The organism is Capnocytophaga periodontitidis (assembly GCF_016126015.1).
In the GTDB taxonomy this organism is placed as follows: domain Bacteria; phylum Bacteroidota; class Bacteroidia; order Flavobacteriales; family Flavobacteriaceae; genus Capnocytophaga; species Capnocytophaga periodontitidis.
Genome location: NZ_JAEFDB010000002.1, coordinates 57,672 through 389,022 on the forward strand (window position 1 = coordinate 57,672; position 331,351 = coordinate 389,022).

Sequence of the window (331,351 nt, forward strand, 5' to 3'; positions counted from 1 at the left end):
AGATGAAACTTTAGAGAAAGCAGCTCATAGGGTAGTGCGCTACCGTACAAACTTAAAAAAACTTCATTTACATCAATTTTTTGCCTTTAGCAACCCCGAAAGAAATAAAAATACTCACTTTACTCCAGAACTCTTAACAACTATTACCGGACAAAAGGTAACTACTGACCATTGGTTGTTAGATAATTTTATATCCGTAGCTTTCTTTACTTTAGTAGATTACTACGAAGTAAAACCTACAGGTAGTTTCTATGCCGAAGAATGCCAATGGTGGGACATTACCAACCTCCCTGAAATGGCTTTTGACCACCGAGAAATTATAGACCAAGCGCTGTTGAGCTTGCGTTTCTTTTCACACGTTAGCCCCATAGGAAAGGAGATGCTTCCTGAAAAGTTTACCATTCCAGAGCTACAATCACTGTACGAAACAATTTTAGGGAAGAAGTTAGACAACCGGAATTTTGTAAAGAAAATGACTAATATAGGACTGATAGAAAAATTGGACGAGAAGAGAAATATAGGCAAACACCGTTCGCCTTTTTTGTATCGCTTTAACCAAACGCAATACGACGCTTTAGCAAAAGGTGATGAGTTTATAGTATTCTAATTTTTTTTCCTCATTCATACCTCGTAATTCATAATTATTTTGTAATTTTGCATTTTCAAACTCAACAATACTAAAAATCAACGATAAAAATGATTAAAATTACACTACCCGACGGTTCAGTAAAAGAATACCAAAGTGGTATCACCCCTGCTCAAGTAGCACAAAGCATCAGCGAGGGGTTGGCGCGTAACGTACTCTCTGCCTCTTTCAACGGCAAGACTGTAGAAAGCGTTACCCCACTGACGACGGACGGTAGTCTCACCCTATACACTTGGGATAGTCCCGAAGGTAAGAAAGCTTTCTGGCACTCATCTGCCCACATCTTGGCACAAGCGCTCGAAGAACTTTACCCCGGTATCAAACTCACCATAGGTCCCGCAATCGCCAATGGTTTCTACTACGATGTTGATTTCAACGGCAAACCGATTTCCGAAAAAGATTTCCCTGCTATCGAAGCTAAATTCTTGGAAATCGCTCGTGGCAAACACGAATTTAAGATGCGCCCTGTGAGCAAAGCCGAAGCCTTGTCGTACTATGCAGGCAAAAATGAGTACAAAACCGAACTCATCGAAGCGCTCGAAGATGGTACGATCACCTTCTGCGACCATAGTACCTTCACCGACCTTTGTCGTGGGGGGCATATCCCTAACACAGGCTTTGTGAAAGCCGTAAAAGTACTCAGCGCTGCTGGGGCTTATTGGCGTGGTGATGAGCACAACCCTCAGCTCACTCGTGTATATGGTATCTCATTCCCTAAACAAAAAGAACTCACCGAATACCTCGAACTGCTTGAAGAAGCTAAGAAACGCGACCACCGCAAGCTCGGTAAAGAACTTGAACTCTTTACCTTCTCTAACAAGGTAGGTCAAGGCTTACCGCTCTGGTTACCCAAAGGAGCTGCCTTGCGCGAACGCCTCGAAGCCTTCTTGCGCAAAGCTCAAAAACAAGCAGGTTACGAGCAAGTAGTAACCCCACATATCGGTCATAAGAATTTGTATGTAACCTCAGGTCACTGGGATAAATACGGAAAAGACAGTTTCCAACCCATTGCCACCCCTAACGAAGGTGAGGAGTATTTACTAAAACCGATGAACTGTCCGCATCACTGCGAGATATACAATTCACACCCTTGGAGTTATAAGGATTTGCCAAAGCGTTTCGCCGAGTTTGGTACAGTATACCGCTACGAGCAAAGTGGCGAGTTACACGGCTTAACCCGTGTGCGTTGCTTTACCCAAGACGATGCACACATCTTCTGTACTCCTGAACAGTTAGACGACGAGTTCAAACACGTAATTGATTTGGTGCTCTATGTATTTGGTTCTCTTGGATTCGACAATTTTACCGCACAAGTATCGTTGCGCGACCCCGAAAACCCTACCAAGTACATCGGTAGTGATGAGAATTGGGCAAAAGCCGAAAATGCCATCATCAACGCTGCGAAAGAAAAAGGCTTGAGCTATGTAATCGAAACAGGCGAAGCTGCTTTCTATGGCCCTAAACTCGACTTTATGGTGAAAGATGCCTTAGGCAGAAGCTGGCAACTCGGTACCATTCAGGTAGATTACAACCTCCCTGAGCGTTTCGACCTTTGGTATAAAGGCGCTGATAACGAGATGCACCGCCCTGTAATGATTCACCGTGCGCCTTTCGGAAGTATGGAGCGTTTCGTAGCCATTTTATTGGAACACACCGCCGGAAACTTCCCATTATGGCTCAACCCAAATCAAGCTATTGTGCTATCATTGAGTGAAAAATATGAAAATTATGCTCAAAAAGTTTTGAGTTTGTTAGAAAATTCCGATATTCGCACCCTGATAGACAATCGTGCTGAAACTATGGGCAAAAAAATACGCGAAGCTGAGACCCAAAAAATCCCGTATATGCTCATTGTCGGCGAGAATGAAGAGAAAGAAGGCACCGTATCAGTGCGCAAACGCGGTGGTGAAGATTTAGGCAGTATGAGCGTAGAAGCCTTTGCCAAACTCATCAACGACGAAGTAGCTAAGTCAATTAAACAATTTGCTAATTAGCAAATTAGAATAGTGAAAGTAATTTTAAATTTTAATAGCCATCATAAAAAAAAGTAACACACCGGGCAGAGATGACAAACAACCTCATCGTATCAATCGCGACATCCGCGTTCCTGAGGTGCGTTTGGTAGGGGAAAACGTCGAAGGAGGCGTATACCCCACTCGCAAAGCATTAGAAATTGCTAATGAATTAGAACTCGATTTGGTGGAAATTTCACCAAACGCCACGCCTCCTGTTTGTAAGGTAATCGATTATAAGAAATTCCTTTACGAACAAAAGAAGCGTGATAAAGAGCTAAAAGCGAAAGCTACTAAGGTAGTGATCAAAGAAATTCGCTTCGGCCCTCAAACCGACGACCACGACTATGAGTTTAAAAAGAAACACGGCGAAAAGTTCCTCAAAGAAGGTTCTAAAGTAAAAGCCTACGTATTCTTCAAAGGTCGTTCTATTATCTATAAAGACCAAGGGGAAATCCTCCTTTTGCGCCTCGCTACCGACCTCGAAGACTATGGCAAAGTAGAACAAATGCCTAAACTCGAAGGAAAACGTATGACGATGTTCCTCGCACCTTTACCCAAGAAAAAATAATCCCCTCCCTAACCCTCCCCCCAAGGGGAGGATAAAAGTGAGGACAAAAATAAACTCCCATAACTCCCCTCCTTGGGAGGGGCAGGGGGAGGACGGAATTATATCAATAAAAATCTAAGCAAATGCCAAAAATTAAAACTAAATCTGGAGCTAAAAAGCGCTTCAAGCTCACCGGCTCTGGTAAAATCAAGAGAAAACACGCGTTCAAAAGCCACATCTTAACTAAGAAAGCTAAAAAACGCAAGTTAGCACTCACCCACGCTACACTCGTTCACTCTAACGACGAAGCAAGCGTGAAGAAACAATTAGGCTTAAAATAATTGTTTAAATAGTAGGAAATTAATAACCGTGGAGTAGGTACCCCTAAGAGTTTGTTTTAAGCACAAACCACCTGCTACAAAAATTAAAAAAAAGGAATTTATGCCAAGATCAGTAAATGCTGTAGCTCGTAGAGCTCGTAGAAAAAAAATAATGAAGCAAGCCAAAGGTTTCTTTGGCCGCAGAAAAAACGTTTGGACGGTAGCCAAAAACGCTGTTGAGAAAGCAATGCAGTACGCTTACCGCGACCGCCGTAACAAGAAGAGAACCTTCCGCGCTTTGTGGATTGTGCGTATCAATGCAGGGGCTCGCTTGCACGGATTGTCTTACTCTCAATTTATGGGTAAACTTAAAGCAGCTGATATCCAGCTCAACCGTAAAGTTCTTGCCGATTTGGCAATGAACCACCCCGAAGCGTTCAAAGCTATTGTAGAAAAAGTAAAATAAACGTTTAACTAACGATATAATTCCGTATAAAAATAGGCTGCCTCATAAAAAGACAGCCTATTTTTTTCGTCATTCGTAACTCGTTATTCGTAATTTTTTATTACCTTTGCCCCATCAATTAAAAACATTACCACTTTATAAAATTATGGAAGATATTTGTATGATAGGTCACCACGGTACAAATTTTGAAAATTGTAATGAAATACTAAATTCTAACTATCAAATTTCAAAAGGAGATGAACATTGGTTAGGTGATGGCGTTTACTTTTTTGTCAAAGGAGTTTCTTCAAAAACAATAGATTTAGCAGAAAAATGGGCTATAGCAGCTTCTTGGGATAAAGATAATAAAACAAATAAATACACCAAATATGTAGTGCTAGAATCTGAAATAAAGGTTCAGAGAGAACGCTTTTTAGATCTCACAACAGAAGAAGGAACAAGTATATTACTCTATTTTTTAGATAAATATTTTGGAAAACTAAAAGAATTAGGTAAAGGATTGAATTTTTACGATGGATTGCTGATTAATCTAATGAGAGGCGAAAGAGTTTTTGACATTGATGTTGTCAAAGGAAATTTCTATATTAAATTTGAAAAAGAAAGAAAATATAGGGTTAATTTAAGAACTTGCAACTGTACTATATGTGCTGTTTACAACCCTCATAAAAATATCAAATCAACAAAAGTAATAAATAAAGGAGTTATCAAATGAAACTATCAGATGTAAAAGAAAAAATAGATGATTTTTTCGATCGTACTACCCCACAAGAGTTGTACGATTTGTCTCTCCGTTATGGATTTCAAGAAATTGAAGACAAAGATGAAGAAACAATGCATAATTCTGAAACTTTCTCTTTTTATAGTGAAGATAAAGAGAAAGAAAAGGATGTTTTAGTCATCGCTTAAATTTAAAAAATTAAAAACACTCATAAAATGAAAAAACTTTTCTTATCTCTCTTCCTTATCGGAAGTCTAATGCTTACCTCTTGTTCTGGCAACTCCCCTAAAACCGTTGCCGAGAAATTTATGACAGCTGTAAACGCTAACAATTTTGATGAAGCTGGCAAATATTGCGATGCTCAAACCTCTCAATTGCTCAAATCATTCAGCGAGTTTATGAAATCTGTGCCTTCATCCGATGCTAAAAACGAACAATTGTTCAAAGGTTTTAAAATTACCAAAGTTGAAGAAAACGGCGATACAGCTAAAGTATTCTACACTACCGAAGATAGCAACGGCAAAGAAAACGCCCTCGACCTCAAAAAAGTAGACGGCAAATGGATTGTTTCTATGAACAAAGAAAATAAAGAAAACGGCGGTGGCACTCACGACCACGGCGATGGTCACGACCACAATATGCCAGAAATGCAGCCTAATATCGACCCCGATGCCCCCGATATGCCTGCTGATGTAGAAACACAAACCACTACCCCTACTAACAAGTAAGATTACAACACTTTTAAACTACAACTTTGCCAAAGTTCCCTGCCCCTACGGCTCGCATTGCCCGTGCGGCTCACACCTTTGGCAAAGTTCTTTTTATCCCTAACCTTCTGACAATGAAAAAACTTCTCTTTTTTCTCGCAGCCTTCCTGCTCCTCACCTATGCTGCTTTTCGCATTTTTTTCTATATCGACCATCGAAGTGAAGAAAAACAAGTTGCCGAGAACGAGCATTCCCTTCGTCTTACCCCTTCCCAACTCGATTCTCTACAAGAGGGCGATATCATTCTTAGGCGTGGTTATGGTATATTTAGCGATCTGATTGCTAAACGTCTTAACGACGGTCGTTTTGATGTTACTCACTGTGGTATTCTCTGCCGCAAAAATGGCAATTGGTGGGTAATTCACTCCCTCTCTTCCGATGTAAGCAACATCGATGGTATGCAACAACAGCCCTTAAACGCTTTTCTTAAATACTCTATGCCCCAGAAAATCTTGATCGTGCGCCCCTTACACAGCACCCCCGAGCAAGGTCGCGCTGTAGTACAACGCGCCGAGCACTACCTGAAAGCTCAAATCCCTTTCGACCATTTAGGCACTATCGACGAGCCTTCTCAACTTTATTGCACCGAACTCATCTACCAAATTTTAGACAACGACCTTCATTTCGTCGCTTTCCCTACCGATAAAACCCAACGCCAACAACTTTTCACCACTATGACGACTCTTTACAACCCTAAATACTTCGAGATTATCATCAATACATATCCAAATAAAAAGCAATAAATCTTATAGAAAAATACTAAATTCTCGCTTTTAGTAGAAAAATCTGCCTTTTCTATATTTTGTATAATTTTCTAATTCTCAAATTTGCTAATTTGCTAATTATTTTCTACCTTTGTCGCGTAATCCTAAAAACTAACCTTATATGAAAAAAACTTGTTTATTTTAAACAATTGCAGGACTCTTCTTTTCCTGCCAACGCGAAGAGGCAGACGCCCCGTTCGCAACCGACACCGATATTTCAGTATTACCCAGTACTGAAACGAAGGCTTCCAACGATGGACTTTTAGGTTGGGTAGCTCTCACAGGGCAAACCCATATTTCAGCAGAAGAAGCCCAAGAAACCGCTCTCGCTACCGCTATGCAAATGCGTGAAGTAGAGGGTATTGTTACCAAAGCTCCCTTAAAAATTGGCTCAATTGAAGTAGTAAAAGGCAACACTCGCAAGCCTTACGTACCTACCAAAGGCAATATATAAATAGAACTCAAGAATATCTTATTTTATTTCATAATAATTTCGGTTGGGGTTCTAATTGGGAAAATAAATTGGATTTGAATTTAGATGGCTCAGGTAGAAATAATGATATAGCTATTCTTTATGATTACCAGTTTAGAAATCATATTATCAAACATTTACTAATCTAAATAATATGAAAAGAACAACTTTAATAGTCCTTGTTATAATCACATTCTTTACTTTAGGATGTAACAGAGAAAACAACTATCTATGCTGTTCTCCTCCACCCGATTTTCATCTATTCGTAAACAAATCTTCTTCTCTATATCAAGATTTTTTGGATGATAAAGGGGAGTTTGACAAACAAAATGTGTATTTCTATCAGCTATTAAACAACAATGAGGAAAGAAAGTACGACACTTTTTCAGTTATTCATACTCCTAAAAAGGAAGGATATGCTGTAGTGTACATAAATTCGGCACCTTTCCTATACACAGGAAAAACAGAAACTCTTTACCTTAAAAATAAAGCTAAAACCTACAAAATAGAGTTTTTAGGTACTATTGGAGAATGCTGTTCTGCTCATTTCCAAGAAATGTATATAGATGGAATTAAAAACAACAATTTTATCTTAGTGAAATAACCTTAACCCTTTAGCAGTGAATCCCCTGCCAAAGAGTATAAAAAGTATGTTATGAAAAATCTCTTACTCTTTACAATGCTATTTATAGTAATAGCTTGTAACCAAAACACAAAAGAGGATGAAACACCGCCTCCTTGCAGTCTTCCTCCTCCTACTTTCCTTTTGCTTGTAAACAAAAATTCTGAACTCCATAAGGAGTTTGTAAATGAAAAAGGAGAAATTGACAAAGAGCATATTTCTCTGTACAAAAAAGAAAATAGCCAAAAGAAAATGTATAACATTTCTCCCTATTATACCAGTGTTCCAACAAATAAAAATGATTATTTAGTAGTAGCAACACAACTTTGGTTTAAGAATGATGTATATACAGGTAAAACTGAAACCCTCTACCTTCAAAATGCTACCAAAACTTATAAGATAGAAGTAAATGGTTATATGGAAAACAATAAGTGTGGAGAGTATGCAGTTACTAATGAAATCCGTGTAGATGGCACTAAAATAGAAGTACCTTACTTAGCAAAATAACTTTAGCCCTTTGGTAGATTACTCTCTGCCAAAGGGTATAAAAAAGTATGTTATGAAAAATCTCTTATTTTTTATAATACTATTAACTGTAATAGCCTGTAACAAAAAAAGTGATAATTGCGTAGTACCTCCTCCTTTTTTTACTTTGTTTATAACTAAATCAGCTCCTGAATACCAAGATTTCTTGAACGATAAAGGAGAAGCTGATAAGGAGAATGTATACTTCTACCAAATTATAGAAAATAGAGCAGAAAAGAAATACAAAACCTTACTATCTATTGATAATCCTAATAACAAAGAATATGCTTTAGTAGTTATGGTGAATGGAGAGATTCTATATACAGGAAAGTTAGAAACGCTTTACCTCAAAAATAAAGCTAAAACTTACAAGATAGAATTTTTAGGTGAGTTGGGTAATTGTGAAGAAGCTTACTTTAAAGAAATGTATATAGATGGCGTAAAAAACAACGATTTCATCTTAGTGAAATAACCTTAGAGGCTGTCCAAAAAGTCCTAAAATCGCTTTTGCATCATAAACTTTGTCAAAGTTTTGGGACTTTGACAAAGTCTATAAACCTGATAATCAATCACTTTTAGAGTGTGTTATGTAGGAAAGCCAGCGATAGCTGGGTATGTGTTGCAAACGCCCTCTCAAGAAAAACTTTTAGGACAGCCCCATAAAAATAACTACTATGAAAAAAGTAATTTACTACATAACTTTTCTACTTTTATTTACTAATTGTAAAGATAATACCGAAAGATGTATGAATGAGCCTACTTCTTTAGCTATTATAGTTATGAATAATAAAATGGATAGAAAGGAGTTGGTATACAGTTTTCGGAATGCAACAGAAGAAGCTACTCTATACAAAAGAGTAGATAATAAAAGAGTAGACATAAGTAAATGCCACGTTGCTAACGGAAATATAGCCATTGCAAGTGCAGGAAGGGCTCTAAAAAACTTCTACACAACAAATGTAGAAACTTTTTATTTAGAGTACAATAGCAAGGTAGACACTTTGCAAATAAAAGGAATCTATTATGACGATTCGGGTTGTGGAGATAATGCTTATTTATCAGAGCTGTATTTCAATCATAAGAAAATAGAGCTCAACCTCATTAGTGATCATACCTATCTAATAGATAATACAAAATAATTAAACCTATTTCCTATGAAAAAAATCTTATTATTTTCTCTCTTTGCTATTCTATTGAGTTGTAAGGATAGTGAAATATGTTCGCCACCACCTCCTACTTTTAGTATGTGGGTAAACAAAAACTCTGAGGTTCATAAGGAATTTATCAACGAAAGAGGAAACATCGACTCTACTCATATTGCCTTATATAAACAAGTAGGTAATACAAAGAAAAACTATCCAATAGGATTTCTTTATGAAACAGACCCTCGAGGAAACACCTATTTGCATATAGGAACTCAGCTTTGGTTTGAGAACGATGTGTATACAGGTAAAACTGAAACGCTCTACCTTCAAAATGCTACCAAAACTTATAAGATAGAAGTAAATGGTTATATGGAAAACGATAAGTGTGGAGAGTATGCTGTAACGAATGAAATCCGTGTAGACGGTGTAAAAGTAGAAAATCATTACTTAGCAAAATAACCTTTATCCTTTATGAAAAATCTCTTATTCTTTACGCTATTGTTTTTTGCATTGCAAATAAGCGCTCAAGAAGCCTACAACAAAGGTGATGTATTTATTGATGTACAAACAGGTGCTTCGTTTATAGGAGGTATTATTGGCGGAGGTGTACACTATGGAGTGACGCCTCGTATCTCGGTAGGCGCTAATCTTTCTAATCAGAGTTTTAACCTCAATAGTAAGTACGAAACCGCTTATGTGCCTGAGCTCAGCGCCGATTTGCATTTTGATCATCGCACCACTACCGATTGGTATAGTGGCCTCTCAGTAGGCTACTGCTTTTGGCAAAGCAACACCCCCGATGACGATAGCTCTGGAGGTTGTGAGACCTCTTCCTCCCCTATCCCCGAAAAATTCAGAAGAGAACACCCCGATAATCTCGCATTGTGGAACGTTCACTTGGGCTTCCGTTACTTCATCTTCAAAAATGTAGGTCTCAACGGACAAGTAGCTTTTGGCAATGTACTATCATTCAAAGTTGGTGTAAGTGTAAAAATCTAACCCCCTATCTGTAGAATAGTATAAAGGAAAGTTTTGCTTAAGTAGTTTAGAAAGTGACTCTATTTGCTACCTTTTCTTGTAAATAGTAACAATATCATCTTTTTCGTTTTAGGATTCTGCATATAACTTAGGCGATTTATTTTCAGGATAGATAGTTTGCAAAGCCTCACTTACAGTACTATCCTCAACATCTCGTTTGTTTAACCCTTCAGCAGGAAAAGACTTTATTGAAAATAATTCTTTCATAATTGTAAAATATATTAGTTGTTCTTTTAAGTTTGTCTAATAGATTCATAGCATATTCCTCTTTGGGCAAACTTCTTTTATGATATAATATGCTTCTTTTCTCTTCCTATTTTCTAATAAACTCTCAAGGATACCTACTGCCTGATTTGCGATAATGCAAATAGCGGACATACCCTCACCGTGCGCTCTGCTCCTTCTTCAGTATCGGTATAGGTAAACGTTCCAAAGTTCTCTAATGAGGCTCTTATGGCATTCTTTAGCTTCTTTTCGCGCATAAACTGCCACAAACTCTTCATTCCTCCTTGTGTGCCTGCTTTTACTTCTAAAGGCAATACTGCCGACTCGTAGGGTATGAGATAATCTACCTCTGCCTGTGCATTTTTGGCTCTGCGCACCCAGTAAAACAACTCGTGTCGCATATTGGGGGTGCGGTATCGCAATAGTTCAAGCCCCGCAATCATCTCAGTAAGCGCCCCTTTGTTTACTAAGTCGGTAGGGTTTTGGGTGAGTATTTGGGTTGTAAGCTCTGTGATGTCGCCTGTCATATCAAGCCAACGGAGTAGCAACCCACTGTCGAGCAGTAGCATTTTCCTATAAGTAGGGTCGGCTTCACTTCCTAACGGAAGCCCGTTGGCATCGGTGTGCGTTACAGGGGTGATTATACCCGCTAAAATAAGCAATTCCAACGCTTTTTTTACGTCATTAGTATGGTATCCCCCTCCTCCTACTTGCGAGTATACAAACTTACTGCCTATTTGTAAGGCGACGCTTTGCAGGGTAAGTCTAAGCAAGGTAGGGTCTACTCTCTTTCGGTATTTAGGAAAATCGTCCTGATAGGTGAGTACAATATCGTCTTGCACCTCTTGGCAAGCCAAATAATCGCGTGTGGCTACCCATTTGGCTACTACCTCTGGCATCCCTCCTACCAACATATAAGAGCGAAATAACCCTACTAACTTCTCGTATAAAGGTAATGGTAAAGGCGCTTCGGCAGTAGCACTATTGCGCGCTTCCAATAGCAAAGTTTCGCCACAAGCCCTTAAAAACTCATCAAAAGTCATTGGGTAGACAAACATAGAGTGGATACGCCCCACTCCAAAGGTTGGCAATGTTTCGAGAGCAAACTCTAAGAGAGAACCTGCGGCTATCACGTGCAAATCGGGCATATCTTCTTTAAAAAAACGCAATGCCATAATCGCCTCGCCTGCCGCTTGTATCTCGTCTATAAAAAGCAGTGTTTGCCCAGCGACAATAGGCTTGCCCACCATAGCCGAAAGCTGAGGCACTATACGCTTTACATCGAGGTCTCCCTGAAAGAGTTGTATAAATGAAGGTTGCTTTTCTAAGTTTATTTCTACGAAATTTTCAAATTGTTTGCCCAACTCTCTTACTGCTGTCGATTTACCCACCTGACGGGCACCCCTTAACAACAAAGGTTTGCGAGCAGGGCGTAAAGCCCATTCTTTTAGATAGCTATCTATTAATCTTGGGTAATACATCTTATAAAATATAAAGAGTTATATATCAGGCGACAAAGATACAAAATTAAAATTATCCAAAGAAATAATTTGCCGTTTTTTGCAAAAATCCAAAGAAATAATTTGCCGTTTTTTGTAAAAATCCAAAGAAATAAATTGCTTTTTCTGCTAAAAGTTACAGAAAACTTGTGTGTAAGTAAAAAATATTTTACCTTTGTAATGTCGAAAAAATAAATATGAAATACATTTTTATCGTAGAAAAAACCAATACAGGTTATTCAGCTTATGCTGAAAATGCTAATGTAGCGACTGTAGGCGATACTTATGCCGAGCTAAAAGAAAATATGCTCGAAGCTCTAAATATGCTTTTAGAGGAGGAACAAAAACCTTTAGCTAAAGAAAGCGATATAGAAATAAAGTTTGATTTAGCACAATTCTTAGAGTATTATAATGGTATTAATATCCTTTCGTTAAGCCAAAAGATAGGTGTAAGTAATAGCCTTATCTCTCAGTACAAAACTCGTAAAAAATATCCCTCAGAGAAACAAGCTCAAAAAATATTTCAAGGCATAAAATCATACGGTATGGAGTTAGCCTCTATTGATTTAGTATAGACTTTATTATTTTTAACACGCTGCAAGAGCACACTCGCTAAAAAGTGAGCTCTTGCTTGTTTTTTGCAAAAATCCAAAGAAATAATAAAAAGAAAAATTCCCTTGCAAAAAGTGATTGCAAGGGAATTAAAAGATTATTTGCTTAGTCCTTTAAAAATTATTCCAGCAATTAATCCTAAGATACTGGCTCCAGTAGCTGTTACAATCGTCTTGTCTTTAAGAGTTTCTTTGGCTATTTTTTTACCCATTTCAATTCCTTTCTTAAGACCTTGTTGTTCTCCAGCTCCAAATGCTTTATTACCCATAATGTAAAAAGTTTTAAGTTAATACCTACTGTCTGTTGCAGGCTTTTCGGTTTCCGCCTTTGCATTGAGTAAAGACAATAAAAAAACGTGAAACATTCCTTTTTACTTAATTTTCAGGAGCCCGACCAAAGGCTAAAAGCACAAGTAAAAGGAATGCCCACGTTAAACCGTAGGCATTTCCATCTTTACATTCCTGTGCTTTTTTAAAAAAATTGGTCGTTTTCTGAAAATCAGGAAATAGCAAAGCGAAACGCTATATGTCTTTTTATATTATATCTTTTTTAAATGCTGTTTAAATATTGTTTAAATTTGGGACAAAAGTAACACTTTTTTTCTAATAAACAAAAACTGAAATATACTTTTTTGAAAAACTTTTACTCAACACGGGGAGGTCTTCAAATATTCATATTCTTTTTCCCTCTTCCTATTTCTAGCAATCGCTCAAGAGTAGTTTGCAGTACCTTATTTAGTTTCAGCTGCCACTGATATTGATAATCTACAACAGGGTCATTCTCATCATCTAAATTTCTCCCTACTGTTTGTACATAGATAATACCATTTTCAACGTGATAATCTCCCATTGTATAACACTTCGTTGGTTCTGGGAAAAGTTCTGTAAATTCATTCCCGTATTCATTATAGTCTATCAATATCCTTCTATTGAAATCACCAATACTGAAAGCTAATTCTTTTTTTTCTAAAGCAATTTCAAAATCCTCATCAATAAAACTCTCTATTATCTTAGTTTCATTCTTTAGTTTCTGAACTAACAGAGCTAAATCTATAGCTCCTCCCATAGTGGAGCAGTCCATTTTATATAAGATTTTTCCTACTTGATAGGAGAAAATATCACCTTCTATGGTTGGATTTTCAATAGGCACTAAAGTTTCATCGCTATAAGGGGTTTTGTCGAGCATTACCTCCCCTTTTAGTAAACGAAAAACCTCTTCGCCAAAATTGATGTCTAACCAACCCGCTGATGGGGTATATTTTAATTGTATATTAGTTGCTTTTTTCTTTACAGTTCTCATTGTAGTTTTATTTAAAATGGGAATGATAGTGTTTAAAAATAGTATCAATATGGTAAAAATCTTCTAAATTACTTTCATTATAACCTTGTTGCTTTAAATCAACCTGTATTTTTCTCAGTAATTCCAACCAATAAGCAATAAAAACCTCTCTTTTGATATGAATAGTATCATTAGGAGTATTCAGCTCAGGCAAAAGATGCTTTTTGTGTTTTAAAGCAGTCCAATAAGCATTAATGTAAAATATATCATTGTAGGGTTTTATTATCCACTCTGCCATAAACACATTACTCCCCCAATGCACTTTTGTTTCGGATAAAGGTTGTTCATACATATCGTATAGCATTTTGATAATATCCCAATAAATATCAGCAACCTCATCGTGCATTTCTAAATCCAAAGCCACCCCCATTCCATATCATACATAAGTTAGACGATTTATTTTTAGGATAGATAGTTTGCAAAGCCTCACTTACAGTACTATCATCAACATCTCGTTTGTTTAACCCTTCAGCAGGAAAAGACTTTATTGAAAATAATTCTTTCAAAATTGTAAAAATATATTAGTTGTTCTTTTGTATGATTGCTTTAAGTTTGTCTAATAGATTCATAGCATATCCTCCTTGGGGCAAAACTTCTCTTATTTTAGAATGGCATAAAGCCCTTTTAAACTCCCAATCGAAAATAATAAGTGGGTGTGAAAACAAGAGTATAGAGAATTTTATATATTGCTGAAAATTATGCGCTTTTAAAAAGCCCAAAAAAGCTATGAACTCATCAGGAGTTTTAGCATACTTAAAAAGATAACTATCTATCAAGCATTCACTTTTATATTTAGTTTTAGCACTCCTGCAAACTTTGTTTTCTATAGTAGGAATTTCTTCTCCCATATAATCTCTCATATAATAATGAGAGGCGCTATTATCTTCATTATCAAAGCTAACTAACTTGTATAAATCAATAGCTTTTGAAAGAGATAAGTATAGCTTCTCTCTATCCTCATCTATCTCAAAAAACGTTTTTACAGCCTGCGAAAGCGTAAGCGTTTGCGCTCCAAAAATAGTGTATACCATTTCTTTTAAGAGAGAATACAAGCATTCTATATCCTTTTTAGCTATTTGGTAATAACATTCTTTCTTGTTTTTTAACTCAAAAACAGCAGAAAACAGCTTTTCAAAAACCTCTTTTATATCAATAGCTATGTTATCCATAAAATATCCCTGCTTTGTGAGTTGGTTTCTTTCTATAAAAGTTTCCCCACAAGGGTTAAAGAACAATAAATACTTAAAGGCGTGTTCAGTATTCTCTTTTTTTAGTAACTGAATCAATGAAAAGAACTGTAACCTATCATTGATATAATGGTTGTCGTAGTAATAAAAAGCTCTTAAACAGACTTCTAAAAGAGAAAAGATATCCTCAAAACAAGAATGAGAAATCTCTGTTTGGAGTTTATCATACAAGGCATCGTTTTTCAGTGCATATAGCAGTTCATCGAGTTCTCTCTTTTTAGGCAGTGTAGCCAACAGAAAATCACCTTCCTTATTTTGGTAGTTTGTAATTTTCAAAAGTTCCTCTTTTTCTTCCTGCTGCTCCCCGCAAAACCTCAACAGAGAGAAATACAATATCTTATTTAAGTCCATTTTTCTGAAAATTAGTGATGCTTTTTTCTTCTATTTATTTGAAACAATTATAAAATCAGGACACTTACTTATATAGAATTTTAATCTATCTGAAAGGTCTATTTCTACTCTATTTGTTTGAAAATCTACATCTATTATTTCTAAACAAAAAGAATTTAAATCTTCGGGATTTTGTGTTAGCCCTAAATAGAATCCAAGAAAATTATCTGTGAAAATGAAAGGAATTTCATCACGGAGGTATTTTTCTAACCCGTAAAATTTATTTTTATCTTTAAAAATAATTTCAGATAGAATTTCTCCTATTTCTTCTATATTTTTTTCATAACATTTAAAAAACACTTTTCCAAAAATTTCAATATTCATATTTCAATATTTTTATAGTATTACAGCTCCTTCTTCTTTTAGTACTTGAGTCCCCCTGCTGGCGCGAGCGTGTAACTCTCGCCTTATCAATGAGGATTTAACAACACATCTGATATATTACCCTTTTTGCCAAAAACCTACTATGATATTGCTTATTTTATGGTTATTTATCTTTCCATAGAAATAAATGATACCATTAAGAAATGGTTTGTTTCCTTTTACTTGTCCTTTTTGATATGAACTTTCATCAAATTGAAATATAAAATCAAAATTATTAGTCTTTAAGTTAGAAAAATAATAATCTTCTTCTTGTAATAACGACGGATTACCCCCTATTTTATTTCCATAAACATTTTCAAAAAAAGATTCTTCCTCTTCTTCATCTTCAATTTCTTCAATATCTTCTTGTAAATTTCCTATGACAAGTTTTCTACCTACAATATTTGAATTAGAAAAAGATGAAATTCCTTCTTTTCTGTCAGAAAAAGGGTGTGCAATACATAAAATATTATGTTTGGGATACAAAGTGTCTTCTATTTTTTAGGAATAAAAACAGAAAATTCTGTATCTATTTCTTTTATCAAATCATTACTTATAGTCATAAAGTAGAGATGATTTGTCAAGTTCAATTCACGAATACGCTGCTCAGAAAAGAAAATAGGTTCATTCCCTCCTATTCTACTACCTGAAACAGTATCTTTTTCAGTGATTTGAAAACTCATTGATTTATTTCTTACAATGAATAAATCGTTAAAAATATCTTGTGACATAATATAAACAATTAATGTAATCTATGTTTTTGAACATAGATAATGGCTTGTTTTCTTAATTCTCTTGTTTCTTTACTGCACTATTTACTTTCTTGCAAAGGAATAAAGCGCAAACAATTATCTGTATAGGTTTCTATAAGGTTTTTGAATTTCTCCGAAGCTATAATACTGCCACATTTAAATAAGTCGTATTTTACTTCAGCTGCTTTGATATGATGATGAGTATGATTTTCGTAATCAGATTTATCTGATACTACTTCAAATATTTTTCCTTGTTGAGCCAAACCTAAACTATAATATGAATGAGAAATAAGGTCTAAGAATTTAGGATTGTGTTTTCTACCTTCTATATAGTTGATAGGCTCTCCTCCTCGAGGGTATATTTTAGGATTCGGAGCGTTCAAATCCCACTGCTGCCAATCTATATCTACCAATTTAGTAAATTCAGTAGGGTGTACTTTTTCAATACCCTTGATATCGTTGTTAAGCAATAAGTCTTTTATATCCTCACGAACTACTATATAGTTTGAGATAGTAGTGTATATTTCAGGAATATACGGAGCAGCACGTTCTATTTTGTGTACTTCAGTAATTTCGTAATTTTCATCCATTACAGAAAGTAATCCTTCAAAAAGGGTATTCCCATAGTCGCCCCAAGGCATTTTTCGATTTTTTATGATATAATATTTCATATTAGTGATGTTTATTCGTTCTCTTGCTGGCGCGAGCTTGTAGCTCGTGCCTAGTATAATAAGGTGAGTTCATCTGGAATATTACCAACTTGTAATCGGTCGGTGTATATTTTTCCAAAAAGAAGCTACATATTCATTGTAAAAACACAACTTTGTTAAGTTATCTCCTTCAATACTAATTCCTAAAGCAGGTATAACTATCCAATGACCGTGATATAATACTTTTTCAGTGCTTATAAGTCTTTTTATATCTTTATCATTATTCAAATCATAATCTTTTACGAGTATTTTATCAAATAAATGAGGCGTTTTTACATATATACTACAAAGCTGCTGATTGTAAAATTCAAACAATAAAGAAGTACTTTCAAATATTTTCTTCCCTCCTATTCCTTCAATAGGTGTTGAGGTAAGGTGGTATTCCTTTTGAAAATCCTCTAAGGTCGTATTAAATACAAATTGATTAACTACTTTAAAAGGATTTAATTCCAATATATTAGAACACCTCAGCAAGCTATCTTCTATTAGTTTATTTTCTTTTGGAATGTATAAATCTACTAATGAACTATCAAAAACTAATACTTGTGCAAAGATTTTGTTTTTAAAATCAATGTACAACGACAGCTGTAAGTTGGGATAAATATAGAAGTCTCCATCTATAATTGGCTTTTCTTGTGTGATGGTATCAAGAGTAGCTACTGTAACCACTTTGCCATATACTTCCATCTCTTTTACATCACGAACAGAAATAGTTTGAATACGTTTGTTTTCTATTTCAAAGAAAAATGTAAGAGTGTTAGTTTCTACCCTTGTTTTATTGGAGAAATCTCCCACTTGAAATGTATCAATCTTCCCTTTTTCGATATGAATCATAGTCTATGTTTTAATTGTATATTCTACGGCTAAATGTTTTTGGATTTTAGACTTAAGTCATTGTTTGTTAGCTTAATGATGCCTATATCTCCGTTCTTGTTTTGTTAATTTACTCATTATATTAATTGTTTATGTGAATCGCACTTTTGAATATTCTTTTATTGCAGAAGTAAGTTTCTCTATAGTACTACAAATTTGGTTTTCACTAAATAGTTCCTCTACTTTTAGCAAATTTGTTGCTACTTCCTCTTGGTAAGAAAGTTCTTTTATTTCTTCAAATCTTCTCTCTGGATATAGAACTTTTAAAATATAGAAAAAGTCAAAGGAAACCTTTTTCTCTAATAGTTCTTTTGTTGTAACTGCTATTGATAAAACACCTTTCTCTATTGAAAAATTAAAGATAAGCCCTACTTCTGGATGGATACAGGTCAAAGATGAAAACAATAAACCTTCATCCTCAACAAGTTCATCTCTATACCCTTTATCATATAATAGGCTATATTCTTTACGTATTTTATTTCTTATATGTAACATCTTTTAGAAATATAATCTTTTTCCCATTACAACTAATACCTTTTGTAAAAGCCAAATGAATGGCAAGTTTACTACTCCCATTCATCAATTGAAAGCCTTTCCCAAAAATTCTCAAAACTCAAGCCTATAAGCCATAAATTTTGAAATTTAGCCTCTTCAGGCATCATCATACCTGTTTCTTCTAAATAATCTTCTTCATCCCATTCTACATTACCATCCCAAAAATATACTTTTTCAAAGTTTGTTGAATCTAAACACAAAACAATTAGATTCCCCATTCCATCATCTGCTATTGGCAAGAATTTGGCAGGCATTCTCTTTTTAAATTCTTTCAATGTTTTAACAAGGTCGTAGTCAGTTCCTTTTCCAAAAAAAACACTCAAACTTGTTTCTTCAAAAGTGTAATTAGGAATATCTATATCCTCTGGATGTTGATATTCAGCTTCTTCTGTAAAGGGTACTACTTTTAATAAGTTATTAGGTGTTGATACCCCATATTTAGTAGCAAATAGTTTATAAGAAGAAGGAATTTGCTCTCCAACTAATTTTTCTACTTTTGCCCAATACTCCTCATTAGGGTAAGTTTGCTTTCTTGGATAAAGAGGAACTATTCCTCCTAATTTTTCAATTATTTTATCTATATTCATTTTAATGATGTTTTGTTTTTCTAATTTTTAATAAGCACCTTTGCTGACTATCATTCATTTATAGCTTTGTTGCCTATCTAATTTCACCCAATAGAATATATCACCACACATTTTGAGAAAGGAAATGTGATAGGCTTCTCTGCAATACCAATCAGAGTTTCAATAGCTTTTCACCGCAAAAGAAAGAAAATTAAATGAATTTTACAAACTTCCGCTAAGTTTTCTGCCAATTTTGCTAATTTGCTATTTTTCTCACAAGACAACTACTAACAGAAGGACGCCTCGAAGTCTTCTTAATATTATTCATACAGAAGGTTAAAAATGTTAATTCTCTTGACAAGTAAATAAGAAAGTATTAGCTTTGTAGCGCAAAAATGATAAATGGTTTGCCTATGAAACACACTATAAACGTAGGTATATAGGTCAATAGAGTGATAACCTATAGCTTACTATAACAACATTACTAAAAGTATCGCTCTCAAACTTAATTACAATTTTAACTTCGTCAGAGTTCTAAAAGCCTTTTGAGCTACAAACTTTGACGAAGTTTTTTATCATAAAAAAGCCCCTGCTTGCGCGAGGGGCTTTTTACTATGGGGTGAAGATAAGATTCTCCACCAAGTCGCTATCGACGTTTTTAGTGATAGAATTCGCTTTCTCATTAAATGGGGTCGAGTAAAGAAAATCTTCACTGCCTAAATGTCCAGTGGACATTTCGTCGGGGTTTGTCTCGGCAACTCTTGTAGTTCCAGACAGTTCATTCAATTCTTCGGAAACAATCCCTTCAAAGGAATTGCTTTTCCTCTTCTTTTCTTCATTTTTCATTTTGTCTGTTTTTAAATTATTATTAAATCTTTCAGCTATCCTGATGCCTAATATCTAATTTTTTACTCTTTCAATAAAATCGCTGAGCACATTCATATAATTGATGAAAGCTTCGTAGGGCGAATCGTAGGGTAGGAGGTACTTGTGATAATCGGCGCCTGAAAAGAGTTTGGTACGCATAAAATAGAAATGCTCGCTACCTTGCAATCGACTGTAATCTTCAATGAGGTCGGCATTCTTTTTCTTTCTTACCAAAGGTTGTACTTTAAAGAGCTCGTTAAAAGCTTCTTTTTGCAATTCGTTACCGAGCCAAGAGGTGGTGTCGCGCTCTTCGTCTGTCCACGAAATAGGGTAGGGCACAGGCAATACATCTTTAGCGGGGTGCTTTTTGGCTACTTCTTTAGGTAACAAAAACTGATAGTTAGGGTTTGCTAACATATTTTCTATGAAGTAACGCAAGAAGTCGAAAATGCCGCTTTGAGCATTGTTGTAATACCCTATAACTTCGTAGTTCATAAAGAGATTGAGCACTTCAGTATCTTGCAAACTGCTTTCTACCCAAGAGACGTATTTTTCGGAAGTGAGGGGGTATTCACTCCAGTTTCTATCAGAAAAACGATTGGCGATATCATCACTTAGCTTGCTGTTTTTGAGCAAGAGGTTGAGATTTTCGTCGAGAGCATTTTTATAAACGAAATTGGGGCTCTTCCAACCTAATATGTGCTTAGCGCCATCGGTGAGCATTGTTTTGAAACCAAGTTTTGCTACGCGTTCACCTATTTTATCGGAATAGATAAGAGAGGTATTGCGGAAAGTTACGGGTTTTTTGCCAAAAAGCTGTTTGATAGTAGTGCTGTGGCGTTTTACCTGTTGCTCAAACTCATCGGTATCTTCAGAAAGTGAAGCCAACGAATGCGAATAAGTCTCTGCCAGAAACTCTACACTACCGGTTTGGGCGAGTTCTTGGAAAGAGCGTATCACCTCAGGTGTGTGCATTTCGAGCTGGTCGATAGCACTCCCTGTGATAGAAAACGCAACTTTGAACTTGCCTTCGTGTTTTTTGATGAGTTCTAACAAGAGGGCATTGGCAGGCAAATAGCAATGTTCGGCTAAATCTTCAAGCTCTGAACGATTGGCGTAATTATCGAAATAGTTGTGTTTCTTACCTATGTCAAAGAATTGATATTTTCTAAGACGTTCAGGGTGATGGATTTGGAAATAGATACAAATAGACTTTTTCATCGTTGGTTTTATATTAAAGATTCGTAAATGTTTTTAAGTTTTAAAGAGGCATTTTCCCATTTGAGTCGGTTTACCTCGTCGTAGCCCTCGCGTTGCATATAATGAGCAAGTGTAGGGTAAGCTAAAATGCCATAGATAGCATCAGCAAGGGCGTTGATATCCCAATAATCTACTTTGATAGCGTGGTGTAAAACCTCAGCTACCCCCGATTGTTTGGAGATAATTGTAGGCACGCCTGAGCGCATTGCTTCCAAAGGAGAAATTCCAAAAGGCTCGGATACTGAGGGCATTACATACACATCGCTGTATTGAAACATACGCTGTACATCGTTACCTCTGAGGAACCCTGTAAAGTGGAAGCGGGTGCCCAATCCTAATTGTGCTACACGGCGCACTAAGGGGTTCATCTTTTCACCACTACCAGCCATTACAAAGCGCACGTTAGGCATACGTTTCATCACTTTGGCAGCTGCCTCTACAAAGTACTCAGGGCCTTTTTGCAGGGTGATACGCCCTAAGAAAGTAACGATTTTATCTTTCACGCCGCGTTCTTCTTTGGCATCGGTTTCGGTTTTGAAATCAACAGCATTGTGTACGGTAATCACTTTTTCGGCAGGGATACCGTATTTTTCAATAACGATATTGCGTGTCCAGTTACTCACGGTTACCACCCTATCGGCAGCTTCCATACCGCGTTTTTCGATGTCGTAAACCAAAGTATTACGGTTGTACTCGCCCCCGCGGTCGTACTCGGTAGCGTGTACGTGTACGATAAGGGGTTTGCCCGAAATCTTCTTGGCGATGATACCCGCACTATAAGTAAGCCAGTCGTGGGCGTGAATTACGTCGAACTCATAGCGTTGGGCAACAGTGCCTGCTACTAAGGCATAACGGTACACTTCTTCCATTAGGTTGGCGCCGTATTTACCCGAAAACTGAAATTTGTTGTGATACGAAATGCGCTCGCGGTGTTCGCCCTCTTTGAGGTAGGCATCGCGTTCGCGAGCGAAGGTTTCGGGGTCGAGGTAAGGCACGAGGTTTGAGCCTATCTCCATAAAGTTGATGTGTTTCCAGAAATCTTCAATCTTTTCGGTGTTTTGCAACATCTCTACATCGCTGGCATTGATAATTTTCGCCACGCTGCCATCCTCATCACCAGAGGCTTTCGGCATTACAAACAGCACTTTCACGCCGTTTTTAGCCAATCCTTGGGCGATACCCAAGCAGGCTGTTCCTAATCCCCCGCTGATATGAGGGGGGAATTCCCATCCAAACATTAATACTCTTGCATTCTTCATACGCTTTTAATTTATCTTTTCCCAACTCTCCTCTATGGAGGGGACAAGAAGGGTGTTGTTTTAATTCAACTGTTTAATTGCTTTGTTCTTTACTAAAGATTTCATTTGAGTAATAGCAACTTTATTGAGTTCTTTAAGTCTTTCCGAAGGAACAATTCCTTGTTCTATAAGTAAGGCATTAATACTTTCCATATTACTTAAAACTACTAATTGTTCTAAAGAAGCATAATCTCGTACATTTCCTTTTTTGTCAGGATTACTTTCTCTCCATTCTTTAGCGGTAAGTCCAAAAAGGGCTACATTCAGTAAATCGGCTTCGTCAGCATAAACAAAATTAGCTTGTTGTTTAGTAATTTCTTTTGGAATCAAATTATCTCTAATAGCATCAGTGTGAATGTGATAATTGATTTTAGATAAGGTTCGTTGTAAGTTCCATTCTAATTTTAACTGACTTGTTTCGTCTTCTTTTAAACGTTGAAACTCTTTGATAATATAGAGTTTAAATTCAATTGAAATCCACGAAGCAAACTCTAAAGCAATATCTTTATGGGCAAATGTTCCTCTCTATCCATTTTTTAGGTGTCATTACAAAGCTATTTAGTCCCGCTTGTTTTCTAAACCCGTCGAATTCGACGGGTTTAAAATTAGGATTGTAAATGCTTTCCCAAAAACCCAATAGTTCAATCGTGTTGCGATTTCTAAGCCAATTCTTTATGATGTCGTCTGTATGTTCAGCATCTTTATAGCGAGCTATATCAGTAAGAGAAATATAGTCGTTGTAATTAACTTCATACCATACAATATCAAATCCTTGTACACTAATAGTTTTATTTTTTGCCATACCTCTTACTTCTTATCTGTAAGTAGCCATTGAGCGCGCAATATTTCGGCAACGTTTTTGGCGTTGGAAATACAACCACGGGGGTGGAATGGTGGATTACCGTCGTAAATGGCAGAAATGAGTCCGACACCGTGAGTGTTGATTTCTTCTTCAAAATTTTCTAAGAAAGCTTTGCCATCAGGGATGTAGCTATCGCCAAAGAGTTTGAGGTTCGCTTCTACATAGAACCCTACAAACCAAGGATGTACTGAACCGTTGAAAGTGGCTTTATCTCTCACAAATACATTACCTACACTCTCACCTTCGTAACGTGGACTCTCGGGTGACAAACTGCGCAAGCCTTTGGGAGTGAGCAACTCTTGAGTGATAATTGCTAACACTTTGCGTTGGCGTTTTTCGGTGAGTGGTGAATAATCGAGGGCACAAGCGAGTAGCTGATTAGGGCGAACTTCGGTGTTTTGCTGAGTGCGGTTAGCGTAATCGGCTAAGTATTTTTCGCTTTCAATCCAAAATATTTGATTGAAGCTCTCGGCAATAGTTTCGGGCATAGTGCCCCATTCGGATAAGAAAGTTTTGTCCTTTACATCTTCGGCTAAAGCCAAAGCATAACATACGGCATTGTACCACAAGGCATTCACCTCCACTACATACCCATTGCGCGGTACGATAGCTCCGTAGTTGTTTTCGGCGTTGAACCAAGTAAGCGGATGGCTGAGGTCGTCACTCCATATAAGTCCGTTGTCGTCCATACGCATTGTTTTGTGTTCACGACTTTTGAAGGTATTGAGGATAGCTTTGAGGGTCTCGCCGTACTCTTTCCAGATTTGTTTTTTTGTTCTTGTGGTTTCTTTTTCGTATTGTTGGAGTGTCCAGAAGAACCACAACGAGGTGTCGGCATCAAACACAGGGTTCACCACGTGGGTGCTGATGTCGCGGGCGAAACGTCCGTTATAGCAATATTTGAGAGCTGATTGTAGCACTTCTTCAAATATTTTGGCGGTACTGCCAGAAAGAGCGATACCAGGGAGTGCGATAAAGGTATCGCGGGTGGTGCTGTCGTACCAGTGATAACCCGCCTTGATGCGTGTTTCGCCTGCCTTGTGAATGATAAACTGAGAGGCGGTGTATTGCAAGCATTCTTCAAACGAATTGCGGTCGGCGCGTTCTTTGAGGAATTTGGTAAAGTCCTTTGCGAGGTTTTTAGGATTGGCTTCCTCTAAGCTGGCAGAGAAGACAATGCTTTCGCCTTTTTTGAGACTTACCTCAAAAGCTCCGACACTCAACAAATCTTCTTGGAAGTCGTAGCCGCGTTCTTTTTCTTTGGTGTAATAGATGTTGTTGTTCCAGTAGGCAGCGCCATCAAAATTAGCGGGTTTGCTGAGCTGCATATACAAGTAAGGAAACTCAGGGTACAACTTGGTACGCACGCCACCATCAACCGCTTCTACTTGGGTGTTAGCCACAGGGTTTTGCTTGCTAAGCGAATGGATATCGCGGAAAGCCAATAGGGGGTTCAAGCGCAAGAGTGTAGCTGAATGAGCGTCTTCCAAAGTATAGCGGATGAGTACTTGTGGAGCATTGTGTACCATCAAGATTTCTTTTTTGAGCACGACACCACCTACTTGATAAGTGATGGCAAAGGCTTTTTCGTAAGAAATATCCACGATATACTTATGTCCGCGAGGTTCATAAGTGCCTTCGTACTTATGAACGCCAAAGTTGAAGTCGCGTCCGTGTTGTAGGATTGTTTCGTCGAGAGATGAGAGCATCACATAATTTTTACCTCTGAATTTTTCGATAGGTACGACGAGTAGCCCGTGGTATTTACGGGTGTTGCAAAATACGAGGGTAGAGGAGCAGTAACCTCCACCGCGGTTAGTACCGAGAAACTCTCTATCGAGAGAATACTCAAGGTTAATTAACTGGTCTTTTTTGAATGATAGATAACACATATTTCAATTAACAATTTACGATTAATAATTAACACGTTTCAATTAACAATTGACAAATTTGAGTTACAATTGTTATTTATAGTTCATTGTTCACTATTTATTATTCATTGAAGTTTTAATATTTTCTTTTTTAGTTTTTACTATTGAGATAAGTAATTTTAGAATTTCTTTGCAGTCATTTATTATTGATTTATATTCTTTTTCAGTAAGGTGTTGAGTTGCATATAATAGGTCTAACCAATATTCAGTTTCATTAGTCTCTTTAAGAGCTATATGTAACTTATGGATAAAGTCATTGTCACTTTCAGCGTATTCTGATTCTCTAATACAAGCACCTATGGAAGTAGCAGACCTTACTAACTGCTTAGTAATTAAAAATTCTTTTTTATCTTCTCTTAATAATTTTACAAGTTTGACTATACGAATAGCGAAATCAAAAGACTTTTCTTTAACAATATTGTTCTTCATAATTAATGGTTATTTCAATTGATGGTTGGTACTGTTTACACTACAAACCTTGTTAATTGTTCATTATTAATTGTTCATTGATAATTTAACTTTCGTCTCTCCCAAAATTTGCAATCTTTCCATCGATGATTGTAAAGTAATAGATTACCGATGATTCTACTACTACATCGTGTTCTTTTAAGTAGTAGGAGTACAGCAGATGCAGGGTGAAAACACAACCTTTTGGGTAAAAGCTTATATAGATTTTGTTTTTTGCATTGCTGGCTTGCTTGGCAAACTCTGGAGGTACTAACTTGTAATGGTATGTTCTTTCAAAAGTTGTTGTATCAGCGACTTGTGTGCTGAGGTCTTTTTCAATATCACTTAAATACTTGTTGAGTATCGCTGGAGTGATATTCACCGTTTCATCTCGGTTTCTTTCAGCGTATTGTTCTGCGGTTGTAGTTTCTATCTTTCTAAAGAGCTCGGCTTGCAAGTTTTTGTTTTTTAATGATAAAAAGACCTTAAAATTACAATCCTCAGCCTTCTGTGCTGTTATTGGTTGACAAGTGAAACACAAAAAAACTAATGAGGGTAATATGTAATTGACAATTGACAATGAATAATTTTTAATAATAGGTTGTACCCCCTGCTAGCACGAGCTTGTAGCTCGTGCTCTAACACACAAAGAGCTTGTAGTCCTTATCTATATTTTAGTTGTTTGTATCAATTTCTAACACAGTATTCATATCATCACGATAATTTTTAGCACTACTGTATTTCCATTCCCAAGCATTATCTACAAAACCGCTCTTTACAGGTTTTTTAGATGGTAAATCAATGATTTTAAATCTTTCATCTGTTATCATTTTGATAATGCCTTTTTGTTCAAGAGTTGGTAGAAATTTTTTCATTACTTCTTTTCGAACTTCATTTTGAGAAAAATCACAAATAGACCATTCACTTCCAAAATTACTATAGTAAACCTCTATTTTGTGTATGAAATCATCAATAATTTCTTCTTTTTTTACAAGAACACTCTCTGATCGTAAATCTTCTTTTAAAGGTAGTTTTTCAGGGTGAAAAATAAAAATAGTATCACCATCATTTACTAAAGAGATATACCCTTTTTCCTGCCATTTCAATAAGGTGGGTAATACTTTGTTGTAATTATCTCTAAAGTGCCTATTTACCCCATCGATTAATCTCCAATTAATTATAGGGCTTATCAAGTAAATATGATCACGATAAATAGTATCTAACAATATACCAATGAGTCTTTTAAGTTTCATAATGTTTTTCTCAAAACGTGAGGTACTATTTGAGCCATAACCTTTGTCAATTGTCAAATTTTAGCACTATTCCAATTCTCGCGGGTATATATAGTGACAGCAAATTCTCATTACCGGTATACTGTGTGAAATGTTCTACGCTCTCATCAATGCGGTTATCGCCTCCAAAGGCGGGGTTATCAGTATTCAGTACCGTTGTGTATTTACCGGCTGGCACATCAAACTGATAATCGGTGTAGGAGGTGGTGGGGTTGAAGCTGAAAACAAATAAGTACCCACTGCGCTCGAATATGAGTAGCTGTCGCTCAATGTCGCGCACTAAAACACGAGGCTCACGGTCGAGGAATTTGCTCTCGGCGGCAAAGTGTATCATCGCGCTATCAAAAGCGTTGAGGTATTTAAACTTCAGGTTAGAGTCGTCTACCAAACTCCATAGCCTGCGTGCGTGTGCATAGCTCCAGTTGTTGCCAGCACGCGGAAAGTCGATCCACTCAGGGTGTCCCCATTCATTGCCCATAAAGTTGAGGTATCCCCCACCTGCGGTACCAAGAGTTACCAAACGTATCATCTTGTGGAGTGCCATCGCACGGTCGATGATGAGACTGTGGTCGAACACGCTCATACCCGTATACACTTCCTTATCAGTAAGCCAGAAAAATATCGTTTTATCACCTACGAGGGCTTGGTCGTGGCTTTCGGCATAACTGATGGTGCGCTCTTCGGCGCGCTTGTTCGTCAGTTCGTAATAGATATTGCCTACGTGCCACTGTTCATCGGGGACTTCTTTGAGGAGCTTAATCCAATAATCGGGAATGCCCATACTCAGCTTGTAATCGAAGCCTACGCCTTTTTCAGCAATAGGCGAAGCAAGACCGGGCAATCCGCTCATCTCTTCGGCAATGGTCAGCGCTTCGGGGTAGAGCTCGTGAATAAGTTGGTTAGCCATAGTGAGATACACCAAAGCGTCGTCGTCCTCATTGCCATCATAATAGAAACTATAATCGGTAAAGGCTTTGCCTAAACCGTGATCGTAATAAATCATACTGGTAACGCCGTCGAAGCGGAAACCGTCGAAGCGATATTCTTCTAACCAATACTTACAGTTAGAAAGTAAAAAATTCAGTACTTGGGGCTTACCATAGTCAAAACAGCGGGAGTCCCAAGCAGGGTGTTTACCGCGCTCACCGCGGTGGAAGTAAAGATAGTCGGTACCGTCGAAGAGGCTGAGCCCTTCTGCTTCATTGCTTACCGAATGCGAGTGTACAATGTCTAATAGTACACGTATGCCCAAGCCGTGGGCAGCATCGATGAGTTCTTTGAGTTCTTCGGGCGTACCAAAACGTGAACTCACCGCAAAGAAGTTAGCTACCTGATAGCCAAAAGAACCGTAGTAAGGGTGTTCTTGTATTGCCATCAGCTGGAGGGTGTTATAGCCCAAAGCTGCGATACGAGGTAGTACATAGAGGCGGAACTCTATAAAGGTACTCACGCGCTGGTGCTCAGTACTCATCCCTATATGTGCTTCGTAGATAAGCGGGTGTGAAGTAGCTTTGGGGCGCTGGTGTTGCCAGTGGTAGGGGTGCTCGGGACACCACACTTGGGCGGAAAACACCTTGGTATAATCGTCCTGCACAGCGCGGGTAGTATGTGAGGGGAGGCGTTCGCCACTGCCTCCTTCCCATTCCACAAGTAGTTTGTAGAGCATTTCGTGGCGGAGGATATTAGCAGGAACACGCAATTCCCAGTCTTGGTCGTTGATTTTAGTAAATGAAAAGTGATTGTTTTTTTGCCAGTCGTTGCTATCGCAAAGAAGAAAGATAGCTGTTGCATTTGGAGCCCACTCACGTAGCACCCATTCTGTATGAGTACGGTGCAGACCGTAATAGAGGTGCGAATTACAAGCATCGGCGAGGCGCGAAGCGTCCCCTTGCACTCTATGAAGGACATCGATAAAGTGCTGATGTCTTCCCTGAATAACAGGGAGGTAGGGTAGTAAAAGTGGGTCGTTCATAATGTTTGGTATTCTGGCTACGGAAAAGTCAAGTTGTTGGCTTTTAGGTAAGTCAATTAAATTCGGCGTAAAATTAATATATTTTTTTGAATACTACCAAATTTTTCTGAGAAAAATTTTTATAATTTTAAGTTTATAGGTTGTAAAATGCGGTTTTTCAGAGAGAGAGACTAAAGGAAATGTTAATTGTTATAGGATTTTATAGAGAGTGTAATAGGTGTTTTAAGCTAAAAAGGGCAGAAATTTTATAATTTTTGAAGCATAATAGGGATATTTCCCATTTGCTAATTTCCCAATTTGCTAATTTGCTAATTATCCATTATTTTTGCGCTTAATAAACATATAAAACCTAATAAATATGAATCCATTCTTCCTCTACATTATTTATGTGATTGCCATTTTTGCTTTGAAAACCTTCGTGGCATACCTTTCATTCAAGATAGATAAAAAGAAAAAATATGCTTTTACAGATCTTTTTATATGGAAAGATGAGCTGTTTGACAGTGCTGTAGTCTCGTTAATTTTTATTCTTATAATGTTGTTTTTTAGTCATATACAGTTTGTAAATGCAATGGCTGTAATAATGTTAGCACTTATTAATTCTTACTATTTTTTGATTGTACCTTTAAGGGCATTATTTCAAAAAAAGAAGTATTTAAAAAATGAAGAAATTGAGTCCTTTTTGCGAAATGAAGGGTATTCGTATCGCATACGCATCATTAAAGGAAAAATTGAAAATGCTTTTGCTACAGGAATTTTCCCGTTTACCAAAACAATCCTTATAGGAGAACCTCTAAGCGAAAAAATGACTGATAATGAACTAAAAGGGGTCGTTTTTCACGAAATAGGACATCTGAAATTAGGACATTTGTACAAAATGTTTTTCCTGAATATGGTAAGCTCTATTATCCTTGTTTTTCTATATGGTTTCTCTATGAAAATTATTGAAAGTCAACATTATAGAGATACGATTATGGAGCCTGTTATGGTAGCGCTAGTGGGGCTCATTTATGGCGTTATTGCTTTTATACTTATCCCGTATTTTTTTCAACGCCGATTAGAATATCAAGCAGATGCATTTGCTGTGAGAAAAGTAGGAGCAGAGCAATACGTTCAAACACTTAAAAAACTCAATGAAATCACTGAAAACAAGATGATGAAAGGAAGTGTAACCCATCCTTCTCTAAAAAATAGAATTAAAAATGCCTATAATACTCGCTAATAATTAGCATCGCGCAATTGACTCATCTGCAAATTGCCAAATTTACTAATTTACTAATTTGCTAATTTGCTAATTATTACTATCTTTGCCCGATTTTATATGGCAACAATAGATTTTAAACATCGACAATCGGCGCACTGTGAAAATGGTGTAGCCTCTAATTTGTTATATTTCAATGGCGTTCAGCTAAGTGAGCCTATGGTTTTTGGTATTGGCTCCGGACTCTTGTTCTTCTATTTCCCTTGGATAAGAGTCAATGAAGCACCCGCTATTAGCTACCGCACGATGCCGGGGCATATCTTTAGTAAAGTAGCTAAAAGATTAGGTTTTAAGGTAAAACGCCAAAAATTTTCTTCCCCCGAAAAGGCACAACAAGCCCTCGACGACAATCTTGCAAAAGGCATCCCCTCTGGTTTGCAAGTAGGGGTGTTCAACTTGCCTTATTTCCCCGATGAATACCGTTTTCACTTCAATGCACACAACTTAGTGGTTTATGGCAAAGAAGACGGCAAGTACCTCATCAGCGATCCGGTGATTCCACACGTTACCACGCTTACCCCCGAAGAACTCACCAAAGTGCGCTTCCCCAGTGGGGTGTTAGCTCCTAAAGGACATTTGTATTATCCCACTCATCTGCCTAAAGAACTTTCATTAGAAAAGGCAATATGGAAGGGTATCAAGCAAACGTGCAGTACGATGCTCGCTCCCGTGCCTATAGTGGGGGTGGCAGGCATCAAGACAGTTAGCAAGGATATACTGAAATGGTACCGCAAGAAAGGTGCAAAAACCACCAATCACTACCTCGCCCAGCTGATACGTATGCAGGAAGAAGTAGGTACAGGAGGGGCAGGTTTTAGGTTTATCTACGGCGCTTTCTTGCAAGAAGCTGGCAAACTCCTGAAAAACGATGCTTTAATAGAACTCTCTAAAGAAATTACCGATATCGGTGATGCGTGGCGCGACTTTGCAGTAGCCATAGCCCGCGTATACAAGAACCGCAGTACCCAAGCCGATGTGTATAACGCCCTCTCACAGCAGTTGTACGCTATAGCCGAGAGAGAGGAAACGTTTTTTAAGAAACTGAAAGCGGTAGGTCGTAGCACGACAAGCAAACATAAATAATACAAATAAACGATATGAAAAAATGCATCATTTTCTTAGCACTATTTTGTTGTTCTTTTAGTTGGGGACAACGGAAAGTAATCTTGGATACCATTCAGAAGTTCATCAAAGCACGTATTGACGACCAAAAAATTAAAGCCCCTGTTGATGATTTTTTTGCTAATTACCTCAGTGCCAAACCTATTAGTGAGGGTGAATTATGGGAAGACAAAGCGGGTATTTGTATGGATGTACTTAATGAGAAAAACCGTGTGGTATATTATCCCGCAAAGTTTGATGTAAGTTCTATCAATATAAGTTTCAATGCTTTTAGCATAGAAGACCAAGAAGACCCTGCAGGAAGAGAACAATATATACAACAATTTCTGAAAAACGAAAGAAGCAAGATACAGAAATCGGCCTACTTTAACCACGTAAAATACCAATATTTAAACTATAAGACTAAGAAATTTGAAATTAATACAGGTGATATTTTGATTGAAAATAAACGCCATAGTACTTTTTTTAGAAGCAAAGGCGACTATGTTTATGGATTAGCCGTAGCTAATACACACCTCCGCAATATGGGTAAGGCTATTTTCAAATTGTATATCTTTGATAAAAAACTACTTTCTCCTGAAGCCCAAAGTGAAATTCAGCAAAAACGAAACACCTCTTCTACAATTGACAAAACCGATTTCCCTCTGTATCACAACAAACGTATAAACGAATTAATTACGCTGCTCAAAGACCTTCTCAAAAGCGACCCTACCTATAAAAAAGACCAAAAACTGGTAGATATTTATAACAAACTGAAGGAAGAAGAACCTTTAGATAGAGAGAATATTAGGTTAGTACAAAATGACCTTGTTTACCTCGCTGATTTGAAAATAAAAGAAACCTCAGAAAATAAGTGGTATGTATATGACCTGCGCAATATCGCCCATTTGGCAGCCCACTCATTAGCTGATATCTACTATGGTAATAAGGACTACCCAATGGCTGAAAAGTATTTCTTGAAAGCCTTGTACGATACCCCTTATGAAGACAGAAGTGCTACCACTGTAAAAAAAGATAACGAACGCATTTTCCTTGATTTAGTGGATATTTATGAAGCACAAAACAAAACAGATGCTGCGATTGCTCACTTGTTGCCTCTCTTAGCATCATATTATTATGAAAAGAAAAGCAATGAAAAATTAATAGCTTATATCCCTAATGAAAAATCATCTCACGCTACATTTGAGAAAGATATACGTAAAGCCCTACTTTCAGCACGCACCACTGATGATGGCAATATCGAAATAACGTTTAGAGGACATAAAGTAGCTTTTTGGTATCATAACATACCACAATTTTTAGAGGTAGTGAGGAATGGCGACTTTTATAAAAGTTTGTGATTTTATGTGAGAAAGCAAAAATCAAAAACTTGTAAGTAAAAAATAAATCCTTATATTTGCAGAATTAATAATTTTAAAAAAAACATAATAAAAATGAAAAAGCTGATAAGCGTAACGTTTGTATTATTGCTACTCTGATCAGCAGTTACTTTAGTCTCTTGCGGAAAAGACGATGATAAAAAAGGCGGGAGTGAAGCCCCAGAAGGTACTCGAGAACTCTCCCAAAACGGTATTACTGCCAAAATAGTTCAAGAACGATGGGGAGGAGCTGGTGGTAACACGGTACTATATGTAAATTTGTTATTGACAAAGTCTAATGCCAATGCTAAACCAACAGGAAAAGTTTATATGCAAGCGAGAACTACCGATGGACAAGTTTTGCAATCTTGGAGCAATGGTGTTGAAGGGCAAGGCGCAGAATTTGGAAGTCGTTGGATTGGAAATGAACACCACCTTGAATTTTCATTTGCCCTCCTAAACGGAAAACAAATGAAAGCAAACTCTGTAACCATTTCAAAAATTGAAGTGAACTAAAGTTAAGTGAGGAGTGAAAAGATAAATGAAAACCCAAAGATGCTCCCAAAACTCCGATTTTAAAAACTACTGATTTATAAAAATGAACAAAATCAACCTTTTACTATTGATGTCACTGACGGCTATAAATGGCTGGACTCAAGAACAAACCCTCCAAAAAGGGTGGAAATTTACCCGTGAGGACAAACCGGTGTTCTCACAAACCAATTACAACGATGCTAAATGGCAACGCGTTACCATACCTCACGATTGGGCTATTTACGGTCCTTTTGATATGGAAAACGATATCCAGCGCACTGCCATCAAGCAGGACGGACAAAAAGCGGCTATTGAGCATACGGGGCGCACAGGTGGCTTGCCTTTTGTAGGCGTAGGCTGGTACCGCACGCAGTTCAACGTGCCTGAACTTACGTCCGATAAGCAAGTGTTTGTACAGTTTGATGGGGCGATGAGTAACCCCGAAGTGTTCGTAAACGGACAAAAAGCGGGTGAATGGCACAACGGCTACAACACTTTCTTTTTGGATATCACTCCTTACGTAAAAGCCAATAACAACACTTTGGCAGTGCGCCTCAACAACCTTACCCAGATGTCGCGTTGGTATCCAGGGGCAGGCTTGTACCGCAATGTGCATATTATTACTAAAAACAAGACGCATATCCCTATCTGGGGTGTGCAGATTACCACCCCCGAAATAACAAATAACTTCGCCAAAGTAATAGTAAATACGGAGTTCGTAGCTGATAAGAAGACTTCAGTTGCGGCAGAAACTGTTATTTTCAATAATCAAGGAGAAAGAGTAGCGTATGCTAATACCAAAGCAACTCCTTACACTACCGATAAGATTTCAGCAGAACTGTATATTGATAATCCTCGCTTGTGGGACATCGGCAAGCCGTACCTCTATAAAGCGGTTACCAAGCTTTATGAAGGCGATACTGTAAAAGATGAAGTAACCACTACTTTTGGAGTTCGCTCTATCGAACTCAAGCCTAACGATGGTCTGTACCTCAACGGGCGCAAAATCAAAATACAAGGGGTGTGTATGCACCACGATTTAGGGGCGCTGGGCGCTGCGGTAAACGAGAGTGCTATACGCCGACAAATACAAATGATGCAGGATATGGGGGTGAATGCTATCCGCACTTCACACAATATGCCCGCCCCTGAATATGTCCGCTTAGCCGACGAATTAGGGATGCTACTCGCCGTAGAGAGTTTCGATGAATGGGCTATCCCCAAAGTGGAAAATGGCTATCACTTGTACTTCAAAGAATGGGCTGAAAAAGACCTTGCAAACCTTGTAAAACACTACCGCAACAACCCTAGCGTACTGATGTGGTTCATCGGTAATGAGGTGGAAGAACAGAGTGTAGAAAGTGGCTCGCAAGTAGCGCGCTATTTGCAAGATATCATCAAAAAATACGATACTACCCGCCCCGTGAGCAATGGTATGGATAGACCCCACGATGTGCTTAAAAACAATATGGCAGCAACGATGCAGCTAATGGGGTTCAATTACCGCCCGTTTAAGTACAAAGAGGCTTACCGGAAGTTGCCACAACAGCTTATTTTGGGTAGTGAAACCGCTTCAACGGTGAGCTCGCGCGGCGTGTATAAGTTCCCCGTAGAGCGCAATTCAATGGCTAAATACCCCGATATGCAATCGTCGTCTTATGACGTAGAACACTGCGGTTGGTCAAACTTGCCCGAAGACGACTGGATACATCAAGAGGATTTGCCTTATACTGTAGGAGAATTTATCTGGACAGGTTTCGACTATCTCGGCGAACCTACTCCTTACTATGTAGAATGGCCATCCCATAGTTCCTATTTTGGAGCAGTAGATTTGGCTGGGCTACCCAAAGACCGCTTCTATCTCTACCGCTCGCATTGGAATAAGGAAGCCGAAACCTTGCATATCCTCCCTCATTGGAATTGGGAAGGGCGTGAAGGTGAAACAACTCCTATCTTCGTTTATACTAATTATCCTTCTGCCGAATTGTTTATCAATGGCAAAAGCCAAGGAAAGCGCTCTAAAGACCTCTCTATAAAATTAGAAGAGGAAGAAAAAGACGGCAATCCGTCAGACCTCAATCGCCAAAAGCGTTACCGCCTGATGTGGATGGATACTAAGTACGAACCTGGTACTGTGAAAGTAGTAGCCTATGATGCTAATGGTAAGGCAGTAGCCGAAAAAGAAATACGTACCGCTGGCAAGCCTTATGCTTTGCGCCTTAGCACTGAATACAAAACAGAACTCACTCCTAATAGTAAAGACCTCGCTTTCATCACCGTAGAAGCGGTAGATAAGGACGGCAATTTATGCCCAACAGTGAATGACCTTGTGCAGTTCAGCGTTAAAGGTGCTGGTTTTTATAAAGCAGCTGCTAATGGCGATGCTACTTGCACCGACCAATTCCACTTACCTAAAATGCACCTTTTCAACGGAAAATTAGTGATGATGGTACAAGCAGGAGATAAATCAGGTGTAATAAACATAGAGGCTAAGACTAAGAAATTGAAAGGAAAAATTGATATAATGGTAAGATAACCTCAGTACAACATATTTACTAATTGTTAATTATTAATTGTTAATTGTTAATTGAAATATGAAATCTCTATTTTTATCCATTAGTTTGCTGTTTGTCAGCACCTCATTCGCCCAAAAACTACTCCCTGAAAGAGATGTCCGTCAGCAAGTATTTGCAGGTGAGAAGTTTTTTAAACTCTACACTACCGATGAACCTCTTGACGGAGCTTACAAAGTAGTGATGAGTGGCGGCGCTTATTACGAAGCAACCTTTGTAGAGGGGCGCATCAATGGTGCTTACAAACGCTATAACGGTGAGGGTAAACTCACCGCCGAGGAACACTACAAGAATGGTAAAAACGACGGTACTTGGAAATATTACAACGATAAAGGAAAACTCATATCCCTCAAAAATTACAAGGATGGAAAGCCTTGGGGCAAATGGCAACTCTGGGATGACGATGCCGAGGGGTTGCAATCAGAATCTGATTACAAAGGCGAAAAAAATTACACCCTGCGCATATATTATGACAACGGCAAACTCTCCGAAGAACATACTTACAAAGAAGGTAAAGAAGATGGCTCTCAAAAGTATTACCAAAGGGAAGGCTATTTGTCAAAAGAACTTTTGAAAGAAAACGGTGAGCTCGTTTTGTATAAAACCTATCATTCCAATGGTAAGTTATATTCTGAAATGCCTTATAAGGACGGTAAGAAAAACGGAAAAAGCGTTATCTATTATCCTAATGGTAAGATTACCGAAGAAGGCACTTATAAAAACAACAGAAAAGAGGGCGTTTGGAAATACTATAACCAAGCCGGCCGACTCACCTCTGAAGAAACTTACGACCACGACAATATCGTAAAAACCGTTAATTACAACTAAAAATCCTAACCCCCCTAACCTCTAATAAATTAATTTATTATATGAAACTCAAAAACGCAATCACTCTCAGCGCCGTAGCTTTGACTACAGCCTTCACTTCTGGTAACCTTTACGCTCAGAAGAAAAAATCAAAAACTAAAAAAGCACAAGAAGAGACCGTTATAGGCGTCCAAAGAGGCTCTAACTACGGTGACCCTAAAGATGTAAAAGCCGAAGCAGGTGCTTTTGCTATTGTACCTTTAAAGTACAAATATTTCGGTTTAGAAGAATATATTGATGAGGAAACAATGTTCATCCATTTCTCTAAACACTATGTAGCTTATCTGAACAACCTCAACAAGGCGGTAGCAGGTACTCCTCAAGCACAAATGAGCATCGAGGAACTCCTTCGCACGCTTGATATGAACAATGCAACCTTGCGTAACAATGCTGGTGGTTACTACAATCACAATATGTATTTTGCAGGGATGTCACGCAGTGGCGGAAGCCCTAAAGGAGCCTTAGCAGCCGCTATCGATCGCGATTTTGGCAGCTTTGATAACTTCAAAAAAGCCTTTGCCGAAGCAGGTGCCAAACGTTTTGGTTCTGGTTGGGCTTGGTTAGTAGTCAATAACGGTAAATTACAAGTCGTGAGCACTGCCAATCAAGATAACCCATTGATGCCAGGTTTAGGTGTATCAGGTATTCCTATATTAGCAATGGATGTATGGGAACACGCTTATTACTTGAAATATCAAAACCGCCGTGGCGATTACATCAATAACTTTTTCAACGTAATCGATTGGGATGTAGCCGAACAACTCTATCAAAAAGCAATTACCCCTAAACCCTAATTGCACAAAACATCGTATATTTCCTCATCAAAAGAATCGCTTTTGCGGCTTGCCCCTTCCCTTCGGGAGGGGAACGGGGTAGGCATTCGATAATCAATCGCTTTATGTAGGGGCGTTTTGCAAACGCCCTTATTTCGAACAGCCTCAACGGAAGTAGGCATTTTAAAAGAAGTTGTTGGATTAATTTTTTTTATTTGAAAAATAAGTTGTACCTTTGTAGCATAATTTTAAAAACTTAATAACAATGAACGCAAAACAATTTGAACAAATGAAAAATAGCAAGGGCTTTATTGCAGCTCTTGACCAAAGTGGTGGTAGTACCCCTAAAGCTCTTAAACTCTATGGCGTAACTGAAGACCAATACAGCAACGAGGAACAAATGTTTGACCTCATTCACCAAATGAGAACACGAATTATCAAAAGCCCCGCCTTTTCTCACAAAAAAATTATAGGCGCTATCTTGTTTGAACAAACTATGGATAGACAAATCGATGGTAAATACACCGCCGACTATCTTTGGGACGAAAAACAAGTCGTTCCTTTCCTAAAAGTAGACAAAGGATTGGAACCCCTCGATAACGACGGCGTTCAACTGATGAAACCTATCACAGGACTCACCGAACTATTAACCCGCGCTAACGAACGCCATATCTTTGGAACTAAAATGCGATCAGTGATTAAAAAAGCTTCTCCCGAAGGTATCGCACGAGTGGTTGACCAACAATTCGAGGTCGCTAAGCAAATAATAGCCGCTGGTTTGGTGCCTATCATAGAACCCGAAGTAGATATCAACATCCCCGATAAATCTCCCGCCGAGGCTATCTTGCGCGACGAAATTAGAAAACATTTAGATACCCTCCCCGCCACTGCCAATGTGATGCTCAAACTCTCTTTGCCTACCATCAACAATTTGTACAAAGAGTTTACTCACCACCCCCGTGTAGTGCGCGTAGTAGCTCTTTCAGGAGGTTATCCACGTGAAAAAGCCAATGCCATCCTCGCCGAAAACAAAGGGGTAATTGCAAGTTTCTCTCGCGCCCTTACCGAGGGGCTCTCAGCAACTCAAACCGATGAGCAGTTCAACAACACCTTAGCTCACACCGTCGAAGGAATTTACGAAGCCTCTGTGAAATAATATCAAAACTAAAATAGTAACGCGAATGAAAGAAGCATTAGAACACGACCTCATCACTTTAGCTACCGAAATCCTCGCTAACGAAGGTGAGTGGAACCTCGCTCAACTAAACAAACAAGCTCACAAAATTACCGAGAAAATCGCTATTCTCACTTTTGTGGAAAAATACTATCAAACACTTGGAGCTTCAGAAGACCGTATGCACCGCACTATGCGAAAAGTATCCGATTTTATCGATGAAAATCAAGAAGAAGATATCTTTGATATACAAGTAGAAGCTTCCGAAGTGCACCCTCTCACTGCCCCTGAAACAGCCGCTAAAGAAACTCCTAAAAAAGAACCCGCTTCTCAACCTGCCTTTGTAGCAATGGAGCCTGCCCCTATCACAAAAGAGGAAAAACCAGCTCCTGCCGAGAAACCTATTGTTAAACGCATTTTGCAAGAGGAATCCTATTCAGAACCTAATTGGGCAAAACCAACAAGTCGATTACAAACTGCAACAGCCGATCAACCAATTGAAAAACCTCAACCAATTGAAAAACCTCAACCAATTGAAAAACCAAAACCTGTCGAAACTGCTGCAGTAGCATTTGAAATCGAGCAACCCGCCATCGAACAATCTGAACAGTTTATCCAGCAACCTCAGTATACTGATGAGCAACGCCTCCTCAAGCAAACTCCTTCCTTAGAAGAGTTCATCTCTCAAAGCAAAAACACTGTTTTCGATAAAAAAGATACTACCGATGATGTGAAACCCACACAATCACTCAATGATAAGTTTGGAAAAACTCTCCAAATAGGTTTGAATGATAAGTTAGCCTTTGTGCAAAGACTCTTCTTCGGTAGTGAAAGTGAGTATAATAAGGTAGTAAAACACTTGGGCGAATTAAACTCTATGCAAGACGCCGTTCTCTATATCGAGCAACAAGTAAAACCTACTTACAACTATTGGAAAGGCAAAGAAGAGTACGAACAACGCTTCCTCGACCTCGTTCTTAAACGTTTTGAAGTCTAATGAGCAAACTCTATTTGATTCCTACCCCTATTGGAAATTTAGAGGATATAACACTGCGTGCCCTCAATTTACTCAAAGAAGTAGATATTATCTTAGCCGAAGATACTCGCACCAGTAGCAAGCTCCTCAAACACTACAATATTCGCACCCCTATGCAAAGCTACCACCTGTTCAACGAACATAAGGTGGTAGATAGTTGGGTGCAGCGTATCAAAGGAGGAACAACTGTCGCCCTCATTACCGATGCCGGTACCCCTGCCATTTCCGACCCTGGATTTCTGCTCTCTCGCGCTTGTATTGCTGAGGGAGTGGATGTGGAATGCTTGCCAGGTGCTACAGCTTTTGTCCCCGCCTTAGTAAATAGTGGATTGCCCAACGACCGCTTTGTGTTTGAAGGTTTCCTACCCGATAAAAAAGGTCGCCAAACTCGACTCTCACAGCTCGCCACCGAAACCAAAACAATGATTTTCTACGTTTCCCCTCACAAACTCCTCAAAACCCTCACCGATTTTATCGCTACTTTCGGTGCCAACCGCCCCGCAAGTCTATCGCGTGAACTCACCAAAGTCCACGAGGAAACCAAACGCGGAACCCTCCAAGAATTATTGGATTTTTATAAAGATAAAAACGTAAAAGGTGAAATAGTGATGATTGTTTCAGGTAATAAGTAACAAGTAACAGCTAACAGAATCACTTTTGCGTCGCTACATTCCCCCTCTTTGAGGGGGGTAGGGGGGAGGTTTTATCGTAGAGGCTTGCGTCACTACATTCCCCCTCTTTGAGGAAGTCCGTGAGAACGGAGTATGTGGTAGTGGGGAGGTTTTCTGACAGAGGTACTCTAATAAATATCAACCTATAAAAACTATGAATAACCTTATTCCTTACAATCCTAAATTAAGAGAATTCGCCCGATTTTTGCGCAATAATAGTACTTTCCCAGAGATACTTCTATGGAAAGAAATTAAAAATAAATCCTTAAGAGTAGAATTTAAACGACAAGTCCCTATATTAGAATATATTGTCGATTTCTATTGTCAAGAATTAAAGTTAGTTATTGAAATAGATGGTCATATCCACGATTTTAGATATGTAGAAGATAAAAATCGACAAAATCAAATGGAAAAATATGGATTAACTTTCATTCGTTTTTCAAATGAGGAAATTAAAACAAATATGTTTAGTGTAGTGTTGTCATTGGAAAGTAAAATAGAGGAATTAAAACGAGAAAATTTTATTAGATATTATTCAAAAAATGCTTTTATTATCTATAGAAACCTCAGGACTTAACTGTTCTGTAGCCTTGTCAAAGGATAATCATATTCTCGCTGAAAAGTCCGAGAATACGGGTAAATTCACTCACTCTGAGAATCTACACCTCTTTATAGAAGCCGTGATGCAACAAGCCTCATTGCCCCTCACCGCCTTAGATGCAATAGCGGTAAGTGCTGGAGCAGGTTCATATACCGGTTTACGCATAGGAATTGCTACTGCTAAAGGTCTCTGTTTTGCCTTAGAGAAACCCCTTATAGCAATTCCTACCCTCCAGATTCTCGCTCATCAAGCCCAAGCCGATTGCATTATCGCAATGCTCGATGCCCGCCGTATGGAAGTGTATAGTGCAGTCTTTAATAGCCAATATGAGTTCGTAACCCCCACCGAAGCCAAAATCCTCGATGAACACAGTTATCAAGAAGAATTAAATAAAGGAAAAGTAACTTTCTTAGGTGATGGAAGTAATAAATTCGCTGCTATTTGTAAACATCCCAATGCCGTTTTTATTCCCAATGCTTTTCCTCAAGCCAAAGATATGCTCCCTTTTGCTATCGCAAAATACAACGCTCAAGACTTTGAAGATATTGCTTACTTCGAACCTACCTACTTAAAATAGACGTTTTTTGTTAAAATTGTTAATTATCATAGCTACAAATTTGCTAATTGGCAAATTATTTATACTTTTGTGCCTTAAATGAAAGTAATTACACTCATCAAAGCAGCGCGACTCCGCACTTTGCCCCTTTCAGTAGCAGGAATTATCACAGGGAGTGCGTTAGCTTATCGCTATGACCCTTCGGCGTTTAGCTGGCAAATATTCGCTTGGGCATTGCTTACAACTATACTGTTTCAAGTGCTTTCTAATTTTGCTAATGACTATGGCGATGGTGTGAAAGGCACTGATAATGAACATCGTTTAGGGCCTCAGCGCGCTTTACAAAGCGGAGCTATAAGTCGCTTGCAACTCAAGCGCGTTATACTCATTACCGCAGGACTCTCTATACTCTCAGCATTAATACTTATCTACTTAGCTTTTGGTTGGGAAAACCTGCTCTATATAGTGATATTCTTTGTGTTAGGATTATTGTGTGTAGTAGCAGCTATCAAATACACAGTAGGAAGTTCAGCTTATGGCTATCGCGGTTTAGGCGACCTCTTTGTGTTCGTATTCTTTGGATTGGTGAGCGTGGTAGGCAGTGAGTTTCTCTACTCACAAACCCTCCAATGGATTACTTTTCTACCTGCTATCTCTATAGGATTGTTAAGTGTAGCAGTGTTGAACCTCAACAATATGCGTGACTACGAGAACGACCAGCGTTCAGGCAAACACACTTTAGTAGTGAAAATGGGAATTTCGCTTGCTAAGTACTATCATTACTATTTAGTAGTGTTGGCAATGCTTGCCCTACTCAGTTTTTCAGTACTGCGCCTGCAAATGCGTTGGGAATTGCTCTATCTGTTAGCTTTCTTTCCTTTGGTGGTACATTTGCTTTCAGTAAAGCGCAACAACGATCTTAAGCTTTTGGATAAAGAACTAAAAGTAGTCGCTCTGAGCACCTTTTTGCTCTCAGTACTCTTTTTTATAGGAATATATATCAGTAAATAAAATACTCATACTTAAAGAATTATCTAATTACTATGGAAATTACTTTTTACGGACACGCCAGCATAGGGATAAAAATAGGTGAAACTCACTTACTCGTCGATCCTTTTATCTCCGAAAACCCTTTAGCGAGTGATATCGATATCAATCAAATAAAAGCCGATTATATCCTCATCACTACGGCTGGGCAAGATCATACTTGGGATGTAGAGAAGATTGCCAAACGCACTAAAGCTCAAATCATCTCTAATTTCGAGATTGCTCGCTACTTTTTCAACCTTGGTATTGAGAACAGCCACCCTATGGATTTAGGTGGAACTTTCAATTTCCCTTTTGGTTCTGTGAAAATGGTATCGGCGTTGCACTCTTCTACCTTTGAAAATGGTAGTGATGGAGGTGCTGCTTGCGGATTTGTGATCAAAACTCCCGATAAAACAATTTACATTGCGGGCAGTACCGCCTTGCATTTCGATATGCAGCTTATTCCAGTGCGTTACAAGCTTGATTTAGCTGTATTACCTGTAGGTGGTAACTTCACTATGGACGTAGAAGATGCTATTATGGCTTCCGATTTCGTAAAGTGTAATAAAATATTAGGATATCACTACAATACAATGTCGCATATCAAAATAGATAAAGATGCCGCCGTACGTAGCTTCAAAGCCAAAGGCAAAGAACTCATACTTTTAGGCGTAGGACAAATTGTAGTAGTATAATTTACTTAGTGTACTAACCCTCTAAAAACGCCAAAGGTCATAGCATAACACTATGACCTTTGGCAAAGTTTTTTATAGTTCATTGTTAATTGAAAATTATTTATTACTTTTGCCATAACTTTATAACCACTCAAATGAGAATTATAGCTAAAAAAACCATTGTTGAATTTTACACACAACATTCCGAAGCTAAATTTCCTTTGGAAGATTGGTATAGAAAAACTATTGTTGCCGAATGGTCTTGTTTTGCAGATATTAAAAAAGACTTCAATAGTGTAGATGCTGTAGGAAATGGTAGATTTGTTTTCAATATCAAAGCCAACCACTTTAGAATAGTAGTACATATACTATTTGTACCTAAAATAATATATATCCGTTTTATCGGTACTCATAAAGAATATGATAGAATTGAAAATATAGATAAAATATAACATTATGATAAAAAATGAAATGCAATACAACGCTATAATGAAACGCATAGGTGAGCTTTTGCAAATAGTAGATGATAATACTCACGAAAGTAACCCTGATTATATAGAATTAATGATTCTTACAGATCTTGTAGAAGCCTATGAAGATATGTATTACCCTATAGAAAATACACTATCAAGTCAGTCATTACCTGTCTCCTAACTCCGAATCTCTAAAAACGCGAAAGGTCATAGCATAACACTATGACCTTTCGCGTTTTTCTTACTTCTTAACTCTTACCTAATAAGTAAATTCCTTGCTTCCTACTATCACTCCATCTCTCTTTACAACAGCTTTCTGTGGGTATTCATTTTTGAAATACTCGTAAGTGGTCTCTTCCACGTAATCTTGTCCCGAAATATTAGGGTATTTCACTGTTTTCTTAGTGATATTGTTACGACTATAACCTTCTTGTAAGAAAAACTCTGGGTGGGTCATTCTATACGAAAAAAGTAAGTAACGAGGGTTAGTCTTGTTGTCGTAAGTGTAAGTAGTAATAGAAGTCTTACCATTTTCAGTACGTGTGTGCTCTTTCACGGTTTCGTTGTAGTTGAGCACATACTTATCGGTAGCAACTACAGTAGTTTTAGGTCTATACCCTACCGTTTCTGTACGAACAGAAGTTTCTGTATTCACTTCATTAAGACCAAACTTGTAGGTAATGATTGTATAAACTGTAGTTTCAGATGATGTCTTTTTAGTTTTAACATACTCCGAAAGCAGACGACCATCGTATTTATACTCCTCTATGATAGGATATGCCTTACCTACTTCAGTAGTTGTTTTTTTCTTGATACTTCCCCTTTGAGTATACTCGTTGTACACAGTTTCGCTCTTTTGTATACCGCTTTCTTTGTATACAGTTTTAGTGGGGAAAGACCCATCGTATGAGTTTTCAAACTCCGAAGTAGGGATTTTACTCGTTGCAACTGTATCAACAGTCATTTTCTCTAATAAGCCTATACCAGTGTTGCGATATTTATACTCGCTGGTAATGCTCATTGTGTGGGTGCCTTGCACAGGTAAGATGGTTTCTACAATCTTATCTGCCAAATAAATAGGGTCTTTTTCTGGTTGATAGTCATCTTTGTCATTACAAGCGACTAATAGCCCTACTGCCAAAAGTAATAAACTCACTCGTCTCATTGTATAATATTATTTAATTGATTTTCTTTTAGAAAGAATATAGTTCTATATTAAAATAAATTATCTTATAAGTACTTGTTTTTTGAAGATTGTCCCTCTTCGAGGGGACGGAGGCTATACTATAAAAGCCGCAAAAATCTTGCCATATTCACATTATTTATTACTTTTGCAAATTAGAAATTCGTATTTTAGCTATGAAACATCGTTTACCCATACTCCTCTCTCTCCTTATCGCCCTCACCCTTTGGCAATGTGCCCGCCGCGGCTCTCCCACTGGTGGTCCTAAAGATGTTACCCCGCCGGTACTCTTGCAATCTGTGCCCAAATCGGGGGCTATGAAGTTCCACGGCAAGAAAATACGTTTGCAGTTCGATGAGTTTGTGGTAACTAAAGATATCCGCAAGCAGCTCATCATCTCTCCTCCTATGAAAACTTTTCCTATCATTTCGCCTACTTCGGCTTCTAAATGGTTAGAAATTAATATCGTTGATACTCTTAAACCTAATACTACCTACGTGCTGAACTTCGGTAATAGCATTCAGGATTACAACGAAGGCAACCCGATTTCCGATTTCAAATATGTGTTTTCTACCGGTAGCACTCTCGATTCACTGTGGTATGAGGGAGACATCGCCGATGCAATCGCTCCTAAACCCGATAATTTCGTGACTGTGATGCTCTATCCTTACAACGAGCAGTATAACGACTCATTGGTGTATAAAACGCAACCTACTTATGTAACCAATACCCTCGACAGCCTCGATAGTTTTGTGCTCGAATACCTCAAAGAGGGCAAATACAAACTCATCGCTCTCAAAGAAAAAAGCCCTAATTATATCTTCAATCCTAAGGACGACAAAATTGCTTTTATGGACGAACCTATCACCGTTGCCGATTTGAAAGGCAGTCCACAAGGTTTTTACCCTAAATTGCGCTTATTCAAAGAAGTGCCTCCTTACAAGGCGCATCGCCCTACACAAGCTGCTGGCAACCGCGTGCAATTTGGCTTTGAAGGCAAAACCGATAGCGTACAAATCAAGCCTATCTCTCCCGTAACTCCCGATTTTAAATATACTATCTCCAAAGACCCTAAGAAAGATACACTCAACTTTTGGTATACCCCTAAACAAAAAGATTCTTTGGTATTTACTATTACCAAAAAACAGAAAACCGATACGTTTAAAGTCCGTTTAAAGGAGATGAAAAACGATAGCTTGCAAATAGAAAACCTCTTTTCGGGCGACTTGCCTATGTACAAGGACTTTGGCTTCAAGAGCAATATCCCTATCGTAAAAACTGACCCCTCTAAACTGAAAGTTTTCGCTGGCAAAGACTCTACAGCGGTGGCTATTCCGTTCAAAACGCGCTTAGCCCCCAATAATTTAGAGTACTATCTCTTATTCGATAAGAAAAACGACGAGACCTACCGCATTGAAGCCCTCCCTAATGCCCTCACCGATTTTTTCGGACATACGAACGATACCCTAAAAGTAACCGTGCGCACTAAAAAACTCGAAGAGGTAGCTATCCTAAAAATGCACCTCAACACTGCCGAAAACACACTGCAATATCCACTTATACTGCAACTTACCAATGAGAAGGCAACGGAAGTGCTCCGCGAAATTTATATCGAAAAACCTCTGCCCGAATATCTGTTCGAGAATGTAACACCTGGTAAATTCCGCTTGCGACTCATTGAAGATAAGAACAAAAACCAGCAATGGGATACCGGTAGTTTCTTAGAACATCGGCAACCCGAGCGGGTGTGGTATATGCCTAAAGAAATAGAACTCCGCGCCAATTGGGAAGTTGAAGAAAATTGGCAAATCACTAACCCCTAACAAACTATGTACGGGCGAATTGCAATTCGCCCCTACCAATGATATATAAAATGAAAAAACGCCTTTTCCTCCTCGATGCTTATGCCCTTATTTTCAGGGGTTATTACGCTTTTATCAAGAACCCGCGCATCAATTCCAAAGGATTGAATACTTCGGCGATTCTCGGCTTTATGAACTCCCTTTTCGAGGTGATTAAAAAAGAAAAACCCGACCATCTCGCTGTCGCTTTCGACAAAGGAGGGAGCGTAGCACGCACCGAACTCTTTACCGACTATAAAGCCAATCGCGAGGAAACCCCCGAAGCGATTCGTTTGGCTATCCCCTATATCCACGAAATACTCAAGGCTTTGCACATCCCTATCATCGAAAAAGAGGGCTATGAAGCCGATGATATCATCGGAACACTCTCTAAACAAGCCGAAGCTCAAGATTACCAAGTGTTTATGGTAACCCCCGATAAAGATTATGCGCAGCTGGTGAGCGACAATATCTTTATGTACCGACCTGCGCGCTCGGGCAATGATATCGAAATTTGGGGCGTGAAAGAGGTGCAAGAGAAATTTGAAGTGCAAAACCCTTTGCAGGTGATTGATTTCCTCGGTATGATGGGCGATGCTGTCGATAATATTCCTGGGCTGCCTGGGGTAGGCGAGAAGACCGCCAAAAAGCTACTCGCCGATTTTGGCTCTATGGAAAATCTCCTCGCTAATACTGATAAACTAAAAGGCAAACTCCGTGAAAATATAGAAAATAACAAGGAAAAAGGCTTGCTCTCCAAACAATTGGCAACTATTATGCTCGATGCGCCGGTAACTTTTGATGAAGCCGATTTTGCAATGTCCCAACCCGATTTTGAAGCGGTGGGCAAGATTTTCGATGAGTTAGAATTCCGCCAGTTGCTACAAAATTTCCTAAAAACCTACCAACCAGAAGCTGTGGTACAAACTCCCCCTAAGGCTGCTTCAGGGCAGCTGGATTTGTTCTCGCAAGGCGACCTCTTTGCGCAACCGCAATTGGTGAGCGATAAGAAAAACAGCAGCAATACTCCTCATTTCTACCAATTAGCCGATACCCCAATGGCACAACAACTCTTGTTGCAAAGCCTATTGCAACAAACTGAAGTGTGTTTTGATACCGAAACTACTAATATAAACGCTCTCGAAGCCGAATTAGTAGGGATATCCTTCTGCTGGGCAGCTCATAAAGGGCATTATTTGCCATTTCCTAAAGAAAAAGAAGCGGCTACTAAGCTCATAGAGCAATTCCGTCCGTTTTTTGAGAATGAACAGATAGCCAAAGTAGGTCAGAATTTGAAATACGACCTCAAAGTGTTGCAAAACTACGGTGTTGAGGTACAGGGCGCACTCTTCGATACGATGATAGCTCATTACTTGCTAAATCCTGATATGCGCCACAATATGGATGTCCTCAGCGAAACCTACCTGAACTATACACCTATTGCTATCGAGAGCCTTATTGGCAAAGGGAAAACCCAACGCTCTATGCGCACCGTGCCTATCGATGAGGTAAAGGAATACGCGGTGGAAGATGCCGATGTTACTTGGCAACTCAAAAACGTGTTCCAAAGCCAAATGCCCCAAGTAAATGCCCAAAAAATCTATACCGATTTAGAAGCGCCTCTCATCAAAGTGTTGGCAGCTATGGAACGCGAAGGGGTAAACCTCGATGTGGATTTTTTAAAAGAATACGCTAAAACCTTAGATGCCGATATTGCCCAACTCGAAACAACTATAGCCGAGCAGGCTGGCGAGACTTTCAATTTGGCATCGCCTAAACAACTCGGCGACATTCTCTTTGAAAAACTGAAGATTGACAGCAAACCGAAAAAGACGAAAACTGGTCAGTATGCTACTTCCGAAGAGGTTTTAGCGCCTTTTGCAGCCAAACATAAAATCGTAGCCGATATATTGGAGTGGCGACAAGTGCAGAAACTCAAATCTACTTATGTAGATGCCTTGCCTTTAGAGGTAAATAAAAGTACGGGTCGTGTGCATACTACCTATATGCAAACAGTAGCGGCTACAGGTCGACTCAGTAGCAACAACCCTAACTTGCAGAATATCCCTATCCGCACCCCTCGTGGGCAGCAGGTGCGCAAGGCGTTTATCGCTCGCAATCCCGATTATGTGCTCCTCTCTGCCGACTATTCGCAAATAGAACTCCGCATCATCGCTGCCCTCAGCGAAGAACACAATATGATTGAGTCCTTCCTCCGCAATGAGGATATTCACCGTTCTACAGCGGCAAAGGTGTTCCACGTGCCTTTAGAAGAGGTAACCCGCGAGCAACGTAGCCACGCCAAAACAGTGAATTTTGGGATTATTTATGGCGTATCGGCATTTGGGCTATCTGCACAAACCGACCTCTCCCGATCCGAAAGCAAAGAACTGATAGACACTTATTACGCTACCTATCCTAACCTGCGCAACTATATCAATAAACAAATAGAGTTTGCCCGACAACACGGCTATGTAGAAACCATTTTAGGCAGACGCCGTTATTTGCCCGATATTCATTCACATAACCAAGTAGTACGTGGAGGCGCTGAGCGCAACGCCGTGAATGCCCCTATACAAGGCTCAGCAGCCGATATTATCAAAATCGCAATGATACGCATATACAACCAGTTGCAAGCCCAAAAACTCCAAACCCGTATGCTCCTCCAAGTACACGACGAGTTGGTGTTCGATGTCCCTAAAACCGAATTAGAACTCGTAAAACCCCTTGTCAAAGAAGCTATGGAAAACGCCTTTACCCTTGCCGTTCCCCTCGTCGCCGATTTAGGCGTAGGTAACAATTGGCTCGACGCACATTAGCTTTTATAGTATGTTATGTATGTAGGGGCGTTTTGCAAACGCCCTTAAAGAAAAAAATTCGGATAACTTCTTTAAAATTAAACGTTATCCCCTTGTCAATTGTTAATTCTCAATTTATGTACAAAACCCTTCCTAAAAAACGCTATCAAAAAACCTTGAGTATTCTCAAGCGATATGCTCCTCAGGGGAGTACAATCCTCGATATAGGGGTAGAAAATCCTTTTTCAACGATTATGAAAGAGGAAGGTTATACGGTGCTTAATACTACCGGTCAGGATTTAGATTTCGAGGCAAATACCCTTCAGAATTTTCAATCCGATTTCACTACCGCTTTAGAGATTTTAGAACATTTGGTAAACCCTTTGGCTGTACTGCAAAATGTCCCTACAAATAAAATATTGATTACAGTACCTTTGCGACTTTGGTTTGCCAAAGCCTACCGCAATACTGCCGACCCCCGCGACTGTCATTACCACGAGTTTGAAGATTGGCAATTAGATATGCTGTTAGAAAAAGCAGGATTTCGGATTGTATATAGAGAAAAATGGACGCACCCCGTGAAGAAGTTAGGCTTGCGTCCGCTGTTGCGATATTTCACTAATAGATATTATGCCGTAGTAGCCGAGAGAATTAACAAATTAGAAAATTAGCAGATTAGCAAATTATAAAATGACGAAAAAAACAACAATAGTAAGTATTATCCCGCTACTCATATTCGTAGCTATATTTTTAGGTAGTGGTATTTATTTTGATAATTTCTATTCATTGCCAGCACCTATTATTGCGCTTTTTGCAGTGGTAGTAGCTTTGCTTATCTACCGCGCACCTCTCAATCAAAAGATAGCCCTTTTCTTCAGAGGGGCAGGCAATAGCAATGTGTTGCAGATGTGTGTAATAGCTCTTTTGGCAGGTGCTTTTGCTTCGGTAGCCAAAGCCTCTGGCAGCATCGATAGCATAGTGAATATGGGGATGTACTACATTTCACCCGAATACTTCCCCGTAGGTATTTTTGTAATTGCTTCTTTCCTCTCGTTTGCAACAGGAACCTCGGTAGGTACCATTATGACCCTTTCGCCTATTGTCTTCAATTTAGCTTTTGAAAGTCATTCTAATACTGCCCTTATAGGGGCTGCGTTGCTTTGTGGCGCGATGTTTGGCGACAATCTGTCCCTTATTTCCGATACTACTATTGCCGCCACCCAATCGTTAGGCTGCAAGATGAGTGATAAGATGAAAACCAATGCTCAAATAGCACTTCCCGTTGCGCTGCTATCGGCGGTAATTCTCTTTTTTATTGGCAACCCAGGAGCAACGACCTTCACTCATAGCGAAGCCTATCACACCTTCAATCCCTTGCTTATTTTGCCTTATGTAGCAGTAGTGGTCATTTCGCTTTTTGGAGTAAATGTATTCGTGTCACTGTTCTTGGGAGTTGTTTTCTCAGGTGTTATGGGATTCTCCTACAACAAGTTCTCTTTCTTAGAATTTACCCAACACACTTACAAAGGCTTTATGGATATGGCTGATATCTTCTTCCTCTACTTCATCATTGGCGGATTAGCCTTTTTAGTAGAGCGTTTTGGCGGCATTCAATTTCTGATGAACCTTGTTGCCAAACGCATCAAGAGTGGCGCTTCAGCCTTGCTGGGAATGGGCTTTTTAGTAACTGTTGCCGATGTGTGTGTAGCGAATAACACGGTGGCAATTCTCATCGTTTCTAAAATAAGTAAGCGCATAGCCGAGCAATTCCAAATACCCCTCCGCAATGCGGCTTCAGTATTAGATATCTTCTCGTGTTATGCGCAAGGTCTCATTCCTTATGGAGCACAAGTGATCGCCCTATACCAATTTGCCCATACGATGGACTATTTATCTTTGGTAGGGTACTCAGTCTATCTTCACCTTTTACTTATAGCTACTTTAGTGTATATAAAAGTAAGAGGAAAAGTTTAATAACTACAATGTTGCTAAAGAAAGAGAGGTGGTTTCAGGGGCTTCCCATTGAGGTTTTTGTATTGCTTCAATGTGTGAGGTATCGTAACCCGCAAACGCTTTAAGGTAGTGTTGCAAGGTAACGCCATTGCCATCGGCAAAGTTATATCCCCCTTGATGTTTGAAGAATTTCTTCACTGAACTCTCACCAGCCAAGTGAGCGGCTGCCAATATCCCCGATTCAGTAATGTGAATCCCGTTGATAGTTTTGCCTACATATTTTTTAATTTCTTTGCGCAAAAACCATTTGGTGCGCTGTAAGCTCAACACAAACACTTGTTCTTGTTGTTCAGGAGAGTTCAAAAATTGTTGGGTATCAGTTACGCCATAGAAGTGAAGGGCGCGTTTCCCAAATTGATATTTCCCCATATAGCCAAAACGGTTTACAATAGTGTAGTTACCGCGTGATTCGCGATAGGCTAAAGCTTCTTTAAATCCAATAAATGTTTTTCCTGTGTGGAGAGTAAAAGAAGTGGGAAGTAGTGTGCTATTCGCAGTTGCTTCTGCTGGCATAGCGGTGGCCATTTGAGGTACATCAACTACAAAAGTAGATGGAATTGTGATTACTTTTGTCTCTTCATCTTTGATCGTAAAACCTAAAAAGGCAAAGACCATTACTGCAAAAAAATACCTCTTTTTAACTAATTTCATAAATTTTGTTTTCTTTAAGACTGACGGTTTTCTACAAGAGAAAAAGCCTGCTTAAAATTATTTCGGCGGCAAAATTACAAAAATTATGCCAAGTACCAAAATTTAGAGTTCGTTTTTTTTATTTTCCCCGTCCCAAAACCAATTTGCTCATTTCCTCATTTGCTCATTTGCTAATTTTCTCTATCTTTGCACCGTGTAACATCAGCTTGAAGTTTCGGCTTCTGCTTAAAAACTTAATTTATAATGAAAAAGATATACGCTTTATGTGTTCTTTTTCTTGCTTTAGCGTGCAAGAAAGACAACGATGAAACCCCTTTGTTAAGTAGTGAAAAAAATATTCTTTCATTTACCTTTATTGTAGAAGGTACTACTTATACCAGTACAATCAGTAATACCGCCATTACTGCCCAATTACCCGAAGATACCAATCTTACCACTCTTACCCCTACCATCACCTTCTCTAAAGGGGCTACTGTAACTCCTAATAGCGGTGTAGCTCAAGATTTCTCTAAAGAAGTAAGCTATACCGTAACTGCCGAAGATAAAAGCACTAAAATCTACAAAGTGCTCATAACTACCGAAAAAACACCACAGCCTAATGAGCCTATACAAATTGGCCACGTCCCTAATGAATATACTACAAATAAAGCTGGAGGCGAGGTAGTTTATTTTGATGTCAATACCTTGCCCGTCAAAAAAGAACAGATAAAAGTCGAACTCGTTAAACGCCGTCCTCCATTTGATACTTACTCCCTTAAAGTACAAAAAATCGATAAAAAAGAAAGACGTGTATATGTAGTATTACCTCCCACTTATAAAAATGGCGAATACTACTTCAAGGCAACTTTTGATAAAGAAGAAGTAGAAAGCGGCGTTTTTACCTTAGATAGCGGTGAGATAGTACTGAATGTGTTAGATGTTATTATGTTCGAACCTGTTACTTCCTTAGCAACTACCGAATTGCAAACCTTTAAAACAGTGGTATATGCTAATACTGAAGCCTTGAAAAAATATACTTATTATCTGAGAAAAGACACCCACGACTACCAACTTACAGTGAGTGACATCTCCAATTATAACATCCAATTTAAGATGTTCAATACACCTGCAGGAGCATTTAGCGGAGGTAACGACTTTAAGTTTGTAGTAAAAGGTGGCACTAAAGAACAAGTACTTCCTTTTGTGAATAGTGAAAAGCAACCTATAACAATAGAACCCGTTCACACCCCCGTAATCAAAGCACTTTCTAAAACAACACTCAAAGCAGGTGATGAACTAACAGTTACAGGAGAGTATTTTGCTTATACCGGTATGAATCATATTGGTAATTATAAATTTTGTACTTTGCTTTTGATGCAAGGTAATGAAGTGAAAGCAACACTTTATCCTTCGTATAAAACACCTACTGAGGCTACTTTTAAAATAGGAAACGAGGTTACTGCTGGCAAATACAAGGTCGTCCTCTCCTCTCAAGTGTTATTAAAATCAGAACCTTTTAGCCAAGAAATTACCATTCAAAAAACGACCGCTACCCCCTCTGCACGCCTAAAGGTTACTAAAGCTGAGGTTATAGATGAGAATGCTACTTTCTTCCGCAAGCAAGTGATGATTACTTTTAATGAAACTATAGATAGTGCTCGTATAGAAGCCATTGTATTCCCTAATTTGAGAATAGAAAATGTTATAAGATACCCTAAAACTATAAGTTCACATACTCTATCAGATAATGAATACAACTATTTAGTAAACGAACTCCCCAAAGGTTATGTAATCATTAAGGAAAATGGCAAAGAATACCAAGCAGAGTTTTCTTTGGTAAAAGGAAATTAAATCTCATTTTCTCAGAGCCTCTCAGAGTCTCTCCCTACTATCAACAAATCGATAAATTAACTATATGAAACCCATTGAACGAGCGGCACGTCTATTTGCCGACATCAACGAACTGCTGATTTCCAGCGGTGCCAATACCCGTAGAGTAGAACGCAATGTAGAACGCATCTCTAATGCCCTTAACTACCATTGCGAAAACTTCTATTCACACGCTGCTATTGTGCTTACTGTGCAGGATAAAGCTACAGGCGAAAAGGAAACTATCGTCCGTACAATCCCTCATCACGGTGTGAACTTTAGTGCTATTTCCGATATTAGTATCCTCTCGTGGGAAGCAATTGAAAAAAAACTCCCTATCGAAGAAATTGAAGAACAAGTTGCAACGATTAAAGCCAAACCTCATTACAATATGTATGTGATGTGGTTCTTCGTATCGGTAGCAGGAGGTTCGTTAGCCTATGTATTTGGTAAAGAACAAGCTAGTTATACCGAGTTTGCAATGTCGTTTATAGCAACCTTATTAGGTTTAGCGGGACGTCGTATCCTGCAGTTGCGCAAGTTCAATGTGTATATCTGTTGGGGATGGGCTGCTTTTGTGTCGGTAGCCGTGATGAGTATCTTCCGTTTGGCGGGAGTAGAGCAGTACCACAACGCCTTAGCCGCTTGTGTGTTGTGGTTAGTGCCTGGAGTACCTCTTATCAACGGATTTATCGATATGCTCTCTGGCTGTATTGTAGCAGGGATAGCTAAACTCACACACGCGGCTATCTTGGTTTTTATGATTTCATTAGGTTTTTATTTAGCTTTACTATTATTTGGTTATGAACTTCCTTGATGTATTTTTAGGATTAGCCGAACGCATCTTTTGGTCGATGTGGATTTCTATTGGCTTTGCTTTATTGTTCAACACTCCCCGTCGTGCCTTGTGGATTACAGGCGTATTAGGCGGTATAGGTTGGGGCATTAAGTTTATACTTTTAGGTACAGTGATGCCCGAGCAAATCGTGATTACCTCCTTTTTAGGAGCTTGTGCCGTGGGGCTCTTGGCGGTCTATTTCGCTCATCGCGTACATACACCTCCTATTGTGTTTACGATACCTGCCGTTATCAATATGATTCCTGGTAAATACGGCTATGAGTTTATGATGAAAATCATCCAAATAGTAACCGTTGAAACCCGTCAGGATGAAACCCTCGACCTGCTTTATCAAACTTTTAAACTCGGTTTGCAAACAGGTTTTATTACTATGTGTTTAGCCTTTGGAGTGATTACCCCTATGTTACTCTTCAATACCTATTCGGTAAAAGGTAAAGACCTCAACGATTTTATCAAACGCCGCTTAACACGCAAAAAAACAAAAGCCGAATTAGAAGGAAAAGTAGAAGAAAATGAACCCGTATAATGTTAATTGTGTAACGTGTTAATTGTTAATTGAATAAATATGCCCGAATTCTCAGCTATTGATTTTGAAAGTCTGATTAAAGATTGGATTAAAGGACTCATCAATTTCGCCCCTACTATGATCGGGGCTATTGCCCTCTATTTTATAGGGCGTTACATCATCCGTTTTATTGTAAAACTCCTCAAAGGATTGATGGAACGCCGTGGAGTAGACCTCGCTTTGCAAGGTTTTTTGTTACAAGTAGTCCGCTGGATACTCTATATTGCGCTCTTCCTCACCATTGTACAGGTGATAGGCTTGCCCGCAACCCAGTTTATCGCAATCATCACCAGTGGTTTTGTAGCAGTAGGCTTGGCGTTACAAGGATCGTTGTCTAACTTCGCTAGCGGGATAATGATACTCATTTTCAAACCTTTCCGCGTAGGCGATGTAATCGAAGGTAATGGCGAAAAAGGAACCGTGAAAAACATCGGTCTCTTTGCTACAACCCTCAACAAAGCCGATAACGAACAAGCGATAATCCCTAACACCCAGCTGTTTAGCAATAGTATTATCAACTACAGCAGGGAAGAAAAACGCCGTGTGTACGTGCTTGTAGGTATAGGGTATAGTTCCGATATCCAAAAAGCCCGTGAAGTGCTCTTGCAAATTGCCAAAGAGGAAGTCAAAGCCCTTCCTGAGCCCGCTCCTGTGGTTTATGTAGATGCCTTAGCCGATAGTTCCGTAAATATGTCGTTGCGCTATTGGTGTCTCACTCCCGACTATTGGGAGTGCTATTTCCGCACTATAGAAGCTATCAAAAACCGCTTCGATGCCGCCGGTATAGAAATTCCATTCCCTCAAGTGCAAGTACATCAATAAAGTAAGAAAGCGGCTCGCACCTTTGGCAAAGTTGATTACCTGATAATCATTCGCTTTTTCAGTATATTGTAGGGGCTAATGGCAATTAGCCTCACTATTTAATTACAATCTTATATAAAGGAATTATCAAAAAGAAATTAGTAATTAAAGTGTTAAAATAATGTTAAAAAAATTTTTTTTATTGCTAATTTATATATACTTTTGTTTCATCTTAACATCTAAAAAAATAAGTCATAATGAAGAACATTTTATTATTAGCTACGGTAGCCTTAACATTTGCCAGCTGTAGCAAAAGTGACGACAATATCTCTTCGGATAACTACGAGCTAAGTAATGATGGTCGTACTCTTGTGAAGTGGACAAATAGCAATACTACCACTCTTGATATGCAAGCCGATGGTAACTTGCAGAAAGTAAATTTTATAGGGAATAACGCTTTCAGAATGAAAGAAGCTCTTACTTCTATTACCTTTCCTAAGGACTTATACCGAATAGGAACAGAGGCTTTTTATGCAACTAACCTCAGTGGAGGGGTGAAGTTCAATGTCAATTCAGAAACTGAAGTTAATTTTGGATCACAAGTTTTTGCTCGTACTAATATTACAACAATAGAACTTCCTAATGCCAATGGAATAAGTGATAGGATGTTTGAATCTTGTCAGTCTTTAAAAGAAGTTAAACATCAAAGAATGATAAGAGTAATAGGTAGTTATGCTTTTAGTAACTGTAGATCTCTTGAATACTTGTTTTTTCACGATTCATATCTTACAAAGGTAGAGCAAGGAGCTTTTGCAAATTGTGAAAAGTTAAGAGCTGTAACTTTGCCTCTATTGGTTACTGAGATAGGAGATGTAGCCTTTGCTAATTGCAATGCTTTAGAGTCAATTACTATTAATGCTAAAACTCCTCCAACTTTGGGTGAAGATGTATTCTATGGAGTGAAGAATATTCCTAGAATTTATGTATTTAGCAGAGATGCTTACATAAATGCTCCAGGTTGGAGTAAATATGCCAATAGAATATATTCTAAATAATATTTTGTTGTTAATTGCTCTTTATTTACTACCTTTGTGGTGTTTTTAATATCATAAAATGATTATGCAATGAAAAAAATCTTCTTTTTGGTTTTCATAACTATCGCTTTAGCAGCTTGTTCCAAAAGCAATGACGACAGCGCAAATGTGCCCGAAACCGACTACCAGCTCAGTGCCGATGGCTTAACCTTAGTCAAATGGCTCAATCCTCTTACCTCTGGTATCAATATGCAAGCTGATAGCCGTTTGCGTGAAGTGAATACTATTGGCGAAAAAGCCTTTAAAGATTGCAGCCGACTCCAATCCGTCATCTTCCCCGATAACCTCAAAGAAATCAATACCGAAGCCTTTGCTGGAACCGATCTCCGCACTTCAGTAGTCTTCAATTCTTATTCCGATGTAGTGTTTGGCGAAAGAGTTTTTAGCAATACCCGTATCACCTCAATAACACTTCCTAAAACCAAAGAGTTGTCGGCTGAAATTTTTGCAAATTGTACTGCCTTGAAAAACATTACTTTTGCAAAGACAGGTAAAATCGGCAGAGGGGCTTTTAAAGGCTGTACAGCCATTGAACAAATCGACCTCTCTCAAGCTGAAGCTATTGCCATAGGTGCAGAGACTTTTGCCGGTTGTAAACGCCTCAAAAAAGTGATTCTCTCGGTAACAATGAACCTCAAACCTATAGGTGACAAAGCTTTTGCCAACTGTGAGTCCTTAGAAAATCTCACCGTACTCGCGCTTTATCCCCCCTATTTTGAAGGTAACCCTTTTCAAGGCATCTCTTATCCCACAGTTTACGTGCCCGCTACTCCCGATGATTTGATTGATATATACAAAAGAGATTCCCAATGGAAAGCATTAGCTGATAAAATTCATAAACTATAGCTAAAGCATTGATTTTTCTTACACTAACATTGCTGATTGATTTTTATTCCATACATTTGCAACAAAATTATAGAAACTATGGAAGCAGAACTTATAAATGATGTCCTAACTGAAGATACACTTCTTTTTGAACAACAAAAAGAGGCCAAAAGATATAGCATACAAAAAGGATTAGAGGAAGATAAAGCAGGTCTACATATTCCTCAAGAAGAAGTAGAACGTGAAATGGAAGCGATATTATGGTCGTAGTTTGGACTCCTAAAGCAAAGGAGGAACTGAAAGAAATTCTTATCTATTGGAAAAAAAGAAATAGAAGCAATGCTTATTCAGTTAAACTAAACGCTGAAGCACAAAAAGTAGCTAAGTCTCTTATTAGAGATCCATATATTTGGCCTATAGAAGAAGATTATGAAGATGTTCGCTCTGTTTTAGTATTTTACAATTACTCTATTTTCTATAGAGTAGAGGATAATATCATTCGTATTCTTTCTTTTTGGGACAATCGTAGAAATCCGGATAGTTTAGATTTATTTGATTTTTAAAAATGAAAAACCTTACCCTTTTTACTCTTATCTTTGTCGCTTTGGTAAGTTGTTCTAAGAGCGATAACAGCAATACCCCTGCCCCTCATCGCTCTACCCCCGATTACGACATCTCAGCCGATGGTCGTACCCTCATCAAATGGAAAAACCCTAATACTACCGAGTTGGATATGCAAGCCGATAGTGAGTTGAGGCGCGTCAATACTATTGCTAAAGAGGCTTTTAAAGAACATCAAAATCTCCAATCGATTACTTTCCCTAACAACCTCAAAGAAATAGAAGAAAGTGCTTTTGAAGAAGCTAGCCTCAGTGGTACTGTTACTTTCAATACCAACGCTACAGTAGTTTTTGGCGATAAAGCTTTCTTCAAAACAAAAATTAGAAAACTCTCCCTTCCTAATGTAAAAAGACTGCCCTATAGCGTATTATCAATGTCTTATAATCTCGAAGAATTACACTTCAATAAAGTAGAAATATTAGGATTTGGCGCTATTGGGTGGAATTATCTAAAAGAAATTAACTTAGAAAATACAGGTATTACCGAAATAGAAACTGTCGGTATTTCGGGCTGTACTGAGGTAGAGAATATCGTCCTTCCCGCTACAATCAAAGTCATAGGATACGATTCTTTTTGGCATTGCAAACGTCTCAAAACAATTACTATTAATGCTGTAAATCCCCCTACTTTAACCAATTACCCTTTCAAAGATACTAATTTGCAAAAGGTATATGTACCCCAAGCCTCAGTAGAGAAATATAAAGCAGCACCCTTTTGGAAAGATTTCGCCGCTAAAATTCAAGCAAAACCATAATAATTAACATCAGTTCGATATAACAGAATATTGATTTACAGCTTTATATCATAATATATTCACAAAATAATTCACCGTCAGGTGAAAATTCGTGTTTCACATACCCAGCTGTGAGCCCTCGCTGGCTTTGTGGGAGATTAAAAATATTTTACTAATTGTTAATTGTTAACTATCAATTGTTAATTAAAAATTATGAACTTTACCACAGCTCGTGAGCACCTTAAAAATGTGCTCCTTCCCACTCCCCTCATCTACAGTCCTATCTTCAGTGAAGAATCAGGAAACAATATCTACATCAAACCCGAAAATCTCCAAAAAACAGGAGCTTTCAAAATTCGTGGCGCTTATAACAAAATGCTCAAACTCACCGAAGCTGAAAAACAACGCGGGGTTATTGCTTCTTCGGCGGGCAATCATGCCCAAGGGGTTGCTTATGCAGCCCGCGAGTTGGGTATCAAAGCGGTGATTGTAATGCCTAAAACTACCCCGCTCATCAAAGTGCAGTCTACTAAAAAATACGGTGCTGAAGTGGTGCTCTACGGCGATGTGTACGATGATGCTTACCAAAAAGCCAAAGAGTTAGAAGAAAAAGAAGGCTATGTATTTGTGCATCCTTTCAACGACCCCGATGTGCTTGAAGGTCAAGGTACTATTGCCCTCGAAATCCTCGAACAGTTACCTCAAACCGATGTGATAGTCGTACCTATAGGTGGTGGCGGACTCATCTCGGGGATTGCCTGCGCTGCTAAACAAATAAAACCCGAAATAAAAATCGTAGGAGTAGAACCCTCAGGCGCTGCTTCGGCTACCGAAGCGCTTAAGAAAAATAAACTCGTTACCCTGCCCGAAGCCAATACCATCGCCGATGGTACTGCCGTAAAACGCATAGGTGAACTCAATTTCGAGTATATCAAAAAATACGTAGATGAGGTAGTAACTGTCGATGATTATGAACTTACTGAAGCCTTCTTGTTGCTCACTGAGAAACACAAAATTATCGCCGAAAACTCAGGGGTTTTGCCTTTGGCTGCCCTTAAAAAACTCACCGACCGCAATAAGAATGTCGTGCCTGTAGTGAGTGGTGGCAATATCGATGTGCTGATGATTTCCTCAATGATAAACAAAGGATTGGTGAGCCGCGATCGTATTTTTAACTTCTCAGTAAGCATCCCCGACCGCCCTGGTGAACTCGCTAAAATTACCCACATCATTGCCGATGTAGGCGCTAATATCGTCAAACTCGCTCACAATCAGTTTAAAAACCTTTCTCGTTTCCGCGATAAAGAAGTACTTATCACCGTTGAAACTAATGGTACCGACCACATCCAGCAGTTAGTACAAGCCTTTGAAGAAAGAGGTTACGCAATCAAGTAAGAGATAAGAGGTATGAGGTAGGTGAGTAAAGCCAGTGAAGAGCATAGTAACCTTCTATCCCCTATCTCCTAAAATCCCAAATAGAACTCTTTTGTAAGTGCTTTATACTCTTCGGTATATACCCCTCGTTCTTTTTCAATAGTAAGAATATGAGTGGGGTAGGAGGGTTGAGGAGTGCGGGCAAAGAGCATCATACTGCGTTTGAGTTCGCTTTGTGCATTGCCGCGTGTATGAGTGATTTGTTGAGGAAAAAGTCCGAAAGTAGCTGCCAAAGTGATAAATCTTTCACTTTCGGTATATGGAAGAATAACGCTAAACTTCCCTTCAACGGCTAACAAACGATTGACTCCCTCTAAGAGTTGTTTAGGAGGTAGAGCATCGCTAAAACGAGCGGTGTTGCGTGCTTTTTCAGGAGTTTTATAATCGGTAGGGTAGAAGGGAGGGTTAGAGATAATTAAGTCGTAAGGCTCATCTATTTCAGTGAAAAACTCTTCAAACGATGCGTGATAACAAAAAAGTCGGTCGCCCCACGGACTTGCTTCAAAATTTTCAGTACATTCTATATAAGCACTTTCATCAATTTCCACAGCATCAATCGTCATTGCATCACAGCGTTGGGCGAGCATTAGGGCGAGTAAGCCTGTGCCAGCCCCAATATCTAAAATACTTTCAGGTTGCTCTATAGGCGTCCACGCGCCGAGGAGTACGCTATCAGTGCCTATTTTCATTGCACTTTGAGTCTGCTTTACACTAAATTGTTTAAATTGAAAGGTCATAGTTGTCAGGTATTAGGTATCAGGTATCAGGTATCAGGTTTCAGGTATCAGGTTTCAGGTGTTAGGTTTCAGGTGTTAGGTTTCAGGGTTCAGAGTTTTCGCCGCAAAAATAGCAATAATCCCCTAATACCCAAATCGTCAAATTGTTAAATTGTCAAATCATCAAATTCCCCCAACTCCAATCTCTAAAACTACTTATTCTCCAGATAGTCCCCCTTCGGGGGTTCGGGGGCTACTCGTCTCTCGTCATTCGTAATTTGTAATTTGTAATTCGTCATTTATATGGTTTTTCTGTTAAAACCACTCTTTTTATTGTCATTTCTGTGTTAAAAAGAAAAACATTCCAACTTCCTTTTATTTGCTAATGATTTATATTATGTAAACGCTTTTTTCATCTTCTTTTTTCTATATAAATTAACAAATATAACTTTTTTTCGTTATCTTTAAAAATCATTTGTTTTTTCCTTGTTTCGTTTTAGGTAAATTTATACTTTTGCACCGTCAATTTTTAACATTTATTTTATGAATTACCCTAAGCTATTCTTTGTGTTTAGTGTCTTTTTCTTACTTTTTGGAGGACTCTATGCACAAGATAAAACGGTAACGGGTGTCGTTACCGATGAAAGCAAAACCCCGCTCATCGGGGTGAGTGTGGTGGTAAAAGGCACTACACATGGTGTTTCTACCGACTTTGATGGGAAATTTACCCTCCAAGCCAAAGAAGGTGAAACAATTGAATTTAGTTCAGTGGGATATGTCGCTCAAGACAAAAAAGTAACAGGAGCTGGCAAAACACTGAATATGAATGTTGTCCTTAAAGAGGAAACCCAGCAACTCTCCGAGGTGGTGGTAACCGCATTAGGTATCAAACGTGAAGAAAAAGCGTTGAGCTACAATGTGCAACAGGTGAAGTCCGAAGAACTCACCAAAGTGAAAGCTCCTAACTTTGTAAACAGCCTCAATGGTAAAGTTGCAGGGGTTACTATCAACAAAAGTGCTTCAGGGCCAGGAGGTGCTACTCGTGTGATAATGCGCGGTGAGAAATCTATTGAAGGTAGTAACAACGTGCTTTATGTGGTAGACGGGATTCCGCTTTTCAATACCCAAGCAGGTGGCGACAATAGCGGTATCAAAGGTGAAGGTCGTGTAGGTAGTGAAGGTATCGCCGACTTCAACCCTGAGGATATTGAGAGCATCTCGGTGCTTAGTGGTCCTTCGGCGGCTGCCCTCTATGGTAGTAATGCCGCCAATGGGGTGATTCTTATCAATACCAAAAAAGGTAAAGAAGGCAAAATGCAAATTTCACTCTCTTCTACTACCGAGTTTAGCAAACCTTTTATATTGCCTGAATTCCAAAATACCTATGGCAACCGCAGTGGGCAATATAGCAGTTGGGGTAGTAAATTGGCAACTCCTAGCAGCTATGATCCTGCAAAAGACTTCTTTGAAACAGGTACTAACTTTATCAACTCGCTCACCCTCACAGCGGGTAATAAAACCAATCAAACCTTCTTCTCAGCAGCGAGTACTAACAATAATGGCGTAGTGCCTAACAATAGTTACCACCGTTATAATTTCACAGTGCGTAACACTACATCACTATTTGAGGATAAATTGCAGTTAGATTTAGGAGCTTCGTATGTCAAACAGAAAGATATGAATATGGTCTCTCAAGGTGAGTATTGGAACCCTATTGTAGCCGCTTATCTCTACCCTCGTGGTGAGGATTTTGAAAAAATAAAAACCTTTGAACGTTACGATACTTCTCGTTATTTCGCTACCCAATATTGGCCTCTCAGCGAAAGTAGATTTGCTCCTCAAAACCCTTATTGGACAGCTTATCGCAACTTAGCGTCTAACAACAAAGACCGATTTATGTTCAATGCAGGACTTACCTACAAAATCACCTCTTGGGCAAATGTTGCAGCACGCGCTCGCTTAGACAAAAGCTATATCAATTTTGAACGCAAACTCTACGCCTCATCAAATGAGATTTTTGCCAAACCTAATGGCGCTTATGAATATGCCAATTACAACGACCACCAATTCTATTCCGATATCATTGGTACGATCAACAAACAGTTTTTTGACGATTGGAGCCTAATGCTCAACCTTGGGGGTAGCTATTCTGATTTTGATGCAGTAGAACGCGGCTACGGTGGTAACTTGCAATTAGTGCCTAACCTATTTGCTATCCAAAATATTACACCTTCCGAAGGTAAAATAACCGAAAAATACGGTGACGCTCGCCGACGTAATGTGGCTGTGTTCGGAAATGCCGAAATTGGTTTCAAACGTTGTGCTTACCTTACTCTCTCAGGACGTAATGAGTGGGATTCTCGCTTAGTAAATTCAGCTGAAGAATCTTATTTCTATCCTTCAATTGGTTTTTCTGCCGTGATTTCCGAAATGGGTGAGATGCCTGCTTTCTTGAATTATTTCAAAGTCAGAAGTTCATATACTGAAGTGGCTTCCCCTATCGCGTGGTCAGGTCGTACTCCTGGTACTATTACCCAAAAAATCGTCGGTGGGGTAATCAAACCTGAAGAAATATATCCTTATGCCGATTTCAAAGCCGAACGTACGAAATCCTATGAATTAGGGCTTAGCTTGCGCCTCTTCAAACACTTCAATATCGAGTCTACTTGGTATCGCTCTAATACTTACAACCAAACTTTTATCGCTAACCTACCAGAATCTACAGGTTATAAATATATCTATTTGCAAGCAGGTGATGTACAAAATAGTGGTATAGAATTGAGTGTAGGCTATCGCAACCAAATAGGCGGTGTAGATATTGCTAGTTCAGTATCTTATACTCGTAATAAAAACGTGATTAAGAAGATGGTGAAAAACTATAAACATCCTTTTATTCAACAACCTTTCAATATCGATGAAGTGAGCAAAGAAAATGGTAGAACTATCTTGAAAGTTGGCGGAAGCATCAGCGATGTATACGCTTCTAAATTCTTGAAAAAAGACAATCAGGGGTATATCAATATTCCTGAAAGTGGCGATATCACTCTTGAAGATACTAAACCTGTCTATTTAGGCAAAACTACTCCCGATTTCCTTTTGGGTTGGAACAACTCTTTTGGCTATAAAGGTTTTGGTTTGAGTTTCCTTGTCAGCGGTCGTTTTGGAGGTATCGTAACCTCTTCTACCCAAGCGATTTTAGACCGTTTTGGAGTCTCTAAAGCCTCTGCTCTTGCCCGCGACAATGGTGGGGTCGAACTCTCTGGTCAAGGTAAGTACGACACTAAAAAATACTATGAATTAGTAGGTACAGGCGAAAGTAATTTGGCAGGATACTACACTTACGATGCTACCAATGTACGCTTGCAAGAGTTATCAGTGAGCTATACCTTCCCTACCAAATGGTTTAAAAAGAAAATCGATGAGCTCACTGTATCAGTTATCGGCAACAACGTTTGGATGATCTACAACAAAGCTCCTTTCGATCCCGAGCTTACCCCTTCTACCGCTACTTACGGTCAAGGGAACGACTATTTTATGCAACCTAGTTTGCGTAGCATAGGATTTAATGTAAAAGTAAAATTGTAATGTTATGAAAAAGAGATTATTTATATATACCTCTATAGCTCTTGCAGCGATTTCTTGTAATAAATTTGAAGAAATCAATACCGATGCCTTTGGGGTAACCCAAGAAATGGGTAAGAGAGATGGTATTACTATTGGGGCAAAAATTACCTCTATGCAAGCTCAAGTAGTACCTGTAGGTACGCAAGCTGATGGTACAAGTGTTATAAACCAATACCAAGTTGCTTACCACTTAGCAGCCGATACTTGGAGTGGCTATTTCGCCCAAAACCAAGATTGGGACAACGGGAAAAACAATACTACCTATTTCCTATTAGAAAGATGGTATGAAGCCTCTTATAGTAGCTCTTATACTAAAATGTTGCCCCTTTGGAGTAGTGTGAAAGAAGATGCCGAAAAGAGTAACTTTCCCGAAGCTTTTGCTTTAGCTCAAATACTCAAAATTTCCGCTTGGCACAAAGCTACCGATATGTTCGGCCCTATTCCTTACAAACAAGCTGGTAAAGGCTTGCTAAGAGTGCCTTATGATAGCCAAGAAGAGGTATATCAAGCATTTTTTGACGACCTTACTGCGGCTATTGCAGTATTGCAAACCAAATACAACCAAGGAGGTGCCTTGTTGCCTAACTACGATGCTGTATATGCAGGCGATGTAGGCAAATGGATTAAGTATGCTAATTCACTAATGTTGCGTTTGGCAATGCGCATCCGCTATGCCGCTCCTGCCAAAGCACAACAATATGCCGAACAAGCTATCAATCAAACTTTAGGAGTGATGACCGATAAAGCTGATGAGGCTAAAATGAGAGAAGGTGCGGGACTTAGTTTTGTAAATAATATCGAAACCTTTGCAAACCAATATGGAGAGTGCCGTATGGGTTCTTCTATGTTCTCTTATTTAGTAGGTTATGAAGATCCTCGTTTGATGAAATATTTCAAACCTAGTGATAGTCGATACGCTCAAAATGTACCTTTTGCTGGAGCTAAATATCAAGCTTTACCTACGGGAGCAGGTTGGAAATCAACATCTTTTAAAAGTTTCTCTATGCCTAATATAGAAAAAACTACTCCTACCTATTGGATGCGCGCTTCCGAAGTGTATTTCCTAAGAGCGGAAGGCGCTTTAATCGGATGGAATATGGGAGGAACTGCCGAAGATTTGTACAAAAAAGGTGTAGAGACTTCTTTTGCTGAGAACGATATCAATGTAGCTCAAGCAGATACTTATCTCACTTCAGGTAAAGAACCTGCTGACTATTATGCTAGCTGGTTAGGAAATGCCGATGCCCCTACTCAAGCTACTACTCAGTGGCAAGGTACTAACGAAGAAAAATTAGAAAAAATTATCACTCAAAAGTGGATTGCTCTTTACCCTAATGGTCAAGAAGCGTGGACTGAATGGCGTCGTACAGGCTACCCTAAACTGCATAAAGTAACCCAAAATGCTAGCGGTGGAGTCATCTCTTCCGAAAAAGGAGTACGCCGTATCCCTTACCCCGAAAGCAAACTCACTGGCGAAGATAGAGTGTATTTAGCACGTGCGCTACAACTCTTAGGCGGTGCCAATACTGGTGCTACCAAAGTTTGGTGGGATAAAAAGAACTAACGTTTAAAATACTATGAAAGTTATGAAGTATATATCTAAAGCTATTACTATAGCAATACTTGCAATAGGGCTATCCCTCACTTCTTGCAGCAAGTGGACGGAAATTGAGCCTAAAGAAATAGACCACAACGGGGGTGCCAATACCCTCAGCCCCGAAGAGCGCGATGCGCATTATGCTTCCTTGCGCGCTTGGAAAAAAACTGCCGAAAACTATGGTCGCCCCGTGTCCTTTGGTTGGTTTAGTAACTGGTCGCCCGAAGGTAGTGTGCGCAAGGGCTATTTATCTGCTTTGCCCGATAGTATCGATATGGTATCAATGTGGAGTGGCCCCTTTGGTATCAGCGAAGCTAAAAAAGCCGATAAAGCTTATGTGCAAAAGGTAAAAGGTACTAAAGTGTTTGTGTGCTTTATCTTGCACAATATCGGTACAGGTATCACCCCTTCTTCAATCGCCGATAAAATAAAAGCTGAAAACCCAGGTGACTCTCAAGCGATGCTCAACGATAAAATCAAAAAAGCACAAGAAGCCTATTGGGGCTATACCAGTGGCGTACAAAGCTCTACCGACCATATTGCCGCTATTAGAAAATATGCCAAAGCGCTCTGCGATACTATCGTAAAATACGATTACGATGGGCTTGATATCGACTGGGAACCCGATGGTGCTGGCGATGGTTTCGGTAACCTAAAAGGTGGTTATGAAAGAGGTGAGTATTTGCACGTTTTGGTAGAAGAACTCGGTAAATACTTAGGCCCTAAAGCTACTGTCGATACAGGCAAACGTCGCTATTTGTTAGTAGATGGTGAATTGTGGAATGTGAAAAAAGAATCAGCTCCTTATTTTGATTATTTTATCTCTCAAGCCTATGGTGATAGATATCTTGATTATAGGGTACAAGGAGTTAAAAATGCTTTTGGAAAGTATTACAATACCCGCAAACACATTTTTACTGAAAATTTTGAGTCTCATTCACAAACAGGAGGAGCTTTGCTCGACCAAGCTGAATATAATTCATCTGAAGGACCTAAAGGAGGTGTAGGCGCTTATCGTATGGATAACGACTACGACAATCAGCCCGATTATAAATGGATGCGCAAAGCTATCTATTTGATGCATAAATCTTATGCCGAGTATATGAAAAAACATCCACAACCCTAAAACTACAGCCTTATGAAATTTATAAAATATTGTATAGGAATCTTCGCTTTCTTGGCTCTGAACGCTTGTAAAGACAAAGAAAACGAATTGTTGGAAACCAAAGTCTATTTTGAGCAAGCCCAACAACGACTCAAATTAGAAGATAATGTTAGTAGTCACGCTTTCAACATCACAGCTCGTATCTCTAATATCAGCGATAGCGATGTGAATGTAACCTACCAAATAGGTGATGCCCAAATGGTAGCCGACTATAATGCTAAAAACGGCACTAAATACCAAATGATGCCCGCAAATAACTTCAGTTTACAGAAAAATAGTACTGTAATTAAAAAAGGAAGTGTTTATGCCGAACCTTGCCAGTTAGCTCTTAAAAACCTTTCAACTATCCAAGAGGGGAATACCTATGTAATTCCTGTAACTATAGCCGATGCAAGTGTTCCTACTATCGAAGCTAAAACCTTATTTGTAGAGGTGGCTAAACCTATTGTTATCAACAAAGTATTCGATTTTAATGGTAGAAAATACCTCTCTATCCCAATGGACGAAAAGGCAAAATTCAATGCGCTTACTTATGAGGCAATGATTTATGTAGATACTTTTGTAAAACTCAGTACAATAATGGGAGCTGAAGGAAATCTTATCTTCCGTTTTGGTGATACTACCGTAGATCCCGACCAAATACAAGTAGCTGGAAATGTACAATTCAACCCTTCTAAAAAATTCGCTGCCAAACAATGGTATCACGTTGCCCTTGTGTTTGATGGCGCTACCAAACGCGCTGAAATCTATGTAGATGGAGAACGTGTAGCCGAAAAAACTGCCTCAGTTAGTAGCTTTAATCTCAATGGTGACTTCTTTATAGGTTATGCTTACGATTACGATGGCACTCGTACTTGGAAAGGTAAAATGTGCGAATGCCGCGTATGGAGTGTAGCACGTACCGCCAACGAGCTTAAAAACAACAAACTTGGGGTAGATCCTAACAGCGAAGGTCTCTTTGGCTATTGGAAACTCAATGGTACTGATGTATATCAAAAAGACGGTAACTACTATGTGAAAGACCAGTCTAAAAACCACCGTGATGCCACCTCACGACGTGGTGCTTATCAAAGCGGAAGAGGTCTCTCCGTAGAACCTGATGTTGTCGAAATGAGAATTTCAGAATAATTGTAATATTGTAAATCACACACTTTACCAAAATCGATTATTCTGATAACCAATTGTCTTAATAATCAATTATCTTTGAACTATGTTATGTAGGGGCGTTTTGCAAACGCCCCTATATATTTATATATTTTGCAATCTCCCCTCGTCATTCGTCATTCGTCTCTCGTCATTCGTCCCTCGTCCCTCGTCATTCGTAATTCTTTTTTCTCATTAATCATTCGTAATTCGTAATTATTTTGTACCTTTGCCCCTTGGTATTAGATATAAGCATATAACGAATGAATTTTAACATTTCTGAAACACAACAGATGGTAGCCGAAGCCGCTAAGGACTTCGCTGAAAAATATATCCGTCCCCACGTGATGGAATGGGATGAAAGTCAGGAATTTCCATTAGAAGTATTCCGCAAAGCAGGAGAACTCGGTTTTATGGGCATATTAGTCCCCGAAATCTATGGAGGTTCAGCCCTCGACTACCACGATTATATCGCTATTGTTGAAGAAATTTCAAAAGTCGACCCCTCCATAGGGCTCTCTATAGCTGCTCACAACTCCCTTTGTACCAATCACATCCTCAGTTTTGGCAACGAGGAACAAAAACAACGCTGGTTGCCCAAATTAGCTTCTGGCGAATGGATAGGAGCGTGGGGCATCACCGAACACAACACCGGCTCCGACTCCGGCGGAATGGCTACTACCGCTGTCAAAGATGGTGATGAGTGGGTGCTCAACGGCACCAAGAACTTTATCACCCACGGCAAAAGTGGCAACATCGCTGTAGTGATTGCTCGTACGGGCGAAAAAGGCGACAAGCACGGTATTACTGCCTTTGCGGTAGAACGCGGTACTAAGGGCTTCAGTGCAGGTAAAAAAGAAAACAAACTCGGTATGCGCGCTAGCGAAACCGCCGAAATGATTTTCCAAGACTGTCGCATCCCCGATGCCAACCGACTCGGCGAAATAGGCGACGGTTTTATCCAAGCGATGAAAATATTGGACGGCGGACGTATCTCTATAGGGGCACTTTCTTTGGGTATCGCCAAAGGCGCTTACGAAGCCTCTCTTAAATACGCCAAAGAACGTATGCAATTCGGCAAACGCCTAATTGATTTACAAGCCGTTGGCTTCAAACTCGCCGATATGGCTACCGAAATCGAAGCCTCCGAACTGCTCTTGCACAAATCCGCTTTTCAGAAAAATAACGGACAGCGTGTAACCCTATCAGGAGCAATGGCTAAAATGTACAGTTCCGAAGTGTGTGTGCGTGTAGCTACCGAAGCCATTCAAATTCACGGAGGCTATGGCTATACCAAAGATTTTCCGGTAGAAAAATTCTTCCGTGACTCTAAATTATGTACTATAGGTGAAGGTACTACCGAAATACAAAAGTTAGTCATCACTCGTCAAATAGATAAAAACTCATAATAAACGAAAGCAATTAATTATGTTATCCAATTCCAGTAAGTACGCCATCAATGCAGTAATCTACTTAGCACTATACGCTTCACCTACCAAGAGGTTAGCCCCCAAGGACATCGCCGAAGCGTTACATATTCCTACCTCCTTTTTGGCAAAAATATTACAAATATTAGCCCGAAAAAAGGTTATTAGCTCCAATAAAGGACCCGGAGGAGGCTTTTGGCTTACCGATGAAGAAAAAGCAGCCCCTTTGATGAACGTCGTAAAGCATATTGGCGAAGCCGAGAAATTCACCTCTTGTGCTATGGGCTTCAAAGAATGCTCGTCCGAAAAACCCTGTCCGCTGCACAATTCCGTACAGCCTTTCAGAGACAATTTTATGCGCGAACTCGCCGATAATTCCATCGCCTCTTTCGCTAAAAAAATTGCTGATAAAACTGCATTCCTATCCCCCACAGAGTAATTTGCTAATCAACATTACACTTTACCAAAGGCTAAAATAAAGAAACTTAAAAACAATTATATATTATGGAGAACGGAAAACTCTTTAACATTTTAGGTTGGGTAGCAATGGCTGCCTCTATTAGTATGTATGTGTCATACATACCACAAATCAGTGATAACCTTGCAGGACACAAAGGAAACCCTATACAGCCTTTGGTGGCAGCAATTAACTGCTCGTTATGGGTGATATATGGATTTTTCAAAAAACCCAAAAGAGACTATCCTATATTATTAGCTAACTTACCAGGTATTGTCTTTGGTCTATTTGCCTTTGCAACTGCTTTGTAATTAGGGTATCACACACTTTACCAAAGTTTCTTGCCAGTGTGGCTCGAAACTTTGGCAAAGTTGAAATACATATCCCCTGCTAAATAAAATGAAAAGAATCACTACCGATGAGTATCACGCTCCCGTCGTTTTAACCCTCCCTGAGATTAAAACCCTTATCGATGAATTGCCTTATAGCGGACATCGTTTTGTCGTTTTCTCAGAAGATGGCGATACCGGCGACTACGTGCAGACGATTTTAGAAAATGAAGAACTCGACGAAAAAAGCCGTTATCAAGTAGAAGCGCGCGTGTACCACTCACCCGATGCCTTCACACATTACCGTACCTTTGTAGAAACCGCCGACGAAGCCTTTGCACCTTTTGAAGCCTTCTACAACAACACCCCCTACAGCTATGATAGCTGGGAGAATGTTACAGAAGAATTTCCCAATTAACCAATTTGCCAATTAACCAATTTGCTAATTTTCTAATTTGCTAATTTTCCAAAGATATGTTACAACTAAACACTATTAGAGAAGAAAAAGACCGCGTACTCAGCGGACTTAAAAAACGCAATTTCAAAGAATTGCATCTCATAGACAACATCATCGCCTTAGACGAAAAACGTCGCGCTACTCAGCTTTCATTAGATGAAACATTGGCGAAATCTAACAACCTTTCTAAGGAAATCGGCTCCCTTTTTAAAGCAGGAGAAACCGATAAAGCCAATGCGCTGAAAGAGCAAACAGCCACCCTTAAAGAGGATATCAAAACCCTTACCGACACCCTCAACACTACTGTAGAGCAGCTCAATGATTTGCTCTATCGTGTGCCTAACATCCCTAACGAGTTAGTGCCCGAAGGTACTTCCGAAGCCGATAACGTAGTAGTATTCGAGGCAGGTGAAATCCCTAACTTGGGTAAAGATGCTTTGCCACACTGGGAACTCGCCAAAAAATACGACCTCATCGATTTTGAGTTAGGCGTAAAACTCACCGGCGCAGGTTTCCCCGTATACAAAGGCAAAGGCGCTAAACTACAACGCGCTCTCATTACCTACTTCCTCGACAAGAATACCGAGGCAGGTTACAACGAATTCCAAGTGCCTCACGTGGTGAATGAAGCCTCAGGCTATGGCACCGGTCAGTTGCCTGATAAAGAAGGACAGATGTACCACATAGGGGTTGATAATCTCTATCTCATCCCTACTGCCGAGGTGCCTGTTACGAATATCTTCCGCGATACATTGTTAAACGAAAGCGATTTGCCTATTTGCTGCACTGCCTATACCCCTTGCTTCCGCCGTGAAGCCGGTAGCTATGGCGCTCACGTACGCGGACTCAACCGCTTGCACCAGTTCGACAAAGTAGAGATTGTGCGCATCGAGCACCCCGATAATTCTTACAAGGCATTAGAAGGAATGATAGAACACGTGAAAGGTATCCTCAACGAACTGAAACTCCCTTACCATATTTTGCGCTTGTGTGGAGGTGATTTAGGCTTTACTTCAGCCATAACCTACGATTTCGAGGTATATTCCACCGCTCAAGAAAAATGGTTAGAGATAAGTTCAGTATCAAATTTTGAAACCTTCCAAGCCAACAGACTCAAATTGCGTTTCAAGGACTCCGACGGTAAGAACCGCTTAGCGCATACCCTCAATGGCAGTTCATTAGCCCTTCCGCGCGTATTAGCAGGCATTTTAGAAAACTACCAAACCCCCGAAGGTATTGTAGTCCCCAAAATCCTCAGAAAATACACCGGCTTTGATATTATCAATTAATAAGCAAATATAAAAATCAACAAATCACACACTTTGCCAAAAGTCCTAGCCATACAACTCGTACCTTTGGCAAAGTTTTTTTGTATTCACCAATTTGCTAATTTTTTCTCCTGCTCCCTAATCTCTATCAAATCATCAAAACAATGAGCCAATTAGAAAATTAACAAATAAGTTAATTAGCTAATTGCCTAATTTGCAAATTATCCCTACCTTTGTCCCCTCAAAGAAAATATTCATCATATGGCAAAAAGTATACAAAGCATAGAACCCAATATAGCCGACCTTGTAAATGGCTGGCTCAAAAACTATGAGTTAGACTACAAGTTAGAGCAAGAACCCCTTAACGATGAAATAGACAAAGCACTCAAAGACTATTTCACCAAAAACGGAGGAGCTGGAGCCAACCGCCCCGATGCTAAGCTGCTTTTGCAGGACAAAAACCTCGACTATTACCCTATCCTTATAGAATACAAAGGGTATCCTGATAAACTTGTAAAAAAAGATAGCGAAGGCAATGTAGAAAATCGTACCGCAAAAAACGAACCCCACTTCAAAAATATCAACACATTCGCCGTAAACGGAGCCGTACACTACGCCAATGCCCTATTACACCACACTTCCTTTACCGATATTATCGCCATAGGAGTAACCGGCGAAAAAGACAATAAGGGAAATATCACCCCTAAAATAGGTGTCTATTATGTAGCCAAAGCAAACTTAGGTGTAGGGCAAGAAGTAGCCCAGTTTACCGACCTTTCTTTTCTGAAGAAAGAAAACTTCGACACTTTTGTACAGCAAGTAAAAAGCCTAAGTCTAAGTCCCGAAGAATTTGAGCATATCAAACAACAGCGCGAACAAGAGATTGACGCCAGCCTTACCAAGCTTAATAACGATATTTACGAAAATGAAAAAGGATTAGATGAAAAAGACCGTATTTATTTAGTAGCCGCTGCTATTATCGCTACTTTGGGTGTGGCGGGCAAAGTAGCACCCTTAGAGAAAAACGAACTCAAGTCATCACCCGAAACAGGCAACCGTGATGGCGATATTGTTATTAGAAAAATACAAGCCTTTTTAAAAGAAAGAGACTTAGCCGAAGACAAACGAGAGCTAATAGTTCGCACCCTTTCCAATACCCTTTTAACCGACAATATCAACAAAGCCACCAATGGCGAAAGCCAGCTTAAACGCGTCTTTACCAAAATTGTAGACGATCTGGGTATTTACTACAAAATAGGTCTTACGACTGACTTCACAGGAAAGCTCTTCAACGAAATGTATGCTTGGCTCGGTTTCTCACAAGATAAGCAGAACGATGTAGTACTTACCCCTTCTTACGTAGCTACCCTATTAGTCAAGCTCGCCCGCGTAGGCAAAGATTCCTACGTATGGGACTTTGCCACAGGCTCTGCCGGACTCTTAGTCGCCGCAATGAACGAAATGCTCGCCGATGCCAAAGAAAACATTATCTCACCCGATGCCCTACGAGCCAAAGAAGCCCATATTAAAGCTAAACAACTCTTAGGTGTAGAACACCTACCCAGTGTCTATATATTAGCCGTCCTCAATATGATTATGATGGGCGATGGCAGCTCTAACATCCTCAATGAAGACTCTCTAACTAATTTTGACGGAAACTACGCCTTTGGTAAAAAGGAAAAATTCCCCGCCGATGCCTTCGTGCTCAATCCTCCCTATTCCGCAGAAGGCAACGGAATGATATTTGTAGAAACCGCACTAAATATGATGCAAAAAGGCTATGCAGCTATCATTATTCAGAATTCAGCAGGTTCAGGAAAAGCCAAAGAATTCAACCAACGTATCTTAGAGCAGCATACCCTTGTAGCAAGTATCAAAATGCCTGTTGACCTCTTCATAGGCAAATCCAGCGTACAAACAAACATCTACGTCTTCAAAGTAGGAGAAAAACACCAAAAGGAAGAAATTGTAAAATTCATAGACTTTAGTAACGATGGCTACACCCGTACCAACCGGAAAAAGTCAAGGAATAACCTCAAAGACACCTACCAAGCTAAAGAACGATATGCCGAATTGGTAAAATTAGTGCGCTTTGGCAAAAGTCAGCTACATATTTTTACCGAAAAAGAATACTATGAAGGCACTATCGATCCTAAAAACGGTGCTGATTGGAACCAATCTGCCCCTGTAGATACCATCCCCACCCTCGCCGACTTCAAAAAAACAGTCGCCGACTACCTCGCTTGGGAAGTAACCAACCTACTGAAAACCCAAAACACCCCCGATGAACACTTGGGAAAATAAACGCCCACTTAATAAAAAAAATGCAACAAACTAAGTGGGCTAATTTTCAGTTGCAAGAACTATTTTATATTGTTGGAACAAAATCTTTAGATAGTAATGCTATAGATTTTTTAGATAACGGAATTAATTTTGTAGGAAGAACTTTTGAAGATAACGGAATACAAGGAAAAATAAAAAAACAAGATTTTGAGCCTAATGCTCCTTATACTATTACGGCTACTGTCATAGGAAATTATAAATATGTCAAATTTCAGGAACAGCCCTACTATTGTTCTCAAAATATTAATAAATTAACTCCCAAACCTATTATATCAAAATGGAATAAAAAAATAGCTTATTTTTTTGTAGCAAATGTACAAAAATTTGTTTCTTTATATAATGGGCAACAAGGAGGGTATAAATTGGATGACATAAAAAAGCATGTAATCCTCCTCCCCACCCATAACGGAGCCATAGATTTTGCCTTTATGGAAACCTTTATAGCTGAGCTGGAAGCTCAGAGTATAGCTGAGCTGGAAGCTTACTTAACCATTACAGGGCTTAAAGACTACACCCTTACTGAGGAAGAAGAAAAAGTGCTAAACAGCTTAGATAAAGTACAGTGGAAAGAATATAATTTAAATGATTTATATGGTAATGCTACACGCGGAAAACGACTAAAAAGTGCCGACCGTATAACAGGGAAATTACCTTTTGTAACCGCAGGTGAAGCCGATACAGGTATTTCAGATTTTATAGGAAACAAAGTAACTATCTTTTCTGAGAATACCACAACTATTGATATGTTCGGTTCAGCCAAATACAGAAACTATTCTTATGGAGGAGATGACCATATAGCTGTTGTGCATACCGAAAAAGTACCCAAATATGCCGCTATTTTTGTAACTTCAGCTATACACAAAGTATCTTATGCAGGGCAATTCAGTTATTCACGTAACTTTTATGCTAAAGATGCAGATGAGCTAAATATTTTCCTCCCCACTAAAAACGGCACCCCCGATTATGACTTTATGAACACCTACATCTCTGCCATTCATAAAGTAGTCATCAAAGAAGTCGTCCTCTATGCCGAAAAGAAAATACAAGCTACTCAAGAAGCCATAAAATAACAATCTCCCCATAAAACAACAAAGCCAGCCCCCCAGCTGGCTTTTCCTATCCCCTAAAACAAACTCAACTGTTCCACGGGCAGTAACTGAAATGTTTTGCGGTGGTGCTCAGTAGCGCCGTGTTCGGCGATAGCTTTGCGGTGTTCGGGGGTGGGATATCCTTTGTTTTGCTGCCAATGGTACTCAGGGTATTGCTGGGCAAGGTCTTCCATATAGGCATCGCGGTAGGTTTTCGCAAGTATCGAAGCTGCCGCGATGGTTTGTATTTTGCCGTCGCCTTTCACCACACATGCATAAGGAATTTTCTGGTAAGGCACAAACTTATTGCCGTCTACTGCAATAAATTCAGGGGTAGGGGAGAGCTGCGCAATAGCGCGGTGCATAGCCGTGATAGAAGCGCGAAGGATGTTCAGCTCGTCTATTTCGGCAGGGAGTACGTGACAAATGGCATAAGCCACCGCCTCACGCTCGATGATAGGTCGCAAGAGGTTGCGCTGTTTTTCGGTGAGTTGTTTAGAGTCGGTGAGGAGGTCGTTTTTGAAGTCGGGGGGCAATATCACAGCTGCCGCTGTTACAGGACCCGCCAAACAACCGCGCCCGGCCTCATCCGTACCCGCTTCTAATGAAGAATGATAGAATAATTGTAACATATCTCTTACCTCTTATCTCTTACCTAAAATAAGTGTCGAGCAGTTGCCTCCAAAGCCAAAGGAGTTAGAAAGCACGTGCTGTATAGGTTTGTATTTCAGTTCGGTTTGTGGGCGGATAGGCACTTCTTCCATTGGAGTGCTGAAGTTTAGGTTAGGGAATACTACCCCGTGTTGTAAGGCTAATACACTAAATACCGCTTCTACTGCCGAAGCTACTGCCAAAGTATGCCCCGTAAAGGCTTTGGTAGAACTAAAATCGGGGACGTGCTCGCCAAAAATGCGTATCAAGGCGCGACTTTCGGAGAGATCGTTGTTTACGGTAGCTGTGCCGTGTGCATTGATATAATCAATGTCAGCAGGGGTTAATCCTGCTGTTTGTAGGGCTTTTTGCATTGCTAAAAACGCGCCTTCACCATCGGCGGAGGAGGCTGTTTGATGATAAGCGTCATTGGCATTGCCCCACCCTTTGATTTCTGCTAGTATAGTAGCCCCACGTTGTAGGGCATTTTCTTCGGTTTCCAATACCAAAAAAGCACCTGCTTCCCCTAAGTTTAAACCCTTGCGATGTTGGTCGAAAGGAGTGCAGTCGGTATCAGAGAGAATCATCAAGGTATTAAAACCATTGATAGTGAATTTAGAGAGGGCATCGGCACCACCAGCAATGAGACAGTTGGCTCTGCCAGTACGAAGCAGGTTGATAGCTGTTATGATGGCATTTGCCGAAGAAGAGCAGGCAGTACTCACGCTAGTTACAACGCCTTTTATGCCTACGTAATCGGCGATTTGGTGAGTTACCTCGCCTATGTTGTGAGTAGTGATATAGCGTCGTAGGGGTTCATCATCGCCATAGCGGAAAAAATAGTTTTCGGTCATATCCATACCCCCCACCGTGGAAGCCATAATGAGTCCGCAGTGAGTGAGGGCTGAAGGGGTAAGACCAGCATTGGCAATGGCTTCCTGCAAGGCGATAATCCCCAAGAGAGAGGTACGTGAATAGGCGTTCACTTCGGGTAATCGCAAAGCGGTAATAAGCTCAGTGTTCGTGCGTTTGATTTCGCCTACCTTGATGTGGTCGGCGTGAATGGTTGCTACATTTTCAATCCTGCTGATACCAGCTTGGCGATGGGTAAGGGCATAAAAATGCTCTCCGACAGTGTTACCTATCGAAGAGTTAATTCCCATTCCCGTGATGACTACTTTTTTCGGCATCGCTATTTAGTGCGGTGAGCGGTGATATAATCAGCCATTGTTTTCACCGATTGGAAGATTTCTTTTCCTTTTTTAGGGTCGTCTAAGCGGATACCGTAATTCTTGTCGAGTAGTACGATAAGTTCGAGAGCATCGATAGAGTCGAGAGCTAAACCAGTGCCGAAGAGGGGCTCGTTTTCATCGATATCCTCGGGGGTTACTTCTTCTAAGTTGAGTACTTCAATAATTTTGTTCTTGAGTTCTAAAATAAGTGCGTCCATTATAAAAAGTTATTATTAGGGGGCAAAGATAGTGAAGAATTAGCAAATGAGCAAATTTTAGAAATTAGCAAATTATGTAACAAAAAAAGTAGAGATGAATCACTCATCTCTACTTTATTAAGTTTGTTGTAAAAAACTATTTTAGGGTTCTTCGGAAATCTCATTGTCGTAGTGATTCTGGAAATTTAAATGAGTATCACTTTTATAAACGCTGAGTCTCCCTTTAGGCACATAGATATGTGCTATTTTGTTGGTTGCATTGTTGAAAACAGGAAAACTTGTTTGTGGTGGATTAGCTCCTTTAAAAGTAGCCGAAGTGAGTTTACTACAAGAATAGAAAGCAAAAACTCCTATGTTTTGTATATTTTTAGGAAAAGTAACCGAAACGATTGCATCGTTATAATGAAAAGCATCTCTACCAATAGCTTGTAGACTTTCAGGGAATTTGAGAGTTGGAATCTGACACGAATTGAAAGCGTCCTCATCAATAGTAATAAGTCCTTCTGAAAACTGAACAGTAGTAAGAAGGGATCCCATAAAGGCTTCTTTGCCTATCACTTGTACTCCCGCAGGAATGGTGATACTATTGATTTTAGTCGCATAAAAAGCCTCTTTGCCAATATTTGTTAGACCATTAGGTAAAGTGATAGTGCCTAACTTTTTATGAGCATAAAAAGCTTCTTCACCTATAATTTTTACCTTGCTAAGGGTGCCATCCGCTTGCATATCAAGAACGGAGGTATTCTCATTTTTCCACTTTACTAAGGTAAATCCATCAGCACTCAGTTCATAATCAGAAGCTGGAATTGAGTCGTCGCTATCTTTTTTACAAGCAAAAAGAGCAAAAACTGAAAAAAGTAATAAAAATTTTTTCATTGAATGTAATTTTTTAAGTTTTTACGGTGCAAATGTATAAAATTAATTTCAACTAACAAGGGTTTAAAGGCTAGTTTTTCAGTTTAGAGATTACAAGGGTTTTTGAAAGCTGCTGCGGAAGTGCAAAATATAGATTGTATCGTTTTCCTCATCTACTTGGTAATACAAAATAAATCTACTTTTAAAGAAAACTCTTTTATAAGCATCTATAGTTTCTACATAATTAGCTAAGAAATAAGGAGATATAGTAATTTCCTTTACTAATTTAAGCGTTTCTGCATCAATCTTTTTAGAATAAGAATCCGACATATTATGGATTGTCCAATACATCAGAGTCTGTTTAAATTCAATTTTAGCTTCTTCTGTCCAAAAAACTTTCATAGTATGCTCTTGCTTCATTAAAAACCTCTTCATTGCTATACACTCTTCCGTGTTTGATATCTTCGCGTGCGCGCTCTATACTGCGGATATCTTCTTCCGTAATTCCAAAGGAATCTTCAGGTTCAGCAACCTCTATTCCCATATCAGCCAAAGCTTTTACTGCTAATTGGTACTGCTGAAAATCTAATTGATTTTTTAATATTATGGTATTCATTATTTTTTACTTTTAAAGTTATACAACGGCAAAGGTAGTGAAGAATTAGCAAATGAGCAAATTTGAAAATTAGCAAATTGTGCAATGAAGGTTATAAAGCATTTGTAATTCTGTTCTCTATGCTTTTAGCTAAAGAAACTATGGTTTCATCATAGTTTTGAGGTGTTTTTAAAACCTCGTTTAAATGATACTTTATCTTCATTAATATTTCTGTTCCTATAGCACTATATTTTATACTATCGGATAATTGTGTTGCTATTTCAGTAGCTCCTTTCTGCTTTAAAATGTTGATAAGAAGGTCAGTTTCTTCGTATAAATCCATAAATTCTTTATAAACGCAATGAAAAATAACTGATTGTTTTTACTCAAATTTGCTAATTTCCTAATCTGCTAATTGGCAAATTGCTCTATAATCATCGTCTAAAAACTCAACCCACGCCATTAGTACACTTTGGGCTTTGCCTTGCGCTAAAAGCGAGTTGCTGTATTGCTCTAAAAAGGGTTGTGCCTCCTCGTAACTATCGAATACAAAAAAACTGTTTTCGGTTTTCAGTTGGTGACGTATGCTTATTTCACCTAAACAGATGTTGGGAAGGGTGTAAACAAACACAGCGGGACTGGGGTAATATTCCTGTGGATTGGCAATAGATGCCTGATGTTTGCGGTCGGTGTCGAGGCTGGCAGAGCGATTCGCAAATACTAAGGCTACACCGTTTTTCTCGGATTGTGAAAACGGACGTAAGAGAACTTCGCTGGCTAAAAAAGCGAGCTTGCTGAGGTTATCCATTTTGAAGAATTTAGGATACTCCATTTGCAGGGCTTTGAGGGCTTTTTTGGAGAAATCGGCAAATGAGTCGCTTTTATCAGTGAAAAGCACTGAGCCGTTTAGAGTGATGGTGTTGTTTTCTATAGTGCAGGTCTTCATAAGTGAATAGTGAAAAGTTGTTATTTGTGGGCAAAGGTAGGAATAATTTATCAATTTGCTAATTAGCTAATTCACTAATTTACAAATTTACCGATTTGTTAATTCGCTAATTATGTAGTATCTTTGTCGGCAGTAACAAAAATGCTTCTCTATGAAAAAGTTTTTATTAGGCTTGCTTTGCTTCTTGTGTTTAGTGATAGGTACACTCTACCTCACCGGCTATGGCTATATCCTCAAAGCGGTGGCAATGGTCTATGGTACAGGGCATACCACTACTTTCCTCGATGATTATACGTATTTTGATAATCGTACGATTGCCAAAAGTTCCGCCGCTCAACCTTGGGCGATTTCTTTGGATTACAACAAAACTCCCGAAACCCCCGAACTGCAAAATGCACATCAAAAATACGGCACTGTGGCTTTTCTCATCATCAAAGGGGATAGCATTTGGCACGAACAGTATTTTGATAATTACAACTCTAAAAGTATGAGCAATTCGTTTTCTATGGCGAAGAGCTATGTGTCAGCACTTTTGGGTAGGGCTATAGCCGATGGCTATATCAAGAGCCTCGACCAAAAGGTGAGTGATTTTTTTCCTGAATACAAAGAAGGTTTTGCGGCACAGCTAACAGTAGGTGACCTCTCTTCTATGGCGTCGGGTCTCGATTGGGACGAGTCGTACTACAACCCTTTCTCTATCACTACTCGCGCTTATTTTGACAAGGAGTTTCGCGAGAAGATGTTGCACTTAAAAATTACTTCACCCCCAGGGAAATCGTTTAAATACCTCAGTGGAAATACTTTCTTCTTGGGGATGGTTTTAGAAAAAGCTACGGGTAAAACGCTTACCCAATACCTTACCGAAAGTCTTTGGCAACCAATGGGTTGTGAGAGTGATGCCCTTTGGCAATTGGATAGCGAGGAGAGCGGATTGGAAAAAGCATATTGCTGTATTGCCTCTAATGCACGTGATTTTGCGCGTTTGGGGAAACTCTATCGCGACCACGGCAAATGGAATGGCAAACAGTTGTTAGACTCCACTTTTGTAGCCACCTCAGTACAACCGCGCTTTGCCGAGAGTCCGCAGTATGGTTATGGCTGGTGGTTGTTAGACTACAAAGGAATTCATTTCTTTATGATGCGCGGACACTTAGGGCAATATGTGATTGCCAACCTCACTGATGATGTTATCATTGTGCGCTTAGGACACCACACTGCCTCCAAACCCTCCGAAGAAATTATCTACCCTCAAGACATCTACGACTATATCGATGAGGCGTATAAGATGTTAGGGGTCAGGATTTAGGTTTCAGGTGTCAGTGCTGTAGGGGCGTTTTGCAAACGCCCACGCCAATAAGTTTTGCAAACGCCCACACTAATAGGTTTTGCAACTGCCCACACTAATAAAACCTTTCGCGCAGGGACTGCAATTTATTCACAATTTATTTTTGTTTGACTATAATTATGAAAGATTTTCCTTTTGAAGAAGAAAAAGAATATATCGCGATGGTGGAGGCGAGTAAGTGCAGAACCTATATAGGTTTTATAGAGGCACTCAACGATGCTTTTTTCATTCATACCGGTCAGGAGCCTCATATCAATGATACGATGTGGCATATATTTTCATCGGATGTAGGGCATCGCAAGATAAAAATACTTTTTATGCGCAGTGGAGCCTTGAAAAAACTGCCTGTTTATCACGAAATCACCGCTGATTTAGAACAGTGGAAACGTTATTGGGAAGCCGAAAATCCCAAAAACCAATTAGAATGGGAGTTTTGTTGAGGTAAGAAGTAAGAGGTATGTAGTCCCAAATTCGTGAAAATTCGTAGGCTTTTAATAAAAATAGAATGAAAAAAGTATTATTATTCATAGTTTTAGTTACTATTGTCAAAACTTATTCGCAAACTTCAACTGCGTGGCAATTGGTATGGGAAGACGATTTTAATCGCAAAGACATCTTCTCAACGGCTGTATGGTCTAAAATCCCCCGTTGTGAAAAAATTGATTGGTGCAATACAATGAGTGATCACAAAAGTCTGTTTAAAATTAAAAAAGGTAACCTCATTTTGTCGGGCAAACCCAACCCACGCCACAAAACCGACCCTAATCAGTACATTACCGGAGGTGTTTTTACCAAAGGCAAGATGTATTTTACTTTTGGGAGGATAGAAGTGCGCTGTAAGTTAGAGGGCGTACAAGGTTCTTGGCCTGCCATTTGGATGCTTCCTCAGAGCATTAAATGGCCTAAAGGAGGTGAAATTGACATTCTTGAGCGCCTCAACCACGATGCTTTTGTATACCAAACCGTACATTCGCCCTACACCCAAAATGGCAATACGAAGTACCCCAAACACTCAGCAACAGCCCCCATTCGCCCAACTGACTACAATGTATATGCTGTACAATGGGATAAGGAAGCGGTACGTCTTTATGTAAACGATAGTCTTTCACTCACTTACCCACGTATACCCGAAAAAGAAACCGAAGGACAATATCCTTTCACACAAGAACCTTACTACCTGCTAATTGATATGCAACTTGGTGGCAGTTGGGTAGGAGATGTAAAACCCTTCAAAAAGCCCGTAAAAATGTACATAGATTGGGTGCGGTATTACCAAAAAACTGATTGATTGTTATTGAGGTGTGAGAAAGTATCTGAATTTACAAAATAATTCACCGTCGGGTGAAAATTCGTGAAATTCGTGGGCTTTTAAGAAAAATAAAAAATGGAAAGAAAATACAAAGCCAGTGCCGCTTTAAGAGTCTTCTCTTTAGGACTTTGCGAGTACGCTGTTCATATTGAAAACGGCGTGCTGAGGACTACTTGCGCTCCTCTCCCTAATATGAAACCTATCAAAATAAAGGATATACTCTCGGTGCGATGTTATGAAAAAGGGACTTACTATAGAGGCACAACTACTTATTGTATTTACTATGAATTTGCTGTGAAAGGCAAAACACCACAATACTTGCGTTACAATGTGTTGGACGGTGATACAATGCAACGTTTGCTCAAAGACCTCAAGATGATTAATCCTAATATTTTCTTCACGCCTGAAGTAAAAGCCTTTGTGAATACCCCCATTCCTAAATACAAAATACACTTCGATTTTACACCTATCGACGAGCAACCCAAAGCTGAGCAGTATGCCAAAACCCAACGCCCTTTTATTCTGCAACACCCTTCAGTGAATGTAGCTCATAGCTGTATAAGTTTTTTGATTGAAATGAGCTCTGTAGCTTTATTTATGTTGATTTTATGTGCAAGTATTTTTCTACTACCTAAAGGGATATCTGTTATCACTATACCTTTTATTATTATAGCTTTTATGACTTCTATAATGCCATTTTTCGAGCTAAGTATGAGTGTTTATGGGATTTATGGAGGTTGGAAAAAGATAGAGACCAATGTTACAATAACTGGTTTAGTACTCCTTGTATTATTCGTTTTTTGTTTATTCTTTGGAGTGGAGTGGTGGAGGTTTTTGAAATGAACTTATTCACAATCTACTTTTGTTTGACTATATTTGTAGAAAGAAGAAGTTTTTAGTATTTTTGCCGAAAATTAAAAATAACATATAAATATGATAACTATACAAAGTAAATTAATTGAAAGAATGAAAAATACAGAAGATATTTCCTTAGTAGAAATTTTTGGTGACGATTTTATGGATGATTCAAATATAAAAGATAAATTATCTGAAATTGAGTTAGATATAAAGGACGTAAAAAATTTAGGGTTTAGTTATACAAGCACTAAAGAAGTTCCATCAAGAGGAGATACTGTTCTTACCTTTGAAAAAGGTGAAGACAAAAAAGGTAAAGAGATAGAAACTTGTGTTTTGTTTGTAGACATAAGAAATTCTGTACAATTGAATGAAGAACATTCTCCTAATACGATGGGGAAGATATATACTGCTTTTACTAAGTCAATGTTAAAAATAGCAAAATATCATTCGGGAGAAGTCAGAAATATAATAGGAGATAGAGTAATGATTGTATTTCCTACAGAAAATTGTACTGAAAATGCAGTCGAATGCGCTATATCTATTAACCATATTTCAAAAATTATGAATAAGGTTTTTAGTGATGTCGATTTTAGATGTGGGATAGGTATTGACTATGGTAAGATGAGAGTTATAAAAGTAGGTATAATACGGCAGGGAGATAATAATGTAGAGAATAAGAATTTAGTTTGGATTGGAAAACCTGCTAATATAGCTTCAAGGTTAACCGATATAGCAAATAAAGAAATAGATTTTGTTCGCGTAAAATATGAAATGATTACCCATAATTATCTAGATCCAATAATAAAAGCTGTGCCTTTTTTTAGTTATAATGGTAAGTCTTACGTTCATTCTGAGAATGAAAAAAAAGAATACGAGGACTTCTTGTCTTGTGATAGTTTTTTTAAACCTCCTTTTTCGGATAAATACAATTTTTTCGGAGCGAAAATATTATCATTAAAAATAGAAAAACAAGCAATACCTCCAATACTCATAACAGAGAATGTTTATGATCGTTTATCTCCAAGTATTAGAGATTATTTTAATGAACAAAAAAATATAGATGTCAAAAATAACTTAAAAAAAGTATATGGAGCAAATTTAAAATGGAAACAAAAATAAACATAGCAATTAAGAGGTTAGAAATGGTAACTCAATGGATTTCTAACTGTGATACCAAAATCTCTTTTGTATTAACTTTTTATGGTGTTGCAATAACAATTTTATTTACCTCAGGATTTGATTTTTATAAAATACTTCATTTTGAGTGTACAGGAGGTTCTTTTTTAGATATCATCCATTTTTTTAGGATGATTATTTGTTTGGTATTTTTTGTTTTATTGTGTTTTAATTTTTCTTATATATTCAAAACTTTAAAAGCAAGAGTAGAACCAAACACAAAAGATTCCAATATATTTTTTGGATTAATAGCAAAAAAGAAGTTTGAGGAGTTTCAAAAAGAAGTTGATAATGAAACACAAGAAGACTTTTTAAAAGATATTAATAATCAAATATATATAAATTCAAAAATAGCAGATGAGAAATTTTTATTTTACAATAAAAGTTTGAATAGCTTATTTTGGTCACTGATAGTGTTTTTTATACTTTTAGTGCTAAATACATTTAGCTAAGTATAATATTGACTTTTTTGATAAAAATATATTATCTTTGCGTTGTGTTTTTAATATTACTAAAATGGATCAATAGTTGAAAAATAGTTCTTACTGATTTATATTATATTGTTACCTTTGAGTAGTGTCTTTTCCCTTTTTTGAATAGAACTGATGAATGTTTATAATCAGTAGGTTAATTCAATTATTGATTGATATTAATAACTTTGAGTATGGAGAAAATAGCAGAACTTATACTTAGTCTTTGGGATAAATCCACCAATAGAAGATTAAAAGATATTGAAAAAGAAACGGAATTATTTAATCTTTTAAAAGAGAAAGGATTAAATGATTTTAAAGAGATAGAATTTGAGATTATTTTTTATAGACTTACAGGTATTAAAACTAATTATGTTTTTGCTCAAAAACTAATGAAGTTTAAGAAAGAGATTGGTGGTAAATATACTTTTGATTATTATAGGAAAATATTTCCATATTTGGTAGAAGATGAAAATGGAAATATAAAAGTTAATATCAATAATAGGCAAGAAGTAATACTTAAAATTTTTTTATGGGGAGCTATTATTGCTTTATTGGTTGTTTTTCTCATCATCTTGAGCTCAATTATTTTTGTTAATAACTTTTCAGAAAGAGATTTCACTCTTAGAGTTTTAGCTTTTATGATTTCTATATCTTTAGTGTTTTATATTAATCTTATACTTTACGATAGTGCATATAAAGCTTCGTATTTAAAAAAGAAAATAGACAAAACTATGACTGGTTCTAATAATGTGTAGTTAACTTCTTATAATATGCAAGAACAAGAAACCCAAATATACGGCATTCGTGCCCTGATAGAAGCTCTCAAAGCAGGCAAAACCATCGATAAAGTCTTTTTGCAAAAAGGCTTACAAGGCGGTTTGTTTAAAGAGTTAATGCCTCTACTGCAAGCAGCCCAAGTGCCTGTGCAGTATGTGCCCGTTGAGAAGCTGAACCGCCTTACCAAGAAAAACCACCAAGGGGTAGTGGCAAACCTTTCCCCCGTAGATTATCACAATTTTGAGGATTTGGTGATTTCGGTTACCGAAAGCGGAGACACACCGCTTTTCCTCGTGTTAGACCACCTCTCGGATGTACGCAACTTTGGTGCGATTATCCGCACGGCAGAGTGTACAGGCGTTTCGGGGATTATCATTCCTAAGCGCGGCAGTGTGAGCATTACCGCCGATACTGTCAAAACCTCGGCTGGAGCTGTGTTTCGCGTGCCTATCTGCAAGGTGGAAAACCTCGTAGATGCCGTGTACTACTTACAAGGCAGTGGCATCAGGGTAGTGGCTGCGACCGAAAAGACAAACCAATTGCTATACGCCGAAGATTTTACCGTGCCTACTGCTATTGTGATGGGCGCTGAGGATGTAGGCGTATCGCCTGCTGTACTGAAGGTAGTAGATAGCAAAGCCAAATTGCCAATGGTAGGCGATATCAGTTCGCTAAACGTTTCGGTAGCTTGTGCCGTGTTCTTATACGAAGTAGTAAAACAACGCCTCTAACCTCTAACTCCTAACACCAATGAACCGCCAACAAACTCGAGGAGTTATACTGCTCCTCGTTCTTATCGTCGCGCTGCAATTCGCCTTTCGCAACTGTGAATTTCGCCATACTTTCACTCCCGTCGAAACTGCGTTGGGCTACCGCGAAATGGATTCGTTAAGGGCGCTCGCGACTGCCCTTAAAAAGGATACTATCTATCCTTTCAATCCTAATTTTATCACCGATTATAAAGGCTTCAAACTGGGGCTCACTCCAGAGCAAATCGACCGTTTGCAAGCCTTTCGCGCACAGAATAGGTACGTAAATTCTGCTCGAGAATTCCAACAAGTAACGGGTGTTTCGGATAGTTTGCTCGCCAAAATAGCTCCTTCTTTCAAATTCCCCGATTGGGTGAACAATCGCAAAACAACTGCTTATAACTATGAGTATGCTTCCTCTAAGCATTTTCCCAAACAAGATATCAACACGGCTACTGCCGAAGCGCTGATGAAAATCTACGGCATAGGCGAGGGGTTTTCTAACCGTATTTTGAAATACCGCGACAAACTGCACGGCTTTACCTATATCGACCAAGTGGCTGAGGTATACGGACTTGACAAAGAGGTCTACCAGCGTGTAGCCGAACGTTTTGAGGTACAAACCGCTCCCGTGATAGAGAAAAAGAATATCAATGCGCTCAATATGTATGAACTGAGCAAAATACCCTATGTGAAATACGGCGAAGGTAAAAAGATTGTAGGATTGCGTTCAGAACTCGGTGCTATCAAATCTTTTGATGACCTTTTGCAAATCGAAGGTTTTGATAAAGAACGCATCGCCCGCTTGCAGTTGTATTTGTATATTGAATAGGCGCTACAGTTTGCTAAAGTTCCCTGCCTGTGCGGCTCACACCTTTGGCAAATTTGATTAATCTGATAATCAATCACTTTTAGAGTGTGCTATGTAGGGGCGTTTTGTAAACGCCCATACAACAAAAAGAACTTTTTGGACAGCCTCATATAAATAAAACTTTTTCGGACAGCCCCAATAAAACTAAAGAGGTAGCCCAACAATAAGCCACCTCTTTTAATCTCCAAATTTGCTAATTTTCAAATTTTTCAATTTGCTAATTACCTAATTGTGTAGCATATTTTTAGGGTCTAACACTTCATCTAATTTCTCTTTAGAGAGCAATCCGTGTTCTAATACCAAATCATAAACTGATTTACCTGTTTGTAAGGCTTCTTTGGCAATTTTGGTACTGTTCTTATAACCGATATGAGGGTTGAGAGCTGTTACAATACCAATGCTGTTTTTCACCATATTGAGGCACACCTCGCGGTTGGCAGTGATGCCTTCCACGCATTTAGTGCGCAAAGTATCGATAGCGCGTTCTAAGAATACGATTGATTCTATAATGCTTTGGCACAATACAGGCTCCATTACATTCAATTGTAACTGACCAGCCTCAGCAGCAAAAGTAACAGTAAGGTCGTTGCCTATCACCTTGTAGCACACTTGGTTCACTACTTCGGGGATTACAGGGTTTACTTTTCCTGGCATAATAGACGAACCTGGTTGCATAGCAGGAAGATTGATTTCGTTGAGTCCTGCACGAGGTCCTGAAGAGAGCAAACGCAAGTCGTTGCAAATTTTAGAGAGTTTCACCGCCATACGTTTCAATGCCGATGAGTAAATCACGTAAGAACCAGTATCAGGAGTAGCTTCTACGAGGTTAGCAGCGGTTACAAAAGCATCGCCAGTAAGTTTGGCTAAGTTCTCAGCACATAGTTTGGCATAGCCTTTAGGAGCGTTGAGCCCTGTACCGATAGCCGTTCCTCCCATATTGATTTCCAAGAAAAGGTTGGCATTGCTTTGCAAACGAGCGATTTCCTCTTCTAAGTTGGCTGCAAAAGCCTCAAACTCTTGACCAAGGGTCATAGGTACTGCATCTTGTAATTGGGTGCGACCCATTTTAATTACATCGGCAAACTCTTGTCCTTTTTTGCGGAAAGCCTCGATGAGCAATTGCAATTTTTTAATGAGCGATTTATTCATCATAATCACCGCTAATTTCACGGTGGTAGGATAAGCATCGTTAGTAGATTGCGATTGGTTCACGTGGTCGTTAGGTGAGCAGTGCGAATAATCACCTTTTTCATAGCCCATAAGCTCCAAGGCACGGTTAGCAATCACTTCATTGGCATTCATATTCACCGAAGTACCTGCTCCCCCTTGAATCATATCCACCAAAAACTGACTGTCAAATTTCCCAGCAATCACTTCTTTACAAGCCTCACTAATAGGTTTGAGGAGTGTATCGGGCAATAATCCCAAAGCGTGATTAGTTTGAGCAGCAGCGAGTTTCACATAGCCGATAGCTTTTACAAAAGCAGGATAGTCACCCATTTTAGTGCCAGTAATGCGGAAGTTCTCGATAGCGCGCTGAGTTTGCACACCATAATAAGCATCGGCGGGCACTTGCAAATCACCGATAAGGTCTGATTCTGTTCTAAATTTTGTCATAATTATTTATTATTAGTCGTTAGAAATTAGGAAATAGGAATTAGAAAAAATCGCGGTAAAATTACGAAAGATTTCTGATATAAAAAAGAAAAAGAAGTATAAACTTTTGGTAATAAAAATCTATTGCCACACACTTAAATTAGGATATTAAACTATTTTTTATTACATTTGCCCCGATGATAGGTTTCAGGGGTCAGGTTTCAGGTGTCAGCCTCGTCTGACGCGTCAGGAATCTGACTTGTCTGACACGTCCGCCTCGTCCGATAAATCACAAACAATATTAAACATTATTTTTTAACCCCTCTTAACCAGATTGCCCCTCTCTCCTTGCGAGAGAGGGAACGCGAGAGAGGATAATACAAATATTATATGAAAAAACTAATTTTTTCGGCACTCGTTGCCACAGCATTATGTGTTTCCTCTTGCGGGAAAGACGACGACAACGGCGGAGGTAACACTTCGCTCAATGGGGATTGGTATCTTTACAGCATTTATAATGACCCCGATGGTAATGGAAAAAGCTGGGCAATTTCTGACAATTGCGCTAAAAAAACTTATTTTTCAATTTCGGATAAAAAAATAAAGCACGAATGGTATTACCAAGAAGGTTCTGAGTGCAAATACACTCCAGTGTATTACGATTATACGGCTACTAATGGCGTTTTTGATGTCACGGTTGCCAATGATTCTCCTAATGGAAACAAAGGGGGAACAGCCTCTGTAAAATACGAAATAAAGGACAAGGAACTTATCCTTCGCTTTAAAAATAATCGACAACAGGAAGAAATAAATGTTCTCCACAAAAAAGGGGTAGACTATAGTTATCTCGATCCTTTTGTAGGACATTGGAAAATGACTAAAGCTACCGTAGGGCAAACGGAGCGCCTTGTAAAAGAAGGTGAATGCTTGAATGGAGAGGTAGTAGCTAGTTCTTTAGGGTTTTCATTCTATTATAAAGTTCCTAACCAAAGCGGGCAATGCCAAGGGACTGTAGAAACTTTCAAATGGGTAAAAGAAGGCAATAAATATTACGATATTACCAATCCTCAAAAGAAAGAGGAGTTGGCGCTTGTCTTTTCAGAGAATAACACCAAGCTTTCCTACAGCGCGCAAAGCCAAAATGGTTTAGTAACTTTCTACTTTACCAAAGTAAAATAGGTTTCAGGTGTCAGGGGACAGGTTTCAGCCTCGTCAGACGCGTCTGATAATAAACAACATTAAATAATAATTATATGAAAAAAATCATTTTTTCGGCACTCGTTGCCACAACATTATTCGTTTCCTCTTGTGGGAAAGACGACGACAACGGCGGAGGTAGCACTTCGCTCAATGGGGATTGGTATGGATATGTTCTTTACGCCGATGAAAATAATAAAGGAATGCGATGGAGTATTCCTAATACTTGCTCTGAGCAAAGCTATTGGTCAATAGCTGATAAAAAAATAAAGCTGGAATCGTATTTGTTAGATAATAACAATAACTGCCAATATAACCCTATTTATTATGATTATACCTCCTCCAACGGTACTTTTCATATGACCATTTCCAACGATTCTCCAACTGGAAAAAAAGGGAATACCTCTTCTGTTAAATACGAGATGAAAGATAAAGAACTCATCTTGCGTTATTATGATGGGATAAATGATATAATAACTGTCCGCCACAAAAAAGGTGTAGATTACAGCCACCTCGACCCACTTACAGGTCGTTGGCTAATGACCAAATACGTAGTGAGGCAACAAGAATTTATTGTAAAGAACGGCGAATGCTTATACGGCGAAATAGTAGCCCACTCTTTGGGAGCTACCCTATACCTTAATTATCCAGAAAATGGGCAATGTAATAAAACAATAAACAGCTACAAATGGGTAAAAGAAGGGGGTAAGTACTACAACGTAAGCGACCCTGCGGAAAAGGAGTTGTGGGATATCAATTTCTCCAACAACAACCACTATATGACTTTTGCCGTAGATACCAATAACGGACGTGTAGTAATGCACTTTACCAAAGTAAAATAGGTGTTAGGTTTCAGAGGTCAGGTTTCAGGAATCTGCCTCGTCTGACACGTCCGACTTGTCTAATAAATTGTAAAAACAACATTCACTATTTTTATTTTAAAGTGATAAAAAACTATTTTTTAGTTATTTTTGTAGTGAAATCCGTGGGAGAATGATTTAAAAAGATAATTCAAAAAATCCCCTTGCAGTAGTAACCGCAAGGGGATTTTTTAATTGTTATCTATTAACTGTTAATTGTTAATTATTAATTGTTAACTGTTAATTGTTATTTTACTCCGTGCATCATCGCTTGAAGTTTCTTGTTGAGGAGTATCATTCCTAAACCGCAGAGGATTACAAATCCTGAAACCGCTGCAAATACTACACTCGCACCGAGTTTTTCTACATAAGAAGCGATCACCCCTCCTATGGAGTTGGCAAAGAAGGCTGCCATCATCCAAACTCCCATCATAAGTCCTGCTAAGCGTGGAGGTGAAAGTTTAGTAACAGTAGAAAGTCCTACAGGCGATAAGCACAACTCACCGATGGTGTGAGTGAGGTAAGTGAGTATCAACCACGCCAAGCTCGCTTTTACAGCAACATCTTTAGGGTCTACCCCTATAGCGCCACCGCGTTCGTACACAGCGCCAAGCATAAAGAAGAACCCTACCCCAAGAAGGATCATCCCTAATCCCATTTTGAAAGGTGTAGTGAGACGTTGTCCCATTTTAGTACCCCAGAAGGTAGCAAATACTGGTGCTAACAACACAATAAACAATGGGTTTACTGATTGGAACCAAGCGGTAGGAATTTCAAAACTACCTACCACACGGTTGATATAACTATCGGTGTAGAGGGTGAGTGATGAACCCGCTTGTTCAAAGCCAGCAAAGAAGAATATCGCAAAGAAGAAGTAGATAAAGATTACTGCAATGCGTTCTTTTTCTTCTTTGGTAAGTGGTTTATGTGCTTCAGCTTCTGAAAGTTCTACTGCTTTTTTGGTTGAGCCTTTAGCTTTCAAACCGAGGTCTCCTAAATATTTCTGTGCAAAGAAAATAAATATCAATTCACCGATGAGCATCCCTATAGCCGCTGCTCCAAAGCCGAATTTGTAACCGAACGACATTGCCACTTCACCTGTATTGGCATCAATAGCGGTTTTGGCAAAGATATTATCGGTGAGGAATCCGGTGATAAGAGGTGCCAAGAAAGCCCCTAAGTTGATACCCATATAGAAAATAGAGAAAGCTGAGTCAAGGCGTTTATCACCTGATTCATAGAGTCCTCCTACTAAGGCTGAAATGTTTGGTTTAAAGAACCCATTACCAATGATGAGCAGGAAGAGCCCTAAATAAAGTCCTGCGTGGCTCGTCCAAGCGAAGAGAGCTGCCTCACCCAAGAACATTATAAATCCTCCTAACAACACCGATTTGCGTTGTCCTAAGAAGTTATCGGCTATCCATCCGCCAATCAGTGGGGTGAAATAGGTAAGACCGGTCGCAAAACCATAAATCAAACTTGCGGTGGAAGGATCGAAAGCCAAACCGCCTTCAAGCCACGTTTTGGTGAGGTATAACATCAAAATACCGCGCATTCCATAGTAACTGAAACGCTCCCACATCCCTGTTAGGAACACCAAATAAAGCCCCTTAGGGTGCTTTTTCTTCTCATTTTCTACGTTTGTATCCATTTATTAATAAATTAAGGTTTGTTTATAAATTTTGTTCAATAAAATTCGTCATTTTTGTGTATAACTGAAAGCGTGTGCTGCCGGTGTTGTCGTAAATTCCGTGGTTCTTATCAGGATAGATGAGCCAATCGAAATCTTTTTGTAAACTCACTAAAGTTTCTATCAGCACCATTGCGTTTTGCACGTGTACATTGTCGTCGGCACTACCGTGAATGAGTAGGTATTTGCCTTTGAGTTTAGCAGCGTGAAACAAGGGTGAATTTTCGTCGTAACCTTTGGCATTCTCTTGAGGGGTACGCATAAAGCGCTCGGTGTAAATAGTGTCGTAAAAACGCCAATTGGTAACAGGGGCTACTGCTATTGCCATTTTAAATATATCGCCTTTTTGAAACAGACAGTTAGACGACATAAAACCGCCAAAACTCCAACCCCATATACCTATTCTGCTCTTGTCGATATAAGGATAATCGCCTACGAGCTGAGCGACATCGGCTTGGTCTTCAACTTCGTATTTGCCGAGTTGTTGATAGGTACATTTCTTAAAATCTGCTCCTTTATAGCCCGTGCCACGACCGTCTACACATAGCACTATATAGCCTTTTTGGGTGAGCATTGCATGCCAAAAGTCGTTCATATCCCACCACTGGTCGGCTACTTCTTGTGAACCTGGTCCTGAGTATTGGTACATCAATAGGGGGTATTGCTTTTTAGGGTCAAAATCCTTAGGTTTGAGCATATAAGCGTTGAAAGTACCTTTGGTAGTTTTCAGTTCCATAAACTCTTTTTCGGGCAAATTGTAGGCTTTGAGTCGCTGAGCGTATTCCGCATTGGTAATGATTTCTTTGAGTTGTTTGCCGCTTTTGGTGTCGTTCAGCGTATAGCGTGGAGGCGTAGAGGCATTGGCAAAAGCGTGGATATACATAGAGAAATCCCCGCTAAAGGTTCCTTTGTTCGTGCCTGCCTCAGTAGAAAGTGCGCGAGGGGCTTTGCCTTTGAGGCTCACCGCATAGAGTCCTCGGCGGGTAGAGCCTATTTGGGTAGATTGGTAGAACAACTGCTGGGTTTTAGGGTCGTAACCATAGCAATCGGTTACTTCCCAGTTGCCACGCGTGAGCTGGCGTACTAATTTCCCTTTGGCATTGCAGTAGTAAAAATGGTTATGCCCGTCTTTTTCCGATTGGTAAATAAAGCTATTATCGGGTAAAAATAGTATATCCTTGTTAATGCTTACATAAGTCGCGCTGGTTTCCTTCACTAAGGAAGTCGTTGCCTTCGTCTGGCTATTCACTTGTAAAAGTTGCCAATCGTTTTGGTGGCGGTTGAGGGTCTGCACTGTGAGTTTATGAGGGTCGTTTGTCCATTGCAAACGTGGGATATAATAAGCGTTGAGCGGTATTTCGGTTACCGATTGGTTAGCCAAAGTATAAATGTGCAAACTCACCGCCGAATTAGCTTCCCCTGCTTTGGGATATTTGAAAGTATAAGGGGTAGGGTAGAGGTCGTAACCGTAGATATCCATTGAAAATTCGGGTACTCTGCGCTCATCCGAACGTATAAACGCTAACTGACTGCCATCGGCATTCCAAGCAAAGAGTTTCACAATCCCAAACTCTTCTTCATACACCCAATCGGCAGTGCCGTTGATAATAGCATTCTTTTGTCCGTCGGTAGTGATTTGGGTTTCTTCGCCAGTAGCAAGGTCGTATAAATACAAGTTGTTTTCGTATACAAAAGCCAATTGTTTGCCGTTGGGTGAAAAAGTGGGGACTTGTATGCGCTTGTCGCTCACTTTTTTAAGGTCGCCAGTGGCGAGGTCGTACAGAAAATAATCGGCTATAAACGAATGGCGGTAGATGTCCTCTTTGCGAGTGGCGATAAGGAGTTTTTTCTCATCGGCTGAAAATTCATAACCTTCAATGCGATTTACTCTATCATTAGCTTGAAACAGGGTTTGTACTTTGGTGAGAGTCGCAAAGTCGTAGAGGTTGATTTCTTGAGCGCGTTTTTCGCGATTGTACTCTAACACAGTGTATTGAGGAGTGTGTTGCAACGCTTTGAGGTTGAACATACGCTCAGGGTAGAAAGTGCCCTTAGTCCAAATCTCTTGAAGCGTTTGGGCAGGCAATAGGTAATAAGTAGCAGGTAATAAGTAACAGATGAGCAGAAGTGCGCAAAAGTACAAAGCCTTGCGCCCATATAAGTTTTTATGTAGTGTATATTTCGTCATTCGTCATTCGTAATTCGTAACTTGTTAAGGTATATTTCGTCATTCGTAACTCGTAACTCGTAACTGATTTGAGCCGTCAATATTAGGAATAATTTTTGAGATAGCAGCAATTTTTTAACATCTTTTTTTAGGGAGAGGTTTTTTTAAGCTGATTTTTAATGGATTACAAGTTTTGGATATATTGATAAAAAGTACTATTTTTGTACCTCAAAACGAGCCGTCTTATCGTGACTGGTTAGACAAATTAATGAACAATGGGAACACTTACAATATATTTGAGTAAAAAGCAAAGTATTTTTCATACAATTGTATTTTTGTTACTTTCAGTAATGCCTTTGATTTTCTATATTATAACATCTTATAGGTCAGAATATTTTTTTGAACGAAAAAATATAGCGATAGGCTTGCTAATGTTTTTCATAGCATTTATATTTTTTAAGGCGTTAAAAGGAGAGTTCTTTTTTCTTCGATTAAAAGACCCTAAAATAACTTTCACTGATGAAGGTATTCTTTTTGATGAATATATTCAGGGAAAGGAAAAGTGGGAAGAGATTGCTCATATTAACTTTGGAAAGAGAGTTATGATGCGAAAGCCTTCTAAAAAATACAGTAGTATGGTGATAGTTTTGAAAAATAAAGCTACGGTTAAGTTTAATAAGTTTTCATCAACGCCTCTTGATAAACATTTTATAGAGATTGATACTGCGTTTTTCAAAGAGAATGTCAATGATGAAATAGAACGCATTATAGAATTTATTAGCACCCATTGCAGTAGGTACGAATGCTATAAAGTACCGCATCAAACAAAGTTTGTTTTCAAGTAAGGTCTCAAGCTATCGTGAGCTTATAACTCGTGCGCCTATTCTCATTTTGGCAATCTCAGTAAAAAATAGTACTTTTGTACCCCTTTTTAAACCTACTTTATAAAATCTAAAATAATGAAATTCAATATAGTTTCCGATTTTGCCCCTACGGGCGACCAACCTCAGGCTATCGACCAGTTAGTAAAAGGCATTGAACGCGACGATAAGTACCAAGTGTTATTAGGCGTTACGGGCTCAGGAAAGACTTTTACTATCGCCAATGTGGTGGAACGCATTCAGCGCCCTACTCTTGTGTTGGCTCATAACAAAACGCTGGCTGCTCAGTTGTATTCGGAGTTTAAAGCTTTCTTCCCCAATAACGCGGTAGAATACTTCGTTTCTTATTATGACTACTATCAGCCAGAAGCCTATATCCCCTCTACGGGTACTTATATAGAAAAAGACCTCTCTATCAACGATGAAATCGAAAAACTGCGCCTTAGTACAACTTCTGCCCTCTTGTCGGGAAGGCGTGATGTGCTGGTTGTCGCATCGGTGTCGTGCTTGTATGGTATCGGTAACCCTGTGGAATTCCAAAAGAATGTGATTACTCTCAAACAAGGCGACGTACTCCCTCGTACCAAGCTGATGCATAGATTGGTGCAAAGTCTCTATGCCCGCACAACTGCCGAATTTAGGCACGGCAACTTCCGCATCAAAGGCGATGTGCTCGATGTCTTCCCTGGCTATGACGACAACGCTTTCCGCATCCACTTCTTTGGCGATGAAATTGAAGAAATAGAACAGTTTGACCCTACTACCAATCACGTGTTAGACCACTACGAGAGCCTCAATATCTACCCCGCTAATATGTTCGTTACCTCCCCCGATATTCTCCAAAAAGCAATATGGAACATCCAGCAGGATTTGATGAAGCAAGTAGAGTTCTTCGAGGCATCAGGCAAACCCTTAGAAGCCAAACGGCTGAAAGAACGCACTGAGTTCGACCTTGAGATGATACGCGAATTGGGCTATTGTTCGGGTATTGAAAACTACTCTCGCTATTTAGACGGTAGAGAACCAGGTACTCGTCCGTTTTGCTTGATTGATTACTTCCCCGATGATTTCTTGATGGTGATTGACGAAAGCCACGTAACCGTCTCACAAGTGCACGCGATGTATGGTGGCGACCGCAGTCGTAAGGAGAATCTCGTGGAATACGGTTTCCGATTGCCTGCTGCGATGGACAATCGTCCGTTGAAGTTCGAGGAGTTTGAAGCCCTACAAAACCAAGTGATTTACGTGAGTGCCACCCCTGCCGACTATGAGCTCCAACAAACACAAGGCGTGTACGTAGAGCAGGTGATACGCCCCACAGGATTGCTTGACCCCGAAATAGAAGTGCGTCCCAGTCAAAATCAGATAGATGATTTGGTAGAAGAAATACAAGTGCGCACCGAGAAAGACGAGCGTATATTGGTAACCACCCTCACTAAGCGAATGGCGGAAGAGCTTACCAAATACCTCACCCGCATTGGCATTAGGTGTCGTTACATTCACAGTGATGTAGATACATTAGAGCGTGTGGAGATTATGCAAGACCTCCGCAAAGGACTCTTTGATGTGCTCATAGGGGTAAACCTCCTCCGTGAGGGCTTAGACCTGCCCGAAGTGTCGCTCGTCGCTATCCTCGATGCCGATAAGGAAGGCTTTTTGCGTTCTACGCGTTCGCTCACTCAAACCGTAGGACGGGCTGCCCGCAACGTAAATGGCAAGGCGATAATGTACGCCGACAAGATTACCGAGAGTATGCAGCGCACCATTGACGACACCAATTACCGCCGTGAAAAGCAAATGAACTACAACAAAGCGCACAACATCACGCCTCAGCCTTTGCACAAGAAAATAGAGAACAGTCTCAGCAAGAGCCCTATAACCGAATTTCACTATGACCCATCGTTCAAAGAACACATAGCTGCGGAAACCCAATCAGTCTATTTATCGGCTAAGGAGTTGGAAAAGAAAATCAAAGAAACCCGCAAGTTGATGGAAACCGCTGCCAAAGACCTCGATTTCGTAAAAGCTGCCCAATACCGCGATGAACTAAAAAGATTGCAGGATTTAGCAAATTAGGGAATTAGCAACTCGCACCTTTGCCAAAGTTGATGACAACCTCTATAAATAAAGATTTTTCTCTCTGATGCTCTCTGAGCCTCTCCAAGATTTTCGGAGATTTTCCTGAATTAAAATGTTAAAAAATTTGCTGATTACGGATTGTTTTGTATATTTGCCCTACTACTGTTGTGTTGATTTTTTTCTAATCAACACAACAGTAGTAATACAATAATAAAAAGATGTTTTTATAAGCTAACAAACATATTGTCGGATCTAAAGTTGTATTTATAACAAAAAAATGAAAAAATATTTTGTAGGGAATTGAAATTTGTGTATTTTTGCCTCGTGAATGTAAAAATTATTTGACAATAAAATTATTAACTTAATAATGAATCATATGAAAAAGCATTTATTTATGATGAGCTTAGTAATAGCTTTTATTAGCTGTAGCAAGAGTGATGAAGATAAGGTTATAAAAGAAGAAAATCCTAAAATAACAAGTGATACTTTTAGTGCTACTATCAAAGATGGGTTTACAGGAGAAAATGGAGAAGAGCTTATCTTGCACAGAAATCTTAAGAATATATTGGTAGGAGATCTTATTCCTTATACACTTACTATTAAAGAAAAAGAAACTTCTCCTAATGAGAAGTATGTATATATATTAGTACCTATCAAAAAGAGTGATAAAAATCATCAAATTTTACAGGTAGATTATGAAATTTATACTGATAATGAAAAAATAAGAAAAGAAGAAACTCCTTATATAAGGATAGATGGAGCTGGGAAGTTTAAATTTTACATTAAACCATTAGTGCCCGGCAGTTTTAAAATACCCTTTAAATTAGTAAAAAGAAAGGTAGTGCAAAAAGAAGAAAAAAAAGAAATGCAAGAAGCAGGAGAAATAACTTTTCCTACAGTTAACTTCAATGCTGTAAAAATAACATTTTTGAGAGATAATATGCGAACATGTTATAAAACGCTTAGGTTTAGTAATTCTCTTTTATGTAATGACTATTATACCTATCGTTTTAAAATGGAAGATGGAGAAAATGAAACTGACATCTATTTATCTCTTCCTCCTTCTGATCTTCTTTATCAAACGTTTACTATAAAGTATAAAGAATATGATAATCAAACATCATCAGATAGTCTAACAGCAGGAAAAGAATACTCGATAAGAGATAAAGTAAATAAACTTTTCTCCATTGCAGATATCACTGTAGTACAAAAGATAAAAGAAAAAGAAGAACTTCGCATAGAATACTATGACATTCCTATTCTTAAAGGAAAAGAAGAAACAAGCTGTCCACTCTGTAAATAAAAACTTATGAAACATTTTCTTACTCTATTTAGTTTACTATGTATAGCACTTATCGCTTGTGATAAGGTCGAAGATAGCCAAAAAGAAACTCCTCAACAGTCTTTTCTAACTTTTAATGCTACTATTAAAGATGGTTTTACAGGGGAGTTTGGAGAGGTAATTGACCCATTTAGAAATCTTAAAAATATTATGGTAGGAGATTATATCCCCTACACTATTACTATTACAGATTCTATTGCAAAAGCAGATAAACAACTCTCTACAAAATATGTAATTACCCCTACAAAAACAAGGGATCGAAATCACCAATCATTACAAGTAGATTATGAAATTTATCTTGAAAATGAAAATGGAGAAAAAATAAAAGTTGTACAACCACGTATAGAATTTGGAAAAACGGGGGTTTATAAGTTTTATATCAAACCATTGGTAGCGGGGTCTTTTCAAATTCCTTTTATTTTGGAGAAGGAACAAGAAGGAAAGAAAATAGGAAAGCAAAGCCTCCCTACTATCAATTTTAATGCTGTAAAAATAACGATAAAACGCTTTGTAAAATCTTGCTTTGCAGGATTTCCTCATAATTGTAGTGATATTTATATAAAGGGATTCCGTTTCTCGGGAATTTATATTTACTATGACTTAGTAGTAGATGATGGTGATAATGAAACAGATATATATTTATCAGCAGGTGGAAAACAAACTCTTAAAATAATGTGTGATAAATACACTTCACCTGAAAAAGATGTAAAAGTAGGAGAAAAGTATACTTTTGAAGACTATGATAAAAATGTATGTCGTTCAATTAGGGTCATTATTGTTCAAAAAATAGATGAACAACAACAAGAATACCGTATAGAATATTATAATGTACCCATTATTGACCCCTTTTGATTTTTTAAATTAATAACTAAAAATTGAATAAACATTATGAAATTATCAAATTTAAAAACTTTAAGTTTCATAGCAGTAGCTATGTGTATGATGTCGTGTGATAACGACGAGAGTTTTTCAGATCAGCTTGCTGGTTTGAAATCTGTAACGTTTCCTGAACAACAAGAGCAAGTAATTACCTCTAAGGAAACGGGTAGGTTAATAGGCAATAAGGTAGAGGTCGTTGAAACCGTTAGGAAGCAACAAACCTTAGACCCTGTTCAGATAGTAGACGCCACAAACCTCGAAACTATCTACCCAGGTAGTGTATTGAATGGAGAAGCCTTTTTGGAAGGAGAGTATACCAATTTAAAAATTAACAATCCAAAAGAAATTACACTCTCTACTACTTTAAAAGGCTCAGGAGCTGTAGTGAAAGCAATAGCTATTCCTACTCCCAGTGATGTAAAAGAAAAAGTAAATACGTTGGTAAGCCAAAAAGCTGAAAAGGTAGACTATAATAATGTAGCATCATATATGTCTTATGTTTCTAATGAAGTAACTACTCAAGAGAGTTTTACAAAAACCTTAGGAATTCACGTAAAAGTAGAAGTACTCAAAGGTTTAGCTAAAGGTAGTTTTGGTTATGAACAGAAAGAACTCAATATTAATACTAAAAAACATATATTGATAAAAGTGCGTCAATTATTTTACAATGTATCTATTGACCCTAAATCGGCTAACGAATGGGGAGATATCCAAATCATAGGTAATTATGAGCCTGTATATATTAGTAGTGTAGATTATGGGCGTGTAGCTACTCTATTAGTTGAAACTGACGAAAGTATTTCAGAAGTTACAAAGAAAATAGAAGCAAGTATCAGTGTGGGGCTTGCTAAAGTAGGATTAACGGCAAGTGCGAGTAGTCTTGAAGAACAGAGGAACTATTTTAAGAAAAGCAATATAGTAATATTACTTGCAGGAGGGCCTCTATCAAGTGCTAAATCAGTAAGAGACTACGATAGCTTTGTAGACTTTTTACTAAAGCCTAATTCGGAAAGTTTAGTAAAAGGAGCTGTACCCATTGGTTATAAAGTACGTTCTTTAAAAGACAATCGCGAAGTAACTGTACGTACTATGTTTACAGAACAACGCTTTAACTATAAATAAGAGTAACTATGAGAAATATCTTATTCATATTATCTGCCTTTTTACTCTTTGCGTGTAAGGAAAAAGATAACGACAATAGTATCCCCTCTTCTGATTATGAATTGAGTGCTGATGGACTTACCTTAATAAAGTGGAAGAATGAGAATACAACGATTCTTGATATGCAAGCTGATCCTGTTCTTAGTAAGGTACAAGTCATAGGAGAAAAAGCTTTCTACATACATAAAAATATAGTAAGTATTACATTCCCTACCAATTTGAGGAGTATAGAAAAAGAAGCTTTTTGGTATGCTAAAATTAGGCATATTTCTATTCCTGCAGGAGTACAAGTAATAAAAGAATTTGCTTTTGGGTCATCATCGCTCACCTCTGTTCAATTCTCAGAAGGGCTTATCTCTATTGACAAAGGTGCTTTCTATGATTGTGAAATTTCCTCTCTCAATTTCCCTGAAAGCTTACAAGCTATTGGCGAAAGTGCTTTTTGGGGTAATAAAGCAATTATTTCGGTTACAATCCCTAAGGGAGTACAGAATATAGCGGAAGAATCCTTTTTTGCTTGTAGTAAATTAACTTCAGCTACTTTCAAAGGAACAAATCCTCCAAAAATTAACTTACCTTTTAATTATATTGACTCAATAACTCGTATTTATGTGCCTAAAGGAAGATTAGAGGTGTATAAAAACGATGAAGGTTTCAAGAAATATGTAAATATCATTTCAGAAGAGGAATAAAAATTCTTCTATAACAATCTTATAAAAATACACTTTGCCAAAGGTAATAGCCCGTGTGGCTCGCACCTTTGGCAAAGTTTTTTGTTAGCTATTAATTGCTAATCACAAATTGTTTTGTATCTTTGCCACGAATAATTAAAAACTAATAATACAATGAAAAATTTTTTATTACTCCTTTCTGTTTTTATCCTCTTTGCTTGTAAAAAGGATAAAGGTAATGATGAAGAAGTTATTACTATTCCTGCTTCTGATTATGAATTGAGTGCTGATGGGCTCACCTTAGTGAAGTGGAAAAACGAGAACACAGCAGTGCTCAATATGCAAGCTGATGCAGTACTTAGAAAAGTAAAAGTCATTGGTAATGCTGCTTTTTATCAACACAAAACCTTAGGAAGTATTACTCTACCTGAGGGACTGACAGATATTGATAACATAGCTTTCTATAAAACTAAACTCAGAAGTATTGTTATTCCTAAAGGGGTACAAGTGATTGGTGTAAACGCTTTTGCTGAAACTTCACTTACTTCTGTTCAGTTTTCAGAGGAGCTTATCACCATTGGTGATGAAGCGTTTTCTGAGTGCCAAATTCCTGTTCTCAACTTTCCTGAAAGTCTGCAAGCTATTGGAAGAAACGCATTTAAGTCTAACAAAGTAATTGCTTCAGTTACAATTCCTAAAAGCGTACAGAATATTGCAAATGCAGCTTTTGTTTCTTGTGAAAAGTTAAGTAGTGTAACTTTTAAAGGACAAAATCCTCCAAGAATATTAATTATTTTTGGCTCAGAGTTCAATTATGTAAAGCAAGTTTATGAACCTATTGTGAAAGGACGTTTTTATGTACCTAAAGGAAGAGCAGAGGTGTATAAAAAAGCAGAAGGGTTCAAACCATATATCAATATTATTTCAGAAGAGGAATAAAAAATTCTTCTATAACAATCTTATAAAAATACACTTTGCCAAAGGTGATAGCCCGTGCGGCTCGCACCTTTGGCAAAGTTTTTTGTTAGCTATTAATTGTTAATTATCAATTGTTTTGTATCTTTGCCCTTGCAAATGATGTTTTTAAAACAAATATCCGTCGTCAATTACAAGAACATACCCTCACAAACGTATGCCTTTAGCCCTACTATCAACTGTTTTGTAGGCGATAATGGCGTAGGAAAAACCAATCTCCTCGATGCTATTTATCACTTAGGAATGGCAAAGAGCTACTTCACCACAAGTGCCGTACAGAATGTACGCCACGGTGAGGAATTCTACCTCATTGAGGGACAGTTTCAGCGCGAAACACGCGAAGAACAGATTGTCTGTAGCCTCAAAAAAGGACAAAAAAAAGTGATGAAACACAACGGTAAAGCCTACGAACGCCTTGCCGACCATATAGGTAAATATCCTATGGTGATCATCTCCCCCTCCGATCGCGACTTGATAGTAGAAGGCAGTGAAACCCGCCGTAAGTTTTTAGATAGTGTCATTTCGCAAACCGATAGAGCTTACTTAGAACTGCTCTTGCGTTACAACCGCATCCTCTTGCAACGCAATACCCTGCTAAAGCAAATGGCTGAAAACGGAGTATTTTCTGTAGAAACTCTCAGTATTTATGATGAGCAATTAGCCCCCTTAGGGCAGCACCTCTACGAAAAACGACGCGCCTTTATGGAAGAGTTTTTACCTGTTTTTAGTGAGCAATACGCCTATATATCAGGAGGAAAAGAACGTGTGAATTTGCAGTATGAAAGTCAGTTACACCAAAGCGATTTAGCAACGCTACTTCGCGAAAATACCGAGCGTGATCGCAGTGCACAATACACCACAACCGGTATTCATAAAGACGATTTGCTCTTTGAAATTGAAGGTTTCCCAATGAAAAAATACGGTAGCCAAGGGCAACAGAAGTCGTTTTTGATAGCCCTAAAGCTATCGCAATTTGAAGTTTTACAACAAGAATTAGGGATTACCCCCATAGTACTTTTAGACGATATATTCGATAAACTCGATGATACTCGCGTAACCCAATTAGTGCAGTTAGTAACTCAAAAACATTTCGGACAGCTGTTCATCACCGATACTCACTCACAACGCACTGAAGCAGTCGTAAAAAGCACTGGTTTAGCCTACGAGATGATTCAAGTAACCTAAAAGTAGGGGCGTTTTGCAAACGCCCTCTAAAAACAAACTTAATATAAGAAATATCACAATTATTAATTATAAAAATATGTGCTTATTAGTTTATCCTAAAAACGAAATGCAAACAGCCGAATTGACCTCTTTATTTGAAAAAATGGGGGTAGAATTTGAGTATGAACAACCTTTTTTATCTGATTCCTTTAAAAAAGAATTGGATAAAAGAGTTATCGAAATAAAAGAAAATCCCGCTATTGGAATCCCTTTTGAAGAAGTAAAAAAGAAAATAATGCAGAAGTATGTCATTTAGTTTGATTTTTCATCCTCGAGCAGAGAAAGAATTGAATGATGTTATAGATTTCTATAATGTTTTTAGAGAAGACTTAGGGCTCGAAGCTTATAATGAAATAGTTGATTATATAGAAACATTAAAGGATTTTCCCTTCGTAGCTTCTAAAAGATATGGAGAAGTTCGTATTTTCTTTACTAAAAAATTTCATTTTGGCATTCATTATATTGCTTTAGAAGAATTTTCGGAAGTGATTATTATAGCAATCGTTAATGCTAAACAAGAAATAAAAGCACAGCAAATATTTAATAGAATTTCTGATATGGAAAAGTAAAAAAATAATCTTATCACAATTGTTAATTATAAATCGTTAATTGTTAATTGAATATGAAACCCAATAACAAGAAAACCTCTACTGCTGCCGTTGCAGCACAACCCCAAAACACCCCTATCAAATGGTTAGCAACCTTCTTGCTCATCGCCTATGGCTATGTAACGGTAATCACCCCTAACTGGATGGCGTTCGATTCTAACGCTACCAAATTCTACACCTTTGCAATCCTTAACTTAGTAGTGGTTGCTCTCGTGTTTTTTATCAAAGAATTTAGAGAACGCACTCAGGTGCTCTTTGGCTTCTTTACCAATAAAATAGGGATTGCCTATAGCCTCATAATGGTAATGGCATTGCTCTCTTTTTCCAAGGCTATCAATACTGAAGAAGCTATCCTCCACTTCTTCAAAATATTCACCGCTTTCTCTGCCGCGTGGATGGTCTCTGCTTTGGTAATTTACTACAAAGAAGGAATTGTTGTCTTAGCTTTAGCAATGACGATTCTGCTTTGCTACGACTTCTTAGTGGCGATGGACGGTATTAAAGGGGTCATCAAAGGCACTGCTACCGATTTGGCTATCAAAGGTTCATATTCTAATAAAAACATCTTAGCTTCAGCTATATTCATCAAGATACCTTTTGCAGTATGGCTGTTCTACTTCCGCCGAGAAAACTATTTGCGTCTCATTGGAGCTGTCGGACTTACTTTAGGTACTTTGGCGGTCTTCTTTATGAGTACCCGTACCTTCTATTTGGCTACAATCCTCACTGTGGTGATTTTTGTGATCTATGGTGCAATCGATTTTTTCATCCTCAAACGTCGTGAAACAGGAGTAAAAGTGCTGATACACGTAGGATTGGTAGTTATTGCTTTCGGTATTTTCTCATTTGTACAGAATTATTTATACCCTCAAGAAGTACGACAAAGCACTAGTTTCGGTGCCCGTTTGGCTGAGGTGGCGAACCAAGAAAACCAAAGTAACAACTTGCGTAAAACCGCTTGGGTAATCACTGCTACTGATATGATTCCTAACGACCCTCTACTCGGTGTGGGTATTGGTAACTGGAAAGTGCGCTTCTTGCAGTATGAAAACTCTTATAGTCCGCATTATATCTATATGTATAAAAACCACAACGACTTCTTAGAGCTCACTGCCGAAGTGGGTATTTTAGGAGGTTTGGCGTTTGTGGCTATTTTCCTCTTAGCGGCTTTCTACTTCTTCAAAGGCACTTATAAAAATAAAAATTCTGAACAGGAACAGTGGTTTTTCTTGCCGCTCTTTGGGCTTTTTGCCTATTCGTTCGATGCCTTTTTCAACTTCCCTCAGGATCGCCCTGAAATCCAAGCACTCTTTGGTATCTACGTAGGGATAGCAGTAGGTTTAGCTGTATTGTACTTTGGGAAAAACAGCAAAGAACGCAAACTTCCTACACTTGCTATTGGCTTTATAGGTGCTATAGCTGTAGTGGCAATGGTATTAGGAGTGATTGTTGAAAGAATGTACTTCGATTCCTCTAAAATACAACGAATGGTAAAAGAAGAACAACAAGGGGTACGCTCTCCTAAATCTCCTGCCGATTACCTCATACGTAACTATCCTCGTATCCCTAATCTCACCGCTGTTGCCGAACCTGTAGATGTGGAAAAAGCGCGCTACCTCATCGATGAACAAAAGTTTGATGAAGCTCGCAAAATCCTTTCTTCTATTCACTATCATCCTTACGATGCTCGCCCTGAGTATTTTATGGCAGTATCCTACTTTATGGAACCCGAAAAGAAATTAGATAGTATCTACAAATACGCTCACAAAGCCCGAATGATCAAACCTAATTTCTACGGTAGTTTGAACTTAGAAACTTTTGCACTCAACAATCTGGGTAAAGAACAAGAATCTATCAAATTGCTCAAACAGTTTTTGAGTTTAGAAAAAGATAGCATACAAAAAGAAGAACCTAAGTGGAAAAAACGTTTGAAAAGCATCTTCCACGTCGATGTTGATAGAGATGCTCGCTTGGCCAATCGCGGTGAAGTACAAGCTTGGAACTCTTTGGCATACCTATTGGAGAAAAATAACCAAATTCCCGAAGCACGCGCCGTGTTAGATACTGCTTTTGTGTATTTGCCTACCAATCAGGAAATCATCAACAATCGCAACAAAATTATTTCGCGTATGCAAGTAGAGCAATTTGCTCCCCTCTACAGCGAGGCAATGCAGCTTTATTTGCAACAACGATATGCCGAGGCTATCCCTGTCTTTACTAAATTCTTAGAAAAAGTACCCGCTCATATCGACGGACTTAAATACCGCGCTATTAGCTACTACAACACCCAGCAGTATCAACGCGCTATCAACGATATTGCCCAAATGGAACAACTCGGCATCGCTATAGACCCTGTGTTGAATAACTATCGCGCCTCTTGTTATTATATGTTGGGTGATAGAAACAATGCCAAAGTCTTTTTCCAAAAAGCTGCCGCCGAAGGCAATGCCGATGCTCAAAAGAATTTAAACACCCTTACCTTTTAAACACGTATAATGACTATCGATAACACTTATACTAAGCAAATTATCGGTGAAAAGGAACTCCAAGTGATGCTCCACCGCCTCGCTTGTGAACTGATTGAAAACCACAACAATTTTTCCGATACAGTTTTCATCGGTATACAACCCCGCGGCACTCACTTAGCCCAGCGCTTGGTGAGTCTGCTCGCCGAGGAATATAACCTACCCAATATTCCATTGGGGCTCTTGGATATCACTTTCTTCCGCGACGATTTTCGCCGTACGGGCAAACCCTTAGAGGCTAACTCTACCGCTATCGATTTCATCGTGGAAAACAAACGTGTGGTATTCATCGACGATGTGCTCTATACCGGCAGAAGTATCCGCGCGGCACTCAGTGCCGTACAAAGCTTTGGTCGCCCCTCACAAATAGAGCTCTTAGTGCTTATCGACAGACGCTTTAGCCGTCAACTGCCTATCCAGCCCGATTACAGCGGCAAGCAGGTTGATGCTATCAACAACGAACGTGTAATCGTGAATTGGAACGACAATTCCGTTCAGGTAATTAATAAGTAAAACTTTTTTAACAAAGATGAAAAATATATTTATCACCGCTGCTTTATTGCTCACAGCCGCTACTTATGCACAAGTAACTATCAACCAAGAGAGCAATATCGCCGATGCTATGGAGTACAAAAAAGAAGTAGCCCGCAGCGAAAGTGCTTTCCAAGTGCAAATCTACAACGGTAACATCACCGAGGCAAACAAAGCCTTACTCGATGCTAAAAATAAATACAAACAATATCCTGCCTTGCTCACTTTCGAGTCTCCTAATTACAAAGTGCGCATCGGTAGCTTCCGAACACGCTTAGAAGCCGAAAAAAACTTGATAGAGATTAAAAAATCCTATCCTGCTGCTTTCGTGGTTGGCTTAAAATAATCTCTAATAGGGGAACGCTATGTTCAAGAAAAACAGCCTTCGCTTCCAGATATTCCTCAGTATGACCCTCCTCGTGCTGGTGTCTTTTGCTATCTTAGCCTTAGTGATGGTCAGCCAATACAAAAAACAAGCGTTGGAATATCACGACGAACGTCTTGTCGACAAGGAAAACCAAATAAAAATGCAAATACAATATGTGTTTTCGCAAACAACTTTCCCTGTCGAAACTCCTTATATTCCCCTTATTTTCCGTGAAGATATTTATAGCATTGCCAACATCCAAAACCTGAATTTTGCCCTCTATGACCTCGATGGAGTGTTGCTCAAAAGCTCTAAAGCCTCTCTCTCTCCCGATCAAGATGCGTTTTTCATTCCACCTGCAGTACTACATCAGCTCTCAGCAACCCTCAACAAACGCTTGGTAGAACACCACGAGTTTGCAGGGCGCGGCTATCAAACTTCCTATAGTTATATCACCGATTTGCAGTTCAAGCCTATCGCTATTCTCAATATTCCTTATTTTGAGAACGATACTTTCAACGAGCGTGCTTTAGAAGGATCACTCTACAATTTGGCAATTGTCTATTTCTCACTCTTGGTGGTAGCCCTCACGGTAGCTTACTTTATCTCTAAGTACATCACCAAATCGCTTAAAACCATTGAAAACCGATTAGAGAAAACGCGCTTGCTATCGCAGAATGAAAAAATCCTCCTCAAATCAGCACCTGCTGAAATTACTGAATTGGTAAATGCGTATAACGGAATGATTGACGAGATTGAGAATAGTAAAGCGCTCTTGGCACAATCGGAACGTGAACAAGCGTGGCGCGATATGGCAAAACAGGTAGCGCACGAAATCAAAAACCCGCTTACTCCTATGCGTCTTTCGGTACAGAGTTATCAGCGCAAAGCGAGCCGCGAATCTCAAACTACTGAACAAACCAACGAGTTTTGCGAATCACTCATCCAGCAAATTGATATCCTCAGCAATATCTCTACGGCTTTCTCAGCTCTTACGAATATGCCGGCTAAAAACGACGAAGAGTTTGATTTTGTGTCTGTTGTCAAGCGTACTTTGGATATTTTCAACACCGATGAAATTCACTTCACACACTCTCACGATGAGATTATCGCTGTGTTCGATAAAGATCAATTAGGGCGCGTGGTAACCAATCTCGTGAAAAATGCTCTCCAAGCTACCGAAAATGAACCTTTCCCCGCAATAGAAGTAACGCTTACTAAAAGTGAGAAAGGTATTACTCTCACCGTAAAAGATAACGGTATAGGTATCGCCGATGCCGATAAAGAAAAAATATTTGAACCCAAATTCACTACCAAAACCAGCGGTAGTGGCTTAGGATTGGCAATGGTAAAGAATATCGTGCTCTCGTACAATGGTAGCATTTCCTTTACCTCCCAAGTAGGCAAAGGCAGCGAATTTGTTGTAACATTGGTACATTTTTTGAATAAGTAACGTATTAAACATTATATTTTTATGAAAAAACACATCTTTACACTAGGAGCTGCTGTGCTTTTGCTCGCCTCCTGTCAAAACAATCCTTCACAAACTGCTAACACTGTAGCAAGTGAAACTGCTACTATGATGGAGAATACTGCTGAAAAAGTAGAAGAAATGGTAACTCCTCAATTGTTAGCTACTTATGTAGGTACGCTTCCAGCTGCCGATTGCGGCGGAATGGCTACTGTTATCCATCTCTATGCCGATGACACCTATGTAAAACAAGAAAACTGTGCAAGCAAAAACTTTGAATCTAAAGAAGAAGGTAAAGTAGAACGCACTGATAAAGGTTTTACACTCGTTTCTAAAGCTGATAATCACAAATCTTTCTATATTACCAAAGGCGATAATATCGTACAAGTAGGTGAAGATGGTAAAGAACCTAAAATGGTAAAAGAATATACTCTTACCAAACAAATGTAAAACAAAATTACACTAAAACAAAGGCTATGCGATACTTTGCATAGCCTTTTTCGTGTCGTTTCAAAAAATATTTTAACAAAACTTTTGTAGTTCTCTTTTTTTATCTTACCTTTACCCCCCAATTAAAAAGTTCTTACGCTAACCTACCAATGGATTTAGTACGCCTCTTTGTCAAAAGAATATCATATAACCATTCTCAAAACGACGCTTTTGTGCTGATAATGCACGAATTAGAGTCCGATTTGAAGCTGCCTATCGTCATAGGCACCTTCGAGGCGCAAGCTATTGCTTTAGAGTTAGAGAGAAACATCATCCCACCACGCCCCCTCACACACGACCTCTTCAAAAATTTAGCCGATACTTTCAGTATCCAAGTGCGACGCGTAGTGATTTACAAATTAGAGGAAGGCATTTTTTATTCTAATATGCTCTGTGCGCAAAATAACAAAGAACGCACTATCGATGCCCGTACCAGCGATGCTATTGCTATCGCATTGCGCTTCAACGCACCTATCTATACCTATAAAGAAATTGTAGAACGCGCAGGTATCTACATCCCTTTGCCTAACGAAGACAACAAAAAACAACCCGTGAGCCCGTCGTTAGACGATGTCGCCGACGATGAATCCCGCAATCGATATTCCAAATATTCACTTAGCGAACTTAAAAAAATGCTCAGTGAATGTGTGGAAAACGAAGATTACGAAATGGCTGCTCAAGTGAGAGACGAAATTTCAAAACGTGATAATACCTTTTAAAAACAATAATAGATGGAAGAAACAATTATGAAAGTAATCCCCAGTGAAGGATTTACAATGGAAAGCTTTGGACGTGGGGTGTTAGGAATGGTAGTGATTCTCTTTATAGCATTTCTATTTAGCAGTAACCGCCGCGCTATCAATTGGCGCACTGTAGGTATTGGCTTAACTATACAACTACTGCTCGCTATAGGTGTCCTCAAAGTAGGCTTCATTCAAAAAGCTTTTGATTTTGCTGGTAGTGTGTTCGTGTTGATATTAGATTTCACCAAAGCTGGTAGCCAGTTTCTATTGGGTAACCTGCTTGATACCAATGCTTTTGGGTATATATTCGTATTCCAAGTACTACCTACTATTATCTTCTTTTCAGCGCTCACCTCTCTCTTGTTCTACTTAGGAGTTATTCAAATAGTAGTACGCGGAATGGCGTGGGCACTCTCTAAACTTCTCAATATTTCAGGAGCCGAAAGTCTTTCGGTTACAGGTAATATCTTCCTCGGTCAAACCGAAGCCCCTTTGATGATTAAGGCTTACCTCTCTAAAATGACCCGCTCCGAAATCCTCCTCGTGATGATAGGCGGTATGGCTACTGTAGCCGGTGGGGTAATGGCGGCTTATATACAATACCTCGGCGGTGATGACCCCGAAATGCGCTTGCTTTTCGCTCGTCACTTGTTAGCCGCCTCAGTAATGGCTGCTCCTGGAGCTATTGTAGTTTCCAAAATCCTCTGTCCACAAACCGAACAATTCTCTAACGATTCTCACGTATCAATGGAAAATGTAGGTTCTAACGTACTCGATGCTATCGCCAATGGTACTACCGAAGGACTCAAACTTGCTGCCAACGTAGCTGCTATGCTCCTCGTATTCGTTGCGATGATTGCGATGATTAACTATATTCTCCACTGGATGGGCTATGCTGGGGATCTCAATGGACTTATTGCTGCTAATACGCCTTATAAAGAAGGTCTTTCGCTTGAGATGATTCTCGGTACAATTTTCTCCCCCGTGATGTGGCTCATCGGGATTGCCAAAGAAGATGTGATGCTAATGGGGCAATTGCTTGGGGTAAAACTCGCTTCTTCAGAGTTTGTAGCCTACACTCAATTAGGTATCCTCAAAGATATGGCGAGTCAGCCTCACTTGATGTACAACAAATCAATAATGATAGCTACCTATATGCTTTGTGGTTTTGCCAATTTTGCCTCTATAGGTATCCAGATAGGCGGTATAGGTGCTTTAGCTCCTAACCAACGCAAAACCCTTTCAGAATTCGGACTCAAAGCAGTGCTTGGCGGTTCGTTAGCTTCTCTAATGTCAGCCACCATCGCCGGAATGATAATAGGATAATTAAAAAATAATCAATGTGGCTATCTAAAAAGCCTCAAAATCGCATTTGCATCGCTACACTTTGTCAAAGTCCTTGGACTTTGACAAAGTCTTAAAAAACCTGATAATCAATTACTTTTGGGTATGTTGTGTACGGGCGTTTTGCAAACGCCTCACTATTTATTCGTAACCTATTTTTGTTTAACTATAAATATTAAAGATGTATGGTAAAGTTTATATTATTTTTCTTGTTATTGACTTCTTGTGAGAATAGAAAACAAATAAAAGAAGATTCAGTAATAAATATTGCAAAAGAGGAAAAAGAAAATAAAGAATTACAAACGTTCTTAAACTTAAAAGACAAAGATACTGTAAGAGAAAAGTTTGATTTTGAACTGTTTGAAAAAGTGAAAAAAGTTTCGGAAGGTGTGTATGTAAAGCCTAACGGAGATATGGTTGTATCAATGAATTGGTATGAAGGAGGAGATGCTTCTGATAAGTTCCTTGGAGGGTATATTCGTGAGATTATAGGAAAACCTCCCTATATTACTGTATTAAAAGAGTTTTATATTGATGGTTATATCAAAGAGAAAAAAACTCTTTTAGGTCAGTATTTACTAATTGGTACGTCAGAGTATTATGATAAATACGGCAAATTAACTCAGGTTAATGAAGAAAATAGATATGGGAAGATAAAACCTGCTGATGTTTTAAAGTTCATAGAAAAGCAAGGAGTTATCAATTTAAAAACGGGAAAAGGATTTTTTGTAGGCGACCCTCTAAATGCTGAGTTAAGTTTTAATATTAGCTACGGAAAACCACGAGATACTACTACTGAAAACGATTATTATATAATAGGATTAAAATATAAAGGCGGAGAAGCAGAAACTGATCCTTCAGGAGGAGAACCCCCTAGTGCAAGTGATCTTATCTATTATATGAATAGCAAAACAGGAAGAGTTTACACACAAAAGGAATTTCTTAGTAAAGAAGAAAAAAACTAAAACCACCACCTTTTATATCTTGAGAATAAACTTTGGTAAAGTTTCTTGCCCGTCATAAGATTTGTCAAAGTCAAAAACTTTATAAAGTCTATAAATCTGATAATCAAATGCTTTTATAGTATGTTGTGTACGGGCGTTTTGCAAACGCCCACGCAAATAAAACTTTTTAGACAGCACCTCTATTTATTCGTAACCTATTTTTGTTTAACTATAAAAAATAGATTTCAATTCTCCAAAAACGAGAAAAATTCTCCAAAAACTTTTTGCTAAAATATAAAAAACACTGATTATCAATATATAATAATTTTTGGAAAGTAATTTCAATTCTCCAAAAACGAGAAAAACCTAAATTCAACTAATAAATGCAACTTTTTTCGGAGGTAGGAAGTAAATAAAACTTTACTCAAACAAAAGAGAGGAAAAAAATAGATCCTCCCTTTGTCTGAGCAGGGGAAAATGACTATCTTTGCCTCCGTCCAAAAGTTCAAAAGAATGGGTCATTTAACCAAAGAGCAAAGGTACACAATTTTTGTGATGAAGCAACAAGGTTGCAAAATTAATTTTATAGCCTCTGCCATAGGTAAAGACAAATCCGTTGTTAGCCGTGAGCTTAAACGTAATTGTGACAAGCGAAGCGGGCAATACAATGTTGATTTGGCACAGCGAAAATACGAGAAGCGAATGCAAAAAAAAACGAAAAAAATCCGCTTTACTCAAGCTGTACGTGAACGTGTTGAAGAATTACTCAGAGAGGACTTCAGTCCAGAACAGATCGCTGGAAGATGCGAATTGGAAGGATTGGAATGTATTAGCCATGAGCGTATCTATCAGCATATATGGGAGGATAAGAAGCGTGGCGGAGACCTACATACTCACCTACGACACAAAGGTAGGCGGTATCGAAAACGTGGTGCTTCCAGGGACAATAGAGGCATCATCAGTAATAGAGTAGGCATAGAAAATCGCCCAGCTATAGTGGAGCAAAGAAGCCGTTTTGGGGATTTAGAAATTGATACCATGATTGGAAAGAACCATAAAGGAGCCTTGCTTACGATAAACGATAGGGCAACTGGAATATGCTGGTTGGCATTACTTGAAGGGAAAGAAGCCAAACCGCTTACCAAAGCTATGGTGGATATACTTGGCCCTATTAAAGACTTGTTACATACAGCAACGGCTGACAATGGGAAAGAGTTCTCAGATCACCAGCAAATTGCTTCTTCCCTTAAAATAGATGTATATTTTGCCCGTCCATATCATAGTTGGGAACGAGGATCAAATGAGAACCTGAACGGTCTTATAAGGCAGTTTATACCCAAAGGCAGTTCATTTGAGGATCTAACAGAGGAAGATGTCAAAATGATACAGAACAAACTAAATAACAGACCGAGAAAAAGACTCGGTTACCTAACACCATTAGAATTCTTTTCTAATAACTTTGCAAAATCAAATCAATGTCTAACTGAAAAGTTGCATTTGTAACTTGAATTCGGCATTTGAATATTGATATTGTTTATTTCTTTTCGGAGCTCGTCTATTTTTTTATTGCCAAGTTCTAATGCTTCTATCTCCTGCCATTCATAGAGGCTATTATATGCCATACATCCGATAAGAATGGAGATAAGTATATATCCCAACCGTATTGCCTTATAGAAATTTCCTGACCGCTCCATTATTTTGATGACATTGATTTTTGAAACATGAATAAAAGTTTATCTTTTTCGTTCATACGGATATTATCAGAATAATCGCCTTTTGTTATTTGATACCCGCATGGCTTAACCATAAAAACGCCTAAGCCCTTAGTGTATGAACTTACTTCTGAGGCGTAGTCTTTACTTGTATTTAATGGAACTTTCCCTTTAATATGACACCACTCATTATTGCAACTGATGTCTTCAATCTCAGACATCATTTTTTGCAAATCTGTAATAGCTTTGGAACTTGCCGATTGGGGTATCTGCAACTCAAAATAGAGCATCGGTTCGAGGATGTCCACACCTGACTGTTGCAAGGCCAGCCTGAAGACATAAGGGGTCAGCTGTCTGAAATCAGCAGGTGTACTTACCGGGCTATAATACTCGGCTTGAGTAAAAGTTACTTTCAGATCAGTCACTTCCCATCCATGTAAACCAGATTGGCAAGACATACGAATCCCTTCAAAAACGGCATTTTGAAAAGAATGGTTCAGATAACCATAGGAGATGTCACTTTCGATTTGCAACCCTGTCCCTAACGGTAAGGGTTCAATAGTCAGCCCTATTGTGGCCCAATAAGGGTTGGGCGGCACTTCGATCTGAATAATCTTATTCACCTTTTTTATAGGTCGTTCTTTGTAGATAGTCTTGATCTCATCAAAATGGACCTTGACGGAAAATCGTTCTTCCAGCAATGTCTGTATGATTTCCTTTTGTGTCAAACCATATAACGAGATTTCCAATTCATCACTATATGAGTTTATGGAAAAGGACAAAGACGGGTCTTCAATCCACAATGTATTCAGAGCGGATATCACCTTGCTTCTCTCTTCGGGCCTGTCTGGCCGGACGGAGGATTTGAGAGCGGGATGCTGACGAGATAACCCTTGAATCAAACAAGGTTTAGCACCTAAATAATCTCCGATTCGAAAATCTTCCATATCTTCTACAATCGCGATATCATTGGCCCCCACTTCATCAACATTTATCTCTCTGCCCTGATAAATAGTCTTTAGATTTTTAATCTTGATGAATTTTTCCGAATCGTTGATTCTTACAATGTCTCGAAGTCTCAGACTTCCGTCAATTATTTTTAGAAAACTTCTTTTATGTCCTTTGGGGTCATGCTCTATCTTATAGAGATAAGCTGAAAGTCTGTTTGAGACTGATTCTGGAGGAAGTATAAAAGAAGAGATGGCGTCCAACAACTCATTGATACCGATATTGAACATTGCTGATCCATGTAGTACCGGATAGACTTTGGCTTTTGCCACAAGATCGATTATCGTATTCCAATAATCAGCCGGTGAAATTTCGCTATCCGCCAAATATCGTTCTAATATATTGTCGTCATGGTTGCATACAAATTCTTTGTATTCTTCCTTTATATATGTTTGGGAGCAAATCGGATAAACCAATCCATCGACAATAGTTTGCATAAACAGGACATCTTGAGACAGATTTGTTTTTATATCCAGATACAAACGCTCTAAATTCACACCGTCACGGTCAATTTTATTGATAAATATAATTGTCGGGATTTGCAGTTTTTGTAAAGTATTGAACAGCAACTTTGTTTGCGCTTGTATGCCTTCCTTTGCGGATAAGATGAGGACTGCTCCATCAAGCATTTTGAATGTCCGCTCCACTTCCGCAATAAAATCCATGTGTCCCGGAGTGTCAATGATATTGCATTTCACACCATTCCTGATAATAGATGTCGTAGAAGCCCGAACAGTAATTCCTCTACGTTTCTCTATATCCATAGAGTCTGTTATGGTGTCACCATTATCCACACGGCCGCACTTTTCCGTTGCTCCACTGGCAAACAGCAGATTCTCGGTTACGGAAGTTTTTCCTGCATCAATGTGAGCAAGAATTCCTAAATTTATAATATTCATTTGGATTAAGCAATAATACCTAAATTCAACTAATAAATGCAACTTTTTTCGGAGGTAGGAAGTAAATAAAACTTTACTCAAACAAAAGAGAGGAAAAAAATAGATCCTCCCTTTGTCTGAGCAGGGGAAAATGACTATCTTTGCCTCCGTCCAAAAGTTCAAAAGAATGGGTCATTTAACCAAAGAGCAAAGGTACACAATTTTTGTGATGAAGCAACAAGGTTGCAAAATTAATTTTATAGCCTCTGCCATAGGTAAAGACAAATCCGTTGTTAGCCGTGAGCTTAAACGTAATTGTGACAAGCGAAGCGGGCAATACAATGTTGATTTGGCACAGCGAAAATACGAGAAGCGAATGCAAAAAAAAACGAAAAAAATCCGCTTTACTCAAGCTGTACGTGAACGTGTTGAAGAATTACTCAGAGAGGACTTCAGTCCAGAACAGATCGCTGGAAGATGCGAATTGGAAGGATTGGAATGTATTAGCCATGAGCGTATCTATCAGCATATATGGGAGGATAAGAAGCGTGGCGGAGACCTACATACTCACCTACGACACAAAGGTAGGCGGTATCGAAAACGTGGTGCTTCCAGGGACAATAGAGGCATCATCAGTAATAGAGTAGGCATAGAAAATCGCCCAGCTATAGTGGAGCAAAGAAGCCGTTTTGGGGATTTAGAAATTGATACCATGATTGGAAAGAACCATAAAGGAGCCTTGCTTACGATAAACGATAGGGCAACTGGAATATGCTGGTTGGCATTACTTGAAGGGAAAGAAGCCAAACCGCTTACCAAAGCTATGGTGGATATACTTGGCCCTATTAAAGACTTGTTACATACAGCAACGGCTGACAATGGGAAAGAGTTCTCAGATCACCAGCAAATTGCTTCTTCCCTTAAAATAGATGTATATTTTGCCCGTCCATATCATAGTTGGGAACGAGGATCAAATGAGAACCTGAACGGTCTTATAAGGCAGTTTATACCCAAAGGCAGTTCATTTGAGGATCTAACAGAGGAAGATGTCAAAATGATACAGAACAAACTAAATAACAGACCGAGAAAAAGACTCGGTTACCTAACACCATTAGAATTCTTTTCTAATAACTTTGCAAAATCAAATCAATGTCTAACTGAAAAGTTGCATTTGTAACTTGAATTCGGCAAATTCTCCAAAAACTTTTTGCTAAAATATAAAAAACACTGATTATCAATATATAATAATTTTTGGAAAGTAATTTCAATTCTCCAAAAACGAGAAAAATTCTCCAAAAACCCTATTCCCTAACCCCTGAAACCTAAATAAAAAATGAATACTTGGAACATCATCATCGAGGGCTTTAATAAAGCCGATATTACCAAACACGAAAGTATTTTCAGCCTCGGCAATGGGGCTATGGGAATGCGAGCCAACTTTGAAGAAGATTACACGGGCGACACCCTGCAAGGCAGTTATATCGGTGGTGTCTATTACCCCGATAAAACCCGAGTAGGCTGGTGGAAAAACGGCTATCCCGAGTACTTTGCCAAAGTGCTCAACGCCCCGAGTTGGATAGGGTTACACATCAAAATCAACGGGGAATTATTAGATTTGAACACTTGCCTCGAAGTGAAAAACTTCCGCCGCCAACTCAATATGAAAGAAGGTTGGTATGAGCGTTCATTCACTGCTATGCTCCCCAATCAGCAAGAAATACAAGTAAAAGTCTTGCGTTTCCTCTCCTTGCGCTACGATGAACTCGGTGCTCTGCGCTACGAAATCACCCCCCTCACTACCGATGCTACTATAGAAATAGAAAGCTACTTAGATAGCGGTATCAAAAACAGTGATGCCAATTGGGATGAGCGTTTTTGGAATACTTTGGAAATTTCTTCAGAAGATAACTTTGCAACGATACTTGCCGAAACTAAAAAAACAGGGTTTAAAGTGCATACTTTTATGCAAAATCAACTTTTTATAGATAATAAAACACTAAATATTTCTCCTAAAGAAAATAAAAAAGAGAATTATATAGGGTTGCAATATGAGCTAACAGCTAAGAAAAATCAGACTTTCCGCATTGAAAAATACGGAGGATATAGTAGAAGTAATGATTACTCAACTTTGACAAAGTCTAAAACTTTGTCAAAGTCTATTGCTCTTTTTGACAGCCTTTTAGAAAATCAACGAGAAGATTGGGCTCACATCTGGAAAACCTCTGATATTGTGATTGAAGGCGATGAAAAAGCCCAACAAGGCATCCGCTTTAATATCTTCCAACTCAACCAAACCTATTCTGGCAAATACGCGCACCTCAATATAGGACCTAAGGGCTTTACGGGTGAAAAGTATGGCGGTAGCACCTATTGGGATACCGAAGCCTATTGTTTGCCTTTTTATATGGCAACCAAAGGCGCTGAAGTAGCCCGCAACCTACTGATGTACCGCTACAATCAGCTGGATAAAGCGATTGAAAATGCCGAAAAACTCGGTTTTACGGGCGGAGCAGCGCTCTATCCTATGGTAACGATGAACGGTGAAGAGTGCCATAACGAGTGGGAAATCACCTTTGAAGAAATCCACCGCAACGGGGCGATTGCTTTTGCTATCTATAACTATACCCGCTATACCGGTGATGAGTCCTACCTCAAAGACTATGGAATAGAAGTGCTTATTGCTATTGCGCGTTTTTGGGCACAGAGAGTCTCTTTTTCTGAAGAAAAACAAAAATATGTAATCTTAGGCGTTACAGGCCCTAATGAGTACGAAAACAATATAAACAACAATTTTTATACAAATTACCTCGCCTCTTGGTGTCTGCGCTATGCTGCTGAGCAGGTAATAACATTGCAAAAAGAAGGTATTACAAAAGAAGAAACACAACAATGGCTACATATAGCCCAAAATATCTATTTCCCTTATAGCGAAAAGTATGGAGTATATTTGCAACAAGACGGATTTTTGGATAAAGACCTCAAACCTGTGAGTGCTATTCCTGCTGGGGAGCGCCCGCTCAACCAACATTGGTCGTGGGATAGAATCCTCCGTTCACCTTACATCAAGCAAGCCGATACGCTACAAGGTTTCTATTTCTTTGAAGACCATTTTACAAAAGAAGAACTCCAAAGGCACTACGAGTTTTACGAACCTTTCACGGTACACGAGTCCTCTTTATCACCTTGTGTACACAGTGTATTAGCTTCTGCCTTAGGTAAAACCGATGAGGCTTATACACTCTATCTCCGCACCGCCCGCCTCGATTTAGACGACTACAATAAAGAAGTTCACGAGGGATTACACATCACCTCAATGGCAGGTACTTGGCTCAGCATCGTCGAAGGATTTGCCGGTATGCGTGTAAAGAACGGAAAACTACACTTTACCCCCCGCCTGCCCAAACACTGGAAAAGCCTTTCTTTTAAAGTTATTTTCCAAGGAGAGATTAAAGAGATAAAATTGTAATCATTTTATGTAGGGGCGTTTTGCAAACGCCCACACAAATTGTTACTCACATACCCAGCTACACTAACTCGCAGGCTTTGTCTGTTACCTGTCACCTTGAATATCAATAATCCGCAGTTGTTGTACTTCTTCTTTGAGATGTGCTACATCAGCTTCTAACGAGGCTATTTTCTGGTAGTTAGTAACAGGGTCCAGAAACTCAAACGAAAGATGCATCTTGCATTCCCAAATCTCTTTGATATCCTCTGCCGCTACCGATAGATGTGGAAAATCCCGATTGTCGGATTTACAATAGAGTGTTCCGTATTTTTCAAGAGTATTAGTAATGCGTTTTACGATAATCCCATCGTTTTGTGTTACTACCACGCACACCCTATTGCTGCTCAGTGCGAGCCAATCATCTACAAAGCGTCCTACTACATAACTGCTGTCCTGCAGGGTAGGGTACATTGAGAGTCCTTTCACCTGAAACATACGATAAGTGCCATTGGTCATATTTGGCAAGCTGTAAGTAGGTAGTGATTCGATAAAGGTAACATCGTCGTAACCAGTGAGATAACCCGCTTGTGCGCGTATAGGCACTAACGGAATACGCTCGTTATCGGCATCGTCAACCACTACTACTTTAGGCATCAACAATTTATTAGTTTTAGCCAAAGGTAAAGCAGGTTTGAGCATCTCACCTTTGCCCGTAATCAGCCATTCCAAACTCAGCTGAGGATATTTTTCTACAATCACATTCAGCTTGTCAATCCCTATATTTTTAGAAATACTATTCACATAGCCATTAGAAACCTCTATTGTCTTTTCAAAAGCCGAAATAGAGAGCCCCTCGTGGTCTATAAATTTTTTGATACGGTCTTTTACATTCATAATCAGTGAGAAAGATAAACAACTTTAAAGAAATTCTCTAAAATCACGGCAAAGATAAGAGGAAATTAGCAAATTAGCAAATTTGGAAATTAGCAAATTATTTGTACCTTTGCGGTTGTCTAGCCTAAAATAAAAAATTAAATGAACACATTACAACATCAGTTTTTAACAGATTATCAAGGAGTACCATTGTCAGTGGTGCTACCTATTAGTGAATATAATGATTTAATGCATCTTGCTACTTTGTATTCAGAAACTGAAGAAGAGGTACATTTTTCAGAAGAAGAATTGAAAAGTATAGAAATCTCTCATCAACAAGCTAAAGAAGGAAAAACTATTAGCAGTGTCGAACTACACCAAAGATTAAGAACTAAATATGGAAATACGATGGACTGAAGAGGCTATTAAACACTTAGAAAATACTCTTGATTTTTGGGATAAACACAAATATAGCAATGCTTATTCCAATAAAATTATAACTGAGTTAAAACAAGTAGAGTTGGCTATAGCAGAAAATCCTTATTTTTTGACTAAATTTATAGAAAGTGTGAAATTGTATCAGCGACATTTTCTAAAGGGAAAGTTTTCACTTTATTATGATATTATAGAGGAAGAAAATATAGTGCTAGTTAAGTTTTTCCGTAGCTGTTCTCAAAAACCTTTGTAAAAACCTAATATTACAAAAAACTTTTCTCCCTCAAAAACAACCAGCATATCCTAAAAATATATATCTTTGCACTCTCTTTAAATACTATAACAACTTTTCACTATTCACTTTTCACTGAAAAATGAAACCTTTTTATTCTAAAATACTCCTCTTTGGTGAGTATGGTATTATTAAAAATTCTAAAGGACTCGCTATCCCTTATAACTTCTATAAAGGGACTCTAAAAATGCTATCCGATGTACAGGATGGTAAAGAAGCTACTGCCAAAAAATCAAATGAAGCACTTCGCGAATTTGCTTCTTATCTGCAAACGATTACCGAAGAAGAGAATCCTATCGTCCGCTTTAATATAGAAAAACTCAATGCCGATATCGCTGCCGGTATGTACTTTGATAGCAGTATTCCGCAAGGCTATGGGGTAGGGAGTAGCGGGGCTTTGGTAGCTGCCATTTACAGCGAATACGCTATCGACCCCATCAGTGCGATGGACAATCTCACCCGCGAAAAACTACTGCAACTCAAAACGATTTTCGGACGTATGGAATCCTTCTTCCACGGCACTTCCTCTGGCTTAGACCCCCTCAATAGTTATCTCAGTTTGCCCATACTCATCAATTCACACGACCATATCGAGCCTACCGGCATTCCCTCCCAAACTCCTAATGGCAAAGGTGCTGTTTTTTTGCTCGATAGTGGTGTGATAGGCGAAACTGCCCCAATGGTGCGCATCTTTATGGAGAATATGAAGAATGAAGCCTTCCAAAAAATGCTCAAAGAGGAATTTATCAAATATACCGATGCTTGTATCGACGATTTCCTCAAAGGGCGCTTTAAATCGCTTTTTGCCAATATCAAAAGCTTATCGGGTATTGTGCTCAATCACTTCAAACCGATGATTCCTAAAGAGTTTCACACCCTTTGGAAACAAGGTATCGATACGGGTGATTATTTCCTAAAACTCTGCGGCTCAGGGGGAGGAGGTTATATCTTAGGATTTACTGAAGACTTAGAGAAAGCCAAACGCGCTCTCGGCAACCATAAATTAGAAGTAGTATATCAATTTTAATAATGAGCGACACAATCAAACACGAGTGCGGGATTGCCCTAATCCGCCTGCTCAAACCTCTTGATTTTTATAAAGAAAAATATGGTACAGCCTTCTATGGCATCAACAAAATGTACCTGATGCTCGAAAAACAACACAACCGCGGACAAGATGGAGCAGGGCTTGCAAGTATCAAATTAGATATGCAACCTGGCGAACGCTACATCAGTAGAATACGCTCCAACGAGGCGCAACCCGTGCAAGACATCTTCACACGCATCAACCAGCGTATCAACGAGGGGTTTAAAAACAACCCCGAACTGAAAGACGATGTAACCCTGCAAAAACGAGAACTTCCTTACATAGGCGAAGTGATTATGGGACACGTGCGCTATGGCACTTTTGGTAAAAATAGCATTGAGAATGTACACCCCTTCCTGCGCGAAAACAATTGGATGTACCGCAATCTCATTATGGCGGGCAACTTCAATATGACCAACGTAAACGAGCTCTTCCAAAACCTCGTACGCCTCGGGCAACACCCTAAAGACAAAACCGATACTGTGATTGTAATGGAGGGTATAGGCCATTTTTTAGATGACGAAGTTGAAGAACTCTATCGCAAACTCAAAGAAGAAGGTTATACCAAACAAGAAGCCTCTCCTTTCATCGCCGAACGACTGAATATAGAGCGCATCCTCAAACGCGCTGCCAAATATTGGGATGGTGGTTATGCAATGGAAGGAATGATAGGCAACGGCGATGCTTTTGTGCTTCGCGACCCTGCAGGTATACGCCCTGCTTTCTACTATCAGGATGAAGAAGTAGTGGTGGTAGCCTCCGAACGCCCTGCTATACAAACCGTTTTCAATGTAAAATACGAAAATATACGCGAACTCCCCCCTGGTAATGCAATTATCATTAAAAAAAGCGGAGAGACAGCTATCAAGGAAATTCTCACCCCTACAGTACGCAAGGCCTGTTCGTTTGAACGTATCTACTTTTCTCGTGGTAGCGACCGCGATATCTACCGCGAACGCAAAATGTTGGGCAAATTGCTCTTCTCTCGTGTCGCTCAAGCGATAAACCACAATCTAAAAGATACAGTTTTTGCCTATATCCCTAACACTGCCGAAACCTCTTACTTAGGACTTATAGAAGAAGCAGAACAGTACCTCAATCAGCAGAAAGCTACACAGTTGGCAGTAGCCGAAAAATCCGAAATTCCTGCAATTCTCTCTCAAAAAGTACGCACCGAAAAGGTGGCTATCAAAGATGTGAAACTGCGCACTTTCATCACCGAAGATAGCAGCCGCGATGACCTTGTGGCACACGTATACGATATTACCTATGGCTCAGTACAAAAAGGTGATAATTTGGTGATTATAGACGATAGTATCGTGCGCGGAACAACCCTCAAGAAGAGTATTCTTAGTATATTAGGGCGTTTAGAGCCTAAGAAGATAATAATAGTGTCTTCAGCTCCTCAAATCCGCTATCCCGATTGTTATGGTATTGATATGGCGCGTTTAGAAGATTTGGTAGCCTTTCAAGCGGCTTTAGCTTTGCATAAAGAACGCGGTACGTATCACATTATAAAAGAAGTATATGAAAAGTGTCTTACCCAAGTAGCGCTAAGTGATGACAAAGTAGTGAATTACGTAAAAGAAGTGTATGCCCCTTTCACCGATGAAGAAATTTCGGATAAAATAAGAGATTTGCTCTTGCCAAAGGACTTTACCTCAGAAGTGGAAGTGATATTCCAAACGGTAGACAGTTTGCATAAAGCCTGCCCCGAGAACCTCGGTGATTGGTATTTCACCGGTGATTATCCTACCGATGGCGGTAATCGCGTTGTAAATCGCGCCTTTATCAATTTCTACGAAGGCAATAAAGAACGCGCTTACTGACCCTGAAATCAGTCCTCTTTTCAATTATTTTTTGTAATTTCAGAAAAAAATACCTACTTTTGCGGAGTAAAACAATAAAACAACTTTAATTATGACTACAGAACTCATACAATTATACGATACCGTAAGTGAAAAAATAGGAAAAGAAGGAGCTACAGCTTTAGCTAATTATATTACTAAATTCACTAATGAACGCTTGAATGAGAATTTTGATAATTTAGTAAGTAAAACAGAATTTCATCAAGAAGTAGCTGAAATAAGAATGGATATAGCCAATGTAAGAACAGAGGTTAAGAATGTCCATTCAGAACTCAAACAAGATATAGCTGAATTACGTGCCGAAATAGCTAATGTGCGTTCAGAACTCAAACAAGATATAGCTGAATTACGTGCCGAAATAGCTAATGTCCATTCAGAACTCAAACAAGATATAGCAGAAGTACGTACTGAAATAGCTAATGTCCGTTCAGAACTTAAACAAGATATTGCTGAAATACGCAATGATATGACAATATTAAGAACTGACTTGCAAAATGAACTTAAAGAAGGCTTTTCAAAAATGAATCGTATCTTTATTCAATGGCTTATAGGTTTCTTTACTTCATTGGTAATTCTTATTTTAACGTTATACTTCAATAGATAAAAAGCTTATTTCATATAAAAAACCTCCCCTTGCAATTTTTGTCGCAAGGGGAGGTTTTTATTTTACTTTGTTCAGACCATTCTATGACCATAACAGAGCTTCCTTTTCTCGTTCTGCTAATACAAGTGTTTCCAAAAAAACTTTTTTATTTAATGGTAAAGGTACAAAATAATTATTGTATCATTTCCCAGAGCTTGTCTTTGAGTTGCTGGATGCCTTTACCTGATACTGATGAGATGAACAAGAAAGGCGTATCGCCCAATCCTGCGGCTACTTCTTGACGAATGGCTTCAGTGAGCTCGTCGTCGAGCATATCTGCTTTTGAAATGGTTATAAGGCGGTCTTTATCTAATAGTTCAGGGTTGTATTCTTTGAGTTCGTTGAGTAGGATATGGTATTCGGCTACTATATCGGGGCTATCGGCAGGAATGAGGAATAACAATACCGAGTTGCGCTCTATATGTCGCAAGAAGTAATGCCCTAAACCTTTGCCCTCGGCAGCACCCTCTATAATCCCAGGGATATCGGCTACTACAAACGATTGGTAATCGCGGTTTTGCACAATACCCAAGTTGGGTTTGAGGGTTGTGAATGGATAATCGCCTATTTTTGGCTTAGCAGAAGTAATTACCGATAACAGTGTAGATTTACCCGCATTGGGGAATCCTACAAAACCTACATCGGCTAATACTTTTAACTCTAAAAGCAACTCGCGTTCTTCGCCAGGGAGACCTGGTTGAGCATAGCGTGGAGTTTGGTTAGTAGCTGTGCGGAAATGCCAGTTGCCTAACCCACCTTTGCCTCCGTGGAGTGCGATAATTTCTTGTCCGTCTTCAGTAATCTCAAAGAGTACTTCTTCGGTTTCAGCATCTTTAACAATGGTTCCTAAGGGAACTTCTAAAGTGATATCTTTACCGTCGGCACCAAAACTACGGTTGGCTCCTCCGGCTTCACCGTGTTCGGCGCGGAAGTGCTGTTGGAACTTGAAGTGTATGAGTGTCCAAAGGTGTTTATTGCCACGCAAGATGATATGCCCTCCGCGACCGCCATCGCCTCCATCAGGACCTCCTTTGGGTACGAATTTTTCGCGGTGTAGGTGCATAGAGCCGGCGCCTCCTTTGCCAGAGGCGGCGTATATCTTTACGTAGTCGGTGAAATTGCCTTCGGTCATTGTAGATTATTCAGCTTTGAGTTTATCGATAGTGTCGGAGAGGCGGGTGGTAATTTCTTCGATAGTACCAATACCATTGATAGGGTGGTATTTGCCTTGTGCTTGATAGAAAGCGATAAGAGGGGCAGTTTTTTCGTTGTATTCGGTGAAGCGGTTGCGAATTTTTTCTTCGTCTTGGTCATCGGTGCGACCGCTCACTTTACCGCGTTCCAACAATCGTTTGATGAGCACCTCGTCATCAGCTTCTAAGGCGAGGGTGCCGTGAATGCGCATTCCTTTAGAAGTTAAGAAAGCGTCGAGCGCTTCGGCTTGTGCGATGGTACGAGGGAATCCGTCGAAAATAAAACCTTCGGCATTAGGGTTCTTTTCAACTTCCTCTTGTAGCATTTGTATGGTTACTTCATCGGGTACGAGGTCGCCTTTATCCATATACGATTGGGCGAGTTTGCCGAGTTTTGTTTGGTTTTTAATATTATAGCGGAAAATATCTCCGGTAGAGATGTGTACTAAGTTGTATTTGTCTTTCAAGAATGCGGCTTGGGTGCCTTTGCCAGCCCCTGGTTTGCCGAAAAGTACTAAATTTGTCATCGTTAATGAAGTGTTTAATTGATATACTTGGGGTAGGTTGCGCCCTATCTCGTCGAAATCTAAGCCGTATCCTACGATAAAGCGGTTAGGGATAGGTTTGCCAACATAGTCTATTTTGAGGTCTTTTTTATAGGCATCGGGTTTGAAGAAAAGGGTAGCGATGCGGAAAGATTTTACCTTTTGGTTTTCAAACAGTCGGTAAATTTCTTCTAAGGTATTACCAGTGTCGATAATATCCTCCAAAATTACTACATCGCGACCTTCCACAGGGGTAGAAAGCCCGATGAGTTGGTGTATTTTGCCAGTGGACTGGGTGCCCTCATAAGACGCCATTTTCACGAAAGATATTTCACATTCGCCTTTGTAGTGTCTTACAAAATCGGCGGCAAACATAAAAGAGCCGTTGAGCACGGCAATGAATACGGGACACGACTCTTGTAGGTCTTGATAGACCTCGCTTGCCATACGTTCGGCAATTTGGTTGAGCTGCTCGGCTGAGACGTAGGGCTCAAAGGTTTTATCGTGTATTTTAATCAGTTCCATCGTTTAGGTGTTATGTTTAGTTGTTAGGAGATTAGATGATCCTATTAAGTATTTTTGTAGAATCTTCTTTTTGGTGTAAAAAAGCATAGACTAATACAGTTTTTGTTTCTTCAAAAATAACATAATGTATTGCTATTTTATATCTTTTAGTGTATAGTACTCTACTATTTTTGTATTTTTCAGGACGTATAAAAGGCATAGACTTAAGGTAGTCTAAGTTTTTTTGCACTTCATCAAAAACTTTATTGCCTAATCCTTCAGAATGTACATTGTATCTTATAATAATCCATTTAAGTTCTAATTCAGCCTCTGAAAGGAAAATTAGATTGTATTCCAAGTTCATCTCTTATACTTCTTTTTAGTTCTTCATACGTTATAAAGTCTTCAGGGTGGTTTTTGTATTTTTCAATACGTTCATCTAAAATGTGTTTGTGTGCTTCAGGAATTTCTTCTTCCTCATCCTCAATAGCTCTTTCGCGCAGGAATCGATACTCTTCAATAGGAAGGACAGCTAATATATCATTCCCTTGAAAATCTTTTATGTATTGTACGGTTGAGTCCATAACAAACTATTTAAATTATTGAAAGAAAGTGCAAAGGTAATCATTTTTAATAAATGCACAATAATTGTGCCTAATAATTGTAGGGACAGCAATTTCACCGATAAATCTTATCAGCAATAAAATAGGTGTCTGTTAGCTTTTGTCAATTTTCTTTAATAAAGAATTATCATACATCTCTCATACTGTTAAATATATTTTTACTAATTTTGTCGCTATAATCTCAGTTATCACCTATATCTTTTTTTATAAAGAAAATGAAATAACATCATAATGAAGAATCATATCAAATATTTAGTATTAGCATTGCTTTTGTTGGGTTGCAAAAACTACAAGAGCCTTACAACGCAAATAGATAAAAATAAAGCGATACCTTACAATCAGTATTCGCAAGAATTTCAAGCGTGGGAAGCTACGAAAAATATAAAGTTAGAAGATGCTTACCAAATACACTTAGGTTATGCTGCCAAAAATCAAGATAAGATAAAACTTAAATCGACAAAAGGATACCCATTATACTATGTTTATGATGATTATTATATATTTTCAACCGTAACATATATTCATAAAATCGGTATTTTTAATTGTACAGGCATTTGGGTCAATGCAAATACGGGAGAAGTTAATTATGTTGAAGTTGATAAAAACCAAAATTTTCATACTGATATCTGGCTAACGTCCTATAATGGCAATAAGTTGTAGCACAACGAGGAATAAAAAACTTTGATCACTTGGTAGGGGAAATAAAACATTATAATGAAAATTTGTATGAATTATTTAATATTATAAGATCTCAATTTCCGTTTGATAAATTCACAAACTATTTCTTTTTTGACTATTAAAAATGATTGTTATAATTACTGGAGCTTCACACACAGGTAAGACTTTTTTAGCTCAAAAGCTATTGGAAAAATATAAATACCCATATCTATCAATAGATCACTTGAAAATGGGATTAATTCGCAGTGGTTATACTAAACTTACCTTAGAAAATGATAAAGCACTTACAGATTATATGTGGCCTATTATTCGTGAAATGATTAAAACAGCCATAGAAAACAAACAAAATCTTATCATTGAAGGAGCATATATTCCTTTTGACTGGGAGAAAGATTTTACAAAAAAATATCTCGAGGATATTAAATGTTATTGTCTTGTAATGAGTGAAAACTATATTAAAACCCACTTTGATGATATAAAGAAATATGCAAAAGTCATAGAAAACCGTTTAGAAGATGATTGGTGTACAATGGAAAGTGTTTTAGATGATAATGCACAGTTTTTAGCCCTTGCAAAGAAACACAATACTAATTTTATACTGATTGATGATAAATATAAGGTAAATATTGAGCTATGATGAACTATGAAATTTTTGTTTTGGAGAGTCTTAAAGAGGCAGAGAAACAATATAGTTATTTGCTAATGGTGCGACGGGCGACTAACAGCAAGTAACTGAGGGCGCCTACTCCTATGCATATTGCCATTGCAAATACCATTGGGCGCTCAGAGGTGATGGCGAAAAGCGAGAGCACTGCCCCTACTACTGAACCGATACCAAAACGCAACATTCCTGTGAGTGAATTGGCGGTACCCGCTACTTCGGGGTACATATCCAAAATGGCGGCATTGGCACTGCTGGACACTACCGATACCAAACCTACAAACATTGAAACGCCTGCCACGGTAGCCCACAATCCCAAATGGAAAATACCGCATATCACCAGCCACGCTCCTGCAATGAGTTGGATAGTAAGCCCTAACCGCAACGATTTTTCTACACCTATTTTGGTGACGAATTTGCCATTGAGCGAGGTTGCCGTCATCATTACAATGATGTTTAAAAGGAAGAAATACCCAAAGTGTTGAGGGGCTACCCCAAAGAGTTTGGTATACACAATAGAACCTGTGGTGATAAAGCAAAACATTCCCGAATAGGAAAGTGAATTGCAGAAAATATACCCCAATACCTTTTTATTGCTGAGGAGCTTGCCGTAAATACGCAAGGTGTTACCTATTTTTAAAGGAACACGCTTGAACTTAGGAAGGGTTTCTGGGATTTTATAACTCACTAAAAGTGCCGCCAAGAGTCCTAAAATCATCAGCACGTAGAAGATGATATGCCAATGAAACCAGTCGGTGAGGTGACCACCCAGTACGGGGGCGATGAGCGGGGCTATCATCGTGACAATCATAATCATCGACATTTGGCGGGCGAACTCATTTTTGGCGAAAAGGTCGCGCAAGAGGGCACCCGTAACTACCGCCGGCGATGCTCCAAAAAAGCCTTGTACAAAGCGCAGTATATAAAAGTGATGGATGTGGTGAATTTGCGTAATCACTAACGACACCAATGCTGAGGTGATAATCCCGATGAGAATGATAGGTTTCCGTCCATAACTATCGGAAAGAGGTCCCCAAAAGAGTTGTCCGAAAGCAAACCCAAGGGTAAAGAGTGCTAAGGTTTGAGGAATCATCTCTTCGGATACGTTCAAATCGTTAGCAATCTTTACAAAAGCAGGGAGATACATATCGATAGCCAGCGGGGTGAGCATTGATAAGAGTCCCATAATGAGGATAAACAGTAGGTCGGGTTTTGAGTCTTTGAGTTCTTCGGGTTCTAACACTATTTTTTAGGGTCTTTAATACGTTCTATTTCCTTTATAATTTCTTGGTAGTGTAGATGGTTAATAGATGACGCTGGTTCTTTGGCAAGAGCTTGTTTGGCGAAAGTCTCAATCATATCCAAATGCTGTAAGGCAAAGAGGCGCACATCGGATACTTGCTGTATGCTCGCAGCTTTACTGTTTTTAGCGTCGGCAGGTGCATTGATGAGTCTATCGATTTGAGAGAGGTACAAGCGTTCGATACCACGGCGATAAGTGTTCTGGCGTGCATCGGGGTTGTTGAGGGGTTTCCATACCGCTTTGAATACATCTTGCAGATATTCGTTTAGCGGATAAGGATTTTTGGAGGTGAGCGATTGGTTATAAAGGTTATAGAGAGTTGACTCTCCTAAAAGCACACTCAGGGTAAGGTTTTGCATACTGATGATGTTCTTATCGGGGGTAGCGCCTGTTTTCTCTACTATTTCCTGAGGATATAACCACAAAGGCGCTTCAAAAAGTTCTTTATCTAAATAGTTTATAGCTTCTTTTACCTTCTCTTTGGGCACTTCTTTATAGACTTCTTTCTCACCGATGATGCCTACATATCTATTGCCAATGTGTTTGAGCACGTGCTTCAAATAGCGGAAATACTGCATATAGGCAGCGGTTTGCATTTCGTCGAGATGTTCGTATTTGTCGTTAGGCTGTTTAGTCCATTCGGGGAGGTGTTGCACAATATAGCGGAGGTTTTTTAATCCGTAGGTATTAGCTTTCATCACGTTGTCCGAAAGATCTTCAGTTTGCGCACGAGGGTCTTCATCTTTGCCTTCTCCTCCGAACCACAATCGCGGATTGGCTTTGAGTTTTTGGGTAACCATTTCGGCAAGAGATTCTTGTTCGGCATACTCGTCTTTATATTTGTTGCCATAATAGCGATATCCCCATTCGATTGCCCATTTGTCGTAGATACCTATGCGCGGATAAAGTCCTTTGCTGTTAATATTGTCTTCGGGCTGTGCCACATAGTTAAAACGCGCGTAGTCCATAATAGAAGCAGTATGCCCATTGGCTTCAACCCATTTTTTGTCGCGGAGTTTTTCGACAGGCGTCTGACTGCTGGCGCCCATATTGTGGCGCAAACCTAAGCAGTGCCCTATTTCGTGAGAGGAGACAAAGCGCACGAGGTCGCCCATTAGTTCCTCGTTGAACTCCATAGTACGAGCGCGTTTATCGACAGCACCTGCCTGAATCATATACCACTGATTGAGGAGTTTCATCACGTTGTGATACCAACCCACGTGACATTCTATAATTTCACCACTGCGAGGGTCGGCGATGTTAGGACCGTAGGCGTTACTTTTTTCGGAAGGGAGGTAGCGAATTACGTTGAAGCGTGCATCTTCTAAGCTCATAGAAGGGTCGTTAGGCCAAGGTTTTGCGACAATAGCCTCTTTGAATCCCGCTTGCTCAAAAGCTACATTCCAATCGTTTACGCCCAAAATGAGGTATTTTTGCCATTGTTTAGGCGTAGCAGGGTCGATATAGAACACGATTTGCTTTTTGGGGCGTACCAACTGACCGCTGAGATATTTTTTGACGTCTTCTTTGCGAGGTTCTAAACGGAAACGGTGGATGTAATATTCAGTTTCGGTGCGTTGTTGCTGGTCGCTGAACTTGATGTATCGGGTAGCGAAAAAGCCCACACGAGGGTCGAAAAGGCGTTTTTGCATAGGTGTTTTGGGTAAAAGCACCATAGAGATATTCAGCTCTAAGGTAACCGCCCCTACTTTGTTTGCCGAAGGAATGGTACTGGGTGAAGCACTGAACGTTTTGAGAGTATTGACCTCTACGTTGATAGGATAAGGACGTATATCGTCTACAAAAGAACGATCGGTAGCGATAGTGCCTATTTTCATTTGGGTTTTTGTATTCGATGAAAAAGAGGTAACGCTGTTGTCTTGCTTGAAGAAATCGGTGATGTCGATGAGCTGTGCTTTGGTTTTGGGGTTGCGCCCGATAACGGTGAATGATGCTACCACAGGATTTGCACTCGAATTGGCTACTGCTACCGAGATATTATCGTCGGTACCGGCTTCTTGCAGATTGAGAAAAGAGCGCAAGAGGAGTGTTTTATCGCTTTTCTGCTCGAAATAGACGGTTTGTTCATTCACTTTCTCGCCTGCATAGAGTCCGAAGTTATGAGGGGCAGCTTTGAGGCGGGTTACGCATAGCAAAAAGCGATTGAGGAGTGAATCGGGGACTTCAAAGTACCATTTCTCTTCAATTTTGCGGATCGTAAAGAGTCCGTTGCGCTCTATACCCTTTTTTTTGATGAGTTTAGCGTACTCTTCGGCGCGCTTTTGCTCAGGAGTTTTTTCGGGTTTTTCTGTTGTTTTGGTTTTAGTAGTATCTTTAGTAATGGTATCTTTCACTGTGGGCGTTTGCTGAGCGAAAACATAGGAGCTCATTCCCAATAGTAGTGTATATAATATATATTTCTTCATATCTTTATAAAATCAATCTAATTTTATTTCTTCACCTTCGTATTCCTTTCCGTTGTACTTTAGGTATTTTATTTCTACTCGTTTTTCAGAAATTTCATCCTTACAGTCGCTATCACTAACTTTTGTTGTAAAGGTAACTCTATTTTTGATATTGAAATAGCCATTAGTTTTTTCGGTTTCCATTATGAACATAGAATCAAATATGTATTCATAGCCTTCGCAGTAATTAAAGTCACCTCTTGAAGCACTAAGTATGTAATTGTTCAATACCTTTTTGAGTGTTTTTCCTTTCGGCAGAAATAAACTAAAATATTCCTCACCAGCAGGGTTAGGTCGGCTTTGGTTATGAGTAAACACACGAATACCAAAAGCGCGTTCACCTTCTGAAAGGATAAACTTTGCGGTATCAATAGCAATGCCATTTATTACAAAAGCATCGGAGACCCATTCACTTAAACCTTTATAAAAACAGCTTATTTTTTGTTCTTTTATATTGAAAAGAACGATGTAAGCATCAATCCAACCATCGTCTTCAGTTCCATTTTTGACGGGGAAGACCATTACCATTGTATTATTGTCATAAGGCAATATTCTCTCGTTGTATAAGTCGGTATCTATTTTTGATTTAGGTATAGAAAGGGCTTTTATGACCTTTTCAAAAACTTTAGGGTCTTTTTGAGCTTTGAGGCTAAAAGCACAACAAGTACATAGAAAAAAGGTTAGAAAATATTTCATTTTTTTGATATTATAGTCAGACAAAAATAGATTGCGTTTTAGAGGGCGTTTAACATACTTCATTATTCATCATTAGCAATTCTGCTACATCATAGACTTTTATTTGGGTTTCTTTTTCTTTGGTTTTTACGCCATCGGTCATCATCGTATTGCAAAACGGACAAGCGGTGGCGATGATATCAGGACGCACGTCGAGGGCTTGCTCGGTGCGCAATACATTGATTTCTTTATCTCCTTTTTCCGATTCTTTGAAGAGTTGTGCGCCTCCTGCTCCACAGCACATTGCGCGGGCTTTGCACTTTTTCATCTCTACCAAATCGGCTTCTAAGGAGGTGAGCAGTTCGCGGGGGGCGTTATACACTTTGTTGGCTCTGCCAAGGTAGCAAGGGTCGTGAAAAGTGATGCGCTTGCCTTTGAAGGTGCCACTTTCTATAGTGAGTCTGCCCTCATCGATAAGGGTTTTGAGTAACTCAGTGTGGTGCATTACTTCGTAATTCCCGCCCAGCGCAGGGTATTCGTTTTTGATAGTGTTGAAACAATGCGGACAGGTGGTTACTATTTTGGTTACCTGATAGTTGTTGAGCACCTCGATGTTCATCATTGCCTGCATCTGGAAAAGAAACTCGTTGCCTGCGCGCTTGGCAGGGTCGCCGGTGCAACTCTCTTCGGTGCCGAGTACGGCAAAGCGCACCCCTGCTTTTTGCAAGAGGTGGGCAAAGGCTTTGATAATGCGTTTAGCTCTGTCGTCAAAACTACCAGCACAGCCTACCCAGAAGAGTACTTCGGGGGTTTCGCCGCGAGCTGAGAGTTCTGCCATTGTTGGAATCATAATAATCTAATTTGAAAATTAGCAAATTCGGAAATTAGCAAATTTGGTAATTTGGCACGAGCTTGTAGCTCGTGCCAGCAAAATGCTGTAGGTTATTTTACGATTTCTAAATCGCCATCTACAAAACCTACGGCTATATGTTCTACGTTAAAAAGTTTGATACTGTTTTCGGCTACTATTTCTTTAAGTATTTCGGTAATCATCGAGAGGACTTGTTCCCAATGTACTTCTTCAGGGATTTCATCTAAAGGTAAAAAGCAGTCATCGGGTACAAAATCGTCATCGCAAGCCCAATCGGGGTCTTCATCATCATACCAAGAAGAGCCTATGAGTTCCAATTCGTAAGGTTCGGAGATATTGAAGTTCAGTGCGACAATATCATTGGGTAAGGTTTCTTGACGATCTATGCCAAGTAACCATTTTTTAATCTTGTTTTTAACGGTTTCTTTCATTTTATGGTGTTATTAGAGATTTATAGGACGAGTCAGACGAGTCAGACAAGTCGGACAGAATAGGCACGAGCTACAAGCTCGCGCCAGCTAAAGACCAGCGAAAAAAACAATTAGCTAATTAGCTCATTAGCAAATTGACTCATCATCAAATACTTCTACGGTTTGTTCTTTGAGGACAAAGTCGGTGAATTTGCCTTTGTAGCGGGTAGCTTTTACGATGTGATTGTCTATCCAATGATAGTTGCCTCCGCGGGGTTTGCCAAAGATGATGCCGTGATACTTAAAGCCGTGCTTTTTGAGCCATTGCTCGGTAACTTCGCGGTGTGCTTCGGTACGCGAGGTGAAAAAGTAAATCACGTGACCTTCGTCATACCATTTGTTTACTTGTGCTAAGGCATCGGGGAATACCTCGGCAGTAGCCATACGCTCAGGTTCTTCGTTAGGAATATCCTCGCCTACCGTGCCGTCAATATCAATGAGGTAGTTTTTTACTCCCTCTGGCAATATAGGATTTTTATTGCCTTGAGCATCTTCTTTTAAGGTGAATTTTTCAGTCATAATATTTGAATTAGCAAATTAGCAAATTTGGAAATTAGCAAATTGTTAAGGAATCCATTTTTTTTCGAAGTTAGGTTTGCGTTTTTCGAGGAAGGCATCGCGTCCTTCTTTGGCTTCATCGGTCATATACGCCAAACGGGTGGCTTCACCGGCGAATACTTGTTGTCCTACCATACCGTCATCGGTGAGGTTCATTGCGAATTTCAGCATTTTGATAGAAGTAGGTGATTTTGCCATTATTTCTTGCGCCCACTCAAAAGCGGTGGCTTCGAGCTCGTCGTGAGGGACTACGGCGTTTACCATTCCCATCTCGAAAGCCTCTTGGGCTGAATAGTTGCGTCCTAAGAAGAAAATTTCGCGGGCTTTCTTCTGTCCCACCATTTTGGCGAGATAAGCCGACCCATAACCGGCATCAAAACTAGTGACATCGGCATCGGTTTGTTTGAAGATTGCGTGTTCTTTGCTCGCGAGGGTAAGGTCGCACACTACGTGCAATGAGTGTCCGCCGCCCACTGCCCAACCGGGGACTACTGCGATCACCACCTTGGGCATAAAGCGAATAAGGCGTTGCACTTCGAGGATATTCAAGCGGTGATAACCATCGTCGCCTACATAGCCTTGGTGACCACGTGCTTTTTGGTCGCCACCACTACAAAAACTCCATACGCCGTCTTTAGGTGAAGGTCCTTCGGCAGAGAGCAATACGGCGCCTATGTTGATGTCTTCATAAGCATCTTTGAAGGCATCGAGGAGTTCAGAAGTGGTTTTAGGGCGAAAAGCGTTGCGCACTTCAGGACGATTGAAGGCAATACGCGCTACGCCGTCACATTTTTTATACGTAATATCTTCGTATTCTTTTACGGTTATCCAATTCATATAAGTGAAAAGTGAAAAATGAAAAGTTATTTAGGGGGCAAAGGTAGTAATAATTTGTCAATTAGCCAATTTGTAGATTGTCAATTATTTTGTACCTTTGCCCAAAAATAAGAAGTATTATGAACTCAATTGTATTACAAGCAACGATTAATGAAGCCGATTATCCTATTTTTTTAGGTTTGTTTGAGAAGTTCAACGTAAAAACCGTTCTTTTAAAGAAGAAAGTGGGGAAAAAGACTTATCCTATTGAAACAGCGATTCCTAATGAGGAAACGCACGCTGCTTTTATGGAGGTAAAGGAAAAGGGGCACCTTATGAAGGGATATACTGATGTCGATCTAATGATAAAAGATATATTAGAAGAAGATGAATAATGATGAAAACAAAGAGTTTTTAGTAAGGTATTCAACTTCCTTCAAAAAAGACTTGAAAAAAATATCTAAGCAATTAGAAAAAGTTGAAAAAGTAACTGCTGCCATTAAAATATTGAGAGAAAAAGGAGTTGATGGCATTCCTGCTGAGATGAAACCTCATTATCTAAAAGGAAAATATAAAGGTTGTTTACAATGCCATATAGAGGGTGATTTACTCATTATATGGATACAAGAGGATGATGAAAAAGTAATTTATTTGATGAGACTTGGAAGTCATTCAGAGTTATTTAAAATGTAAGATTTTATATTGATTCATCTATTCTTCTGCTAGTTCTCTCAATATCTTCAAAGACTTCCTTTGTTTACCCTGCGAGTCGAAATTCTCAGGGGAGAGCCATTGCTCAAGAGCGCGTTTGTTAGCTTCCCATTCCTTATCTATCATAGCAAACCAAGCGGTGTCGCGCGAACGCCCTTTGTAAACCACTGCCTGCCTGAATGTACCCTCATATACAAAGCCCAAGCGCTCTGCAGCACGGCGCGAAGGTGCATTAAGGCTGTCACACTTCCATTCGTAACGCCTGTATTGAAGGACTTCAAACACATATTTCGCCAACAAAAACTGTGCTTCTGTAGCCATACGCGTACGCTGTAAAGCCGGCGAATAGTTCACCCACCCCACTTCTATCACTCTGTTTTTAGGGTCTATACGCATTAGGGCAAGCGTACCCACTGCTTTTCGCGTTTGCTTATCTACAATCGTCAGAAAATAAGGGTCGGTAGAGGCTTCCTGCTTGGTGAGTAAAGCGTGCAACTCCTCTTTGTTCTTTGCAGGAGCTATAGATAAATAAGTCCAATCGGGCATCACGGCATTGGCTTCCAAATAGAAATCACTCAAATCGTCTAAATGTTTGGCTACCGAAAGAGGTTCCAACTGACAATAATTTCCTTGTAAGAGGGTTATATGAGGGGTTACTCCTACTGAAAAAATTAGGTAATGCATCCCCTATGGGTTGATTGTATTGGTTTGTGTTCATTGTATATTTTTAGATAATCGGTTGATACGCCAAGCATTTGTCTACTACTTCCTCAACAGTGGGGTCGTAGGAGGAAATATCCATAGTGCGGGCGTTGTAGTTTTCCGGATAGAAGAATAACGAACTGCCCTCGGGGTGAGGTACATTGCGATCGAAGCGCTCCATTAGCTCCTCTTGGCGATCGTCATCGGTTTCTTCTATGATTTGGTTCCCTAATTGTATGAGTTCTTCTCGGGTCATTCGGTAAAAAAATAAGTTTTTATACTATTTAGTGGCAATCGTTCTCAGTGCCTTTTTTACAATATACTTGGTTTCCTTGGTAGGACTTTCGCGCTCCCAACGCTCACAAAGAGCTGTTACGAAATCGGGGCGGGTTTTGCTGGCATCGTTCAGCCAGTTCCCTACGCTATCTTGCACATACTTTGCCTTATCGGACTTCAATTTGTCTAATATAGGCAAATACTGTTCTGGTTTTTCTTTCAAGGCTTCTATATGAGCACACCAAACACCCCGCGGACGCAAGGCTTCTGTGCTAAACCTACGGATATTCTCATCTTCGCTTTCTGCCCAATGGGAAAGAAAAACGATTGAAAAGTCTAAATGCTCACTCATTTCGGGGCGTAATGCCATCCAAATAATCTCACGAACGCCAAAATGACTATCGGCTACCAAAGGTTTTAGTTTGTGTAGCTTATCTTCTAAAGGGATTTCGGTATGTAAAGCCACCAAATAACAAGCATAACAGCGCACAGAATCGGATAAGTGCGTACTGATTTGCTTAAACAAAGGCTCATAAAGGTCAGTATTTGCATATTTTTCGTATAACAATGCACCTATGAGCTTAATCGTATTCATTGTAGAAGGTTTCTTTTGCTGATTGATTTGGCAAACCAACTCTTCAATGATATTTTTATCAATCCCCAAAGCAGGAAAAACAGATTTTACCAGCTGAGAATGATCTACAGCCAGCCACTCGGTAAGGTTTACCGTTTCTATACGCCCCGCATTTAATAACGAAAGCACTTCGGCAGGTATATCTACTGCCTTTTGAGCCCCTTTTCTGTTTTTGATTTCTTCGGTCATAAACTTAATTAATGTGTTAATTGATAGTTTTGCTAATTCTTATGGTGTAATAGTAACGATTTTTCCCTCACGGCGCACCACAATCTTTTGGTTATTCTTGCGTTTTTGGGCAATCATTCGCTCATAAGCAAGGTCTAAACCCTTTAAAAGTTTATCTTTTAGACCCTCTTTCTTAGTTATTTTATCTTTCATAATTATTTTTCATTTATTTATTTTGAAAATAATAATCCCACACTGTTTTTGATATATCAGCAATTATTTTTTCGTTAGTTGATGTATTTTCTTTGGAATTTATCACAAAAACAGATATGGTGTAGTATTCGTCATCAGGTAAAATGATGATTCCCACATCATTGGTAGCAGCCTGAATTCCAGATACAATGCCAGAAGTCCCTGTTTTATGGGCAACGATAACATCTGGAGGAAGCAGGGATATGAGCCTGTCTGCTCCAGTAGAAGTCTCATACATGATTCTGAATAGAAAATCTCTGGAAGACTCGGAAATTATCTCACCATTATAAAATTTTTGCAGAAGCCTGCTGGAGGCGTTTGCGGTTGTATAGTTTGAGTAGATGGGTTTCCCATTCTTATTCATTTCTTCTTCATTGTATTTTATCGCAAAATCTTTGATACCCTTGCTCTCGATGAATTTCTGGACAGTATCAACTCCTCCAATCAACCTCAGCAGAATGTCACAACCATTGTTATCACTCTGAGAAACAGTGTGTTCTATGATTTCTCTCAAAGGGATATTCACATTGCCATTCGGATATTTATCACGAATGGGGCTCCAAGTATTCTCCAAAAGTTCTGATTTCTTGACAAAAATATTTTGTTCCAAATCCAAAATACCTCTGTCCACCAAATCCAAAACTGCCAATGCAATGTGAAATTTGAACACACTAAGCATCGGAACTTTTTTGTTTCCGTTAATATTTACTTCTGTTTTCCCTTTTGAGTTCATCACAGATACCGCCACAAGGGCATTCTTGCCTTGTATAATCTTTGTGATATCTCTTTTTAAATTTTGTTGAGAAAAACAAAAAATAAAAATCCCCAAAAGACAAAAAGAAAAATATTTTTTCATTTGTGTTAATTTTTTCATTTGTGTTAATTTTTTCATTTGTGTTAATTATCCTAATTTTTTGGCGTCGGCTAAAAATTGTGCTAAGCCGCTATCGGTAAGGGGATGTTTGAGGAGTCCGGTGATAGCCGAAAGAGGTGCGGTAATCACATCGGCACCTATTTTGGCACATTCGAGGATGTGCATAGTGTGGCGCACAGAAGCTGCAAGGATTTGTGTCTCAAAATTATAGTTGTCGTAGATGAGGCGTATTTCTTCGATGAGAGAAAGTCCGTCAGCAGAGATATCGTCGAGTCTGCCGATGAAAGGCGATACATAAGTAGCACCTGCTTTGGCTGCCAAAAGCGCCTGACCTGCCGAGAATACGAGGGTACAATTGGTACGGATACCCTTATCGGTGAAGTATTTAATAGCTTTGATACCATCTTTAATCATCGGTACTTTTACTACGATTTGAGGGTGAAGGGCAGCAAGTTCTTCGCCTTCGCGCACAATGCCCTCAAAATCGGTGGCAATTACTTCGGCAGAGACATCGCCTTCTACAATCTCACAGATGTTTTTGTAATGTTGCAAGATAGCGGCTTTGCCGGTGATGCCTTCTTTAGCCATTAATGACGGATTAGTGGTTACCCCGTCTAATACGCCCAAGTCTTGGGCTTCTTGAATTTGCGATAGATTCGCAGTGTCGATAAAAAATTTCATAAGACAATTAATAATTAACGATTAATAATTAACAAGTTGTGATGTTATCAGGTCAAAAAAATGAATTATATTAAACTTTGGCAAAGTGGGTGTTACAAATTGGCAAATTTGCTAATTACCTAATTTGCTAATTTAATGAGTAGTGTTTCATCAGCATTTTCTCGTAGGATTTGCTCGGTAAGAGTCGTTTGAGGACAATAGAGAACTTCTGCAAGAAACTACCTTGTTTGTAATGCACTTTGGGGTGTTTAGTATTGATGACTTTCAGTATTTTATCTGCCATTTCTTTGGGGTCGCCACCGCTATCAACGTGCTCATTCATCAGCTGGAGTTGCTTGGCATAGACTTCGGCATACGGAGAGTTTTCGTTTACGGGGGTATGGTAACGGCGAGAGGCAATGTCGGTGGCGTAATCACCTGGGGAAATGGTGGTTACCTCGATGCCAAACTGCTTTACTTCCATACGTAAGGCTTCACTCATTAAAAGAAGCGCACCTTTGCTGGCGGAATAAGCTCCGCGGAAGGGCAAGCCCATATAACCTGCAATAGAGGCAATGTTGATGATGCGTCCGCTACCTTGTGCGCGCATAGTGGGGAGCACTTGCTGTATCACTGCTATAGCGCCGTAGAGATTGGTAGCAAAAACGTTGTGTAGCTGCTCGGCGGGGAGTTCTTCTACCGCTCCTGTGATGCCCACGCCTGCATTGTTGATGAGTATATCGATACGACCTACTTCGGTGAGGATTTGCTGTACCGCTTCTTTGATAGAGGTTTCGTTGCGCACATCCATTGGCAAAAGGCGGAAAGGCAGGTTTTTGCCTTCTACATTGCGCGCTGTACCATAGACCAAAAAGCCTTTGGAAGCAAGTAGCAAGGCAGTTTCTTTGCCTATACCCGAAGTGGCGCCTGTGATGAGAACGGTTTTGTTCATTGTTTAGGGAACAGGTTTTAGGGTTTTAATATGGCGACAAAGGTAATAATAATTTGTCAATTAGGCAATTATTAATTTGCTAATTAGTTAGATATTTCATACCTTTGCCGTGATTTTTGAAAATGTTTTATGAAGATACCTTTTTCGCCTCCTTATATAACTGAGGCTGTTATAAATGAAGTTACTGATGCACTGCGCTCTGGGTGGATTACCACAGGTCCTAAAGTAAAGGCTTTAGAAGAAGAAATCAAAAAATTCTCAGGAGCTACAGAAGCGCTCTGTGTAAATTCGTGGACGTCAGGCGCGATACTTATGCTCCACTGGCTCGGCGTAAAAGCTGGCGATGAGGTCATCGTGCCTGCCTATACCTATAGTGCTACCGCTTTAGCTGTTTTGCACGTAGGTGCTACCCCTATAATGGTAGATGTAGAAGACGATTTCAATATTGGTGTAGAAGCTGTAAGGCGCGCTATTACTTATAAAACGAAAGCTATTATTCCTGTAGATATTGCAGGGTTCCCTTGCGATTATGATGCGTTAATGCACTTAGTAAAATCTCCAGAGGTGCAATCACTATTCAACCCTACCAGCAAGGTGCAAGCGCAATTGGGGCGTGTTTTGGTGCTCAATGATGCCGCTCATTCGCTTGGGGCTTGGTATAAAGAAGGTACCCGCACTGGTAGTGAAACTGATGTGGCCATCTTCTCGCTTCACGCTGTAAAGAATGTAACTACTGCCGAAGGAGGTGCTATCTGTCTAAATCTCCCTGCTCCGTTCAACAATGCTTCTCTCTATAAAGAACTGCGCCAAATGAGTCTAAACTGCCAAACAAAAGACGCTTTCAGCAAAAGCCAAGCTGGCGGTTGGCGTTATGATATTGTAGGACTTGGAATGAAGATTAATATGCCCGACGTAAATGCCGCCATAGGGCTAGCACAAATACGCGAATACGAGCATATCCTAAAAGAACGCAAGCGTATATTCCACCTGTATGACGAGGCTTTTAAAAAGTACGATTGGGCAATATTGCCCCCCCTCTCTAAACAAGGAAGGGAGACCTCATATCATCTTTACGCTTTGCGCATCAAAGATATCACCGAAGCACAACGCGATGCTATCATTAATAAGATTGCCGAAAAAGAGGTAGCGGTGAATGTACACTTTATCCCGATGCCTATGCTCACTCTTTTCAAAGAAATGGGCTATAAAATAGAAGACTATCCGCAGGCGTATGCCAATTTTAAAGGAGAAATCTCTCTGCCTATCTATCCTCAACTCACCAATGAGCAAGTACATTTTGTAATTGATTGTGTAGTAGAAGCTGTAGAAGAAATTTGCTAATTTGCTAATTTCTTAGGTAGGAGACAGTAGAGGAAGAAGGGAATGCAGATAGGTAAACCCATTACGCCTTCCGTTGCATTGAAGATAATAAAAGCCAAAAGTACATAAATCCCTAAGAAATACCTATTCTTAAGGTCGTAATAGATTACCAATACGTGAAAGAGCAACAGCACAGCAAGCCCTAAGAAACCTTGGTCTGAAAGAGCTGTGAGAAACTCGTTGTGTAGGCTGTTAAGGTCGATGTTTAAACTGTGAATAAGTTGGGTTTCGTAGCCGGCTCCTCCTCCTATAAGAGGGTGTTCTTGGCAATGTGATAAAGTAGCTTCGTTTACCTTTGCCCTTCCTTCATCACTGAAGAAAGTAGTGTTAGAAATGACTACCTTAGTCATCAAACTTCCTACGGCAAAAGCTATCATCGTAAAAAGGGCTATCAGTTTAGTACTTTTCACCTGCTTCATCAAGGTCACCCAAATAAATAAGGATAGCAATATAAAAATTCCTAAAATAGCGATGCGTGCTTGTAGGATAAGCGAGACTATCAATAGTAACACCGTGTATAAAGCCAATTGCCAAACACTGATAATCTTCCCTTTCTCCTCTCTCCACAACCACGTTCCCATTGCCCATACCGTCATAAATATCCAAGCTACTTTGCTCGGATGGGGCACATAACTCCAATAAATAGTACGTACATAATGATAAAAGCTTTGACTATCAAAAGTACCTAAATAATTTTTATTAAAAGAGAGAAAAGCATCGTATGGTTTATGTAGAGAGTCCGCCAAAAATAAGTATAGCAACAATGTGAGCACTAATAAGTGTAAGAACACAAAGAAACTGATATAGACAAAGCTCTTCAAATCGGCTTTATCTACCCGATAAAAACAAGTCACAAGAGGGAAGAATATAAAAAAGGCGTAGTAATCAATATGTCCAAAGGCTTGCACTGGGTCTGTAGCCCAAAGAGTACTAAGGAGTTTAAGGGCGCAAAAAACGAAAAGCACCACCATTATAGGGTGAGGTTTGTAGAAGGTGCGCCGGTAGAATCCATAGCCTAAACACAAGAGCAATAATGCTATACTCAGCCCAAAGGTAACCTTAAATTTATACGGATAAAACAACACAATAGCCGTCGCTACCAAAGTGATAAAGATATGAAACGGTTGGACTCCTTCAAAAAGATGTTGGCGGTGTATCCATACTTCTATAGCTGTAAGCACGACTCCTATCAACAGAAGGATATTAAAACTCCCTTTATTCTCAATCTTTCCCATATTGGTGAAACCAAGAAAGTACACAGTTACAAGTGTAAATAGCACGAGGCTCACCGTCCAAAAATGTATCTTATTTAACTTTAAAAGGTTTGTCATAAGGTATGGCTTTGTTGATATTTTTTAAGTGATGTAAAGTTTTCATAGACCGATAGTGCATCCACTTTGCTGAGCAAAAAACCTTCTTTTCCGTCCAAAAATCCTAATTTGAGCACATAGGTTTTAAAGAAATGAAAAGCCATCTTGGCATACATCTTCAAGGCGCTGTATCGCTTCCCTTTGTGGAGCATCTCTTCACCTTTAAACTTCCCATAAAGAATTGCTTTTTGCCGATAAGATGCATAATCAGCCACCGAGTAGTGCAAGAGTTTGTGTTTGAGTACCCCAATAGAGCCCTCTACCGCAAGTGTTTCGTGTACTTTGCGTTCAGGTATGTAATGGCATTTAGACTTGCGGAACAAACGAAAATTCTTATCACCTTGTGTGCCTGAAAAGTGTATAGGTTTCCCAGCAAAGAAAAATAATCTCCGAAAATAATAAGCGTCTTTCTTGTCTGTACGGTTCAAGGTCTGTATAATCTCAGTTCTAAGCTCGGGTGTGATACGCTCATCGCCGTCGAGAAAAAGCACCCAATCATTTTGGGCGTATTGCAATGCCACATTGCGCTGACTCGCAAAATCTTCAAATTTGTGTTGTATCACTTTTACTTTGGGAAATGACTGAGCGATAGCTACTGTGCTGTCGGTGCTAAAAGAATCGACAATGATAATTTCATCACAGAAGTCGAAACAGGGCAATACTTCCTTTATATTTTTTTCTTCGTTATAGGTGATAATGAGACCGCTTACTTTTTCGGATATAGGTGACATTTTATTATTTTTTTTGCAAAGATAGTGTTTTTTCTATAATTTTGCACTTCTAATAAAAACAATTATGTCCAACATTGGTTTTGTACACGGTAGATACCCTTATGGAGGAGGCGAAAAAGTAACCTCCAATCTTGCTCCATATCTCACTTCTTTAGGCTATAAAGTGTTTGTTTTTTCCTCGCGCATCGCTCATAGCCAACTCAGCGAAGAGGATAAGAAAAATATTACTTTTGTAGATGTAGGCAAGACGCGCTTGCTGTCGCGCCCCAAGGTATCTCTGGCTGATAAAGTAAACGAATTAGGCATTGATGTTTTGGTGTTTGTGGGAAAGAGTTTTAGCGCTTCACGCGAAGGTATTTTCAGCAGAACCCAATGTAAATGCATCTTTGCCCATTACGGAATTACCTTTTGGCAAGCCGAGAACAAACTCAGTGAACTAAAAGCAAAAGCTTCTCAAAACCCTTTTTACGCCCTTTGGTATAGTGGTGTTAAAATTCCCCTCTTTCACCTCAGCAAACAGATAAAAATAGCTAAATATAGGCTTATCTACAAACGTTATCACGCCTTTATGGTGCTCTGCGACGCCTATAAAAACGAACTGATAGAGGCCTTGCAACTAAAGGAAAACGACAAGATAGTTGCTATCCCTATCGGTATCCAGCCAGCCCCTATCTCCTATACATTAGACAAGAAAAAACAACTCCTCTATGTAGGGCGTATGAGCCACCGCGACAAACGTGTAGAACGGTTGGTAGCTGTGTGGCAAAAGCTCTATAAACGTTTCCCCGATTGGGAGTTTCTGTTCTTAGGCGAAGGGGAAGAATTGCCAAAACTTAAGCAACTCGCTTCCGATTACGGCTTAGAGCGCATCACCTTCTGTGGTAAGCAGTATACTGCTCCTTACTACAACGAGGCGGCTATCAACTGCCTTTCTTCACAAATTGAAGGCTTCCCCTTAGTGCTCATCGAGGCGCAACAAGCGGGGGTTATCCCTGTGGCTTTCGCTTGCTCAGCAGGCGTCAGAGAAATCCTCTCCCCCGACGGTGAAAATGGGAGGCTCATTCCGCCTTTCGACTTAGATGCTTATGCCGAAGCTCTTGCCTCCTTAATGAGCGATGAGTCCCTGCGCAAACAGATGCAACAAAACGTACTGAAAAAAGCGCGTCTCTATAATATAGAAGAGATTGTAAAACAGTGGGACTCTTTGTTTAAAAAGATATTATGAGCCACTCTCAAAAGAAAATACTCATAGATTTAGAACGCCTGCGTTACCCCAACACAGGATTGGCCAACGTGTTTAAAAACCTCGCTAAAGGACTTTTAAACACACCGTCATCTATTGACTTTTCTTATTTTGGTACCGCTAAAACTATTCGCCAGATAAGCCCGACACTAAAAGTAGTCCCTTACAAATATTGGCATCGTTTCTACGAGCCTTTTAACGAGCAGTTCGACGTTATTCACAGCAGTAACCAAGGTTCTCTTTACTTCAGAAAAGACTATCGCCATACCCAGAAGATTCTCACTCTGCACGACCTGAATTTCTTGTACGAAGATATCAGTAAACATAAGTTTAAAAAAACACTCGCATTGGTCAATGCCAATCTAAAGAACACCGATTACCTTGTGTGTATTTCAAACTTTGTAAAAGACGATGTGCTGAAAAACGCTTTCCTCTTGCAGTTGGATAAAGTGAAAGAAATAGTAGTGATTCACAACGGCATCACTTTTCCCGAGGAGAAAGTCTACCCACTAAACGGGGCACTAGCTTTTTTGAAATCCAGAAAATACCTGCTGAATATTGGTGTACTCTTTGCTAAAAAGAACCAAAAATCTCTGATAGAAGCCCTTCCCTATATAGAAGAAGATTTGGTATTGGTCAGTTCCGAAAACAAAGGATCTTACACCACTGAACTAAAAGAAAGGATTACCCAGTTGGGGTTAGAACAGCGTGTGCATCTTTTTAGCCATATCAGCGAGGAGGAGAAAAATGCGCTTTTGCAACATTGCCAAGCGCTGTGTCAACCTTCATTAGCTGAAGGCTTTGGCATCCCGCCCATAGAGGCAATGGCTTTCGGCAAAGCCGTGTTCCTAAGCAGATACACCAGCCTGCCCGAGATAGGAGGCGACGAGGCTTTCTATTTCGATAGTTTCGACCCTCAGGTAATGGCTACTACCATAAAGGAAGGCTTGGCTGCCTACTACCAACAAGAACCTCTACGATCCACTCGACTAAAAGCGTGGGCTACCCAGTACAACTATTGCACAATGGCACAGAATTATTTAGATTTATATAACCGCATTTAAACAATGAAACGCATCAACGAATACAAAACACTCGCTTATCGCTTGGCTTTAGCCTATGTATTTTACTTTTTGGCACGCCTTACTTTCTACAGTTTTAATCACTCACATCTCAACGTAGAGGGTATAACCGACTTCCTCCGTTTGGCTTTCTACGGTTTATTGTTCGATACAACCGCTATTATCTATGTGAATCTTCTGTTTATCTTCTTAAGTGTGCTCCCACTACTAATGAACACCAAGCCTACTTTTCAAAAAGTGCTCTTTTGGGTGTACTTTGGGTGCAACCTACCTGCTTATTTGCTCAACTTTATAGATATTGCCTACTTCTCGTACAACAAAACCCGCCTTACAACCAACGATTGGGCACTGGTAGAAAATGAACACAACCCTATTGTGTTGCTCGCTGGTTTTTTAGTACAGTATTGGGCTATTTTTGTTGTCTTTTTAGCGTTGATAGTGTTGTGGATATTCCTCTACAAGAAAGTGCGCGTAAAAGAAGAAAAAGTAGTACAAAAGAAACCTTACTTTGTTACTTCAATAATAGTGTTAGTACTATTAGCACCTACGCTCATCTTTGGGATACGGGGTTTTTCGTTCAAAGTAGGGGTTATCCCGCTTACGGTAATGGACGCCAGCAAGTACGCTCGCGATATTTCACAGGTGAATGTACTGCTCAATACCCCTTTTACTATTCTGCGTACGATGGGTAAAAACAAAGGTTTTAAGGAATTTAAATTCACTACCGATGCTTATATTGCCCAAAACATCAAGCCTATCAAACAATACTACCGAGGGGTACCCCAAAAACCCAATCTGGTAGTGATTATTCTCGAAGGGATGGGTGCTGAATACTTCGGGGTGATGAACCAACATACGCACATACCCAACTACCGTAGTCATACCCCTTTCTTAGATTCTTTAGCACAACAAGGGTATTACTTCACCAATATATTCTCAAATAGTATCCATTCCATTGAGGGGATTTCGGCAGTAACTGCTGGTATGCCTACTTTTCAAACCGCTTGGGTGCGTTCGGGCTATGCACAGCGCAAAGTTTCTTCTTTGCCCGAAATTGCACGCTCTTTGGGCTACCAAACGCTTTTCGCTCACGGGGCTACTAATGGCTCTATGAACTTCGATGGCTATACTCACCAAATAGGTTATCAAGCTTATTTAGGGCGCACTGAATTCAACGACGAGCGCTTCTATAACGGCAGTTGGGGCATAGACGACGAACCTTTCTTGCAGTATTTTGCCAAGAACATCAACCAGATGAAACGCCCCTTCTTGGCTACCGTCTTCACACTCTCTTCTCACGGACCTTATACCGTGCCCGAAAAGTACAAAAAACGCTTTAATACAGGCGATATTCCAATGCACAATGTTACAGAATACACCGATTTATCACTGCAGAAATTCTTTGATACTGTAAAAAAAGAAGATTGGTATCCTAACACTATATTCGCCATCATCTCCGACCACACTACCGATGACTACTACGATTACTACAAGCAGAAGATAGCCCACCACCGTTTGCCTATCATCTTGTTTAGCCCCAATAAAGCCCTCATTCCACAAGGGAGCTCCGATGTGTTAGGTCAGCAGATAGACATCTTCCCTACCTTAGTAGATCTTATGGGCTACCAAAAACCCTTCCGCTCTTGGGGGCGTAGCCTTTTGGCAGATAAAGCCGATGAAACTCCTCGCGCTTTTGTTACAAACACACAATTTTACCAGCTCATACAAGGTAATTATATCTATGTACTCAGTTTAGGAGGTGACGTTTTAGGTGTTTATGCTAATACCGACTTAAATCTTACTCATAACTTAAAATCTGATATTCCTAAAAATGAAGAAATGAAAAAAGGCATCGCCGATATGCGTGCCTTTATACAGGATTATATGGATAGAATCATCAACGATAAACTACGTTAAGCCAAATAATAAGTTTTTAAACAATATTATAAGTGAAAGTTGTGGGAGGGCGCCTATGAGCCAGCTGATGATGAGTTTCCAGAGAGGTTGCCCTGAGAGATAGGCTTGTGCTGAAAGGATGGCTCCACTGAGAAAGATGAATAGTGCGACAATATAGGTCATATCTATTTCAAAGATAACTCCCAGCAATATGCTGAAAACGGTGAGCGCTCCTACCCCCATTACAAACATATTGCCTACAAATTTTAAATAGTGCATCAGCAGGATGACAAAGGTGCTGATGAGCAAATTCATTATATAGAAATACAAAATGGGATAATGATCCATAGGGGTTACCTTGAAGGCAGTGAGTAACAGCATTGCTATATAGCCATAACGCAACCACTTCTGTTTTTCAAGGGGCACCTCAAAAGGATCGTCGAGCCAATTTAGCACAAAAAGCATCAGGTATACAAGGGTGGGTAGGGCTACAGTGATGAGCAGTAGCAACAACCAAGTGTATTTTACGATTTCTATAGTGGGTGAAAAGGGTATTTGAAACAACACCAACATCGCCCCATAGATAGGAAACCATATAGGGTGAGCGAAAAATGTGATGATGTAACTGAAATAGCGCATTGTTATCAGTTTTTTCTATTCTTCTTCTTCAACTACCGTACTATCAGCTGCGGCTTTTTCTTCTGTTGGCTCTTTAAAATATTCTTCTAATTCTTTAGAGCTCATAAACGGACTTGCTTTGGCTTTGAATACTGCCCATTCTTTTTGGAAGAACTCGGTGTCCAAAGGAGCAATGAGTTGTAAGAGGTCGCCATAGCGGTCGATTGCGTATTGTATGCGGGCAACGCTGAGGTTGAGTTCCTCGGCATCTAAGTGGGTATAGTAGTTCAGTTCTTCTTGGTATTTAGCGAAAATCTGTTGTGCGAGTTTGCGGGCAGTTTCGCGTTGTCCTACTTTGAAATAGCCTTGTACAAAGGGGTCGAGGGTGAAATAGTAGCCATACGCCTCTACTGGCATATTTTTCATAGCGATATCCAGCATTTCTTTGGCTTGGGCGTTTTTGCCTTCGGCGATGAGCTTCTCGGTAAGGCGAGCGATATTGCCGCGGAAAATGATGCTGTTCTTGCGTGTTTCGGGGTCTAAATAGATATTAGGTTTACCCATATTGCCCCATGTCCATTTTTTCACGATGTTGCACATCAAATCAGTATCGATGCGCCCCATATCGTAAGGGTGGTTTTTATCGATTTCGGTTTTGATAGGCACGAGTTTGTACACTAATCCATCGAGTTGCAAATAGTCTTTCATCCAGATGTACTCGGTGGCATCCATACTACCTCCAGTGAAATAGATAGGGCGTTTCCAATCGTTGTTTGCTAAGATGTCTAACATCACAATGCGCGCCTTGTCGATAGCGTTAGGCAGGGTAATATCGATATAATCTACTATTTTATCGGCATCTTCAGGTTTTACGATGCCGCTTTTCAGTACGTTTTCTTTGTTTACAGGTATGCGTATTTTGTTAGTAGGATAGTAGTAGAAAGTTTGCTTGTACTCACCTTCACCGCGTGTTTCTTGCGTATTAGGGTCGTCGCTGGTAATCCAATTCACAAAATCTTTGATATTCCAACGGTTTTCGGTGCGTTTGCGGAAGTAAATGCCCTCGCGTACGCCATAAGCGTAGTTTTTATGCTCTATTTGTGCAGGGATAGGGCTACTGTTGTACGCCTGACGCTTCATTTGGTCAATATACCAATCGGTTTGCAACAAACTTGTGTTGATAACGCGTACATCGGTGCGATAATGTTCGATTTCTTGAGCATACCACAAAAGGAAGGTATCGTTATCACCAATGGTGAAAATCATTGCATCTTTATCTTTGGCTACCGATTCTAAGTAAGCATTCCCGATGAACTCAGCCGAATATTTTTGAGAGCGGTCGTGGTCGTCCCAGTTTTCGTAAGCCATTAGCACAGGCACAGATATTAGGGAAAGGACAACGGTTGCAGGGGCTAATATATTGGGCGTGATGTATTTTTTCAGCCAATCGAAAAGGGCATACACACCCATTCCTATCCATATTGCAAAGGCATAGAACGAACCTACCAAGGCATAATCACGCTCGCGAGGCTCAAACGGACGCTCGTTCAGATAGATTTTCAGTGCTAAACCAGTGAAGAGGAAAAGCACCATAATCACCCACGTTTGTCGTTCACTTTTGATAGCCATAAACAGCAAACCTAAAATTCCTAAAAGGAAAGGCAGGAAGTAATAAGTATTGCGGGCTTTGTTGTTTAACACATCGGAAGGGAGGTTCTTTTGAGAGCCGAGATGTGCATTATCGATAGCTGAAATTCCTGAAAGCCAATTGCCGTGGTCGTTTTCTAATTTTCCTTGCACATCGTCTTGTCTACCAATGAAGTTCCACGCCAAATAGCGGAAATACATATAGCCAAACTGATAGCTAAAGAGGTAGTTCATATTCTGCCAAAAAGTAGGTTTTTGCACTTCTACTTCATCGCGGAATTGCATTAGGAACTGGTCGTAGCGTTCAGGGGGCATTGCGCGTACCGCCATTTGCTGTTGTATACTTTGCAAGAGCTGGTAGGCTTGAGGGTCGGCATAAGCCTCTTCAGTAATTTTGAAAGGCGGATTGCCGGTGAGCTTCATATAGTTAGCTGCGTGTTGGGCGCTCCACATACGAGGCAAGAAGCCCATTTGCGCTCTATTAGAGGCAGTTTGAGCGTTCTTGTAGTTGTTTACAATCACGTACTTGCCTAATTTATAGTCGCGTTCGTATTTAGGTTTAGCATCTTCATAAGGATGTTCGGGGTCGATACCTGCGTACTTATCGGTGTACATAGGTCCGTAGAAAAGATGCGTTTCGGGATATTGTTCGAGGTTGTAGTACGCCAAGAGCAAGCGCGCATCGGTAGGGCTATTCTCGTTGATTACTGTATTGGCATTTGCGCGAATAGGAATCATCAACCAAGATGAAAAGCCTATAAATATAAATAGCAAACACAAGATGCTTGTTTGTAAGCGCACTTTGTTTTTCTTGTAAGCGTAGTTTAAAGAGAAGTAGAAGAAAGCAATGACTGAGAGCCCCGCGATAATAGTCCCTGAGTTGAACGGCATTCCAAAGCTATTGACGAAAAAGACTTCTAAATAACCGAAATACGCCAATGTGTAGGGCAATATCAGTTTGAAGATAAGCAATAGTATAGCGATGGAAATTACATTGGCGAGGATGAAATTGACTGCGGTTTTCTTGTAGTTGCTGTTGAAGAAATACAACATTCCGATAGCAGGAATGGTGAGCAGTGCCATAAAGTGCACCCCAAAGGAAAGTCCTACCAGTAACGAGATAAGCAATAACCAGCGGTCACCACGAGGTTCGTGCAGACTATCCGTCCACTTGATGCCCAACCAAAACATTACCGATATAAAAAGCATTGCCATTCCGTATACTTCGGTTTCTACAGCGTTGAACCAGAAGCTATCGGAAAAAGTATAAGCCAAAGCACCTACCACACCACTGCCCATTACTACAATGGTTTGAGATTGGCTAAGGGTTGTGGCTTCGCGCAGAGCAATTTTTTTAGTGAGATTAACGATGATAAAGTACAAGAACAACACTGTGAAAGCACTCGATAGCACCGACATATAGTTCACCATTAGAGCTATTTTGTCGCTATTAGGAGCGAAAGCAGCGATGAAAGCACCCATCATTTGGAAGAAAGGAGCTCCAGGAGGGTGACCTACTTCTAATCTTGCCGATGTAGCGATGTACTCACCACAATCCCAAAAACTTACTGTAGGTTCTACGGTAAGGCTATAGGTAACTAAAGCAATAGCAAACACCAGCCAACCAGCGATAAGGTTGTATCTTGAAAAGTCTTTATCCGTCATTGTAATAAAATTAGATTTTTTATTATTGAGGGCAAAAGTACGAATAATTTGTCAATTAGCAAGTGTTAGGAGGTAGGAATTAGGAGATTACTAATTCCATATTTTTACAATACCGATCAAGGTTTGAATTAACTTATTGATTAATAAATCATCCTTCCTCTCACATCCTTCGCTTTCGCGGATTTCCTTCAAAGGGTGAAATGCGACACAAAAGTAACAACATTCTGTTAATCAGAGATTATTATTTTCAACTCTTGATTCATATTAATAATTTTGTGTGAGTGAAAGGTTCTTCTCCATTACATCCTTAGGAAAGGGAACGATGTACATAGGGGAGTTAGGGCGCAAGGTATAAGTGCGTTGGGGTACAGTGGTATTCACCAAAGGAAAGGTGCGTTGCAAGGTTTTAGCATAAGCAGGTTCGGTGTTCAATCGCTTTAAATCGAAAAAGCGATTAAAGCCCATAGCGAGTTCTCGGCGGCGCTCGTTGATGATGAGTTTTACGGTCTCCTCGGTAGTAGCAGGGGTTGCAAGGGTAGCACCACTGCCTTTCACGCGCTTGCTACGGAGGGTGTTTACGGTTTGCATCGCCCCGTTGAGGTCGCCCAAACGCGCTTGACATTCAGCCATAGTAAGGTACATTTCACCTGTTTTCATTCCTACGGTAGGGTAGAAGAATTTGGTAGAGAGCATATCCCAGTTGGCAGTGCCTGACCCCCTATCGTTATAACGGTGGTTCTTATTGAAGAAGAGCTTGAAGCGCATATCGTTTGTCGCATCAAAAAGGTTGCAAAACTCAGGACTCACAGGGTAGACGTACCAGATATTCATCTCGGTATGTCCGTTCATATAGGCTAAGTTGAGCACTTCGGGGTTTTTATCTACTGTGATAGGAGTAGGGTGCGCCTCATAAGCTACCATATCTATCAGTTGGTTGTTGTACGAGAGACTTTTTTGGGCGGCTGCTAATGCTTGCTGGTATTCTCTTCGGAAGAGGTGTACTCGAGCTTTCAAGGCATAGCCAAAAGCTAAGGAAGGGTGATATATATTCACAGGATGTTCTTGCAAAAGAGGCAAGGCTGCCTCGATATCTTCCTGAATAAAGTCGTACACTTCTTTTATGGTAGCTTTGGTGGGATAAGCTTCTAAGTCAAATTCGCGCATTAGGCACACCCCGCCATCGGTAGCGGCGGTAGCAGGGTTGTAGCCTTTGGCATAGACATTTACTAACATAAAGTAGTCAAAGGCTCTTAGCAAGCGGGCTTCTGCTTTGGCACGTGCTTTTAGTGAACCATCGCCTTTAGCATAATCAACGGTGGAGATAATCATATTCCATCTGCCGATATAGCTGTATACGTTGTTATAAAAGGGAGAGGATTCGATGTAATCGGCGCGGGGAGCAGTCTCGTCGTAATAGAAGTTGATACTATTCTTATCAGGAGCTTTCCCGACGATAGAACTCTCTTTCACCCAATTGTCGTCTACTAAAGTGCGGAAGTCGAAAGGAGGGTAATTTTTAGTGGGGAGTACTACCAAATCGTAGTATTCCTCAGCAGTGTTGATAATCTTTTCACCTTTAGGGGTGAGGTCGGTATATTTTTCGCAAGCGGTGAAAAACAGTGCGCTGAATATTATTGTGGTTATGATTCTTTTCATTGTAAAATTATTAAGGTATAAAAACTGCCTGCCGTGCTACGGCTAAAAGCTAAATGATAAGCCAAAGAGGGCAGTGGTTGCAGTAGGCAAGGTGCGTGTTCCAGTGTTGAGATTATAGGCTTCGGGGTCGATGTCGTTACCAGCAGCACACCAAGTGAGTAGGTTGTTGAGCTGAGCGGTAACTTTGGCATTTTGCAAGCGCAATTTCTCACAAATATCTTTAGGGATATAGCAAGCAAATACCACATTACGCCATTTGAGGTAATCGGCATTTACCACGTGGTTATCACCGAGTTGCCAAAGTGTGTTCACCGTGTTGGCAGTGCGTCTCAAAGTCGCTGGATAGTCAAACGACATACGGGGCATATCAGTAGGATGGGTCGCTGTCCAACGCTGGTTGATATCGCGGTGCGTTTCGTTTTCTTGATTGATAGAATAGGTGTCTTTGCGAAGTTTATGTCCGCCAGCGCATACAAACATTGTAGAGAGTTCAAAAACTTTGTAGCGCAATTGTAAGTTGAGTGCCCCGTTGAAGGTAGGATTCATTGTGCCTAATTTCACAAGAGCATCTTCATTTTTGATATCTTTGATAGTAGGTACGCCATTGGCATCAAAAGTTGTGTTAGGATTGCCATTTTCGTCTAAATAAATAGGGTAACCATTGACGGTTTCCTTGTATCGGTAAGCGTATAGCGAGTTGAAATCATCACCTTCGCGATAGTAATACAATGGGTTACGAGCGTATTCCACAGCATTAGTAGGCTTACTGCTCACTTTTTCAATGGTATTTTTGTTGTAGGCAAAGGTAGTACCTACGCTAAGTTGCAAATCGTCAGCTAATTTGCGAGTAGCGTTCAAACTCACTTCTATTCCTTTGTTTAGCAAAGCGCCGTTGTTGATGAGTCGGCGTTGAGCCCCTACGGTAGGGTCGAGTTCGGTGAGTACCAAAAGGTCAGAACTATAACGGCGGTAGAGGTCGACACTTGCTGAAAGCCAATGCCACATCCCTAAATCAATACCTATATTAGCAGTTTCAGTCTTTTCCCAACGCAATTTAGGGTTTGGCAAATCGGTATCGTTGAACTGTAAATATTGTTGAGAAGGGTAAGCGCCTCGCACATCGGTAAGCAAACGTCCGCGCAAGAAAGGAGTGGTAGTTTGGTCTACATTTCCGCTGATACCATACGTGAGGCGTAATTTTAGCAAGTTAATATCATTGATATTGAAGAAGTTTTCGCGATGTATATTCCAGCTACCGCCTACCGACCATAGCGGACGGTATTTGTATTTAGGATCAGCGCCGAACATATCGGCTTGGTCTATGCGTACACTCGCTGTGAGGTTGTATTTCTGGCGATATGAGTAGCCAAAATTGCTGTAGAAAGAAATGAAGCGGTGTTTGGTTTCGCTCTGCTGATTGCGGTTTAGCGATAGCGATTGTCTGCCATAGAGATAAGAAGTTACCCCAGGGTTGAAGAGCTCTTTCCAGTTGAGGGTAGGAAAAGAAAGCGTTTGCTCGTCGTAGCCGTAATGCGCTTCTAAAATATTGCGCGGAGTATAGTGTTGACGCATTTCAAAACCTACCAAAGCCGTTACATTGTGCACCTCAGTAAAAGTGCGGTTGAAATCTAACTGCTGACGAAAAGTATAGTGCTGGTTTTGTCTTTTTTGTTGTTCGTAATAACCGCCTTCGGGCAGTTCGGAAGAGAATTTTTGAGTGTTAGCATCTTGTTTTACTAATTGGTTATGGCGTAAACGCATATAATAAGTGTCTTTACCTAAGAAAGTTTCGCTGTCGGAAGTGTTCAGTTCGTACTGAAAATAACTTTGATATTGCAGCCCTTTGAGGATAGACACTTGCAGATTTACAAACGGGCGCAAGTTGAGAGCGTGTTGCTTTTGGTGTTCTTGAGCGATTGATTCCAATAAATTGAAGCTATACGAGCGGAAAGCATCGTTGCCTGCAATCTGTTCTAAGATATAGCCGTTGATAGGGGCTACTAAATTGAACCCTGCATACGGATTGGTGCCTAATACTGAGGTGTAGCGTGGTTGCCCCAGCGGATTGGTATAGGCATTACGCATTGGTTCGGCTACAGCATCAATAGCGGTATACCTGCCGTTTACCCCTATAGTACTTTTTAGCCAAGAGGTGAGCTGATAAGTATTTTTTAAATAGAGGTTGAGCGCGCGAGTTTTTTCGGTAACGATGCGCTCATCGGTGTCTTCATATTGCAAGGAAGCGTAGTTCTGACTGCGGTTATTGCCACTTTCTACACTTATGTTGTAACGCTTGCTAACGATAGGTTGCCATACATAACGCTTGAAGTCACGAAGGTAATCGCGATTGCGCCACTCGTTGAGGGTGCTATTCACTTGTTGTGCATTGAGTTTTCCTTGGGCTTGGTCGCGATAGAGCAGAAAGAGAGGTGAGTAGTATCGCACGGTTTGCCTTCCGCCAATAGTTCCGTAAGATTCAAAAAGGGTATTTACATTGCCATTGCTATCGGCTAATTTGCTTTGGTAGAAATCTGTTTCGAGATCGATGAGTTCGGAAGTAGAAGCGTAGTGTATACGGTCTACATTGGGTTTAAAGGTATAAGAAAGGTCGGTGTGTACATTGATGCGCAAACCGTTATGCAATCCTTTTTTGGTAACGATTACAATCACGCCATTGGCAGCGCGTACCCCGTAGATAGCCGTAGCAGCAGCGTCTTTTAGTACTGTTACTGATTCAATATCTTGTGGGTTGATTTCTTCTAACGGGATATCAGTAGGGATATTGTCTATCACAACGAGAGGTGTATACCCCACATTACCTGAGAAAGTGCCTACACCGCGCAAAATAGGAACTTCCTTACCTGTAGAAGGGTCTTTTGTGAAGCGCAAACCTGCAACTTGCCCTTCTATGACATCTTTGAGAGTAGCATTGATTTGCCGATTGATTTGCGAAGGTTTGATTTCGGTATACGCCGAAGTGGTTTGCGACTTTCGAAGATTTTGATAGCCTGTAGCCACTACATCAACCGATGACAGTTGAATGATACTGTCCTTAGGAGTAACGGGCGTCTGCCCCATTGCTACACAGCAAGGCAAGAGTGCGCACGCGATTAGATATTTTTTCATAAATATTAGTTATTAGTGGGTTAGTAGTAAAAAGTTAAGAGTTAAAGGTTTTTACAAGCGGCAAAAGTAGTAAATAGAAGTGAAGTGTACAAATTATTTTGAAGAAAACTAAATAAAAAAACTTTGTCGAAATCTCAACACTGGTTGTGTTATAGATTTCGACAAAGTTTATGAGGTGAAAATGTTTTTCTTAAATTTAACGAGAGTTGTGAATAACTAAAGCTCCTTGCTCTTCATAATAAGGGAATTTATCATCACTTGAAATGAGTATCAAATTCTCTGTAATGGAATGAGCAATAATAGCAAGGTCGTTAGGGTCATTATGATTAGGTACAAAAACAAGACGAGCCGTTGCAAAGGCATGTCGTTCTTCAAAAGGAAGAATTTCTACCATATCAATAGTTTTTAAGATGTGTTTTATGAATTTATCTCCTGTGTTTAATAACTCATAATTAATGTCTTTAAACTTTTTCTTTCTATATAATTGAGCTATTTCTAATAATGAAATAGTACTTACATAGAAATTGTTTTCATCATCTAATAAAATTTGTTTAACATTATCTCGAATTTCATTATTTCGACCTTCAAATAAGATAATGATAATGTTGGTGTCTAAAAGGTAGTTCATAGTTTTTCTTCTTGTAATAGTCTTGTCATCATATTAGAGCCATAAATAAGGTCTCTATCTTCTTCAGCAATTGTAAAAAGAGGTTTTTTTTGGAGCTCTAATGCTACTTCCCAAAGGGTTTTCTTCTTTTTTTTAGGAGGAATTGAACTTTTGGTTACATTGTTTGTAGCTCTTCTTTTTCTGGTGGTTGTTTTTGGTTTTTCTAAAATAGTTGTACTCATAAGTAAATATTATAAATGGTTAAATACTTCAGCAAAGTGTTTTTATTTTTTTCAGTTATAACTTCTTAATTGTTAATTAACGTGAGTTCGACGTAAGTAATTATTAAATAATCAGCAAAATGTTTTAAATCTCCCACGAATTTCACGAATTTTCACGAAATAAGGACTCTAAAAAACCCTTTACTTTATATTATCTCACGAATTTTCACCTGACGGTGAATTATTTTGTGAATATATTATGTTACAAATCTGTAAATCAATGTTCTGTTATATCGAACTGACGTTAATTAAGGTAAAGTAGCTCCTACGGCGATGTCGCAACGGTGTCCTGGTTGTCCGTGAGGAGGATTGGGTTTGCCTGAAAAGCCAGGTTCAGTAGTACCTGTGTGTTGTTGTGCTTGTTGAGGGTCGATTACAATTTGCTGTTGGGTTACTTGTTGTTGAGGGGCAGCAGGTTGTGCAACAGGTTTGCTATTGAGGGGTGCGCCTACAGGTATATCGCAACGGTGTCCTGGTTGTCCGTGAGGAGGGTTGAGTTTTTCGCCCTTAGGTCCTACATAACTCTGCTGGGTTTGAGGTTGTTGTACTTGTACTACTTGTTGAGGCATACCACCTGAAACTACGGGCATCGCTTCTCCTTGTGATACAGGGTGTGCTTGAGATTGTGCTTGGGCAACTACATTACCATCGTTGGGCAGTGGGGCACCTACAGCTATATCACAACGGTGTCCTGGCTGTCCGTGAGGAGGATTAAGGGTTACTCCAGTAGGGGTAGAAGGTAGAGTAGCCTGCGTAGTGTTGTTGTTCATTTGTTCAAAAGGATTGCCTTCTTTTGATTTATCGCGTTGTGCTTCAGCCAATTCAGTGTTAGCAAGGGCATCATCGGCAACGGGTATTTCTTGAGGAGTGTTTTGGCAAGCAGTGAGTGCAAGCCCTAAAAGAGACATTGTTATAAAGCGTGTATTCATTTTATGGGAAGTTTTTAGATTGCAAAAGTAAGAATAATTTGTTAATTATCAATTGTTAATTGTCAATTATTTTGTATCTTTGCCGTCTGTAACAATACTTTGCAAAGTATGAACTTCAAAGAATTTTTTAAAAAATCAGGAAAACAACTTGCTTGGCAACTGCTTTTTGCCACAATAGCAGTGGTGTTATTGGTGTGGATATCACTCAAATTTTTACAACTCTACACCGCTCACGGTAAGTTTGTGGTAGTACCCGATCTTACTAACAAAAGTCTTACCGAAGTGCAAATCCTCCTCGAAGAACAAGATTTGCGTTGCGAGGTAATCGATTCTACCGAGTATAATCCTGAATATCCACCCTTAGCAGTGATTAGTCAGAGTCCCGAGCCTAATGAGCGAGTGAAATACAATCGCAAAATATATCTCACGCTCAATCCTAAAGGCTATCACAAAGTAACTGTTCCTAAGGTGATACAAGTAACACGCCGGAATGCGGAGGCTACCCTGCAATCGGTAGGGCTTACCATTGGGCAGGTAACTTATGTAGATAATATCGGTAAGGATATGGTGCTTGAGATGCAATACAATGGCAAGCCAGTGCAACCAGGTGATAAGTTAGTAAAGACTTCACGCATCGATCTAATTTGCGGTAATGGCTTTGAAACACGTGATACAATTCCCGACGAAATACCGATAGAGGAGCTGATGGGGGATTAGCATTTTGCCTAAGTTTTAATCCTTAACTACAACAAATTAATCCAAACTATCGCTAAAAATTCTATGACTTTGTACGAAGAAGATTTAGTAGACGATTTAGAACCAGACGACGAGGAAGCTCCCGAACTCTACGAACATTATTCATTTACAGCAGGCAAGGGGCAAGAACCTTTGCGTGTGGATAAGTTTTTGATGAATTTTGTAGAAAATGCAACTCGCAACAAGGTACAACAAGCGGCTAAACAAGGGAATATCTTCGTAAATGGCGAACCAGTGAAGGCCAATCACCGTGTGAAAGCTAACGATGTGGTGAAGGTTCTCCTCTCTCACCCTCCACACGAGGATTTGTTAGTGCCCGAGAATATCCCTTTAAATATTGTATATGAAGATGATGCTTTGCTCGTGGTGAATAAACCTGCGGGTATGGTAGTACACCCAGGGCACGGCAACTATAGCGGAACGCTCATCAATGCATTAGTATATCACTTTGAGCATTTGCCTAACAACAGCAGCAATCGCCCTGGACTGGTGCATCGCATTGATAAAGATACCAGCGGCTTGTTAGTAGTCGCTAAAACCGAAGAAGCTATGCTACATCTCACCCAGCAGTTTTTTTACAAAACTACCCAGCGTGAGTATATCGCCTTGGTATGGGGCAATATAGAAGAAGATGAGGGAACTGTGCGAGGGCATATAGGACGACACTTGAAAGATCGTTTGCAAATGGATGTTTTTCCCGATGGTTCTCACGGCAAAGAGGCAGTAACACATTACAAAGTATTAGAGCGTTTTGGTTATGTAACCCTTGTGTCCTGCCGATTAGAAACAGGGCGCACTCACCAAATCAGGGTACATTTAAAACACATAGGACATACCCTTTTCAACGACGAGCGTTATGGCGGCGACAAAATACTGAAAGGTACTACCTTTGCTAAATATAAGCAATTTGTAGAGAATTGTTTTTCCGTATTACCTCGGCAAGCCCTACACGCCAAAACATTAGGTTTTGAGCATCCTGTAACCCACGAATTTATGAGTTTTGATAGCGAACTCCCCGATGATATGCAGGCGTGTATCGAGAAATGGCGTTCCTACAAACTAACTTCTAACCCCTAACCCCCTAATATGGCTTGGATATATCTTGTGTTAGCAGGACTTTTTGAAGTTCTTTTTGTGTTTAGTATGGGTAAAGCACGTGAGACTGTTGGCAGACAGAGTTTCTTGTGGTATTCACTTTTTGTGATTGCATTTTTACTGAGTATGTGGCTGATGATGAAAGCTACCAAAACCCTCCCGTTAGGTACGGCTTATGCTGTATGGACAGGTATAGGAGCAGTAGGCTCTGTAGTGGTAGGAATGCTCTTTTTCAAAGAACCTATAACTCTCTGGCGTGTAGTGTTTCTGGTTACCCTTATCAGCTCCATTATCGGACTGAAACTGACAAATTAGCCATTGTTAATTGTTAATTGATTTTATGATATTACACTCTCAAATTATAGGAGAAGGAACTCCCTTCGTGATTTTACACGGATTTTTAGGAATGTCCGATAATTGGCGTTCCTTAGCTCTTAGATATGCCGAAGCAGGTTTTCAACTGCATTTAGTAGACCAACGCAATCACGGGCGCAGCTTCCACAGCGATGATTTTAGCTATCCGCTAATGGTACAAGATTTACTACAATATGCTGAAGCTCATCAGTTGGAGGCTTTTCATTTAATGGGACACTCTATGGGGGGCAAAACAGCAATGCTCTTTGCTACTGAATATCCCGAAAAGGTACTCTCACTCATCGTCGCCGATATGGCACCTAAATATTTTCCACCTCATCACGAACAAATATTACGAGGATTAGCATCTCTTGATTTTAACAAAATTACCTCGCGTGTAGAGGCTGATAAAGCACTTGCTGCCTATGTGAGTGATATAGGCACCCGTCAGTTCTTACTTAAAAATCTCTATTGGGAAACCCCAGGGCATTTAGGTTTACGCCTGAATCTTCCGGCGCTTATTGCCAACGAGAGTGAGATAGGTGCTGAACTCCCTGATAGCAATGTGTACAATGGTAAAACGCTTTTTCTCAAAGGCGAGTATTCTGAATATGTAATGCCTGAAGACGAAACACTTATATATACTCATTTTCCTCACGCTATTATAGAGACCGTGAGCAAAGCAGGACATTGGTTACACGCCCAAAATCCTAATGAATTTTACGATAAAACGATACATTTTCTATGCAATTCCTAAAGTTTTTTATAAGCCTGATGATTTCGGCAACGCTTATATTTTTGTTGTGTGTGTTGAACGTAGGAGCTACTATTGAGGGTTATCTCACAGCGGTACTTGCTGCCTTTGTACTCTCTTGCCTGAACGGCTATGTGCGTCCGTTGTTAGAGTACATACTGATGCCTGTTGCCGAACTCACTTTTGGACTTACAATGTTTCTGAACAATACCCTAATGGTACTCCTTGCTTCCCTAATTGTAGGAGGTTTTAAAGTATATGGTTTTTTGGGAGCTTTGCTGTTTAGCACTTGTTTATCACTTGCACAAACCATTACAATCACTCCTTTTGAACAAGCAATGGCAAATAAGAAGGGAGAAAATTAAAACTTTTAGTAAAACACTGAGAAAGGGGAATATCATTGCAGTAAGCAAAAGGTAGAAGATGTGTTTTGCAATTAAAAGAAACAACAATCTAAAAAGGAAAGGCTGTCCTTAAAAGTTTAATTTAAACTTTTTGGGCAGCCTTTTTTTAAGAGAAAAACTTATTAACTTTTTGCTTATTCACTTTTCTTTTTCAAGTTTTCTACAACTTGAGCTGAAGCGGTGAAAGACGTAATCATATTGTTGAGCATTTCGTTACCTGCCTCGGGAGAGTTAGGCAACAAAATGAGGTTGCTTTTGGTTTGCTGACCGACAGCTTGTAGTGTGTCATAATGTTGTGTAACAACGATAAGTGCAGAGGCTTCTTGTGAGCTAACCCCTACTTTTTGGAGTACATCAACGCTTTCTACCAATCCGCGTGCTATTTCACGACGCTGGTCGGCGATACCTTGACCTTGGAGGCGTTTGCTTTCGGCTTCAGCTTTAGCTTTTTCGACGATGAGGATACGTTGAGCATCACCTTCGTATTGAGCGGCTACTTTTTCACGTTCGGCGGCGTTGATGCGGTTCATCGCTGCTTTTACTTGGGCATCGGGGTCGATATCGGTAACCAAGGTTTTGATGATGTCGTAACCGTAAGTTTCCATAGACTCTTGAACTTCGCGTTTTACAGCGATAGCGATGTCGTCTTTCTTAACGAATACATCGTCTAATTTCATTTTAGGTACTTCGGCACGAACCACGTCGAACACATAGCTGGTAATCTGGTCGTGAGGGTATTCGAGTTTGTAGATGGCATCGTACACCTTTTCTTTGATAACGACAAATTGTACCGACACTTTGATTTTTACGAATACATCGTCTAAAGTTTTGGTTTCTACAATCACATCAAGCTGCTGGATTTTAAGGCTGATGCGTGCCGCTACTTTATCGATGATAGGTATTTTCATTTGTAAACCCGAATGGCGAATGCTTTCGAATTTACCAAAACGCTCTATTGATACCGCTGTTTGTTGGCGTACGGTGAAGAAGGTAGAGAGCAAAAAAATCAATCCAAAAAAGATGATAATGTAAAAAAAGTAAGGCATAATAAATAAAATATTTTAGGTTGTTATACGGCACAAAGATACGAATTAATTAGCAAATTAGCAAATTAGCAAATTAGTAGATTAGCAAATTAGCAAATTTGTTATTTTTTAATTGAAGTGTACCATTCTTCACCTGTAAGGTCGTATATCTTTTGGATTTTGTAGAGAAACTCTTCAAAATCGAGATTGAGGTCTATGAGATTACCCGATTTTATATCAAACACCCAACCGTGCACAGCAGGGAATTTGTTTTTTAGGTAACTTTCCTGTACGACAGCCATTTTGGTTACGTTGAAGCATTGTTCTTCGACGTTGAGTTCTACCAATCGGCGGTAACGCTGGTCGATATCGGTAATGGCATCGAGTTCAGCGTGATGTAAGCGATATACATCGCGGATGGTTCGCAACCAAGGGTTTAGCAAGCCGTAGTCCTTGGCTTGCATAGCCGCTTTTACGCCTCCGCAATCGTAGTGTCCACACACGACGATATGTTTTACTTGCAGGTGTTCTACGGCGTATTGAATGACAGCAGTAGAGCTCATATCGAGGGTGTTTACCACATTGGCGATATTGCGGTGTACGAACACTTTGCCAGGGCCGACACCCATTAGTTCTTCGGTGGCTACACGGCTATCGGAACAACCGATGTAGAGATAATCGGGTGTTTGGTCTTCAGCGAGTTTTTCAAAGAAATGGGGGTCGCCTTCTTTGCGGCGTTTTACCCATTCGCGGTTATTTTCGAATATTTTTTTATAGGTAGGCATAAGTTAGGTGACAGGAGACAGGTTGTGGAGGCAAAGGTAAGAATAATTTGTTAATTAGTTAGCTTAAGAATCAGAAATTTAGCATAAATCTCTTGCGATGAGGCGTGACATTCCTTCTTTTTTAGCGGCTTCATCTCCTCGTAGTCCGTGGAGGTATACTCCTAAACAGGCGGCTTTTATAGCACTATAGCCCTGAGCGAGCAAGCTGGTGAGCATACCGGTGAGCACATCGCCACTGCCTGCTGTTGCCATTCCGGCATTGCCGGTGCTATTCACCCAATAATGCTCGCCATTGGTAATCATTGTGTAAGCTCCTTTGATAAGGAGGAGTACTTTGTGCTCTTTGGCAAAATTTTTAGCTTTGGCAAGTTTGTGCAAGTCGTCGTCCCATTTGCCTATCAGGCGTTCTAACTCTTTAGGATGGGGGGTGAGGATTGTATTTTTGGGCAACAAAGCTACTTTTTCGGGGTGTTGAGAGAGAATGTTCAGCGCATCGGCATCGAGGACAAAAGGCGTATCGGGGTATTGTTGCAACAGACTAAACAGCGCGTTAGCCGTATCGGGGTGAGTGCCCCAACCCACACCTACACCTATAGCTGAGGGAGCAAAAGGAATTTCCATAGCCCTGTAATGCTTAGCCTCGTCGCAGGTGATCACCATTGCCTCGGGTAAGGCAGTTTGTAACACTGTATAGCCACATTCGGGGGTAGCTACAGTGAGTAGCCCTACGCCTGTGCGCAATGCAGCTGTACCACTGAGTACTACTGCGCCCATCTTGCCATAACTACCACCTATAAGCAACGCGTGGCCATAAGTGCCTTTGTGTGAGAATTTTGGTCGTTGGTGTTGCAATTGCAGTATATCGGGTTCGAGGTAGTAGTAATCGGGTTGCAGGGTGTTTAGGAAGTGGGTATCTAAGCCTATATCAAGCACTTCCCAATGAGGGATATACTTTCCTGTGGAAGGTAGCAAGAAGGGGAGTTTAGGGGTTTGGAAGGTGAGCAGCTGGTGAGGGTGTACCCAAATTTCCTCGGGTGAAGGAATGCGGTCGGTAGGGAGCCCTGAGGGCATATCTACACTTATAATATAGCTATTGGAATCGTTGAGTTTTTGGAATAGCTGTTGCAGCCAAATAGGGACTGGGCGGGAGAGCCCAATGCCAAAAACAGCATCGATTACCACCTTTTCAAAGCAGATTTGAGAGGCTTGTTCGGCTTGTATTTCGGTTATGGTAATACCTTGTTCTTCTAAGAGTTTTTTGTTCTGCTGGCAATCGGGGGAGAGGTGATCGCTAAAGCGCAATAAATAAGTAGTTACGTGCCAACCATCGGCAGAGAGCATACGCGCTAAGGCAAGCCCGTCGCCACCGTTGTTACCTGTGCCGGCTAATACAGTAAAAGTTTCCTTTTTAGAGCAGTGTTGTTTTATCCAATCGAAAAGTTTTGTAGCAGCGCGTTCCATCAGTTGCCAAGAGGAGATATTTTGGGCAGTGAGGGTTTGGGCATCGGCATCACGTAGTTGTTGAGAGCTAAGGATTTTCATTTTTAGGTAAGAGGTGTTTTTATTGTCGGTTTTTGTTGGGAGGAAAGACTCTGAAGTATCAGAATTTCTCCGATAATTAATAATTAATGTGAGTTGGTCGTAAGTAAAAATTTAATAATCAATTAGTTGACTTTGTCAAAGTTTTGGGACTTTGACAAAGTTTGAGCTGCAAAGGTGATTTTGAGATTTTTTTGTAATCTCTTGTGGAGAATACTCTCAGATTTTATCTAATTAAAAGTCCAAAACCTACTCCTATGAAATATTGTGGTTCGTCTTGCCATAATGTACGTCCACTACTAATATCTAACTGTAGAGTAGGGGTGAGGAGATAGGCAAAACCTGCATTGATATTATGCTCAGGAGCACGTGTGCCATTATAAGAGGCGTAATATTCAACAAAGCCCCATAGCTTATTGTTGGGAGCATAATTGATCTGGGCAGTAACATCCAAATTTTCAAATTGACCAGAACTACGAGCACCATAAGCTAATGAGAGTGCATCGGTGAGTGAACTCTCGAACGCTAAACAAGCATCGAAAGTATAGGCTTTAGCATCTGTTTTGCTGTATTGCCCATAACCAATGAGCCCTATTGAGGGGATAAAACGCTGTTCCGATTCGTATAAACGCTGTTTTACGCTGAAGGTAGTGCTGCTAAAATCGGGGGTACGGAGGTCGAAATCGGCTTCTAAGCGGATTTCGGTGTTTGAGATAAGTCCGTAACGCAACATTAGATTCGCACTGCTATCTTCTTTGCTGAAAACATATCCATTTTCTATTTGAAACTGACCTTTAGGTAGTGTGTACACTCCTTCACTTTGGTCGGGGCGATCGGTGTTGATGTTTTCATCACTTTGAGCAATAGCCAAAGAACTGCAACACAAGCACAAAAGGAGTAAAAAAAGGTTATTCTTCAATTTTCTCATATAGGAAATTATTAAAAGGGAAGCGGGTGATGTGTATCTCCTTCACTTTTTCGTACACTACCTCACGGAATTCTTCGAGATTGTTTTTATTGAGTGCCGAAATAAACAGAACATCACGCCCCATTCGCTGCATCCAAGTTTGTTTCCATTCTTCAAGGGTGAAGTGCTTTTTAGTGCGCTCGGTAGCCAAATCGTCTTCAGCAATTTCTTCATTAGTATAGGCATCAATCTTGTTGAATACCATAATGGTAGGTTTATCGGCACTGTGAATTTCGGCTAATATTTGATTTACTGATTGGATATGTTCCTCAAAATTAGGGTGTGAAATATCTACTACGTGCAAGAGCAAATCGGCTTCACGTACCTCGTCGAGGGTACTTTTGAACGATTCGATAAGCTGGGTAGGGAGTTTGCGAATGAACCCTACGGTATCGCTGAGCAAGAAAGGTAGGTTTTCAATCACGACCTTGCGCACAGTAGTGTCCAACGTAGCAAAGAGTTTGTTTTCGGCAAAGACTTCGCTTTTGCTAATCACATTCATTAGGGTAGATTTGCCCACATTGGTATAACCGATGAGCGCTACACGCACTAATGCCCCGCGGTTGCTGCGCTGGGTAGCCATTTGTTTATCGATGGCGGAGAGTTTCTTTTTGAGCAAAGCTATACGGTCGCGCACAATACGGCGGTCGGTTTCGATTTCAGTTTCACCAGGGCCACGCATCCCAATACCGCCACGCTGACGTTCGAGGTGTGTCCATAGTCCCGTAAGGCGCGGTAAGAGGTATTCGTATTGTGCCAATTCGACTTGTGTGCGCGAATAGCTGGTTTGTGCACGCTGGGCGAAGATATCGAGAATAAGCCCTGTACGGTCTAATATTTTAGCTTTGAGAATGCGCTCGATGTTTTTCTGTTGGGCAGGCGTAAGCTCATCGTCGAAGATGACAGTTCCTACCTCATTTTCTTCAACAAATTGCTGTACTTCTTCCATTTTACCGGTGCCGATGAAGGTTTTAGGGTTGGGCACGTCTAATTTTTGGGTGAAGCGTTTGAGCACTTCACCTCCAGCGGTATAGGTAAGAAATTCGAGTTCGTCGAGGTATTCTTTAGATTTTTCTTCTGTTTGTAATTGATTGATAATCCCTACGAGTACAACTTTCTCGTAAGTAAGATTGATTTGTTCTAACATTTGTTAATCCCATTTATTGCGAGTAGAAAGAGCGTATTTGCCCCCTCCAGTAAAGAGTAAAGCTAAGGCACCTAAGAAGAATAAGGCGGGCAATTCGGGAACCCAACCACCGTGAGGGGTAAGGGCGGTAAGTGAATCAGAATAGGCTAAATAGAGTGTAGCCAGTCCGTTGAGGAACATCACAAGAGCTCCTAAACGCGAACGGAATCCCAAAACAATGAGTAGGGGCGCCACAATTTCGCCTACGAATACGCCATAGGCTATAAAAGTGGGAAGACCTTTAGCTTCTAAAGTGCTTTGAACAAAAGCAAAGGCATCGGGGTGCAATAGTTTGTTGATACCGTGGGGAATCATTAATAAGCCTACAGTGAGGCGGAGGACGAGTAGTCCTAAATCTCTGTTTTTCATAAAATGGAGGTATTTTTAAGTTTATGGGGGCAAAGGTAATAAAAAATTACGAGTTACGAATTACGAATGACGAAGTTGTAGCACGATGGGCGATAAAGTATAGCGACGAATTACGAGTGACGAAGTTGTAGCACGACAAGCAATTAAAAGAGGGTGTCCTAAAAGTTCTATTTTGAGGGGGCGTTTGCAAAACGCCCCTACAATGTGACTAAAAGTGATTATCAGAATAATTAACTTTCATCAACTTTGGCAAAGTTTCTTGCTTGTGCGGCTCGCACCCCATAACCGCCTGTGCGGCTCGCACCTCGCACCTTTGGAAAAGTGTAGGGATAAAAAAACTGCCCGCATTGCTGGGGCAGTTTTGTATGAGGTTATAAGGGGATTAATATTCGTATTCTTCAGTGCCTAGAAACTCTCTTGTGCCGTTTTCTTCTTTATATAGCTTTACTATGATTGGAAAGTTTGCAGCATTATAAGAGTACTCAAAGGTGCGAAACATTTCCTCTTTTGTACCATTATATTCGTAAGTATCTTTATAGGTTAAGATATTGTTCTTCCCATTATCGGCATCAAGAAAATTTGTAGGGTCAGGCTCTACAAAATTAGTCATATAGTGAAATGGATTGCGCTTAGTATCATAAGTATATTCTCTTACAGTGGTAGAGTATCTACTTTCTTCTACTTTTTTCACTACATTCCCGTCAGAAATGGTATAAGTTGTAGTCTCAGTGTCATGAGAAAAAACAGTATTAGTTACTACTGCACCATTGAGGTCTTTTTCATATTGGGTTGTTACTTCAATTACCGTATTACCTCTATAGGTAAATTGTCTTTCTTCATAATAAGTACCACTTTGGGTGCCACCACTTTGAAGATAAATAGTGGTAGGACGGCTTTTCAATACATTGGTAAGCTGATTCCCTGCATAAGAATACTGATACGTAGTAGTATAGTCATTCCTTTCATACTTCTCTGTTTTAGTAACAAGCTTTTCTCCTTGATACGTGAAGTCCTGCACAAAGTTATCTCTTCCTGCATTCACTCTTTTAGCCTGCTTGATAAATCTTCCATCGTAGAGAAGGGTAGTAACTCGGGTAGTACCTGTCTGCACGCCATTCACGTAATCAGTAGTAGAATGTGATATAGGGCGTCCTCCCTCATAAGTAAGGGTTATTACCTTTTCAAGCTTTCCATCCTCGTTTTTTGCTGTAATTTTCTTAACCAGATGGTTTGCAGAATCATCACCGTTATCATCGTTTTTGCCACATCCTATAAGTGTAGCCACTGCCAAAAGGCTGAATAAAATTTTCTTCATAATGCTATAAGTATTTAAATTTTGGGGCAAAGATAGTAAAAAATTACGAAGTCGTAGCACGACGGGCAATTAAAAAAACTGTTCCAAAAATTCTATATTGAGGGGGCGTTTGCAAAATGCCCTTACAATGTAGCTAAAAGTAATTGATTATCAGGTTTATAGACTTTGTCAAAGTTTTTGGACTTTGACAAAGTTTATGATGCAAAAGCGATTTTTAGACTTTTCGGACAGCCTCTTTTGTATGGAGTGGAAAAGGGGATTAATATTCGTATTCTTTAATTTCTTCTAGCTTACCTTCACTATTATATTCCTTTATAGTTTTAGGATAACCCTCTGGAGTATATTCATACTCATAACGATAAGTAGTTTTGTGAGTGTTGGTTTGTCCATTATATGAATATGTATAGGTTCTTTCCTTAGAGATAATATTATTTTTGCAAAAGTCGCTTTCATCATAAGTTTCTGGTTCGAGCGTTAAAGTATTCAAAGAATGAAGAGTCTTAGCATTGTCGTGTTTAAAATTGGTTATAGTAGTACTTCCTTGAGGATGAGTTTCTTCTTTTGTTATAACATTACCATTAGAAAGAATATAGATGATTTTAGAATTTTTTATAGTGCTGGTTATTACGGCTTCTTGTGCATTCACATAATACTCTTTGATATTCACAGTAATGTTTGCATTAGTGTAATTGAAAGTATGAGTTTCATAACGTTTTTCCCCATTATTTAAACTTCCTTTATAGGTAAATTGTTTTAGTTTACCATTTTCGTATTTGTACTCTATAGTCCCATTCCCATTAGATTTCATAGGATAGGTAATTTCTTTTCGCTCTAAATTACCACTGGCGTCATAGAAGAAAGTTTCTGTTTTGTTCTCTCTGTCGATAGAGCCATCTTCTTGGGCTTCTTTTCTTTCTTGGATACGCCCTTGAGCATCATATTTAATAGTAGAGATTTGGGTAGTGCCAGTTTGTACTCCGTCAATGAGTTCTCTCTCAGAAAAAGAGGTTATTTTTCCATTTTCATAGTGAGCTATAACTTCATAGGTGTGTTTTCCGTCTGGCTCAAAGAAAATCATTCGCTCAACTTTCATTGTAGGGGTTTGTGTGGTGCTTGTAACAGTAGTTGAGGTAGTACCACCATTGCCTCCACCATCACCACTAGTATTATCATCGTTTTTGCTACAAGCGGCTAATGTAGCGATAGCCAAAAGGCTGAATAAAATTTTCTTCATAATGCTATAAGTATTTAAAATATTATCGTTTTTTGTATAAGGACGCTTTGATTTTAACAGTTTCGGTCAAATCACTCCAATCTTCAATCTTGAAAGCTCTAATATCCCTTACTGACTTTGCAAACCATTCTGTATAAGCAAGGGCATCAACAGCTAACATTAGATTGCCTATATTTCTATCTTCTGTAACATAAGTACTTCCTTGTATTCTATAAAAACCATATTTGTAAAGAATAGTAGCTATTTCAAAATAGGCATTATTATAAGGTTTTCCATAGTGTTTTTCTAAATCGGAAATACTCATATCAAAAGCTAAAGCATACATAATCTATTGAATTTTATGAGGTTTGAAATAATCCTTAACACCAAAGAAAATACGACCTTTATCATCTTCAATAGCTATTTCGTCTCCGATGAAAGGATTTTTAAATATCTTAATAACTTTCCCTATAATCCAGTCATCTAACATTGTTAAATAAGGCGATACTTCTAATATATCACCTACTTTATAAGGGGATTGAGAGGTTTCTTTCTTCATAATGCTATAAGATTTATAATTATGGGGGCAAAGATAGTAAAAAATTACGAAGTCGTAGCACGACAAGCAATTAAAAGAGGGTGTCCTAAAAGTTCTATTTTGTGGGGGCGTTTGCAAAACGCCCCTACAAAATGATTAAAAGTGATTGATTATCAGATTTATAGAATATGCCAAAGTTTTTTGCCTGTGCGGCTCGCTCCTTATTTTCTCATTACCTCTACCCATTTGCCATTGGTGCGGGTGTTGTAGCGGTTGCTGTACATTGCCTCAGCATAAGTGCCAGGCAGATAGTACTTGCCCGCATACGAGGCGTTGAGTTTGAGCTTGATAAACTTGGTCTGCTTAGCTTTGAGTGACAAATAGAAATTCGCGCGGTCGTCGCGGAAATCAGCGTAGTCTATATTGCTATTGCTGCTGCCTTCATCGTAATCGGTAAAACGGGTATTTACAATTTCCCAGCCCGAAGGGATGATTTGAGTGAGCGCTACATTCTCTACCGCCTCACCAGTGAGGTTGGTAATCTCGATTGTGGCTACAAACTGAGTGCTTTGGCGTAAATTGGTCACATCAAGTGTGTGTCCGTTACTATCGCGGTAAGTAGTGCTAAGCGAAAGACCGTTTTGCATAGCCAACTCTTTGCCTACAGGTAGTATACCACTTGTGATGAGGCGTACATAGAGGGTTTGGTTGCCATTGTTCTTCACTTGTAAGCTCTCATTGCCTTTAGCAGCAAGGGTTTTCTGTAGCATAGGCTCGGTAGCTTTTAGATTTTCGGTTTTACCACTGAGGGTATAGCTGGCATTGATGCTTCTACCGCTCTTATTTTTCTGTATGTATTTGGCCATTGCGTAGAGGGCATAAGCAGTGGTTTGGGTGCTAAGCCAATCGTTAGTAGAAAGTTTTTCGGCTATCTCTAATGCCCATCGTCCTGCATCTTCTTTTCTGCCGATGAGCAAAGCGGTTTCCATTGCCATTGCCTTGTTGCGGAGTACAGAACCGTAATAACTATTGGCATCATCGTCGATAGCGGTGGTTTGGAACAATTTTTCGGCAGTTTGTTTTTGTCCGGCAAGGGCGTAGGCAGCTGCCAAAGTGCGTTTAGCATTAGGGGTGAGCTCGTTGAGTTCACGCAAGCGGTTCATAGCGCCTATGTTAGGATTTCCGGCGAGTGCCAAAGTATAGAGGCGATAGGCTTGGGCAAAATCGTTTTGGTATTTACCCTCATAACGCCATTGGCGCGCTTCACTATTCTGATAGTTGAGCCAGCTCTGTTTGCTACCCGATGGCAACACATAGCCTTTTTTCTCGGCTTCTACAAAAAACTGACCTATATACGAAGTTACCCAATCATCGGCGTAACGACCTCCTTTCCAATAGGTAAAGCCACCGTTGGAGAGTTGATTCTCGTGCAATTTGCTGATGGCTGCACTCACATTGCGGTTCACCTCGTCGGCTTTTTCTTTAGAAAGGGTTACAAAGTCACTGAGGAATAATTGAGGGAATGCCCCTGAAGTAACTTGTTCGCCACAACCGTGTGGATAGGCAATAAGATAACCCAAACGCTGAGTGAGATTTACCCCTGGGAAGCTGGAAACTTCCAACACTGTTTTGGCTTTTTCACCAAAGAGATTGATGTTGAGAGAATGTGACTGTCCGCCTTGCAATACTGCATTTTGTACTACATAAGTAACAGGGTTAGGGTTGTACACATCCATTTCTACCTCATAAGTAGATTTTTCTTTACCTGAAGTAGCGGTGATTTTCACTTTGGCAATACCTGTTTGAGCGGTGGTTTCGAGTTCAAAATAAGCCATTTTCTCACCAGTGCTATCAAAGTGTAGCTGCTGGTGGCGGTTGCTGGTAACTTTAAACAAACCGTTGGTTTCTACCTGCAAGGCAACATCTTTCACTTGTTTTTCCATAGCAAAAACGGTTACCGGCAATACGATTTTCTCGTTAGGCACAGCTTTGCGCGGCAAGGAACCTAAAATTGATAGCGGACTTACCACAGGTATATCTTTTTTCTCGGCACTACCAAAAGCATTGGCGGCTACATTGCTGGCGACTACCATCACACGAGCAGAGCCCATATAATTAGGAATTTTCACAGTATGAGCGTTGGTAGCTCCCTTCTTGAGTTCAAACGGGCCGCGGAAGATAACAAAAGGTTTGAATCGGTTTGCTTTTTGAGCATCGGCGCCGCCTAAATCCTCGTCACCCCCTATGCTAAACGCCTGATTGATAGTTCCACCATAGGCGCCAATCACATCGTCGTACACGTCCCAAGTTTTTACTCCTAAAGCCGTTTTGCTAAAGAAAGTATTCCAAGGGTTTGGTGTTTTGAAGCGGGTGAGATTCAATAGTCCATCCTCCACAATTGCCACGGTATAGGTCATCGGTTTACCTGATTTCTCACTTACCTTGATGCTTACTTTTTGGTTAGGAGTCAATCGGTCGGGCATTTGGATTACAGGGGTGAGCACTGTGTTTTTATCTACTACTTTCACGGGAACAACTCCGTACAAGCGAATAGGCGCATCGTTGAGCGTTTTGTTGTGCGGTTGCAATAGGGTAACGTAGAAATACACATTAGGCGACATCTTATTGGTGATAGGCACCTCAAAAGTAGTCTCTTTGTTAGCAGTTTCCACCCAATAAGTTTCGAGTACATCATTGCCATTTTCTACCGAAATAAGTGCACGTCCGCCTTTATCGGAAGGGAAAGTGATTTTGGCTTTTTCGCCTACATTGTATTCTTTTTTGTTAGTACCCAAGGCGAGCATTACCGCTTCACTACCCTCACTGCCACGTGATTTGCCAGTCCAGTCACCCCAATCAAAATAAACAGTAGTACCGCACTTATGACCGCTTTGGTTATCGCTGAGCATAATGAAATAGCGACCCCAGTCGGCATCAGGGATATTGAGGGTAAATCGCCCTTTACCGTTGCTATCGGTGGTGAGATAGTCGGTTTTGTAAATAGCATTGCTGTTGCTGCTGTTGTAGGTAGAGATGTTTTGGTTAGAAGCGTCCCACCACCAGTTCCAACCTACTTTATACACTGTAACTGCTACGGTTCTGTTGCCGAGTGGCTGTCCGTTTTCACTGAGCACTACAGCATCGAAAGTATGGTTTTGCTGGGTGTTGTAGTAGTCGTATTTGTTAGTTTCGGGCAAACGCAAGCCCACATACTCACTATAAGGAGAGAAAGAGGCTGTACTCACATCGGTACTAAAGTCGCCACCGCTTTCGTTAGCTTGGGTGAGGAAGTTCACCTTTAACATACCGGGAGCTTCTAAGTCGTTCGTTCTGAAGTAGAAATTCGCATTGCCATTGCTGTCGGTTTGTCCTTCATACACGTTCATTTCTTCGCTCTCAAACTGGTAAGCACGGTTGTTGAACACGTATTTTTCATAGCCTTTAAAAGCGGTTTCTAAGGGGTAGAATTTTGCTTTTACATTTACCCCCGTATTGCCCGCAGGACTACCGTGTAACCACAACACCTGCAAGCGTACATTCTCTCCATTACCGCTGATGAGTTTTCCGCTGAGGCTATTCTCTATCTTGAGGCGGTTAGGTTTGATAGTTTCTATTTTGATGCGTTTGCTAAACTTGGCAGCTCCTGCCGAAATAGCAACACTCCAATTGCCTGTAGGAGCATCGGCATTGGTTTTCAAACCAAAAACATATTGATTGGTAGGGTTGCTGGTTTGCATACGTTCGGCAATGACCTTGCCATAAGGGTCGGTAAAGCGGAGTTTGATAGGTAATTTTTCAGGATTTTTTTGAGCAAAATCGTTTAAAATGAAACCGACATAAATGCTATCACCAGGGCGCCACACGCCGCGCTCAGTATAAATAAAGCCATTGAGTCCTTTCTGCAAGCGCATACCATCTACATCGTATTTGCTCACCGATTGGGGAGCGCCGTCGTCTAACTTCACATAAGTAGTAAACTTATCTTTTTTTACTTTGGCAAAATAAGCGCGGCTGCTGAGGTTTAAGCGCAACATTCCCTTGCTATCGGTTTTGCCTTCTTGTATTTTCTGTTGTTGGTAGCTAAACACCTCTACTACAGCTCCATCTACGGGTTTGGTAGTGAGCAAATCGTTTACTATGATGGTAAAACTATTGGTTTGACCTTTCTTCACTATTACCCCGAGATCGCTGGCGAGCACATTGGTGCCCACTGTTCTGCCGTAGTAATAATCGTCTTTGCAAGGGCTATCCTCATCTTCTTCCCAGTAGAATTCTTCGTCGTAATCGTAGTAATATTGTGCGTAGTTCACATCGTCGTCATTCAGAGGTTTTTCTTCAAATGAAAGGTCGAGGGGTTCTTCGTTTTTAGAACCACAAGCGTAGAGTGAATAGTTTTTGGTCATCCCTAATTCCACGCGGTAAATAGCTCCTGGTTCGGGGGTGATTACCGATGCTAAATCTAAGGAATAGGTGTTCCACTCATTGAGCGGATAGAGCGCTCCATCATTCAATTTTAATACTTTACGTGCAATAGGCTTACCCACGCGCTGTATATAGGAGCCTCCGCCTAAATCGTTATCTTGCAAAAATTGAAAGATATTGTTCTCAAAAATGCGGTATACAGTAACATTCACCGCTCGCAAGTTGATAGTTTGGAAGTTAATTTTCAAATTTTGCGAGCTTGGCAGTATAGTGCCGCTTTTAAGGAAGCGAATATCGGGTTTTTGTTGTAAAAATTTGATATTAAAAGTCGCTTCTTTTTCCAAGCGATCGCCATAGATATTCTTGATGCCTTTGGAAACGTGCACCTTGTAATCACCTTCTTTTTGTTCCTCGCGGAATACTTTCACCACGTTGCCATTTACACTGTATTTCAGTGCGGTATCGGTATTGCTAAGGCTGATGAGCCCTGTAAAATCTTGTTCTTTTTCTAATGGGTCGGAAAAGTTTACACTAAACGATTGGTTGGCGCCATCGGTGCGGGCGTTTAGCGCTTTGAAGATCCCTTTTTGTGGAATAGTAAAGGAGAAAGGAATGAGGTTTTCCTGAGGAACATCCTTAGTATCCCATTTAATTTCAAGTGTTTGCTCTTTATCGATACGCGGGATACTATCAAAAATAATCACAAACTTGTTGTTAGTGCCTTGTGATTGAAATTTTACAGCTACTTTTTTGCCGTTGAGGTTGGCTTTGAGCACATCTTTTACGGTTTCGTAGGAAATTTGGTCGTTAGCTAAGAGCTCGGCGTTGAGGAAGTACAAATTTTTGTTGTAGGACTGCAAGTCGCCCGATTTAACTCTAAAAGCCTGTTCTAAAGTTTTTACAGTGAAGTTGAAGAGTTCGAGTTCTTTTTTAGGTACACTGTAGAGCTTTTTCACGTTGAAAGAAATTTGATATTCAGTGTTTTGAGCTAAGGGTTTATTGGGCACAAAGGCGATTTGTGACGGACTTTGGCACACTACTTTTCCTTCTACTTTAGGAGAAATTTCAAACAGATGGAGGTCGTTTATCTTGTCCATCTTTTCTTGAGATAGCGGTTCATTCAGTAGTATTTTAATCCCTGAATGGGCAGAAATCACCCCTGAGGTATACCCCGAAATATAATCTTTAAAAGCCAGCGGATTGCTGTTGAAATTGGCGTTTTTCTTACAAGCAACTGCTAATAATAATGCTAAGAGTACAAAGCCTATTTTTTTCATAGTTCAATAACAATTGATTTTCAAGCGACAAAAATAGTAATAATTTTGTTAATTAACAAATTTGCCAATCTGCTAATTTGCTAATTTGCTAATTATTTGTACTTTTGCACTTCAAACTTTACCAAAGTTTAAAATGCAAATCTGATGATGATTAACAATACTAAGAAAATGACAAAAAAACTCCTCCTTTTCGCCTCTTTGCTGCTAATAGTAGCTTGTGGTGACAAAAAAGAAAAAGAAATTGCCGCCATACCAATGTCCTTTGAGATGGTGCGCTTGGATTCACTATTTGTAAAAACTCCTGATGCACAGTTCCCTGCCTTGCGCCATCAATATCCTTATTTTTTCACTCCCAGCATTAGCGATAGTGAATGGGTGGAAATCAAAAACAAACCTATTTTCCCCGATTTGCCAGAATTTGCAAATATTTATTATCACACCTTATATAGCGAAGTAGAAAAACAATTAGGTGATTTATCAACCGAAAAGAAAGAACTAAAAAGTTTGTTTCAACATATCAAGTACTATTTTCCTAAATTTCAAGCGCCTAAGGTCATCACCCTCCTCAGTAGAGTAGACTACGAGTCGCGTGTGATTTATGCCGATAGCCTCCTGCTTATAGGTAGTGATAACTACTTGGGCGCTAAACACCCATTCTACCAAGATATGCAACATTACATCTCTACCGAGCTCGACAAAAAATATTTAGCAGTGGATGTAGCCGATGCTTTTGCTGAAAAATTAGTACCTCGTAGCGTACATCTTTCTTTTTTGGACAATATGATTTACGAAGGAAAAAAACTGTACTTGGAACAACAATTACTTCCTAAAAAATCTACTGCCGACTTGTTGCGATATACCGACCAGCAGTACGCGTGGGCTGAAGCTAATGAACCCGAGATATGGCGTTATTTTATAGAAAAAGAGCTCCTTTATCAAACTGATAAGAAGCTCCTTGCGCGTTTTCTCTACCCAGCGCCTTTCTCTAAATTCTATTTGGAATTAGATAATGAGTCACCAGGGCAAATAGCAAAATTTATGGGGTTACGCATCGTTCAGGCGTATGCCGAAAATCATAAAGAAGAACCATTAGTAAAGATTTTGGCAATGAACTCCGATGCCCTCTTTAAACAATCACAGTACAAGCCTAATAAGTAATGATGAGATTTTTATAGGGGCGTTTGCAAAACCTTTTTTTTGAGGGCGTTTGCAGCACATACCCAGCTATCGCTGGCTTTCCTATAAATTACCTCTTATCTCCTAAGACCTCTAAGACATTATCTAAAGCCTTAACCACCTCTTCCGAAGCGTCTAAGGTTACTAATTTGTGGCGATGTTCCTTAAAATTAGGGATTCCTTTAAAATAATTAGCATAGTGGCGGCGCATTTCTACTACTCCTTGGCGTTCGCCTTTCCATTCTACCGACCATAACAAGTGGTTTTTAGCTGCTTCCACACGGTCGGCAATCGTAGGGGAGGGGAGAAGTTCGCCAGTAGCGAAATAGTGTTTGATTTCATTGAAAATCCACGGATAGCCAATAGCCGCGCGCCCTATCATAATGCCATCGATACCATACTTATTGCGGTATTCTAAAGCCTTTTCGGGGCTATCGATATCGCCATTGCCAAAAATAGGAATGTGCATACGCGGGTTGTTCTTCACTTTGGCAATATAACTCCAGTCCGAATGCCCTTTGTACATCTGGCTGCGGGTGCGCGCGTGAATAGTGAGCGCACTAATCCCCACATCTTGCAGTCGTTCAGCTACTTCCTCTATGTTGATACTTTGTTCGTCCCAGCCTAAGCGCGTTTTCACTGTTACCGGTAGGGAGGTACTGTTTACCACAGCTTTGGTAAGGCGTACCATCAGGTCGATATCCTTGAGTACTCCAGCGCCCGCTCCTTTACTCACCACTTTTTTCACTGGGCAACCAAAGTTGATATCCACCAAATCGGGGTTTACAGTAGCTACAATTTTAGCCGAGAGCGCCATAGCCTCCTCATCACCCCCAAAAATCTGTATTCCTACGGGGCGTTCATAGTCAAAAATATCTAATTTTTGTCGGCTTTTAATAGCATCACGTATCAAACCTTCCGATGAGATAAACTCACTGTAGAGCATATCAGCACCGTGCATTTTGCACAGTCGGCGAAAAGGAGGGTCGCTCACATCTTCCATAGGAGCGAGCAGTAGCGGGAATTCTCCCAAGTCTATATTTCCTATTGTAGGCACGTTGTAATAAATTTATTTTCAAAGGCGCAAAGGTAGTGTGTAATTAGCAAATTAGCAAATTTGGAGATTAGCAAATAAAAAAATCCTTTAAAATTTTGCTACTTTAAAAAATAATTGTATTTTTACGCCCCAAATTTAGGAATTGGAAGGTAATATACTAACTCCTAACTCCTAAACCTCTAAACCCTATTACGTTATGGAAGAAAATATCAGAGTACGTTATTCCGATAAGGAATTGGAAGAATTTAAGGCACTTATAGAAGAAAAAATCAAAAAAGCTCAAGCTGATTTGGAACTTATCAAAAGCTCCTATATGAATAGTGCCACTAATGGTACCGACGACACTGCCCCTACTTTCAAAGCTTTTGAAGAGGGTTCTAAGGTAACCAGCAAAGAAGAAAATACTGCCTTGGCTATCCGTCAAGAGAAGTTTATTCGCGACCTTAAAAATGCGCTGATTCGCATTGAGAACAAAACTTATGGCATCTGCCGCGTAACAGGTAAACTCATCGATAAACGCAGGTTGATGGCAGTGCCTCACGCTACCCTTAGCATCGAGGCTAAAAATATGCAATAGCCTGATGACACTCACCGAGTATCTACACCAAGAAACTCAAATTCCCATCGCAACCCTTACCTCCCTAACGGCTCACCTATTCGAGCGCAGGGAGGTAAAGAAGTATAACATTTTGCTCAAAGCGGGCACTACTTCAAAAGAGTTGTTCTATGTGGAAGAAGGCTTGTTGCGCTGTTTTTACTACAAGAAAAAGAAAGATATTACCCATAATTTTTTTCTCGAAAAGATGTTTTATTTTCCAGTGGAAAGCATCTATTTCAATCAATCTTTTCCTTTGTGTTTAGAAGCCTTAGAAGACAGTGTGGTGTGGGTAGCCAACTTTTCGGAAGTAGAACTCGTTGTAAATGAACATCAGGAATTGGAACGCCTGATGCGCCTGCTCTTGGTTTCAGCCATCAAATCACTCACCGAGCGGCTGTACCTCGTAAAGTTCCAAACCGCCCAAGAGCGTTACCAATGGCTGCTAAACAACTACCCCCAAATACTCCTCCGCGCTCCCTTAGGGCATATCGCCTCATTGTTAGGCATTACCCAGCAAACCCTCAGCGTTATCAGAGCAAACCTCCTAACCCCTGTTCCCTAACCCCTAAATCCTATGACCTACCGTCTTGCCTCTCCTGCCGATGCCCGTAAAGTAGCTACTGTGCTCACCGATGCTTTTGCTAATTACAATATGTATCGCGCGGTGCTCAGCTCTTTTTTTACTACCAATAGCAAGTATATCGACTATCTGAACAAATTGCATTATGTGCAAGTGATGAGCAATATCCGCAAGGGCTATTGCCTGATAGCCGAAGAAAATAGCGAAATTATAGCTGTTGCCGTGATGCAATCACTGCGCCACACCCGTATTACCCTTTGGGACTACTTGCGCTCAGGAGCTTTTGCGCTTTGGCGTTATGCCAAACCTACTCAATGCTTCTTGCCATTTTTAGACAAGAGCAGCGAGTACGCCAAAAAACAAACTTCTGAAAACAGATGGTATTTAGAGAGTTTTGTAGTCAGTCCCGCGTGGCAAGGCAAACACATAGGAGGTAAGTTTTTAGACGAAGCCGTTTTGCCTTTAGTAGCACGTGAAGGAGGTAGCCAACTCAGTTTGGTCACCAATACCGCAATGAATGTATTTTTCTACCAAAAACACGGCTTTGAGCAAATTCACCAAACCAAAATAGGAGGCGTAGATGTTTGGACGATGCTGGCGGAAGTGAAGAGTGAAAAGTGAAAAAATGAAAAGTGAAAAATCGCATACTTTGCCAAAGTTTTTGCCCGCACGGCTTGTAGCTTTGGCAAAGTTTTTTTATGCTCTAAACCTTCAAATTTGCTAAATTCCTGATTATTTTCTACTTTTGCGCCAAACAAACGTCTAACGACTAATAATTACAACTATGTCAGTAACAGTAACCATAGAGCAAACCAGTCCGCAAGCCAATGCTATTATAGAGATGTTGAGAGCTTTTGATTTTGTAACGTTCAAAGAACCCAAAAAAGCAAAAGCCTTGGCAACGCCTATCCAGTATGTAGCTTCAGATGAAATACTGGAGGAGGACGAGAATGGTATTCCTTTAGAGCACAAGGATTTTATTTTAGACCTCTCGAGGAAAATCAATAAGAAAATAGCCAAACGCTGGGACGAGCATTTTAACTTCTAATACTTTTTAAGATTATGATAATTATTGCTGATAGTAATATTTTTATGAGTGCTTTGCTATCTCCTAAAGGTACTATTGCATCTATTTTAGCAGAGAGAAAAAGAATATAATTTGTAGTACCTGATTATCTTATAACAGAAGTAAACGAGCATATTCCCGATCTGGTGAAACGCCTTAAAGGGAATAAGACAAAAAAACAACTAATAGCTGATTTCAAACAACTTTTAGAAGGAGTTACTATTGTAGAAGAAAAAGATGTTAAAAAGGCAAATGCCTCCAAAGCAAGAGAAATAGTAGCTGATGTAGATATAAAAGACTATCCCTTCATCGCACTACATTTAGAGATAAAACATAAAATCTGGACTTCTGATGACCGTTTGAAAGAGGGACTTACTCAAAAGGGGTACGCTCATTTCTTTATTTCAACAAAAGAAGTAATAGCACAAACATATAAAAAGAATATCTAAAAGAATAAACAAACAACCACTGCCCGTGTGGCTCACACCTAACGACTAAAAATAACCGATATATGAAATTCAACGAGTACAAACACTTAGACCTTACTAAGATAGCAGAAGAAATATTGGCTTTCTGGAAAGCCGCCAACATCTTTGAGCAGAGTATCGCCTCACGTGATGGCGCTATTCCGTTCGTGTTTTTTGAAGGACCGCCATCTGCCAATGGAGTGCCTGGTATTCACCACGTGATGGCGCGCTCTATTAAGGATATTTTCTGCCGTTATAAAACTCAGAAAGGATTTCAAGTAAAACGAAAAGCAGGGTGGGATACTCACGGCTTGCCTGTAGAATTGGGGGTAGAGAAAGAACTCGGCATTACCAAAGAAGATATAGGCAAGAAAATAAGCGTAGAGGACTATAACAAGGCTTGTAAAGAAGCCGTGATGCGCTATACCGATATCTGGAATGACCTTACCGAGAAAATAGGCTACTGGGTGGATATGGACGACCCTTATATCACCTACAAACCTAAGTATATGGAAAGTGTGTGGTGGCTTTTGAAACAACTCTACAATAAACAATTGCTATACAAAGGATACACCATTCAGCCGTACTCACCTAAGGCAGGAACTGGCTTGTCATCGCACGAGCTGAACCAACCTGGTTGCTATCGCGATGTGAGCGATACTACGGTTGTGGCGCAGTTCAAAGTAAAAGCGTTAGCAGCAGCGGCAGCCAAAGCATTGGGTGCCCCTACAGCACCTATCCATATCCTTGCTTGGACAACCACCCCTTGGACATTGCCTTCTAACACCGCGCTCGCCGTGGGCAAAGAGATTGACTATGTACTCGTAAAAACATTCAATCAATATACTTTTGAGCCGATTACAATCATTATTGGTAAACCGCTTTTGGCAAAACAATTCGGCAAAAAGTTTGTAGAGGGCGATGCAGCTGCTTTGGCGGCTTATACGCCTGAAAGTAAGACAATTCCTTACCAAATTATAGGAGAATGCAAAGGTGCAGACCTTGTGGGTACTGCTTACGAGCAACTCATTCCTTGGTGCACTCCTGCCGAAAACCCTACTGAGGCTTTCCGCGTGATTGCAGGAGACTTTGTTACGACCGATGATGGTACAGGTATCGTGCATATCGCTCCTACTTTTGGTGCGGACGACGCCCGTGTAGCCAAAGAATATGGTATCCCCCCAATGCTTGTGAAAGACGCGCACGGCAATTTGATTCCGCTCGTAGATTTACAAGGAAAATTCATTGAAGGACACAATATTCCAGAGGCTTTTGCTGGCAAATACATCAAAAATGAATATTACGATGCAGGAGAAGCGCCTGAAAAATCGTGGGATGTGAGCTTGGCAATTCTCCTCAAAGAAGAAAACAAAGCCTTTAAAGTAGAAAAATACGTACACAGCTATCCGCACTGCTGGCGTACTGATAAACCAGTGTTGTACTACCCGCTTGACTCGTGGTTCGTACGCGTAACCGATTTCAAAGAACGTATGTTCGACCTCAATGAAACCATCAACTGGAAACCTAAAGCTACCGGTGAAGGGCGTTTTGGCAACTGGCTCAAAAATGCTAACGACTGGAACCTTTCGCGTTCGCGCTATTGGGGTATCCCGTTACCTATTTGGCGTACATCCGATAAGCAAGAGGAAATCTGCATCGGTTCGGTAGAAGAACTAAAAGCCGAAATACAAAAAGCTATTGCAGCGGGCGTAATGACTGCCGACCCTTATAAAGATTTTGTAGTGGGCGACAACTCCGAAAGCAATTACGACAAGGTAGATTTACACAAAAATATCGTAGATAACATAGTGCTCGTATCGCCTTCAGGAAAGCCAATGCACCGCGAAACCGACCTTATTGACGTGTGGTTCGACTCTGGGTCTATGCCGTATGCGCAATGGCACTATCCTTTTGAAAACAAGGACTATATAGAAAATCATACCGCTTACCCTGCTGACTTTATAGCAGAAGGGGTAGACCAAACACGCGGTTGGTTCTATACACTTCACGCCATTGCTACTTCGGTATTCAACAGTGTGGCATACAAAAATGTAGTGTCTAACGGACTAGTGCTTGACAAGAACGGACAAAAGATGTCCAAACGCTTGGGCAATGCGGTGGACCCCTTCACTACTATAGCCGAGTATGGTGCCGATGCTACTCGCTGGTATATGATTTCCAACGCGAACCCTTGGGATAACCTCAAATTCGATTTGGAAGGGGTAGCCGAAGTGCGCCGTAAATTCTTCGGTACGCTCTACAACACCTATTCATTCTTTGCGCTCTATGCCAATACCGACAACTTTACATACTCCGAAGCCGATATACCACTGGCTGAACGCCCTGAAATAGACCGCTGGATACTTTCGGAACTCAATACCCTTATCAAAGAAGTAGATGCGCTCTATGCCGATTATGAGCCTACCCGCGCTACCCGTGCTATCTCGGATTTTGTACAAGAAAACCTTAGTAACTGGTATGTACGCTTGTCACGCCGCCGTTTCTGGAAAGGGGAATACGAAACCGATAAAATAGCCGCTTACCAAACGCTTTACACTTGCCTCATAACCATCGCCAAACTGATGGCGCCTGTAGCGCCTTTCTATGCCGATAGATTGTACAAAGACTTGGTGAGCGTTACCGGTAAAGAAAACAAAGAGAGTGTACACCTCACCGATTTCCCTGTAGCTAATGAAAGCTATATCGATAAATCGTTGGAAAGCAAGATGCAGAAAGCGCAGACCATTTCGTCCTTAGTACTCTCTTTGCGCAAGAAAGAAAGCATCAAGGTGCGTCAGCCGCTGCAAAAGATAATGATACCGATAGCCAACGCTACTGAGCGTGCAGAAATAGAAGCGGTAGCAAACCTTATCAAGCACGAGGTGAATGTGAAGGAAATAGAACTCTTGGAAGATGCCTCAGGTATATTGGTAAAACAAATCAAACCGAACTTCAAGACCTTAGGACCTAAATTCGGTAAGGATATGAAAGCCATTGCCACAGCGGTGCAAGAATTTGGACAAGCGGAAATAGCACAGTTTGAAAAAGCACAAACTTACAGCTTGCAACTGCCCGACAAAACGGTTACTTTGAGCTTGGACGATGTAGAAATCACTACCCAAGATATAGAAGGATGGTTGGTAGCCACTGCTGGCAATCTGTTGGTAGCTTTAGATATTCACATCACCCCCGAATTGCGCCAAGAAGGTATCGCTCGTGAGTTGGTGAACCGCATTCAGAATATCCGCAAGGACAACGATTACGACATCACCGACCGCATACAAATACACCTCCAAGCGCACCCTGCCCTACAAGCAGCCGTTACAGCCAACGAAGCCTACATCAAGAACGAAACCCTTACTGATAGCATCACTTTTGTAGAGAGTCTGCCAGAGGGTGAAGAAATAGCCTTCGATGAAGTAACAACAAGAATAGTAGTTGCAAAATCATAAGTTAATGATACACTTTGCCAAAGGTGTGAGCCTGTGCGGCTCGCACTTTTGGCAAAGTTTTTTTTAGTAGAGAGAAAGGAAATGATATAAAATAGTACTTATGTTTTTAAAATGCAATGATAAAAAAATTGAGTTACATCCTACTGTGTGGGAATATCTATATCCCTATCTTTTAAGATTTTCTATAAAACACAATATTGACTGGACTATCTGGAAAGCAAAAGATGTAGTGTATATACCAGAAGATAAGAGAGAAGAGTTAATATTTATGTTAGAATATATTTTTGAAGAACTTATGGTAGAGTGTTATAAAGAACCTACACAAAGACAAAGAACAAAACATTCTACAAGGTTTGAAAATGTGGTTTTTAAAGATAAAAAATATATCTTAAACTATGTAACAGATATTATTGGAATCATTGGTTATTGGCTTATATATATGATAAATGCTTTGTCTTAGAATTTAAATACTACAAAACATAAACTTTAAAAGCTAATGTAATGAAAATAAAATATTCTGATTATCAATTACTTTTGTAGTATTTTATGTACAGGCGTTTGGCAAACGCCCACATAAAACAAAACTTTTTCAATACCTTCTTTATATTTTTTCTTCAGTAGTACCTAAACCCCCTTTGTAAAATAACCAAATAAGAAATATTTCTATGAGTTTTGCTAATGATATTAAGAACCTAAGCAATTTTTTAAAAGAGCAAGGTTTTTTGGCTGTACCGATGAATTACAATAACCTTCGTTCGTGGGTAAAGGAATTGGATAGCGAACACTTGGTTTATATGTATGTTTACGTCGGTCAGTACAAACAACATAGCCAAGATGGTTTTCTTATCGTATCGCCTCCACGTGATAACGATGATGTTTGGGAACGTACCTCCTTAGCTTTTGGTATTCCTTTAGATGAAAACTTTGAGTTAGGTTCAGGGTTTTATGACAAATACATCAATAGACTTACCAATCTATTGCCCAGTGCCGTTTGCTTAAAAGAAGCCGTAATCAATGAGATGCACAACCCCAGTGAGATTGCAACAAAAGGTATTAATACCGCTAAAATATTAGCTACTCGTTATATGAGAGTTGTACAAGGGTTTCGCGATTTGCAGAAAGCACCTAATTTTACTGAGCTCTGCCAAATTAGCAAAGAAACGTGGTTAAAAAAGAAGAAAATCTATTGGTTAGAAGAAGATTTAGGCAAGAAATATCTTGACCCCTATGCTGATGATATTATAAAACAATATCCTGATACTTATACCGAAAGACTTAGTATTATTTTGGCTACTTATAGTGTTTTTAGGTAGTACCTTCTAAATTTTAAAACCTAATGTGATGAAAATAAAATCTTTTTTCTGTGTTATACTCTTAATTGTGAGTGTGTATGCTTATGCGCAAGGAGAAGCAGCTGGCAATGATTGGAGTAAAATGGGGCTGAAAGGCAAGGTAAAATCAGTGAAAACTTCTATTTATTTTGCTGAGGAAAAAGGCAATGATTTTGCCAAAGGATCTACTCTCTCTCAAGGCATTTACCCTGTTAAAAAAATTAAACAGTACAGCGAAATGGAACGAATGGGGGTAAAAGCATTCTTCATACAGTTTTTAGTAAACATTATCCCTTCGGCTATTACTTTTGATAAAAATGGTTTTATAACTGAAAAATGGCGCTATGATGATATATTTCCTAAAAAAATAGTATATACTTACGACAAAAAGCATCGCCTTATTGATAAATCGACGTTTGTAGACGAGGTTTTAGAGACAAAGGATACGCTTGTCTATAATGCTAAAGGGCAATTAGAGAAGGAAGTACTTGACCTAAAAACAAAAGATGAAACTATCTACACTTATACTTATAATGTTGATGGAGAGCTTATTCAAAGGAATTTTAAAAGAACTGAAGATCTCCCTTTGTTTAAAGAAATATACATTTATAACAATAAAAGACTTGTAAATAAGGAAGTTTACCAATTCGACCGACTTATATGGCGAGGACTTTATGAATATGGAGCAGAAGGAGAGCTCATTAAAGCCATTTCGCAGAAAATAGACGACTTTATATGGCATTCTAAATATACTTATGACCAGAACAACCAGCTGAAAGAGGAATATCTTTTGATAAATGAGAGTGAAAATAATGGATTTTTAAACAAATTCGGTTCAGATAGGCGTCTCACCTATCATTTAACTTTTTCTACCGATTATCTTTGTGAGTACAAATATACGGATGACAAGCAAGGTAATTGGGTGAGAATGATTACCTACGAACAAGGCGTCCCTATGCTTTACGTAGAGCGAAAAATAGAGTACTTTAAGTAAAACTTATTAACTGATGAGAAATTCTTCTATAGCATTGAGTTCTGAGGGCAAAAAGGTTTGTATACTCTTGTCGTGAATTAAGTATATCTTTTCACAAGTTTGCAAGGTTTCTAAAATATGAGAAGCAATCAATACGATGTGATTAGCAGCCAACTTGTTTAACAACTGTTTGATATGCAATGCCGAAGTAATGTCCAAACCGTTGAAAGGCTCATCAAAAATATAGAGGGTGTAGGGCTTTTGTAATACAGCATTACAATATACTTTCTTCCGCATTCCTGTAGAAAGCTCTCGAATGAGAAGTGTTTTATCTACTTCAAAAGGCATAGCCTCTTCTGGTTTTATTCCTAATAACAAACGAAAAAACGTATAAAACTCGGCTACTGTAAGATGTTCGTACAAATAAGGTTCAGTAGGTAAAAAACCAATTTCTTCTGGCATTATTCCCCTTTCGCAATAACGCACTTCTCCTTTAAAAGAGGTTAAACCCGACAAACATTTAAAGAAAGTTGTTTTTCCAGCACCATTTTTCCCTACTACTCCATAGAGTCCGTTCTTTGGGATAGAAAGTTGTATGTTTTCGAGTATTTTTCTATCGGAATAGTGTTTTTCTTGAATGAGAATCTCTAGCATATTGTAGTTTTTTAATCTTTTGTATAGCTAAATAATAAAAATAAGGAATCGCAACAAGCGGAATGATATAAATTGCTCCTGCACTAATAGCCGCTAATGCAAAGAATTGCCATAAAGGGTTTTCCCAAAAAGCGTATTTAGTAATTACCCCCAAAATAGGAAAAGCGACAAACAAAGGTAGAATTGCTATATTCTGCGTTCCAAAGCCTATAAAATAAGTGATGATCAAGGGGGCAAAGAGTATTATAGTATTCAGTAATCCAGCTTTGAGCTGCTCGCGTAAGTACATTTCTCCTTTGTGATTTGCTACTGCTATATGCGGGCTAAATTCCCTTTCAAAATAGGGGACACAAGCGGTAAAAGCCATTGCTCCTAAAGCAAAGAGTGCTACGTTAGGATTCTCGTATATACGTCCTATTATCACAAAAGCGATAGTGAGAGGTAAGGCAATGATGAGTTTATACTTGCGGAAGGCGATATGCCAAGTGGGATCAGTAAGTGAGAAAGGGTATTTGAGAGTGAAGTTTTTTTGAGGTAAGCAACTTATAAGTACAAATAATAATAGTACCCCAACAGCAGTTGAGAAATCATTCTTTAACAACATAAGAATGAAAAAAGGCAAACTTTCGATTACATATTCCGCAATGAGAATTGCTCTATAATGCGAATGTGCTTTTAGCAGCGATATATCTTTGCGAGTATTGTGATAAGCAAAAGTACTCAAGGGCAAGCTCCAAAGGGCGTAGTGCCAAGTTTCATAATGTTGATATAAGGCTAATAAGGCATAACATAACACACCCAATAGCAATCCCATAGTGAGCAAATCGCCTTTGGGGAAGAGTTTGCGATAGTAGATATAAGCGAGGTAGAGAGCGAGGCGCAACATTCCTTACATTTTATGTATCCAAAATTCGGGGTTGAGTCGTGTGGTGTTTTTGTATAAAAAGAACTTCATTTCGGTTTTGCCATTGCTATCGGTGAAGATTTTGCCTAACGCTTCTTTGGCTTTTACCTTATCTCCTTTCTTCACATATACATCGGTAAGATTGTAATAAATAGTAATATAATTCCCGTGACGCACTTGCACCACTTTGTTGCTACCGGGGATAGACTGTATCGCCGATACCTCACCTTCAAACACACAGCGGGCTTCAGCACCTTTTTCGGTGGCGATGGTTACCCCATTGTTATAGTGTTGCAATTCAGGGTATACGGGGTCGTAGTACACGCCGAAACCTTGTGATTTATACCCTTTGACTACAGGCCATATCAAGTTGCCTTTGTTGGCTTCAAAACTATCGGCGACACGGCGCGACTCGGGGGTGAGGACAAAAGATACCTCGGCATCAGAAGCTGATGGAGGGGTAGAGGTGGTCATTCCGCCTTGTGAGGTTTGTGTTTTAGGAGCATTACCCTTGGCGCGGTTCAGGGCTGCCAAACGCTCTTTTTCACGTTTGTTAGCCTCAATAATCGCCAAACGGATGAGGCGTTGTATTTCGCGGTCAATCGCGTTGGCTTGTTTTTGTTTTTCGCGTATTTGAGCTTCGTAACTGCGTTCTACCGTACGGATATTAGCCGCGAGTGTTTCTAATTCCTTTTTCTCAGTCTGCAAGGTAGCTTGTTCTTGGCGTTGTTCTTCAAGCACTTGGTTTTTGGTATTCCGTTGAGCTATGAGGGTATCGTTGAGGCTCTTAATCTTATTGGTTTTTGTTTGGATGAGGGTAACTTGTTCTTTGCGGTAGTTCACGTACTGTTTCATATAAGCCAAACGTTTGTAGGCTTGAGAGAAACTTTCGGATGAGAGCAAGAAGAGCAATCGATTTTGAGCAGATTTACTTTTGTACGACTGTTTGATAATTTTGGCGTATTCGCTTTTGTGGTATTCTAATTCTTTTTTGAGGGTGCGCATTTGCTCCTCGTTATCGGCGATTTCTTTAGAAAGCAGATTTGCCTGCTGCTGATTGATTTGTATCAGGCGGGTGCGCGCTAATATCTTCTCGTTAGCGACTTCTATTTGTTGTACGGTGGTTTTGTGTTGCTGACTTTGTTGCTGGCGCAATGCCGACATCTCCTTGATTTGTTCAAGCAGTGCCTTTTTGCGTTGTTCTAATTCTTTTTGCTTAGTTTGTGCTGTGAGCAGTAGCGGCAAGCAAAGCAAAAAGAGTGTTGTTTTTAGTATATTCATAATGTGATGTAATTCACAAGACTGTTACAGACTTTGACAAAGTATCAATTTTTAATAGTTATTTCTTTCATTCCTGATGGAATTTTAAAGGGGAATGAGAGTTTTTTATCTAAATCCAATCCTTTGAATTCTAAAGAAATTTGGGTATTACTATCGCCTTCGCTGGCAACTATTTTGATAGTGTGAGGCAAGAGGAGTTTGTCTACTTGTTGATAAGTGTAAGTAGCAGTGGCTTTTTGTTTGCCACCTAAATGATTCACTTCGGTAACACCTACGCGGTAGTTATCGGGCAAAAAACGGTAAATCGCTTCTATGGGTGACTCGCCAGTGACTTCGATGTTATACATATTGTTGTCCTCATTGAGGAGCTTGATAGTGCCTTCGCCTTTAAAGCTGAGACTGTAAAGCGCATTGCCTAACAGAAGATTTTGCAATTCGGTAAAGCCTACCTCTACCCCTAATAACTTACTGATATAGCTAAAGTCACCGCTGAAGTACGAGCTGTCTAAACGGTTGTAATATTCGGCTTTTTCGGGGGTGATGAGTGCTTTGGCAACGCCTAAAGGAGCAGAAATCCATATTGTTTTATCTTTTTCCATACGGAAAGAAAGAGGCAGGCTTTGCTCGTTTTTACCGTCGTTATAGGTTACCTGCAAACTCCCGCTCAAGGTATTGAAAGCGGGGAATGATTTTAGGTGGTGGTTGATAATTTCTTTGGATTGTTTATCAACGCTAACTTTTCCTGCAGGAGTTACCAAATTTTGTTTGGTTTTACAACTCACCAATAAGATAGTTGTAAGGATTAAGATGATTTTTTTCATAATATTTTGTCGATTTTTTCGATTTGCCAAAATGAGGGTTCTATATAGAAAACGGTATCTATAAAGAAAAGTGAGCCGTTACGAGTGAGGACGTTTTCGTCGTGAAGGTCTTCTAATATGATACCTAATTCGGGATTGCGATAGTCGTTATTTCGGATATTTATAAAACCATTCAGTTTCATAAAAGTTTTCACTTCTTCTAATGAAGTAGGGGTGTCAGCTTTTATATATTCTTGCCTTACTACTGCATAAAGGGTGTCGTTATCTTTGTAAAAACCTTTTAATTCATAAGCAGTATCGGGGAAAAAATAGTTATTCAGCAACAAATTGTTGAAATAATCTATCCACGAGGTGTAGTAAATGGCATCGTTGAGTTTTAGTACTTCTTTTTCACTATTTAAAAATACTTTTTGTTCTGCACCTTGTGAAAGAAACAAATTCATATCAATATTATTAAACCAAAGTTGCTGCTTCTCTATCCATTGACAGAGATTCTCTGTTTCTTTATTTTTGACCGACTTTTTTTCTTCAGCCATTCCACTTGAGCTTTTGCTTCTTCTAAGGTAACGGGTGGCTGCTTGGATAGTATCTCCATAGCTAACTTTGCCCGTTCCGCAAATGATAGTTTGTAACTCATATTTCAATTTGCTAATTTCCAATGCTGCTAATTTGCTAATTTCCTCCAGTGCTTCCAAAGCCTCCGGTTCCTCTTTTGGTATCGGAAAGTTCGGTAACTGTTTGGAAAGAGGCTTTTGCGTATGCAGCAAATACCATTTGGGCGATGCGGTCGCCGTGGGTAATGGTAAAGGGTTCGTTAGAGAGGTTTACGATGGGCACTTTCACTTCGCCGCGGTAGTCGCAATCAATGGTGCCAGGGCTGTTGATCACAGTGATGCCGTGCTTGATAGCCATCCCGCTACGAGGGCGCACTTGAGCTTCATAGCCTTCGGGGATTTCCAAAAATAAGCCAGTAGGCACAAGGGTACGCTCTAAGGGTTGCAGGGTGATATTGCTATCGGGGAGATTAGCGCGGAGGTCTACCCCTGCAGCTCCTTCGGTTTGATAGGAAGGAAGCTCGTTATCAGATAAGTTTTTAATTTTTACAATCATTGTTTTTTAGTTGTTATATCGTTTACGAACTCGGCAAATTGCGAAAGAGGTGATTTTTTACCGTTTTCGAAGAGTATAAAAGGTTCTTCACCTATAAAGCCGAGGGTCATTCCTTTTTCTTGAAAACTTTCGACATCGTCGAACTGAGGAGGAAATACTTCTTCTCCTTTTGCATTTACAAAACCCCAAAGGTCGTCTTTACATACGGCAGCCATTTCGTTGCAAAATTCGCTGACTTCATCGTATTGCAGAGGTACGATTTCTTCGCCTTTGGCATTGATAAAGCCCCATTTCTCAGCAATCATCACGGCAGCAAACTCACCATTATCGTCAAATTCGGCAGCTTCGTCGTATTTTAGTTCGCAAATAAGTTCACCTCGTTTATTTACAAAGCCCCATTTGTCGTTTTTCAGTACAGGGGTAAAACCGTTGTTAAACCCGATAATTTCGTCGTATTCAAAAGGGATAATCACCTCGTCGTTTGGGTTGATAATACCCCAATAATTGTTGTGAATTACTTTGGCGACACCATCGAAAAAGCCCTCAGTTCCTTCGTATTTATAAGGGATTACGAGTTCGTTTTTCTTATTGATGAACCCCCAAAGGTTGTTTTTCTTCACAGGGGCGAGGCCTTCGCTAAAGGAATCGGCTTCGTCGTAAGTAAAAGGGATGACTTCTTTGCCTTTGGTGTTGATAAAGCCAGCTTTACCATTGATTTTTACGGCAGCCATACGGGCTGAAAATCGGTCGGCATCGTCGTAAATCACGGGGATTGTGAGTTCACCTTTGGTATTTACGAAGCCAAATTTTCCGTTTTTCTTCACTTTGATAAGCCCTTCAGAAAAAGTAAAAACTTGGTCGTAGTACACAGGAACAATTTCTTTGCCAGCAGTGTTGAGCACGCCCCAAAGATTGCCTATTTTCACGGCAGCTGTTCCGTTGATAAAAGGGAAGGTACCATCGTATTTAAACGGGCATATTTCTTTGCCATTTTGGTTTACGAACCCCCATTTGCCATTGCGTTTAGCAGCAGCGAGGTTGTCACTGGTTAGGATTTGAGATTCTTCATAGTTTTTTCGCCACAATTCTTGCGGTATTTCCATTCGTTTTCGTTTTTCTTTATTATTGGGGGCAAAGGTACGAATAATTTGTCAATTAGCAAATTAGCAAATTAGTAAATTGGTGGTGGAAAATGTTACATATTGCGACCTTGTTCATCGGGGTAGAGGGTGTGTACGGGGTCGCTTTGCCAATAGTCGCGGGTATCGATATCCATAATAGTGATGCGCCCTTTGAAGGCAGCACCCGTATCAACATTGGTTACTCCGTTGAAAGAAAGTGGTTTATCGGAGCCTAATCGGGTGGTGGGGGTATGCCCGATGTATATTTCGGTATAGAGTTTTAGTCGGTTAGGGAAATGTGGGTCGGTAGGGGAGAGGTTACAACTTTGGGCGACTTCCCAAAGGGTTCTATCCCAATAGAACATTTGTTCAAAATGTTCGTGGGCGATGCCGCGCAGGTTGGTAAATCCGGCGTGGAGGAAGAGGCGATTTTTGCTGTCTAAGTAGTGATTTTCAAGCTCGGTTAAGAAGTTGAGGTGAGTGTTGCGGCGTTCGTGAGAGACATTGCGGTAGGCTTTTTCGGTAGCTTTGCCGCCGTGTAAGCGCCAAAGGGTATCCATAGGTTTCCCTAAGAGGAAATCGTAGCATAAGGCATCGTGGTTGCCGCGCAAAAAGAGGCAGCGGTGTTTTTGGCGATAGCCGATGAGAAAATCCAATAGTTCAGGGGTTTCGCTCCAGCCATCGGCGTAATCGCCTAGGAAGATAAGGAAGTCGTCGTACTGAATATCAGCGCGTTGTAAAACTTGGATAAGAGCGCGGGGTGCGCCGTGAATATCGCCAATAACAAGAGTTCTCATTGTAATAAAAGGGTATTGATGAGGCAAAAGTAGCAAAAATATTTGGATTTTAGGGATAAAATGTTTTTATTTGCGGATTGAAAGCCCCCGACTCACTTACTCGGCAATTGCCGACAATCCCGAAGGGGGGCAATCTGCAAAAATGAGTATTTATTAAACTTATAAGCGATGGAATTAGGTAACAAACACAAATGGAGTACCGTTACGACGGTAGGTTTTGCGCTTTTTGCGATGTTCTTTGGAGCGGGCAACTTGATATTACCCCCTTTTATAGGATTAGAGGTAGGCAATGAGTGGCTGTGGGCACTTTTAGGCTTTTTTATCACGGCTATTATCGCACCATTTTTAGGCGTGCTGATGGTAGCTAAAGCGGGTACGAACTTCACTCATTTGGGCAATCGCATTCACCCAGAACTCATCAAATGGCTTACGCTTTTTGTGATATTGTGTATAGGTCCGCTGATTGCCATTCCGCGTACGGGTTCTACTACTTTTGAGGTAGGGATAGCCCCTTTGTTACCCGATTTGCCTAAAATTGCATTTTTAGCTGTATTTTTTGGGGTGGTTTTAGTGCTTTCTATCTCTAAATCGAAGATTGTGGATATTATCGGGAAGTTTCTGACGCCTTTTTTGCTGATAGTGTTGGTGTTGCTCATCGCTTTGGGCATTCTCTTCCCTTTGCACCACACGCTTCCATCGGATTTTGTTGCTAAAGATAGTTTTGTTTTTGGCTTTACTGAAGGTTACCAAACGATGGATGTACTTGCCTCGGTGATTTTTGCGGGGATTATCATTTCGGCAGTGGGTGAAAAAGGCTATCATTTACCCGAAAAGCGTTCGCATATCACATTGCTCTCGGGCAGTATCTCCACAATATGTTTGCTGTTTATCTATGGCGGACTCATCTATTTGGGGGCGACTTCGGGCTATCTTACTGATAATGAAGTTTCACGCACCGATTTGCTTTTGCATATTTCACACGCAGTGTTAGGAAAATGGGGAACAACAGCGGTTGCACTGGCGATAGGCTTTGCTTGCCTTACAACGGCTATTGCGCTCACTTCATCGGTAGGGAGTTTTTTTGAAGAGTTCACTAAAGGACGATTGCCTTATAAAGTAGGGGTAATACTCTGCACACTTGTTTCTATAGTGCTTTCTATCAACAAAGTAGATAGCATTATACAATATGCAGCTTATATATTACTGTTTTTATATCCTATTGTATTCACAATCATTTTGGATGTCTTGCTCTTTGGCAATACTGTAAAATCGCGTACGCCCTACCTCGTGAGCATTGCTGTTACTGCTGTGTTATCGTTTATCGACAGTTGTAAAACTTGGGGCGTATCATCATTAGAGCAGGTGTATGCACTCAAGGCGTATCTTCCGTTAGATAGCTATTCGTTAGGGTGGTTGTTGCCCTCACTATTGGCATTTTTAGGAGCAGCGGTGCTACAAGGAAGAGGTAAGAGGTAAGATGAAAGTGTTTTATTTATACATAGTATTGCTATTTAGTTTGGGCTGTAAGGCTCAAGAGTTTGATTTACGCAATATGAAACGCTTTGATGAAAAGGTTTTTAAGGATTGGGAAGTGGATACTTCTAAATTAGTTTTCCCTGGCACTACTTATTTGAAGAAAGGCAATGATAGAGTTGAGATAAGTATAGGCGAGAAGTCCAAACAAATAAAACTAACAAACATCATAGATCCCTATATGTATGTTTATAGGTATTATCCTAAGACTAATATACTAATGCAAGAAACCAAATTTTTCTATAGTGTACTTATAGGGAAAACTTATACTTATAATGAAAAAGGGAAACTTATCAAAGAAGAAAATTGGGATGCCCCTTATAAAGTATCTGTTGAGGAGCTTATAGCAATTTGCAAACAGAAATTGAATTTAGATTTGATGGATATCTCTTTAGATTTAACAATTCATAGATATGATAAAGAAAATCCCATTTATATTATTAGAATTCCTGATCCTGATACAATGACAGGTATAGAAGCCAAATATATTACCATAAGTGCTGACAATGGTGAAATTCTTTTAGAAAAAGAAATACATTCAAAAGAGGAATTTAAAAAATCTATAGAAGAGATATACAATCCTTCTTTAAATAAAAAATGAAAACATTCTATCTATACATAATATTGCTATTTAGTTTGGGCTGTAAGGCTCAAGAGTTTGATTTGCGCGATATGAAACGCTTTGATGAAAAGGTTTTTAAGGATTGGGAAGTGGATACACAATATGTTCAAATGTATGATTGGGATAGATTTCTAAAAAAAGGAGATGAAAGGGTTAGGATTATCAAAACGGATAGTTTTATTCAAGTAGAAGTTAGTAACATTGCAAATCCTTATAAAAATAAATATAAGTATGATATCCGCACCAAACGTCTGATTCTACAATCTTATTTCTTCTATAATTGCCAAATAGGTATTTGGAAAAATTGGAGCAAAACGGGCAAGTTAATTAAAGAGGTAGATTATGATGAATCCTATAAATTAAGTGTAAAAGATATTATAACATTAGTAAATCAAAAATTTAATATTGATTTGTTGGATATGAAATTGCTTTTAAATGTAGATAGGTACAATAGAAGCGTTCCTATTTATATTATTAGTATTACAAAGCCTAATACAAGAGGACAAGAAATTAGGTATATAACCATAAGTGCTGATAATGGTGAAATTCTTTTTGATAAAATGTTATCTTCAGAAAAGGATTTTAATGATATATATCGATTAGAAGATAAGGAAAAATAAGCTTCTAAACCTCCCCTTCCACGATAAATTTTATCTAATAGTTTTGGTAATCTAAAAAATATATGCAAGATGAAAACATTCTATCTATATACATTATTGCTACTTAGTTTGGGTTGTAAGGCTCAAGAGTTTGATTTGCGCGGTATGAAACGCTTTGATGAAAAGGTTTTTAAGGATTGGGAAGTGGATACTTCTTTTTCTTCTATTTCCAACACTAAATTTTTAAAAAAGGGGAATGACAAGGTAAAAATCACTAAGGGAGATAAAATTATTGAAGTGGAGTTAAGCAATGCGACAAATCCATATACTTATCTGTGTACTTATGATGTAAAACAAAAAAGACAAGTATCAAGAGGTGAGAAATTTCATAGAATGGAAGTAGGTATTTGGGAGTATTTTGATAGCAATGGGAAATTGCAAAAGAAAATAGATGCTGATGAGGGATTTTCTTTTTCATTGAATGATTTGATAAAAAAGATGAAAAAAGAATATGGAATTGACTTGTTAGCTGCTATTCATATCAATATGAGTAGGGGATTTTTTAACAATCACAGATGTTATCAAATAGCTATACCCACGACTTCTGAATATGAATACGATGTTTATAAAATAGACGGAGAGACAGGAGAGGTGCTATTATCTCCTAAAATATAGGGAACAATTCCTCTACAAAGTAAAATCTACACTAAGGAAGAGAGAATAAGAAATCACAAAGTTATATTGAACTGATATTAAAGTAAAGAAAGGATACAAAAAAAGCAATACTAAAAAGTATTGCTTTTTTCTTGCTCCCCCTACTGGACTTGAACCAGTGACCCTCTGATTAACAGTCAGATGCTCTAACCAACTGAGCTAAGGAGGAATATTCTACTTGTTTTTTTTCTTAATTGCGGTGCAAAGGTACGACTATTTTTGAAACCTGCAAATTTTTAGGAAGATTTTTTTAAAATATTTTTTGCGTTTGCAGTTAATATGTTTATTATCAATGGTTATTGATAAGTGTGGTTCGTGCCATTAGATAATGAGAAAGGGGGCTGTATATACTTTGACAAAGTCTATACAGCCCCCTTTTATTTTGGTATTACTTGTTATTTACAAAATAGTAATAGAACCACGGAATGGTTTCAATACCTTTGAGGAAGTTGAAAATACCATAGTGTTCGTTAGGCGAGTGGATGGCATCGCTATCTAAACCAAAACCTAAGAGAATAGATTTGCTACCTAATTCTTCTTCAAAAAGGGCTACAATAGGGATACTACCGCCTGAACGCACTGGGATAGGCTCTTTGCCAAAACTTTCTTTGCAGGCTTTTACCGCTGCTTGGTAAGCAGGCGTATCGGTAGGGGTTACATAACCTTGTCCGCCGTGGTGAGGGGTTACTTTCACACGTACTCCTGCAGGAGCGATGCTCTCAAAGTGTTTGGTGAAGAGTTCGGTAATTTCGCGATTGTCTTGGTTAGGCACCAAGCGCATTGATATTTTGGCATAAGCCTTACTTGGAATCACGGTTTTAGCTCCTTGTCCTGTATAACCTCCCCAGATACCATTTACATCAAGGGTAGGACGTATAGAGGCGCGCTCGGTGGTGGTATAGCCTTTTTCGCCATATACCTCATCGATATCTAAGGCTTTTTTGTAGGCTTCGAGTGAGAAAGGTGCTTTTGCCATTTCATCGCGTTCGGCTTGAGAGAGCTCTTCTACTTTATCGTAGAAATGCGGAATGGTAATGCGGTTGTTCTCGTCGTGCAAAGAAGCAATCATTTTAGTAAGCACGTTGATAGGGTTCGCTACGGCACCACCATATAAGCCAGAGTGCAAATCGCGGTTAGCACTAGTAACTTCCACTTCCACATAGCTAAGTCCGCGTAAGCCCGTAGTGATAGAAGGGGTGTCGTTAGCCAGCATACTGGTATCGGAAATGAGAATAATATCGTTTTTGAGTTTTTCGTGGTTGTTTTTTACAAACCAACTAAGGCTTCCTGAGCCTATTTCTTCCTCGCCTTCAATCATAAACTTCACATTGCAAGGGAGCACGTTGTTTTTCACCATATATTCAAGGGCTTTCACGTGCATAAACATTTGTCCCTTGTCGTCACAAGCCCCACGAGCGAAGATAGCGCCATCGGGGTGGATATCGGTTTTTTTAATCATAGGCTCAAAGGGGTCGGATTCCCAAAGCTCGATAGGGTCGGCGGGTTGTACATCGTAGTGCCCATATACCAATACGGTAGGTAGGGCAGGGTCGATAGTTTTTTTGCCATAGACGATAGGGTAGCCAGGGGTTTCACATATTTCTACCTTGTCGCAACCAGCCTTTTCTAAGGCGTTTTTTACGGCATCGGCGGTGTTGAGCACATCCTGAGAATAGGCAGCATCGGCACTAATAGAAGGCATTTTGAGCAGTTCTATCAGTTCCGCAATAAAGCGGTCTTTGTTTTCGTTGATATAATTTTTTACTGAATCCATTGTGTATCGATTAACAATTTACAATTAATAATTTATAAAATAAGAGTTTTTAAAAGAGCAACAAAGGTACATTATTTTTCTAAAATACCAAAACTTCATCTATAAAAAGCCACGCATCACCGCCTTTAGGAGGGGTTTTGACATTTTTGAGGGTAATCTTGATATAGCGTGCTTCTTGAGAATTGAACTTCAGTGCGAAATCTTTTAAAGAGGGTTTTCCTCTCACAACACAAGGCTCGTTGTGGGTCGCTACTTCACGGTAGTTTTTGCCATCGGTTGAAAGGGAGATTGCAAATTTTATAGGAAAATAAATGCCTGAGGATTGGGAATCCATTGCGCCTATACGCACTTCACTTACCTCGGTGGCTTGCTCTAAATCGAGAGTGAGGGTTACATCGTCGCCTAACCAACCGAGCCATTGCCCATCTAGGAAGTTTTTGGTGCCACGAACCACATTGGTGAGGGTTGCCTCGCCTTGTCCTTGATATTTTTTGTGATAGACTGGGCTATAACTCATTTTCTTAGCTATCGCTTTGTGGAATGTTACCTCACCAGTGGTAATGGTATTGGTCGCTTTTCCACTGAAAACAGTAGCTTTGAAGGTAGTACTTTCATTGAAAGGAATAGGCTGGGTGTATTTTTCGGCTTTTTCTATGGGGGTATCGCCTAAAGCATAGCGAATATCGGCGTTAGGGACTTCACACTCTAATTTTAAGAAAACCTTACCGTTTTGGTTTTCCACGGCAGGCAACACCTGATACATAGAACGTGCGTATTTTATTTTCATCACATCTAAACGATCCATAAAAGTTTCGGTACGCTTCACGAAGTTGTCCCAATTTTTCAAGTTATCGGGTGTCCAACAGATTTCGGAAAAAGCTAATAAGCGAGGGAAGAGCATATATTCCGAATGTTCGGGAGTAGCTATGTATTCAGCCCATAGATTAGCTTGGGAGCCTAAAACGTTTTTCTCCTCCCCCTTGCTCCCTCCCAAGGAGAGGGAGGTGAGGTTTTCTTTTTCAAGATTGTAGTGGTAGAGTTTTTTTAATGTTAGATAGCCTCCATTAGCTAAAGGCTCATATTCAGGGAGACCTTGATATTTGTTGATATAACAATCACTGGTGAGCACTACAGGGTTGCCTTGTTCGAGGGCTTTTTTACCTATGTCGATACCGCGCCAGTTCATCACCACTGCATCGTTAGCTAAACCACCGTCCATTATCTCGTCCCAACCGACTAAAGTACGTCCTTTAGAAACTAAAAAGTCGTCTATACGTTTGATGAAATAGCTTTGCAATTGGTGCACATCTTTTAACTGATGTTCTTTCATACGAGCCTGACATTTAGGGCATTTTTCCCACTCGGTGTGAGTAGCCTCATCACCACCTACGTGAATGTATTTGCTAGGGAAGAGAGCCATTACTTCGGTAAGCACATCTTCCAAGAAAGTGAAAGTCTCTTCTTGTCCTGCGCAATAGATGTCGGTGATAGGCCATACGGCGCCAGAGGGTACACCTATAGGGCGTTTATGACAAGAGAGTTCGGGATAAGCGGCTATAGCACTCATCACGTGGGCGGGCATTTCTATTTCGGGGATTACCGTAATACCACGAGCAGCGGCGTAGGCTACAATCTCTTTGATATCCTCTTGGGTATAGAAACCGCCATATTTTTTAGGAGCAGAAGCAGAATTAGCAAAAGCATCGGCAGGGTTAGAGGTGCGCTCATCCCATAGTTTATCCTCTTGATCTACGCGCCAAGCACCTACTTCGGTAAGTTTAGGGTATTTTTTAATTTCGATACGCCAACCCTCATTGTCTACCAAATGGAAATGAAAAGTGTTGAGTTTGAGCATCGCCATACGGTCGAGGGTTTTCAGTATATATTCTTTAGAGAAGAAATGACGAGAGACGTCGAGCATCAATCCGCGCCAAGGGTATTGGGGAGCATCAGTGATAACAATGGCAGGTACCACCCAATCGGTTTGTACGGGGGTAGGGCTTTCAAACTCTTTGGGTAGTAGCTGACGCAGGGTTTCGAGGGCATAGAGTGCCCCGTTATAGTCAGCTGCAGTGATAGAAATTCTCTCAGGTTCTACTACAAGGGTATAACCTTCTTTTGGCAGAGATTTATCGACAACGAGTGCGATGTAGTTAGTTGTTACACCACTTGCTTGCATAGAGAGTTCAAAGCCAGAAGCTTTTTTGAATTGTTCGGCAAAGAGTTCAGCAGCCTCAACAAAAGCGATGTCGCTCACGATTGCCGTCTGTTTGTTAAACCAAAAGTTATCTTTGTTGAGTAGCGCAAGTTTTTTTGGTTGTGGAATGATATAGATATCATTTTCAGTGAATTTTACCTCTTTGTGAGGAGGTTGGCAAGCAATGGTTAAGAGGGCGGTAAGAAATAAAAGTTTCTTCATCGGTATTAGTTGTTAGGGGGTTAAACTTCTTTTTTAAAAGTTGCTCGGCGAGCAAATATAGTGGGGTCAAAATTTTTCCAAAGTTGTTGGATAGCGATGTTTTCTTCGAGTTCGGGGGTGATAATACAGTGAGTCACCTTGTTTTTAGAGAATACATCGTAGTAATAATCAAACAAGAGTGCGGGAATACCTTTACTTTGGTATTCAGGAGCTACTCCAATGAGGTAGAACTCTACAGTATCGTGGTGTTTTTTGGCTTGCAATAAGTGCCACCAACCCCAAGGGAACAATTTACCTTTGGCTTTCTGTAAGGCTTTGGAAAAAGAAGGCATTACGATAGCAAAACATATCAGTTTGCCGTCTTTATCTTCAATAAAGCGGATATACTCAGGATTGATAAACGGGATGTATTTCTGTTTGAAATAATCGCGCTGACGGTTGCTCACGGGTACGTAAGAAGCTAACTTAGAGTAGGTTTCATTGTAGAGGTCAAACATCGCGTCGACGTGTTTGAGCACTTCTTTGGTAGTGGGGGTATCAATAAGTTTTACGCCATAACGTTTTTTAATGGCTTCGGCTGTTTTTTTGAAGAATTCGGGCTTCGCATTTTTTAATTGGAAAGACATATCAATAAAGCCTTTTTCTTTAGTAAAACCTAATTGCTCTAAGTGCTGTTTGTAGTACGGATAGTGGTACCACGTCATCATATTGGAGATATGATCGTAGCCCTCGGTGAGCAAGCCCACCTTGTCCATACTAGAAAATCCCATAGGACCTTCGATATATTCCAATTGGTATTCGCGAGCTTTTTCGCTTACTTTGTTTAGGAGTGCTTTGGTAACCTCGATATCGTCAATCATATCGAGCCAGCCAAAACGCACTTTTTTTGTACCTTGTTTGAGGTCGTGTTGGTTTACGATAGCAGCCACACGTCCTACCATTTTTCCTTTTTCGTTGTAAGCGCCGTAGAAGAAGGCTTCGGCATTTTCAAACACAGGGTTTTTGGTTTTATCAAAAGACGCCACTTCGTCGTTGATAAGAGGTGGTACCCAATAAGGGTGGTTAGGGTATAGTGATAGAGGGAACTTTACAAATTCGGTAAGTTCTTTTTTAGAGGAAAGTTCTTTAATCGATAGCATTACGTCTGTTTCTTTTAGCTTTTTTCTTATGGTCTATTTTAGTAGGTTCTACTTTTTCTTTGAGTACTTTTTTGATATAGCTGTTGTGATTGTCGATGCGGTATGAAGCACCTATCAAGCCCATATAACGCTGAGGAGTATCTTTCCAGCCAAAACCTACATCGGCATTGAGTTGCAATTTATCAGAGGCTAAAAAGGCTACTCCAAGGCGGGTGATCTGGTCGCGGTATTGTTCGTTATACACTCCTTGTTGTTCGGCAAAGATACTGAACCAACCGTTGTCTAAATTGTGAGTAACGGTGAGGATATAACTGTATTCAGTACTTTCTTTTTTTAAGAATCTATCGGCGATGAGATTGGCTACGATTACCACACGAGGAATAGGTTCAGCTTGGAAAATAGCAGCTACTTTGGGTGATAGTTGGGGTACTTCCTCATAATAATAACGCTTGTTAGGCAGGAAATTCATACCCGCATAGAGGGCGATAGAGGGGGTGAGGTTGCGCCAACGGAAAGAATTGTTAGCTTTCCAGCTGTATATATTAGGTTTTTCGTCTAAAAAAGCGGGTTTGAACAACTGGTATTTTGCTCCAATAGTGTTGTTTACAAAGCCAAAATGAGAGGAAGAACTGTTATGCTCGAGAGTATAGTCGTAGGCAAGGGTACCATTGAGCATTACCTCTAATTGTTCTTTAAAGAAGCCATAGCGCACGGCGTAATTCACTCCTGTAAAGTTCATAGAAGTGCCAGTTTTTTTATGGTTGCTGCGTTCGTACCACAAGCCCCCTTCGAACTGCAATACGCGAGCCCCTACAGCATAGGCACTTTGAGAATTACCAGGGAGATTAGAGTTGATAATCTCGGTATATTGAGCGGAAGCTGCCATTGGCAGTAGCGCAATTAAGAGTAAGGAGAGTTTTTTCATTGTAAATAGAATATTTTAGGCGACAAAGATAATAAATAATTACGAATTACGAGTTACGAATTACGAAATAATTACGAGTTACGAAGTGAGGTATTAGCCCAAAGACGTTTGTTCTACTTAGAGAGGAGAATTTGTAAAAACATTTTTTTTATAAAACAAAATGTTTTTCTATGGAATTTAAGGATAAATATATAAAAAAGTTGCTTAACAATATTGTTAAACAACTTTTTTACTCATTATTTGTAACTTGTTATTATTTTTTCTTTTTATTCTCGAAATTTACGGCGCAAGAGTCGATTTCGGATACACGGAGGGTGTTTACCATTCCTTTGCCTTGCATTGGCATTGATACGAGACTTATCATTATATCACCCATATCCACATAGCCTTTTTCGTTGGCAATATGGTTGATGTCCTCAATCAATTCATCGGTAGAAACAAAGCGATCGTAGTAGAAAGTAGTTACGCCCCACAAGAGGTTCAACTGGGTGAGGATGCGCTTGTTAGATGTGAAAATGAGAATGTGTGAATTAGGGCGGTATGACGAAATACGGAAGGCTGCATACCCACTGTTTGTAAGGGAGGTAATTACCTTGGCATTGGTGTCGTTAGCCATTTTCGCTGCGTGGAAACAGATCGTGTTGGTTACATAACGCAACGAACGTATAAACGGTGTAATGAGAGGAACTTGGATAAGGTTAGAATCCTCTACACTTTTGATGATGCGAGTCATCTGCTGGATTACTTGTACAGGATATTTACCTACTGAAGTTTCACCAGAGAGCATCACCGCATCGGCACCATCCATTACTGAGTTTCCTACGTCGTTCACCTCGGCGCGGGTAGGGGTAAGGCTTGAAATCATACTTTCCATCATTTGGGTAGCGATGATTACAGGGATGTGGTGAGATTTAGCTTTGCGCACCAATTCTTTTTGGATAAGAGGCACTTCTTCAGCTGGGATTTCTACCCCAAGGTCACCACGGGCAACCATAATACCATTACAAGCAGCCATAATCTTATCGATATTTACCAAAGCTTCAGGTTTTTCAATCTTGGCAATGATAGGAATTTCGTAACCTGCATTTTCTTTGATAAGTTCTTTTAGGTCTTGGATATCTTCGGGGTGGCGCACGAAAGAAAGAGCGATCCAATCAACTTCTTGAGAGATAGCGAAAAGTGCATCGCGCACGTCTTTTTCGGTAAGAGCAGGGAGAGATACTTTAGTATTAGGTAAGTTCACCCCTTTTTTAGATTTGAAAGGACCACCTTGTATAACTATGGCTACTACCTCGTCTTCACGATTGGTAGATACCACTTCAAAGATGAGTTTCCCGTCGTCTAACAAAATGCGCTCGCCAGGGTTTACATCTTGAGGGAACGCTTTGTAGTTCATATAGGCGCGTTCTTTAGTACCTACAAAAGGTTCACCTGTAACGAAAGTAACGCGGTCGCCAGGGTATACCACAGCATCGTCTTCCATTACCCCTACGCGCAATTTAGGACCTTGGAGGTCGGCGAGGATAGCGGTATGAAAACCGTGTTCTTCGTTGATTTGGCGAATCATCTTGATGCGGTTGCGCACATCGTCGTAATCGGCGTGTGAGAAGTTGATACGGAAGACGTTCACGCCCGCAGCCATCATATCTTTTATTACCTCAGGACTTTCGGTAGCAGGGCCTAAGGTAGCTACAATCTTTGTTTTTTTTGTATTTAACATTCTTGAAAAATCTGTTTATATTTATTATTCAGTGTATCGGTATCGATAGTATAAGCGGTAGTAGCAGGTATTTCAGATATTTTAGAGAGCAATGTTGCTAAATCCATACGCCTTTCGGTGTCAATTTTTAGAAAGTAGTCTACTTTTTTGTATTTGTCTATTAAGTAGATAAGAGAGGTTGTACTCTCAAAAAGCGAAAGGGATTGCATTTCTTTCTCTATTAGCAGTTTGTTGCCTATGCAGTGCCAAGCTGTTCCTAACAAGGGGTTTTCCCAATAGTAATACGAAAAATATTTACCCGAAACAGTGTCTAACAAACTTGCTTTTTGGTTTTCTTTAGCCAATTGCAATTGCAGCGTTTTGTTCAGAAAATAAGCCAAGCGATAGTCGTCTAAAGCTGAATGTACTGCGATGAGCTTGTAATCACAAGGTAAAACATCTAGTAATTTAAGTACTGCTGCCATAGTTCTTCACTTTCAGGCGGCAAAGATACAAACTAATTAGCGAATTAGCAAATTAGCGAATTAGAAAATTGTTTTGGCACGGTTTTTGGAAAGAGGTAGTAAAATAATTTAGAAATCGCTATTATATTATATATTCTAAGGCGCGTTGCTGTGATAGTGACGCGCTTTTTTATTTTAGAATCGGATGCCAAAACCTATGCCTAAAGTGCGGTATTCTACTGTATCGGGGATTTCATCGGCAAGAATGGGTTTGCCCACCTCAAAACTTGTATATGAGGCATCTATCAATACGCTTACAGTGAATGCATCTTCTACAGCAATAGGGATACTCAACCCTATTTTAGCTTCGCCAAAAGAGGCCTTTACTTGTTTGCTTAGTGGGATAAAACCAGATAGTTGTCCGTAAATATCGGCATAAGAAGCCTTAGGGAGCATTCCTCTAACAACAATTCCTGCTTTTAAAGCTGTGGTTACGGGGGCTCTGAAATGGTGAATCCCCACAATAGCTCCTACAGCCAAAGAACGGGTGAATAGGTAATTAGTTGAAAAATCGGTGGAATAGATTACTTTTTCTCTAAACTTGTATTCTTTTCCATAAGAAGCATCTCTACCTAAATGATCTATAAAATGAACCCCATACGAATAAGTAGCTTTTTCTTTTCTGGGGATGTTTAGATGAGCACTTGCTTGGAAAAACCATCTTTCGTCAAAGAAATCTTGAGCGAGAAGCATTGAGGGCAATAAGAAAACTGCAATGTAAAGGATATTTTTCATTTGTTACAATCTAAAAATATTCTCAGCAATAGGCAATTTGCCTTTTACATCGTAAATGATTCCTTTTTCGTTTAGGTAATCGGCTATATTCATCTGTAAAAACTCGTTGTGTGCTACGCAAAGCACTACCACATCATTGTTTTTAGGAAGGTTTTCTCTATTGGTTTCTACTTTGATGCCGTACTCTTCTTCAGCGCGGTGAGCGTCAGCCCAAGGATCGTATATCACTATGTGATCAGTGAAATTTTCGAGTGTGCGATAGATATCTATAACCTTGGTATTGCGAGTGTCGGGGCAGTTTTCTTTAAAGGTAAAGCCCAAAAGCAAGATTTTGCTATCTTTCACTGGAGCACCTTGCAAACACAAGCGGTTGATAATCTGGTAAGCGATATATCCCCCCATAGAATCGTTAGTTTTACGGGCTTCCATCATTAGGCGGGGTGAAACGCCGTGGAGTTTGGCTTTTTGTATGAGGTAGTAAGGGTCTACCCCTATACAATGTCCGCCTACCAATCCAGGGCGGAAAGGCAAAAAGTTCCACTTGCTGCTAGCGGCATCTATCACGGCATTGGTATCGATGTCGAGAATATTGAAAATTTTAGCAATTTCGTTCATAAAAGCGATATTCACGTCGCGCTGAGCGTTTTCTATCACTTTGGCGGCTTCGGCTACTTTGATAGAGGAAGCGAGATAAGTCCCCCCAGTGAGTACTGAATTGTAAAGCGCATCGACCTTAGCTGCTACCTCAGGGGTAGAACCTGAAGTTATTTTGCAAATATTCTCCACCGTGTGCTGTTTGTCGCCAGGGTTGATGCGTTCGGGGGAGTAACCTACGAAGAAATCGCGGTTGAACACGAGGTTTGATACCTTTTCTAAGACGGGCACACACACCTCTTCGGTTACTCCTGGGTAAACCGTTGATTCGTAAATCACAATATCACCTTTTTTGAGCAATGCCCCTACTGTTGCACTTGCTTTGCGGAGTGCGGTAAGGTCGGGTTGCTGATAGAGGTCGATAGGGGTAGGGACAGCCACGATATACACATTGCAATCGGCGGCATCCTGAGGGTTTGTAGTACAAATGAGGTGAGTAGCCAAACGCTCTTTAAGCGTTTCACTACTGATTTCGCCGGTAGTATCTACCCCAGCATTGAGGCTTTCTACACGCACTTTATAAGGGTCATAACCCACGGTGGGATATTTTTTAGCAAAGAGGCAAGCTAAAGGTAACCCCACATAACCGAGACCTATGATACCTATTTTCATCAATTAACAATTAACAATTAAGAATTAATTTTAAAACCTATTTATATATTATTTCGTCTATTTTTTCAGGATCATAATCTTCAAAAAGGATTTCTCCAAAGTCTTTTTGCGTTAGTTGAGCATTGAAAGGCTTTCTCTCATCCCACCAATAGGTGATATCTCCAAATTGGTGTAGAACAATCTTATTTTTACTATATTTAAAAGTGATATACTTTTCAGCGGTATATTCATCAGGTACTTCAGTATTTAATTCAATGGTGAAAAAATTGTCTTTAAAAGCAATTCTCTTGAAGAAAAAAACTTCCATACTTGGATAGATTTTTTCATTGTGAAAGAATTTGTACTTATCACCTCCTTGATGAATTAACAAAATAACAGGGGCAACCAAAGTTTTATGGTCATCAGACTTTAAATCGTTGTTATTTTTAAAAACAAGAAAGATATCTTTATTACCATCTTGATTGAGGTCGTGTAGATACATTTTTTTCAGCGTAAAGAGTTTAGATTTTTGTATGCGATTGATGACCTCAGTAATATTTTTAAATTGAATCATCTCCCCATTGTCATTTTGAATGATCCCCTCTTCTGTTATGACGATGTCCTCAGGAGTGGTAATATTGGGAGTCTTATTAAAAATCCATTCTTTTATTTTTTTATCATCTAAAAATAAAGACGCTCCCAACTCATTATGGATAAAATTAATATGAGCAATGTTTTTAAGATGCAGTGTATCTAATATACGAAATTTTTCTACATCTTCATTTGAAAGAAACTTTTCTAAACTAAAAACAAAATAATGATAGTGCAATGGTTTGTAAACACTATAACAAAGGCTATCAGATTTAAAATAACTGCTATTTTTTATAAATTCATAATCAGAAAGCTCATCACCGGCATAAAATTCTTTTCCTATAAAAATCTCATCTTTTGATGAATTTACGTTCCCCACACTTTCAGTAACTGTAGTGGTGGCTACACTATTGTCATACTGAACTTGCTGTTGTTGGCAAGTGCTTAACAACAGAAATGAGTATAATATGAGAAAAGTTGTTTTCATTTTTTAAATCTTTCTTGATTCATATATTATCTCGTTTATTTTTTCAGGATCATAATCTTCAAAAAGGATTTCTCCAAAGTCTTTTTGTGTTGCTTGAACATTAGAAGGCTTTCTCTCATCCCACCAATAGGTGATATGTCCAAATCGGTGTAGAACAATCTTATTTTTACTATATTTAAAAGTGATATACTTTTCAGCGGTATATTCATCAGGTACTTCAGTATCTAATTCAATGGTGAAAAAATTGTCTTTAAAAGCAATTCTTTTGAAAAAAATAAACTCCATACTTGGATAGATTTTTTCATTGTGAAAGAATTTGTACTTATCACCTCCTTGATGAATTAACAAAATAACAGGAGTTACTAAAGTTTTAGGGTCATCAGTTTCTGGAGCGTTGTTGTTTTCAAAAGCGAGGATGATATCTTTATCACCATCTTGATTGAGGTCGTGTAGATACATTTTTTTCAGCGTAAAGAGCTTATATTTTTGTATGCGATTGATGACCTCAGTAATATTTTTAAATTGAATCATCTCCCCATTGTCATTTTGAATGATCCCCTCTTCTGTTATGACGATGTCCTCAGGAGTGGTAAAATCGTTTTTTAAAAACTCTTCGTAATCTCCTTTTTTATCACCATTCCTATATTTCTTGTAATAAGGAAGTTTTGTATAAGGAAACTCAAAATAATACATATTTTTATCTTTAACGAGAGTTCCTTCTAAATAATTAGGATAATTATTGTATTCACTATCTTCTGCTGAAATATATTTTTTAGGCATAGCGACAATATATTTTCCTTCGGATCTATATATTTTTACAAAATCACCATAAGTAGTTTTAGACTCTTCATACTCTGCTTTCCAATAGGTTATTCTCTGTCCTAAAGGAAAGATTTTGTTATCCTTATAACAATATAGTTCCCAACCAAAATTATACTCACCCACCAAAGGAAAAAGCAAGATGTACGTTTTGTTCTCCTCATCCAAATAAACAAAAGGACTTGAAGTAAGTAAATCACCAGAAGTTTTTCTGATGATTTTTCTAGAATCCTTACCAATAGTTACTGTAATTATTTCAGGTACACTATTTTTTCCTTCTTCTATTTTATTTGCAACTCTTATATTTTGGCAATTCAATTTATAAAATTCTTCTTTATTAGAGGCATTACAATCTAATTTTAAAAGTTGAACCAGTTCTTTATAGTCTATAGTTGTTTCTTGAATATCACTAGGCATTACATCTCTTTTCCCCGCTAAAATATCATCATTTAATATTTTAGAAATTACAAAATGCCCCTCCTTATCTTTTTCTAATAAATAGTCTACACAAGTTTCTTTTTCATAAGTGTCTCCAAATAGTAAAAAACAACATCTGTATTCATTTTTGTTTTCTAAAGGTGTTATTTTTAATGTACTATTGAGAACATCAGCAAAAAAATCTTGCCCATCTATAAAAGGGTCGTAATCTAATGTCATATCAGCAGATAGTTCATCAATCTTTTCCAACAATTGCTTGGAAACATATTGCTTGAAAAGTACTTCTCGGTTATCTAACGAACCATTATAAACAGATGAATAAAAAGCTTTTAGAGTTGCTATAGCAACTTCTGTATCTGTAGATTCAGCAGCTGCGTTATTAGCGTTCTTCTTATCTCTACAACTAATAAAAGCTATTAAAATAAATATGATAATAATTCTTTTCATAAGTAAAAAAATGTCAGACAAGTCGGACGAGGCAGATGAGTGGGATGGGGGAGGGGAGATAGTCCTGACCCCTGAGTCCTGACCCCTGAAACCTGACCCCTGAAACCTGACCCCTGAAACCTGACCCCTGAAACCTGACCCCTGAAACCTGACCCCTGAAACCTGACCCCTGAAACCTAAATCATATTATATTGCTTTAGTTTTCTGTATAGTGTGCGTTCGGAAATTCCTAAAGCCTTAGCTGTTTCTTTGCGTTTGCCATCGTTGTGTTCTAATGATTTGCGTATCATCTCACGCTCTTGTTCTTGGAGTGAAAAACGCTCTTCTTCAGCAGCTTCCTCGTAGTCGTACACTACTTCGTGAGGAAGGATTTCTTTTTCGGCAGGAGTTACAGGTAAAAAAGCAAAAGAAGGAGGTGTGGGCTCGTTTTTGCGAGTGTCGTTGCCATAAATGCGATGGATGAGACCTTCGTTCTCTTGTTGTACTTGAGGGGAATTGCCGTGTTGTAGTAGCTCAAGGGTGAGTTTTTTCAGGTCGTTGAGGTCGTTTTTCATATCGAAAAGCACCTTGTAAAGCAGTTCGCGTTCGTTGCTAAAATCACTATCTGAGCGGTTTTGGGCAGGGACTATTGAAGGCAGATTTGTCCCTTCGTCGGGCAGATAAGAGCGCAAAAGACTTGCGGTGATGTCGCGGCGTTGTTCCAGTACCGAAATTTGTTCGGCTACATTGCGTAACTGGCGTATATTACCGCTCCAGCGGTAGTTGGTAAGCAATTGTACAGCATCTTCACTGAGCCTTACGGGAGGCATTTTGTATTTTTCGGCGAAATCCGAAGCGAACTTGCGGAAGAGCAGATGGATATCCTCTTTGCGTTCACGCAAGGGAGGCAAGTGTATTTCTACGGTGCTGAGTCGGTAATAGAGGTCTTCGCGGAAACGTCCTTTTTTGATAGCTTCTTGCATTTGCACATTGGTAGCTGCCACGATGCGCACATTGGTTTTCTGTACTACTGAAGACCCTACTTTGATGAACTCACCATTTTCGAGCACCCGCAAGAGGCGCACTTGAGTAGTGAGAGGCAGTTCGCCCACCTCGTCTAAGAAAATAGTACCGCCATCGGCTTCTTCAAAATAACCGCTACGGGTAGCAGTAGCCCCTGTGAAAGCGCCTTTTTCGTGACCAAAGAGTTCAGAATCAATAGTGCCTTCGGGGATAGCCCCGCAGTTCACAGCGATATATTTGCCGTGTTTGCGCATTGAGAGCGAGTGAATGATACGAGGAATAGCCTCTTTTCCCACCCCACTTTCACCAGTGATGAGCACCGAAATATCGGTAGGGGCAACTTGTATAGCTTTTTCGAGCGCACGGTTGAGCTTTGGATCGTTGCCAATGATGCCAAAACGCTGTTTTATTGCTTGTATATTTTCCACGTTTGTTACTTGAGAGTTTAGAGTTGCAAAGATACAAATAATTAGTAAATTAGCAAATTTGCTAATTCGCTAATTTGTCAATTAATAAATTATTCTTACTTTTGCCGTCTAAAACAATTCTAAATAGCAATTACTATGGAAAAAGTACCTTCTCACCCTCATACCATTGCCGACCTTAAGAAAGGTGAAAAAGGGATTATTCAGCAGTTTGATTGTTGTAAGATACCTCTTAAACTCATTGAATTAGGCTGTTTTGTAGGCAGTGAAGTGGAGGTACTCCAAAAGGCGACTTTTGGCGACCCTATTTATATTCGTATGAATGATGCTTATCTTTCTATTAGAAAAGATATGGCAAAAACAATTCAATTAGCAGATTCATAAACATTGGCACATCTTAAAATCGCCCTTGTGGGCAATCCTAATACAGGAAAAACATCCCTTTTCAATGCGCTGACAGGCTTAAACCAAAAGGTGGGCAACTACCCTGGTATTACTGTAGAAAAGAAAATAGGGCATTGCAAACTCCCTAACAACCAGCAAGCTGAAATTATCGACTTGCCAGGTACCTATAGCCTCAACCCGAGTTCAGAAGACGAACAAGTGGCTGTGGAAACCCTCATCAACCGCCAAGGTGCATACTTCCCCGATGTGGTGGTGGTGGTGAGCGAGGTGAGTAACCTCAAGCAAAACTTGCTGCTCTTCACCCAAGTGAAAGACCTCCAGCTGCCTACCATTCTGGTTATCAATATGGCTGACCAGATGCAGCGCAAAGGCATCAGTATCAACCTCTCCAAATTAGAACAGTTGTTACACACTAAAGTCATCCTCACCAGCACCCGCAAAGGTGAGGGGCTTTTAGCATTGAAAGAAGCGATTACAAACTTCAAAGAATTGTCGGTTGCTCCTTGTGTGGATATGTCGCGTTTGGAGGCTATACCCTTTGGTACTTCGGAAAGTGAACAACGCCGTAAACAGCAGAAAGAGACTATTATCCGCTATCAGTTTATCAATGAAACTCTCAAAGAAACTTATGTTGTAGATCAGCACAAGGCACAGACCCTGCGCGCTCATCTCGACCGTTTTCTCATTCACCCATTCTTTGGTTATGTGGTGTTTGCAGGCATACTATTGCTTATCTTCCAAGCCGTTTTCACTTGGTCGAGTTACCCAATGGACTGGATAGAGAACGAGTTTGGTATTTTAGGCGAATGGCTGGCTGCCAAATTACCGGCCGGCGCACTTACTAATTTGCTCATAGATGGGGTGCTACCCGGAATAGCAGGCATCACTGTGTTTATCCCACAGATAGCCGTACTTTTCACCTTAATAGCTATTTTAGAAGAAAGCGGCTATATGAGTAGGGTAGTTTTTTTAATGGACAATGTGATGCGACGTTTTGGGCTTAGTGGCAAGAGTGTAGTGCCACTCATTTCGGGAGCTGCTTGTGCCGTGCCTGCCGTGATGATTGCCCGCAATATCGAGAGTTGGAAAGAACGCCTTATCACCATACTCGTCACTCCGTTTATGACCTGCTCGGCGCGTTTACCCGTGTATCTCATCATCATCAATTTGGTAATTCCCGAAGGTGATTTTCTGTGGATTAGCTACAAAGCGTGGACGTTCTTTGCGATGTATTTCTTAGGCTTTGCAGTCGCGTTACTTTCGGCTTTTATCTTAGATAAAGTGCTAAAAATGAAAAAGAACAGTAGTTTCTTTATCGCCGAAATCCCCGACTATAAAATTCCGCTACTGCGCAATGTATGTCTTACAGTATACGAGAAAACCAAAGGTTTTGTGATGGGAGCGGGTAAGTTTATTTTGGCAATTTCGGTATTGTTGTGGTTCCTAGGCTCTCACGGAATGGGCGAAAAATACAACAGCATTGAGACTACCGCCGAACAATTGGCACAAACACACCAATGGACAGAAGAACAAAAAGCGAATTACATCCAAGCTGAAAGTTTAGAGTACTCATTTTTAGGCTACATAGGCAAGGGGATAGAACCCGTATTTCGTCCGCTGGGTTACGATTGGAAGATAAGCATAGGGGTAGTCGCTTCATTTGCGGCTCGTGAGGTGTTTATCAGCACACTATCAACAGTTTATAGTTTAGGAAAAGACCTCGACACCGAGGGAGAAGAAGGAGAACGCACGATTTTAGCAAAAATGCGCTCGGAAGTACACCCCGATGGCACCCCCGTATATACCCTTGGTACAGGGATTTCACTATTGCTCTACTACGCTTTTGCGATGCAATGCCTTAGCACGGTTGCCGTGGTACGCAAAGAAACCAATAGCTGGAAATGGACAGCCCTACAGTTTTTGTTTATGACGGGCATTGCTTATATAAGTGCGATGCTGGCGTTCATATTAATTAGATAATTAGCAAATTAGCAGATTGCCCCCGTTCCCCCGAAGGGGGACAATCCGTAAAGGCGATAATTGACAACTTATGAAGTTAGGTTTAGTATTTTCAGGTGGTGGAGTGCGCGCTTTGGCACACGCCGGATTGCTCAAAGCCTTAGAAGAAAAAGGCTTGCGACCATCAATCATTTCAGGCACCAGTGGAGGCGCTCTCATTGGGGCGCTCTACGCTTGTGGGGTAAAACCCGATGATATGATGCGCTTTTTCAAGGAAACTCCCTTGTTCAAATGGTCGATGATTACCTTTAAGAAAGTAGGTTTGGTGGATAGCGCTAAATACACTAAATTCTTCAAAAAAGAACTTCAGTACCACACTTTTGAAGAACTTCAGCTGCCCTTAATTGTTACAGCTACTAATTTGCTGAACGGTAAGCTGCAGTATTTTAGTAAAGGCGAACTTATACAACCGCTAATAGCCTCAGCTGCTTTGCCGCCCTATTTTTCACCCGTGAGAATAGGTGAAAGCCTCTATTGCGACGGCGGACTTTTAGATAACTTCCCGATAGAACCTATTAAAAAACAATGTGATAAAATCATTGGCAGCTTTGTAAACCCGTTGGAAACGATTACCGAAAAAGAGCTCAGCAACTCCTTTCAATTTATGCAACGCATCTACAACATCACAATGGACGGCAACTACAGTCGCAAATTCAAGAAATGTGATTTGCTATTGTTGCACAACCTCAGCAATATAGGGGTGCTGGATACCAAAATGATCGATCACGCTTTTGAATACGGTTATGAAATGGGAATAAAAAGATTAGCGGAGTTGAAAGATTAACAATTATTTAACAATTTTATTTCTCTAAAACTTGTACTTTTGCGGTCTAATTAAAAAAATGTATCAATGAAAAAAATCTTTATCGCCTTAATGGCAATGGTAGCTTTAGCCAGCTGTGGCAAAAGTGATGACAATGACGGAACAATCCAAGAAGGAGCATTCCCTAAAAAAATAACTGTAACTTATCCTAAAAACAATGAAAGTACAGTTATAGTGTATAATATTCAGAATGATAAAATATTATCATTTACTAAAACTGAATATAGTAATGGAGTACAAACAGGTACTACAGAGAATACAAAAATAGAATACAATGGTAATCTCATTAAACAAATAAAATCAGGAGAACCTTCTTCAGAGGATTATTCCATTATTGATTATCACTACGATGGACAAGGTCGTTTGGTGAGACGAACAATAGTAGAACCCAACGATGATGATGCAAAAACTGAAACCTATGAATATTCATACATAGGAGATCAACTCTCTAAAGAGGTTCATATTTATCCTTCAACAACTTATATTAATGGGCAGGAGAAAAAGATAAATCGCCACATAGAAAAAGTATTAGAGTACAATAGTAATATAATAACTGTAAATGAAATTAGTACTAGTCGTGATGGCAATGGAAATGTGGTAAGTGGTACAAGTACTCACACCAATACTATTGTCTATACCCTTTCCAATGGAAACTTAGTAAAAAAGGTGGAAAACCAAATAACAACTGAATATTTGTATGATACAAATACCAATCCAATGCCTTTAAACAAATTAAGTAAAACTACTGACCCTATCTACTTTTTGTCACCTGATATGAGTAAAAATAACTTGATAAAAACAGAAAAAACTTATATAGGTTATCAGGGAGTAGAAGTAAAAACAATTATTACTCAAGATCTTACTTATAATGAAAAAGGCTATCCTACGATGAATAAAAGGTATCGTCAAGAGGGTAATAATCCAAAAGAACTTAGTTCTATTACTGAATACGAGTATTAAGAATTTATATACTTATAAAAAGCGGCTTTGAAAAGCCGCTTTTTTTATTCTTTTCAAGAGCCAATTTTCCTCCTTTTTTTGCGAAATCCTCAATTTTCACCTATCCAAATTATCAAATTAATAATACGACTCTTTCTTTTCTGTTATATCTTCAAAATTTTAACACTTTAACTGCTTTAAACATCTCATCTTTATATAACCCGCTGATTTTCAATAAAAATACGTTAAAGTTTTGTTAAACTATAAATTTCATTAGGTTGTTTTCAGTTGTTTTTTCTTATCTTTACCACGAAAAAAGTGATAAAATCGAAAATAGAGCTATAAAGTTTTATCTCTTTTTAACATTTAAGAAGCATTAAAAAACACTAAAAACAAATTGTACTATGGAAAACACAGCAAAATTGATTTTTGAAGGAAAAGAGTATGAATTTCCTATTGTAGTAGGGACTGAAAATGAAAAAGCAATCAACATTGAAAAATTGCGTGCCCTTACTGGATTGGTAACCTTAGATTCAGGTTACAAGAACACTGGTTCTTGCAAAAGCGCTATTACTTTCCTCGACGGTGAAAAAGGTATTTTGCGTTATCGTGGCTATAATATTGAAGAATTGGCTGCCAAAGCCGAGTTTCTCGAAGTAGCCTATCTTCTTATCTTTGGCGAACTTCCCACTGCCGAAGAGTATGACGATTTCAAAAAAACAATTCACAAGTACACCCTTGTTCACGAGGATATGCGCCATATTATGGACGGTTTCCCGCGCTCGGCTCACCCTATGGGGGTATTGGCATCAGCTACCAGTGCGCTCACTGCTTTTAACCCTGTACCGGTAAACGTGCATTGTCCTAAAAACGTGTATCAAGCGGTCTGTAAAGCCATTGCTAAAGTAACCATCATCGCTTCTTGGGTATACCGCAAGCGCGAGGGTTTACCGCTAAATTATTACGACAATAGCAAGGGCTATATCGAGAACATTTTGCGCCTCTTCTTCGAAATCCCTACTGAGGAATATAAAATTAACCCTACGGTAGTGAGTGCCCTCAACAAACTGCTCATCCTCCACGGCGACCACGAACAGAACTGCTCTACTTCTACCGTGCGTTTGGTGGGGTCTTCCGAGGCAGGTCTGTTTGCGAGTATTTCCTCCGGAGTTTCAGCCCTTTGGGGTCGCCTCCACGGCGGGGCAAACCAAGCGGTGATTGAAATGCTCGAAGAAATTCATAAAGACGGAGGTGATGTCGATAAGTTCATCAACAAAGCTAAAGACAAAAATGACCCTTTCCGTTTGATGGGCTTTGGGCACCGTGTATACAAAAACTTCGATCCACGGGCTAAAATCATCAAAGTAGCTGCCGATGAGGTGCTCAACGCTTTGGGAATCGACGATCCTATTTTTGGTATCGCTAAACATCTCGAAAAGGTAGCTTTGGAAGACGAGTACTTCAAAGCGCGCAACCTCTACCCCAATGTAGATTTCTATTCAGGCATCATCTATAAAGCCTTAGGTATGCACTTAGAGATGTTCACTGTGCTTTTTGCTATCGGTCGTCTCCCTGGCTGGATTGCCCAATGGAAGGAAATGCGCCAAGGAGGAGAGCCTATCGGTCGTCCACGACAAATATACGTAGGGGCTACCGAAAGACCTTTTGTTGAATTGAATAAAAGATAAAATGAAAAACATTATCTATACCATTACCGATGAGTCGCCCTATTTAGCTACCCATTCGCTATTGCCCATCATCAAACGCTTTTGTGCCTCTTCGGGTATCAACTTTGAAGCCAAAGATATCTCATTGGCAGGGCGTATTTTAGCCTCTTTCCCCGATTTTCTCACAGCAGGACAACGCGTGCCCGATGCTCTTAGCGAATTGGGGGCGTTGGCAACGCGTCCAGAAGCCAATATCATCAAGTTGCCTAACATCAGTGCTTCGGTACCCCAACTGAAAGCGGCTATTGCCGAACTGCAATCACAAGGCTATGCGCTCCCCGATTACCCTGAGAATCCTGCTGATGAAGCCGAAACAGCTATCAAACAGCGGTATGACAAGGTGAAAGGCAGTGCGGTGAACCCTGTCTTACGCGAGGGTAATTCCGATAGGCGTGCACCTAAATCGGTAAAACAGTACGCACAAACGCACCCGCATTCAATGGGAACGTGGAGTGCTGAGAGTCTCACGGAAGTCGCAACGATGCAAGCGGGCGATTTCTACCACAACGAGCAATCGGTAACCCTCAAAAAAGCCGATGTGGTGCGCATAGAGTTGATGAGCCCTAAACACGAAGTGCAGGTACTCAAAGCGGAACTTCCTTTGCAAGCAGGCGAAGTGATAGACGCTACTTTTATGAGCAAAGAAGCGCTTTGCAAATTCTATAAAAAAGCCTTTGCCGAAGCGAAAGACAAGGATGTACTCCTCTCTTTGCACCTGAAAGCTACAATGATGAAGGTTTCTGATCCTATTCTCTTTGGCTATGCGGTTGAAACGTACTTTGCTAATTTGTTCCAAAAACACCCGCGCGAACTGAAAGCCTTAGGGGTGAATGCACGTAACGGTCTTTCGGATATTCTGGCGAAAATAGAACAATTGCCTGCTGAAGAACAAGAACCTTTAAAACACGACATCGAGGGAGCGCTTGCGCGAGCAGCTGCTTTGGCAATGGTAAATTCCGATAAGGGGATTACCAACCTGCATTTCCCTAACGATGTGATTGTAGATGCTTCTATGCCAGCAATGATTCGCAATGGGGGCAAGATGTGGAATGCTAAAGGCGAGGCTCAAGATACTTTGGCGGTACTGCCCGATAGCACTTATGCGCGTATCTACCAAGTGGTGATCGACTTTTGCAAGAAACACGGGGCGTTTAATCCTGCTACGATGGGAAGCGTTGCCAATGTGGGCTTAATGGCTCAAAAAGCTGAGGAATACGGCTCGCACGATAAGACTTTTGAAATCCCTCATAGCGGACGTGTACAGGTGGTAGGCGCCGATGGTAAAGTGTACTTATCACATAAAGTAGAAAAAGGCGATATTTGGCGTATGTGTACTGCGAAAGATGCTGCCATACAAGATTGGGTGAAATTGGCGGTAACACGCGCACGCCTCAGCAAAACACCAGCGGTCTTTTGGTTAGACGAGCACCGCGCTCACGATGCGCAACTCATCAAAAAAGTAAAACACTATTTGGCAACACACGATACCGAGGGGGTAGATATCCGCATTATGTCGCCCGAAACGGCGATGCTCTTCACCTTAGAGCGCACTCGCAAGGGCAAAGATACCATTTCGGTAACCGGCAATGTGTTGCGCGATTACCTCACCGACTTGTTTCCTATCTTAGAATTGGGCACTAGTGCCAAAGTGCTCTCTATCGTCCCTTTGATGAATGGCGGCGGACTCTTTGAAACGGGTGCAGGGGGCTCAGCACCTAAATTAGCCGAACAACTCTTTGCCGAAAACCACTTGCGCTGGGATTCCTTAGGAGAATTTCTCGCCTTAGGAGCTTCGTTAGAGCATTTTGCACAAAAACACGAGAATCCCAAAGCCTTAGTGTTAGCCCAAACGCTCGATGAGGCAACGAGTAAACTGTTGAACAACGACAAATCGCCTCAAGCCAAAGTAGGTACGCTCGACAATCGCGGAAGTCACTTCTATTTGGCGCTCTATTGGGCAGAAGCCTTAGCGACACAAACTCAAGACAGCGCACTTGCCAAAGAGTTTGCTCCTATCGCCAAAGCCCTAAAAGACAACGAAACGACTATCGTGGAAGAGCTGACCCGCATACAAGGCACACCGGTAGATTTAGGAGGGTATTACCACCCTAATCCCACCAAAGTAGCCGAAGTTATGCAAGGAAGTAAAACCCTATTATTAATTCTTAATTGTTAATTGAATTATGGTTTTTGATATTGAAATGATAAAGAAGGTCTACGCCCAATTTCCTGAACGCGTAGATAAAGCTCGCCAAGTGGTAGGACGACCCCTTACCCTTGCTGAAAAAATATTGTATACTCACCTATGGGACGGCACTCCTTCACGTGCTTTTGAGCGCGGAAAAGACTATGTAGATTTCGCCCCCGACCGCATCGCTTGTCAAGATGCGACCGCTCAAATGGCGCTCTTGCAGTTTATGCAAGCGGGCAAAACCAAAGTGGCTGTCCCCACCACCGTCCACTGCGACCACCTGATACAAGCCAAAATAGGCGCCGCAACCGACCTAAAAGTGGCTACTGAACAATCTAAAGAAGTATTCGATTTTCTCTCTTCTGTATCCAATAAATATGGTATTGGCTTCTGGAAACCTGGCGCAGGGATTATTCACCAAATAGTCTTAGAAAACTACGCTTTCCCTGGCGGAATGATGATAGGCACCGATTCGCATACGGTAAACGCTGGCGGATTAGGAATGCTCGCCATTGGCGTAGGCGGGGCTGATGCTGTAGATGTGATGGCAGGAATGCCGTGGGAACTGAAATTTCCTAAGCTCATAGGCGTAAAACTCACGGGTAAACTCAGTGGTTGGACAGCCCCAAAAGATGTGATTCTAAAAGTCGCCGATATTCTCACCGTAAAAGGGGGTACGGGCGCTATTGTGGAATACTTCGGCGAGGGTGCTAAATCGCTTTCGTGTACGGGGAAAGGTACTATTTGTAATATGGGTGCCGAAATAGGGGCTACTACCTCTACTTTTGGCTATGATGAGGCAATGCGTCGCTATCTGCTTGCCACTGGGCGCGAAGAAGTAGCCCTCGCTGCCGATGCCATTGCGCCTTACCTCACCGCCGACCCCGAAGTATATGCCAACCCCGAAAAGTATTTCGATCAACTTATCGAGATAGACCTTTCTGCCTTAGAGCCTTATATCAACGGACCTTTTACCCCCGATAGAGGCACTCCTGTATCCAAAATGAAGGAAGTAGCCCGTGCCAACGATTGGCCTCTCGAGGTGCAATGGGGGCTCATCGGTTCGTGTACTAACTCGTCCTACGAAGACCTCACTCGCGCGGTTTCAGTGGTAAAACAAGCCTTGGAAAAGAGAATTACCCCTAAAGCTTCCTTTGGTATCAACCCAGGCTCTGAACAAATACGCTATACTACCGAGCGCGACGGCATTATAGACATCTTCGAGCAGTTGGGCACTCGTGTATTCACCAACGCTTGTGGTCCCTGCATTGGTCAGTGGGACAGAGAAGGTGCCGAAAAACAAGAGAAAAATACGATTGTGCATTCCTTCAACCGTAACTTTTCCAAACGTGCCGACGGCAACCCTAATACCCACGCTTTTGTTGCTTCACCCGAAATGGTAGCGGCTTTGGCGATTGCCGGTAGGTTAGACTTCAACCCTATCACCGATACGTTGCTCAACGACCAAGGTGAAGCGGTAAAACTCACTCCTCCTTATGGCGAAGAGTTGCCCTCTAAAGGTTTTGCAGTTGATGACCCTGGCTATCAGGCTCCCGCCGAAGATGGTAGCAATATTGAGGTCGTGGTATCGCCTACCTCCAACCGTTTGCAACTGCTTACGCCTTTCGCTCCTTGGGATGGTGAGAACATCACAGGGGCTAAACTCCTCATCAAAGCGCAAGGCAAATGCACCACCGACCATATTTCGATGGCAGGGGCTTGGTTGCGTTTCCGCGGACATTTGGACAATATTTCTAACAATATGCTCATAGGGGCGGTAAATGCTTTCAACGGTAAAACCAACTCTGTGAAAAACCAACTTACAGGCGAATACGACGAAGTGCCTAAAGTACAGCGCGCTTATAAAGCTGCGGGTATCCCTTCTATTATAGTAGGCGACCACAACTATGGCGAGGGCTCTTCACGTGAGCACGCTGCTATGGAACCTCGTCATTTGGGCGTACGAGCGGTATTGGTAAAATCGTTTGCGCGCATTCACGAAACCAACCTTAAAAAACAAGGAATGCTCGCCCTCACCTTTGCTAATGAAGCCGATTACGATAAAATTCAAGAAGACGACGTAATCAACTTCCTCGACCTCACCGCCTTTGCGCCTGGCACTCCTTTACACTTAGAATTTGTACATAAAGATGGCAGTAAAGATGTGATTACCTGCAACCATACCTACAACGCTCAGCAAATAGGTTGGTTTAAAGCAGGAAGCGCCCTGAATAAATTAGCGAATTAGCAAATTTGGAATTAGTAAATATTATCAACTTTGCCAAAGGTCTCCGTCCGTACGGCTTACACCTTTGGCAAAGTTTTTTATATTCTAAATGCTACTTGCTAAATCTACACAAGAAATTTTCCGAAACTCAAAATTGTTACTTGTCACTTGCTAATTGTTAATTATTTTGTACTTTTGCCTCTCGAAAAAGACTAAATGAACCACTCCGCTTTTATGATGATTGATAAAATAAAAGAACACATCGCTAAAATTGAGGATTTTACAGCGAAAACTAAAGACGAACTCGAACAGTTCCGCATTCAGTACCTCGGTAAAAAAGGTGTCCTAAACGACTTTTTTGCTGCTTTCAAAGAAGTACCTAATGAAGAAAAAAAGACTTTTGGGCAGGTAGTGAATGAACTCAAACAAAAAGCTGAAGCTAAAGTACAAGAATGGCGCGACCGTCTTGAAGAACGCAACGAGAGTAAAGGAGTATATGGCGATTTGAGCCGCCCTGCTACCCCAGCCCCCATTGGCGCTCGCCATCCTATTTCTCTGGTGAAAAACGAAATCGTAAAAATCTTCGCGAATATTGGCTTTGATGTTTCCGATGGCCCCGAAATGGAAGATGATTGGCATAACTTCACTGCTCTCAATCTCCCCGAATACCACCCTGCACGCGATATGCAGGACACTTTCTTTATACAAACTAATCCCGATATCCTCTTGCGCACTCACACTAGTTCAGTGCAGATACGTTATATGGAAAATCACCAGCCACCTATCCGCACAATCTCCCCAGGGCGTGTGTTCCGCAACGAGGCTATCTCTGCTCGCTCTCACTGCTTGTTTCACCAAGTAGAAGGCTTGTATATCGATAAAAACGTATCTTTTGCCGACCTCAAACAAACACTATTGTACTTCACTAAAGAAATGTTTGGCAAATCACGTATCCGCTTGCGTCCGTCCTACTTCCCTTTCACTGAACCCAGTGCCGAAGTAGATATCTATTGGGGGCTCAACAACGAGGTAGATTACCGCATCACCAAAGGAACCGGTTGGCTCGAAATTATGGGTTGCGGTATGACCGACCCTAATGTGCTTAAAAACTGCGGTATCGATAGCGAACAGTACAGCGGTTTTGCTTTTGGTATGGGCGTTGAGCGCATCGCAATGTTGCTCTACCAAATCGGTGACATCCGTATGTTCTACGAGAACGATGCCCGCTTCTTAGAACAATTCAAAAGCGCCCTTTAATACATAAAAATAGAAATATGACAACAGTGAATAAAAACATACATAAACCTATGTTTAAAGTAGGGGAGGAGGTACTCATAGCTCCACAAGTCACTAATGAAAAAGAATGGCTTAAAGGAATAGTAATAGATATTGAAGACAACCCTTTTGTAGGTTTTGTGATTACAGCCAAAACAAAAGAACTCGGCGAATTTTTTGATAAAGAATACTTGTTTAAAAAATTGAATTGAGATGTTTGCTATTACTTTTGATATGGTTATTTCCGATTTGGAAAAGTATTACGGTTCGCCTTATCACTCTGCTTATACTGAAATTCGTAAAGTATTGGCTGATTGTGGTTTTTATTGGATACAAGGAAGTGTGTATGTAACCAATGAAGAGAATTTATATGTAGTGACCAAAGCAATGAATGCCCTTGATGCTATTTCTTGGTTTAGAAAGTCTGTTAGAGATATCAGAGCTTTTGAAATTAAAAATTGGTCAGATTTTACCCAAATGTTTAAAATTGAAAAATAATTCACAAACATCGTCAATTGTCAATCGTCAATTGTCAATTGAAAACGTTTCTTTTGCCTACGATGGGCAACCCGAATTACTGAAAAACATCTCCTTTGAACTCTCACAAGGCGAACACCTTTCCTTGATGGGCGAAAGCGGCTGCGGTAAGAGTACCCTCCTCAAAGTTATCTACGGACTTGTAGACGTACAACAAGGCTCTGTTCTCTTTCACAATGAGCGCGTCTGGGGGCCTTCACGTCAGTTAGTCCCTGGTTTCAAAACGATGAAATACCTCGCTCAAGATTTTGGCTTAGGCCCCTATCACACTGTCGCTGAAAACGTAGGAAAGTTCATCTCCAATCTCGATTTAGTTTACAAAAAAGAACGTGTAATGGAGCTCCTTACCTTAGTAGGTATGGAGCGCTTTGCTCCCTTAAAAGCCCTAAACCTCAGTGGTGGCGAAAAACAACGTGTCGCATTAGCAATGGCATTAGCGCAAGAACCCCAATTGCTGTTGCTTGATGAGCCTTTTAGTCAGATAGATAATTTTAGAAAAAACGATTTGCAACGCACCCTTTTTGCTTATCTAAAAGAGCAGAATATCAGCTGTATTGTAGCAACTCACGACGGTAAAGATGCCCTTTCTTATTCCGATAAAACTGCGATAATGCGCAAAGGTGAATTGTTGTATTTCGGCAACACTCTCAACATCTACGCCCAAGATACCGATGCCTATACAGCTTCTCTCTTTGGCGAAGTAACTGCCTATCAAGGCAAACTCTTCAAGCCTCATCAAATAGCACTTGCTTCTCAACCCACCGATTGGCAGGTTTCTGTGCAACATAGCTATTTTCAAGGAGCTCACTATCTTATAGAAGCTACTACTCCCGAAACAAAAGTCTATTTCTATCACCCCGTCCCGCTTGCTAAAAACGCTACAGTTCATTTACAAATCAAATAGCCCGCGCGGATCGCACCAAATTGCCAAATGTATTTCCATCACTATAATATCGTTACTCCTTTAGGACTCGACCTCCCTACCACCGCTCATTTGGTGCTGAGAGAACAATCGGGCATCGCTCGTTATCCAATCTATGGGCAGCTCACTAATGTTTGTCTTTCTAAAATAGGCGATGGGGCTTTAGAGAGCAAGTACCAGCAACTCGTGGGGCGTGAAGGTTTTTCGCGATTGGAAAAAATGCTCCTTTTGGCAGTTGTTCCTATACTTCATCATATCAAAATCACCCCTCGCACCGCTCTAATTCTTTCCACGACCAAAGGCAATATTTCAGCACTTGCCAAAGGAAATCCTACTCCTTTACTTTCAACAACTGCCCAAAAAATCGCTACTGCAATAGGTATTACCACTACGCCTATTGTGTTATCTAATGCCTGTGTATCAGGAGCAATGGCGCTCTCAGTAGCCGATAGTCTGCTAAAAACAGATAGTTATGATAGTGCTGTGGTATTAGCAGGCGATGAGATAAGCGAATTTGTACTTTCGGGCTTTCAGTCCTTTCAAGCGATGAGTGCTAAACCTTGCAAGCCTTACGACGCTACCCGCGATGGCATTACCTTGGGTGAAGCAACCGCCGCTGTATATGTGAGTAAAGAAGCGCAAGGTGCTAAAGCTCAACTCTTAGGAAGTAGTTCTATCAACGATGCCAATCATATTTCAGGACCTTCACGCACCGGCGAAGGATTGTATTTGAGTGTGCAAAATGCCTTAGACGAAGCTAAATTACAGCCTCAACAAATCGATTTGATCAACGCTCACGGTACGGGTACTCTCTATAACGACGAGATGGAAAGTATTGCCTTTATGCGCGCCAATCTCCTCTCTGCTCCTCTCAATAGTTACAAAGGCTATTTTGGGCATACACTCGGTACTTCAGGGCTACTTGAAACCCTACTTACTATAGAGTTAGCTCGTTATAAAACCCTTCTAAAAAGCCTCAATTTCGATACACTTGGCGTTTCTCATCCTATAAAAGTACTGAGAACAACCGAGTATAAAGAGGTGCATTACTTCCTCAAAACAGCCTCAGGCTTCGGAGGCAGCAACACCGCACTTGTAATTGAACAATTATAACCCCTTAATATATAATCATTAACATCTAAGTATTATTTTTTTTGTTAAAAAAAAGTGAATAAAAATTTGCGTATAAAGAAAATATTCGTAACTTTGAGCCCGATTTTAACACTATAAAGTAATAAAAAGATGAGAAAAATAATTTTGTTGATGAGCATTTTTGCTATCCATCTCTCTATGGCACAGCAACAAAGCTCTCCCGATGGCAGTGTGATACTCTCTTTTTCACTGAAAAGTGATGGAACTCCTTCGTATAAGGTGTCCTACAAAAATAAACCAGTGATAAACGAAAGTACTTTAGGCTTTACTCTTAAAAAAGCTGAACCTTTAACTAATAACTTTAAAGTAGTAGATACTAAAAAATCTACCTTTAAAGAAACGTGGAAACCCGTATGGGGGGAAGAAAGCGAAATTCTAAACCACTACAACGAACTTCTCGTGCAATTGCAACAAGAGAAAACCAACCGAAAAATGAATATTCGCTTTCGTGTGTATAATGAAGGTGTCGGATTCCGTTACGAATTCCCTTCTCAAAAAGAACTTACCTATTTTGTAGTAGAAGAAGAGCTCTCTCAGTTTGCGATGACGGGTGACCACACCGCTTGGTGGATTCCTGGGGACTACGATACCCAAGAATACGACTATACAGAAAGTAAGCTCTCCGAAATTCGCGGACTGATGAAACAAGCCGTAACCGAGAACGTGTCTCAGTTCGCTTTTTCACCTACCGGCGTACAAACTTCTTTAATGATGAAAACCAAAGATGGCTTGTATATCAATCTTCACGAAGCTGCCTTGGTCGATTATTCCTTGATGAACCTCAATCTCGACGACAAAACTTTCGTCTTCCAATCGTGGCTAACGCCCGATGCTCAAGGTGATAAAGGTTACCTAATGGCGCCTTGCCACAGCCCTTGGCGTACGATTATGGTAAGCGACGATGCTCGTAAAATCTTGGCATCTCGCTTGATTCTCAACCTCAACGAACCTTGTGCTATTGCCGATACATCTTGGATTAAACCTGTAAAATACGTCGGTGTTTGGTGGGAAATGATTACCGGTAAAAACTCTTGGAGCTATACTAACGACCTTCCTACTATCGACCTCAATACCGTTGATTACAGCAAAACTAAACCTAATGGTACCCACGGCGCTAACAACGAAGAAGTGCGCAAATATATCGATTTTGCAGCTAAACACGGCTTCGACCAAGTGCTTGTAGAAGGTTGGAATATAGGTTGGGAAGACTGGTTCGGTCACAAAAAAGACTATGTGTTCGACTTTGTAACTCCTTATCCCGATTTCGACCTCAAAGCGCTCAACGACTACGCGCACTCTAAAGGTGTAAAACTGATGATGCACCACGAAACTTCTGGCTCTACTCGCAACTACGAGCGCCACATCAAAGCTGCTTACGAGTTGATGAATAAATACGGTTACAACTCAGTGAAAAGCGGCTATGTAGGCGATATTCTTCCAGTGGGTGAACACCATTATAGTCAATCAACTATCAACCACTACCTCTATGCAATCAAAGAAGCTGCTAAATACAAAATAATGGTAAATGCGCACGAAGCAGTACGCCCTACAGGCCTTTGCCGTACTTACCCAAATATGATAGGTAACGAATCAGCTCGCGGTACTGAGTACGAGGCTTTTGGGGGTAATAAAGTATTCCACACTACCATCTTGCCTTTCACTCGTTTGCAAGGAGGCCCAATGGATTATACCCCTGGTATCTTCGAGACCGAAATGAAGTATGTAAATCCTAATAACAACAGTCAGATACGCAGTACCTTGGCTCGTCAATTAGCCTTGTATGTAACAATGTACAGTCCGCTACAAATGGCAGCCGACTTGCCAGAGAACTACGAAAAGTATATGGATGCCTTCCAATTCATCAAAGATGTACCCGTAGATTGGCAAAAAAGCGTATATCTCGAAGCTGAACCTGGTCGTTATATCACCATTGCGCGTAAAGATAAACACAGCAACAATTGGTATGTAGGTTGCACCGCTCACGAAGGCGGACATACTTCAGAACTCTTGCTCAACTTCCTCGACAAAGGTAAGAAGTATGAGGCTACCATCTATGCCGATGCCAAAGATGCCAACTGGAAAACCAATCCTAAGGCATACACCATCACCAAACAAAAAGTAAATGCTAAAACCAAATTAAAACTCACTGCTGCTCAAGGTGGTGGCTATGCTATTAGCATTAAAGAATTAGCAAATTAGCAAAATTAGAAAATTAACCAATGATTGTTTATGCAAAAGCCTAATGTGATTTTAGAAAAGACTTTTCAGTTTTCTCTTAGAATTGTTGAGCTTTGTAATGTTTTGGAGGAGAATAGAAAATATGCTATTGCGAACCAATTATTAAGGTCTGGCACTTCTATAGGAGCTAATGTGAGAGAGGCTCAGAATGCAGAGAGTCAGCAGGACTTTATCCATAAGTTTAAAATTGCAGCTAAGGAAGCCGAAGAAACAATGTATTGGTTAGATATATGTTTATATTCAAGTGATTATCCTGATACTCAAGTAGAAAAACAGGAATTGTTGAATATTATGTATATAATAAATAGTATTATAGGAACAATGAAAAGAAAATTAGTGAATTAGTGAATTACAAATAAATGGTATAGAAATTTGCTAATTTTCAAATTTTCAAATTTTCAAATTAGAAAAGCGTATGAAAGTAAAAATGAACAAACTACTTTATGCAGTAATGTTTTTCTTGTGTGTAGCTTTCGGTTATGCACAGCAAATCACTGTAAAAGGAACAGTGAAAGATGGCGCTGGCGAACCCCTAATGGGCGCTAGTGTGCTCGTGAAAGGTACCTCTCACGGTACTGCCGCCGATTTCGACGGTAAATTCGAACTAAAAGTCGACAAAGGTGCTACCCTTGTCTTCTCGTCTGTAGGCTTCAAATCCCAAGAAGTCGCCGCTAAAGCAGTGATGAACATCACCCTCCAAGAAGATGTACAACAACTCGGCGACGTAGTAGTTATCGGGTATGGAGCTGTAAGAAAAAAGGACTTAACAGGTTCTGTAAACTTGGTAACCGATAAGGACTTTAACAAAGCTCCTGCCGTAAATGCCGACCAGCTTATCCAAGGTAAAATAGCAGGGGTACAGATGACCTCTGCAAGTGGTGCTCCCGGTGAAGGACAAACCATTCGCGTACGTGGTAATGGCTCTTTGTCCTTAACTTCTAACCCGCTAATTGTAATCGACGGTGTGCCAATGAACGATGGCGGCGTGGGCGGTTCTCGTAGTATCTTCAACTCTATCAACCCTGAAGATATCGAAAGTATGACTGTATTGAAAGACGCATCCTCTACCGCTATCTTCGGTTCTCGTGCTGCCAATGGGGTGATTATGATTACCACCAAAAAAGGAAAAGCAAACCAAGAAATGAAGATTAGCTTCAACACCAGCATCGCACTACAAGATGTAAACAAATATGTTGATGTGATGAGTGCCGATCAATACCGCCAAACTGTAAAAGGATTGAATATCCCTGCTGCCGAAGCGCTCTTAGGCAATGCTAATACCAATTGGCAAAAAGAAATCTACCAAGTAGCCCCTATGAGTAATAGTACTTTAGTGCTCTCTGGCGCCTACAAAACTTTGCCTTATCGTGTATCAATAGGGCATTCGTATGCCGATGGGGTGTTGCGTACCGATAACTTCAAACGTACCAATGCTAAAATTAGCTTGAACCCTACTTTCTTTGATAAATCATTGAAATTAGAATTGAATGCCAATGGTACTTATATGCAAAACCGTTTTGCCGAAAAAGGAGCTATAAGTTCAGCGGTTCTCTATGACCCTACCCAATCAGTGTTTGGAGGTCCCGCTAAATACGGTGGATACCACGCTTGGATTGACCCAGCTACACAAAATCGCTCTAACTTAGCTGCAACCAATCCTATGGCGTTATTGAACTTTACCGACGATAGTTCTAAAGTGTTTCGCTTTATTGGTAATGTAAAAGTTGATTATACTTTACCTTTCTTTAAAGATATTACCGCTACCGTGAATGCTGGTTTAGACTACAGTAATGGTAAAGGCGATAAAATTATCGATCCTAAAATGCCTACTGCCACTACTGGTTTTGCAGGAAGTACTAATACCTATGATAATAAAGCAACTAATAAGTTGTTTGATGCTTATGTAAACTATATGAAGGACATCAAAGATACACATAGTATTGGGCTAATGGTAGGACACTCTTATCAATCTTTTGAATTTGACGATAATAGTACTCAAAAAGATTACTTTGTAAACCCTGGCGATAACAAAATTGTACCTAATATCAACAAAAGTAAAAACGTGTTAATGTCATTCTTTGGTCGTGCAAACTATAGCTATAAAGACCGTTACCTCCTTACCGCTACCCTCCGTGCCGATGCTTCTTCTAAACTAAACCCAGACGACCGTTGGGGCTACTTCCCTTCAGTTGCCTTGGCTTGGAATGTGAGCAACGAAAAATTCCTCAAAGACAACAAAACCCTTAACGAACTCAAATTGCGTTTTGGTTATGGTGAAGTAGGGAACGTAAATGGTTTGGGCGACTACCTATTCCTTACCAATTACACCCGTAGCCAAGATGGCGCTTCTTACCAATTTGGTGATAGATTCTATCAAACTTATCGCCCTGGGGTAACCAATAAAAACCTACGTTGGGAAATTGGTAATACCCTCAATGCAGGTATCGACTTTGGCTTGTGGAATAACCTCATCACAGGTACCCTCGATGTCTATCGCAAACAAACTAAAGACCTAATTGCCGAAACCACTATTGACCCTTTCACCAACTTCAAAAACCGTGTAAATGCCAATATAGGCGATATGGAAAATAAAGGGGTTGAGTTTGGATTAACAGTAAATCCTATTCGCAATACCGAAAAAAATATCCGTTGGAGCTTTAACTACAATATCTCTTATAACGATAATAAGATTACCCGTATGCCCGACGATCAACCTACCGGAGGTATAGAAGGTGGTACAGGTAACCGTGTACAATTACACCGACAAGGAGAAACCCCTTATTCTTTTTATGTTTATCAACAAGTGTACGACGCTCAAGGTAAACCTATCGAAAATACTTTTGTTGATAGAAACGGCAATGGCAAAATTGACGAAGGTGACCGCTACTTGTACAAATCACCTTTTGCTCCTATAACTATGGGATTTGGTACCGATTTGAACTACAAGAATTGGGATTTGAACATCACTACTCGTGCAAACATCGGCAATTATGCCTATAATAACACTCAATCTCGTTTAGATCAGCTTGGTGAAATTACAGCTAATAGTGGCTTTATTGTTAATATTAAAGCAAATCAGGCAGATGCTAATTTCCAACGCCATAACGACCAAGCGTGGTTAAGTGATTACTATATTGAAAACGCTTCATTCTTCAAGTTAGACAATATCACCTTAGGTTACACCTTCCCTCATACCGATAAAATGTACGTCCGCCTCTATGGTACTGTACAAAATGTATTGACTATTACTAAGTACAGCGGTTTAGACCCTGAAGTGTTTGGCGGTATTGACAACAACTTTTATCCTCGCCCTCAAACTTACTTGTTGGGCTTGAATCTTAACTTTTAATATATGCAAAGTATGAAAAAATATATCAAACATAGTATTTTAGGGCTTGCGATGGCTTTTTCGCTTAGTGCCTGCCTAAAGGACTTAGACCAAGAACCTATTGACCCCGATAGCTTCACTGAAAAAGATGTGTTCAAAAACGCTACCGAAGCTAAAAGTGCCTTAGCTAAAATTTATGCCTCAATGGCAGTTACAGGACAAAAGGGGCCTTCTGGAGATGGTGACCTTGCTAATGCAGACGAAAGTTCAACTCAGTTCACCCGTGTACAGTTTTATTTACAAGAGTCAAGTACCGATGAAGCTATCATTCGTTGGGCTGATGCGGGGGTACCCGATTTTCACAATATGAGTTGGACTCCTTCTAACGCTTTCACTAATGGTTATTACAACCGTTTAGGGCAACAAATCGCTTTTGCTAATTCGTTTATCGATAACGCTAAAGACTTAGCTTCCGACCCCGAAGTGGCTTATTTTATTGCCGAAGCGCGCTTCATCCGTGCTTATGCTTACTATAATGTTATTGATGCTTTTGGAAAAGCACCTTTGATTACCTCATCAAAAGCTGATTTAAAACCTGCTCCAAACTCTCGTGCCGAACTCTTTAACTTCGTCGAAAGTGAGCTAAAGGATTTAGAGGGAAAACTTAAACCTGCTCGTACCAATGAATACGGACGTGTAGATCAAGTCGCTGCTCAAGCTCTTTTGTCTCGCTTATACCTCAATGCCAAAGTGTATATAGGCCAAGATAAATACACCGATTGTATTACCTATGCTAAAAAGGTAATCGCCTCTTCCTATAGATTAAATACTACCGATGCCAATAACAATGGTACCGCTTATGATGAGTTGTTCTTAGCCGACAACAATAGTAATGGCGCTCAAAACGAATTTATTCTCGTCGTAAATTTTGATGGTTTGAACACCAAAACTCACGGAGGAACCTCTTTTATTACTCACGCAGCTACAGGAGGAGATATGAATCCTAACTTAATTGGTATTAATGGTGGATGGCAAGGTATTACAGTTACTAAAGAGTTTGTCGATAAATTTGATGCTTCTGCACGCAATGGTAATAACGAACCTACCGCTTGGAATGACAAACGCGCTATGTTCCATACCGGCGGACAAACCTATGAGAATACAAATATAAAAGAGTTTAAAACGGCTGGTTATGCGGTTACTAAGTTCAGAAATATTACTTCTACAGGTGCTGTAGGTAAAGACCCTGCTAAGGACTTCCCTGATACCGATTTACCGCTCATCCGTTTAGCCGAAGTATATCTTACTTATGCTGAAGCCGTACTACGCGGTGGCGCAGGTGGCGATAGAGCTACTGCCTTAAATTATATCAACCAATTGCGCACTCGTGCTTATGGTAACGCCTCTGGCAACATAACCAATAGCGACCTTACCTTAGATTTTATCTTAGACGAACGCGCTCGCGAACTCTATTGGGAAGGATTGCGCCGTACCGACCTCATCCGCTACAATAAATTTACTACCGCCGATTATCTTTGGTCTCTCAAAGGTGGTGCCGCTTCTGGGGTAGCCGTTCCTGATTATAGAAACTTATATCCTATCCCTCAAGATGCGCTCACTGCTAATGAAAACCTTAGACAAAACACTGGATACTAAAAAAGAAATACTATGAAAAATATATTTAAATCTATATTATTATGTTCAGGACTTACCTTGTTCGTAGCTTGTGAAAAAGATGAGGACAAGGTGACAATGAGTGCTAATGCTCAAGTAGAGTCTACGCTATCAACTAATACAATAGTGTTAGATAAAACACAATCAAACACTACTGTCCTTACCGTAAGTTGGGAAGAAAAAGATTTTAATGTAGCTGTAGCTCCTACCTATACAGTCAATTTAGAATATGGAGGTAAAGTGAAACCTATCTCTGTGAAACAGTCTCCTTTAACCTTCACTACTAAAGAATTGAACGACTATCTTCTTGGTTTAAAAGTCCCTGCAGGTACAGCTACTAACGTAACAGTGTATGTAAAAGCTGCCCTTAGTGACCAACGTAGTATTGTTTCAAAAAAGAATACTCTAAATGTAACTCCTTTCCTTGATGAAATCAAACCAAGTGATTGGGGTGTAGTAGGTAGTGCAACTCCTAATGGTTGGAATGGACCTGATATTTCTTTTTGGAATGGTGAAAATGGAACCCTCGTAGCTTATGCGACTTTAACCACTGGTGAAATCAAATTCCGCAAAGGTAACAAATGGGATGGTAATGACTGGGGTGATAAAAACAAAGATGGAGTGCTTGATAAAGAAGGAGGAAATAATATTCCTGTAACAGCAGGTACTTACAAAATCACTTGGAATTTATCCAATAATACCTATACTATCGAAACTTATTCTTGGGGTATCGTAGGCGACTTAAATAATTGGGGTAACACCGGTCTTCCTGATATTAAAATGACTTATAAAGGTAGTACCAACTCTTGGGTTGCTGAAAATGTAGTTATAGCAAATGAAGGAAGTCTTAAATTCCGCTTAAATAGTGATTGGGGTACTAACTTTGGTGCTGATAGCACTACTGATCCCGCTACCGACCTCGAAGGAAATGTTACCTCTGGAGGTAAGAATATCAAAGTAGCCGCTGGTACTTATAACGTATCTTTCTCATTCGATGCAACTAACAAAGGTACTTACAAAATAGAAAAAAAATAATCCATTTAAAAGAGTACCTAAAAGTTTCAAAATTGCCTTTACGGCGCTAAACTTTGCCAAAGCCTAAAACTTTGGCAAAGTTTATTATATTGATAATCAACATTTCTCTGAGTTCCTCCAAGTCTCTCTGAGTTTCTCTAAGTCTCAAAAAATAATTAAACACTAAAAATATGAAAACATACATCTATTTATTAGCAATTTGCTCTTTGTTATCCTGCAAAAAGGATAATAAAGGCGAGCCTACCCCACAAAATGTATCACCCATCGACCTTACTAAAATTGACAACGGTAATCGCGTGATGATGCAAACCTTCTATTGGGATGTAGAACCTCGCGGTGAATGGTGGAATACCATTACCCCAAAACTCGACGATTGGAAAGCTAATGGCGTAGACCGTATTTGGCTGCCTCCTGCCACCAAAGGCGCTTCTGGGGGCTATTCTATGGGCTACGACCCCTCCGATTATTTTGATTTTGGCGAGTACGACCAACACGGCACTACCAAAACACGCTTCGGATCACGCAGTGAACTCGAAAACCTCATCAGCAAAGCCCACGAAAAAGGCTTGCAAGTAATCGCCGATATTGTAATCAATCATTGCAATGGGGGAGGAGAGGAGATAAACCCTTATAAAAACAACGAAAAAACAGAAACACTGTTTGATAAAACTCACGGTAACGCTTCCGAAAAATTTAATCGCAATTACGAGCATTTTCACCCTAATGCTATTGAAACATCCGATGAAGGAGGTGGTTTCTTTTTAGACCTTGCACACAGAGTGCCTTATGTACAAGATTGGTTGTGGAAAAAAGACGAATCAGTAGCTAAGTATTACAAAAATACAATGAAATTCGATGGCTGGCGTTTCGATTATGTAAAAGGATTTGGAGCGTGGGTCATCAAGGAATGGATGAAATCTGTTGGCGGTTTTGCGGTAGGTGAACTCTGGGACGGCAACCCCGAAACCCTTAAAAATTGGGTAGATGCTTCCGGTATTTCAGCCTTCGATTTTGCTTGTTATTATGCCGTAGAAAAAGCCTTGGATAGCCAAAATGATATGCACCATTTAATGAGCGACCAGCACCCTATGTTGCGCACTTTGCGCCCCGATAAAGCAGTAACTTTCGTCGGTAACCACGATGTAGACGATAGAAACGATGTCCACCCCGATAATACCATCCCTAAGAATAAAAAACTAATGGCTTATGCCTATATCCTTACCCACAGCGGTTACCCTTGTATTTTCTATACCGATTATGAAAATTCTACTAACAAAACCAAATTGCAAAAGTTGATGCTTATCAACCGCAGTTTAGCAGCAGGTGAAGAAAAATTCCACTTAGCCTCTAATACCGAGTATGTAGCCTCGCGTTTGGGTAAAGACAAAAGTCCTGGTTTAGTGTTGTTCCTCAACAATGGCAACACCCCTGCCGAGCGTACCATTACCACCCATTTCAAAGGCAAAATCTTAATAGACTATACAGGTAACTCTACCGAGCGCTTCGCTACCAATAACGAGGGGCGTGTAACCCTAAAAGTCCCCGCTAACAGCTATACTATTTGGTCTGTCGGCCAATAAATTTTTTAGTTTTACACTCAGCGAGCTACTCATCACAAGTAGTTCGCTGTTTTATTCACAACTACTTAAAAATATTTATTTAGTGTCAGTTCAATATAACAGAATATTGATTTACAGCTTTGTATCGTAATATATTCACAAAATAATTCACTGTCAGGTGAAAATTAGTGAGATAATATAAAGTAAAGAGTTTTATACATTCCAAAATTCGTGAAAATTCGTGAAATTCGTGGGAGTTAAAAAAGAGGCTGTCCGAAAAGTCTAAAAATCGCTTTTGCATCATAAACTTTGTCAAAGTCCCAAAACTTTGACAAAGTCTATAAACCTGATAATCAATCACTTTTAGAGTGTGTTATGTAGGAAAGCCAGCGATAGCTGGGTATGTGCTGCAAACGCCCACATAAAAAACATTTTGCCCCCTACAATTGGTATGTACTCGCTTTTGCGGATAGTCCCCCTTCGGGGGTTCGGGGGCTTTCAACAAATTTACAACAAATGAAAAACTACTTTTTAGCCTTTACATTAGTCGCTACCATTTCAGCTACTGCCCAACACAAAACCTTAGCAGGCTTCGCTTATGGCAACCCTGTTGTCCCTACAGGTGATGAGTGGCAATCACCCGAAAAACTATCTCTTAACAAAGAGTATCCGCGAGCCTACTTCTTTTCGTTCAACAACGAAAAACAAGCCACACAAGTATTGTCCGAGTATGCTCCCTATTGGCAATCTCTCAATGGGCAATGGCGATTCCATTGGTGCAAAACCCCAGAGCAGCGCCCTAAAGACTTCTATAAAACCGATTACGATACCTCAAAATGGGATGCTATTCCCGTACCGTCTAATTGGAATGTCTATGGTATCCAAAAAAACGGATCGCTCAAATATGGTCTGCCTATCTATGTGAACCAACCCGTGATTTTCTACCACGAACGCAAGGTCGACGATTGGCGCAAAGGAGTAATGCGCACGCCTCCAACAGATTGGACAACCTACGATTATCGCAATGAAGTAGGTTCCTACGTGCGCGAGTTTGAAGTCCCTGCTAACTGGAACGGACGCGAAATCTTCATCGATTTCGATGGGGTAGACTCTTTCTTCTATCTGTGGATCAATGGCAAATATGTAGGTTTCTCTAAAAACTCTCGTAATGTAGCCTCGTTTGATATTACCCCCTATCTTCAAAAAGACAAAAATAAAGTAGCCGTAGAAGTGTACCGCAATTCCGATGGCTCTTTCCTCGAATCTCAAGATATGTTCCGCTTACCAGGGATTTTTAGAACTGTCGCCCTGCGCGCTACCCCAAAAGTACAAATCTTCAATTTGAACATCCTTACCGATACAAAAGATGAAAACCTTTGGCAACTAAATATAAATACTGAAGTACGCAACCTCAGTGCCAAAACAGCAAAACACTATCAATTGCGCTATGTGATGTATGAAGTTACACTGTATGAAGATGATGTAATCCCTACAGCTGTTCAAACACAAACCTCATTAAGTGTGCTAACGCCAAAAACACTCGGTAAAACCACCACTACTATAGCTGTGGAAAAACCTAAATTATGGTCAGCCGAAGCTCCTCATCGCTATGTGCTCGTCGCTCAATTATTAGATAAAAAAGGCAAAGTGGTTGAAACGGTCTCATCATACTTTGGCTTTCGCAAAGTAGAGATTAAAGATAAAGTCTATTATCTCAATGGTCAGCCAATCAAACTCAAAGGCGTAAATCGTCACGAAACACACCCCGCACAGGGGCACACGCTCACTCACGAACAAATGCAAGAAGACCTCTTCTTGATGAAACGCAACAACATCAACCACGTGCGCAATTCTCACTATCCTCCCGATCCTTATTGGTTCTACCTATGCGATAAGTACGGTATCTATTTAGAAAATGAAGCCAATATCGAGTCACACGAATATCATTATGGCAAGGAATCGCTCTCACATCCCAAAGAATGGGAAAATGCACACGTTGCCCGCGTAACCGAAATGGTAGAAGCTACTTACAACGCACCTTCTGTCGTGATTTGGTCTTTAGGAAATGAAGCAGGCCCTGGCGACAACTTCAAAGCAGCTTACAACCACCTGAAAACCATCGATAAAAGCCGCCCTGTGCAGTACGAACGCAACAACAGTATCGTCGATATGGGCTCTAACCAATACCCATCGGTAGCGTGGGTTGAGAAAGCTGCTACCGGTGAATTGGATATCAAATACCCCTTCCACATCTCGGAATATGCCCACTCTATGGGCAACGCTATGGGCAATCTCGCCGATTATTGGAAAGCGATTGATAGCAGCAACTACATCTGTGGTGGCGCAATTTGGGATTGGGTAGACCAATCAATCTATAATTATACAAAAAACGGCATTCGTTATGAGGGCTATGGTGGTGATTTCGGCGATTACCCTAACGACGGTCAGTTCGTGATGAACGGACTCATTTTCGCCGATCGCAAACCGAAACCACAACTCGCCGAAGTGAAAAAAGTCTATCAAGAAGTAGCGGTTTCTAAATATGCCTCATTTCTTAAAGAGGATATAATGTCTCCTCTTATCTTTGAAATTTTTAATAAAAACTACTTCCGCACTTTATCACATTTAAAAGGCGTGTGGAAACTCTACAAAAACGGTTTTGAAATAAAAAAAGGAAACTTTTCAATAGACGCTATTCCTCCACAAAAAAGTGACAGAGTAAATATAGGTTACCTTCCTAAAGAAGATGCCGATTACTATATCAATTTCGAGTTTGAACTCGCTGAAGATATGCCTTGGGCTAAAAAAGGTTTTGTACAAGCAGCTGAACAACTCCATTGGACTGAAAAGAAAGTAGAAAAATCACCTATTGCTTCAGTAGCCAAAGGAGAAAAACTCACTCTTAGCAAAGACCAGAAAACCCTTGCAGGTAAAGACTTCTCTGTGCAATTCGATTTTGAAAAAGGCACCATTGCCAAATTGCAATATGGCGAACAATCTATTGTAGAAAATAGTGATTTTCAACTCAATGCCTTTCGCGCTTTTCTAAACAACGATGTGTGGGCGTACCAGCAGTGGTTTGCCAAAGGATTACACAATCTGCAACATAAAGCCTTATCACACAAAGTAACCAAAAACGCCAATGGCAGTTATAGCTTTGCCTTCACCGTACAATCACAAGCGCCTAATGGGGCACAACTCGTAGGTAAACCCAGTGCAGCCGACCATCATATTGAGGAATTTACCAATAAACCTTTTAATAATGACGATTTCCGCTTTGTTACCAACCAAGTGTTCACTGTCTACCCCGATGGCTCTATTGAGCTACAAGCGGCTATCGCCTCCAATGTGCCAACAGCTATATTACCACAAATAGGTTATCAGCTCAAATTACCTAAAAAATTTAGATATGCCACTTACTACGGTCGAGGCCCTCAAGATAACTATTCCGATCGCAAAACAGGAGCTTTTGTAGGAATATACAATGATGAGGTAACCTTTCCTCTTCCAGAAGGCGGTTCTTCTTTCCCCAAGCCGCAGGATATGGGGCATCATCAAGATACGCGTTGGGTAGCGTTTAAAAACGATGATAACAAAATAGGAGTGCTGTTGGTAGCCAATCCTACAATGGATTTTTCAGCTTTAGCTCACTCACCTCAGCAACTCACTTTGGCAGGGCATCCTTACCAATTGCCTGAGTCCGATGCTACTTATCTGCAACTCAGCGCTGCCACTACGGGGGTAGGCGGTAACAGTTGTGGCCCCACTCCGCTCATCCGCGATAGAGTAACAGCAAGCCCTACGCATTTTGGCTTTATCATACGCCCTATAAAAGTCCGCATTTCAGGAACTGATGAAAACGAAAAAATAGCCGCTCAAGCACAGGTGAGCCCCAGTACTCCTGCACCTGCTTTTGTAACAAACTTAGAAAAAGATAAAAGTGTGCCGATGAAAGTAATTTTTGCCAGCAGTGAGGAAGTAGGCTTAGGTGAAGCAACCCATCTGCTTGACAACGACCCTAGTACTATATGGCACAGCGCCTATAGTGTCACCGTCGCAAAATACCCCCATTGGGTAGATTTCGAGCTGCTGAAAGAAACCCTCATAACAGGTATTAGCTACTTACCCCGCAGTGATGAGTACAAAACCGGTGATGTAAAAGATTTTAGTGTGTCGGTAAGTAACGACGGGCAACATTGGGAAGAAATCTATAAAGGTACTTTCCCTCTAAAAGACGGCAGACCCCAAAAAGCCATTTTCGACAAACCCGTAAAAACCCGCTATTTGCGATTCACCGCCCTAAGCGAACAATACGGACAAGACTACGTAAGTGGCGCAGAACTACAAATTCTAAGTAAAACCCCCTAACCCCTAACCCCTAATTTGCCTAATTCCCAAATTATTACTATCTTTGCCGCATCTATTCCTTTTTCCTAAATATTTAAACAGTAAAACATTATGAAAAAAACACTTTTTTCAGTGCTCTCACTGATGACTTTCGGTCAGTGGTTATGGGCACAAGAAACCGAAATCATTACCCACCCTCAATCGCAATACCAAAAAGCGGTAGAACTCTACAATCGCAAGTTGTATGAGCCTGCGCAAAACCTCTTCCGCAAAGAGCAAACCGCCAACCCCGATAAGGCAATCCGCGCTCAAAGTGAATACTATGTAGCCACCATTGCTGCATTGCTCAATCAGGATGGCGCCGATGCCTTAGTGAATAACTTCATCGTCAATCACCCCGAGTCGCCTATGAGCAGCGAAGCTTACTTGCAAATGGCAAATCTCTACTTCCAGCAAGGTAACTATGCCGAGGCCTTGGAGTGGTATGAAGCTATCGATGAACTGAATATATCAAGCGACGAAAAAGCGCGCTTCAACTTCCAAAAAGGCTACTGCCTCTTCCATACAGGCAAACAAGCTGAGTCAAAACCTTATTTCGAGTCGGTACAGAACAACCCTCTATACGCCGATAACGCCAAGTATTATCTGGGGTATATAGCCTATGACTCCGATGATTACGCAAAAGCCGAAAGTTACTTCCGCGAAGTGCAAGACGATGCAACTCTCAGCAAAAATGTATCCTACTTCCAAGCCAATATGTACTTCAAACAAGCCCTTTACGACGAGGCTATTGAAGAAGGAAAAAAACAACTCGCCAAAACCAAGAGCGCTCAAGAAATATCAGAACTCAACAAAATTATAGGCGAAAGTTACTTCAATCAGAAAAAATATAAAGAAGCTATCCCTTATTTGCAAAACTACAAAGGCAAAAAAGGTAAATTCTCCAATACCGATTATTACTATTTAGGCTATGCTTTCTATAAAAATAACGACTACAAGGCTGCTATCGAGCAATTTAACAAAATTGTAGGAGGTAATGATAATGTAGCCCAAAACGCTTATTATCACTTAGCCGAATGTTACCTCAAAACCGACCAAAAACAGCAGGCACTCAACGCTTTCCGCAACGCCTCTCAAATGGATTTCGATAAGCAAATTAAAAAAGATGCACATTTGAACTACGCCCGCCTCAGCTACGAAATTGGGAACCCTTATGAAAGTGTGCCTAATGTGTTGCAAGCATACGCTTCGGCCTATCCTAACGACAATAAAGAAGAAATACAATCCCTTTTAGTCGATTCCTATATCTCTTCTGGTAACTACCAAGCAGCGATCAGTCTGTTAGAAAAATCTAACGACCCTAAAGATAAAGAAACCTACAAAAAAGTAGCCTTCTACCGCGGTTTGGAACTCTTCAACGAACTCCAATACACCGATGCTTTGCAGTATCTCACCAAAGCCATTGCCGGTAGCGGAAGTCTTTCAGCGCGTGCGTCTTATTGGGCTGGTGAATCCGCTTATCAGCTAAAAGATTACAAAGCTGCAGAAACTTACTACACTCAGTTTGTAAACAATCCAGCGGCTGCCAAAACCGAAGAATATCCCAAAGGATTCTACGGATTAGCATACTCACAGTTCAATCAACACAACTACGCTTCAGCAATCGTCAATTTCGAGAAATACCTCAAACAAAGTCCTAAAGATAATGTTTGGAAACACGATGCTATGCTCCGCTTAGCCGATTCGTATTTCGTAACCGGAAAATACTGGCCTGCAATGGAAGGCTACAACAAGCTAATTGAAGCAAAATCAGCCGACCAAGATTATGCAGCTTACCAAAAAGCAATTAGTTACGGTTTTGTCGATCGATTGCCTAGCAAAATTGAAGATTTAGAGCGCTTTATCAAAAACTACAAAAGCTCTAACTTGCGCCCTAATGCCCTCTTTGAGTTGGCAAACGCCTATGTGTCAAAAGGAGCTACCGAAAAAGGAGTGCAGTACTATCAGCAGCTCATCAAGGAATACAAAGGCAATGTGCTCGTGCCTCGTGCAATGTTGCGTGAAGGTTTAGTGTATTATAATAAAGGTGAAGACCAAAAAGCACTTACCCTTTTCAAAACCATTGCTAAGGATTACCCTAACACCAATGAAGCATCACAAGCGGTCGCTTCAGCCAAACTCATTTATGTTGATATGGGTAAAGTGAACGAATATGCCGCTTGGGCAAAAACTTTAGGATATGTTGAAGTAACCGACCTTGAATTGGAAGGTGCATCTTATGAAGCTGCCGAACGCCAGTATTTGCAAAACAACAGCAAAGAAGCTATCACCGCTTTCGAGAAATACCTCAAAGATTTCCCTAATGGACTACGCCGCACCAACGCCGAATTCTACTTGGGGCAACTCTATTTCAATAGCGGACAGAAAGCCAAAGCGCTTACCCATTATGAAAATGTATCTAAAAGCGGTTCTAACGAGTATGGCGAGCAAGCCCTCACTCGCGTGTGCCAAATATTGCTTGATGCAGGTAGTTACCTCAAAGCCAAACCTTATCTTGAGGAACTCGAAAAAACCGCTACCATCGCACAGAATAGAACTTATGCGCAAAGCAACCTAATGCGCGTGTGCTACAACGAGAAATTGTACGACAAAGCAATAGAATATGCCAATAAAGTATTAGAAGAAAAATCTATCGATACCCGCATCAAAAACGATGCTTATATAGTGCTCGCCCGCGCCTATGCCCAAGCAGGAAACAACGAGCAGGCACGTAAGTATTACCAAGAAGTACAAAAAACAGCTACCGGTAGCCTTGCCGCCGAAGCCTTGTACTACGATGCTTATTTCAAAAATAAAGATGGTAACTACAAAGCCTCTAATGAGGTCGTACAGAAAATCGCCAAAGATTATGGTGGACATAAAGAATTCGCTGCCAAAAGCCTTATCGTGATGGCTAAAAACTTCCGCGGACTCAATGATGCTTATCAAGCCTCTTACATCTTAGAAAGCGTATTAAAAAACTTCAAAGAGTTCCCCGAAGTGGTTGCCGAAGCTAAAAAAGAGCTCGCCGCTGTAAAAGCCGAAGCCGCTAAAAGCAACTCATCAGTAAAGTAGGGGCGAATGGCAATCTGCCCGTCCGACTCGTCCGACAACAACAATTAAAAAAAACAAACAAAAAATGAACAAAATTACCTATATAACACTCATACTTTTAGCTTTAGCTTCTGCTACAACAGTAGCCCAAAGCCGTAAAGATAGCCTCACTACTAAGGTGGTAGATGTAGTAAAATCCTATGCCCCTACCATCGCCGACGCCGATAAAAAACGCGAAGATGCTAAAATTAAAGATTCGCTTACTGTAAAGAAGAAAAAAATCAACTATACGATTTATTCCGTACCCGTTGCCTCCACTTTCGTACCCGATAAAGGGCGCGCTGCTGCTGTAAAACAAAAAGTAGTGCGCGAAGATTATCAAGATTCCTATATAGCAGGCGGCTTAGGAATGCTCAATACCTTCTATGCCGATGCCAATCTCAACTATCACGTGAACGACAATGGGCGTGCTTCTTTCTTGCTGAACCACCTCTCTTCTTCCGATGATGCCGATGAGGTAGTCCCCGATATGAACTATTCCAACTCCTCAGCCGAATTGCGTTACGACTACCAAAGTCAAGATGTGCTGTGGGGGCTCAATGCCGATGTAGCTCGACGTTTGCACAATTGGTATGGAATCCGTAAAAACACTTTCACTGATGCCGATTTGCGAGGTAAGGTAGATGAAGTAAACCAAATCTATTTCGATTATGGATTAGGAGGCTATTTGCAATGGACGAACCCTTATTTCAAAGGGATTGATTTCGCTATTCGTGGGCTCTCCGACCATTTCCAAAGCAAGGAAACCAATGTAAAAGCTCAACCTTCCTTTGAAGCTCCTCTCACCGATGAACAGAAAATCAACGCCAATGTACTCGTCGATTATTACGAAGGTAGTTTTACCCGCAAGGATAATCTCATCAACGATATCTCCAACCGCTGGATGCTCTTTGGAGTCAATCCTTCTTACCAATTAGTCATCGATAACCTCAATGTAAAATTAGGCGTATCGTTAATGTATGCCGATGCCAATAAATCAGTAGACAACAAGTTCAAAGCCTATCCCGATGTCGAAGCCTCTTACAACCTCACCGATAGCGCTATATTGCACGCAGGAGTGCGCGGAGGTATGCAGCAAAACACTGTTGAGAAACTCACCAAAGCCAATCCGTATCTTGCACCTATGCAAGAAATCAAACCTACCAATGTACAAGTAGATGGCTTTGTGGGGGTAAATGGCAAGGTAGGCAGTGATTTGCAATATCGCGTAAAAGGAAGTTATCGTCAATATAAAGAAATGCCCCTTTTTACCACCAATAGCGAGCGCCCTCAATTAGGGGTAGAAGCCTTGCCATATCAGTACTATAACTCTTTCAACTTGTTGTACGATGAGGTAAGCGATTTCGAGTTCTTGGCAGGAATAGGTGGTAATTTGAAGGATATAGTTACTTTCAATTTTACAGGTCAGTACAACAACTACAAAGCTCGTACCCAGCGTGATAAAACCGCTTGGAATCTCCCTAATGTACGCGTATCCCTCTACACCGATTTCAAAATCCTACCTAATCTCTTCACAGGGATAGATTTGTTCTACACCGGTACACGTGAAGACCTCGATTATCAAATAGGAAGTGCTGTGCCCGAAAAAATCAGTCTCGGTGGCTACTTAGATTTGAATTTCCATATCGATTATACCTTTAATAAGAATTGGCAAGTATTTCTAAAAGCCAATAACCTCACTGGTCAACGTCACGAAAATTGGGTGTATTACCCATCGCAAAGCATCCAAGCCTTTGCAGGAATCAAATACATCTTTAAATTAGGAGAATAACAAGTAATAAAATCACATACTTTGCCAAAGTTTCGAGCCCACACAGCCCGTAACTTTGGCAAAGTTTTTTATCGCTCAATGAAAAAAAACGATAGATTTAACTTTTATTTAACACGTGGTATAAAAAATAAACGTTACCTTTGCCCCGTTTAATTATAATACTTACACACGTATGAAGAAATTATTACTATTAGCAGCCGCTGCACTCACTATTGTAGCCTGCAAAAAAGACAATGGCGGTGATCCTACTCCTCCTCCAGCACCAGGCCCTACACCACAAACTCAAACTCCTACTGTAACAGCTGACCAAAGTTCAGTTCCTACTACAGTGAACTTTAAGTATCCTAAATCATTCACTAAAATAACTACTGTAGGTGGACGAATAACAGCTACTAACACAGTAACTTACACTGTTGAGAATTCATTGCTAAAAAAAGTAGCTGTGAATATTGATGATAGTGAATCTAATCACAGAGAAAATTTTGCTTACACATTAGCGTATGACAGCAAGAACTATCTCACTTCAATAGAAGGACGTGGAGAGCAGCCTCAAAAATTCTCTTACAATAGCAAGGGACAACTAACAACCATTGTTAAAGGTACCTTAACGAGAACTTTTGATTATAATGCTCAAAATAAAATTATTTCAAGTACCTATAAAGATCCTCACGAAGATAAATCTTATACCTATGACTACTCAGTGGCAAATCAAATCAAGATAGTTCAAAAAGATGCTGATCCTAACTATAAAGATAGGCATTACATCTATGTTTTAGATGCTAAAGGTAACCCTGTTTCTACAAAAGTATTAGAAGTGCCTTCATCAATAGAGAGTGAATATACCCTTGAATATGATGATAAACCTAACTATCAAAGCAAAGGGGTGTTCAAATTCTTTAAAGATGAGTACTTGAATGGTTATGCTGATGAGTATAAATTCGTTTCCTCACCTAATAATCTTAAAAAAGAAACAGTTGTAAAAGGCTATGATCCAAATAGAACTTACACCTATACTTATGATGCCGATGGTAATGTTACCCAAAGAGTATGTACCTATGAGAAACAGGTAGGTGCTAATATGAAAACTGTAGTTGAAACAACTATTTACAACTACTAATCTTTTCGTAGAGTTTATCTAAAAAATAGATAATATTTTGTATCACATTTGTAAGGGCGTTTTGCAAACGCCCTTACAAAAAAAAATCGAATACTTACTTTTTTAACTTAAACACATCTCACAAATGAAAAAATTATTACTATTAGCAGCCGCTGCACTCACTGTTGTAGCCTGCAAAAAAGACAACGACGAAACACCTCCAGGCCCCTGTATTGAGCCCGCAAGCCCTTATACCGTAGGCTTTGACTATCCTAAAACTATTGTTTCAGAAGAAAACGGAAGCACCTCTACCATTACTTATACTGTAACAGACCTCTTGCTTAGAACAGTTACTTTACAAAATACCCAAAAAGGTCTTAAAACTTTCACTTTTACTTACGATAATAACAAATATCTTACTGAAGTAAAAGAAGAAAAAGCAGGAACTGTTCCTACTATCTTAAAACTTTCTTATAACAAAAAGAAACAAGTAGAACGCACTCTAATGAGTCAGTATGGAGGTGTTTTTACCTCTACTTTTTCTTACGATACTGACGATAGAGTAGCTAAATTAGTATTTGAAGGAGCTGGTACTGTTGCAACTACTCAATATGAATATGTTAACAATACAGTGATAGCTACAAAAGTAGAAGTTCGAGATAATGGAGGAGGTACTTTTACTAATACAAACACTTATACTTTCGACGATAATGGTAATCTGTTAGAAGATAAGTCATTAGGTTGGACTGCTACTTATACTTATACTACAGGTCTTAACTATAATGCGCATCCTGCCTTTAAAATTATAGCTCCTGAAGTAGGATCAATAAGTCCCGTAGAAATGAGTATAAACTATGACAGAAGGTTTAGATATGTAGCTCAGAAGAATTTCCCTAATAAAGCAGGAGTTGCTGAATATGGCTATAATAATGTAAACAAACCTACACAAATAGTTATAAAATCTGTAGCTGGTACCGCTACCCAAACCCTTACTTACTAAAAACTAAGTGACAATTAAATCCCTTACAAACTTTGCCAAAGTTCCCCGCTGTACAGCTCGCACCTTTGGCAAAGTTTTTTATATCCCCTATCCCCCTGACCCCTATCCCCCTAATATCTGACACCTAACCACGGCATTCGCATTTAAGATAATAGGTTTATACTTTATTAATAAACTACAAAAATAGTAGAGAATATTAGATGTTTTCTCTTTATAAAATCACTTTTGCGGATTGCCCCCTTCCTTTCGGGAAGGGGGAACGGGGGTTAGGCTTTTAAATGCGAACACCTATCCCCTAAAATTGCTAAATTGAAAAATTATTACTACCTTTGTCGCTCACTAATATGCAATAGATATGAAACGCTTCATTATCTTATTCTTTACATTCTTTAGCACTATTACCCAAAGTCAAAACCTTTCGCTCCTGCCTCCTATCTACAACTACTCTCAAACTCAATATAAGGCAGGTATGCAAAATTGGCAAGTGAGTCAGTGTCAGGATGGTATACTATATGTCGCCAATAACCAAGGCCTGCTTACTTTCGACGGACAAGTATGGCAATTGTACTACCTCCCCCAAAAAAAAATTGCTCGTTCGGTATTCGCCGATAGCAGCACCTCTAACCTGCGCGTATATGTAGGCTCTTTTGAAGAATTCGGCTATTTCCAACGCAACGCCCAAAACCAATTGGTATATACCTCTCTGAAAGACCAACTCAAAAACTATACATTCCACAACGACGAAGTATGGCAGATCTTTAAATACCAAGATAAAATATATTTCCAAACCTTCTCTTCTTATTTCGTGTACGACGGCTCTCACGTACAAGCCTTCACCCCTCAACCCGCCCCTTTTGCAATGTTCCCCTACGGCAATAAACTCTATATGCAGGGTATGAACGCTGGTTTTTACCGCATCGATGCTACTCAAAAACTCAATTTAGAACTCTCTCCCGAACAACTCGGTGGGATAATAGTCGAAATTATCCCCTATCAAGGCGAATTATTACTGATTACCAATAAAAACGGATTCTTCCGCTACAACCCTGCTACAAGCGAATTGCGCAAATTCCCTACCGAAATGGATGCGCTCTTTCCCTCGCTCCGCATCAACCGCGCACTGCTCACTGCTAACAACCTACTCATTTTAGGAACACTCACCGAAGGTTTATACGCTATCAATCCTCATAACGGAAAAATTTTCGGCCATATCCACAAGAAAAACGGACTCAATAACAACACTGTTTTAGGGCTCTACGAAGATGCCCAGCACAACCTATGGGCAGCTTTAGACAATGGTGTCGCTATGATTGAAGTCCCAAGTAGGTTGCGATATTTAAACCTCAATGGCGAGGTAGAACTCATTAGCGATATGGTGCTGAAAGACAATGTCTATTATTTAGCTTCTAATAAAGGAGTCTATACCTTTAAGGAGGGGGTACTTTCCAAAATCCCTGACTTCTCTAACCAAGTGTGGTTTATCAAGCAGTTTGACCATCAAGTATTTGTAGGGCATAATAAAGGGGTGTCGGAATTGATGGGTAATCACTTACAACCTCTTGATAATGTAGGAGTAGGAGGAATGGACTTAAAAAAAGGCGTTATTCACGGTCAGGAAGTACTCGTAGGCTCATCCTACTCTGTGCTTACCATTTATAAAAAAGATGCTGCCAATCGATGGGTGCCCTCTCATATCGTAAATGGCTATTTCGACCTTACCTATCGCGTTGAAATAGATGCTTTTGGCAATATATGGACGAACCATACCTATAAAGGAGTGAGCAAACTCTCTCTTACCGAAGATCTCAAAAGCGTGCAACGCAAAGTAACTTACAACCAACTCAAAACAAAAGAAGCCTTGAAATTGCTGAAATTGCGCGGCAAAATCATCTTTACCGATGGGCAACAGTGGTTTGAGTATAACGACGACAAACAAAATGTATTGCCTTATGCCCTCCTCAATGAGCAATTGCCCCAACTCGCAACTACCCACCATATAGTGCCCGTGAACGACAATCGCTTTTGGTTTATCACCCCCACCGATTATTATTTAGTAGCATTCGCTAACGGCGTATATAAAATAGAAGAAAAAATAGCCTTCAATCAGTTGCAGCACCCCGCAAGTGAGGAACGCGCTACTGCCTTTGTAACTCCTGAAGGTAATACATATTTCTGTTTAGATGGCAGCATCGCCCTGTATACCCCAAAAGCACCTCGCGTAAAACTGCCAACCAACCTCACTTTAAAAAGTTTACGTACCTATAACCGCTCAACCGATTTATATACCCTCGAAAATATCACCCCTAATATCGCTATTCCTTATAGCAAAAACAACCTTCAGTTCGATTTTCAGTATCCTAATTTCAGTAAAGAACACTGTCAGTTGTGGTATCAGTTAGAGGGCTACGACAAACATTGGCGTGAAATTGCTAATGATTTTAGAGTGAATTACCAAAACCTCCCTTCAGGCCACTATCAGCTAAAAGCAAAGGTACTCAACGAATTAGGTGAAACCCTATCGCATTATACTTTTCCCTTCGCGGTAATCACTCCTTGGTATAGAACCGTGTGGGCTTATATATTCTATTTCGCAGTATTTATAGGCGCTGGTGCACTTATTACCGCCTTATACTTGCGTTATAAAATGAAGAAAAAAGAGCGTTCTTACTTGCGCGAACGCTTGCGCCGCCAGCGTTTGTTAGAAGCTCGTGAGCAGGAAGTAACCAAATTACAAAACCAAATGCTTATAGATCAGTTGGATTACAAGAGCAAATCATTAGCCGAAGCCACGATGATGAACATCACTCGCAACGAGTTTCTTACCAATCTCGTCACCGAGCTCGAAACACTGCTAAATAGCCAAAGAGTGAGCAAAGCCAAAAGTAACCTCATTTTACAACACATACGCGATAATATCTCTCAAGAAGACCAATGGCAGGTATTCCAAGAAAATTTCGACCTCATTCACAAAGATTTCTTCAAAAAACTGAAAAAACTCTATCCGCAACTCACCCCCACCGATTTGCGTATGGCAGTACTCATCAGGCTCAACTATACCTCTAAGGAAATCGCCGAAATGCAAAATATATCCTTGCGCGGTGTCGAAACCGCTCGCTATCGCTTGCGCAAAAAACTCCAATTAGCCGAAGAAGATAATCTTTACGATTTCTTCGCTCAATTCAATTAATATTTTCTTACCTCTTACCTCTTATCTCTTACCTAAAAAACCCTTCTTAACCAAAAGACTATAAATTAGTTACAAATCGTTGTAGTAGTAATGACGTAGTCCTTTAACAAATTATTTTAACATTGTAGTAGTAAAAGCGAACCCATTTTTTTGCATATAAAAGAAAGAATAAGGAACTTTGCGACAAATTTTATTTAATAAACGTACGGAAATGAAAAAGCTATTGTTTTTCTTCCTGATGACCTTTCTTTCTCTTGCTGCTTATGCACAACCTAATATGGTGAGAGGAAAAGTATTTGAAGCAGGGACTAAAAACCCTATTCCAGGAGCCAATGTAATTGTGAAGGGTACAACCCGTGGCGTTTCAACCGACCTCGATGGAAACTTTGCGCTTGATAAAGTTTCTCCAGGTGATGTATTAGAAATTAGCTACATAGGTATGGTAACCCAAAATGTAAAAGTAGTAGCCGGACGACACTACTTAGAGATTGCGCTCAAAGAAGATACGCAACAACTCAAAGAAGTAGTTGTTATAGGCTATGGGGCAGCTCAAAAACGAGACCTCACGGGCTCTATCGCTAGCCTCAAAACCGATGAATTTGCTGACCGTCCATCTACCAACCCCTTAGCCTCTATACAAGGGAAGGTAGCTGGGGTGCAAATCGTCAATACAGGGCGGGCAGGGCAAGACCCCGAAATCCGTATCCGCGGTACAAACTCTATCAACGGCTATACACCTCTGTACGTAGTCGATGGGCTCTTTACCGATAATATCAACTACCTCAACCCGCAGGATATCGAGTCTATGGAAATCCTCAAAGACCCTTCGTCTCTCGCAATCTTCGGGGTTCGTGGTGCCAATGGGGTGATTATCATTACCACCAAAAAAGCCAAAAAAGGACAAACAGTCGTAAACATCAATTCTTCCGTAGGATTAAAAGTCATCAACGACCGTGTTGCAATGACTGATGCCGAAGGCTTTAAAACTCTCTACAACGAGGATATAGCCAATAAAGGTGCTACACCGTTTGATTATACGCACTATCAAGCCAATACCGATTGGCAAGACCAAATCTTCCAGCGTGCCTGGGTGTACAACCACAATGTGAGTGTCGCCACTTCTGGTGAAAAAGGACGCTTCTATATGGGCGCTGGCTATACCGATGAAGAGGGCTCTATCAAGCACGAAAAGCTCTCTAAACTCACCCTCAACCTCAGCAGCGATTACAACGTAACCGATTATCTGCGCTTTGGCTTCCAAGCCAATGGTTCTCGCACCCTCCCTATCGATGCCAAAGGGGTAGCAAGTGCCCTAAAAGCAGCTCCTATTGTAGCCCCTTACGACACTCAATCGGGTTTGCTAAATATAATGCCTAACTTCCAGCGTGCCCAAGTGTGGAATCCGCTTATCGATGTCGAAACACGTGCCAATCACAACAAAGGTTTGAATCACCGTTTGGCGGGCAATGTATATGGTGAACTCGATTTCCTTAAAAACTTCACCTTTAAGGCTACCCTTTCTATGGATTACCGCATAGGCGAAAACCGCGAATATTCCCCTATCATTTGGGTCTATAACCCCGATACCCAAAAGAAAGAAAACCTCAACGAACGCGAAACGATTAATCAGAGTAAATCCACCACCATTGCTACCCAGCAGGATTATATCCTTACCTACAAAAAACAAGTGGCAAAACACAACCTTACCTTTATGGGAGGGCTTACCACCAATTACACCGAACACAGTTCGATATCAGGCTCTCGCTATCAAAATATCAACGATATAGTGTTTGGCATTCCCGAAAATACCGATAAGTGGTGGTTGTCATCAATTGGGGGTAGCAATATGAGCAATGGTTCTGGCCAGTATCGGCGTTTTACAATGTCGTATTTAGTACGTGGTTTGTACAATTACGACAACCGTTACCTCCTCAATGCTTCTTTCCGCCGCGATGGTGCCTCCGTATTTCACCGCTTAGGCAATACGTGGGATAACTTCTATTCCTTCGGGGCCGGCTGGGTGCTCAGCGAAGAAGCCTTTATGAAAAACCAAAAAGTGGTAGATTACCTCAAACTCAAAGGCTCTTGGGGCGTTTTAGGTAACCAAAACACTGGCGGACGTAACTATCCTACTTACCCTCTGCTCACCAATTCGGGCAGTGCTGTATTCGGCGACCGTATCATTACGGGCTATGCACCTGCTTATTTAGTGCAAAACTTAGGTTGGGAAAAGACCTATGCGTGGGAAGCTGGTGCTGAATTCCGATTCTTGGGCAATCGCCTCAGTGTAGAACCTGTCTACTATCACAAGAAAACCAAAGACCTTATCGTGCTACTCAGTGGCTTAGCAGGAGCAAAAAACTCTTTGGAAAACCTTGGCGAAATTGAAAATAAAGGGTGGGAGATTTCAGCCTCTTGGCAAGACCAACGCAAAGAAAGTGGTTTTAGCTATGGTGTAAATGCCAATATCACCACAATTGATAACAAAGTGCTTTCACTTGGTAGAGGAGAAAAAGATGCGCTTTACGAAGGCTATCAAAACGTAGCGCGCACCTTGGAAGGCTACCCTATTGGGCACTTCTACGGCTATAAAGTGAAGGGCGTGTATCAAACTTTTGAAGATATCGACACCTCACCTACCAACAATATCGCTACCGTAAAACCTGGTGATCTCAAATTTGAAGATGTGAACGGCGATGGTGTAATCGATAGCAAAGACCGCACGATGATAGGTAACCCTACCCCCGATTTCACTTATGGATTTAGTCTCAATCTCGGCTACAAAGGCTTCGACCTCACTGCCGAATTTATGGGAGCTTATGGCAACGAAATCTACCGCGGTTGGGGCGAAGTAGGCTATGCAATTCTCAACTACCAAGCCCACCGTTTAAACCGTTGGCACGGCAAAGGCACTTCCAATTGGGAGCCTATTATAGATAACGGTCGCGCTATCAACCGTGAAAACTCCTCTTATTACATTGAAGACGGTAGCTTTTTCCGCCTCCGCAACGTGCAATTGGGCTATAGCTTGCCACAGGAAGTAGTACAACGCTTCAAAGTACAGAAATTGCGCTTCTATGCCAACGTACAAAATCTCAAAACTTGGCATAAAAATACAGGGTATACCCCCGAAATAGGTGGAGGAGCTTTGGCTTTCGGTATCGATACCGGCACCTACCCTATGCCAATGATTGTTACCTACGGGGTGAACCTTACATTTTAATTAACAATTGATAATTAACAATTATGAAAAAGAATATATATCATATCATAGCAATAGGATGGATGGCAGCGAGCCTCGCCCTCTTTACCCATTGCAATAAATTCGACCAAGAGCCACAAGGCGAATGGGTCGATGGCGACCAAGGGAATGTATCAGGCTCTTTTGAAGCCGATATATTCACCCTCTACGGAAAACTGAGAGGCTCTGATCTGGTAGCGGGTATTCCTGCTTTGGCAATCCACAGTTTCCGCAGTGAAGATGCCGAAAAAGGCTCTACTGCCAGCGATGGAGTTGATCACGCCAATATGTTCGATAATTTCAATTATGTAGCGACTAATGGTTTAATTAACGGATACTATTCCGCTAACTACGAAGTTATTCACCTCTCCAATACCGTGCTCGACAAAATCAATAAGGCTGACCAAAGTACTCTCACCGATTCCGATAAGATAAACCGCGGTGAAGCACACTTCTTCCGCGCCTTTGCCTATTTTAACTTAGTGCGCGCCTTTGGCGAAGTACCTCTTATCAATTTCCGTATCTATAAAGATGAAGATGCCAATAAACCTAAGGTAAGCGTTGATAAAATCTATGAACTCATCGATGCCGACCTTACTGCTGCCGAAAGCGTACTCCCTCGCTCGTGGAGTGCTATCTACATCGGTAGACTTACTTGGGGGGCTGCCCGTTCGTTGCACGCCAAAACCTATATGATGCGCTCTAATTGGCAAGCAATGTACAACGCCTCTACCGATGTGATAAATTCAGGAATTTACAATCTTACTACACCCTACAATAAGTTGTTCCGCGAAAGTGGCGAAAACGCTCCCGAATCTATCTTAGAAGTACAGTGCACTGCCAATGCCACCTATCCTCAATCCAGCCAAGTAGGTAGTCAGTTTGCTCAAGTACAAGGGGTGCGTGGCTCTGGACAATGGGATTTAGGTTGGGGATGGAATTGCCCTACCCAGCTTTTAGCCGATGCTTTTGAAGCAGGCGACCCTCGCAAAGATGAAACCTTGCTCTATTTTGCCAAAAGTGAAGCCGAAGCTGCTACTATGCAACCCAATACTCCTTACGACGAAAAACCAATTGCACAAGCAGGCGTAGTAAATAAATATTACAACAAAAAAGCCTATACCGACCCTGCTTTGCGTAGGTCATACAGTCGTTTTGGTTATTGGTTCAATATTCGCCTCATTCGATATTCCGATGTACTTTTAATGGCTGCCGAAGCCGCTAACGAACTCGGCAACAGTGCCCAAGCGCTCGTCTACTTAGAGCAAGTGCGAGCAAGAGCACGAGCAGGCAATAACAGTGTTTTACCTGCCGTTACAACCACCGTTCAAAGCGATTTGCGCGACGCTATTCGTCACGAACGCCGTATAGAGCTCGCTATGGAATTCGACCGTTTCTACGATTTAGTGCGTTGGAATATTGATGTGGGAACCCTGCACAACGCGGGCAAAACCGCTTATCAAACCAAACACCGCCTTTTGCCTTTACCTCAAGCGCAAATCGACCGTTCCAACGGAGTACTTATCCAAAATCCTAATTATTAATTAGCTAACAGGTGTCAGGTATTAGGTGTCAGCTGTCAGGTAACATCACGTCATCTTTTACTTTTTACCTCTTATCTCTTATCTAAAAATGAAAAAATATATATTTTATATCAGCTTTATGGCAGGTCTTACAGCTTTTACCAGCTGCTATCAAGATTTAGACCAAGACCCGCCTTTCGATTATCCTGAGGAGGTAATACCTCAGTACAACCCTCAAAAGCTCTTGTTTACTTTTGAGGGTAATGTGAAAAATGTGAGTGGTTACAAAGTTCCTACACTCTCTAAGGGCAATATCAGCTATACAGAAGGCAAAAAAGGCAAAGCCTACCAAGGGGGTGAAGGTACTTATGTTTTTATCTCCCCTCGCACAGCGCGTTTTGCAGGCGATATATCTCTGAAAGATACGATAGCTAACCTCGGTAGTTTTACAGTAGCTTTCTGGATGAACTCCCCTCAAGTAAATAAAGGTACAGGTATCTTTTCAATTCCTAATACTAAAAAGTTCTGGGGTAACCTCGATATTTTCTTAGATGGCAACAATACTGCTGGCGAAGGACGTTTTAAAATGCACCTCTTCAATGGTACTAAAGAAAATTGGGTAGAGACCAAAATCCCTGGTACTATTGGTGATTGGGTGTTTATGACCTTCCGTTACAACCACAAAACGGAAATGTTACACATTTTCAAAAATGGAGAAATTGTCTTTACGCGTGCCCTTACAGGTTGGGGGAGAATTGTTTACAGCGATACGGGCGATTTGGTGTTAGGTACTTATGCTTTCCAAACCGACCCTCCTCAATCGTCTACTAAAGCACAAGCTTGGGCACAGTCCTTCCCTGGTAAGTTAGACAACTTTGCTTTCTATAATCAAGCCCTTACCGATGAACAGATAAAAGCCTTGTATAATGAATAAAAAGAATGATATTTACATAAAAAATAACCCTTTTTCTCCAATCTCCTTTATGGCTTGTCCCTCTTTGGAGGTTCGAGGACTGAATACAAAACTTTTAGAGCTATGCTTATTACTTTTCTTTTTTTCGTTCCCTCTTTCTGCTCAAAATGAAGCCTTTGCTAAAAAGCGCTACATCACGGCGCAACAAGATACAATGCCTTACCGTTTCTTGCAGCCCGAGCAACTAAAAGAAGGCAAGAAATACCCTTTAGTGCTCTTCTTGCACGGAGCAGGCGAAAGAGGGAACGATAATGAAAGTCAGTTGCGCAATGGGGGTACAGTGTTTACCAATCCTGCGAACCGAGATAAATACCCTTGCTTTGTACTCTTTCCGCAGTGCCCTGAGGGTGCGTATTGGTCGCTTGAAAAACGCCCCGACCAAGGGTATAAGAATACGGCTAATCCGCTGCCTAAAGAAGTGCCTATCACTAAACACTTACGCTTGGTGAAGGAACTTTTAGACGAGACTTTGGCTACTTACCCTATCGACCCTAAACGAGTGTACATTATGGGCATCTCGATGGGGGCGATTGCTACTTTGGATATGGTGTATCGCTTCCCCGATACCTTTGCCAAAGCTGTCTCGATATGTGGGGCGACCAATATAGAGCGTATGCGTGAGTTCAAAGGGAAAACTCAATTCCGTTTCTATCACGGTGATATAGATGATGTAATTCCTGTAACCTACTCGCGTGAAGCCTATAAAGCTTTGAAAACTACCGGCAAAAAAGCTGAATATATAGAGTTTTATGGGGCAAATCACAACGCTTGGCATCCCGCTTTCAACACCCCAGACTTCTTGCAATGGACTTTTAAAAAGAAATAATATACTTATGAACAAAAACAAATTTTTCACGATTCACTTTTCACTTTTAGCTTTCCTTCTGCTCTTCGTTTCTTGCGGTTGTAGTAAGGACAATAAAAAGGTGGTAGAAAAACCTACTCCTCAGCCGCCTACCGAAAAGAACCGTCCAATGGAATTTGCTTCCGACGATGCTTTCTTAGATTATATCCAGCGTGCGCACCTCAACTATATGTGGGAGGGAGCAGAGCCTAATTCGGGTTTAGCCCCTGAGCGCATTCATATAGATGTCCCTTCCGATGATGCTCATATCATCACTACGGGAGGTTCGGGCTTTGGCATTGCAGGGCTATTAGTAGGGGTAGAACGCGGTTTTATACCTCGTGCACAAGCAGTAGAGAGATTTACTAAAATCGTAACTTTCTTGGAGAAAGCCGACCGTTATCACGGGGTATGGTCGCATTGGATTGACGGGCGTACAGGTAAAACCAAACCTTTTGGGCAGAAAGACAATGGGGGCGACCTCGTGGAAAGTGCCTTCTTGATGCAGGGATTGCTCTGTGTGCGTCAGTATTTCAAAGATGGCAACGATACCGAAAAAGCCTTAGCTCAGCGCATTGATAAACTGTGGCGCGAAATGGAATGGGACTGGTATCTCAACGGACAAGATGTACTCTATTGGCATTGGAGTCCCGATTATGCTTGGCAGATGAATTTTCCACTCAAAGGTTATAACGAGTGCCTGATTACCTATATTTTAGCCGCTGCTTCGCCAACCCACACCATTCCTGCTTCGGCTTATCACAACGGTTGGGCACGCGGAGGAGCTATTAAAAGCACTCAAGTAACTTATAATCTGCCATTGATTCTCAAGCACAACGGAGCAGAACAATACGGAGGTCCGCTATTTTGGGCACACTATTCGTATATTGGCTTGAACCCCAAAGGACTCAGCGATGATTATGCCAATTACTGGGATTTGAACCGCAATCACACACTTATCAACTACAAATATTGTGTAGAAAACCCCAAAGGTTATAAAGGTTATGGAGCGAACTGCTGGGGACTTACCGCCAGCTATTCAGTAAAAGGGTATGATGCCCATAGTCCTAACAAAGATTTAGGGGTGATAGCACCTACTGCCGCACTTTCCAGCTTCCCTTATACGCCCCAAGAATCTATGGCAGCCCTCAAGCATTTCTATTACGATTTGGGCGATACTATTTGGGGTAAATACGGCTTTTACGATGCTTTTAGCGAGCAAGCGGTATGGTATCCTAAGCGTTATTTAGCTATAGACCAGCTCACTATTGCCCCGATGATAGAAAACTACCGCACAGGCTTCGTATGGAAACTCTTTATGAGTTGTCCCGAAGTACAACAAGGACTCAAAAAACTAAACTTTAAGGTGCAATAACCACAACTTCTTACTTAGCCATCCCATTATAGCCTTTGCCAAAGCCCTTAATTGCCTGTGCGGCTCGCACCCTTAATTGCCCGTGCGGCTCGCACTCTTAATTGCCCGTGCGGCTCACACCCTTAATCGCCCGTGTGGCTCGCACTTTTGTCGTGTAAGCTAATAAATTATATTATTTTTGTGTAAATCAGCAACTTATTTCGCTCTCGAAACTCAAGTTATATAAAATGAAATAACTATGAAGTATGTGTATTTATTAACTGTAATCACCTTATTATCCTCTTGTAAAACAATAAAAACAAGTAACTGTAGCCCTTATAACATCATCGAGATAACTCATTGGGGGACAAATGAAACAGACAAAAAGAATTTCATTTTGTATGAATATGACACTCTTAATGTCTTTCTAAAAACAATAGATATAAATGAAATAAGGGTGTACAATAAGACAACTGACCCCAACTATTATGGTTCGATGAGAATCTTTCTGAAAACACCTTTATGCCCAGATAGGAATTATAAATTAATTATATCAGACTCTTTGCAATACAATATTCAAGAAATGGATATGATTAGTTTTTATAAAAGAGCAATGTTATCAAAAGTTCATTATAAGGGCGTTAAATCATATAAGGTAAACCATATAAAACTTTCTCCAAAGGAAGCTCACGTTATTTATTTTAACAAAAACTTAGCTACTCCTTACAAAAAAGAATAACTTGATAAAAATAATGTTAGTTCGATATAGCAAAACACTTGCCCGTGCGGCTCGCACCCTTGCTAAAGGCTATTTATCCTTTTTTCTAGTCTCTAATTTGTTAATTAATAAATTACTTTCTACCTTTGCCAACAACTAAAACTCTATACCTTATGCGTAAGCGTGTTTTTCTATGTATTTTGATAAGTTGGTGGGGGATGATGATACACGCACAATTGTTACCTCCTATCTATAACTATACCCCTTCTGAATACAAAGGGGAAAGTCAGAATTGGAAGATATGTCAAGCTGAAAACAAAAATATATATTTTGCTAACAACATAGGTCTCTTGGAGTTCAACGGAGTAGTGTGGCAGCATTACCCTTTGCTCAACGGAGCCATTGCACGTGCAGTAAGTGCCAAAGGCAACACCCTTTATACGGGAGGTTTTGCCGAATTTGGCTATTGGCAACCTAACAAATTCAACGAACTACAATACACCTCTTTAAGCCGCCAATTAAACTCCGCCGATATAGAAGACGAAGAAATATGGAAAATTATCTTTTCCGATCGCTGGGTATTGTTCCAATCGCTGCATAAAATCTTTATTTATGATACTCAGCAACAGCGTTTTAAGATAATTAGCGCTACTCATCATCTACCTAAAATCTTCAAAATAGGTGAACATATCTATTTCCAAAAGATGAAAGAAGGCTTGTTCAAGCTCGTCAATGGTGAAGAAGTATTAGTTACCGATCATCCTCTCTTTCGCGAACATATCCTCATCAACCTGTTTCCTAAAAAAGAACACTTTCTATTCGTTACCCAAGACAAAGGAATTTACGAAGGTACGCCTACTCAAATTGAAGCGTGGAAAGTAAGCGCTTCTCAATTGATTAACACCCTCAATATATATAGTTGCGAACGACTAAGCGACGGTTCATTGGTGTTGGGAACTATTGCCAAGGGCGTGTATAGAATTTCTGCTAAGGGCGAGCTCTTGGAACATTTGCAACAGAAAGAAGGCTTGCAAAACAACACAGTACTCTCCATTTTTGAGGATAAAGAACACAATGTATGGCTGGGATTAGACAATGGTATCAGTATGGTGAATTTCTTTTCACCTTTCCGCTTGTATAAAGATTATGAGGGACAACTTGGGGCGGTCTACACCTCCATCGTACATCAAGGAACCTTGTATTTGGGTACCAATCAAGGATTATTTTACACCTCTTTCCCCTTGCATTCTAATAGTAAATTCAGTCTTGTTGAGGGAACTAACGGACAGGTATGGCAACTAAAAGTAGTGGAAAATACACTGTTCTGCGGTCATAATTCGGGTACGTTTATCATAGAGAATCACCAAGCTACCTCTATATGTAACCTATTGGGTACGTGGGATGTAAAACCTATAGCAGGACACCCTAATTGGCTCTTGCAAGGTAATTACGAAGGTTTGCATTTGCTTGAAAAGAAAGACGGACGTTGGCAGTATCGCAATAAAATAGAGGGATTCAACGTGTCGAGTAGGTTTTTTGAGTTTATTTCACCTACCGAACTCTTAGTGAGCCACGAGTATAAAGGGGTTTTTCGTTTGCAACTGAATGATGATTTTACCAAAGTAACCCAAGTACACAAAGAAACTTCTGCTCCAATAGGACGCAAGTCGGCAATTGCTAAATTCCGTAATGAGATTTGGTATTTTACCGAAAAAGGTTTGTTTAAATATAACACTACAACCCATAAATTTATACAAGATGAAGCCCTTACACAGCAGCTGTTCCACCAAGATAGTTACCTATCGGGCACCCTTGTGCAAAGTAAGGACGAGGGCTTGTGGGCGTTTACCCAGCACAATATCGTAAAGATAGCACAAGGCAAACTCGATAGTGCTCCTCAGCTGAAAAAAATGCCTCTCTCAGCATCGTTTCGCAAAGACCTCGTTGGCTATGAAAATCTTTATGAATACCGCGAAGGCGACTGCTTGTTGGGTACCAGCACGGGCTTTATGAGCTTTGTGTTCAACCAAGTAACCCATACCCCCTATGAGGTGCATATAAACCACATCAGCAGTAGTAGGGTAGAGGGGGCTTTGCGTGCCATCGCTATAGATACCAAAGAAATAACCTTTAATAATGCCGAAAATAACTTCACTTTTAGTTATAGCGTACCGTCCTATTGCGGTATGTTCCCCTCAGTATACCAATACAAACTCGAAGGACTCTATGAGCACTGGAGCGATTGGAGTGAAGAGGCTACTGTGCGTTTTGAAAACCTGCCTGCTGGCGACTATACTTTTTTGGTAAGAGCCAAAGTAGGTGATGCTGTCTCACCAAATACCGCCTCTTTTCATTTCGTGATTCGCAAACCTTGGTATGCCACTAATGCGATGATAGTCTTTTACATTGCACTTCTATGCGGATTGCTCTTGGTGGTGCATCGTGTGTATAGAGTGCATTACAAGCGTCATAAGAAAAAAGTAGAGCAAGAAAAAGAAAAAGAACTCGCCCTGATGCAATTAGAGAACGACCGTACCGTGATGCAACTCCGCAATGATAAACTCCAAAGTGAAGTAGAGAGCAAAAACCGTGAACTTGCGGCAACTACTATGAGCATAGTGCGCAAAAACGAACTGCTGATGAGTATCAAAGAGGCTCTTTTGAGCAGTGGTAATGGCAAAGAAGTGCTACATATTGTAGACGATAATATCAACTGTGAAGGCGATTGGGAACATTTCCAAGAAATTTTTAACCAAACCGACCGTGAATTTCTCAATCGTCTTAAAGCCCTCCACCCCGATTTGACCCCCAACGACATCAAACTGTGCATTTACCTGCGATTGAATCTTTCCAGCAAAGAAATAGCTCCATTGCTAAATATCTCTACCCAAAGTATAGAAATCAAGCGTTATCGCCTCCGCAAAAAGATGCTTTTAGAGCGCAATCAAAACCTTACCGATTATATTTTGAAACTCTAAAAGTCATCGCAAACTTTACCAAAGATAGTTTTAACATTCTATCACCTATACATTACCTATACAACTCCGTTTTTTAACACTTTCTTTTACCTGTTTTTTACCTTTACACTCACTTTGTAAAATATTTATAAATATACTATAATACAATCGATTAAAAAATGAAACTTATCAATAATCAACTATACAAACCCCAAAAAATAGCCCTTGTATATTTTTTGTATAGGTAAAATCTTTTGCGTGTTGAAAAATTGCGTTTATCTTTGCGCTGTAATTAAAACATAAACCAAAAGAAAGGAAAAGCAATATATATGAAAACATTTTTCTTACCTATTCTACTGTTTTTATGTACAAGTTTGGCAATGGCTCAAACTTATCGCATAAAAGGAAATGTGAAAGACGCTACGGGTACCCCTATGATAGGTGTTTCGGTAGTGGTCAAAGGCACTACACACGGTGTCTCTACCGATTTTGACGGGAATTTTACCTTAGAAAATGTCAAAAAAGGTCAGTTGTTAGTTTTCTCTTATGTAGGCTACACTACCCAAGAGAAAATGATAGCCAATGGCAATGCGCTGAACGTTACCTTGAAAGAAGATACCCAAACCCTCGGTGAAGTGGTAGTTATCGGGTATGGAACACAAAAGGTAAAGGACGTAACAGGTTCGGTATCAGTAGTAGATGCTAAAACCATTACCGAACTAAAGCCTGTGGATGCGGCTACTGCCCTACAAGGTACTACCTCAGGGGTGAGCGTAAACAAGGCTTCCGGCTCACCTGGAGGGAAGATAAACATTCTCATTCGTGGAGTGAGTTCTAACGGTAGCAACGAGCCTTTGGTAATTATCGATGGCTACGAAGGGGCACTGAACAGTATTAATCCCGAGGATATTGAGAGTCTTACTGTATTGAAAGACGCTCAAGCGGCTATCTACGGTATTAAAGGGGCGAATGGAGTAGTACTCGTAACTACTAAGGGTGGACGCAAAAACACACCTTTGGAAGTGAAAATTAGCTCGTACAGTGGTATCCAGCAAACTACCAAAAAGTTGGATTATATGAACGCTACCGAGTATGCTGCCTTGCTCAACGAGAGTTATGCTGCCAACGGACAGGCGTTGCCCTTTGGCAATTTGGCTTCTTTAGGCAAAGGCATTGATTGGCAAGACGAGGTGTTTAAGAATTCTGTTATTTCAGATATGACAGCTAGTATCTCGGGTGGAGGTGAGAAATTTAGTTATTACTTAGGGGCATCACATCTTACCCAAGACGGTATTGTAGCCCCTGAAAAATCCAACTTTAAACGCAATAACGTGAAAGTGAGTTTGGGAGCTGATATTTCACCAAAACTTAAGATGAACTTCACTGCCAATTATTACAACAACAAGCGCAAAACTATTGAGGAAAACGGCTTGGGAGCAGTGCTTTTCAACGCTTTGAACTTCTCGCCTACTTACGGTTTGCACGATGAGGATTTAACGGGCTTTTTGGGCAATGAGGTGATTAACCCTTTAGCACAAATAGACAATACCTATAATCAGTATGACGGCAATGGATTAGAGGGGAATTTCCAGTTGAGCTATAATCTCATAGAAGGCTTAGACCTTACTTCACGTATTGGGTTTAAGACTTATAGTGATGAGAAAAAAGATTTTCAACCTCTTAGCTTCTTTGGTACGGGTAAGATTTTCAACCGCAGTCGCAGTACCGTAACGCAAGATAAGAATGAAACGCACGCTTATACGTGGGAGACTTTTGCTACTTATAGTAAAACCTTCTGGAAAAATAACAACACTTCACTCACTGTGGGTACTAGTGCGCAACGCAACTGGGGCAGTGGACTCAGTGCTACGGGTTACGATGTGCCTAATAACTCTTGGGACTTTGCCGATATAGGTCTCACCACAGGTACGAACAATAGCAAAACTGATAACTCGTATACGAACGATTCGCGTCTTACCTCTTTCTTTGGTCGTTTGCAATACGATTATAAGAGCAAATACTTGCTATCGGCGATGCTTAGGCGTGATGCTTCTTCAGACTTCCCGAAAGATAACCGTGCCGACTTGTTTTCATCAGTAACAGCAGGTTGGAAAGTATCCGACGAAAGTTTCCTAAAAGATAGCAAATGGATAGACTTCCTCAAATTGCGCGGTAGTTACGGTACACTCGGTAACAATGCCGGTAAAAACCTTTATAAGGCAATTTTGAACGGGGAGGCTGTGTACGTGTTTAACGGAAAAATAGTGCGCGGAAAAGCTGTAGGCAAATTGCCAAACCCAAGTGCCAAATGGGAAGTAGCCGAAAAGTTAGATGTCGGTTTTGACTTCAATACACTTGGCAACCGCTTGTCGTTAGTATTCGATTATTTTATAGAAAACCGCAACGATTTGCTCATCTCTAATTTCCCTGTCTCAGGTATTATAGGAACGGCTGCACCAGGGGCTTCAAACCCTACTGTGAACGCTGGTAATACTCAAAATAAGGGCTTTGAGGTAGCCTTAGGTTATAGAAGTGATGTAACAAAACCTTTTTCTTGGGGCTTCAACTACAATATTACTCGTTTAGACGGCAAAGTAGTATCGATTAATGGAGATGTGATTCCAGAAGGAGGAGCTTTCAGCGTGGGTCAGTTAGCACCTGCACGTATGGAAGTGGGGCAACCTATTGGTTACTTCTATGGTTTACAAGCCGATGGAATCTTCCAAAACCAAGCTGAGGTAGATGCACACCCTTCACAACTTGCCTTAGGAGCTCCTGCCAGAATAGGAGATATCCGTTATAAAGATATGAATGGCGATGGAGTCATCGATTTTAAAGACCGCACATATTTGGGTAAACCTACCGCCACTTACTATATGGGATTGAACCTCAATGCTAAGTATAAAAACTTTGATTTCTCAACCTATATGTATGCTGAGCTCGACAAAGAGATGGTGCGCAACTACGAGCGTTCACAACCTAACGTAAACCGTCAGCGTTTATATCTTGACCGTTGGCGTGGTGAGGGCACTAGCAACAGTGTACCTCGCGTAACCACAGGAGCAACAACTAATAACTTGTTCTCAAGTTTCTTTGTAGAAGACGCCTCTTTCTTGCGCGTTCAAAACATACAGTTGGGCTATTCGATTCCTGCATCGGTATTGGAGAGTGTGAAGATGAAGAGCTTCCGCGTATATTTTTCAGTAAACAACGCCTTTACGTTCACTAAGTACAAAGGTTATGACCCCTCAGCTACCTCTGGTGATGCCATTGGTGGAGGTATTGATTACGGCTTTTACCCACAAGCTCGTCAGTTTATCTTAGGATTTAATACCTCATTCTAAAAAGTCGTTCTATCTAACAGCGAAGCCACCAATCTCATCAGCGTAAGCTGAAATTCGTGCGATTCGTGGGCGAAAAAACTATCAGCGTAAGCTGAAATGCTCATACGCTCTTTAAAACGGATTGTCCCCCTTCGGGGGAACGGGGGCTGTTCTATAACATATAAAAACATAAACAAATGAAAACGATACACCACATACAAAAATGGACAGTAGGGCTAATGCTCCTCGCCTTTGCCCTTGCTTGTTCCGACGATTTTCTCGACAAAACCAAACAGTACGAGATAAATTCCGAAAGTTACTTCAATTCTAAAGAAGATTACCAAAATGCGCTGATTGCATCCTACAACTTGTTGCATTCTACGTATATAAATGTATTGATGGGCGAAATTGCCTCCGATAATACCCTTTGCGGAGGGGAAGGAGCATCGGATGTAATAGGCTTTCAGCAAATAGACCAGATGATTCATACTCCTGTCAATGCACAACTCAAAGACTTGTGGGACTGGATGTTTGCTGGTGTAAACCGCACGGCTTATATCTTGGAATTCCAAAACAAAACAGCCTTTGAGGGCAAAGAGGTGATCATTGCCGAAACACATTTCCTTCACGCTTATTACAATTTTGAACTCGTGAAATGGTTCGGAGCAATTCCTCTTAAAGAAAACAAACGCTTTGAGCGTGGTGACGAACAAAAAATACCCCGTTCCCCTGTGAGTGAGGTCTATGCTTCTATTGAGAAAGACCTTTTGGCTGCCATTCCTCACTTGCCTACAACACCCCCTGACGGTCAAGTAGGGCGTGCTACCAAAGGTGCGGCTCAAGCCCTCCTCGGCAAGGTATATTTATACCAAAACAAGTTTGCCGAAGCTGCTCAAGTATTAGAAACCGTGATACACAGCAATACCTATTCTCTTGTAACCGACTATGCGTCTATCTTTGAAAAAGAAGGTGAAAACGGTGCTGAATCGGTATTCGAGATACAATACACCGATGCTGAAGGTGCGAGCTTCGACTGTTTGCAATGTAGCAAAGGGAATGTAGCGGTAGGGTTTAACAGTATCCGCAACTACAACGGTCCTGTGTTCGATTCTGGCTATAGTTTTAACGTACCCGTACAAGAGGCTGTCGATGCTTTTGAAGCAGGCGACCTTCGCAAAGATGTAGCGATTTTAGACATCGTCGCGTGGGCAGCAGCGAACAACGCTACTTATGCCGAAGGTTACAAACATACAGGCTATTTCAATAAAAAATATATAGCTCGCAAAGGCGACCTCAATAGCCCCGACCAAAACCTTACCAACCCTAATAACTATCGTGCCATTCGCTATGCCGATGTACTCTTAATGGCTGCCGAAGCGCTCAACCGTGGTAATATCAGCGATGAACGCGCTCGCGATTACCTCAACCAAGTGCGCAAACGTGCCTTTGGCGATGAAAATCACAATATTACGGTTTCGGGTACTGCCCTTACCGAAGCAATTTGGAAAGAACGCCGTGTAGAGTTCTTAGGCGAAGGCTTGCGATTTTTCGACTTAGTCCGCACGGGTAAAGGTACCGAAATACAAGGCTTTACTGCCAATAAAAACGAAGTCTTCCCCATACCCCACGAAGAAATTCGTTACGCCAACGGCAATTGGCAACAAAACCAAGGATATTAATGACGAATTACGAATTACGAAGTAAGTCTCCTTTGCAGCTTGTCCCCCTTCGGGGGTTCGGGGGCTAAAAACTCTTATCTAAATTAAAATGAAAGCACTCAAAACCCTAATAGCACTACTGCTCCTCATTGGAATGGTAGCTTGCGAAAAAGATAAGGACGATCTCAGTTTCGTCCAAAATGCCACGGCTCCTACCGATGTCTCAGCTAAATTTCAGGTGAGCGCCGATAACTCAGGATCTGTAACCATCACACCAATAGCTACGGGAGTAACCTCCTACAAGGTCTACTTTGGCGATAGCACTGCAACTCCTACTACAGTGAAAGCAGGTGGTTCGGTAACACATACTTATGCTGAAGGTAGTTACCAAGTGAAAATAGTAGCTGTGAACATCGCTGGCAAGGAGGCCGAAGCAACTTTGCCTTTAGAGGTGTCGTTCCGCGCCCCTGAGAATGTAGAAGTAACCGTAGCCAACGACCAAGCGGTTTCTAAGAAAGTGAATGTAACAGCTAAAGCCAACTTTGCAATTACCTATGATGTGTATTTCGGTGAAAGCGCCGATGAAAAACCGGTATCTGGTAATATAGGTGAAGTTGTTTCACACATTTATAAACAAACAGGTACTTACACCCTTACGATAGAGGTGAAAGGTGCTGGTAAACAAACTACCAAAGTACAAAAATCGGTACGAGTAATTGCTTTGCAACAGCCTACTACTGTAGCTCCTCAACCTCCAATCCGCAAAGCACAAGAGGTCGTTTCGCTTTTCAGCGGACGATATACCAATGTAGCAGGCACCGATTTCAACCCTAATTGGGGACAAGCCACTGCCTACAACCTCTTTAAGTTGGGTACTGATGAAATCTTGCAATACGCTCACCTCAATTATCAAGGTATCCAATTTGCCCGAGAAATCGACCTATCGGCGATGGAGTTCTTACATTTAGACGTTTGGACTGCCGATGCTACCGCTTTAGATATCTATTTGATTAGCAAAAGCACAGGCGCTGACGGTGAGAAGTTTGTCAAAAAGACCCTCACTGCCGATAAGTGGACAAGCATCGATATTCCACTAAATGACTACACCAAACAAGGATTTGTAATCACCGATGTACACCAAATAAAATTGGTAGGACAAGGTACCGTATTTATTGATAACTTGTATTTCTACAAAAAATCGAATATCGTAATAATCGAAAACTTTGAAGGTACAGCTCCCGAATTTACTACCTTTGGCAATATGGCAAATGTAGAAGTAGTAGCCAACCCTAAAAAAGTGGGTAATACTACAGCCAAAGTAGTAAAAATGGTGCGCACCAAAGGTTGTGAAACGTGGGCAGGCGCGTTCTTCACTTCCGAAAGTTTGGATATGAAAAGTCACAAGGTATTGAAGCTAAAAGCCTTGTCACCTAAAACAGGTATTGTTGTAAAAGTGAAATTAGAGGGAGCTACTAGCAATGAAGCAAAAGAAGTAGATGCTCGCATCACCAAAAAGAACACTTGGGAAGAACTTTCTTTTGACTTTACAGGCATTGATACCAGCGCAAAATATACTAAAGTAGTTGTTTTCTTCGACTTTGGTGAAAAAGGCGATGATACCACTTATTATTACGACGAAATAACACTTAATTAATTGCCCGTGCAACTCACACTAAATTGACAAATTAAAATGAAAACCTTAAATCTTTTAACCCTATTAGTAGCTTTTGTCTTTATAAGTTGTAAAGATAAGCACGAGTTTGGAGACCTTACACCTCCTTCTAATGTAAATGCCTCATTCAGCATCGTGGGGGCTGATAACACTCATCCTCACGGCGACGGCACGGGTTTGGTGAACTTTGTAGTAACCGCCCAAAACGCCATTTCTTACCGTGTCGATTTTGGCGATGGCAAGACCGAAATGGCTCCTTCTGGTAAAATCCAACACCGCTATACCAAAGTAGGTACCAACAAATTCACAGCGGTAGTAAGTGCTGTAGGTGCAGGAGGCTCTATGAGTTCTGTACCTTTAGAATTGGAAGTATATAGTTCCTTCTCCGATGCCGAAGCTGAAAATATGCTTGCTGGTAAGAATGTAGGCGATACTAAAACTTGGTATTGGGCTGCAAATGTAGCGGGATATGCAGGCTTAGGCCCTCAAGAAAGTGGCGACAATGGCGAATATGGTTACCCCGCTTGGTGGCAAGCAACACCATTTGACCCTACTCGTACTTGTATGTTCGAAAATTCCTTCATCTTCACCCGTACAGCCAATGGTATTACCTATAAACAAACTGCCGATCACGTGTTTATACCAGGAGCTTACGCTGAGGTGTTAGGTGTAGCTAAAGACCAATGTCACGGCACCGATGTAGTACCTACGATTACAGGCGAGAAACAAGTGTCCTTTGTGCCTTCTACTTCTAAAGCCGCTACCCAAGGTAAGTACGACAACAAAGCCTATCGCGGTACAGCTATCGAGCTCTCCAATGGTGGTATGCTCGGTTGGTGGGTAGGAGCAAGCACTTATGATATCATCAGCCTTACCGATACACAACTTGTCGTGCGCGTGATGCAACCTAATAGTCAGTTTGCTTGGTATCACATTTTCACTACTACCAAACCTTCCGAAAATAGCTTTACGAACCTTGTGTGGTACGACGAGTTCAATAAAGCGGGCACCCCCGATGCGACCAAATGGACGTATGATTTGGGCAAAGGTAGTAATGGTTGGGGTAATAACGAGTTGCAAACATACACCAAAGACCCTGAAAATGTGAAAGTGGAAAATGGTGTGCTAAAAATTACTGCCAAAGCCGATGGGAATGGTGGTTATACTTCTGCTCGCCTCAAAACCGAAGGCTTGTATGGCTTCAAATATGGTAAAGTGGAAATCAAAGCCAAATTACCTGCTGCCAAAGGTACCTGGCCTGCAATGTGGTTCTTGGGCAATAACTTCGCTACCGAGGGCTGGCCTAAATGTGGCGAAATAGATATGCTCGAACAAAAAGGTAATAAAAAGACCCATATTCTCGGCGCTTGCCATTGGTACGACACTGATAACAACCGTCAGGGTGATTACGACAAAGAAACTGAATTTGCAAACACTTCTGCAGATTTTCATATTTATACGATGACGTGGACAGAAAAAAAGATTATCTTTGCAGTCGATAACAAGAACTATTTCGAAATGGACAACAACGCTAAATTGCCATTCAACCAAAAATTCTTCCTTATTCTAAATGTCGCAATGGGAGGAACATTGGGAGGTCAAGTAGCTAATAATTTCACCGAAGATAGCCTTGAAATTGATTATGTGAGAATTTATCAGTAAATACTATCGCAAACTTTGCCAAAGTTAATAGTTGTGATAATCAATCACTCTTGCAGTATGTTGTGTAGGGGCGTATTGTATACGCCCACGTGATGTATCATTTTTGTGTAAATTCGTGAGACTCGTTTTATAGCGAACTCACCTTAAAATAAGTTTTATGAAGAAATTAATCTGTGCTGTTACTGTCTTATTCGCTGTAGTAGCTTGTAACAATTCGTCAAAAACCGACGATAAAACCCCTGTGAAATGGGAATCCTTCAGTGGCGATAAAAACATCGAACGCAAGGTAGATTCTTTGCTATCGCTAATGACCTTAGAAGAAAAAATAGGACAACTTACTCAGTTTGCCGCTAATTGGGATGTTACAGGCCCCGTAATGTCCGATGACTTTCAGCCTTATCTCGAAAAAGGTCTCGTAGGTAGTGTGTTCAATGCTGTTACCGTGCCTGGAGTGCGCAAATTGCAGGATATAGCTGTCAAGAAAACTCGCTTGGGTATCCCTATTCTATTTGGTTACGACGTGATTCACGGTTATAAAACCATATTCCCTATGTCGCTTGCCGAAGCCTGCTCTTGGGATTTAGACCTAATGCGCCAAACTGCTGCTATTGCTGCCGAAGAAGCTGCCGCCGATGGCATCAAATGGACGTTCGCTCCTATGGTCGACCTCGCTCGCGACCCACGCTGGGGGCGTGTGATGGAAGGCGCTGGCGAAGACCCCTTCTTGGGAAGTGAAATCGCCAAAGCTCGCGTACAAGGTTTTCAAGGGGGAACCGACTGGCATTCGCTTAGCAAAACCAATACTGTCTTAGCGTGTGTAAAACACTTTGCTGCCTATGGCGCTGCCGAAGCAGGACGCGACTACAATACTGCCGAGCTCTCTCAGCACACCCTTTGGAATGCCTATCTACCACCTTATAAAGCAGCGATCGATGCAGGAGTGGGCACCGTAATGGCTTCCTTCAACGAGGTGAACGGTATCCCTGCAACTGCCAATCGCTATCTAATGACCGATATCCTTCGCAAACAATGGGGCTTTAAAGGCTTTGTAGTAACCGATTATACCGGTATTAACGAACTGGTTCCTCACGGTGTTGCGGTTGATAATAAGCACGCTGCCGAGTTAGCAATCAATGCTGGTATTGATATGGATATGACAGGCGCTAACTTTATCAAGCACCTCAAAAAATCAGTCGAAGAGGGTAAGGTAAAAGAAGAGACTATCAACACCGCTGTACGCCGTATCTTGGAAATGAAATTCGTATTGGGCTTGTTTGATGACCCTTATAAGTTCCTCGATGAGAATCGCGCCAAAACAACCCTTATGAAACCGGAGTTCTTGCAAGTAGCCCGCACTGCCGTTGCTAAATCGGTGGTATTGCTCAAAAACAACGCCGAGGTATTGCCTATCACTCCCGATATGCCGAAAAGGGTAGCCCTTATAGGCCCTATGATAAAAGATTCTATTAACCAAAATGGCGAATGGCAAGGTCGCGGCGACCGTGAACTCAGCGCTTCTCTTTTCAAAGGATTACAAGAAGTGTATAAAGATAGTAAGGTGCAGTTTAGCTATGCCAAAGGTTGTACACTTACCGCCACAACTTCTGCCGATATAGCCAAAGCAGTAGCCACCGCACGTACCGCCGATGTAGCAGTGGTAGCCTTAGGTGAAGACTATAACTGGTCTGGTGAATCTGCTTGCCTTACCGATATACGTTTGCGCGCTCCTCAACGTGAATTGCTCCGCGCTCTCAAACAAACAGGCAAACCTATAGTGTTATTAGTGTATAGCGGTCGTCCGCTCGACCTCAGTGAAGAAAGTGAATTAGCCGATGCTATTTTACAAGTATGGTTTCCTGGTACCCAGTCAGGTTATGGTATCGCCGATGTATTATCAGGTAAGTACAACCCTTCAGGGCGTTTGGTGATGAGTTTCCCTCGTAATGTTGGGCAAGTGCCTATCTATTACAATCACAAGAATACTGGTCGCCCCGTTGATCCTAATAACCCAACAGTTGATTACCGTTCTAAATATGAGGATGCGCCTGTCACACCACTCTATCCTTTTGGTTACGGATTGAGCTACACCACCTTTAATATTAGTAATGTACAGCTCAGCAGTGCCACCCTCAGTAAAGGAGGTAAACTCACCGTTACAGCCCAAGTAGCCAATACCGGCAAGCGCGATGGTGAAATAGTAGTACAGTTATATATTCGCGATTTGGTAGGTAGTGTAACCCGTCCGGTGAAAGAGCTCAAAGGCTTCCAAAAAGTGGCTCTCAAGGCAGGCGAAAGCAAACAAGTGCAGTTTGAAATCACCGAAGACCTCTTAGCCTTTTACAACGCCGATTTGAAAAAAGTAACCGAACCCGGCGCTTTCAAACTTTGGGTAGCCCAACACTCTGCCGATAACAGCAACGAAAAAGATTTTGAACTAAAGTAGATTTTTTTTCTTTCATTATTGCTAAACTTTGCCAAAGGTTTTAATAGCTTATCCTGCTACACCTTTGGCAAAGTCTTTTTATAAACTGACTATTCAGCTCACAACCTATCCCTAAAATAAAGAGAAATATGAGAAGTAAAGAGATATTTTTCAGCTCCCTTATAATAATTCTTATAGCACTATATATCTATAGTTTTATAGAAGATATAAAATCTTATGATAGTTTTAGCTTTTTGCTAGCTAAAGGTTTTTTAAAAACAATCCCACTGGCGCTAATTATCGCAAAATGGCTAAAAGAATTCAAAGAAAATAATTGAGTTTTTCCGATCCTTTCCAAGAGTACCCACTGCTCCCACAACTCCCACCACTCTCACCCCCTCCCATCGCTCCCACAACTCCCACTGCTTACACCATCTTTTTCCGGCTTGTCCCCCTTCGGGATTGTCGGCAATTGCCGAGTAAGTGAGTCAGCGCCTTTCCGAGATTCTCATTCCACACCTCCTATATATCCCATCTGATTATCAACATCTTAAAAAATATTTTACCAAAAATCATAAAAAAATCTCTCAAAAATTTTGGAGGTTTCAAAATTTGTTATACTTTTGCGCTCTGTAAGACAAAAACGCCGGCATAGCTCAGTTGGCCAGAGCACGTGATTTGTAATCTCGGGGTCGTGGGTTCGAATCCCTCTGCCGGCTCAAAATAAGTACATATTTTAATAGTTTAAAATTTTTTACTCGGGGAGATACTCAAGCGGCCAACGAGGGCAGACTGTAAATCTGCTGGTTTTACCTTCACAGGTTCGAATCCTGTTCTCCCCACTGTCATATTTTTATTTTTTGCGGGAGTAGCTCAGTTGGTAGAGCGTCAGCCTTCCAAGCTGAATGTCGCGAGTTCGAACCTCGTCTCCCGCTCTTTTTGTGTATGCTGATGTAGCTCAGGGGTAGAGCACTTCCTTGGTAAGGAAGAGGTCACGAGTTCAAATCTCGTCATCAGCTCATATTATCTTTTGTACACACATCAAACACTCATTTATATAACTAAGATTTAAAATTTATTTAAAATGGCAAAAGAAACATTTGATCGTTCCAAACCCCACTTGAATATTGGTACAATTGGACACGTAGACCACGGTAAAACTACTTTGACAGCCGCTATTACTAAAGTATTAGCTGACGCTGGTCTTTCAGAAGTTCGTAGCTTCGATTCAATCGATAACGCTCCAGAAGAAAAAGAACGCGGTATTACTATTAATACCTCTCACGTAGAATATCAAACAGCTACTCGTCACTACGCACACGTTGACTGTCCTGGCCACGCCGACTACGTGAAAAATATGATTACCGGTGCTGCCCAAATGGACGGCGCTATCCTCGTAGTTGCCGCTACCGACGGACCTATGCCTCAAACTCGTGAGCACATCCTCCTCGGTCGCCAAGTAGGTATTCCTCGTATCGTTGTGTTTATGAACAAAGTAGATATGGTAGACGACCCAGAATTATTGGAACTCGTAGAACTCGAAATGCGTGAACTTTTGAGCTCTTACCAATACGATGGCGATAACACTCCTATCATTCAAGGCTCTGCTCTTGGAGCTCTTAACGGTGAGAAAAAATGGGTTGATACTGTACTCGCCCTTATGGACGCTGTTGATAAATGGATCGAACTTCCAACTCGTGACATCGATAAACCATTCTTGATGCCTATTGAAGACGTGTTCACTATCACCGGTCGTGGTACCGTTGCTACTGGTCGTATCGAAACTGGTGAAGCTAAAACAGGTGATGCAGTTGAAATCATCGGTATGGGTGCTGAAAAATTGACCTCTACTATTACTGGGGTTGAAATGTTCCGCAAAATCCTCGACCGTGGTGAAGCTGGTGACAACGTTGGTTTGTTGCTCCGTGGTATCGACAAAAAAGACATCAAACGTGGTATGGTAATCTGCAAACCAGGTTCTGTAACTCCACACGCTAAATTCAAAGCTGAGGTGTATATCCTTTCTAAAGAAGAAGGAGGTCGTCACACTCCATTCCACAACAACTACCGTCCTCAATTCTACGTACGTACTACCGACGTAACCGGTACTATCCACTTGCAACCAGGCGTTGATATGGTTATGCCTGGTGATAACGTAACTATTGAAGTAGAATTGTTGCAACCTATCGCTCTTAACGTAGGTCTCCGTTTCGCTATCCGCGAAGGGGGTCGTACAGTAGGTGCTGGTCAAGTAACTGAAATCCTTGACTAATTTCTAACTTAGAATTTAAGTTATAACAATCATACAAAAAAGTTTTGGGTTCTAAAAACTCAAAACTTTTTTAAAATACGGGTGTAGTTCAAGGGTAGAATAGCGGTCTCCAAAACCGTTGATGGGGGTTCGAATCCCTCCACCCGTGCTATAAAAATCTAAATAAACTTTGTCAAAGTCCCAAAACTCTGACAAAGTTTTTCCTTTTTCACCACTCCCACCCCTCTCACCATCTTTTTCCAGCTTGTCCCCCTTCGGGGGTTCGGGGGCTATCTCCCACCGCTCCCCCTATCTGCCCGTGCAGCTCGCACTAAAAACCACTAAATGTTTTGATAATAAATAAAAAAGTTATATCTTTGCCTTTCAAATAAAAGTTAATAAAGATGTTGAATTATACCCCCTATAATCGTGTAGATACTTATACCAATCTTTTAAATACTTTAAGTAGATTAGAAAAGGTAGAGCTTATTAAAAAAATAGCCGACTCCTTAAAAGAAGATACTATAGATACTGAAAAATTGGAGAGGGAAAAAAGTTTTTTCAGTTCTTTTGGGGCTTTCTCCAGCGAACAAGCAGCCGAAGATATTATTGCTGATATAAAAGGAAGTAGAGCATTTAGAAAACGAGATTTATCTTTAGAAATATGAAGTATTTATTAGATACAAATATTTGTGTGTTTTTTCTAAGAGGAAAGTTGAACTTAGATGAAATTATTAGAGAAAAAGGTTATGAGAATTGTTTTATTTCTGAACTAACAGCTTTTGAGTTGAAATATGGAGCTGAAAATAGTCTCAATCCTGAAAAGTCTCATAAGGCAGTTAATAATTTTTTAAACGGGATTAAGATTCTTCCTATTTCAGAAATAGGAGATAAATATGCAAAAATAAAAGTAAAACTTAGAAAACAAGGAACTCCAATACACGATGAATTTGATTTAATGATAGGAGTTACAGCTCTTTTTTATAACTTGACTTTAGTAACTGATAATATTAAAGATTTTAGATTTATAGAGAACCTAGAAGTAGAAAATTGGTTTGATAGAACATATTGATAAGTATAAAAATGATTAATAAATAAACTTTGTCAAAGTCCCAAAACTCTGACAAAGTTTTTCCTTTTTCACCACTCCCATAATCCCCACCGCTCCCCCTATCTGCCTGTGCGGTTCGCACCCCACCGCTCCCACCCCTCTCACCATCTTTTTCCAGCTTGTCCCCTTTCGGGGGTTCGGGGGCTATCTCCCACCGCACCCTCTATCTGCCCGTGCAGTTCGCACTAAAAACCGCTAAATGTTTTGATAATAAATAAAAAAGTTATATCTTTGCCTTTCAAATAAAGAATCATTAGCTCAGATTTCACATTAGAACATAGGTTAGCTGTTTTGTATCATAATCCGTGAAATCCAATAGAGATAGCTGTCAATGTCCACACAAAACTTTTGTAATGAAGATAGGTCGCTTCACTTTGCTAAAGTTGATTACTTTAATAATCAGTAGCTTTTTAGGTATGCCGTAGAGGCGATTAGCAAATCGTCCTCTAAAAAATAAGCTATTTAAATTATTTGACTATAAAACAGAAATAAAAAATAGAAATAAGAGTGTAATAAATTCTTACCTCTTACCTCTTAACTAAAAACAAATGAATATTCAAAAAAAAGATGTATTAGAAGCGCTTCGCAAAATTACCGCTCCTGGTGAAGGAAAAAATATGGTCGATAGTGGCGCTGTACAAAATATAGTAGTATTTGGAGATGAAGTAGTAGTAGATGTAGTAATCAATAACCCAAGTCTACAAGCTAAAAAACGTACTGAAGTAGAAGTGATGAAAGCCATTCACGGCGAAGTACACGAGAAAGCTAAAGTAGTAGTGAACGTGAAAGTCATCGCTCCCGAAGTGCCCGAAATCAAAGGGAAACCTATACCAGGCATCCAAAATATTATCGCTGTTGCCTCAGGCAAAGGTGGGGTAGGGAAGAGCACCGTAACTGCCAACTTAGCTGCCGCTCTCGCCAAAATGGGCTTCAAAGTAGGCCTCCTCGATGCCGATGTCTATGGACCCTCTATCCCTATGATGTTCGATGTAGCAGATAACCGACCTCAATCGGTGGCTATCAATGGCAAATCGTTCATTCAACCTATAGAAAACTACGGTGTAAAAATCCTCTCTATTGGTTTCTTTACCAATGCCAATCAGGCAGTAATATGGCGAGGTCCTATGGCGTCCAAAGCGCTTAACCAACTCATTTTTGAATCCTATTGGGGAGAACTCGATTTCCTCCTCATCGACCTTCCTCCAGGAACAGGCGATATTCACTTGAGTATTATGCAAGCATTGCCTATTACGGGTGTCGTAGTAGTGAGCACCCCCCAAAAAATAGCCCTCGCCGATGCCCGCCGTGGAGTAGCGATGTTCAAACAAGAAAATATCAATGTACCTGTATTGGGGATTGTAGAAAATATGGCATATTTCACCCCAGAAGAATTGCCTAACAACAAGTATTACATCTTTGGCAAAGAAGGCGCTAAAAACCTCGCTGCCGATTTGAACGTACCTTTCTTAGGCGAAATTCCCTTAGTACAAGGCATACGCGAAGCAAGCGACGAAGGCCGACCCACAGTGCTACAAGATGGTACTCCTCAAGCAAATGCCTTCCGTACTTTAGCTCAAGAGGTCGTGAAAAGTGTCGTAGAACGCAACGAAACACTACCCCCTTCCGAAGCTATCAGAATCACCAATACCGCAGGATGCAGTAGTAATTAACAATAAAAACAATAATTAATAATTAAATAGACAATAATCAGCAACAACATACTTGTTACCTGTTACTTGTTACCAATTACCTGATAAAAATGGAAGAACTTAAACAAGAAGTGATAAAAGCTTTAAATAAAATACGCCCCTATTTGCAAAACGACGGCGGCGATATTACTCTCGTTGATATCGAAGACGGAAAAATCGTAAAAGTACGCTTAGAAGGTACTTGCACCAACTGCTCCGTCAATCAAATTACCCTTAAAAGCGGTGTCGAAATGACTATCAAAGAGTATGTACCTCAAATCGAAAAAGTAATCAGTGTAGAATAAAACCTTAGTACTATGGCAACGAATAAAGAATCGCGTAAAGAATATTGGAAACGCAAGTGGCTTAGCAAATACCGCTTGATAGTAATGGACGATAGTACCTACGAGGAAAAAACTTCCTTCCGATTGAGCCGTCTCAATATCTTCGTCTTTGGTTCTCTCTTTGCCTTTGTACTCATTGTGCTCACTACAATACTGATTATCTATTCCCCTCTGCGCCAGTATATCTTAGGCTATACTGCCGTCGAAAACAAACGCGAAACTCTCGGACTGCTCTTCAAAGTAGATTCCTTAGAGCAAAAAATTCAAGATAACGACAAGTATTTAGCCTCTATCAAAAAAGTACTCGTCGGTGACCTGAAACCTCAACACGATAAGGATACCGCTAGCTTCAACATCTCCGACCCTAAATACGACCCCAAAGCTTATAGGGTAACCCCTAATAAACAGGATTCTATCCTCCGTCAAGAAGTAGAACAACAAGAACAAGAACAGGAAATAGAACCTACAAACCCTTAAAAACAGAATTAATGACAAAATTAAGTGTAAATATCAACAAAATAGCTACCTTGCGCAATGCACGCGGTGGCAATATGCCCGATTTATTACAAGTAGCCAAAGATGTGCAACGCTTTGGCGCTGAAGGTGTAACTATCCACCCCCGCCCCGATGAACGCCACATCCGCTATCAAGATGCCTTCGATTTGCTAAAAGTAGTAACTACCGAATACAATATCGAAGGAAACCCCATCCCTAAATTCATCGACTTGGTCTTGCAAGTCAAACCTACCCAAGTTACCCTCGTCCCCGATGCCGAAGACGCAATCACCTCTAATGCCGGATGGGATACCATTAAACACAAAGATTTTTTAACCGAAGTAGTAACCGAGTTCAAACGCAACGGTATTCGTACCTCACTATTCGTAGACCCTGTCGAGGCAATGGTAACTGCCGCTGCCGCTACCGGTACCGATCGTGTAGAACTCTATACCGAAGGCTATGCAAGTGCCTATGCACACGGTAACAAAGCTGCTGTTGAACCCTATGTAAAAGCTGCCTTAGAAGCTCAAAAAGTAAGCTTAGGACTCAATGCCGGTCACGACTTGAGTTTGGACAACGTAAAATATTTTAGAGAGCAAATACCTAACCTCTTAGAAGTCTCTATAGGTCACGCGCTTATTTGCGAAGCTCTTTATTTAGGTTTAGAAAATGTAATCCAGCTATACCTTGGAAAATTAGCTAATTAGCTAATTTTCATAGAGCTCGCACTAAATTAAGAAACTAATACATTAACATATCAACAAAATGAAAACACATCTTACTTTAGGGGAGTTCATCATCCAAAATCAGAAGGACTTCCAACATTCAACTGGCGAACTATCACGTTTGCTGAGTGCTATTAAATTAGCCTCTAAGTTAGTAAACCGCGAAGTAAACAAAGCGGGACTCGTTGAGGATATTTTGGGCGATATGGGCAAAGAAAATATCCAAGGCGAAGTGCAGAAAAAGTTAGACGTTTTCGCTAACGACCTCTTTATCCGTGCCCTTACTCAGCGCGATGTAGTATGTGGCATTGCTTCCGAAGAAAACGAGTTTTTCATTCCCATTGCCTCTTCCGAGAACAGCCCTAACAGCAAGTACGTTGTGCTCATCGACCCTCTCGATGGCTCTAGCAACGCCGATGTAAATGTAACTGTCGGTACAATCTTCTCTATCTATAGACGCGTAACTCCAGTAGGGACTCCCGTACAATTAGAAGACTTTTTGCAAGAGGGTAACAAGCAAGTAGCAGCAGGTTATGTGGTCTACGGACTTTCTACAATGCTTGTTTATACTACCGGTCACGGGGTAAATGGCTTCACTCTCGACCCCTCTATCGGTACTTACTACCTCTCTCACCCTAATATGCAGTATCCTAAAGATGGTACCATCTACTCCATCAACGAAGGGAATTACGTGCATTTTCCACAAGGAGTAAAGGACTATATCAAGTATTGCCAAGCCTTAGAAGGCGATCGCCCTTATACTTCGCGTTATATAGGCTCCTTAGTCTCCGATTTTCACCGCAATATGCTCAAAGGAGGTATTTATATCTACCCTTCGGGAACGCGTACGCCACGCGGTAAATTGCGCTTGCTCTACGAATGTAACCCTATGGCATTCCTCACCGAACAAGCAGGAGGTAAAGCCTCCGATGGCTATACGCGCATTATGGATATCCGCCCTACAGAACTTCACCAAAGAGTACCTTTCTTCTGCGGATCAGAAAATATGGTGAAAAAGGTAGAAGAATTTATGGCAAAATATCCTAATGACAAACTTGATTATTAGTTAGTTATAAAAAAGATGGTAAAAAACTTGCAAAATATTCACAAAATATTTTGCAAGTTTCAAAAATAGTACTACTTTTGCAGCCGTAATGATAAAACAACGGGTACCTTAGCTCAGTTGGTAGAGCAAAGGACTGAAAATCCTTGTGTCCCTGGTTCGATTCCTGGAGGTACCACGAGATCTTCTTCATAGAGGAAATTTTTCATATTTTTAAGGATTAGGAATTGCAAAAGCCTCAGCATTCGCTGAGGCTTTTGTTATTTAGTACTTTGTCAAAGTCCTTAATTGCCCGTGCGGCTCGCACCTTTGATAAAGTATAAGTATGTTTGTTATTAAAAAATTCTGTACCCTACCGAAATACTGAATACTTGATTAGAGGTGCTTTCTGAGCGGCTGGGTAGTATATCGGCGAAACCTATTCCATATTGAATGCCTGCTGTAAAACGATTGATTTCTACGCCTGTAGCTAAGTTGAACCCTACATCAAATCTGCGTAAATCATCTGAGGTACTGTTACCAATAATTAATGAATGACTGTTTCTTACGGTGTGGTCTATTACTTTTTTCTTCTTGTAGTGCGTCCACTCTTCACGTGAATTACCCCACAAAGCAGCAGCTACATAAGGTCCTGCTTTCCACAATAAGTTTACTTTTCGCAACTTTAAGCGATAGCCCACATAAAAAGGCATCTCTAAATAGCCATAACTGTAATGTCTTTCACTTAGGAATCTCTCTTTGTCTTCTTTGTATTTATACTTGTAAGAATGTCCTTTGGTGGTGAGCAATAACCCCGATTCAAGATAGAATCCTGTAGGAAAATTTACACTTGCCAAAGCTCCCGTGTGAAATCCTGGAGTGATTGACCTTTTACTGTCGTAAGTATCTGAATAATAAACTCCTGCAATGTTCAAGCCTGCCTTTACTTCCAATCCCATTTTCACTTGTGCGCACAGAGGACTCATCATCCCCAAAAGCAGGGCTACTGCCAAAAATAATTTTGCTCTTTTCATTGTATAATGTTTTAAAGTTTACTGATTTAAAACTACAAAGCTACAAAAATAATTGTAAACCACAAATTAAAGTTCTCAAAATCACTTTTGTGTCACTACACTTTACCAAAGTTTTAATAGCTCGTCGTGCTACGACCTTTGCCAAAGTTTCTTGCCCGTACGGCTCGTACCTTTGGCAAAGTTGATTACTCTGATTATCAACAGCTTTTGTAGTATGTTATGTAGGAAAGCCAGCGATAGCTGGGTATGTGCTGCAAACGCCCTCACGGATAAAAAAATCCAGATAGCCTCTTTAAAGAATTCTTCCACCTATCGAAAAAGCAAAACACTGCTGCTTCATATAGTTCTCATTAGGGTTAGGCAATATATCGATGAAACCTACTGAGTATTGGAAACCAATGGTAAAACGCTTGATTTCTAAACCTGTAGCAAAGTTGAAACCCGCATCAAAAGGCTTGAGTCCATCGTTACTGCCATTGCCAATGCTCAATGAGTATTTACTTTTGTTGATGTGCAAAAACCTACTATCCTTATACACCGATTGTTCTTCGCGTACATTGGCAGCCAAAGCCGTCGCGATATAAGGTCCTGCTTTCCACACAAAAGTAATATGTCGTGCTCTAAGGCGAAAACCTACATAGACCGGAATTTCCAAATAGTGATGATTAAAAACTTGCCTACGCATATAGTTACCATCAGATTTGTAATAGCCTCCGCCGTAACTATACTCGTGTTTAAAGTTTTTAGAGGCATATACCAATCCCGATTCTATCGCAATGCCATTGTCAAACTGAGCGCTCAACAATCCGCCTATTTGCAATCCCGAAGCGCTTTCCATTACCCACTCAGGCGATGAAACGCTGTAAAGACCGCCTGCGGTAATCCCTGCTTTGGCTTCTACACCCCATTTTATTTGTGCTTGTGCAACGATTCCCCAGAGGAATATCATTGCTAATAATTTCATTCGGTTCATAAATTTAGGTATTAAAATGAATTTCAGAGGCAAAGGTAATAAATAATTAGCTAATTTACTAATTTGCTAATTTGCTAATTATTCTTATCTTTGCCCCAATATATTAATTTTCCTTTTATGAAAAGATGCTTTTTCACCTTATTAACAACCTTAACCACTATATTTGCTACCGCTCAAGAGGCTGATACTTTGGCAATAGAAAAGCCAACTCCTCCTTCCGCACTTCCGGCTTTTGCCAAAAAACTAAACATCGATTTGTTTTTCAGAGGGGGAGGCGTGAGTGATAACTATAACGATGCTTCTAAAAACAGCACTCATTTTGTGATTGATAATGCGCGCATCAATCTGCAAGGTGATTTCAACGACGATCTCTTTTACCGCGTGCGATTCCGCCCTAATCGTCCCTTTACCGAAACTTCTCAGGACGGTGGTACTACTGCCTTAGACTATGCTTTTATCACCTATCGTTTTGGCGCGACACGTCAGTGGGATGTAACGGTGGGCAAACAGCTCGCTGCGTTTGGAGCTTTTGAAAAAGAAATCAACCCTATCTACGAATATATTTTCACCGATTACCTAAATGGGGTCTATAACAATGTCTTCCTTTCAGGGCTCGCTTTGGGCTATAAACTCAACGACCGCCAGAAAGTAGGCGTACAGTTGCACAACACGGTGAATGCTAAATTCGCTACTCATTTAAAAAACAACGGCTTTGTAGCGGGCGATTTTAAGGCTTCCAAAGCACCTATCGGGATGTACCTCTATTGGAATGCCGATTTGCTCGACGGCAAACTCAAATTGCGCTACTCCTATAACCTATCGCAATACGCTGCCAACTACCTCACTCACTCCGTAGCTTTGGGGAATTGGTATAAAAGTGGCAAACATACGGTTTATCTCGACCTCAGTTATACCTATATGGCTGCCGATTACGGACTTACAGCTTCAAAACTCCTCAGCGCCTACGATGGTTTGGCAAGCAATAATTTCTTGATGCAGAAAGATGCAGTCTACAAACGAGCTGTATCGCGCTACGACTATCAACTTACCGACCGCTGGAGTCTATCGGCTAAGGCGGGTATTGAGTTAGCGGGGAGTACCCAACGCCTCAGTGAGCAGTTGCGTACCAATTGGATATATTTCGCCGCGGCACAATACGCTCCCATACAAGGACAAGACCTCCGCTTTTATGTAGCCTACGTGGGGAATACCCTCAGCTACGACAAAGCCTTACATCTAAAAGATGAACAACTACACCGCATCGCAATTGGTGCTTACTATACATTACCAATTTTAAAAAGTAGTCGTTAGTAATTTTGGATAGTGATTTGTGTGTTTAAGAATTTGTAAGCTATATAGTTATAAATCTCTTTAACTCATAAAAAAAACACAAGTGCTATGAAAAAAGTATTTTATTCCGTGTTCTCTTTCTTATCTACATTGCAATTTTTTAGTTGTTCTAATAATAAGGCGGTGAGAAATGATAGGCTTAGATGGCAAGCTGCTGTCTCTGTACCATCAGGTTATCTTGTTGATGTATATACAGGAGCGCTCATTTCAGATAATGATGTTGCTGTACTTAATTCGCCAACACCTACAGGTGAATGGGGAAAACCCACTGAGGCTATGGGGTCTGCAGGATATCTCCCTAAACAATTGAGTGTTACTTGGGTTTCGTATTTTGAACATAAATTTTATCATATAGATACTCCTATTGATTATGATAAAATGGTTCGCCTTTTTAATGAAGGTTTTTACGACCTCTATGATGAATTTACAAAATATCCTCCTATTAAATCAGAATATAATAAAGTGGTAGTAGGTTTTGCTCCTGGAGGTGTTGTAGTTATTTGGGTAGCAGGAATAAAAAAACAAGTAGAGATAGGTCGTTACCAAGCAGAGGAAATTACCTTCTCAAAAGAATATATTGCAGGATTATCACCAGGTCCAGCTAAAAATATGCACAATATAGAATACCATAATAATATTCTCTATAATTGGGGAGTACAATCACAAGAGAGTATAGAAAAAGTAAAGGATAAACCTATTCCTTATGGAATATGGGATACTTATAGAAAGGAATATAATTGGCATATCAATTTTGATTTTCCAAATGATGAAAAAATCATTTTCGTTAGATACAGTTTCTATAATGGAGAAAAAGATTTCCTTTTAGGTGAAGTTGTTACAGACAAACATCCACAGATCCCTGATATTTTCAGATGGAGTGATAAAGTCCAAAAGAATCATATTCCTATGAAAATCAATTTTCATTATATGAAAGAGGGGAATAGATATAATTGCTTTATAGGATTTAATGAAGAAGAGATTTTCAATGCTTTTGAAAAAATAACAGAAGGAGATACGACTGCTGAAATAAAAATGTATATTTCCTTAAATCACACTAATACAGAGGCAAAAGTTGTTTTAAAGAATAAAAATAAAGAAGTTACATTACTCAGTAACGACATTAAAATTAATAAATGGAGTTGATTTTGACCCTAACCCCTAACACATAGAAATGAAACAAATTAACGGTTTTTCTAAACTTACCAAAGCCGAGAAAATTCAATGGCTTTGCGATACTTATTTTCCTGAGGTAGAGAATGCAGCCGCTTTCTTTGAAAAATACCACAACCCCGATGCCGAACTCCAAAAACGCCACGACGAGTTCATAGAAAATACAGTAACCAACTACTACTTGCCTTTTGCAGTAGCGCCTAACTTTCTCATCAACGGGCGCACCTATACGGTGCCTATGGCAATTGAGGAAAGCTCGGTGGTGGCAGCTGCCAGCCGTGCCGCGAAGTTTTGGCAGGGTAGGGGAGGCTTCCATACTACGGTGCTCTCTACCGAAAAAACAGGACACGTGCACTTCTTTTTCTACGGTGAAAAAGCGCATTTAGAAGTCTTTTTTGCCCGCGTACAGCCTTTGATGCTCGCCAATGCCAAACCTATCACCGCCAATATGGAAAAACGTGGCGGGGGCATTACTTCCCTTACTTTGGTAGATAAAACCGAAGCATTGGCACACTACTACCAGCTGTCGGCTACTTTTGAAACCTTAGATGCGATGGGGGCTAACTTCATCAACTCGTGTTTGGAATCGTTTGCCGAGACCTTTAGAGAAGAGGCTGAAAAAGATGCAGCTATCCGTGGGCAATACGAAATTGTGATGTCTATACTCTCTAATTATGTGCCTAACTGCTTGGTGCGTGCCGAAGTGCATTGCCCTGTAGACGAATTGGAAATTGCCCACCTCAAAGGAATGGCAGCAGCCAAAAAATTCGTGCAAGCCCTCGCTATTGCCAACGCTGATGTATACCGCGCCACTACTCACAACAAAGGTATAATGAACGGCATCGACTCGGTGATTTTAGCCACAGGTAATGACTTTCGCGCGATTGAGGCAGGAGCGCACGCCTATGCAACGCGTTCAGGCAATTACAAGAGTCTTTCCAACGCTTGGATAGAGGGCGATACCTTCCATTTTGCACTCGAATTGCCTTTAGCTTTGGGTACTGTAGGCGGACTCACCACGCTCCACCCCTTGGTGAAAACAGCCCTCGAAATCCTCGAAAAACCCAATGCTCGCGAGCTGATGCAAATCGTAGCTTGCGTAGGTTTAGCACAGAATTTTTCGGCTGTGAGTTCACTCATCAGTTTGGGTATCCAAAAAGGACATATGAAAATGCACCTCAACAATATTTTTAATCAATTAGGCGCTACCGACGACGAAAAACAACAGCTCACCGCTTATTTCAAAGATAAAACAGTGAGCCATAGTGAAGTTGCCGAGGCGTTGAAGAAAATGAGAAGATAGTGTTACGCCATTTTAGTTTCTAAAAGCTGTTTGTATTTTTGCCAATCTGGCATAAAGTTTTCTAATAGCCGGTAGAAGGCTTTGCTGTGATTGTGATGTACTAAATGACATAATTCGTGTAGTATCACATAATTTATACAAACTACAGGAGCTTTGATGAGTTCTGGGGTTAAGATTATTTTCTGCTGAGGAGTACAACTTCCCCATCGCTTCTCCATCTTTTTTATTTGTAATATAGGTTTTTCTAATCCGAACCTTTTAAATAAATAAAATTGTTCTTCAAAAAGCTTGTTAAATAAGATAGTAGCTCTTGCAATATACCATTGTTGCAAGAGCTTTTTTATATGTGTAGCATCAGGATTGAGTGTTTTTACTACCAATCTCCCTTGATAAAGCTTCACCTCTTCAGCCGTTGAAGGTTCTATCTTTAGCATATATTGTTTGCCGAGATATAAGAAGCTCTCTCCTCCTATATATTGGCGTGGAGGGGTGGCAGGCAGATAGCTTTGAAAGCTTCTTTGCTGTTTCTCTATCCATCTGCGTTTAACCTTCAAATGCTGTTCTATTATAGGCAAATCTGTGTCTATAGGGGCAAATACCTTTACTGAAGTATCAGGATAGACCTTTATACCTAAGGTTTTTCTATCAGTATAAAAAAGTTCGTAGTGGGTGCTCATTATCCTATTTGTTTACTTACTTTTACGATTTCTTCTATAATAGTATCTACTATATCAAAAGGAATTTCTACCCCCTGCTGTTGTTTTAGCTGATAGAAAAAATCGTCTATAGTTTGTGCTATTTCGTTTACTAGTAAACTGTTTTGTTGCCAATCTACAATAGGGGTACCTTCTTCATAGATAATGTGGTTGATAAGCAAATCTAGCTGTAAAGCCCATTTTACTTTTTGGGCTGTATGAGGCAAGGTGTCAAGGGTTTTGAGATGTTCGCCTAAAAGATTGTAGAAAGCTGTAGCTTTTTTATTTCCTATCAAAGCCTCTGGCAAATCGCTTTGTGCTCCTTCAAAAAACTGGTTTTCATAATCTCTTACCCTGTTGAAATACTCCAATTCGTCTATGCGTTTTTGCCGATAAGCTTCAATGGTTTGCCTGATGAGGGTAGAAAGCTTTTGGTAAAAAATAGGGTCTTCATCCATTTTTATACTGATGGCTTTCACAGTGCGCGAAGCGATATGGTCGGCTTTAGAGGCGTGTCCTGTTAGCTGCTCTAATGCTTTATCGCGTTCTTCTTTGTCAAACAAATCTATCTTTTCAGTGATTTGTAGAAAATCCCCATCGGTAATAATGTGTTTATCAATCAGTTTTTGTATTTGCTTTTCGTATTCGGTGTAATCAATCGTGTCAAAATAGCGGTGCGCTACATCGGTGCGCAATGCGAGGAAGAACTTCAAATCTTTTTGATAACGCTCTATAGTCGGCGCATTCTCTTCTGTATCAAAACTTACTAACGAAAGGGCTAATTTCAGCATACGCGCAAAGAGGGAGAGCCGTTCGTAAAATGTTTCTCTTTTTTCTTTGTCAGATAATAGTTCGGCATACGCTTCGGTGTCATATTTGTTTTTTACGGTTTTGAAAATATCCCACAACTGCGAGTGTAGTTGTGGTAGTTTTTCTATCTCTTTAGCGGCATTGGTAACAGTGTCTTTGAGGTCGTTTGCCTCAAAATCTTCCCAAGAGCCGTACATTTCAATGGCTTTATCAAGGTTTTCCAAATTGCCGTAATAATCTATGATAAGCCCATAATCTTTCCCTTCTTTCACTCGGTTTACACGCGCAATAGCTTGCAAAAGGGTATGCTCTTTCAGGCTTCGGGTGAGGTACATTACCTTTACAATAGGGGCGTCAAAACCTGTGAGAAGCTTATCGACTACTATCAGCAGTTCGGGCTGTTCTTTGTCTCGAAAACTATCAATCAGGCTGTCTTCATATTTTTTAGACGACCCGTATTTATCCATCATTGCTTTGTAGAAAGAACCTACTTTATATTCGTTTTCTTCAAAACTATCTTCGTTGTTCTCACGTGTGTCAGGAGCCGAGATAAGTACTTCACAGTCGAGTTTGCACTCTTTCATCAAATAGTCGCGATAGTCTATAGCAGCGGTTTTGCTGGGGGTTACTAGCATTGCTTTGAAACCTTCGTTTTGTACATTTTTCTTAAAGTGTTCTGCTATATCCCAAGCGCGCGCCTGAATAATCTGGTCGGCGCGATTGAGCTGGGCAATACTGTTTGCCTTGCATTTTAGATGAACTTTGCCGTAATCAGTAAGGGGTTCGCTTACACGGTCGAAATAGGTGTCTAAAGGTTTTTCGTTTAGGTCGAAAAGGTTATGCCTACCCTCATATAAGATAGGTACAATAGCTCCATCGGCTACGGCATCGGTAATAGTATAGGGGGTACCGATGATGCCACCGAACTTAGCTGCTGTGTTTTTCTCTTTTTTCATCAGTGGGGTACCCGTGAAAGCTATAAAGCAAGCTTTGGGGAATACTTGTTGCATTTTCACCCCTAACCTGCCGTATTGGGTGCGGTGGGCTTCATCTATCAGCACAAATATTTCTGAAGAGATAAGTGCTTTGTTTAGCTGACTTACTACGGTTTCAAACTTGTGAATGGTAGTAGTAATCACCTTATCGGTATGCTCTTTTAGCAGCTCAGTAAGTCTTGTGCCTGTAGTAGCTTTCTCTACCGATAGCTCACAGTCTTTAAAGGTATCACTTAGTTGCTTGTCAAGGTCGGTACGGTCAGTTACTAATAGTATTTTGGGGTGTTTAATGCTCTTATCGGTAGCCAAAAGCCTTGCCAGCATTACCATAGTAAGCGATTTTCCACTGCCTTGAGTGTGCCAGATGACCCCGCCTAAGCGCTTGCCGTCTTCTATGTGCTTTACTTTTACCAAAGTGTCTTCTACTGCAAAAAACTGCTGATAGCGGGCTATTTTTTTGATGTGATTGTCAAAAATAGTGTAGTGTTGTATAAGCCGTAGCAAGCGTTCTTTCCTGCAAAGGTAATAAAGCGTGAGGTCTTGCTGGGTGAGTAGTATCTCTTCTGTTGCTTGCTGACGAAAAAAGTATTGCGTACTTTGGTAGCGATGGGCAAAGAGCGCACTCTGTTCATCGGGAGGAAGCGGACGGTTTTTAAGGGATTTCAGTTGCTGATTTGCCTTGTTTTCAGCCAAACGATCGCCGAAGAGTTCGCGCCATACTTGCCAGTATTTTAGTGGCGTAGCAGTAGTGGCATAACTCGCACTATTTACCGCTAAAGCCAATAGTAGTTGAGAATATTGGTACAACTCGCGTATGCCATCGTCTTTCTGGTTGCGCAAGTGCTGCGAAATAGCCTCGGTAATAGGGTTTTTAATCACATTGCTTTTGCACTCTATAACTACTATCGGGATGCCATTGATAAACAGTACAATATCAGGGCGATAATGATCGTTGCGGGCAGTGCGTGTTACGGCAAACTCTTCGCTTACGTGAAAGACGTTGTTCTCGGGGCATTCCCAATCGATATACCTAAAAGAATAACTTTTCTTGCTACTGCCAATAGTTTGCTCAAAGGTTTTGCCCAATGTAAGCAGGTCATACACCTGTTGGTTTACCGCCATAAACCCCTCGTGAGTACGGAGCTCTTTGAGGGCTACTACTCCTGCGTTGATATTCTCTTCCGAAAAAGCATAGTCTTTCCCGCGATAGTGAATACAGTTTATCTTGGCGAGTTGCGCCTTGAGGATAGGCTCTAAGAGCACATTACTATGTTTATTACCACGCATAGCCAAAGCTTCTTCGGGCGACAGGTATTGGTAGCCCATATTTATTAGGAGCTGCAAAGCAGGTATTTGCGATATGATTTCTTCTCGGTAGTGCATAAAGATTAAATTTTAGCTATTGAGTAGTTTGTCTATATCTATATCAGTAGCAATTGCTTCAATAAGCCTGATGCTACCTTTTTTCAAAGCTGTTTTTCCTTGTACTAAGTTTTTAACAAATTGATTAGCAGGGGTTCCAAAGATTTTTTCTATTCTACCTTTAAAATGATCTGTAGTAGCTCCAGGATCTATGATGTCTATTTTTTTGTTAGGGTGTAGATTTCTTAAAATATCATTGAAATGTTCGTCAGCACTATTGAAAGAATAGCCCACAATAACTATGTGTTCAGCCTCTTGAACCCATTCTGAAGCTTTAGCCCAGAGCTCAATGTATTTGTAAGAGAGTATGGGTTTTAGTCTCAAAGGCGGAACTAAAGAAGGAATGATGTGTATTTGTTCTTCAATATTATTGTTGGTTACATCAATAGAAGGTTTGATGATGGAGCTTAGGAAATCTTCTAAATTTAGCTTATTTAAATTCTCTATCTCTAATAATTCTCTTGTATCCATTCTTACATATTCAGCAAGTCCTCCGTGAAAATAGATAACATTTTCCTTGCCTAATTGATTCTCTAAAAAGGAAGTATAATTGAGAGTGATAGCTCTTAAAGATGTTGGTAAATTTCCATAGAAAGGCATTTTAGCATTTCTTTTCTTGGAAAGTGCCTCTAGTACTTCTTTCTGCTTAAATACAAGATAAGCCCACAGTACCCAAGAAATATAAATGTAGCTCTTAATATCAGCACTTTTATTGTTGTAGAAACCTAAGAATTTCTCTATTAAAAGAAGTTCAATATTTAGCATTTCTGCCCCTAAAGCTTCTGCTACAGCGTGAGATTTACCTTCAAGACCTAATCTTAGTGTAATTTTAAGAACTTCTTTAAAAGTGTCAGATAAGGAGAGTTTATGAATGTCTAAGATAGAATCACTATCAATCAAAACGTCAGCTTTGTTAGGAAAAACTTCACGAATTAAATTCTCAATATCTTCATCTAAATTGCTGTTTTCAGCAATGGCTACTAATTTGTTGAAAAGCTTAATGATTAGCATTCCGTGCTTGTGGATTTTATCATCTTCACTTAATCCTTTTATAGCCTTTTGAACACGTTCAATCATTTTTTTTTGTTCGTTTGGTTCTCTGGTTACAATTTTATCAACAGCTGTCTTTATCATACTGTTGAAGCTAAATCTCATATTAGGAAGCATTTCTCTTAATACTTCATCAATACGTTTTCCTTCTTCTGTTGTTAGAAAACCAGTTATTCCGCCTAACAAAGTGTTTGCCAAGGGAAAATCAATACCTTTGGAGCGGTCAACTCCTGCTCCTGTAATTAATAAATGTTTCATAGTTATTTTATTGTTAAAATTTCTCCAGTAAGTAACTTTTGCATTAGTGTTTTCTTTTGAGCTTGCAAGAGTTGTAGCTTTTGTTCGTATAGTTTGAGCTCTTGATGGGCAGTATCAAGAATCTGATCAATAGCGTTTTGCTCTTTAAATGAAGGTACAAAGATAGTTAAAAAAGCGTATTTTGAAATCCAATGACGTTCGTGTCCTCCAATAGCATATTTTATAAGTTTCATAGCTTCAAAAATAAACCTAAGATTTACATTTTTCTTTGCTTTTAATAGCTTTACAGCTGATGATTTCACTTTAAAAGGAAAATCAATATATCTTGAATCTGTTGTAAAATCATCAAATAGAATTAAAGGGATATTTGTACATATTCCTTCTTTTTCATTGGTATAACCTAAAATGAATGTTTTTCCAGCCGTAAGCACAGGAATTTTATATTCATCACTATAATCAGTATTTTTAACAAGATAATTAGTAGGTTGCCCATAGTCTAAAAGCTCTCCCAGTTTCACTTCTTTCCATACACTCTTTTCAAAACCTTTGACTCTTTTCTCTCCCGTTAGCAACTGTTGGGCAAGCCCTTGGTTGCGCTGTTTTAGCTGGGTGATAATTTGAGTGGTAAGGCGAATGGCTTTATCACAAGTAAGTAGTATCTCGGCTATCTTTTCTTGCTCTTCTAATGGGGGAATTAATATAGAAAACTCAGCGACATCCTTTCCATTTATGTTAGGGTCTTTTCTACTACTTCCTGCAAATCTCTTCCATTTTTCAACATTCGCATTTAGCCAAAAAAGTAAATAATCAGAATTTACATCATCGTTTTTTAAAACTAAGGCAGAAAGGGCTTGGTTAATAGTTGCTTCCATAGCTAATTTTCCTGTCCGTCCTATTTGGTTAAAACCTCCATACATTGCTACTAAAACAGTGTTTGTTGGGTACAGCCGTAAAGATGTATTGTTTAAAGCGTACATACTAACTTTTTCTTCTGTTGTGGTAATATAGCTATTATTCAAGTCGGTTGTTTTCACCCAAGGTATATCAGCATTATCGTAAAATAATGGATTCTTTCTAAAAGGTGTTGTCCCTGAACTAATATTAGCTATCTCTCCTAACTTCTTTATTTTCCAATGTTTGGGTATATTTGTTATCATACTTTTTTTACTTTTGCTAATAGTTCCTTGCCTAATTGTTGGGGTAAAACGCTTATACTCTCATCATCTGGAAAAGTGCTATAAGGATAGCTTTTTTTGAGGAGATAATCATTCATTACCTCTATTTCTATAGTATATGAATTCTTTTCAAATGAAATATAAAAAATGCAATTCACAACAGAACTATCCCTTGCATAAGCACTACCATATAAATAGTATTGGAGAGTAATGTTATATATATCTGTAGTATAAGGGTCTATACCATAAACATTTTCCTTTTTTATGGGATTGTTGAGTTGTTTGGCAATTTTAGGAACAGAGGCAGTTAGAACTTCAAGTAAACTATTTCTGTTTTCTTCTTCAACTTCCTTATGATTTACTTTTCTAACTCTTTTCTTCTCCTGAAAAAGCTTGTCAAACTTTTGTAATACAGCTTCACAAGGGGCAAGGAGCTTTTGCTGTGCCCAATGAAAAACGTTTAGCACTTGTTGGGGGGTTTTGTAAGTCTCTTGGTGTTGTAGCTGTCGGGCGACAAGTGCGATTTCTTTGTCTAAATCATCAGGCTCTTCTATACTTTCGCCTTTGGCTGCTTTGATTGCCATTTCCAAACTACTCACTACTTGTTCTGCTATATAGCGTATAAAGGCTTCGTATTGCCCTGTGTCAGCTAAGTGGAGCGCGTGCAAATAGTTTTGTTTGTCGCTTGATTTGATAACCACTGGGGGCAACTTATGTGCTAAAAGTACGTAATTCATTAGCAAACGCGATACACGCCCGTTACCATCGTCAAAAGGGTGAATACATACGAATTTGTAATGAAACATAGCCGCAAGGGTTACAGGGTGCAAAGCGGTTTGCTCATCGCGATACCACTCCATAAGCGCTTGCATTTGTATGGGTACTTCCTGCGGAGCTGTGTATTCAAACAACTCTCCATTGGGTAAACGTACCGAGTTGGGCTGTGTTTTGTAGTTGCCTACTGTTATTTGTCGGCGGGTGGGTTGCCCATCGGGGGTAATAGCGTCTTTCCAAAAAGGCTGTACCAGAATAATTTGGTTGAGATTTTTAATGTCCTGTTCGGTAAGAGGAGTCTCGGTATCAGCAGCCCATTCTTTTATTTTTTGGAAAGCTACATCGTGTGCTTTCATCTCTTCGTAATCCCTCATTGGGCGACTGCTGTGGGTTTCATCAAATAGCAATAACAATTCAGTTTCACCATAAGTGAGTGTATTTCCCTCTATATGGTTAGAATTATAATTGAACTCCAAACGCACTTTTTTATCCCATCGGCGTTGGTTTTCAGGGCTCATAGGGAGTAGGCTATTGTAGGTAGCCAAAAGTTGGTCTATATAATCAAAAATATCCATTTTTACACAAGGTTTAGTTCTTTTAAATATTGTTCTATTTGTTGTTCTACTTGGCTGAGCTCTTGTTTTAGTTGCCCCAGCTCGCTATGTACAGTAGCTATGTCTACCAAAGTTTCTGGTTCAAAAGTATCTACATAGCGCGGAATGTTCAGGTTGTAGTCATTGGCTTCTATCTCTGCTAGTGTAGCGCGATAGGCAAAACGTTCTTCTATTACACTGCCTTTTTCAGCGTTAATGGGCTTAGCTTTTTTGTAGTGCTGATATACCGAAACAATATGGCTAATGTCCTCATCGCGCAAATGGTTTTGGTTCTTGCCACTTTCGTAAGCCTTGCTCGCATCTATGAAAAGCACATCGGTATTAGCTCCTTTTGCTCGGTTGAAAATCAGGATAGCCGCCGGAATACTGGTGCCGTAGAATAGATTGGCAGGCAAACCTATTACCGCCTCTAATAGGTTTTCCTCAATGAGTTGTTGCCTAATGGTTTTCTCCGAACTTCCGCGAAAGAGCACCCCGTGAGGCACAATCACCCCTACTCGTCCGTTAGTCTCGTGGGTGGTTTCAATCATATGGCTAATAAAGGCATAATCTCCTTTAGTTTTAGGGGGAATACCGCGATGAAAACGCTGGTAAGGGTCAGCAGCTGCATTTTCTACACCCCATTTGTCTAAAGAAAACGGCGGATTGGCTACCACTACATCAAATTTCATCAGCGCATCATTCTCTATGAGTTGGGGGTGGTTGAGGGTGTCGCCCCAAGTGATGTTTGCCGCATCTTGTTCGTGCAAGAACATATTCATCAGGCAGAGCGCCCATGTGCTACCGTTGTTTTCTTGTCCGTAAAGCGAATAGTTTTTGCCTTGTACTTCTTTAGCTACTTTTATCAGGAGCGAACCCGAACCACAAGCGGGGTCGGCAATGCGGTCGCCAGCTTTAGGAGCTACCAATTTAGCCAAAAGGGTACTCACTTCGGCAGGGGTGTAAAACTCGCCTGCTTTTTTGCCTGCTTCACCGGCAAAGTGAGCGATGAGGTATTCGTAACTGTCACCTATCACATCGTTGCCTGCAAGATGAGAAGGTTTAAGGTCTAAATTGAGGAAATCAGTAAGCAGTTTTTTGAGTATCTCATTGCGTTGCTTGGTTTGTCCAAAAACAGCTTCGGAATTGAAAGATATACTGCGGAATACATTAGTTAACTTGCTCCGATTGGCTTCTTCTAAAGCGGTAAGTCCTATGTCTATAATTTCGCCTAAATTGGGCTCGTTGCGGTGGTCGTATAAATAGTCAAAAGTGCTTTTTTCAGGAATGATAAAGCGGTCTTTTTGCAACTGTCGACTCACCATAGCCTCATCGCCATTGTATTTTTCGCGGTAACTTTCTATTTTTTCTTTTCTTACATCCGAAAGATATTTCACGAATAAGAGTGTGAGAATGTAGTCTTTATATTGCCCACTTCCCATTACAGGGCGCAGGGTATCACAAGCTTTCCATACGATAGCATTGATAGTATCGCGAGTTATTTTATTTTCTTCCATAGTTACTATTTGTTAATTGTTGAATAATAGCCTGATGTAATTGGCGTTCTTTTTTTATAATTTGTTGTCTTAAAATGTTTTTTTGCTGAAATAGCAGGTTAAAAGCAGCTATTTGTTGCTGTACTTCAAAAGAAGGAAGCGGAATTTGCAAATCTTCTAACTCTTTTTTCCTTAGTGAAAAAATATTACTACCTCCTCCCATTTGCCATAATTGTTGCTGGTATTGAGGTAAATTGAGAATAGCTACCAAATAAGTAGGCAATACAATAGAAGTATCGACTCTTAACACATAAAATATAGAGGAAGCTACTGCTTTGCCCCATTGTGCTTGAAACAAAGTGGCGAAAATTCGGTTCCCTTTAGAGGGTAATAGGATATCGTTAGCCAAAAGGAGATTTTTAGTATACTTCTCATCTTCTTTAACAAAAGCATCTACATTCCCCAAGAATTGATTGTTTTCATCAAAGTTTTTGAGCTGTAAGTATAAGATTTCTCCCTTGGGGAGCGCACTATCATAACAACCAAATTGTATTTTACTTAATTCTTTTAAAGCCTTCATATAATTTGAAAATTTCTACAATTGTATTTTCAGGGCGCAAAGTAATAACAAATAATTTAATTACGCAAATTTTTATTGTAGATTTTTTCAAAATATTTTTTGAGAAAGATTTAATATGAAAAAAATCATCTGATAATTAAATGATAAAAGTTTAAAATCTATTTGATTTTCAATAGATTATTAGAGAATATAGGACTTGGAATAAGCTATAATTTAAAATTTGGTTAAGTATCAAGTACAAAAATGAATTGTCTAAAGTATAGAAGAAATTAAAAAATCTATTGAGATTTTTCAATGTTTGACCTATTTTTACTAATTTTGTAGTCAAAAAGAAAGTTATACACTATGAAAACCCCTATCATGTTTATTTTTCTGTTGTTAGTCTCTGCTGTAAGTGCACAGAAATTGCATTTATATGGTGGAAGCAATCACGATGTTTATTTGGGATGCTTGAATTGTAGTAAAACTGATAGCAATTCTATATGGAATGACTTGGGTAAGTACGGGTCGGCTAATAGTTCGATGTCTATATGGAATGACTTTGGCACCTATGGCAACCCTATGAATAGTTTGAGTCCGTGGAATGATTTTGCCTCTAAACCTCCTATAGTAGTAGATGCTTCGGGGAAGTTTTGCGGCTATTTTACAGTCAATAAAAGTTATAATAAAAGAGCAGAGTTTGAATTAGCTCTGCTCATTTATGATAATTACCAAGCAATTCGCAAAGATGTTAGCACTTGGTATAGAAAACTCTTCTAAAAATTGTAAGTAACGGTAGCATTTACATTGCGTGGGGCACCAGGGAAGTTGCGGAGGTTATCGTAACCACTAATCCAATAGGTGCGGTTGAGCACATTGTTTACATTTACTTGGAACTGTACATCTTTCACTTTGTAGTAGAGTACAGCGTTTACTAAGGTGTATTCGGGGTAGGTGGCAGCTGTAGCACGACGCCCTACTTGCCCTAACCGCTCACTTACATAATTCACTCCTACACCTAATCCCAAACCTTCTAAAGCACCTTTTTGGATAATGTATTTCGTCCAGAAATTAGCGGCGTGACGAGGCGTGCTGGGGCGTTGCATATTCAGGTCTTTTAGGATACCATCTTCTTTTAGTTTTACAATACGGGCATCGGTATAGGCATAGTTCGCCACTACACTCCAGTTGGGGGCGATACGTCCAGCGACATCTACTTCAAAACCATTCGATTCTTCGTCTACAGGCACACGCCAATCGGGTTTGCCTGTTTTGGCACTTTGCTCTAACGAGTTTTCTTGCTTGATTTTAAATACCGAAACAGTAGCATTCAACCGCTTGTTGAACCATTCGGTTTTGAGCCCTATTTCGTGTAATTCACTCTTCACATAATCAAACGGGCCTCCATAACGCTCGGGGTCGGACTGTATGTTCGCCCCTTGAGGTTGAAATCCTTTTACCCAAGTGGAATAGAGGTTGATATTTTCCGATGCCTCTATCACCAATCCCACACGTGGTATAAAGGCTTTGGTTTCGCGTTGGGTCTCTTTATCAGTGTCTTTGTTGAGGATTTCGGTAAACCATTCTTGTCGCAACCCTACGAGCACTTTCACGATGCTGATGTCCATCTGCTCTTGCACATAAACGCCGTGAGAATATTCCTCATATGGATTGAGCACATTTTGGCGGTAGATATACTTGCTAATGTCTTTATAGCCATTACCCGCCGAACGATTTTCTAAATCGAACACCGGTACATTGGTAGTAGGAGTTTGTACTGAACCTGCTAATACGTTGGCGGTGGTGGTATAGGTATTCACTACTTTGGTTTTGTCCTTGCTCAAATACCCCTGAGCGGTAGTGCCCGAAGAACCGTATTTCTGTTCCGATAGGAAATAGTCGTAGCCCACTAATAACTTGTGTTTCACAATGCCTGTGTTGAAAGTGAAGTTGAAGTAGTTGTTAAAACTATTGTTCGCAAACGATCGCTTACGCTGGTTGAAAAGCATCAGCACCTTGTTAGGGTCGGCATAGCGGAAAGCGTTGGCGCCATTGCCTATTTGTTTGTAGTATAAGTTGGCTTGGGTGTGTTCTTGCATATCCTCGCTATAAGTAGAGTTGAGGTAGATAGCATTAAACGAAATATGCTCGTTGAACTTATGAGAGAGTCCGATAGTAGTGTTGAGAGTATTTTCTTTAAGGAAGTCGTTAGCAGCGCTCATCGACATACTGATGGGGGTATCGTAGAGCGTACCATTGGCAGGGAAGGCTTGTCCGCGGTCTATTTTGCCATTGAAATTCTGATAGACAAAATCAACATTCACGCTGGTTTTGTCGTTAGGAAGATAAGAAAATGAAGGAGCGACGATATAGCTTTCAGAGCCTTGCAAATCGCGGAAAGAATCGGTTTTCTCATAGCCTAAATTGAGTCGGTATAAAAGGGTTTTCTTAGGGTTGAGGGGGCCTGTGAAGTCGCCGTAGGTTTTGAGGGTATTCCACGAACCAACACCTACCGAGATGCTGTTCTGGTTTTTTAGAAGAGGTTTTTTGGTTACCCTATTGATTACACCCCCAGGGGCAGCATTGCCAAAGAGTGCCGAAGCAGGCCCTTTGATCACTTCTACACGCTCAATATTAGCTAATGACGATTGTTTCCACAAGCTCGTTTGAGCACGCATACCGTTGAGTAGGTTGCCTGAATTGCGGTTACCTGTCGCACGAAATCCGCGTATTGAAAAATCGTTGTAGGAAGTGTATTGGTTTACCCCACTGATGTTTTTCACTACCTCATTCACGGTAGTAGCACCTTGGTCTAAAATGAGCTCTTTGGTAACATACCCCACCGACTGAGGAACGTCTTTTAGGGCAGCAGCTGTTTTGGTACCTATAAAGGAATTGGTGTTTTTATAGCTACTTTCCTTTCTGCCAACTACTTCTACTTCTTGTAGAGCGGTGAGTTCTTCGCTGAGTTGCACATCGAGGTGCGTGTGCGTACCACTGGGATTAGGACTGATATCGGCGCGTATTTTCAGCGATTGGAAGCCAACGTAACTAAATACAATAGTTTGCTTGCCAACAGGTACGTGGTGGAGGTTGTAAAACCCAGCTTCATTGGTGGTAACACCATTGTTAGTTCCTTCGAGTAATACGGTAACTCCTACGAGCGGCTGTTTGTTTTCATCGGTTACGCGCCCTCTTACATCGGTTTGTTGGGCAAAAATATAGTGAATATTAACACCTAAAAATGTTAATAACAGAAAGATACGTTTAGACATACGCTTTTATTTAAAATTATTCTACTTTATTACGGCGTGCAAAAATAGAGAAAATTTTAAATATAGTAAGAAAAAAGGCAGTGAAATTTAATCACTACCTTATTTTTTAGCCTTTTCTTTTTCAGCCCATTCTTTTTTGAGTTCTTCTGCCCAAAGTAATTCTCTACCTACTTCTTTCTTTATAGTAGATTCACTGTTATGTGAGTGACGCGGACTTTGAGTGTCAAACAAAAAATCATAACTTCCCGCTACAATGCCTTTGCCCTCTATATAAGCAAAGCGGTCAATGCCACGATGATAAGCCTCTAACCCCGAGCGATTATTCCAAGCAGTGAACGTCCAAAACAGATAAACAGTATCTTTGCCGCGTTTTTCTGTACCCGATAGGTAAATACTTTCAAAACAACTATCCAAGAAAGATTCTTTATCTTCCATTGGCTGAGCATATTTACTAATATGTGTTCCTTTGTTCAATTCTTTTTTTAACTCAGCATAAGTGACAAAATCTTGCTTTGTATTGATGATATTACTATCGTTCAAGTGTACTTTTGAAGAATAGTTCATCAACTGAAAAACTTCTACTAAACAGCATCTCGCTTTATAATACTTGTCGTCTTCTTTTTTTACTAAAGAGAAGGAGTTTAAGAATTTATTTTTATTACTTCTGCGAACTTCTTCTATCTTAACAACAGCTTTTTCGACCTCTTCCTTAGAGACTTCTACCCAAGAGTTAGCATTGTTCATATCAGGTAATACCGAGATGAGAGTTAAATAATTATAGCCAAAGAAAACTCCCTGATTGAATACATTATACATCTCAATTTCTTTTCCTTCATAAAAAGAATGAGGGCGTAATGTATAGTGTTTTACTTGATAATGAGCGGTAAGGCTATCTAAGAGTATGTATTTCTGTTCTTGTGCTATTACAGCACAAGAGCAAAATAATAGTAAGTAAAGTAAGTTTTTCATAAGCCTTATTTTTTAGCCTTTTCTTTTTCAGCCCATTCTTTTTTGAGTTCTTCTGCCCAAAGATATTCTTTTGAGCTTAGAATATTATTAAACCAATCTCTATTTAAATTCCACCAAGGCGAAAAATGAGCATCAAAACTACCTGCTATTACACCCTTCCCTTTGATATAAGCAAAACGACCTATTCCTCTATTATTACAAAGTTTATAGAAATAATATACTTTATATCCTTCTATATACTCAATAGATGACAAATAAATTCCTTTTAAATCGTTTGGAATATTTGGATTATATGATATTTCATAGCTTTGGTAAGGTCTTTGGTCAAGAGGAAACATATAATTAGGATAACGCTTTTTATAGATATTTCTCATTTTGTCAAAAGGGAAGATTTGCTGTTGAAAATCTAATAAAGCACATTTGTCCTCTTTCTGTTTTTCTATTTTTTTATTGGAAAATAGAAATCTTTCAATATTGCAGAATTCACTTGCGAAATACTTATTCCCTTCTTTTTTTACAGCACGAACATAACCAAAATCTATTTTAAAAAGATCTTTTGTAGAAAGAATATTATTTTGTATGCTCTTAAAAGAAATCTCTTGCCAAATATTCCGTTCATAATCAGGAAGTATAGAAACAAGTAATAAATAGTCTTTAAAAAATATATTATAGAGTTCTATAGTATTTTCACTGCCATAGGGTAAGGTGCTAAAAGTGTATTTTTTAGTATCATAATGAGTGGTAAGACTATCCAAAAGTATATATTTTTGTTCTTGGGCCATTATAGCACAAGAACAAAAGAATAATAAGTATAATAACTGCTTCATTTTCCTTTCTTCCAATTTTCTAATTGTTTCTCTTTTTCAGCCCATTCTTTTTTGAGTTCTTCTGCCCAAAGAAGATGTCGTTTCCCGTCGTGGGTTAGTTTTGCCCAATCTCCATCCCAGCTATCTCTTTTTCCTTTTGTGTAAAAATAATCATAATAAGCTCCTGCTACAATGCCTTTGTCCTTAATATAAGCAAGTTCTCCAATATATCTTGCATTACAAAATTGATAAAAGTAATAGATCTTATTTCCCAATTTATCTTCTATATTAGAAAGATAAGTACTTTCTAAAATATCAGGGATAAGAAAACCTAAATCATCTTCATCTAAAGGAAAAGTGAGAAAAGAGACTACCTTTTTATAATTTTCCTTTAAAATATTCATAGGTTTTATAGGTTGATTAGTGTTAAGAATAAAATTCTTAGTAGCAACTTGCATATCACGAGGGTAATCCATACAATAAAAATCTTCTATCCAAGTGTTTTTACTCGCATAGTACTTATTTTTTACTTTTTTTATTAGAATTGTGTTGCTAATATCAAAAGCTTTTTCAAGAGGTACATTAAAAACTTTGTGTTCAACTCTCATAAAAATATTTTTAACTGAGAATAGATTGTTTTTTATTTTTTTGAAATCAATCTCTTCCCAATTACTTTTACTACTAAGGTCAGGAAGTACAGAGAATAATATTATATAATCAATCCCTTTATTTGTGCCATAATATGGAGAAAAAACATTATATATTTCAATAGTATTTTTAACCCCATAAGGTGATGAGTCAAGCGTATATTGTTTTACTTGATAATGAGCGGTAAGGCTATCAAGCAATATATATTTTTGTTCTTGGGCTATTACAGCACAAGAACAGAATAATAGTAAGTAAAATAACTGCTTCATTTTCCTATAATTTCTTTCTCTTCTCGTTCTCGTTCCTTTTGCCATTTTAATTCTTTATCTCTCCATTCTTTTTTGAGTTCTTCTGCCCAGAAAATTTCATTTTTATAAGGTTCTCTTACTTTCAACCAATCACCTCCCCTAAGTGTTCTTTTCCCATAAGGAAAGAAATACCCATAATAATTCCCTGCTACAATCCCTCTGTCTTTAATATAAGCAAATTCACTAATAGTATTATTGTCTCTTAAAGAATTAGAAAACAAATAAAAATAATAAATAATATCTCCTTCTTTATTTTCTACATTAGCCAAATAAATATGCTCTAAATGCTTAGGTATAATCCAAAAAAGTTCATCCAAAGGAAATTCTTGGTTAGGAAATTGTTTTTTATATAGAGACCTTAGCACACTTACAGGCATTGTTGGTTGATGAATATCTATCACATAATTATTAGTTGTTACTTTCATCTCTGAAGGTGTATTTGTGCAGAAAAATTCATTTACCCAACAGTTCTTTGCCACAAAATATTTACCTTTAACCTTTTTAACTAAATACAATGCTCTACTATCTTCTATTTTAGCCTCTGGATTATAAGTCCTATTGTATATCTATCAAACAACTTTTTAGTTGGCAGAAAGTTCTTTTGCAATAAGGAAAAATCTATTTCTTGCCAACTATTCTTGCTTTCAAGGTCAGGGAGTACTGAAAACAAGACTATAAAATCACTATCTAAGTCTTTGCCATAGTTTTTAGAAAATACATTGTAGATTTCTATTTCATAATCCACCTTATAAGGCAAAGTACTAAGAGTATATTTTTTTACGGTATAATTGCTTGTAATACTATCTAATAGTATATATTTTTGTTCTTGTGCTATTATGGCACAAGAACAAAAAAGTAGTAAGTAAAATAAGTTTTTCATAAGCCTTATTTTTTAGACTTTTCCTTCTCAGCCCATTCTTTTTTCAGTTCTTCTGCCCACATAATTTCTTTTTTACTAAGTATGTTGAGAGGTTGTTTTCCTATATATTTATCACGAGGAATAAAATAATCATCATAAGAACCTCCTACAATGCCTTTATTTTTTATAAAAGCAAAACGAGAAACTCCTGCGTTATCAGTAAAACTCCAAAAAAAGTATATTTTATTACCTTTTTTCTCCTCAATATGCGAAAGATAAATACTCTCTAATTCTCTAGGAATAGCATAGCGCATATCAGTGGCTTCTAAAGGGAAATCCCTATCAGGGAATAGTTTTAGATAAGCTGTTTTGAGTTCGTTATATGAAGTAAACTGCTGTCCTAAGTTTATTATATTTGCTCCTGAAATATGAAAAATAGAAGGGAAATTAACAACTCTAAATTTTTCTATAGAACAATAGGTCTTACTTCTATAAAAGGAGTTCCCTTCCTTCTTTATCATATAATAGGGGTAAAAAAGTTTATAATTATTCTTAGGATTATCAACTTCTCTAAGCAATTGTTGAGTACTAAGGGCTTTTGAATGAAAAGCTTCCAAACTTATTTTTTCCCATTTATTGCCACTTTCTGTTTCTGGAAAGACCGATAACAGTAAAAACTCATCAGGATTAATCCATACATTGTATATGTCAATTCCTTGATGATAGCCGTAAGGTATTGAGTTGATAGTGTATTTGTTGAAATTAAACTTTTGGGTTAGGCTATCAACTATTATATATTTATATTCTATTTGTCCCCAAGTTAAAGTAGGGAGAAGTAGAGAAATAATCCATCTTATTAAGGTGTACATTTTGTTCCTTTTTTATTATTGTTTCCTTCTCTTTCATTTTGATTAAGCCTAATTTCCCAATCAAACATTTCACGAACAATGCCTGTTTTAGCCATTGCTTTCGCTGTATCTAAAGGTATATTGTGATTATAAGAACGGATAGCGTCAACTAACTTATCAATAAAAGGTTCAAACTGAAAATGGCCTCCTTTTTGATCTCTCAAAAATTGAAATCTATCATAAGCAACACCATTATGAATACCAATAGCTCTGTAATAATATACAGAAGGATATTTTTCATTAAATTTATCTCCTAACTGTTTTTTTTCATAGCTTAGAAAAGCGTGTATAGCTTCGTGATACATAGTTACTAATATGTATTCATTTGTAGCAGAGTTAAGGATATCTGGATTGAAATATATTTCAACCTCTCCTTTTTCTTTAGACATAGAAATTAGGTGGTAATATGCGTCTGTAGAACTTCCTCTTAACTTGTTATCTTCAAGAATAGTAAGATTAAATTTGTTATTTGTTCCAAAAGTCTCTCTAAGAATCTTAGCAATATCGTTATTTAAGTTAGGAGCTTGAGCTAAAAGGGCTTTTGCACACCGGTTGGTAAGAGAATCTTTTATAGTATCTTCTCTTTTGTCTTGCTTTTTCTCTTCTTTTTTCTCTTCCTCTTTTGCCATACCTGCTCCTATATTGCTACTGCTACCTCCGCCACCTGCGCTCCTTTTTTCTCTTAACTTTCTCGTATCATCGCTATCTCTATCATCATAAAAGTCCCCATAATTATATGGTGAATAATCATAATACGTATAATGAGGAAAGTCAGAATTATTTCTACTTTTTTTAGTAAATTTGCCATAAACAGTAACAGGCTCTAACACAAAGTAATTATCACTTCCGCCTCCACCACCATCACCATCGTCTTCTCGTTCATTTGGTCCTTTACCTGGGGAAAAAGTCGGAGGAGGTGTAATAATAAAACGACAACTTACACATATAGGCTTTCCACTTTTAGCGGTTACAGAGGCTTCGTTATTATCTATAATTCTATAGCTTCCTTTGCGTTTGGGTACTATTTTATGAGTAATAACTCCATCCGTCATTCGGTAAGCCGAAAGAAAGACACCTTTAGTATCAAGCAAATAAAATTCAGCATTTATAATGCGACGATCTGCCCTAATACTATCTATCTGAGGAAGAAAAAGATATTGCTCAGTCTTTCCATCTTTTTTAAGGAAGAGTACTTCTCCATTGAGTTCTGTTCTAGAGATCCTCACGGGTACTTTGGCATAAGGCATTTCTTCTAAGTCTTTCATTTGCTCAAAATACTGCCAATCTGTTTCTAACTCAATAAACGGGTACTTCCTACGGCTCACACTGTTGGTCGTGCGTTTCTGGTTTTCCGAAGCCTCAAAAAGGCTTTTGGCTTCATCTAAGCTCACCACCGCTTGAGGGTCTACGGCAGGAACTGGTTCTTCTTGCGGTAATACTTCTGGAGCATCGTCGCGCTGGCAATTAGTAAGAAATAATCCTACTAATGTCAGTACTAATAGTTTTAAACTTGCATTTCTCATTGTAAATAAGATTGAAATTCTGCAACAAAGGTAGATAGTGGTTTTTTATAAAGCAAATAAGAGAAGAATTTTAACATTTTTATGCCCTAACAAAAAAATGCTTTTTTGGTAATTTGAATGTTAAAAAAATAGCGACTTATTATCTTTTTAACAAAAGAGTTGTAAATTTGTTATTTTTCAATCTTTTAAATTATGGATATTTCAATGAAAAAGGAATAAAGAAATTAACTGTTTTTAACGTAATAATAGATTTTGTTAAATTCTAAGGACTTTAGCAAAGTGTAGCTATACAAAGACGATAATAAAAAACTGCCCTGAAAAGTTTTATACTTTCTTGGGGCAGTTTTCATTATGATTAAAAAACAACTATGCCATTATAGCGGTTTTACCAAACTCAAGAACCATTCTTTTACATCACCTTCTAATAGAGGAGCGAGTTTTTCTTCACAGGTTTTGTGGTAGGCGTTGAGCCATTGGCGTTCTACATCGGTGAGGAGAGCTACATTAATACCTGAAGGCATAAACGGACAAAGCGTGAGGGTTTCGAAATCGTAGAAAGTACCAAACTCATTGCTCGCTACTTCACGCACCGTAATGAGGTTCTCGTGACGAATACCGTATTGGTTTTCGAGATATACCCCAGGTTCGTCGGAGCATACCATACCTGCTAATAGCACTTGTGGGTTGAGGTCTTTGCGGATATTTTGAGGGCCTTCGTGTACGTTCATAAAGCTACCTACACCGTGACCTGTGCCGTGACCGTAGTCCTTGTGGTTTTTCCAGAGTGCCATACGCGCATAGGCGTCGAGCTGTACGCCACGAGTGCCTTTAGGAAACTGTACCATTGCGAGTTGTATCATTCCTTTGAGTACGAGGGTACTATCGTCTATAAACTGCTGACTTACTTTGCCTAATGGAATGGTACGAGTGATATCGGTAGTGCCTTCAAGATACTGTCCGCCAGAGTCTACCAAAACGCTACCTTCGGGATGTACCTCTTTACTGCCGTGTTCAGGAGCCGAATAGTGTACAATAGCACCATTACCTTGGTAACCAATGATACTGCCAAAACTTTCACCTACAAAGTTCTTGCCTTCGGCGCGGAAGTCGCGTAGCTTCTTGCCGATGCTGTATTCGGTCATTGGTTCTTTGCCTACTTGGTGGGTGAGCCAATAGAGGAACTTCACCATTGCCACCCCATCGCGTACCATTACGGTGCGGAATCCTTCGAGCTCGGTAGGGTTTTTCACGGCTTTCATTAGGTTGCCAGGAGCGGGAGCTTGCACGAGTTTGTTGTCCTTTTGGAGGGCTTCAAATATCGCTTGATTGGTATTAGGGGAGAGGAGTATATTTTGTCCTTTTACGGTAGCCAAATAGTTGTAGAACTCGTCATAAGCACGTACGTTTACTTTGGCTGCTGCCAAATGAGCTTCTACCTCAGGGGTGAGTTTAGCTTTATCTACAAAAAGGGTGGCATCTTTATCGGTGAGGGCAATATAACCGAGGAATACAGGGTTGTAAGCCACATCGCTACCGCGGAGGTTGAGTGTCCAAGCTACATCGTCTAAGGCAGTGATAAGGTGTAAGGTAGTGCGATGGGTAGCCATTGCTTTGCGAATAGCGGTGAGTTTCTCGGCTACGGTTTGTCCTGCCCATTTATCGGGGTGTACGAAAATGTGATGAAGAAGGTCTTTTTCGCGATTTGTCCAAATAAGGTCGATGAGCGGTTTATGTACCAATTTGATGTTGTGAGCAGCTAAAGTAGCTTGTAGTTTTTCCCAAGCGATGTGAGAGGTTGCTAAGGCGTTGAGTGCTACAGTAGCCCCAGCAGGAAGTACTGATACGAGCCAATCGGCATAATCGGGAGTGCCTTCTACACCGTCTTTGAAGAGGTCGATGCCAGAGCCTTTGAGCTCAATCGCCGATTGTACAAAGTAACGAGAGTCCGTCCACAAGCCGGCTTTATCTTTGGTAACCACTACAAAACCCGCAGAGCCTGTAAATCCAGAGAGCCAAGCGCGTTCGAGCCATTCTTTGGGGAGGTATTCACTAAGGTGAGGGTCGGCGCTGAATACCACAAAAGCGTCGATGTGGTTTTCTTGCATTTTAGAGCGCAAGAGAAATAATTTTTCGGGTGTATTCATTGTTTATAGTTTTATGTTTTTGCAGCTTTGCTGCCTTAATTTCTCGCACTGATTACACGAATCACACAAATTTTGACACGGATAATTTTCTATTGTCAGTTGTGATGTGCACGGATTAGTAGCTATCGCTACCGGATTTAATGGATTATTTCAAATATTTTAACAAAGTATGATTTTACGGCGAGCTTCTATTCTTTTAAATACTATATCAGCAGGCTCAGCAGGAGTTGGGTCGGCTTTAGATTCGTAATAGAGTTGTAAGTCTTCTAACTCTTCATATAATTCAGCAATTCTCAAAAGCTCGTTGTATTGTTCAATAGGAACAACTGCCGAGAGTGTATTGCCTTGTCTATCAGTTAGAAAAGTGGGTTCTTGTAAAATCATTGTATTCATATTTTACTTGGGATAATTCAGATTTTTATCGGTGAGGTGATACAAGGTTTCCTCTAAGTATTTCTTAGCTTCATACTTCGCCATTAGGAGGTTATTGTTGTAGAAATTGCCGCATTCTAAAGCCGATGCCCCAGGAATATCGCCTTCAAAATTAGCGATATACTCAAAGAGTTCGGTAATCAAGGGAGCGATATCTTTAGAAGTATAGTCACCAGCGAGAATAAGGTAATTACCGGTCATACAGCCCATAGGCCCCCAATAGATAATCTTGTCTTTCCACTCGGGGTTGTTGCGCAACCAAGTAGCAGCAAGGTGCTCGATGGTGTGTATTTCGGGACTGCCGAGTACGGGCTCACGGTAGGGGAGCTTCATACGGATATCAAAAGAGGTAAGCACTTCCTTGCCTACATAGTCTTTACGCGATACATAAATGCCACGCTCGAGTTTGAGGTGGTCGATACAAAAACTTGCTATTCTTTCCATTTTATTTAGTTAAGAGGTAAGAGGTAAGAAATGATACCTTTTACTTCTTGATTTTTTGTTAATTGATATTTAGTTGAAATTCTTGAGTGAAATCGGAGTAGTCTTCTATTTTAAAAGCGCGAATATCTCTCACTGAGAGGCAAAACCATTTGATATTTTTTAGGCTTTGTATAGCATGAAAAAGGGTTCGCAAATCGACTTCTGTAGCATACGTACTTCCTTGTATCCAATAAAAATCATTTTGCTTAAGTACTTTTCTAACTTCAGCATAAGCGTTGTGATATGGATCTTTATAATGTTTCTTTAGTTCAGAAACTATTAAGTCAAAAGCTATAGCGTGCATAATTCTTCCTCTTCTACGGGTTTAAACATATCTTCTTTTTCAAAGAATAATTCACCATTGTCCGTTTTTACTTCAATGACAATTCCTATAAAAGGATTTTGTTCTATTTCGGTAACGGTTGCTTCTACCCAATCGGGTTTTCCTGTGAGTTGAGGAGAAACCCACACACGTTGTCCTATGTTAAATTTGCTTTCCATTTGTTTAGTTAAGAGATAAGAGGTAAGAAATAATACCTTTTACTTCTTGATTTTTTGTTAATTGATATTTAGTTTATTGAGAGCTTCTGAATTTTCGGAGAAACTCAGAGAGTTTCAGATAAAACGCTAACGCCTGATACCTGATGCCTAACACCTAAAACCTGACCCCTAATAAATTACACCGCAAAGGTATTGATTCTGTTGCTAAAAAGCAAATGTTTAAAGAATTTTGCTTAATAAATAAACAAATTAGTAAGGCAATCTTTTTTGAGTTCTACGAAAGCAGGTAGCGTTACTTGAGTTACATCAAAAGGGGTAGTGATGAGGTGCATACCTGTTTTAGAAGGAATATGAGCTACAATTTTATTTTCTTCTGCGGGAGTCGCTATCTTGATTTGTGCTTCTATTTGAGATATATCAACCTGATGAGTGTCGCTGTCTATATCGATAATCCAGTACTTTTTGAGTTTTTTACTGCCTATACCCGAAGCACTTACACAAGAGGCAAACAGTTTTTCTACACGTGGATAGTGTTCTTGCTGTAGCAAATCGGGGAGGCGTTTGAGCATATCAAAAGCTACATTTTTATAACTCTTAGGATTGAGATTGATCATTGCTCTACATTGGAAAACCTCACAGAGTTTTACAATCTCGTCTCTTTTAGCCAATAACGATTTGCGGTCTTTTATTTGATACATTTTCACGATATGAGTACTTTTATGAAGTTCCTCAATATCTTTTTTGCGTTGTAATAAAAAGACGAAGAAAAACAATTGTTCTCTATCCGCTTTATTGCTTATAGCAGCAAGGCGGTTGTCGATAAGTTCACTAATGAGATCGAAATTATTTCTCATATCCTACTGATTGTTTTCTTCTCTATATACATTATCATCTCCAGAAAGGATTTGCAGATAGCTTTTGTAGCGCGACCAAGCGATTTCATCGCGTTCTAAGGCTTCTTTTATAGCGCATTGGGGTTCATCGGTGTGGAGACAGTTGTTGAATTTGCAATGGTGTTTGAGGGCAAAAAACTCCGGAAAATAGTCGGTGAGTGAGTTATTGTCTATTTCAACCATTCCAAAGCCTTTGATCCCAGGGGTATCGATGATGCGCGCCCCAAAAGGGAGGTCGAACATTTCGGCAAAAGTAGTAGTGTGTTGTCCTTGCTGATGAAGCTGAGAGATTTCGGCAGTCTTGAGGTGCAAATGAGGGTCGATAGCGTTGATAAGGGTAGATTTGCCTGCTCCGGAATGTCCTGATACTACGCAAGTTTTGCCTTCCATAGCCGCTTTTACCTTGTCGATATTCTTGCCCGTAGCAGCCGAGATGCCAATGCACTCATAACCTGCTTTTCGGTATACTGAGGCGAGGTATTTCACTTCGGTGAGTTCATCTTCATTATAAGTATCTACTTTGTTGAAAAGCAGTACAGTTTTGATACTATAGGCTTCGGCAGTAACCAAAAAACGGTCGATAAAGGTAGTGGAAGTAGGTGGATTGTTGAGGGTTACCACCAAAAAAGCGAGGTCGATATTCGATGCAATAATGTGAGTTTGTTTGGAGAGATTCACCGATTTGCGGATGATATAGTTGTCGCGAGGGTGTATTTCGGTAATGACCCCTCTGTCTTCTTCTTCCAATTCAAACACTACCCGATCGCCCACCGCTATGGGGTTCGTGTTCTTGATGCCTTTTAGGCGGAATTTTCCTTTGATGCGGCAGTCGTGAAAATGACCTGTCGCCAAGTCCTTTACCATATACCAACTGCCCGTAGACTTGTATACCAATCCTTCCATTTACTTGTATAACAACGCCGTAGTTTCAGGCTTTTTCAAATCGATTAAGAAGATGTGTTTAGGCTCTTTAGGGTCGATAGTGCCATTTTTGTTGCTGTCTAAACGCGCATAAACGTAGAGCGCATCGTTCACCCCGTCGTAATCGGAGCCTATGACGCCGTATTCTTTAGGAATGAGGGCTTTCACCCGAGTGCCGTCTAACTGATAGAGGTAGAACCGACGTAAATCGATGCGGGTGTAGTAGCCATCTTTATCGGTATCCTCGTCGTAGCAAGAAATCATATAGAAGTTGCGGTTCACATTTTTGTTTTGCAAAGTATCACGAGTAGCCGAAGGATAGTAAACATTTTCTATAAGTACGGGTTTTTCAAAGAACAGTTTCTGCTCTTGTTTTTCTACATCAAAAAGGGAAACGTTCACCATTTCGTCGCCATAAATAGTTTCAAAACCTGCCACGATATTGCCATTCCAGTTGTTGCCATTGTTGTGGCGTGCGTAATAACTATCGCTGTAGCTATAATTGCTGAGTTTTTGAGATTCGCCTACAGAGCGATCGCCGTATCTGTAATTTACTTTGAAAACGGGTGTAAGTCGGTACTGAGGGTGCTGGGTAGGGAGTACACTGCGCACTTCGGTTTCAAATTGCAACGAATCAACCGCTAAGCCTTCAATAGGATTCCCGTTTTTATCGATAGCGGGGCGGGTTGCCTGAACGCCTTTATAGACATCGGCAGCAGTTTTGCGCTCGCAAGCTGTAATAGCGAGGACAGCAAGAGATAATAAAAGGATTTTTTTCATAATGTTTTATATATTAGTATGTTGTAATTTTCAAGAGGCTGTTTTTCAACTTTGCCAAAGGTCGTAGCACGACGAGCAATTAAAACTTTGGCAAAGTGTAGCGACTTTTTACTCTTCACTTTTCACTTCTCCTGTTTCTTTATCAGGGAATACATTGGCGTATACCACTTGGCTGACGCTCTTTACAGGCTTGTAGAGCACAGATTCGCTAAGGGCTGAAGTTGAAAGCCATTTATCGGTTTGAAAAGTACGCTCTAAAAATACAAATATAGAGCCTACAATCACAATAGATTTTAGCAAACCAAACAATGCACCTCCTAATCGATTAAGAAAACCGAGTTCGGCAGCTTTGATCATTTTGGTAAGTATTTTTGCCAAAAGCATTACGCCTAATACCAATACGATGAGGGTTATCCCAAAGGCAACGACCTCTAAAGTTTGTTTTTCGGCGGGGAGTATCTTGTCTAAGAGTGAGGCAGTAAAGAACGAAAAGTGTATCGCTCCATAAATGCCTACTACAATAGCCAAAAGTGATGCCATCTCAATGATAAGTCCGCGCATAAAACCGCGTACTAATCCAAAGCCTAAAATAATCAGCAGTATAATATCTATCTTATTCATTATCTGTTACTTGTTACCTATTACCTTTCTGAAGTATCCGCATTCGCGAATCACGTCCTTATAGTATTGGGTATGAGGATATTTGCGGAGTTCTTTAAAACCTTGCCAATCTTTAAAAGCGATTTCGTTCTCCCAAGGACTCACACCGTATATTTTACCTTCGGAATAGTACTGTTTGTTGTAAAACTCGTTGCGTTCTACTTTGGCGAGCATATAGGCTATTTTAGCGCGTTGTTCATCGGTAGAAGCGTGTTGCTGAGCGATTTGGTAGTATTTTTTGGCGTGGGTCATATTGAGTAACATAGTCATATTCTGAGCATTTACAAAAAAGCCACCTGTTTCACCCAAAATATCGTTGTAGTAGAACGCGCGGCTGTTGCCAAAATAAGAAGCGCTGTAGAACGCATTGCCCAATAGGAGTGCGTTGTTGTACATATCTTCACCTTTTGCAAGTTTTTCCTCCATTTCTTTCACTTTTTGCAAGAAAGATATTTTGGTGTAAGGGGTGCGCTTTTTGGCGTGTTCACAATCGTGACAGTCTTGGATAAAACCGTTAAACGGATTGGCAGGTAGTGAGCTTTCACTCAGTTTTAGCTGTTTGGACACCATTTTTTCAGCTTGTTCATCATATACTTGTTGGCTTTCAAGAGGTATTTTTTTCATTTCGGCGATTGCCTTATCGAGGTCATCTTTGTAGAAAGCATAGATAGCACGACTTTCGTAGATTTCGCCTAAAGTAAATGTATATTCTTTCGCCCAAAAGGCTTCCCAAGGAGTTTTGTTCGTTTTTAGCAAGAATTTTTCGACTGCTATCGAATGGTTGTTGTTTTCATAAAAACCATCTTTGGGTCGAGTGATTTCACTCATTACCAAGTTCTTTTGCGCATTGTAGAGCGCCGAAAGGTAGTTGCGCACCAAATCAAAAGCATAACGAGAGCGCAAAGCCGATTTGTATTCACTTTCTTTAAGAAGCGCAGATTGCCACATCCACTCTACTTTTTTAGTGAGGCGTTCTTCGTCGGCAGCAGTGATTTGTTGTAGCGCAGTAACATCATTCATCACATCGATGATGCGCACTTGTACTTTTTGTTTTTCGTTTTTGGCAACGGCATCAGCTTTTTTGAGAAACTCTTTGGCAGTGGTAGCCTCATTGCGGAACATCGAAACATACCCCGCCGCTACATTCCATAAATATGGATTGCTCACTTTTCCTTCACGAGCGGTTTGCAGTAGCCAATCGGTTTTGAAATCTTGGGTTGCCACCTTGTGAGTGTATTGGTGATAAGCATTAGTGTTTGTGAGAGGCTGGTTTTGATAGAGATCACCAAACTTATTTACCACACCCTCTATGCGGTTGATATAGCGAGTGAGGAGAAAATCGATGTGGGGTGATTTAGGGTCGATGTGCAGTATTTTTTGGATGGCTACCTCTTCTTTGCTGTAGTAACCTTGCATTGCCCAAAGAGCACATTGTTCAGCTTTGGAAAGGGAAGCGGCTATTTTTTCGGTCTCACTATCGGTGAGGGCTCGGTACTCAAAAGTAACGGTTTTTCGCAGTTTAGGTACTTCGTTGAAGAGCGTTGCTAAGAGCGCATTAGCTTTGGCGTAGTTTTTCTGTGATTTATAAGCCCCTGCTACATAGTGCAAAGCGCGGTAATAGACACTGTTTTTCGGCTGGGCAGCTTTGGTTTGCTCAAAATAAGCAATTACAGCGCTACGGTTAGCGGAGTAGAATTTGAGGCGCATCACTTGTAGCCACATACGGTTGGCGAAGAAAGTATCTTTATTAGCAACTGCTTTTTGGTATAGTTTTTCAGCTTTTTCTATTTGGCTGTTTTGGGTATATTGTACGTTGCGTTTTTCGTAATCCCAAGCGCTTGGGGTAGTGATAGATTCGTTGTTACGAGCGATATTTAAAAGAGCAAAGAAGTTGGTAAGGCGTGCGCTTTGGGTTTTTGGGGTATGATGAGAAAGTCGTACACTACTCTTGTCGGTTGCATCGTTGTATTTGCGAATATCGGCAAGAGCATCGTTGTTGTACATAAAATATTGAATACCTTCTGCCCAAAAATCTTTACCGAGGTATTGCTTCCAGTCATCGAGGTCGGACGAAGAGAGATTTCCTTGAGAATCAGTGTCGTAATCGCCGTAGAAAAGGTTTTCCCCTTCTAAGTAGAGAGGGGTATAAGAAGTTTTATTTACAGTAACTTCTGGGGAGAATACTGAGTTGTAGAGGTAGTACCAACCTCCATCGGCACAAGCGTAGAGGTAAGTGCCAATGCCTACTATTGTAGCGGCACTAAGGCTAATGATAAGTTTTAGGTGTTTTTTCATTTATTTTCTTTTATACACTTCTCTTCTGTGATTGATATTGATTACTTCTATTGTTACAATATCATCAAAAATATTGTAAATAATTCTATAATCACCTACTCTTATTCTATAAGAATCTTCACCTGTTAATTTGGTATAACCAAAGGGGCGTGGCTCATCAGCAAGAGCATAAACAGCTTTTTTAATGGCAGAATAATGAGGTTCAGATAATGAATTAAGAAATTTATCGACTTTCTTAATAATGATTACTGTGTATTCTTTTTTAACTGATTCCATTTTCTTTTCTGTATTTTTCTACTCTTTCAAAGAAAACATCAATAGGTTCTGTTTCTTCTCCTTTAGCTTCACGTACGGAACGTATGTCTTCTAATTCTTCATACATTTCGACTAAAGCTAATAATTCGCGATATTCGTCAGCAGGGATTAGAGCTAAAGAATTCCCGTTAGAATCGGTTAAAAACTGTGGGGTTTGTAAATTGATGGTATACATATTTTAACGATTTAATATAGGTTTTAAAAGTTTTTATAAAAATCCAAAATCTTTTTTATCTTTGATAGAGATAGTTTTAGCGTTTGTGATAGTGATTTGTAATTCTCTTAAAAAACTATCAGTAACATTTCCTACTACCATACTTGGGTTTTCTTTTATAGCATTGCATATTTCAGCGATAAGCCGTTTGTGCAGTTTAGAACAATCTACAAAACTATCGTATTTTAAAAAAGAAAGGTCTTGTTGTTTGATGAGTAAGTGGAGATTTTTCACTTTTTCACTCCAAGCGACATTTAAATTCACTTCAGTATTAATAACAACTCCTGCGATATACAATTCATTAGTAGCTACGATAATCAGGTATTTCTTATATGAAATATTGAAGTCGGGTATTTCAATGAGCAGTGTTTTACCAAGTTCTATATTTCGTTTGGCGAAATTATCTTTTATTTCTTGAGGGAAGAAACTGCCTAAATCCATAACTAAAAACACATTTGTTCATTCAAAGCATTTATCTTGATGTAATTCAGTATATCAGGATTGTTAGTAACTGCTTTTGCCATTGCTAAATAATCAATACGCCACTGTGCATTTTGCCAAGCACTATCGTGAGATTTTTCAGTAAGTTTTTTAAAAGAGATATCTTTATTTTCAGCAATAGCTTCGTTTAGGCACTCTATTTCAGATTCTGATAAGTCTTCTTCATCATATTGATAAGAAGTAGTTAGGAAATGTTTGTTTGTTTTATTGATAAGACCTTCTTTTTCATTGCCTTCTGATACATTTCTAAGAAAAGATGGCACAGGTCCATACTGCATTTTCACATAAGTATCACCTGTGATGGGACGACCATAGTTTACCAAGTGCTTTTGGTCAGCAAAATATAAGATTTTAAAGACCTTATGAGCATCTGATTTCTCTGCCCCTAATTGATTAAGGACAAACAACATACTATTGATAGCCTTACTTTTATCTATATCAAACATAACAATTCTTTATTTTATATCGCAAAAGTAATACTTTTTCTTCATACAGCCAAATACGGCTTACAAGCATAGTGCTTATTTCTAATCATTTAATCATTATACAAGTATACAACATCTGCAAACCAACCGCATTCCTTAATGGCTTCTTTATAATACTGAGTGTTAGGGTATTTGGCGAGTATATGGAAACCTTCCCATTGATCTACCCATTTTCGTTTCTTCTCAGGGATGTCGTAATAATTCAACTGAGCGAAGTACTCGTTGCGTTCGGCTTTTCCAAGCAAAAAGGCAGCTTCAGCGCGCTGTTCATCAGTGGTTGCCATTGTAAGAGCAATTCGAAAATACTTTTTAGCAGCGGTCATATCCAAAAGAGGGGCGTAGTTCTCTTTGTTTTCAAGTCCTAAAGCACTCCATTCGCCTATAATCTCGTTGTGGTAGAACTGACGAGAAACGCCGTAAAACGAGGTGTTACAAAAAGCATTGCCTAATTGTATGGCGCTGTGATATACATCTTTACCTTGCGCTATACGGTCTTTTAGTTGCTTGGCTTTGCGCAAGAAGGAAATCTTAGTGTATTCCACACGAGGAGGGGTGATATAATCGTAGTAATACATATCATACACTCCTCCTTTAAACGGACTGACGGCTAAGGTTTGCTCACTCAAGCAGCGCTTTTTATTCACTAATTTGTCTTTTCCCCAATCATATTCTGCACCGCGAGTTTCCCAAGGTATTTTCTCAAACAATGCCAGCGCCTCGTCTATGCGGTCTTGGCGGAATAGATAAATTCCACGACACTCGTATATATCGCCTTTGGTATAAGGGTAATAGTTGATCCAAAGTGCCTGCCAGTCGGTTTTGTGAGGGTTGTGAGTTAGCTCGTCAAAAGCCTTATAGTTAGCTTCACTGATGAAAAAACCGCGTTTGGGGTGAGTGAGTTCAGCCATTAGGGCATTGCCTTGTGCCTGATAGAGCACTCGGAGGTATTTACGCATAAAGGTAAAGGCATAATCATAGCGCAAATCGTTAGTAAATTTGCGGTAATTGAGGTATTCGGCTTTGTACTTGTCATACACTAAAGAACCATCGTAACAAAAATCGTCGTCGCGGTAGAAATAGAGGTTGTTCCACACGCGTTGCATAGGTAGAGTTAGCTGTTTTTCGGTAGCAGCATCAATGTGTTGCAAACTCGATACTTCGTTCATCGCTTGTAAGAGGTACAACTGACTTTTTTGTTCGTTACCCTCAACGTATTTTTCGGCTTCTTGCAAAAACTGACGTGCCAAAGAAAATTCACCTCTAAACATTGCTACATATCCCCCTGCTACTTTCCACAAGTAGGGATTGGAAAGCCGGTCGCCTTCACGGGCTAAAAGCAATAGCCAATCGGTAGAGAAAACTTGGGTGCTCACTTTGCGAGCGTACTGATGATAGGCTTTGATAGATTTCAAATCATCGCCATATCGGTCGAATACATTGAGTTTGTACTCCATTTTGTTTATAAAGCGGGTGAGCAGGAAGTCAACGTGAGGTGATTGGCGGTCGATAGTGAGGATTTTTAGCAAATAATTAGCCTCGTTGTTCGTGTAGAAACCTTGCATTGCCCATAAGGCACATTGTACACCAGGAGAGAGTTTTTGGGCGATTTGTGCAATTTCTCTATCGGGTAACGGACGATAATCATACCCTACGGTTGCTCTTAATTCGGGAGTGGTATCAAATATTTCGGCTAAGAGTATATTGGCTTGAGGGTAGTGTTTTTCGGCTATATAAGCTCCTGCTACATAGTGCATAGCGCGGTAGTAGAGCGAGTTTTTAGGTTGGGAAGCTGCTGTTTCTTCAAAGAAAGGAATTACAGAACTTCTGTTTTCTGAATAAAACTTCAAACGCACGGCTTGAAACCATATACGATTAGCAAAAAAAGCATCGGAGGTTAAGCTGCGGTAGAGCGCTTCTACACGCTGAGGTTCAGTATTTTGCAATCGTTGGTAGTTTCTGTTTGTGTAATCCCAAGGGTCGTAATAGCTACCGCCTGTAACCACCTCATTGCCACGAGTAATTTCTAAAAAAGTAAGGAAGTTCTGCACCCGTTTATCGGTGAATTTTTTAGAATGTTTTAGTTGTAAAACTTCGTCAATCGCTTCTCCGTCATACATTAAATGGCGAATTTGCTCACGAGGCATCGCCTTGCCTACATAAGCACACCAGTCGGCTAAATCATCTTCAGTATAACGGTCGGAATCTATTCCTACATAACCATTGAAGCTGTGTTCCACACTGTAAAACAGACTGTTGTATACTCCTTTAGGTACAGTAACCTCAGGTGAGAACGCCGAGTTAGTGACATACCAATCAGGCGGAAACCATCCGCAAGCATACAAATATGCTCCTATTCCTGCTATCGAAGTAAGGAGGCAAAAAGCTAATTTGATAATTCGTTTTTGTGTCATTTTTGTGGGTTGTTTTTTACCTAAACCAAATCACTTCTTTGGGTTGGGTTTTCATATTTTTTAGCAAATCTTCCTGCATTTCTTGGCGCTCAGCATCGGTTACTTCCTCTATTTTGATGCGGTCGCCAGCTTGCCAAAGGCGTCCTTTGTAGTAGGTTTGTGTTTTCACTTCATAAACATTAGGGATGTCGGTAGCGACTACGCCTTTAAGAGTTTTGATTTCAGCAGAAGTAAGTCCGCTAACCAAATTCACCACCTCACCGCGTACTGAATGTACCCCCCAAGAGAACATCGGTAGGGCGATATTCAGCTGTAAAGGGTAACTTTTTAGTGAACCGATATAGCGTTTGGCAGTTGCGCGATTGTAGATAGAATTAGCTCCCGTGGCGGTGATTTTATCCATATTGTAGTACATCAGCACCCCGTAATCTACGGGGGGTACGCCCGTGTCATCTTTGTATTTTACTTGATGCAAGCGTATGGTCGCCGAGAGTTGTAAATCAGGATTTTTTTCTTTGAAAAGCTTGAGAAAGTTGAAGTAATACTCCTTAGTGTTGAGCGTCCAATCGCAATCAAACTGCACCTCATTTACAGTGAGATGATAATAGTTGTTGATTTGCTCAATATACTTAGCCACATTTTCGCTGAGCGTTTCTGTTCTCCAAAAACGTTGCGGTGCATATTGTGCTGTTGCTATATCATCAAACACCTCATTTTTGATATAGATTACAGGAACAATTGCCAATCCACGTGTGCTAAGGGTATCAATTTCTATGGGCGCAATGGGCACGGCTTGTTCATCTCTAAGCCCTACGTCACAATAGCGCACATAGATTTTTTTTACAGCGTGTTCTTTTAAGAACGCTTTATCGCTTTCGGTAAACGAAAGGTTCGTTTTCCAAAAGTACATAGCCTCAGGAATTGCTTGCTTTTTGTTGCAAGCTATAAGGCAGAGAACGAATGTAAATAGAAATATTTTTTTCATCAGGGCACAAAGGTAGTAAAATAATTGATGTTAAGCAATAAGTGATTGATATTTTTTTCTTTGCCTCTAATGATAAAAATTTGGTAATTGATAAAATATTCTTACTTTTGTCGCTGTTTTTGTAAATAACAGAAAATATGAAGTTTGAAACTAAAGCGATTCACGGAGTGAGAACCCCTGAAAAAGGCATTGAAAACTGGGGAAGTACCCTAAATATGGCGACTACTTTTCCCATTAAAACCTATAGCGAGTGGCAAGAATTTGAGTACTCTCGCGTGTCTAACCCCACCCGCAAAGATTTCGAAACGATGATTGCCCTTTTAGAAAATGGCAAACACGGATTTGGATTTTCTTCAGGGATGGCAGCGACTTCTTCGGTGTTTACAATGTTCGAGGCAGGCGATCACTTTGTGCTTAGTTTGGATATTTACGGAGGTACTTACCGCATTATCAACGATATATTCCGCAAGTTTGGCTTCGAGGCAACCTTTGTAGATACTACCGATTTACAACAGATAGAAGCCGCTGTGCGTCCTAATACCAAAGCTATTTTTATAGAAACTCCTTCCAATCCCCTTTTAGAAGTTACCGATATACGCGGCGTGGTAGCTATCGCTAAACGCCACAACCTGCTTTCAATGGTTGATAATACTTTTATGTCGCCCGTATTACAACGCCCTTTAGAGTTAGGGGTAGATGTCGTTCTACACAGTGCAACCAAGTTTCTCGGGGGGCACAACGATATTATCGCAGGGGCTGTGGTGGTGAATCGCGATGATCTTGCCGAGAAAATAAGTTTTGCCCAAGTAGCTATAGGGGCAATTCTCTCACCTTTCGATAGTTGGTTGCTACTTCGCAGTATGAAAACCCTCAAACTAAGAGTTGAAAAAGCCCAAGCAAATACCCTTAAACTTCTTGATTTCTTGCGCTCTCACCCCGAAGTAGAGAAAGTGTATTACCCTACTGAGGTGCATAACAAAGGCAAGGCAGTGCACGAAAGTCAGGCTTCGGGAGGCGGGTCGGTATTTTCGTTCACGGTAAAGAGTGAAGCCAAAGCCAAAGCCTTTTTCGAGAGCTTGAAAGTAGCTCTTTTTGCAGTGAGTTTAGGCGGTGTAGAAACCTTGGTAACTCACCCCAGTACCCTCACTCACACTGAGTTTCCAGAAGAAGAAAAAGTGGCGCGTGGTGTTACGCGCACCCTTATCCGCGTAGCTGTGGGGATTGAGGATGCTGAGGATTTGATTGAAGATTTCAAACAAGCATTGGAGAAATAGGGATTGGCAATAGCAATGCAGATAAGTTTTGATTTAGATGGGACACTTATTCCTTACAATAATGAATTTCCTACTGAAAAAAGATCGTGGTGGGCGAAGTTATTGGGAATAGAGCTTATCCGCAAAGGGACGAAAACTCTTATCAAAACACTGCAATCTCAAGGTAATGAGGTGCATATCTACACTACTTCGTTGAGAAGTAAACCCTATATAAGACGAATGTTTCGATATTATGGCATCAAAATAGGGAAAATTATCACCCAAAAAGAAAATGACCACACTTTACAATCTTTGAAAATTAATGCTTCTAAGTATCCTAAAGCTTTTGGTTTTGACCTTCATATAGATGATGCTCAAGGCGTGCAAAGTGAAGCAGAACAATATGGTTTTGAAGTGATTATTATTTCTCCTAATGATATTTTTTGGATAGAAAAAATATTGAAATTACTTTGAGTTTTTCTCTGAAACACACAAAATCCGTAGAATACTAATAAAAAAACTAAATACTAAAATATATGAGAGTAGCTGTAGTAGGCGTTACCGGAATGGTAGGTAACGTAATGTTAGAAGTACTTGCAGAACACAATTTTCCTGTAACCGAATTAATTCCTGTAGCCTCAGAAAAATCTGTAGGCAAAAAAATCGTCTTTAAAGGTACTGAATACACTGTGATTGGCTTGCAACAAGCCGTGTCACTCAAACCCGATGTAGCCCTCTTTTCAGCAGGAGCTTCAGTTTCTAAAGAATGGGCGCCTAAGTTTGCTCAAGTAGGCACTACTGTGGTAGATAACTCTTCGGCTTGGCGTATGGATCCTACCAAAAAATTAGTAATTCCTGAAATCAATGCCGATGTTCTTACCAAAGACGACAAAATTATCGCTAATCCCAATTGTTCTACTATCCAAATGCTCATAGCATTGGCTCCTTTGCAACGCAAATACGGCATCAAGCGCGTGGTAGTCTCTACCTACCAGTCGATTACGGGTACAGGGGTGAAAGCGGTACGTCAGTTAGAGAACGAGTACAAAGGCGAAAAAGGTGAAATGGCTTATCACTACCAAATTCACCGCAATGCTATTCCGCACTGCGATGTGTTTGAGGAGAATGGCTATACTAAAGAAGAAATGAAACTCGTGCGTGAAACCAAAAAGATATTGCGCGACGATAGTATTGCCGTTACTGCCACAGCTGTACGCATACCAGTAGTAGGTGGTCACAGCGAAGCAGTGAATGTAGAACTCAAAACCGATTTTGATATAAATGAAGTACGCACTCTCTTAGCGCAATCAGCAGGTATCAAAGTGCAAGATAATACCGAAACTAATACTTACCCTATGCCTTTGTATGCTCACGGCAAAGACGATGTGTTTGTAGGGCGTATCCGTCGCGATGAGTCACAACCTAATACGCTCAATCTTTGGGTCGTTGCCGATAACCTCCGCAAAGGTGCTGCCACAAATACTATACAAATCGCCGAATATTTGATTAAAAATAAATTGTTATAGTATCCTAATAACTATCAATAAATTAGCCAATGAATCAATACTATTATTGACTCATTGGCTATTTTTTAGTGAAAAATGAAACATCTCAAACTCTTATCTCTTATCTCTTACCTCTTACTTTTTACTTTTACTTCCTGCGGTATTTTCTATAAGAAAATCACTCCGCCTGAGGTAGCCTATCCATACCAGAAACCACAGATTACTGCAGTGAATGACTCGCTGCGGTATTTTGGTGATAACTATATTGCTAAAAACCAACAAGGCTTGTGGGAACTCTACCTTTCGGGAAATCCCTATCAATTAGGGCTCAATTCAGGGGCTCTTACCCAGCCTTTGTACCACCGTCAAGACAGTTTGCTCTTCACCAAGCTGAACCACTTTGTACCTTCTGAACGCAAACAGCGTTTCTTGCGCAAGTTCATCAAATGGTTCAACCGCGATATCAACAATTGTATAATTCCGCCCTTCAAACAAGAATTGTGGGGGCAAGCCCAATACTCCGATACGATTTTCAACTACTTAGCCCCTGCTTATCAGCGTACGCTCTACTTGCATTCAGCTCACGATTTGGGGCACGCTTTGCAAGATTTGATGCTTGTAGGTTGTTCATCATTAGCAGTTTGGGGTGATAAAACTGAAGACGGTCAGCTGCTCATTGGTCGCAATTTCGATTTTTACCTCTCCGATGATTTTGCTACCGAAAAGATTGTCCGCTTTGTGCGCCCCAGTGAAGGCATTCCCTTTATGAGTTACGCTTGGGGCGGAATGATAGGAGTACTTTCGGGTATGAATCTCGAAGGACTTACAGTTACTATCAATGCTGGAAAATCGTCTATTCCTCTTAAAGCTCGTACCCCTATTTCACTCCTCTGTCGTGAGATTTTGCAATATGCTAAAAATATAGACGAGGCTATTGCTATTGCCAAAAAGCACAAAGTATTTGTGTCCGAGGCTATAATGGTAGGCAGTGCTACCGATGGCAAAGCGGTGATTATCGAAGTCTCTCCCAAAAAGTTTGGTGTATACGAAGCTCCTAATGCTGTGGTTTGTGCCAACCATTTCCAAAGTGAACCTTATAAAACCGACAAAAAGAATCTCAAACAAATAAACACTTCGCACTCAGCCTATCGCTATGCCAAAATGCAGGAGTTTCTAACAGAAGAACCTAAGCTAACGCCCTCAAAAATGGCTACTCTTTTGCGTAGTACCGAGGGGCTACACGGCGATTCTATAGGCTATGGCAATGAGAAAGCCCTTAACCAACTCTTGGCGCATCACGCGGTTATTTTCAAACCACAAGAACGCTTGGTATGGGTATCGACAGCCCCTTATCAGTTGGGTACTTTTGTAGCCTACGATTTGAAACAGATATTTTCAGGTAGCAGCTATCCCTCTCACACGCCTTACCGTCAAAACCCCTCTTTGAATATCCCTGCCGACCCCTTTCTCTACACTCAAGCCTTCAAAGATTACGAGGCCTATCGAGGGTTAGAACAGCAAATAGAAACCCATTTGCGCGAGCATACCCCTATAATTATAGACAAAGTAAAACACATCACTGCTCTTAATCCTCATTATTGGAAAGGCTATTACCTCTTAGGGAAAGCCTACCAAGTCCAAGGCGACACCTCTACAGCTCATCAACTCTTTCAAAAAGCCCTACAATGCGAAATACCCTATACCGAAGAACGAGAGAAAATAGAGAAGTTAGCAAATTAGCAGATTTGGAAATTTGGGAATTATATGTATTTTTGCACCGATAATAAAAAGAAGTTTTTAGAATAAGAGTATAAATGTTTACTGTATAACTTCTCATAATACAAAATTATAGGAAGCCTATGAATGATTTTCTAAATATGTCGGAAGAAGATATAAAACTCAAATTCATAACTCCCAGCATAATGGATAAAGGATGGGGTTATGATAATATTTCTATGGAAAAAATGGTTAAATTTACCGATGGTAAGATTAACCTTCGAGGTAATCTTTTCTCTCGTAGTAAAGCAAAATATGCCGATTATATGCTTTACTATAATAAGGCTACCCCTATTGCTATTGTAGAAGCTAAAGATGCTACTCACTCTATAAGCTACGGAATGCAACAAGCAAAAGAATATGCTATGATGATGAATATTCCTTTTGCTTATAGTTCTAACGGACAAGGTTTTCAAGAATATGATTTCCTTACAGGAAAAGAAAGAACTCTCGCGATGGATGAATTCCCTACTAAAGAGGAGCTTTACAAACGTTTTACGGGTGAAAATCATAATGGAGAAGGATTATCGGAAAAAGAACTTAAGGTTATCAATCAACCGTTTTGTGTAGGTCAGGACATCTTCCCTCCTCGATACTACCAGCGCAATGCGGTTAATAATACGGTAAATGCCGTCGCTCAAGGCAAAAAACGACTTTTATTAGTAATGGCTACTGGTACTGGAAAAACTTATACGGCTTTCCAAATTGTTTACCGACTATTGAAAGCAGGATTGGTAAAGAAAGTATTGTATTTAGCAGACCGCAATGTATTAGTAGACCAATCTATTCAGCAGGATTTTAAACCTCTTCAGAAAACGATACACAAGGTTGATTATCAGAAAGATTTAAACAGCGGCATCACAGCATATGAGGTTTATTTTTCACTTTACCAACAACTTATAGGACAAGGAGGAAAACAGCAGTACAAAGAGCTGTTCAGACCTGATTTCTTTGATTTGGTAATTGTAGATGAGTGCCACCGTGGAAGTGCCAAAGACGATAGCAACTGGCGTGAAATTTTAGAATATTTTGATAGCGCAATACAATTAGGGATGACCGCTACTCCTAAAGAAACTAAATACCAATCCAGCATCAATTATTTTGGCAAGCCTATTTATACCTATAGCTTAAAGCAGGGTATTGAAGACGGATTTTTGGCTCCTTTTAGAGTTGTAAATATTACCACTAACATTAGTGATGAGTGGCGGCCTACTGTGGGGCAAGTAGATGTTTATGGCAATGAAATAGAAGACCGCATTTATAACAATTCGGACTACGACTATAAGATTATTATAGAAGACCGCATTAGGGAAGTAGCTGAACAAATTACTCATTACCTGAAGCATACTGACCGAATGGCAAAAACAATCGTTTTTTGTGCTGATGAAGACCACGCTGAGAGAATGCGCATAGCCCTTGTAAATGCGAATTCGGATATGTGCCAAAAAAATCCTGATTATGTGGTGCGTATTACGGGAAGCGACCCTTATGGACAATCGAAGCTAGATTATTTTATTTCGGTAGCTGAAAAATATCCTGTTATTGCCACTACCAGTAAGCTTTTATCTACGGGAGTGGACTGTAAAATGGTGAAGCTGATAGTGCTTGACCAGCGTATTAGCTCTATGACCGAATTTAAGCAGATTGTAGGGCGTGGCACTCGTATTCGTGAAAAAGAGGGAAAAACACACTTTACTATAATGGATTTTCGGAATGTTACCCGCCTATTCCCTGACCCCGATTGGGATGGTGAACCAGAGATAGACCCTAATTATCCACCTGATGACACGGTGATTCCTCCTGCTGAGCCCTGCCCTGTATGTGGGCAATTCCCTTGTGTATGTCCGTGTCCTATTTGTGGGCATTATCCTTGTGAATGTAAGGTTGCAAATAAATCGCCTAAACCTATTGTAGATAAAAATGGTTGCTCTGTGATAATGATTAACAAAGTAGTATCGGTGTATGATACGAATGGCAAACTTTTGCGAACTGAGAGTGTTACCGACTATACTAAGAAGAATATCAACGACAATTATACAAACCTTGATGACTTTATCCTGCATTGGAATAAAGCAGAAAAAAAAGCTGAGATAACTGATTTGCTACGCGAAAGCGGTATTGATTTGCAAGCCCTAAAAGAAGACCAAGGAATGGCTGAAGTAGATGATTTTGATTTTATCTGCCATATAGCTTACGGCAAAAAGCCTCTTACACGTAGAGAACGCGCTGAAAATGTAAAGAAACGAGATGTTTTTAACAAGTATGGTGCTGAAGCCCGAAAAGTATTGGAGGCTCTGCTTGAAAAATATGCTACTGATGGAATCACACAATTAGAAAACACCACAGTTTTGAAACTTGATCCTTTCCGACAAATGGGAGCTCCCGCCCATATAGCCGAATTCTTTGGAGGAGCAGAACAGTACTATTCAGCAGTAAAAGAATTAGAAGAATTGATATATAACATAGCTTAATATATGGCACTTAACAACTTTGTAAAAAGTATTCGGAATATTATGCGCAACGATGCAGGTATCAATGGCGATGCCCAACGCATTGAGCAAATTGCGTGGATGCTTTTTCTTAAAATATACGATGCAAAAGAGAAAGATTGGAAAACTATGGATCGTAGTTATCAATCATTTATTCCTGAAGAATGTCGTTGGCGTTCGTGGGCAACAGACAAGGGTGATGGCAATGCCCTAACCGCTGATGCCTTGTTGGATTTTGTAAACAATACTCTCTTCCCTACCCTAAAAAGTTTGGAAGTTACCCCTGATACCCCTATACGCAGTAGCATTGTATTTACGACATTCCAAGATGCTAACCAATATATGAAAGATGGAGTATTACTTCGCCAAGTGGTGAATGTAATAGACCAGCTGAATTTTTCCGATTATGAAGAGAGCCACGCTTTTGGAGAAATTTATGAAGCAATCTTGAAGGAAATGCAGTCGGCAGGTTCAGCGGGTGAGTTTTATACCCCAAGGGCACTTACGGATTTTATGGCAGAAATTATAGAGCCCCAAATAGGAGAAAAGATGGCTGATTTTGCCTGTGGCACAGGAGGTTTCATCACAAGTTGGCTAAAAACTCTTGATAAAAAAGCTACCACAGCAGAAGCTATAGAAGCTTGGGCACAATCTATCTATGGAATAGAGAAAAAGCAATTCCCCTATATGCTTTGTGTAACCAATTTGTTACTACATAATATTGATGCCCCTACAGTAGTGCACGACAATTCACTTACAAAAGATGTACTTAACTATACCGATGACGACAAGTTTGATGTGGTGCTAATGAATCCGCCTTATGGGGGTAGTGAAAAGAATGATATCAAACAGCATTTTCCGTCAGACCTTTCTTCCAGCGAAACAGCTGATTTATTTATGGTACTGATAACGTATCGCTTAAAACAAAATGGACGTGCTGCGGTGATTCTTCCTGATGGGTTTCTCTTTGGTGCTGACAATGCTAAATTGGCTATTAAAGAAAAACTTTTGAGAAAGTTCAACTTACACACTATCATCCGCTTGCCAGGTAGTGTATTTTCTCCTTACACAAGTATTGCTACTAATATCTTGTTTTTTGACAATGTGCAAGCAGAAGGAGCTGAAGAAGGTTTTTGCACCCATAAAACGTGGTTTTACCGCTTGGATATGCCCGAAGGATATAAGCATTTTTCAAAAACCAAACCTATGCAAGCTGTACATTGTCAGCCTATTAAAGACTGGTGGCACAATCGTGTAGAAATTGTTAGCGAAGATGGGAAAGATGAGAAGTCGAGAGTATTTACCGCGCAAGAGCTCTTAGCGATGGATTGCAACCTCGACCAATGTAAATTCCCCAAAGATGAGGAGGAAATACTACCCCCTGCAGAGCTTTTGGACAACTACTACAAAAGACGTGCTGCCCTTGAGCACGAAATAGACAAAACTCTTTCGGAAATACAACAGATTTTAGGAATAGAAAGATGACAGCAGACCAATTACGCAAATCTATACTTCAGCAAGCTATACAGGGCAAACTTGTGCCACAAGACCCTAATGATGAGCCTGCCTCTGTACTTCTTGAACGCATTCGGGAAGAGAAAGCTCGGCTTGTGGAAGAAAAGAAAATCAAGAAGGAAAAGAACCCTTCTGTTATTTTTAAAGGAGAGGATAA

At 40.0% G+C, this 331,351-nt stretch carries 303 protein-coding genes, 7 tRNA genes and 4 pseudogenes (1 of these 314 running past the window's edge); 183 read left to right on the forward strand and 131 right to left on the reverse strand.

Annotated elements, in window-relative coordinates; all coding sequences use genetic code 11:
- The 9 genes from I7X29_RS04430 to I7X29_RS04470 all read left to right on the forward strand — a co-directional run.
- A protein-coding gene (locus I7X29_RS04430) for an NUDIX hydrolase (protein ID WP_198472996.1) crosses the window boundary here: on the forward strand, positions 1-607 show its 3' portion. 176 nt of this gene lie to the left of the window's left edge; only the last 607 of its 783 coding nucleotides appear in the window; the start codon falls outside the window, past its left edge; its stop codon occupies positions 605-607.
- A gap of 89 nt (positions 608-696) precedes the next feature.
- On the forward strand, positions 697-2,640 hold the full coding sequence (gene thrS / locus I7X29_RS04435) for a threonine--tRNA ligase (RefSeq protein ID WP_198472997.1): 1,944 nt from the start codon (positions 697-699) through the stop codon (positions 2,638-2,640).
- 91 nt (positions 2,641-2,731) lie between these two features.
- Positions 2,732-3,229: a translation initiation factor IF-3 gene (infC, locus tag I7X29_RS04440; protein ID WP_040361428.1), complete on the forward strand. Its 498-nt coding sequence runs from the start codon at positions 2,732-2,734 to the stop codon at positions 3,227-3,229.
- A 122-nt stretch (positions 3,230-3,351) separates the two neighbouring features.
- Positions 3,352-3,549, forward strand: a complete 198-nt coding sequence (rpmI, locus tag I7X29_RS04445) for a 50S ribosomal protein L35 (protein WP_002674635.1) — start codon at positions 3,352-3,354, stop codon at positions 3,547-3,549.
- A gap of 100 nt (positions 3,550-3,649) precedes the next feature.
- On the forward strand, positions 3,650-3,994 hold the full coding sequence (gene rplT, locus I7X29_RS04450) for a 50S ribosomal protein L20 (RefSeq protein ID WP_002674637.1): 345 nt from the start codon (positions 3,650-3,652) through the stop codon (positions 3,992-3,994).
- Positions 3,995-4,139: 145 nt separating this feature from the next.
- Complete coding sequence (locus tag I7X29_RS04455; protein ID WP_198472998.1) at positions 4,140-4,706, forward strand: hypothetical protein; 567 nt, start codon at positions 4,140-4,142, stop codon at positions 4,704-4,706.
- Positions 4,703-4,900 carry a hypothetical protein gene (locus tag I7X29_RS04460; RefSeq protein ID WP_198472999.1) on the forward strand — a complete coding sequence of 66 codons (198 nt, stop codon included), beginning with the start codon at positions 4,703-4,705 and terminating at the stop codon, positions 4,898-4,900. The genes I7X29_RS04455 and I7X29_RS04460 overlap by 4 nt, the downstream gene beginning before the upstream one ends.
- A 27-nt stretch (positions 4,901-4,927) precedes the next feature.
- On the forward strand, positions 4,928-5,440 hold the full coding sequence (locus tag I7X29_RS04465; protein WP_198473000.1) for a DUF4878 domain-containing protein: 513 nt from the start codon (positions 4,928-4,930) through the stop codon (positions 5,438-5,440).
- A gap of 26 nt (positions 5,441-5,466) precedes the next feature.
- Positions 5,467-6,222 carry a YiiX/YebB-like N1pC/P60 family cysteine hydrolase gene (locus tag I7X29_RS04470; RefSeq protein ID WP_225883660.1) on the forward strand — a complete coding sequence of 252 codons (756 nt, stop codon included), beginning with the start codon at positions 5,467-5,469 and terminating at the stop codon, positions 6,220-6,222.
- A gap of 162 nt (positions 6,223-6,384) precedes the next feature.
- On the opposite strand, the gene I7X29_RS04475 is transcribed toward I7X29_RS04470, so the two are convergent.
- The gene (locus I7X29_RS04475; RefSeq protein ID WP_198473001.1) at positions 6,385-6,615 is read right to left on the reverse strand and encodes a hypothetical protein; all 231 of its coding nucleotides are present in this window, start codon (positions 6,613-6,615) and stop codon (positions 6,385-6,387) included.
- Positions 6,616-6,869: 254 nt separating this feature from the next.
- Here I7X29_RS04475 and I7X29_RS04480 point away from each other — a divergent pair, with 254 nt between their 5' ends.
- The 6 genes from I7X29_RS04480 to I7X29_RS04505 all read left to right on the forward strand — a co-directional run bounded on the left by I7X29_RS04480 (position 6,870) and on the right by I7X29_RS04505 (position 10,006).
- Positions 6,870-7,319: a hypothetical protein gene (locus I7X29_RS04480; RefSeq protein WP_198473002.1), complete on the forward strand. Its 450-nt coding sequence runs from the start codon at positions 6,870-6,872 to the stop codon at positions 7,317-7,319.
- Between the two features lie 51 nt (positions 7,320-7,370).
- The gene (locus tag I7X29_RS04485) at positions 7,371-7,844 is read left to right on the forward strand and encodes a hypothetical protein (RefSeq protein WP_198473003.1); all 474 of its coding nucleotides are present in this window, start codon (positions 7,371-7,373) and stop codon (positions 7,842-7,844) included.
- A gap of 52 nt (positions 7,845-7,896) precedes the next feature.
- On the forward strand, positions 7,897-8,334 hold the full coding sequence (locus I7X29_RS04490; protein ID WP_198473004.1) for a hypothetical protein: 438 nt from the start codon (positions 7,897-7,899) through the stop codon (positions 8,332-8,334).
- Positions 8,335-8,536: 202 nt separating this feature from the next.
- Positions 8,537-9,001: a hypothetical protein gene (locus tag I7X29_RS04495; RefSeq protein ID WP_198465792.1), complete on the forward strand. Its 465-nt coding sequence runs from the start codon at positions 8,537-8,539 to the stop codon at positions 8,999-9,001.
- A gap of 15 nt (positions 9,002-9,016) precedes the next feature.
- Entirely contained in the window at positions 9,017-9,466 is a 450-nt protein-coding gene (locus tag I7X29_RS04500; protein WP_198465791.1) for a hypothetical protein, read from the forward strand.
- Between the two features lie 12 nt (positions 9,467-9,478).
- Positions 9,479-10,006: a hypothetical protein gene (locus I7X29_RS04505; RefSeq protein ID WP_198465790.1), complete on the forward strand. Its 528-nt coding sequence runs from the start codon at positions 9,479-9,481 to the stop codon at positions 10,004-10,006.
- 108 nt (positions 10,007-10,114) lie between these two features.
- Here I7X29_RS04505 and I7X29_RS04510 read toward each other — a convergent pair whose 3' ends face one another.
- Positions 10,115-10,252, reverse strand: a complete 138-nt coding sequence (locus I7X29_RS04510) for a hypothetical protein (protein WP_198465931.1) — start codon at positions 10,250-10,252, stop codon at positions 10,115-10,117.
- Positions 10,253-10,386: 134 nt separating this feature from the next.
- Positions 10,387-11,751 carry an ATP-binding protein gene (locus tag I7X29_RS04515; protein WP_198465789.1) on the reverse strand — a complete coding sequence of 455 codons (1,365 nt, stop codon included), beginning with the start codon at positions 11,749-11,751 and terminating at the stop codon, positions 10,387-10,389.
- A 215-nt stretch (positions 11,752-11,966) separates the two neighbouring features.
- On the opposite strand from I7X29_RS04515, the gene I7X29_RS04520 reads away from it, so the two are divergent.
- Positions 11,967-12,344, forward strand: a complete 378-nt coding sequence (locus I7X29_RS04520) for a type II toxin-antitoxin system HicB family antitoxin (protein ID WP_009413238.1) — start codon at positions 11,967-11,969, stop codon at positions 12,342-12,344.
- A gap of 134 nt (positions 12,345-12,478) precedes the next feature.
- Here the strand turns inward: I7X29_RS04520 and I7X29_RS04525 are convergent, their stop codons facing one another.
- From I7X29_RS04525 to I7X29_RS04625, 20 genes and pseudogenes are all read right to left on the reverse strand, one after another.
- A complete protein-coding gene (locus I7X29_RS04525; RefSeq protein WP_198473005.1) occupies positions 12,479-12,649 on the reverse strand; it encodes a hypothetical protein in 171 nt (56 codons plus the stop codon).
- 395 nt (positions 12,650-13,044) lie between these two features.
- Positions 13,045-13,680, reverse strand: coding sequence for a hypothetical protein (locus I7X29_RS04530; RefSeq protein WP_198473006.1), 636 nt, complete (start codon positions 13,678-13,680; stop codon positions 13,045-13,047).
- A 7-nt stretch (positions 13,681-13,687) separates the two neighbouring features.
- Entirely contained in the window at positions 13,688-14,077 is a 390-nt protein-coding gene (locus tag I7X29_RS04535) for a hypothetical protein (protein WP_225883661.1), read from the reverse strand.
- A 163-nt stretch (positions 14,078-14,240) separates the two neighbouring features.
- Positions 14,241-15,317: a hypothetical protein gene (locus I7X29_RS04540; RefSeq protein ID WP_198473007.1), complete on the reverse strand. Its 1,077-nt coding sequence runs from the start codon at positions 15,315-15,317 to the stop codon at positions 14,241-14,243.
- A gap of 30 nt (positions 15,318-15,347) precedes the next feature.
- Positions 15,348-15,680, reverse strand: coding sequence for a hypothetical protein (locus I7X29_RS04545; protein ID WP_198473008.1), 333 nt, complete (start codon positions 15,678-15,680; stop codon positions 15,348-15,350).
- A 117-nt stretch (positions 15,681-15,797) separates the two neighbouring features.
- The gene (locus I7X29_RS04550; RefSeq protein ID WP_198473009.1) at positions 15,798-16,205 is read right to left on the reverse strand and encodes a hypothetical protein; all 408 of its coding nucleotides are present in this window, start codon (positions 16,203-16,205) and stop codon (positions 15,798-15,800) included.
- Positions 16,206-16,213: 8 nt separating this feature from the next.
- Positions 16,214-16,450, reverse strand: coding sequence for a hypothetical protein (locus tag I7X29_RS04555; protein WP_198473010.1), 237 nt, complete (start codon positions 16,448-16,450; stop codon positions 16,214-16,216).
- An 80-nt stretch (positions 16,451-16,530) separates the two neighbouring features.
- Positions 16,531-17,142: a hypothetical protein gene (locus I7X29_RS04560; RefSeq protein ID WP_198473011.1), complete on the reverse strand. Its 612-nt coding sequence runs from the start codon at positions 17,140-17,142 to the stop codon at positions 16,531-16,533.
- A gap of 81 nt (positions 17,143-17,223) precedes the next feature.
- Positions 17,224-18,015, reverse strand: a complete 792-nt coding sequence (locus I7X29_RS04565) for a hypothetical protein (protein WP_198473012.1) — start codon at positions 18,013-18,015, stop codon at positions 17,224-17,226.
- Between the two features lie 129 nt (positions 18,016-18,144).
- Positions 18,145-18,549, reverse strand: a complete 405-nt coding sequence (locus tag I7X29_RS04570; RefSeq protein ID WP_198465775.1) for a hypothetical protein — start codon at positions 18,547-18,549, stop codon at positions 18,145-18,147.
- Between the two features lie 71 nt (positions 18,550-18,620).
- Positions 18,621-19,196 (reverse strand): SMI1/KNR4 family protein, encoded by a 576-nt coding sequence (locus I7X29_RS04575; RefSeq protein ID WP_198473013.1) that lies wholly within the window; start codon positions 19,194-19,196, stop codon positions 18,621-18,623.
- A gap of 591 nt (positions 19,197-19,787) precedes the next feature.
- Positions 19,788-20,021 carry a hypothetical protein gene (locus I7X29_RS04580; RefSeq protein ID WP_198473014.1) on the reverse strand — a complete coding sequence of 78 codons (234 nt, stop codon included), beginning with the start codon at positions 20,019-20,021 and terminating at the stop codon, positions 19,788-19,790.
- A gap of 54 nt (positions 20,022-20,075) precedes the next feature.
- Positions 20,076-21,263 carry a glycoside hydrolase family 57 protein gene (locus tag I7X29_RS04585; RefSeq protein ID WP_198473015.1) on the reverse strand — a complete coding sequence of 396 codons (1,188 nt, stop codon included), beginning with the start codon at positions 21,261-21,263 and terminating at the stop codon, positions 20,076-20,078.
- Positions 21,264-21,271: 8 nt separating this feature from the next.
- The gene (locus I7X29_RS04590; protein ID WP_198473016.1) at positions 21,272-22,561 is read right to left on the reverse strand and encodes a glycosyltransferase family 4 protein; all 1,290 of its coding nucleotides are present in this window, start codon (positions 22,559-22,561) and stop codon (positions 21,272-21,274) included.
- A 60-nt stretch (positions 22,562-22,621) separates the two neighbouring features.
- Positions 22,622-23,402 (reverse strand): annotated as a pseudogene (locus I7X29_RS04595) (KilA-N domain-containing protein).
- Between the two features lie 5 nt (positions 23,403-23,407).
- A complete protein-coding gene (locus I7X29_RS04600; protein WP_198473017.1) occupies positions 23,408-25,354 on the reverse strand; it encodes a glycogen debranching enzyme N-terminal domain-containing protein in 1,947 nt (648 codons plus the stop codon).
- 93 nt (positions 25,355-25,447) lie between these two features.
- Positions 25,448-25,822, reverse strand: coding sequence for a four helix bundle protein (locus I7X29_RS04605; protein ID WP_198473018.1), 375 nt, complete (start codon positions 25,820-25,822; stop codon positions 25,448-25,450).
- An 85-nt stretch (positions 25,823-25,907) separates the two neighbouring features.
- Positions 25,908-26,297: a hypothetical protein gene (locus tag I7X29_RS04610; RefSeq protein WP_198473019.1), complete on the reverse strand. Its 390-nt coding sequence runs from the start codon at positions 26,295-26,297 to the stop codon at positions 25,908-25,910.
- Positions 26,298-26,514: 217 nt separating this feature from the next.
- Positions 26,515-27,150 (reverse strand): hypothetical protein, encoded by a 636-nt coding sequence (locus I7X29_RS15325; protein ID WP_225883662.1) that lies wholly within the window; start codon positions 27,148-27,150, stop codon positions 26,515-26,517.
- Positions 27,140-29,104 carry an alpha-amylase family glycosyl hydrolase gene (locus I7X29_RS04625; RefSeq protein ID WP_198473020.1) on the reverse strand — a complete coding sequence of 655 codons (1,965 nt, stop codon included), beginning with the start codon at positions 29,102-29,104 and terminating at the stop codon, positions 27,140-27,142. The genes I7X29_RS15325 and I7X29_RS04625 overlap by 11 nt, the downstream gene beginning before the upstream one ends.
- A gap of 358 nt (positions 29,105-29,462) precedes the next feature.
- On the opposite strand from I7X29_RS04625, the gene I7X29_RS04630 reads away from it, so the two are divergent.
- The 16 genes from I7X29_RS04630 (at position 29,463) to I7X29_RS04705 (ending at position 43,987) form a co-directional block, all read left to right on the forward strand.
- Complete coding sequence (locus tag I7X29_RS04630; RefSeq protein ID WP_198473021.1) at positions 29,463-30,326, forward strand: M48 family metalloprotease; 864 nt, start codon at positions 29,463-29,465, stop codon at positions 30,324-30,326.
- Between the two features lie 99 nt (positions 30,327-30,425).
- On the forward strand, positions 30,426-31,448 hold the full coding sequence (locus I7X29_RS04635) for a BtrH N-terminal domain-containing protein (RefSeq protein ID WP_198473022.1): 1,023 nt from the start codon (positions 30,426-30,428) through the stop codon (positions 31,446-31,448).
- A gap of 14 nt (positions 31,449-31,462) precedes the next feature.
- A complete protein-coding gene (locus I7X29_RS04640) occupies positions 31,463-32,827 on the forward strand; it encodes a tetratricopeptide repeat protein (protein ID WP_088593071.1) in 1,365 nt (454 codons plus the stop codon).
- A gap of 297 nt (positions 32,828-33,124) precedes the next feature.
- Complete coding sequence (locus I7X29_RS15330) at positions 33,125-33,361, forward strand: hypothetical protein (protein ID WP_225883663.1); 237 nt, start codon at positions 33,125-33,127, stop codon at positions 33,359-33,361.
- 82 nt (positions 33,362-33,443) lie between these two features.
- Positions 33,444-35,915, forward strand: a complete 2,472-nt coding sequence (locus tag I7X29_RS04650; RefSeq protein WP_198473023.1) for a DUF4982 domain-containing protein — start codon at positions 33,444-33,446, stop codon at positions 35,913-35,915.
- A gap of 58 nt (positions 35,916-35,973) precedes the next feature.
- Positions 35,974-36,780, forward strand: a complete 807-nt coding sequence (locus I7X29_RS04655; RefSeq protein WP_198473024.1) for a toxin-antitoxin system YwqK family antitoxin — start codon at positions 35,974-35,976, stop codon at positions 36,778-36,780.
- 41 nt (positions 36,781-36,821) lie between these two features.
- A complete protein-coding gene (locus I7X29_RS04660; protein ID WP_225883664.1) occupies positions 36,822-37,613 on the forward strand; it encodes a superoxide dismutase in 792 nt (263 codons plus the stop codon).
- Positions 37,614-37,857: 244 nt separating this feature from the next.
- Entirely contained in the window at positions 37,858-38,748 is an 891-nt protein-coding gene (locus I7X29_RS04665) for a fructose bisphosphate aldolase (protein WP_088593061.1), read from the forward strand.
- A gap of 25 nt (positions 38,749-38,773) precedes the next feature.
- A complete protein-coding gene (locus I7X29_RS04670; protein WP_198473025.1) occupies positions 38,774-39,763 on the forward strand; it encodes a hypothetical protein in 990 nt (329 codons plus the stop codon).
- Entirely contained in the window at positions 39,763-40,434 is a 672-nt protein-coding gene (gene rsmI / locus I7X29_RS04675) for a 16S rRNA (cytidine(1402)-2'-O)-methyltransferase (protein ID WP_198473026.1), read from the forward strand. The genes I7X29_RS04670 and rsmI overlap by 1 nt, the downstream gene beginning before the upstream one ends.
- A 193-nt stretch (positions 40,435-40,627) precedes the next feature.
- Positions 40,628-41,050, forward strand: a complete 423-nt coding sequence (locus tag I7X29_RS04680) for an endonuclease domain-containing protein (RefSeq protein ID WP_198473027.1) — start codon at positions 40,628-40,630, stop codon at positions 41,048-41,050.
- Positions 41,016-41,651: a tRNA (adenosine(37)-N6)-threonylcarbamoyltransferase complex dimerization subunit type 1 TsaB gene (gene tsaB, locus I7X29_RS04685; protein WP_009412793.1), complete on the forward strand. Its 636-nt coding sequence runs from the start codon at positions 41,016-41,018 to the stop codon at positions 41,649-41,651. Before I7X29_RS04680 ends, tsaB begins: the two co-directional genes overlap by 35 nt.
- A 78-nt stretch (positions 41,652-41,729) precedes the next feature.
- On the forward strand, positions 41,730-42,641 hold the full coding sequence (gene menA, locus I7X29_RS04690; protein ID WP_009412792.1) for a 1,4-dihydroxy-2-naphthoate octaprenyltransferase: 912 nt from the start codon (positions 41,730-41,732) through the stop codon (positions 42,639-42,641).
- A 32-nt stretch (positions 42,642-42,673) separates the two neighbouring features.
- Positions 42,674-43,354 carry a metal-dependent hydrolase gene (locus tag I7X29_RS04695; protein ID WP_009412791.1) on the forward strand — a complete coding sequence of 227 codons (681 nt, stop codon included), beginning with the start codon at positions 42,674-42,676 and terminating at the stop codon, positions 43,352-43,354.
- 134 nt (positions 43,355-43,488) lie between these two features.
- On the forward strand, positions 43,489-43,785 hold the full coding sequence (locus tag I7X29_RS04700; RefSeq protein ID WP_198473028.1) for a type II toxin-antitoxin system HigB family toxin: 297 nt from the start codon (positions 43,489-43,491) through the stop codon (positions 43,783-43,785).
- Between the two features lie 4 nt (positions 43,786-43,789).
- On the forward strand, positions 43,790-43,987 hold the full coding sequence (locus I7X29_RS04705; RefSeq protein ID WP_009412789.1) for a toxin-antitoxin system, antitoxin component, Xre domain protein: 198 nt from the start codon (positions 43,790-43,792) through the stop codon (positions 43,985-43,987).
- 78 nt (positions 43,988-44,065) lie between these two features.
- Here the strand turns inward: I7X29_RS04705 and I7X29_RS04710 are convergent, their stop codons facing one another.
- The gene (locus I7X29_RS04710) at positions 44,066-44,971 is read right to left on the reverse strand and encodes a hypothetical protein (RefSeq protein WP_009412788.1); all 906 of its coding nucleotides are present in this window, start codon (positions 44,969-44,971) and stop codon (positions 44,066-44,068) included.
- A 194-nt stretch (positions 44,972-45,165) separates the two neighbouring features.
- Here I7X29_RS04710 and I7X29_RS04715 point away from each other — a divergent pair, with 194 nt between their 5' ends.
- The 4 genes from I7X29_RS04715 to I7X29_RS04730 all read left to right on the forward strand — a co-directional run bounded on the left by I7X29_RS04715 (position 45,166) and on the right by I7X29_RS04730 (position 51,602).
- Complete coding sequence (locus I7X29_RS04715; protein WP_198473029.1) at positions 45,166-46,812, forward strand: Ig-like domain-containing protein; 1,647 nt, start codon at positions 45,166-45,168, stop codon at positions 46,810-46,812.
- 50 nt (positions 46,813-46,862) lie between these two features.
- Positions 46,863-49,649 (forward strand): DNA polymerase I, encoded by a 2,787-nt coding sequence (gene polA, locus I7X29_RS04720; protein ID WP_198473030.1) that lies wholly within the window; start codon positions 46,863-46,865, stop codon positions 49,647-49,649.
- Between the two features lie 116 nt (positions 49,650-49,765).
- The gene (locus I7X29_RS04725; RefSeq protein WP_198465758.1) at positions 49,766-50,299 is read left to right on the forward strand and encodes a methyltransferase domain-containing protein; all 534 of its coding nucleotides are present in this window, start codon (positions 49,766-49,768) and stop codon (positions 50,297-50,299) included.
- Positions 50,300-50,318: 19 nt separating this feature from the next.
- Positions 50,319-51,602 (forward strand): Na+/H+ antiporter NhaC family protein, encoded by a 1,284-nt coding sequence (locus I7X29_RS04730; protein WP_198473031.1) that lies wholly within the window; start codon positions 50,319-50,321, stop codon positions 51,600-51,602.
- 3 nt (positions 51,603-51,605) lie between these two features.
- Here the strand turns inward: I7X29_RS04730 and I7X29_RS04735 are convergent, their stop codons facing one another.
- Positions 51,606-52,292 (reverse strand): peptidoglycan-binding protein LysM, encoded by a 687-nt coding sequence (locus tag I7X29_RS04735; protein ID WP_198473032.1) that lies wholly within the window; start codon positions 52,290-52,292, stop codon positions 51,606-51,608.
- A gap of 243 nt (positions 52,293-52,535) precedes the next feature.
- Here I7X29_RS04735 and I7X29_RS04740 point away from each other — a divergent pair, with 243 nt between their 5' ends.
- The 10 genes from I7X29_RS04740 to ilvA all read left to right on the forward strand — a co-directional run bounded on the left by I7X29_RS04740 (position 52,536) and on the right by ilvA (position 61,033).
- The gene (locus I7X29_RS04740; RefSeq protein WP_198473033.1) at positions 52,536-54,122 is read left to right on the forward strand and encodes a DUF5018 domain-containing protein; all 1,587 of its coding nucleotides are present in this window, start codon (positions 52,536-52,538) and stop codon (positions 54,120-54,122) included.
- A 64-nt stretch (positions 54,123-54,186) separates the two neighbouring features.
- Positions 54,187-54,957, forward strand: coding sequence for a threonine/serine exporter family protein (locus I7X29_RS04745; RefSeq protein ID WP_198473034.1), 771 nt, complete (start codon positions 54,187-54,189; stop codon positions 54,955-54,957).
- Positions 54,944-55,525: a threonine/serine exporter family protein gene (locus I7X29_RS04750; protein ID WP_009412777.1), complete on the forward strand. Its 582-nt coding sequence runs from the start codon at positions 54,944-54,946 to the stop codon at positions 55,523-55,525. Before I7X29_RS04745 ends, I7X29_RS04750 begins: the two co-directional genes overlap by 14 nt.
- A gap of 39 nt (positions 55,526-55,564) precedes the next feature.
- Positions 55,565-56,386, forward strand: a complete 822-nt coding sequence (locus I7X29_RS04755; protein ID WP_198473035.1) for a mechanosensitive ion channel family protein — start codon at positions 55,565-55,567, stop codon at positions 56,384-56,386.
- A 236-nt stretch (positions 56,387-56,622) separates the two neighbouring features.
- Entirely contained in the window at positions 56,623-57,420 is a 798-nt protein-coding gene (locus tag I7X29_RS04760) for a leucine-rich repeat domain-containing protein (RefSeq protein WP_198473036.1), read from the forward strand.
- 69 nt (positions 57,421-57,489) lie between these two features.
- Positions 57,490-58,305: a leucine-rich repeat domain-containing protein gene (locus I7X29_RS04765; RefSeq protein ID WP_198473037.1), complete on the forward strand. Its 816-nt coding sequence runs from the start codon at positions 57,490-57,492 to the stop codon at positions 58,303-58,305.
- A gap of 78 nt (positions 58,306-58,383) precedes the next feature.
- A complete protein-coding gene (locus tag I7X29_RS04770; RefSeq protein WP_198465753.1) occupies positions 58,384-58,554 on the forward strand; it encodes an antitoxin in 171 nt (56 codons plus the stop codon).
- On the forward strand, positions 58,545-58,847 hold the full coding sequence (locus I7X29_RS04775) for a type II toxin-antitoxin system RelE/ParE family toxin (RefSeq protein WP_095901653.1): 303 nt from the start codon (positions 58,545-58,547) through the stop codon (positions 58,845-58,847). Before I7X29_RS04770 ends, I7X29_RS04775 begins: the two co-directional genes overlap by 10 nt.
- A gap of 2 nt (positions 58,848-58,849) precedes the next feature.
- The gene (locus tag I7X29_RS04780; RefSeq protein WP_198473038.1) at positions 58,850-59,659 is read left to right on the forward strand and encodes a leucine-rich repeat domain-containing protein; all 810 of its coding nucleotides are present in this window, start codon (positions 58,850-58,852) and stop codon (positions 59,657-59,659) included.
- Between the two features lie 192 nt (positions 59,660-59,851).
- Positions 59,852-61,033 (forward strand): threonine ammonia-lyase, encoded by a 1,182-nt coding sequence (gene ilvA / locus I7X29_RS04785; protein WP_198473039.1) that lies wholly within the window; start codon positions 59,852-59,854, stop codon positions 61,031-61,033.
- A gap of 68 nt (positions 61,034-61,101) precedes the next feature.
- Here the strand turns inward: ilvA and I7X29_RS04790 are convergent, their stop codons facing one another.
- On the reverse strand, positions 61,102-61,809 hold the full coding sequence (locus tag I7X29_RS04790; RefSeq protein ID WP_198473040.1) for a tRNA1(Val) (adenine(37)-N6)-methyltransferase: 708 nt from the start codon (positions 61,807-61,809) through the stop codon (positions 61,102-61,104).
- 522 nt (positions 61,810-62,331) lie between these two features.
- On the opposite strand from I7X29_RS04790, the gene I7X29_RS04795 reads away from it, so the two are divergent.
- The 11 genes from I7X29_RS04795 (at position 62,332) to I7X29_RS04845 (ending at position 76,668) form a co-directional block, all read left to right on the forward strand.
- Complete coding sequence (locus tag I7X29_RS04795) at positions 62,332-65,373, forward strand: SusC/RagA family TonB-linked outer membrane protein (RefSeq protein ID WP_198473041.1); 3,042 nt, start codon at positions 62,332-62,334, stop codon at positions 65,371-65,373.
- A gap of 4 nt (positions 65,374-65,377) precedes the next feature.
- The gene (locus tag I7X29_RS04800; RefSeq protein ID WP_198473042.1) at positions 65,378-66,976 is read left to right on the forward strand and encodes a RagB/SusD family nutrient uptake outer membrane protein; all 1,599 of its coding nucleotides are present in this window, start codon (positions 65,378-65,380) and stop codon (positions 66,974-66,976) included.
- 22 nt (positions 66,977-66,998) lie between these two features.
- Positions 66,999-68,135 carry a glycoside hydrolase family 18 gene (locus tag I7X29_RS04805; protein WP_198473043.1) on the forward strand — a complete coding sequence of 379 codons (1,137 nt, stop codon included), beginning with the start codon at positions 66,999-67,001 and terminating at the stop codon, positions 68,133-68,135.
- 12 nt (positions 68,136-68,147) lie between these two features.
- Positions 68,148-69,302: a DUF1735 and LamG domain-containing protein gene (locus I7X29_RS04810; protein WP_198473044.1), complete on the forward strand. Its 1,155-nt coding sequence runs from the start codon at positions 68,148-68,150 to the stop codon at positions 69,300-69,302.
- Between the two features lie 278 nt (positions 69,303-69,580).
- Complete coding sequence (locus I7X29_RS04815) at positions 69,581-70,726, forward strand: acyl-CoA dehydrogenase family protein (RefSeq protein WP_198465745.1); 1,146 nt, start codon at positions 69,581-69,583, stop codon at positions 70,724-70,726.
- A 19-nt stretch (positions 70,727-70,745) separates the two neighbouring features.
- Complete coding sequence (locus tag I7X29_RS04820) at positions 70,746-71,183, forward strand: RrF2 family transcriptional regulator (protein ID WP_198465744.1); 438 nt, start codon at positions 70,746-70,748, stop codon at positions 71,181-71,183.
- Between the two features lie 65 nt (positions 71,184-71,248).
- A complete protein-coding gene (locus I7X29_RS04825; RefSeq protein ID WP_009412761.1) occupies positions 71,249-71,512 on the forward strand; it encodes a SemiSWEET family transporter in 264 nt (87 codons plus the stop codon).
- Between the two features lie 88 nt (positions 71,513-71,600).
- Positions 71,601-71,948, forward strand: coding sequence for a hypothetical protein (locus I7X29_RS04830; RefSeq protein ID WP_198473046.1), 348 nt, complete (start codon positions 71,601-71,603; stop codon positions 71,946-71,948).
- A gap of 56 nt (positions 71,949-72,004) precedes the next feature.
- Positions 72,005-73,276 carry a serine--tRNA ligase gene (gene serS / locus I7X29_RS04835; protein WP_009412759.1) on the forward strand — a complete coding sequence of 424 codons (1,272 nt, stop codon included), beginning with the start codon at positions 72,005-72,007 and terminating at the stop codon, positions 73,274-73,276.
- 240 nt (positions 73,277-73,516) lie between these two features.
- On the forward strand, positions 73,517-75,559 hold the full coding sequence (locus I7X29_RS04840; RefSeq protein WP_198473048.1) for an HsdM family class I SAM-dependent methyltransferase: 2,043 nt from the start codon (positions 73,517-73,519) through the stop codon (positions 75,557-75,559).
- Positions 75,560-75,579: 20 nt separating this feature from the next.
- Positions 75,580-76,668: a restriction endonuclease subunit S gene (locus I7X29_RS04845; protein ID WP_198473050.1), complete on the forward strand. Its 1,089-nt coding sequence runs from the start codon at positions 75,580-75,582 to the stop codon at positions 76,666-76,668.
- Positions 76,669-76,721: 53 nt separating this feature from the next.
- Here the strand turns inward: I7X29_RS04845 and I7X29_RS04850 are convergent, their stop codons facing one another.
- From I7X29_RS04850 to I7X29_RS04885, 8 genes are all read right to left on the reverse strand, one after another.
- The gene (locus tag I7X29_RS04850) at positions 76,722-77,318 is read right to left on the reverse strand and encodes a ribonuclease HII (protein ID WP_198473052.1); all 597 of its coding nucleotides are present in this window, start codon (positions 77,316-77,318) and stop codon (positions 76,722-76,724) included.
- A 12-nt stretch (positions 77,319-77,330) separates the two neighbouring features.
- A complete protein-coding gene (locus tag I7X29_RS04855) occupies positions 77,331-78,527 on the reverse strand; it encodes a beta-ketoacyl-[acyl-carrier-protein] synthase family protein (protein ID WP_198473054.1) in 1,197 nt (398 codons plus the stop codon).
- Positions 78,528-78,529: 2 nt separating this feature from the next.
- Complete coding sequence (locus I7X29_RS04860; RefSeq protein ID WP_002674344.1) at positions 78,530-78,787, reverse strand: phosphopantetheine-binding protein; 258 nt, start codon at positions 78,785-78,787, stop codon at positions 78,530-78,532.
- Between the two features lie 141 nt (positions 78,788-78,928).
- A complete protein-coding gene (locus I7X29_RS04865; protein WP_198473056.1) occupies positions 78,929-79,663 on the reverse strand; it encodes a leucine-rich repeat domain-containing protein in 735 nt (244 codons plus the stop codon).
- Between the two features lie 90 nt (positions 79,664-79,753).
- Positions 79,754-80,044 carry a type II toxin-antitoxin system RelE/ParE family toxin gene (locus I7X29_RS04870; RefSeq protein ID WP_198473058.1) on the reverse strand — a complete coding sequence of 97 codons (291 nt, stop codon included), beginning with the start codon at positions 80,042-80,044 and terminating at the stop codon, positions 79,754-79,756.
- Complete coding sequence (locus I7X29_RS04875; protein ID WP_198473060.1) at positions 80,016-80,258, reverse strand: toxin-antitoxin system, antitoxin component; 243 nt, start codon at positions 80,256-80,258, stop codon at positions 80,016-80,018. Before I7X29_RS04875 ends, I7X29_RS04870 begins: the two co-directional genes overlap by 29 nt.
- A gap of 91 nt (positions 80,259-80,349) precedes the next feature.
- Positions 80,350-80,580, reverse strand: a complete 231-nt coding sequence (locus I7X29_RS04880; RefSeq protein ID WP_198473062.1) for a hypothetical protein — start codon at positions 80,578-80,580, stop codon at positions 80,350-80,352.
- Positions 80,581-80,640: 60 nt separating this feature from the next.
- On the reverse strand, positions 80,641-81,183 hold the full coding sequence (locus I7X29_RS04885; protein WP_198473064.1) for a 3-oxoacyl-ACP synthase: 543 nt from the start codon (positions 81,181-81,183) through the stop codon (positions 80,641-80,643).
- A gap of 151 nt (positions 81,184-81,334) precedes the next feature.
- Between I7X29_RS04885 and I7X29_RS04890 the strand changes: the two genes are divergently transcribed.
- From I7X29_RS04890 to I7X29_RS04930, 9 genes are all read left to right on the forward strand, one after another.
- Positions 81,335-82,489 carry a serine hydrolase domain-containing protein gene (locus I7X29_RS04890; RefSeq protein WP_198473066.1) on the forward strand — a complete coding sequence of 385 codons (1,155 nt, stop codon included), beginning with the start codon at positions 81,335-81,337 and terminating at the stop codon, positions 82,487-82,489.
- A gap of 158 nt (positions 82,490-82,647) precedes the next feature.
- Positions 82,648-82,968: a hypothetical protein gene (locus I7X29_RS04895; protein ID WP_198473068.1), complete on the forward strand. Its 321-nt coding sequence runs from the start codon at positions 82,648-82,650 to the stop codon at positions 82,966-82,968.
- A gap of 65 nt (positions 82,969-83,033) precedes the next feature.
- Complete coding sequence (locus tag I7X29_RS04900; protein WP_198473070.1) at positions 83,034-83,816, forward strand: glycoside hydrolase family 16 protein; 783 nt, start codon at positions 83,034-83,036, stop codon at positions 83,814-83,816.
- A gap of 96 nt (positions 83,817-83,912) precedes the next feature.
- Positions 83,913-84,680 (forward strand): hypothetical protein, encoded by a 768-nt coding sequence (locus I7X29_RS04905; RefSeq protein WP_198473072.1) that lies wholly within the window; start codon positions 83,913-83,915, stop codon positions 84,678-84,680.
- Positions 84,681-84,803: 123 nt separating this feature from the next.
- Positions 84,804-85,814: an adenylate/guanylate cyclase domain-containing protein gene (locus tag I7X29_RS04910; RefSeq protein WP_198473074.1), complete on the forward strand. Its 1,011-nt coding sequence runs from the start codon at positions 84,804-84,806 to the stop codon at positions 85,812-85,814.
- On the forward strand, positions 85,799-86,323 hold the full coding sequence (locus tag I7X29_RS04915) for a hypothetical protein (protein WP_198473076.1): 525 nt from the start codon (positions 85,799-85,801) through the stop codon (positions 86,321-86,323). The genes I7X29_RS04910 and I7X29_RS04915 overlap by 16 nt, the downstream gene beginning before the upstream one ends.
- 212 nt (positions 86,324-86,535) lie before the next feature.
- Positions 86,536-87,099 carry a hypothetical protein gene (locus tag I7X29_RS04920; RefSeq protein ID WP_198473078.1) on the forward strand — a complete coding sequence of 188 codons (564 nt, stop codon included), beginning with the start codon at positions 86,536-86,538 and terminating at the stop codon, positions 87,097-87,099.
- A gap of 15 nt (positions 87,100-87,114) precedes the next feature.
- Entirely contained in the window at positions 87,115-87,852 is a 738-nt protein-coding gene (rlmB, locus tag I7X29_RS04925; protein WP_198473080.1) for a 23S rRNA (guanosine(2251)-2'-O)-methyltransferase RlmB, read from the forward strand.
- A gap of 19 nt (positions 87,853-87,871) precedes the next feature.
- The gene (locus I7X29_RS04930; protein ID WP_198473082.1) at positions 87,872-88,702 is read left to right on the forward strand and encodes a helix-hairpin-helix domain-containing protein; all 831 of its coding nucleotides are present in this window, start codon (positions 87,872-87,874) and stop codon (positions 88,700-88,702) included.
- A 264-nt stretch (positions 88,703-88,966) separates the two neighbouring features.
- On the opposite strand, the gene aspA is transcribed toward I7X29_RS04930, so the two are convergent.
- Positions 88,967-90,358: an aspartate ammonia-lyase gene (gene aspA, locus I7X29_RS04935; protein WP_198473084.1), complete on the reverse strand. Its 1,392-nt coding sequence runs from the start codon at positions 90,356-90,358 to the stop codon at positions 88,967-88,969.
- Between the two features lie 369 nt (positions 90,359-90,727).
- On the opposite strand from aspA, the gene I7X29_RS04940 reads away from it, so the two are divergent.
- Together I7X29_RS04940 and I7X29_RS04945 are read left to right on the forward strand one after the other, a co-directional pair.
- Complete coding sequence (locus I7X29_RS04940; protein WP_198473086.1) at positions 90,728-91,516, forward strand: lipocalin-like domain-containing protein; 789 nt, start codon at positions 90,728-90,730, stop codon at positions 91,514-91,516.
- 74 nt (positions 91,517-91,590) lie between these two features.
- The gene (locus tag I7X29_RS04945; protein WP_198473088.1) at positions 91,591-92,376 is read left to right on the forward strand and encodes a lipocalin family protein; all 786 of its coding nucleotides are present in this window, start codon (positions 91,591-91,593) and stop codon (positions 92,374-92,376) included.
- A 265-nt stretch (positions 92,377-92,641) separates the two neighbouring features.
- On the opposite strand, the gene I7X29_RS04950 is transcribed toward I7X29_RS04945, so the two are convergent.
- Together I7X29_RS04950 and I7X29_RS04955 are read right to left on the reverse strand one after the other, a co-directional pair.
- The gene (locus I7X29_RS04950) at positions 92,642-94,045 is read right to left on the reverse strand and encodes a peptide MFS transporter (protein WP_088593010.1); all 1,404 of its coding nucleotides are present in this window, start codon (positions 94,043-94,045) and stop codon (positions 92,642-92,644) included.
- Positions 94,046-94,067: 22 nt separating this feature from the next.
- Entirely contained in the window at positions 94,068-96,272 is a 2,205-nt protein-coding gene (locus I7X29_RS04955) for a S9 family peptidase (RefSeq protein WP_198473090.1), read from the reverse strand.
- 254 nt (positions 96,273-96,526) lie between these two features.
- On the opposite strand from I7X29_RS04955, the gene I7X29_RS04960 reads away from it, so the two are divergent.
- The 19 genes from I7X29_RS04960 to I7X29_RS05050 all read left to right on the forward strand — a co-directional run bounded on the left by I7X29_RS04960 (position 96,527) and on the right by I7X29_RS05050 (position 115,988).
- Positions 96,527-97,096, forward strand: a complete 570-nt coding sequence (locus I7X29_RS04960) for a hypothetical protein (protein WP_198473092.1) — start codon at positions 96,527-96,529, stop codon at positions 97,094-97,096.
- A gap of 114 nt (positions 97,097-97,210) precedes the next feature.
- The gene (gene uvrB, locus I7X29_RS04965) at positions 97,211-99,208 is read left to right on the forward strand and encodes an excinuclease ABC subunit UvrB (RefSeq protein ID WP_198473094.1); all 1,998 of its coding nucleotides are present in this window, start codon (positions 97,211-97,213) and stop codon (positions 99,206-99,208) included.
- A 397-nt stretch (positions 99,209-99,605) separates the two neighbouring features.
- The gene (locus tag I7X29_RS04970) at positions 99,606-100,514 is read left to right on the forward strand and encodes a hypothetical protein (RefSeq protein ID WP_225883665.1); all 909 of its coding nucleotides are present in this window, start codon (positions 99,606-99,608) and stop codon (positions 100,512-100,514) included.
- Positions 100,515-100,520: 6 nt separating this feature from the next.
- On the forward strand, positions 100,521-101,405 hold the full coding sequence (locus I7X29_RS04975; RefSeq protein WP_198473096.1) for a hypothetical protein: 885 nt from the start codon (positions 100,521-100,523) through the stop codon (positions 101,403-101,405).
- Positions 101,406-101,441: 36 nt separating this feature from the next.
- Positions 101,442-102,554, forward strand: a complete 1,113-nt coding sequence (locus tag I7X29_RS04980) for a thiol-activated cytolysin family protein (RefSeq protein ID WP_198473098.1) — start codon at positions 101,442-101,444, stop codon at positions 102,552-102,554.
- Between the two features lie 8 nt (positions 102,555-102,562).
- Entirely contained in the window at positions 102,563-103,285 is a 723-nt protein-coding gene (locus I7X29_RS04985; protein WP_198473100.1) for a leucine-rich repeat domain-containing protein, read from the forward strand.
- Between the two features lie 153 nt (positions 103,286-103,438).
- Positions 103,439-104,203: a leucine-rich repeat domain-containing protein gene (locus I7X29_RS04990; RefSeq protein ID WP_198473102.1), complete on the forward strand. Its 765-nt coding sequence runs from the start codon at positions 103,439-103,441 to the stop codon at positions 104,201-104,203.
- A 138-nt stretch (positions 104,204-104,341) separates the two neighbouring features.
- The gene (gene recF, locus I7X29_RS04995; RefSeq protein WP_198465916.1) at positions 104,342-105,424 is read left to right on the forward strand and encodes a DNA replication/repair protein RecF; all 1,083 of its coding nucleotides are present in this window, start codon (positions 104,342-104,344) and stop codon (positions 105,422-105,424) included.
- A 76-nt stretch (positions 105,425-105,500) separates the two neighbouring features.
- A complete protein-coding gene (locus tag I7X29_RS05000) occupies positions 105,501-105,719 on the forward strand; it encodes a hypothetical protein (RefSeq protein WP_198473104.1) in 219 nt (72 codons plus the stop codon).
- A complete protein-coding gene (locus I7X29_RS05005) occupies positions 105,709-106,032 on the forward strand; it encodes a type II toxin-antitoxin system RelE/ParE family toxin (protein WP_198473106.1) in 324 nt (107 codons plus the stop codon). The genes I7X29_RS05000 and I7X29_RS05005 overlap by 11 nt, the downstream gene beginning before the upstream one ends.
- Positions 106,033-106,085: 53 nt before the next feature.
- Positions 106,086-108,557, forward strand: coding sequence for an O-antigen ligase family protein (locus I7X29_RS05010; protein ID WP_198473108.1), 2,472 nt, complete (start codon positions 106,086-106,088; stop codon positions 108,555-108,557).
- Between the two features lie 9 nt (positions 108,558-108,566).
- On the forward strand, positions 108,567-109,109 hold the full coding sequence (pyrR, locus tag I7X29_RS05015; RefSeq protein WP_198473110.1) for a bifunctional pyr operon transcriptional regulator/uracil phosphoribosyltransferase PyrR: 543 nt from the start codon (positions 108,567-108,569) through the stop codon (positions 109,107-109,109).
- 16 nt (positions 109,110-109,125) lie between these two features.
- Entirely contained in the window at positions 109,126-109,473 is a 348-nt protein-coding gene (locus tag I7X29_RS05020) for an SPOR domain-containing protein (protein ID WP_009412727.1), read from the forward strand.
- Between the two features lie 19 nt (positions 109,474-109,492).
- Positions 109,493-110,947 (forward strand): sensor histidine kinase, encoded by a 1,455-nt coding sequence (locus tag I7X29_RS05025; RefSeq protein WP_198465718.1) that lies wholly within the window; start codon positions 109,493-109,495, stop codon positions 110,945-110,947.
- 21 nt (positions 110,948-110,968) lie between these two features.
- Positions 110,969-111,415, forward strand: a complete 447-nt coding sequence (locus tag I7X29_RS05030) for a copper resistance protein NlpE N-terminal domain-containing protein (RefSeq protein WP_088592999.1) — start codon at positions 110,969-110,971, stop codon at positions 111,413-111,415.
- 149 nt (positions 111,416-111,564) lie between these two features.
- Positions 111,565-112,173 carry a bifunctional nuclease family protein gene (locus I7X29_RS05035; RefSeq protein WP_088592998.1) on the forward strand — a complete coding sequence of 203 codons (609 nt, stop codon included), beginning with the start codon at positions 111,565-111,567 and terminating at the stop codon, positions 112,171-112,173.
- Positions 112,174-112,185: 12 nt separating this feature from the next.
- Positions 112,186-113,523 (forward strand): NupC/NupG family nucleoside CNT transporter, encoded by a 1,338-nt coding sequence (locus I7X29_RS05040; protein ID WP_198465717.1) that lies wholly within the window; start codon positions 112,186-112,188, stop codon positions 113,521-113,523.
- A gap of 203 nt (positions 113,524-113,726) precedes the next feature.
- Positions 113,727-114,506: a hypothetical protein gene (locus I7X29_RS05045; protein WP_198465716.1), complete on the forward strand. Its 780-nt coding sequence runs from the start codon at positions 113,727-113,729 to the stop codon at positions 114,504-114,506.
- Positions 114,507-114,998: 492 nt separating this feature from the next.
- On the forward strand, positions 114,999-115,988 hold the full coding sequence (locus I7X29_RS05050) for an IS30 family transposase (protein WP_198465715.1): 990 nt from the start codon (positions 114,999-115,001) through the stop codon (positions 115,986-115,988).
- A 190-nt stretch (positions 115,989-116,178) separates the two neighbouring features.
- Here the strand turns inward: I7X29_RS05050 and tet(Q) are convergent, their stop codons facing one another.
- Complete coding sequence (gene tet(Q) / locus I7X29_RS05060) at positions 116,179-118,104, reverse strand: tetracycline resistance ribosomal protection protein Tet(Q) (RefSeq protein ID WP_004371707.1); 1,926 nt, start codon at positions 118,102-118,104, stop codon at positions 116,179-116,181.
- A gap of 166 nt (positions 118,105-118,270) precedes the next feature.
- Between tet(Q) and I7X29_RS05065 the strand changes: the two genes are divergently transcribed.
- Together I7X29_RS05065 and I7X29_RS05070 are read left to right on the forward strand one after the other, a co-directional pair.
- Entirely contained in the window at positions 118,271-119,260 is a 990-nt protein-coding gene (locus I7X29_RS05065) for an IS30 family transposase (protein ID WP_198465715.1), read from the forward strand.
- Positions 119,261-119,416: 156 nt separating this feature from the next.
- Complete coding sequence (locus I7X29_RS05070) at positions 119,417-121,549, forward strand: family 65 glycosyl hydrolase domain-containing protein (protein ID WP_198465714.1); 2,133 nt, start codon at positions 119,417-119,419, stop codon at positions 121,547-121,549.
- An 84-nt stretch (positions 121,550-121,633) separates the two neighbouring features.
- On the opposite strand, the gene I7X29_RS05075 is transcribed toward I7X29_RS05070, so the two are convergent.
- Complete coding sequence (locus tag I7X29_RS05075) at positions 121,634-122,422, reverse strand: S24 family peptidase (RefSeq protein ID WP_198465713.1); 789 nt, start codon at positions 122,420-122,422, stop codon at positions 121,634-121,636.
- 141 nt (positions 122,423-122,563) lie between these two features.
- Between I7X29_RS05075 and I7X29_RS05080 the strand changes: the two genes are divergently transcribed.
- From I7X29_RS05080 to I7X29_RS05100, 5 genes are all read left to right on the forward strand, one after another.
- On the forward strand, positions 122,564-122,818 hold the full coding sequence (locus tag I7X29_RS05080; RefSeq protein ID WP_198465712.1) for a hypothetical protein: 255 nt from the start codon (positions 122,564-122,566) through the stop codon (positions 122,816-122,818).
- Complete coding sequence (locus I7X29_RS05085) at positions 122,799-123,089, forward strand: type II toxin-antitoxin system RelE/ParE family toxin (RefSeq protein ID WP_198465711.1); 291 nt, start codon at positions 122,799-122,801, stop codon at positions 123,087-123,089. Before I7X29_RS05080 ends, I7X29_RS05085 begins: the two co-directional genes overlap by 20 nt.
- Before the next feature lie 121 nt (positions 123,090-123,210).
- Positions 123,211-124,155: a mevalonate kinase family protein gene (locus I7X29_RS05090; RefSeq protein ID WP_198465710.1), complete on the forward strand. Its 945-nt coding sequence runs from the start codon at positions 123,211-123,213 to the stop codon at positions 124,153-124,155.
- 2 nt (positions 124,156-124,157) lie between these two features.
- A complete protein-coding gene (locus I7X29_RS05095; protein ID WP_198465709.1) occupies positions 124,158-126,044 on the forward strand; it encodes an amidophosphoribosyltransferase in 1,887 nt (628 codons plus the stop codon).
- A 91-nt stretch (positions 126,045-126,135) separates the two neighbouring features.
- Entirely contained in the window at positions 126,136-126,687 is a 552-nt protein-coding gene (locus tag I7X29_RS05100) for a coiled-coil domain-containing protein (RefSeq protein WP_198473112.1), read from the forward strand.
- Positions 126,688-126,859: 172 nt separating this feature from the next.
- Here I7X29_RS05100 and obgE read toward each other — a convergent pair whose 3' ends face one another.
- The 4 genes from obgE to I7X29_RS05120 are packed head-to-tail and all read right to left on the reverse strand — an operon-like array spanning position 126,860 to position 129,552.
- Positions 126,860-127,858 carry a GTPase ObgE gene (gene obgE, locus I7X29_RS05105; RefSeq protein WP_198473114.1) on the reverse strand — a complete coding sequence of 333 codons (999 nt, stop codon included), beginning with the start codon at positions 127,856-127,858 and terminating at the stop codon, positions 126,860-126,862.
- Positions 127,859-127,864: 6 nt separating this feature from the next.
- Positions 127,865-128,989, reverse strand: coding sequence for an adenylate kinase (locus I7X29_RS05110; protein ID WP_088592984.1), 1,125 nt, complete (start codon positions 128,987-128,989; stop codon positions 127,865-127,867).
- 31 nt (positions 128,990-129,020) lie between these two features.
- Entirely contained in the window at positions 129,021-129,332 is a 312-nt protein-coding gene (locus tag I7X29_RS05115) for a type II toxin-antitoxin system RelE/ParE family toxin (protein WP_126371448.1), read from the reverse strand.
- Positions 129,292-129,552: an addiction module protein gene (locus tag I7X29_RS05120; protein ID WP_198473116.1), complete on the reverse strand. Its 261-nt coding sequence runs from the start codon at positions 129,550-129,552 to the stop codon at positions 129,292-129,294. Before I7X29_RS05120 ends, I7X29_RS05115 begins: the two co-directional genes overlap by 41 nt.
- A gap of 270 nt (positions 129,553-129,822) precedes the next feature.
- On the opposite strand from I7X29_RS05120, the gene I7X29_RS05125 reads away from it, so the two are divergent.
- Together I7X29_RS05125 and I7X29_RS05130 are read left to right on the forward strand one after the other, a co-directional pair.
- A complete protein-coding gene (locus I7X29_RS05125) occupies positions 129,823-130,251 on the forward strand; it encodes a hypothetical protein (RefSeq protein ID WP_198473118.1) in 429 nt (142 codons plus the stop codon).
- A gap of 142 nt (positions 130,252-130,393) precedes the next feature.
- Entirely contained in the window at positions 130,394-130,906 is a 513-nt protein-coding gene (locus I7X29_RS05130; RefSeq protein WP_198473120.1) for a zeta toxin family protein, read from the forward strand.
- 55 nt (positions 130,907-130,961) lie between these two features.
- On the opposite strand, the gene I7X29_RS05135 is transcribed toward I7X29_RS05130, so the two are convergent.
- The 7 genes from I7X29_RS05135 to I7X29_RS05165 all read right to left on the reverse strand — a co-directional run bounded on the left by I7X29_RS05135 (position 130,962) and on the right by I7X29_RS05165 (position 138,109).
- On the reverse strand, positions 130,962-132,173 hold the full coding sequence (locus tag I7X29_RS05135) for a Bcr/CflA family multidrug efflux MFS transporter (RefSeq protein ID WP_198473121.1): 1,212 nt from the start codon (positions 132,171-132,173) through the stop codon (positions 130,962-130,964).
- Positions 132,173-134,659 (reverse strand): zinc-dependent metalloprotease, encoded by a 2,487-nt coding sequence (locus I7X29_RS05140; protein ID WP_198473123.1) that lies wholly within the window; start codon positions 134,657-134,659, stop codon positions 132,173-132,175. Before I7X29_RS05140 ends, I7X29_RS05135 begins: the two co-directional genes overlap by 1 nt.
- A gap of 12 nt (positions 134,660-134,671) precedes the next feature.
- Positions 134,672-135,394, reverse strand: coding sequence for a PA3715 family protein (locus I7X29_RS05145; RefSeq protein WP_034555136.1), 723 nt, complete (start codon positions 135,392-135,394; stop codon positions 134,672-134,674).
- A 49-nt stretch (positions 135,395-135,443) separates the two neighbouring features.
- Positions 135,444-136,223, reverse strand: a complete 780-nt coding sequence (locus I7X29_RS05150; protein WP_198473125.1) for a (Fe-S)-binding protein — start codon at positions 136,221-136,223, stop codon at positions 135,444-135,446.
- Positions 136,224-136,315: 92 nt separating this feature from the next.
- Positions 136,316-136,675: a hypothetical protein gene (locus I7X29_RS05155; RefSeq protein ID WP_198473127.1), complete on the reverse strand. Its 360-nt coding sequence runs from the start codon at positions 136,673-136,675 to the stop codon at positions 136,316-136,318.
- Between the two features lie 126 nt (positions 136,676-136,801).
- Positions 136,802-137,233: an LNS2 domain-containing protein gene (locus tag I7X29_RS05160; protein WP_198473129.1), complete on the reverse strand. Its 432-nt coding sequence runs from the start codon at positions 137,231-137,233 to the stop codon at positions 136,802-136,804.
- Positions 137,234-137,278: 45 nt separating this feature from the next.
- Positions 137,279-138,109 (reverse strand): 1,4-dihydroxy-2-naphthoyl-CoA synthase, encoded by an 831-nt coding sequence (locus I7X29_RS05165; RefSeq protein WP_016479883.1) that lies wholly within the window; start codon positions 138,107-138,109, stop codon positions 137,279-137,281.
- Between the two features lie 119 nt (positions 138,110-138,228).
- On the opposite strand from I7X29_RS05165, the gene I7X29_RS05170 reads away from it, so the two are divergent.
- A complete protein-coding gene (locus tag I7X29_RS05170) occupies positions 138,229-138,483 on the forward strand; it encodes an antitoxin (protein ID WP_095898634.1) in 255 nt (84 codons plus the stop codon).
- Positions 138,476-138,781, forward strand: a complete 306-nt coding sequence (locus I7X29_RS05175; RefSeq protein WP_198473131.1) for a type II toxin-antitoxin system YafQ family toxin — start codon at positions 138,476-138,478, stop codon at positions 138,779-138,781. The genes I7X29_RS05170 and I7X29_RS05175 overlap by 8 nt, the downstream gene beginning before the upstream one ends.
- Positions 138,782-138,799: 18 nt before the next feature.
- Here the strand turns inward: I7X29_RS05175 and I7X29_RS05180 are convergent.
- From I7X29_RS05180 to I7X29_RS05210, 7 genes and pseudogenes are all read right to left on the reverse strand, one after another.
- Positions 138,800-139,517, reverse strand: a pseudogene (locus I7X29_RS05180) (GNAT family N-acetyltransferase).
- Positions 139,518-139,526: 9 nt separating this feature from the next.
- Positions 139,527-139,757: a bacteriocin immunity protein gene (locus I7X29_RS05185; RefSeq protein ID WP_002665645.1), complete on the reverse strand. Its 231-nt coding sequence runs from the start codon at positions 139,755-139,757 to the stop codon at positions 139,527-139,529.
- Between the two features lie 24 nt (positions 139,758-139,781).
- Complete coding sequence (locus I7X29_RS05190) at positions 139,782-140,600, reverse strand: DNA alkylation repair protein (protein WP_198473133.1); 819 nt, start codon at positions 140,598-140,600, stop codon at positions 139,782-139,784.
- Positions 140,601-140,639: 39 nt separating this feature from the next.
- Positions 140,640-140,792 carry a hypothetical protein gene (locus tag I7X29_RS05195; protein ID WP_167372064.1) on the reverse strand — a complete coding sequence of 51 codons (153 nt, stop codon included), beginning with the start codon at positions 140,790-140,792 and terminating at the stop codon, positions 140,640-140,642.
- Between the two features lie 13 nt (positions 140,793-140,805).
- Positions 140,806-141,687 (reverse strand): class A beta-lactamase, subclass A2, encoded by an 882-nt coding sequence (bla, locus tag I7X29_RS05200; protein ID WP_198473351.1) that lies wholly within the window; start codon positions 141,685-141,687, stop codon positions 140,806-140,808.
- A 45-nt stretch (positions 141,688-141,732) separates the two neighbouring features.
- Positions 141,733-142,386 (reverse strand): fructose-6-phosphate aldolase, encoded by a 654-nt coding sequence (fsa, locus tag I7X29_RS05205; protein ID WP_095898646.1) that lies wholly within the window; start codon positions 142,384-142,386, stop codon positions 141,733-141,735.
- Positions 142,387-142,513: 127 nt separating this feature from the next.
- Entirely contained in the window at positions 142,514-143,317 is an 804-nt protein-coding gene (locus I7X29_RS05210) for an SDR family oxidoreductase (protein ID WP_198473135.1), read from the reverse strand.
- Positions 143,318-143,446: 129 nt separating this feature from the next.
- On the opposite strand from I7X29_RS05210, the gene I7X29_RS05215 reads away from it, so the two are divergent.
- On the forward strand, positions 143,447-144,658 hold the full coding sequence (locus tag I7X29_RS05215; protein ID WP_198473136.1) for a DegT/DnrJ/EryC1/StrS family aminotransferase: 1,212 nt from the start codon (positions 143,447-143,449) through the stop codon (positions 144,656-144,658).
- Here the strand turns inward: I7X29_RS05215 and I7X29_RS05220 are convergent.
- A complete protein-coding gene (locus tag I7X29_RS05220; protein ID WP_225883666.1) occupies positions 144,655-146,028 on the reverse strand; it encodes an O-antigen ligase family protein in 1,374 nt (457 codons plus the stop codon). The two genes, I7X29_RS05215 and I7X29_RS05220, sit on opposite strands and share 4 nt — an antisense overlap.
- Complete coding sequence (locus tag I7X29_RS05225; protein WP_198473138.1) at positions 146,025-146,798, reverse strand: glycosyltransferase family 2 protein; 774 nt, start codon at positions 146,796-146,798, stop codon at positions 146,025-146,027. Before I7X29_RS05225 ends, I7X29_RS05220 begins: the two co-directional genes overlap by 4 nt.
- 64 nt (positions 146,799-146,862) lie before the next feature.
- Between I7X29_RS05225 and I7X29_RS05230 the strand changes: the two genes are divergently transcribed.
- From I7X29_RS05230 to I7X29_RS05240, 3 genes are read left to right on the forward strand one after another with little or no spacing between them, the layout of a single operon-like run.
- On the forward strand, positions 146,863-148,023 hold the full coding sequence (locus I7X29_RS05230; protein WP_198473140.1) for a glycosyltransferase: 1,161 nt from the start codon (positions 146,863-146,865) through the stop codon (positions 148,021-148,023).
- Positions 148,020-149,105: a glycosyltransferase family 4 protein gene (locus I7X29_RS05235; protein ID WP_198473142.1), complete on the forward strand. Its 1,086-nt coding sequence runs from the start codon at positions 148,020-148,022 to the stop codon at positions 149,103-149,105. The genes I7X29_RS05230 and I7X29_RS05235 overlap by 4 nt, the downstream gene beginning before the upstream one ends.
- A gap of 3 nt (positions 149,106-149,108) precedes the next feature.
- Positions 149,109-151,040: an LTA synthase family protein gene (locus I7X29_RS05240; RefSeq protein ID WP_198473144.1), complete on the forward strand. Its 1,932-nt coding sequence runs from the start codon at positions 149,109-149,111 to the stop codon at positions 151,038-151,040.
- Here the strand turns inward: I7X29_RS05240 and I7X29_RS05245 are convergent.
- The 7 genes from I7X29_RS05245 to I7X29_RS05275 all read right to left on the reverse strand — a co-directional run bounded on the left by I7X29_RS05245 (position 151,032) and on the right by I7X29_RS05275 (position 161,548).
- Positions 151,032-151,658, reverse strand: coding sequence for a hypothetical protein (locus I7X29_RS05245; RefSeq protein WP_198473146.1), 627 nt, complete (start codon positions 151,656-151,658; stop codon positions 151,032-151,034). The two genes, I7X29_RS05240 and I7X29_RS05245, sit on opposite strands and share 9 nt — an antisense overlap.
- A 15-nt stretch (positions 151,659-151,673) precedes the next feature.
- Positions 151,674-154,949, reverse strand: coding sequence for a glycosyltransferase family 117 protein (locus tag I7X29_RS05250; RefSeq protein ID WP_198473148.1), 3,276 nt, complete (start codon positions 154,947-154,949; stop codon positions 151,674-151,676).
- Positions 154,950-155,213: 264 nt separating this feature from the next.
- Positions 155,214-156,605: a RagB/SusD family nutrient uptake outer membrane protein gene (locus I7X29_RS05255; RefSeq protein WP_198473150.1), complete on the reverse strand. Its 1,392-nt coding sequence runs from the start codon at positions 156,603-156,605 to the stop codon at positions 155,214-155,216.
- A 42-nt stretch (positions 156,606-156,647) separates the two neighbouring features.
- The gene (locus I7X29_RS05260) at positions 156,648-159,683 is read right to left on the reverse strand and encodes a SusC/RagA family TonB-linked outer membrane protein (RefSeq protein WP_317191526.1); all 3,036 of its coding nucleotides are present in this window, start codon (positions 159,681-159,683) and stop codon (positions 156,648-156,650) included.
- A gap of 244 nt (positions 159,684-159,927) precedes the next feature.
- Positions 159,928-160,359, reverse strand: coding sequence for a type II toxin-antitoxin system VapC family toxin (locus I7X29_RS05265; protein ID WP_198473154.1), 432 nt, complete (start codon positions 160,357-160,359; stop codon positions 159,928-159,930).
- Positions 160,356-160,580 (reverse strand): hypothetical protein, encoded by a 225-nt coding sequence (locus I7X29_RS05270; RefSeq protein WP_009750700.1) that lies wholly within the window; start codon positions 160,578-160,580, stop codon positions 160,356-160,358. Before I7X29_RS05270 ends, I7X29_RS05265 begins: the two co-directional genes overlap by 4 nt.
- Before the next feature lie 287 nt (positions 160,581-160,867).
- Positions 160,868-161,548, reverse strand: coding sequence for a hypothetical protein (locus tag I7X29_RS05275; protein ID WP_088592951.1), 681 nt, complete (start codon positions 161,546-161,548; stop codon positions 160,868-160,870).
- 108 nt (positions 161,549-161,656) lie between these two features.
- Between I7X29_RS05275 and I7X29_RS05280 the strand changes: the two genes are divergently transcribed.
- The 5 genes from I7X29_RS05280 to I7X29_RS05300 all read left to right on the forward strand — a co-directional run bounded on the left by I7X29_RS05280 (position 161,657) and on the right by I7X29_RS05300 (position 164,872).
- Positions 161,657-162,265 (forward strand): PASTA domain-containing protein, encoded by a 609-nt coding sequence (locus tag I7X29_RS05280; RefSeq protein ID WP_009750698.1) that lies wholly within the window; start codon positions 161,657-161,659, stop codon positions 162,263-162,265.
- 63 nt (positions 162,266-162,328) lie between these two features.
- Positions 162,329-163,381 (forward strand): RluA family pseudouridine synthase, encoded by a 1,053-nt coding sequence (locus I7X29_RS05285; RefSeq protein ID WP_198473156.1) that lies wholly within the window; start codon positions 162,329-162,331, stop codon positions 163,379-163,381.
- Between the two features lie 9 nt (positions 163,382-163,390).
- Positions 163,391-163,714, forward strand: a complete 324-nt coding sequence (locus tag I7X29_RS05290; RefSeq protein WP_198473158.1) for a DMT family transporter — start codon at positions 163,391-163,393, stop codon at positions 163,712-163,714.
- A 28-nt stretch (positions 163,715-163,742) separates the two neighbouring features.
- Positions 163,743-164,510, forward strand: coding sequence for an alpha/beta fold hydrolase (locus tag I7X29_RS05295; protein WP_198465913.1), 768 nt, complete (start codon positions 163,743-163,745; stop codon positions 164,508-164,510).
- Positions 164,498-164,872 carry a phage holin family protein gene (locus I7X29_RS05300; RefSeq protein ID WP_198473161.1) on the forward strand — a complete coding sequence of 125 codons (375 nt, stop codon included), beginning with the start codon at positions 164,498-164,500 and terminating at the stop codon, positions 164,870-164,872. The genes I7X29_RS05295 and I7X29_RS05300 overlap by 13 nt, the downstream gene beginning before the upstream one ends.
- A 173-nt stretch (positions 164,873-165,045) precedes the next feature.
- Here I7X29_RS05300 and I7X29_RS05305 read toward each other — a convergent pair whose 3' ends face one another.
- From I7X29_RS05305 to I7X29_RS05355, 11 genes are all read right to left on the reverse strand, one after another.
- The gene (locus tag I7X29_RS05305) at positions 165,046-165,957 is read right to left on the reverse strand and encodes an SPFH domain-containing protein (RefSeq protein ID WP_009412841.1); all 912 of its coding nucleotides are present in this window, start codon (positions 165,955-165,957) and stop codon (positions 165,046-165,048) included.
- Positions 165,958-166,058: 101 nt separating this feature from the next.
- Positions 166,059-166,721: a carbonic anhydrase gene (locus tag I7X29_RS05310; RefSeq protein ID WP_088592944.1), complete on the reverse strand. Its 663-nt coding sequence runs from the start codon at positions 166,719-166,721 to the stop codon at positions 166,059-166,061.
- Between the two features lie 78 nt (positions 166,722-166,799).
- Positions 166,800-168,263 (reverse strand): NAD(P)H-hydrate dehydratase, encoded by a 1,464-nt coding sequence (locus I7X29_RS05315; protein WP_198473163.1) that lies wholly within the window; start codon positions 168,261-168,263, stop codon positions 166,800-166,802.
- Between the two features lie 223 nt (positions 168,264-168,486).
- Positions 168,487-169,188 (reverse strand): transporter, encoded by a 702-nt coding sequence (locus tag I7X29_RS05320; RefSeq protein WP_198473165.1) that lies wholly within the window; start codon positions 169,186-169,188, stop codon positions 168,487-168,489.
- Entirely contained in the window at positions 169,169-170,374 is a 1,206-nt protein-coding gene (gene hflX, locus I7X29_RS05325) for a GTPase HflX (protein WP_088592941.1), read from the reverse strand. The genes I7X29_RS05320 and hflX overlap by 20 nt, the downstream gene beginning before the upstream one ends.
- Positions 170,375-170,377: 3 nt before the next feature.
- Positions 170,378-170,782, reverse strand: coding sequence for a DoxX family protein (locus I7X29_RS05330; RefSeq protein ID WP_198465677.1), 405 nt, complete (start codon positions 170,780-170,782; stop codon positions 170,378-170,380).
- A gap of 382 nt (positions 170,783-171,164) precedes the next feature.
- Positions 171,165-172,097 (reverse strand): wall associated protein, encoded by a 933-nt coding sequence (locus I7X29_RS05335; protein ID WP_198473167.1) that lies wholly within the window; start codon positions 172,095-172,097, stop codon positions 171,165-171,167.
- A gap of 259 nt (positions 172,098-172,356) precedes the next feature.
- Entirely contained in the window at positions 172,357-173,331 is a 975-nt protein-coding gene (locus tag I7X29_RS05340; RefSeq protein WP_198473169.1) for a membrane lipoprotein lipid attachment site-containing protein, read from the reverse strand.
- A 22-nt stretch (positions 173,332-173,353) separates the two neighbouring features.
- Entirely contained in the window at positions 173,354-173,656 is a 303-nt protein-coding gene (locus tag I7X29_RS05345; RefSeq protein ID WP_198473171.1) for a virulence protein, read from the reverse strand.
- A 3-nt stretch (positions 173,657-173,659) separates the two neighbouring features.
- A complete protein-coding gene (locus I7X29_RS05350; RefSeq protein ID WP_088592933.1) occupies positions 173,660-173,869 on the reverse strand; it encodes a hypothetical protein in 210 nt (69 codons plus the stop codon).
- Positions 173,870-174,069: 200 nt separating this feature from the next.
- Positions 174,070-179,547 (reverse strand): alpha-2-macroglobulin family protein, encoded by a 5,478-nt coding sequence (locus I7X29_RS05355; RefSeq protein WP_198473173.1) that lies wholly within the window; start codon positions 179,545-179,547, stop codon positions 174,070-174,072.
- 168 nt (positions 179,548-179,715) lie between these two features.
- Between I7X29_RS05355 and gldB the strand changes: the two genes are divergently transcribed.
- Entirely contained in the window at positions 179,716-180,705 is a 990-nt protein-coding gene (gene gldB / locus I7X29_RS05360) for a gliding motility lipoprotein GldB (protein ID WP_198473175.1), read from the forward strand.
- 88 nt (positions 180,706-180,793) lie between these two features.
- On the opposite strand, the gene dusB is transcribed toward gldB, so the two are convergent.
- On the reverse strand, positions 180,794-181,780 hold the full coding sequence (gene dusB, locus I7X29_RS05365; protein ID WP_198473177.1) for a tRNA dihydrouridine synthase DusB: 987 nt from the start codon (positions 181,778-181,780) through the stop codon (positions 180,794-180,796).
- Between the two features lie 196 nt (positions 181,781-181,976).
- Here dusB and I7X29_RS05370 point away from each other — a divergent pair, with 196 nt between their 5' ends.
- From I7X29_RS05370 to I7X29_RS05410, 9 genes and pseudogenes are all read left to right on the forward strand, one after another.
- Positions 181,977-182,357, forward strand: coding sequence for a TraR/DksA family transcriptional regulator (locus I7X29_RS05370; RefSeq protein ID WP_002678619.1), 381 nt, complete (start codon positions 181,977-181,979; stop codon positions 182,355-182,357).
- Between the two features lie 4 nt (positions 182,358-182,361).
- Complete coding sequence (locus tag I7X29_RS05375; RefSeq protein WP_198473179.1) at positions 182,362-182,940, forward strand: Crp/Fnr family transcriptional regulator; 579 nt, start codon at positions 182,362-182,364, stop codon at positions 182,938-182,940.
- A gap of 12 nt (positions 182,941-182,952) precedes the next feature.
- Entirely contained in the window at positions 182,953-183,579 is a 627-nt protein-coding gene (locus I7X29_RS05380) for a GNAT family N-acetyltransferase (RefSeq protein WP_198473181.1), read from the forward strand.
- Positions 183,580-183,742: 163 nt separating this feature from the next.
- Complete coding sequence (locus tag I7X29_RS05385) at positions 183,743-184,006, forward strand: hypothetical protein (protein WP_198473183.1); 264 nt, start codon at positions 183,743-183,745, stop codon at positions 184,004-184,006.
- A 14-nt stretch (positions 184,007-184,020) separates the two neighbouring features.
- Positions 184,021-184,473: pseudogene (locus I7X29_RS05390) on the forward strand (PIN domain-containing protein).
- Positions 184,474-184,535: 62 nt separating this feature from the next.
- Positions 184,536-187,943 carry an isoleucine--tRNA ligase gene (gene ileS / locus I7X29_RS05395; protein ID WP_198473185.1) on the forward strand — a complete coding sequence of 1,136 codons (3,408 nt, stop codon included), beginning with the start codon at positions 184,536-184,538 and terminating at the stop codon, positions 187,941-187,943.
- Positions 187,944-188,043: 100 nt separating this feature from the next.
- Positions 188,044-188,403, forward strand: a complete 360-nt coding sequence (locus tag I7X29_RS05400; protein ID WP_095901302.1) for a transporter — start codon at positions 188,044-188,046, stop codon at positions 188,401-188,403.
- A gap of 205 nt (positions 188,404-188,608) precedes the next feature.
- The gene (locus tag I7X29_RS05405; RefSeq protein ID WP_198473187.1) at positions 188,609-189,256 is read left to right on the forward strand and encodes a hypothetical protein; all 648 of its coding nucleotides are present in this window, start codon (positions 188,609-188,611) and stop codon (positions 189,254-189,256) included.
- Between the two features lie 28 nt (positions 189,257-189,284).
- Positions 189,285-190,268 (forward strand): hypothetical protein, encoded by a 984-nt coding sequence (locus I7X29_RS05410; RefSeq protein WP_198473189.1) that lies wholly within the window; start codon positions 189,285-189,287, stop codon positions 190,266-190,268.
- Between the two features lie 6 nt (positions 190,269-190,274).
- Here I7X29_RS05410 and I7X29_RS05415 read toward each other — a convergent pair whose 3' ends face one another.
- The 8 genes from I7X29_RS05415 to I7X29_RS05450 form a co-directional block, all read right to left on the reverse strand.
- Positions 190,275-190,901, reverse strand: a complete 627-nt coding sequence (locus tag I7X29_RS05415) for an ATP-binding cassette domain-containing protein (RefSeq protein WP_198473191.1) — start codon at positions 190,899-190,901, stop codon at positions 190,275-190,277.
- Positions 190,861-191,787 carry an ABC transporter permease gene (locus tag I7X29_RS05420; RefSeq protein ID WP_198473193.1) on the reverse strand — a complete coding sequence of 309 codons (927 nt, stop codon included), beginning with the start codon at positions 191,785-191,787 and terminating at the stop codon, positions 190,861-190,863. Before I7X29_RS05420 ends, I7X29_RS05415 begins: the two co-directional genes overlap by 41 nt.
- A 3-nt stretch (positions 191,788-191,790) precedes the next feature.
- The gene (locus I7X29_RS05425) at positions 191,791-193,086 is read right to left on the reverse strand and encodes a murein hydrolase activator EnvC family protein (protein ID WP_198473195.1); all 1,296 of its coding nucleotides are present in this window, start codon (positions 193,084-193,086) and stop codon (positions 191,791-191,793) included.
- 44 nt (positions 193,087-193,130) lie between these two features.
- Positions 193,131-193,907, reverse strand: a complete 777-nt coding sequence (locus I7X29_RS05430; protein WP_198473197.1) for a DUF4292 domain-containing protein — start codon at positions 193,905-193,907, stop codon at positions 193,131-193,133.
- Entirely contained in the window at positions 193,904-194,602 is a 699-nt protein-coding gene (locus I7X29_RS05435; RefSeq protein ID WP_198473199.1) for a putative polyvalent protein kinase domain-containing protein, read from the reverse strand. Before I7X29_RS05435 ends, I7X29_RS05430 begins: the two co-directional genes overlap by 4 nt.
- Positions 194,580-195,017: a dUTP diphosphatase gene (gene dut, locus I7X29_RS05440; protein WP_198473201.1), complete on the reverse strand. Its 438-nt coding sequence runs from the start codon at positions 195,015-195,017 to the stop codon at positions 194,580-194,582. Before dut ends, I7X29_RS05435 begins: the two co-directional genes overlap by 23 nt.
- Positions 195,014-196,120, reverse strand: a complete 1,107-nt coding sequence (locus I7X29_RS05445) for a WG repeat-containing protein (protein WP_198473202.1) — start codon at positions 196,118-196,120, stop codon at positions 195,014-195,016. Before I7X29_RS05445 ends, dut begins: the two co-directional genes overlap by 4 nt.
- Before the next feature lie 92 nt (positions 196,121-196,212).
- Positions 196,213-196,935 (reverse strand): metallophosphoesterase, encoded by a 723-nt coding sequence (locus tag I7X29_RS05450; RefSeq protein WP_198473204.1) that lies wholly within the window; start codon positions 196,933-196,935, stop codon positions 196,213-196,215.
- 168 nt (positions 196,936-197,103) lie between these two features.
- On the opposite strand from I7X29_RS05450, the gene brnQ reads away from it, so the two are divergent.
- From brnQ to I7X29_RS05470, 4 genes are all read left to right on the forward strand, one after another.
- Positions 197,104-198,411 (forward strand): branched-chain amino acid transport system II carrier protein, encoded by a 1,308-nt coding sequence (brnQ, locus tag I7X29_RS05455; RefSeq protein WP_198473206.1) that lies wholly within the window; start codon positions 197,104-197,106, stop codon positions 198,409-198,411.
- A 76-nt stretch (positions 198,412-198,487) separates the two neighbouring features.
- Positions 198,488-199,069, forward strand: coding sequence for a hypothetical protein (locus I7X29_RS05460; RefSeq protein ID WP_198473209.1), 582 nt, complete (start codon positions 198,488-198,490; stop codon positions 199,067-199,069).
- Positions 199,066-199,710, forward strand: coding sequence for a hypothetical protein (locus tag I7X29_RS05465; RefSeq protein ID WP_198473211.1), 645 nt, complete (start codon positions 199,066-199,068; stop codon positions 199,708-199,710). Before I7X29_RS05460 ends, I7X29_RS05465 begins: the two co-directional genes overlap by 4 nt.
- Positions 199,711-199,779: 69 nt before the next feature.
- Positions 199,780-200,364: a hypothetical protein gene (locus I7X29_RS05470; protein ID WP_198473213.1), complete on the forward strand. Its 585-nt coding sequence runs from the start codon at positions 199,780-199,782 to the stop codon at positions 200,362-200,364.
- A 134-nt stretch (positions 200,365-200,498) separates the two neighbouring features.
- On the opposite strand, the gene I7X29_RS05475 is transcribed toward I7X29_RS05470, so the two are convergent.
- From I7X29_RS05475 to I7X29_RS05535, 12 genes are all read right to left on the reverse strand, one after another.
- Positions 200,499-200,572 (reverse strand) — tRNA-Asn (locus tag I7X29_RS05475).
- Between the two features lie 219 nt (positions 200,573-200,791).
- A complete protein-coding gene (locus tag I7X29_RS05480) occupies positions 200,792-202,177 on the reverse strand; it encodes a dipeptidase (protein ID WP_198473215.1) in 1,386 nt (461 codons plus the stop codon).
- A gap of 79 nt (positions 202,178-202,256) precedes the next feature.
- The gene (locus I7X29_RS05485) at positions 202,257-204,596 is read right to left on the reverse strand and encodes a glycoside hydrolase family 20 protein (RefSeq protein WP_198473217.1); all 2,340 of its coding nucleotides are present in this window, start codon (positions 204,594-204,596) and stop codon (positions 202,257-202,259) included.
- Between the two features lie 20 nt (positions 204,597-204,616).
- Positions 204,617-205,735, reverse strand: a complete 1,119-nt coding sequence (locus I7X29_RS05490; RefSeq protein ID WP_126370678.1) for a GTP cyclohydrolase — start codon at positions 205,733-205,735, stop codon at positions 204,617-204,619.
- Positions 205,722-206,660, reverse strand: a complete 939-nt coding sequence (locus I7X29_RS05495; protein ID WP_198473219.1) for a transporter — start codon at positions 206,658-206,660, stop codon at positions 205,722-205,724. Before I7X29_RS05495 ends, I7X29_RS05490 begins: the two co-directional genes overlap by 14 nt.
- Before the next feature lie 253 nt (positions 206,661-206,913).
- Positions 206,914-208,380: a pyruvate kinase gene (gene pyk / locus I7X29_RS05500; protein ID WP_198473221.1), complete on the reverse strand. Its 1,467-nt coding sequence runs from the start codon at positions 208,378-208,380 to the stop codon at positions 206,914-206,916.
- Positions 208,374-208,844 carry an IPExxxVDY family protein gene (locus tag I7X29_RS05505; RefSeq protein ID WP_095898272.1) on the reverse strand — a complete coding sequence of 157 codons (471 nt, stop codon included), beginning with the start codon at positions 208,842-208,844 and terminating at the stop codon, positions 208,374-208,376. The genes pyk and I7X29_RS05505 overlap by 7 nt, the downstream gene beginning before the upstream one ends.
- A 174-nt stretch (positions 208,845-209,018) precedes the next feature.
- Positions 209,019-209,618, reverse strand: coding sequence for a hypothetical protein (locus I7X29_RS05510; RefSeq protein ID WP_095901232.1), 600 nt, complete (start codon positions 209,616-209,618; stop codon positions 209,019-209,021).
- A 3-nt stretch (positions 209,619-209,621) separates the two neighbouring features.
- On the reverse strand, positions 209,622-210,884 hold the full coding sequence (locus tag I7X29_RS05515; RefSeq protein ID WP_198473223.1) for a nucleotide sugar dehydrogenase: 1,263 nt from the start codon (positions 210,882-210,884) through the stop codon (positions 209,622-209,624).
- Positions 210,885-210,921: 37 nt separating this feature from the next.
- Positions 210,922-211,941, reverse strand: a complete 1,020-nt coding sequence (locus I7X29_RS05520; protein WP_225883667.1) for a hypothetical protein — start codon at positions 211,939-211,941, stop codon at positions 210,922-210,924.
- 3 nt (positions 211,942-211,944) lie between these two features.
- Positions 211,945-213,645, reverse strand: a complete 1,701-nt coding sequence (locus I7X29_RS15335) for a YbjP/YqhG family protein (protein ID WP_225883668.1) — start codon at positions 213,643-213,645, stop codon at positions 211,945-211,947.
- 176 nt (positions 213,646-213,821) lie between these two features.
- Positions 213,822-215,075: a sigma-54 interaction domain-containing protein gene (locus tag I7X29_RS05535; RefSeq protein WP_198473225.1), complete on the reverse strand. Its 1,254-nt coding sequence runs from the start codon at positions 215,073-215,075 to the stop codon at positions 213,822-213,824.
- Between the two features lie 135 nt (positions 215,076-215,210).
- On the opposite strand from I7X29_RS05535, the gene I7X29_RS05540 reads away from it, so the two are divergent.
- The 51 genes from I7X29_RS05540 (at position 215,211) to I7X29_RS05790 (ending at position 283,882) form a co-directional block, all read left to right on the forward strand.
- Entirely contained in the window at positions 215,211-215,456 is a 246-nt protein-coding gene (locus tag I7X29_RS05540) for a FeoA family protein (protein ID WP_009412860.1), read from the forward strand.
- A 3-nt stretch (positions 215,457-215,459) separates the two neighbouring features.
- A complete protein-coding gene (gene feoB, locus I7X29_RS05545; RefSeq protein WP_198473227.1) occupies positions 215,460-217,457 on the forward strand; it encodes a ferrous iron transport protein B in 1,998 nt (665 codons plus the stop codon).
- 70 nt (positions 217,458-217,527) lie between these two features.
- Complete coding sequence (locus I7X29_RS05550) at positions 217,528-218,280, forward strand: patatin-like phospholipase family protein (protein WP_198473230.1); 753 nt, start codon at positions 217,528-217,530, stop codon at positions 218,278-218,280.
- 66 nt (positions 218,281-218,346) lie between these two features.
- Complete coding sequence (locus I7X29_RS05555) at positions 218,347-219,279, forward strand: hypothetical protein (protein ID WP_088592898.1); 933 nt, start codon at positions 218,347-218,349, stop codon at positions 219,277-219,279.
- Positions 219,280-219,662: 383 nt separating this feature from the next.
- Positions 219,663-220,946, forward strand: coding sequence for a citrate synthase (locus I7X29_RS05560; RefSeq protein ID WP_198473232.1), 1,284 nt, complete (start codon positions 219,663-219,665; stop codon positions 220,944-220,946).
- Between the two features lies 1 nt (position 220,947).
- Positions 220,948-223,161 (forward strand): NADP-dependent isocitrate dehydrogenase, encoded by a 2,214-nt coding sequence (locus I7X29_RS05565; RefSeq protein WP_198473234.1) that lies wholly within the window; start codon positions 220,948-220,950, stop codon positions 223,159-223,161.
- 7 nt (positions 223,162-223,168) lie between these two features.
- Positions 223,169-225,424: an aconitate hydratase gene (locus I7X29_RS05570; protein ID WP_198473236.1), complete on the forward strand. Its 2,256-nt coding sequence runs from the start codon at positions 223,169-223,171 to the stop codon at positions 225,422-225,424.
- A gap of 213 nt (positions 225,425-225,637) precedes the next feature.
- Complete coding sequence (gene pheS / locus I7X29_RS05575; protein WP_198465912.1) at positions 225,638-226,660, forward strand: phenylalanine--tRNA ligase subunit alpha; 1,023 nt, start codon at positions 225,638-225,640, stop codon at positions 226,658-226,660.
- 17 nt (positions 226,661-226,677) lie between these two features.
- The gene (locus I7X29_RS05580; RefSeq protein WP_009412850.1) at positions 226,678-226,890 is read left to right on the forward strand and encodes a hypothetical protein; all 213 of its coding nucleotides are present in this window, start codon (positions 226,678-226,680) and stop codon (positions 226,888-226,890) included.
- 1 nt (position 226,891) lies between these two features.
- A complete protein-coding gene (locus I7X29_RS05585) occupies positions 226,892-227,176 on the forward strand; it encodes a virulence protein (RefSeq protein WP_009412849.1) in 285 nt (94 codons plus the stop codon).
- Positions 227,166-228,119 carry an ABC transporter ATP-binding protein gene (locus tag I7X29_RS05590; protein WP_198465632.1) on the forward strand — a complete coding sequence of 318 codons (954 nt, stop codon included), beginning with the start codon at positions 227,166-227,168 and terminating at the stop codon, positions 228,117-228,119. The genes I7X29_RS05585 and I7X29_RS05590 overlap by 11 nt, the downstream gene beginning before the upstream one ends.
- Before the next feature lie 27 nt (positions 228,120-228,146).
- Positions 228,147-229,250, forward strand: a complete 1,104-nt coding sequence (locus I7X29_RS05595; protein ID WP_198473237.1) for a beta-ketoacyl synthase N-terminal-like domain-containing protein — start codon at positions 228,147-228,149, stop codon at positions 229,248-229,250.
- Between the two features lie 129 nt (positions 229,251-229,379).
- Positions 229,380-231,488, forward strand: a complete 2,109-nt coding sequence (locus I7X29_RS05600; protein ID WP_198473239.1) for a glycoside hydrolase family 97 protein — start codon at positions 229,380-229,382, stop codon at positions 231,486-231,488.
- A gap of 30 nt (positions 231,489-231,518) precedes the next feature.
- Positions 231,519-231,872: a four helix bundle protein gene (locus I7X29_RS05605; protein WP_009412845.1), complete on the forward strand. Its 354-nt coding sequence runs from the start codon at positions 231,519-231,521 to the stop codon at positions 231,870-231,872.
- 70 nt (positions 231,873-231,942) lie between these two features.
- The gene (locus I7X29_RS05610; protein ID WP_198473241.1) at positions 231,943-234,876 is read left to right on the forward strand and encodes a SusC/RagA family TonB-linked outer membrane protein; all 2,934 of its coding nucleotides are present in this window, start codon (positions 231,943-231,945) and stop codon (positions 234,874-234,876) included.
- Positions 234,877-234,888: 12 nt separating this feature from the next.
- On the forward strand, positions 234,889-236,511 hold the full coding sequence (locus I7X29_RS05615; RefSeq protein WP_198473243.1) for a RagB/SusD family nutrient uptake outer membrane protein: 1,623 nt from the start codon (positions 234,889-234,891) through the stop codon (positions 236,509-236,511).
- A gap of 12 nt (positions 236,512-236,523) precedes the next feature.
- A complete protein-coding gene (locus tag I7X29_RS05620; protein ID WP_198473245.1) occupies positions 236,524-237,564 on the forward strand; it encodes a SusE domain-containing protein in 1,041 nt (346 codons plus the stop codon).
- Between the two features lie 170 nt (positions 237,565-237,734).
- Positions 237,735-239,144 (forward strand): alpha-amylase, encoded by a 1,410-nt coding sequence (locus tag I7X29_RS05625; protein ID WP_198473247.1) that lies wholly within the window; start codon positions 237,735-237,737, stop codon positions 239,142-239,144.
- Positions 239,145-239,639: 495 nt separating this feature from the next.
- On the forward strand, positions 239,640-243,491 hold the full coding sequence (locus I7X29_RS05630; protein WP_198473249.1) for a glycoside hydrolase family 2 TIM barrel-domain containing protein: 3,852 nt from the start codon (positions 239,640-239,642) through the stop codon (positions 243,489-243,491).
- Positions 243,492-243,581: 90 nt separating this feature from the next.
- Positions 243,582-246,584, forward strand: a complete 3,003-nt coding sequence (locus I7X29_RS05635; RefSeq protein ID WP_198473251.1) for a tetratricopeptide repeat protein — start codon at positions 243,582-243,584, stop codon at positions 246,582-246,584.
- A gap of 64 nt (positions 246,585-246,648) precedes the next feature.
- Positions 246,649-248,394: a TonB-dependent receptor gene (locus tag I7X29_RS05640; RefSeq protein ID WP_198473253.1), complete on the forward strand. Its 1,746-nt coding sequence runs from the start codon at positions 246,649-246,651 to the stop codon at positions 248,392-248,394.
- Positions 248,395-248,566: 172 nt separating this feature from the next.
- Complete coding sequence (locus I7X29_RS05645; protein ID WP_198473255.1) at positions 248,567-249,511, forward strand: hypothetical protein; 945 nt, start codon at positions 248,567-248,569, stop codon at positions 249,509-249,511.
- Positions 249,512-249,635: 124 nt separating this feature from the next.
- Positions 249,636-250,490 (forward strand): hypothetical protein, encoded by an 855-nt coding sequence (locus tag I7X29_RS05650; protein WP_198465622.1) that lies wholly within the window; start codon positions 249,636-249,638, stop codon positions 250,488-250,490.
- Between the two features lie 355 nt (positions 250,491-250,845).
- Positions 250,846-253,677 (forward strand): triple tyrosine motif-containing protein, encoded by a 2,832-nt coding sequence (locus tag I7X29_RS05655; protein WP_198473257.1) that lies wholly within the window; start codon positions 250,846-250,848, stop codon positions 253,675-253,677.
- A 211-nt stretch (positions 253,678-253,888) separates the two neighbouring features.
- Positions 253,889-256,900 (forward strand): SusC/RagA family TonB-linked outer membrane protein, encoded by a 3,012-nt coding sequence (locus I7X29_RS05660; RefSeq protein ID WP_198473259.1) that lies wholly within the window; start codon positions 253,889-253,891, stop codon positions 256,898-256,900.
- 23 nt (positions 256,901-256,923) lie between these two features.
- Complete coding sequence (locus tag I7X29_RS05665; protein WP_198465619.1) at positions 256,924-258,462, forward strand: RagB/SusD family nutrient uptake outer membrane protein; 1,539 nt, start codon at positions 256,924-256,926, stop codon at positions 258,460-258,462.
- A gap of 88 nt (positions 258,463-258,550) precedes the next feature.
- Positions 258,551-259,375, forward strand: a complete 825-nt coding sequence (locus tag I7X29_RS05670; protein ID WP_198465618.1) for a LamG domain-containing protein — start codon at positions 258,551-258,553, stop codon at positions 259,373-259,375.
- The gene (locus I7X29_RS05675; RefSeq protein ID WP_225879412.1) at positions 259,368-260,240 is read left to right on the forward strand and encodes a carboxylesterase family protein; all 873 of its coding nucleotides are present in this window, start codon (positions 259,368-259,370) and stop codon (positions 260,238-260,240) included. Before I7X29_RS05670 ends, I7X29_RS05675 begins: the two co-directional genes overlap by 8 nt.
- Positions 260,241-260,247: 7 nt before the next feature.
- Positions 260,248-261,633 carry a glucoamylase family protein gene (locus I7X29_RS05680; protein ID WP_198465617.1) on the forward strand — a complete coding sequence of 462 codons (1,386 nt, stop codon included), beginning with the start codon at positions 260,248-260,250 and terminating at the stop codon, positions 261,631-261,633.
- Between the two features lie 238 nt (positions 261,634-261,871).
- Entirely contained in the window at positions 261,872-262,351 is a 480-nt protein-coding gene (locus I7X29_RS05685) for a hypothetical protein (RefSeq protein ID WP_198473261.1), read from the forward strand.
- A 152-nt stretch (positions 262,352-262,503) separates the two neighbouring features.
- On the forward strand, positions 262,504-265,308 hold the full coding sequence (locus I7X29_RS05690; protein ID WP_198473263.1) for a triple tyrosine motif-containing protein: 2,805 nt from the start codon (positions 262,504-262,506) through the stop codon (positions 265,306-265,308).
- Positions 265,309-265,616: 308 nt separating this feature from the next.
- Positions 265,617-268,631: a SusC/RagA family TonB-linked outer membrane protein gene (locus I7X29_RS05695; RefSeq protein ID WP_198473265.1), complete on the forward strand. Its 3,015-nt coding sequence runs from the start codon at positions 265,617-265,619 to the stop codon at positions 268,629-268,631.
- Between the two features lie 176 nt (positions 268,632-268,807).
- Positions 268,808-270,289, forward strand: coding sequence for a RagB/SusD family nutrient uptake outer membrane protein (locus I7X29_RS05700; protein WP_198473267.1), 1,482 nt, complete (start codon positions 268,808-268,810; stop codon positions 270,287-270,289).
- Between the two features lie 88 nt (positions 270,290-270,377).
- On the forward strand, positions 270,378-271,922 hold the full coding sequence (locus tag I7X29_RS05705; protein WP_198473269.1) for a PKD domain-containing protein: 1,545 nt from the start codon (positions 270,378-270,380) through the stop codon (positions 271,920-271,922).
- A 36-nt stretch (positions 271,923-271,958) separates the two neighbouring features.
- Positions 271,959-273,602 (forward strand): family 16 glycosylhydrolase, encoded by a 1,644-nt coding sequence (locus I7X29_RS05710; RefSeq protein ID WP_198473271.1) that lies wholly within the window; start codon positions 271,959-271,961, stop codon positions 273,600-273,602.
- 157 nt (positions 273,603-273,759) lie between these two features.
- Entirely contained in the window at positions 273,760-276,045 is a 2,286-nt protein-coding gene (gene bglX, locus I7X29_RS05715; protein WP_198473273.1) for a beta-glucosidase BglX, read from the forward strand.
- A 128-nt stretch (positions 276,046-276,173) separates the two neighbouring features.
- A complete protein-coding gene (locus tag I7X29_RS05720) occupies positions 276,174-276,362 on the forward strand; it encodes a hypothetical protein (protein WP_198465599.1) in 189 nt (62 codons plus the stop codon).
- A gap of 307 nt (positions 276,363-276,669) precedes the next feature.
- Positions 276,670-276,743 (forward strand) — tRNA-Thr (locus I7X29_RS05725).
- 41 nt (positions 276,744-276,784) lie between these two features.
- Positions 276,785-276,866 (forward strand) — tRNA-Tyr (locus I7X29_RS05730).
- Positions 276,867-276,886: 20 nt separating this feature from the next.
- Positions 276,887-276,959 (forward strand) — tRNA-Gly (locus I7X29_RS05735).
- 12 nt (positions 276,960-276,971) lie between these two features.
- Positions 276,972-277,043 (forward strand) — tRNA-Thr (locus I7X29_RS05740).
- A 65-nt stretch (positions 277,044-277,108) separates the two neighbouring features.
- Positions 277,109-278,296: an elongation factor Tu gene (gene tuf, locus I7X29_RS05745; protein ID WP_034575764.1), complete on the forward strand. Its 1,188-nt coding sequence runs from the start codon at positions 277,109-277,111 to the stop codon at positions 278,294-278,296.
- 77 nt (positions 278,297-278,373) lie between these two features.
- Positions 278,374-278,444 (forward strand) — tRNA-Trp (locus tag I7X29_RS05750).
- A 235-nt stretch (positions 278,445-278,679) separates the two neighbouring features.
- Positions 278,680-278,943 (forward strand): hypothetical protein, encoded by a 264-nt coding sequence (locus I7X29_RS05755; protein ID WP_198465598.1) that lies wholly within the window; start codon positions 278,680-278,682, stop codon positions 278,941-278,943.
- A complete protein-coding gene (locus I7X29_RS05760; protein WP_198465597.1) occupies positions 278,940-279,347 on the forward strand; it encodes a PIN domain-containing protein in 408 nt (135 codons plus the stop codon). The genes I7X29_RS05755 and I7X29_RS05760 overlap by 4 nt, the downstream gene beginning before the upstream one ends.
- Before the next feature lie 587 nt (positions 279,348-279,934).
- A complete protein-coding gene (locus tag I7X29_RS05765) occupies positions 279,935-281,056 on the forward strand; it encodes an Mrp/NBP35 family ATP-binding protein (RefSeq protein ID WP_198465596.1) in 1,122 nt (373 codons plus the stop codon).
- Between the two features lie 83 nt (positions 281,057-281,139).
- On the forward strand, positions 281,140-281,379 hold the full coding sequence (locus I7X29_RS05770; RefSeq protein ID WP_198465909.1) for a NifU family protein: 240 nt from the start codon (positions 281,140-281,142) through the stop codon (positions 281,377-281,379).
- A gap of 12 nt (positions 281,380-281,391) precedes the next feature.
- Positions 281,392-281,895 (forward strand): hypothetical protein, encoded by a 504-nt coding sequence (locus tag I7X29_RS05775; RefSeq protein ID WP_009414444.1) that lies wholly within the window; start codon positions 281,392-281,394, stop codon positions 281,893-281,895.
- 11 nt (positions 281,896-281,906) lie between these two features.
- Positions 281,907-282,623: a pyridoxine 5'-phosphate synthase gene (locus I7X29_RS05780; protein WP_198465595.1), complete on the forward strand. Its 717-nt coding sequence runs from the start codon at positions 281,907-281,909 to the stop codon at positions 282,621-282,623.
- Between the two features lie 58 nt (positions 282,624-282,681).
- Positions 282,682-283,707, forward strand: coding sequence for a class 1 fructose-bisphosphatase (gene fbp / locus I7X29_RS05785; RefSeq protein WP_198465594.1), 1,026 nt, complete (start codon positions 282,682-282,684; stop codon positions 283,705-283,707).
- Positions 283,708-283,809: 102 nt separating this feature from the next.
- A tRNA-Phe gene (locus I7X29_RS05790) sits at positions 283,810-283,882 on the forward strand.
- A gap of 157 nt (positions 283,883-284,039) precedes the next feature.
- On the opposite strand, the gene I7X29_RS05795 is transcribed toward I7X29_RS05790, so the two are convergent.
- Both I7X29_RS05795 and I7X29_RS05800 read right to left on the reverse strand, forming a co-directional pair.
- A complete protein-coding gene (locus tag I7X29_RS05795) occupies positions 284,040-284,717 on the reverse strand; it encodes an outer membrane beta-barrel protein (protein ID WP_198473275.1) in 678 nt (225 codons plus the stop codon).
- Between the two features lie 292 nt (positions 284,718-285,009).
- Positions 285,010-285,690, reverse strand: a complete 681-nt coding sequence (locus I7X29_RS05800; RefSeq protein ID WP_198473277.1) for a porin family protein — start codon at positions 285,688-285,690, stop codon at positions 285,010-285,012.
- A gap of 117 nt (positions 285,691-285,807) precedes the next feature.
- Here I7X29_RS05800 and I7X29_RS05805 point away from each other — a divergent pair, with 117 nt between their 5' ends.
- The 3 genes from I7X29_RS05805 (at position 285,808) to I7X29_RS05815 (ending at position 289,513) form a co-directional block, all read left to right on the forward strand.
- Entirely contained in the window at positions 285,808-287,001 is a 1,194-nt protein-coding gene (locus I7X29_RS05805; RefSeq protein WP_198473279.1) for a porin, read from the forward strand.
- An 87-nt stretch (positions 287,002-287,088) separates the two neighbouring features.
- Positions 287,089-288,183, forward strand: a complete 1,095-nt coding sequence (locus I7X29_RS05810; RefSeq protein WP_198473281.1) for a DUF2931 family protein — start codon at positions 287,089-287,091, stop codon at positions 288,181-288,183.
- A 28-nt stretch (positions 288,184-288,211) separates the two neighbouring features.
- On the forward strand, positions 288,212-289,513 hold the full coding sequence (locus tag I7X29_RS05815) for a hydroxymethylglutaryl-CoA reductase, degradative (RefSeq protein WP_198473283.1): 1,302 nt from the start codon (positions 288,212-288,214) through the stop codon (positions 289,511-289,513).
- Positions 289,514-289,515: 2 nt separating this feature from the next.
- Here I7X29_RS05815 and I7X29_RS05820 read toward each other — a convergent pair whose 3' ends face one another.
- The 7 genes from I7X29_RS05820 to I7X29_RS05850 are packed head-to-tail and all read right to left on the reverse strand — an operon-like array spanning position 289,516 to position 299,361.
- Complete coding sequence (locus tag I7X29_RS05820; protein WP_198473285.1) at positions 289,516-290,190, reverse strand: M48 family metallopeptidase; 675 nt, start codon at positions 290,188-290,190, stop codon at positions 289,516-289,518.
- On the reverse strand, positions 290,190-293,396 hold the full coding sequence (locus I7X29_RS05825; protein WP_198473287.1) for a type I restriction endonuclease subunit R: 3,207 nt from the start codon (positions 293,394-293,396) through the stop codon (positions 290,190-290,192). Before I7X29_RS05825 ends, I7X29_RS05820 begins: the two co-directional genes overlap by 1 nt.
- A gap of 12 nt (positions 293,397-293,408) precedes the next feature.
- Positions 293,409-294,743 carry a hypothetical protein gene (locus I7X29_RS05830; protein WP_198473289.1) on the reverse strand — a complete coding sequence of 445 codons (1,335 nt, stop codon included), beginning with the start codon at positions 294,741-294,743 and terminating at the stop codon, positions 293,409-293,411.
- Between the two features lie 2 nt (positions 294,744-294,745).
- Complete coding sequence (locus I7X29_RS05835; protein WP_198473291.1) at positions 294,746-295,900, reverse strand: restriction endonuclease subunit S; 1,155 nt, start codon at positions 295,898-295,900, stop codon at positions 294,746-294,748.
- Positions 295,897-297,267 carry a Fic family protein gene (locus I7X29_RS05840; protein ID WP_198473293.1) on the reverse strand — a complete coding sequence of 457 codons (1,371 nt, stop codon included), beginning with the start codon at positions 297,265-297,267 and terminating at the stop codon, positions 295,897-295,899. Before I7X29_RS05840 ends, I7X29_RS05835 begins: the two co-directional genes overlap by 4 nt.
- A 2-nt stretch (positions 297,268-297,269) precedes the next feature.
- Positions 297,270-298,802, reverse strand: coding sequence for a type I restriction-modification system subunit M (locus I7X29_RS05845; protein WP_198473295.1), 1,533 nt, complete (start codon positions 298,800-298,802; stop codon positions 297,270-297,272).
- Complete coding sequence (locus I7X29_RS05850) at positions 298,789-299,361, reverse strand: restriction endonuclease subunit S (protein WP_198473297.1); 573 nt, start codon at positions 299,359-299,361, stop codon at positions 298,789-298,791. The genes I7X29_RS05845 and I7X29_RS05850 overlap by 14 nt, the downstream gene beginning before the upstream one ends.
- Positions 299,362-299,706: 345 nt before the next feature.
- Between I7X29_RS05850 and I7X29_RS05855 the strand changes: the two genes are divergently transcribed.
- Positions 299,707-300,120, forward strand: a complete 414-nt coding sequence (locus I7X29_RS05855) for a hypothetical protein (protein WP_198473299.1) — start codon at positions 299,707-299,709, stop codon at positions 300,118-300,120.
- Here the strand turns inward: I7X29_RS05855 and I7X29_RS05860 are convergent.
- The 24 genes from I7X29_RS05860 to I7X29_RS05970 form a co-directional block, all read right to left on the reverse strand.
- Positions 300,117-302,615, reverse strand: coding sequence for a TonB-dependent receptor (locus tag I7X29_RS05860; RefSeq protein WP_088592853.1), 2,499 nt, complete (start codon positions 302,613-302,615; stop codon positions 300,117-300,119). The genes I7X29_RS05855 and I7X29_RS05860 overlap by 4 nt on opposite strands.
- 99 nt (positions 302,616-302,714) lie before the next feature.
- Positions 302,715-303,584: a hypothetical protein gene (locus tag I7X29_RS05865; RefSeq protein ID WP_198473301.1), complete on the reverse strand. Its 870-nt coding sequence runs from the start codon at positions 303,582-303,584 to the stop codon at positions 302,715-302,717.
- A 5-nt stretch (positions 303,585-303,589) separates the two neighbouring features.
- Positions 303,590-304,411 carry a hypothetical protein gene (locus I7X29_RS05870; RefSeq protein WP_198473303.1) on the reverse strand — a complete coding sequence of 274 codons (822 nt, stop codon included), beginning with the start codon at positions 304,409-304,411 and terminating at the stop codon, positions 303,590-303,592.
- Positions 304,408-305,307: a hypothetical protein gene (locus I7X29_RS05875; RefSeq protein ID WP_198473357.1), complete on the reverse strand. Its 900-nt coding sequence runs from the start codon at positions 305,305-305,307 to the stop codon at positions 304,408-304,410. The genes I7X29_RS05870 and I7X29_RS05875 overlap by 4 nt, the downstream gene beginning before the upstream one ends.
- A complete protein-coding gene (locus I7X29_RS15340; protein ID WP_225883670.1) occupies positions 305,304-305,771 on the reverse strand; it encodes a hypothetical protein in 468 nt (155 codons plus the stop codon). The genes I7X29_RS05875 and I7X29_RS15340 overlap by 4 nt, the downstream gene beginning before the upstream one ends.
- Before the next feature lie 104 nt (positions 305,772-305,875).
- Complete coding sequence (locus I7X29_RS15345; protein ID WP_225883675.1) at positions 305,876-306,226, reverse strand: hypothetical protein; 351 nt, start codon at positions 306,224-306,226, stop codon at positions 305,876-305,878.
- 5 nt (positions 306,227-306,231) lie between these two features.
- Positions 306,232-307,074: a hypothetical protein gene (locus I7X29_RS05885; RefSeq protein WP_198473305.1), complete on the reverse strand. Its 843-nt coding sequence runs from the start codon at positions 307,072-307,074 to the stop codon at positions 306,232-306,234.
- Positions 307,062-308,636 carry a hypothetical protein gene (locus I7X29_RS05890; RefSeq protein WP_198473307.1) on the reverse strand — a complete coding sequence of 525 codons (1,575 nt, stop codon included), beginning with the start codon at positions 308,634-308,636 and terminating at the stop codon, positions 307,062-307,064. Before I7X29_RS05890 ends, I7X29_RS05885 begins: the two co-directional genes overlap by 13 nt.
- 374 nt (positions 308,637-309,010) lie before the next feature.
- Entirely contained in the window at positions 309,011-310,780 is a 1,770-nt protein-coding gene (locus tag I7X29_RS05895; RefSeq protein ID WP_198473309.1) for an aminopeptidase P family protein, read from the reverse strand.
- Positions 310,781-310,939: 159 nt separating this feature from the next.
- The gene (locus I7X29_RS05900; RefSeq protein WP_088592846.1) at positions 310,940-311,173 is read right to left on the reverse strand and encodes an XRE family transcriptional regulator; all 234 of its coding nucleotides are present in this window, start codon (positions 311,171-311,173) and stop codon (positions 310,940-310,942) included.
- Between the two features lie 3 nt (positions 311,174-311,176).
- Positions 311,177-311,656: an S-ribosylhomocysteine lyase gene (locus tag I7X29_RS05905; protein ID WP_088592845.1), complete on the reverse strand. Its 480-nt coding sequence runs from the start codon at positions 311,654-311,656 to the stop codon at positions 311,177-311,179.
- Positions 311,657-311,714: 58 nt separating this feature from the next.
- Positions 311,715-311,999, reverse strand: coding sequence for a virulence protein (locus I7X29_RS05910; RefSeq protein WP_198473311.1), 285 nt, complete (start codon positions 311,997-311,999; stop codon positions 311,715-311,717).
- Positions 311,987-312,196: a hypothetical protein gene (locus I7X29_RS05915; RefSeq protein ID WP_009414426.1), complete on the reverse strand. Its 210-nt coding sequence runs from the start codon at positions 312,194-312,196 to the stop codon at positions 311,987-311,989. Before I7X29_RS05915 ends, I7X29_RS05910 begins: the two co-directional genes overlap by 13 nt.
- Positions 312,197-312,429: 233 nt before the next feature.
- Positions 312,430-313,050 carry a hypothetical protein gene (locus I7X29_RS05920; RefSeq protein ID WP_198473313.1) on the reverse strand — a complete coding sequence of 207 codons (621 nt, stop codon included), beginning with the start codon at positions 313,048-313,050 and terminating at the stop codon, positions 312,430-312,432.
- A gap of 3 nt (positions 313,051-313,053) precedes the next feature.
- Entirely contained in the window at positions 313,054-313,992 is a 939-nt protein-coding gene (gene rsgA, locus I7X29_RS05925; protein WP_198473315.1) for a ribosome small subunit-dependent GTPase A, read from the reverse strand.
- Positions 313,993-314,790 carry a hypothetical protein gene (locus tag I7X29_RS05930; RefSeq protein ID WP_198473317.1) on the reverse strand — a complete coding sequence of 266 codons (798 nt, stop codon included), beginning with the start codon at positions 314,788-314,790 and terminating at the stop codon, positions 313,993-313,995.
- 108 nt (positions 314,791-314,898) lie between these two features.
- Positions 314,899-315,411 carry a CvpA family protein gene (locus tag I7X29_RS05935; protein WP_198473320.1) on the reverse strand — a complete coding sequence of 171 codons (513 nt, stop codon included), beginning with the start codon at positions 315,409-315,411 and terminating at the stop codon, positions 314,899-314,901.
- Between the two features lie 6 nt (positions 315,412-315,417).
- Positions 315,418-317,745, reverse strand: coding sequence for a tetratricopeptide repeat protein (locus I7X29_RS05940; protein WP_198473322.1), 2,328 nt, complete (start codon positions 317,743-317,745; stop codon positions 315,418-315,420).
- On the reverse strand, positions 317,746-318,021 hold the full coding sequence (locus tag I7X29_RS05945) for a type II toxin-antitoxin system RelE family toxin (protein WP_198473324.1): 276 nt from the start codon (positions 318,019-318,021) through the stop codon (positions 317,746-317,748). It abuts the gene before it with no gap.
- Positions 318,008-318,235 carry a hypothetical protein gene (locus I7X29_RS05950; RefSeq protein ID WP_002677837.1) on the reverse strand — a complete coding sequence of 76 codons (228 nt, stop codon included), beginning with the start codon at positions 318,233-318,235 and terminating at the stop codon, positions 318,008-318,010. The genes I7X29_RS05945 and I7X29_RS05950 overlap by 14 nt, the downstream gene beginning before the upstream one ends.
- 33 nt (positions 318,236-318,268) lie before the next feature.
- Positions 318,269-318,715 (reverse strand): hypothetical protein, encoded by a 447-nt coding sequence (locus I7X29_RS05955; RefSeq protein ID WP_198473326.1) that lies wholly within the window; start codon positions 318,713-318,715, stop codon positions 318,269-318,271.
- A gap of 2 nt (positions 318,716-318,717) precedes the next feature.
- The gene (locus tag I7X29_RS05960; RefSeq protein WP_002677808.1) at positions 318,718-319,221 is read right to left on the reverse strand and encodes a Panacea domain-containing protein; all 504 of its coding nucleotides are present in this window, start codon (positions 319,219-319,221) and stop codon (positions 318,718-318,720) included.
- A gap of 89 nt (positions 319,222-319,310) precedes the next feature.
- Positions 319,311-321,671, reverse strand: a complete 2,361-nt coding sequence (locus I7X29_RS05965) for a hypothetical protein (RefSeq protein ID WP_198473328.1) — start codon at positions 321,669-321,671, stop codon at positions 319,311-319,313.
- Between the two features lie 16 nt (positions 321,672-321,687).
- Entirely contained in the window at positions 321,688-322,656 is a 969-nt protein-coding gene (locus I7X29_RS05970) for a hypothetical protein (protein ID WP_198473329.1), read from the reverse strand.
- 137 nt (positions 322,657-322,793) lie between these two features.
- Between I7X29_RS05970 and I7X29_RS05975 the strand changes: the two genes are divergently transcribed.
- The 7 genes and pseudogenes from I7X29_RS05975 to I7X29_RS06005 all read left to right on the forward strand — a co-directional run.
- A complete protein-coding gene (locus I7X29_RS05975; protein ID WP_198473332.1) occupies positions 322,794-323,930 on the forward strand; it encodes a trans-sulfuration enzyme family protein in 1,137 nt (378 codons plus the stop codon).
- Positions 323,931-323,945: 15 nt separating this feature from the next.
- Positions 323,946-324,383 carry an HAD family hydrolase gene (locus I7X29_RS05980; RefSeq protein ID WP_198473333.1) on the forward strand — a complete coding sequence of 146 codons (438 nt, stop codon included), beginning with the start codon at positions 323,946-323,948 and terminating at the stop codon, positions 324,381-324,383.
- A 62-nt stretch (positions 324,384-324,445) separates the two neighbouring features.
- Complete coding sequence (locus tag I7X29_RS05985) at positions 324,446-325,435, forward strand: aspartate-semialdehyde dehydrogenase (protein ID WP_198473335.1); 990 nt, start codon at positions 324,446-324,448, stop codon at positions 325,433-325,435.
- Between the two features lie 75 nt (positions 325,436-325,510).
- The gene (locus I7X29_RS05990) at positions 325,511-327,154 is read left to right on the forward strand and encodes a C45 family peptidase (protein WP_198473337.1); all 1,644 of its coding nucleotides are present in this window, start codon (positions 325,511-325,513) and stop codon (positions 327,152-327,154) included.
- A 119-nt stretch (positions 327,155-327,273) separates the two neighbouring features.
- On the forward strand, positions 327,274-329,661 hold the full coding sequence (gene hsdR / locus I7X29_RS05995; protein ID WP_198473339.1) for an EcoAI/FtnUII family type I restriction enzme subunit R: 2,388 nt from the start codon (positions 327,274-327,276) through the stop codon (positions 329,659-329,661).
- Between the two features lie 3 nt (positions 329,662-329,664).
- Positions 329,665-331,164 carry a type I restriction-modification system subunit M gene (locus I7X29_RS06000; protein WP_198473341.1) on the forward strand — a complete coding sequence of 500 codons (1,500 nt, stop codon included), beginning with the start codon at positions 329,665-329,667 and terminating at the stop codon, positions 331,162-331,164.
- A pseudogene (locus I7X29_RS06005) lies at positions 331,161-331,351 on the forward strand (restriction endonuclease subunit S); the annotation flags it as partial. The gene I7X29_RS06000 and the pseudogene I7X29_RS06005, both read left to right, overlap by 4 nt.

Bases quoted from the DNA above. Each gene is read 5' to 3' on its own strand.
- thrS (WP_198472997.1), top strand. From the start codon at position 697: ATGATTAAAATTACACTACCCGACGGTTCAGTAAAAGAATACCAAAGT.
- rpmI (WP_002674635.1), top strand. From the start codon at position 3,352: ATGCCAAAAATTAAAACTAAATCTGGAGCTAAAAAGCGCTTCAAGCTC.
- rplT (WP_002674637.1), top strand. From the start codon at position 3,650: ATGCCAAGATCAGTAAATGCTGTAGCTCGTAGAGCTCGTAGAAAAAAA.
- I7X29_RS04455 (WP_198472998.1), top strand. From the start codon at position 4,140: ATGGAAGATATTTGTATGATAGGTCACCACGGTACAAATTTTGAAAAT.
- I7X29_RS04460 (WP_198472999.1), top strand. From the start codon at position 4,703: ATGAAACTATCAGATGTAAAAGAAAAAATAGATGATTTTTTCGATCGT.
- I7X29_RS04465 (WP_198473000.1), top strand. From the start codon at position 4,928: ATGAAAAAACTTTTCTTATCTCTCTTCCTTATCGGAAGTCTAATGCTT.
- I7X29_RS04480 (WP_198473002.1), top strand. From the start codon at position 6,870: ATGAAAAGAACAACTTTAATAGTCCTTGTTATAATCACATTCTTTACT.
- I7X29_RS04485 (WP_198473003.1), top strand. From the start codon at position 7,371: ATGAAAAATCTCTTACTCTTTACAATGCTATTTATAGTAATAGCTTGT.
- I7X29_RS04490 (WP_198473004.1), top strand. From the start codon at position 7,897: ATGAAAAATCTCTTATTTTTTATAATACTATTAACTGTAATAGCCTGT.
- I7X29_RS04495 (WP_198465792.1), top strand. From the start codon at position 8,537: ATGAAAAAAGTAATTTACTACATAACTTTTCTACTTTTATTTACTAAT.
- I7X29_RS04500 (WP_198465791.1), top strand. From the start codon at position 9,017: ATGAAAAAAATCTTATTATTTTCTCTCTTTGCTATTCTATTGAGTTGT.
- I7X29_RS04505 (WP_198465790.1), top strand. From the start codon at position 9,479: ATGAAAAATCTCTTATTCTTTACGCTATTGTTTTTTGCATTGCAAATA.
- I7X29_RS04510 (WP_198465931.1), bottom strand. From the start codon at position 10,252: ATGAAAGAATTATTTTCAATAAAGTCTTTTCCTGCTGAAGGGTTAAAC.
- I7X29_RS04515 (WP_198465789.1), bottom strand. From the start codon at position 11,751: ATGTATTACCCAAGATTAATAGATAGCTATCTAAAAGAATGGGCTTTA.
- I7X29_RS04520 (WP_009413238.1), top strand. From the start codon at position 11,967: ATGAAATACATTTTTATCGTAGAAAAAACCAATACAGGTTATTCAGCT.
- I7X29_RS04525 (WP_198473005.1), bottom strand. From the start codon at position 12,649: ATGGGTAATAAAGCATTTGGAGCTGGAGAACAACAAGGTCTTAAGAAA.
- I7X29_RS04530 (WP_198473006.1), bottom strand. From the start codon at position 13,680: ATGAGAACTGTAAAGAAAAAAGCAACTAATATACAATTAAAATATACC.
- I7X29_RS04540 (WP_198473007.1), bottom strand. From the start codon at position 15,317: ATGGACTTAAATAAGATATTGTATTTCTCTCTGTTGAGGTTTTGCGGG.
- I7X29_RS04545 (WP_198473008.1), bottom strand. From the start codon at position 15,680: ATGAATATTGAAATTTTTGGAAAAGTGTTTTTTAAATGTTATGAAAAA.
- I7X29_RS04555 (WP_198473010.1), bottom strand. From the start codon at position 16,450: ATGTCACAAGATATTTTTAACGATTTATTCATTGTAAGAAATAAATCA.
- I7X29_RS04560 (WP_198473011.1), bottom strand. From the start codon at position 17,142: ATGAAATATTATATCATAAAAAATCGAAAAATGCCTTGGGGCGACTAT.
- I7X29_RS04565 (WP_198473012.1), bottom strand. From the start codon at position 18,015: ATGATTCATATCGAAAAAGGGAAGATTGATACATTTCAAGTGGGAGAT.
- I7X29_RS04570 (WP_198465775.1), bottom strand. From the start codon at position 18,549: ATGTTACATATAAGAAATAAAATACGTAAAGAATATAGCCTATTATAT.
- I7X29_RS04575 (WP_198473013.1), bottom strand. From the start codon at position 19,196: ATGAATATAGATAAAATAATTGAAAAATTAGGAGGAATAGTTCCTCTT.
- I7X29_RS04580 (WP_198473014.1), bottom strand. From the start codon at position 20,021: ATGAAAAATGAAGAAAAGAAGAGGAAAAGCAATTCCTTTGAAGGGATT.
- I7X29_RS04585 (WP_198473015.1), bottom strand. From the start codon at position 21,263: ATGAAAAAGTCTATTTGTATCTATTTCCAAATCCATCACCCTGAACGT.
- I7X29_RS04590 (WP_198473016.1), bottom strand. From the start codon at position 22,561: ATGAAGAATGCAAGAGTATTAATGTTTGGATGGGAATTCCCCCCTCAT.
- I7X29_RS04600 (WP_198473017.1), bottom strand. From the start codon at position 25,354: ATGTGTTATCTATCATTCAAAAAAGACCAGTTAATTAACCTTGAGTAT.
- I7X29_RS04605 (WP_198473018.1), bottom strand. From the start codon at position 25,822: ATGAAGAACAATATTGTTAAAGAAAAGTCTTTTGATTTCGCTATTCGT.
- I7X29_RS04625 (WP_198473020.1), bottom strand. From the start codon at position 29,104: ATGAACGACCCACTTTTACTACCCTACCTCCCTGTTATTCAGGGAAGA.
- I7X29_RS04630 (WP_198473021.1), top strand. From the start codon at position 29,463: ATGAATCCATTCTTCCTCTACATTATTTATGTGATTGCCATTTTTGCT.
- I7X29_RS04635 (WP_198473022.1), top strand. From the start codon at position 30,426: ATGGCAACAATAGATTTTAAACATCGACAATCGGCGCACTGTGAAAAT.
- I7X29_RS04640 (WP_088593071.1), top strand. From the start codon at position 31,463: ATGAAAAAATGCATCATTTTCTTAGCACTATTTTGTTGTTCTTTTAGT.
- I7X29_RS04650 (WP_198473023.1), top strand. From the start codon at position 33,444: ATGAACAAAATCAACCTTTTACTATTGATGTCACTGACGGCTATAAAT.
- I7X29_RS04655 (WP_198473024.1), top strand. From the start codon at position 35,974: ATGAAATCTCTATTTTTATCCATTAGTTTGCTGTTTGTCAGCACCTCA.
- I7X29_RS04660 (WP_225883664.1), top strand. From the start codon at position 36,822: ATGAAACTCAAAAACGCAATCACTCTCAGCGCCGTAGCTTTGACTACA.
- I7X29_RS04665 (WP_088593061.1), top strand. From the start codon at position 37,858: ATGAACGCAAAACAATTTGAACAAATGAAAAATAGCAAGGGCTTTATT.
- I7X29_RS04670 (WP_198473025.1), top strand. From the start codon at position 38,774: ATGAAAGAAGCATTAGAACACGACCTCATCACTTTAGCTACCGAAATC.
- rsmI (WP_198473026.1), top strand. From the start codon at position 39,763: ATGAGCAAACTCTATTTGATTCCTACCCCTATTGGAAATTTAGAGGAT.
- I7X29_RS04680 (WP_198473027.1), top strand. From the start codon at position 40,628: ATGAATAACCTTATTCCTTACAATCCTAAATTAAGAGAATTCGCCCGA.
- tsaB (WP_009412793.1), top strand. From the start codon at position 41,016: ATGCTTTTATTATCTATAGAAACCTCAGGACTTAACTGTTCTGTAGCC.
- menA (WP_009412792.1), top strand. From the start codon at position 41,730: ATGAAAGTAATTACACTCATCAAAGCAGCGCGACTCCGCACTTTGCCC.
- I7X29_RS04695 (WP_009412791.1), top strand. From the start codon at position 42,674: ATGGAAATTACTTTTTACGGACACGCCAGCATAGGGATAAAAATAGGT.
- I7X29_RS04700 (WP_198473028.1), top strand. From the start codon at position 43,489: ATGAGAATTATAGCTAAAAAAACCATTGTTGAATTTTACACACAACAT.
- I7X29_RS04705 (WP_009412789.1), top strand. From the start codon at position 43,790: ATGATAAAAAATGAAATGCAATACAACGCTATAATGAAACGCATAGGT.
- I7X29_RS04710 (WP_009412788.1), bottom strand. From the start codon at position 44,971: ATGAGACGAGTGAGTTTATTACTTTTGGCAGTAGGGCTATTAGTCGCT.
- I7X29_RS04715 (WP_198473029.1), top strand. From the start codon at position 45,166: ATGAAACATCGTTTACCCATACTCCTCTCTCTCCTTATCGCCCTCACC.
- polA (WP_198473030.1), top strand. From the start codon at position 46,863: ATGAAAAAACGCCTTTTCCTCCTCGATGCTTATGCCCTTATTTTCAGG.
- I7X29_RS04725 (WP_198465758.1), top strand. From the start codon at position 49,766: ATGTACAAAACCCTTCCTAAAAAACGCTATCAAAAAACCTTGAGTATT.
- I7X29_RS04730 (WP_198473031.1), top strand. From the start codon at position 50,319: ATGACGAAAAAAACAACAATAGTAAGTATTATCCCGCTACTCATATTC.
- I7X29_RS04735 (WP_198473032.1), bottom strand. From the start codon at position 52,292: ATGAAATTAGTTAAAAAGAGGTATTTTTTTGCAGTAATGGTCTTTGCC.
- I7X29_RS04740 (WP_198473033.1), top strand. From the start codon at position 52,536: ATGAAAAAGATATACGCTTTATGTGTTCTTTTTCTTGCTTTAGCGTGC.
- I7X29_RS04745 (WP_198473034.1), top strand. From the start codon at position 54,187: ATGAAACCCATTGAACGAGCGGCACGTCTATTTGCCGACATCAACGAA.
- I7X29_RS04750 (WP_009412777.1), top strand. From the start codon at position 54,944: ATGAACTTCCTTGATGTATTTTTAGGATTAGCCGAACGCATCTTTTGG.
- I7X29_RS04755 (WP_198473035.1), top strand. From the start codon at position 55,565: ATGCCCGAATTCTCAGCTATTGATTTTGAAAGTCTGATTAAAGATTGG.
- I7X29_RS04760 (WP_198473036.1), top strand. From the start codon at position 56,623: ATGAAGAACATTTTATTATTAGCTACGGTAGCCTTAACATTTGCCAGC.
- I7X29_RS04765 (WP_198473037.1), top strand. From the start codon at position 57,490: ATGAAAAAAATCTTCTTTTTGGTTTTCATAACTATCGCTTTAGCAGCT.
- I7X29_RS04770 (WP_198465753.1), top strand. From the start codon at position 58,384: ATGGAAGCAGAACTTATAAATGATGTCCTAACTGAAGATACACTTCTT.
- I7X29_RS04775 (WP_095901653.1), top strand. From the start codon at position 58,545: ATGGTCGTAGTTTGGACTCCTAAAGCAAAGGAGGAACTGAAAGAAATT.
- I7X29_RS04780 (WP_198473038.1), top strand. From the start codon at position 58,850: ATGAAAAACCTTACCCTTTTTACTCTTATCTTTGTCGCTTTGGTAAGT.
- ilvA (WP_198473039.1), top strand. From the start codon at position 59,852: ATGAACTTTACCACAGCTCGTGAGCACCTTAAAAATGTGCTCCTTCCC.
- I7X29_RS04790 (WP_198473040.1), bottom strand. From the start codon at position 61,809: ATGACCTTTCAATTTAAACAATTTAGTGTAAAGCAGACTCAAAGTGCA.
- I7X29_RS04795 (WP_198473041.1), top strand. From the start codon at position 62,332: ATGAATTACCCTAAGCTATTCTTTGTGTTTAGTGTCTTTTTCTTACTT.
- I7X29_RS04800 (WP_198473042.1), top strand. From the start codon at position 65,378: ATGAAAAAGAGATTATTTATATATACCTCTATAGCTCTTGCAGCGATT.
- I7X29_RS04805 (WP_198473043.1), top strand. From the start codon at position 66,999: ATGAAGTATATATCTAAAGCTATTACTATAGCAATACTTGCAATAGGG.
- I7X29_RS04810 (WP_198473044.1), top strand. From the start codon at position 68,148: ATGAAATTTATAAAATATTGTATAGGAATCTTCGCTTTCTTGGCTCTG.
- I7X29_RS04815 (WP_198465745.1), top strand. From the start codon at position 69,581: ATGAATTTTAACATTTCTGAAACACAACAGATGGTAGCCGAAGCCGCT.
- I7X29_RS04820 (WP_198465744.1), top strand. From the start codon at position 70,746: ATGTTATCCAATTCCAGTAAGTACGCCATCAATGCAGTAATCTACTTA.
- I7X29_RS04825 (WP_009412761.1), top strand. From the start codon at position 71,249: ATGGAGAACGGAAAACTCTTTAACATTTTAGGTTGGGTAGCAATGGCT.
- I7X29_RS04830 (WP_198473046.1), top strand. From the start codon at position 71,601: ATGAAAAGAATCACTACCGATGAGTATCACGCTCCCGTCGTTTTAACC.
- serS (WP_009412759.1), top strand. From the start codon at position 72,005: ATGTTACAACTAAACACTATTAGAGAAGAAAAAGACCGCGTACTCAGC.
- I7X29_RS04840 (WP_198473048.1), top strand. From the start codon at position 73,517: ATGGCAAAAAGTATACAAAGCATAGAACCCAATATAGCCGACCTTGTA.
- I7X29_RS04845 (WP_198473050.1), top strand. From the start codon at position 75,580: ATGCAACAAACTAAGTGGGCTAATTTTCAGTTGCAAGAACTATTTTAT.
- I7X29_RS04850 (WP_198473052.1), bottom strand. From the start codon at position 77,318: ATGTTACAATTATTCTATCATTCTTCATTAGAAGCGGGTACGGATGAG.
- I7X29_RS04855 (WP_198473054.1), bottom strand. From the start codon at position 78,527: ATGCCGAAAAAAGTAGTCATCACGGGAATGGGAATTAACTCTTCGATA.
- I7X29_RS04860 (WP_002674344.1), bottom strand. From the start codon at position 78,787: ATGGACGCACTTATTTTAGAACTCAAGAACAAAATTATTGAAGTACTC.
- I7X29_RS04865 (WP_198473056.1), bottom strand. From the start codon at position 79,663: ATGAAAAAATTTTTATTACTTTTTTCAGTTTTTGCTCTTTTTGCTTGT.
- I7X29_RS04870 (WP_198473058.1), bottom strand. From the start codon at position 80,044: ATGAAAGTTTTTTGGACAGAAGAAGCTAAAATTGAATTTAAACAGACT.
- I7X29_RS04875 (WP_198473060.1), bottom strand. From the start codon at position 80,258: ATGAATACCATAATATTAAAAAATCAATTAGATTTTCAGCAGTACCAA.
- I7X29_RS04880 (WP_198473062.1), bottom strand. From the start codon at position 80,580: ATGGATTTATACGAAGAAACTGACCTTCTTATCAACATTTTAAAGCAG.
- I7X29_RS04885 (WP_198473064.1), bottom strand. From the start codon at position 81,183: ATGAAGACCTGCACTATAGAAAACAACACCATCACTCTAAACGGCTCA.
- I7X29_RS04890 (WP_198473066.1), top strand. From the start codon at position 81,335: ATGAAAAAGTTTTTATTAGGCTTGCTTTGCTTCTTGTGTTTAGTGATA.
- I7X29_RS04895 (WP_198473068.1), top strand. From the start codon at position 82,648: ATGAAAGATTTTCCTTTTGAAGAAGAAAAAGAATATATCGCGATGGTG.
- I7X29_RS04900 (WP_198473070.1), top strand. From the start codon at position 83,034: ATGAAAAAAGTATTATTATTCATAGTTTTAGTTACTATTGTCAAAACT.
- I7X29_RS04905 (WP_198473072.1), top strand. From the start codon at position 83,913: ATGGAAAGAAAATACAAAGCCAGTGCCGCTTTAAGAGTCTTCTCTTTA.
- I7X29_RS04910 (WP_198473074.1), top strand. From the start codon at position 84,804: ATGAAAAATACAGAAGATATTTCCTTAGTAGAAATTTTTGGTGACGAT.
- I7X29_RS04915 (WP_198473076.1), top strand. From the start codon at position 85,799: ATGGAAACAAAAATAAACATAGCAATTAAGAGGTTAGAAATGGTAACT.
- I7X29_RS04920 (WP_198473078.1), top strand. From the start codon at position 86,536: ATGGAGAAAATAGCAGAACTTATACTTAGTCTTTGGGATAAATCCACC.
- rlmB (WP_198473080.1), top strand. From the start codon at position 87,115: ATGCAAGAACAAGAAACCCAAATATACGGCATTCGTGCCCTGATAGAA.
- I7X29_RS04930 (WP_198473082.1), top strand. From the start codon at position 87,872: ATGAACCGCCAACAAACTCGAGGAGTTATACTGCTCCTCGTTCTTATC.
- aspA (WP_198473084.1), bottom strand. From the start codon at position 90,358: ATGACAAAATTTAGAACAGAATCAGACCTTATCGGTGATTTGCAAGTG.
- I7X29_RS04940 (WP_198473086.1), top strand. From the start codon at position 90,728: ATGAAAAAACTAATTTTTTCGGCACTCGTTGCCACAGCATTATGTGTT.
- I7X29_RS04945 (WP_198473088.1), top strand. From the start codon at position 91,591: ATGAAAAAAATCATTTTTTCGGCACTCGTTGCCACAACATTATTCGTT.
- I7X29_RS04950 (WP_088593010.1), bottom strand. From the start codon at position 94,045: ATGGATACAAACGTAGAAAATGAGAAGAAAAAGCACCCTAAGGGGCTT.
- I7X29_RS04955 (WP_198473090.1), bottom strand. From the start codon at position 96,272: ATGACGAAATATACACTACATAAAAACTTATATGGGCGCAAGGCTTTG.
- I7X29_RS04960 (WP_198473092.1), top strand. From the start codon at position 96,527: ATGGGAACACTTACAATATATTTGAGTAAAAAGCAAAGTATTTTTCAT.
- uvrB (WP_198473094.1), top strand. From the start codon at position 97,211: ATGAAATTCAATATAGTTTCCGATTTTGCCCCTACGGGCGACCAACCT.
- I7X29_RS04970 (WP_225883665.1), top strand. From the start codon at position 99,606: ATGATGAGCTTAGTAATAGCTTTTATTAGCTGTAGCAAGAGTGATGAA.
- I7X29_RS04975 (WP_198473096.1), top strand. From the start codon at position 100,521: ATGAAACATTTTCTTACTCTATTTAGTTTACTATGTATAGCACTTATC.
- I7X29_RS04980 (WP_198473098.1), top strand. From the start codon at position 101,442: ATGAAATTATCAAATTTAAAAACTTTAAGTTTCATAGCAGTAGCTATG.
- I7X29_RS04985 (WP_198473100.1), top strand. From the start codon at position 102,563: ATGAGAAATATCTTATTCATATTATCTGCCTTTTTACTCTTTGCGTGT.
- I7X29_RS04990 (WP_198473102.1), top strand. From the start codon at position 103,439: ATGAAAAATTTTTTATTACTCCTTTCTGTTTTTATCCTCTTTGCTTGT.
- recF (WP_198465916.1), top strand. From the start codon at position 104,342: ATGTTTTTAAAACAAATATCCGTCGTCAATTACAAGAACATACCCTCA.
- I7X29_RS05000 (WP_198473104.1), top strand. From the start codon at position 105,501: ATGTGCTTATTAGTTTATCCTAAAAACGAAATGCAAACAGCCGAATTG.
- I7X29_RS05005 (WP_198473106.1), top strand. From the start codon at position 105,709: ATGTCATTTAGTTTGATTTTTCATCCTCGAGCAGAGAAAGAATTGAAT.
- I7X29_RS05010 (WP_198473108.1), top strand. From the start codon at position 106,086: ATGAAACCCAATAACAAGAAAACCTCTACTGCTGCCGTTGCAGCACAA.
- pyrR (WP_198473110.1), top strand. From the start codon at position 108,567: ATGACTATCGATAACACTTATACTAAGCAAATTATCGGTGAAAAGGAA.
- I7X29_RS05020 (WP_009412727.1), top strand. From the start codon at position 109,126: ATGAAAAATATATTTATCACCGCTGCTTTATTGCTCACAGCCGCTACT.
- I7X29_RS05025 (WP_198465718.1), top strand. From the start codon at position 109,493: ATGTTCAAGAAAAACAGCCTTCGCTTCCAGATATTCCTCAGTATGACC.
- I7X29_RS05030 (WP_088592999.1), top strand. From the start codon at position 110,969: ATGAAAAAACACATCTTTACACTAGGAGCTGCTGTGCTTTTGCTCGCC.
- I7X29_RS05035 (WP_088592998.1), top strand. From the start codon at position 111,565: ATGGATTTAGTACGCCTCTTTGTCAAAAGAATATCATATAACCATTCT.
- I7X29_RS05040 (WP_198465717.1), top strand. From the start codon at position 112,186: ATGGAAGAAACAATTATGAAAGTAATCCCCAGTGAAGGATTTACAATG.
- I7X29_RS05045 (WP_198465716.1), top strand. From the start codon at position 113,727: ATGGTAAAGTTTATATTATTTTTCTTGTTATTGACTTCTTGTGAGAAT.
- I7X29_RS05050 (WP_198465715.1), top strand. From the start codon at position 114,999: ATGGGTCATTTAACCAAAGAGCAAAGGTACACAATTTTTGTGATGAAG.
- I7X29_RS05065 (WP_198465715.1), top strand. From the start codon at position 118,271: ATGGGTCATTTAACCAAAGAGCAAAGGTACACAATTTTTGTGATGAAG.
- I7X29_RS05070 (WP_198465714.1), top strand. From the start codon at position 119,417: ATGAATACTTGGAACATCATCATCGAGGGCTTTAATAAAGCCGATATT.
- I7X29_RS05075 (WP_198465713.1), bottom strand. From the start codon at position 122,422: ATGAATGTAAAAGACCGTATCAAAAAATTTATAGACCACGAGGGGCTC.
- I7X29_RS05080 (WP_198465712.1), top strand. From the start codon at position 122,564: ATGAACACATTACAACATCAGTTTTTAACAGATTATCAAGGAGTACCA.
- I7X29_RS05085 (WP_198465711.1), top strand. From the start codon at position 122,799: ATGGAAATACGATGGACTGAAGAGGCTATTAAACACTTAGAAAATACT.
- I7X29_RS05090 (WP_198465710.1), top strand. From the start codon at position 123,211: ATGAAACCTTTTTATTCTAAAATACTCCTCTTTGGTGAGTATGGTATT.
- I7X29_RS05095 (WP_198465709.1), top strand. From the start codon at position 124,158: ATGAGCGACACAATCAAACACGAGTGCGGGATTGCCCTAATCCGCCTG.
- I7X29_RS05100 (WP_198473112.1), top strand. From the start codon at position 126,136: ATGACTACAGAACTCATACAATTATACGATACCGTAAGTGAAAAAATA.
- obgE (WP_198473114.1), bottom strand. From the start codon at position 127,858: ATGACCGAAGGCAATTTCACCGACTACGTAAAGATATACGCCGCCTCT.
- I7X29_RS05110 (WP_088592984.1), bottom strand. From the start codon at position 128,989: ATGGAACTGATTAAAATACACGATAAAACCTTTGAGCCCTACGTCTCA.
- I7X29_RS05115 (WP_126371448.1), bottom strand. From the start codon at position 129,332: ATGAACTTGGAATACAATCTAATTTTCCTTTCAGAGGCTGAATTAGAA.
- I7X29_RS05120 (WP_198473116.1), bottom strand. From the start codon at position 129,552: ATGGACTCAACCGTACAATACATAAAAGATTTTCAAGGGAATGATATA.
- I7X29_RS05125 (WP_198473118.1), top strand. From the start codon at position 129,823: ATGAAGAATCATATCAAATATTTAGTATTAGCATTGCTTTTGTTGGGT.
- I7X29_RS05130 (WP_198473120.1), top strand. From the start codon at position 130,394: ATGATTGTTATAATTACTGGAGCTTCACACACAGGTAAGACTTTTTTA.
- I7X29_RS05140 (WP_198473123.1), bottom strand. From the start codon at position 134,659: ATGAAGAAATATATATTATATACACTACTATTGGGAATGAGCTCCTAT.
- I7X29_RS05145 (WP_034555136.1), bottom strand. From the start codon at position 135,394: ATGAAATATTTTCTAACCTTTTTTCTATGTACTTGTTGTGCTTTTAGC.
- I7X29_RS05150 (WP_198473125.1), bottom strand. From the start codon at position 136,223: ATGATTCCAACAATGGCAGAACTCTCAGCTCGCGGCGAAACCCCCGAA.
- I7X29_RS05155 (WP_198473127.1), bottom strand. From the start codon at position 136,675: ATGAAAGAAACCGTTAAAAACAAGATTAAAAAATGGTTACTTGGCATA.
- I7X29_RS05160 (WP_198473129.1), bottom strand. From the start codon at position 137,233: ATGACTGAAAAATTCACCTTAAAAGAAGATGCTCAAGGCAATAAAAAT.
- I7X29_RS05165 (WP_016479883.1), bottom strand. From the start codon at position 138,109: ATGAATTGGATAACCGTAAAAGAATACGAAGATATTACGTATAAAAAA.
- I7X29_RS05170 (WP_095898634.1), top strand. From the start codon at position 138,229: ATGAACTCAATTGTATTACAAGCAACGATTAATGAAGCCGATTATCCT.
- I7X29_RS05175 (WP_198473131.1), top strand. From the start codon at position 138,476: ATGAATAATGATGAAAACAAAGAGTTTTTAGTAAGGTATTCAACTTCC.
- I7X29_RS05185 (WP_002665645.1), bottom strand. From the start codon at position 139,757: ATGACCCGAGAAGAACTCATACAATTAGGGAACCAAATCATAGAAGAA.
- I7X29_RS05190 (WP_198473133.1), bottom strand. From the start codon at position 140,600: ATGACCGAAGAAATCAAAAACAGAAAAGGGGCTCAAAAGGCAGTAGAT.
- I7X29_RS05195 (WP_167372064.1), bottom strand. From the start codon at position 140,792: ATGAAAGATAAAATAACTAAGAAAGAGGGTCTAAAAGATAAACTTTTA.
- bla (WP_198473351.1), bottom strand. From the start codon at position 141,687: ATGAAAAAATATTTTTCTTTTTGTCTTTTGGGGATTTTTATTTTTTGT.
- fsa (WP_095898646.1), bottom strand. From the start codon at position 142,386: ATGAAATTTTTTATCGACACTGCGAATCTATCGCAAATTCAAGAAGCC.
- I7X29_RS05210 (WP_198473135.1), bottom strand. From the start codon at position 143,317: ATGAACAAAACCGTTCTCATCACAGGCGCCACTTCGGGTATAGGCAAA.
- I7X29_RS05215 (WP_198473136.1), top strand. From the start codon at position 143,447: ATGAAGATACCTTTTTCGCCTCCTTATATAACTGAGGCTGTTATAAAT.
- I7X29_RS05220 (WP_225883666.1), bottom strand. From the start codon at position 146,028: ATGACAAACCTTTTAAAGTTAAATAAGATACATTTTTGGACGGTGAGC.
- I7X29_RS05225 (WP_198473138.1), bottom strand. From the start codon at position 146,798: ATGTCACCTATATCCGAAAAAGTAAGCGGTCTCATTATCACCTATAAC.
- I7X29_RS05230 (WP_198473140.1), top strand. From the start codon at position 146,863: ATGTCCAACATTGGTTTTGTACACGGTAGATACCCTTATGGAGGAGGC.
- I7X29_RS05235 (WP_198473142.1), top strand. From the start codon at position 148,020: ATGAGCCACTCTCAAAAGAAAATACTCATAGATTTAGAACGCCTGCGT.
- I7X29_RS05240 (WP_198473144.1), top strand. From the start codon at position 149,109: ATGAAACGCATCAACGAATACAAAACACTCGCTTATCGCTTGGCTTTA.
- I7X29_RS05245 (WP_198473146.1), bottom strand. From the start codon at position 151,658: ATGCGCTATTTCAGTTACATCATCACATTTTTCGCTCACCCTATATGG.
- I7X29_RS05250 (WP_198473148.1), bottom strand. From the start codon at position 154,949: ATGACGGATAAAGACTTTTCAAGATACAACCTTATCGCTGGTTGGCTG.
- I7X29_RS05255 (WP_198473150.1), bottom strand. From the start codon at position 156,605: ATGAAAAGAATCATAACCACAATAATATTCAGCGCACTGTTTTTCACC.
- I7X29_RS05260 (WP_317191526.1), bottom strand. From the start codon at position 159,683: ATGGGGCAGACGCCCGTTACTCCTAAGGACAGTATCATTCAACTGTCA.
- I7X29_RS05265 (WP_198473154.1), bottom strand. From the start codon at position 160,359: ATGAACTACCTTTTAGACACCAACATTATCATTATCTTATTTGAAGGT.
- I7X29_RS05270 (WP_009750700.1), bottom strand. From the start codon at position 160,580: ATGAGTACAACTATTTTAGAAAAACCAAAAACAACCACCAGAAAAAGA.
- I7X29_RS05275 (WP_088592951.1), bottom strand. From the start codon at position 161,548: ATGAATACACGCTTTATAACAATGTCTCTTTTAGGGCTTGCACTCACT.
- I7X29_RS05280 (WP_009750698.1), top strand. From the start codon at position 161,657: ATGAACTTCAAAGAATTTTTTAAAAAATCAGGAAAACAACTTGCTTGG.
- I7X29_RS05285 (WP_198473156.1), top strand. From the start codon at position 162,329: ATGACTTTGTACGAAGAAGATTTAGTAGACGATTTAGAACCAGACGAC.
- I7X29_RS05290 (WP_198473158.1), top strand. From the start codon at position 163,391: ATGGCTTGGATATATCTTGTGTTAGCAGGACTTTTTGAAGTTCTTTTT.
- I7X29_RS05300 (WP_198473161.1), top strand. From the start codon at position 164,498: ATGCAATTCCTAAAGTTTTTTATAAGCCTGATGATTTCGGCAACGCTT.
- I7X29_RS05305 (WP_009412841.1), bottom strand. From the start codon at position 165,957: ATGCCTTACTTTTTTTACATTATCATCTTTTTTGGATTGATTTTTTTG.
- I7X29_RS05310 (WP_088592944.1), bottom strand. From the start codon at position 166,721: ATGCCTACCTATAAAAAAATATTCGAAAATAACCGCGAATGGGTAAAA.
- I7X29_RS05315 (WP_198473163.1), bottom strand. From the start codon at position 168,263: ATGAAAATCCTTAGCTCTCAACAACTACGTGATGCCGATGCCCAAACC.
- I7X29_RS05320 (WP_198473165.1), bottom strand. From the start codon at position 169,188: ATGAGAAAATTGAAGAATAACCTTTTTTTACTCCTTTTGTGCTTGTGT.
- hflX (WP_088592941.1), bottom strand. From the start codon at position 170,374: ATGTTAGAACAAATCAATCTTACTTACGAGAAAGTTGTACTCGTAGGG.
- I7X29_RS05330 (WP_198465677.1), bottom strand. From the start codon at position 170,782: ATGAAAAACAGAGATTTAGGACTACTCGTCCTCCGCCTCACTGTAGGC.
- I7X29_RS05335 (WP_198473167.1), bottom strand. From the start codon at position 172,097: ATGAAGAAAATTTTATTCAGCCTTTTGGCAGTGGCTACACTTATAGGA.
- I7X29_RS05340 (WP_198473169.1), bottom strand. From the start codon at position 173,331: ATGAAGAAAATTTTATTCAGCCTTTTGGCTATCGCTACATTAGCCGCT.
- I7X29_RS05345 (WP_198473171.1), bottom strand. From the start codon at position 173,656: ATGTATGCTTTAGCTTTTGATATGAGTATTTCCGATTTAGAAAAACAC.
- I7X29_RS05350 (WP_088592933.1), bottom strand. From the start codon at position 173,869: ATGAAGAAAGAAACCTCTCAATCCCCTTATAAAGTAGGTGATATATTA.
- I7X29_RS05355 (WP_198473173.1), bottom strand. From the start codon at position 179,547: ATGAAAAAAATAGGCTTTGTACTCTTAGCATTATTATTAGCAGTTGCT.
- gldB (WP_198473175.1), top strand. From the start codon at position 179,716: ATGACAAAAAAACTCCTCCTTTTCGCCTCTTTGCTGCTAATAGTAGCT.
- I7X29_RS05370 (WP_002678619.1), top strand. From the start codon at position 181,977: ATGGAAGAAAATATCAGAGTACGTTATTCCGATAAGGAATTGGAAGAA.
- I7X29_RS05375 (WP_198473179.1), top strand. From the start codon at position 182,362: ATGACACTCACCGAGTATCTACACCAAGAAACTCAAATTCCCATCGCA.
- I7X29_RS05380 (WP_198473181.1), top strand. From the start codon at position 182,953: ATGACCTACCGTCTTGCCTCTCCTGCCGATGCCCGTAAAGTAGCTACT.
- I7X29_RS05385 (WP_198473183.1), top strand. From the start codon at position 183,743: ATGTCAGTAACAGTAACCATAGAGCAAACCAGTCCGCAAGCCAATGCT.
- ileS (WP_198473185.1), top strand. From the start codon at position 184,536: ATGAAATTCAACGAGTACAAACACTTAGACCTTACTAAGATAGCAGAA.
- I7X29_RS05400 (WP_095901302.1), top strand. From the start codon at position 188,044: ATGTTTTTAAAATGCAATGATAAAAAAATTGAGTTACATCCTACTGTG.
- I7X29_RS05405 (WP_198473187.1), top strand. From the start codon at position 188,609: ATGAGTTTTGCTAATGATATTAAGAACCTAAGCAATTTTTTAAAAGAG.
- I7X29_RS05410 (WP_198473189.1), top strand. From the start codon at position 189,285: ATGAAAATAAAATCTTTTTTCTGTGTTATACTCTTAATTGTGAGTGTG.
- I7X29_RS05415 (WP_198473191.1), bottom strand. From the start codon at position 190,901: ATGCTAGAGATTCTCATTCAAGAAAAACACTATTCCGATAGAAAAATA.
- I7X29_RS05420 (WP_198473193.1), bottom strand. From the start codon at position 191,787: ATGTTGCGCCTCGCTCTCTACCTCGCTTATATCTACTATCGCAAACTC.
- I7X29_RS05425 (WP_198473195.1), bottom strand. From the start codon at position 193,086: ATGAATATACTAAAAACAACACTCTTTTTGCTTTGCTTGCCGCTACTG.
- I7X29_RS05430 (WP_198473197.1), bottom strand. From the start codon at position 193,907: ATGAAAAAAATCATCTTAATCCTTACAACTATCTTATTGGTGAGTTGT.
- dut (WP_198473201.1), bottom strand. From the start codon at position 195,017: ATGATTGTAAAAATTAAAAACTTATCTGATAACGAGCTTCCTTCCTAT.
- I7X29_RS05445 (WP_198473202.1), bottom strand. From the start codon at position 196,120: ATGGAAATACCGCAAGAATTGTGGCGAAAAAACTATGAAGAATCTCAA.
- I7X29_RS05450 (WP_198473204.1), bottom strand. From the start codon at position 196,935: ATGAGAACTCTTGTTATTGGCGATATTCACGGCGCACCCCGCGCTCTT.
- brnQ (WP_198473206.1), top strand. From the start codon at position 197,104: ATGGAATTAGGTAACAAACACAAATGGAGTACCGTTACGACGGTAGGT.
- I7X29_RS05460 (WP_198473209.1), top strand. From the start codon at position 198,488: ATGAAACGCTTTGATGAAAAGGTTTTTAAGGATTGGGAAGTGGATACT.
- I7X29_RS05465 (WP_198473211.1), top strand. From the start codon at position 199,066: ATGAAAACATTCTATCTATACATAATATTGCTATTTAGTTTGGGCTGT.
- I7X29_RS05470 (WP_198473213.1), top strand. From the start codon at position 199,780: ATGAAAACATTCTATCTATATACATTATTGCTACTTAGTTTGGGTTGT.
- I7X29_RS05480 (WP_198473215.1), bottom strand. From the start codon at position 202,177: ATGGATTCAGTAAAAAATTATATCAACGAAAACAAAGACCGCTTTATT.
- I7X29_RS05485 (WP_198473217.1), bottom strand. From the start codon at position 204,596: ATGAAGAAACTTTTATTTCTTACCGCCCTCTTAACCATTGCTTGCCAA.
- I7X29_RS05490 (WP_126370678.1), bottom strand. From the start codon at position 205,735: ATGCTATCGATTAAAGAACTTTCCTCTAAAAAAGAACTTACCGAATTT.
- I7X29_RS05495 (WP_198473219.1), bottom strand. From the start codon at position 206,660: ATGAAAAAACTCTCCTTACTCTTAATTGCGCTACTGCCAATGGCAGCT.
- pyk (WP_198473221.1), bottom strand. From the start codon at position 208,380: ATGTTAAATACAAAAAAAACAAAGATTGTAGCTACCTTAGGCCCTGCT.
- I7X29_RS05505 (WP_095898272.1), bottom strand. From the start codon at position 208,844: ATGGCAGCAGTACTTAAATTACTAGATGTTTTACCTTGTGATTACAAG.
- I7X29_RS05510 (WP_095901232.1), bottom strand. From the start codon at position 209,618: ATGAAAAATATCCTTTACATTGCAGTTTTCTTATTGCCCTCAATGCTT.
- I7X29_RS05515 (WP_198473223.1), bottom strand. From the start codon at position 210,884: ATGAAAATAGGTATCATAGGTCTCGGTTATGTGGGGTTACCTTTAGCT.
- I7X29_RS05520 (WP_225883667.1), bottom strand. From the start codon at position 211,941: ATGAAAACAACTTTTCTCATATTATACTCATTTCTGTTGTTAAGCACT.
- I7X29_RS15335 (WP_225883668.1), bottom strand. From the start codon at position 213,645: ATGAAAAGAATTATTATCATATTTATTTTAATAGCTTTTATTAGTTGT.
- I7X29_RS05540 (WP_009412860.1), top strand. From the start codon at position 215,211: ATGGAAAAAGTACCTTCTCACCCTCATACCATTGCCGACCTTAAGAAA.
- I7X29_RS05550 (WP_198473230.1), top strand. From the start codon at position 217,528: ATGAAGTTAGGTTTAGTATTTTCAGGTGGTGGAGTGCGCGCTTTGGCA.
- I7X29_RS05555 (WP_088592898.1), top strand. From the start codon at position 218,347: ATGAAAAAAATCTTTATCGCCTTAATGGCAATGGTAGCTTTAGCCAGC.
- I7X29_RS05560 (WP_198473232.1), top strand. From the start codon at position 219,663: ATGGAAAACACAGCAAAATTGATTTTTGAAGGAAAAGAGTATGAATTT.
- I7X29_RS05565 (WP_198473234.1), top strand. From the start codon at position 220,948: ATGAAAAACATTATCTATACCATTACCGATGAGTCGCCCTATTTAGCT.
- I7X29_RS05570 (WP_198473236.1), top strand. From the start codon at position 223,169: ATGGTTTTTGATATTGAAATGATAAAGAAGGTCTACGCCCAATTTCCT.
- pheS (WP_198465912.1), top strand. From the start codon at position 225,638: ATGATGATTGATAAAATAAAAGAACACATCGCTAAAATTGAGGATTTT.
- I7X29_RS05580 (WP_009412850.1), top strand. From the start codon at position 226,678: ATGACAACAGTGAATAAAAACATACATAAACCTATGTTTAAAGTAGGG.
- I7X29_RS05585 (WP_009412849.1), top strand. From the start codon at position 226,892: ATGTTTGCTATTACTTTTGATATGGTTATTTCCGATTTGGAAAAGTAT.
- I7X29_RS05595 (WP_198473237.1), top strand. From the start codon at position 228,147: ATGTATTTCCATCACTATAATATCGTTACTCCTTTAGGACTCGACCTC.
- I7X29_RS05600 (WP_198473239.1), top strand. From the start codon at position 229,380: ATGAGAAAAATAATTTTGTTGATGAGCATTTTTGCTATCCATCTCTCT.
- I7X29_RS05605 (WP_009412845.1), top strand. From the start codon at position 231,519: ATGCAAAAGCCTAATGTGATTTTAGAAAAGACTTTTCAGTTTTCTCTT.
- I7X29_RS05610 (WP_198473241.1), top strand. From the start codon at position 231,943: ATGAAAGTAAAAATGAACAAACTACTTTATGCAGTAATGTTTTTCTTG.
- I7X29_RS05615 (WP_198473243.1), top strand. From the start codon at position 234,889: ATGAAAAAATATATCAAACATAGTATTTTAGGGCTTGCGATGGCTTTT.
- I7X29_RS05620 (WP_198473245.1), top strand. From the start codon at position 236,524: ATGAAAAATATATTTAAATCTATATTATTATGTTCAGGACTTACCTTG.
- I7X29_RS05625 (WP_198473247.1), top strand. From the start codon at position 237,735: ATGAAAACATACATCTATTTATTAGCAATTTGCTCTTTGTTATCCTGC.
- I7X29_RS05630 (WP_198473249.1), top strand. From the start codon at position 239,640: ATGAAAAACTACTTTTTAGCCTTTACATTAGTCGCTACCATTTCAGCT.
- I7X29_RS05635 (WP_198473251.1), top strand. From the start codon at position 243,582: ATGAAAAAAACACTTTTTTCAGTGCTCTCACTGATGACTTTCGGTCAG.
- I7X29_RS05640 (WP_198473253.1), top strand. From the start codon at position 246,649: ATGAACAAAATTACCTATATAACACTCATACTTTTAGCTTTAGCTTCT.
- I7X29_RS05645 (WP_198473255.1), top strand. From the start codon at position 248,567: ATGAAGAAATTATTACTATTAGCAGCCGCTGCACTCACTATTGTAGCC.
- I7X29_RS05650 (WP_198465622.1), top strand. From the start codon at position 249,636: ATGAAAAAATTATTACTATTAGCAGCCGCTGCACTCACTGTTGTAGCC.
- I7X29_RS05655 (WP_198473257.1), top strand. From the start codon at position 250,846: ATGAAACGCTTCATTATCTTATTCTTTACATTCTTTAGCACTATTACC.
- I7X29_RS05660 (WP_198473259.1), top strand. From the start codon at position 253,889: ATGAAAAAGCTATTGTTTTTCTTCCTGATGACCTTTCTTTCTCTTGCT.
- I7X29_RS05665 (WP_198465619.1), top strand. From the start codon at position 256,924: ATGAAAAAGAATATATATCATATCATAGCAATAGGATGGATGGCAGCG.
- I7X29_RS05670 (WP_198465618.1), top strand. From the start codon at position 258,551: ATGAAAAAATATATATTTTATATCAGCTTTATGGCAGGTCTTACAGCT.
- I7X29_RS05675 (WP_225879412.1), top strand. From the start codon at position 259,368: ATGAATAAAAAGAATGATATTTACATAAAAAATAACCCTTTTTCTCCA.
- I7X29_RS05680 (WP_198465617.1), top strand. From the start codon at position 260,248: ATGAACAAAAACAAATTTTTCACGATTCACTTTTCACTTTTAGCTTTC.
- I7X29_RS05685 (WP_198473261.1), top strand. From the start codon at position 261,872: ATGAAGTATGTGTATTTATTAACTGTAATCACCTTATTATCCTCTTGT.
- I7X29_RS05690 (WP_198473263.1), top strand. From the start codon at position 262,504: ATGCGTAAGCGTGTTTTTCTATGTATTTTGATAAGTTGGTGGGGGATG.
- I7X29_RS05695 (WP_198473265.1), top strand. From the start codon at position 265,617: ATGAAAACATTTTTCTTACCTATTCTACTGTTTTTATGTACAAGTTTG.
- I7X29_RS05700 (WP_198473267.1), top strand. From the start codon at position 268,808: ATGAAAACGATACACCACATACAAAAATGGACAGTAGGGCTAATGCTC.
- I7X29_RS05705 (WP_198473269.1), top strand. From the start codon at position 270,378: ATGAAAGCACTCAAAACCCTAATAGCACTACTGCTCCTCATTGGAATG.
- I7X29_RS05710 (WP_198473271.1), top strand. From the start codon at position 271,959: ATGAAAACCTTAAATCTTTTAACCCTATTAGTAGCTTTTGTCTTTATA.
- bglX (WP_198473273.1), top strand. From the start codon at position 273,760: ATGAAGAAATTAATCTGTGCTGTTACTGTCTTATTCGCTGTAGTAGCT.
- I7X29_RS05720 (WP_198465599.1), top strand. From the start codon at position 276,174: ATGAGAAGTAAAGAGATATTTTTCAGCTCCCTTATAATAATTCTTATA.
- tuf (WP_034575764.1), top strand. From the start codon at position 277,109: ATGGCAAAAGAAACATTTGATCGTTCCAAACCCCACTTGAATATTGGT.
- I7X29_RS05755 (WP_198465598.1), top strand. From the start codon at position 278,680: ATGTTGAATTATACCCCCTATAATCGTGTAGATACTTATACCAATCTT.
- I7X29_RS05760 (WP_198465597.1), top strand. From the start codon at position 278,940: ATGAAGTATTTATTAGATACAAATATTTGTGTGTTTTTTCTAAGAGGA.
- I7X29_RS05765 (WP_198465596.1), top strand. From the start codon at position 279,935: ATGAATATTCAAAAAAAAGATGTATTAGAAGCGCTTCGCAAAATTACC.
- I7X29_RS05775 (WP_009414444.1), top strand. From the start codon at position 281,392: ATGGCAACGAATAAAGAATCGCGTAAAGAATATTGGAAACGCAAGTGG.
- I7X29_RS05780 (WP_198465595.1), top strand. From the start codon at position 281,907: ATGACAAAATTAAGTGTAAATATCAACAAAATAGCTACCTTGCGCAAT.
- fbp (WP_198465594.1), top strand. From the start codon at position 282,682: ATGAAAACACATCTTACTTTAGGGGAGTTCATCATCCAAAATCAGAAG.
- I7X29_RS05795 (WP_198473275.1), bottom strand. From the start codon at position 284,717: ATGAAAAGAGCAAAATTATTTTTGGCAGTAGCCCTGCTTTTGGGGATG.
- I7X29_RS05800 (WP_198473277.1), bottom strand. From the start codon at position 285,690: ATGAACCGAATGAAATTATTAGCAATGATATTCCTCTGGGGAATCGTT.
- I7X29_RS05805 (WP_198473279.1), top strand. From the start codon at position 285,808: ATGAAAAGATGCTTTTTCACCTTATTAACAACCTTAACCACTATATTT.
- I7X29_RS05810 (WP_198473281.1), top strand. From the start codon at position 287,089: ATGAAAAAAGTATTTTATTCCGTGTTCTCTTTCTTATCTACATTGCAA.
- I7X29_RS05815 (WP_198473283.1), top strand. From the start codon at position 288,212: ATGAAACAAATTAACGGTTTTTCTAAACTTACCAAAGCCGAGAAAATT.
- I7X29_RS05820 (WP_198473285.1), bottom strand. From the start codon at position 290,190: ATGAGCACCCACTACGAACTTTTTTATACTGATAGAAAAACCTTAGGT.
- I7X29_RS05825 (WP_198473287.1), bottom strand. From the start codon at position 293,396: ATGCACTACCGAGAAGAAATCATATCGCAAATACCTGCTTTGCAGCTC.
- I7X29_RS05830 (WP_198473289.1), bottom strand. From the start codon at position 294,743: ATGAAACATTTATTAATTACAGGAGCAGGAGTTGACCGCTCCAAAGGT.
- I7X29_RS05835 (WP_198473291.1), bottom strand. From the start codon at position 295,900: ATGATAACAAATATACCCAAACATTGGAAAATAAAGAAGTTAGGAGAG.
- I7X29_RS05840 (WP_198473293.1), bottom strand. From the start codon at position 297,267: ATGGATATTTTTGATTATATAGACCAACTTTTGGCTACCTACAATAGC.
- I7X29_RS05845 (WP_198473295.1), bottom strand. From the start codon at position 298,802: ATGGAAGAAAATAAAATAACTCGCGATACTATCAATGCTATCGTATGG.
- I7X29_RS05850 (WP_198473297.1), bottom strand. From the start codon at position 299,361: ATGAAGGCTTTAAAAGAATTAAGTAAAATACAATTTGGTTGTTATGAT.
- I7X29_RS05855 (WP_198473299.1), top strand. From the start codon at position 299,707: ATGAAAACCCCTATCATGTTTATTTTTCTGTTGTTAGTCTCTGCTGTA.
- I7X29_RS05860 (WP_088592853.1), bottom strand. From the start codon at position 302,615: ATGTCTAAACGTATCTTTCTGTTATTAACATTTTTAGGTGTTAATATT.
- I7X29_RS05865 (WP_198473301.1), bottom strand. From the start codon at position 303,584: ATGAAAAACTTACTTTACTTACTATTATTTTGCTCTTGTGCTGTAATA.
- I7X29_RS05870 (WP_198473303.1), bottom strand. From the start codon at position 304,411: ATGAAGCAGTTATTATACTTATTATTCTTTTGTTCTTGTGCTATAATG.
- I7X29_RS05875 (WP_198473357.1), bottom strand. From the start codon at position 305,307: ATGAAGCAGTTATTTTACTTACTATTATTCTGTTCTTGTGCTGTAATA.
- I7X29_RS15340 (WP_225883670.1), bottom strand. From the start codon at position 305,771: ATGAAAGTAACAACTAATAATTATGTGATAGATATTCATCAACCAACA.
- I7X29_RS15345 (WP_225883675.1), bottom strand. From the start codon at position 306,226: ATGAAAAACTTATTTTACTTACTACTTTTTTGTTCTTGTGCCATAATA.
- I7X29_RS05885 (WP_198473305.1), bottom strand. From the start codon at position 307,074: ATGTACACCTTAATAAGATGGATTATTTCTCTACTTCTCCCTACTTTA.
- I7X29_RS05890 (WP_198473307.1), bottom strand. From the start codon at position 308,636: ATGAGAAATGCAAGTTTAAAACTATTAGTACTGACATTAGTAGGATTA.
- I7X29_RS05895 (WP_198473309.1), bottom strand. From the start codon at position 310,780: ATGAATACACCCGAAAAATTATTTCTCTTGCGCTCTAAAATGCAAGAA.
- I7X29_RS05900 (WP_088592846.1), bottom strand. From the start codon at position 311,173: ATGAATACAATGATTTTACAAGAACCCACTTTTCTAACTGATAGACAA.
- I7X29_RS05905 (WP_088592845.1), bottom strand. From the start codon at position 311,656: ATGGAAAGAATAGCAAGTTTTTGTATCGACCACCTCAAACTCGAGCGT.
- I7X29_RS05910 (WP_198473311.1), bottom strand. From the start codon at position 311,999: ATGCACGCTATAGCTTTTGACTTAATAGTTTCTGAACTAAAGAAACAT.
- I7X29_RS05915 (WP_009414426.1), bottom strand. From the start codon at position 312,196: ATGGAAAGCAAATTTAACATAGGACAACGTGTGTGGGTTTCTCCTCAA.
- I7X29_RS05920 (WP_198473313.1), bottom strand. From the start codon at position 313,050: ATGAGAAATAATTTCGATCTCATTAGTGAACTTATCGACAACCGCCTT.
- rsgA (WP_198473315.1), bottom strand. From the start codon at position 313,992: ATGGAAGGATTGGTATACAAGTCTACGGGCAGTTGGTATATGGTAAAG.
- I7X29_RS05930 (WP_198473317.1), bottom strand. From the start codon at position 314,790: ATGAAAAAAATCCTTTTATTATCTCTTGCTGTCCTCGCTATTACAGCT.
- I7X29_RS05935 (WP_198473320.1), bottom strand. From the start codon at position 315,411: ATGAATAAGATAGATATTATACTGCTGATTATTTTAGGCTTTGGATTA.
- I7X29_RS05940 (WP_198473322.1), bottom strand. From the start codon at position 317,745: ATGAAAAAACACCTAAAACTTATCATTAGCCTTAGTGCCGCTACAATA.
- I7X29_RS05945 (WP_198473324.1), bottom strand. From the start codon at position 318,021: ATGGAATCAGTTAAAAAAGAATACACAGTAATCATTATTAAGAAAGTC.
- I7X29_RS05950 (WP_002677837.1), bottom strand. From the start codon at position 318,235: ATGTATACCATCAATTTACAAACCCCACAGTTTTTAACCGATTCTAAC.
- I7X29_RS05955 (WP_198473326.1), bottom strand. From the start codon at position 318,715: ATGGATTTAGGCAGTTTCTTCCCTCAAGAAATAAAAGATAATTTCGCC.
- I7X29_RS05960 (WP_002677808.1), bottom strand. From the start codon at position 319,221: ATGTTTGATATAGATAAAAGTAAGGCTATCAATAGTATGTTGTTTGTC.
- I7X29_RS05965 (WP_198473328.1), bottom strand. From the start codon at position 321,671: ATGACACAAAAACGAATTATCAAATTAGCTTTTTGCCTCCTTACTTCG.
- I7X29_RS05970 (WP_198473329.1), bottom strand. From the start codon at position 322,656: ATGAAAAAAATATTTCTATTTACATTCGTTCTCTGCCTTATAGCTTGC.
- I7X29_RS05975 (WP_198473332.1), top strand. From the start codon at position 322,794: ATGAAGTTTGAAACTAAAGCGATTCACGGAGTGAGAACCCCTGAAAAA.
- I7X29_RS05980 (WP_198473333.1), top strand. From the start codon at position 323,946: ATGCAGATAAGTTTTGATTTAGATGGGACACTTATTCCTTACAATAAT.
- I7X29_RS05985 (WP_198473335.1), top strand. From the start codon at position 324,446: ATGAGAGTAGCTGTAGTAGGCGTTACCGGAATGGTAGGTAACGTAATG.
- I7X29_RS05990 (WP_198473337.1), top strand. From the start codon at position 325,511: ATGAAACATCTCAAACTCTTATCTCTTATCTCTTACCTCTTACTTTTT.
- hsdR (WP_198473339.1), top strand. From the start codon at position 327,274: ATGAATGATTTTCTAAATATGTCGGAAGAAGATATAAAACTCAAATTC.
- I7X29_RS06000 (WP_198473341.1), top strand. From the start codon at position 329,665: ATGGCACTTAACAACTTTGTAAAAAGTATTCGGAATATTATGCGCAAC.